The sequence below is a fragment of the Pantoea sp. Cr_R13 genome, from assembly GCF_029222565.1.
Taxonomy (GTDB): domain Bacteria; phylum Pseudomonadota; class Gammaproteobacteria; order Enterobacterales; family Enterobacteriaceae; genus Pantoea; species Pantoea eucalypti.
Map to the genome: position 1 here is coordinate 57672 of NZ_JARHXL010000018.1, position 461373 is coordinate 519044.

At 54.4% G+C, this 461373-nt stretch carries 409 protein-coding genes, 7 tRNA genes, 4 pseudogenes, 1 riboswitch and 1 other annotated feature (2 of these 422 running past the window's edge); of the genes and pseudogenes, 194 read left to right on the forward strand and 226 right to left on the reverse strand.

From position 1 onward, the window contains the following. The 8 genes from sfsA to panD all read left to right on the forward strand — a co-directional run. Window positions 1-374, forward strand: the 3' portion of a protein-coding gene (gene sfsA / locus P2R09_RS17235; RefSeq protein WP_008925616.1) for a DNA/RNA nuclease SfsA. Its footprint begins 331 nt before the window's first position; 374 of the gene's 705 nt are visible here — the last part of the coding sequence; its start codon lies beyond the left edge, outside the window; its stop codon occupies window positions 372-374. A 247-nt stretch (window positions 375-621) separates the two neighbouring features. Next, window positions 622-1077, forward strand: coding sequence for an RNA polymerase-binding protein DksA (gene dksA, locus P2R09_RS17240; protein ID WP_008925615.1), 456 nt, complete (start codon window positions 622-624; stop codon window positions 1075-1077). A gap of 73 nt (window positions 1078-1150) precedes the next feature. Beyond that, on the forward strand, window positions 1151-2029 hold the full coding sequence (gene gluQRS / locus P2R09_RS17245; protein WP_275771522.1) for a tRNA glutamyl-Q(34) synthetase GluQRS: 879 nt from the start codon (window positions 1151-1153) through the stop codon (window positions 2027-2029). A gap of 86 nt (window positions 2030-2115) precedes the next feature. Next, on the forward strand, window positions 2116-3534 hold the full coding sequence (gene pcnB / locus P2R09_RS17250) for a polynucleotide adenylyltransferase PcnB (protein ID WP_219848844.1): 1419 nt from the start codon (window positions 2116-2118) through the stop codon (window positions 3532-3534). After that, window positions 3531-4016: a 2-amino-4-hydroxy-6-hydroxymethyldihydropteridine diphosphokinase gene (gene folK, locus P2R09_RS17255; protein WP_275771523.1), complete on the forward strand. Its 486-nt coding sequence runs from the start codon at window positions 3531-3533 to the stop codon at window positions 4014-4016. The genes pcnB and folK overlap by 4 nt, the downstream gene beginning before the upstream one ends. Before the next feature lie 83 nt (window positions 4017-4099). Next, the gene (gene panB, locus P2R09_RS17260; RefSeq protein ID WP_275771525.1) at window positions 4100-4894 is read left to right on the forward strand and encodes a 3-methyl-2-oxobutanoate hydroxymethyltransferase; all 795 of its coding nucleotides are present in this window, start codon (window positions 4100-4102) and stop codon (window positions 4892-4894) included. Between the two features lie 15 nt (window positions 4895-4909). Continuing rightward, window positions 4910-5764 (forward strand): pantoate--beta-alanine ligase, encoded by an 855-nt coding sequence (panC, locus tag P2R09_RS17265; protein ID WP_140916395.1) that lies wholly within the window; start codon window positions 4910-4912, stop codon window positions 5762-5764. A gap of 47 nt (window positions 5765-5811) precedes the next feature. After that, a complete protein-coding gene (gene panD, locus P2R09_RS17270) occupies window positions 5812-6192 on the forward strand; it encodes an aspartate 1-decarboxylase (protein WP_275771528.1) in 381 nt (126 codons plus the stop codon). 141 nt (window positions 6193-6333) lie between these two features. On the opposite strand, the gene P2R09_RS17275 is transcribed toward panD, so the two are convergent. Further along, on the reverse strand, window positions 6334-7104 hold the full coding sequence (locus tag P2R09_RS17275) for an ABC transporter permease (RefSeq protein WP_275771529.1): 771 nt from the start codon (window positions 7102-7104) through the stop codon (window positions 6334-6336). Beyond that, complete coding sequence (locus tag P2R09_RS17280) at window positions 7101-8030, reverse strand: ABC transporter ATP-binding protein (protein ID WP_275771531.1); 930 nt, start codon at window positions 8028-8030, stop codon at window positions 7101-7103. Before P2R09_RS17280 ends, P2R09_RS17275 begins: the two co-directional genes overlap by 4 nt. 108 nt (window positions 8031-8138) lie before the next feature. On the opposite strand from P2R09_RS17280, the gene can reads away from it, so the two are divergent. Beyond that, complete coding sequence (gene can, locus P2R09_RS17285) at window positions 8139-8795, forward strand: carbonate dehydratase (protein WP_275771533.1); 657 nt, start codon at window positions 8139-8141, stop codon at window positions 8793-8795. Window positions 8796-8876: 81 nt separating this feature from the next. On the opposite strand, the gene hpt is transcribed toward can, so the two are convergent. After that, on the reverse strand, window positions 8877-9413 hold the full coding sequence (hpt, locus tag P2R09_RS17290) for a hypoxanthine phosphoribosyltransferase (protein WP_008925605.1): 537 nt from the start codon (window positions 9411-9413) through the stop codon (window positions 8877-8879). Between the two features lie 234 nt (window positions 9414-9647). Between hpt and P2R09_RS17295 the strand changes: the two genes are divergently transcribed. Beyond that, window positions 9648-10931, forward strand: coding sequence for a cystathionine gamma-synthase family protein (locus P2R09_RS17295; RefSeq protein ID WP_275771536.1), 1284 nt, complete (start codon window positions 9648-9650; stop codon window positions 10929-10931). Here P2R09_RS17295 and cueO read toward each other — a convergent pair whose 3' ends face one another. Continuing rightward, a complete protein-coding gene (cueO, locus tag P2R09_RS17300; protein ID WP_275771538.1) occupies window positions 10932-12554 on the reverse strand; it encodes a multicopper oxidase CueO in 1623 nt (540 codons plus the stop codon). Between the two features lie 181 nt (window positions 12555-12735). Between cueO and P2R09_RS17305 the strand changes: the two genes are divergently transcribed. The 3 genes from P2R09_RS17305 (at window position 12736) to speD (ending at window position 14886) form a co-directional block, all read left to right on the forward strand. Next, the gene (locus tag P2R09_RS17305) at window positions 12736-13083 is read left to right on the forward strand and encodes a YacC family pilotin-like protein (RefSeq protein ID WP_275771540.1); all 348 of its coding nucleotides are present in this window, start codon (window positions 12736-12738) and stop codon (window positions 13081-13083) included. Between the two features lie 102 nt (window positions 13084-13185). Next, complete coding sequence (gene speE, locus P2R09_RS17310; protein ID WP_275771542.1) at window positions 13186-14049, forward strand: polyamine aminopropyltransferase; 864 nt, start codon at window positions 13186-13188, stop codon at window positions 14047-14049. A gap of 27 nt (window positions 14050-14076) precedes the next feature. Next, a complete protein-coding gene (speD, locus tag P2R09_RS17315; protein WP_140916392.1) occupies window positions 14077-14886 on the forward strand; it encodes an adenosylmethionine decarboxylase in 810 nt (269 codons plus the stop codon). A 142-nt stretch (window positions 14887-15028) separates the two neighbouring features. Here the strand turns inward: speD and yacL are convergent, their stop codons facing one another. The 3 genes from yacL to P2R09_RS17330 all read right to left on the reverse strand — a co-directional run bounded on the left by yacL (window position 15029) and on the right by P2R09_RS17330 (window position 19297). Then, entirely contained in the window at window positions 15029-15409 is a 381-nt protein-coding gene (yacL, locus tag P2R09_RS17320) for a protein YacL (protein WP_275771544.1), read from the reverse strand. A 189-nt stretch (window positions 15410-15598) separates the two neighbouring features. Further along, entirely contained in the window at window positions 15599-18196 is a 2598-nt protein-coding gene (gene acnB, locus P2R09_RS17325) for a bifunctional aconitate hydratase 2/2-methylisocitrate dehydratase (protein WP_008925596.1), read from the reverse strand. Between the two features lie 591 nt (window positions 18197-18787). Beyond that, a complete protein-coding gene (locus P2R09_RS17330) occupies window positions 18788-19297 on the reverse strand; it encodes a phenolic acid decarboxylase (protein ID WP_003854706.1) in 510 nt (169 codons plus the stop codon). 105 nt (window positions 19298-19402) lie between these two features. On the opposite strand from P2R09_RS17330, the gene P2R09_RS17335 reads away from it, so the two are divergent. Next, window positions 19403-20302: a LysR family transcriptional regulator gene (locus tag P2R09_RS17335; protein WP_275771547.1), complete on the forward strand. Its 900-nt coding sequence runs from the start codon at window positions 19403-19405 to the stop codon at window positions 20300-20302. 206 nt (window positions 20303-20508) lie between these two features. Here the strand turns inward: P2R09_RS17335 and lpdA are convergent, their stop codons facing one another. The 4 genes from lpdA to pdhR all read right to left on the reverse strand — a co-directional run bounded on the left by lpdA (window position 20509) and on the right by pdhR (window position 27554). Beyond that, a complete protein-coding gene (gene lpdA / locus P2R09_RS17340; protein WP_275772094.1) occupies window positions 20509-21933 on the reverse strand; it encodes a dihydrolipoyl dehydrogenase in 1425 nt (474 codons plus the stop codon). A 160-nt stretch (window positions 21934-22093) separates the two neighbouring features. After that, window positions 22094-24007, reverse strand: a complete 1914-nt coding sequence (gene aceF, locus P2R09_RS17345) for a pyruvate dehydrogenase complex dihydrolipoyllysine-residue acetyltransferase (RefSeq protein WP_275771549.1) — start codon at window positions 24005-24007, stop codon at window positions 22094-22096. Between the two features lie 14 nt (window positions 24008-24021). Then, window positions 24022-26688: a pyruvate dehydrogenase (acetyl-transferring), homodimeric type gene (aceE, locus tag P2R09_RS17350; protein WP_003854711.1), complete on the reverse strand. Its 2667-nt coding sequence runs from the start codon at window positions 26686-26688 to the stop codon at window positions 24022-24024. Between the two features lie 101 nt (window positions 26689-26789). After that, a complete protein-coding gene (gene pdhR / locus P2R09_RS17355; protein ID WP_008925589.1) occupies window positions 26790-27554 on the reverse strand; it encodes a pyruvate dehydrogenase complex transcriptional repressor PdhR in 765 nt (254 codons plus the stop codon). 514 nt (window positions 27555-28068) lie between these two features. Between pdhR and aroP the strand changes: the two genes are divergently transcribed. The 3 genes from aroP to P2R09_RS17370 all read left to right on the forward strand — a co-directional run bounded on the left by aroP (window position 28069) and on the right by P2R09_RS17370 (window position 31972). Beyond that, a complete protein-coding gene (gene aroP / locus P2R09_RS17360; protein ID WP_090964303.1) occupies window positions 28069-29424 on the forward strand; it encodes an aromatic amino acid transporter AroP in 1356 nt (451 codons plus the stop codon). A 179-nt stretch (window positions 29425-29603) separates the two neighbouring features. Further along, window positions 29604-31016 (forward strand): MFS transporter, encoded by a 1413-nt coding sequence (locus P2R09_RS17365; RefSeq protein WP_275771553.1) that lies wholly within the window; start codon window positions 29604-29606, stop codon window positions 31014-31016. Further along, a complete protein-coding gene (locus tag P2R09_RS17370) occupies window positions 31013-31972 on the forward strand; it encodes a family 43 glycosylhydrolase (RefSeq protein WP_003854715.1) in 960 nt (319 codons plus the stop codon). The genes P2R09_RS17365 and P2R09_RS17370 overlap by 4 nt, the downstream gene beginning before the upstream one ends. On the opposite strand, the gene ampE is transcribed toward P2R09_RS17370, so the two are convergent. Further along, a complete protein-coding gene (gene ampE / locus P2R09_RS17375; RefSeq protein WP_003854716.1) occupies window positions 31954-32808 on the reverse strand; it encodes a beta-lactamase regulator AmpE in 855 nt (284 codons plus the stop codon). The genes P2R09_RS17370 and ampE overlap by 19 nt on opposite strands. A gap of 16 nt (window positions 32809-32824) precedes the next feature. Further along, entirely contained in the window at window positions 32825-33376 is a 552-nt protein-coding gene (gene ampD / locus P2R09_RS17380) for a 1,6-anhydro-N-acetylmuramyl-L-alanine amidase AmpD (protein ID WP_008925586.1), read from the reverse strand. 197 nt (window positions 33377-33573) lie between these two features. On the opposite strand from ampD, the gene nadC reads away from it, so the two are divergent. The 4 genes from nadC (at window position 33574) to hofC (ending at window position 37664) form a co-directional block, all read left to right on the forward strand. Further along, a complete protein-coding gene (gene nadC / locus P2R09_RS17385; RefSeq protein WP_275771556.1) occupies window positions 33574-34470 on the forward strand; it encodes a carboxylating nicotinate-nucleotide diphosphorylase in 897 nt (298 codons plus the stop codon). Between the two features lie 174 nt (window positions 34471-34644). Then, the gene (gene ppdD, locus P2R09_RS17390) at window positions 34645-35100 is read left to right on the forward strand and encodes a prepilin peptidase-dependent pilin (protein ID WP_003854719.1); all 456 of its coding nucleotides are present in this window, start codon (window positions 34645-34647) and stop codon (window positions 35098-35100) included. Further along, window positions 35087-36472, forward strand: coding sequence for a type II secretion system protein GspE (gene gspE, locus P2R09_RS17395; protein WP_110411651.1), 1386 nt, complete (start codon window positions 35087-35089; stop codon window positions 36470-36472). The genes ppdD and gspE overlap by 14 nt, the downstream gene beginning before the upstream one ends. Then, window positions 36465-37664: a protein transport protein HofC gene (gene hofC / locus P2R09_RS17400; RefSeq protein ID WP_110411652.1), complete on the forward strand. Its 1200-nt coding sequence runs from the start codon at window positions 36465-36467 to the stop codon at window positions 37662-37664. Before gspE ends, hofC begins: the two co-directional genes overlap by 8 nt. A 24-nt stretch (window positions 37665-37688) precedes the next feature. On the opposite strand, the gene P2R09_RS17405 is transcribed toward hofC, so the two are convergent. Then, complete coding sequence (locus P2R09_RS17405) at window positions 37689-38729, reverse strand: GMP reductase (protein ID WP_008925582.1); 1041 nt, start codon at window positions 38727-38729, stop codon at window positions 37689-37691. A gap of 233 nt (window positions 38730-38962) precedes the next feature. Between P2R09_RS17405 and coaE the strand changes: the two genes are divergently transcribed. Genes coaE through yacG form a run of 3 tightly spaced genes read left to right on the forward strand, consistent with a single transcriptional unit; the run spans window position 38963 to window position 40525 of the window. Beyond that, entirely contained in the window at window positions 38963-39571 is a 609-nt protein-coding gene (gene coaE, locus P2R09_RS17410; protein ID WP_275771559.1) for a dephospho-CoA kinase, read from the forward strand. Window positions 39572-39575: 4 nt separating this feature from the next. Beyond that, window positions 39576-40319 (forward strand): cell division protein ZapD, encoded by a 744-nt coding sequence (gene zapD, locus P2R09_RS17415; protein WP_275771561.1) that lies wholly within the window; start codon window positions 39576-39578, stop codon window positions 40317-40319. A gap of 8 nt (window positions 40320-40327) precedes the next feature. Then, window positions 40328-40525, forward strand: a complete 198-nt coding sequence (yacG, locus tag P2R09_RS17420; protein WP_003854728.1) for a DNA gyrase inhibitor YacG — start codon at window positions 40328-40330, stop codon at window positions 40523-40525. Between the two features lie 30 nt (window positions 40526-40555). Here yacG and mutT read toward each other — a convergent pair whose 3' ends face one another. From mutT to ilvI, 22 genes are all read right to left on the reverse strand, one after another. Continuing rightward, the gene (gene mutT / locus P2R09_RS17425) at window positions 40556-40951 is read right to left on the reverse strand and encodes an 8-oxo-dGTP diphosphatase MutT (RefSeq protein WP_003854730.1); all 396 of its coding nucleotides are present in this window, start codon (window positions 40949-40951) and stop codon (window positions 40556-40558) included. Window positions 40952-41104: 153 nt separating this feature from the next. After that, window positions 41105-43810, reverse strand: a complete 2706-nt coding sequence (gene secA / locus P2R09_RS17430; protein WP_275771566.1) for a preprotein translocase subunit SecA — start codon at window positions 43808-43810, stop codon at window positions 41105-41107. A gap of 74 nt (window positions 43811-43884) precedes the next feature. Further along, window positions 43885-44391 (reverse strand): secA translation cis-regulator SecM, encoded by a 507-nt coding sequence (secM, locus tag P2R09_RS17435; protein ID WP_231001620.1) that lies wholly within the window; start codon window positions 44389-44391, stop codon window positions 43885-43887. A gap of 301 nt (window positions 44392-44692) precedes the next feature. Next, window positions 44693-45610 carry a UDP-3-O-acyl-N-acetylglucosamine deacetylase gene (gene lpxC / locus P2R09_RS17440; RefSeq protein ID WP_275771572.1) on the reverse strand — a complete coding sequence of 306 codons (918 nt, stop codon included), beginning with the start codon at window positions 45608-45610 and terminating at the stop codon, window positions 44693-44695. A 101-nt stretch (window positions 45611-45711) separates the two neighbouring features. Further along, window positions 45712-46866 (reverse strand): cell division protein FtsZ, encoded by a 1155-nt coding sequence (gene ftsZ, locus P2R09_RS17445; RefSeq protein ID WP_003854738.1) that lies wholly within the window; start codon window positions 46864-46866, stop codon window positions 45712-45714. 71 nt (window positions 46867-46937) lie between these two features. Further along, window positions 46938-48194: a cell division protein FtsA gene (gene ftsA / locus P2R09_RS17450; RefSeq protein ID WP_003854739.1), complete on the reverse strand. Its 1257-nt coding sequence runs from the start codon at window positions 48192-48194 to the stop codon at window positions 46938-46940. After that, window positions 48191-49030, reverse strand: a complete 840-nt coding sequence (gene ftsQ, locus P2R09_RS17455) for a cell division protein FtsQ (protein WP_003854740.1) — start codon at window positions 49028-49030, stop codon at window positions 48191-48193. The genes ftsA and ftsQ overlap by 4 nt, the downstream gene beginning before the upstream one ends. 1 nt (window position 49031) lies before the next feature. Next, entirely contained in the window at window positions 49032-49952 is a 921-nt protein-coding gene (locus P2R09_RS17460) for a D-alanine--D-alanine ligase (protein WP_275771578.1), read from the reverse strand. Continuing rightward, window positions 49942-51420, reverse strand: coding sequence for a UDP-N-acetylmuramate--L-alanine ligase (murC, locus tag P2R09_RS17465; protein WP_003854744.1), 1479 nt, complete (start codon window positions 51418-51420; stop codon window positions 49942-49944). The genes P2R09_RS17460 and murC overlap by 11 nt, the downstream gene beginning before the upstream one ends. 70 nt (window positions 51421-51490) lie before the next feature. Beyond that, window positions 51491-52549 carry an undecaprenyldiphospho-muramoylpentapeptide beta-N-acetylglucosaminyltransferase gene (gene murG, locus P2R09_RS17470; protein ID WP_003854746.1) on the reverse strand — a complete coding sequence of 353 codons (1059 nt, stop codon included), beginning with the start codon at window positions 52547-52549 and terminating at the stop codon, window positions 51491-51493. Then, window positions 52546-53760, reverse strand: a complete 1215-nt coding sequence (ftsW, locus tag P2R09_RS17475; RefSeq protein ID WP_003854750.1) for a cell division protein FtsW — start codon at window positions 53758-53760, stop codon at window positions 52546-52548. Before ftsW ends, murG begins: the two co-directional genes overlap by 4 nt. Beyond that, on the reverse strand, window positions 53760-55076 hold the full coding sequence (gene murD, locus P2R09_RS17480; RefSeq protein ID WP_003854752.1) for a UDP-N-acetylmuramoyl-L-alanine--D-glutamate ligase: 1317 nt from the start codon (window positions 55074-55076) through the stop codon (window positions 53760-53762). Before murD ends, ftsW begins: the two co-directional genes overlap by 1 nt. Window positions 55077-55078: 2 nt before the next feature. Beyond that, the gene (mraY, locus tag P2R09_RS17485) at window positions 55079-56161 is read right to left on the reverse strand and encodes a phospho-N-acetylmuramoyl-pentapeptide-transferase (RefSeq protein ID WP_003854755.1); all 1083 of its coding nucleotides are present in this window, start codon (window positions 56159-56161) and stop codon (window positions 55079-55081) included. Beyond that, window positions 56155-57513 (reverse strand): UDP-N-acetylmuramoyl-tripeptide--D-alanyl-D-alanine ligase, encoded by a 1359-nt coding sequence (gene murF, locus P2R09_RS17490; protein WP_275771586.1) that lies wholly within the window; start codon window positions 57511-57513, stop codon window positions 56155-56157. The genes mraY and murF overlap by 7 nt, the downstream gene beginning before the upstream one ends. After that, window positions 57510-58997 carry a UDP-N-acetylmuramoyl-L-alanyl-D-glutamate--2,6-diaminopimelate ligase gene (gene murE / locus P2R09_RS17495; protein WP_275771588.1) on the reverse strand — a complete coding sequence of 496 codons (1488 nt, stop codon included), beginning with the start codon at window positions 58995-58997 and terminating at the stop codon, window positions 57510-57512. The genes murF and murE overlap by 4 nt, the downstream gene beginning before the upstream one ends. Beyond that, complete coding sequence (locus P2R09_RS17500; protein ID WP_003854762.1) at window positions 58984-60750, reverse strand: peptidoglycan glycosyltransferase FtsI; 1767 nt, start codon at window positions 60748-60750, stop codon at window positions 58984-58986. Before P2R09_RS17500 ends, murE begins: the two co-directional genes overlap by 14 nt. 16 nt (window positions 60751-60766) lie before the next feature. Next, a complete protein-coding gene (gene ftsL, locus P2R09_RS17505) occupies window positions 60767-61087 on the reverse strand; it encodes a cell division protein FtsL (RefSeq protein WP_003854764.1) in 321 nt (106 codons plus the stop codon). Continuing rightward, complete coding sequence (gene rsmH / locus P2R09_RS17510) at window positions 61084-62025, reverse strand: 16S rRNA (cytosine(1402)-N(4))-methyltransferase RsmH (RefSeq protein ID WP_003854766.1); 942 nt, start codon at window positions 62023-62025, stop codon at window positions 61084-61086. The genes ftsL and rsmH overlap by 4 nt, the downstream gene beginning before the upstream one ends. 2 nt (window positions 62026-62027) lie before the next feature. Further along, complete coding sequence (mraZ, locus tag P2R09_RS17515) at window positions 62028-62486, reverse strand: division/cell wall cluster transcriptional repressor MraZ (RefSeq protein ID WP_003854767.1); 459 nt, start codon at window positions 62484-62486, stop codon at window positions 62028-62030. Between the two features lie 489 nt (window positions 62487-62975). Beyond that, a complete protein-coding gene (gene cra / locus P2R09_RS17520; protein ID WP_003854769.1) occupies window positions 62976-63986 on the reverse strand; it encodes a catabolite repressor/activator in 1011 nt (336 codons plus the stop codon). Window positions 63987-64182: 196 nt separating this feature from the next. Beyond that, complete coding sequence (gene ilvN, locus P2R09_RS17525) at window positions 64183-64674, reverse strand: acetolactate synthase small subunit (RefSeq protein ID WP_003854770.1); 492 nt, start codon at window positions 64672-64674, stop codon at window positions 64183-64185. 2 nt (window positions 64675-64676) lie between these two features. Further along, the gene (gene ilvI, locus P2R09_RS17530; protein WP_110411654.1) at window positions 64677-66401 is read right to left on the reverse strand and encodes an acetolactate synthase 3 large subunit; all 1725 of its coding nucleotides are present in this window, start codon (window positions 66399-66401) and stop codon (window positions 64677-64679) included. A gap of 903 nt (window positions 66402-67304) precedes the next feature. On the opposite strand from ilvI, the gene leuA reads away from it, so the two are divergent. The 4 genes from leuA to leuD are packed head-to-tail and all read left to right on the forward strand — an operon-like array spanning window position 67305 to window position 71980. After that, window positions 67305-68867 carry a 2-isopropylmalate synthase gene (gene leuA, locus P2R09_RS17535; protein WP_275771597.1) on the forward strand — a complete coding sequence of 521 codons (1563 nt, stop codon included), beginning with the start codon at window positions 67305-67307 and terminating at the stop codon, window positions 68865-68867. 2 nt (window positions 68868-68869) lie between these two features. Beyond that, on the forward strand, window positions 68870-69961 hold the full coding sequence (gene leuB, locus P2R09_RS17540) for a 3-isopropylmalate dehydrogenase (RefSeq protein ID WP_275771599.1): 1092 nt from the start codon (window positions 68870-68872) through the stop codon (window positions 69959-69961). 3 nt (window positions 69962-69964) lie between these two features. Further along, complete coding sequence (gene leuC / locus P2R09_RS17545; protein WP_275771601.1) at window positions 69965-71371, forward strand: 3-isopropylmalate dehydratase large subunit; 1407 nt, start codon at window positions 69965-69967, stop codon at window positions 71369-71371. A gap of 3 nt (window positions 71372-71374) precedes the next feature. Then, the gene (gene leuD / locus P2R09_RS17550) at window positions 71375-71980 is read left to right on the forward strand and encodes a 3-isopropylmalate dehydratase small subunit (RefSeq protein WP_008925570.1); all 606 of its coding nucleotides are present in this window, start codon (window positions 71375-71377) and stop codon (window positions 71978-71980) included. Window positions 71981-72207: 227 nt separating this feature from the next. Here leuD and P2R09_RS17555 read toward each other — a convergent pair whose 3' ends face one another. After that, window positions 72208-73386: an MFS transporter gene (locus P2R09_RS17555; protein WP_275771604.1), complete on the reverse strand. Its 1179-nt coding sequence runs from the start codon at window positions 73384-73386 to the stop codon at window positions 72208-72210. 255 nt (window positions 73387-73641) lie between these two features. Here P2R09_RS17555 and sgrR point away from each other — a divergent pair, with 255 nt between their 5' ends. The 4 genes from sgrR to thiQ all read left to right on the forward strand — a co-directional run bounded on the left by sgrR (window position 73642) and on the right by thiQ (window position 78745). After that, complete coding sequence (sgrR, locus tag P2R09_RS17560) at window positions 73642-75303, forward strand: HTH-type transcriptional regulator SgrR (protein WP_275771606.1); 1662 nt, start codon at window positions 73642-73644, stop codon at window positions 75301-75303. Window positions 75304-75338: 35 nt separating this feature from the next. Then, window positions 75339-75441: riboswitch (TPP riboswitch) on the forward strand. A gap of 46 nt (window positions 75442-75487) precedes the next feature. Beyond that, entirely contained in the window at window positions 75488-76474 is a 987-nt protein-coding gene (gene thiB, locus P2R09_RS17565) for a thiamine ABC transporter substrate binding subunit (protein ID WP_275771609.1), read from the forward strand. Continuing rightward, window positions 76450-78057 (forward strand): thiamine/thiamine pyrophosphate ABC transporter permease ThiP, encoded by a 1608-nt coding sequence (gene thiP, locus P2R09_RS17570; RefSeq protein ID WP_275771611.1) that lies wholly within the window; start codon window positions 76450-76452, stop codon window positions 78055-78057. The genes thiB and thiP overlap by 25 nt, the downstream gene beginning before the upstream one ends. Then, complete coding sequence (gene thiQ, locus P2R09_RS17575; protein WP_275771613.1) at window positions 78044-78745, forward strand: thiamine ABC transporter ATP-binding protein ThiQ; 702 nt, start codon at window positions 78044-78046, stop codon at window positions 78743-78745. The genes thiP and thiQ overlap by 14 nt, the downstream gene beginning before the upstream one ends. A gap of 3 nt (window positions 78746-78748) precedes the next feature. Here the strand turns inward: thiQ and P2R09_RS17580 are convergent, their stop codons facing one another. Further along, a complete protein-coding gene (locus P2R09_RS17580) occupies window positions 78749-79513 on the reverse strand; it encodes a DedA family protein (protein WP_008925565.1) in 765 nt (254 codons plus the stop codon). Between the two features lie 168 nt (window positions 79514-79681). Between P2R09_RS17580 and polB the strand changes: the two genes are divergently transcribed. The 3 genes from polB to rluA all read left to right on the forward strand — a co-directional run bounded on the left by polB (window position 79682) and on the right by rluA (window position 85795). After that, complete coding sequence (polB, locus tag P2R09_RS17585) at window positions 79682-82042, forward strand: DNA polymerase II (RefSeq protein WP_275772096.1); 2361 nt, start codon at window positions 79682-79684, stop codon at window positions 82040-82042. Window positions 82043-82195: 153 nt separating this feature from the next. Then, window positions 82196-85102: an RNA polymerase-associated protein RapA gene (gene rapA, locus P2R09_RS17590; protein WP_275771616.1), complete on the forward strand. Its 2907-nt coding sequence runs from the start codon at window positions 82196-82198 to the stop codon at window positions 85100-85102. A 39-nt stretch (window positions 85103-85141) separates the two neighbouring features. Next, a complete protein-coding gene (gene rluA, locus P2R09_RS17595; RefSeq protein WP_275771618.1) occupies window positions 85142-85795 on the forward strand; it encodes a bifunctional tRNA pseudouridine(32) synthase/23S rRNA pseudouridine(746) synthase RluA in 654 nt (217 codons plus the stop codon). A gap of 63 nt (window positions 85796-85858) precedes the next feature. Here rluA and djlA read toward each other — a convergent pair whose 3' ends face one another. After that, window positions 85859-86668 carry a co-chaperone DjlA gene (gene djlA / locus P2R09_RS17600; RefSeq protein WP_003854797.1) on the reverse strand — a complete coding sequence of 270 codons (810 nt, stop codon included), beginning with the start codon at window positions 86666-86668 and terminating at the stop codon, window positions 85859-85861. 182 nt (window positions 86669-86850) lie between these two features. Between djlA and lptD the strand changes: the two genes are divergently transcribed. The 6 genes from lptD to apaH are packed head-to-tail and all read left to right on the forward strand — an operon-like array spanning window position 86851 to window position 93664. After that, the gene (gene lptD, locus P2R09_RS17605; RefSeq protein ID WP_275771620.1) at window positions 86851-89226 is read left to right on the forward strand and encodes an LPS assembly protein LptD; all 2376 of its coding nucleotides are present in this window, start codon (window positions 86851-86853) and stop codon (window positions 89224-89226) included. A 54-nt stretch (window positions 89227-89280) separates the two neighbouring features. Further along, window positions 89281-90576 carry a peptidylprolyl isomerase SurA gene (surA, locus tag P2R09_RS17610; RefSeq protein WP_275771623.1) on the forward strand — a complete coding sequence of 432 codons (1296 nt, stop codon included), beginning with the start codon at window positions 89281-89283 and terminating at the stop codon, window positions 90574-90576. Beyond that, the gene (gene pdxA, locus P2R09_RS17615; protein ID WP_275771625.1) at window positions 90566-91558 is read left to right on the forward strand and encodes a 4-hydroxythreonine-4-phosphate dehydrogenase PdxA; all 993 of its coding nucleotides are present in this window, start codon (window positions 90566-90568) and stop codon (window positions 91556-91558) included. The genes surA and pdxA overlap by 11 nt, the downstream gene beginning before the upstream one ends. Next, the gene (gene rsmA / locus P2R09_RS17620) at window positions 91551-92372 is read left to right on the forward strand and encodes a 16S rRNA (adenine(1518)-N(6)/adenine(1519)-N(6))-dimethyltransferase RsmA (protein WP_003854805.1); all 822 of its coding nucleotides are present in this window, start codon (window positions 91551-91553) and stop codon (window positions 92370-92372) included. The genes pdxA and rsmA overlap by 8 nt, the downstream gene beginning before the upstream one ends. Window positions 92373-92375: 3 nt before the next feature. Then, window positions 92376-92753, forward strand: coding sequence for a Co2+/Mg2+ efflux protein ApaG (apaG, locus tag P2R09_RS17625; RefSeq protein ID WP_275771628.1), 378 nt, complete (start codon window positions 92376-92378; stop codon window positions 92751-92753). Window positions 92754-92806: 53 nt separating this feature from the next. Then, the gene (gene apaH, locus P2R09_RS17630) at window positions 92807-93664 is read left to right on the forward strand and encodes a bis(5'-nucleosyl)-tetraphosphatase (symmetrical) ApaH (protein WP_003854809.1); all 858 of its coding nucleotides are present in this window, start codon (window positions 92807-92809) and stop codon (window positions 93662-93664) included. A 34-nt stretch (window positions 93665-93698) separates the two neighbouring features. On the opposite strand, the gene P2R09_RS17635 is transcribed toward apaH, so the two are convergent. The 11 genes from P2R09_RS17635 to ribF form a co-directional block, all read right to left on the reverse strand. Beyond that, on the reverse strand, window positions 93699-95582 hold the full coding sequence (locus tag P2R09_RS17635) for a PhoX family phosphatase (RefSeq protein ID WP_275771632.1): 1884 nt from the start codon (window positions 95580-95582) through the stop codon (window positions 93699-93701). A 90-nt stretch (window positions 95583-95672) separates the two neighbouring features. Further along, complete coding sequence (folA, locus tag P2R09_RS17640) at window positions 95673-96155, reverse strand: type 3 dihydrofolate reductase (RefSeq protein WP_033763249.1); 483 nt, start codon at window positions 96153-96155, stop codon at window positions 95673-95675. Window positions 96156-96652: 497 nt separating this feature from the next. Further along, window positions 96653-97792, reverse strand: a complete 1140-nt coding sequence (locus P2R09_RS17645) for a porin (protein ID WP_275771636.1) — start codon at window positions 97790-97792, stop codon at window positions 96653-96655. A gap of 243 nt (window positions 97793-98035) precedes the next feature. After that, on the reverse strand, window positions 98036-101263 hold the full coding sequence (gene carB, locus P2R09_RS17650; protein WP_003854816.1) for a carbamoyl-phosphate synthase large subunit: 3228 nt from the start codon (window positions 101261-101263) through the stop codon (window positions 98036-98038). 14 nt (window positions 101264-101277) lie between these two features. Next, window positions 101278-102426: a glutamine-hydrolyzing carbamoyl-phosphate synthase small subunit gene (carA, locus tag P2R09_RS17655; RefSeq protein WP_033763250.1), complete on the reverse strand. Its 1149-nt coding sequence runs from the start codon at window positions 102424-102426 to the stop codon at window positions 101278-101280. Window positions 102427-102895: 469 nt separating this feature from the next. After that, window positions 102896-103711: a 4-hydroxy-tetrahydrodipicolinate reductase gene (dapB, locus tag P2R09_RS17660; RefSeq protein WP_008925556.1), complete on the reverse strand. Its 816-nt coding sequence runs from the start codon at window positions 103709-103711 to the stop codon at window positions 102896-102898. A 222-nt stretch (window positions 103712-103933) separates the two neighbouring features. Continuing rightward, a complete protein-coding gene (ispH, locus tag P2R09_RS17665; RefSeq protein ID WP_275771641.1) occupies window positions 103934-104887 on the reverse strand; it encodes a 4-hydroxy-3-methylbut-2-enyl diphosphate reductase in 954 nt (317 codons plus the stop codon). Further along, complete coding sequence (gene fkpB, locus P2R09_RS17670; protein ID WP_003854824.1) at window positions 104868-105338, reverse strand: FKBP-type peptidyl-prolyl cis-trans isomerase; 471 nt, start codon at window positions 105336-105338, stop codon at window positions 104868-104870. Before fkpB ends, ispH begins: the two co-directional genes overlap by 20 nt. A gap of 3 nt (window positions 105339-105341) precedes the next feature. Then, window positions 105342-105848 carry a signal peptidase II gene (gene lspA / locus P2R09_RS17675; protein WP_003854827.1) on the reverse strand — a complete coding sequence of 169 codons (507 nt, stop codon included), beginning with the start codon at window positions 105846-105848 and terminating at the stop codon, window positions 105342-105344. After that, complete coding sequence (gene ileS, locus P2R09_RS17680; protein ID WP_275771645.1) at window positions 105848-108664, reverse strand: isoleucine--tRNA ligase; 2817 nt, start codon at window positions 108662-108664, stop codon at window positions 105848-105850. Before ileS ends, lspA begins: the two co-directional genes overlap by 1 nt. A gap of 29 nt (window positions 108665-108693) precedes the next feature. Continuing rightward, a complete protein-coding gene (gene ribF / locus P2R09_RS17685) occupies window positions 108694-109623 on the reverse strand; it encodes a bifunctional riboflavin kinase/FAD synthetase (RefSeq protein WP_033763252.1) in 930 nt (309 codons plus the stop codon). A gap of 306 nt (window positions 109624-109929) precedes the next feature. On the opposite strand from ribF, the gene rpsT reads away from it, so the two are divergent. Further along, window positions 109930-110193: a 30S ribosomal protein S20 gene (rpsT, locus tag P2R09_RS17690; RefSeq protein WP_008925553.1), complete on the forward strand. Its 264-nt coding sequence runs from the start codon at window positions 109930-109932 to the stop codon at window positions 110191-110193. A gap of 36 nt (window positions 110194-110229) precedes the next feature. On the opposite strand, the gene nhaR is transcribed toward rpsT, so the two are convergent. The 4 genes from nhaR to dnaK form a co-directional block, all read right to left on the reverse strand. Continuing rightward, window positions 110230-111147 carry a transcriptional activator NhaR gene (gene nhaR, locus P2R09_RS17695; RefSeq protein ID WP_275771651.1) on the reverse strand — a complete coding sequence of 306 codons (918 nt, stop codon included), beginning with the start codon at window positions 111145-111147 and terminating at the stop codon, window positions 110230-110232. Between the two features lie 30 nt (window positions 111148-111177). Continuing rightward, complete coding sequence (gene nhaA, locus P2R09_RS17700; RefSeq protein ID WP_275771653.1) at window positions 111178-112356, reverse strand: Na+/H+ antiporter NhaA; 1179 nt, start codon at window positions 112354-112356, stop codon at window positions 111178-111180. A 198-nt stretch (window positions 112357-112554) separates the two neighbouring features. Beyond that, window positions 112555-113700 (reverse strand): molecular chaperone DnaJ, encoded by a 1146-nt coding sequence (dnaJ, locus tag P2R09_RS17705; RefSeq protein ID WP_275771655.1) that lies wholly within the window; start codon window positions 113698-113700, stop codon window positions 112555-112557. Between the two features lie 104 nt (window positions 113701-113804). After that, window positions 113805-115715: a molecular chaperone DnaK gene (gene dnaK / locus P2R09_RS17710; protein ID WP_275771657.1), complete on the reverse strand. Its 1911-nt coding sequence runs from the start codon at window positions 115713-115715 to the stop codon at window positions 113805-113807. Between the two features lie 303 nt (window positions 115716-116018). Between dnaK and satP the strand changes: the two genes are divergently transcribed. Beyond that, window positions 116019-116588: an acetate uptake transporter gene (gene satP / locus P2R09_RS17715; RefSeq protein ID WP_275771660.1), complete on the forward strand. Its 570-nt coding sequence runs from the start codon at window positions 116019-116021 to the stop codon at window positions 116586-116588. A 50-nt stretch (window positions 116589-116638) separates the two neighbouring features. Here satP and P2R09_RS17720 read toward each other — a convergent pair whose 3' ends face one another. The 3 genes from P2R09_RS17720 to tal form a co-directional block, all read right to left on the reverse strand. After that, the gene (locus tag P2R09_RS17720) at window positions 116639-117946 is read right to left on the reverse strand and encodes an MFS transporter (RefSeq protein WP_275771662.1); all 1308 of its coding nucleotides are present in this window, start codon (window positions 117944-117946) and stop codon (window positions 116639-116641) included. A 105-nt stretch (window positions 117947-118051) separates the two neighbouring features. Then, window positions 118052-118639 (reverse strand): molybdopterin adenylyltransferase, encoded by a 588-nt coding sequence (gene mog / locus P2R09_RS17725; RefSeq protein ID WP_275771664.1) that lies wholly within the window; start codon window positions 118637-118639, stop codon window positions 118052-118054. Between the two features lie 125 nt (window positions 118640-118764). After that, entirely contained in the window at window positions 118765-119718 is a 954-nt protein-coding gene (gene tal, locus P2R09_RS17730) for a transaldolase (protein ID WP_003854842.1), read from the reverse strand. A gap of 208 nt (window positions 119719-119926) precedes the next feature. On the opposite strand from tal, the gene yaaA reads away from it, so the two are divergent. Then, window positions 119927-120700 (forward strand): peroxide stress protein YaaA, encoded by a 774-nt coding sequence (gene yaaA, locus P2R09_RS17735; RefSeq protein ID WP_275771666.1) that lies wholly within the window; start codon window positions 119927-119929, stop codon window positions 120698-120700. 60 nt (window positions 120701-120760) lie between these two features. Here the strand turns inward: yaaA and thrC are convergent, their stop codons facing one another. From thrC to P2R09_RS17760, 5 genes are all read right to left on the reverse strand, one after another. Beyond that, window positions 120761-122044, reverse strand: coding sequence for a threonine synthase (gene thrC, locus P2R09_RS17740; RefSeq protein WP_275771668.1), 1284 nt, complete (start codon window positions 122042-122044; stop codon window positions 120761-120763). 3 nt (window positions 122045-122047) lie between these two features. Beyond that, window positions 122048-122977, reverse strand: coding sequence for a homoserine kinase (gene thrB, locus P2R09_RS17745; protein ID WP_275771670.1), 930 nt, complete (start codon window positions 122975-122977; stop codon window positions 122048-122050). 2 nt (window positions 122978-122979) lie between these two features. After that, the gene (thrA, locus tag P2R09_RS17750) at window positions 122980-125442 is read right to left on the reverse strand and encodes a bifunctional aspartate kinase/homoserine dehydrogenase I (RefSeq protein ID WP_275771672.1); all 2463 of its coding nucleotides are present in this window, start codon (window positions 125440-125442) and stop codon (window positions 122980-122982) included. A gap of 26 nt (window positions 125443-125468) precedes the next feature. Continuing rightward, window positions 125469-125587: a sequence feature (Thr leader region), on the reverse strand. After that, window positions 125526-125594, reverse strand: a complete 69-nt coding sequence (thrL, locus tag P2R09_RS17755) for a thr operon leader peptide (protein ID WP_071591720.1) — start codon at window positions 125592-125594, stop codon at window positions 125526-125528. (Overlaps the previous feature by 62 nt.) Before the next feature lie 188 nt (window positions 125595-125782). Next, the gene (locus P2R09_RS17760) at window positions 125783-126487 is read right to left on the reverse strand and encodes a tRNA/rRNA methyltransferase (protein WP_275771674.1); all 705 of its coding nucleotides are present in this window, start codon (window positions 126485-126487) and stop codon (window positions 125783-125785) included. 609 nt (window positions 126488-127096) lie between these two features. On the opposite strand from P2R09_RS17760, the gene arcA reads away from it, so the two are divergent. After that, window positions 127097-127813 (forward strand): two-component system response regulator ArcA, encoded by a 717-nt coding sequence (arcA, locus tag P2R09_RS17765; protein ID WP_003854852.1) that lies wholly within the window; start codon window positions 127097-127099, stop codon window positions 127811-127813. Window positions 127814-127901: 88 nt separating this feature from the next. On the opposite strand, the gene creA is transcribed toward arcA, so the two are convergent. Next, window positions 127902-128375 carry a protein CreA gene (gene creA, locus P2R09_RS17770; RefSeq protein ID WP_033743110.1) on the reverse strand — a complete coding sequence of 158 codons (474 nt, stop codon included), beginning with the start codon at window positions 128373-128375 and terminating at the stop codon, window positions 127902-127904. A 194-nt stretch (window positions 128376-128569) separates the two neighbouring features. Between creA and robA the strand changes: the two genes are divergently transcribed. Next, a complete protein-coding gene (robA, locus tag P2R09_RS17775; protein WP_003854854.1) occupies window positions 128570-129454 on the forward strand; it encodes an MDR efflux pump AcrAB transcriptional activator RobA in 885 nt (294 codons plus the stop codon). A gap of 39 nt (window positions 129455-129493) precedes the next feature. Here robA and gpmB read toward each other — a convergent pair whose 3' ends face one another. Then, window positions 129494-130141, reverse strand: coding sequence for a 2,3-diphosphoglycerate-dependent phosphoglycerate mutase GpmB (gene gpmB, locus P2R09_RS17780; protein ID WP_090964157.1), 648 nt, complete (start codon window positions 130139-130141; stop codon window positions 129494-129496). A 205-nt stretch (window positions 130142-130346) separates the two neighbouring features. On the opposite strand from gpmB, the gene yjjX reads away from it, so the two are divergent. Beyond that, complete coding sequence (gene yjjX, locus P2R09_RS17785) at window positions 130347-130865, forward strand: inosine/xanthosine triphosphatase (RefSeq protein ID WP_008925545.1); 519 nt, start codon at window positions 130347-130349, stop codon at window positions 130863-130865. Here yjjX and trpR read toward each other — a convergent pair whose 3' ends face one another. Continuing rightward, window positions 130866-131186 carry a trp operon repressor gene (gene trpR, locus P2R09_RS17790; protein ID WP_003854864.1) on the reverse strand — a complete coding sequence of 107 codons (321 nt, stop codon included), beginning with the start codon at window positions 131184-131186 and terminating at the stop codon, window positions 130866-130868. Between the two features lie 45 nt (window positions 131187-131231). After that, a complete protein-coding gene (gene sltY, locus P2R09_RS17795; protein ID WP_275771680.1) occupies window positions 131232-133151 on the reverse strand; it encodes a murein transglycosylase in 1920 nt (639 codons plus the stop codon). A gap of 268 nt (window positions 133152-133419) precedes the next feature. Between sltY and atzF the strand changes: the two genes are divergently transcribed. From atzF to urtE, 8 genes are all read left to right on the forward strand, one after another. After that, window positions 133420-135216 carry an allophanate hydrolase gene (atzF, locus tag P2R09_RS17800; RefSeq protein WP_275771682.1) on the forward strand — a complete coding sequence of 599 codons (1797 nt, stop codon included), beginning with the start codon at window positions 133420-133422 and terminating at the stop codon, window positions 135214-135216. Between the two features lie 2 nt (window positions 135217-135218). Then, on the forward strand, window positions 135219-138836 hold the full coding sequence (uca, locus tag P2R09_RS17805) for an urea carboxylase (protein WP_275771684.1): 3618 nt from the start codon (window positions 135219-135221) through the stop codon (window positions 138834-138836). Window positions 138837-138845: 9 nt separating this feature from the next. Beyond that, on the forward strand, window positions 138846-139547 hold the full coding sequence (locus tag P2R09_RS17810) for a GntR family transcriptional regulator (RefSeq protein ID WP_275771686.1): 702 nt from the start codon (window positions 138846-138848) through the stop codon (window positions 139545-139547). A gap of 27 nt (window positions 139548-139574) precedes the next feature. After that, complete coding sequence (gene urtA, locus P2R09_RS17815) at window positions 139575-140843, forward strand: urea ABC transporter substrate-binding protein (protein ID WP_033763257.1); 1269 nt, start codon at window positions 139575-139577, stop codon at window positions 140841-140843. 98 nt (window positions 140844-140941) lie between these two features. Beyond that, a complete protein-coding gene (urtB, locus tag P2R09_RS17820; RefSeq protein WP_275771688.1) occupies window positions 140942-142507 on the forward strand; it encodes an urea ABC transporter permease subunit UrtB in 1566 nt (521 codons plus the stop codon). Next, window positions 142507-143580, forward strand: a complete 1074-nt coding sequence (urtC, locus tag P2R09_RS17825) for an urea ABC transporter permease subunit UrtC (RefSeq protein WP_003854879.1) — start codon at window positions 142507-142509, stop codon at window positions 143578-143580. Before urtB ends, urtC begins: the two co-directional genes overlap by 1 nt. Next, entirely contained in the window at window positions 143577-144368 is a 792-nt protein-coding gene (gene urtD / locus P2R09_RS17830; RefSeq protein ID WP_275771690.1) for an urea ABC transporter ATP-binding protein UrtD, read from the forward strand. Before urtC ends, urtD begins: the two co-directional genes overlap by 4 nt. 1 nt (window position 144369) lies before the next feature. Next, a complete protein-coding gene (gene urtE, locus P2R09_RS17835) occupies window positions 144370-145068 on the forward strand; it encodes an urea ABC transporter ATP-binding subunit UrtE (RefSeq protein WP_003854882.1) in 699 nt (232 codons plus the stop codon). Window positions 145069-145075: 7 nt separating this feature from the next. Here the strand turns inward: urtE and P2R09_RS17840 are convergent, their stop codons facing one another. Genes P2R09_RS17840 through rbsK form a run of 3 tightly spaced genes read right to left on the reverse strand, consistent with a single transcriptional unit; the run spans window position 145076 to window position 148338 of the window. Beyond that, window positions 145076-146089 (reverse strand): aldose 1-epimerase family protein, encoded by a 1014-nt coding sequence (locus P2R09_RS17840; protein WP_275771693.1) that lies wholly within the window; start codon window positions 146087-146089, stop codon window positions 145076-145078. Continuing rightward, window positions 146086-147411 carry an L-fucose:H+ symporter permease gene (gene fucP, locus P2R09_RS17845; RefSeq protein ID WP_275771695.1) on the reverse strand — a complete coding sequence of 442 codons (1326 nt, stop codon included), beginning with the start codon at window positions 147409-147411 and terminating at the stop codon, window positions 146086-146088. The genes P2R09_RS17840 and fucP overlap by 4 nt, the downstream gene beginning before the upstream one ends. A gap of 9 nt (window positions 147412-147420) precedes the next feature. After that, window positions 147421-148338, reverse strand: a complete 918-nt coding sequence (gene rbsK, locus P2R09_RS17850) for a ribokinase (RefSeq protein WP_275771697.1) — start codon at window positions 148336-148338, stop codon at window positions 147421-147423. A 379-nt stretch (window positions 148339-148717) separates the two neighbouring features. Here rbsK and deoR point away from each other — a divergent pair, with 379 nt between their 5' ends. The 4 genes from deoR to P2R09_RS17870 all read left to right on the forward strand — a co-directional run bounded on the left by deoR (window position 148718) and on the right by P2R09_RS17870 (window position 152173). Next, the gene (gene deoR, locus P2R09_RS17855) at window positions 148718-149482 is read left to right on the forward strand and encodes a DNA-binding transcriptional repressor DeoR (protein WP_033743124.1); all 765 of its coding nucleotides are present in this window, start codon (window positions 148718-148720) and stop codon (window positions 149480-149482) included. Between the two features lie 180 nt (window positions 149483-149662). Continuing rightward, complete coding sequence (gene ettA / locus P2R09_RS17860; RefSeq protein WP_008925533.1) at window positions 149663-151330, forward strand: energy-dependent translational throttle protein EttA; 1668 nt, start codon at window positions 149663-149665, stop codon at window positions 151328-151330. Between the two features lie 63 nt (window positions 151331-151393). Beyond that, entirely contained in the window at window positions 151394-151558 is a 165-nt protein-coding gene (locus P2R09_RS17865) for a YhfG family protein (RefSeq protein ID WP_139364718.1), read from the forward strand. A 12-nt stretch (window positions 151559-151570) separates the two neighbouring features. Beyond that, on the forward strand, window positions 151571-152173 hold the full coding sequence (locus P2R09_RS17870) for a putative adenosine monophosphate-protein transferase Fic (protein WP_275771700.1): 603 nt from the start codon (window positions 151571-151573) through the stop codon (window positions 152171-152173). On the opposite strand, the gene P2R09_RS17875 is transcribed toward P2R09_RS17870, so the two are convergent. Next, entirely contained in the window at window positions 152154-153050 is an 897-nt protein-coding gene (locus P2R09_RS17875) for a LysR family transcriptional regulator (RefSeq protein ID WP_275771702.1), read from the reverse strand. The genes P2R09_RS17870 and P2R09_RS17875 overlap by 20 nt on opposite strands. Before the next feature lie 186 nt (window positions 153051-153236). On the opposite strand from P2R09_RS17875, the gene P2R09_RS17880 reads away from it, so the two are divergent. Beyond that, window positions 153237-154238, forward strand: coding sequence for a zinc-binding alcohol dehydrogenase family protein (locus tag P2R09_RS17880; protein ID WP_003854895.1), 1002 nt, complete (start codon window positions 153237-153239; stop codon window positions 154236-154238). 45 nt (window positions 154239-154283) lie between these two features. On the opposite strand, the gene nadR is transcribed toward P2R09_RS17880, so the two are convergent. The 3 genes from nadR to serB all read right to left on the reverse strand — a co-directional run bounded on the left by nadR (window position 154284) and on the right by serB (window position 157974). Beyond that, a complete protein-coding gene (gene nadR / locus P2R09_RS17885) occupies window positions 154284-155525 on the reverse strand; it encodes a multifunctional transcriptional regulator/nicotinamide-nucleotide adenylyltransferase/ribosylnicotinamide kinase NadR (RefSeq protein ID WP_275771705.1) in 1242 nt (413 codons plus the stop codon). A 75-nt stretch (window positions 155526-155600) separates the two neighbouring features. Continuing rightward, window positions 155601-156983 (reverse strand): DNA repair protein RadA, encoded by a 1383-nt coding sequence (gene radA / locus P2R09_RS17890; protein ID WP_003854897.1) that lies wholly within the window; start codon window positions 156981-156983, stop codon window positions 155601-155603. Between the two features lie 13 nt (window positions 156984-156996). Next, window positions 156997-157974 (reverse strand): phosphoserine phosphatase, encoded by a 978-nt coding sequence (gene serB / locus P2R09_RS17895; protein ID WP_275771707.1) that lies wholly within the window; start codon window positions 157972-157974, stop codon window positions 156997-156999. 107 nt (window positions 157975-158081) lie between these two features. On the opposite strand from serB, the gene P2R09_RS17900 reads away from it, so the two are divergent. Further along, window positions 158082-158732 (forward strand): YtjB family periplasmic protein, encoded by a 651-nt coding sequence (locus P2R09_RS17900; protein ID WP_008925530.1) that lies wholly within the window; start codon window positions 158082-158084, stop codon window positions 158730-158732. Between the two features lie 399 nt (window positions 158733-159131). Here the strand turns inward: P2R09_RS17900 and yjjG are convergent, their stop codons facing one another. The 3 genes from yjjG to P2R09_RS17915 are packed head-to-tail and all read right to left on the reverse strand — an operon-like array spanning window position 159132 to window position 160653. Next, window positions 159132-159812, reverse strand: coding sequence for a pyrimidine 5'-nucleotidase (gene yjjG / locus P2R09_RS17905; RefSeq protein ID WP_275771710.1), 681 nt, complete (start codon window positions 159810-159812; stop codon window positions 159132-159134). An 18-nt stretch (window positions 159813-159830) separates the two neighbouring features. Beyond that, window positions 159831-160271 (reverse strand): ribosomal protein S18-alanine N-acetyltransferase, encoded by a 441-nt coding sequence (gene rimI, locus P2R09_RS17910; RefSeq protein ID WP_003850861.1) that lies wholly within the window; start codon window positions 160269-160271, stop codon window positions 159831-159833. After that, window positions 160243-160653, reverse strand: a complete 411-nt coding sequence (locus P2R09_RS17915; protein WP_003850863.1) for a DNA polymerase III subunit psi — start codon at window positions 160651-160653, stop codon at window positions 160243-160245. Before P2R09_RS17915 ends, rimI begins: the two co-directional genes overlap by 29 nt. Window positions 160654-160759: 106 nt before the next feature. On the opposite strand from P2R09_RS17915, the gene rsmC reads away from it, so the two are divergent. From rsmC to P2R09_RS17935, 4 genes are all read left to right on the forward strand, one after another. Beyond that, window positions 160760-161791, forward strand: coding sequence for a 16S rRNA (guanine(1207)-N(2))-methyltransferase RsmC (gene rsmC / locus P2R09_RS17920; protein ID WP_008925528.1), 1032 nt, complete (start codon window positions 160760-160762; stop codon window positions 161789-161791). Between the two features lie 151 nt (window positions 161792-161942). Then, a tRNA-Leu gene (locus P2R09_RS17925) sits at window positions 161943-162029 on the forward strand. Between the two features lie 30 nt (window positions 162030-162059). Next, window positions 162060-162146, forward strand: a tRNA-Leu gene (locus P2R09_RS17930). Window positions 162147-162174: 28 nt separating this feature from the next. Then, window positions 162175-162261, forward strand: a tRNA-Leu gene (locus P2R09_RS17935). Between the two features lie 145 nt (window positions 162262-162406). On the opposite strand, the gene P2R09_RS17940 is transcribed toward P2R09_RS17935, so the two are convergent. Next, window positions 162407-162691 (reverse strand): DUF1435 domain-containing protein, encoded by a 285-nt coding sequence (locus P2R09_RS17940; protein ID WP_003850867.1) that lies wholly within the window; start codon window positions 162689-162691, stop codon window positions 162407-162409. 231 nt (window positions 162692-162922) lie between these two features. Between P2R09_RS17940 and P2R09_RS17945 the strand changes: the two genes are divergently transcribed. The 3 genes from P2R09_RS17945 (at window position 162923) to P2R09_RS17955 (ending at window position 165568) form a co-directional block, all read left to right on the forward strand. Next, window positions 162923-164020 carry a diguanylate cyclase gene (locus P2R09_RS17945; protein WP_275771714.1) on the forward strand — a complete coding sequence of 366 codons (1098 nt, stop codon included), beginning with the start codon at window positions 162923-162925 and terminating at the stop codon, window positions 164018-164020. 194 nt (window positions 164021-164214) lie between these two features. Beyond that, window positions 164215-165009, forward strand: coding sequence for a siderophore-iron reductase FhuF (fhuF, locus tag P2R09_RS17950; protein ID WP_003850871.1), 795 nt, complete (start codon window positions 164215-164217; stop codon window positions 165007-165009). A 94-nt stretch (window positions 165010-165103) separates the two neighbouring features. After that, entirely contained in the window at window positions 165104-165568 is a 465-nt protein-coding gene (locus P2R09_RS17955; RefSeq protein WP_008925525.1) for a YbaK/EbsC family protein, read from the forward strand. Between the two features lie 117 nt (window positions 165569-165685). On the opposite strand, the gene P2R09_RS17960 is transcribed toward P2R09_RS17955, so the two are convergent. The 3 genes from P2R09_RS17960 to P2R09_RS17970 all read right to left on the reverse strand — a co-directional run bounded on the left by P2R09_RS17960 (window position 165686) and on the right by P2R09_RS17970 (window position 169189). Then, entirely contained in the window at window positions 165686-166681 is a 996-nt protein-coding gene (locus P2R09_RS17960; RefSeq protein WP_275771718.1) for a nucleoside hydrolase, read from the reverse strand. Between the two features lie 12 nt (window positions 166682-166693). Next, window positions 166694-167716, reverse strand: a complete 1023-nt coding sequence (locus P2R09_RS17965) for a LacI family DNA-binding transcriptional regulator (RefSeq protein WP_003850877.1) — start codon at window positions 167714-167716, stop codon at window positions 166694-166696. A gap of 84 nt (window positions 167717-167800) precedes the next feature. Beyond that, complete coding sequence (locus P2R09_RS17970; RefSeq protein ID WP_275771720.1) at window positions 167801-169189, reverse strand: MFS transporter; 1389 nt, start codon at window positions 169187-169189, stop codon at window positions 167801-167803. Between the two features lie 582 nt (window positions 169190-169771). On the opposite strand from P2R09_RS17970, the gene P2R09_RS17975 reads away from it, so the two are divergent. Further along, on the forward strand, window positions 169772-170326 hold the full coding sequence (locus P2R09_RS17975; protein ID WP_008925521.1) for a histidine phosphatase family protein: 555 nt from the start codon (window positions 169772-169774) through the stop codon (window positions 170324-170326). Here the strand turns inward: P2R09_RS17975 and P2R09_RS17980 are convergent. Then, complete coding sequence (locus P2R09_RS17980) at window positions 170308-171273, reverse strand: hypothetical protein (protein WP_003850884.1); 966 nt, start codon at window positions 171271-171273, stop codon at window positions 170308-170310. The genes P2R09_RS17975 and P2R09_RS17980 overlap by 19 nt on opposite strands. A gap of 503 nt (window positions 171274-171776) precedes the next feature. Between P2R09_RS17980 and P2R09_RS17985 the strand changes: the two genes are divergently transcribed. After that, window positions 171777-172790: a capsular polysaccharide synthesis protein gene (locus tag P2R09_RS17985; RefSeq protein ID WP_275771723.1), complete on the forward strand. Its 1014-nt coding sequence runs from the start codon at window positions 171777-171779 to the stop codon at window positions 172788-172790. Here the strand turns inward: P2R09_RS17985 and P2R09_RS17990 are convergent. Beyond that, a complete protein-coding gene (locus P2R09_RS17990; protein WP_275771725.1) occupies window positions 172767-173684 on the reverse strand; it encodes a LysR family transcriptional regulator in 918 nt (305 codons plus the stop codon). The genes P2R09_RS17985 and P2R09_RS17990 overlap by 24 nt on opposite strands. Before the next feature lie 102 nt (window positions 173685-173786). Between P2R09_RS17990 and P2R09_RS17995 the strand changes: the two genes are divergently transcribed. Both P2R09_RS17995 and opgB read left to right on the forward strand, forming a co-directional pair. Next, window positions 173787-174176, forward strand: a complete 390-nt coding sequence (locus P2R09_RS17995; protein WP_105099532.1) for a tautomerase family protein — start codon at window positions 173787-173789, stop codon at window positions 174174-174176. A 221-nt stretch (window positions 174177-174397) separates the two neighbouring features. Beyond that, window positions 174398-176689 (forward strand): phosphatidylglycerol--membrane-oligosaccharide glycerophosphotransferase, encoded by a 2292-nt coding sequence (gene opgB / locus P2R09_RS18000; RefSeq protein WP_008925517.1) that lies wholly within the window; start codon window positions 174398-174400, stop codon window positions 176687-176689. Between the two features lie 88 nt (window positions 176690-176777). Here opgB and P2R09_RS18005 read toward each other — a convergent pair whose 3' ends face one another. Continuing rightward, a complete protein-coding gene (locus P2R09_RS18005; protein ID WP_008925516.1) occupies window positions 176778-177491 on the reverse strand; it encodes a GNAT family protein in 714 nt (237 codons plus the stop codon). Between the two features lie 100 nt (window positions 177492-177591). Here P2R09_RS18005 and P2R09_RS18010 point away from each other — a divergent pair, with 100 nt between their 5' ends. Beyond that, window positions 177592-179052 carry a PLP-dependent aminotransferase family protein gene (locus P2R09_RS18010; RefSeq protein ID WP_275771730.1) on the forward strand — a complete coding sequence of 487 codons (1461 nt, stop codon included), beginning with the start codon at window positions 177592-177594 and terminating at the stop codon, window positions 179050-179052. Between the two features lie 181 nt (window positions 179053-179233). Here P2R09_RS18010 and P2R09_RS18015 read toward each other — a convergent pair whose 3' ends face one another. Both P2R09_RS18015 and P2R09_RS18020 read right to left on the reverse strand, forming a co-directional pair. After that, complete coding sequence (locus P2R09_RS18015; protein ID WP_008925514.1) at window positions 179234-179749, reverse strand: RcnB family protein; 516 nt, start codon at window positions 179747-179749, stop codon at window positions 179234-179236. Window positions 179750-179875: 126 nt separating this feature from the next. Beyond that, the gene (locus P2R09_RS18020; protein ID WP_033743105.1) at window positions 179876-181129 is read right to left on the reverse strand and encodes a serine hydrolase domain-containing protein; all 1254 of its coding nucleotides are present in this window, start codon (window positions 181127-181129) and stop codon (window positions 179876-179878) included. A gap of 241 nt (window positions 181130-181370) precedes the next feature. Here P2R09_RS18020 and P2R09_RS18025 point away from each other — a divergent pair, with 241 nt between their 5' ends. From P2R09_RS18025 to P2R09_RS18070, 10 genes are all read left to right on the forward strand, one after another. Further along, complete coding sequence (locus P2R09_RS18025) at window positions 181371-182039, forward strand: YecA family protein (protein ID WP_275771733.1); 669 nt, start codon at window positions 181371-181373, stop codon at window positions 182037-182039. 219 nt (window positions 182040-182258) lie between these two features. Continuing rightward, the gene (locus tag P2R09_RS18030; RefSeq protein ID WP_275771735.1) at window positions 182259-183224 is read left to right on the forward strand and encodes a hypothetical protein; all 966 of its coding nucleotides are present in this window, start codon (window positions 182259-182261) and stop codon (window positions 183222-183224) included. A 243-nt stretch (window positions 183225-183467) separates the two neighbouring features. Further along, window positions 183468-184061, forward strand: a complete 594-nt coding sequence (uhpA, locus tag P2R09_RS18035) for a transcriptional regulator UhpA (RefSeq protein WP_110411675.1) — start codon at window positions 183468-183470, stop codon at window positions 184059-184061. Further along, window positions 184058-185557 carry a signal transduction histidine-protein kinase/phosphatase UhpB gene (gene uhpB, locus P2R09_RS18040; protein ID WP_110411676.1) on the forward strand — a complete coding sequence of 500 codons (1500 nt, stop codon included), beginning with the start codon at window positions 184058-184060 and terminating at the stop codon, window positions 185555-185557. The genes uhpA and uhpB overlap by 4 nt, the downstream gene beginning before the upstream one ends. A gap of 9 nt (window positions 185558-185566) precedes the next feature. After that, window positions 185567-186895 carry an MFS transporter gene (locus P2R09_RS18045; RefSeq protein WP_275771739.1) on the forward strand — a complete coding sequence of 443 codons (1329 nt, stop codon included), beginning with the start codon at window positions 185567-185569 and terminating at the stop codon, window positions 186893-186895. A gap of 152 nt (window positions 186896-187047) precedes the next feature. Beyond that, the gene (uhpT, locus tag P2R09_RS18050; protein ID WP_275771741.1) at window positions 187048-188439 is read left to right on the forward strand and encodes a hexose-6-phosphate:phosphate antiporter; all 1392 of its coding nucleotides are present in this window, start codon (window positions 187048-187050) and stop codon (window positions 188437-188439) included. A 314-nt stretch (window positions 188440-188753) separates the two neighbouring features. After that, window positions 188754-190232, forward strand: a complete 1479-nt coding sequence (locus P2R09_RS18055) for a transcription antiterminator (protein WP_275772125.1) — start codon at window positions 188754-188756, stop codon at window positions 190230-190232. Between the two features lie 15 nt (window positions 190233-190247). Then, window positions 190248-190721, forward strand: coding sequence for a PTS sugar transporter subunit IIA (locus tag P2R09_RS18060; RefSeq protein ID WP_008925510.1), 474 nt, complete (start codon window positions 190248-190250; stop codon window positions 190719-190721). A gap of 108 nt (window positions 190722-190829) precedes the next feature. Continuing rightward, window positions 190830-192254, forward strand: coding sequence for a fructose-specific PTS transporter subunit EIIC (locus P2R09_RS18065; protein WP_275771743.1), 1425 nt, complete (start codon window positions 190830-190832; stop codon window positions 192252-192254). A gap of 5 nt (window positions 192255-192259) precedes the next feature. After that, window positions 192260-193120, forward strand: coding sequence for a ketose-bisphosphate aldolase (locus P2R09_RS18070; protein WP_275771745.1), 861 nt, complete (start codon window positions 192260-192262; stop codon window positions 193118-193120). 422 nt (window positions 193121-193542) lie between these two features. Here P2R09_RS18070 and P2R09_RS18075 read toward each other — a convergent pair whose 3' ends face one another. The 7 genes and pseudogenes from P2R09_RS18075 to P2R09_RS18105 all read right to left on the reverse strand — a co-directional run. Then, a complete protein-coding gene (locus P2R09_RS18075) occupies window positions 193543-194322 on the reverse strand; it encodes a CDP-diacylglycerol diphosphatase (RefSeq protein ID WP_275772127.1) in 780 nt (259 codons plus the stop codon). 113 nt (window positions 194323-194435) lie between these two features. Next, a complete protein-coding gene (locus P2R09_RS18080) occupies window positions 194436-194738 on the reverse strand; it encodes a contact-dependent growth inhibition system immunity protein (RefSeq protein ID WP_275771748.1) in 303 nt (100 codons plus the stop codon). A gap of 18 nt (window positions 194739-194756) precedes the next feature. Then, window positions 194757-195182: a hypothetical protein gene (locus P2R09_RS18085; protein ID WP_078804791.1), complete on the reverse strand. Its 426-nt coding sequence runs from the start codon at window positions 195180-195182 to the stop codon at window positions 194757-194759. Next, window positions 195179-195880: a hypothetical protein gene (locus P2R09_RS18090; protein WP_039658871.1), complete on the reverse strand. Its 702-nt coding sequence runs from the start codon at window positions 195878-195880 to the stop codon at window positions 195179-195181. Before P2R09_RS18090 ends, P2R09_RS18085 begins: the two co-directional genes overlap by 4 nt. Window positions 195881-196034: 154 nt before the next feature. Then, window positions 196035-196391 (reverse strand): putative T6SS immunity periplasmic lipoprotein, encoded by a 357-nt coding sequence (locus tag P2R09_RS18095; protein WP_039658872.1) that lies wholly within the window; start codon window positions 196389-196391, stop codon window positions 196035-196037. Between the two features lie 566 nt (window positions 196392-196957). After that, window positions 196958-197287 carry an endoribonuclease SymE gene (gene symE / locus P2R09_RS18100; protein ID WP_275771752.1) on the reverse strand — a complete coding sequence of 110 codons (330 nt, stop codon included), beginning with the start codon at window positions 197285-197287 and terminating at the stop codon, window positions 196958-196960. A gap of 257 nt (window positions 197288-197544) precedes the next feature. Next, window positions 197545-197681 (reverse strand): annotated as a pseudogene (locus P2R09_RS18105) (restriction endonuclease subunit S); the annotation flags it as partial. 393 nt (window positions 197682-198074) lie between these two features. Here P2R09_RS18105 and P2R09_RS18110 point away from each other — a divergent pair. After that, window positions 198075-198848 (forward strand): type IV toxin-antitoxin system AbiEi family antitoxin, encoded by a 774-nt coding sequence (locus tag P2R09_RS18110; protein WP_275771754.1) that lies wholly within the window; start codon window positions 198075-198077, stop codon window positions 198846-198848. Continuing rightward, a pseudogene (locus P2R09_RS18115) lies at window positions 198841-199766 on the forward strand (nucleotidyl transferase AbiEii/AbiGii toxin family protein). The gene P2R09_RS18110 and the pseudogene P2R09_RS18115 overlap by 8 nt, the downstream one beginning before the upstream one ends. A gap of 403 nt (window positions 199767-200169) precedes the next feature. Here P2R09_RS18115 and P2R09_RS18120 read toward each other — a convergent pair. After that, on the reverse strand, window positions 200170-200919 hold the full coding sequence (locus P2R09_RS18120; RefSeq protein WP_186806316.1) for an ETEC_3214 domain-containing protein: 750 nt from the start codon (window positions 200917-200919) through the stop codon (window positions 200170-200172). 102 nt (window positions 200920-201021) lie between these two features. Continuing rightward, window positions 201022-201456 (reverse strand): annotated as a pseudogene (locus tag P2R09_RS18125) (integrase core domain-containing protein); the annotation flags it as partial. 445 nt (window positions 201457-201901) lie between these two features. Here P2R09_RS18125 and P2R09_RS18130 point away from each other — a divergent pair. Together P2R09_RS18130 and P2R09_RS18135 are read left to right on the forward strand one after the other, a co-directional pair. Next, a complete protein-coding gene (locus tag P2R09_RS18130; RefSeq protein WP_275771756.1) occupies window positions 201902-202753 on the forward strand; it encodes a DUF4393 domain-containing protein in 852 nt (283 codons plus the stop codon). Between the two features lie 29 nt (window positions 202754-202782). After that, a complete protein-coding gene (locus tag P2R09_RS18135; RefSeq protein ID WP_275771759.1) occupies window positions 202783-203586 on the forward strand; it encodes a hypothetical protein in 804 nt (267 codons plus the stop codon). An 85-nt stretch (window positions 203587-203671) separates the two neighbouring features. Here P2R09_RS18135 and P2R09_RS18140 read toward each other — a convergent pair whose 3' ends face one another. The 7 genes from P2R09_RS18140 to P2R09_RS18170 all read right to left on the reverse strand — a co-directional run bounded on the left by P2R09_RS18140 (window position 203672) and on the right by P2R09_RS18170 (window position 210552). After that, a complete protein-coding gene (locus tag P2R09_RS18140; protein WP_275771761.1) occupies window positions 203672-204016 on the reverse strand; it encodes a hypothetical protein in 345 nt (114 codons plus the stop codon). Between the two features lie 975 nt (window positions 204017-204991). Next, window positions 204992-206380, reverse strand: a complete 1389-nt coding sequence (locus P2R09_RS18145; RefSeq protein WP_275771763.1) for an HAD-IA family hydrolase — start codon at window positions 206378-206380, stop codon at window positions 204992-204994. Window positions 206381-206831: 451 nt separating this feature from the next. Next, window positions 206832-209162, reverse strand: coding sequence for a phage/plasmid primase, P4 family (locus tag P2R09_RS18150; protein ID WP_275771766.1), 2331 nt, complete (start codon window positions 209160-209162; stop codon window positions 206832-206834). Window positions 209163-209176: 14 nt separating this feature from the next. Beyond that, a complete protein-coding gene (locus P2R09_RS18155) occupies window positions 209177-209500 on the reverse strand; it encodes a DUF5375 domain-containing protein (RefSeq protein WP_275771768.1) in 324 nt (107 codons plus the stop codon). Further along, the gene (locus P2R09_RS18160; protein WP_275771770.1) at window positions 209497-209721 is read right to left on the reverse strand and encodes a hypothetical protein; all 225 of its coding nucleotides are present in this window, start codon (window positions 209719-209721) and stop codon (window positions 209497-209499) included. The genes P2R09_RS18155 and P2R09_RS18160 overlap by 4 nt, the downstream gene beginning before the upstream one ends. After that, a complete protein-coding gene (locus P2R09_RS18165; protein WP_275772129.1) occupies window positions 209718-210257 on the reverse strand; it encodes a host cell division inhibitor Icd-like protein in 540 nt (179 codons plus the stop codon). The genes P2R09_RS18160 and P2R09_RS18165 overlap by 4 nt, the downstream gene beginning before the upstream one ends. A gap of 28 nt (window positions 210258-210285) precedes the next feature. Next, window positions 210286-210552 (reverse strand): AlpA family transcriptional regulator, encoded by a 267-nt coding sequence (locus P2R09_RS18170; protein ID WP_111208339.1) that lies wholly within the window; start codon window positions 210550-210552, stop codon window positions 210286-210288. Between the two features lie 533 nt (window positions 210553-211085). Between P2R09_RS18170 and P2R09_RS18175 the strand changes: the two genes are divergently transcribed. The 5 genes from P2R09_RS18175 to P2R09_RS18190 all read left to right on the forward strand — a co-directional run bounded on the left by P2R09_RS18175 (window position 211086) and on the right by P2R09_RS18190 (window position 215684). Then, complete coding sequence (locus tag P2R09_RS18175) at window positions 211086-211361, forward strand: ogr/Delta-like zinc finger family protein (protein ID WP_275771774.1); 276 nt, start codon at window positions 211086-211088, stop codon at window positions 211359-211361. A gap of 17 nt (window positions 211362-211378) precedes the next feature. After that, entirely contained in the window at window positions 211379-212191 is an 813-nt protein-coding gene (locus P2R09_RS18180; RefSeq protein ID WP_275771776.1) for a hypothetical protein, read from the forward strand. Window positions 212192-212789: 598 nt separating this feature from the next. Further along, complete coding sequence (locus tag P2R09_RS18185) at window positions 212790-213749, forward strand: SMEK domain-containing protein (RefSeq protein ID WP_275771778.1); 960 nt, start codon at window positions 212790-212792, stop codon at window positions 213747-213749. Beyond that, entirely contained in the window at window positions 213743-213976 is a 234-nt protein-coding gene (locus tag P2R09_RS21600; RefSeq protein WP_345799222.1) for an ABC-three component system middle component 6, read from the forward strand. The genes P2R09_RS18185 and P2R09_RS21600 overlap by 7 nt, the downstream gene beginning before the upstream one ends. Beyond that, complete coding sequence (locus tag P2R09_RS18190) at window positions 213969-215684, forward strand: DUF2326 domain-containing protein (RefSeq protein ID WP_275771780.1); 1716 nt, start codon at window positions 213969-213971, stop codon at window positions 215682-215684. Before P2R09_RS21600 ends, P2R09_RS18190 begins: the two co-directional genes overlap by 8 nt. Before the next feature lie 28 nt (window positions 215685-215712). Here the strand turns inward: P2R09_RS18190 and P2R09_RS18195 are convergent, their stop codons facing one another. Next, window positions 215713-216972, reverse strand: a complete 1260-nt coding sequence (locus tag P2R09_RS18195; protein WP_275771782.1) for an integrase arm-type DNA-binding domain-containing protein — start codon at window positions 216970-216972, stop codon at window positions 215713-215715. Between the two features lie 327 nt (window positions 216973-217299). Between P2R09_RS18195 and P2R09_RS18200 the strand changes: the two genes are divergently transcribed. Then, complete coding sequence (locus P2R09_RS18200; protein WP_275771784.1) at window positions 217300-218529, forward strand: site-specific integrase; 1230 nt, start codon at window positions 217300-217302, stop codon at window positions 218527-218529. 52 nt (window positions 218530-218581) lie between these two features. Here the strand turns inward: P2R09_RS18200 and P2R09_RS18205 are convergent, their stop codons facing one another. From P2R09_RS18205 to P2R09_RS18260, 12 genes are all read right to left on the reverse strand, one after another. Continuing rightward, a complete protein-coding gene (locus P2R09_RS18205; protein WP_275771785.1) occupies window positions 218582-218743 on the reverse strand; it encodes a hypothetical protein in 162 nt (53 codons plus the stop codon). Between the two features lie 3 nt (window positions 218744-218746). Then, window positions 218747-220645, reverse strand: coding sequence for a hypothetical protein (locus P2R09_RS18210; RefSeq protein ID WP_275771787.1), 1899 nt, complete (start codon window positions 220643-220645; stop codon window positions 218747-218749). A 331-nt stretch (window positions 220646-220976) separates the two neighbouring features. Further along, complete coding sequence (locus P2R09_RS18215; RefSeq protein ID WP_275771789.1) at window positions 220977-222032, reverse strand: hypothetical protein; 1056 nt, start codon at window positions 222030-222032, stop codon at window positions 220977-220979. A gap of 18 nt (window positions 222033-222050) precedes the next feature. Beyond that, on the reverse strand, window positions 222051-222425 hold the full coding sequence (locus tag P2R09_RS18220) for a hypothetical protein (RefSeq protein ID WP_267412509.1): 375 nt from the start codon (window positions 222423-222425) through the stop codon (window positions 222051-222053). 27 nt (window positions 222426-222452) lie between these two features. Beyond that, window positions 222453-222767, reverse strand: coding sequence for a hypothetical protein (locus P2R09_RS18225; RefSeq protein ID WP_267412508.1), 315 nt, complete (start codon window positions 222765-222767; stop codon window positions 222453-222455). A gap of 541 nt (window positions 222768-223308) precedes the next feature. Then, window positions 223309-223728 (reverse strand): hypothetical protein, encoded by a 420-nt coding sequence (locus P2R09_RS18230; protein ID WP_267412507.1) that lies wholly within the window; start codon window positions 223726-223728, stop codon window positions 223309-223311. Next, complete coding sequence (locus P2R09_RS18235) at window positions 223712-224086, reverse strand: hypothetical protein (RefSeq protein WP_267412506.1); 375 nt, start codon at window positions 224084-224086, stop codon at window positions 223712-223714. Before P2R09_RS18235 ends, P2R09_RS18230 begins: the two co-directional genes overlap by 17 nt. Further along, window positions 224079-224582, reverse strand: coding sequence for a hypothetical protein (locus P2R09_RS18240; protein WP_267412505.1), 504 nt, complete (start codon window positions 224580-224582; stop codon window positions 224079-224081). The genes P2R09_RS18235 and P2R09_RS18240 overlap by 8 nt, the downstream gene beginning before the upstream one ends. Then, entirely contained in the window at window positions 224572-224838 is a 267-nt protein-coding gene (locus tag P2R09_RS18245; protein WP_267412504.1) for a hypothetical protein, read from the reverse strand. The genes P2R09_RS18240 and P2R09_RS18245 overlap by 11 nt, the downstream gene beginning before the upstream one ends. A 358-nt stretch (window positions 224839-225196) precedes the next feature. Further along, window positions 225197-225502, reverse strand: a complete 306-nt coding sequence (locus P2R09_RS18250; protein ID WP_275771795.1) for a hypothetical protein — start codon at window positions 225500-225502, stop codon at window positions 225197-225199. A gap of 16 nt (window positions 225503-225518) precedes the next feature. After that, window positions 225519-226100: a helix-turn-helix domain-containing protein gene (locus P2R09_RS18255; protein ID WP_275771797.1), complete on the reverse strand. Its 582-nt coding sequence runs from the start codon at window positions 226098-226100 to the stop codon at window positions 225519-225521. Between the two features lie 61 nt (window positions 226101-226161). Beyond that, on the reverse strand, window positions 226162-226383 hold the full coding sequence (locus tag P2R09_RS18260; RefSeq protein WP_275771799.1) for a hypothetical protein: 222 nt from the start codon (window positions 226381-226383) through the stop codon (window positions 226162-226164). Window positions 226384-227960: 1577 nt separating this feature from the next. Between P2R09_RS18260 and P2R09_RS18265 the strand changes: the two genes are divergently transcribed. The 4 genes from P2R09_RS18265 to P2R09_RS18280 all read left to right on the forward strand — a co-directional run bounded on the left by P2R09_RS18265 (window position 227961) and on the right by P2R09_RS18280 (window position 229784). Continuing rightward, window positions 227961-228518: a tyrosine-type recombinase/integrase gene (locus P2R09_RS18265; RefSeq protein WP_275771801.1), complete on the forward strand. Its 558-nt coding sequence runs from the start codon at window positions 227961-227963 to the stop codon at window positions 228516-228518. Between the two features lie 145 nt (window positions 228519-228663). After that, a complete protein-coding gene (locus P2R09_RS18270) occupies window positions 228664-229038 on the forward strand; it encodes a hypothetical protein (RefSeq protein WP_275771803.1) in 375 nt (124 codons plus the stop codon). A 67-nt stretch (window positions 229039-229105) separates the two neighbouring features. After that, window positions 229106-229366 (forward strand): hypothetical protein, encoded by a 261-nt coding sequence (locus P2R09_RS18275; protein ID WP_267412497.1) that lies wholly within the window; start codon window positions 229106-229108, stop codon window positions 229364-229366. 211 nt (window positions 229367-229577) lie between these two features. Beyond that, entirely contained in the window at window positions 229578-229784 is a 207-nt protein-coding gene (locus tag P2R09_RS18280; RefSeq protein ID WP_008925479.1) for a hypothetical protein, read from the forward strand. Window positions 229785-229847: 63 nt separating this feature from the next. Here P2R09_RS18280 and P2R09_RS18285 read toward each other — a convergent pair whose 3' ends face one another. From P2R09_RS18285 to P2R09_RS18300, 4 genes are all read right to left on the reverse strand, one after another. After that, the gene (locus P2R09_RS18285; RefSeq protein ID WP_267412496.1) at window positions 229848-230381 is read right to left on the reverse strand and encodes a hypothetical protein; all 534 of its coding nucleotides are present in this window, start codon (window positions 230379-230381) and stop codon (window positions 229848-229850) included. A 487-nt stretch (window positions 230382-230868) separates the two neighbouring features. Continuing rightward, window positions 230869-230953, reverse strand: a tRNA-Leu gene (locus P2R09_RS18290). 122 nt (window positions 230954-231075) lie between these two features. After that, complete coding sequence (locus tag P2R09_RS18295) at window positions 231076-232107, reverse strand: DUF1176 domain-containing protein (RefSeq protein WP_078804902.1); 1032 nt, start codon at window positions 232105-232107, stop codon at window positions 231076-231078. 150 nt (window positions 232108-232257) lie between these two features. Beyond that, complete coding sequence (locus tag P2R09_RS18300) at window positions 232258-232644, reverse strand: hypothetical protein (protein ID WP_003850945.1); 387 nt, start codon at window positions 232642-232644, stop codon at window positions 232258-232260. 868 nt (window positions 232645-233512) lie between these two features. On the opposite strand from P2R09_RS18300, the gene P2R09_RS18305 reads away from it, so the two are divergent. The 7 genes from P2R09_RS18305 to P2R09_RS18335 all read left to right on the forward strand — a co-directional run bounded on the left by P2R09_RS18305 (window position 233513) and on the right by P2R09_RS18335 (window position 238555). After that, on the forward strand, window positions 233513-234526 hold the full coding sequence (locus P2R09_RS18305) for an HNH endonuclease domain-containing protein (RefSeq protein ID WP_003850950.1): 1014 nt from the start codon (window positions 233513-233515) through the stop codon (window positions 234524-234526). After that, a complete protein-coding gene (locus P2R09_RS18310) occupies window positions 234523-235197 on the forward strand; it encodes a class I SAM-dependent methyltransferase (RefSeq protein ID WP_003850952.1) in 675 nt (224 codons plus the stop codon). The genes P2R09_RS18305 and P2R09_RS18310 overlap by 4 nt, the downstream gene beginning before the upstream one ends. Window positions 235198-235578: 381 nt before the next feature. After that, complete coding sequence (locus P2R09_RS18315) at window positions 235579-235857, forward strand: hypothetical protein (RefSeq protein WP_275771808.1); 279 nt, start codon at window positions 235579-235581, stop codon at window positions 235855-235857. Beyond that, a complete protein-coding gene (locus P2R09_RS18320) occupies window positions 235838-236047 on the forward strand; it encodes a hypothetical protein (RefSeq protein ID WP_008925474.1) in 210 nt (69 codons plus the stop codon). Before P2R09_RS18315 ends, P2R09_RS18320 begins: the two co-directional genes overlap by 20 nt. 548 nt (window positions 236048-236595) lie before the next feature. After that, on the forward strand, window positions 236596-237105 hold the full coding sequence (locus tag P2R09_RS18325) for a DUF2501 domain-containing protein (protein ID WP_105099515.1): 510 nt from the start codon (window positions 236596-236598) through the stop codon (window positions 237103-237105). Between the two features lie 130 nt (window positions 237106-237235). Next, the gene (locus P2R09_RS18330) at window positions 237236-237871 is read left to right on the forward strand and encodes a hypothetical protein (protein ID WP_003850964.1); all 636 of its coding nucleotides are present in this window, start codon (window positions 237236-237238) and stop codon (window positions 237869-237871) included. A 15-nt stretch (window positions 237872-237886) separates the two neighbouring features. Next, window positions 237887-238555, forward strand: a complete 669-nt coding sequence (locus P2R09_RS18335; RefSeq protein WP_003850965.1) for a MarC family NAAT transporter — start codon at window positions 237887-237889, stop codon at window positions 238553-238555. Between the two features lie 43 nt (window positions 238556-238598). On the opposite strand, the gene P2R09_RS18340 is transcribed toward P2R09_RS18335, so the two are convergent. The 3 genes from P2R09_RS18340 to P2R09_RS18350 are packed head-to-tail and all read right to left on the reverse strand — an operon-like array spanning window position 238599 to window position 242400. After that, on the reverse strand, window positions 238599-239861 hold the full coding sequence (locus P2R09_RS18340; RefSeq protein ID WP_275771813.1) for a cytochrome c: 1263 nt from the start codon (window positions 239859-239861) through the stop codon (window positions 238599-238601). A gap of 4 nt (window positions 239862-239865) precedes the next feature. Next, on the reverse strand, window positions 239866-241635 hold the full coding sequence (locus tag P2R09_RS18345; protein WP_008925471.1) for a GMC family oxidoreductase: 1770 nt from the start codon (window positions 241633-241635) through the stop codon (window positions 239866-239868). A gap of 36 nt (window positions 241636-241671) precedes the next feature. Beyond that, entirely contained in the window at window positions 241672-242400 is a 729-nt protein-coding gene (locus tag P2R09_RS18350) for a gluconate 2-dehydrogenase subunit 3 family protein (RefSeq protein WP_275771816.1), read from the reverse strand. A 689-nt stretch (window positions 242401-243089) separates the two neighbouring features. Between P2R09_RS18350 and P2R09_RS18355 the strand changes: the two genes are divergently transcribed. From P2R09_RS18355 to P2R09_RS18365, 3 genes are all read left to right on the forward strand, one after another. Next, entirely contained in the window at window positions 243090-244661 is a 1572-nt protein-coding gene (locus P2R09_RS18355; RefSeq protein ID WP_275771818.1) for an ABC transporter substrate-binding protein, read from the forward strand. 120 nt (window positions 244662-244781) lie between these two features. After that, entirely contained in the window at window positions 244782-246284 is a 1503-nt protein-coding gene (locus tag P2R09_RS18360; RefSeq protein ID WP_275771820.1) for a helicase HerA-like C-terminal domain-containing protein, read from the forward strand. A 26-nt stretch (window positions 246285-246310) separates the two neighbouring features. After that, complete coding sequence (locus P2R09_RS18365; protein ID WP_008925467.1) at window positions 246311-247591, forward strand: DUF445 domain-containing protein; 1281 nt, start codon at window positions 246311-246313, stop codon at window positions 247589-247591. Window positions 247592-247600: 9 nt separating this feature from the next. Here P2R09_RS18365 and P2R09_RS18370 read toward each other — a convergent pair whose 3' ends face one another. Beyond that, window positions 247601-248509, reverse strand: a complete 909-nt coding sequence (locus P2R09_RS18370; RefSeq protein WP_008925466.1) for a LysR family transcriptional regulator — start codon at window positions 248507-248509, stop codon at window positions 247601-247603. A gap of 101 nt (window positions 248510-248610) precedes the next feature. Here P2R09_RS18370 and P2R09_RS18375 point away from each other — a divergent pair, with 101 nt between their 5' ends. Then, complete coding sequence (locus tag P2R09_RS18375) at window positions 248611-249240, forward strand: NAD(P)-binding domain-containing protein (protein ID WP_275771824.1); 630 nt, start codon at window positions 248611-248613, stop codon at window positions 249238-249240. A 315-nt stretch (window positions 249241-249555) separates the two neighbouring features. Here the strand turns inward: P2R09_RS18375 and P2R09_RS18380 are convergent, their stop codons facing one another. Then, complete coding sequence (locus P2R09_RS18380; protein WP_275771826.1) at window positions 249556-250401, reverse strand: BtpA/SgcQ family protein; 846 nt, start codon at window positions 250399-250401, stop codon at window positions 249556-249558. A gap of 29 nt (window positions 250402-250430) precedes the next feature. Between P2R09_RS18380 and P2R09_RS18385 the strand changes: the two genes are divergently transcribed. Then, entirely contained in the window at window positions 250431-251312 is an 882-nt protein-coding gene (locus P2R09_RS18385; protein ID WP_275771828.1) for a PfkB family carbohydrate kinase, read from the forward strand. On the opposite strand, the gene P2R09_RS18390 is transcribed toward P2R09_RS18385, so the two are convergent. Further along, window positions 251305-252255 (reverse strand): substrate-binding domain-containing protein, encoded by a 951-nt coding sequence (locus tag P2R09_RS18390; RefSeq protein ID WP_275771830.1) that lies wholly within the window; start codon window positions 252253-252255, stop codon window positions 251305-251307. The two genes, P2R09_RS18385 and P2R09_RS18390, sit on opposite strands and share 8 nt — an antisense overlap. A gap of 325 nt (window positions 252256-252580) precedes the next feature. Between P2R09_RS18390 and P2R09_RS18395 the strand changes: the two genes are divergently transcribed. The 6 genes from P2R09_RS18395 to P2R09_RS18420 all read left to right on the forward strand — a co-directional run bounded on the left by P2R09_RS18395 (window position 252581) and on the right by P2R09_RS18420 (window position 258709). Next, window positions 252581-253603, forward strand: coding sequence for a LacI family DNA-binding transcriptional regulator (locus P2R09_RS18395; protein WP_275771832.1), 1023 nt, complete (start codon window positions 252581-252583; stop codon window positions 253601-253603). 375 nt (window positions 253604-253978) lie between these two features. Next, window positions 253979-254725, forward strand: coding sequence for an ATP-binding cassette domain-containing protein (locus P2R09_RS18400; protein ID WP_275772131.1), 747 nt, complete (start codon window positions 253979-253981; stop codon window positions 254723-254725). A gap of 22 nt (window positions 254726-254747) precedes the next feature. Beyond that, on the forward strand, window positions 254748-255749 hold the full coding sequence (locus P2R09_RS18405; RefSeq protein ID WP_275771834.1) for an ABC transporter permease: 1002 nt from the start codon (window positions 254748-254750) through the stop codon (window positions 255747-255749). Between the two features lie 3 nt (window positions 255750-255752). Next, on the forward strand, window positions 255753-256832 hold the full coding sequence (locus P2R09_RS18410) for a phosphotriesterase-related protein (protein WP_275771836.1): 1080 nt from the start codon (window positions 255753-255755) through the stop codon (window positions 256830-256832). 12 nt (window positions 256833-256844) lie between these two features. Further along, window positions 256845-257603, forward strand: coding sequence for a glutamine amidotransferase (locus P2R09_RS18415; RefSeq protein ID WP_275771838.1), 759 nt, complete (start codon window positions 256845-256847; stop codon window positions 257601-257603). Further along, a complete protein-coding gene (locus tag P2R09_RS18420; RefSeq protein ID WP_275771840.1) occupies window positions 257600-258709 on the forward strand; it encodes a M20 family metallopeptidase in 1110 nt (369 codons plus the stop codon). The genes P2R09_RS18415 and P2R09_RS18420 overlap by 4 nt, the downstream gene beginning before the upstream one ends. Before the next feature lie 104 nt (window positions 258710-258813). Here the strand turns inward: P2R09_RS18420 and lptG are convergent, their stop codons facing one another. Beyond that, complete coding sequence (gene lptG / locus P2R09_RS18425) at window positions 258814-259890, reverse strand: LPS export ABC transporter permease LptG (protein ID WP_033762287.1); 1077 nt, start codon at window positions 259888-259890, stop codon at window positions 258814-258816. After that, the gene (lptF, locus tag P2R09_RS18430) at window positions 259890-260990 is read right to left on the reverse strand and encodes an LPS export ABC transporter permease LptF (protein ID WP_110411698.1); all 1101 of its coding nucleotides are present in this window, start codon (window positions 260988-260990) and stop codon (window positions 259890-259892) included. The genes lptG and lptF overlap by 1 nt, the downstream gene beginning before the upstream one ends. A 268-nt stretch (window positions 260991-261258) precedes the next feature. Between lptF and pepA the strand changes: the two genes are divergently transcribed. From pepA to P2R09_RS18450, 4 genes are all read left to right on the forward strand, one after another. Continuing rightward, entirely contained in the window at window positions 261259-262770 is a 1512-nt protein-coding gene (gene pepA / locus P2R09_RS18435) for a leucyl aminopeptidase (RefSeq protein WP_010251654.1), read from the forward strand. Between the two features lie 65 nt (window positions 262771-262835). Beyond that, entirely contained in the window at window positions 262836-263294 is a 459-nt protein-coding gene (locus tag P2R09_RS18440; protein WP_008925453.1) for a DNA polymerase III subunit chi, read from the forward strand. Window positions 263295-263299: 5 nt separating this feature from the next. Further along, on the forward strand, window positions 263300-266155 hold the full coding sequence (locus P2R09_RS18445; RefSeq protein ID WP_039658909.1) for a valine--tRNA ligase: 2856 nt from the start codon (window positions 263300-263302) through the stop codon (window positions 266153-266155). 79 nt (window positions 266156-266234) lie between these two features. After that, window positions 266235-266744 (forward strand): GNAT family N-acetyltransferase, encoded by a 510-nt coding sequence (locus P2R09_RS18450; RefSeq protein WP_275772133.1) that lies wholly within the window; start codon window positions 266235-266237, stop codon window positions 266742-266744. Between the two features lie 35 nt (window positions 266745-266779). On the opposite strand, the gene miaE is transcribed toward P2R09_RS18450, so the two are convergent. Together miaE and rraB are read right to left on the reverse strand one after the other, a co-directional pair. Beyond that, on the reverse strand, window positions 266780-267541 hold the full coding sequence (miaE, locus tag P2R09_RS18455) for a tRNA isopentenyl-2-thiomethyl-A-37 hydroxylase MiaE (RefSeq protein ID WP_275771859.1): 762 nt from the start codon (window positions 267539-267541) through the stop codon (window positions 266780-266782). 56 nt (window positions 267542-267597) lie between these two features. After that, window positions 267598-268020 (reverse strand): ribonuclease E inhibitor RraB, encoded by a 423-nt coding sequence (rraB, locus tag P2R09_RS18460; protein WP_003851004.1) that lies wholly within the window; start codon window positions 268018-268020, stop codon window positions 267598-267600. 170 nt (window positions 268021-268190) lie between these two features. On the opposite strand from rraB, the gene argF reads away from it, so the two are divergent. The 4 genes from argF (at window position 268191) to ridA (ending at window position 271385) form a co-directional block, all read left to right on the forward strand. Beyond that, window positions 268191-269198 carry an ornithine carbamoyltransferase gene (argF, locus tag P2R09_RS18465; protein ID WP_275771861.1) on the forward strand — a complete coding sequence of 336 codons (1008 nt, stop codon included), beginning with the start codon at window positions 268191-268193 and terminating at the stop codon, window positions 269196-269198. Between the two features lie 316 nt (window positions 269199-269514). Then, window positions 269515-270450: an aspartate carbamoyltransferase gene (pyrB, locus tag P2R09_RS18470; protein WP_008925443.1), complete on the forward strand. Its 936-nt coding sequence runs from the start codon at window positions 269515-269517 to the stop codon at window positions 270448-270450. Between the two features lie 11 nt (window positions 270451-270461). Further along, window positions 270462-270926: an aspartate carbamoyltransferase regulatory subunit gene (gene pyrI, locus P2R09_RS18475; RefSeq protein WP_008925442.1), complete on the forward strand. Its 465-nt coding sequence runs from the start codon at window positions 270462-270464 to the stop codon at window positions 270924-270926. Window positions 270927-270998: 72 nt separating this feature from the next. Continuing rightward, complete coding sequence (gene ridA / locus P2R09_RS18480) at window positions 270999-271385, forward strand: 2-iminobutanoate/2-iminopropanoate deaminase (protein WP_003851016.1); 387 nt, start codon at window positions 270999-271001, stop codon at window positions 271383-271385. A 49-nt stretch (window positions 271386-271434) separates the two neighbouring features. On the opposite strand, the gene lplT is transcribed toward ridA, so the two are convergent. The 8 genes from lplT to P2R09_RS18520 form a co-directional block, all read right to left on the reverse strand. Continuing rightward, entirely contained in the window at window positions 271435-272625 is a 1191-nt protein-coding gene (gene lplT / locus P2R09_RS18485; RefSeq protein ID WP_275771864.1) for a lysophospholipid transporter LplT, read from the reverse strand. Then, entirely contained in the window at window positions 272622-274772 is a 2151-nt protein-coding gene (gene aas / locus P2R09_RS18490) for a bifunctional acyl-ACP--phospholipid O-acyltransferase/long-chain-fatty-acid--ACP ligase (protein WP_003851019.1), read from the reverse strand. Before aas ends, lplT begins: the two co-directional genes overlap by 4 nt. A gap of 89 nt (window positions 274773-274861) precedes the next feature. Further along, the gene (locus P2R09_RS18495; RefSeq protein WP_275771867.1) at window positions 274862-276247 is read right to left on the reverse strand and encodes an efflux transporter outer membrane subunit; all 1386 of its coding nucleotides are present in this window, start codon (window positions 276245-276247) and stop codon (window positions 274862-274864) included. Between the two features lie 3 nt (window positions 276248-276250). Next, a complete protein-coding gene (locus tag P2R09_RS18500; RefSeq protein ID WP_275771869.1) occupies window positions 276251-279352 on the reverse strand; it encodes an efflux RND transporter permease subunit in 3102 nt (1033 codons plus the stop codon). Then, the gene (locus P2R09_RS18505; protein ID WP_275771871.1) at window positions 279349-282570 is read right to left on the reverse strand and encodes an efflux RND transporter permease subunit; all 3222 of its coding nucleotides are present in this window, start codon (window positions 282568-282570) and stop codon (window positions 279349-279351) included. Before P2R09_RS18505 ends, P2R09_RS18500 begins: the two co-directional genes overlap by 4 nt. Then, window positions 282567-283775, reverse strand: a complete 1209-nt coding sequence (locus P2R09_RS18510) for an efflux RND transporter periplasmic adaptor subunit (RefSeq protein WP_275771873.1) — start codon at window positions 283773-283775, stop codon at window positions 282567-282569. Before P2R09_RS18510 ends, P2R09_RS18505 begins: the two co-directional genes overlap by 4 nt. A 426-nt stretch (window positions 283776-284201) precedes the next feature. Then, on the reverse strand, window positions 284202-285941 hold the full coding sequence (locus P2R09_RS18515; protein ID WP_039658924.1) for a penicillin-binding transpeptidase domain-containing protein: 1740 nt from the start codon (window positions 285939-285941) through the stop codon (window positions 284202-284204). A 278-nt stretch (window positions 285942-286219) separates the two neighbouring features. Then, on the reverse strand, window positions 286220-288493 hold the full coding sequence (locus P2R09_RS18520; protein WP_275771877.1) for a molybdopterin guanine dinucleotide-containing S/N-oxide reductase: 2274 nt from the start codon (window positions 288491-288493) through the stop codon (window positions 286220-286222). Window positions 288494-288683: 190 nt separating this feature from the next. On the opposite strand from P2R09_RS18520, the gene galR reads away from it, so the two are divergent. After that, window positions 288684-289685 carry an HTH-type transcriptional regulator GalR gene (gene galR / locus P2R09_RS18525; RefSeq protein WP_003851033.1) on the forward strand — a complete coding sequence of 334 codons (1002 nt, stop codon included), beginning with the start codon at window positions 288684-288686 and terminating at the stop codon, window positions 289683-289685. A gap of 35 nt (window positions 289686-289720) precedes the next feature. Here galR and P2R09_RS18530 read toward each other — a convergent pair whose 3' ends face one another. After that, on the reverse strand, window positions 289721-292093 hold the full coding sequence (locus tag P2R09_RS18530; protein ID WP_275771880.1) for a family 20 glycosylhydrolase: 2373 nt from the start codon (window positions 292091-292093) through the stop codon (window positions 289721-289723). A gap of 248 nt (window positions 292094-292341) precedes the next feature. Here P2R09_RS18530 and nrdD point away from each other — a divergent pair, with 248 nt between their 5' ends. After that, a complete protein-coding gene (gene nrdD / locus P2R09_RS18535; protein ID WP_275771882.1) occupies window positions 292342-294480 on the forward strand; it encodes an anaerobic ribonucleoside-triphosphate reductase in 2139 nt (712 codons plus the stop codon). Beyond that, a complete protein-coding gene (gene nrdG / locus P2R09_RS18540; RefSeq protein ID WP_181162224.1) occupies window positions 294480-294944 on the forward strand; it encodes an anaerobic ribonucleoside-triphosphate reductase-activating protein in 465 nt (154 codons plus the stop codon). The genes nrdD and nrdG overlap by 1 nt, the downstream gene beginning before the upstream one ends. Here nrdG and P2R09_RS18545 read toward each other — a convergent pair. Then, window positions 294936-295571: an NAD-dependent epimerase/dehydratase family protein gene (locus tag P2R09_RS18545; RefSeq protein ID WP_275771883.1), complete on the reverse strand. Its 636-nt coding sequence runs from the start codon at window positions 295569-295571 to the stop codon at window positions 294936-294938. The genes nrdG and P2R09_RS18545 overlap by 9 nt on opposite strands. 145 nt (window positions 295572-295716) lie before the next feature. Between P2R09_RS18545 and P2R09_RS18550 the strand changes: the two genes are divergently transcribed. Beyond that, window positions 295717-296238, forward strand: a complete 522-nt coding sequence (locus P2R09_RS18550) for a type 1 glutamine amidotransferase domain-containing protein (protein WP_275771884.1) — start codon at window positions 295717-295719, stop codon at window positions 296236-296238. A gap of 35 nt (window positions 296239-296273) precedes the next feature. Here P2R09_RS18550 and P2R09_RS18555 read toward each other — a convergent pair whose 3' ends face one another. Then, window positions 296274-296702: a YhbP family protein gene (locus tag P2R09_RS18555; RefSeq protein WP_039658932.1), complete on the reverse strand. Its 429-nt coding sequence runs from the start codon at window positions 296700-296702 to the stop codon at window positions 296274-296276. A 75-nt stretch (window positions 296703-296777) separates the two neighbouring features. On the opposite strand from P2R09_RS18555, the gene P2R09_RS18560 reads away from it, so the two are divergent. Beyond that, a complete protein-coding gene (locus P2R09_RS18560) occupies window positions 296778-297071 on the forward strand; it encodes a GIY-YIG nuclease family protein (RefSeq protein ID WP_033743118.1) in 294 nt (97 codons plus the stop codon). Here the strand turns inward: P2R09_RS18560 and P2R09_RS18565 are convergent. Both P2R09_RS18565 and P2R09_RS18570 read right to left on the reverse strand, forming a co-directional pair. Next, the gene (locus P2R09_RS18565) at window positions 297055-297561 is read right to left on the reverse strand and encodes an N-acetyltransferase (protein WP_275771887.1); all 507 of its coding nucleotides are present in this window, start codon (window positions 297559-297561) and stop codon (window positions 297055-297057) included. The two genes, P2R09_RS18560 and P2R09_RS18565, sit on opposite strands and share 17 nt — an antisense overlap. Further along, the gene (locus P2R09_RS18570; RefSeq protein WP_003851052.1) at window positions 297555-298079 is read right to left on the reverse strand and encodes an SCP2 domain-containing protein; all 525 of its coding nucleotides are present in this window, start codon (window positions 298077-298079) and stop codon (window positions 297555-297557) included. Before P2R09_RS18570 ends, P2R09_RS18565 begins: the two co-directional genes overlap by 7 nt. Window positions 298080-298283: 204 nt before the next feature. On the opposite strand from P2R09_RS18570, the gene P2R09_RS18575 reads away from it, so the two are divergent. From P2R09_RS18575 to P2R09_RS18585, 3 genes are all read left to right on the forward strand, one after another. Then, complete coding sequence (locus P2R09_RS18575; RefSeq protein WP_275771888.1) at window positions 298284-299279, forward strand: peptidase U32 family protein; 996 nt, start codon at window positions 298284-298286, stop codon at window positions 299277-299279. A 9-nt stretch (window positions 299280-299288) separates the two neighbouring features. Beyond that, window positions 299289-300167, forward strand: coding sequence for a U32 family peptidase (locus P2R09_RS18580; RefSeq protein ID WP_275772137.1), 879 nt, complete (start codon window positions 299289-299291; stop codon window positions 300165-300167). A gap of 120 nt (window positions 300168-300287) precedes the next feature. Beyond that, window positions 300288-301298 (forward strand): luciferase-like monooxygenase, encoded by a 1011-nt coding sequence (locus tag P2R09_RS18585; RefSeq protein WP_008925426.1) that lies wholly within the window; start codon window positions 300288-300290, stop codon window positions 301296-301298. Here P2R09_RS18585 and P2R09_RS18590 read toward each other — a convergent pair whose 3' ends face one another. Beyond that, the gene (locus P2R09_RS18590; protein ID WP_275771889.1) at window positions 301299-302219 is read right to left on the reverse strand and encodes an AraC family transcriptional regulator; all 921 of its coding nucleotides are present in this window, start codon (window positions 302217-302219) and stop codon (window positions 301299-301301) included. A 176-nt stretch (window positions 302220-302395) separates the two neighbouring features. Here P2R09_RS18590 and P2R09_RS18595 point away from each other — a divergent pair, with 176 nt between their 5' ends. After that, the gene (locus P2R09_RS18595) at window positions 302396-303142 is read left to right on the forward strand and encodes a glucose 1-dehydrogenase (protein WP_008925425.1); all 747 of its coding nucleotides are present in this window, start codon (window positions 302396-302398) and stop codon (window positions 303140-303142) included. A 55-nt stretch (window positions 303143-303197) separates the two neighbouring features. Here the strand turns inward: P2R09_RS18595 and P2R09_RS18600 are convergent, their stop codons facing one another. From P2R09_RS18600 to rlmE, 16 genes are all read right to left on the reverse strand, one after another. Beyond that, a complete protein-coding gene (locus P2R09_RS18600) occupies window positions 303198-305126 on the reverse strand; it encodes a DEAD/DEAH family ATP-dependent RNA helicase (RefSeq protein ID WP_003851058.1) in 1929 nt (642 codons plus the stop codon). Window positions 305127-305304: 178 nt separating this feature from the next. Then, entirely contained in the window at window positions 305305-306189 is an 885-nt protein-coding gene (gene nlpI, locus P2R09_RS18605; protein WP_003851059.1) for a lipoprotein NlpI, read from the reverse strand. 129 nt (window positions 306190-306318) lie between these two features. Further along, window positions 306319-308454, reverse strand: a complete 2136-nt coding sequence (gene pnp, locus P2R09_RS18610) for a polyribonucleotide nucleotidyltransferase (RefSeq protein WP_275771892.1) — start codon at window positions 308452-308454, stop codon at window positions 306319-306321. 310 nt (window positions 308455-308764) lie between these two features. Then, a complete protein-coding gene (gene rpsO, locus P2R09_RS18615; protein ID WP_003851063.1) occupies window positions 308765-309034 on the reverse strand; it encodes a 30S ribosomal protein S15 in 270 nt (89 codons plus the stop codon). Between the two features lie 131 nt (window positions 309035-309165). Then, the gene (gene truB, locus P2R09_RS18620) at window positions 309166-310110 is read right to left on the reverse strand and encodes a tRNA pseudouridine(55) synthase TruB (RefSeq protein WP_275771898.1); all 945 of its coding nucleotides are present in this window, start codon (window positions 310108-310110) and stop codon (window positions 309166-309168) included. After that, the gene (gene rbfA / locus P2R09_RS18625; RefSeq protein ID WP_033731320.1) at window positions 310110-310517 is read right to left on the reverse strand and encodes a 30S ribosome-binding factor RbfA; all 408 of its coding nucleotides are present in this window, start codon (window positions 310515-310517) and stop codon (window positions 310110-310112) included. The genes truB and rbfA overlap by 1 nt, the downstream gene beginning before the upstream one ends. Window positions 310518-310582: 65 nt before the next feature. Further along, window positions 310583-313276 (reverse strand): translation initiation factor IF-2, encoded by a 2694-nt coding sequence (infB, locus tag P2R09_RS18630; RefSeq protein ID WP_003851068.1) that lies wholly within the window; start codon window positions 313274-313276, stop codon window positions 310583-310585. Window positions 313277-313293: 17 nt separating this feature from the next. Next, window positions 313294-314781 (reverse strand): transcription termination factor NusA, encoded by a 1488-nt coding sequence (gene nusA, locus P2R09_RS18635; protein ID WP_003851070.1) that lies wholly within the window; start codon window positions 314779-314781, stop codon window positions 313294-313296. A 24-nt stretch (window positions 314782-314805) separates the two neighbouring features. Further along, the gene (gene rimP / locus P2R09_RS18640) at window positions 314806-315258 is read right to left on the reverse strand and encodes a ribosome maturation factor RimP (RefSeq protein ID WP_010251795.1); all 453 of its coding nucleotides are present in this window, start codon (window positions 315256-315258) and stop codon (window positions 314806-314808) included. 211 nt (window positions 315259-315469) lie between these two features. Then, a tRNA-Met gene (locus tag P2R09_RS18645) sits at window positions 315470-315546 on the reverse strand. A 59-nt stretch (window positions 315547-315605) separates the two neighbouring features. Next, window positions 315606-315692: transfer RNA gene (locus P2R09_RS18650), tRNA-Leu, on the reverse strand. Between the two features lie 37 nt (window positions 315693-315729). Then, a complete protein-coding gene (secG, locus tag P2R09_RS18655; RefSeq protein ID WP_003851074.1) occupies window positions 315730-316068 on the reverse strand; it encodes a preprotein translocase subunit SecG in 339 nt (112 codons plus the stop codon). Between the two features lie 216 nt (window positions 316069-316284). Then, window positions 316285-317619 (reverse strand): phosphoglucosamine mutase, encoded by a 1335-nt coding sequence (gene glmM, locus P2R09_RS18660; protein WP_275771900.1) that lies wholly within the window; start codon window positions 317617-317619, stop codon window positions 316285-316287. After that, entirely contained in the window at window positions 317616-318455 is an 840-nt protein-coding gene (gene folP, locus P2R09_RS18665; RefSeq protein WP_275771902.1) for a dihydropteroate synthase, read from the reverse strand. Before folP ends, glmM begins: the two co-directional genes overlap by 4 nt. Before the next feature lie 79 nt (window positions 318456-318534). Beyond that, a complete protein-coding gene (ftsH, locus tag P2R09_RS18670) occupies window positions 318535-320460 on the reverse strand; it encodes an ATP-dependent zinc metalloprotease FtsH (protein WP_033743100.1) in 1926 nt (641 codons plus the stop codon). A 113-nt stretch (window positions 320461-320573) separates the two neighbouring features. Next, window positions 320574-321203 carry a 23S rRNA (uridine(2552)-2'-O)-methyltransferase RlmE gene (rlmE, locus tag P2R09_RS18675; RefSeq protein WP_008925419.1) on the reverse strand — a complete coding sequence of 210 codons (630 nt, stop codon included), beginning with the start codon at window positions 321201-321203 and terminating at the stop codon, window positions 320574-320576. 127 nt (window positions 321204-321330) lie between these two features. Between rlmE and yhbY the strand changes: the two genes are divergently transcribed. After that, on the forward strand, window positions 321331-321624 hold the full coding sequence (gene yhbY / locus P2R09_RS18680; protein ID WP_008925418.1) for a ribosome assembly RNA-binding protein YhbY: 294 nt from the start codon (window positions 321331-321333) through the stop codon (window positions 321622-321624). A gap of 106 nt (window positions 321625-321730) precedes the next feature. On the opposite strand, the gene greA is transcribed toward yhbY, so the two are convergent. Further along, a complete protein-coding gene (greA, locus tag P2R09_RS18685) occupies window positions 321731-322207 on the reverse strand; it encodes a transcription elongation factor GreA (protein WP_003851087.1) in 477 nt (158 codons plus the stop codon). A gap of 248 nt (window positions 322208-322455) precedes the next feature. Between greA and dacB the strand changes: the two genes are divergently transcribed. Then, window positions 322456-323889 carry a serine-type D-Ala-D-Ala carboxypeptidase gene (gene dacB / locus P2R09_RS18690; protein WP_033743117.1) on the forward strand — a complete coding sequence of 478 codons (1434 nt, stop codon included), beginning with the start codon at window positions 322456-322458 and terminating at the stop codon, window positions 323887-323889. Window positions 323890-324060: 171 nt separating this feature from the next. On the opposite strand, the gene cgtA is transcribed toward dacB, so the two are convergent. The 3 genes from cgtA to rplU all read right to left on the reverse strand — a co-directional run bounded on the left by cgtA (window position 324061) and on the right by rplU (window position 326060). Then, on the reverse strand, window positions 324061-325233 hold the full coding sequence (gene cgtA / locus P2R09_RS18695; RefSeq protein ID WP_003851092.1) for an Obg family GTPase CgtA: 1173 nt from the start codon (window positions 325231-325233) through the stop codon (window positions 324061-324063). Between the two features lie 242 nt (window positions 325234-325475). Then, a complete protein-coding gene (gene rpmA / locus P2R09_RS18700; RefSeq protein ID WP_003851093.1) occupies window positions 325476-325733 on the reverse strand; it encodes a 50S ribosomal protein L27 in 258 nt (85 codons plus the stop codon). A 15-nt stretch (window positions 325734-325748) separates the two neighbouring features. Continuing rightward, a complete protein-coding gene (gene rplU, locus P2R09_RS18705) occupies window positions 325749-326060 on the reverse strand; it encodes a 50S ribosomal protein L21 (protein WP_008925416.1) in 312 nt (103 codons plus the stop codon). Between the two features lie 256 nt (window positions 326061-326316). Here rplU and ispB point away from each other — a divergent pair, with 256 nt between their 5' ends. Both ispB and P2R09_RS18715 read left to right on the forward strand, forming a co-directional pair. Next, window positions 326317-327288 (forward strand): octaprenyl diphosphate synthase, encoded by a 972-nt coding sequence (ispB, locus tag P2R09_RS18710; protein ID WP_008925415.1) that lies wholly within the window; start codon window positions 326317-326319, stop codon window positions 327286-327288. 238 nt (window positions 327289-327526) lie between these two features. Then, window positions 327527-327811, forward strand: coding sequence for a helix-turn-helix transcriptional regulator (locus P2R09_RS18715; RefSeq protein WP_003851095.1), 285 nt, complete (start codon window positions 327527-327529; stop codon window positions 327809-327811). 72 nt (window positions 327812-327883) lie between these two features. On the opposite strand, the gene murA is transcribed toward P2R09_RS18715, so the two are convergent. From murA to P2R09_RS18755, 8 genes are all read right to left on the reverse strand, one after another. Continuing rightward, window positions 327884-329143, reverse strand: a complete 1260-nt coding sequence (murA, locus tag P2R09_RS18720) for a UDP-N-acetylglucosamine 1-carboxyvinyltransferase (protein WP_008925414.1) — start codon at window positions 329141-329143, stop codon at window positions 327884-327886. Window positions 329144-329210: 67 nt separating this feature from the next. Next, complete coding sequence (gene ibaG / locus P2R09_RS18725; RefSeq protein WP_003851098.1) at window positions 329211-329468, reverse strand: BolA family iron metabolism protein IbaG; 258 nt, start codon at window positions 329466-329468, stop codon at window positions 329211-329213. Between the two features lie 113 nt (window positions 329469-329581). Beyond that, window positions 329582-329887, reverse strand: coding sequence for a lipid asymmetry maintenance protein MlaB (mlaB, locus tag P2R09_RS18730; RefSeq protein ID WP_008925413.1), 306 nt, complete (start codon window positions 329885-329887; stop codon window positions 329582-329584). After that, window positions 329887-330522 carry a phospholipid-binding protein MlaC gene (gene mlaC / locus P2R09_RS18735; RefSeq protein ID WP_008925412.1) on the reverse strand — a complete coding sequence of 212 codons (636 nt, stop codon included), beginning with the start codon at window positions 330520-330522 and terminating at the stop codon, window positions 329887-329889. The genes mlaB and mlaC overlap by 1 nt, the downstream gene beginning before the upstream one ends. 15 nt (window positions 330523-330537) lie before the next feature. Further along, on the reverse strand, window positions 330538-331083 hold the full coding sequence (gene mlaD, locus P2R09_RS18740) for an outer membrane lipid asymmetry maintenance protein MlaD (protein WP_008925411.1): 546 nt from the start codon (window positions 331081-331083) through the stop codon (window positions 330538-330540). Between the two features lie 4 nt (window positions 331084-331087). Then, a complete protein-coding gene (gene mlaE, locus P2R09_RS18745; protein WP_008925410.1) occupies window positions 331088-331870 on the reverse strand; it encodes a lipid asymmetry maintenance ABC transporter permease subunit MlaE in 783 nt (260 codons plus the stop codon). A 4-nt stretch (window positions 331871-331874) separates the two neighbouring features. Further along, window positions 331875-332690, reverse strand: a complete 816-nt coding sequence (gene mlaF / locus P2R09_RS18750; RefSeq protein WP_008925409.1) for a phospholipid ABC transporter ATP-binding protein MlaF — start codon at window positions 332688-332690, stop codon at window positions 331875-331877. Further along, window positions 332662-332919: a hypothetical protein gene (locus P2R09_RS18755; protein WP_275771917.1), complete on the reverse strand. Its 258-nt coding sequence runs from the start codon at window positions 332917-332919 to the stop codon at window positions 332662-332664. The genes mlaF and P2R09_RS18755 overlap by 29 nt, the downstream gene beginning before the upstream one ends. Here P2R09_RS18755 and P2R09_RS18760 point away from each other — a divergent pair. From P2R09_RS18760 to npr, 11 genes are all read left to right on the forward strand, one after another. Beyond that, window positions 332918-333898: a calcium/sodium antiporter gene (locus tag P2R09_RS18760; RefSeq protein WP_003851100.1), complete on the forward strand. Its 981-nt coding sequence runs from the start codon at window positions 332918-332920 to the stop codon at window positions 333896-333898. The two genes, P2R09_RS18755 and P2R09_RS18760, sit on opposite strands and share 2 nt — an antisense overlap. 16 nt (window positions 333899-333914) lie before the next feature. Beyond that, the gene (gene kdsD, locus P2R09_RS18765; protein ID WP_003851102.1) at window positions 333915-334898 is read left to right on the forward strand and encodes an arabinose-5-phosphate isomerase KdsD; all 984 of its coding nucleotides are present in this window, start codon (window positions 333915-333917) and stop codon (window positions 334896-334898) included. Window positions 334899-334911: 13 nt separating this feature from the next. Beyond that, window positions 334912-335478: a 3-deoxy-manno-octulosonate-8-phosphatase KdsC gene (kdsC, locus tag P2R09_RS18770; RefSeq protein WP_275771920.1), complete on the forward strand. Its 567-nt coding sequence runs from the start codon at window positions 334912-334914 to the stop codon at window positions 335476-335478. Beyond that, entirely contained in the window at window positions 335475-336047 is a 573-nt protein-coding gene (lptC, locus tag P2R09_RS18775) for an LPS export ABC transporter periplasmic protein LptC (protein ID WP_008925408.1), read from the forward strand. Before kdsC ends, lptC begins: the two co-directional genes overlap by 4 nt. Then, window positions 336022-336573, forward strand: coding sequence for a lipopolysaccharide ABC transporter substrate-binding protein LptA (lptA, locus tag P2R09_RS18780; protein ID WP_033762313.1), 552 nt, complete (start codon window positions 336022-336024; stop codon window positions 336571-336573). Before lptC ends, lptA begins: the two co-directional genes overlap by 26 nt. Before the next feature lie 5 nt (window positions 336574-336578). Beyond that, window positions 336579-337304 carry an LPS export ABC transporter ATP-binding protein gene (lptB, locus tag P2R09_RS18785; protein WP_003851107.1) on the forward strand — a complete coding sequence of 242 codons (726 nt, stop codon included), beginning with the start codon at window positions 336579-336581 and terminating at the stop codon, window positions 337302-337304. A 48-nt stretch (window positions 337305-337352) separates the two neighbouring features. Then, window positions 337353-338786, forward strand: a complete 1434-nt coding sequence (gene rpoN / locus P2R09_RS18790; RefSeq protein ID WP_008925406.1) for an RNA polymerase factor sigma-54 — start codon at window positions 337353-337355, stop codon at window positions 338784-338786. A gap of 21 nt (window positions 338787-338807) precedes the next feature. Beyond that, the gene (gene hpf / locus P2R09_RS18795) at window positions 338808-339095 is read left to right on the forward strand and encodes a ribosome hibernation promoting factor (RefSeq protein ID WP_003851111.1); all 288 of its coding nucleotides are present in this window, start codon (window positions 338808-338810) and stop codon (window positions 339093-339095) included. 152 nt (window positions 339096-339247) lie between these two features. Beyond that, on the forward strand, window positions 339248-339727 hold the full coding sequence (gene ptsN / locus P2R09_RS18800; RefSeq protein WP_008925405.1) for a PTS IIA-like nitrogen regulatory protein PtsN: 480 nt from the start codon (window positions 339248-339250) through the stop codon (window positions 339725-339727). A gap of 47 nt (window positions 339728-339774) precedes the next feature. After that, complete coding sequence (gene rapZ, locus P2R09_RS18805) at window positions 339775-340629, forward strand: RNase adapter RapZ (protein WP_003851114.1); 855 nt, start codon at window positions 339775-339777, stop codon at window positions 340627-340629. Continuing rightward, window positions 340626-340898, forward strand: coding sequence for a PTS phosphocarrier protein NPr (npr, locus tag P2R09_RS18810; protein WP_003851116.1), 273 nt, complete (start codon window positions 340626-340628; stop codon window positions 340896-340898). Before rapZ ends, npr begins: the two co-directional genes overlap by 4 nt. A 3-nt stretch (window positions 340899-340901) precedes the next feature. Here the strand turns inward: npr and mtgA are convergent, their stop codons facing one another. Then, window positions 340902-341621 (reverse strand): monofunctional biosynthetic peptidoglycan transglycosylase, encoded by a 720-nt coding sequence (mtgA, locus tag P2R09_RS18815; RefSeq protein WP_275771928.1) that lies wholly within the window; start codon window positions 341619-341621, stop codon window positions 340902-340904. An 887-nt stretch (window positions 341622-342508) separates the two neighbouring features. After that, on the reverse strand, window positions 342509-344842 hold the full coding sequence (gene arcB, locus P2R09_RS18820; protein ID WP_275771930.1) for an aerobic respiration two-component sensor histidine kinase ArcB: 2334 nt from the start codon (window positions 344840-344842) through the stop codon (window positions 342509-342511). Window positions 344843-345731: 889 nt separating this feature from the next. Between arcB and P2R09_RS18825 the strand changes: the two genes are divergently transcribed. Both P2R09_RS18825 and P2R09_RS18830 read left to right on the forward strand, forming a co-directional pair. After that, complete coding sequence (locus tag P2R09_RS18825; RefSeq protein WP_140916121.1) at window positions 345732-351263, forward strand: glutamate synthase-related protein; 5532 nt, start codon at window positions 345732-345734, stop codon at window positions 351261-351263. Window positions 351264-351448: 185 nt separating this feature from the next. Next, window positions 351449-353206, forward strand: coding sequence for a sulfite reductase subunit alpha (locus P2R09_RS18830; RefSeq protein WP_008925402.1), 1758 nt, complete (start codon window positions 351449-351451; stop codon window positions 353204-353206). Window positions 353207-353318: 112 nt separating this feature from the next. Here the strand turns inward: P2R09_RS18830 and sspB are convergent, their stop codons facing one another. The 5 genes from sspB to zapE all read right to left on the reverse strand — a co-directional run bounded on the left by sspB (window position 353319) and on the right by zapE (window position 356972). Beyond that, on the reverse strand, window positions 353319-353804 hold the full coding sequence (gene sspB, locus P2R09_RS18835) for a ClpXP protease specificity-enhancing factor (protein ID WP_003851133.1): 486 nt from the start codon (window positions 353802-353804) through the stop codon (window positions 353319-353321). A gap of 3 nt (window positions 353805-353807) precedes the next feature. Continuing rightward, a complete protein-coding gene (gene sspA / locus P2R09_RS18840; protein ID WP_003851135.1) occupies window positions 353808-354449 on the reverse strand; it encodes a stringent starvation protein SspA in 642 nt (213 codons plus the stop codon). Window positions 354450-354780: 331 nt separating this feature from the next. Beyond that, entirely contained in the window at window positions 354781-355173 is a 393-nt protein-coding gene (gene rpsI / locus P2R09_RS18845) for a 30S ribosomal protein S9 (RefSeq protein WP_008925401.1), read from the reverse strand. Between the two features lie 15 nt (window positions 355174-355188). Then, complete coding sequence (gene rplM / locus P2R09_RS18850) at window positions 355189-355617, reverse strand: 50S ribosomal protein L13 (RefSeq protein WP_008925400.1); 429 nt, start codon at window positions 355615-355617, stop codon at window positions 355189-355191. A gap of 227 nt (window positions 355618-355844) precedes the next feature. Next, window positions 355845-356972 (reverse strand): cell division protein ZapE, encoded by a 1128-nt coding sequence (zapE, locus tag P2R09_RS18855; protein WP_033743099.1) that lies wholly within the window; start codon window positions 356970-356972, stop codon window positions 355845-355847. Between the two features lie 178 nt (window positions 356973-357150). Between zapE and zapG the strand changes: the two genes are divergently transcribed. The 3 genes from zapG (at window position 357151) to degS (ending at window position 360187) form a co-directional block, all read left to right on the forward strand. Next, window positions 357151-357552 (forward strand): Z-ring associated protein ZapG, encoded by a 402-nt coding sequence (gene zapG, locus P2R09_RS18860; RefSeq protein ID WP_003848291.1) that lies wholly within the window; start codon window positions 357151-357153, stop codon window positions 357550-357552. 110 nt (window positions 357553-357662) lie between these two features. After that, a complete protein-coding gene (degQ, locus tag P2R09_RS18865) occupies window positions 357663-359036 on the forward strand; it encodes a serine endoprotease DegQ (protein ID WP_008925399.1) in 1374 nt (457 codons plus the stop codon). Between the two features lie 89 nt (window positions 359037-359125). Beyond that, window positions 359126-360187 (forward strand): outer membrane-stress sensor serine endopeptidase DegS, encoded by a 1062-nt coding sequence (gene degS / locus P2R09_RS18870; protein WP_003848295.1) that lies wholly within the window; start codon window positions 359126-359128, stop codon window positions 360185-360187. Window positions 360188-360338: 151 nt separating this feature from the next. On the opposite strand, the gene epmA is transcribed toward degS, so the two are convergent. Then, complete coding sequence (gene epmA, locus P2R09_RS18875; protein WP_008925398.1) at window positions 360339-361316, reverse strand: elongation factor P--(R)-beta-lysine ligase; 978 nt, start codon at window positions 361314-361316, stop codon at window positions 360339-360341. A 135-nt stretch (window positions 361317-361451) separates the two neighbouring features. Here epmA and P2R09_RS18880 point away from each other — a divergent pair, with 135 nt between their 5' ends. Next, entirely contained in the window at window positions 361452-361976 is a 525-nt protein-coding gene (locus P2R09_RS18880) for a lipocalin family protein (protein ID WP_275771935.1), read from the forward strand. Window positions 361977-362031: 55 nt separating this feature from the next. Here the strand turns inward: P2R09_RS18880 and P2R09_RS18885 are convergent, their stop codons facing one another. From P2R09_RS18885 to efp, 3 genes are all read right to left on the reverse strand, one after another. Further along, window positions 362032-362166, reverse strand: coding sequence for an entericidin A/B family lipoprotein (locus tag P2R09_RS18885; RefSeq protein WP_003848302.1), 135 nt, complete (start codon window positions 362164-362166; stop codon window positions 362032-362034). Between the two features lie 101 nt (window positions 362167-362267). Beyond that, complete coding sequence (locus tag P2R09_RS18890) at window positions 362268-362399, reverse strand: entericidin A/B family lipoprotein (protein WP_003848306.1); 132 nt, start codon at window positions 362397-362399, stop codon at window positions 362268-362270. 51 nt (window positions 362400-362450) lie between these two features. After that, window positions 362451-363017, reverse strand: a complete 567-nt coding sequence (gene efp / locus P2R09_RS18895) for an elongation factor P (RefSeq protein WP_008925396.1) — start codon at window positions 363015-363017, stop codon at window positions 362451-362453. 43 nt (window positions 363018-363060) lie between these two features. Between efp and epmB the strand changes: the two genes are divergently transcribed. After that, window positions 363061-364089 carry an EF-P beta-lysylation protein EpmB gene (gene epmB / locus P2R09_RS18900; protein ID WP_275771938.1) on the forward strand — a complete coding sequence of 343 codons (1029 nt, stop codon included), beginning with the start codon at window positions 363061-363063 and terminating at the stop codon, window positions 364087-364089. A gap of 53 nt (window positions 364090-364142) precedes the next feature. On the opposite strand, the gene P2R09_RS18905 is transcribed toward epmB, so the two are convergent. From P2R09_RS18905 to P2R09_RS18920, 4 genes are all read right to left on the reverse strand, one after another. Continuing rightward, window positions 364143-364490 (reverse strand): DUF4156 domain-containing protein, encoded by a 348-nt coding sequence (locus tag P2R09_RS18905; RefSeq protein ID WP_008925394.1) that lies wholly within the window; start codon window positions 364488-364490, stop codon window positions 364143-364145. A gap of 323 nt (window positions 364491-364813) precedes the next feature. Beyond that, entirely contained in the window at window positions 364814-366463 is a 1650-nt protein-coding gene (gene groL, locus P2R09_RS18910; protein WP_003848314.1) for a chaperonin GroEL, read from the reverse strand. 49 nt (window positions 366464-366512) lie between these two features. Further along, a complete protein-coding gene (locus tag P2R09_RS18915) occupies window positions 366513-366806 on the reverse strand; it encodes a co-chaperone GroES (protein WP_003848316.1) in 294 nt (97 codons plus the stop codon). 229 nt (window positions 366807-367035) lie between these two features. Next, window positions 367036-367497 carry an FxsA family protein gene (locus P2R09_RS18920; RefSeq protein ID WP_181405311.1) on the reverse strand — a complete coding sequence of 154 codons (462 nt, stop codon included), beginning with the start codon at window positions 367495-367497 and terminating at the stop codon, window positions 367036-367038. 328 nt (window positions 367498-367825) lie between these two features. Here P2R09_RS18920 and aspA point away from each other — a divergent pair, with 328 nt between their 5' ends. From aspA to P2R09_RS18950, 6 genes are all read left to right on the forward strand, one after another. After that, window positions 367826-369262 (forward strand): aspartate ammonia-lyase, encoded by a 1437-nt coding sequence (gene aspA / locus P2R09_RS18925; protein WP_003848319.1) that lies wholly within the window; start codon window positions 367826-367828, stop codon window positions 369260-369262. Window positions 369263-369373: 111 nt separating this feature from the next. Next, entirely contained in the window at window positions 369374-370675 is a 1302-nt protein-coding gene (locus P2R09_RS18930) for an anaerobic C4-dicarboxylate transporter (RefSeq protein WP_003848321.1), read from the forward strand. 64 nt (window positions 370676-370739) lie between these two features. Further along, the gene (gene cutA, locus P2R09_RS18935; RefSeq protein WP_275771944.1) at window positions 370740-371054 is read left to right on the forward strand and encodes a divalent cation tolerance protein CutA; all 315 of its coding nucleotides are present in this window, start codon (window positions 370740-370742) and stop codon (window positions 371052-371054) included. Further along, the gene (locus P2R09_RS18940) at window positions 371030-372730 is read left to right on the forward strand and encodes a protein-disulfide reductase DsbD (protein ID WP_275771945.1); all 1701 of its coding nucleotides are present in this window, start codon (window positions 371030-371032) and stop codon (window positions 372728-372730) included. Before cutA ends, P2R09_RS18940 begins: the two co-directional genes overlap by 25 nt. A 62-nt stretch (window positions 372731-372792) precedes the next feature. Continuing rightward, a complete protein-coding gene (locus tag P2R09_RS18945) occupies window positions 372793-373371 on the forward strand; it encodes a transcriptional regulator (protein ID WP_275771947.1) in 579 nt (192 codons plus the stop codon). A gap of 107 nt (window positions 373372-373478) precedes the next feature. Next, window positions 373479-373554 (forward strand) — tRNA-Phe (locus P2R09_RS18950). Between the two features lie 108 nt (window positions 373555-373662). Here P2R09_RS18950 and P2R09_RS18955 read toward each other — a convergent pair. Beyond that, entirely contained in the window at window positions 373663-374601 is a 939-nt protein-coding gene (locus P2R09_RS18955) for a LysR family transcriptional regulator (protein WP_275771949.1), read from the reverse strand. Window positions 374602-374872: 271 nt separating this feature from the next. On the opposite strand from P2R09_RS18955, the gene P2R09_RS18960 reads away from it, so the two are divergent. The 5 genes from P2R09_RS18960 to P2R09_RS18980 are packed head-to-tail and all read left to right on the forward strand — an operon-like array spanning window position 374873 to window position 380124. Then, complete coding sequence (locus P2R09_RS18960) at window positions 374873-375361, forward strand: nucleoside 2-deoxyribosyltransferase (RefSeq protein WP_275771951.1); 489 nt, start codon at window positions 374873-374875, stop codon at window positions 375359-375361. Then, on the forward strand, window positions 375351-376433 hold the full coding sequence (locus P2R09_RS18965) for a thymidylate synthase (protein ID WP_275771953.1): 1083 nt from the start codon (window positions 375351-375353) through the stop codon (window positions 376431-376433). The genes P2R09_RS18960 and P2R09_RS18965 overlap by 11 nt, the downstream gene beginning before the upstream one ends. 16 nt (window positions 376434-376449) lie before the next feature. Then, window positions 376450-377682: an MFS transporter gene (locus tag P2R09_RS18970; protein WP_275771955.1), complete on the forward strand. Its 1233-nt coding sequence runs from the start codon at window positions 376450-376452 to the stop codon at window positions 377680-377682. Further along, window positions 377666-378931 (forward strand): ATP-grasp domain-containing protein, encoded by a 1266-nt coding sequence (locus P2R09_RS18975; RefSeq protein WP_275771957.1) that lies wholly within the window; start codon window positions 377666-377668, stop codon window positions 378929-378931. Before P2R09_RS18970 ends, P2R09_RS18975 begins: the two co-directional genes overlap by 17 nt. Further along, on the forward strand, window positions 378928-380124 hold the full coding sequence (locus tag P2R09_RS18980; protein ID WP_275771959.1) for an ATP-grasp domain-containing protein: 1197 nt from the start codon (window positions 378928-378930) through the stop codon (window positions 380122-380124). The genes P2R09_RS18975 and P2R09_RS18980 overlap by 4 nt, the downstream gene beginning before the upstream one ends. Window positions 380125-380379: 255 nt before the next feature. Here the strand turns inward: P2R09_RS18980 and P2R09_RS18985 are convergent, their stop codons facing one another. The 3 genes from P2R09_RS18985 to P2R09_RS18995 form a co-directional block, all read right to left on the reverse strand. Next, window positions 380380-381549 carry a Gfo/Idh/MocA family oxidoreductase gene (locus P2R09_RS18985; RefSeq protein WP_275771961.1) on the reverse strand — a complete coding sequence of 390 codons (1170 nt, stop codon included), beginning with the start codon at window positions 381547-381549 and terminating at the stop codon, window positions 380380-380382. 10 nt (window positions 381550-381559) lie between these two features. Continuing rightward, a complete protein-coding gene (locus tag P2R09_RS18990) occupies window positions 381560-382477 on the reverse strand; it encodes a TIM barrel protein (RefSeq protein WP_275771963.1) in 918 nt (305 codons plus the stop codon). Window positions 382478-382627: 150 nt separating this feature from the next. Beyond that, window positions 382628-383653: a LacI family DNA-binding transcriptional regulator gene (locus tag P2R09_RS18995; protein WP_275771965.1), complete on the reverse strand. Its 1026-nt coding sequence runs from the start codon at window positions 383651-383653 to the stop codon at window positions 382628-382630. Window positions 383654-383979: 326 nt separating this feature from the next. On the opposite strand from P2R09_RS18995, the gene P2R09_RS19000 reads away from it, so the two are divergent. The 4 genes from P2R09_RS19000 to P2R09_RS19015 all read left to right on the forward strand — a co-directional run bounded on the left by P2R09_RS19000 (window position 383980) and on the right by P2R09_RS19015 (window position 387306). Then, window positions 383980-385023, forward strand: a complete 1044-nt coding sequence (locus P2R09_RS19000; protein WP_275771966.1) for a Gfo/Idh/MocA family oxidoreductase — start codon at window positions 383980-383982, stop codon at window positions 385021-385023. Between the two features lie 18 nt (window positions 385024-385041). Continuing rightward, the gene (locus P2R09_RS19005) at window positions 385042-385920 is read left to right on the forward strand and encodes a sugar phosphate isomerase/epimerase (protein WP_003855643.1); all 879 of its coding nucleotides are present in this window, start codon (window positions 385042-385044) and stop codon (window positions 385918-385920) included. A gap of 218 nt (window positions 385921-386138) precedes the next feature. Next, entirely contained in the window at window positions 386139-387002 is an 864-nt protein-coding gene (yghU, locus tag P2R09_RS19010) for a glutathione-dependent disulfide-bond oxidoreductase (protein ID WP_039660633.1), read from the forward strand. Window positions 387003-387012: 10 nt separating this feature from the next. After that, window positions 387013-387306 carry a DUF1330 domain-containing protein gene (locus P2R09_RS19015; RefSeq protein WP_003855645.1) on the forward strand — a complete coding sequence of 98 codons (294 nt, stop codon included), beginning with the start codon at window positions 387013-387015 and terminating at the stop codon, window positions 387304-387306. A 29-nt stretch (window positions 387307-387335) separates the two neighbouring features. Here the strand turns inward: P2R09_RS19015 and P2R09_RS19020 are convergent, their stop codons facing one another. Together P2R09_RS19020 and P2R09_RS19025 are read right to left on the reverse strand one after the other, a co-directional pair. Next, window positions 387336-388430 carry a YncE family protein gene (locus tag P2R09_RS19020; RefSeq protein WP_275771968.1) on the reverse strand — a complete coding sequence of 365 codons (1095 nt, stop codon included), beginning with the start codon at window positions 388428-388430 and terminating at the stop codon, window positions 387336-387338. Between the two features lie 201 nt (window positions 388431-388631). Beyond that, window positions 388632-389570: a LysR family transcriptional regulator gene (locus P2R09_RS19025; protein ID WP_275771969.1), complete on the reverse strand. Its 939-nt coding sequence runs from the start codon at window positions 389568-389570 to the stop codon at window positions 388632-388634. Between the two features lie 64 nt (window positions 389571-389634). Between P2R09_RS19025 and P2R09_RS19030 the strand changes: the two genes are divergently transcribed. Further along, on the forward strand, window positions 389635-390705 hold the full coding sequence (locus P2R09_RS19030; RefSeq protein ID WP_275771970.1) for a tartrate dehydrogenase: 1071 nt from the start codon (window positions 389635-389637) through the stop codon (window positions 390703-390705). Between the two features lies 1 nt (window position 390706). On the opposite strand, the gene P2R09_RS19035 is transcribed toward P2R09_RS19030, so the two are convergent. The 4 genes from P2R09_RS19035 to P2R09_RS19050 form a co-directional block, all read right to left on the reverse strand. Further along, the gene (locus tag P2R09_RS19035; RefSeq protein ID WP_275772144.1) at window positions 390707-392038 is read right to left on the reverse strand and encodes a glycoside hydrolase family 28 protein; all 1332 of its coding nucleotides are present in this window, start codon (window positions 392036-392038) and stop codon (window positions 390707-390709) included. A 103-nt stretch (window positions 392039-392141) separates the two neighbouring features. Next, window positions 392142-392957: a carbohydrate ABC transporter permease gene (locus P2R09_RS19040; RefSeq protein ID WP_003855657.1), complete on the reverse strand. Its 816-nt coding sequence runs from the start codon at window positions 392955-392957 to the stop codon at window positions 392142-392144. Next, on the reverse strand, window positions 392957-393829 hold the full coding sequence (locus P2R09_RS19045) for a sugar ABC transporter permease (RefSeq protein ID WP_003855659.1): 873 nt from the start codon (window positions 393827-393829) through the stop codon (window positions 392957-392959). Before P2R09_RS19045 ends, P2R09_RS19040 begins: the two co-directional genes overlap by 1 nt. Before the next feature lie 57 nt (window positions 393830-393886). After that, window positions 393887-395218 carry an extracellular solute-binding protein gene (locus P2R09_RS19050; RefSeq protein ID WP_003855662.1) on the reverse strand — a complete coding sequence of 444 codons (1332 nt, stop codon included), beginning with the start codon at window positions 395216-395218 and terminating at the stop codon, window positions 393887-393889. A gap of 550 nt (window positions 395219-395768) precedes the next feature. Between P2R09_RS19050 and P2R09_RS19055 the strand changes: the two genes are divergently transcribed. Further along, a complete protein-coding gene (locus P2R09_RS19055; RefSeq protein ID WP_275771971.1) occupies window positions 395769-396368 on the forward strand; it encodes a GNAT family N-acetyltransferase in 600 nt (199 codons plus the stop codon). Between the two features lie 12 nt (window positions 396369-396380). Beyond that, a complete protein-coding gene (locus P2R09_RS19060; RefSeq protein WP_003855669.1) occupies window positions 396381-397472 on the forward strand; it encodes an ABC transporter ATP-binding protein in 1092 nt (363 codons plus the stop codon). A gap of 58 nt (window positions 397473-397530) precedes the next feature. Here P2R09_RS19060 and P2R09_RS19065 read toward each other — a convergent pair whose 3' ends face one another. Both P2R09_RS19065 and P2R09_RS19070 read right to left on the reverse strand, forming a co-directional pair. Beyond that, window positions 397531-398649, reverse strand: a complete 1119-nt coding sequence (locus P2R09_RS19065) for an ROK family transcriptional regulator (protein ID WP_003855670.1) — start codon at window positions 398647-398649, stop codon at window positions 397531-397533. Window positions 398650-398689: 40 nt separating this feature from the next. Next, complete coding sequence (locus P2R09_RS19070) at window positions 398690-399574, reverse strand: BadF/BadG/BcrA/BcrD ATPase family protein (protein ID WP_275771972.1); 885 nt, start codon at window positions 399572-399574, stop codon at window positions 398690-398692. A gap of 271 nt (window positions 399575-399845) precedes the next feature. On the opposite strand from P2R09_RS19070, the gene P2R09_RS19075 reads away from it, so the two are divergent. Further along, complete coding sequence (locus P2R09_RS19075) at window positions 399846-401003, forward strand: Gfo/Idh/MocA family oxidoreductase (protein ID WP_275771974.1); 1158 nt, start codon at window positions 399846-399848, stop codon at window positions 401001-401003. Between the two features lie 580 nt (window positions 401004-401583). Here the strand turns inward: P2R09_RS19075 and P2R09_RS19080 are convergent. After that, complete coding sequence (locus P2R09_RS19080; RefSeq protein ID WP_275771976.1) at window positions 401584-401862, reverse strand: hypothetical protein; 279 nt, start codon at window positions 401860-401862, stop codon at window positions 401584-401586. Between the two features lie 571 nt (window positions 401863-402433). Further along, the gene (locus tag P2R09_RS19085) at window positions 402434-403681 is read right to left on the reverse strand and encodes an MFS transporter (protein WP_003855675.1); all 1248 of its coding nucleotides are present in this window, start codon (window positions 403679-403681) and stop codon (window positions 402434-402436) included. 401 nt (window positions 403682-404082) lie between these two features. Between P2R09_RS19085 and P2R09_RS19090 the strand changes: the two genes are divergently transcribed. Continuing rightward, window positions 404083-404682 (forward strand): hypothetical protein, encoded by a 600-nt coding sequence (locus tag P2R09_RS19090; protein WP_033763389.1) that lies wholly within the window; start codon window positions 404083-404085, stop codon window positions 404680-404682. A gap of 276 nt (window positions 404683-404958) precedes the next feature. Continuing rightward, a complete protein-coding gene (locus tag P2R09_RS19095; RefSeq protein ID WP_275771978.1) occupies window positions 404959-407349 on the forward strand; it encodes a glucose/quinate/shikimate family membrane-bound PQQ-dependent dehydrogenase in 2391 nt (796 codons plus the stop codon). 55 nt (window positions 407350-407404) lie between these two features. Here the strand turns inward: P2R09_RS19095 and P2R09_RS19100 are convergent, their stop codons facing one another. The 3 genes from P2R09_RS19100 to P2R09_RS19110 form a co-directional block, all read right to left on the reverse strand. Beyond that, on the reverse strand, window positions 407405-408610 hold the full coding sequence (locus P2R09_RS19100) for an MFS transporter (protein WP_275771980.1): 1206 nt from the start codon (window positions 408608-408610) through the stop codon (window positions 407405-407407). Between the two features lie 110 nt (window positions 408611-408720). After that, the gene (locus P2R09_RS19105) at window positions 408721-409629 is read right to left on the reverse strand and encodes a LysR family transcriptional regulator (RefSeq protein WP_275771982.1); all 909 of its coding nucleotides are present in this window, start codon (window positions 409627-409629) and stop codon (window positions 408721-408723) included. Between the two features lie 167 nt (window positions 409630-409796). Continuing rightward, on the reverse strand, window positions 409797-410165 hold the full coding sequence (locus tag P2R09_RS19110) for a helix-turn-helix domain-containing protein (RefSeq protein ID WP_003855685.1): 369 nt from the start codon (window positions 410163-410165) through the stop codon (window positions 409797-409799). 716 nt (window positions 410166-410881) lie between these two features. Here P2R09_RS19110 and P2R09_RS19115 point away from each other — a divergent pair. The 3 genes from P2R09_RS19115 to P2R09_RS19125 all read left to right on the forward strand — a co-directional run bounded on the left by P2R09_RS19115 (window position 410882) and on the right by P2R09_RS19125 (window position 414039). Continuing rightward, entirely contained in the window at window positions 410882-411541 is a 660-nt protein-coding gene (locus P2R09_RS19115; RefSeq protein WP_003855687.1) for a response regulator, read from the forward strand. Then, window positions 411538-412893, forward strand: coding sequence for an ATP-binding protein (locus P2R09_RS19120; protein ID WP_275771986.1), 1356 nt, complete (start codon window positions 411538-411540; stop codon window positions 412891-412893). The genes P2R09_RS19115 and P2R09_RS19120 overlap by 4 nt, the downstream gene beginning before the upstream one ends. Before the next feature lie 279 nt (window positions 412894-413172). Further along, the gene (locus P2R09_RS19125) at window positions 413173-414039 is read left to right on the forward strand and encodes a nucleoside-specific channel-forming protein Tsx (RefSeq protein ID WP_061061391.1); all 867 of its coding nucleotides are present in this window, start codon (window positions 413173-413175) and stop codon (window positions 414037-414039) included. 119 nt (window positions 414040-414158) lie between these two features. Here the strand turns inward: P2R09_RS19125 and yjdN are convergent, their stop codons facing one another. Both yjdN and P2R09_RS19135 read right to left on the reverse strand, forming a co-directional pair. Further along, window positions 414159-414596, reverse strand: coding sequence for a VOC family metalloprotein YjdN (gene yjdN, locus P2R09_RS19130; RefSeq protein WP_003855690.1), 438 nt, complete (start codon window positions 414594-414596; stop codon window positions 414159-414161). A gap of 72 nt (window positions 414597-414668) precedes the next feature. Further along, window positions 414669-415565 carry a LysR family transcriptional regulator gene (locus P2R09_RS19135; RefSeq protein WP_275771989.1) on the reverse strand — a complete coding sequence of 299 codons (897 nt, stop codon included), beginning with the start codon at window positions 415563-415565 and terminating at the stop codon, window positions 414669-414671. 114 nt (window positions 415566-415679) lie between these two features. On the opposite strand from P2R09_RS19135, the gene P2R09_RS19140 reads away from it, so the two are divergent. The 3 genes from P2R09_RS19140 (at window position 415680) to abgT (ending at window position 420109) form a co-directional block, all read left to right on the forward strand. Continuing rightward, the gene (locus P2R09_RS19140; protein WP_275771992.1) at window positions 415680-416993 is read left to right on the forward strand and encodes an amidohydrolase; all 1314 of its coding nucleotides are present in this window, start codon (window positions 415680-415682) and stop codon (window positions 416991-416993) included. Next, window positions 416990-418432 carry a M20 family metallopeptidase gene (locus tag P2R09_RS19145; RefSeq protein WP_275771994.1) on the forward strand — a complete coding sequence of 481 codons (1443 nt, stop codon included), beginning with the start codon at window positions 416990-416992 and terminating at the stop codon, window positions 418430-418432. Before P2R09_RS19140 ends, P2R09_RS19145 begins: the two co-directional genes overlap by 4 nt. Before the next feature lie 159 nt (window positions 418433-418591). Further along, window positions 418592-420109: a p-aminobenzoyl-glutamate transporter gene (gene abgT / locus P2R09_RS19150; protein ID WP_275771996.1), complete on the forward strand. Its 1518-nt coding sequence runs from the start codon at window positions 418592-418594 to the stop codon at window positions 420107-420109. Between the two features lie 80 nt (window positions 420110-420189). Here abgT and nadS read toward each other — a convergent pair. Beyond that, window positions 420190-420309 (reverse strand): annotated as a pseudogene (gene nadS / locus P2R09_RS19155) (NadS family protein); the annotation flags it as partial. A gap of 381 nt (window positions 420310-420690) precedes the next feature. Here nadS and P2R09_RS19160 point away from each other — a divergent pair. Beyond that, a complete protein-coding gene (locus P2R09_RS19160; RefSeq protein ID WP_275771998.1) occupies window positions 420691-422100 on the forward strand; it encodes an MFS transporter in 1410 nt (469 codons plus the stop codon). Between the two features lie 44 nt (window positions 422101-422144). Here the strand turns inward: P2R09_RS19160 and P2R09_RS19165 are convergent, their stop codons facing one another. From P2R09_RS19165 to P2R09_RS19175, 3 genes are read right to left on the reverse strand one after another with little or no spacing between them, the layout of a single operon-like run. Continuing rightward, window positions 422145-423455: a cytochrome c gene (locus tag P2R09_RS19165; protein WP_140916103.1), complete on the reverse strand. Its 1311-nt coding sequence runs from the start codon at window positions 423453-423455 to the stop codon at window positions 422145-422147. A 10-nt stretch (window positions 423456-423465) separates the two neighbouring features. After that, the gene (locus P2R09_RS19170; RefSeq protein WP_275772001.1) at window positions 423466-425250 is read right to left on the reverse strand and encodes a GMC family oxidoreductase; all 1785 of its coding nucleotides are present in this window, start codon (window positions 425248-425250) and stop codon (window positions 423466-423468) included. A gap of 2 nt (window positions 425251-425252) precedes the next feature. After that, window positions 425253-425987: a gluconate 2-dehydrogenase subunit 3 family protein gene (locus P2R09_RS19175; RefSeq protein WP_008926626.1), complete on the reverse strand. Its 735-nt coding sequence runs from the start codon at window positions 425985-425987 to the stop codon at window positions 425253-425255. 274 nt (window positions 425988-426261) lie between these two features. Between P2R09_RS19175 and sbmA the strand changes: the two genes are divergently transcribed. Further along, on the forward strand, window positions 426262-427503 hold the full coding sequence (sbmA, locus tag P2R09_RS19180; protein WP_275772003.1) for a peptide antibiotic transporter SbmA: 1242 nt from the start codon (window positions 426262-426264) through the stop codon (window positions 427501-427503). Window positions 427504-427657: 154 nt separating this feature from the next. Here the strand turns inward: sbmA and P2R09_RS19185 are convergent, their stop codons facing one another. Further along, window positions 427658-427867, reverse strand: coding sequence for a DUF1471 domain-containing protein (locus P2R09_RS19185; RefSeq protein WP_275772005.1), 210 nt, complete (start codon window positions 427865-427867; stop codon window positions 427658-427660). Between the two features lie 212 nt (window positions 427868-428079). Next, window positions 428080-429267, reverse strand: a complete 1188-nt coding sequence (locus tag P2R09_RS19190; protein ID WP_275772007.1) for an MFS transporter — start codon at window positions 429265-429267, stop codon at window positions 428080-428082. Between the two features lie 105 nt (window positions 429268-429372). Here P2R09_RS19190 and P2R09_RS19195 point away from each other — a divergent pair, with 105 nt between their 5' ends. Next, a complete protein-coding gene (locus P2R09_RS19195; protein WP_275772009.1) occupies window positions 429373-430338 on the forward strand; it encodes an AraC family transcriptional regulator in 966 nt (321 codons plus the stop codon). On the opposite strand, the gene P2R09_RS19200 is transcribed toward P2R09_RS19195, so the two are convergent. From P2R09_RS19200 to gltP, 4 genes are all read right to left on the reverse strand, one after another. Beyond that, window positions 430335-431879: a PAS domain-containing methyl-accepting chemotaxis protein gene (locus tag P2R09_RS19200; protein ID WP_275772011.1), complete on the reverse strand. Its 1545-nt coding sequence runs from the start codon at window positions 431877-431879 to the stop codon at window positions 430335-430337. The two genes, P2R09_RS19195 and P2R09_RS19200, sit on opposite strands and share 4 nt — an antisense overlap. A 227-nt stretch (window positions 431880-432106) precedes the next feature. Next, a complete protein-coding gene (murP, locus tag P2R09_RS19205) occupies window positions 432107-433561 on the reverse strand; it encodes a PTS N-acetylmuramic acid transporter subunit IIBC (RefSeq protein WP_275772013.1) in 1455 nt (484 codons plus the stop codon). Further along, window positions 433561-434472 carry an N-acetylmuramic acid 6-phosphate etherase gene (murQ, locus tag P2R09_RS19210; protein ID WP_275772015.1) on the reverse strand — a complete coding sequence of 304 codons (912 nt, stop codon included), beginning with the start codon at window positions 434470-434472 and terminating at the stop codon, window positions 433561-433563. Before murQ ends, murP begins: the two co-directional genes overlap by 1 nt. A 653-nt stretch (window positions 434473-435125) precedes the next feature. Then, a complete protein-coding gene (gene gltP / locus P2R09_RS19215; RefSeq protein WP_039660663.1) occupies window positions 435126-436427 on the reverse strand; it encodes a glutamate/aspartate:proton symporter GltP in 1302 nt (433 codons plus the stop codon). A 585-nt stretch (window positions 436428-437012) separates the two neighbouring features. Between gltP and acs the strand changes: the two genes are divergently transcribed. The 3 genes from acs to P2R09_RS19230 all read left to right on the forward strand — a co-directional run bounded on the left by acs (window position 437013) and on the right by P2R09_RS19230 (window position 441090). Continuing rightward, window positions 437013-438968 (forward strand): acetate--CoA ligase, encoded by a 1956-nt coding sequence (acs, locus tag P2R09_RS19220; RefSeq protein WP_275772018.1) that lies wholly within the window; start codon window positions 437013-437015, stop codon window positions 438966-438968. Window positions 438969-439108: 140 nt separating this feature from the next. Next, window positions 439109-439438 (forward strand): DUF485 domain-containing protein, encoded by a 330-nt coding sequence (locus P2R09_RS19225; protein ID WP_003855715.1) that lies wholly within the window; start codon window positions 439109-439111, stop codon window positions 439436-439438. After that, a complete protein-coding gene (locus P2R09_RS19230) occupies window positions 439435-441090 on the forward strand; it encodes a cation acetate symporter (protein WP_275772020.1) in 1656 nt (551 codons plus the stop codon). Before P2R09_RS19225 ends, P2R09_RS19230 begins: the two co-directional genes overlap by 4 nt. Window positions 441091-441172: 82 nt before the next feature. On the opposite strand, the gene P2R09_RS19235 is transcribed toward P2R09_RS19230, so the two are convergent. The 3 genes from P2R09_RS19235 to P2R09_RS19245 all read right to left on the reverse strand — a co-directional run bounded on the left by P2R09_RS19235 (window position 441173) and on the right by P2R09_RS19245 (window position 442972). Beyond that, entirely contained in the window at window positions 441173-441718 is a 546-nt protein-coding gene (locus P2R09_RS19235; protein ID WP_003855717.1) for a YfaZ family outer membrane protein, read from the reverse strand. Between the two features lie 140 nt (window positions 441719-441858). Further along, window positions 441859-442554: an LrgB family protein gene (locus P2R09_RS19240; protein WP_039660666.1), complete on the reverse strand. Its 696-nt coding sequence runs from the start codon at window positions 442552-442554 to the stop codon at window positions 441859-441861. Then, the gene (locus P2R09_RS19245) at window positions 442547-442972 is read right to left on the reverse strand and encodes a CidA/LrgA family protein (RefSeq protein WP_033763398.1); all 426 of its coding nucleotides are present in this window, start codon (window positions 442970-442972) and stop codon (window positions 442547-442549) included. The genes P2R09_RS19240 and P2R09_RS19245 overlap by 8 nt, the downstream gene beginning before the upstream one ends. Window positions 442973-443075: 103 nt before the next feature. Between P2R09_RS19245 and P2R09_RS19250 the strand changes: the two genes are divergently transcribed. Continuing rightward, a complete protein-coding gene (locus tag P2R09_RS19250) occupies window positions 443076-443978 on the forward strand; it encodes a LysR family transcriptional regulator (protein WP_008926616.1) in 903 nt (300 codons plus the stop codon). 44 nt (window positions 443979-444022) lie between these two features. On the opposite strand, the gene P2R09_RS19255 is transcribed toward P2R09_RS19250, so the two are convergent. The 4 genes from P2R09_RS19255 to soxR all read right to left on the reverse strand — a co-directional run bounded on the left by P2R09_RS19255 (window position 444023) and on the right by soxR (window position 448716). Next, complete coding sequence (locus tag P2R09_RS19255; RefSeq protein ID WP_275772025.1) at window positions 444023-445672, reverse strand: Na+/H+ antiporter; 1650 nt, start codon at window positions 445670-445672, stop codon at window positions 444023-444025. A gap of 145 nt (window positions 445673-445817) precedes the next feature. Further along, a complete protein-coding gene (locus P2R09_RS19260; protein WP_275772028.1) occupies window positions 445818-447167 on the reverse strand; it encodes an NCS2 family permease in 1350 nt (449 codons plus the stop codon). Window positions 447168-447525: 358 nt separating this feature from the next. Further along, on the reverse strand, window positions 447526-448191 hold the full coding sequence (locus tag P2R09_RS19265; RefSeq protein WP_275772146.1) for a glutathione S-transferase: 666 nt from the start codon (window positions 448189-448191) through the stop codon (window positions 447526-447528). A 39-nt stretch (window positions 448192-448230) separates the two neighbouring features. Continuing rightward, window positions 448231-448716: a redox-sensitive transcriptional activator SoxR gene (soxR, locus tag P2R09_RS19270; RefSeq protein ID WP_003855725.1), complete on the reverse strand. Its 486-nt coding sequence runs from the start codon at window positions 448714-448716 to the stop codon at window positions 448231-448233. 100 nt (window positions 448717-448816) lie between these two features. Here soxR and soxS point away from each other — a divergent pair, with 100 nt between their 5' ends. Both soxS and P2R09_RS19280 read left to right on the forward strand, forming a co-directional pair. Continuing rightward, on the forward strand, window positions 448817-449242 hold the full coding sequence (gene soxS, locus P2R09_RS19275) for a superoxide response transcriptional regulator SoxS (RefSeq protein WP_275772031.1): 426 nt from the start codon (window positions 448817-448819) through the stop codon (window positions 449240-449242). A 254-nt stretch (window positions 449243-449496) separates the two neighbouring features. Next, window positions 449497-449778 carry a YjcB family protein gene (locus tag P2R09_RS19280; RefSeq protein WP_078804888.1) on the forward strand — a complete coding sequence of 94 codons (282 nt, stop codon included), beginning with the start codon at window positions 449497-449499 and terminating at the stop codon, window positions 449776-449778. 66 nt (window positions 449779-449844) lie between these two features. Here P2R09_RS19280 and P2R09_RS19285 read toward each other — a convergent pair whose 3' ends face one another. Then, window positions 449845-450795: an ATP-grasp fold amidoligase family protein gene (locus tag P2R09_RS19285; RefSeq protein WP_008926611.1), complete on the reverse strand. Its 951-nt coding sequence runs from the start codon at window positions 450793-450795 to the stop codon at window positions 449845-449847. A gap of 8 nt (window positions 450796-450803) precedes the next feature. Then, window positions 450804-452060 (reverse strand): oligosaccharide flippase family protein, encoded by a 1257-nt coding sequence (locus P2R09_RS19290; RefSeq protein WP_039660669.1) that lies wholly within the window; start codon window positions 452058-452060, stop codon window positions 450804-450806. Between the two features lie 525 nt (window positions 452061-452585). On the opposite strand from P2R09_RS19290, the gene P2R09_RS19295 reads away from it, so the two are divergent. Then, window positions 452586-452981, forward strand: a complete 396-nt coding sequence (locus P2R09_RS19295; RefSeq protein ID WP_003855733.1) for a transposase — start codon at window positions 452586-452588, stop codon at window positions 452979-452981. 924 nt (window positions 452982-453905) lie between these two features. On the opposite strand, the gene P2R09_RS19300 is transcribed toward P2R09_RS19295, so the two are convergent. Beyond that, complete coding sequence (locus tag P2R09_RS19300) at window positions 453906-454865, reverse strand: DMT family transporter (RefSeq protein ID WP_275772035.1); 960 nt, start codon at window positions 454863-454865, stop codon at window positions 453906-453908. Window positions 454866-454942: 77 nt separating this feature from the next. Further along, entirely contained in the window at window positions 454943-455770 is an 828-nt protein-coding gene (locus P2R09_RS19305; RefSeq protein WP_275772037.1) for an AraC family transcriptional regulator, read from the reverse strand. A gap of 119 nt (window positions 455771-455889) precedes the next feature. On the opposite strand from P2R09_RS19305, the gene P2R09_RS19310 reads away from it, so the two are divergent. After that, complete coding sequence (locus P2R09_RS19310) at window positions 455890-456411, forward strand: isochorismatase family protein (RefSeq protein ID WP_275772039.1); 522 nt, start codon at window positions 455890-455892, stop codon at window positions 456409-456411. A gap of 84 nt (window positions 456412-456495) precedes the next feature. On the opposite strand, the gene ssb1 is transcribed toward P2R09_RS19310, so the two are convergent. Continuing rightward, window positions 456496-457047 carry a single-stranded DNA-binding protein SSB1 gene (ssb1, locus tag P2R09_RS19315; protein ID WP_275772041.1) on the reverse strand — a complete coding sequence of 184 codons (552 nt, stop codon included), beginning with the start codon at window positions 457045-457047 and terminating at the stop codon, window positions 456496-456498. A gap of 224 nt (window positions 457048-457271) precedes the next feature. Here ssb1 and uvrA point away from each other — a divergent pair, with 224 nt between their 5' ends. Beyond that, entirely contained in the window at window positions 457272-460100 is a 2829-nt protein-coding gene (uvrA, locus tag P2R09_RS19320) for an excinuclease ABC subunit UvrA (RefSeq protein ID WP_003855745.1), read from the forward strand. A 233-nt stretch (window positions 460101-460333) separates the two neighbouring features. Further along, window positions 460334-461373 carry the 5' portion of an NAD(P)-dependent alcohol dehydrogenase gene (locus tag P2R09_RS19325; protein WP_275772043.1) on the forward strand. It continues 25 nt past the right edge of the window, so only the first 1040 of its 1065 coding nucleotides appear in the window; the start codon lies at window positions 460334-460336; its stop codon lies off the right edge, out of view.

The following is a 461373-nucleotide window of genomic DNA, read 5'->3' on the forward strand; positions in this document are numbered from 1 at the left end:
TAAAATATGGCAGTGAAAAAAGCAGAATTGATTTCCTGCTCAAGGCAGATGCCCGGCGCAACTGCTATATTGAGGTGAAATCCGTAACCCTTCTCCATGAAGGAAAAGGTTATTTTCCGGATGCGGTGACGATTCGAGGACAGAAGCACCTGCGTGAACTGGCGACAGTTGCAGCAGAGGGTCATCGGGCCGTTTTGTTGTTTGCCGTTTTGCACTCGGGGATTGAGGACGTTTCCCCGGCACGCCACATTGATGCGGTGTATGCAGAACAACTGGCTCAGGCGCAACAGGAAGGCGTAGAGATTTTAGCGTATCAGGCAGACTTATCGGCGGAGGGAATGTTTCTTAAATCGCCGATCAACGTAACCTTGTAATATCTTTTGCAATTTTATGTGTTAAGAATGTTCTGAGCTAAAGGCTGAATACGCTGTTCCTCACAGGCTTGTCAAGGTGTGTTCATGAAGAATTGCCAACCCTGACTGCTTCTGTTATTTATAGCGGCCTGTTTTTTTCCCCAATGGGGGATCGATGTACCCCGCAGACGTTAAATGCAGGCTGGCAGCAACGCCACTGCGAGACGGAAGTCAGAGGGTATAGTGCGTGTTATCCAGGAGAAGCAACATGCAAGAAGGTCAAAACCGTAAAACATCGTCCCTGAGTATTCTCGCTATCGCTGGTGTTGAACCTTATCAGGTGAAGCCAGGCGAAGAGTATATGAACGACGCGCAGCTGACCCATTTTCGCAAGATTCTGGAAGCCTGGCGTAATCAATTGCGGGACGAAGTCGATCGTACTGTATCGCATATGCAGGATGAAGCCGCTAACTTCCCGGACCCGGTTGACCGTGCCGCGCAGGAAGAGGAATTCAGTCTGGAGCTGCGTAACCGCGATCGCGAACGTAAACTGATCAAAAAGATCGAGAAGACGCTGAAGAAAGTCGAAGATGACGACTTCGGTTATTGCGATTCCTGTGGCGTTGAGATTGGTATTCGCCGTCTCGAAGCGCGTCCTACTGCCGATCTCTGCATCGACTGTAAGACGTTAGCAGAAATTCGTGAGAAACAAATGGCCGGCTAATGCCGCGTCCAGCCTGTTACCACGCAGCGGAACAAATGTTTGTTTGTCCGCTGCGTGGTCACTTCTGAATCCTATGCCATCCTCCTGTATCGGTCGCTTCGCCCCTTCTCCCTCTGGTGAACTCCATTTTGGCTCGCTTATTGCTGCCCTGGGCAGTTACCTGAGCGCACGCGCGCAAAACGGCATCTGGCGGGTAAGAATTGAAGATATCGATCCGCCACGGGAAGTATCCGGTGCCGCCAGCCGTATCCTGCATCAGCTGGAACACTACGGCTTAACCTGGGATGGCGATGTGTTGTGGCAGTCACAGCGTCATGAAGCCTACCGGGAGGCGCTGGCCTGGCTGCAGCAGCATCGCCAGAGCTATTTCTGCACCTGCCCGAGGCGTCGCATTCAGGAGATTGGCGGTTTCTATGATGGTTACTGCCGGGAACGACAACGCGGACCCGCAAATGCCGCGTTACGTTTGCGACAGCATGCGCCGGTCTTTGCGTTTGACGATCGACTGCGCGGCCATGTGGAGGCGGACCGACGCCTGGCACAGGAAGACTTTATCATTCACCGTCGTGATGGCCTGTTTGCCTATAACCTGGCGGTGGTTGTCGATGATCATTTTCAGGGTATTACCGAAGTGGTTCGCGGTGCAGATCTTATTGAGCCGACGGTACGACAGATTGCGCTCTATCAGCAATTTGGCTGGCCGGTGCCTGCCTGGTTACATCTGCCGCTGGCGCTTAACCATGATGACAATAAGTTATCAAAGCAGAATCATGCACCTTCGCTGCCGGATGGCGATGCCAGACCGCTGCTGGTGGCAGCATTGCGTTTCCTTGGACAGCCTGTTTCAGACGGCTGGCAGGACTTAACGCAGGACAAACTGCTGTCTGATGCGGTGTCGCAGTGGAATATCGCTTTGATGCCGCAACAGAACGCCCTGAAACCGGATGCATAGACAACAGCATTCTCAAACGGTTCTCAACAGGCTATGATTAGCCGCTGATTTTACCTACACCCTAATTGCCACTGTCGAGGTGTCCCATTTTTACCCGAGTAGCTAATTTTTGCCGGAAAGTCCTAAAGCGTGATGAAGAGGAAGCCCCAGCAGAGGTTGAACCAGAGCGTCTGATGACCATCATCCCTCGTGAAAGCCATACCATCTCACGTAAAGACATCAGCGAAAATGCCCTCAAAGTGCTCTATCGCCTGAACAAAGCCGGTTATGAAGCCTATCTGGTAGGCGGTGGCGTGCGCGATTTGCTACTGGGGCAAAAACCCAAAGATTTCGACGTGACCACCAACGCCACGCCAGAGCAAATGCGTAAGCTGTTCCGCAACTGTCGCCTGGTCGGTCGTCGTTTCCGTCTGGCACACGTCATGTTTGGCCCGGAAGTGATCGAAGTCGCAACGTTCCGTGGCCATCATCAGGTGGAAGAGATTGCAGAAGATCGTAACAGTTCGCAGCGCGCCCAGAGTGGCATGTTGCTGCGTGACAACATCTTTGGTTCTATCGAAGATGATGCCCAGCGTCGCGATCTCACCATCAACAGCCTCTACTACAGCGTGGCTGATTTCAGCGTGCGCGACTATGTCGGCGGCATCAGCGATCTCGAACAGGGCATTATCCGCCTGATTGGCGATCCGGAAACCCGCTACCGTGAAGATCCGGTGCGCATGCTGCGCGTTGCGCGTTTTGCCGCCAAGCTCAATATGCGTATTGCGCCGGAGACCGCCGAGCCGATTCCGCGTCTCGCCTCACTGCTGCGTGATATCCCGCCTGCACGCCTGTTTGAAGAGTCACTGAAACTGCTACAGGCCGGATACGGCTACAGCACCTATCTTAAATTGTGTGAATATCAGCTGTTCCAGCCGCTGTTCCCGACGCTGGCACGCAACTTCACGGAAAACAGCGACAGTCACATGGAGCGGATGCTGGCTCAGGTGCTGAAAAATACCGATAACCGCATTCACAACGATATGCGCGTTAATCCGGCATTTCTGTTTGCCGCGATGTTCTGGTATCCGCAGCTTGAAGCGGCCGAACGCATCGCGCAGGAAAGTGGCCTGACCTACTTCGAAGCTTTTGCGATGGCGATGAACGATACGCTGGATGAAGCCTGCCGTGCGCTGGCGATTCCGAAGCGTATTACTTCGCTTATCCGCGATATCTGGCTGTTGCAGTTACGCATGTCACGCCGTCACGGTAAACGCGCCTGGAAACTGATGGAGCATCCGAAATTCCGCGCCGCTTACGATCTGCTGGCGCTGCGGGCAGAAGTGGAAAATAACCCGGAACTGCTGCGCCTGAGCCAGTGGTGGGGTGAATTCCAGGTGGCTGCGCCGCCGCATCAGAAAAACATGCTGAATAACCTGGGTGATGATCCGGTGCCACGCAATAAATCGCGTCGTCCGCGCCGCCGTCCTTCCGCGCCGCGTCGTGACAATCAAAACGCCTCATGACACGGGTTTATCTCGCGTTAGGCAGTAACCTGGCCGATCCGCTGCATCAGGTTGATGCAGCGCTGACCGCACTGGATGCGTTGCCGCAGACGCAACGCATCGCGACCTCTCCGTTCTACCGCACGCCGCCGTATGGCCCACCCGATCAGCCCGATTTTCTCAATGCCGCAGTGGCACTTGAAACCGATCTCAGCGCAGACGCGCTGCTTGACCATACCCAGCGGATTGAGCTGGAGCATGGCCGGGTGCGCAAGGCAGAACGCTGGGGCCCCCGCACGCTGGACATCGATCTGATGCTGTTTGGCAAAGCGGTGATCAACACGGAGCGGTTGATCGTGCCGCATTATGATCTGCTGAATCGCGCATTTATGCTGGTGCCGCTGCTGGCGATTGCCCCGGATGCCCGCCTGCCCGACGGCCGCGCACTCAGCACTCTTCTTGCCGCCCTCGACAGTAGCAGCATCGTGCTGTGGCACGGCTGATCAGACAAACGCAACTCTCTGATTCCGCTCTTTCACGCTATCCAGTAAACTGCGCCCATCAGAATTCCTGAGTTGAGAGCGCCATGAAACCCACCACGATTTCACATCTGCGTCAGGCGAAAGCCAGCGGTAAAAAGTTCGCGACGCTGACCGCCTACGATTTCAGTTTTGCCCGTCTGTTTGCCGATGAAGGCATTCAGGTGCTGCTTGTTGGTGATTCACTGGGAATGACGGTGCAGGGGCACGACTCCACGCTGCCGGTCACGGTCAGCGATATCGCTTATCACACCACCGCCGTACGCCGGGGTGCGCCGCAGGCACTGCTGCTCGCCGATCTGCCATTTATGAGTTATGCCACGCCACAGCAGACCTTTGAGAGTGCCGCACAGCTGATGCGTGCCGGCGCCAATATGGTGAAAATGGAAGGCGGCAGCTGGCTGGCTGAGACCGTGCAGATGCTGACCGAACGGGCCGTGCCGGTGTGTGGTCATCTTGGCCTGACGCCACAGTCGGTGAATATCTTTGGCGGCTATAAAGTACAGGGGCGTGATGAAGCAGGCGCAGAGCAGCTACTGGCGGATGCGCTGGCACTGGAAGCCGCTGGCGCGCAGTTGATGGTGCTGGAGTGCGTACCGGTGTCGGTGGCGCAGCAGATTACCGACGCACTCACGATACCGGTGATTGGCATTGGTGCCGGTAACGTCACCGATGGTCAGATTCTGGTCATGCATGACGCGCTGGGCGTGACTGGCGGCCACATTCCCAAATTTGCCAAAAATTTCCTGGCGGAGACCGGCGATGTTCGCGCGGCAATTCGCCACTATATCGCCGAAGTCGAGGCCGGTACTTATCCGGCGGCAGAGCACAGTTTCCAGTAATCCAGGAGAGTCACCGTGTTGATCATTGAAACGCTGTTGATGCTGCGCCAGGAAGTCCGTCGCTGGCGTCAGCAGGGTAAACGCATTGCGCTGGTGCCGACCATGGGCAACCTGCATGAAGGCCATCTGACACTGGTGGATGAAGCGCGCGCCCGCGGCGACATCGTCATTGTCTCGATCTTTGTCAATCCGATGCAGTTCGATCGCGAAGATGACCTCGCGCGCTATCCGCGCACGCTGCAGGAAGATTGTGAAAAGCTGAACCGTCACCAGGTGGATGTGGTTTTTGCGCCTTCACCGGCTGAAGTCTATCCGCAGGGTACCCAGAATCAGACCTTTGTTGAGGTGCCGGTGCTCTCTTCCCTGCTGGAAGGCGCGATGCGACCAGGCCATTTTCGCGGCGTGGCGACCATCGTCAGCAAACTGTTTAATCTGGTGCAGCCCGATATTGCCTGTTTCGGTGAAAAGGATTTTCAGCAACTGGCTATCATTCGTAAGATGGTGGCCGATATGGGCTTTGACATTGAGATTGTGGGTGTGCCCACCGTGCGGGCTAAAGATGGCCTGGCGCTGAGTTCACGCAACGGCTACCTGACAGCCGATGAGCGTAAGCTGGCACCGTTGCTGAGCCAGGTAATGCGTCAGATGGCGACACGGCTGGAGAATGGCGAGCGTCAGATTGACGAGATCATTGAGGCCGCCAGCGAGGCATTGCTGGCGCAGGGATTGCGTCCTGATGGCCTGGCGATTTGTGATGCGGATACACTGCAGCCGCTGACGGTGGACAGCCAGCGCGCGGTGGTGCTGATGGCCGCCTGGCTGGGTAAAGCCCGCCTGATTGATAATCAAACTGTTGACCTGACGCTGTAACTCTTTCTGCAGCAGGTTGTTTTATTTCTCTGACAAGGTTTCTGGCTATGATTCGCACTGTTCTGCAAGGCAAATTGCACCGCGTCAAGGTGACGCAGGCGGACCTCAACTATGAAGGTTCCTGCGCTATCGATCAGGATTTCCTGGATGCTTCCGGCATTCTGCAATATGAAGCTATTGATATTTATAACGTCACCAATGGCCAGCGCTTTTCCACCTACGCTATCGCGGCTGAGCGCGGCTCGAAAATCATTTCAGTCAACGGTGCAGCAGCCCGCTGCGCCTGCGAGGGCGATATATTAATTATCTGCTCCTATGTGCAGGTTGAGGATGCCGAAGCGCGTCTGTGGCAGCCTAAAGTCGCCTATTTTGAAGGTGACAACCAGATGAAACGTCTGGCGAAAGCACTGCCAGTACAGATCGCCTGATTAATCGTTTATCTAAAAAAAGGGCCGCCGATAAAACGGCGGCCCTTTTCAATTCTGCTCCAGCAATTAAACCGGTTTGGTTGTCATCGGCTTTGATGACTTTTTCCGGTCATAAAAACCCTTCCCTTAATATTTTGCTGATCAGGTGCGCAATCCGCGTCCGCGCTGGATCAGCGCATAGACCAGCCAGTAGAACACCAGAATAAAGGCCACCAGTACCGAGAGCGTAAACACCAGCGGCACATCGTTAATGCCCAGGAAGCCATAACGGAATCCGCTAATCATATAAACGATTGGATTCAGTTTAGAGACCGCCTGCCAGATTGGCGGGAGCAGACTCAGCGAATAGAATACGCCGCCCAGATAAGTCAGTGGCGTCAGCACAAAGGTCGGGATCAGGCTGATATCGTCAAAGGTGCGGGCAAACACGGCGTTCAGCAGACCGGCCAGTGAAAACAGAATCGCGGTCAGCAGCAGCGTGATCGCGACCATCGACCAGGAGTGCACCTGGAACGGCACAAAGAACAGCGAGATGGCCGTTACCAGAATGCCCACGCAGACACCACGCGCTACGCCACCGCCAACATAACCGGCAATAATAATGTGGGTCGGCACCGGTGCAACCAGCAACTCTTCAATGTTGCGCTGGAACTTGGCGCTGAAGAACGACGACGCCACGTTGGCATAGGCGTTGGTGATCACCGCCATCATGATCAATCCCGGCACGATGAACTGCATATAGCTGAAGCCATGCATCTCACCGATACGCGAACCAATCAGGTTGCCGAAGATGATGAAATAGAGCGTCATGGTGATGACCGGCGGCACCAGCGTCTGGATCCAGATGCGGGCGAAACGGTTAACCTCTTTGGCCCAGATACTCTTTAGCGCCACCCAGTACAAATGTGTCATGCTTTTGCTCCTGTTTTTCCCTGCGTCGTCAGGCCAACGAACAGCTCTTCCAGACGGTTGGCTTTATTGCGCATACTCAGCACATGCACTCCCTGCGCGCTCAGCTGGCTAAAGACGCTGTTGAGGCCCTGCTCACGCAGCACTTCCACTTCAAGCGTTGAGGTATCAGTCAGCCGGTACTGAAACCCTTCCAGCGTGGGCAGCGGACTCCGTGGTGCCAGATCCAGGATAAAGGTTTCTGATTTTAGCTTGGACAGCAGCCCTTTCATCGAGGTGTTCTCCACCAGCTCACCGCTCTGGATAATGCCGATGTTGCGACACAGCATTTCCGCTTCTTCCAGATAATGGGTGGTGAGAATGATGGTGGTGCCTTTGGCATTAAGATCTTTCAGGAACACCCACATTGAGCGGCGCAGTTCGATATCCACGCCAGCGGTCGGCTCATCCAGAATCAGCAGTTTAGGCTCATGCATCAGCGCACGGGCGATCATCAGACGACGTTTCATGCCGCCGGAGAGCATGCGCGCACGTTCGGTGCGTTTGCCCCACAGATCAAGCTGCTTCAGATATTTCTCCGCACGCTCATTGGCTTCACGACGCTCAACGCCGTAGTAACCCGCCTGGCTCACGACAATCTGCATCACCGTCTCAAACGGGTTGAAGTTAAACTCCTGCGGCACCAGGCCGAGCTGGCGTTTGGCATTCACCACATCTTTTTCCAGATCGTAGCCAAATACCCGCACGCTGCCCTCGGATTTATTGACCAGCGAACTGATAATACCGATGGTGGTAGATTTACCGGCACCGTTTGGCCCCAGCAGTGCATAAAAGTCACCCGCTTCAACGTTAAGATCGATGCCCTTCAGCGCCTGCACGCCGCCGGGATAGGTCTTGGTCAGCCGGGAAAGTTCCAGTGCATAAGTCATTCTGCATCCATACCCTGTTTTGGTGGCATTGCAATGCCGTTTAAATTTATCAGACCCTGGCATATAGTACGCGCGCGCACTTTGCGCAGTAACCGGTCGCTCAACGCCATGACAGACATTAATACCCTGATCAGAAACAACCGCGAATGGTCAAAATTACTGGTTGAAGAAGATCCCAGCTTTTTTGAGCGTCTCGCCCAGGCACAAAAACCGCGCTTTCTGTGGATTGGCTGCTCTGATAGCCGTGTCCCTGCCGAACGCCTGACCGGACTGGAACCTGGCGAACTTTTTGTTCACCGCAACGTTGCCAATCTGGTGATCCACACTGACCTGAACTGTCTGTCCGTGGTGCAGTACGCTATTGAAGTGCTGGAAGTGGAACACGTTATCGTGTGCGGCCACTACGGCTGCGGCGGTGTGCAGGCGGCAATGGATAACCCGGAGCTGGGATTAATCGACAACTGGCTGCTGCACATCCGCGACCTCTGGTACAAGCATAGCGTGTTGCTGGGGGAACTCCCGCCGGATAAGCGCCTGGACAAACTGTGCGAAATCAACGTTATTGAACAAGTCTATAACCTGGGTCACTCGACCGTGCTGCAATCTGCCTGGAAACGCGGCAAAGATGTCTCCCTGCACGGCTGGGTCTATGGCATTCAGGACGGCTGCCTGCGTAACCTTAATGTCACGGCAAACAGCCGGGAGACCCTCGAACAGCGCTACCGTAATGGCATTGCTAATCTGCGGATGAACGGCGAGTCCTGAGCCGATCGCGGCGTAAAGCGCGACATAGCCTACACCAGCTAACCGGTGCAGGCCTTGGAAGAATGTGCGGTCAGAGCGGGATCAGGATTCCAGCGGCACCACTTTGCCGATATAAGGCAGATGACGATAGTGCTGAGCATAGTCGATACCAAAGCCCACCACGAACTCGTCCGGAATCGCAAAGCCGACATACTCAACGTTTACGTCTACTTCACGGCGCTCTGGCTTATCCAGCAGGGTACAGATCGCCAGTGATTTTGGCTGACGCAGCTGCAGAATCTCACGCACTTTGCTCAGGGTGTTACCCGAGTCGATGATATCTTCGACGATCAGCACATCCTTGCCACGAATGTCTTCATCCAGATCTTTCAGGATTTTCACATCACGTGTGCTGGACATGCCGCTGCCGTAACTGGAAGCCGTCATAAAGTCGACTTCATGCGGCACATCAATAGCGCGGCAGAGATCAGCCATGAACATGAATGAGCCGCGCAGCAGCCCTACCAGCACCATATCGCTGCCGCTGTCGCGGTAGTGCTCGTTAATCTCTTTGCCCAGTTCAGCGATGCGCGTGGCGATTGCCTGTTCAGGGATCATCACTTCAACAGTGTGTTTCATTGCGTTCAGCCCGGTTACGTCAGAAAGCCCCGAAGTCTATCACAGACGCAGCCGCGACGGCTGTGCGGCACCCGAGGCAAACGATTACGTCGCGAAATTTATCATACAGGGTCTGCAGCTCACAGAAATGCGCATTACCTTAGAACATTCTGGCATTTACCAGCATGATTCGCTGCATGGTAGCCTTTATCCAACAGATCGTTACTCTACTCGCGCCGCTGGCCGGAGATCACAATGACTTCATATTCAGGCAAAAAAACGCATATTGGCGACAGGCCACTTCACCCTGAAACTCAGATGCTGAACTATGGCTATGATCCCCGCCTCTCTGAAGGTGCGGTGAAGCCGCCCGTGTTTCTGACGTCGACATTTGTCTTTGACAGCGCCGAAGAGGGGCGGGACTTCTTTGACTACGTCTCTGGCCGACGTGAGCCACCGGAAGGCAAATCAGGTGGTCTGGTCTATTCCCGCTTTAATCACCCTAACAGCGAAATTGTTGAAGATCGGCTGGCGGTTTATGAGCAGGCAGAAAGCTGTTCGCTTTTCTCTTCCGGCATGGCTGCCATCTCCACTGCCCTGCTGACGTTTGCCCGTCCAGGCGAGGTGATCCTGCACTCCCAGCCGCTCTATGGCGGCACCGAAACGCTGCTCAGCAAAACGCTTCACAATCTGGATATTCAGGCCGTGGGTTTCAGCGACGGTAACGATGAAGTCAAAGTACGGGATGCCGCTCAGCAGGCGATGGCGCAGGGCCGGGTGGCGGTAATCCTGATTGAAACACCGGCGAATCCCACCAACAGCCTGGTCAATATCCGCCTGATGGCGCGTATTGCCGATGAGATTGACCAGCAGCAGGGTTCACGACCCATTATCGCCTGTGACAACACCCTGCTCGGCCCGCTGTTCCAGCAGCCGCTGACGCTGGGCGCTGACCTGTCGCTTTATTCGTTAACCAAATATGTAGGCGGTCACTCTGACCTTATTGCGGGTGCCGCAATGGGCAGTAAGGCGCTGATGGCGAAAGTGCGCGCCCTGCGCAGCGCCATCGGCACGCAGCTGGATCCGCACTCAAGCTGGATGCTTAGCCGCTCGCTGGAAACTCTGTCGCTGCGGATGGAGAAAGCTTTTCAAAATGCGGAAGCGGTCGCGGCGTTTCTGCGCGATCACCCGAAAGTGGCGAAGCTGCACTGGCTACCTTATCTGGATGCGGAGAGCGTCGAAGGGAAGACTTATCGTGAACAGTGCAGCGGCGCGGGTTCAACCTTCTCATTTGATATCACCGGCGGCCAGGCTGCGGCGTTCCGTTTTCTCAATGCGCTGTCACTGTTTAAGCAGGCGGTGAGCCTGGGCGGTACCGAGTCGCTGGCCAGCCATCCTGGCAGCACCACCCACTCCGGCGTGCCGCAGGCGGTGCGTCAGCGTATTGGTATCACTGACGCCACGGTGCGGCTGTCGATTGGCATCGAGAACGCCGGCGACCTGATTGAAGACATCAAACTGGCGCTCGATCAGGCGTAATCAGCTCACGGTAAAGCCCAGCATCATGCCGGTATCTTCATGCTCCAGCAGATGGCAATGGGCCATGTAAGCGTGTTCGGCGGCGGCGACATAGTTGAAGCGTACCAGCACTTCACTGCGCCAGCCGTCGACATTCACCATATCTTTCCAGCCCTGCCGATGCGGGGCGGGCGGTTTGCCATTTTCAGAGAGAATACGGAACTGAGTGCCATGAATGTGGAACGGATGCAGCATGGCATCGCCCTCCCCTGAAATCGTCCATTTTTCATAATCACCCTGTTTCACCGCAAACGACGGTTTTTTCATGTCAAAGGCCTGGCCGTTGATCTTGTTGCCGTTGTGGAAATCGTAACCGGCGGGCGGCGTATTGTCGTGCATGCTGTGATCCATACCTTCCATGTTTTCCATACCTTCCATACCGTCCATCGGCGGCATCGGTTCTGCCGCCTTTTTCTGCGGCGTCTGCGGCATCGAATGATGACCGCCCTTGCCCATCGCTTTCTCGCCGTAGCGCTGCATCAATGCCTGCATGCCCTGCTGGTCCAGTTGCGGATCCATCATCAGTTGCAGCCAGCGTGTTGTCAGTCCGTCGGTGGCAGGCAGCGCGGGCAGCGTCGCCAGCCGATCCGGCAGCGTGGCGCTGGCCATCACCCGCAGCGGCAGGATCTGCACCAGTGGCAGCGGCTGGTCAAACGGCGGTAGCGTCATGCCCATCTGCTCTGTCGGCAGCGTGAGCAGATCAAAGGCCTTGCCATCAGAGGTATCAATCATCACCTCAAAACGTTCGCCCGGCAGGAGCGGTAACGCGTCGAGCTTCACGGGCTCAGCCAGCAGACCGCCATCGCTGGCGATGATATAGAGAGGACGTTTATCACTGGCGGCAATGTTCAGCGAACGGGCGTTACAGCCGTTGAGTAGCCTCAGACGCATCCAGCCCCGCGGCACCGCATGCTGCGGATACTGCACGCCGTTGGTCAGCATCATGTCGCCAAACCAGCCCACCGCGGCGCGCATCACGTCGAGCTGATAATCAATATGGCTGCCATCTTTGGTCAGCTGCTTATCCTGGAAAATCAACGGCACATCATCCACGCCCCACTGCGAAGGCAAGCGCAGCGTTCCGCTCTCTTTGTCTTCCAGCAGGATCAGGCCCGCCAGCCCCTGTGCCACCTGATGCCCGGTCTTACCGTGCAAATGCGGGTGATACCAGCAGGTGGCGGCGGGTTGAGCGGGCGTAAAAGAGACCTGACGCGAACCACCAGGCGCAATCACCGCTTGCGGGCCGCCATCGACTGCACCGGGGATTTCCAGACCGTGCCAGTGCAGGGTGGTCGCCTCATTGAGACGGTTATAGATGTTGACCGTAACCGGTTTACCACTCTGCATCTTCAGCACCGGTCCCAGCAGGCTGCCGTTATAGCCCCAGGTCGGCACCGCTTTGCCGTTCCACTGGGTGGTGCCCTGCATCGCGGTGAGGCTGTAGCTTCCCCTGGCATCAGGTTCCAGCAGCGACGGGATCGGCAACAGTGGACGGGTGGCCGCCATCAGCGAACGGCTCCAGAGCGGCAAAGCTCCGGCTGCACTCAGTGCGGCGGTGAGTTTCAGGAAATGGCGACGTTGCATGGTGATCATCCTTGTGGCATCAGTGCAGACAGCCTAAACCCTGACCTTATGGGAAGGTCAAGTCTTACCCGTGAGAATCTGACGAAAAAAGGCGGTACAGCGCCCTGCAGCGCCAAATTAATCGAAAATCTGAGAATAACTGTGCTAACGTCATGAGCAATATCCATTGAAGAGAAAGACTATGAAGCAAAGTATCAGGATCCTGCTGTTGACGGGACTCCTTGGCTTCTCCTCCACCAGTTTTGCCCTGAGTGAATCCGAAGCGGAAGATCTGGCTGATCTCACGGCGGTTTTCGTCTATCTGAAAAATGATTGTGGCTATCGAGATTTACCGGACGCGCAGATTCGCAAAGCGCTGGTCTTTTTTGCTCAGCAGAACCGCTGGGATTTAAGTAATTACAGCAACTACAACATGAAAGCGCTGGGCGAAGATAGCTATCGCGATCTCAGCGGCATCGCCATCACCAACGATAAAAAATGTAAGTCACTGGCCCGCGATTCCCTGAGCCTGCTGGCCTACGTCAGGTAACCGCTCTGCCCTCTGCAGCCGGACATTGACCGTGCAACGGCGGTCAGTGTTAGCTATCATGTGCCGCCCATCTTCATGGCGATGTCATCAGAGGAGAGCACCATGGCCCAAAATGAAACGTGGTATGAAACCCTTCATGCTGGTTTTGGCCAGTATTTCACGGTAGACAAAGAGCTTTACCGTGAAAAGACTGCGCATCAGGATTTAATCATTTTCGAAAATGCCGCAATGGGCCGTGTTATGGCGCTGGACGGCGTTGTGCAGACCACCGAACGCGACGAATTTATCTATCATGAAATGATGACTCACGTTCCACTGCTGGCGCATGGCGCGGCGAAGAGCGTCCTGATCATCGGCGGCGGCGATGGCGCAATGCTGCGTGAAGTGTCACGTCATCCGGAAGTCGAAAAGATTACTATGGTGGAGATCGATGCGGGCGTCGTGACCTTCTGTCGCCAGTATCTGCCAAACCACAGTGCAGGCGCCTATGACGACCCACGCTTTACGCTGGTGATTGATGACGGGGTTAACTTCGTCAATCAGACCCATGAAAAATTCGATGTCATCATCTCTGACTGTACGGACCCGATTGGTCCGGGCGAGAGTCTGTTTACCTCCGAATTTTATGCGGGTTGCAAAGCGTCCCTTAATGAAAATGGCATCTTCGTGGCGCAGAATGGCGTCTGCTTCCTGCAGCAGGATGAAGCTGTCAACAGCCATCGCAAGCTGAGCCACTATTTTGGCGATGTCAGTTTCTATCAGGCGGCGATTCCGACTTACTACGGCGGCATTATGACCTTTGCCTGGGCGAGTGATAATCCGGCGCTGCGCCAGCTTGATACCGCCACTCTGCAGACACGCTTCGAGGCTGCTGGCCTGACCTGCCGTTATTACACACCAGCGATTCATACCGGCAGCTTTGCTCTGCCTCAATATCTGTTAAATGCGTTATCTGCCGCGTGCTGATCGAGCATTTTTAAGGGGTTAACAAAATTGCAAAAGCTAAAACTACATGGCTTCAATAACCTGACGAAAAGCCTGAGTTTTTGTATTTACGATATCTGTTACGCGAATACTGAAGCTGAACGCGATGGTTACATCGCCTACATTGATGAACAATATAACGCTAACCGGTTGACTGAAATCCTGACGGAGACCTGCTCAATTATCGGGGCTAACGTGCTCAACATTGCACGCCAGGATTATGAACCGCAGGGAGCCAGCGTCACGATTCTGGTCAGTGAAGAGCCGATCGATCCGAAAGATATCGATAACTCCGAGCATCCAGGCCCGCTGCCAAACTCGGTGGTGGCGCATCTCGATAAAAGCCATATCTGCGTGCATACCTATCCGGAGAGCCACCCGGAAGGCGGACTTTGCACTTTCCGCGCCGATATCGAAGTCTCAACCTGTGGCGTGATTTCACCGCTTAAGGCGCTGAACTATCTGATCCACCAGCTGGAGTCAGATATTGTCACCGTCGATTACCGGGTGCGCGGTTTTACCCGTGACGTGAAGGGCATGAAGCACTTTATCGATCATGAGATCAATTCGATCCAGAACTTCATGTCAGAAGATATGAAAGCGATGTACGACATGGTGGATGTGAATGTCTATCAGGAAAATATCTTCCATACGAAGATGTTACTGAAAGAGTTCGACCTTAAGCACTACCTGTTTAACACCCGTCCGGAAGATCTCAGCCCGCAGGAGCACAAGCGCATTACTGACCTGCTCTGGAAAGAGATGCGGGAGATCTACTACGGCAGAAACATTCCCTCAGTGGGCCTGAAGAGCCTGTAATGGATTAGCACGCAGCGTTAGCGCAAGCCTGCCTTAGCGCAGCGTGCGTCAAAGACCCTTATCTGACCGGCAGTCGGTAACGACATCGGTCAGATTCTCCTCTGGTTAGCTGACAAACCAGGAGCCGCACCTCATCGGGTTTTTATTTCCGTAACGGCTTACCGTACTGATTAACAAACTGGCGGTAGGCGGCGATCACCAGCAGAAAATCTTCAATGCCACAGAATGAGAGGCTCTCTTCGTCGTAGTAGTTCATGCCCTCCTCCATGCCGTCATCTTCCAGAGCCAGCAGGTTGGCGCGAATCATTACCTCTTCCTCATCCAGCAGGATGGTGTACTCGCTACCGACGCGCTGCCACTGACGCACGCTGCCTTTGACGTCTTCGATTGCGGCTTCAACTTCATCCAGCAATCCTGGATCGTTTTTCACCTCTTCGTTGAACCAGTGGCCGACCGCTTCATGATCCATCGACATACGAACTTTAATCTGTCCGGTCACATCGCGTAAAAATTCATATTCCATCGCCCGTTCCTCTTAACGTCATCGCGTCACTAAATGAGTGTCAGCGCTGCCTGCGCGGCAAAGTGTGACACGTCGCGCATTATTACAGGCTGTCTGGCGAAATCCAGCTTTTGATCGTCTCTCTGGCCAATGCCGGGACGAAAAAAAGGGGCGAATCATCGCCCCTTTCTGTTACTGCCAGGTGAAGAATCAGACCGCAGTCTGGAAAATCACGCCGTCAGCTTTGTCAGTGTACTGCGCCAGCTGGTCAAAGTTGAGATAGCGATAAGTGTCGCTGGCTGTTTTATCAACCTGCTCCATGAATTGCTGATACTCATCCGGCGTTGGCAGTTTGCCAAGCAGTGACGCGACCGCAGCCAGCTCCGCAGATGCCAGGTAGACGTTAGCGCCATTCCCCAGGCGGTTCGGGAAGTTACGGGTCGAGGTGGAAACCACCGTCGCACCGTCTGCAACACGTGCCTGGTTACCCATGCAGAGTGAACAGCCCGGGATCTCGATACGCGCACCGCTTTTGCCGAATACGCTGTAGTAGCCCTCTTCGGTTAGCTGTGCTGCATCCATCTTGGTTGGCGGCGCCACCCACAGACGCGTTGGCAGCTGACCTTTGTGGCTATCCAGCAGTTTACCGGCGGCACGGAAGTGGCCAATGTTGGTCATGCATGAGCCGATGAACACTTCGTCGATCTTCTCGCCCTGAACGTCAGAGAGCAGACGTGCATCGTCCGGATCGTTTGGTGCGCAGAGGATCGGCTCTTTGATGTCAGCCAGATCGATTTCGATCACCGCAGCATATTCAGCATCAGCGTCCGCTTCCAGCAACTGAGGATCGGCCAGCCATTTCTGCATGCTTTCAACACGACGCTCCAGTGTACGACGATCGCCGTAGCCTTCTGCGATCATCCACTTCAGCAATACAATGTTGGAGTTCAGGTACTCAATAATCGGTGCTTTATCCAGCTTGATGGTACAGCCCGCAGCGGAACGCTCTGCTGACGCATCAGACAGCTCAAACGCCTGCTCGACCTTCAGATCCGGCAGACCTTCAATCTCCAGGATACGGCCAGAGAAGATGTTTTTCTTACCTTTCTTCTCAACGGTCAGCAGACCCTGTTTGATCGCATACAGCGGGATGGCGTGAACCAGATCGCGCAGCGTAATGCCTGGCTCCATTTTACCTTTGAAGCGCACCAGTACCGATTCCGGCATGTCGAGCGGCATAACGCCGGTCGCGGCGGCAAACGCCACCAGGCCTGAACCCGCCGGGAAAGAGATGCCGATAGGGAAACGGGTATGGGAGTCACCACCGGTGCCCACGGTATCCGGCAGCAGCATACGGTTCAGCCAGCTGTGGATAATGCCGTCACCCGGACGCAGTGATACACCACCGCGGTTCATGATGAAGTCTGGCAGCGTGTGGTGCGTACTCACGTCCACTGGCTTAGGATACGCGGCAGTGTGACAGAAGGACTGCATCACCAGATCGGTCGAGAAGCCCAGGCAAGCCAGATCTTTCAGCTCGTCACGGGTCATCGGGCCGGTAGTATCCTGCGAGCCAACCGAGGTCATTTTAGGTTCGCAATAGGCGCCTGGACGAACACCGGCTACACCACAGGCGCGGCCTACCATTTTCTGCGCCAGCGAGAAGCCACGGGTGCTCTCCGCAACATCTTTCGCCTGACGGAATACGGTGCTGTGCGGCAGACCAAGCGATTCACGCGCTTTGGTGGTCAGTCCGCGACCGATGATCAGCGGAATACGGCCACCGGCACGCACTTCGTCAATCACCACTTCGGTTTTGAGTTCGAAGCTGGCCAGCAGTTCGTTGGTTTCGTGATTGCGGACTTCGCCTTTAAACGGATAGATGTCGATGACATCACCCATGTTCAGGTTGTTGACGTCAACTTCAATCGGCAGTGCGCCTGCATCTTCCATGGTGTTGAAGAAGATTGGCGCAATTTTGCTGCCCAGCACCACGCCGCCGCCTTTTTTATTTGGCACGTTCGGGATGTCGTCGCCCATAAACCACAGCACCGAGTTGGTGGCAGATTTACGCGAAGAACCGGTTCCGACCACATCGCCGACATAGGCCAGCGGGAAGCCTTTGGTCTTCAGTGCTTCGATCTGTTTGATCGGACCGATGTTGCCTGCCTCATCCGGCTCAATGCCTTCACGGGCATTTTTCAGCATCGCCAGGGCGTGCAGTGGAATGTCCGGACGTGACCAGGCATCCTGGGCTGGAGAGAGATCGTCGGTGTTGGTTTCGCCAGTGACTTTGAACACCGTAACGGTGATTTTCTCAGCCAGTTCAGGACGTGACAGATACCATTCCGCATCGGCCCACGATTGCATCACCTGCTTCGCGTATTCATTACCCGCTTTCGCTTTCTCTTCGACATCATAGAAGTTGTCGAACATCAGCAGGGTGTGTGAAAGGGCTTTCGCCGCAATTGGGGCAAGCTTGCTATCGTCCAGCGCTTCAATCAGCGGGTGAATATTGTAACCACCCTGCATGGTGCCGAGCAGTTCAACCGCTTTTTCAGGAGATATCAGAGGAGAGGTTGCTTCGCCTTTGGCGACAGCCGCCAGGAAACCGGCTTTGACATACGCCGCTTCATCGACGCCAGGTGGGACTCGGTTGACCAATAAATCGGTCAAAAATTCTTCTTCACCCGCAGGTGGATTTTTCAGCAGTTCAACCAGCGCGGCCATCTGGGAAGCCTCTAAAGGCTTAGGTACAATTCCCTGGGCAGCACGCTCGGCAACGTGCTTACGGTATTCTTCTAGCACGACGTTATCCTCGCTCTCATTATGTAGGGCTTTCCGACCACCTTGCTCACTTATGGAGAACACACTTCCCTTTCTCGTCCAGGTTGAGGTGCCCGGTTTCGCGGAGGGCAGAATAGCAGGATTCCGTCTGTTTGTTAATCTGTTTACAAAAATACAACATAATCCACTACGCCCATTCTGCCCGCTTATCTCCCCGCATCAGGCTCCTGAGTGAGCCGATTTGGTCTCTCAGCAGCTTACCGTATTCCAGTGAAATGGCGACACGATAAGGTCAGCTTTGCAGCGGTTTAAGCGAAATGATTCAGTGAAATAGATAACCGACAGGAATAGAACGCGGTGTGAATCGGGTTTAAAACAGCGGTGAGTTTGAAAAGATCTTAACACCAGAGCGAAGTGTGAGGTTCTTTTGACGTCAGAGGATTACAGCGTCATTTTGATTTCTCGCAGTGATAGTGGCTAGTCCCGCCGCCAGAACGCGCCCTCTTTCCTTTCCGTCACGGCAAGAGGGCTCAATTCTCTTTTAATACCTGCACTGCCTGCCTGGGCAATCCATTTTTAACAAATGGACGCCATGACCGCTTTTGTTCTGCGTTAATTTTGCAGGTTAGCTGGCCAATTGGCAGGCAGCTGGTCAGGCGGGCAATCAATCACGCTTTCATTATTTTCGCCCACTTCGCGGATAACGGTCAGCGTCGCGAATTCATCGATAATCTCGGTTGGATAAGCCGGACCCGTTTCGCGGAATTTTGCCATCTCTTCCAGATGATCGTTCTGGAAGCAGACGGTTTTTTCCGGGTTGTTCATTACCCAGCGAGGGAAAAAGATGGTGCCATGGAAGATTTTATCGGCCAGATTAACGGCCAGGCTGACATCGGTGCCGGTAGGTTCGGTCCAGGAGACTTTATAGACATCCTGCGCCAGACGAACGACATAGACATGCTGATTTTTAACCCAGCGATTCCCCACCATGCCGCTGTGAATACGGTAGTCGATGGTGCTGGCATTTTTGATGTAGAGCTCGTAGTTCCAGCCATTGTCATAGGTATAAACCAGATGTTTACCGACGATGCCAGACAGGTCATGTTTATCAAAAGTACTCATAATTAACGCCTCATTTGTTTCCGTTGAGAGGATTATTGCGCGTTACAAAAGCGATGAATAACGCTATTTTTAGCGCTAAATAATTCATTTTTTAGATGAGTCAACATGTACAAGACAACGCTGGAACAGTGGTATCTGCTCGATGCAGTAGTCAATGAAGGGAGTTTTGCGCTGGCAGCGGAGAAGAACCATCGCAGCCAGTCTTCATTGAGCTACCAGCTGGGCCTGCTTCAGCAGCGGCTGGGGCTGACGCTGTTACAGCAGGAGGGCCGCCGTGCGGTGCTGAGTACGGAGGGACATCAGTTGCTCGCGCAGGTGCGTCCTTTGCTGGCGGGATTCAGTGCGCTTGAGGCGCAGGCTAATGCACTGCAACGCGGCGAGCGGTCACGCATCGATCTGATGGTCGATGCGACGCTGCCCAAACCTTTGCTGTTTGATGTGCTCCAGACCTTTCAGCAGCGCTATCCGCATGTGCGCATCTGGTTCAGCGAAATCGTCCGAAGTGAAACGCCCGACAGACTGGCGGAAAATCAGGCCGATCTCTGGCTGGTGGCGCAGCAGGGCGATACGCAGTTTGCAGGCGAAAGCCTGATGAGTGTCGATTTCGTCGCCGTTGCCCATCGCGACCATCCATTACACCGCGAACCCGCCCCGCTTAATGCGGCCACGCTGGCTCGCTGGCCCTGTATTACTATTCTTGATCGTCAGCAACAGCAGCAGTCAGAGGTGAATGGCGAACAGGCGGAAAACTGGTCATTTACAACACTGTCGGCTGCGATTGAGGCGGTCCACCACCAGTTAGGTTATGGCTGGCTGCCGGAACAGAATATCGCCGCGCTTTTAGAGAGCGGTGAGCTTCGTCCCCTGCCGCTGCTGCAGGGCCGCCGACGCAGTAGTTCACTGGTGATGCATATAAACGAAGAGAGACTGCCCGGCAACAGCGCGATTGCAGCACTGGCGCAGATGTTTGTTGAACGGGTGGCGTCCTGGGAGGCGCACGGATAAGCAACAAAACAGCGTGGTTTATGCCTGCTCACGCGGGCAACAACCAAAGCTTATCTGTCTGATTATTAAATACTTGTTGGCATCCAGGAATCCTGTCGAATTTGATGCTCTGATTTTACCCCACATAACCCCTAATCCCAGCACCAGAATCCAGGCCAAAAAAAAGCCCCCATTATGGGAGCTTTCTCAATAGCTGCGACAGAAATTTATTTCTTCTTCGCTTTCGCGTTAGGCAGATCGGTGATGCTACCTTCGAAGATCTCTGCAGCCAGACCGACTGACTCATGCAGGGTCGGGTGAGCATGGATGGTCAGCGCGATATCTTCCGCATCACAACCCATCTCAATCGCCAGACCGATTTCGCCTAACAGCTCACCGCCGTTAGTGCCGACAATCGCGCCACCAATAATACGGTGCGTCTCTTTGTCGAAAATCAGTTTGGTCATACCGTCTGCACAATCAGAAGCGATAGCACGGCCTGAAGCAGCCCACGGGAAGGTGGAGGTCTCGTAGCTGATGCCTTTCTCTTTCGCTTCTTTCTCGGTCAGACCAACCCAGGCAACTTCTGGCTCAGTATAGGCAATTGAAGGGATCACTTTCGGATCGAAGTAGTGCTTCAGGCCAGAGATCACTTCTGCGGCAATGTGGCCTTCATGCACACCTTTATGCGCCAGCATTGGCTGACCGACGATGTCGCCGATAGCATAGATGTGTGGCACGTTAGTACGCATCTGCTTGTCGACGCGGATGAAGCCGCGATCGTCCACTTCCACGCCCGCTTTACCAGCATCCAGACCTTTACCGTTCGGCACACGACCAATCGCTACCAGCACCGCGTCATAACGCTGCGCTTCACCTGGTGCCTTTTTGCCTTCCATGGAAACGTAAATGCCATCGTCTTTCGCTTCAACGGCGGTCACTTTGGTTTCCAGCATCAGGTTAAATTTCTTGCTGATTTTCTTGGTAAAGACTTTCACCACGTCTTTATCCGCAGCCGGGATAACCTGGTCGAACATCTCAACCACATCGATCTCTGAACCCAGCGCATGATAAACCGTCGCCATTTCCAGACCGATGATGCCGCCGCCCATAACCAGCAGACGCTTCGGCACTTCTTTCAGTTCCAGCGCATCGGTAGAGTCCCAGACGCGTGGATCTTCATGTGGAATGAATGGCAGTTCGATTGGGCGTGAACCCGCAGCGATGATGGCATTATCGAAGTTGATGGTGGTCGCGCCGCCTTCTCCTTCGACCACCAGGGTGTTAGCACCGGTGAATTTGCCCAGGCCATTAACCACGGTGACTTTACGACCTTTTGCCATACCTGACAGGCCGCCAGTCAACTGGTTGATAACCTTCTCTTTCCAGCTGCGAATCTTGTTGATATCAGTAGATGGCTGGCCAAACACAATGCCGTGCTCTTCAAGGGCTTTCGCCTCTTCAATCACTTTAGCAACGTGCAGCAGCGCTTTAGATGGGATACAACCGACGTTCAGACAAACACCACCGAGGGTGCTGTAACGCTCTACCAGTACGGTTTCCAGACCTAAATCCGCACAACGGAAGGCTGCAGAGTAACCTGCAGGACCTGCCCCAAGTACCACGACCTGGGTTTTCATCTCTGTACTCATCATGACCTCTTAATTGATATCCGGCGGGTCAGACGTTCTTATAATGCCCTTGTTCCACCGGGACTTTCACCGCAAGAGTTTACAGAATTGTTAACAAACTGCCAACAGCGGCGCGACGAATCGTTAAAGGAAGGCCGGCATTCGCCGGCCCTCTTAACATTTACATAACTAAACGACGAATATCAGACAGCATATTGCCGATAATGGTGATGAATCGCGCACCATCAGCACCGTCGATCACGCGGTGGTCGAAGGAGAGAGAAATCGGCATCATCAGACGCGGAGTAAACTCTTTACCGTTCCACACCGGTTCCATCGCCGATTTAGAGACACCCAGGATAGCCACTTCCGGCGCGTTCACGATCGGCGCGAAGTGGGTAGTGCCCAGGCCGCCCAGGCTGGAGATGGTGAAGCATCCGCCCTGCATGTCGCCCGCTGTCAGCTTACCGTCACGCGCTTTCTTCGAAATGGCCATCAGTTCGCGGGACAGCTCGGTGATGCCTTTCTTATTCACGTCTTTAAAGACCGGAACAACCAGGCCATTTGGCGTATCAACCGCCACACCGATGTTGATATATTTCTTCAGAGTCAGTTTCTGCGCATCTTCAGACAGCGAACTGTTGAAGCGTGGCATCTGCTCAAGCGCCGCAGCGACCGCTTTCATGATGAACACCACTGGGGTGTACTTCACATCCAGCTTACGCTTCTCTGCTTCAGCATTCTGCTGCTTACGGAAAGCTTCCAGATCGGTGATATCAGTTTTGTCGAAATGCGTAACGTGCGGAATCATCACCCAGTTACGGCTCAGGTTCGCGCCAGAAATTTTCTGGATACGGCCCAGTTCGACTTCTTCGATTTCGCCAAACTTACTGAAATCAACTTTCGGCCATGGCAGCATGCCAGGCAGACCGCCGCCGCTGGCCGCAGCAGGTGCTGCCTCAGCGCGTTTCACGGCCTCTTTCACGTAAGTCTGCACGTCTTCTTTCAGAATGCGACCTTTACGGCCGGTGCCTTTGACTTTCGCCAGGTTAACACCGAACTCGCGCGCCAGGCGACGGATCACCGGGGTAGCGTGAACGTAAGCGTCGTTCTCTGCGAACTCACCTTTGCTTTCTGCTTTAGCGGCGGCAGGTGCTGCTGCGGCTTTCGCTTCAGATTTGGCAGCAGGCGCCGGTGCGGCTTCCTGTTTCGCAGCCGCAGGGGCAGCCGGAGCAGCACCTTCGACTTCGAAGACCATAATCAGTGAGCCGGTGCTGACTTTATCGCCCGTCGCGACTTTCAGCTCTTTGACGATGCCCGCAAACGGTGCCGGCACTTCCATAGAGGCTTTGTCGCCTTCAACCACGATCAGTGACTGCTCGGCTTCCACCTTGTCGCCAACCTTAACGAGGATCTCGGTGACTTCAACTTCGTCTCCCCCGATATCCGGAACGTTAACGTCTTTTGCGCCCGCAGCTGCGGCAGGTGCGGCAGGTGCCGATGCCGCTTCCTCTTTCACTTCTGGCTTCGCATCAGAGGCCGTTGCTGCACCTTCTGCTTCAAAGACCATGATGGCTGAACCGGTGCTGACTTTGTCGCCGGTCGCAATGGTGATCGCTTTGACCACACCCGCGAACGGAGCCGGAACTTCCATTGACGCTTTATCACCTTCGACGACAATCAGTGACTGCTCGGCTTCGACTTTGTCGCCGACCTTAACCAGAATCTCAGTGACTTCGACTTCGTCACCGCCGATATCCGGCACAGCCACTTCTTTGCTGGCAGTGGCCGCAGCAGCGGCTGGCGCAGGCGCCGCGTCCGCTTTCTTCTCTTCGGCGGCGGCAGGAGCTGCTTCCGCAGCGCCTTCAGCATCAAACACCATAATCAGCGAACCGGTCTCAACTTTGTCACCGGTAGAGATTTTAATCTCTTTGACTACGCCAGCCTGTGGCGACGGCACTTCCATTGAGGCTTTGTCGCCTTCCACGGTGATCAGCGACTGCTCGGCTTCCACCTTGTCGCCAACTTTCACCAGAATCTCGGTGACTTCAACTTCGTCAGACCCGATATCCGGTACCTTAATTTCGATAGCCATTACTCTATTACCTCTTAAGCCAGACGCGGGTTAACTTTATCGGCATCGATATTGAATTTGGTGATAGCGTCAGCCACCACTTTCTTCTCGATCTCGCCGCGTTTAGCCAGCTCACCCAGCGCGGCAACCACCACATAAGATGCATCAACTTCAAAGTGATGACGCAGATTCTCACGGCTGTCAGAGCGACCAAAGCCATCGGTACCCAGTACGCGATAATCGCTGGCTGGGACATAGCTACGAACCTGCTCAGCGAACAGTTTCATGTAGTCGGTTGAAGCAACAGCAGGTGCGTCATTCATCACCTGAGCGATGTAAGGTACGCGCGCTTCTTCAGTCGGATGCAGCATGTTCCAGCGCTCACAATCCTGGCCATCACGAGCCAGTTCGGTGAACGAGGTGACGCTGTAGACATCAGAGCCGATACCGTAATCTTTCGCCAGAATCTGGGCGGCTTCACGAACGTGACGCAGGATAGAACCTGAGCCCAGCAGCTGTACTTTACCTTTGCTGCCCTCTACCGTTTCCAGCTTGTAGATACCCTTACGGATACCCTCTTCCGCGCCCTTCGGCATGGCTGGCATATGGTAGTTTTCGTTCAGCGTGGTGATGTAGTAGTACACGTTCTCCTGCGCTTCGCCATACATACGCACCAGACCGTCATGCATGATGACAGCCACTTCATAAGCGTATGAAGGATCGTAAGAGATACAGTTCGGGATAGTCAGAGACTGAATGTGGCTGTGACCATCTTCATGCTGCAGACCTTCGCCGTTCAGGGTAGTACGACCCGAGGTGCCGCCGACCAGGAAGCCGCGCGCCTGTTGGTCGCCCGCCAGCCACATCAGATCGCCGATACGCTGGAAGCCGAACATCGAGTAGTAGATGTAGAACGGGATCATCGGCAGGTTGTTGGTGCTGTAAGAGGTCGCCGCAGCCAGCCAGGAAGAACCTGCGCCCAGCTCGTTGATCCCTTCCTGCAGAATCTGGCCTTTCTCGTCTTCTTTATAGTATGCAACCTGCTCACGGTCCTGCGGGGTGTACTGCTGACCATTCGGGCTGTAGATACCGATCTGACGGAACAGACCTTCCATACCAAAGGTACGCGCTTCATCGGCAAGGATTGGAACCAGACGATCTTTGATCGACTTGTTCTTCAGCATCACATTCAGGGCACGCACAAAGGCGATGGTGGTCGAGATCTCTTTGTTCTGCTCTTCCAGCAGCGCACTGAACTCTTCGAGTGCTGGCATTTCCAGCTTTTCAGTGAACTTCGGCTGACGCGTTGGCAGGTAGCCGCCTAACTTCTCGCGCTGACCATGCAGATAAGCATGCTCTTCTGAGCCTTTTTCGAAGGTCACGTACGGCAGTGATTCGATTTTGTCATCAGCAACTGGCACGTTGAAGCGATCACGGATATAGCGCACGCCATCCATGTTCATCTTCTTCACCTGGTGAGCAATGTTTTTGCCTTCCGCGGTGTCGCCCATACCATAACCTTTGATGGTATGCGCCAGGATCAATACTGGCTTGCCTTTGGTATCCTGCGCTTTTTTCAGCGCCGCGTAGATTTTCTTCGGATCGTGGCCGCCACGGTTCAATGCCCAGATTTCATCATCGGACATATCTTTAACCAGCGCGGCGGTTTCCGGATATTTGCCAAAGAAGTGCTCACGCACATAGGCACCATCGCGGGATTTGAAGGTCTGGTAGTCACCGTCGACCGTTTCGTTCATCAGCTGAATCAGCTTGCCGCTGGTATCTTTGCGCAGCAGCTCATCCCAGCGACCGCCCCAGATGACCTTGATCACTTCCCAGCCAGCACCGGCAAAGATGCCTTCCAGCTCGTTGATGATTTTGCCATTACCAGTTACCGGGCCATCCAGACGCTGCAGGTTGCAGTTGATGATGAAGACCAGGTTATCCAGTTTTTCACGGGTGGCGATGGTGATCGCACCTTTAGATTCTGGCTCATCCATCTCGCCGTCACCCAGGAAGGCGTAAACGGTCTGCGCAGAGGTATCTTTCAGGCCACGGTGTTCCAGATATTTCAGGAACTTCGCCTGATAGATCGCTGACAATGGACCCAGGCCCATTGATACGGTCGGGAACTGCCAGAATTCCGGCATCAATTTCGGATGCGGATAAGAAGAGAGGCCTTTACCGTCAACTTCCTGACGGAAGTTGTTCATCTGCTCTTCGGTCAGGCGGCCTTCAAGGAACGCACGCGCATAGATACCCGGAGAGATGTGGCCCTGGAAATAGACCAGATCGCCGCCATCCTTCTCACTGCGCGCGCGGAAGAAGTGGTTAAAGCACACTTCATAAATTGTCGCAGAAGACTGGAAGGAGGACATGTGGCCACCCAGTTCCAGATCTTTCTTCGATGCGCGCAGCACCGACATGATGGCGTTCCAGCGAATTGCGGAACGGATACGACGTTCAAGAGAGGTGTTGCCCGGATAATCGGGTTCATCTTCAACGGCAATAGAGTTGATGTAGTTGCTGATTGCAGAAGATCCTGCAGCCACGTTTACGCCGCCTTTGCGGGCTGCACCCAGTACCTGATCAATCAGATACTGTGCACGTTCAACACCTTCTTCACGGATGACCGATTCGATCGCCTGTAGCCAGTCACGAGTTTCAATCGGATCCACGTCATTGTGTAAACGTTCTGACATGGGTGTGTTCCTTATCTGTGTCTAATACGTTGAATAATCGGGAGCCTGTTAAAGCAGATGCAGGCAGGCTCGTCTGATATCAGTACGATCTTTGTCGCACGTCATTCCTTACGTTGCTGTAAACGACGCAGGGAGCGTTCTCGACGGCTCTGCTCCCGACTTCTGTCCAGCAAGATTTCCTCTATGAACGCCAGGTGACGGTGTGAAGCCTCGCGCGCTTTTTCTGGCTCACGGGCCACAATCGCCTCAAAGATTCTGGCGCGGTGACCGCTCACTTTTGCCAGCATTTCCCGGCGCGAGTAGAGCAATTCGAAATTCTGACGAACGTTTTGTTCCAGCATAGGGCCCATTGAGCGTAGCAAATGTAAAAGCACGACATTATGGGCTGCTTCTGTGACAGCGATCTGATACTGCATCACTGCGTCCGCTTCGGCGTCTAAATCGCCGCTGTCCTGCGCCTGCTGGATATTCAGATGGCAGTCGCGAATGCGCCGCAGGTCTTCCTCTGTGCCGCGCAGTGCCGCGTAATAGGCGGCGATGCCTTCTAAGGCATGGCGCGTTTCCAGCAGATCAAACTGGGATTCCGGATGGCCGGCGAGCAGCTCAACGAGTGGATCGCTTAAGCTTTGCCAGAGATTCTCCTGCACGAACGTTCCGCCACCCTGTCGGCGCAGCAATAATCCTTTCGCTTCTAAGCGCTGGATCGCTTCGCGGAGAGACGGACGTGAGACATCGAATTGTTTGGCGAGTTCGCGCTCAGGCAACAGCTTCTCTCCCGGACGCAACGTTCCTTCCATAATCAGGGATTCGAGCTGTTGCTCGATAGCATCGGAGAGCTTAGGTTGGCGAATCTTACTGTAAGCCATCATCCCTTCTTATTAAGCCAGGCGTCCGGAGTAAATTGGTAATACCAATTGCAATGAGGTGCCGGTAAAGTAACAAAGTATTCACCTTGTGTCTATATGGTGTCGGCGACATTCACCTCGCCTTAAAGCCTGCCCTGGCGCTAACTCGCGGTTAAAAAAATGAAAAAATCCGCCACGGCAAATGTTAAATAATTGCACTTTTACCAAACCTTACACCCGCTTAGCGCCTGATGAGCATGGCAACCATAAGTGAAAACTATTCGTCATTACCCGAATTTCATGGCAGAAGTTTCGACAGGCAGACGTGACCAGGACGGCGTTTTTTCAGTCAAGTCTCAGCACGAAAGGCGAAAGCAGGTGCAAAGCGAATCGCTTATCACTATTCTTGTCGCCAGGGTAGCAAATGGCCGCATTCAGCACGCCAGATACCGTAAAATAATCAATACGTTATTGTAACTCCTTCATTACAGCGGATTGCGCTGCGAACGAAGAATAAAAACATCACGAGGTTTGTATGGAACAGCAGCAAGGCGAAGCGCTGAAACGTGGTCTTAAGAACCGCCATATTCAGCTCATCGCGCTGGGTGGTGCAGTGGGAACCGGCCTGTTTCTGGGCAGTGCATCGGTCATTGAATCCGCCGGACCGGCCGTTATTCTGGGCTATGCGATTGCCGGTTTTATTGCCTTTTTAATCATGCGCCAGTTAGGTGAGATGGTCGTGGAAGAGCCGGTTGCTGGCAGCTTCAGCCACTTTGCCTATAAATACTGGGGCAACTTTGCGGGTTTTGCTTCGGGCTGGAACTACTGGGTGCTCTATGTGCTGGTTGCCATGGCAGAACTCACAGCCGTCGGCAAATATGTCCAGTTCTGGTGGCCTGACTTTCCGACCTGGGCGTCGGCTGCCATCTTCTTCGTGATGATCAATGCCATCAACCTGACCAACGTGAAAGTGTTTGGTGAGATGGAGTTCTGGTTCGCCATCATTAAAGTGGTTGCGGTCATTGGCATGATCCTGTTCGGCGGCTGGCTGCTGTTCAGCGGTCATGCCGGTCCGCAGGCAACGGTACGTAACCTGTGGGAACAGGGCGGCTTCTTCCCGCATGGCATCGGCGGTCTGGTCACCGTCATGGCGATTATCATGTTTTCATTCGGGGGTCTGGAGCTGGTGGGTATCACCGCAGCTGAAGCGGATAACCCGGAAGTGAGCATTCCAAAAGCGACCAACCAGGTGCTGTGGCGTATCCTGATTTTCTACATTGGTTCGCTGGCGGTCCTGCTGTCACTGATGCCGTGGACCCGCGTCACCTCAGAAGTCAGCCCGTTCGTCTTTATCTTCCACGAACTGGGCGATGCCATGGTGGCGAATGCGCTTAACGTGGTGATCCTGACGGCTGCCCTGTCGGTCTATAACAGCTGCGTTTACTGTAACAGCCGCATGCTGTTTGGTCTGGCACAGCAGGGCAATGCGCCGAAAGCACTGCTGAAAGTCGATCGTCGTGGTGTACCGGTGTTAACGATTCTGGTCTCTGCTGTAGCTACTGCGCTGTGTGTGCTGATCAACTACCTGATGCCGGGCGAAGCGTTTGGCCTGCTGATGTCGCTGGTGGTCTCTGCACTGGTCATCAACTGGGCGATGATCAGCCTGGCGCACCTCAAGTTCCGTCGTAAGAAAGATCAGCAGGGCGTCACAACCCGCTTTAAAGCGCTGCTCTATCCGGCAGGTAACTGGATTTGCCTGATCTTCCTGGCAGGGATTCTGGTATTGATGGCGACCACGCCGGGTATGGCGATCTCCGTCTGGCTGATCCCGGTCTGGCTGGTCATTCTGGGTATTGGTTACTTTATTAAGAACCAGACGCAGAAAGCCTGATGCTCGACTACGTGCTGCGACCTCTCAGGGAGGTTGCAGCACGTACCTCTGATGCCCGATCCAGCTCACACTTCTCTTCCCGCACCTGTTTTGTCCATCTTCATGACGAATTACTCCCGTTCATCTCACTGATTTCCTGACAATACTTCCTGTTCACACTGGATGCGCAGGAATAAACCATGAAAGGTACAGCCCTCCCGTTTCGGGAAAAACTGGGATATGGCATGGGTGATGCCGGATGCAACATGATTGGCGGTGCCATCATGCTGTTCCTGAACTACTTCTATACCGATGTTTTCGGCCTTGCTCCGGCGCTGGTAGGAACCCTGCTGCTCTCGGTCAGGGTGCTGGATGCGGTAACCGATCCGATTATGGGCGCCATCGCCGATCGCACCCAGAGTCGCTGGGGCCGTTTTCGTCCCTGGCTGCTGTGGGTTTCCGTTCCCTATGTGGTCTTCAGCGTTCTGATGTTCACCACACCAGACTGGACCTATCACAACAAGGTCATCTGGGCGTTCGTCACCTACTTCCTGATGTCACTGACGTATACCGCGATTAATATTCCTTACTGCTCGCTGGGTGGCGTGATTACCAACGACCCCGGTGAACGCGTCTCCTGCCAGTCCTACCGTTTTGTCATGGTCGGTATCGCCACGCTGATACTTTCTCTGTCGCTGCTGCCGATGGCGGAGTGGTTTGGGGGTGAAGATAAAGCGCGCGGCTACCAGATGGCGATGGCGGTGCTGGCCACGATTGGTCTGGCGATGTTTCTGTTCTGCTTTGCCACAGTTCGTGAACGTATCCGCCCTGCTGTACCGAGCAATGATGACCTGAAAAAAGATCTGCGTGACGTCTGGAAGAATGACCAGTGGGTGCGCATTCTGCTGCTGACTTTCTGTAACGTCTGTCCTGGCTTCATCCGCATGGCAGCCACCATGTATTACGTCACCTGGGTCATGGGTCAGTCCACGCACTTCGCCACGCTGTTTATCAGCCTGGGCGTGATTGGCATGATGTTCGGCAGCACGCTGGCGAAACTGCTCACCGATCGCTGGTGCAAACTCAAAGTCTTCTTCTGGACCAATATCGCGCTGGCGCTCTTCTCCTGCGGCTTTTACTGGATCGATCCTCACGCCACGGTGATGGTCGTAGTGGCTTACTTTGTGCTGAATATCCTGCATCAGATTCCCTCTCCGCTGCACTGGTCGCTGATGGCGGATGTGGATGACTACGGCGAGTGGAAAACCGGCAAGCGCATCACCGGCATCAGCTTCTCCGGCAACCTGTTCTTCCTCAAGGTGGGACTGGCAGTGGCCGGTGCAATGGTCGGCTTTCTGCTGTCGATCTATGGCTACAATGCGGGTGCTAAACAGCAGTCCCCTGAAGCGATTAACGGCATCATGCTGCTCTTCACCATCATTCCGGGCGTCGGCTATCTGATTACCGCCGGCGTGGTGCGGCTGATGAAGGTCGACCGCAAAATGATGATTACTATTCAGCAGGATCTCGCGCTGCGCCGCGAAAACTTCCACGAGTTACACACTGTTCGCCTGCGCGACGGTGCTGCTACGCCAACCGGAGATGTTAAATGACTGCAATCCTGCCGAATCCTTTTATTGAGCAGCGCGCCGACCCCTTTATCCTTCGCCATGAGCAGCACTACTACTTTGTGGCATCAGTACCGGAGTATGATCGGCTGGAGATCCGACGCGCCACAACGCTGGCTGGTCTGCGCAGCGCCGAGCCGGTCGTGGTCTGGCGCAAGCCTGATAGCGGCCCCTGTAGCGAGTTAATCTGGGCACCCGAATTGCACTACATTGACGGCCAGTGGGTTATCTATTTCGCAGCAGCGCCGACGCGGGAGATCAAAGAGGGACTGTTTCAGCACCGGATGTATGCGCTGGTGTGTGAGGCGGCAGATCCATTGCAGGGCGAATGGCAGCCCTGCCGCCGGGTTTTCAGCCAGCTCGACAGCTTCTCTCTGGATGCCACGCACTTCGTACATCAGGGCAAAAACTGGTATCTCTGGGCGCAAAAAGATCCCGTGATTCCCGGCAACTCTAATCTCTACCTGGCTGAGCTGCTGAATCCCTGGACGCTGAAAGGTACACCGGTGATGCTGAGTCGGCCAGAATATGAGTGGGAGTGCGCAGGGTTTAGCGTGAACGAAGGTCCGGCGGTGATTCGTCACAGCGATCGGCTGTTCGTGACCTACTCCGCCAGCGCTACCGATGAAAATTACTGTCTGGGGATACTGTCGATTGCCGCTGATGCCGATCCGCTTGATGTCACCGCCTGGCAAAAATCGGCACGCCCGGTCTTTGTATCCAGCTGGGACAACCATCAGTATGGGCCAGGCCACAACAGTTTTACCCAGGATGAGGCGGGACGCGACGTGCTGGTTTATCACGCGCGTAACTACACTGAAATTGAGGGCGATCCGTTGTGGGATCCGAACCGCCACACCCGACTGAAATATTTCAGCTGGCGGGAAGATGGCACGCCCGATTTTGGCGTGCCACCTGCCGATTACACCAGCGTGCCGTAAATCGTCAGCAACGCAACGGCAACCACCAGCACCAGTGAAGTGCGTTTCGCTAACGCCACGGCAACCCGTGGCGTTTCTACTTTATCGGTGTGCGGATCGCGTGACAGGGAGAACTGCGCCAGCGTCGTCAGCACCTGATACTGAGAACGGTGACGATCAGTCAGCGAAGCAAACCACGCAGGCAGCGCTTTTTCGCCGTGGCCCAGCAGCGCGTAAGCCACCCCCGCCAGCCGCACCGGGATCCAGTCGAGAAGATGCAGTATCGCATCCACGCCAGACTGCGAACGCGCCATCGGTGTACCATGTTTTGCCAGCCAGCCTTGCCAGGCTCGCAGAAACGCATAACCCACCAGCAGCACCGGACCCCACGGCCCTCCCACCACCAGCCAGAACATCGGCGCAAGGTAGAAGCGGAAGTTTATCCAGATCAGTGCATTCTGCAGTTCACGCAGGAACTCGCGTTCGCTGCATTCTACCGGCACGCCATGAATCAGCGTCAACTCAGCCGCCATCGCCTGATGCGCCGCGTCGTCGTCATGACTGGCTGCTTTCAGATAGCTATGGTAGTGCTGACGCACCGAACCGGCACCGATGCAGAGCAAGCCGGCGACGATCCAGAACAGTAATTGCAGTATACCAAACAGCAGCCCTTTCAGCGCCCAGATGACCAGCGCAGTCAGCGCCATCGCCAGCACAGTCATTAGCAGAGTACGCATCATGGAGAAATGTCGGCGATGCCGAAAAATCGGCTCCAGCCGGTGTTCGAGCTGCCAGTGCTCGCCCAGTTTAAACAGGCGCTCCCAGCCTAAAACCAACAACAAGGTAAACAACGTCATACTGACTCCGCAAAAATCAGGATTTTTGCTGCGTTAACAGCTGTTTGTAGTAGTCCCAGTCAAAAGCAGGTCCGGGATCGGTCTTTCGTACCGGCGCGATGTCACTGTGCCCCGTGATACGTGAAGGCGTTAACGGGTAATGCTGCAGCAGCAACAGGGTAACCTGCTGCAGGGCCCGATATTGCGCTTCGCTATAGGGCTCACTGTCTGTTCCTTCCAGCTCAATCCCTATAGAGAAGTCGTTGCAGTTTTCACGTCCTTCAAACTGCGAAATGCCTGCATGCCAGGCACGTTTATGAAAAGGGACATACTGCACGATCTCCCCGTCACGACGAATCAGGCAGTGTGCCGCGACTTTCAGCGCGGCGATATCCGCAAAATAGGGATGAGCATCCGGCGGAAGTGTGCCGGTGAACAGCTTGTCGATCCACGGCCCGCCAAATTCACCGGGTGGCAGGCTGATATTGTGAATCACCAGCAGTGAAGGCGCTTCATTGTCTGGCCGTTCATTGCAATGCGTTGACGGCACGTGACGCGCTCCGGTCAGCCAGCCCTGTTCGATTTTCATACCCATTTTCCTTGTTTCAGCTGGCTGAGAATAGCATGAATAATAAAGGATTCTTGCCTCTTAGTGTGCCGGTTGGGTCATATGACAACGCTGCGTGTTAAGGATACTAAACAAAATACGATTCGTTGCTGGAACCTGATGGCGGTTCAGGCTATTGTGTCACCCTCTGTCATTTCTCGTTCTGGAGTAAAACACCTATGTCATCTCGTGGTTATGATCCTGACAGCCGCCGTCAGGCACTCATCAAACGCATTGAAAGTGACATCCCGGATGCGGTTGCACTGGCGTTAAAAGAGGATCTTGGTGGAGAGATCGACGCTGACCGGGATATTACTGCCCAGTTGTTACCTGCCGATATCCAGGCTCATGCGCAGGTCATTACCCGTGAAGCGGGTGTTTTCTGTGGTAAACGCTGGGTGGAAGAAATCTTCATTCAACTCGGCTCGCACGCGACACTGAGCTGGTATGTCGAAGATGGTGATCAGATCGAGGCAGACCAGCTGCTGTTTGAAATCGAGGGTCCTGCCCGACTGCTGCTGACTGCGGAGCGTACCGCGCTTAATTTTGTGCAAACACTCTCGGGCGTTGCCACCGAAGTCAGCCGCTATGTCGCACTGCTGGCGGGAAGCCAGACACAGCTGCTGGACACGCGTAAAACCCTGCCCGGATTGCGGACCGCGCTTAAATATGCCGTGCTCTGTGGCGGTGGCAGCAATCATCGCCTGGGCCTCTCAGATGCCTACCTGATTAAAGAGAACCATATTATTGCCAGCGGCTCAATTGCGCAGGCAGTGGAAAGAGCGCAATGGCTGCAACCCGATGTGCCGGTTGAAGTTGAAGTGGAATCACTGGAAGAGTTGCGTCAGGCGCTGGAAGCCGAAGCCGATATTGTGATGCTGGATAACTTCAGCCTGGAAGAAATGCGTACCGCCGTCGACATCAACCAGGGTCGGACGCTGCTGGAAGTCTCCGGTAACGTTACCGAAACAACCCTGCCACAGATCGCTCTGACCGGCGTGGACTATGTCTCTGTTGGCGCACTGACCAAGCATGTGCGGGCGCTGGATCTCTCGATGCGTTTCAAACAAAAGTAGCCTGCGCTACCGTAACCCGGCCCGGCGATTTTGCGACCCCGCTTCCGGCGCAGTTTCGACTGCGCTGCAATCCTGAAATCTGTTCACACCACACTTTCCAGTTTTCCCCTCTCTGACTGTCTTTTACTGCTACTGATTTTTAACCTGTCGCCTTCTTAATCAGGAGACGATGTGATGAATCATCAACGTGGATTTACGCTGGTTGAATTGATGATTGTGGTCGGTATTGTGGCGATCTTAAGTGCCATCGGCCTGCCCGCTTATCAAAATTATCTGCAGCGCGCTGCCCTCACCGACATGTTGCAAACAATGGTGCCGTTTAAAACTGCGGTAGAGCTCTGCGCCATGGAGCGTGGTGGCCCAACCCAGTGTCATGCAGGAGAAGCGGGCATTCCGGCAGCCAGAGGATCGCGCTATGTCTCGGCACTGAGCGTGACCAACGGTGTGATTGCATTGACTGGCCAGGAAAGTCTCAATGGCCTGAGCGTTGAAATGCTGCCGGTCTGGGACAGCACGGATGGCGGCATCAGATGGCAACGCAGTTGCACCAGTAGCAACAATAGCCTGCGCGACAATTGTCAGGATCAGTTCCGCTTTGCGGATAAAGGGGCCAGCGATGAACAAGCCTGATGAAGCGATCGCGGCTTTATGTCAGCGCTATCGCGCCCTGGTGTTACACCATGATGCCAGTCAGCTGCGTGTGGCCGTCGCAGAAAGCGTGCCGCCCGGACTGTCTGAAGCGCTTCATTTTGCCAGCCAGTGTAAGATTGAGATCGAATGCTGGCCGCAGGCCCGGCTCGACCAGCTTCGGCATGCCGACACACCGCTGGTGGCGCGTGAAGAGGCGCCCGCAGAGTCAGCGATTGAGGCAACACAGCTGATCCTGCGTCAGGCACTCGAACGCCGCGCCTCCGATGTGCATATCGAACCCTGCCGCGAGGGTTTACGCGTGCGACTGCGCATTGATGGCGTACTGCATCCGCTCTCTTCATTACCTGCCACTCAACCTGCGGCGCTGCTGGCACGACTGAAGATTCTCGGCGGGCTGGATATCGCCGAACGACGGTTACCGCAGGATGGGCAGTTCAGCATGGAGATCGCCGGTAAACCCGCCTCGTTTCGTCTGGCCACGTTGCCCATCTACGGCGGGGAGAAAGCCGTAGTCAGGCTATTGCAGAGTGAAAGCGCGGCGCTGTCACTGGATAAGCTCGGTTTACCCACTGCGCAGCTACGTCTGTTCTGCGCTGCGCTGGCCCAGCCGCAGGGATTGATTCTGGTGACGGGCCCCACCGGCAGCGGCAAGACATTCACGCTCTACAGCGGGCTTAGTGCGCTGAATAAGCCTGAAAAAAATCTCTGCAGCGTTGAGGATCCGATTGAGATCCCACTGCCGGGCATCAATCAGACACAGATCCATGCTAAAAACGGGCTCGATTTTAACCGCGTGCTGCGGGCGCTGCTGAGACAGGATCCCGACGTCATCATGGTGGGCGAAATTCGCGATGCCGAAACGGCAGAGATTGCGGTTAAAGCAGCACAAACCGGACATCTGGTCCTTTCCACGCTGCACACTAACTCCACCGCCGAGACGCTGACCCGGCTTCGACAGATGGGAATTCCCGGTTATCTGCTTGGGTCAGCACTGAAATTGATCGTTGCTCAGCGTCTGGTCAGACGCCTCTGCCCTCACTGCCGTCAGCCTGCTCAGGCAGTGGCACACTATCCTCCGGAACTCTGGCCTGGCACCCTGCAAACCTGGCGTGCCCCAGGCTGCGACCACTGCTTTTCCGGCTATTTTGGCCGGCTGGCGCTGTTTGAACTGCTGCCCATTAATGCCAGACTGCAAAATGCGATCGCCGCCGAGATGCCGCTGGAGAATCTGCTGAATCTGGCGAAACAGCAGGGATTGCGCACCCTGCTGGTTTCCGGTTTAGAAGCGGTAAGTCGGGGCGATACCTCCCTGGAGGAGATGCAACGGGTGATTGGGCTGGACGATGGCTAATGCCTCTTTATTCAGCTGGCAGGCGGTCGACAGTCAGGGTCAGTTACTCAGCGGTCAGCTACTGGCTATCGACAGTGACAATCTGCTGCTGATGCTGGCGCAGCGTGATCTTTTGCCGGTGAGCTGGAAGCGTGAAAAAGTCTGGCGTCCGACGGACTGGAAGTGGCAGCACAAAACCGATCTCATTCGCCAGCTGGCCACCTTGCTCAAAGCGGGCCTGCCGCTGGCAGAGAGTCTGGTTTTGCTGGCGGAGGGGCAGCCGCATGCTGGCTGGCGGGCCCTGATGCTAGCTCTGCATCATCGGGTACTCAGCGGTGCGCCTTTTTCACAGGCTTTGCGTGAATGGCCGCAGATCTTTCCGGCACTCTATCCGTCCCTGATGGAGGTAGGTGAGCTCACCGGTCAGCTGGATGTCTGTTGCAGCGAACTGGCTCAGCAGCAGATCCGCCAGCAGCAGTTATGGCATCAGGTGGGTAAAGCGCTGCGCTATCCTCTTTTTATTCTGCTGGTGGCGATGGCTGTCACCTGCGGCATGCTGCTCTTCGTGCTGCCGGAGTTCGTTGCGGTTTATGACGCCTTTGATGCGCCCCTGCCCGCCTTTACCGCAGCGGTAATGCAGTTATCTGCCGCGCTTCAGGAATGGGGAGGTGTGCTGGCCCTGGGTGTCTCGCTGATGCTGACTGGATGGCATCAGCTGCGACGACGATCTGAGGGCTGGCAACGCCGTGAGCAGGCATTTTTCCTGCGCATCCCGCTGCTTTCCGGATTGTGGCGCGGCACACAACTGACGCAGATCTATACCATTCTGCATCTCACACAGAGCGCCGGGTTAACGCTGTTACAGGGGCTATCCGCCGTTAAGGTAACATTCTCCTCATTGCTCTGGCGGGACGCGATAGCCGGACTGCAGCAACATATTGCTGAGGGAAGTCCTCTGCATCAGGCGCTGATGCAGCATCCGTTGTTCACGCCATTATGTGGTCAGCTGATTCGCGTCGGTGAGGAGGCGGGCGCCCTGGATTTGATGCTGGCACGTCTGGCTGAATGGCATGAGGCCGAAACGCGAGAGCGCGCTGACACACTGGCGGCTTCGCTGGAACCGATGATGATGATGGTGATTGGCGGCATTGTTGGCACACTGGTGATTGCCATGTATCTGCCGGTCTTCGGGCTGGGTGATGCGATGCATTAGGGGCGCACGCTGCGCCCCGGATGGCTATCGGTTGAAAACCCGGTTCTCCTGCTCGTTAACCCGAATAAAGGTCGTGCGTTTGGTCAGCTCTTTCAGGCGCTCGGCCCCTACGTAAGTGCAGGCGGAACGCAGCCCACCCAGGATATCGCGTGCTGTCTCCGCCACCGGACCTCTTAAGGGCAGCTTGACCGTTTTGCCTTCTGCCGCACGGTACTGCGCAACACCACCAACGTGACGCTTCATCGCCGATTCGGAACTCATGCCATAAAAGAGCATGGATTTTTCGCCATTCTCTTCAACAACCTGCCCTTCGCACTCATCATGTGCCGCCAGCATGCCACCCAGCATCACGAAGTCAGCACCGCCGCCAAAGGCTTTCGCGATATCCCCCGGCACTGAACAACCGCCATCACTGACAATCTGTCCGCTTAAACCATGCGCCGCATCAGCACACTCGATAACGGCAGAAAGCTGCGGATAACCTACACCGGTTTTTACCCGGGTTGTGCAGACCGAACCCGGGCCAATGCCCACTTTGACAATATCCGCGCCGGAGAGAATCAACTCTTCCACCATTTCGCCCGTGACGACGTTACCGGCACAGATTGTTTTAGAGGGGAAAGTTTCACGCGCGCGTTGCAGAAAATCGACAAAATGCTGTGAGTAACCGTTGGCCACGTCGATGCAGATAAACTGCAGATCGTCTGACAGCGCCATAATGGCGACCAGTTTACTGAGATCGGACTCTGAAGTGCCGGTGGAAACCATAACATGTTTAAGGCATGTCGCAGGCACGCGCTGAATGAACGCGCGCCAGTCATCAACGCTGTAATGTTTGTGGACTGCAGTAAGGATATTGAAGCTGGCGAGCGCCTCGGCCATCGAAAATGTGCCGACGGTATCCATATTGGCGGCGATGATGGGTACGCCGCTCCAGCTCAGGCCCGAATGTCTGAAGGTAAAGCTGCGTTCCAGCTCAACCTGTGAGCGACTTTGCAGCGTGGAGCGTTTGGGACGGATTAAGACATCTTTAAAGCCCAGTTTCAGATCTTCTTCAATACGCATAAATAGTGTCCTGGTAAGTGGCAACGAATCGTCGTTCGCGAAGTAAGCACAGCTCCAGTGGCGTTATGATACGCGCCTCTCGCTGTGCGACAAGACTGCGAATTTCACTTTATTTACGCTACAATCCGTTAAATTTAGTTGTGATTTATCGGTGTGATCTGACACCCATTTTTGCCTTTTTTAGTCAGATCATTACCCTGAACCCATGTCGAAAAAGAAGTCAGGTGAGAAACATGCCCTATATCGTCGCGCTTACAGGGGGAATCGGCAGTGGAAAGAGTACGATTGCCCAGGCATTCGCCGCGTCTGGCGTGGACATTATTGATGCTGACCTGATTGCCCGTGAAGTTGTTGAACCCGGCACGCCCGCTTTGCAGGCTATAGAGAGGCGCTATGGCGCGTCGATAGTGACGGAGCAGGGCATGCTTGATCGTAAACAGCTTCGCGACATTATTTTCCAGAAGCCGGAAGAGAAAAGCTGGTTAAACGCACTGCTTCATCCGCTGATAAACGCCCGGACGCGACAGCTGATCGCCCAGGCCACCTCACCTTATGTGCTCTGGGTGGTGCCATTACTGGTGGAAAATCAATTACAGCACCAGGCTGATCGGGTACTGGTGGTGGATGTTGATAAGGCAACGCAGTTAGCGCGGACTCAGCAGCGTGACCATCTTTCCGTCGAACAGGCGAAACGTATTCTTGCCGCACAGGCCACGCGCCAGCAGCGCCTCGCCTGTGCCGATGACATTATTGATAACAGCGGCGAGCCCGACGACGCCCTGCCACAGGTTGCCGAACTCCATCAGCGCTATCTCAGGCTGGCGGCAACGAAACAGGATTAATACCATGAGTACACCAGTTCTGTTTGAACACCCACTGAATGAAAAAATGCGAACCTGGCTGCGGGTTGAATTTTTGATTAATCAGTTAGATGAAACCACGCCACTGGATAAAACCGTTAATGCGCTGACCTTTTTTCGCCTGATTGGCGAGTTGCTCGACATTTTCGAGCGCGGCGATATGCGGACTGAACTGTTGAAAGAGCTGGAGCGTCAGCAGCAAAAATTACGTGCCTGGGCTGATGTGCCGGGTGTCGACATGACGCTGGTAAATGCTCTGCACGATAAACTTAAAATTCAGTCAACGCAGTTGATGAATGCCCCGCGTATGGGACAGCAACTCCGCGAAGATCGTCTGATTGCCCTGGTGCGCCAGCGACTCAGCATTCCCGGCGGATGCTGCAGCTTTGATTTGCCAGGCCTGCACATCTGGCTCCATCTGCCGCAGGAAACACGCGATGCGCAGGTCGAAGCCTGGATGCAGACGCTCGCGCCCCTGCACCATGCGCTGGCGATGGTACTGGATCTGATCCGCCAGTCCGGCGCATTCCATATGCAGACCAGTCTGAACGGTTTTTATCAGGATAATGCCGAGGGTGCCGATCTGCTGCGATTGCAGTTATCGCTGGACGATGCCCTCTATCCACAGGTGTCCGGACATAAAAGCCGCTACGCCATTCGTTTTATGCCATTTGATAGTGAGCGCGGTGAAGTTCCGGCCCGCCTTAACTTCCAATTGGCCTGTTGTTAGAGGTAAACATGCAGCAAGAAGTCATGACCGTTTCCTGTCCGCAGTGCGGCAAAGATGTCATCTGGGATGAGCTCAGCCCGTGGCGCCCCTTTTGCAGTAAGCGTTGCCAGCTCATCGATTTAGGTGAGTGGGCCGCAGAAGAGAAACGCATTCCCAGCAGCGACGATATGAACGACAGTGACAACTGGAGTGAAGAAGAGCGCTGATAACAGGATGGGGCGCGCTGCCCCATCCACTCAGAGTTCGCCGGCGACCAGACGCGCAATCAGCTGATGATTCGCCGGCGGAAACTCCTCCGCGACCAGCGCATGCTGATCAACCCAGCGCTGCGGTTGTCCCTCTTTACCCCACGGCTCCCCTTTCCACCCTTCAACCAGAAAGAAGTGCAGCGTTACGCGCAGATCGTCATAGCTGTGATCTGCATGACCAATTGGGCGAGCCTCGGTGACATCGATCCCGGTTTCTTCCTGGAGCTCCCTTATGAGTCCCTGTTCAGCGCTTTCGCCCGCTTCAATCTTACCGCCAGGAAACTCCCACTTATTTGCCATGTAAGAGGTCGATGCGCGCTGGGCAAGGAAAATCTGTTTATTGGCATTGCGAATGATGCCAACTGCAACCTGCAGGTGCTTCATGAAGACTATCCGGTAGTAATGGTGAATGAAGGCTGATTTTAGAGCATGCCGTAACGGAAGTTAACCGCTTTAGCTCAGCATGGGCATAGTCATCGTGGTGGCAAAGGCCATAAAAAAAGGAGCCAGCGGCTCCTTTTTTATCAGCATTTAGCCTCAGGCGATACGGCCATGACACTGCTTATACTTTTTACCGGAACCACATGGGCAGGGATCGTTTCGGCCCACTTTGCGTTCTCCACTTTGCTCAGCCACAGGCTCAGCTGCCAGCAGATCTTCTTCCACATGGCTCAGCTGCTGTTGCTGTGCCAGACGTTCAGCTTCTTCGCGACGCTGTTGCTCCATCGCTTCAACTTCTTCTGGCATGCGCACCTGAACTTTGCTCAGCGTACTGATCACTTCATACTTCAGTGATTCAAGCATTGCGGCGAACATGGCAAAGGATTCACGCTTGTACTCCTGCTTTGGATCTTTCTGCGCATAGCCGCGCAGATGGATACCCTGGCGCAGATAGTCCATCGCTGCCAGATGCTCTTTCCACAGAGAGTCCAGCGTCTGCAGCATCACGCCTTTTTCGAAGTTGCGCATCATTTCCGCGCCGACGATCTCTTCTTTCTCTGCGTAGCTTTCCATAGCATGGGCCATGATGCGTTCACGCAGCACTTCTTCATGCAGATCGGGCTCTTTGTCCAGCCACTCTGCAATCGGCAGGTTAAGATCGAAGTCAGTGCGCAGACGCTCTTCCAGACCAGGCACGTCCCACATTTCTTCCAGCGACTGTGGCGGAATGTAGGTATCGATAGTGGCTTTGTAGACATCGTGGCGAATGCTGTTAATGGTTTCGCTCACATCAGACACATCCAGCAGCTCATTACGCTGACTGTAGATCGCACGACGCTGGTCGTTAGCCACATCATCATATTCCAGCAGCTGCTTACGGATATCGAAGTTGCGGCTTTCCACTTTACGCTGCGCGTTGGCAATCGCTTTAGTCACCCAAGGGTGCTCAATCGCTTCGCCAGGCTTCATGCCCAGTTTACGCATCATATTTGACACGCGGTCTGAGGCGAAAATACGCATCAGCGCATCTTCCATCGACAGATAGAAGCGTGAAGAACCGGCGTCACCCTGACGACCTGCACGACCACGCAGCTGGTTATCGATACGACGGGATTCGTGACGCTCGGTACCGACGATGTGCAAACCACCTGACGCCAGCACCGCGTCATGACGAATCTGCCATGCCGCTTTAATCTCTTCGATTTGCGCTTCGGTTGGCTCTTCCAGTTCGGCCACTTCAGCGTGCCAGCTACCGCCCAGCATAATGTCCGTACCACGTCCGGCCATGTTGGTCGCGATAGTGACCGCACCTGGTTGACCAGCCTGCGCCACGATGTCCGCTTCACGGGCGTGGAATTTGGCGTTCAGGACGTTATGTTTGATACCGGCGCGGGTCAGTTCATTAGAGACCACTTCTGATTTTTCAATCGAGATGGTGCCCACCAGTACCGGCTGTCCATTGGCTGTACGCTCACGGATATCTTCGATAATCGCATCGATCTTCTCTTTCTCGGTCATGTAGACCAGGTCAGCCAGATCTTTACGCACCATCGGACGGTTAGTCGGCACGACAATGGTGTCGAGCTTGTAAATAGAGCTGAATTCGAACGCTTCGGTATCAGCAGTACCGGTCATACCGGCCAGCTTTTCGTAAATACGGAAGTAGTTCTGGAAGGTAATAGAAGCCAGCGTCTGGTTCTCGTTCTGGATCTCTACGCCTTCTTTCGCTTCAATCGCCTGATGCAGACCATCTGACCAGCGACGACCCTGCATGGTACGGCCGGTGTGTTCATCAACAATCACCACTTCGCCATCTTTCACGATGTAATCAACATCGCGGGTAAAGAGTGCATGCGCGCGCAGTGCCGCAGTGACGTGGTGCATCAGCATGATGTTGGTCGGCGAGTAGAGTGACTCGCCCGCTTCCATGATGCCCTGGCTGACCAGCAGCTCTTCCACTTTCACCAGACCGCGTTCAGACATATGAGCCTGACGCGCTTTCTCATCGACCCAGAAGTCGCCTTCACCCTGATGGGTTTCGGTATCTTCTTTATCCTGGCGAACCAGATGAGGGATGATCTTGTTCACTTTGGTGTAGAGATCAGAACTGTCTTCTGCCGGACCGGAGATGATCAGCGGTGTACGCGCTTCATCGATCAGGATGGAGTCGACCTCATCCACCAGCGCATAGTGCAGTTTACGCTGTACGCGCTCTTCCGGACTGAACGCCATGTTGTCGCGCAGGTAGTCGAAGCCATACTCGTTGTTGGTGCCGTAGGTAATGTCTGCTGCATAAGCTTCACGCTTCGCCACAGCCGGCAGGCCCGACATGTTGATACCAATCGTCAGACCCAGGAACTCAAACAGTGGTCGGTTGTTTTCCGCATCACGCTGTGCCAGATAGTCGTTGACGGTCACCACGTGAACGCCTTTGCCAGACAGCGCATTCAGGTAGGCTGGCAGCGTTGCAGTAAGGGTTTTACCTTCACCGGTACGCATCTCAGCGATGCAACGGTCGTTCAGCACCATGCCGCCGATCAGCTGCACATCAAAGTGACGCATACCGAACACACGTTTACTCGCTTCACGCACGGTCGCGAACGCTTCCGGGATCAGACTTTCCAGCGATTCGCCTTTTTTCAGACGCTCGCGGAACAGGTCGGTTTTAGCTTTCAGTTCATCATCAGAGAGCTTCTCAAAATCAGGCTCCATCTTATTGATGACATCTACCACCTTGCGCATACGACGCAGCGTACGATCGTTACTGCTACCAAAAACCTTGGTTAATATTTTGCTAAACATAATAAATATATTCTCAATTCAGCCGGAATATTCCGGACTGCGAAATCTAAACAGAGTGAGTAAAACCAATACTATTAGCAGAACAATCGGGCGGGTCCGGCGCGGATGCCATGCACACTGGCATGCCATTCTACCCATGAACGGGTAACGGCCATGAAGAGAGGCGGTGTTGCCATCTGCTGCGGTACGGTATGCAGCGCAGAGTGCGATGTCAGTAAATTATGCAGTGAGTCAATAAGCGCCAGCTTTTGGGCCGCCAGCGGTAACTGCTGTTGTTCCGCCTGCGCCTGGGGGGCAAGCGTGAAAGAAAGGTGACGAATAACGGTGCGGATGGCGTGCTGATGCCAGTAATCCACGCTGAAGCTCGGACGCCGTGACGCTTCCTGGAGCCGGATTAAATGATCAAAGCGTGTGGCATTGCCAAGAAAGAGGCTGCTGGCTGGCGATTCAGAGGACGCGTTGGGTTCGGCGCTTTGCGCACAGGCTGGCAGGCCAAAGCTGGCCGCTACCATCCCTAACAGGAGATGAGGCCAGAAATAGCGTCTACCTAATTGTCGCCAGCGCTGAAGAATCCCGATCACAACCTTTCCATCGCGCACGCTCTGTTGCGCTCTTGTTTTCGTGTACCCGCCGCGAGCCGCAACGGATTTCGGCCTGTAAAAGCGCCACAGATAGTAACATTAATGTGGGGCATCCACACCTGGGATTAAAGTGGCGGTGTGAGAAAACGCGTGTGATTGTTCAGCAATTCAGCAGAACAGACAATGTGTTGCGAGCGACGTCGCAGTCGTCAGGAGTTTGACAGAAGGCCATAAAAAAACGGCTGGCGCCGCTGACCGGAGAGGGTGTCAGCATAACCAGCCGTTTCACGTTCTGGGGTAGTTAAGCCAGAACCAGATTCGGTGCTTTGAATGCCACTGGCAGTTCAGCTTCGTCTTCGAAGGTTGCCCATTCCCAGGCTTCCTGCTTAGCCAGAACCGCTTGCAGCAACTTGTTGTTCAGCGCGTGACCCGATTTAAACGCAGAGAATGCGCCAATGATGTTGTGGCCACACATAAACAAGTCGCCAATCGCGTCCAGCATTTTGTGACGAACAAACTCGTCCTCAAAACGCAGACCTTCTTCATTCAGTACGCGGAAATCATCCAGACCTATCGCACAATCTAAGCTACCGCCCAGGCACAGGCCTTTAGACTGCAGATATTCGATTTCACGCATAAAGCCAAATGTACGCGCCCGGCTGATTTGACGAACAAAGGCGTCAGCAGAGAAGTTCATCGCATAGCGCTGTGAGCTGGAGTCGATAGCCGGGTGTTTGAAGTCGATGGTGAAATCAAGCGAGAAACCGTTGTACGGTTTGATCTCGGCCCATTTATCACCCTCTTCCACACGCACGGTCTGCTTAACACGCACAAATTTCTTCGCGCTGTTGAGCTGCTCGATACCCGCATCCATCAGCAGATAGATAAACGGTGCTGCGCTGCCATCCATGATCGGGATTTCCGGCGCATCGACTTCAACAATAATGTTGTCGATACCCAGACCCGCCAGGGCGGCATTGAGGTGTTCAACCGTTGAAATACGCACGCCTTCATCATTCACCAGGCAGGTACTCAGCATGGTGTCGCGCACGTATTTTGCATCAGCCGGAAAATCTACCGGTGGATTCAAGTCGGTGCGACGATAGATGACCCCGGTATTAGCCGACGCAGGGCGTAATGTCAGTGTGACTTTTCTGCCGGTATGTAAACCGACACCCGTCGCCTGAACAATACGTTTTAATGTCCTTTGTTTGATCATCGCATTATCTCGCAGTATCACCTTTCCGACCGCCAGTATACTTTACCAGCGGACAGACACTTTAGCACAAAGAGCGGATAATCCCAATTATAGGGTTAATCCTAATCGGCCTGCTTACGTAAAAAGGCCGGAATATCAAGATAGTCAGGCTCTTTGTTCGACTGCGCAGCCTGGTCATTAACGACTTTGGCAGCAGGTTTTTGCTCCTGCGGCAGCGGTGACATACCGTGCTGCTGATAGCGATGGTCCATCACTGGCTGACTGGCTGGCTTGTTGGTGACCAGCGTGATTTCCGGACGCTTGTCCATGCCGATGCCGGTTGCCACGACAGTGACGCGCAGTTCGTCATTCATTTCCGGATCCAGAGAGGTACCGATTACAACGGTTGCGTTGTCAGAGGCGAAGGCGCGGATAGTGTTACCCACGGTCTCAAACTCATCCAGACGCAGGTCGAAGCCCGCAGTAATGTTGACCAGCACGCCACGGGCGCCTGACAGATCAATATCTTCCAGCAGTGGGCTGGAGATCGCCATTTCAGCCGCTTCTTCCGCACGATCTTCACCGCACGCAACGCCTGAACCCATCATGGCATAGCCCATTTCGGACATCACTGTACGCACGTCAGCAAAGTCGACGTTCATCAGGCCCGGACGGGTGATCAGCTCGGCAATACCCTGGACTGCGCCTTTCAGCACGTCGTTAGCAGCGCCAAATGCATCCAGCAGGGAAATACCACGGCCCAGCACTTTCAGCAGCTTGTCGTTGGGAATGGTGATCAGTGAATCGACGTGCTTAGAAAGTTCAGCGATCCCCTGCTCAGCAAACGCCATGCGCTTTTTGCCTTCGAAGTTGAACGGCTTGGTAACAACGGCCACCGTCAGGATACCGAGATCCTTAGCCACTTCAGCAACTACAGGGGCTGCACCGGTACCGGTACCGCCGCCCATGCCTGCTGCGATGAAGACCATGTCTGCCCCTTCCAGCGCAGCCCGCAGTGCTTCGCGATCTTCTTCTGCTGAGTTACGGCCTACTTCCGGATTCGCACCCGCACCCAGACCTTTGGTAATGTTATTACCGATCTGAATGGTCTGGCCGACAGCTGTTTTACGCAGCGCTTGCGCGTCGGTATTCACAGCAAAGAATTCCACACCTTCGATACGTTCGCGTACCATGTGCTCTACGGCGTTACCGCCGCCGCCACCGACGCCGATGACTTTAATCACCGCGTCGTTGGTTAATTCCATAGGTTCAAACATGATTTCTCTCCGTTATGTGCCTGTCGCCTGGAGATCACTAAAGAAAACAGCATGATCCCCTTTCACAAAAATTAAAACTCTTTTTTTAACCAACTGTTAATACGCTTGAACCAGTTACCTACTGAGACCCGTTTTTCGGTCTCTGCATCACCGTTCATGTGCGACTCTTTGCCGTAATGCAACAGTCCCACGGCAGTGGAGTAGTACGATTCCTGCGCATAGTCAGTCAGGCCGGTAATATTCAGCGGCTGTCCGATACGCACCTGCGTATGGAATACGCGTTGCGCACAGGCCGCCAGTCCTTCAATTTGCGCTGCACCACCGGTCAGGACAATGCCTGCGGCTAAGTGATGCTTTACGCCCTGCTGACGCAGTTGTTCCTGTAACTGCAGAATCTCGTCATTGACCAGATTCAAAAGTTCGGTATAACGCGGCTCAATTACTTCCGCCAGCGTCTGACGTTGCAGGCTACGTGGTGGACGTCCGCCCACGCTCGGAACCTCAACGTTCTCATCTTTGCCGACAATCGAGCCCAGCGCGCAACCATGACGCACTTTGATCGCTTCAGCATCCGTTGGCGGTGTGCCAAACGCATAGGCGATATCGCTGGTGACGACGTTGCCTGCATACGGAATAACCTTAGTGTGCCGTAAAGCGCCGCCGGTATATACGGCTATGTCCATTGTACCGCCACCAATATCGACAACACACACGCCCAGCTCACGTTCGTCTTCAGTCAAAACGGCAAAACTGGAGGCGAGACCGGCAAAAATCAGCTGATCCACTTTCAGTCCGCAACGCTCAACGGCTTTAACGATGTTCTTCGCCATGTCGTTGTGGCAGGTGATCAGGTGCACTTTCGCCTGCATACGCACGCCAGAAAGCCCAACCGGATTCTTGATCCCTTCCTGATAGTCGATGGCGTATTCCTGAGGAATAACGTGCAGGATGCGATGCTCGTCGCGCACTCTCACCGATTTAGCGGTATGTACGACATTCTCTACATCATCCTGAGTCACTTCCTCTTCTGAAATCGGAACCATCCCGATTTCGTTCTGACAACTGATATGTTTGCCCGATAAAGCAAGGTAGACGGAGGAGATCTGGCAATCCGCCATCAGCTCAGCCTGATCGATGGCGCGCTGAACGCATTTCACCACCGACTCAAGATCGTTTACGCCACCTTTATCCATACCACGGGAAGGACAGCTGCCCACCCCAATAATGTTGACCATACCATCGGGCAGAATTTCCCCAACCAGGGCGGCAACTTTCGCAGTGCCGATTTCGAGTCCAACTACCAGTTTTCTGTCCGTTGCCTTGATCATTGTTGTTTAGCCTGTGCCTGGTTCTGTTGCTGATTACTGTCCTGTGGCTCCATCACGACCGGTGTCCAGCCAACAGAAGCGCCCGAGTCATATCGCAAATCCACGTAGCTGATACGTTTGCTCTCGTTCTGACCTTGCTGTTGCAGTACCGGGTAGAGCTCAATAAAGCGATTCAGTCGTTTCATGGTGTCGCTGCGTCCCAGTTCGATACGTACATCATCACTGGTGACCAGCTGCCATGAACGACGGGCCGTCATTGACGCCACCTTCAGGGTAAACTTCCGGGCTTTTAGCACATCATCCATGCTGTGATAGCCTGCCAGGACCTCTTTCTCACTCCCTTCTGGCCCATACAGCATCGGCAGTGTCTCTTTGCCGACATGACTGGCGGGTACGCTGAAGGCGTTACCTTCTGCATCCACCATATGCAAATCGTTCCAGCGCGCCACCGGCGTATACTCCACCAGGTGGATCTTCAGTTCGTCCGGCCACTGCTTACGCACACTGACCTGCTTAATCCACGGCAGCCGCTCAATCTGCTGCTGCAGAATGTCCACATTCTGTGACATAAACGTACCGGGCGGACCCAGCGACAAAATCGCCTGTCGAATATCGTCGTGCGTGGTGTAATGCGTCTGTCCAGTCACCACCAGTTTTGACAACGGCAGCCGGGACGCATCGTTCATCCACTTCAGCACCACCAGCCCGCCGGCAACCATAATCCCGATAACGATCAGCAGGAAAAAAATGCCGAACAGTCGGGCACCGTTACTGCGTCCGGTGCGAATACGCTCCTGCGGTTCACGGTTTCGAACTCTCATCGCCGCCTGTGACATATCAGTCGGCCAACTCCAGAATATGGGCTACCAGCTGCGGGAAGCTCATACCCGCCTGTTTTGCTGCCATAGGGACCAGGCTGTGGCTGGTCATGCCTGGGGAAGTATTGGCTTCCAGTAACTGAAAGCGCCCTTCCCCGTCGGTCATCACATCAACCCGTCCCCAGCCACGACAGCCCAGCGCACGCCAGGCCGCCAGCACCAACTGCTGCAATTCAGCTTCACGTTCAGCACTTAAGTCGGCCGGACAGACGTACTGAGTATCGTCAGAAATGTATTTAGCTTCATAGTCATAGAACTCGCTGGCGCTCTTTATTTCTATTGAGGGCAGGATACGATCGCCCACAATCGCGACGGTATACTCCGCGCCGCTGAGAAACGCCTCGACCAGTACGTCATTGTCGTACTTAAACGCCATCTCCAGTGCCGCTGGCAGCGCGTGCAGATCGTTAACCCGGCTGATGCCCACGCTGGAGCCTTCACAGGCTGGCTTCACAAACAGTGGCAGGCCAAGCGCTGCAATCGCCGCGTTGCTCTCCTCATCCAGCCCGGCCTCAAACTGCTGACGCGTCAGCCAGACAAATTTTCCTGATGGTAAACCACGCCCCTGCCACAGCAGTTTGGTGCGCAACTTATCCATCGTCACCGCCGATGCCATCACGCCGCTGCCGGTGTAAGGCAGTTGCAGGAATTCCAGCACCGCCTGCATCGTGCCATCTTCACCGCCGCGACCATGTAGCGCGATAAAGGCTTTGGTAAAGCCCTGCTCTTTCAGCGTTAATACGGAGACATCGCGGGTATCGATGCCATGTGCATCGATGCCCATTTCCCGCAATCCGGCAATCACTGCCTGACCCGAGTTGAGCGAAACCTCGCGCTCTGCCGAAGTGCCACCCATTAATACTGCAACTTTATCCGCCATGACGATCCTCCGCTTTGCGTTCCGGCTGGAGCTTCGTGTCCGCCAGCTTGCGGGCAACCTTGCCGACGTTCCCGGCACCCTGTACCAGAATCAGGTCATTGCCTGACAGCAGCGGCGCCAGCATTTCCGGCAGTGCGTCATGTTCCGGCACCAGAATCGGATCGACCTTGCCCCTGTTACGAATGGCACGGCAGAGCGAACGACTGTCAGCGCCTGGAATCGCGGTCTCACCAGCGGAGTACACATCCAGCATCAGCAACACATCGACATGCGACAGTACGTTGGCGAAATCATCAAACAGATCGCGGGTACGGCTGTAACGGTGCGGCTGAAACACCATCACCAGCTTTTTATCTGGCCAGCCTGCGCGCGCGGCTTTAATCGTCGCGTCAACTTCGGTTGGGTGATGACCGTAATCATCCACCAGCATCGCGGTGCCTGGTTGTCCATTAACTGGCTCGGTCGGGAATTCACCCAGCAGATCAAAGCGACGGCCTGTGCCCTGGAAGCTCTCCAGCGCGGCCAGAATCGCATTGTCTTCGATGCCTTCTTCACTGGCGACGGCGACAGCGGCTGCCGCGTTCAGGGCATTGTGGCGGCCCGGCGCGTTCAGCGTAATCTGCAGCGGCGCTTTATCCTGACGAATCAGAGTGAAATGCCCCTGCGCGCCACTCTGCTCGTAGTTTTCAATGCGCAGATCCGCATCGTCACTGAAACCGTACGTGGTGATATGACGACCCACGCGAGGAATCAGGTCACGAATAACCGCATCATCCACGCACATCACCGCACGACCGTAAAACGGCAGGTTGTGCAGGAAGTTAATAAAGGTCTGCTTCAGGTTCTCAAAATCGCCCTGATAGGTGTCCATATGGTCAGCTTCAATGTTGGTCACAATCGCCACCATCGGCTGCAGATGCAGAAACGACGCATCGCTCTCATCCGCTTCAGCAATCAGATACCGGCTGTTACCCAGACGGGCATGGGTGCCAGCTGCTTTAACCAGTCCACCGTTAACGAAGGTCGGATCGAGACCCGCTTCCGCATAAATGCTCGACACCATCGCCGTCGTCGTCGTTTTGCCATGGGTCCCAGCAACGGCAATGCCGTGACGGAAACGCATCAGTTCAGCCAGCATCTCCGCCCGACGGATCACCGGAATGCGCTGTTCACGTGCCGCTACCAGTTCAGGGTTATCCTGCGAAACGGCGCTGGAGACCACGACCACGCTGGCATCGGTCACGTTTTCAGGGCGATGGTTAAAATAAATAGTGGCACCCAGCGCAATCAGATTCTGCGTCACCGGGTTAGGGGCCAGATCTGAACCGCTGATATGGTAGCCTTCATTTGCTAACACTTCGGCAATACCGCCCATGCCAGCACCGCCGATGCCGACAAAGTGGATGTGCCGGACGCGACGCATCTCGGGCACGATAGAACGCAGTTTTGCCAATTGTTGTGTATTCATCGCTCTCTGTTACCTGCTATTTCAGTTTGTACCCAGTCCGGGTACAGGTCAGACGCGCTGACCGGAATGATTACTTTGCGGCGCGAGCCACTTCCTGAGCGACTCGTTCAGTCGCATCGGGGATAGCCACCTGACGGGCCTGTTCAGCCATCGTCAGCAGTGTTGCACGATCCCAGTGGCGTAGCAGATCCGCTACAGCCTCCGCAGTAAATTGCGGCTGCTCAAAAATTCTGGCGGCGCCCGCTTTTTCCAGCGGCAGCGCGTTCCAGTACTGCTGGCGATCTTTGTGCTGAAACGGCACAAAAATGGCCGGTAAACCAGCGGCAGCAACTTCGCTCACGGTTAACGCGCCGGAGCGGCATACCACCACATCAGCCCAGGCATAGGCAGCAGCCATATCATCAATAAATTCGGTCACTTTATGCTGCGTCTGACCGACCTGCTGATACGCTTTCTCTGTTTCAGGCAACGCCCCTTTACCGGTCTGATGCCACAGGGTGATCTCATCACCCACCAGCGCCGCAATCTGCGGTAGCGTCTGGTTCAGTATCCGTGCGCCCTGACTTCCACCAATCACCAGCACCCGAATCGGGCCATGGCGATCTGCCAGACGTTGCGCAGGTAAAGGCAGTGCCAGAACATCAGTGCGAACCGGATTTCCTACCACGTCGGCGGCAGGAAACGCGCCCGGAAACGCCTGCAAAACTTTGGTGGCGATCTTCGCCAGCCATTTATTGGTCAGACCGGCAATACCGTTCTGCTCATGCAGCACAACCGGAATACCGCAGCTCCAGGCCGCTAAGCCGCCCGGACCGGAAACGTAGCCGCCCATGCCCAGCACGACATCCGGCTTCCACGCTTTCATGATGCGACGCGCCTGACGCCATGCATTGAAGATGCGCAGCGGTGCCAGCAGCAACGCTTTCATGCCTTTCCCGCGTAGTCCGCTGATGCGGATAAAGTCGATTTCGATGCCGTGCTTCGGCACCAGATCGGCTTCCATACGGTCAGCGGTGCCTAACCAGCGAACCTGCCAGCCCTGTTCCATCAGGTGATGGGCGACAGCCAGACCGGGAAAGACATGTCCGCCTGTTCCGCCTGCCATCACCATCAATCGCTTACCGCTCATCGACCACCCCGGGTAAACGCCTGCGCTTTCGCCAGGCGCGTTTCATAATCTATGCGTAATAAAAAAACGATGGCGGTCGACATAATGATCAGACTCGACCCACCGTAACTGATCAGCGGTAAGGTCAGACCTTTGGTCGGTAACATACCTGCGGCAGCCCCGACGTTAACCAGCGCCTGGAAGCTGAACCAGACACCGATCGAACAGGCTAAAAAGCCGGAAAAACGCTGATCCAGTTCCAGCGCACGACGGCCAATCGACATCGCACGAAAAGCGACGAAGAATACCATTAAAAGTGCCAATACCACACCGACGTAGCCGAGTTCTTCCCCGATGATGGCGAAAATAAAGTCGGTATGAGCTTCCGGCAGATATTCCAGCTTTTGCACAGAGTTACCGAGCCCCTGCCCCCAGAATTCACCGCGACCAAATGCCATCAGCGACTGAGTCAGCTGGTAGCCGCTACCAAAGGGATCTTCCCACGGATTCCAGAACGACGTCACACGGCGCATACGATAGGGTTCTGCAATGATCAGCAGAATTACCGCAAAGATGCCGGAGCCGATAATTGCCATGAACTGCCACAGCTTGGCACCGGCCAGGAACAGCATTGCCAGCGTAGTCACAAACAACACAACCACCGTACCGAGGTCCGGCTGTGCCAGCAGTAACACGGCCAGCACGACCATCACGCCCATCGGCTTACAGAAGCCCCAGAAGTTGTTACGCACCTCTTCCACTTTGCGCACCAGATAACTGGCGAGATAACAGAACAAAGAGAGCTTCGACAACTCAGCCGGCTGGATACGCAGTGGACCCAGTGCGATCCAGCGCGATGCACCGTTAACCGAACTACCAACCACCAGAACAATCAGCAGCATTGCCACCGTGACCATCAGCATCACATTGCTGTAGCGCTGCCAGAAATCCATCGGCACCCGCAACGTGACCAGTGCCATACCTAATGCCAGCACGATGTAGAAGGCATCACGCTTGGCGAAGTAAAAGAGATCGTCATTCAGACGCTGACCCACCGGCATTGACGCCGACGTCACCATCACAAAACCAATCACCGCCAGGCCCAGCGTGAGCCATAGCAGTGTGCGGTCATAAAGCACCAGCGAAGAGTCATCACTTTCACGTGCGCCCATGACCCAATCTTTCAGGCGTCCTGAGAAATATCCCGCCAGTCCGGCACCAGGAATACGCATCAGCTCAGCTCCTTCGCCAGTTGCGCGAACTGCTCACCGCGCTGCTCAAAGTTACGGAACTGGTCAAGGCTGGCGCAGGCCGGCGACAGCAGAACCATATCGCCTGCGTTAACCTGCGGCGCGATCTGCTCCATCGCCTGCCGCATGGTTTCTGTGCGCACGGCGATATCAGGACGCAGCGCGGCCAGCGCATCACCGTCGCGGCCAAAGCAGTAAAGACGCACGTTGTCGCCCTGCAACCAAGGGATCAGCGGCGTAAAATCGGCAGACTTACCATCACCGCCCATCAGCAGCCACAGCGTTCCCTGAACCTGCAGGCCATTGAGCGCCGCTTCGGTGCTGCCGACGTTGGTCGCTTTGGAGTCATTGATCCAGCGCACGCCCTGATGTTCATGGACCAGCTGGAAACGATGCGCCAGACCGTTAAAGTGCGTTAAGGCCGCCAGGCTTGAAGCGCGTGGCAGACCGACCGCATCGGCCAGCGCCAGTGCCGCCAGCGCGTTGGTGTAGTTGTGCTGTCCCACCATCTTCATTTCAGCGGTGTTCAGGACTTTCTCGCCCTTCACCCGCAGCCAGATGCTGCCTTGCTGCTTATTCAGGTGATAGTCACCAAAATCGACACCAAAGCTGACACAGCGGGTATCTGCGCCGCGGACCGGCATTGTCAGTGCGTCATCGGCGTTAACGATGCAGATCTGTGCATTCTCATAAACCCGCAGCTTGGCGGCGCGATACTGCTGCATACCCAGCGGATAGCGATCCATATGATCTTCACTGACGTTGAGCACGGTTGCCGCAGCCGCTTTCAGACTGTAAGTGGTCTCAAGCTGGAAGCTGGAAAGTTCCAGTACATAAAGTTGCGCGGGTGATTGCAGCAGACTCAGTGCGGGCAGACCGATATTGCCGCCAACGCCCACCTGCCAGCCCGCGGCTTTCGCCATTTCACCCACCAGCGTTGTAACAGTGCTTTTACCGTTGGAACCGGTGATCGCCACGATAGGTGCCTGTGCCTCGCGGCAGAACAGCTCAATATCACCGACGATTTCGATTCCGGCTTCGACGGCTTCGCTAAGAATCGGATGCGCCAGCGCGACGCCAGGGCTGGCAACAATCAGATCGGCCGCCAGCAGCCAGTCACCGTTGATGCCTCCCAGGTGACGTTCAACCTGCCCGGGCAATTTATCCAGCCCCGGCGGCGAGACACGGGTGTCCATCACGCGAGGCGTTACGCCCTGCGCTAAAAAGAAATCAACACAGGAGAGCCCGGTAAGGCCCAGCCCGATAATGACAACTTTTCTACCCCGATAGTCAGCCATGATTAACGCACCTTCAGCGTGGCCAGGCCAATCAGCACCAGCATTAGCGAAATAATCCAGAAGCGCACAATGACGCGCGGTTCCGGCCAACCCTTAAGTTCATAGTGGTGATGGATCGGCGCCATGCGGAAAATACGTTGGCCGCGCAGCTTAAACGATCCCACCTGCAGGATTACCGACAGCGTTTCAACCACAAACACGCCACCCATAATCACCAGTAAAAATTCCTGACGCAGCAACACGGCGATGGTTCCCAGCGCGCCGCCCAGCGCCAGTGAGCCGACATCCCCCATAAAGACCTGAGCCGGATAGGTGTTGAACCACAGGAAGCCCAGCCCTGCCCCGACGATGGCGGTACAGACAATCACCAGCTCACCGGCGTGACGCAGATAAGGAATATGAAGATATTCAGCAAACTTCACGTTACCGGTGGCCCAGGCAACCAGCGCAAAGCCTGCGGCGACAAAGACGGTGGGCATAATCGCCAGACCATCCAGGCCATCGGTCAGATTGACCGCGTTACCCGTTCCGACAATCACAAAGTAGGCCAGCAGCACATAAAACAGGCCTAACTGCGGCATGATGTCTTTGAAAAAGGGCACCACAAGTTGGGTCGCCGGAGTGTCTTTACCTGCTGCATAAAGCCCGAACGCGACGCCCAGAGAAATCACCGACATCCAGAAATATTTCCAGCGGGCAATCAGACCCTTAGTATCTTTGCGCACCACTTTGCGGTAGTCATCGACAAAGCCGATGATGCCAAAGCCGATTAGCACGAACAGCACGCACCAGACATAGGGATTCGACGGATATGCCCACATCAGCACCGAAATGGTGATGGAGGTCAGAATCATAATCCCGCCCATTGTGGGCGTTCCGCGCTTACTGAAATGCGATTCCGGGCCATCGTTACGGACAACCTGACCAATCTGTAATTTCTGCAGCCACGCAATCAGGCGCGGCCCCATCCAGAGAGAGATAAAGAGTGCTGTCAGCAGGCTGACAATGGCGCGAAACGTCAGATAGGAAAAGACGTTGAAGCCCGAATAAAAAGCGACCAGATGCTCGGCCAGCCAAACTAACATGTTCCTTTCTCCTTTAAGCTCTGTACTACCTGCTCCATGGCGGCACTACGCGAGCCTTTTATCAGGACGGTAATTTCTGAGTGTTCGGACAACAATTGACGCAAACGTTCAGTCAGCGCTGTCTTATCGCTGAAATGTTCGCCAGCTTTGCTGTTTTCACTAATAAAATGGCTGAATTTTCCGCAGCTCAGTACGCGATCAATACCTGCATCACGTGCCGCATCCCCGATTTCGCGGTGGCATTTTTCGGTCTCATCACCCAGTTCCGCCATATCGCCGGCGACCAGCACCCGGTAGCCCGGCATCTCTGACAGGACCTGGACGGCGGCGGTCATCGATCCGACGTTCGCGTTATAACTGTCATCCAGCAGCAGCTGATGCGCAGAGAGGCGCACCGGGAACAGGCGACCTGGCACCGACTGCAGGTTTTTCAGCCCCTGCTGAACGGCGCTAAGCGGGGCATCCACTGACAGGGCCAGAGCCGCCGCAGCCAGTGCGTTGGCAATGTTATGCCGACCCGGCAACGGCAGCACAATCTCAGCCTCGCCACGCGGTGTCTTCATCACAAAATGGGTGCCGTCCTGCGCAATGCGGATATCACGGGCAGAGAAATCACACGCTGCCGCCTGCGGCGAGAAGCGCCACACGGTTTTGTCCTGCAGCGTGGTCTGCCAGTTAGGCCAGTCGTTGCTCTCCTCGTTGAGAATCGCAATGCCATTCGCCGGTAAGCCCTGAAATATCTCGCCCTTGGCTTTAGCGACACCCGCCAGCGAACCAAAGCCTTCCAGATGGGCCGCTGCCAGGTTATTCACCAGCGCGCTTTCCGGTTTAACCAGGTCGGTAGTGTAGGCAATTTCGCCCTGATGATTAGCGCCAAGCTCAATAACCGCATACTGATGTTCTGCGGTCAGACGCAGCAGCGTCATCGGCACGCCATAATCGTTGTTGAGATTGCCTGCGGTGTAGAGCGTCTCACCGCACTCACGCAGAATCGCTGCCGTCATCTCTTTAACTGACGTTTTGCCGGACGAGCCGGTCAGCGCTACGACGCGGGCAGTGGACTGCTGACGAACCCAGGCACCCAGTCGGCCAAAAGCAAGTCGGGTATCTTCCACGACGACCTGAGGCACAGAGACATGTAAATGCTTACTTACCAGTAACGCCTGTGCACCACGAGCAATGGCCTCTTCAGCGAAGTCATGGGCATCAAAACGTTCGCCCACCAGCGCGACAAACAGGCTGCCTGCTGTCACTTTGCGGGTATCCGTCGTTACGTCATTCAGGGTTAAATCACTGCCGTGCAGCGTTCCGCCGGTGATCTCCGCAAGCGTTTTTAATGAAACCGGAATCATGCTGCGCCTCCCAGCAGTGCCGCGACCGTGGCACGATCGGAGTAGTCGAGACGGCGATTGCCGATGATCTGATAATCTTCGTGGCCTTTACCGGCCACCAGCACGATATCGTCAGGCTGTGCCTGCATGATGGTGTTAGTGACGGCCTGCGCACGGCCAGACACCACGCGGGCGCGGCCCGGATCCAGCAAACCGGTCAGAATATCGTTAACAATCGCCTGCGGATCTTCGCTGCGCGGATTGTCGTCGGTAATTACCACCACATCGGCATATTGTTCAGCAATCGCGCCCATTAATGGTCGTTTGCCTTTATCACGATCGCCACCGCAGCCAAACAGACACCACAGTTTGCCTTTGCAGTGCAGGCGGGCTGCTTCCAGCGCTTTTTCCAGCGCATCCGGCGTATGGGCATAATCCACCACGACCGTCGGTTTTCTTGCAGCGCTGAACACTTCCATACGCCCGTTGACCGGCTGCAACTGCGGTGCAACGTTGATCAGCGTCGCCAGCGGATAATCCAGTGACAGCAGCGTCGCCAGCGCCAGCATCAGATTGCTGACGTTGAACGCGCCCATTAATGGACTGTTGATTTCTCCGTTGCCCCAGCTGGAGCTGAAACGGATGTGTGCGCCGTTATCGTGGTACTCCACCGCATCGGCTTTCAGCCAGCGTCCATGGCAGCCCGGCTGGAGGTTACCCTCCATCGTGACGGCAACGGCGTCCGGTAAGCGCGCCAGCCAGCGACGACCGACTTCATCATCGGCGTTAAGAATTGCCTGCCCGACCTGATGCTCAGAAAACAGCAGCCATTTGGCTGACTCGTAGCTCTGCATATCACCGTGATAATCGAGGTGATCGCGGCTGAGATTGGTAAAGACCGCTGCGGCAAACGGCAGCGCCGCGACGCGATGCTGAACCAGTCCGTGTGACGAGACTTCCATTGCGGTCAGGGTCGCCCCTTTTTCCGCCAGATCGTTCAGCAGATGCTGAACATCAACTGCTGAGCCGGTGGTATTTTCTGCCGCGGACAAGTGACCCACCAGCCCATTCCCGACGGTGCCCATAACCGCGCTGGTTTCACCCAGCAGCGTTGCCCACTGCGCCAGCAACTGGGTCGTGGTGGTTTTACCATTTGTACCCGTAACGCCAATCAGCGTCTGCTTCTCACCCGGCTGCTGATAAAAACGGCCTGCTAAGGCTGAAAGACGCTGAGGCAATTGGGCCAGATAGATAACCGGTACGCCGTGCATTTCACGGATTTCGCCGTCGGCGGCTTCGCCTTCAGCTTCGGCCACCACGGCGGCGACGCCCTGAGCAATCGCCTGCGGGATAAAGCGGCGTCCATCGACCTGATGGCCTGCAACAGCGACAAACAGATCGCCAGAAGCCGCAATGCGGCTATCCAGGGTCATGTCGCGCAGTGGGCGCGCCGGCGCGCCTGGCACCCAGGGGCCGAGTAAGTCGCGCAGGTTACGATCTGTCACTTGTTTCCTCACTTCTGTTAGTCACCAACTCATTCTTGTCATTGGTCGGTAACGCGTCCGGCTCAATGTTCATGGTGCGCAGTACGCCGCCCATGATGGCACCGAACACCGGGGCAGAAACCGCACCACCGTAATACTTGCCGGCCTGGGGATCGTTGATCACCACCACCAGCGCGAATCGGGGATGACTGGCAGGCGCAACGCCTGCGGTATAGGCAATGTATTTATTGACGTAGCGTCCGTCCGGCCCGACTTTTTTCGCCGTACCGGTTTTTATCGCGATGCGATAACCCTTGATTGCCGCTTTAACGCCACCGCCACCGGGCAGCGCCACGCTTTCCATCATGTGCATCACAGTTTTCACCAGTGACTCATCGAAAACGCGTTGTCCCGCGACGGGCGGATCCACTTTGGTAATCGACAGCGGACGGTTAATGCCATAGCTGCCAATCGTTGCGTAGACTCGCGCTAACTGTAACGGCGTTACCATTAGCCCGTAGCCGAAAGAGAAGGTGGCCCTCTCTATGTCAGACCACCGTTGTTTTTTAGGGTATAAGCCACTGCTTTCCCCGACCAGCCCCAAATTGGTCGGTTTGCCCAGTCCAAAGCGCGCGTAAGTTTCTACCAGCGCTGAGGAAGGCATCGCTAACGCCAGACGTGAAACACCGACGTTACTCGACTTCTGTAAAACCCCTGTCAGGGTCAATTCGTTGTAGCGCGCCACATCCTTGATCTCATGACCATTGACGCGATATGGCACGGTATTCAGGACGCTGTTCTCTCTGACCACGCCGCGTTGCAGCGCCGCCATGACCACCATCGGCTTCACGGTCGAGCCAGGTTCGAAAATGTCGGTGATGGCGCGGTTACGCATCAGATCTTTCGGCGTGTTGCCAAGATTATTCGGGTTGTAAGCCGGACTGTTGGCCATCGCCAGTACTTCGCCGGTATTCACATCCACCAGAACTGCCGTGCCCGATTCCGCTTTGTTAAAGGCCACGGCGTTATTCAGTTCACGGTAGACCAGCGCCTGTAAGCGCTCATCGATGCTGAGAGTCAGGTTATGCGCGGCCCGGCTGTCCACAGAGGAGATATCTTCGATGACGCGACCGTAGCGATCTTTACGCACCGTCCGCTCGCCCGGCGCACCGGTCAGCCATTTATCAAAACTCTTCTCAATGCCTTCGATGCCCTGCCCGTCGATGTTGGTAAAGCCAATCAGATGAGAGGTAACCTGCCCGGCAGGATAGTAACGGCGCGACTCTTCGCGCAGATGAATACCGGGAAGTTTGAGTTTTTTGACGTAGTCGCCGATGGCCGGATTGACCTGACGCGCCAGATAGACAAAGCGGCCTTTAGGATTGGCATTCACGCGCGCTGCGAGCTGATCAAGGGGGATAGAGAGCGCATCAGAGAGTGCCTTCCAGCGGCTGTCCAGCGTGACGCCGCCACCGGCGTGCAGCTCTTTGGGATCCGCCCAGATGGCATTAACCGGGACACTCACTGCCAGCGGTCGTCCGGCACGATCGCTGATCATCCCGCGCGAGGTTGGCACCGCCTGAACGCGCAGCGAGCGCAGATCGCCCTCTTTGACCAGCTTGCCAGGATTGATCACCTGCAGCCAGGCAACACGTGACAGCAATCCACCCAGCGCCAGTAAAATACAGCCGCACAGCAACGCAAAACGCCAGCTTACAAAGCTGGCTTTATCTTCCGGTTTCTTCAATTTCAGCGTTCTGCCTGTGCCGCTCATTCGCTAACTTAAGTCCTTATTTCTGCACCACGATATTTTCTTGTGAAGGATCAACGTGCTGCAGCTGCAGCTTCTCGGTGGCAATGCGTTCAACACGGCTGTGATCGCCCAGCGCATTCTCTTCCAGAATCAGGTTGCGCCACTCGATATCCAGCGCGTCACGCTCCAGCACCAGCTGTTCACGCTGTGCAGTTAACAGTCGTGTTTTATGCGTGGTGGTGACCACCAGCACGGCAGAGACCACGACAGCGATCAGCAACAGCACCGGAATCTTGCCCTTTCGCAGCAGATCCCCGCCGATAACGGCAGGCAGACTGTGACGCTCGTTACCGATCATGCGTCGGTTTTCTCCGCAATACGTAAAACCGAGCTGCGCGCACGTGGGTTCTCAGAGACTTCAGCGTCACCCGGCGACATTTTGCCGAGCAACTTCAGTTCACGGCCACCCAGGGCTCGCAGCTGATGTTCAGTCATCGGTATTCCGGCCGGCACCTGTGGCCCGCGGCTCTGATCGCGCATAAAGCGCTTAACCAGCCGATCTTCCAGTGAATGGAAGCTGATCACAGAGAGACGGCCCTGCGGTGCGAGTACCTGAACCGCGCCTTTCAGTGCGATATCAATCTCTTCCAGTTCACTGTTAATCCAGATGCGAATCGCCTGGAAGCTGCGTGTAGCCGGATGTTTAAACTTATCTTTCACTGGCATGGCGATGGAGATGACTTCAGCCAGTTCACGGGTGCGGGTCATCGGCTGCTCGCGATTGCGCTCGACAATGGCCCGGGCAATACGTTTAGCGAATCGCTCTTCACCGTAAGTCTTCAGGACGAAAGCGATATCTGCCTCTTCCGCGTGCAGCAACCATTCTGCGGCTGAGTGACCCCGCGACGGGTCCATTCGCATGTCCAGCGGTCCGTCACGCATAAAGGAGAAGCCGCGTTCAGCGTCATCCAGTTGCGGTGATGAAACCCCCAGATCCAGCAAAATTCCGTCAATTTTCCCGACCAGATCCCGTTCAGAAACATACTCTGCCAGCGCAGAAAAAGGGCCATGAATAATTGAAAAACGCGGGTCGGTAATCTCAGCAGCAGCGGCGATAGCTTGCGGATCACGATCGATGGCGATCAGTTTCCCCTTCTCTCCCAGTTGCGAAAGAATCAGGCGTGAGTGGCCACCACGACCAAATGTGCCGTCGATGTAAATACCGTCTTCCCTGATATTGAGGCCGTTAACCGCCTCATCCAACAGCACGGTGGTATGTTTAAAATTTTCCTGCATAGCTATAGCGACAAGTCCTGCAACCGCTCAGATAAAGGTTCCTGAGCCGACTGTTCTGCGTCAATATCGTCCCTGACTTGTTGATACCAGGTCTGTTCATCCCACAGCTCAAACTTATTGAACTGTCCAACCAGCATCACTTCTTTGGTTAATTTTGCGTGCTGCCGAAGCGTATTCGCCAGCAGCAGGCGGCCTGCATTGTCCATCTGACATTCACTGGCATGTCCCAACAGCAAACGCTGCACGCGGCGCTCAAGTGGATTCATACTGGAAAGGCGTGCCAGCTTTTTTTCAATGATTTCCCATTCGGGCAGGGTGTAAAGCAACAGGCATGGCTGGTGGAGGTCGATGGTACAGACCATCTGCCCCTGAGACTCCCCAATCAGCAATTCGCGATATCGCGTGGGTACGGCGAGCCGCCCTTTGCTGTCGAGATTGACTAACGTTGCTCCGCGGAACATGCCAGTCTCTTCTCCTCATCACCCATTTACGCCACTTTATCCCACTTTTTACCACGAAACGAGTTTAAGGATCCCATGAAATCCTTGTCAAGCCGGAGCGGCAGGTGAATATCACTCTTTACAAGGCGCAAAATTAAAGTCTGGCGACGATATAATCGAATAAAAGGAGAAACTTAAAATTAAGCCAATGAATAACTGAATAAAAAAAATGGCTCGGGGAAAAAAGACTAAAAATGAAACAATGTAAAGGGTTAAATATTTATCCTGATTTCTGAGACAGCGGCGGCATTTTAGGGGATTTCTGAATGGAAGCCCAGCGGCTTCAGGGCAGACGGGAAAGAAGGTTTGTTGAAGTTGTAAGCAAATAATAAGTATCGGGCTTTCTGCTTTGTTAGATTTGATGAGCAGAATTTACCCTTTTTTACGTCGACCTGTTTATTTAATCAGTAAATCGCGAAATAAAAGGGGCAGTATAATACTGCCCGTTACTCATTTAACTCTTCGGCTTAATTGTCCGCGACGGTATAAATTACGCCGGATACGGGTTAAGCCTGGTTTTGGTTTTCGGGGTTCGTCCAGTGAGGCTAAAACTAATTCCAGCACGCGCTCTGCCACGTCACGATGACGCTGACCAACGGCCAGGACCGGACACTCAAGAAAGTCCAGTAATTCGTGGTCGCCAAAGGTGGCAATCGCCAGCTCCGTCGGCAGGCGGCCGTTTCGTTTCAGCGTCACATCCATCACACCCTGCAGCAGCCCAAAAGAGGTGGTGAAAAGCGCCTCTGGCATCGGATGATCTTCAAGGTATTTCTCAAACAGTGCAGCAGCAGCGGTGCGTTCAAAGCTGTTGCAGTAGATATAATCAATCGGACGGGGATCGTCTTTCCAGGCATCGCGGAAACCCATTTCGCGCAGGAAGCTCACTGACAGTTCGGGTAACGCACCGAGGAACAGCACATTTTTAACGTCGAGCTGACGCAGTTCAGCAGCCAGTGTCTGTGCATCGTCCTGATCGGCCCCGACGACACTGGTAAAATGTTCACGATCCAGCGCACGGTCCAGCGCAATTATTGGCAGAGAATCGTTGATCCAGCGCTGATAAAAGGGATGCTCTGGCGGTAATGAGGTGGAAACAATTATTGCATCGACCTGGCGCTGCAACAGATGTTCAATACAGCGCATCTCGTTTTCGGGCTGATCTTCAGAACAGGCGATCAGAAGCTGATAGCCACGCTGGCGTGCCTGTCGCTCAAGATAGTTTGCAATACGCGTATAACTGGTATTTTCCAGATCAGGGATCACTAACCCAATGGATCGCGTACGCCCGGCGCGCAGCCCCGCAGCCACCGCATTAGGGTGATAATTATGTTCACGTACCACTGCCATGACTTTTTCAACAGTCTTGTCGCTGACACGATACTGCCGCGCTTTGCCGTTGATCACATAACTGGCCGTGGTGCGCGACACGCCTGCCAAACGCGCAATTTCATCCAGTTTCACGATAACCCCACCATCAAATCCGCTTTTACGGCAGAAATAGCCGCAGTTAAGCTATGGATAACTCATGTCTATCATCTAACAGCAGAAAAGTGCGCGGAGCAACCGCTTTTCTGAATGTAATCCGCCTGGCGCATAAAAAATAAAAAAACCCGGCATTTCGCCGGGTTAGGTGAGGATTGATGATGACGCAGCGTGATTAACGCATGATGCGATCGCCGCGTGAAACGCCAACGATACCGGAGCGCGCCACTTCAACAATTTCAGCGACATCGCGGACGGTACTCAGAAACGCGTCCAGTTTGTCGCTGGTGCCTGCCAGCTGAACCGTGTACAGCGTCGGCGTCACGTCGATGATCTGACCACGGAAGATCTCAGCGTTACGCTTCACCTCTTCGCGACCATAACCACTGGCCTGAATCTTCACCAGCATGATTTCGCGCTCAACATAGGCGCCCTGCCCCAGCTCGGTGACGCGCAGGACATCCACCAGCTTGTGCAGTTGCTTTTCAATCTGCTCCAGTACCTTCTGATCGCCCACCGTCTGAATGGTCATCCGCGACAGTGTCGGATCGTCGGTTGGCGCCACGGTCAGGCTTTCAATGTTATAGCCGCGCTGTGAGAACAGGCCGACGACACGGGATAATGCGCCGGATTCGTTCTCCAGCAGAACTGATAAAATACGACGCATAATTATGTCCTCTCCGTTTTGCTCAACCACATCTCATCCATGCTGCCACCGCGAATCTGCATTGGGTAGACATGTTCGCTACCGTCAACGGTGACATCCACAAAGACCAGACGCCCCTTCGCCAGGGTTTCCAGCGCCAGCGTCAGCTTCTCTTCCAGCTCAGCCGGATGCTCAATCGCGATCCCGACGTGACCGTAGGCTTCCGCCAGACGCACGAAGTCAGGTAGCGACTCCATATAAGACTGGGAGTGGCGACCCGAGTAGATCATATCCTGCCACTGTTTCACCATCCCCAGCACCCGGTTATTCAGGTTCAGTACCAGCACCGGCAGATCGTACTGCAAGGCTGTTGAAAGCTCCTGAATGTTCATCTGGATACTGCCATCGCCCGTTACGCAGATGACGGTCTCTTCCGGCAGCGCCATTTTCACACCCAGCGCCGCGGGCAGGCCAAAGCCCATGGTGCCCAGACCGCCAGAGTTGATCCAGCGGCGTGGTTTATCGAAAGGATAATAGAGTGCAGCAAACATCTGGTGCTGACCTACATCTGACGTGACATAGGCATCGCCTTTAGTCAGACGGCTGATGGTTTCAATCACGGCCTGCGGCTTAATTTTGTCGCTGGTGCGATCAAATTCCAGACAGTGACGACTGCGCCAGCCTTCAATCTCCTGCCACCAGTCGTGCAGGCTTTCAGCACGTGATGGCGTGTCGCTTTGCGTCAGTAACTCCAGCATCTGCTGCAGCACCTGTTTTGCATCGCCGACAATCGGGATATCCGCCGACACCGTTTTGGAAATAGAGGTCGGGTCGATATCGATGTGCATCACCGTGGCATTGGGACAATACTTCGCCAGATTGTTGGTGGTGCGATCATCAAAGCGAACACCGATCCCAAAAATCAGGTCGGTGTTGTGCATCGTCATATTAGCTTCATAGGTGCCGTGCATACCCAGCATGCCGACACACTGACGATGGGTGCCTGGGAATGCGCCCAGGCCCATCAGCGAGGTCGTCACCGGAATATTCAGGCTTTCTGCCAGCTGTAACAGCTCCGCTTCGCAGCCTGCGGTAATGGCACCGCCACCCGCATAGATCACAGGCTTCTTCGCCGCCAGCAATGTTGTCAGCGCGCGCTTAATCTGCCCTTTATGACCCTGAATAGTGGGATTGTAAGAACGCATGCTCACTGACTCCGGCCAGTGATAAGGCAATTTGTTCGCCGGGTTCAGGATATCTTTTGGCAGGTCAATCACCACAGGTCCCGGACGGCCGCTGGAAGCCAGCCAGAATGCCTTTTTCAGCACGGTTGGGATCTCTTCGGTGTTTTTCACCAGGAAGCTGTGCTTCACCACCGGACGAGAGATGCCGACCATGTCGCATTCCTGAAAGGCGTCATAGCCAATCAGCGACGACGGAACCTGACCTGACAGAATCACCAGCGGAATCGAGTCCATATAGGCGGTGGCGATACCGGTAATCGCATTGGTTGCACCAGGTCCGGAGGTGACCAGCACCACGCCGACTTCACCCGTCGCGCGCGCCAGGCCATCAGCCATATGCACCGCACCCTGCTCATGGCGCACCAGAATGTGATCGATACCTCCGACGGTTTGCAGCGCATCATAGATATCTAAGACTGCGCCACCCGGATAACCGAATACCTGCTTAACGCCCTGATCGATTAACGAACGGACGACCATTTCGGCTCCTGACAACATCTCCATCTTCTGCCTCCAGGCTTGCGGACCCGGCTCTGTGAATGCGCCCGTTTATGCGTATCACGTTGCCCCGGTGCCTGCTTTGCCAATCAAAATCTTATGTTTATGCACGACAGCGGAAACGTCAGCCGCTGTCCGGTTACAGAGAAATCTGTTGCGTTTATTTTTCTGAGAGTAGGTCGATTACCATAACCGCAGTTAACCGGGCAGGCAAACCGCAAACCCGCGTAAATTAAAAGGCAGGGACGTAAAGCCTCTGGCCGATAAGAATTGGCTACGCGGATTAAACTAATTACGCGGCAGAACCGCAGAGGAAAATGCTGGGTATGAAATTATTTTCAGCGTGATCTAAGAAATAACGAAAACTTATTACCGGCTGCAATAGCCCACTATCGCCTGACATTTTTCTTTTCTGGCGTAATTAACCAGAAAATCACTAAAGCACATTGGATTATGCTAACCAGCAGGTGATAAATGCTATGACCCCGCATAACACCATGCAAACAAAATACTTATAATTCAATTGAATAGAATTTAAATCGCGCCCCAGCGCCCCGCATTCCAGCGCTGATTGCGTCCACAGTGAGGGTCGCGCTGTTCATTACGCTGCCTGACCGATAAATAACAGAATATCTTTCTCTGACGCCCAGGAGAATACCCCTGCATTGAAGGTTGACATCCCTGAATGATTCCAGTACCAATATGTACAGCACAACATTTTATAAGGTTTGAATCCATGTTTCGTTCTGTTCGCCTTCTCGGTCTACTACTAAACGCACTCAGCTTGCGCGGTGGACTTGTGGGCGGAATCAAACACTGATTCAAACCTGCTGAAAGTTAAAAACCCGCGCCTGTCGCGGGTTTTTTTATGCTCGTTGCCAGGCCAGAAAAAGCATAAGGATGAATACGATGAGCCAGCAAGTCATTATTTTCGATACCACTCTGCGCGACGGTGAGCAGGCATTACAGGCCAGCCTGAGTGTGAAAGAAAAATTGCAGATTGCGTTAGCGCTGGAGCGCATGGGCGTGGATGTGATGGAAGTCGGTTTCCCGGTCTCCTCACCGGGCGACTTTGAGTCTGTTCAGACCATTGCGCGCACCATCAAAAACAGCCGCGTCTGTGGACTGGCGCGCTGTGTAGAAAAAGATATCGACGCAGCTTATGAGTCACTGCGTGTTGCCGAAGCCTTCCGTATTCATACCTTCATCGCCACTTCCCCAATGCACATCGCAACCAAACTGCGCAGCACGCTGCCAGAAGTGATTGAGCGTGCGGTACATATGGTGAAGCGTGCGCGTAACTACACCAGTGACGTTGAGTTCTCCTGTGAAGATGGCGGCCGTACCCCGATTGATGACCTGTGCCGTATGGTGGAAGCCACGATTAACGCCGGTGCGACCACCATCAATATCCCGGATACCGTTGGTTACACCCTGCCAGGCGAATATGCGCACATCATCAGTGAACTGATGAACCGCGTTCCCAACATTGATAAAGCGATTATCTCTGTGCATACCCACGATGACCTGGGAATGGCAACCGGTAACGCCCTGGCTGCCGTTCAGGCAGGCGCGCGTCAGGTTGAAGGCACGATGAATGGTCTGGGTGAACGTGCCGGTAACTGTGCGCTGGAAGAGGTGATCATGGCGATTAAAACCCGTCAGCAGATCATGAACGTGCACACCACTATCAATCATCAGGAAATCTACCGCACCAGCCAGATGGTCAGCCAGATCTGCAACATGCCGATTCCGGCTAACAAGGCAGTAGTCGGTTCCAACGCCTTCGCCCACTCCTCCGGTATTCATCAGGATGGTGTGCTGAAGAATCGCGAGAACTACGAAATCCTGACGCCGGAGTCGATCGGCTTACACAAAATCCAGCTGAACCTGACCTCACGTTCAGGCCGTGCGGCGGTAAAACATCGCATGGAAGAGATGGGCTATGCCGAGCAGGATTACAATCTGGATACGCTGTATGACGCTTTCCTGAAGCTGGCCGACAAAAAAGGTCAGGTTTTCGATTACGACCTGGAAGCGCTGGCCTTCATCAACAAACAGAATGAAGAGCCGGAGCATTTCCAGCTGCATGAATTTAACGTCCAGACCGGTTCCAGCATGACTGCCACCGCCTCGGTTAATCTGGGTTGCGGCGATGTCGCTAAATCTGATGCGGCTACCGGTAACGGCCCGGTTGACGCGGTTTACCAGGCGATTAACCGCATTACCCAGTTTGACGCTGAGTTGATTAACTACAAACTGACCGCTAAAGGCCACGGCGAGAATGCGCTGGGCCAGGTCGATATCGTCGTAAGCTACAACGGCCGCAAGTTCCACGGCATCGGTCTGGCGACCGATATTGTAGAGTCCTCCGCTAAAGCGATGGTCAACGCCCTGAACAATATCTGGCGTGCCCGTCAGGTTGAACAAGAATTGCAGCGCAAATTTAAAGATCAGAAGGAAACCGTATAACCATGTCCAGCTCATCTCATATCGCAGTTTTACCCGGTGACGGTATCGGCCCGGAAGTCATGGCACAGGCTATGAAGGTGCTGGATGCCATTCGTCAGCGCTTTGATATGCAGATCACCACCCAGGAATATGCGGTCGGCGGCATCGCTATCGATCAGCATGGCGAACCTCTGCCGCCCGCTACGGTTGCAGGCTGCGAGCAGGCCGACGCGATCCTGTTTGGTTCCGTTGGTGGCCCGAAGTGGGAGCACTTACCGCCCGCATCACAGCCAGAACGCGGTGCCCTGTTGCCACTGCGTAAACATTTTAAGCTGTTCAGTAACCTGCGTCCGGCGGCACTCTACAGCGGTCTGGAAGCATTCTGCCCGCTGCGCGCCGACATCGCAGCCAAAGGCTTCGATATTCTGTGCGTGCGTGAACTGACCGGCGGCATCTATTTTGGTCAGCCAAAAGGACGTGAAGGCAGCGGCCCGGAAGAGCGTGCTTTTGATACCGAGGTCTATCACCGTTTCGAAATCGAGCGCATTGCCCGTATCGCGTTTGAATCGGCGCGCAAACGTCGCAACAAAGTCACCTCGGTTGATAAAGCTAACGTGCTGCAGACCTCGGTGATGTGGCGTGAAATCGTTAATGAAGTGGCTAAAGAGTACCCGGACGTACAGCTGAGCCACATCTATATCGACAACGCCACCATGCAGCTGATTAAAGACCCGTCGCAGTTTGACGTGCTGCTCTGCTCCAACCTGTTTGGTGACATTCTCTCTGATGAGTGCGCCATGATTACCGGCTCGATGGGTATGCTGCCCTCTGCCAGCCTGAATGAAGCGGGCTTTGGCCTGTTCGAACCGGCGGGGGGTTCAGCGCCGGATATCGCCGGACAGAATATTGCCAACCCGGTCGCCCAGATTCTGTCACTGTCATTGCTGTTGCGTTACAGCCTGAATGCGGATGACGCTGCCGACAGTATCGAACGCGCCATCAGTCGTGCGCTGGAACAGGGCTACCGCACCAAAGATTTAGCCGGTGATGGCCCCGCGGTCAGCACAGATGAGATGGGCAGCATCATTGCCCGCTTTATCGCCGAGGAAAAATAAAAAATGAAAACTTTATACCAGAAGTTATTTGATGCACATGTCGTCCACGAAACGCCAGAAGAAACCCCGTTACTCTACATTGATCGCCATCTGATCCATGAAGTGACCTCACCCCAGGCTTTTGATGGCCTGCGGGCGCACGGACGTAAAGTCCGTCAGCCAGGTAAAACCTTTGCCACCATGGATCACAACGTTTCCACGCAGACCAAAGACATTAATGCGTCAGGCGAGATGGCGCGTATTCAGATGCAGGAGCTGATGAAGAACTGCGCAGAGTTTGGCGTACAGCTCTATGACCTGAATCACCCGTTCCAGGGCATCGTCCACGTTATCGGCCCTGAGCAGGGTATGACGTTGCCGGGCATGACCATTGTCTGCGGCGACTCGCACACCGCGACGCACGGCGCCTTTGGCTCACTGGCCTTTGGTATCGGCACCTCTGAAGTCGAACATGTGTTTGCAACGCAGACCCTGAAACAGGGTCGGGCGAAAACCATGAAGATTGAAGTACTGGGCCAGGCGTCCACCGGCATCACTGCTAAAGATATCGTGCTGGCAATCATCGGTAAAACCGGCAGCGCGGGCGGCACCGGCTATGTCGTTGAGTTCTGCGGCCCGGCCATTGAGGCGCTGAGCATGGAAGGTCGTATGACCCTGTGCAACATGGCGATTGAGATGGGGGCGAAAGCGGGCCTGGTGGCACCGGACGAAACCACCTTTAACTATCTGAAAGGTCGTCAGTTCTCGCCTCAGGGTGAGAAATGGGAGCAGGCAGTGGATTACTGGCGCACCCTCAAGTCTGACGAAGGCGCGAAGTATGATGCGGTGGTCACGCTGCATGCCGAAGAGATCGCACCGCAGGTCACCTGGGGCACCAACCCGGGTCAGGTGATTGCCGTTGATCAGGTGATCCCGAATCCGGCCTCGTTCGCCGATCCGGTTGAGCGTGCCTCAGCAGAAAAAGCGCTGGCCTACATGAACCTGCAGCCGGGCATCAGACTGACCGATGTCGCGATTGATAAAGTGTTTATCGGCTCCTGCACCAACTCACGCATTGAAGATCTGCGTGCCGCCGCCGCCATTGCTAAAGGCCGCAAAGTCGCGCCGGGTGTGGTTGCCATGGTGGTGCCAGGCTCCGGCCCGGTCAAAGCGCAGGCTGAAGCGGAAGGTCTGGATAAAATCTTCCTGGAAGCGGGCTTTGAATGGCGTCTGCCAGGCTGCTCAATGTGTCTGGCGATGAACAATGACCGTCTGAATCCGGGCGAGCGTTGCGCATCGACCAGTAACCGTAACTTTGAAGGTCGCCAGGGCCGCGGTGGACGTACCCATCTGGTCAGCCCGGCGATGGCCGCGGCGGCTGCCGTGACTGGCCACTTTGCCGACATCCGTGAACTGACGACAGGAGCTTAAGTCATGGCGAATAAATTTACTCAGCATACCGGTATTGTTGCGCCGCTGGATGCCGCAAACGTCGATACGGACGCAATCATTCCTAAGCAGTTTTTGCAGAAGGTAACCCGCACCGGTTTCGGTCAGCACCTGTTCCACGACTGGCGCTTTGAAGATGATGCCGGTACGGTGCCGACGCCCGGCTTTGTGCTGAATAAGCCGGAGTTTAAAGGCACCAGCATCCTGCTGGCGCGCGAGAACTTTGGCTGCGGCTCCTCACGTGAGCATGCCCCGTGGGCGCTGACCGATTTCGGTTTCCACGTGGTGATTGCGCCGAGCTTCGCGGATATCTTTTACGGCAACAGTTTCAACAACCAGCTGTTGCCGGTGAAATTAAGCGAAGAGGAAGTGGATGAGCTGTTCAGACTGGTAGCGGCCCAGCCAGGCATCAGCTTCACGGTAGACCTGGAAGCGCAGACGGTCACCGCAGGCGACAAAGTCTATTCGTTTGAGCTCGACAGCTTCCGCCGCCACTGCATGATTAACGGCCTGGACAGCATCGGCCTGACGCTGCAGCATGAAGCGTCGATTTCGCAGTATGAGCAGAATCAGCCCGCCTTCCTGCGCTGACTGCGTTAAAGCAGGGCTAGTCTGGCAGCAATGATTAAGTCTGACACGCAAGGAACACGGGCAGAGGAGGAAAGCGTCCCGCGCCACGGACGGCGCGGGCCGAGCGGCCAGGGATTGGTTTAAGCGACTTTCCTATCTGACCGTGTTCCTTTCGCCGGCTCGGCCTTAAAGCCACCAGGCCGCACTTTATCAGCACTCTGAGGGCGACATCCGGTCGCCCTTCTTCTTTATACGTCGCGCACCCGCGCCGACATCACCAGCGCCACAATTGCCAGCCCGAATGCCAGCCAGTAAACCGCCTCATGTCCCAGCCGCTCACTCAGCGTCCCCTGAATAACACCTGCCAGAATCATGCCGGTCGAAATCGAATTGGTGAACATCGTGGTCGCCGCACCCGGCCGTCCTGGCATCAGATCCTGGAACCACAACATCCCTATGCCAGCAATAATCCCGACAAACACCGCGTTAAACAGCTGCAACACCATCAGCGAAGTGCGGGAATTGAACAGCACCAGCCCCAGATAAAACAGGACGCCCGCCGCCACCGCGATCAACATTAACCGCCGCTTGCCGATGCGGCGCGCATAATGACCCGCCAGCAGCATCACCGGGATTTCCACCCCGGCCGCCGTTCCCATCAGAAGACCAGCCAGCTTCTCCGGCAGACCCAGCGTGGTACTGATATAGAGCGGCATATCGATGATATACATCGTGTTGCAGGTCCACATCGCCACCGAGGCGAGGAACAGCAAACGCACATCGCGATCGCGCCAGCCGCTCAACGGCAGCCCGCCGCTTTGCATCAGTGGCTGCGAACGTGGCACCGACGGCAGGGTAAACCAGACCAGAAGAATACACAGCAGAAACAGCACGGCGGCCACCATAAACAGCGTCACAAAGCCGTAGTTCAGCGCCAGCGCGAACGATAACGGTGGCCCGATCACCCACGCCAGCGACAGCTGCGCACGCATCACCGAACTGAACATCACCGCTTCACGCGCCGACTGATCGGCATACTCCCGCGCCAGCGCAAACAGCTGCGGCATTGAGACGCTGGCGAGCGCCGACAGCAGCACACCGAGCGTCAGCAGGGTCAGATAGTCGCGGGTAAAGGCAAACAGTAGCGCATTCGCCAGCGCCATCAGGCAGCAGAAGAGAATGATATGGCGACGATCGCCAACGCTGTCTGAGCGCTTTGCCACCAGCATACTCACCACGATACCGGCCACCGCATTGATGGTGAAAAACAGCCCGACCCAGAAAGGTCTCGCCTGCACCTCGCGCGTCAGAAACAGGCTGAGCGTGGGCGCCTGAAGTGCGCCCGCGATGCCCAGCATGAACGAGGCAACCATAAAAGCGAGGTAAACCGGATTGATGCGGCGCTGCCGCGTTAACAGCGATTTCATAACGAAATCCCTTAAAGAACAAACAGAGGGGAAAAAAGAAGGGTAGACGATACCGTGCAACATGAAAAAAGCCAGCAGAGATCCTCTGCTGGCGGTGTAAATGCACCCTACTCAGAAAAATACGCCGGCTTAACAGCGAAGTCAGGGTTGAACGCCATTCACAACTGAATGCCTCCCGCTCTTCCCATATCGCAAATTTTGCTCTTAAAATGAGGCAGGAAAAACAGAGCGCTTTTCACAGGGAGTTCCCCTTTTATGTCTTCATCACGTCTGAAGCAGCAGTTCATCCGCCTGTGGCAAAGCTGTCAGGGACAAACGCAGGAGATTACCCTCAGCGAGCTGGCTGATCTGCTGCACTGCTCACGCCGGCATATGCGTAATCTGCTTAACCGGATGCAGGCCGCAGGCTGGCTGACCTGGCAGGCGGAGGCCGGACGTGGCAAGCGTTCACAGCTCACCTTTTGCTATACGGGTTTGGCCCTGCAGCAGCAGCGTGCCGAGGATTTGCTGGCGCAGGATCGCATCGATCAACTGGTCCAGCTGGTAGGGGATAAAGATCAGGTGCGTCAGATGATTGGCGCACATCTGGGGCGCAGTTTCCGGCAGGGCAAACATATCCTGCGGGTGCTTTACTATCGTCCGCTGCTCAACCTGCTGCCTGGCTCACCGCTGCGGCGCTCGGAAACTCATCTTGCGCGACAGATTTTCAATGGGCTGACGCGGATAAACGAGGAAAACGGGGAAATCGAACCCGATATTGCTCACCACTGGCAGCAGACCTCCCCGCTTCACTGGCGCTTCTTTCTGCGTCCGGCGATTCGCTTCCATCATGGCAGAGAACTGGAGATGGAAGATGTACTTGCCACACTGGCGCGTCAGCGCCCCCATCCGCTCTTCTCCCATATTGCGCAGATTGACTCGCCCGCGCCCTGGACGCTGGATATCCATCTAAGCCAGCCCGACGAGGGATTACCCTGGCTGCTGGGCAGCGTCAGTGCGATGATCCTGCCGCGAGAATGGCCGACGCTGCATGATTTTGCCCGCCAGCCGGTTGGCACCGGTCCTTACCGGGTAATCCGCAATCAGGAGAGTCAGCTGAAGATAGAAGCGTTCGATGACTACTTCGGTTTTCGCGCATTGATTGATGATGTCTCTATCTGGGTACTGCCCGATATCAGCGATGAACTGGTCTATGCCGGTGTCCGTCTGCAGGGTGACAAAGCTGATGATATTCAGGAGGAGAGTCGCCTTGAAGAAGGTTGTTACTATCTGCTGTTCGACCAGCGTTCAGAACTGGGTCGCAACGAAGCGGTCCGGCGCTGGGTCAGCTACCTGTTTAACCCTATCGCCCTGCTCAATCACGCTGGTGTCGGCTATCAGCGTTACTGGTTCCCGGCGTATGGTCTGCTGCCACGCTGGCATCATCGTCGTGACCTCACACCCGTAGAAAAGCCGCCCGGCTTAACCCATCTGACGCTGACCTGGTACAGCCAGCACGTGGAGCATGAAGGCATCGCGAATGCGCTGCGTCCGCTGCTGGCAGAGCATGGCGTGACGCTGGAAACCCGGGAGATCAGCTACGAAAGCTGGTATCAGGGCGACGCGGAGAGTGATATCTGGCTGGGCAGCGTGAACTTTACCCTGCCGCTGAACTATTCGCTGTTCGCGCAGCTTTATGAGATCCCGCTGCTGCATCATTGTCTGGCGATCGACTGGCACGGCGATGCGGCCCGCTGGCGTGAGAAAACACTGCCGCTGGCAGAATGGAGCAAACAGCTGGTTGAAGAATCCGGTCTGCATCCGCTGTTTCACCACTGGCTGCTGCTTGAAGGACAGCGCAGCATGCGCGGTGTGCGGATGAATACGCTGGGCTGGTTTGATTTTAAATCGGCCTGGTTCGCCCCACCGGCGCTGTGACGCTTTCGCCCCGGCACTGAAATGACTAGAATGTGACGTTCTCAACGGGGTGCGGCCTGCCACAAGCAAGCCGCTGAGAGAGACCCGTCGAACCTGATTCGGTTAATACCGACGTAGGGATTTGAGAGGCCATTGTGCTCAGATCCTTTGCGACTCATCCCCTATTCTCCTGAAGGAGCGCAAAGTGTTAAACAAAGTTCTGCCGGTGCTGCTGTTACTCTCCGCCCCCGTTCTGGCGGCTAAGCCGGTTCTCACGGTCTACACCTACGACTCCTTCTCCGCGGACTGGGGCCCTGGACCTGCGGTAAAAAAAGCCTTTGAAGCACAGTGCAACTGCGAGCTGAAATTCGTCACGCTGGAAGATGGCGTGTCGCTGCTGAACCGTGTGCGGATGGAAGGCAAAAACAGTAAAGCCGATGTGGTACTGGGACTGGATAACAACCTGGTGCAGGCCGCGCAGAAAACCGGTCTGTTTGCCGAAAGTCAGGTCGACACGTCGAAATTAACGCTGCCCGATGGCTGGCACAACACCACCTTTGTGCCGTTCGATTATGGCTACTTCGCTTTTGTTTATGACAAAACCCGGCTGAAAAATCCGCCAAAAAGTCTGAAAGAGATGGTCGACAGTCCGGAGAAGTGGCGGGTGATCTACGAAGATCCCCGCACCAGCACGCCCGGCTTAGGGCTGCTGCTCTGGATGCAGAAGGTCTATGGCGATCAGGCGCCGCAGGCGTGGCAAAAACTGGCGCAGAAAACCGTGACGGTCACCAAAGGCTGGAGTGAAGCCTATGGCCTGTTCCTCAAGGGCGAAGGGGATCTGGTGCTGAGTTACACCACCTCACCGGCTTACCACATCATTGAAGAGAAAAAAGAGAACTACGCCGCGGCGCCCTTTGCAGAGGGTCACTATCTGCAGGTTGAAGTTGCCGCACAGTTAGCCAGCAGCAAACAGCCGGCGCTGGCACAGCAGTTCATGAAGTTTATGGTCTCACCTGACTTCCAGCGCACCATCCCCACCGGCAACTGGATGTATCCGGTGATTGATACGCCGCTGCCTGCCGGTTTCGGCGCACTCAACGTGCCTTCCACTGCTCTGCAGTTCTCGCCGGAAGAGGTTGCCAGCCAGCGTTCGGGCTGGATTAGCCAGTGGCAACGCGCCGTCAGTCGCTGATGCCGCGCTGGCTGATTCCCGGTTCGCTCGCCACGATATTGCTGAACATCGTGGCATTTATGGCGTTCGGTGCCCTCTGGAGCGCCGCACCGGACACGGACTTACGTAGCGTGCTGCAGGATGACTACCTGCAGCACGTTATCGCGTTCTCTTTCGGTCAGGCGCTGCTCTCAGCCCTGCTGTCGCTGCTGCCTGCGGTGCCGCTGGCGCGGGCGCTCTATCGACGCCGTTTTCCGGGTCGTCTGCTGCTGCTGCGCCTGTGCGCCATGACGCTGGTACTGCCGGTTCTGGTCGCGGTGTTTGGCCTGCTGACCGTCTATGGCAGCAATGGCTGGCTGGCGCAGCTGTGCCAGCTGTTCGGCATCGGTTATCACTTCTCGCCCTATGGTCTGCCGGGCATTTTGCTGGCGCACGTCTTCTTTAACCTGCCGCTGGCGACCCGCCTGATGCTGCAGGCGCTGGAGAGTATTCCGGCGGAACAGCGTCAGCTGGCGGCACAGCTCGACCTGCGCGGCTGGCACCATTTTCGTCTGCTGGAGTGGCCATGGCTGCGGCGTCAGCTGCTGCCGACCGGCGCGCTGATCTTCATGCTCTGTTTCGCCAGCTTTGCCACCGTACTGTCACTCGGCGGCGGTCCGCAGGCCACCACCATTGAGCTGGCGATCTTCCAGGCGCTGAGTTATGACTACGATCCCGGACGCGCAGCGCTACTGGCGCTCATCCAGCTCGGCTGCTGTCTGACGCTGGTGCTGCTCAGCCAGCGCTTCAGCAAGGCGATTCCCGCCGGAACCAGCCAGCTGAACGGCTGGCGTAATCCGCAGGATTCGCGCGCAGCACAGCTGATCGATGCACTGCTGATCCTTCTGGCACTCCTCCTGCTGTTGCCGCCGCTGGCGGCGGTCATCGTCGATGGTCTGCATGGCGGACTACGCGGCGCGCTGGTGCAGCCTGCACTGTGGCAGGCCACCCTGACGTCATTACGTATCGCCATCGGTGCCGGTCTGATCTGTGTGGTGCTGAGCATGATGCTGCTGTGGAGCAGTCGGGAACTGCGTCTGCGCCAGCGTCCGACGGCGGCACAGTTGATCGACACCAGCGGCATGCTGATTCTGGCGATGCCAGGCATTGTGCTCGCCACCGGCTTTTTCCTGCTATTCAACGCCACCATCGGTCTGCCCGATTCGGCTGAAGGGCTGGTGATCTTTACCAATGCGCTGATCGCCATTCCCTATGCGCTGAAAGTACTGGAAAACCCGATGCGGGATGTCGCAGAGCGCTACGGCAGGCTCTGCGATTCGCTGGATATCCACGGCTTGAACCGGCTGCGGCTGATCGAGCTGCGGGCGCTGAAACGTCCGCTTGCCCAGGCGCTGGCTTTTGCCTGCGTACTGTCGATTGGTGATTTCGGCGTGGTGGCACTGTTTGGCAACGCTGACTTCCGCACACTGCCGTTCTACCTTTATCAGCAGATTGGTGCCTACCGCGGCGCAGATGGCGCGGTCACCGCTCTGCTATTACTGCTGCTCTGTTTATTGCTGTTCACGCTAATGGAAAAATTACCAGGCCGCCATGCTGACTCTTGATAACCTCACTTACCTTTATCAGCATCTGCCGATGCGCTTCAGCCTCAAGGCCACACGTGGCGAGCGCATCGCCATTCTCGGCCCCAGCGGAGCCGGGAAGAGCACCCTGCTTAGCCTGATTGCCGGTTTCCTGCCGGTGAAACAGGGCACCCTGATGATTGACGGGCAGGATCACACCCACAGCGTGCCAGCCAGACGACCGGTTTCGATGCTGTTTCAGGAGAACAATCTGTTTCCGCACCTCAGCGTACAGGAGAACATGGCGCTGGGGCTGCATCCGGGATTAAAACTCAGCGCTGAGCAGCGTCAGCAACTGGCTGCACTGGCCGATCAGGTGGGATTAGGCGATCTGCTAAACCGTCTGCCGGGCGAGCTGTCGGGCGGACAGCGACAGCGTGTGGCGCTGGCGCGCTGTCTGCTGCGTGATCGTCCGGTGCTGCTGCTGGATGAGCCTTTTTCTGCACTGGATCCCGCGTTGCGCGGCGAGATGCTGCAACTGGTGCGTTCTGTGTGCGAAGCGCGTGGCATTACACTGCTGATGGTGTCGCACAGTCTGGAAGATGCCCAGCAGATTGCGCCGCGCAGCATAGTGATTGTGGATGGACGGGTTTACTGGGATGGCGAGACCCGACAGCTGCTGTCGGGTGACACGAGGGAGGCCGAAGTCCTCGGCATCCCGCGCCGTTAAGCGTTACGCGAAGAAAACCTGCCACAGCAGATGACGGAAAATCGGCATCATCGGATGGAACTGAATGCCGACAAACGCTGCGACGGCGATCACCAGCCCCAGTGGACCTGCCCAGCGCAAACGCTCCGGCGGCAGCCAGGCTGTCGCCCAGTCACGACTCTTGCCACTGCGCCACCAGCGCCAGCATAACCAGCCCCCGAGCCAGATCAGCAGTGCTGCGCCAAGTAACAGCCATTTAAAGCTGCCGCCCTGCGCGGCTTTCGGCACATCAATCGCCACGCCTGCCAGAATACCAGGCAGCAGATAGAGCGGTGGCCAGAGGATGCAGCCGATAATGTTCGGCGGCAGAAATTTACGCACCGGCAGCTCCAGCATACCGGCCGCCAGCGGGATCAGCGGACGCGTAGGTCCCACAAAGCGCCCGACCAGAATCGTAAACATGCTGTGCTGATGCAGGGCGTGCTCGGTTTTATCCAGCAGGCCTTTATACTTTTGCAGATACTTCCAGCGGTGCAGCGGTCCCTGGAATTTCCAGCCGATACCGTAAGAAACCCAGTCACCAATCAGGCAGCCCGCAAAACCCGCGGCCCAGGCCGGGTAAAGGCCCAGCTCGCCACTGCCGATCAGCGCGCCCAGGCTGGCCATCATCACTGTACCTGGCAGCAACAGCCCGACCAGCGCCAGCGACTCCAGAAACGTCACCAGCGCAACGGCAAACAGTGCCCATTCCAGGGACTGCGTAATCAGTTGTTGAATCCAGGCTTCCATAATCATCCTAAGTAAAAGCAGAAGGCTGGATTGTCCAGAGCCAGCCACACAGCGTCAAGGCAAGAATTGTAGGACAATGTTGACAAAACCGGTGGCGGGAACTGTATAAATATCCATGGTATACTTAAGCAGTTTTCTCACCCCTGAAATACTGAGTCCGGAGAACATCTGAATATGCCCCGCGCAGGTTTTCTGCTCACCCGCCACTGGCGCGACAGCCCTCATGGCACCGAAATTATCCTCTGGCTCGCCACTGATGCCGGCGCGCAGCGCGTGGTGCTGCCCGTGCAGGAGTCTGTCGCATTTATTCCCGAAGAATTTCAGGTGCAGGTGAGCGAACTCCTCAAAGATGAACGTCAGTTTCGGATTCAGTCGCTGGCGCTGAAAGATTTCCGCCGCCGCCCGGTTTTTGGCCTCTACTGCCCGCAGCATCGTCAGCTGCAGCGCATTGAAAAACGGCTGCGTGAACAGGGCATTCCGGTGTATGAAGCGGATATTCGCCCGCCGGAGCGCTACCTGATGGAACGTTTTATTACCGCGCCGGTCTGGTTTGACGGCGAGCAGCGCGGGGATAGCGTGGTCAATGCGCGTCTCAAACCCCATCCCGACTATCGCCCGCCACTGAAGTGGGTCTCGCTGGATATTGAAACCACACAGCATGGCGAGCTCTACTGCATCGGGCTGGAGGGCTGCGGTCAGCGTCAGGTTTATATGCTCGGCCCGGCCAACGGTGATGCCAGCACGCTGGATTTCGATCTGATCTATCTCGACAGCCGGCCACAGCTGCTTGAAGCGCTGAACCAGTGGTTTGCAGATCACGATCCGGATGTGTTGATTGGCTGGAATGTGGTGCAGTTTGACCTGCGGGTGTTGCAAAAGCATGCCGATCGTTACGGCATTCCACTTCGTCTTGGTCGCCAGCAGGCCGCGCTGGAGTGGCGTGAACATGGCTTTAAGCCCGGCGTTTATTTCGCGCAGGCCAGCGGGCGGTTGATTATTGATGGCATTGACGCGCTGAAATCAGCGTTCTGGGATTTTCCCTCCTTCAGCCTGGAGTCGGTGTCGCAACAACTGCTGGGTGAAGGTAAAGCAATCGATAATCCCTGGCAGCGCATGGAGGAGATCAACTGGCGTTTTGCCAACGATAAACCGGCGCTGGCACGCTACAACCTCAAAGACTGCGAGCTGGTGACGCGCATTTTTCATAAAACGGCGATAATGCCTTTTCTGCTGGAACGTGCAGCGGTGAATGGCCTGGCAGTCGATCGCCACGGCGGTTCGGTGGCGGCCTTTGGTCATCTTTATATTCCGCGGATGCATCGCGCGGGATTTGTTGCCCCGAACCTGGGTGATGTGGCTCCGGAAGCCAGTCCGGGTGGCTATGTGATGGATTCGCGCCCTGGTCTGTATGACTCGGTGCTGGTGCTGGATTATAAAAGTCTCTATCCGTCGATTATCCGCACCTTCCTGATCGACCCGGTGGGTCTGGTAGAAGGACTGGCTCATCCTGATGATGCCGATTCGGTCGAAGGTTTTCGCGAAGCGCGTTTCTCCCGGCACACTCACTGCCTGCCTGCGATCGTCGAGCAGATCTGGCTGGGGCGTGAAGCAGCAAAAAAGCAGAAAAACCAGCCGCTGTCTCAGGCGCTAAAGATTATCATGAATGCCTTTTACGGTGTGCTGGGCACCAGCGCCTGCCGTTTCTTTGATCCGCGCCTCGCCTCCTCAATTACCCTGCGCGGTCACGCCATCATGCAGCAGACACGCGCGCTGATCGAGGCGGAAGGCTATGACGTCATCTATGGCGACACCGACTCCACTTTTGTCTGGCTGAAGTCCGCCCACAGTGAAGAGCAGGCCGCCGCGATTGGTCAGCAACTGGTGCAGAAAGTGAATGCCTGGTGGCGCGACCACCTGCAGCAGACCCACGGGCTGACCAGCGCACTGGAGCTGGAGTATGAAAACCATTTTTGTCGTTTTCTGATGCCGACCATTCGCGGCGCGGAACAGGGCAGCAAGAAACGCTATGCCGGACTGATTCGTGACGCCGCCGGTGAACGCATGGTTTTCAAGGGGCTGGAGTCGGTGCGAACGGACTGGACGCCACTGGCAAAAGCGTTTCAGCAGCAGCTCTACCACCGTATCTTCCACCGTGAGCCGTGGCAGGATTACATTCGCACCACCGTAGCGCAGCTGCTGGCGGGTGAACTCGACGATCAGCTGATCTATAAAAAGCGTCTGCGACGTCCGTTAAAGGAATATGAACGAAACGTGCCCCCGCACGTGCGTGCCGCCAGGCTGGCGGATGAGCAGAATCGTAAATTAAACCGGCCATTGCAGTATCAGAATGGAGGCCGGATTCGTTACGTCATTGCCACGGCAGGCCCCGAGCCACTGGAGGCACGCAGCACGCCGCTGGATTACGACCACTACGTTACGAAGCAACTTCAACCTGTCGCGGAGGGGATTCTGCCCTTTGTCGAAGGGGACTTTGCTACACTTATTACCGGGCAGCTGGGGCTTTTTTGACAGGTGACGAATGCCCTGCCATCCAGTACCATAGCGCCCTTCCTGAAACTCACCGCTCTTAAAGCCCGCTCCAGACCTTGTTGTCTGGTGGTAGCGCTATTGCCTGAGCTTTGGGAACACCTTTAAAAACGTTAAAATTCGAGCAAACAATATATGGTTTTTACATTAGGTCAGCGCTGGATTAGTGATACGGAAAGTGAACTGGGACTGGGCACCGTGGTGGCGATCGATACACGTATGATCACCCTGCTGTTTCCCGCTACGGGAGAAAACCGCCTTTACGCCCGCAACGATTCGCCGGTTACCCGCGTCATCTTTAATCCGGGTGATACCATCACCAGCCACGAAGGCTGGCAGATGCGCGTTGATGAAGTACGCAACGAAAATGACCTGATGACCTATATCGGTACCCGTCTGGATACCGAAGAAAGCGACGTGATGCTGCGCGAAGTGATGCTCGACAGCAAGCTGGTATTCAGTAAGCCGCAGGATCGTCTGTTTGCCGGCCAGCTCGACCGGATGGACCGTTTTGCCCTGCGCTTCCGCGCCCGTAAATACCAGAGTGAGCAATACCGCCTGCCGATTAGCGGCTTACGAGGTATGCGTACTAACCTGATCCCTCACCAGCTGCACATCGCCCATGATGTGGGCCGTCGCCATGCGCCGCGCGTGCTGCTGGCCGATGAAGTTGGCCTGGGTAAAACCATCGAAGCCGGGATGATCATCCAGCAGCAACTGCTGGCTGGCCGTGCCGAGCGCGTACTGATCGTGGTGCCTGAAACCCTGCAGCATCAATGGCTTGTTGAGATGCTGCGCCGCTTCAACCTGCGCTTTGCGCTGTTTGACGACGACCGCTACACCGAAGCGCAACACGACAGCGACAATCCGTTTGAAACAGAGCAGCTGATTATCTGCTCACTCGACTTCGTGCGTCGCAACAAACAGCGTCTTGAGATGCTGGCCGATGCCGAATGGGATCTGCTGGTCGTCGATGAAGCGCACCATCTGGCCTGGTCAGAAGGCGAGCCAAGCCGTGAATATCAGGTTATTGAACAGCTGGCTGAAAAAACTGCCGGGGTTCTGCTGCTGACCGCGACGCCGGAGCAGCTGGGCATGGAGAGTCACTTCGCCCGTCTACGCCTGCTCGACCCGGACCGTTTCCATGACTTTGCCGCCTTTGTTGAAGAGCAGCAGCATTTCCGCCCCATCGCCGATGCCGTTACCGCGCTGCTGGCGGATAAAGCGATCTCCCAGGAGGAGATGAACCGGATCAACGATCTGGTCGGCGAGCAAGACATCGAGCCGCTGCTGCAGGTTGCCAACAGCGACCGCGAAGGCAAGCTGGAAGCGCGTCAGGAACTGATCTCCATGCTGATGGATCGCCACGGCACCAGCCGCGTGCTGTTCCGTAACACCCGTAATGGGGTTAAAGGTTTCCCGAAACGCGAACTGCATCAGATCCGCCTGCCGCTGCCTGCGCAGTATCAGACGGCAATTAAAGTCTCCGGCATTATGGGCGCGCGCAAAAGCGCAGAAGAGCGGGCGCGCGACCTGCTCTATCCGGAGCAGATTTATCAGGAATTCGAAGGCGACAGCGGCACCTGGTGGAACTTCGATCCGCGCGTGGAATGGCTGATGGGCTATCTCACCACTAACCGTAAAGAGAAAGTGCTGGTGATCTGCGCCAAAGCGGCCACCGCGCTGCAGCTGGAGCAGGTACTGCGCGAGCGCGAAGGTATTCGTGCAGCGGTGTTCCACGAAGGTCTGTCGATCATTGAACGTGACCGTGCTGCCGCCTGGTTCGCCTCAGAAGAGAATGGCGCGCAGGTGCTGTTGTGCTCAGAGATTGGTTCAGAAGGCCGTAACTTCCAGTTTGCCAGCCGTCTGGTGATGTTCGATCTGCCGTTTAACCCGGACCTGCTGGAGCAGCGTATCGGCCGTCTGGATCGTATCGGTCAGGCGCACGATATTCAGATTCTGGTGCCATGGCTGGAGCAGACCGCACAGGCCGTGCTGCTGCGCTGGTATCACGAAGGGCTGGATGCGTTTGAACACACCTGTCCGACCGGCCGGACAATCTATGACAGCGTCCATTCGCAGCTGATCGGCTATCTGGCCGCACCGGAAAACAGCGAAGGCTTTGATGCGTTTATCACCGACTGCCGCAAACAGCATGACGCGCTGAAACTGCAGCTGGAACAGGGTCGCGATCGCCTGCTGGAGCTGAATTCAAACGGCGGTGAATCGGCTCAGTTGCTGGCTAACGCTATCGGCGAGCAGGATAACGACACCGGCCTGGTGAACTTCGCGCTTAACCTGTTTGATATTGTCGGTATCAATCAGGAAGATCGCAGCGATAACCTGATTGTGCTGACCCCTTCCGATCACATGCTGGTGCCCGATTTCCCTGGCCTGCCGGAAGATGGCTGCACCATCACCTTTAACCGCGATCAGGCGCTGTCACGTGAAGATACTCAGTTCATTACCTGGGAACATCCGCTGATTCGCAACGGACTGGATCTGATTCTGTCGGGCGACACCGGCAGCAGCGCCCTGTCACTGCTGAAGAACAAGGCGCTGCCGGTGGGGACGCTGCTGGTCGAGCTGATCTATGTAGTTGAAGCTCAGGCACCGAAGCATCTGCAACTGACCCGCTTCCTGCCGCCAACGCCCATCCGTCTGCTGATGGATACGAAAGGCACTAACCTGGCAGGCAAAGTGGAGTTCGAAAGCTTTAACCGTCAGTTGAATGCCGTTAACCGTCACACTGCCAGTAAACTGGTGAATGCGGTGCAGCAGGATGTCCATGCGATTCTGACTCAGGCCGAAGAGAGCGTCGTCAGCGAAGCGCGTGCCGTGATTGAGGCGGCACGGACCGAGGCGAATGAGAAGCTGGGTGCCGAGCTTTCGCGTCTTAACGCGCTGAAAGCCGTCAACCCGAACATCCGCGACGACGAAGTTGAGGCGCTGGAAAGCAATCGTGAAAAGGTGCTGCAAAGTCTGGATGAGGCCAACTGGCGTCTCGACGCGCTGCGCCTGATTGTGGTGACACACCAGTAAGCTCAGGGGCCGCATGGCCCCTTATTTTTGGAAAGCCCCATGGAACCTTACAACCCACCGCGTGAACCCTGGCTGCACATCCTTTATCAGGATGCGCATATCATGGTGGTGAACAAACCCAGCGGTCTGCTCTCGGTACCCGGTCGTCTGGATGAGCACAAAGATAGCGTGATGACGCGGATACAGCGGGATTTCCCGCAGGCGGAATCTGTCCACCGACTGGACATGGCGACCAGCGGCGTGATGGTCGTGGCGCTGACCAAGGCGTCGGAGCGTGAGCTGAAACGACAATTCCGTGAGCGGGAGCCTTCCAAAACCTATGTGGCCTGCATCTGGGGTCATCCGGAGAAGGAGGAGGGGCTGGTTGATCTGCCGCTGATTTGCGACTGGCCAAATCGTCCAAAGCAGATGGTCTGCTTCGAGAACGGTAAAGCCGCACAGACAGAATATCAGGTGCTGGAGTATCGGGCGGACAACAGTACGCGGATTTCGCTTAAGCCGATTACTGGCCGCTCACACCAGCTAAGGGTGCATATGCTGGCGCTGGGCCACCCGATTCTGGGGGACAACTTCTATGCAAATCCGGAGGCCAAAGCGATGGCGCCCCGTTTACTGCTGCATGCGGAGTCACTCACCATTACCCATCCGGCATTTGGTAATGCCATGACGTTTCGTCAGCCCGCCGACTTTTAAGGTTTACGGCAGGACTGTCGCCGTGGCCTCCTCTGTTGCAGAAGAGGCCACAGGAGCGACGCATTACTTGAAGCCTTTCTCTTTGCGAATCAGATCGTAAGCCGCCTGGATTTCCTGCGCTTTCTGCTTCGCCATCTCCATCATCTCTGGCGGTAACCCTTTCGCCACCAGCTTATCAGGATGATGCTCACTCATGAGCTTGCGGTAAGCACGTTTAATCGTGGTGGCGTCATCACTGCTCTTCACGCCCAAAACGCTACAGGCATCTTCCAGCGTTGGACCACGTTGCGCCTGCTGAAAGCCGCCTGAACTGCGCTGCCCGCCGCCAAACTGCTGGCCGCCCTCCATCATGCGCAGGAACTGATCGAACTGACCACGCGAAATGCCCAGCTCTTCAGCAATCACATAGAGCACCTGTCGCTCATTAGGGTGCAGTGAGCCGTCGGCAAAGGCGGCCTGGATCTGAATCTCCAGGAACATCCGAATCAGGTCGAACCGGCCAAAACAGGCGCTGCGCAGTTCTCGCAGCTTGCTGCGCAACGGGTAATCCGCCTGCTTACCTTCGCGGAACGCCCGCTGAGCAGCCGTGCGTGAGTCACCGTGCAGCTGCATCCGCTCCATGAGCAGCGAAGCAATCTGGATATCCGCTTCCGTAACCCGCCCTTTTGACTTGGTCAGATGGCCCATCACCTGAAAGGTGGTGCTGAAAAACAGCGTCTGCCGGGTCTGATTATTTGAGAAGTAAGCCTTGCCTTGTGCGCCACGTACTTTGTCAATCATATGGCCAATGATCAAACCGATCACAATACCCCAAAAGCCTGCGCCGGAAAGTAATCCCACCGCCAGACCCATAACTTTTCCCCAGTAGCGCATAAACTCCTCAATTCGCCATGCTTGCGGCTGAAAATTGCATTATCATACCTGTCATTTATCTCAGCGCCTAACGGCAACGCTGACAGACCAGGATTAACACTGGCGCAACGCCGGGCAGTAAGTTAGTCTCTGACCCGATTGTCGGCATGATGCCAGTTTTCATGGAATTCTCGATACCGCGTATGAAAAAACATATACCTACCCTGCTGGCCACACTGATCGGCGCAGCCATTAGCCAGCAAGCCTTTGCCGACGATTTGATGTCGCAGTGTATGTTAGGCGTGCCGAGTTATAACCGCCCGCTGGTCAACGGTGATACCAACCAGCTGCCTGTCACTATTCACTCCGACGCCGCCAAAGGGAACTATCCCAATGATGCGGTCTTTACCGGCAATGTGAATATTGAGCAGGGCAACAGCCGTATGCAGGCGGATGAAGTTCAGCTTCATCAGCGTCAGCAGGAAGGCCAGACGGCGCCAGTGCGTACCGTCGATGCCCTGGGTAATGTGCACTACGATGACAACCAGGTCATCCTGAAAGGTCCGAAAGCCTGGTCAAACCTCAACAGCAAAGATACCAACGTCTGGAACGGTGATTATCAGATGGTGGATCGTCAGGGACGCGGCACCGCCGACCAGATGAAGCTGCGCGGCGATAACCGCTACACCATTCTGGAGAACGGCACCTTTACGTCCTGTCTGCCCGGTTCCAACAGCTGGAGCGTGGTCGGTTCACAAGTCATCCAGGATCGCGAAGAGGAAGTGGCGGAGATCTGGAACGCCCGCTTTAAGCTGGGTCCGGTTCCGGTGTTCTACAGTCCCTATCTGCAGTTACCGATTGGCGATCGTCGTCGATCCGGTTTCCTGATCCCGAATGCAAAATTTGGCAGCAACAACGGCTTTGAGTTCGTGCTGCCTTATTACTGGAACATTGCGCCGCAAGCCGATGCGACCATCACGCCGCACTACATCAGTAAGCGCGGCATGAAATTTGAAAACGAATTCCGTTATTTGACGACGCTGGGTGCCGGTCTGGTCGAATTCGACTACCTTGGCTCCGATAAGCAGTACGATAACGACAAAGCACTTCGTGGCATCGCCGAGGATGCCAGCTCCGACCGCTGGTTGTTCTACTGGCAGCATGCCGGTGTCTATGAGCAGCACTGGCGTTTCAACGCCAACTACACCAAAGTCAGCGATCAGTATTACTTCAACGATCTCGACTCGAAGTACTACAGCTCGACAGACAACTACGCAACGCAGAAATTCAGCGTTGGTTATGCGGACACCAACTGGGACGCCACACTCTCGGCCAAAGATTTCCAGGTGTTTGGCACTACTACCAGCAATAACGTCTACCGCGCGATGCCGCAGCTGGATGTTAACCTCTATCAGAATGACATCGGCCCGTTTGATGGCCGGGTTTATGCTCAGGCGGTGAAATTCACCAACGTCAACAGCCGCCTTCCTGAAGCGACCCGTTTACACGTTGAGCCAACCCTGAACCTGCCGCTCTCCAACGGCTGGGCCAGCCTGGATACTGAAGCGAAGTTCCTGGCGACCCACTATCAGCAGACTGACGTTGATTATTATAACAATACAGCCAATGGCTTCAGAGGAAGCAATAGCGGCGAACTGGATGAATCGGTAAACCGCACCCTGCCGCAGTTTAAAGTGGATGGCCGGCTGGTGTTTGACCGCGATATGGACTCCGCAGTGGGTTATACCCAGACGCTGGAACCACGCGTGCAGTACCTTTATATCCCGTACCGCGACCAGAGCAATATCTATCCGTACGACTCTACGCTGCTGCAAACCGACTACACCGGTCTGTTCCGCGATCGTACTTATAGCGGCCTGGATCGCATCGCTTCAGCCAATGAAGTGGCAACCGGTGTTACCTCGCGTATTTATGATGCCGATCTGGTTGAACGTTTTAACGTTTCTGTGGGTCAAATCTACTCGTTTACCCCTTCTCGTACTGGTGTGAATCAAACCAATAAAGAAGATGATACCGGCAGTCTGGTCTGGGCTGGCGATACATACTGGAAAATCAGCGATCGCTGGGGTGTCCGGGGCGGGCTGCAATATGACACCAAACTCGACAACGTCTCCCAGGGCAATACTGTTCTGGAGTACCGTCGAGATGCCGACCGTATGGTGCAGTTGAGCTACCGCTACAGCAGCCCGGAATATATCGCTGCAGCGTTAAATGACAGCAACCTGGTGACGAATCCTATCTTTAAAAATGGGATTTCACAGGTGGGCACTACGGCCAGCTGGCCGATTGCCGATGCATGGTCTGTGGTAGGTGCTTACTACTACGATACCCGCAACAAGCGTCCGGCGTCGCAGCTGGTTGGCCTGCAATACAGCTCATGCTGTTACGCTATCCGGGTCGGTTACGAGCGCAAAATTAACGGTTGGGAAAACGACGACAGTAAGTACGACAACCAAATCTCATTCAACATTGAGCTGCGTGGTCTGAGTCCTAACTATGGCTTAGGCACCAACGATATGCTGCGTCAGGGCATTATCCCTTACCAGCCTGCTTTCTGATGTTGTGATGTTTGACAGGCAATCCCGCAGTGCGGAACCAACAATGGATAAAGTATGAAGAACTGGAGAATGCTGATTCTTGGTGTGGCAATCAGTGCCAACACCGCGTTCGCAGCACCACAAGTCGTTGATAAAGTTGCAGCCGTGGTCAATAACGGCGTGGTTCTTGAGAGTGACGTGGACGGCATGATGAGCACCGTTAAATCTCAGGCCCAGCAGGCTGGTCAGCAGTTGCCGGATGATAAAACGTTGCGCCATCAGATTCTGGAACGTCAGATCATGGATAACATCATTCTGCAGATGGGTGATAAAGCCGGGGTTCAGATCAGCGATGAGCAGCTGGACCAGGCGATTCAGAACATCGCGGCGCAGAATAAGATGAGCCTTGATCAGCTGCGTAGCCGTCTGGCTTATGACGGCATGAATTACAGCGTTTATCGTTCTCAGATTCGTAAAGAGATGACCATTGCTGAAGTGCGCAACAACGAAGTACGTCGTCGCGTTACGATTCTGCCGCAGGAAGTCGATACGCTGGCGAAACAGATTGGCTCTCAGAACAGTCAGGGCACCGAACTGAACGTCAGCCATATTCTGCTGCCACTGCCGGAAAACCCGACACAACAGCAGGTTGATGAGCAGGAAACGCTGGCGAAACAGCTGGTTGGCGAACTGAAAAATGGCGCTGACTTCGGCAAAATGGCCGTGACCTACTCTGCCGATTCGCAGGCGCTGAAAGGCGGCAACATGGGCTGGGGTAAAATCGAAGAGTTACCGACCCTGTTTGCTCAGGCCCTGTCGAGCGCCAAAAAAGGCGATATCGTCGGTCCGATTCGCTCGGGTGTGGGCTTCCACATCCTGAAAGTGAACGATCTGCGTGGCGAGAACAAAAATGTCTCAGTCACTGAAGTTCATTCGCGTCACATTCTGCTGAAGCCATCGCCAATCCTGACAGATGAGCAGGCACGCGCACAGCTGGAGCAGATTGCTAACGATATCCGCAGTGGTAAAACCACCTTCGCGGCGGCGGCTAAGCAGTACTCTGATGACCCGGGTTCAGCGAACCAGGGCGGCGATCTTGGCTGGACCTCTCCGGAAGTCTTTGATCCGGCCTTCCGTGACGCGCTGCTGCGCCTGAAAAAAGGCCAGACCAGCCAGCCGGTTCACTCCTCTTTCGGCTGGCATCTGATTCAGTTGCTGGATACCCGTCAGGTGGACAAAACCGATGCGGCCCAGAAAGAGCGTGCTTACCGTATGCTGTTTAACCGTAAATTTGCGGAAGAAGCGCAGACCTGGATGCAGGAACAACGTGCCAGCGCCTACGTGAAGATTCTGGATGGCAATGCGCAGTAATCCCCGTGTGGTGATCACGCCCGGCGAACCTGCCGGGATTGGTCCCGATCTCACCGTTCAGCTGGCCCAGCAGTCCTGGCCGGTTGAACTGGTCGTCTGCGCCTCGCCTGCCCTGTTGCAGCAGCGCGCGGCGCAACTCGGTTTACCGCTGACCCTGCGTCCCTATCAGCCTGGCGTGGCCGCTGAGCCACAGCAGGCGGGTACGCTGACCATCCTGCCAGTCGAAACGGCCGCGACGGTCACGCCCGGCGAGCTTTGCGTCGCCAACAGTGACTACGTGCTGGCCACGCTGGCGCGCGCCTGTGACGGTTGTCTCGACGGTGAATTCGCGGCCCTGATTACCGGCCCGGTGCATAAAGGCGTCATTAATGATGCCGGCATCGCCTTTACTGGCCATACTGAATTCTTCGCCGATCGCGCAGGTGGGCATCGCGTTGTTATGATGCTGGCAACGGAAGCGCTACGCGTCGCGCTGGCTACTACCCATCTGCCGCTGAAAGATGTCCCCGCGGCGGTGACCCGCGACTGTCTGCATGAAGTGATCACGATTCTTCATCGTGATCTGCAGCAGAAGTTTGCCATTGCCGAGCCGCATATCTACGTCTGTGGTCTTAACCCTCATGCAGGCGAAAGCGGCCACATGGGTCGGGAAGAGATTGAGACCATCACGCCAGCACTTAATGAACTGCGTCAGCAGGGCATTAAACTGACCGGCCCGCTGCCTGCGGATACCCTTTTCCAGCCTAAATATCTGCAACATGCCGATGCGGTGCTGGCGATGTATCACGACCAGGGTCTGCCGGTACTCAAATTTCAGGGGTTTGGCCGGGCGGTAAATATCACCCTGGGCCTGCCCTTTATCCGGACTTCAGTTGACCACGGCACCGCGCTTGAACTCGCCGGTCTGGGTCAGGCTGAACCGGGCAGCTTCATCACGGCGCTTAACCTCGCCATCACTATGATCAAGAGCAGTAATGAATAATCGCGTCCATCAGGGGCACTACGCCCGTAAACGTTTCGGGCAGAACTTCCTGAACGATCAGTACATTATCGATAGCATTGTCTCCGCCATCCATCCGCAGCGCGATGAAGCGCTGGTAGAGATTGGCCCAGGCCTGGGTGCCTTGACCGAGCCGGTAGGCGAACGCCTCGATAAATTAACGGTGATAGAACTGGACCGCGATCTCGCTGCGCGTCTGGAAACGCACCCGTTCCTTGGCCCGAAACTGACTATCTTCCAGCAGGATGCCATGACGTTCGACTTCGCCGCGCTGGCGCAGGAGAGAGGCCAGCCGCTGCGGGTATTTGGTAACCTGCCATACAATATTTCGACCCCGCTGATGTTCCACCTTTTCAGCTATACTGGTTCGATCAAAGATATGCACTTCATGCTGCAGAAAGAGGTGGTTAATCGTCTGGTCGCCGGTCCGGGTAATAAAACCTACGGTCGTCTGACGGTGATGGCGCAGTACTACTGCCAGATCATTCCGGTGCTGGAAGTGCCTCCGCACTCCTTTACGCCGCCACCGAAAGTGGACTCTGCCGTGGTGCGTCTGGTGCCGTATGCCGAGCCGCCGTATCCGGTCAGCGATGTGCGTATCCTGAGCCGTATTACCACTGAAGCGTTCGGCCAGCGTCGTAAAACGCTGCGCAACAGTCTGAGCCACATGGTGGCTGCCGGCGCGCTGGAGGAGTTATCCATAGATCCAACCCTGCGTGCCGAGAACGTCTCCGTCGCGCAATATTGTCAGCTGGCGAACTGGCTGGCGAATCATCAGGGAAAATCGCAGGAGTAAGTCATGATTGAAACGGCCCGCGTCTCCGTCCATGTGCAAAGCCAGTACGTTGCCTCACAATCCTCACCGGATGATGATCGTTACGTCTTCGCCTATACCATTACGATTCGCAATCTGGGCCGTTCCTCAGTGCAACTGCTGGGACGTTACTGGCTGATTACCAACGGTAACGGCCGCGAAACGGAAGTTCAGGGCGAAGGCGTGGTGGGTGAACAACCACTTATCGCGCCTGGCAATGAGTTTCAGTACACCAGCGGAGCCGTGATCGAAACACCGATGGGCACCATGCAGGGACACTATGTGATGGTCGACGAACAGGGTGACACCTTCCATGTCGAGATCCCGGTGTTCCGCCTCGCCATTCAGACCCACATTCATTAATTCATACGCTTTTTGCCCGTTTAGTCGGGCAGCTTCCTGATGGATAAAACCTTATGAGCACATACCTGATTGGCGACGTTCACGGTTGCTACGACGAATTACGTGCCTTGCTGCAACAGGTTGATTTCAATCCTGAGCAGGATACCCTGTGGCTGACCGGCGACTTAGTGGCGCGAGGTCCGGGCTCACTTGAGGTTCTGCGTTACGTAAAATCGCTGGGCGACGCAGTGCGTCTGGTGCTGGGCAATCACGATTTACATCTGCTGGCGGTCTACGCTGGAATCAGCCGTAATAAGCCCAAAGATCGCCTGACACCGTTGCTGGAAGCGGACGATGCGGATGAGCTGATCAACTGGCTGCGTCGTCAGCCGCTGTTACAGGTTGATGAAGAGAAAAAGCTGGTGATGGGACACGCCGGTATCACACCGCAATGGGATATCGAGACCGCGAAAAAGTGCGCGCGTGAAGTTGAAGCGGTACTTGCCAGCGACAGTTATCCGCTGTTTCTGGATGCGATGTATGGCGACATGCCGAATAACTGGAGTGAAGATCTGACTGGTCTGGCACGTCTGCGCTTCAGCACCAACGCCCTGACCCGCATGCGTTACTGCTTTCCCAATGGTCAGCTGGATATGATCTGCAAAGATGCCCCTGAATCTGCCCTTCCCCCGCTAAAACCCTGGTTTAACATTGCAGGTCCGGTCGCACGTGACTACACCATTGTGTTCGGTCACTGGGCCTCGCTGGAAGGCAAAGGGACGCCTGAAGGAATCATCGGTCTGGATACCGGTTGCTGCTGGGGCGGAACGCTGACGCTGCTGCACTGGGAAACGCAGCGCTATGTGGTGCAGCCCTCCAATCGCGAAAAAGCGCTGGCCTCCAGCGAAAGTCTGGCACCGCCCGCGCTATAACGGCGATGCTGGCCGGCAAGGCTAGCATCCTCTCTTATGCGCCGATAATGCCGCCATCTTCGCGGGTGATCATGATCACTGACGACCGGGGACGCGGACTGTTATCGGGAAAGTGCGAGTCACCCTCTTCGCCGGGATGCTGCACATTGACGAACAGCGTTTTGTAATCTGGCGTGAAGGTGATACCCGTCAGCTCGCACGATTTGGGGCCAACCATGAACCGGCGGATCTCCCCACTATCCGGATCCCCCACCAGCATCTGATTGTTCCCCTGCCCCTGATAATCCTCTTTGTTACTGTACTTGCCATCGGTCAGGATCCATAACCGCCCGTGCGCATCAAACCCCAGACCATCGGGACTGTTAAAAGTGTTTTCAGCGGTGATATTAGGTGTACCGCGATAGATCCCTTCAGGATGCGCGATCGGATTGCCGCACAACGCATAGATATCCCACTCAAACGTCTGCGCCGTGGCATCGCCCTTTTCATCCCAGCGGATAATCTGGCCGTAGATATTTTTAGGACGCGGATTCGCCGCATTAACCGGCATGCCTTCATTGCCACGTTTGTTATTGTTGGTCAGCGTGCAGTAAGCACGACCATCATGCGGGTTAACAGCAATCCACTCTGGCCGGTCCATCCGCGTGGCGTTAACCACATCAGCCGCCGCACGCGCATTAATCAGAATATCGGCCTGACTGTTAAACCCCTTTTCAGCGGTGAGTCCATTTTCACCCCACTTCAGCGCCAGCCAGCGGCCGGTGCCTTTCAGCGGCGTGCCCTGCGCATCGCCATTGAACTGCGCCACATAGAGCGTGCCCTTATCCAGCAGTCCGTGATTGGCTTTGGCATCATCCGGGATGACTTTGTCGTCTGAGACATATTTATAAATATACTCGCCGCGCTCATCGTCGCCCATGTAAACCACCAGCTGACCGGTTTTAGCGACCGTAACGGCGGCATTTTCGTGCTTGAAGCGCCCCAGTGCAGTGCGTTTTACCGGCACGGAGTGAGGATCAAAGGGATCGATTTCGACAATCCAGCCGTGGCGGTTAAATTCATTGGGGTTTTTGGCGATGTCGAAACGGGGATCAAAGTCGGCCCAGTTACGCTCTGGCTCGGCGGCATTCAGGGTATAGCGCTTTTGCTGCGGCGTCGGCGTAAAGTCCGCCTGATGGGTACCAAAGTAGGTGTCGTAGTTCTCTTCACAGGTGAGATAAGTTCCCCACGGCGTTTTACCGTTGGCGCAGTTGCCAAAAGTGCCCAGGACATGCATTCCCTGTGGATCGGCGGCGGTCTGCAGCGCTTTATCGCCCGCTGCCGGGCCAGAAAAGCGCATCGGAGTATTGGCGGTAATACGGCGGTTGAACTCAGAAGGACGCACCACCTGCCAGCGATTGTCCTCACCCCGTTTGACTTCAACAATGGAGATGCCGTGCGCCGCCTGCGACTTTTTCACATCTTCCAGGCTGGTCGCTTTGCTGCCGCCGTGGGCGAACAGCGTCGGCTCATTCACATATTCATTGTTGATCGCCATGACACCACGCTGGTCATTAATGGCGAAGAAGCTCATACCGTCGTTGTTGTCCCCGAACTGCTTTTCCTGATCTTCAGCGCTATTGTTGCCGTGCGGATCAAATGCGACGGCGCCATTCACCAGCGGATCTCCCCAGGAGATCAGCACATCTGCGCGATAGCCGGGGGCCACCACAACCTCATCGGCGGTGGATGCGGCAATCCCCTGAAAGCCCAGCAATGGGCTTCCCGCTGGCTTCTCCTGCGCCAGTGCGCTTCCTGAGAGTGTGAGACCGCCGCTGAGAAAGCCGGTCAGCCCGAGTGCGCCGGAACCGGCAATGAATTTACGACGAAGAGGATCACGCAGACGGTCAGTGCTTAATGCGGAGAGTTCGGTTTTCATTATTAATTGCTTCCTTCATGAAGATCCCAGAAAAGAAGCAATGCTAATGAACAGAGATGACAGCCAGGTTACAGTCTGGCAAAGGGAGGATCAGCGACGACGGTCAAGGATCTCAAAGCAGTAGCTGTGGGAGTTCTGCTCGTCAGCATCGTGAAACTCGCTGAACGTAGACTGCCACTCATCCGGCTCGTAATCCGGGAACTGTGTATCACCTTCAACTTCTGCATCAATGTGCGTCAGATAGAGACGATCGGCGCGCTTCAGCATCTGCTCATAGACGCGTCCACCGCCAATCACCATGATCTCTTCAGCATCACCGGCTGCCTGTATCGCCTCATCCAGGGAGGTGACCCAGGTGACGCCTTCCGTGGTGCCCGGCTGACTGCTGACCACGATGTTCAGTCGGCCAGGTAATGGACGACCAATAGATTCAAAGGTCAGTCGACCCATAATGACCGGTTTCTTCAGCGTATTGCGTTTGAACCACGCCAGATCTGCAGGCAGGTCCCACGGCATGGCGTTCTCCATTCCAATAATGCGATCTGCTGCTAATGCCGCGATAAGACTAATCATGTTAACCACTCACTGAAAAAATTGGCGCCATGATACGTAAAGGTGAAACTTTCGTCGATAGGGGAAAAGGTCTATTTGCGTAAAGCTTTTCATGATGCCACTTTTCATGCCCTGTGCAGCGTTTTTCACCGCGTAATCGCGTCAGTTTGCCGCAGCTCGCCAGCGACAGGCCTCAGGCTGGCACAAAAAGCGTGTGCAAAAGGAAACGGCTCCCGGAGGAGCCGTAAAGCCTGGTCTGGCTAGCGGTAAGATCGGTGCAGCACAGGGAACACAGTCAGATCGGAAAGACGCAAAAGCTGTCATCCATGACCGCTCGGCCCGCGCGATTACGCACCTCATCCCTGAGGTGCGCCCGTATACGGGCCAACGCTTTGCGTTGTTCAAAAACGCTCCCGGCGTTTTTTTCCATGGCGCGGGACGCTTTCCTCCTCTGCCTGTGTTCCCTGCCCGTTAAGATCGTTTATCGCTGCAAGCCTGATTAAGCCTCGTCAGGATGATCAGAAGTCGTAGCGCAGACGCACCAGATTCATATCACCCAGGTTATCGGTGCTGGAGGTGAAGACATGTTCGTAATCAACGCGGAAACCGTAGTCGAGGAACAGCACCACACCCAGACCGTTGTCGATGCGCTGGTAATCACGACCGGTCATGACCTCAATGCGATCACCCATAACATAAGGCTGAACCGCTTTCAGACCATACTGCCCCACCGGGATTTTGTAACCGGCGAAATATTCAACGCCCCACGCATCGCCAGCAAAGTAGTTACGCGCGTCTTTGCGTTTGGTCGTCATGAAGTTCTGATACCAGCCACCACCAGCTGACAGCGTCCAGTTGCCTGGTGTCCAGCTCAGTGCAGTGCCGTAAATGTTCTGATCGTAATCGCGGCTGTCGCCATTGTTCGGGTTACGCATCGCCGCGCGGGTGTAGCTCCACGCCGTGCCCCAGCTCAGTTCATCAGAGATATGGTAATCCACGCCCAGCGAACCGCCGCCTTTGCGCTTATAGCGCAGGCCATTGCCTGGAAGATATTCGTTATCTTCGAACAGATAAGAGGCGTAAATATCCGCATCGCCGAAGGTGTTTTTATATTTCAGCTGCTTGCGTGAACGGTAAGATCCGTCGTAGTCACCGTTGATTCCGTTGCCCGGTGCCTGGCCGATCATGTCGTAATCCCAGATATCGGTCTTGGCGCCCACAGTGTCATAATACACGCTGTTCTGCTGACCAAAGGTAAGCTGACCCCAGGTTTTGCTTTTCAGACCGGTGTAGAGCTGGCGACGCGTGGTGTTATTGGCACCGTCAGCATAGTGGCGATCCCAGCCGAAAACTGCCGGGACGTTAACGCCCAGCTCGTAATAGCTGATCCAGCTCACGTCATCAAACAGGTAATAGTCAGCACCGAAACGGAAACGGGTGCCGCCATCAAAACCGTCACGCTTGTAAGATTTGTCATCCACACTGGTCTGATGATTGAACTGAGCACGAATGCTGCCGCCAACCTTAAAATTAAGACGGCTAAGCGGATCGCCCGCCTGCGGATCCTGCTTTAACAACGTCACTTCCGCCTGGCTGGCGAAAGGAAGAATAGCCATCAGTGCAGCCACTGCACTCAGAGAAAAAGTACGCATTTTCATTTTTTAATTATGTCCTGATACGCTCCAGTGATGAGCGGCAGGCATAGTACTGGCGAAAAATCCGTACAGGAAGTGTTTATATTATAAATTTGTGCGAACCAGCCCCATTCGCACCTAAAGCTAAAAAATTAAGCCAAATCAGTCACTTTAACACAAACTCCAACCCCTTCCCGGACCTGACTTTCAGATTATCGCCAGTAAGAGGGCCAAAAAAAACGGCTCCCGGAGGAGCCGTTTTTCACATTACATCGCCTTTATCTGGGCATGCATTTCCTGAACGGAGATAACCTGTTCCGTCGGATCTGCATTCAGCGCCATCGCAGTCGCGAAACCGCCGTTCAGCGTAGTGTCGTAGTGCACTTTATACTGCAGTGCGCTACGGCGAATCAGCTTCGAATCTTCAATCGCCTGACGACCCGCTGTGGTATTCACGATGTAGCTATACTCGCCATTCTTCAGACGGTCCTGAATATGCGGACGACCTTCATGCACCTTGTTAACCAGGCGCGGATTAATGCCCGCCTCGCCCAGTACCACCGCCGTGCCGTGAGTCGCATCCAGTTCAAAACCGAACTTCTGCAGCTTAGCCGCCAGGTCAACGATACGTTTCTTGTCGCCTTCACGCACCGACAACAGCGCACGGCCCGACTTCTTCATGTTGCTTTGTGCGCCCAGCATCGCTTTCGAGAACGCCTCAGCGAACGTGCGGCCCACACCCATGACTTCACCGGTAGAGCGCATTTCTGGTCCCAGAATCGGGTCAACGCCCTGGAACTTGTTGAACGGCAGCACCACTTCTTTAACAGAGTAGTAAGGCGGAATCACCTCTTCAGTGACGCCCTGCTCTGCCAGCGTTTTACCTGCCATCACGCGCGCGGCCACTTTTGCCAGCGGTACACCCGTCGCTTTAGAGACGAACGGAACGGTACGCGCCGCACGTGGGTTGACTTCAATCAGGTAGACTTCGTTGTCTTTCACCGCGAACTGGACGTTCATCAGGCCGCGAACATTCAGCTCGAATGCCAGCTTCTCAACCTGCTGGCGCATCACATTCTGAATCTCCTGACTCAGCGTATAGGCCGGCAGTGAACAGGCGGAGTCACCGGAGTGAACACCAGCCTGCTCGATGTGTTCCATGATGCCACCAATCAGCACCCGCTCGCCGTCGCAGATCGCATCCACATCCACTTCGACCGCATCATCCAGGAAGCGATCCAGCAGCACCGGTGCATCGTTGGAAACCGAAACCGCCGTCTGGAAGTAGCGCTTCAGGTCGATTTCATCGTAGACGATCTCCATGGCACGGCCGCCCAGCACATAAGAAGGACGGACCACCAGCGGATAACCCAGGCCAGCAGCTTTCTCCACCGCCTGCTCCAGCGTCGCGACGGTGGCGTTAGCCGGTTGCTTCAGATTCAGGCGATCAACCGCCTGCTGGAAACGTTCACGGTCTTCAGCACGGTCAATGGAATCCGGGCTGGTGCCGATAACCGGTACGCCTGCGGCTTCCAGCGCACGCGCCAGTTTCAGCGGAGTCTGACCGCCATACTGCACGATCACGCCTTTTGGCTGCTCAATGCGCACAATCTCCAGCACATCTTCCAGCGTAACCGGCTCGAAGTAGAGGCGATCGGAGGTGTCGTAGTCGGTCGAAACGGTTTCCGGGTTACAGTTAACCATAATGGTCTGGTAGCCATCTTCACGCAGCGCCAGTGCGGCGTGAACGCAGCAGTAGTCGAATTCAATACCCTGGCCGATACGGTTGGGTCCACCACCCAGAATCATGATTTTTTCACGATCCGGACTCGGATTGGCTTCGCACTCTTCCTCATAGGTGGAGTACATGTAGGCCGTGTCCGTCGCGAACTCTGCGGCACAGGTATCTACGCGCTTGTAAACCGGGTGCAGATTAAACTGCTGACGCAGCTTGCGGATTTCGCTCTCCGCCACACCCGCCAGCGTCGCCAGCCGTGCATCGGCAAAGCCTTTACGCTTCAGCGTGCGCAGGAAATTCGCATCCAGGCTATTAACGCCTTCGCGGGCGACCTGATCTTCCAGTTTAACCAGCTCTTCAATCTGCACCAGGAACCAGCGGTCAATGTTGGTCAGATTGAACACGCCATCGACGGACATGCCTGCACGGAAAGCATCTGCGATATACCAGATACGGTCTGAACCGGCATCTTTCAGCTCACGACGGATGCGGGTTAACGCTTCCGGGTCATCGAGGTGCACTTTCGGGTCGAAGCCGTTAGCGCCTACTTCCAGGCCGCGCAGCGCTTTCTGCATGGACTCCTGGAAGGTACGGCCAATCGCCATCACTTCGCCGACCGACTTCATCTGCGTGGTCAGGCGATCGTTGGCACCGGCAAATTTTTCGAAGTTGAAACGTGGGATCTTGGTAACAACGTAGTCGATTGAAGGCTCGAACGAGGCAGGCGTTAAACCGCCGGTGATATCGTTCATCAGCTCGTCGAGGGTATAGCCAACCGCCAGTTTGGCCGCCACTTTAGCAATCGGGAAGCCGGTCGCTTTTGACGCCAGCGCTGAGGAGCGTGACACGCGCGGGTTCATCTCGATGACAATCAGACGGCCATCTTTCGGGTTAACGGAGAACTGCACGTTGGAGCCGCCAGTTTCAACACCGATCTCACGCAGTACCGCCAGCGAGGCGTTACGCATGATCTGATACTCTTTGTCAGTCAGCGTCTGGGCAGGCGCTACCGTGATGGAGTCACCGGTGTGAATACCCATTGCGTCGAAGTTTTCGATTGAGCAGACGATGATGCAGTTATCGTTTTTATCGCGCACCACTTCCATCTCATACTCTTTCCAGCCAATCAGCGACTCATCAATCAGCAGCTCATTGGTGGGAGAGAGATCGAGACCGCGTTCACAAATCTCTTCAAACTCTTCGCGGTTGTAAGCGATGCCGCCACCGGTGCCGCCCATGGTAAAGGAAGGACGGATAATGCACGGGAAGCCAACATCTTCTGCCACGGCCAGCGCTTCTTCCATAGTGTGTGCGATGCCGGAGCGCGCCGTATCCAGACCAATGCTTTTCATCGCCACGTCGAAACGACGACGATCTTCTGCTTTGTCGATCGCATCAGCAGTCGCACCAATCATGGTGACGCCAAACTCTTCCAGCACGCCATGACGTTCCAGCTCCAGCGCACAGTTCAGCGCCGTCTGTCCACCCATGGTGGGCAGTACTGCATCCGGGCGCTCTTTTTCGATGATTTTGCGCACCACTTCCCAGTGAATCGGCTCAATGTAGGTCGCATCAGCCATTTCCGGGTCAGTCATGATGGTCGCCGGGTTGGAGTTCACCAGAATGACGCGGTAACCCTCTTCACGCAGCGCTTTACACGCCTGCGCACCGGAATAGTCAAATTCGCAGGCCTGGCCGATCACAATCGGACCGGCACCAAGAATCAGGATGGATTTTAGGTCTGTACGTTTTGGCATGAATTAGCTCCTGATTACTTCGCTTGCAGACGGAATGCGTCAATCAATTCAATAAAGTGGTCAAACAGCGGCGCAGCATCACCCGGACCCGGGCTGGCTTCCGGGTGACCCTGGAAGCTGAATGCTGGCTTGTCAGTGCGATGGATGCCCTGCACGGTTTTATCGAACAACGAAATGTGGGTCACACGCAGGTTTGCTGGCAGATTGTTCTCGTCGACCGCAAAACCGTGGTTCTGCGCGGTGATCATCACGCGGTTATTTTCGAGATCTTTCACCGGATGGTTACCACCATGGTGGCCGAGTTTCATCTTCACGGTTTTAGCACCGCTGGCCAGCGCCAGCAGCTGATGACCCAGGCAGATACCGAACACCGGAATCTCTGTCTTCAGGAAGTCCTGAATCGCGCTGATCGCGTAGTCGCACGGCTCCGGGTCACCAGGACCGTTGGAGAGGAAAATGCCATCCGGATTCAGCTTCAGCACCTCTTCAGCTGGCGTCTGTGCCGGAACCACAGTCAGACGGCAGCCGCGATCGACCAGCATACGCAGAATGTTGCGCTTGGCGCCGTAGTCATAAGCCACCACGTGATATGGCAGCGACTCCGCAGCAGCCTGCTCTGGCAGACCTGCGTCCAGTGTCCAGCTGCCCTGCTGCCAGCTGTAAGTCTCAGTGGTGCAGACCTCTTTCGCCAGATCCATTCCTTTCAGTCCCGGGAATGCCTGGGCCTTTTGCAGCGCCAGTGCGGCATCCGGATTGTCGCCGGCAATAATGCAGCCGTTCTGCGCCCCTTTCTCACGCAGCAAGCGCGTCAGCTTGCGGGTATCGATATCGGCAATCGCCACAATGTTGTTGCGCTGCAGGTAGGCCGACAGGCCTTCTTCGCTACGGAAGTTGCTGGCAATCAGCGGCAGGTCACGAATAACCAGGCCCTGCGCATGAATCTGGCTGGATTCTTCGTCGGCGGCATTGGCACCGACATTACCGATATGGGGATAAGTGAGAGTAACGATTTGGCGGGAATAGGAAGGATCAGTGAGGATTTCTTGATAGCCGGTCATTGAAGTGTTGAAAACGACTTCTCCCACTGCCGATCCTGTTGCCCCGATGGCCCGACCGTGGAATTGGGTTCCGTCTTCCAGAACCAGGATTGCTGACTTTATCAAAACATCCTCCAGGGAATAAACAGTCAATATATCTGCATATTAATTCAAAATAGCCGCCTGAATCAATGCAAAAACCGCCTGAATTGTCGATTTTTGGCAAATTGCGCGCATTCTAATGACAGCCCTGGTCATTGTCTACCCTGCAGCGGGATTTTTTCACACTTATCTGCCTTATGAGGTAAAAAACAGGTATGAGCGGCAAAAAGAGAGGAAAACCCGGCAGAATAATCGTTTGCCAGGCGATATAAAAACGAAACCGGCTTAAGCGGTCCCTTATTTTTGACCAAATGGTCAAAAACGGCGTCCATCAGGGAAAATAAATGAAGAAAAGGTGGAAAAAAAACAACCAGAAAGTAATTTTGAATCAGAATGGCTATTTTAAGATAAAATTAAGGGCAATGAAAACATTGCCCCTTTTCAATCAAGTTATTAACGATTGAAATAACCACATCACGATGGTTCACAACACTCACAACATCGACAAATCCAGCACGTCACGCATATCAAACAAACCAGATTTCTTATCTTTTAGCCATAAAGCTGACTTAACGGCGCCATTTGCAAAGGTCATGCGACTTGAGGCCTTGTGGGTAATCTCTACACGCTCACCGATATCTGCAAACATCGCCGTATGCTCACCCACGATGTCACCCGCGCGAACCGTAGCAAAACCAATGGTCTGTGGCTGGCGTTCACCGGTGTAGCCTTCACGCGTATAAACCGCATGCTCGTCCAGTTTCCACTGCATGGCATCGGCTATCGCCTCACCCATCGCCAGTGCGGTGCCAGACGGCGCATCCACTTTATGACGATGATGTGCTTCGACAATCTCAATATCCGCATATTCACCCATGACTTTGGCAGCCTTCTCCAGCAGCTTCAGCACCAGGTTAACTCCCACGCTAAAGTTAGCGGCAAAGACAATGGCGATATCTTCCGCCGCCGCGCGAATGGCCGCTTTGCCCGCCTCATCAAAACCGGTGGTGCCAATCACCATCGCTTTACCGTGCTCACGGCAGATCGCCATATACTCCAGCGTGCCTTCCGGACGGGTGAAGTCGATCAGCACATCAAAGTCGTTAGTCACCGCGCGTAAATCGTCAGCGATGAGGATGCCATTCTTTCCGATGCCCGCTAATTCACCAGCGTCGCTGCCGATCAGCGATGAGCCTGGACGGGCCAGTGCCGCACCCAGCTCAACGCCTTCTGCCTGCTGCGTCGCCAGAATCAGATTACGGCCCATACGGCCCGGCGCGCCCACAATAGCAATGCGGATAGTGTTCATATTTATTCATTCCTAAAACAAAACTATGCATCCAAAGCGTCATCAGGTTAACGGTGAGTTAACAGTCACGCCACTAATAATCCGTGATAATAAGAATTTTATGCCAGCCGCCTGTGATTATCAGTAAAAGCAATCATCGCAGTGAACAACGGCATTTCAGCCGGGCTATAAAAACAAAAAAGACCGAACAGAGTCGGCCTTTTTATCAGTCATATCGAAGCATTACTGCACGTTACGTACGTCGACGCGCAGCTCTTTAGGCACTTCAAAAACAATATTCTCTTCACGGCCAATCAGCTCAATTGCCGCTTCGCCACCCAGCTCACGTAACCGCTGGATCACCTGCTGCACCAGAATATCAGGGGCTGAAGCACCTGCGGTAACACCGATGCAGACCACGCCTTTTACCCACTCTTCCTGTATATCATCGGCAGAGTCGATCAGCTTCGCCAGTTTACCGGCACGCTGTGCCAGCTCGGCCAGACGGTTTGAGTTCGAGGAGTTTTTCGAACCGACCACCAGCACCACTTCCGCATCTTTCGCCAGCGTACGAACGGCTTCCTGACGGTTGGTGGTGGCGTAGCAGATATCATCTTTACGCGGCCCGATGATCGCCGGGAAACGCTGACGCAGGGCATCAATGATGTCTGAAGTGTCATCCACAGAAAGCGTGGTCTGCGTCATGAAGCTCAGATTGTTTTCGTCTTTGACGGTCAGTCTGAAGACATCTTCCGGTGACTCCACCAGATACATGCCACCATTGGGGTTGTTGTACTGCCCCATGGTGCCTTCAACTTCCGGATGACCCGCGTGACCAATCAGAATCGCTTCCACGCCTTTACGGCTGGCGCGTGCGACTTCCATATGGACTTTGGTGACCAGCGGACAGGTAGCATCGAACAGCATGGTCAGATTGCGCGCTTTAGCTTCGGCACGCACCGCCTGTGAAACCCCGTGCGCGGAGAAGATCAGAATGGCGTTATCCGGCACTTCGCTGATCTCTTCAATGAAGATGGCACCGCGTTCACGCAGGCTGTTCACCACGTAACGGTTATGCACCACTTCGTGACGGACGTAGATGGGCGCGCCATACATCTCCAGCGCGCGCTCAACAATACTGATGGCGCGATCAACGCCAGCGCAGAAGCCGCGCGGATTAGCTAACAGGATTTGCATCGTTCGTCTCCAGTGCCGGATCGATTTCCAGTACTTCTACATCAAACTGAATACGGCGACCCGCCAGCGGATGGTTGAAATCGACGGTGATAGAATCACCGGAGACTTCGCGGATCACGCCTGGCATTTCACTGCCGCCCATGCCGCTGAACAGCATGATGGCACCCACTTCCGGTTCGCCTGCATCAATAAAGTCCCGACGCGAGAAATACTGGATCAGGTCAGGGCTGACGCCACCAAAGGCATCTTCCGGTTCCAGAGTAAACTGTTTAGTCTGACCCGCTTTCAGCCCCAGCAGTGCCTGCTCAAGAGCTGCAGAGAGGCTGCCATCACCGAGACGGAACAGCGCGGGCTTGCCGTTTGCACGGGTCGATTCCGCCGTCGAGCCATCTTCCAGCTTCAGCGTAAAATGCACCAACACCGCGCTTTCGCGCTGTACGAACTCAGTCATCACTTACCCTTTCTGTTTAGCCTGTTTGCCGTTCGGGCTGAAAAAGCCCTCCAGCACCACCAGTGCAGCCCCAATACAGATGCCGCAGTCAGCGATATTAAATGTAGCGAAGTGCCAGTTACCGACATAAAAATCGATAAAATCGACCACAAAGCCATGGTATGAGCGATCAAACAAATTGCCGATCGCGCCGCCAATGATCAGAGCATAGGCGATATTAGCCATCTTCTGACTGGCATGATTGCGATACATCATCACCACCAGTGAGATCACGATAGCCAGCGCGATACCCGCAAAGAACCAGCGCTGCCAGCCGCCTTTGTCCGCCAGGAAACTGAACGCCGCGCCATAGTTGTGCGCATAGAACAGGTTCAGGTAGGGCATCAGCGGCTGGGTTTCATGCAGCATCATGTTGTTCATCACCCACTGCTTACTGGCGAAATCGACAACAATCACCACCAGCACCAGCCACAGCCAGCGCAATCCGGTTGATAAAATAGGTTTACGCATCAGGCAAATTCACGCTGTTCGCCGTCACCGGCTACGTTAGTGTAACAACGACCACAGACCTCAGCATGCTCAGGATTCTGTCCGACGTCGGTAGTGTAATGCCAGCAGCGCTGACATTTCTCGCCTTCCGCTTTGTGCAGCGCGATTTTCAGACCTTTCAGCAGTTCACTCTGCTGCGCTTCATCGTTCGCCAGCGCGTAATCCGCCACCTGTGCGCCAGAAGTCAGCAGCACAAAACGCAGCTCATTACCCAGCGCATGCAGTTTAGCGGCCAGGTCCGGATCGGCATACAGCGTGACCGTTGCTTCCAGTGCACCACCGATACGTTTATCCGCACGTGCCTGCTCGATCACCTTGTTCACTTCGCCACGCACTTTCAGCAGCTCGGCCCAGTAGGCATCATTCAGCGCTTCATCTTCCGCCAGGCCAAACAGACCCTGATACCACTCTTCGGTGAAGACATACTGCGCACGTTCGCCTGGCAGATAGCCCCAGATCTCATCCGCTGTAAAGGACATGATCGGTGCCATCCAGCGCACCAGCGCTTCGACGATGTGCCACAGCGCGGTCTGGCAGCTGCGACGCGCCAGGCCATCACCTTTCGCGGTGTACTGACGATCCTTGATAATATCGAGATAGAAGCTGCCCATCTCAATCGAACAGAACTGCATCAGACGCTGGATCACTTCATGGAAATCGTAGTTCTCGTATGAGGCAACGATATCAGCCTGTGCCGCCTGTGCGCGACCCACTGCCCAGCGATCGACCACGACCATCTCTTCCGGTTTCACCAGATCGGTGACCGGGTTGAAGCCGCTAAGGTTAGCCAGCAGGAAACGCGCGGTATTACGGATACGACGATAGGCATCGGCAGAGCGCTTGAGGATCTCATCGGAGACCGCCATTTCACCCGAGTAGTCGGTTGAGGCCACCCACAGACGCAGGATATCGGCGCCCAGTTTGTTCATCACATCCTGCGGCGCGACCGTGTTGCCGATTGATTTCGACATTTTGCGGCCCTGACCATCCACGGTGAAACCGTGCGTCAGTACCTGACGATAAGGCGCTTTGCCCTTCATTGCCGTGGAGATCATCAGCGAGGACATAAACCAGCCGCGATGCTGATCGGATCCTTCCAGATAGAGGTCTGGCGCATGTCCGCCAAATTCCGGACGCGCATCCACTACAGAATAGCTGGTTGAGCCGGAGTCAAACCAGACATCCAGCGTATCCGGCACTTTAACGTAATGATCGGCGTCGTCGCCCATCAGTTCACGCGGGTCAAGATCCCACCAGGCCTGGATACCCTCCTGCTCAACACGCTGCGCCACTTTCTCCATCAGCGCCAGCGTGTCAGGGTGCAGCTCTTCGCTCTCTTTGTGAACGAACAGCGCCATCGGTACGCCCCAGGTACGCTGACGAGAGATACACCAGTCAGGACGGTTCGCCACCATCGATTCGATACGCGCCTGGCCCCAGTCCGGGATCCATTGTACGCCTTTGATCTCTTTCAGCGACTGTGCACGCAATCCTTTCTGATCCATGCTGATGAACCACTGCGGCGTGGCGCGGAAGATGATCGGCGTTTTATGGCGCCAGCAGTGCGGGTAGCTGTGCAGCAGTTTCTCAACGTGCAGCAGCGCGCCTTTCTCTTTCAGCAGCTCAACGATCATGTCGTTGGCTTTAAAGACATTGACCCCATCCAGCGTCGGATACGTGCCTGGCAGATAGGTGCCATCCGGTCCTACCGGATTTGCGGTTTCGATGCCATATTTCTGGCCAATAACATAGTCATCCGGGCCGTGGCCTGGCGCGGTGTGAACGGCACCTGTACCCGCGTCCAGGGTCACGTGATCGCCCAGCACGACCAGCGACTCAAGCGCCAGGAACGGATGCTGGAACTTCTGCAGCTCCAGCGCAGCGCCCTGACATTCGCCCAGCACCTGCCATTCGCTGACACCGGCGCGCTTCATGACGCTTTCCACCAGCTCTTTCGCCAGGATCAGAGCGCGCCCTTCAATCTGGATCAGCTGGTATTCAAATTCAGGATGCAGGGAGATTGCGCGGTTAGCAGGTAATGTCCATGGCGTCGTGGTCCAGATCACCAGTGAGATCGGGCCATTAACCTGGGATACGCCAAACGCCCCACGCACCGCGTCGGTATCGACGGCATTAAACATCACATCAATCGACGGAGAGGTTTTGTCGTAATATTCCACTTCCGCTTCTGCCAGGGCAGAACGGCAATCCAGACACCAGTGCACCGGCTTCGCGCCTTTGTGCAGATGGCCATTACCGATGATTTTACCCAGCGCACGAATGATGTTGGCTTCGGTACCGAAATCCATGGTCAGGTAAGGACGATCCCAGTCGCCCAGCACGCCCAGACGGATAAAGTCCGCTTTCTGGCCTTCAACCTGTTCAGCAGCATATTTGCGGCATGCGGCACGAAATTCCGCAGCGGTGACTTTCTCGCCTGGCTTGCCGATCATCTGCTCAACTTTGTGTTCGATTGGCAGACCGTGGCAGTCCCAGCCGGGCACATACGGCGAGTCATAACCCGCCATGCCTTTCGACTTAACGATAATGTCTTTCAGAATCTTGTTAACGGAGTGACCAATATGAATGCTGCCGTTCGCATAAGGAGGGCCATCATGCAGGATAAAGGTTTTTTTCCCTTTTTTGGCTTCGCGGATGATGCCGTACAGGTTGTCGGCATACCAGCGTTGCAACATTCCCGGTTCGCGTTTGGCCAGATCGCCACGCATCGGGAATCCCGTTTCCGGCAAATTCAGGGTAGATTTATAGTCACTCATCAGATTCTCGATTCCGTTTTTCGCTCAGGTTAAAGCAGCCCAAAGAACTGCCGGGCCGTTACCACATCGTTCGCAATTTGTTCTTTCAACGCCTCCAGTGAGGCAAAGCGCTGCTCGTTTCGTATTTTCTGTTTCAGCACCACATCAATGTGACGACCATAGAGATCGATATTGATGTCGAGCAGGTGAACTTCAAGCTGCTGGCGTAAACCTTTTACGGTCGGACGGGTGCCGATATTAGCAACACCCGGCAGTGGCTCGGGCGTCAGACCCTGTACCTCCACGGCATACACTCCTTTCACCGGCGTGACGCTGCGGCGTAAAGGGAGGTTCGCAGTCGGGAAACCCAGCGTGCGTCCCAGTGCATCACCGTGCACGACGCGGCCGGAAATAGTGAAGGGATGACCTAGCAGCGACTGCGCCAGCGCTAAATCATCCGCAGCCAGCGCCTGACGCACGGCAGTGCTGCTGATTCGCTTACCACCGTCACAGAAGGTTTCGGTGCTGACGACCTCAAAGCCATACTCCACACCGGCTTTCTGTAATAACAGGAAATCCCCCTGGCGACCAGCGCCGAAGCGGAAATCATCACCTACCGCAAGGTACTTTACATCCAGCTTGTCGACTAACAGGTCACTGATAAAGCGCTGTGCAGACAAGGCCGCAAAGCGACGATCAAACCGCACGCACAACACTTTATCCACACCCGCTTCCGCCATATAGCGCAGTTTTTCACGCAGGCGTGTCAGGCGTGCCGGAGCTTTATCACCGGCAAACAGCTCCAGCGGCTGTGGCTCAAATACCATCACCACGACGGGCAGATGACGCTTACGTCCCTCTTCACACAGTCGCGACAGCAGCGCCTGATGCCCGCGATGTACACCATCGAAATTACCAATGGTCAGAACGCAGCCGCGATGCTGCTCGTTAAGATTATGAATACCGCGGATAAACTTCATGGCTGGCCCAAACCGGTGGAAATCGGCGGATTATACCCTTGAAAGCGACTCAGGTTAACCCGTCTGCACGCCTTTCATGCTTTAGCGGCTGCATTTCCTGTTGCAGATGTGCATGTTAAGAATTTTGTCGCTAAATACTGTATTCAGTGAGGGGAAGCTGGTAGAATCTTGCGCCATCAAATACGTAATCGAGTGCCGTTCTTAGAGCGACGCTTATTTGCACAAATCCATTGACAAAATCAGGTTAGAAGGGCATAGTCCTCGGCCTTTGATTTGTCTCTATAGAACACATTTGGGAGTTGGACCTTGGCTAATATCAAATCAGCTAAGAAACGCGCCGTAACATCTGAGAAACGCCGTAAGCATAACGCTAGCCGCCGCTCAATGATGCGTACCTTCGTTAAGAAAGTATACGCGGCGATCGCTTCAGGCGACAAAGCTGCTGCGCAGAACGCATTCAATGAAATGCAACCCCTTGTGGATCGTCAGGCCGCTAAAGGTCTGATCCACAAAAACAAAGCTGCACGTTATAAATCTAACCTGACTGCACAGATCAACAAACTGGCTTAATCGCCTCTTGTTAATCGCTTTGTTGAAAAAGCCGGCTTACGCCGGTTTTTTTTCGTCTGTACTCTGGCGGGGAAAGAGTCCGCTGAAGTCGGCGTGACAGAGACGCTGTACTGCCGGATGCTGAATCATCCGTTCGGCAAAGATGATATGGTACTCCTCTGACACGGTATCAAGCCGACCGACCTCTGTAACCGCAGCACGCTGCCCGTTATCCTGCTCATCCAGCACGGGCGCGACAAATATGGCATTCTTACGCGCACCAAACGCCTTCATCAGTGCCGCATCATCAAACTCCCCCAGAATCTCCACCTGCAGCCCCTGAGTCGTAATCCAGTTGAGGATTTTCCGGCCGAGCATTGAGCGACGTCCTGGAATCAGCAGCGGACGCGCTTCCAGGCAGGCTGGAAAAGTGAGACCGGTGAGCGGCTGAGCAGACCAGAAACTGACCGGACACTCCCCCAGCTTCACCGAAAACAGCCCTTCCTGTTGAGTGGGGTCGATGGAGCAGTCAGAGATGATCATATCCAGCTTATGCTGGCTGAGCTGCTCCAGCAGCATTTCGTGGGTCGACTCAAAACAGCGCAGATGCGTCTTCTCTTCTGCAACCACCGCGGTTTCCAGCACCTTACTGACCAGCTGCTTAGAGAGCGCATCGGCTACCCCGACATCCAGCACCAGGTGGGACTCCTTGCGGTAGTTCACGATATCCAGCATCTCCTGACCCAGCATAAACATGCGGTCAGCATAGCGGAACACCAGTTGCCCCAGTTCAGTCGGCACCAGACCCCGCCCCTGACGACGGAACAGCTTGCCCTGCAGGCGCTCCTCAAGCGTCTTAATCTGCCCGGTAATGGTCTGGGGAGTCAGAGAGAGTACCTCTGCTGCCGCTGTCACAGAGCCGCTTTTGCAGATCTGCCAGAAGTAATAGAGATGGTTAAAATTAAGCTGATTCATCGAAAAAAGGAGGCTTTCGCCTCCTCTCCATTAACGCAGTTTAATCCGCAGCAGGGTATAGCCAATAACCGCTGACAGCACAGAACCCGTCAGGATCCCCAGTTTAGAGAAGGTCACAAGCTGCTCATGTGCCGAATCGAAGGCCAGCGAACTGATGAAAATAGACATCGTAAAACCGATGCCGCACAGCACGCCAATCGCCATGATATCGCGGATGGTGGTACCGTGAGGTAATACCGCCAGCCGCAGTTTGACAGCCAGCCAGCAGAACAGAGTAATGCCCAAAGGTTTACCGATTAACAGGCCGAGGATGATGCCAGACGGCTCCGGTGAAAAGACATCACTCAGCGTAATACCGGCCAGTGAAATACCGGCGTTCGCGAAGGCAAACAACGGCAGAATAAGCCAGTTCACCCACGGCATCAGACCGTGCGCCAGATGTTCTGCGGGTGAATGCCCTTCTCTCTTTTCCAGCGGTATGAAGAAGCCCACAATGACGCCCGCCAGCGTGGCATGGACGCCGGACTTCAGCACGGCGGTCCAGAGCACGATCCCGACCAGCATATAGACCGAGATTTTACGAACATTAAAGTAATTCAGCAGTGCCAGTACAACAATCGCCCCTGCCGCAACGCCCAGGGAGAGCATTGAGAGGCCACTGGTGTAGAACAGGGCGATAATAACGATAGCCCCGAGATCATCAATAATCGCCAGTGCCATCAGGAAAACTTTCAGTGCTGCAGGAACACGGCTTCCAAGCAGGGCGAGGACACCCAGCGCAAACGCGATATCGGTCGCCGTAGGGATAGCCCAGCCGTTGCGTGCTATCTCATCACCATGGTTGAAGCCGAGGAAAACAAGCGCGGGCAGCGCCATACCGCCTAATGCCGCAATGACGGGAAAGATCGCCTTGTCACGACTGGCAAGTTCACCGACTATCAGCTCACGCTTCACTTCCAGACCAATCAGCAGGAAAAACAGCGCCATCAGCGCATCGTTGATCCATAACAGCAGATTTTTACTGATATCCAGTGCACCGAAGCGGATTTGAACGGGTTCATTGAGAAACGCCTGATAGCCCTGAGCGGTTTCGGCAGAGTTGGCGAGAATCATGGCCGCCACAGCTGCCATGATTAACACCATGCCATTACTGGCGTCACTTTCAATGAAGCTTTTAAGCAGGTTTTTGAGACTACGAGGCTTATTCAACGTTTATCTTCCTGATCAGCGATAGAAAGATAAAGAGTGTAGCGGCTCATATAGTTCGTTAAAAGCAGCTTATACCTCGCCTTTCCTTCGGTTTAACCGAGTTAAAGACGAAAAGCCGGTTGATGCTAACAACAGATGGCTCATAGCATCCAGCAAAAAAAACGGAGCCCGAGGCTCCGTTTTTTAGTCAGACACGGTTTAGCGTGTCAGGTCGTCAAAGAATTTCTTCACACCGTCGAAGAAGCTCTTTGAGCGCGGGCTGTTATGCTCGCCGCTTGGGCCGCCAAAACTCTCTTCCAGTTCACGCAACAGCGTTTTCTGTTTTTCGTTCAGACTGACCGGTGTCTCCACCACAACACGGCACAGCAGATCGCCGACCGCGCCGCCACGGACAGATTTGACGCCACGTCCGCGCATGCGGAACAGCTTGCCGGTCTGGGTTTCAGACGGCACTTTCAGCTTCACGCGACCATCCAGTGTCGGTACTTCAATCTCACCGCCCAGCGCCGCCATTGCAAAGTTGATCGGCACTTCACAGTAAAGGTTGTTCTCTTCACGCTCGAAGATCGGGTGCTTCTTCACCGAGACCTGAACGTAGAGATCGCCCGCTGGTGCGCCCTGCTCGCCCGCTTCACCTTCGCCACTCAGACGAATGCGATCGCCGGTGTCGACCCCTGCCGGGATTTTCACTGACAGCGTTTTCGACTTCTCAACGCGACCATGGCCATGACAGACGTTGCACGGATCTTTAATCACCGAGCCACGACCATGACAGGTCGGACAGGCCTGCTGAACAGTGAAGAAGCCCTGGCGCATCTGCACCTGACCTGCACCGTGACAGGTTGAACAGGTTTGTGGCTGGGTGCCCGCTTTCGCGCCGCTGCCGTGGCAGACATCACACTCTTCCAGCGTTGGAATGCGGATCTCTTTGGTCACGCCGCGTACCGCTTCTTCCAGCGACAGCTCCATGTTGTAGCGTAAATCGGCGCCACGGGATGCGCGCTGACGGCGTCCACCACCAAAGATGTCACCGAACACGTCGCCAAAGATATCGCTGAAGTCTGCACCGCCGCCGCCAAAGCCGCCGCCGCCGAATCCACCGCCACCCATGCCGCCCTGTTCAAAGGCTGCATGACCATACTGATCGTAAGCCGCACGCTTCTGCGCATCGGTCAGGATTTCGTACGCTTCCTTGACCTCTTTGAATTTAGCTTCGGCTTCTTTATCACCTGGATTGCGGTCCGGGTGAAATTTCATTGCCAGGCGTTTGTAAGCCTTTTTGATTTCACGCTCGTCCGCGGATTTGGCGACGCCTAAAATCTCGTAGTAATCACTCTTCGCCATGTTTATTTAGCCCTTAACATGATCGCACGGGCGTGGAGAGATCTCCTACGCCCGTGCTGGTTTCAACGGCTGTCAGGCCAACCGTCGCGCCCGGTCAGGGGCAATTATTTCTTGTTGTCTTTCACTTCTTCGAATTCAGCATCGACAACGTCGTCATCTTTCTTCGCTGACGCGTCACCGGCATCTGCTGCACCCGCCTGAGACTGCTGTGCTGCTTCCATCAGTTTGCCAGACACTTCCATCAGCGCCTGCATTTTGGCGTCGATTTCCGCTTTGTCTTCGCCTTTCAGCGCAGTTTCCAGCGCGGCCAGTGCGGCTTCGATTGGCGCTTTATCATCAGCTGACAGTTTGTCGCCTGCTTCTTCCAGCTGCTTACGCGTGCTGTGGGCAATCTGGTCACCCTGGTTACGCGTCTGAACCAGCTCTTCGAACTTACGGTCAGATTCAGCATTCGCTTCCGCATCACGCACCATTTTCTGGATCTCTTCATCGCTCAGACCTGAAGAGGCTTTGATGGTGATTTTCTGCTCTTTACCGCTGTTCTTGTCTTTCGCTGATACGTGCAGGATACCGTCGGCATCAATGTCGAAAGTCACTTCGATCTGCGGCATACCGCGTGGCGCATTCTGGATACCGTCGAGGTTGAACTGGCCCAGTGACTTGTTGTCATTGGCACGCTTACGCTCACCCTGCAGCACGTGAATGGTCACGGCTGACTGGTTATCTTCAGCCGTCGAGAAGACCTGGCTGTGCTTGGTTGGGATGGTGGTGTTCTTGCTGATCAGCGAGGTCATCACGCCACCCATGGTTTCGATACCCAGTGACAGCGGGGTAACGTCCAGCAGCAGCACGTCTTTCACGTCGCCACCCAGTACACCACCCTGAACTGCAGCACCGACAGCAACCGCTTCATCCGGGTTCACGTCTTTACGTGGCTCTTTACCGAAGAACTCAGTCACTTTGGCCTGAACCAGTGGCATACGCGTCTGACCACCGACCAGGATAACGTCGTTGATGTCTGAAACAGACAGTCCGGCATCCTGCAGCGCAACTTTCAGAGGCGCGATTGAGCGTGCAACCAGATCTTCAACCAGTGATTCCAGTTTAGAACGGGTCACTTTGATGTTCAGGTGCTTAGGACCGGTCGCATCTGCCGTGATGTATGGCAGGTTAACGTCGGTCTGCTGTGCAGAAGAAAGCTCGATTTTTGCTTTCTCTGCGGCTTCTTTCAGACGCTGCATTGCCAGTGGATCGTTGTGCAGATCGATACCCTGGTCTTTTTTGAATTCAGCAACCAGATAGTTAATCAGGCGGCTATCGAAGTCTTCACCACCCAGGTGGGTATCACCGTTGGTCGCCAGAACTTCAAAGGTTTTTTCGCCGTCAACTTCGTCGATCTCAATGATTGAGATATCGAAGGTACCGCCACCCAGGTCATAAACCGCGATGGTGCGGTTGCCCTGGCCTTTATCCAGACCGTATGCCAGTGCTGCAGCAGTCGGTTCGTTAATGATACGTTTGACTTCCAGACCTGCGATACGGCCGGCATCTTTGGTCGCCTGACGCTGCGCATCGTTGAAGTAGGCCGGTACGGTAATAACCGCTTCAGTCACTGGCTCACCGAGGTAATCTTCGGCGGTCTTTTTCATTTTCTTCAGCACTTCAGCAGAGATCTGCGGAGGTGCCATTCTCTGACCTTTTACTTCCAGCCATGCGTCGCCGTTGTCAGCGCCGGTGATTTTGTACGGCATGATTTTAATATCACGCTGTACTTCTTCGTCCTGGAAGCGACGACCGATCAGACGCTTAATTGCGAACAGGGTATTCTGCGGGTTGGTCACTGCCTGACGTTTAGCCGGTTGACCGACCAGAATTTCGCCATCCTGTGTATACGCAATAATTGAAGGCGTGGTGCGATCGCCCTCGGCATTTTCCAGCACGCGTGCTTTGGTGCCATCCATGATCGCAACACAAGAGTTGGTTGTACCCAGGTCAATACCAATAATCTTACCCATCTAAACATCTCCCACTTAAATTCGTTGCCAATTTGGGTTGTGAACCTTTTATGTGGGCGAGTTGTTTGCATTCAACCTGCCAGCACATGCTTTTTTTTCCAACGTTCACAACGCTCGATGACAAGTAAATGGGGCCGCTTCGATGCGCATCAAGGGTTAAACCAAAAAAAATTTTTTATCGCTGGCCCTGCCGGGATCAAAGAACGCTGACACAACGCTGAATATGATGCGTCCCCTTGCTCCTCACGGGGAGCAGGATGGAATCCGTTTATGTAATCAACACTCTTTCACTGCCGAGGAATTATGGCGAATTCAACGCTGGCTAACCCTGCCCCGCTGGGATTGATGGGTTTTGGCATGACAACCATTTTGCTGAACCTGCACAACACGGGCTTGTTTGCCCTGGATGTCGCAATTTTAGCGATGGGGATTTTTTATGGCGGGATCGCGCAGGTGCTGGCTGGTCTGCTGGAGTTTAAGAAGAACAATACCTTTGGGCTGACTGCCTTTACCTCATACGGCATGTTCTGGTTAAGCTTCGTGGCGATCCTGCTGTTACCGCAAATGGGTCTGGCAAACGCGCCTGACGAACGCTTCCTGGGTGTCTGGCTGGCACTGTGGGGCATCTTCACGCTGTTCATGTTTATCGGCACACTAAAAGGTGCGCGGATGCTGCAGTTTATTTTCGGCTCGCTTACGCTGCTGTTTCTGCTGCTGGCAGTGGCTCATCTCATGCACCTGCCTGCGCTGGTGGTGTCTGCGGGCTGGGTCGGGATCGTCTGTGGTGCCAGCGCCTGCTATCTGGCGATGGGCGAGGTGCTGAATGAAACCTTTGGCCGCACCCTTTTGCCGATTGGCGCAAAAATGCGTTAAGCATATTTTCAGCCATAAAAAAACGCGGAGCCTGGCTCCGCGTTCCTCCTTTACAACGACTTAATCCCCTGATTCAGTCCCGGCTCGTGGCTGACATCCCGCCTCAGCCAGATCCCTGTCAGCAATCCCACCAGCGCCAGCGCCATCACATACCAGCACGGTGCCATCACGGAGACATTCATCAGCAGCGACACCAGGATCGGTGTCAGGCCGCCAAAGATCGCGTAGGAAAGATTGTAGGAGAATGAGAGTCCGGTAAAACGCACCTCTGCCGGAAAGGCGCGCACCATCACAAACGGCACCACGCCGACGATACCGACGCTGAGCCCCGCCACGCCATAAAGCAGGAAGAGTTGCTGCGGATAGAGGGCGCTCAGGTGATAAAACTGCCAGCTACAGATCGCCAGCAGCAGGCTGCCGACACACAGGGTACGACTGGCACCAAAGCGATCCGCAGCGAGTCCGGCAATAATGCAGCCAATGCAGAGCATCACGGTGGCAATGCTGTTGGCTTGCAGAGTCAGTGCGGGCGCGATGCCCTGCTGCTTCTGCAGCCAGACCGGCGACATCAGGATCACCACGACGATGCAGGCGGAGAGCAGCCAGGTCAGCAGCATGGAGATCACAATCGACTTTTTATGCTCCGCCAGCACGGTTTTCAGCGGCAGGGTTTCAGCCAGCGCTTTACGCTGCTGCATCTCAATGAAGACCGGTGTTTCATGCAGCCAGCGGCGCAGGAACATCGCGAGCAACCCAAATACGCCGCCCAGGAAGAACGGAATACGCCAGCCGCCGTCATGAATCGCCTGCTGCGACATCGAGGTATTGATCAGCGTCGCCACCAGCGACCCCAGTAAAATGCCGATGGTCAGCCCGGCCGTCAGCGTGCCACAGGCGATGCCGATACGTTTATAAGGCACGTGTTCAGCGACAAACACCCACGCGCCGGGTACCTCTCCGCCAATCGCCGCGCCCTGCAACATCCGCATCAGCAACATCAGCAGTGGCGCTGCAATCCCAATCGTCTGCCAGGTGGGTAAAGCGCCCATCATTAAGGTTGGCAGCGCCATCAGCAGAATGCTCAGGCTGAACATCTTCTTGCGCCCGAGCTTGTCGCCAAAATGCGCCATCACGATGCCGCCCAGCGGGCGTGCCAGATAGCCTGCAGCAAAAATGGCAAACGTCTGAAGCTGGCGCAGCCACTCCGGAATATCTGCAGGGAAGAAGAGTTCGCCAATCACCGTGGCGAAGAAGACAAAAATGATGAAGTCGTAGAATTCCAGCGCGCCGCCGAGCGCGGCCAGCGCCAGGGTTTTGAAATCCTTACCGGTCAGACGCTGTGTGTGAGTCGGATTCATAATAGTCCAGAGGCAAAGAGAGAACGTTGTAAAGATAGCCTTACTATACCGTCAATCTTTTGCCACACCAGCCAGGCTATAGCTTATGCCTGAAATGGGGAATATTTAGTTATTTATCTCACGTATCGCGCTTTTAGGCCGAAATGCTGCTACAACCTCGCGATGCGTTTCGACATAAGGCCCTTCCAGCAGCTGTAAACAATAGGGTACGGAAGCAAAAATGCCGTGCACTTTTACGTCGCCCTGCTCATCCTTCAGCCCTTCCAGCGTCTCTTTGATCGACTTCGGCTGCCCCGGAAGGTTGAGGATCAGCGACTGTTTGCGGATTACCCCAACCTGACGCGACAGAATCGCGGTCGGCACGAACTGCAGGCTAATCTGGCGCATCTGCTCACCAAAACCCGGCATTTCCCGATCGGCAACGGCTAAGGTGGCATCCGGCGTCACATCGCGCCGGGCCGGTCCCGTGCCGCCAGTGGTTAATACCAGGTGGCAAAAGCGCTCATCGACCAGCTCGCAGATCGCGTGCTCAATCATCGGCTGCTCGTCAGGCACCAGACGGGACTCAATCTCAAACGGGCTGCTGAGTGCGCGACTCAGCCAGCTCTCCAGCGCGGGGATCCCCTCATCCTGATAGATGCCGTTCGCGGCGCGATCGGAGACCGAGATCAGGCCAATGCGTAATGTATTCATGATTAGCTTCGCTGTGATTTACCGCGGTGCGGTGGAGTAAAAGGGGAATAGCAGAGAGGATAATATAAAGTGAAAGGGTCGGAAAAGGGAAAACCGTGGCAGCCTGCGCCGCCACGGTCAGCCGGTTACAGCAGTTCTGCCAGCATCTTCTCAAGTTTGCCCTGATCAACGGCAAAGTTGCGGATACCTTCTGCCAGCTTCGCAACCGCCATAGGATCCTGGTTGTGCTGCCACAGGAACTCAGACTCGGTCATGCGGGCCGGACGCGCTTTTACTTCGCCGCTGTAGCTCAGTTTACGCTCCAGGGTGCCTTCGCTCTCTGCCAGCTCTTTCAGCAGCGCAGGAGAAATGGTCAGACGGTCACAGCCAGCCAGCTCGATGATTTCGCCGACGTTACGGAAGCTCGCGCCCATCACCACGGTTTCATAGCCGTGCTGCTTGTAGTAGTTGTAGATTTCAGAAACTGAAACCACGCCTGGATCTTCGTGCGCGGCATACTCTTTCTTATCGGTGTTCGCTTTATACCAGTCGAGGATACGGCCAACAAACGGAGAGATCAGGAACACGCCCGCTTCGGCACAGGCACGCGCCTGAGCAAAGGAGAACAGCAGAGTCAGGTTACAGTTGATACCCTCTTTTTCCAGCTGCTCTGCAGCACGGATGCCCTGCCAGGTAGACGCCAGTTTGATCAGGATGCGATCATTGCTGATACCGGCATCATTGTAGAGTTTGATCAGGCTGCGGGCCTTCGCGATGCTGCCTTCTGTGTCGTAAGAGAGACGCGCATCGACTTCAGTCGAGATGCGGCCTGGGATCAGTTTCAGAATTTCCAGACCAATGTTAACGGCCAGCTTGTCAGAAACCAGCTGCAGCTGCTCTTCTTTGTTGCTGCTCTGCTCACGCGCCCAGCTAATCGCTTCATCGATCAGTTTACGGTATTCAGGAATTTGTGCGGCGTTGAGAATCAGAGAAGGGTTGGTGGTGGCGTCTTGTGGCTGATACAGCTTCATGGCTGCAATATCACCGGTGTCGGCGACTACGGTAGTGAGCTGACGCAGGGAGGTAAGTTTGTCCGTCATGTTCTTTTCTCTTAGTTAACTGTCAGTGTGAAAAAAGCTGTTGCGATAATATCACGCGTCAACGGTGGCGCAAGGTCAGGGAATGCCGTTTACGATAGCGCGAACAAATAGGAGTGATTCGTCATTCTTTGCGGCTTTTTTGGTACACTGCGAAGCCTGATAAGCCGCCAATGCCCTGTTAAACCAGGCATTAACCGAGGAAGCAACTATGTTGATGGTGATCTCTCCCGCCAAGACGCTGGATTATGAAAGCCCGCTGGCGACAACGCGTTTCACCCAGCCTGCACTGTTAGAAAAGTCACAACAGCTGATTGAGATTGCGCGCGATCTGTCACCCGCCAGCATCGCCTCGTTAATGGGCATCAGTGACAAACTGGCGCACCTCAATGCCGATCGCTTTAACAGCTGGCACCCCGACTTCTCACCTCAGAATGCCCGTCAGTCTATCCTGGCGTTTAAAGGTGATGTCTATACCGGTTTGCAGGCCGAGACCTTCAGCGAACAGGATTTCGATTTTGCTCAGCAGCATCTGCGCATGTTGTCGGGCCTGTATGGCGTGCTGCGTCCGCTCGATCTCATGCAGCCTTACCGGCTGGAGATGGGCATTCGTCTGGCGAATCCGGCGGGTAAAGATCTCTACACCTTCTGGGGCGAGCTCATCACTGAAACATTGAATGCCGCACTGGCGGAACAGGGTGATGAGGTGCTAATCAACCTCGCGTCAGACGAATATTTCAGGGCGGTTAAGCCGAAGAAACTGCAGGCACAGCTGATTAAGCCGGTGTTCCTCGACGAGAAGAACGGCAGCTACAAAGTCATTAGTTTCTATGCCAAAAAGGCGCGTGGATTAATGAGTCGCTATGTGATTCAGCAGCGTCTGACAACGCCAGAGCAGCTTAAGGCGTTTGATGTGGATGGCTATCGTTTTGATGCGATCAGCAGCAGCGAGAGCGAGCTGGTCTTTAAGCGCGCGGAGCAGTAAAGCCCACGCACTCTACCTGCCATAAACAGGCTTCCCGCAACCGGGAAGCCTTTCACCGCATTACTTCAGCAGGAACGCCCGCAGCGAGGCGAAGTCACCTTTCATCTGATGCGACAGCAGCGGCAGATCGGCGCGCTCCGCTAACTCCGGCGGCAGCGTCAGGGTCTGCTCAAGAATCGCTTCCACGCTTTCGCGGAATTTCGCCGGATGCGCAGTGCCGAGGAACAGACCGTATTCGCCTTCCTGCAGCTGATCGCGCAGCAGACGCCAGGCGATGGCAGCATGTGGCTCGGAAACGTAGCCAATCTCCGCCAGTTCACGCATGGCAGCACGCGTGGTCTCATCAGAAACCGCACCACAGGCGAGATCGGTTAAGCGCCAGGTTTTACGGCGGAACAGCTCTTCCACACGCGGCCAGTTGTTAGGCTGGCTGACATCCATCGCATTCGACAGCGTAGAGACCGTCAGGTTTGGCTGCCACTCGCCGTTGCCCAGGAAGCGCGGCACCGTGTCGTTGGCGTTGGTGGCGGCGATAAAGCGTTTGATCGGCAGGCCCAGTGATTTCGCCAGCAGACCCGCCGTTAAATCACCAAAGTTGCCGCTCGGCACAGAGACCACCAGCTGGTTACGCTTTTCCTGTGGCAGCTGCGCGACCGCTTCAAAGTAGTAGCAGATCTGTGCCAGCAGGCGGCTGATGTTGATGGAGTTAGCTGAGTTCAGGCCAATCGTCCGTTTCAGTTCTTCATCATCAAATGCCTGTTTGACCAGCGACTGACAGGCATCAAAGTCGCCGTCGATCGCGATGGTTTCGATGTTTCCACCCAGGGTACAGAAGAGTTTCTCCTGCAACGGGCTGATTTTGCCCTGCGGATAGAGGATCACCACGCGCACGTTCTTCATGCCGTAGAACGCGTGCGCCACAGCCGCACCGGTATCACCAGAGGTGGCGGTCAGAATGGTGATCTGCTCATCGGAGCCTGAAACATACGACAGCATCTGCGCCATAAAACGGCCGCCGAAATCTTTAAATGCCAGCGTCGGGCCGTGAAACAGCTCCAGACAGGCGATATCGTCGCTGACGGCTTTCACCGGGGCCGGGAAGGCAAAAGCGGCTTTAACACGCTCCTGCAGCTGCTGGGCCGGAATCTCGTCACCAATGAAAGCCGAGAGAATTTTGCTGCTGCGGCTGACAAAATCCATCTCCAGCATCGCGTCGATGTCGGTCAGTTCAAACTCTGGCAGTTCCAGCGGAAAGAACAGACCCTGCTGCGACCCCAGACCCTGTTTCACCGCCTGGGCGAAGCTGACCTGCTCGTTGTGATCCTTAAGATTGTAGAGTTTCATGCGTTATCCCAATTGTCGTGCGCCAGCCGTGTCGAGACGGCAGATATGGACGAAGCCTTCATCATTCTGCAGATAGTGCTGGCTCAGCCAGTCAGCCATCCGCTGTGCCGTTTCCATCTGATTGCAAACGGCGAAAAGTGTCGGACCAGAGCCTGAGATACCGCACGCCAGTGCGCCAATATCTTTCGCGGCCTGTCGCGCCTCGGCGAAGCCAGGCAGCAGTCGGGTCCGGTAAGGTTCTGCAATCACATCCTGCATCAGTTTAGCTGCCAGCTGCGGCTGACGCGTATGACAGGCGTGAATGAAGCCAGCCAGCAAACGGCCATGTTTGATACAGTCCTCTTTGCGGTACTGCGCCGGTAAAATAGCGCGCGCTTCTGCGGTTGAAACTTTGATGCCTGGATAGGCCATCACCCACAGCCAGTCGTCAAAGCCCGGCACCGACTGGCTGATGATCTCATTTTCCTGCAGCATCAGCTGAATGCCACCGAGGAAGCAGGGAGCGACATTATCATAATGCACGCTGCCGGAGATCCGCCCTTCCAGCTCGCCCATCAGCGTCAGCAATGTGCTGTCGCTGAGTGGCTTGCCGCAGAATTCGTTCATCGCCATTAATCCGGCCACCACCGAGCAGGCGCTGGAACCCAGACCGGAGCCGATGGGCATATTCTTCTCCAGGGTCATCGCCACCGGGATTGCTTTGCCCACCGTCTCGCAGAAAAGCTGCCAGCACTGATAAACAATATTCTCTTTGGGATCGGCGGGCAGCTTGCTGACAAAACGTCCGGCGTTGGTCAGAGAAAACTGCTCAGCTGCTTCCACAGAGACACAGTCACCCAGCAGGGAGCCATCGACCGGTGACACCGCCGCGCCCAGCACATCGAAGCCGACGCTGACGTTACCAATTGAGGCCGGTGCGTAAATTTTTACCATGATTAAACTCCCAACTTCCATGACAGCGTACGCAGCAGATCGGCAAAGACGCCGGCCGCTGTGACATCATTTCCTGCACCGTATCCACGCAGCACCAGCGGAATCGGTTGATAGTAACGGCTGTAAAACGCCAGGGCGTTCTCGCCGTTTTTCACTTTATAGAGCGGATCGTTGCCGTCAACGGCGTCGATCTTCACTTTACAGACGCCACCCTCTTCGATCACGCCCACGTAGCGCAGGACTTTGCCCTCATTCTGCGCTTGTGCAACGCGATCGGCAAAGGCGTTATCCAGCTCGGGCAGACGCTGCATAAACTGCTCAACATCCTGGATTTCGGTCAGACTGGCGGGCAGCAGCGGCTCGATCTCAATATCACTCATCTCAAGCTGATGACCCGCTTCACGCGCCAGGATCAGCAGCTTACGCGCCACATCGGTGCCAGCCAGATCGTCACGCGGATCGGGCTCGGTGAAGCCCATCTCACGCGCCATGCTTGTCGCCTGCGACAGCGAAACCCCTTCATCCAGCTTGCCGAAGATAAACGACAGTGAGCCAGAGAGGATGCCGGAGAAACGCAGCAGTTCATCACCCGCGTTCATCAGGTTCTGCAGGTTTTCGATCACCGGCAGTCCGGCACCGACGTTGGTATCGTAAAGGAATTTACGACGCGATTTGGCGGCGGCGGCACGCATCTGCTGATAGTAATTCCAGGATGACGTATTGGCCTTTTTGTTCGGCGTCACCACATGGAAGCCTTCGCTGAGGAAGTCAGCATACTGATCGGCAACGGCCTGGCTGGAGGTGCAATCCACAATCACCGGATTGAGCAGATGGTACTCTTTTACCAGGCGGGTCAGGCGGCCCAGATTAAACGGCTCTTTGGCTTCGGCTAATGCCGACTGCCAGTTGCTTAAATCAATGCCGTGAACGTGGGTTAACAGCGCCTGCGAGTTAGCGATACCGCACACACGCAGGTCGATATGCTTTTTCTTCAGCCACGCCTGCTGGCGATGCAACTGATCCAGCAACGCACCACCGACCCCGCCGACACCCACCACAAACACTTCGATTACCTGATCGGTGGCGAACAGCATCTGATGCACCACGCGCACGCCGGTGATCACTTCGTCATTATTCACCACGACCGAGATAGAACGCTCAGAGGAGCCCTGCGCAATCGCCACGATATTGATGTTGGCGCGTGCCAGTGCCGAGAAGAATTTTGCTGAGATGCCGCGCAGAGTGCGCATGCCATCACCCACTACCGAGATCACCGCCAGATTTTCAATGATATCCAGCGGATCAAGCAGGCCATCTTTCAACTCCAGATAGAACTCTTCTTCCAGCACATGACGCGCCCGCGCCAGCTCGCTCTGCGGCACGCAGAAACTGATGCTGTATTCGGAAGAGGATTGGGTGATCAGCACGACTGAGATGCCGGTACGCGACATTGCCGCAAAGACTCTGGCCGCCATTCCGACCATCCCTTTCATGCCGGGACCGGAGACGTTCACCATCGCCATATTATTCAGGTTAGTGATGCCTTTTACCGGGCTTTCATCCGGCTCGCCTTCAGCACCAATCAGGGTGCCGGGTGCCTGAGGATTGGCGGTATTTTTGATCAGGCAAGGGATCTGGAACTGGGCAATCGGCGCGATGGTGCGGGGATGCAGCACTTTGGCACCGAAGTAGGAGAGCTCCATCGCCTCCTGATAGGACATCGACTTCAGCAGACGCGCATCCGGCACCTGACGCGGATCGCAGGTATAGACGCCATCCACATCGGTCCAGATTTCACAGCAGTCGGCGCGCAGACAGGCGGCCAGCACAGCGGCTGAATAGTCTGACCCGTTGCGGCCCAGCACCACCAGCTCACCACGCTCATTACCGGCCGTAAAACCCGCCATCAGAATCATGTTTTGTGGTGGAATTTGACTGGCTTCGATGCGGCGGGTCGATTCGGCAATATCAACTGTGGATTCCAGGTAGTGGCCCATTGCCAGCAATTTCTCCACCGGGTCGATCACGCTGACCTCATGGCCGCGTGCCTGCAGCAGCGCTTCCATGATCGCAATCGAGAGTTTTTCTCCTCGACAGATAATCGCCGCGTTCACGCTGTCCGGACACTGTCCCAGCAGGCTGATACCGTGCAGAACCTGTTTTAACTGCGCAAACTCAAGGTCAACGCGGGTCTTGAGTCGATCAAACTCAAAGCCCGGCTGTGCATCAGCCAGTCCCTGCAGCAGCTCGCTGAAAATGCGTTCAGCGTCGCTGATATTCGGCAGAGCGTCCTGACCACTGATGGTTTTTTCAATCATCGCCACCAGATGGTTAGTGATCTTTGCTGGCGCAGAGAGCACGGTTGCAACCTGTCCTTGTTGCGCATTACTTTCCAGAATGTCAGCGACGCGAAGAAAACGTTCCGCATTCGCTACCGAGGTCCCGCCGAATTTCAGCACTCGCATGATATAAACTCTCCTGAATTTAAGCCGAAAAAAAAGCCCGCACTGGTTAGGTGCGGGCTTTTTTTCTGTTTTTCCTGTATGCGTCAGCCCGCACCGTTACCTGTGGTAATGGTGGTGGTAATAATTGTGGTGTTCAGGCTGATTTTACGCATTTAGATTTATTGTCTGTCTGTTTTTGTCTGTCCGTCTTGCGTCCAGAAGTAAAGCAAAGCGCACGTTAAGTCAACCCGATTTGTCCGGTGGACAGATTTCAACCACTGCGCACAGCCACCGCTGAAACCGTAAAACGCTATGCGATCGTTTGCCATGCTGAAATCCTCTGCGATCTGTTGCTATAAAATCAGCTTTTTGCCGAGGATTTATCTGTGAGTTTTTTTTCGATATCGTGCAGCAGACGGTGCAGCATCGCACTGTCGCGCTGTTCCAGCAGACCTACCCGCTGATCGATCCAGTCTGACAGCTTCTCATCATCACTGACCTCCAGTTGCGCCAGCAGCTGATGGAATCGCTGGCGCAGCGCCTGTAACTGCTGACCATCGGCGGCAGCCGCCACAGGCGCCTCAACCTGATTCAGCGTCGAGAGTTGATAGCAATAGACCATCACCGCCTGACCGAGATTCAGTGAAGGATAGTCATTCGCCATCGGAATACCCGTCAGAAGGTCGACCTGTTCCAGCTCCTCGTTAGTCAGCCCACTGTCTTCGCGGCCAAATACCAGCGCCATACTGTTGACCCACTGACGCTTCTCCAGCAGTTGCGTTTTAACCTGCTCTGGTGTGGCGTAGTAACGAAACTTTGCCCGGCTACGGGCAGTCGTTGCGACAGAAAAATCGATGTCCGCTAACGCGTCTGCCAGGGTGGCAAAGGTCTGAACATTATCAAGAATGTCGCCAGCTCCATGTGCCACACGCCGTGCAGCAGGATCCTGCCAGGCGTCGCTGGCAACGATGCGCAGCTGGCTGAACCCCATGGTTTTCATAGCACGCGCCGCAGCGCCGATGTTTTCTGGCCGCGCAGGCGAGACGAGAATCAGTGGGAAAAGCATATTTATTCCATTGGTCCATTAATATAACGTCATATTAACATGGCTCTTGAAGATTCAGGTGCCAGAAGGTAATAAGAAAATTGTGGATTAATGATGTTAAAACTGGTTAAAAACGATGGCCTGAACCTTTTTATGGACAGAATGCGTTTTATTAAAAAAAACGTTATTTATCCATTTAAATTCAATAAGATAAAATTAAATTTCTCGCTAATTCAATTCTGGCCTGTGTGAGTTAAAAATGTAACTAAAATGATGCTTTTTGTGAGCTAAACAGGCATTCTGCGAGAAGTTTTTCACAAAAGTGTTAACGTGCTACAATTGCATTTGATATAAGTCAACGAAGCGTTGTTTTTATGCTTATCGGTTGTAGTTGGTGCTGTTAGGTTGCTGTTAATACAGTTAGGATATGCGCCATTATCATTAACGCCCGGGGCATGCAATTTTCATCCTGACTGGCTGAGCTAATACTGTTGTTGACGTTGATAGATGGCTTATCAAAATATGATTTCGTACAACGGTTCTGCGCGGCCCGCCGCTCTCGATGATGGAGAACGCCATACCGCTGTACGCCCTGTTTTCAATTTGTTGGCAAATTTTAGGTAGCTAAACATGCAGACCCCGCACATTCTTATCGTTGAAGACGAACTGGTCACGCGTAATACCCTCAAGAGTATTTTTGAGGCGGAAGGTTATGTGGTGTATGAGGCGACGGATGGTGCTGAAATGCATCAGGTGCTGACCGACAATGACGTTAACCTGGTCATCATGGACATCAACCTGCCTGGCAAAAACGGTCTGTTGCTGGCCCGTGAACTGCGTGAGCAGGCTAATGTCGCCCTGATGTTTCTGACCGGCCGTGACAACGAAGTCGATAAAATTCTCGGTCTGGAAATTGGCGCTGATGACTACATCACCAAACCGTTTAACCCACGCGAGCTGACTATTCGTGCCCGTAACCTGCTGTCGCGCACCATGAATCTGGCTATGCCAGGAGAAGAACGCCGTCAGGTAGAAAGCTATAAATTCAATGGCTGGGAGCTGGATATTAACAGCCGCTCTCTGATCAACCCAAACGGCGAGCAGTATAAACTGCCACGCAGTGAGTTTCGTGCCATGCTGCACTTCTGCGAAAATCCGGGCAAAATTCAGACCCGTGCCGATCTGCTGAAGAAAATGACCGGCCGCGACCTCAAGCCGCACGATCGCACCGTCGATGTCACCATTCGTCGCATTCGTAAGCATTTCGAATCCACGCCGGATACGCCAGAGATCATCGCCACCATTCATGGTGAAGGTTATCGCTTCTGCGGCGACCTGCACGAATAAGTGGTTGTCTGATGAAGCAAATAAAAAAACGCCTCTTTGGGCGTTTTTTTATGTTCAGTACCACGGCATTGTGAGTGCCACAACATTATCAGTGCCACGGCATAATCGGCACGGCGCTGAGCGCATTTTTCGGCGAGCCATCAACCACTTTATCGGAATAGGTCAGATAAACCAGCGCATTGCGCTTTTTGTCGTAGAAGCGGACAACCTGCAGCTTTTTGAAGATTAAAGAGGTGCGCTGGCGAAATACCACTTCCCCCTCCGCTTTGCCCTGTGCAATTTTATCACTCACTTCAACCGGACCGACCTGCTGACAGGAAATGGCGGCATCAGAGGTATCCTCTGCCAGCCCCAATCCGCCTTTGATTCCCCCGGTTTTTGCCCGGCTGATATAGCAGGTTACATTTTTAACGTCCGGGTCATCGAACGCTTCAACAATAATCTTGTGGTCGGGCCCGAATATCTTGAAGACCGTATCAACAGAGCCAATCTGTTCGGCAAAAAGCGGGCTGGAAAAGGTCAGCGTAGTCAGCGCAGCGATCATAAGTCGGGATATTGTCATGGAGTTACCATTGCAAATGGAATAGATGAGAATGTAATGTACTGTTAATCGATACAATGACCAAACCAAAACGGGTTTTAGCCCGTACTGATTTAGCACAACCTTCCCCGAGAAACGGCCCACGTCTTTTGAGCAATGAGTGCTAATATTCTTCGAATGCGTTTAGCTGCACCACCAGAGTATGAGGATGTTTTATGGACCAAGCCGGTATCATTCGCGATTTGCTTGTCTGGCTGGAGAGCCATCTGGATCAACCCCTTTCACTGGATAATGTTGCCCAGAAAGCGGGTTACTCTAAGTGGCATCTGCAAAGGATGTTCAAAGACGTGACCGGGCACGCAATCGGCGCCTACATCCGTGCCCGTCGTTTGTCTAAAGCCGCCGTGGCGCTGCGCCTGACCAGTCGCCCGATCCTGGACATCGCACTGCAGTATCGTTTTGATTCACAACAGACTTTTACGCGTGCATTCAAAAAACAGTTTGCGCAGACACCGGCCTGGTATCGTCGCTCTTCTGAATGGAATTCATTCGGTATTCGTCCCCCGATTCGCCTGGATGATGAGACGCAGCCGGAACCGGCTTTCGTCAGCCTGCCGGAAACGGTGCTGGTGGGGCAAACCCAGAACTACACCTGTATTCTGGAGCAGATTTCCAGCTACCGCGATGAAATGCGAATGCACTTCTGGAAGCAGTTCCTGCTGGAAACAGACACGATTCCGCCGGTACTGTATGGCCTGCATCAGGTGCGTGCCAGCCAGGACAAAGATGACGAGCAGGAGATTCTTTATACCACTGCGGTGCCTGCTGACAGCGCGGTGAACCTGCATTCTGGTCAGAAGGTTATTCTGGAAGGTGGCGACTATGTGCAGTTCACCTTTAACGGTCCGCGTGTCAATTTGCAGGAATTTATCCTGCTGCTCTACGGTACCTGCATGCCAACACTGGGGCTGACCCGCCGTGAAGGACAGGATATCGAACGCTTTTATACCCATGGCGGTAAAAAACGCTCGGAGCCACCGACTGAGATCCGTTGCGAATATCTGATTCCGATTCGCCGCCAGCAGGCTGAAGCCAGCTAAGTTTAAGGCTGTCGTCATCGTGACGGCAGCCTTAAGCCATCAGCGTTGCAGCTCGTCGAGCGCAGGCGCATCCAGATGGGAAATATCCCCCGCCGTCTCTACAATCCAGCCTTCTGCCAGCCAGGCGCTCTGCTGATAATCCACACGTGAAATAGAGCAGTTACGCAGGCGCAGGCGACGTTCCGCATAGGCGGGAAGACCCAGAATTGTACTGACCAGCGACCCGAGCGCCATACCATGACTGACCAGCAGCGGACGGCTTCCGGCAGGCAGATCGAGACAGGCATTCAGCGCGGCGTGCATGCGCGTCGCCATCTCCGTCATCGACTCCCCTTCAGGGATACGGCCACCTTCGGTCCCGTTGACCAGTGCAGCGCGCCACTGCTCTTCTTCCGCCGTTAAGCCGTCCAGCGGACGCTTCTCCAGCACACCCATATTCAGTTCACGCAAGCGCGCATCAAGCGTCACTGAGCAACCGCAGGCATCTGCGATAATCTCGGCGGTGCGACGCGTGCGCCCCAGATCGCTGGCAATAATGTGCGTGATGCCCAAATGCTTCACGCGCTCACCCACCTGCCAGGCTTGTTGCTCACCTTTTTCCGTCAGCGGACTGTCGGACTGACCCTGAATACGGCGTTCCGCATTCCATACCGTTTCACCGTGACGAACAAGATAGACCTGTAGCATGTTAGTTTCCGTTATACTGCGACAAAAATCGCTTTAGACCCTGTCCCATCAGACATCATTGTTGCAGGCATTCCAGACACAGACAGCGCGGAACAATCCGGCGTACACGCAGTACGTGAGGGTTGTCAGCACAGCCCGTGTTCAGAATGACCACTGAAACAGCCGGATGGGTCAGGCTCTTAATCATCTGAGGGTTTAATCAATTATGTACCATGTTGTCGCAGCCACAACCAACCCAGCGAAGATTCACGCGATTGCTCAGGCTTTCAGCGACGTTTTCGGCGAAGGATCCTGCCATATTGAAGGGGTCGAGGTCGATAGCGGCGTTGCTGCACAACCGTTAACCCATCTCGAAACGCGAACTGGCGCACGTCAGCGCGTGATGAATGCCCGGCAGGTCCGACCTGAAGCGGCGTTCTGGGTCGCTATTGAGGCGGGCATAGAAGATGACAGCGCATTTGCCTGGATGGTGGTGGAAAATCAGAAGCAGCGTGGCGAGTCGCGCTCGGCCAGTTTCACCCTGCCACCGGTGGTGCTGGCGGGTCTGCGTGAAGGCCGTGAACTCGGCGAAGAGATGGCGCGGTTAACCGGCATCGACAATATCAAACACAAGGGTGGCGCAATCGGGGCGTTTACGAACGGCCTGCTCAGCCGATCCAGTGTCTATCATCAGGCACTGATTCTGGCGCTCTGCCCGTTCGTTCATCCGCTCTATCAGCAGTAATCAGGCGCGTCCCAGACGCGCTTCCAGCCAGCGTTTCAGCTCGGGCGGCGCCTCTTTCAGGCTATTAGACCCACGGGTAATCGTCGCAATGCCAACGCCGAGCTCATTTTTCAGCTCACGCTGGCTCATCTCGCCATTCATTAACTCTTCGATAATCCGCAGACGGGTGCCGAACGCTTCCCGCTCATCGGGCGTCATCATCAGTTGCATCAGGGGCAGTGCATGGCCATCAGCAAAGGCCTGCTGCATCAGCACGACAAAGCGCTGCCAGCTATCTTCTGCCGGATGCGCATCGGTAGAGAGGGAATCAGAATGGGTCATGAAGAGGCTTCCGTACTCACTAAAGAGTACGGAAGCTTAGCACAGCTAGTAACGGCGATTCCACTCAGCATCTGACAGGATCTTGTCAGGCTTGCCCATGAAGTAACGATAGTAGGCGTCATACGCCAGCACACTCTTCACGTAGCCGCGCGTTTCAGAGAACGGAATGGTCTCAATGAATGCCACGGCGTCGAGATTGCCCGCACTGGTTTTCAGCCAGCTTCGCACCCGGCCCGGCCCGGCGTTATAGGCCGCTGAGGCGAAAATCCGATTCTGGTCGAACTGCTGATAGACATACTCCAGATACTGCGTACCAATCTGGATATTGGTTTCCGGATCGAGCAGCTGACTGGTGTTGCTGTAGCCAGGAATGTTGTACATCTTCACGGTGTGCGCCGCCGTCGCAGGCATAATCTGCATCAGACCACTGGCACCAACCGGCGAACGCGCTTTCGGGTTCCAGGCACTCTCCTGACGCGAAATCGCCATCGCATAGCTCGGTGGGATCTGCTTCACCTCGGTATTTCGCTCATAGACACTCCGCCACGCCAGCGGGAAACGCTCTTTCAGGCTGTCCCACATTTTGGCGGTGATGGTCGCCTGCACGCTGAGATCCCACCAGTCCTGCTCGTTGGCGTAGCGCGCCAGCATCTGCTGCTGCGTATGCGTCCGGCTGCCGATCAGATTGCTCCATTCGCTGCGGGCCAGATTATCCAGCCCCCAGTACATCAGCTCGCGAACGCGGGCCAGTTCCGGTCCCTGGAGGGTGGCGCTGTCAGGCTTCGGTGCTTCATCAATCTGCAACGGATAGTCTACGCCCAGCCGCTGGGCTGCCACCATCGGATAGAAGCCGCGCGCCTTCATCAGCTTGCGCAGGATCTCTTCCGCTTCCTCTTTACGATCTTTCTCAAACAGCAGATCGGCCTGCCAGTACTGCCACTCATCTTTCTCTTTGGCTTCCAGCGGCAGACGAGCAATCCAGGTGTTCAGGCCACGTCGGTCATGCTGAGAGAGCGCCAGTCGCACCCGGCGTTCCACCAGCGCGGTAGACTCGCTGTTCATCACCACCGCATCGCGCCAGCGTGCCTGCTCAGACGTCAGATCGCTGCCCATCATGCGCCAGACCACAATCTCCTTCAGCGCCTGCTCATCTTCCGGCCCCATTTTCTGTGCCCGCACCAGAATCGGAATCAGGCTGCGGGCATTTTCCATGTCCTGCCGCGCCACACGCGTAAAGGCGTAAATCGTGGCCTGGCGGGTAAAGTCGGTTGGCCCCACGGCACTGGCGAAGGTGCTGACGGTTAACGGGTCCTGCTGCAGGGCCTGTATCGCGTCAGACATGGTCTGATAATCGGCTGGCAGCGTCTTCGCCAGATAGTTCACCAGGCTGTCATTACCGGCTTTCATCGCCAGACGGATACGTTCCAGGATAGTAATCGGCGAAATCTGACCGGACGCCTGCCAGACTGAGAAGAGCTTATCGCAATCCGCAGGCAGCGCCGTGCCACGTAGCCAGATCTGCTTTGCGCCATCAAACGCGGCCTGCTGCTGCCCGGTGGCCCATTTGGCGTAATACCAGTTGCAGCGTGCCTGCACCGGCTTGGGTTCGGTCGGGCTGAAGTTCAGCACGCCCTGCCAGTCCTGTCGGTAAGCCAGCACGTTGATAAAACGGGTGCTGAGCGAACGCGCGGGAGGCAATGTCGGGTACTGGCGAATAAAGTTCTGCACGGCCAGGGCGGTCTCCTGATCGAGATCCTGAGCCAGCAGGCGATATTGCAGATAAGGATAGAGCGGATAGTCCTGTAGCGTAGGCAACAGCTGATCCACGGTGGCCATCTGGTTACTGTCCCAGGCCTGTTTAATTTGTTGATAACGTTGCCGTTGTTGATCAAGCGAATCGGCCCATGCGCTGCTGGCCGAACCGACCAAACAGATCCCTATCATCCAGTTACGCCACTTCACCACGTAAATCTCCTCTGTTGCTGGGGCCGGCAAGTTGCCAGACAGTCTTCATGCTAACCGGGCCACCGCACTCTTGCCATGTTCTTCACAAAATTTACGCATACAGACAGTTAACGCACCGTCATCGCTCAGCGTACGCGCCGTGATTGTGCAAATTATCATCAGTAAATCTTATTACCCAGCGATTTAAACTGTTGAATCATTGCTTTAAAAACTGGCACACGCTTTGCTGTGTGGAATTCCATCTTGTATACCAGCTGGAATTCTTCGTATGACTTCTACCTTCGGCCTGACACTTCCCGCCTGGCAGCAGCGCACTCAGCAGGCACCACACCAGATTAGTTCGCTGCTGAGTGCGCACCTGGCCGCGCTCGACACACGCGATAATGCCTGGATCTATCTGGCAACACCTGACCAGTTAGCGGCACAGATTGAACCGCTGCTGGCAGACTATGAACGCGATCCCGCGTCGCTGCCGCTATTTGGTGTGCCCTTTGCGGTAAAAGATAACATTGATGTCGCAGGCTGGCCGACCAGCGCCGCCTGCCCCGCTTTTACCTATACCGCCAGCGAAGATGCGGTCGCCGTCGCCCGGCTGAAAGCCGCTGGCGCAGTCGTCATCGGTAAAACCAACCTCGATCAGTTCGCAACCGGCCTGGTCGGCACCCGCTCGCCCTATGGCGCGGTCAGTAATACCTTTGACGCTGATTACGTCAGCGGTGGCTCCAGCTCTGGCTCGGCATCGGTGCTGGCGCGCGGACTGGTCGCTTTTTCACTGGGCACCGATACCGCAGGATCGGGCCGCGTGCCGGCGGGCTTTAATAATATCGTCGGACTAAAGCCGACCAAGGGCTGGTTCTCTGCACGCGGTGTGGTGCCCGCCTGTCGCCTTAACGACACCATTTCGGTATTTGCGCTGACGGCAGAAGATGCGTTTAGCGTCGCCAGTATCATGGGTGGCTACGATGCCGGTGATGCCTATTCGCGTATTAATCCGCGCACCGCCCCAGCCAGCCTGCCGCGTCATCCCCGTTTCGCTATTCCGGCGCACCCGGCGTTTTTTGATGATGCTGCCGCCGAAGCGGCCTGGGATCAGGCACTGGACGCGTTGCAGGCGGGCGGCGCGACGCTGCACCCCATCGACTTCACGCCGTTCCGGACGCTCGCTGAACAGCTCTACTACGGTCCCTGGGTCGCCGAACGCACAGCGGCGGTGGGAGAGATGCTAGACCGTCCGGCGGAGATGGACCCGGTAGTGCATGAGATCGTCACCAGCGGCCTGAAATATAGCGCGGTGGACGCCTATAAGGCGGAGTATCTGCGGGCCGAACTGACGCGCCAGATTCAGGAGACGCTGGCACAGTTTGACGCGCTGGTGGTGCCGACCTCACCCACCATTCATACCCTGGAGGAGATGAAACAGGAGCCGATTTACTTCAACTCGCAGTTCGGCACCTACACCAACTTCACGAATCTCGCCGACCTCTCTGCCCTGGCGCTGCCTGCACCGTTCCGCAACGACGATCTCCCGGCAGGCATCACGCTGATTGCACCCGCCTGGCACGATCGTGCGCTGGCGGAATTTGGCCTTCGCTGGCAGCAGCAGCTCGCCCTGCCGCTGGGCGCGACCGGTCAGCCCTGGCCGACCCGAACCACAACCTTACCTGTCTCACCTGACCACGTCCGGCTGGCGGTAGTGGGCGCACATCTCACCGGCATGCCGCTCAATTTCCAGCTCACCGAACGCAATGCCGTCTGGGTGGAAGAGACGAAGACCGCGCCACACTACCGCCTCTTTGCCCTGCTGGAAGGTGCAATCAAAAAACCGGGCCTGATGCGTGACGAACAGGGAGCGGCGATCACCGTGGAACTGTGGGATATCCCGCTGGCCCGTTTCGGCGAGTTTGTGGCGGAGATTCCGGCCCCACTGGGTATCGGCAGCCTGACGCTGGCCGATGGCCGCGTTGTTAAAGGCTTTATCTGCGAAGGCTCAGCGCTGAAGAGTGCGCTGGAGATTACTGAGACGGGCGGCTGGCGCAACTGGCTGGCATCACAGGGGAGTCACTGATCATGTTCACTACCGTACTGATTGCCAACCGCGGCGAAATTGCCTGTCGCGCCATCCGCACCCTGAAGCGCCTCGGCGTGAAAAGCGTCGCGGTCTATTCAGATGCTGATCGTAATGCGCAGCACGTTAAGCAGGCGGATATCGCCATCGCCCTGGGCGGCGAGAAAGCCAGCGACAGCTATCTGCGCATCGACAAAATTCTGGCGGCAGCCCAGCAGAGCGGCGCGCAGGCGATCTGGCCCGGCTACGGATTTCTTTCTGAAAGCCAGGCGTTTGCCGACGCCTGCGATGCGGCAGGTATCGCCTTTGTCGGCCCCACCGCGCAGCAGATTGGTGAGTTCGGCCTGAAGCACCGCGCCCGTGAGCTGGCCGCCAGTGCGGGTGTACCGATGACGCCTGGCACACCCCTGCTCGCTTCACTGGAAGAGGCAATGCAGGCAGCTGATAAGATTGGCTATCCGGTGATGCTGAAAAGCACGGCGGGCGGCGGCGGCATTGGTCTGACGCGCTGCGCCGACGCCGATGCGCTTGCCAGCGCGTGGGAGAGCGTGCGCCGTCTTGGTGAGCAGTTTTTCAGTGATGCAGGCGTATTTCTGGAACGCTGTATCGATCGCGCCCGCCACGTTGAAGTGCAGATTTTTGGAGACGGCAAAGGCAACGTGGTGGCGCTGGGCGAACGCGACTGCTCACTGCAGCGCCGCAATCAGAAGGTGGTGGAAGAGACACCGGCGCCCGGCCTGTCGCAGGCCACGCGTGACGCCCTGCTCGCCTCGGCGGTGCGGCTTGGCGAGCAGGTCAACTACCGCAGCGCAGGCACCGTGGAGTATATCTACGACGTCAGCCAGCAGGCCTTTTACTTTCTTGAAGTGAACACCCGCCTGCAGGTGGAGCATCCGGTCACCGAATGCGTCACCGGCCTCGATCTGGTGGAGTGCATGTTGCAGGTGGCGGCGGGTGATGCAGTGGACTGGTCACGTCTGCAGCAGGCGCCGCAGGGTGCAGCGATTGAAGTGCGGCTCTACGCGGAAGATCCGCTGAAGAACTTTCAGCCCAGCCCCGGCCTGTTAACCGGCGTCACCTTTCCTGACGGCGTGCGGGTCGACAGCGGCATCGAAACCGGCAGCGAGGTCTCCAGCTTCTACGACCCGATGATCGCCAAGCTGATTGTGCATGCCGACACGCGCGAGGCGGCACTGGAAAAACTTCATCATGCGCTGGATGCGACTCAGCTGCATGGCATCGCCACCAACCTCGACTATCTGCGCCAGATCACCCGCAGCGACGCGTTTCGCAGCGGCAACGTCTGGACGCGCTATCTCGACAGCGTTGTCCCTGCCGCCTCCGTGGTGGAAGTGCTGCAACCCGGCACCTTCAGTTCGGTGCAGGACTATCCCGGCCGCCTCGGCTACTGGGATATCGGCGTGCCGCCTTCCGGCCCGATGGATGATTTCGCGTTCCGTCTGGCAAACCGCATCGTGGGTAACCATAAGGCGGCAGCAGGCCTGGAATTTACCCTGCAGGGGCCGACGCTGCGTTTCCATTGCGATGCCATTCTGGCGCTGACCGGCGCGGACTGCGACGCCCGGCTTGATGGCGAACCGGTCAGCGCCTGGCAGCCGCTGGCGGTGAAAGCGGGACAGACCCTGGCACTGGGACGCGCCCGACAGGGCTGCCGCAGCTATCTGGCGGTGCGCAACGGCTTCGACGTGCCGGAATATCTGGGCAGCCGCAGCACCTTTTCACTGGGCCAGTTTGGCGGTCACGCCGGACGCACCCTGCGGGTAGCCGATATGCTGGCAATCTCCCGGCCTGAACGGGCAGCCTGCACTACGCCGGCCCCGGTCAGCGACCCGCAGCCGCTTGATGCGACGCTGATTCCCCACTACGGCAGCGAATGGCGCATCGGCGTGCTTTATGGCCCGCACGGCGCACCGGACTTCTTCACCCAGGCCGCCATCGACGAATTCTTTGCCAGCGACTGGCAGGTGCACTACAACTCTAACCGCCTCGGCGTGCGGCTGGTGGGTCCGAAACCGACCTGGACCCGCGCCAACGGTGGCGAAGCAGGACTGCATCCCTCCAACGTTCACGACTGTGAATATGCCATCGGCGCGGTCAATTTCACCGGCGACTTCCCGGTGATCCTGACACACGACGGCCCGAGCCTGGGCGGCTTCGTCTGTCCGGTGACCATCGCCAAAGCCGAGCTGTGGAAAGTGGGCCAGGTCAAACCGGGCGACACCATCCGCTTCCACCCGATTACCGCAGACGATGCACTGGCGCGGGAAAAAGCGCAGATGCACCTGATCGATACCCTGCGGCCGGATCATCCCCCGACCTTTGCCGTGCCGTCGCTGGCTGAAACCGCCCACGGCTCCGCCACGATTCTGTCCGCCATCGAGGCCACCGGCAGCACGCCGAAAGTGGTCTATCGTCAGGCCGGCGACAAATATGTGTTGATTGAGTATGGCGACAACGTGCTGGATCTGGCGCTGCGTCTGCGCGTGCACCTGCTGATGAATGCGCTGACGGCGCAGGCGGAGCCAGGCGTTGAGGAGCTATCGCCAGGCGTGCGCTCACTGCAGGTACGCTACGACAGCCGCATTATTTCACAGTCCGCCCTGATGTCGCTGCTGCTGGCGCTGGAAGCGACGCTGGGCGATGTCAGCACGCTGAAAGTCCCGTCGCGCGTGGTGTGGATGCCGATGGCGTTTGAAGACAGCGCCACGCTGGGTGCGGTCAGCCGCTATCAGGAGACGGTGCGTGCCAGTGCGCCCTGGCTGCCCAACAACGTGGACTTTATCCAGCGCATTAATGGCTTAAGCAGCCGCGATGAGGTGCGCGACACCCTGTTCAACGCCAGCTATCTGGTGCTGGGGCTGGGCGATGTTTACCTCGGCGCGCCCTGCGCCGTGCCGATCGATCCGCGCCATCGCCTGCTGAGTTCCAAATACAGTCCGGCGCGTACCTTTACCGCCGAAGGCACGGTCGGCATTGGCGGCATGTACATGTGCATCTACGGCATGGATTCGCCCGGCGGCTATCAGCTGGTAGGCCGCACGCTGCCCATCTGGAACACTTTCCTGAAGAATCCGCAGTTCACAGCCGATGCGCCATGGCTGCTGCGCTTCTTCGATCAGGTGCGCTTCTATCCGGTAAGTGAAACCGAGCTCAACCAGCTGCGTGAAGATTTCCGTGAAGGCCGCGCCAGCCTGCGCATCGAAGAGACGCAGTTTGATTTTGCTGCGCACCAGCAATTCCTCGCCGACCATGCCGCTGAGATTGCGGACTTCCGTCAGCGCCAGGCGACCGCCTTTGAACAGGAAGTGCAGTTATGGGCGCAGGAAGAACAGAACGCATCGGCGGCGGATGAGGTGCCTGACAGCGTGAGTGAAGCGGACGAAGGCGGACTGGCGGTGCAGGCGGACCTCAATGGCAACATCTGGAAAGTGCTGGTGCAGCCGGGCGACGAGGTCAGCGCCGGACAGACGCTGATTATCGTCGAGGCGATGAAGATGGAGCTGGCGATTGTCGCGCCGCAGGCCGGTCGGGTGACGCGGATCGCCTGCCAGGCGGGCCGCCCGGTCAGCCCTGGCGACACCCTGCTGTGGCTGGAATAAGGAGCGCCGATGACAACCCAACCTCAATCCCCTAAAGCGCGCCCGGAAGCGCTGGCCGAACGGGTCTATCAGGCGCTGAAGGCCGATATTTTCGCCTTTCGCCTGATGCCGGGCGATCGCTTCAGCGAAAGCGAAATCGCCGGCCGGATGGCGGTCAGCCGCACGCCGGTACGCCAGGCGCTATTCCGGCTGGAGCGCGAAGGCTTTGTCGAAGTCTGGTTCCGCAGCGGCTGGCAGATCAAAAACTTCGATTTCGCCTGGTTCGAATCGCTGTATGACCTGCGCACCGTGCTGGAGTGCGAGGCGGTAAAACGCCTCTGCGCCCTGCCCGCGCCACAGTCTGCCGCGCTGTTACACGAACTCAACCAGTTCTGGTGTGAAGCGGAGGCGCTCACCGAGGGTCTGGTGGTGTCGCAGCATGACGAAGCGTTTCACATGGCGCTGGTCGCAGCCGCGGGTAACCCGGAGATGGCGCGCATCCACGCCGAACTCACCGAGAAGATCCGCATCATCCGTCGGCTCGACTTCACCCGCGATGACCGCATCTGTGCGACTTATCAGGAACATGCTCAGATTTTACAGGCGATTTTTGAGCAGCAGACAGATGAGGCGCAACGCATCCTGACCGATCACATCGCTGTCAGTAAGGCGGAGGTCAGGAAGATCACACTGCACCGCCTCCAGCAGGCCCGGCTCCAGCTCACCGAATAACATAACAACCACTCAGGGGTTTAAATGATGAAAAGACGTTCGTTGATCAAGGCTTTCGCCCTCTCCGCTACCGTTGTCAGTATGGGTTTCGCCTGGAGTGCGCAGGCGGCTGACACCATCAAAGTGGGGATCATGCATTCGCTCTCCGGCACCATGGCGATCTCTGAAACACCGCTGAAAGATGTGGCGCTGATGACCATTGATGAGATCAACGCCAAAGGGGGCGTGCTGGGGAAAAAGCTGGAGCCGGTAGTGGTCGATCCCGCCTCTAACTGGCCGCTGTTTGCCGAGAAAGCGCGGCAGTTGCTGACCCAGGATAAAGCGGCGGTGGTGTTTGGCTGCTGGACCTCGGTATCACGCAAATCGGTGCTGCCGGTGTTTGAAGAGCTGAACGGCCTGCTCTTCTATCCGGTGCAGTATGAAGGGGAAGAGATGTCACCTAACGTCTTCTACACCGGCGCTGCGCCTAACCAGCAGGCGATTCCGGCAGTGGAATACCTGATGAGCGAAGATGGCGGCAGTGCAAAACGCTTCTTCCTGCTGGGCACCGACTACGTCTATCCGCGCACCACCAACAAGATCCTGCGCGCCTTCCTGCACAGCAAAGGCGTGGCGGATAAAGATATCGAAGAGGTCTACACGCCGTTTGGTTACAGCGACTATCAGACCATTGTCTCCAACATTAAAAAATTCGCGGCAGGCGGTAAAACGGCGGTGGTCTCCACCATCAACGGCGACTCCAATGTGCCGTTCTACAAAGAACTGGCTAACCAGGGCATCAAAGCCACTGACATTCCGGTGGTCGCCTTCTCAGTGGGCGAAGAGGAGCTTCGAGGCATCGACACCAAACCGCTGGTGGGTCAGTTAGCGGCCTGGAACTATTTCGAGTCGATCGATAATCCGACCAACGCGAAATTTGTTGCCGATTACCGCGCTTACGCCAAAGCACATAACTTGCCGAACGCCGCCACCGTGGTGACCAACGACCCGATGGAAGCGACCTATGTCGGCATCCATATGTGGGCGCAGGCGGTGGAAAAAGCGGGCACGACGGACCCGGACAAAGTGCGGGCGGCAATGGCCGGTCAGACCTTTAAAGCGCCGGATGGCTTTACCCTGACCATGGACCAGACCAACCACCATCTGCATAAGCCCGTCATGATTGGTGAAGTGGAAGAGAACGGCCAGTTCAGCGTGGTATGGCAGACCGATAAACCCGTGCGTGCCCAGCCCTGGAGCCCGTACATTGCCGGTAACGACAAGAAGCCCGATTACCCGGTGAAGACTGCGCAGTAATTTTCGTTGCTGATAAGAAAGCGTCACCCGCTGTGAAGCGGCAGCACGGCAGTGGTCATTCGACTGCCGTGCTGACCTCCCTAAACGAGGCTCCTTTTATGAATCTATGTCGCTGTTTTTTCAGCCTGCTTCTGTTGCTGCCGCTGTTTGCCAGCGCCGGACCGGCGGCAGACTTTACCGCCGCCAGCCGCAGCCAGCAGGCCACGCTGCTGCAACAATGGGCTGCCGCGCCGGACAGTCAGCGTCTGCCGCTGCTGGAAGCGTTAAAAGCAGAAACTGTGGTCATCGACCAGAACAAACAGCCATTCAGCCAGCAGGGATCGACGCTGCAGCCGCTGGATGCGGTGACACAGCCCACGGGTAACCTGAAAAAGCTATTTATGAACAATCGCCTGCGCGTGCTGGTAAACAACGCGCTGGCTGCGCACCAGCTGGTGAGCAGTGATGCGGCCCTGCGTCTGCACGCGGCGCAGCAGCTGCAAAATGAGGGTGCCGCCGACCAGTTGCCGCTGCTGGAACAGCGGCTGGCCGCTGAACAGGACAGCCGGGTACATGCTGCATTAGCGCTGGCGCTGGCGAATCTGCAACTGGCAGATAGCGAACCGATGGTGCGCCTGCGGGCAGTGAAACTGCTGGGTGAGTCCAGCGATCCCAATACGCAGGCCAGCCTGCAACGCCTGACCCAGCCCGCGAATGAGCCAGATGTCATGGTACGGGCGGCAGCGGCCGAGAGCCTGCAACAGATTCAGAAACGGTTAATGTGGGGCGATCTGCTCGGGCAGGCTTTTAGCGGCCTGTCGCTGGGCTCCATCCTGCTGCTGGCCGCGCTGGGCCTGGCGATCACCTACGGGCTACTGGGGGTGATCAACATGGCGCACGGTGAAATGCTGATGCTCGGTGCGTACGCCACCTGGTGGGTTCAGAGCCTGTTTCAGCAGTTTGCACCGGACTATTTAGCCTGGTATCCACTGCTGGCGTTGCCGGTCGCCTTTATGGTCACCGCCGCCATCGGCATGGCGCTGGAACGCACCATCATCCGCCATCTCTATGGCCGCCCGCTGGAGACGTTGCTCGCCACCTGGGGAATCAGCCTGATGCTGATCCAGCTGGTACGCGTGCTGTTCGGGGCGCAAAACCTGGAAGTGGCGAATCCGTCGTGGCTCTCAGGTGGCTTGCAACTGCTGCCCAACCTGGTGCTGCCGTGGAACCGCATCGCGGTGATCCTGTTTGTGGTATTTGTGCTGGCGCTCACCTGGCTGCTGCTGAACCGAACCCGCCTTGGCATGAACGTGCGCGCCGTGACCCAGAACCGCGCCATGGCGGAGTGCTGCGGCGTGCCAACGGGTCGCGTCGATATGCTGGCGTTTGGCCTCGGTTCGGGCATTGCCGGGTTGGGAGGCGTGGCGCTGTCGCAGCTTGGTAACGTCGGACCGGAGCTGGGTCAGGGCTATATCATTGACTCGTTCCTGGTGGTGGTGCTGGGTGGCGTCGGCCAGTTGGCAGGCACCGTGGTTGCCGCGTTCAGCCTGGGCATTCTGAACAAAGTGCTGGAGCCGCAGATTGGCGCGGTGCTGGGTAAGATCCTGATTCTGGTGATTATCGTGCTGTTTATTCAGAAACGTCCGCAGGGACTGTTTGCGGTTAAAGGAAGGGTGACTGACTGATGACGCAACCCATCACACTTCGCGTGGCGCGCACCGCGCCGCGCCTGACGATCAGCATCGGCGTGGCGATCACTCTGGCGTTACTGGTGATGCCGTTTCTGGCGCTGCTGCCCGCCGCCCATCCGCTGGCGATCTCCACTTATACCCTGACGCTGGTCGGCAAAATCCTCTGCTATGCGGTGGTCGCCGTGGCGCTGGATCTGGTGTGGGGTTACGCCGGACTGCTGTCGCTGGGCCACGGCCTGTTCTTTGCCCTCGGCGGTTATGCCATGGGCATGTACCTGATGCGCCAGGCCGCAGGCGAAGGCTTGCCCGCCTTTATGTCCTTTCTCTCCTGGCGAGAGCTGCCCTGGTTCTGGACCGGCACCGAATACTTCGCCTGGGCGCTCTGCCTGAGCATGCTGGTGCCGGGCCTGCTGGCGCTGCTGTTTGGCTTCTTCGCCTTTCGCTCAAAGATCAAAGGCGTCTACTTCTCCATCATGACCCAGGCGCTGACCTACGCCGGTATGCTGCTGTTTTTCCGTAATGAAACCGGATTTGGCGGCAACAACGGCTTCACCGGCTTTACTACCCTGCTCGGCTTTTCGGTAACGGCGACCGGAACCCGCATAGGGCTGTTTATCGCCACGGTACTGCTGCTGTTGCTGAGCCTGGTGATTGGCTTCGCCCTGGCGCGCAGCAAGTTTGGCCGGGTACTGACTGCGGTGCGGGATGCCGAAAACCGTCTGATGTTTTGTGGTTACGATCCGCGCGGCTTCAAGCTGTTAGTCTGGACGCTCTCCGCCGTGCTGTGCGGTCTTGCCGGGGCGCTCTATGTGCCGCAGGTCGGCATTATCAATCCGGGAGAGATGTCACCAGCCAACTCAATAGAAGCCGCGATCTGGGTCGCGCTGGGTGGACGCGGCACGCTGATTGGCCCGCTGCTGGGCGCAGCAATTGTTAACGGCGCACGCAGCTTCTTCACCGTCGCCTTCCCTGAATACTGGCTGTTTTTTCTGGGACTGATGTTCATCCTGGTGACACTGTTTCTGCCGCACGGCGTGATTGGCCTGCTGCGCCGGAGGAAAAAATGAGTGATGCCCTGTTTACCCAGCCTCAGCTCGCGGATCGCTATCGGGCGCAGCGCGATCCCGTCCTGCAACTGGAGAAGATCAGCGTCTCGTTTGACGGCTTCCGGGCGCTGACCGATCTTTCGCTGCAGATCGGCGTCGGAGAATTGCGCTGCGTGATCGGCCCCAACGGCGCAGGTAAAACTACGCTGATGGATGTGATCACCGGCAAAACCCGCCCCGACGCCGGCCGGGTGATCTACGACCAGGACAGCGATCTGACTCGTCTTTCACCGGTAGAGATCGCCCGCGCAGGCATTGGCCGTAAGTTCCAGAAGCCTACGGTGTTTGAGGCATTAACCGTGTTTGAGAATCTTGAGATCGCGCTTAAAGCCAATAAATCGGTCTGGGCCAGCCTGCGCGCTCGTCTCAGCAGCGAACAGCGCGACAGAATTGATGAGGTGCTGAAACTGCTGCGGCTGGGTGGAGAACGCCAGCGCCGTGCGGGCCTGCTATCGCACGGCCAGAAGCAATTTCTGGAAATTGGCATGCTGCTGGTTCAGGAGCCGCATCTGCTGCTGCTGGATGAACCGGCGGCAGGCATGACTGACGCAGAGACGGCCTACACCGCCGAGTTGTTCCGCAGCCTGGCGGGCAAACACTCCCTGATGGTGGTGGAGCATGACATGGGCTTTGTCGAGACCATCGCCGACCATGTCACGGTGCTGCATCAGGGGCAGGTGCTGGCCGAGGGTTCGCTGCGCGAGGTTCAGGCCAGTGAGCAGGTTATCGACGTTTATCTGGGGCGCTAAAATGTTACAGGTTACTGAACTGAATCAATATTATGGCGGCAGTCATATTCTGCGCGGCCTGTCGTTTGAGGTGAAAATTGGCGAAATCACCTGTCTGCTCGGGCGCAATGGCGTGGGAAAAACCACGCTGCTGAAGTGCCTGATGGGGCTGATCCCGGCGAAGTCAGGCGAGATTCAGTGGCAGCAGCAGCGGATGAATGGCCGCAAGCCGCACCAGCGGGTGCAGGCGGGCATCGCCTATGTGCCGCAGGGACGGGAAATCTTTCCGCGTCTGACGGTCGAAGAGAACCTGCTGATGGGCCTGTCGCGCTTTCCGGCGGCGCAGGCGCGTGAAGTGCCGGAGGAGATCTATCAGCTCTTTCCGGTGCTGCTGGCGATGAAGTCACGCCGGGGTGGCGATCTCTCGGGCGGCCAGCAGCAGCAGCTGGCGATCGGTCGGGCGCTGGCCTGTCGGCCACAGCTGCTGATCCTTGATGAGCCGACCGAAGGGATCCAGCCTTCGGTGATCAAAGAGATCGGTGCGGTAATCCGCCAGCTGGCGCAACGGGGAGATATGGCTATCCTGCTGGTGGAGCAGTTTTATGACTTCGCAGCGGAGCTGGCAGACAGCTATCTGGTGATGTCGCGCGGTGAAATTGTGCAGCGTGGCCGCGGCGACACCATGGAAGCAGAGGGTGTGCGCGGCCTGGTGGCGATTTAAACCCGGCTCAGAGCAGCCCGGTCTCCACAGAGAAGTGGCGCTGCTCGCCGCTCGCCAGGGTGATCAGCGTGCCGGCCTGCTGCGCGGCAAGAAAACCCTCTGGCCGAGAGGTGGCGGGCAGAATATAAGCCGCCACCTGCTGGTCATGGTTGTGCAGCAGCCAGCGGGTCGCGTGCGGGAACTGCGCGGTAGAGAAGCGCGTCATCAGCGCGTAGCCCTGCGGCGAATGCAACTCAAACTGCACCTCATCGCCATACTGCGGCAGATCGTCCGCAAAGAAGACGATCTCCGGATCGCAGAGCTGCGGCTGATCGAGCTGCTGTAACGCCTGCGGATCGCGCGCCAGTTGATCCGTGTAATCCCGCCAGCCGGGCGTTGGTCGCAGGTGCGCCGGGATCGAGCGACGCAGCTGGAATGCCCCTTCGGGGATCGACTGCCGGAAGCGCCCCTGATCGATCCACGCGCTGTTGAGGTGACACATGTACTGCAACGGCATCGGTGCACCCGCCAGATTGGTCACCGTCATCTCTATCGTCAGACGGGGCCTGTCGGCCTGAATGCGAACGGCAGGAGCCGCAAGATAATGATGGCCGAAGCCTTTAACATATTCACACTCCCCTTCCAGCGACAGTGTCTGATCGTCCATTACCAGCCAGGCGCTATCCATGCGGGCGCAGGCCATTTCCCCGTGCAGCGGATGATCGTCCTCTGGCGCGGGACAGCCGTTAGCCAGCAGCCCCGAATGAAAGGCAAAACAGCCATAGGTATCTATGATCGAATTCGCGGGCAGCGGCTGCTTAAAGCTGTGGCCCATGGTCAGGTTATGATCGTCAAACTGCACGTCCCAGATCATCTGCCCGAGAAACGGCAGCACGGTCACGCTGCCGCGCCGGTTATGAATGCGCACCGCCTCGATTCCTGCCGGATAGCGAAACAACTCAACCCGGAAGTCATCGCTTTCCAGCAGCAGCGAGGGCGTGGTGTGAAACTGGTCACGCGCTAAGGGTAAACGGGTTCTCATGGTAACTCCTCCACCAGACGACCGGCCGCAACCGGCTGTTTTTTATGGCGCAGTTCGCCGTAGAAGTAGAATCCGACCCAGGCGAAGCAGAGCAGCGAGACACCAAACGCCAGCTGCATTGAACCCAGCGTGTCAGACACCAGGCCCTGCAGCGCCGGGACAAAAGCTGCGCCAACAATCGCCATCACGATAAACGCGCCCGCCACTTCAGTGTATTTATTATCGACCGTCGCCAGCGTGCCGGCGTAGATCGTTGCCCAGCATGGCCCAAACAGCACGCTGACAAAAACGGCGGCGTAGACGGCGGTAAAGTTCGGCACCAGCATCACATAAGCCAGCGTCAGCACGCCCAGTACCGAATAGGCGATCAGCACTTTCTCGGCACGGAAGCGGGTCATCAGGAAGTTCGCCACGAACTTGCCGATAAAGAAGCAGACGAAGCTGTAGATCATAAAGTTAGAGGCGTGACGTTCATTGGCTGCCCCCAGCGTCAGCGCCAGACGAATGGTAAATGACCAGACCGCCACCTGCATGCCGACATACAGGAACTGGGTCACAATGCCGCGTTTAAAGTGACGGTTAGCCGCCAGATAGCGGAAGGTCTCGCCCAGTGACGGCCGGGATTTCTCATTACTCTCTGGTTTGCAGCGCGGATAGCGGGTGAACATAAACAGCAGCATCACGACCACCAGCACCATCACCAGATATTTGTAAGGCTCCAGCGTGTGCTCCAGCATCGTCAGGCGGAAAGCATGCGCCTGCTCTGCCGTCATGTTTGCCATCTGACTTTCCAGACTGTCGCCATCCTGGAACACCAGATATTTACCCAGCACAATCCCCATCAGCGCACCGATCGGATAGAAGGTCTGGCTGACGTTGAGGCGCAGCGTCGCATGATCACGATGACCAATCATCGAGCTGTAGGTGTTGGCCGCGGTTTCCAGGAAACTCAGACCAATGGCAATCGCAAAGATCGCCGCGAGGAACATGGTGTAGGTCGCCATGTGCGAAGCGGGATAAAAGGCGATACAGCCGGCAATGTAGAGCGCCAGACCGATCATAATCGCCATCTTGTAACTGGTTTTGCGGATCACCAGCGAGGCGGGGATCGCAATCAGAAAGTAGCCGCCATAAAAGGCGCTCTGCACCAGCGCACTGGCGAAGTCGCTCAGGGCAAACACACTTTTAAACTGGGTAATCAGGATATCGTTGAGACTCGCTGCACAGCCCCAGAGCGGGAAGAGGCACGACAGCAGAATGAACTGGAACAGCGGCGTTTTATTCAGATAGCCATCAGATTGCTGAACAATTTTCTGTTGCATAGCAGAACCTCAGTTACGGTTGAGAAAACGCTGGAAAGTCTCTGCGTCGGGATAAGCGCGCTGCGTGCCGCGCCCGGTGACGCTGCAGGCGGCATAGGCCGACGCCTGTGTCATGGCGGCGGCCACATCGCCGGTTTTCACCAGCAGATAGGCAAAGCAGCCGATAAAGGCATCACCTGCGCCGCTGGTATCGACCGCCTGAACCGGCGTCGCGGCCACGCGATGCACCTTGTCGCCGCTCATCCAGACCGATCCCCGGCTGCCCAGAGTAATAATCAGATTTTTAAGGCCGCGCTTCAGCAGCGACTGCCCCGCCAGGATCACCTCGTCATCGGTGCTGACGGGCAGCCCGGTGAGGATCTCCAGTTCGGTTTCGTTCGGCATAAAGAAGTCGCATTTGCAGGCGTAGTGAATATCGAGCGTGGCGACGGCCGGTGCCGGATTCAGGATCACGTTGATCTGATGCTGGCGGGCAAAATCGATGGCGTAATAGACCGTCTCCAGCGGGATCTCCAGCTGCAGGATGATCAGCTCACAGGCTTTCAGCGCCTCTGCCGCGTCGTCGATATCAGCCGGTTTCAGCTGCTGGTTGGCGCCTTTGATAATCAGAATGCGGTTCTGCGACTGGTCATCGACAAAAATCGGTGCCACACCGCTGGAGGTGCCCGGTGCAGTGGTGACAAAGCGCGTGTCCACGCCCTGCTGCTGCAGGTTCGCGACGGTGTTGGGCGCAAAGAGATCGTCGCCAACTTTGCTGACCATCATCACGCTGCCGCCCATTTTCGCCGCCGCAACCGCCTGGTTAGCGCCTTTACCGCCGCAGCCAATGGCAAAGTCAGGCGCTTCAAGGGTTTCGCCCGCTTTCGGCAGGCTGTTGGTATAGGTAATCAAATCGACCATGTTTGAGCCGATGACCGCAATTGTCATGATCATTTCTCCTGGATATCTTGCAAACTTCAAATGTTATTAAAGTCACAATAACCTTTCTTAAAAGTTAAATATGTGACAAAAACCACAACATGAATGCGCAAAATCGACAATATGCGACAGGGGACAGGATTTTAAGTGTTATTATTATAACAAGATAACATCATAGAGCCCGCCGGCTGAGCGATGTGAACGCCTGCGGCAATGAGCAGTAGTCACCGCGCAGCGGAGGTTTGCGGCACTTTCAGAATGCGGGTAAGATTGGTTGCCAGCCTGGCGGATGAGACGCAACTCATTAAAATCTGTGAGGTTTGTCGCGTATTGACGTCGGTTCCGGCGTCCTTCCTCCGCATTGCAGGATAGGTAAACAGAGATGACCATGGAAACCCGGCGCGACGAACGCATTCACAAGCTGACCCAGGCGCTTAAACGCACCGACAAACTGCATCTCAAAGACGCGGCCCAGCTGCTGGGTGTCTCAGAGATGACGGTTCGCCGCGATTTAACCGAGCCGGGCTCCAGCGTGGTGTTACTGGGTGGCTACATCGTCAGCGACCCAAAAAGTCATACCGGCCACTATTTTGTCAGCGATCAGCATGGGCAGAATGCGGCCAGAAAGCAGCGACTGGCGCAGGCGGCGGCCAGCCTGATTAACGAAAACGATACGGTCTTTTTCGATTGCGGCACTACCCTGCCCTATATCGTTGATGCGATTCCCGACACGCTGTCGTTCACTGCCATCTGCTGTGCTATGAACACCTTTCTGACGCTGAAAGAGAAACCAGGCTGTAACGTTATTCTCAGCGGCGGTGAATTTCATGCTGACAACGCCCTGTTTACACCGATTGGTGTGCACACCATCCTGGACGATCTTTGTCCGACACTGGCTTTGATCTCTGCGGCGGGCATCGATAAAGATCAGGGGGCGACCTGCTACAACACTAATGAACTGATGATGAAACATCACGCCATGCTGCGTGCCCGAACGTCGGTACTGGTGGCTGACAGCAGTAAATATGGCAAGGTGCTGCCTGCCCGCATTGCCGGGCTGCAGCGTTTTGACCTGCTGGTGAGTGACAGCGCACCCGATCAGGCGTTACAGAACTGGCTGGCGCAGCAGGCGATACCGCTTCGCCTGCCCTGAGGCCGGCCTCTGCCGTCATTTCAGCGATTACGCGCGGAAATCAGACAGTTATTTCATACGTTGTCCGGCATCACCGCCCTCAGGGCATTATTCGCCGCCCCCCGGCTGGGATTAAACGGTGAAAAAGGCTAAACTTCGACATCATTCCAACGACCAACAGACCCAGAGGCTCAATCCAACGTGGCTCAATTCGTCTATAGCATGCATCGCGTCGGCAAAGTGGTTCCGCCGAAGCGACATATCCTGAAAAACATCTCGCTCAGCTTCTTCCCCGGCGCAAAAATCGGCGTACTCGGCCTGAACGGCGCGGGTAAATCTACCCTGCTGCGCATCATGGCCGGCATCGATAAAGATATCGAAGGGGAAGCGCGTCCGCAGCCAGGCATCAAGATTGGCTACCTGCCGCAGGAGCCGCAGCTTAACCTTGAACACACCGTGCGCGAGTCGGTTGAAGAAGCGCTGTCAGAAGTGGTTGGCGCACTGAAACGTCTCGACGAAGTTTATGCGCTCTATGCCGAAGAGGATGCAGACTTCGACAAGCTGGCCGCTGAGCAGGGCCGTCTTGAAGAGATCATCCAGGCGCACGATGGTCACAACCTGAATACCCAACTGGAACGTGCTGCCGATGCGCTGCGCCTGCCAGACTGGGACGCGAAAATCGCCACCCTTTCCGGTGGTGAACGTCGCCGCGTCGCCCTCTGCCGCCTGCTGCTGGAAAAACCAGACATGCTGCTGCTGGACGAACCGACGAACCACCTGGACGCCGAATCTGTCGCCTGGCTGGAGCGCTTCCTGCATGACTTCGAAGGCACTGTCGTCGCGATTACGCATGACCGTTACTTCCTGGATAACGTGGCAGGCTGGATTCTGGAACTTGACCGCGGTGAAGGTATTCCTTGGGAAGGCAACTACTCCTCCTGGCTGGAGCAGAAAGATGCGCGTCTGGCGCAGGAAGCTTCTTCTGAAGCCGCGCGTCGTAAGTCGATTGAGAAAGAGCTGGAGTGGGTGCGCAAAGGGCCAAAAGGCCAGCAGTCTAAAGGCAAAGCCCGTCTGGCACGCTTTGAAGAGCTGAACAACACGGATTACCAGAAGCGTAACGAAACCAACGAACTGTTTATTCCGCCAGGTGCCCGTCTGGGTGACAAAGTGCTGGAAGTCAGCAATCTGCGTAAGTCCTATGGCGACCGTGTGCTGATTGACGATCTTTCGTTCTCCGTGCCAAAAGGGGCGATTGTCGGGATTATCGGTCCTAACGGCGCGGGTAAATCGACGCTGTTCCGCATGATGTCCGGTCAGGAACAGCCTGATTCCGGCAGCATTGTGCTGGGCGAGACGGTGAAACTGGCGTCCGTCGATCAGTTCCGCGACAGCATGGATAACTCCAAAACCGTGTGGGAAGAAGTTTCCGGCGGTCAGGACATCATGCGTATCGGTAACACCGAGATGCCAAGCCGCGCCTATGTTGGCCGCTTTAACTTTAAAGGCGTCGATCAGGGCAAACGCGTTGGCGAACTGTCGGGTGGTGAGCGTGGTCGTCTGCACCTCGCGAAACTGCTGCAGGTTGGCGGCAACATGTTGCTGCTCGATGAACCAACCAACGACCTGGATATCGAAACCCTGCGCGCGCTGGAAAACGCCCTGCTGGAGTTCCCGGGCTGTGCCATGGTCATCTCGCATGACCGCTGGTTCCTGGACCGTATCGCGACGCACATTCTGGATTACCAGGATGAGGGCAACATCGAATTCTTCGAAGGTAACTTTACCGAATATGAAGAGTACAAGAAGCGTACCCTCGGCGCCGACGCACTGGAGCCGAAACGCATCAAGTACAAGCGTATGACGAAGTAAAGGTGACAGAGGAGGCTCAGGCCTCCTCTCACTTCACCTATTACGTTTTGAGGTCTCAACGCAATGAAGAAAAAAACCGATCGGGCAGTGGCTAAAAAAGCGGAAGCAATTTATGAAGCGACGAAAGTTGCTAATTTTGCTGCAAGCTCACTGCTGGAGGGAATCCGTATTTCATCAGCTTCTGAATGCTCGACCCTGGAACAGGTTCGACGCCGCTATAAGCCGTAACCGGAGCCGATCGTGAATCGTTATCTTGTCTGGCGAGATCACTACTGCTATCCCGACTCAGATGTATTGATTAATCGTTATGACATCCGCGATCAAACGCTGCTCGATCAGGCTGAGCGTGATGTTACTGCGCTGACCATTCACACCATTAATCTCTCTCATCCCCCTTTTACCCTTCAGTCACTCTGTCACATTCATTACTGTCTGTATGGCGAGCTTTATAGCTGGGCAGGACAGATTCGCGATATCTCAATTAGCAAAGGAGAGACCCGTTTTTGCCAGCCCGCTTTTATTGAGCGTGAAGCGGAGAGATTATTTGAGAAACTGGCGAAAGAGAAATGGCTGGAACAACCTGACCATGAGGAATTTTGTCATCAGGTTGCCTGGTATTATTGCGAGTTTAATATTCTGCATCCCTTCCGGGAAGGAAACGGTCGGTCACTACGCATTCTGTTCGAACATATTATTCTTCATGCGGGTTATCAGGTGAACTGGGAAGGTTTGAGCCCCAGCGACTGGTTAGCAGCAAATATCGCGGGTTACCAGACTGGTCCGGAAAAAATGGCGTCCCTGTTTCTGCGCCACATTGTTCCGTTTAGCGATAAAACTCCCTGAATACCGGAGACTGCAGCGCAAACTCTATAAAGCGTGCCAGCGCAGGCGAATTCAGTTTACGGCCCGGATAGACCAGCCACAGCTCATTTCCCTCGACTCCCCATTCCGGCAGCACCGGCACCAGCCGGGGATCCGCCATCGCCCCATCGGTCAGAAAATGCGGCAGCAGCGTAATGCCTGCATCACCCAGCGCCGATTCGCGCGCATAGAGTAAATTGTCGGTGAGATGGCCAGGCGGCAGCAGCCAGCGGTAGAACGCGCCATCGCGCTGCAATACCCATTCATTCCATGCGCGATGCGCGATACAGCGGTGAGCCGACAGCTGCTGCGGGTGAAGCAGCGGCGGGTGCTGATTAAGATAGTGCTGTGAAGCCACCAGCAGTCGTGGGCAGTTGCCTATCCGACGGCCAATCAGCGAGGACTCCTGCGGCTGACCGGTGCGCAGCGCCACATCAAAGCCCTCCTGTACCAGATCACGCATCTCATCGGAAATCGAGACATCCAGCGTCACATCAGGATAGAGACGCAAGAATGCCGCGTTACAGCGCGCCAGCAGTGTGGCACCAATGCCCGCCGGACTGGTGATGCGCAGACGCCCGCTGGGGTTTTCACGCAGGCTGGCGATAGCCTGATCGGCACGTTCACTGGCCTGCATCATCTCCTGACAATGCAGCAGATAGCGCTCACCGGCAAAAGTCAGATTGAGCTGGCGGGTGGTACGATTCAGCAAACGAATCCCCAGCCGCTGCTCCAGCTGGCTGATGCGCTGACTGACACTGGATTTAGGCAGCCCTGCACGTTCTGCTGCGCCGGTAAAGCTGCCGCACTCCGCCACCAGCGCAAACAGCGCCATATCCTGCCACTGACGAAATGCCATTGTTCACCTCAGACGAACACTCTATGAAAGATTGTCCATCTTATCACCGTTAAAATCAGGTTCTACACTTAAGGCCTGTCTTCATCATTACAGCCGGTCTTGCCATAGAGAATATGTACACCGACTCCCGGCCAGGCTGTCAGAGAAAAGAGCCAGACTCTTTGCTTAACTACACAGGAAAACGTTATGTCTATTCGCGCTATCGCAATTAACCCGGAAAATCCGGAACACTTTACTGAAATTTTCCCTGAAACCCCCACACCAGGCGAGTATGACCTGCGTGTCGAGGTCAAAGCCGCGTCGGTCAACCCGGTTGATACCAAGGTGCATAAAGGGGCGAAGAAAAACGGCTTACAGCAGCCACGTATCCTGGGCTGGGATGCCAGCGGCGTTGTGCTGGAAGTGGGCAGCTCAGTCAGCAACTTTAAGCCTGGCGATGAAGTCTTCTACGCCGGCGACCTGACCCGCCCGGGCAGCAACAGCACTGAGCAGCTGGTGGACTCACGCATCACAGGTCATAAGCCAGAGAGTCTGGACTGGGCACAGTCTGCCGCGATCCCGCTGACGGCCCTGACCGCATGGGAAGGTTTGTTTGAACGACTGAACCTGGAGACGGCATCGGAAGATCAGACTCTGCTGATCGTTGGCGGCGCAGGTGGTGTTGGATCACTGGCGATCCCCCTGGCGAAGCTGCGCAGCAAAGTGAAGATCATTGCAACCGCTTCACGTGAAGATTCCGCCCAGTGGTGCCGCGATCGCGGAGCCGATGTGGTGATCAATTACAAAGATATGATCGGTGAGCTGGAGAAACAGGGCATTAAGCAGGTTGATTATATTTTCTGCCTGAACGATACCGACGGTCACTGGGAGACAATGGCGAAGCTGATCGCACCACAGGGTCATATCTGCACCATCGTGGAAAACGAACATCCGCTGTCGATGGATCAACTGAAGCTGAAGAGTGCGGCACTGCACTTCGAGCTGATGTACACCCGCAGCATGTTTAATACCCCGGATATGGCGCGTCAGGGCGAGATTCTGGATGCGGTATCGGCATTGCTGGATGAAGGTAAACTGCAAACCACGCTGAGCGAAACGCTGCACGGCTTAAGCGTTGAGACGTTAACTGCCGCCCATCAGCGCGTGCTGGAAGGCCACATGCGCGGCAAAGTGGTCATGGTCTATTAATGCGCTGACCCGGCTGCCGTGCGGCAGACCGGGTCACAGCTGGCGTTACGGCTGGGCGTTTTTCTCGCCCAGCATCGCTTTGACCAGCTCAATGCAGCGCAGGAACCGCGCGTCATAATCATCTTCCTGCACGTGCAGGAATTCGATGTTGTTTTCACGCAGCATCGTCACCAGCATCGACTGAAACTCCCGCCGATCCACGGAACTGCCCAGGCTGCGCAATCCGTCTGCGACCCAGGGCACGTTGTTCTCTAACAGAATCACCAGATCAAAACGGTATTCATCGATCAGTGCCTGCACAAAGGGATGTTCGCGCCCTTCATACTTCAGACAGAATGCCTGCGTGGTCACAAAATCGGTGTCGATAAACGCCACTTTATTGGCGTATTTAACGGCGAAATCGATGTACTGCGCCTGACCCAGCGCGATCTTGTCGTAATCGGAATACTGCAGCGCTATTTCGTCACCGCCCAGATGGGAGAAGACATAGTCGCGGCCATATTCCCAGGCGCTGGTGGTGTTAAAGATGTTGGCGAGCTTATTCACCAGCGTCGATTTACCGCTCGACTCGCCGCCGAGAATCGCCACGGTGCGCACAAAGAACGGTTTCACTTCAGTAGGAATGTAATCCCAGAAGCGGAATGGATCCTGACGAATCTGCGCGCCACTGATGCTCATAAAGGATCGGTTGGGGTCGACCAGCACGGTCTGAATGCCCAGGTGCTGCTGATACATCTCCGCATCAGGCGCTTCACTGGTATAGATGCAATCCGGTGCAATGCCGTGCTCGCTCAGAAACGCGCTGACGCCCTTGCTCCAGACATCCCAGCCATGCGGATAGGGTTCAATCCCCTCCTCATCAAAGGCGTGAATGCGGATATTTTTCTGATACTTAAAGGTCTGCAGCAGCCAGCGCAGGCGATCGCTGACCGTAGGCTGCTGTGACATCGCGCTGTTCTCAAACAGTTCACGGTCACGCGGCTCGTCATAACCCATAATGATATGCAGCTCATCCACCTGACTGCAGGCGCGCTGAATCAGATAGATATGGCCGGTGTGCAGCGGATAAAACTTACCAAATACCACGCCCACCGTTTTATCGCGGCGCGGAAACTCCAGGCCCAGGAAGCGGTGCAGCGCCTCCAGTTTTTGCGCGCTGGGGCTTTTGATTTTGGCATTGAGCAACTGGCTCAGATAGCCTTTGGTCATGCCGCTGGCATCAGCGACCTGTTGCAGCGTATGGCCCTGCTGGCGAATAGCCGTTTTCAGATAATCAAACGACGACATGTCGTGCCTCCTGCATCAATGCGGTTAAGGTGGGAGCGGCCTGCCCGCGACGCAGGCTGGCAGGCCGCAGGCGCATTACAGATCGTCCAGAATCGCCAGCGCATCGGCCAGCTTCTTCGCGCTGAAAACCTGCATCCCGGCAATCGGTTTTTTCGGTGCATTCCCTGCCGGTACAATGGCGCGTTTGAAGCCATGCTTCGCCGCTTCAGAGATGCGCTCCTGACCGCTGGGCACCGGACGGATCTCACCGGCCAGTCCCACTTCGCCGAAGATCACCAGATCCTGCGGCAACGGACGATCGCGCAGGCTCGATACCATCGACAGCATCAGCGCCAGGTCCGCACTGGTTTCGGTGACTTTAACACCACCAACCACGTTGACGAACACATCCTGATCCGCCATCTGCAATCCGCCATGACGATGTAAAACGGCCAGCAGTATCGCCAGGCGGTTCTGCTCCAGACCCACCGCCACGCGGCGTGGGTTGCCCATCATGGAGTGATCGACCAGCGCCTGAATCTCCACCAGCAGTGGACGCGTGCCTTCCCACAGCACCATCACCGAGCTGCCAGAGGTAACCTCTTCGCCCCGAGACAGGAAGATAGCGGACGGGTTGCTGACTTCCCGCATGCCCTGCTCTGTCATGGCAAACACCCCCAGCTCATTGACCGCGCCGAAGCGGTTTTTATGGCTGCGAAGGGTGCGGAAACGGGAGTCGGCATCGCCATCCAGCAGCACTGAACAGTCGATACAGTGCTCCAGCACTTTCGGCCCGGCCAGCGAGCCATCTTTAGTCACGTGACCGACCATGATGATCGCGACGCCGCGCGTTTTAGCGAAACGCGTCAGATAGGCGGCGGTTTCGCGCACCTGCGCGACGCTGCCGGGTGATGACTGGATCTCCGCCATGTGCATCACCTGGATCGAGTCGATCACCATCAGTTGCGGCTGCTCCTGTTCGGCGATCAGGCAGATCTGCTCAATGCTGGTTTCCGACAGCATATTGACATTTTCGGTGGGTAATCCCAGACGATGGGCGCGCATCGCAACCTGTTGCAGTGACTCTTCACCGGTGACGTACAGGGTTTTCATCCCCTCAGACAACCGGCACATCACCTGCAGCAGCAGCGTGGATTTCCCCGCACCAGGACTGCCGCCAATCAGAATGGCGCTGCCCGGCACCACCCCGCCGCCCAGCACCCGGTCAAACTCTTTGAAGCTGGTCGAGAAGCGCGGTAACGCCTCCAGGCTGATTTCAGAGAGCTTCTGCACCCGGCTGGTCCCGGCGCTGCCGGCATAGCCACTCAGGCGCTCGTTACGCGCAGCGGCAGGTGAGGCAGCGATGCGCACCTCGGTGATGGTGTTCCAGGCGTGACAGGCGCTGCATTGCCCCTGCCAGCGTGGGTAATCTGCGCCACATTCGTTACAGACAAATGCGCGTTTTGCCGCTTTGGCCAAATCAATACCTCAGTTAACGCTCTTCGTGAATCAGGCTGCCGGTAAGGATGCAGAACACCCCCATTAAATCGGCATGGCGAATGGTGACCGCGGTCTGCTCATTCACCTTAGGTTTAGCATGGAACGCAATGCCCAGCGCTGAGGCTTTGATCATCAGCAGGTCATTGGCACCATCACCGATCGCCACCGTCTGTTCCGGCGCGATATTAAAACGCTCCGCCAGCTTCTTCAGGGTATCGGCTTTGTATTGTGCGTCGACAATCGGACCCAGCACGTTGCCGGTCAGTTTGCCGTCGCGAATTTCGAGTTCATTGGCCACCACCGCCGACAGATGCAGCTTGTCGCGCAGGTATTCGGCGTAATAGGTAAAGCCGCCAGAAGCGATAGCAATCTGCCAGCCCAGCGCCTCCAGCTTCTGCGTCAGCGTCGTTAAGCCTGGCATTAATGGCAGAGCATCACGTACCTGTTTCAGAATATTGGCATCCGCGCCCTGCAGCGTGGCGACGCGCTGACGCAGGCTGGCGGTGAAGTCGAGTTCGCCGCGCATCGCACGCTCCGTGACTTCCGCCACCTGCTCGCCGCAGCCCGCCAGTTTTGCAATCTCATCGATGCACTCGATCTGAATCGCGGTGGAGTCCATATCCATCACCAGCAGGCCTGGCGTCTTGAGATGCGGGATTTTGCCCAGCGGCGCAACATCGAGCCCGGCATCGTGCGCCAGCTTGCTGGCAAACGGCGTCAGCGATCCTGCCAGGCGAATCACCTGATACTCATCGACGTTCCAGGCGCTGACGATCACCATCGCGGCCCCCAGCTGGTGCTGGTAATCGGTGAGCCGTTGCTTGTCCAGCCCGCGGCCATACAGCAGCCAGCCGGTGCGGCCAGCGCGATAATCCAGCGGCATCACTTCATCACCGCTAAGAGAAAGGGGCAAACCCGGCCAGAGGGAAACATCGGCGGGAAGATCGCACCAGGTTAAACGATTTGGCATCAGAGCTCCTGTAGGGACAACAAAACCACGCAAGAGGCTACCTTGTCTGCGCCGCTTCTGGCAACATAATCTCCAGGCTTTATGTTGTGATACGACCCGGATGAGTAATGGCTAAAACCGCACTGAAATTTCGCTTACATCGGACCGTGATCGTTCTGATCTCCATGGCGCTGCTGGTTGTGCTGATGCAGGGCGCATCCTGGTTCAGTCTTGGTCATCAGGCGGCGCGTTCTGAACAGGTCGAGGAGCTGGCACATACACTGACCAGTCAGGTGGCGTTTAGTCTTAAGCCATTGATGGACAACAGTGAAAATAACCGCACTCAGATAGAAGCCATTCTTAATCAGATGACGGCTAACAGCCGTATTCTGGATGCGTCGGTGTATGACGGCGACGGCAGTCTGGTGGCGCACAGCGGTGAAAATATTAATGTGCGTGATCGGCTGGCGCTCGATGGTCAGCGCGCAGGCAGCTATTTCAATCATCAGATTGTGCAGCCGCTGGCCGGGAGCGATGGCCCGCTGGGCTTCCTGCGCGTGACGCTGGATACCCACGTGCTGGTCACCGACTCGCATCAGGTCGATAACACCACCAATATTCTGCGTCTGATGATGCTGCTGGCACTGGCGATCGGCATTATTCTCTCCCGCACCCTGCTGCGCCATCGCCGCACCCGCTGGCAGCAGTCGCCGTTCCTGCTCACCGCCAGCACCCCGGTTAAAGAGGATCGGGATGAGGACGACGAGAAGAAAGAGTAGTGTTCTGCGCTGCGGTAAAGATAAAACGAGAAAGGCCCGCTGTGCGGGCCTAAGACTGCTGACAAACCCTGGCCTGATCGCTGTGAGACCGAGCCAGCGCAGGAAACCGGGTCAGATCGGAAAGTCGCTTACGCCAATCCCTGGCCCGCTCGGCCCGCGCGATTACGCACCTCATCCATGAGGTGCGCCCGTCGCCGGGCCAACGCGTTGCGTTGTTCAAAAACGCTCCCGGCGTTTTTGTCCATGGCGCGGGACGCTTTCCTCCTCTGACCCGGTTCCCTGCGTATTGAGCTAATCCATCGTTGCCAGATGTGCCTTGATTTGAATTTTTCAGCAGTCTGAAAGCACGCAATGCGGGCCTTTTTAGTGGAAAAATGTGGATTTGCGAGGCGTGTTCCGTTAGCCAATCAGCAACGCTTCCAGCTCACCCAGCGATTTGACCTGCCAGGTGGGTTTGATATGTTCTGGCAGCGGTCGGGTGCCATGATCAAGCCAGCAGGTTTTCACTCCCGCGTTCATGCCGCCCAGAATGTCTGACTCTGGCGTATCACCCACCATCAGCACTCGCTCACGATCCGGATTGCCCATCAGCTCCAGTGCGTAGTCAAAAATCGCGGCCGCCGGTTTTGGCACGCCAACCTGCTCAGAGATTACCAGCGCCGAGAAGTAATCACGGAAGCCGGTGCGCTCCAGACGCGTCTGCTGCAGCGCGGTAAAGCCGTTGGTGATGATCCCCATCTTTACCTTGCCATGCAGCTGGTTCATCAGGCTGACCGCGCCCGGCAGCGGCGTGCAGATCTCGCCCATCGCACTGAGGAAGCCGCTGTTGAGGATCTCTGGTGCCACGCTGAGCTTTTCGCTCCAGTGGTTGAAACGCTGAGTCTGCAACTGTAACGCTGAGATGGTGCCGTTCTGATAATCGACCCACAGCGGCTTGTTGATCGCCTGATAATCGCTGTAATCCTGGTCGGTGAACTGCACGTCATAGCCGGCGAACAGGCGCTGCAAACCGGCATAGGCGTCGAAATGGAAAAGGGTATCGTCCGCATCAAACAGGATGCAGTCCCAGTTATCAATCATTAAAGCTCCTTAACACCACTACGGCGTCAGGGCCATGAGAATGGCATCTTCACGGCCGCTGGCGGTGGGATAATAGTTGGGGCGACGACTGACCTGATTGAATCCAAGCTGCTCATAGAGCGCAATGGCGGGCAGGTTCGAGGCCCGCACTTCCAGCCACAGCGTCAGCACGTTGCGTTTGATCAGCTCATCGATCAGATGCTGCAACAGCTGGCGGCCATATCCCCGGCGCTGAAAGTCAGGATCGACCGCGATGTTAAACAGCGAGGCTTCGTCCAGCACCACCTGAGTAATGGCAAAGGCGACCATTTTGCCGTCGGCGTCGAGACGTAAATTAATAAAGCGCTCGCCCTGATTGCTGGCAAACGTCTTTTCACTCCAGGGAAACGCGTGGCTACGACGCTCAATGGCAAAGGCCTGCGCCAGGTCGTCAGGGGTGAGTAAAGAGATGGCTGTCATGGTTACACATCTGTTGCCAGAGCGCGCGTTTGGCGACGCCGCTGCTGATCAGTTCATTGAAAGAGGCGCTGGTTAATGCCACGCCATTAAAAGTCTGTTCGCTCTCTACGCCGAGCAGCCAGCCCGCGCAGTTCAGCGTTTCCGGCAGCATCTGCAGCTGATCCGGCGTCACGGTCATTACCTGAGCGGGTTGCAGATTGAGGGTATGCAGCACATCGCGCATCAGCGGTTCATGCAGACCGGGTGGCGCGTCAGCGACAATAATTAACTGCGTGTCCGGTGCCAGCGTGACGGCAATTTCGCCCTGAAGCACGCGCGGGCGGCGCAGCTGATACTGCGTAATTCCCATTTGCTGTAAAAGCCAGTCGCGCCTGGACGTCATGGTGTTACCTGTTCTGCTAGCTGAATGCGACGCTATGCTAGCAAACCCATCGAACATGCGCCAACAAACCACTATAATCCCCGCTCAGATCTTACAGGAGCCCTACATGTCTGCTTTTACCCCGGCCAGCGAAGTCATTCTGCGCCACAGTGATGAATTTACCGCCCGCCATGTTTTATTTGCTGGCGATCTGCAGGATGACCTGCCCGCTCAGCTGGAAACCGCTTCATCGCGCGTTCACACCCAGCAATATCATCACTGGCAAAACCTGAGCCGCCGTATGGGCGAGCAGGCGCGTTACGGAATGGTTGCGCAGCCGGAAGATGTGCAGGGATGCGATACCCTGGTCTACTTCTGGACCAAAAATAAGCCGGAAGTACAGTTCCAGCTGGAGAACCTGCTCTCGATGCTGCCAGTGGGCTGCGACGTGTTCGTGGTGGGTGAAAATCGCAGCGGCGTCCGCAGTGCCGAAGGCATGCTGGAGTCGTGGGTGAAGCTGGAGAAGATCGACAGCGCGCGTCGCTGTGGTCTCTATCATGGTCGCCTCGACAAACAGCCTGCGTTTGATGCCAGCACCTTTGGTCATCAGTATCAGCTGGATGGTCTGACCATTCACACTCTGCCTGGCGTCTTCAGCCGTGACGGTCTGGATAGCGGCAGCGCCCTGCTGCTGTCGACCTTTACCCCGCACACTAAAGGTAAAGTGCTGGATATGGGCTGTGGCGCAGGCGTGATTGCCGCCTCACTGCCTGCCCGTTCGCCTAAAGTACGCCTGTGGCTGTGCGACGTGCATGCCGCAGCCATTGAAGCGAGTAAATTGACGCTGGCCGCCAATGGCATCGAGGGCGAAGTTTTCGCCAGCAACGTCTTCTCTGACGTGACCGGCCGTTTCGACATGATTATCTCTAACCCGCCGTTCCATGAAGGCACCCAGACCAGCCTCGACGCCGCACAGGCGCTGATCCGGGGAGCAGTAAAGCACCTGAACACCGGTGGCGAACTGCGTATTGTTGCGAACACGTTCCTGCCTTATCCGCAGGTGCTGGATGAAGCTTTCGGCAGCCACGAAGTCATCGCACAGACCGGCCGCTTTAAAGTTTATCGCGCCGTCTATGGTCGTGGTGCCAAAACACGATAAGGGCTTTTAACGTCATTAATCGCGTTGCCGGGCTGAAAACGTTGCTTTTTACAGCGATCGTTTCAGCCCGACGAAATAGTTGTTGACGCAAAGAGTAAAATCTCTAGAATGCGCCTCCGTGGTTGTAACATTCTCAGGATGTTACGGGTATGCGAAGGTGGCGGAATTGGTAGACGCGCTAGCTTCAGGTGTTAGTGTCCTAACGGACGTGAGGGTTCAAGTCCCTCTCTTCGCACCAAAATCACATGTTTCATATCGCGAGCACTGCGCGAAGGTGGCGGAATTGGTAGACGCGCTAGCTTCAGGTGTTAGTGTCTTAACGGACGTGAGGGTTCAAGTCCCTCTCTTCGCACCATTGCGGTGATATGAACAGACAACTCGATGCGAAGGTGGCGGAATTGGTAGACGCGCTAGCTTCAGGTGTTAGTGTCTTAACGGACGTGAGGGTTCAAGTCCCTCTCTTCGCACCAACGTTGTCATCCTCTGGCTTTCTGCTCGTTTCAGCTGCCTAGTTGCAGTGTCGCTTTATCCCTTTCCTGTTTTGTTTTTTTCGCGTGGCATTCACTTTCCCGGTCGCGACACCCTGAACACCCGCTTTACGCCTTTACGCCTGTATTAACTCAGATGAAAATTCACAGAGACTGCCGCCAGTCCACCTGCTAACGCCAGGCACGAAGGCAATAACAGATAGTGACGCAGACGCTGGTTAAATAGCATGACGACAGTCAGCAGCAGCGCAACTGTCATCACCAGTCGCCACTGGCTGAAGCTGGGTTCCCATAATGCGAACAGCGGCAGCGCGATGCAGGGCAGCAATACGCCCCACGCACTATCCAGTTTTTTACCCAGCGCCCAACTGACGCCCCACAAACCGCAGGCCGCAATAATCGCTATTCCCATGACGCAAACCTCAAATGATAAGCATTCCCATTATCATATGTCAGTTTTGCTTTGCTTGCAGCCTGTTTTTGTCACGCCTGGCAACGAAGATGACAGACCAGTTGGAAAATGCTAGATTGCGACCGATAACACCTTTAATAACAGCACCAGCAATAATTTGCTCACTGTCTGGCACAACCTGTTTATGCCGGCTTGCGCTTTGGTATTTCAGGGTCGTCACGAGTATTTATAATGAAATTACAATCATATGAAGAACTGAAACAGAGTAAATACCGGCTTTCAGTGATGCTTTTTCTGTTTTTAAATATCGCCGTTTCGCTATTTTATCTGCTGCCAATAATGAGCAATGAGAAAATCGATACCACGTTGCCGGTAATTTGTGTCGCGTCTTTTAGCGGCATAATGTTAATTGCACATTTAATATGGTCTAAAGTAAAACTCTCCCTTTTAAATCCTGTCGCGCTGGTGCTGGGCGCGCTCTGGGCCTGGCACATTAATTATCGTTTTCATCAGGTATTCTATTTTGATGGCGGCTTTCTTATTATCAGTTTGATCAGTGTGTTATTTATTAGTGCCATCGCCCTGAGCGATTATCTGGGGGCTTTTTGTCTTCATGTCGCGCCACCGGTGCTCACCGTATTACTGCTTGATAATGGGCAGCATCTGCCGCTGATTCTGCTGACCATTATGCTGCCGCTGATTGGTTTCTCACTCCAGCATCTTATGCGTCGCCGTGCCGACAACTTTACCCTGCGGCTGATGCACCAACTCTATGAAGAGAAAGAGACCTTCAGTGACCTCAGCATGCTCGACCCACTGACCGGACTGTATAACCGTCGTGGCCTGAAGAACCGACTGGACAATATTCTGGAAAACCATGCTGGCAGCCACTATGTGCTGCTGCTGGATATCGATCATTTCAAAGCCTACAACGATAATTATGGGCATGCGATGGGTGATCAGGCACTGGCGCGGGTCTCTGTGGCTATTCGGGATGCAGTCCGTTCACGCGATGTCGTCACCCGCTATGGCGGCGAAGAGTTTCTGGTGTTAATGACCAATGTGAACAGCTCCATCGCCATGAAACTGGCAGGGCGCATCCGTCAGTATGTGCTGGATTTAGAAATACCCCATCTTTTTAATGAGACTGTTTCAACCCACGTCACCATCAGCGCCGGCATTGCGCCTATCTACGATAATGATTTTGATCAGGCGGTAGCCAATGCTGACAGCGCATTATATGTGGCTAAGAATCAGGGCCGGAATACCATTCTTGCCTGGGAAGATCTTCCGCGAAAACAGCATGAGACCTTAACTGAACCAGCCTGATTAAGCACAACACGGCTGGTAATAACCCTGACATTGCCGCGCTATGGCCGGTTCTGCACTGCGCAGACGGGTTTGTTTGCTGATCGCATTCCCCACCCAATCCCTGACGGCAGCGACGTTTTTTTACGCGACTTGTAGAGTTAATCAATAACGATTATCATTTGCTTTCTTATCTACACTTTTCGCGAGTCGTCATGGCAACCGTTTCAGCTCAGGAACAGCGTTTCAACGCTCAGTCGATGATCTTTCGGCAGAATGACCGTCCACTGGCGGAAAGTCTGCACGAGCGGCTGCAGCAACAGCGTAGTTATCTGCTTGATTCTGTTAAATTCAGCCAGCCCGCTCCGCACGATACGCAGACACTCGTTGCCTGGTCACAATCAGAGGCTTTTGCCCAGCTTATCCAGCGCTACAGCGATTATCTCTATCGCGATCATCCTGATGCGGTTCGTGAAGCAAAGCCGGTGCTCTCTCTGTGGGCGCAATGGTATTTTGGCCTGCTGCTGCCCCCGATGATCATGGCGTTGTTACAGGAGTCGCGCGCGCTGGACTGCTCACCAGAGCATATTCGTGTCGGTTTTCATGAGAATGGTCATCCGGCCACGTTCTGGATTGATGTGCAGGAGGATGAAGAAGCCCGCTATCTTAACCCTCAGCAGCGCATCGATCGGCTGATTCAGCAGCATCTGATCCCGGTGGTTAATGGTATTACTCAGCATGGTGATATCAACGCCCGACTCATCTGGAACAACATGGGCTACTCATTGCAGTGGTTTCTGGGTGAGCTGAAAAGTCAGATCGATGAGACGCTGGTGCTGCAACTGGAGCAGGCGCTATTCTTTAACCAGAAACTGCTGGATGGCAGCGAAAATCCGCTCTACCGCACCATGATCATGCGCAATGGCGAACTGGTCCGTCGCAGCTGTTGCCAGCGTTATCGCATTCCTGATGTCGAACAATGCGGCAATTGCACCCTGAGCGGCAGCTAAACAGACGTAATTACCACGAATTCTCCGTTTATCTCGTTTACAGGCACTGAGGCTTGTGGCAATTTTTACGCCTTCGATCAGCCTGGAGAGAAAGATGAGTCTGGAGTCCGTGCGCCAGTTCTTTGCCGAACACGCCCCTGAAATTGAAATTATCGAACTGGCAGAAAGCACTGCAACGGTCGGAATGGCTGCGCGCGCCCATGGCGTGACGCCAGGAGAGATTGCGAAAACCCTGTCACTGAAAGTGAAAAATGACGTCGTGCTGATTGTGACACGCGGCGATGCCCGGCTGGACAATCGCAAGCTGAAAGCCGCGCTAGGCGCAAAAGCGCGGATGCTGAGCGTTGATGAGGTCATTAACTGGACCGGCCATCCGGTTGGCGGCGTCTGTCCGTTCGGTCTGGAGAATCCGCTGACCGTTTACTGTGATGTCTCACTGCGCAGTTTCGACGAAGTGTTACCCGCCGCTGGCGCTATCCACAGTGCCGTCCGCATCTCGCCTCAGCAGATGGCTGAGCTGACCAACGCCCGCTGGATCGACGTGTGCGAAGCGATGTAATGCTTTGCATCTCTTGATCCAGCCCAGATGCTGCACACCTCCTGACAGCGTTTATCAGCCTTAGAGGGGCATTGCCGCATCATGCAAACATATCAGGCGCGCCAGTAAGCGGGCGGGTTAATCGCCCATAGCAGTCAGCCGCTTAAAGGCCTCTTCGATGATCGACAACAGCATCGTGTTATCGACGCGGTGCAGCACATGAACCCATGCGCCGCAGTGCTCAGGTACGCCGACAGCAAGCCGTAGCGGCTGACGATAACGCCAGCTTTTACCGCGTGTTGCACCGGGACGTAGCTCGATATCGACACGGTAATCAATGCCTGACGCGACCCGCTGATTCAGCAGCCAGGCCACAACCAGTGCATCGTGGATCCAGCATCCCGCCAGTTGACGCGTTTCCATCGAATAGTTGATCCATGGACGCAGCGTGTCTCGCACAAAATCGGCCAGCGGATGATCGACAGCGGTAAGACGGGTGAGATCCTGCTGGGTCAGCAGCGTCTGCGTGGTGACATCCATTGGCACCAGCGTCACGGCGGCACCGCTGTGCAACACCTGATGCGCGGCCTCCGGGTCCAGGCCAAAATTGGTGTCTTTGATATAATCATCCAGCGTAAACACGCCACCCATGATGACAATTTCTGCCACAGAGTCTGCCATCGCAGGATAGCGCTGCATTGCCAGCGCCACATTCGTCAGCGGACCAATCGCCACCAGGGTAATTTCGCCCGGATTGTCGCAAATCAGTTTGCCCATCGCGTCAGCGGCATCATACGCATCCGCTGCAATATCTGCTGGTTGACGCACGCCCTTCCACAGCTCACTCAGCGCAAGCTGATTGACCCGATTATCCAGCGTTTCACGCCACGGCGCAGGATCTTCCTGTAACGCCTGCGTCGCACCCTGGATGACCGGAATAGACGATCCCAGCCGGACAATCAGATCTTTGGCGACGCGCGCGCCCACGTCGCTGGGTGTATTACCCGCCACGGTAGTGATTAATTCCAGCGACAGTGCAGGTGAAGCTAATGCCAGCGCAATCGCCAGCCCATCATCGGTGTTGGCACCCGCGATACCGTTGCCGGGATCGCAATCAATAATGATTCTTTTCATATTTTTTATACGTTAACTCTGACTTTGCGGCTGGCAACCGCAGGATTCACCGATTTCAAGATAGTGTGGAAACTCCTTCAATTGTGCTTCGCTCTCTCCCTCTTTCAGCATCTGAATCGCAGAGCGGGCCATGTCACGCAGTGGCTGGCGCACAGTCGTTAATGTCGGGACATGAAATGACGAGTGATTGGTTCCGTTAAAGCAGACCAGCGCCACATCCTGCGGCACCCGAATCTGATGTTCGGAAAAGGCGCGAAGCGCACCAATCGCCTGACCTTCGTTACTGGTAAACAGTGCGCGCGGCACACAACCCCGCGCGATCATTGCCTGTGCCGCCTCGTAGCCACCCTGAGGGGTGTAGCTGGCGGGAAACATCAGCGACTCATCAATGGGCAGGCCACGATCCTGCATTGCATCGCGCCAGCCCTGGATGCGATCCTGTGCATTGAGCATATCGACCGGGCCGCTGATAATGCCGACCTGCTGATAGCCGTGACTTAACAGATGCGCCGTTACCTGCCAGGCGGCCTGACGTTCATTCACCCGCAACATGTTAACGCCCGGCTGTGGCTCAACCCGCTCCAGCATCACCAGCGGCGTACCGCTGGCTTTAATCAAATCAATGTAAGGATGGCGATCGACGCTGTTGTAAAACAGTCCATCCACCTGACGGTTAAGCAGTCCCTGAATTAACTCCAGTTCTCGCCTGCGGTCATCACCGGCATCTCCCAGCAGCATAACGTGACCGTGGTTCATCGACTCCTGCAGCAACATGTGCGCCATGGAGGCGACAAAAGGATTGCCGATATTAGGCACCACCAATCCAAAGGTCTTGGTATTACCGGATGCCAGTGCGCGTGCTGCGGCATTTGGCCGGTAACCCGTCGCTTTAATCGCTTCAAGTACCCGCTGACGGGTGGCCTCAGCGACCGGACGCGGCCCGTTGTTAATGACATAACTGACAACTGCCACTGAGGTGCCTGCCGCTTTCGCAACTTCTCTGCGGGTCACTTTTCCCGTTAATGACTTAGGCACATCATGTCCCTCCATAAAAACAGGCCGCTTTACACGGCCTGCTGGTTGTCGCTCTCTTCTGGCAGATGAGATCTTCAGGTACTGCTAGATGGCATCTTCAGGCAGATTCAGATTTCGCCCTTGCGTCTCAGGCGCGACAAAGGTAGTAAAGAATCCAATGGCGGCCATTGCCGAGAAATAGACTGCAATCGGCCACCAGTGACCGGTATAAGAAAGCATAGCAGCGGCAACAAGCGGTGCGGTGCCGCCGGACAAAATCGAGCCCAGTTCTTTAGCCACCGCCATTTTGGTATAGCGATGATGAACACCGAACATCTCGACACCCCAGGCCGCCTGCACGCCAAAAATACCCAGTGACGCCAGCGCCATACCGACCACGATTACCGGAATCACCAGCATCGGTTCACGGGTATCCAGCAGCGTAAAGGCGGGCCAGGCGTAAAACATCAGCAACAGACAGAAAACGCGATACACGATCCGGCGACCAAAGCGGTCAGAGAGCCAGCCCGCTAAAGGAATGATCAGAAAGCCCAGCAGCGACGCGAGAAACACGGCGGTGGTCGGTACAGACTTATCCACCATCAGCACTTTTGCGACGTAACCCACGATGAAGCCCTGCGCCAGATAGGAAGGACCGTTTTCGCCGATGCGCAGCCCAACCATGGTCCAGAAAGCGCGGGTACGCTGGAAGAAAGGCCGCTGATCGACCACCGACGCTGCCTTCATGCCAGCACGTTCCGCTTCCATCTCCGCTTTTCTGCGCTCAAACACCGGCGTTTCTCGCAAATGACGGCGAATCCACAGCGCAACCAGTGCAATCAGCGCACTGCTGAGGAAAGGAATACGCCAGCCCCACTCCAGCAGGCTCTGCTGATCCATCTGCACCACCAGCAGCCAGACCAGCGAAGCCAGCAGCGTGCCACTGTTGGAACCCAGCGCGATCACAGAAGAGACCAGTCCGCGGCGCTCTGTCGGCGCATATTCGCCCAGCATCACCGTGCCGCCCGATAACTCCGCACCCGCGCCGAACCCCTGCGTAAAGCGCAGCAGAACCAGGCAGGCAGGCGCCCATACGCCAATAGAGGCGTAGCCTGGGATTAAGCCGATAAAGGTTGTGGAAGCACCCATCAGAATAATGGTGGAGATCATGACGACCTTTCGGCCTTTTCGATCGCCGAGCCAGCCAAAAAACAACGCGCCGATGGGCCGGGCAACAAAGCCGACTGACCAGGTCGCGAAGCTGGAGAGCAGCGCCATGGCTGGGGTTGATTCGGGAAAGAAGACGTCGCCAAAGATGATACCGGCAGCCAGGCCATAGAGCGCGAAATCCGCGTACTCCATTGCCGTTCCGAGCCAGCATGAGAAAGTGGCACGCCAGAATTCTTTGCGACCTGAAGGGGTGTCAAACCGCTCATCGGCGGCTGAAGTGGATGACAGTGATGCCTGCTGCTTAACGGAATTGTGTGCCGTCATAACCCTATCCCTGAATGAGTATGCAGATCGATAAACGCCCGTCCATGGGTCGATTCCCTGATGAAAGCGGAATCCCCCGGTGACGAGGTTCAGTGGGCGAACCATGATGAAAGGTTAAAGGATTCCCTGGTGTTGGAATCGTATTCATCGCCCCATTTCGCCGGTGTATTTTTCACCGGTCGCTTAAACTGAGCGAATATAACTTAACAATCGATGGAGCCTACTGTGCATCGGGCACCGTGAGCAATCACTGGGGACTTAGTGTATCTACGCGCGTAGATAAATCAATAGATCCTGACGATATTTGTTAGAAAAACTTCATTATAACATTCCGTCACCACCCATTTTTTGCGCAAATTCAGCGAGTTAACCGCCTTCTTATTGCACAAAAAAAGTCATCAGCGCCTGTAAGTTATCTGATTCACTAATCATTAAGCACGATAAAAGGGGCAACGTTCCCTTCATCATTTTCAGTTATCGCACGCGCAGATTACCTGCAAATGACACTGGCTGTTTATTCTGAAAAATCACCGTAAACACAGGCAATGCGTTACCCTGACCAAAAGGCCGGACAGAGATACGATGAAAATTATTCTGATGCGACACGGTAAACCTGACCACCAGGCGGCGGGTCGCCAGAGTGTGCAGGCACTGGCTGACTGGTGCGAAGCGTACGATCTGTCACAGGTCAGTGACGGACCGCCGCCGCGCAGCATCGAAATTGCCCGTCAGGCTACGTTTATCGTCTGCAGCCCCCTGCCCCGCGCGCAATCCTCACTGAGCCAGCTCGGTCTGGAACCCCATGAGGTTGATGCGCTGTTCAGCGAAGTCGCCGTGCCGCTGGTGAAAACCGGTGAGGTACAATTACCGACCGTGTGCTGGCTGGCCCTGCTGCGGCTTTTGTGGTTTTGCGGTTATGCAGGCGACGCGGAGTCGCTGCAACATGCACGCAGCCGCGCTTCGGCGGCGGCAGAAAAACTGATCGATCATTCACAGCAAGGCACGGTACTGCTGCTGGGCCACGGCATCATGAACAAAATGATTGCGCGTGAGTTACGAAAACGCGGCTGGCAGGCAGAGAAGCATGCCAGCAGCCGTCACTGGAGCACTGCGATCTATCATCGTCCGTTTATCTGACCGAGCGGAAAATAGCCCAGTACCTCACAGCCCGTGCCAACACGCGGCGTGGCAATGACTTTACGCTGTGCCAGATCGATCACACTCAGCGTGCCATCATCCTGATTGGCAATCAGCAGCTGTTGCCTGTCGGGCGTGAAGCAGCCATCCATCGGCATGTTACCCACGCTGATATCCCCCAGCGGATTCAGCAGATCGTCAAACAGTGTCACCCGCGGTTCCTGATCCCCTATTGCCACCAGCTGTTCGCCATCGGCGCTGAAGCGAACCACCTGACAAGGCTGCTGATGACCCGGCAACGTAATGCGCTGACGAATACGGTGGCTCTGCCGATCGATCAGATAGAGCAGCGGCGCGTCAGCGGCACTGGCGACCAGATAAGGGTGTTTCGGTGATGCGGCAATGCCCGCAATCGGGCCAGGAAGCAGGATGGTATCGATCACCCGTCCTTCCGCTTCACAGAGATCCACGACGGTGATGGTCGCATCCTCTTCATTATCGGTGAACAGCTTGCGGCCGCTGGGTGACAGCGTCAGGCGATGCGCATTGTGAGAAGGAATCGGAATAATTTTTTCTACTTTGTCAGTCTGCGGATCGATCACCGCCACGGCGGCACTCTGCTCACAGCAGAGATAGACTTTGCCATCGCGCCCCAGTTGTCCGCTGTGGGGTGCCCGCAGCGGCGACAGATCGATAAAGCCACTGATCTCGCGACGCTGTAAATCAATGACCGCCACTTTATGACCCGGATGCGGGTTATTACCATGAACGCCGTCGCCATAAATAGGGACATAGGCCTTACCCCACGGGGCCAGCATCAGGAGTTCATGCGGCCGCGGTGGAAAAGCGTTCAGTTCCCGCTCGACCGCGAAGGTTTCCGGATTAAGGAACAGGACGCGATTGCCCTGCTTATCGACCGCCAGTAAACCGTAAGCTTCACTCTGCATGCGCACTCCTTTCTCAGTAAGTTCTTCTTAAGCGTAGACAATCCTCTTCAGCCTGTCTGATGCTGCGGATTGATGAGCCGGGCTTACCCCACTCATTAAGTGCAATATTCACGACTGCGATGGCCAGGCCTTATGTCAGCACGATAATAAGGCATGATATTAAGATATTCCTTAATTAAGGGTTTCGTTATATTTAAATAAATGATTAACAGCGACCATATTATTATTTCGATAAGGCGACCGGATTATTTCCGTATTATCCTAAAATCAAAAAAAGACATAGCTAATGTGTAAATAATGTTTTATTAAAAAGGTGCAGTGCAATTAAACAGCCGTGAGGAAACTTCCGCGCGCTAACCCACTGCGTCGCCACCAGGGAAAACCATTCATTCATTCCCGCACTCATCGGAATTGCAGCCAGTATGCAATGCCAGCCGTTCCCGCCCCACGCGGAACGGGCAGAGCCTGTACTATGACGGGAAAATAAAAATAACAGGTGCACCATGACTTCACATCGCCAACGTCCAGCGCATAAAATCTGGCGTAACTGGAAAAGAATATCGTTCAGTAGCCAGATGTTATGGAATAAGAAACAGCAGAGACTCTGTCAGGCACCGGAATATGATCCGGGACAGGAAGATAATGTCGTTTTGGTCTCGCAGCAGAAAGATCTGCCGGAGATTCCAAAAATTGTCTGGATGGTCTGGCATAACGATTACCTGCCCACCTCAATGGCGCTGAACATCAGTAAAATCCGGCGGGATAATCCCGATCACCAGGTGCATCTGATTACACAGCGCACGCTGTCGCAGTGGCTGCCCGAACTCAGCTTTATCTCTTCGGATCTGACGCTGGCCCATAAAAGTGAAATTATCCGGCTTGAGCTGATTCACCGTTATGGCGGCATCGGCATCGACTGCAGCACCCTGCTGTTTGAGAACCTCGCCTGGGTGCATCGCGCGCACGAGGCACGGCCAATGGATCTCATCGGTTACTACCGCGAGCAGTCAACGATGAACCTGCTGGCGCCGGTTACTGAGAGCTGGTTTCTGGCCGCGCCACCGCAAAACCCGTTTATTCGCGAATGGCTGAAACAGCTGGCACCGGTTAAAAACGTTGGTATCCGCAACTATTTCCATGAACTGAAGAAGCGCGATGATTTTCCGCTGATTGTGCAGAATATTGATAATCCATCGCGCCAGCTCCTGTCGCTGGCACAGCAGGTTGCGATGCGTGAATACCGGCGGGCCAATCTCTATCTGCGTAAAGGCGAAGCCAGCGCCTGGTTCTATCAGCGTTTACATGCCGACAGCAGCAGCGCCTTTGCGCAGTCCGTGATGTTTCATCAGCGGCCACAGACGCCACCGCCGATTATCAAATTAACCGGCAACGAGCGACTGCATCTCGACTTCAATCTGCGGCTTGGTTTGTATAACCGCAGCAGCCTGATTGGCGAGATGATGCAGACCACACCGCCTGCGCTGGCATTGCCCTCAGCGGTCAAAGCGCGCGCGTAGCCACTGCGTGAACGTGGTGACCGCGCGGGGTACCTGCGCCGCCCAGGGCCGGACGATCCACAGGCGGGCGGCAAAGGCCTCAACAGGCTGCCACTCCGGCAGCACCTGCCGCAATGTACCGGCTGCCAGCGCCTCACGGGCGCTGAAATCGGGCAGCATCGCAATCCCCAGTCCCTGTAGCGCGGCATCGCGTATCGACTCGCTGTTGTTGGTGGCAAAGCTGCCCTGAATCCGCACCTGCACCTGTTCGCTATCCGTTGCCGTCTCAAACCGCCAGCGCGGTGATTCGATGCCACGTGGGTAGTAAAGACAGTTGTGCTGCTCCAGATCCTGTGGCGACTGCGGTACACCCTGCAGGCTGAGATAGGCGGGTGAGGCCACCAGCAACGTCCGGGTATCGCATAGCGGCAACGCGACATGGGTTTCCGGTAGCGTGTCACTGTGTCGAATCGCCAGATCAAAGCCCTCGCTGCTCAGTGACACGATGCGGTCGGTCACATCCAGCTGCAGACGCACCTGCGGATAGTCACGCAGAAACTCGCCAATGATTGGCACCAGTTGCTGACGGGCAAACGCCACTGGCGCGGTCATCCGCACCAGACCCCGCACAGGTCCGGCGGTATCCCGCACGCTGAAAAAACTCTGCTCGATGCGGGAAAACGGTTCGCGGAGCTCCTCCACCAGCTTCTCGCCTGCTGACGTCAGTCGCACACTGCGCGTAGTGCGCTGTACCAGCAACACACCAGCCATCTCTTCCAGCTCTTTGATTTTCTGACTCATCGCCGCTTTGCTGACGTCGAGCCGCTCTGCCGCGCGGGTAAAACTGCCCTGCTCTGCCAGTACGGTTAGCCAGTGCAGATGATCCCACAGCGCATCCGTTTTCATCTCTTTCATTGTGATTGTTCACTATAGTGAATAATCATTTCAGGCTACGCGCTTTTTCCCGCCGGATAAAGCGGTCACCATAGCGTTATTAATCATGATGAGGAATTCGCTATGCCACTGCTGCAATTTGATGTTATTCAGGGTCGTTCAGAATCCGAACTGCGTACACTGCTGGATGCAGCGCACCGCGCTGTGCTTACGGCCTTTAACGTGCCTGAACGCGATCGCTACCAGATTGTTCAGGAAAACAAGCGCTATCAGATGGTGTTTCAGGATACCGGACTGGGATTTACACGCAGCGATAATCTGGTAATGGTGCGGGTCTATACCAGCCCACGCAGCAGCGAACAGAAACAGCATTTTATGGCGGAGCTGGCACGTGAGCTGCGCGAACATTGTGGTGTGCAGGGCAACGATTTAATGATCAGCTTTATCACCAACGACAAAGGTGACTGGAGTTTTGCCGACGGCGAAGCACAATATCTCACCGGCAAACTCTGAAAAACGTCCTGACCTCTGCTCTGCTGACGGTGCGCGCCAGCCACCGTCACGCCTGATAACCTCCCTTCTGGAATGACAATTAACCAATCTGCTCTCCACCGCACAATTCGGGCCGGATATGTTGCAGCCGGATGACAGCCAATATAGATTGTCGAAAAACCATCCCCCGAAGATGGCTGGTTGCGTGAAGCCTCGCGTAACCCTGAAAAGAGGATTTCCCATTGTCCGAATTGGTGTCCGTCGCCTTGTTTCTGGCCGCTATTGCCATTTATTCCTGTAAAGCCGGGCGTAACAAATTCTGGTTTATTGTTGTTCTGATTCTGCTGGTGCTTTTCGTTGTGCTGAACGCCACCCTTTATGCCAGCAACTATTTTACGGGTGACGGCATCAACGATGCGGTGCTGTATACCCTGACCAATAGCCTGACCGGCGCGGGCGTCAGTAAATATGTGGTGCCAGCGATTGGGCTGATCATCGTACTGTTTCTGCTGTTCTGCCTGCTGTCGTGGATTCTGCGTCGGCGTAAGCGTCCCCATCACATGGGCTGGTCGCTGCTGGCGGCTGTCTGCGCGCTCGGCTCAGTGCAGACCACCCCGGCTTTTCGCCAGGTCGCGACGCTGATTGTGTCGCATACCCAACTGGCGGATTCTGACTTCGACAACTTCTACAGGGTGCCGCGTAATCGCATTGAGCAGCCGCACCTCAACGTGGTTTATATTTATGGTGAAAGCTTAGAGCGCACCTATTTTAACCCCATCGCTTTTCCTGGTTTAGCGCCGGAGCTAAGCCGGCAGAAAGAGCAGAGCATCGACTTCAGCGAAACCGAACAGCTGCCTGGCACCGATTACACTATCGCGGGCATGGTTGCCTCACAGTGTGGCATTCCGCTGTTTGCCCCGTTTGACGGCAATGCGTCGGCGTCACTCTCCAGTTTCTATCCCCAGAACGTCTGTCTGGGCGACATCCTGAAAAACTCCGGCTACCAGAACTGGTTTATTCAGGGCGCCGATCTGCGCTTTGCCGGTAAAGACGTCTTCCTGAAATCGCACGGTTTCGATCCCGAAAACCTGTATGGTTCGCAGGAACTGAAAAGCCGCGTTGCCGATCCCACCTACCGCAATAACTGGGGTTATTACGACGACACCGTGCTGGATGAAGTCTTTGAGAAATATCAGGAACTCTCACAGGCCGGTAAACCCTTTGCGCTGTTTACCCTGACCGTCGACACCCATCATCCTGACGGGTTTATCTCGCGCAGCTGCGATCGCCGGAGTTACAGCATTGAGGGCAAACCAAACCAGTCATTCAGTGCAGTCGCCTGTTCGCAGGAGCATGTTGCGCGTCTGATTTCGCGCATACAGGCATCACCGTGGTTCAAAAATACCGTGATTGTGGTGAGTTCCGATCATCTGGCGATGAACAACACGGCGCATGCGTGGCTGGTTAAACAGCCTCGTCGCAATCTGTTCATGGTGATTCGCGGCGATAAACCGCAGGCGGAGCTGATGGAAGCGAAGCGCAGCACGCTGGATAATGGCGCCACGCTGCTGGATATTCTCGGTGGTGACAATGCGATTGGTCTGGGCCGCAGCAGCCTCTCCTCGATTTCGCTCTCCACCCAGTTCGACGATATGAAAAGTAAGGTGACGAGCTGGAAACCTGACATCATCCAGTTGTGGAACTTCCCGAAGAAGATAGACAACTTCACGGTGGATCAGGCGAAGAATACCTTCAGCTTCTCAGGCACCACCTTTAAATTGCCGATTCTGTTCCGTATCAGTGACAAGCATGTAGAGCCAATGCCGGAAGGAGAATATTCGGCTCCGCTGCGCTATCAGCTGGCCGATTTCACCTCCGCTGATAAATTCCTCTGGGTGGATCGCTGTTTTAAAATGGCGCGGCTCTGGCAGCCTTCGCTGGCCCTCTCCGGCGATCTCTGTGTGGCGATGGGGCAGCTCGGTGGCACGCCGTCGGTGACGCACGTCGATAAAGCGCAGTGGAAAGGCAACGTGAAGTTCCCGGACGGCGCCGTCAGCGATGCGCGTTACCAGCAGAACCTGGCGCAGCTTCGTATTGAAGATAACAATATTCGCTACAGCGCCGACAGCTTCCGGCTCGACGTGCCTGGCGCACCGGAAAGTGTTAAAAGCTTTAGCGGCATCTCACGGCCAGAGATCTGGGGACGCTGGTCTAACGCCAATCTCGCACCAGAAGTGCATATCGACTATGTCGATGCGCTGCCCGCAAAGTTCGATCTGGTGATCACCGCGCGCGCGTATGGCCCCAATGCACACCGCGCCATTCCGGTTCGGGTCGGCGACCAGCAGCAGTTGCTGTCGTTGGGTGAAGAGGTTTCGACGCATACCCTGCATTTTGACAACCCAACGGCCAGCCATCGTCTGGTGATTGCACCACCGGAGCCGCAACTGAGTAACACCGGCAATATCACCGGTCAGGATCCGCGCAAATTAGGCATTGGTATGGTTGAAATTAAAATCGTGCCACAGTCATAACGCCCGTTTTTCTGGTCACGCCTCTGCGGATTACCGCAGAGGCCCATCACCTCAAATCCTGTCTGACTTCACCGGGTCAGCTCCCCGCTCAGGGCCTGTCGCGCAGCGTTTCCAGCTTCTCGCGCTGCTGACCGTCGGCGGTAAAGTTATCCCCGGACAGCCAGCGCTGCATCCCCTTTTTCACCCGTGGCCATTCGCTGTCGATAATCGAGAACCAGCGGGTGTCACGCGAACGCCCTTTATAGACGATGGCCTGACGGAACTCGCCTTCGAAGCGGAAACCAAGCCGTGCCGCCGCTTTTCGTGAAGGGGCATTACAGCTGTCGCACTTCCATTCATAACGGCGATAACCCAGCGTTTCAAACGCGTAGCGCATCAGCAAAAAGTGCGCCTCCGTTGCCATGCGGGTTTGCTTCAGCCGGGGCGAAAAGGCGACATGTCCGACCTCTATCACGCCATGTTCAGGCTGAATGCGCATTAACGACAGGGTGCCCACCGCCTGATCTGTTGCGAGATCGATCACAGCGAAATGCAGCGGGTCGCGGCTGGCCTCCAGTTGCATTGCATAATCCTGAAATGCCTGCCGGTCACTAAACGGCCCCATAAACAGATAAGTCCAGTCACGCTCATCCTCCGCCAGCGACCACGCCTCAAACAGGGCATCGCTATGCCGTGCCACGCTGTAAGGCTCCAGCCGGCACGCCTGGCCAGTGAAAATCTGATGCTGCGGTAATGGACGGGTTTGCCAGTCTGGTAAAGGCTGACCGACCGGCTGACCGTATTGATTCAGATGTTGTGACATATCGCCTCCCGGCTGCAGATGATAGCCGCAGATTGCCACTATCCTGGTGGGTTAAAAAGGTCCACTATCGTGAAGAATGATAGATCCACGAGAAGAGACAATGAAATCGGTGATCCCGCCATTACTGCTGGCTCCCTTACGATCCGCAGCCGGAATGACGCTGCAGCAGCAACTCTATCAGCGGATAAAACAAGGCATTCTGCAAGGCCAGCTGGCTGCCGGCACGGTGTTACCGGCGACACGGCAGCTGGCACATGAGCTGCAGGTTTCGCGGAATACCGTGCTGAACGTCTGGACACAGCTGCAGGCAGAGGGCTATCTGATGAGCGATAGGCAAGGCAGCCGCATCAGCTCACTGGCTTTGCCGGCCCGGCAGGCGGATGACGACACGTTAGCCAGCTGGCCGCTGGCAAAACGGATTGATGCCCTTAACCAAGGCCAGTGGATCGACACCGGCTCATTGCCCCTGCGTCCCGGCATACCTGCCCTGAACCATTTCCCGATGGCGGCATGGCGCCGGGCGCTGAGTCAGGTCATGAGCCACACGCCACCGCATCTGCTCGGCTATGGCGATCCGTTTGGCGAAGCAGAATTGCGTTCCGTGCTGGCGCAACAGTTACGTATCACGCGCGGTGTACGTTGTGATGCCGGACAGATCGTGATTACTGAAGGTGTGCAGCAGGCGCTTGCGCTGTGTGTCGCCCTGCTAAGTAATCCGGGCGATCAGGGCTGGATTGAAGAGCCGGGCTACCGCAATGCCAAAGCGGCTCTGCAGGCCGGGCAGCTTAACCTTGTCCCGATCCCCACCGATGAACAAGGAATGGCGCCCGAGCCGGAGCACTGGAATGCGGCGCCACCTCGCCTGATTTATACGACGCCAACCCATCAGTATCCTACCGGCGTGGTGATGAGCGCGGCCCGGCGTCTGGCGCTGATTGCCGCCGCCCGACAGCACCAAGCCTGGATTATTGAAGATGATTACGATGGCGACTTCCATTACCACGGCGAGCCTGTCATGGCGATGCAGGGCATGACCGAAAATGCGCCGGTTATCTATCTCGGCTCATTCAGCAAGACACTGTTTCCTGCGCTACGTATCGGATTTATGGTGCTGCCCGCGCCGCTGGTCAGCCGCCTGCGACCGGCGCTTCATCAGATCCTGCGTGGTGGTCATCGTCTGGCGCAGCAGGCGCTGACCCGTTTTATTCTCAATGGTGAGTATCGCCGCCATCTGGGCAAAATGCGTCGTCTCTATCGTCAGCGACAGGGATTACTGCGAACCGAACTGCAGCGCGCGGCGGGTCAGGCAATGCCGTTGCTGGGCGGTAACAGCGGGATGCATCTGGTGCTGCCGCTCGATGCGCATCAGGATGACGTCGCCATTGCCCGCAAACTGCTTCAGGCTGGCTACGCACCCACAGCCCTCTCGACCTTCTATCTGACCGAACCGGCGCAGCAGGGTCTGGTTATTGGATACGGTAACTGTAGCGACACACAAATTACGTCAGCGATGCGTCAGCTAAGTCGGTTACTGGGCTGGCCTCATGAACCTGCCCGGTGAGGCGTCAGGCGTCAGGTCATGACAGAAAGTGTGCGGTGGTCGCGGGATTCTGGTGCAGCCCGGAGGTTGATGCAGAGCATTGCTCCTGGCAGAGAGCCCGCGAGGGTGGCAGGCATTGCGGACAGACGTTTCAGCAAAAAAAGCCGGTCTGACTGACCGGCTGATTTTTTAACCGCATAGGTTAACCGCGGAAGAAGATATCGCCTGATTTACCCATGACGATTTTGCCGGTGTCATTGGTAATAAGAATGTAGTTGGCGTTGATATAGGCCCAGTGGGTATTTGCCTGCGGGGCGGGCAGATTACGCTTTTGCCACTCGGTGATGGTGTACGTTTTATCGGTGTACTTCTCTGGCACGATGTCACCGATTTTGTACTCTTTGTAGTCGATGATGATGGTGCTGAGTTCGTAATTAGGGCGTGCGCCGTTGGACGGTGCCGGAGAAGTCGGCGTCGTCGGCGTAATGCCATCATTAGATTGTGAGCTGGTCTGCGGCTGGTTTTGCGCGGCACCGGTGTCTGGCTGAGCGCTGCCCGTATCAGGCGTAGCGGGCTGGGCACCCGGGTTTGCAGGCTGAATCTGCGGTGGTGGCGGAACGCTATCCGTTGCTTCGCCAGCAGCCTGTACAGCGGGGATCAGGCTCAGTGAGCCAACCAGTAATCCCATTGATAAAAGTACACGTTGAGTCCTGCGCATAATGATTTCCACGTTGAATTTTGACAGTCAGGCTAAAATTTATCGCACTTCAGTTCCGGTACGCTAATGCTATGTGTAAGGCAACACAGCGCGATTCACTTTACTGTGCACAGCTCAGGTAACGGATCACTGTTCGACCACTTTATCCTGAGTTGCCAAATCGACCAACAACGCAATGCCTAAATAGTTGCTCCAGTTAAAGCCGTTCTGCAACACCACGATCGCATTGCCGTTACGTTTATCATAGCCGATAAAACTGGCGTAACCGCCGATATACCCCACCTGATAGGTGATCTGCTGACCTTCAATCGTGTCGGTAACCCAGGCGATGTTCTGCGCCTGCGTACCCTGCTGATACCATGCGCGGTTCACCGCCCTAAACGCCCGATCCTGCGCCGTATCATCGGTGGCATCAAGATGTGCGCGCAAATAAGCACTCAGGTCACGCGCATTACTGTAGAGACTGGCCGCCGCCACCATGTTGCCGCGAAAATGCCAGTCGGGCGTCAGCGAGCCGCGGCGGATAAATTTTGGCTGATCGCCTGCATGGCCCAGCGCACGCAGCGGATAGCCTGGCAGCGTTTCCGGGACAAAACTGCTTTGAGTCATCTTTAACGGGGTAAAGATAAGCTGTGATGCCAGCGTCTGAATCTCCTGATGAAAACGGGTGCGTATGATAAAACCGAGCAGCGCATAGCCGAGATTGGAGTAGTGTGGCATGCGTACCGCAGGTGCAGAGAAGTCCGCCAGATAAGTCAGCAGCCTGTCACTGTCGAGATTGCCATAGAAATTCTCGCCAGTGCCAAGATAACGAACGAATTGCAACAGCATCGGCAGGTCCATATCCTGACGCGGCAGGCCTGAGGTGTGGGTTACCAGTTGCAGTAGGGTGATGCGCTGCGCATCAGGACTAAGATGAACCTCTTTCGGTAGCAGGTCGGCCAGCGTATCACTCCAGCGCAGCTTACCCTGTTCAACCAGCTGGATAATCACTTCAGCCGTCACGCCTTTACTCAGCGATCCCAGCGCAAACAGGGTATCGGGCGTGACAGGATAGCGATGCACCTTGTCAGTGACGCCAAACGGGTAATAGCGCGTCGGGCCGCCGTGATGAATAACGGCGATGCTGATGCCGGGAACCTGCTTCTGCTGCATGTAGTGATGCACGATGTCATCGACATTTTCTTTAAAGGTGGCGTGGGTCAAATAAACACGGTCGCCCACCGGCGCGGAGGTTTGCGACAGGGTTCCGCAGCCCGCCAGCAGGAAGATCATGACGGGCATAAATCGCATTATGACTCTGCCGATCCCGTGGCTGCTCTCGGCCAGTGGTGCGAGATATACAGCTAAAGCCTGGCTGCCGGAAAATCCATTTTTCATTTAATAATCATCAGGTTAATTTTATTTACTACGCAGCAGCCTCTCTGTAGCGCAAAAATGTACCACAAAGTGCAGCAGGCTATCGCCTGCATAATGGGGTCAAAATGGTGTTAAACGCGGTTTAACCCCATGCCAGCGCCGGACAGGGTTAGCTGTGTTGAACGCCCACAAGGGTGTACACTGCTGCGGTTTTAAGGCTCAACGCCGCGCTGAAATTTTCACATGCCCGGGAGGCAACCGCATGAAAGAAGGCCCACTGTCCGAGAAAGAGCTGCAATGGCTGGAAGATATGCTGGAAAAATATGGCAGCGAAGCGTCGATTATTGATGTCTCCGAGCTGGATGGTCTGCTGACTGCCGTTCTCTCCGGCCCCACTACCGTTGAACCCAGCCAGTGGCTGGTGGCTCTTTGGGGTGGCGAGAAGCAGATTCCAAAATGGAGCAACGAGCGTGAAATGACGCGCTTTATGTCGCTGTGCTTCCAGCATATGAATGATGTGGCTGACCGCTTATCTGAGTTCCCGGAGCAGTTTGAACCGCTGTTTGGCATCCGCGAGATGGAAGGTCTGGAATTTACCGTGGTGGAAGAGTGGTGCTTCGGCTACATGCGCGGTGTCGCGCTGACCGACTGGTCTGCCCTGCCTGCGGATCTGCAGCCTGCGCTGGACGCTATCGCTCTGCACGGTGTGGAAGAGAACCTCGACAAGATCGACGCCCTGACGCCAGACGAAATGGAAGCCAGCATTGAGGCGATCCGCCCTGCCGCCCTGGCGCTGCACGATCACTGGATCTCTCAGCCGGAAGCGATTCCCGTGCCTCAGAAACCGGTCGCGGCAGAGAAGCTGCCTGGCCGCAACGATCCCTGCCCGTGCGGCAGCGGCAAAAAATATAAACAGTGCTGTCTGCATTGATCATTAAAAGGGCTACGTTAAGTAGCCCTTTATTCAAAAATGCTACTTAGTTTTAGTATATGACGCTCAAAAAACCTTAGCATTCTCCAATCTGAATTTAAGAAAAATTGAATGTTATCTTTTTGCTATTCACGTCAGGTCATTACTATTACAAGCGCTTAGCTTATTTTCCATTCGCTTTATTTTTATATTCAACCAACAACGTATCAAGGATGTAGTATGACAATTTTGAAAAAAATAAAAAATATCAGTAAGGAAAACAGATTAGATCTAATTTTGTTACTTACTTTTATTTTTTCAGCTGTCATAGGCTCATTGGATATCAGTAAGGCGCTCAGAGAAATCACGGGAGCAATCAGCGTGACAGTTATAATCTCATCTGTCATCTTTCTGCCTCATCGGGCGCTTTCCATACTTCGTTTCTTTATATTTCAATATGAAGGCCGCACACTAAAAAAAGTAGCGGGTACATTCTCCATGCTCTCCTGGCTGGCCTTGTTGTTTTCCTATATGGTGCTTTCTCTCGGCTTTCTGGTATTGGGCCGTTATCTATTACTAGCATTTATCTTATTAACTATCGTCGCTAGCATCCTGACTTTTTATGACTTAGAAAAAAGTGGCAACCTTCACGTTCGTAAGATTCGACTAGGGCTGTGGTTTTTGCTACCAATATTTTTCATATTTACAAATGCCCTCGCATCAAGCTATTTTACTCAAATGAGTGCATTGACCATTTCTTCTGTTCCCTATACAGAATTTTGCTGGAAGTTTGTTTTTTCAGTTATGGCTCTGTTGTTGTTACTTCAGCCCATAAGCTATATGATATTTATTACTCAAACCGATAAGACTAAAGGATATCAAACAGCTACTTTACTCGGTTTATTGCTTGCCGCCTCGCTAATAATGGTTGCGATGCCTCAGTGGGGGGGTAATATACTTGCATCTATTCTGGATCATGCAACCAAATTCGAGTGGCGTAATGAAGTTATGTGCGGGAATTTAAAAATAAAAAGTGCTAATCAACGCTATTTCGGATTTAACAGTGATAAGTATACAGTCTATTTCTCTAATGCCGATCATTGGGGATTTTACGAATTAAAATGTATGAAAGACCATGAGAACAACGACTCCTTCAAACTGTTCCCGATAGATATCCAAAGACGCGGTCCTTGGTTTAAGCATTAAGATATTGAGATGGTAGAAATAATTTTTTTCACATCTGCTAAAAAGTTACAACTGACACATCAAAACCCGACATTTACTTAATCCGAAGTCATTTGGTAGCTGCTACAGGGGTGCCGGAGCGGTTGAACGTGTTAGTGAGCCCTTTAATCGCGGGTCCCCTCTTCTCCCATTAAACTGCTCACGACTTGAACAGCTTCACGCTTATCGCTAAGGTAAGCGCGATTTTACCCGTCAGGAATAACCATGATCACCATCGCGCTGATTGACGATCACCTCATCGTCCGCTCCGGCTTTGCCCAGCTGCTGAGCCTGGAATCTGATTTCCAGGTGGTGGCGGAATTTGGTTCCGGCCGTGAGGCGCTGGCGGGTCTGCCCGGCAGGAGCGTGCAGGTCTGCATCTGCGATATCTCAATGCCGGACCTTTCCGGACTGGAGCTGCTGAGCCTGTTGCCCACGGGAATAGCCACTATCATGCTCTCTGTCCATGACAGCCCGGCACTGGTGGAGCAGGCGCTGAATGCCGGTGCGCGTGGCTTTCTTTCCAAACGCTGTCGTCCCGATGAGCTGATCGCGGCGGTGCGCACGGTCTCCACAGGCGGCTGTTATCTGACGCCAGAGATTGCGATCAAGCTGGCCACCGGTCGGCAGGACCCGCTTACCCGACGTGAACGTCAGGTGGCGGAAAAACTCTCACAGGGCATGGCGGTTAAGGAAATTGCCGTTGAGCTGGCGCTGTCACCGAAAACCGTACATGTCCATCGCGCGAATCTGATGGAGAAGCTCGGCGTCAGCAATGATGTGGAGCTGGCGCGCCGCATGTTTGATGGCTGGCAATGAGTCCTTTTGTTTCGCGGCTGATCTCCGTTGTCGCCAGCTTTTTTATCTTTTCGGCGGCCTGGTTCTGCCTGTGGAGTATCAGCCTGCATCTGGTGGAACGCCCGGAACTGGCGGTGCTGCTATTCCCGTTTGGCCTGCGTCTGGGGCTGATGCTGCAATGTCCACGCGCTTACTGGCCGGTGCTGCTGGCAGCTGAGTGGATCATGCTGGTCTGGCTGGCGAAGGTGGTCGCGCTGGCGCATCTGCCGCTGTTAATGGCGGGCAGTGTACTGACGCTGCTGCCAGTGGCGCTGATCTCCCATTACCGCCATCAGCGTGACTGGCGCACGCTGCTGAGCCAGGGTGCGGCACTGATCGCCGCGGCGCTGCTGCAATCTCTGGCGTGGGCGGGACAGCAGGAGATGCTGAACGCCCTGCTACTGACGCTCACCGGTGGTCTGACGCTGGCCCCGACCTGCCTGGTCATCTGGCACTATCTCACCAGCACCCGCTGGCAGCCGCTGGGGCCGTCGCTGGTCTCACACCCGGTCAACTGGCGCGCCCGGCATCTTATCTGGTATCTGCTGCTGTTTGTCATCAGTCTCTGGTTGCAGCTTGGCCTGCCCGCTGAACTGTCGCGCTTTACGCCATTCTGTCTGGCACTGCCGATTATTGCTCTGGCCTGGCACTACGGCTGGCAGGGTGCGCTGATCGCGACGCTGATGAATGCAATCGCGCTGATCGCCAGCCAGACCTGGCACGATCATCCGGTCGATCTTCTCCTCTCACTACTGGCCCAAAGTCTGACCGGACTGCTGCTGGGTGCGGGTATCCAGCGGCTGCGCGAGTTGAATCAGTCGCTGCAGAGCGAGCTGGCGCGCAACCGGCTGCTGGCGGAACGGCTGGTCGAAACAGAAGAGAACGTACGCCAGGAGGTGGCGCGCGAACTGCACGATGATATCGGTCAGACGATTACGGCAATCCGCACCCAGGCGGGCATTGTGCAGCGCCTTGCGCCGGATAATGGCCGGGTGATCCAGAGCGGCGTCCATATTGAGCAGCTCTCACTCGGTGTCTACGATTCAGTGCGGCGACTGCTGGGACGTCTGCGACCCCGCCAGTTAGATGACCTGTCACTTGAACAGGCAGTCCGCTCCCTGATGCGTGAGATGGAGCTGGAGGATTGCGGCATCGTCAGTCACCTTGAGTGGCGTATTGATGAGACGCTGCTGAGCGAAGCGCAGCGCGTCACGCTGTTTCGCGTCTGTCAGGAGGGGCTGAACAACATTGTAAAACACGCCAGCGCCAGCGCCGTGATGCTGAAAGGCTGGCAACAGGATGGTCGCGTTTTGCTGGTGATTGAAGATGATGGCTGCGGTCTGCCGCCAGGTTCCGGTCAGCAAAGCTTTGGTCTGGTCGGGATGCGCGAACGCGTGAGTGCGCTGGGCGGCTCCCTGACGATCTCCTGCACCCATGGAACCCGCGTCAGCGTGCATCTGCCGCTGCGTTCGGCCTGAGGAATCACCGTGTTTAACTTCCTGAAAACGCCCCCTAACGCCGCCCCGCTGCAGGACAAAGGTGAGATTGATAGCCGCTATCGCTACTGGCGACGGCACATCATGTCAACCATCTGGATCGGCTATGCCCTGTTCTACTTTACCCGCAAAAGCTTCAACGCGGCAGCACCTGAAGTGATCGCCAGCGGTGTGATGATGCGAACCGATATCGGCCTGCTGGCGACGCTGTTTTACATCACTTATGGCCTGTCGAAGTTCTTCTCCGGTATCGTCAGTGACCGCTCCAATGCCCGCTATTTTATGGGACTGGGGCTGATCGCTACCGGCGTGGTCAATATCCTGTTTGGCTTCTCCACCTCGCTATGGGCTTTTGCGCTGCTGTGGACCATCAACGCCTTTTTCCAGGGCTGGGGCGCGCCGGTCTGCGCGCGCCTGCTGACCAACTGGTATTCGCGTAACGAGCGCGGCGGCTGGTGGGCATTATGGAACACCGCGCACAACGTTGGCGGTGCGGTTATCCCGATCGTTATCGGCGCGGTGGCATTGCACTATGGCTGGCGAACCGGGATGATGATTGCGGGCAGTTTAGCGATACTCGCCGGACTGTTTCTCTTCTGGCGTCTGCGCGACCGGCCTCAGACTGTCGGCCTGCCCACTGTAGGCGACTGGCGACAGGATGAGATGGAGATGGCGCAGCAGCAGGAAGGCGCAGGTCTGAGTCGCAAAGCGATCCTGACCCGCTACGTGCTTTTCAATCCCTATATCTGGCTGCTGTCATTGTGTTACGTGCTGGTCTATGTGGTTCGCGCCGCGCTCAATGACTGGGGGAATCTTTACATCTCCGACACGCTGGGGGTGGATCTGGTGACGGCCAACTCGGTAGTCACCCTGTTTGAGCTGGGCGGTGTGATAGGCGCGCTGGTCGCGGGATGGGGCTCGGACAAGCTGTTTAATGGCAACCGTGGCCCCATGAACCTGATTTTTGCAGCCGGGATTTTGCTTTCCGTCGGCTCACTGTGGCTGATGCCCTTTACCAGTTACGTGATGCAGGCCGCCTGCTTTTTTACTACCGGTTTCTTTGTCTTCGGCCCGCAGATGCTGATCGGCATGGCGGCTGCCGAGTGTTCGCATAAAGAGGCGGCGGGCGCGGCAACCGGCTTCGTCGGTCTTTTCGCCTATCTCGGCGCGTCACTCTCCGGCTGGCCGCTGGCGTGGGTAATCGACGTCTGGCACTGGAGCGGCTTCTTTGCGGTGATTGCCACGGCGGCGGGGATATCCGCCCTGCTGCTGTTGCCGTTTTTAAATGCTCAGGCGCCGAGATCCCTGCCTGAAGCGTGATACGCCTCTCCTTTTTGCCCAAGGTGGGGCAAAACTAAGAAATTTTCCTGGTTTCGCCTGGATGCTGTCTCAGGCCTGTCTGGCGGCAAGTTTTTACAATGCCAGCCATTAGCTGCCCATTGCAGCTATTCCAACCAGGAGAATCCCCTTACATGCTGGCATTCCTCAAACAGGTGCGCAGACCAACGCTGGATCTGCCAATCGAACTGCGGCGCAAGATGTGGTTCAAGCCGTTTATGCAGTCCTATCTGGTGGTCTTTATCGGCTACCTGACCATGTATCTAATCCGCAAAAACTTCAATATCGCGCAGAACGATATGATCACCACCTACGGACTGAGCATGACGCAGCTGGGGATGATCGGTCTGGGTTTCTCCATCACCTATGGCGTCGGGAAAACCCTGGTCTCTTATTATGCTGACGGCAAAAACACCAAGCAGTTCCTGCCGTTTATGCTGATTCTTTCGGCCATCTGTATGCTGGGTTTCAGCGCCAGCATGGGCACAGGTTCCGTCAGCCTGTTCCTGATGATCACCTTTTATGCTTTAAGCGGATTCTTCCAGAGTACCGGCGGCTCCTGTAGCTACTCCACCATCACGAAGTGGACGCCGCGCCGCAAGCGTGGCACCTATCTGGGGATGTGGAATATCTCCCACAACCTCGGCGGTGCCGGTGCGGCAGGCGTGGCGCTGTTTGGTGCCAATGTGCTGTTCAACGGCCATGTGATTGGGATGTTTATCTTCCCGTCTATTATCGCGCTGATTGTTGGTTTTATCGGCCTGTGCTACGGCAGCGATTCCCCGGAGTCTTATGGCCTGGGCAAGGCCGAAGAGCTGTTTGACGAAGAGCTAAGCGATGAGGATAAAGAAGCTGAAGATGAGTCGATGACCAAATGGCAGATCTTTGTCGAGTACGTACTGAAGAACAAGGTGATCTGGCTGCTCTGCTTCGCAAACATCTTCCTCTATGTGGTGCGCATCGGGATCGATCAGTGGTCAACGGTTTACGCCTTCCAGGAGCTGAAGCTCTCTAAAGAGGTGGCGATTCAGGGCTTTACCCTGTTTGAAGTGGGTGCACTGGTGGGTACGCTGATGTGGGGCTGGCTATCCGATCTGGCCAATGGCCGTCGTGCGCTGGTGGCCTGCGTCGCACTGGCGTTGATTATCGCCACGCTCGGGATCTATCAGCATGCCAGCAACCAGTATGTCTATCTGGCCTCGCTGTTCGCACTGGGCTTTCTGGTCTTTGGCCCACAGTTGTTAATCGGCGTTGCCGCGGTCGGCTTTGTGCCGAAAAAAGCGATTGGCGCAGCGGATGGGATCAAAGGCACTTTCGCTTACCTGATTGGTGACAGTTTTGCCAAACTGGGCCTGGGCATGATTGCCGACGGCACACCAATATTTGGCCTGACCGGCTGGGCGGGTACCTTTGCCGCACTGGATGCTGCCGCTATCGCCTGTATCTGCCTGATGGCGTTGGTTGCAGTGATGGAAGAACGCAAGATTCGCCGCGAGAAACGACTACAGCGTCTGAAGATGGTGTAAAGAAAAAACTTGGCCCGGCGTAAGCCGGGCTTTCCCGCCAGGTTCTGCCCTCAGCAATTGATGTAGCCCCACCAATCTGATCACTGCCAGTCAGCCCGGAAACCCTCCCATCCCCTTTCACATATTCTTTCACCTCGTCCCCGATTATTTCGAAAATTCCCTGTCAGGTGGTCAGTCTGACCACCAGGTTGTGGCCATGTTTTAATATTTACATGGCTGAGGGCCTTTGTTTAGATGATAACTGACACCTCGAATAAAAAATTAAGCGGAACCTGATGATGATGAAGGCGCTGACTGAGCGGCAACTGACGATTATGCGACAGCTTATTTCTCATAACAGTTACGTGAGCCTGCAATTTATTTCTGAAAAAACAGCCATCACCAGCCGAACCTTACGCCGCGACATCGCTGACATTAATGAAAAACTGGCTGACTTGGGGATCAATATCAGCGGAAAAAGTGGGAGAGGGATCACAATTAAATTCTCTGATGCCCAGGCAGAAATAGCTGCGCGCCGGATTTTTTCAACCGAGATAGATGATTTCAGCAGCAACTTCAGAATGCTAAAAATAGCATCGGATTTATTAATGCTTTCACCAAAAAGTTCATCCATTAGCGAGCTCGCGGATAAATATTTTATCAGCCGTGCGTCGATAGTGAATGATTTAAAAACACTGGAAGTCTGGTTGCATCAGTTTAATTTAACGTTATTGAAAAGCCGCGTCGGCACCAGTATTAAAGGCAGTGACCAGAATATTCGCATGGCGATGAAAGCGCTGGTATTAAAATCGATTTATAACCGTCAGGACATGATGGAAAGCCGCCTGGATGAAAGCACACTGCAGGAGCTTTCAGAAAAATTTGGTCAGCAGGCTGTCCATTTTACCCTGCAACTCATCAATTTTATTGAACAGCAACTGCACTATACGATTAGCGATCCTTACTACATTAATTTGTTTACCCACATTCTGGTGCTGATTCACCGCAGTCACTCGCCGACGCACAGGACCGACGCGCGCGCTGTGACCATGAGCCGGGTCAGCGATCATCACGCCTGGCAGGTTTCGCTGGCGGTGGTAGAGCGCATCGAGACCGCCTGTAATACGGTGCTGGTGGCTGAAGAGTCTCACTCTATCTATCAATATCTTGTCTCCTCCGGTAAAGCGGGCGGTGAGGTGCCATTGCAGGATGAGTCGCTAATTTCAGAACGTGAAACCCGCTTTGCGCAGGAGTTGATTAGCCGGGTGGCGCAGCGCATCAACATTGAAATCACGACCGACCAGAACCTGCAGGCGTCCTTGTCCTCGCATATCAAGCCGATGCTGAACCGTCTGAGATATCACATCCGGATTAAAAATCCGCTGCTGCATGATATCCAGACCGAGCTGGGAACGGTTTTTGCCGCCGTCAAAGCGGTGATCAACCAGCTGACGCAGGAGTACAGCCTGGATGCGATCAGTGACGATGAGGTGGCGTACCTGACGGTGCATATCCAGGCGGCCATTGAAAACAGCATCAAAGTAAAACGGGTACTGCTGGTCTGCTCCAGCGGTCTGGGCACGTCGCAGCTGCTTTACGGGCGGATTATCCGCGCCTTTCCCGACTGGAAGATCATCGACATCGTGCCTGGGAAAAATATCGCGGACTCCCTGAAACGCCATGAGTGTGATGTGGTGATATCCACCATCCGGCTGGAGCCGCTGGAAAAACCGGTGGTTTATGTTTCAGCGCTGTTTTCGGCGAAAGATATCACAAGAGTCACAGAATGTCTGGTATCGAATTCAATTAATTAATAATGGAGAAGTAATATGACAACAGCCGTGGCGATTAATGAAGTTCTGAAAGAAGAGTGCATTATTCTCGATGTCGATTGCCAGACAAAAGAGCAGATTATTTCTCAGTTGACTGACCTGCTCTGCCAGACCGGCGCGGTCACCGATAAAGCAGCATTTCTGAAGGATGTTTATCTGCGTGAAGAATTAGGCTCTACCGGATTTGAAAACCATATTGCGATTCCGCACGGTAAATCCGCTGCCGTCGCAAAAACCCGGATTGCCGTGGGCCGTTTACGCCGCGATATTCCATGGGAAACCATTGACGGCACCAGTGTTCGTTTAGTGATTCTTTTCGCGGTAAAAGAGTCTGATAAAGATGTCGGTCATATCAAAATGCTCGCCAGAATATCCATTGCGCTGGGCGATGAAGATGTCGTCGAACAGTTACTGACTGTCCCGCATCGAGAAGAGATGTTTCATTTACTGTTGTCCCGCTCGGGATCCTGAATAAATCAGAGAATGTAATGAGATAAAAAGCTTAAGGAGGTATTCCAGGTTGTAGCCATTCCTTCAGACCGAAAAACATAAATATAAAATTTTCACTGGAGAACGTTTATGAACATTATTGCCATTACCGCCTGTCCTACAGGTGTAGCCCACACCTACCTGGCCGAAAGTAATTTGAAAAAAGCGGCTAAAAAACTGGGCCTGAATGTATTAGTTGAAACCCAGGGGGCGATTGAAAGCGAATATATTTTCAGCGAAGACGATATTCATCGGGCCGACGTGGTGTTAATTGCCGCGGATAAGAAAGTAGAGATGACGCGCTTCCAGCACAAAAACGTGATTGAGGTGCCCGTTACCCGAGCCGCAAAAGATGCCGAAGGCCTGTTAAACGCCATCGTGAATGGTGAGCTGGCTCCCCGACTGGTGGATTCTGCATCGCAGACGAATGCGTCTGAACCGGCTAACAGTGCCCGTGAAACATCAGGTTCCCGCTCCTGGATGTCTGAGATTTATGTGCACCTCATCACCGGTGTGAACCTGATGATCCCATTTGTGGTGGCGGGCGGCATTCTGATCGCCCTGAGCTTTTCGTTCGGGATTACTGCGGCCACACCAGGGGACGCGAATTTCAGCCCGATAGCGAAGATGCTCTCTGATATTGGCGGCGGTTCGGCCTTTGCCCTGATGCTGCCGATTCTGGCACTGGGCATCAGCCAGTCTATCAGCGGCAAAGCAGGCATCGTGGCGGGTGCAGTGGGCGGGATGATGGCGATCCACACCGGCTCCGGCTTCCTCGGGGCACTGACTGCGGGGTTCCTGGCAGGATACATCACGCTGTTGATCAATAACCATATTCATCTGCCTAAAGCGGTCGCCGGCCTGAAACCCATTTTGATTGTGCCGCTGCTGAGTGTGCTGCTGACCGGTGCACTGATGGCGCTGTTGATTGGTGAACCGATTAAAATGCTGCTCGGCTGGCTGACCGCCTTCCTGAGTTCTCTGGGTAACGCTAACGCCGCCCTCCTCGGCCTGCTGTTCGGCATGATGGTGGCCTTCGATATGGGCGGCCCACTGAATAAAACCGTCTGTATGTTTGCGATTGGCCTGATGTCGAGCGGCATCTATGGACCGATTGCCGCCTGTATGGCGGCGGGCATGGTGCCGCCGCTGGGCATCGCGCTGGCAACTACCCTCTTCCGCCGCAAATTCACAGAGCAGGAGCGTGAGACCGGCAAAGTCACTTATATCCTCGGCCTGTCGTTTATTACCGAAGGCGCGATTCCCTATGCGGTCGCCGATCCACTGCGCGTCATCCCGGCCATTGTGGCGGGTTCCGGCTTAGCGGGCGCCCTGTCGATGATGCTGGGCTGTGCTTCCCGCGCCCCGCACGGCGGCATTTTCGTCATCTTCATTCCTAACGTGATCAGCAATGTCATGGGTTATCTGTTTGCGATTGCCGCAGGCAGTTTACTGACCGCACTGATCCTGATGTTCCTGAAAAAAGATCTCTCCGTTCCTGCAAAACAAGGATAAAACCTATGCTTTACAACATGAAAGACCTGCTCAGCGTTGCCCAGCGTCATCAGTTTGGTGTGGGCGCGTTCAACATCGCCAGCGCCGAGTTTGGACGCGTGGCGGTTGAGACTGCGGAGCGACTGGATTCACCGCTGATTCTGGAGATCCATCCTGAAGAGATGGCGTTTACCGGCCCGGAATTTATCGGCTATCTGCGGACGCTGGCGATTCAGGCGCGTGTGCCAGTGGTAATCCATCTGGACCATGGCCGTTCGCTGGAAGAGGTGATGAAAGCGATCTACGCCGGTTTTACCTCGGTGATGATTGACGCCTCGTCTCATCCTTTCGAGCAGAATATTGCGCTGACGAAGAAGATTGTCGAGATAGCGCACACGATTAATGTCTCCGTGGAAGCGGAGCTGGGCACCATCGGTGTGGCGGAAGGCAGCGGCGAAGGCGGCAGCAACGAGATTCTCTATACCGATCCGCAGCAGGCCGAGACCTTTGTACGCGAAACCGGCACCGATACGCTGGCGGTCGCCATCGGCACCTCGCATGGCCTCTATCCCAAAGGGAAGCAGCCGAAGCTGGATATCGAGCGTTTGCAGCAGATTCGTAAGGTGGTGGATATTCCGCTGGTGCTGCATGGCGGTTCGGGTAACAAAGACTGTGAGGTCGCGGAGTCGATTCGTTATGGCGTCGGCAAGATTAATATCTCCAGCGACATGAAGAAGGCTTTTTTTGTGGCGCTGGATCAGGAGCTGAAACAGGGCGGACACGAGCCTAATTCACTCTTCGTTAAACCGATGCAGGCGGCAAGTGAAGTGGTCGCAGCGAAGATGGCGCTGTTTAGTTCGGTGGGGAAAGCGGGGCTGTATCGGTAAGGGAAGTGCCAATCGTTACTGTAACCCGGCTGCGATTCAAAGAGACACTGAGGATTCGGTGTCTCTTTACAGGCATTAATACAATCAGCGATCTGTTCAGCCCCGAACGGTAATAGATATGGTCAGTCTGGATATTGATGGCGCCTTATATTACCAGTGAAACGCTGAGCAAGCGTCAATGCAAAATCTATGGCGTTACTTAACTCTCACTACTGAGCAGATTGCCCTCCTCCGTCACATCCTCGTCATCTTTTAATTTAAATCCCTGCTCGCCTTAGAAGACATAACGACATTTTTTATAGCGGCATGATCCCTACGTTTCTGTGCGGGCGATAGTCCTCGTCAGCCGGATCTGTGCTATCAGAGCGTCTGATTGCATCAGAGTGGCTTGGTCGGTCAAGGTTCAGGGTGATTTGCTTTGGTTATTCTGCAGCTGAAACGTCAGCCGGCGGCGTTGAAAGAATCTCGCAACGTTTATCCAGTAGCGACTCAACAGACGCCCGATTGCCCTTATCCCAGCCGCGCCGGGTGGTTAGTAAGATAAACCCTTTTTCTCCCGAGAATGTCGTGGGAATAAGCGCCACGCCAGACTCCGCCAGCTGTGGCGGCGACAGATGGAAATGGCGTGCCACGGAGGAGACAGGATAGATCCCCATCGCCGTGGGCTGTATAACGCGACGGGCATAGTAGGTGTGGTTCAGCAAACGGTCGGGCAAGGGTCGCCAGTCATTACCAATATAGGGGCGCTCGGCCTGAAGCTGGCGATAGACATCCTCCCGCAGGCAGGTCAGATGAATATGCAGTTGATTCTGGCTGCGGCCATAAGCAGAGTTTAGCGCCATGCCGAGCCAATCCTCCGGCACTTCAGCCCCATAGGCCGCCATCAGACGATAACGCATTAACCAGGCGTAACCGAAATAATCGGGACGTCCGGGCCGCGTCAGCGCAATGCTCTCAATGCCGGACATCGCCATTGTCGGCACCAGAATAAAGTGCAGCTTATGGCGAGGATTCTGGATGATGCTGTAGCCCTGTGTGCTGTCCTGCGGCTGATAGACTTGCTGGCACGGAGCCGGATCGCGACGGTAATGATAGTTATTCATGCAGAGATCATGCGTGACCGTCCACAGTGCGTCAGAGCGGGCGCATCCTGTCAGCAGCAGCGCGATAACCAGCGGCAGAGACCGACATCGCCATAGCATTTTCCCGTTTAGTGGATTCAGTCCGGTCAGGCGACTCAATGCAGGTATAACCTCATTAGCAAGGGTTTATAGTGGGGGCGCTTTTTATCCGAATGGCAAATCAGCATTCAGCCTTAAGCAAGAGATGCACTAACCTTTTGCTTCAAAAGCTTCAGGAATTCTGCAGGCGTCGTTTCCCATAAATCTGTAGAAAATTCCGCGCCATAGCAGCTTTCGAAATCCTGCTCCAGATTGTCAGTCTCCCTCATAAATTGTTCAATATCACCTATCAAGCCATGCCGGGAGGCGGGAGTAGAATCTGCAATCCATGCGTTGATTTGAGCATCTACACTTTCACCACGACCGAACAGGTCATAATCCTGTCCAAAATAGATGGCGATAAGGCTATCCAGTCCGGCTATGTTAATGTTTTTCAAAGTCGTAACCTCGGCGACTCAATTATTCAGAACCTTGGTCAGCTCAACCTCACGGGTTATGGGATTAAAGTATAGATAGAACTGATCCCCATCCAACTGTTCAGGCCTTGCCCATATTTCCTTCTCACCCAGACTGCGCTTTTGCTTCGCGTATCCCAGCTTTTCGAGATAAGCGCGCAGCGATGCAGTATCTGCAGCTCCTTTAAATACGATGCTATTTGTAGGAGAATAACCGTCACCAGGGTGCGACTCGAAATAGAACTCGTCCGTTATACGTGGTGCTTTTTCGATATCTGAGTCTGTCAGTGTATGATATTTAAAAAAATCGTGTTGTGTGTAAACAGTCGCCTCATTTGAGCACGCTGCAACAAACCAGACAAACAGACCGCCACAAATAAGCACGGTAGCAACCATAAGCGCGGACCACTTAAACAGGTTTTTCATTGCTTCGTCCCCATGAATGAGAGTGATGTCCCATCATTGGTAACGACCTTAACAATTCCAGATGTGAAATCGTTCCACGGCCTGAGCCAGGTCATAAAATGCGGAAGATATACTTTATACGGCTGATGTCGCAGGCATTTATCATCCGGGTCGGGAAAAAGAATCGGTCGGAATCCATGATTTTTATGGGAACCGATAGCCCCATAGTAGTCCCAGCGCCGAACAGCTGAATCATAGCTGACTGGCTTGAGACGATAGCCATATCGACCCGGTATGATAGCCCGATAAAAACCAAACAGATCGGAAACCAAATCCTCACCACTGAAACCGCTGTCTGTATACCATGAGAATGAACGTAGACTTTGCAGGCTTTCGAATCTGGATGCGGTGTTCATCATCATCGCCAGCATGATTCTGTTAATCTCATCGGTGTCCCGGCCTCGCTTGATTTCCCAGTGAGAAAACTTCCCGACGCCAAACCGCGATTTGAACTTAAAAACGCCCATATCCTGCCGGTACATGACTGGATAAGATGGCTTGCTGCTACGCTCACCTTCAGCGAACTGACGCCTCAACGCAGCCACGTCATTGCCACGGGCATGGCCCATATCAATCCAGCCCAACACCTCGGTGTAAACTATGCCTCTGTCGAGTACGTCAAAGGATGCCCCATCCTTAATTTCTCTTCGGGTGCTCATACTTACATCTCCTTATGTAGTTTGCTCGTGAATGGTATAGATGATTTTTCAGACAGTCCAGCCGGGAAGCTGTTTCATTAGCCTGCTTACCATTGATTAATATTCCAGGTGTGCTGCATGCCGGTTTGGGCAACAAAGCGGGCGCTCCGCCTTCTTATTCTTTGTGATAAGAGAAATCAGCTGTGACTAGATGCGAAACTGACTTAGCAGATTGAACCTCATAGGCGAAATAGTATCGTTCTCCCGTTGTGAATTTAAATCCGAACACAGGAAGGCACTCACCTTTTGGAACATAAACAGGCTTGTCATCAAAAACCCTGTGAAAGGAGTCACTTTTATCGCTGTTGATTTGAATGGCAGTGATACTTTCTTGTGGCTCCAGTGGCGACACTACACAAACTCGATTGTCTTTGAGAAACGCCGTTGTAGATACGCGCCCCACCATTCGATCGCCAGGCCCAGGACATCCCGTTAAGAGAAATACGACACCCAGCAATATTTTGTTTTTCATGTTCAACGCTCCTTCCCTGTTACGACTTTATGGCAATGCGAGGGGCAAAAAACTACTTCACTTATTATAAAATTCGTTTTTTTTATTCATCTTCTTCTCAATCACTCTGACTATGATCTGATAACCGTTGAGGGTTACCACTGTTCTGGTGACTATTAGCGTAACCCCCACAAACCTTCAATATCGCGTTGATTGTATAGCTTTGCTAACGCTGTCCAAAAATTCTGCTCTCCCTCTGTAGATTGATCTGATGGCTTTACCAGAAGGAAAGTTATTACGAGCAAGGTGACGGCGATAAGGATTCCATCCCTTGCCGGGACACGTTTCGCTTCCATTTAACACCAACTCAATTGTGCAAAAGACATTAGCCCGTTACGTAATTTTACCTGTGAGGTATAGAGTAATGTCTGCCGAATAGCCATGAAATCAGTTCGGTGTTGTAAAGTGATGTAGCCTAAAGACACGCCGAGCGGCGCCGCGAAAATGCAGCCTGAAATTCCCTCGCTCTACATTATTCACCTTGATATTTAACCGCTCCCGATGCGATCTCGGGAGCGGCTTTCCATTCAAACGACTTTCTGTTTACCGGATATAACCTGAATAAACTCCTGAACCTGCTTTTGTTTCCGCGCCGACAGCTTGCATACCTGGCGCAGCGACTGCACTAGTTCGCTCTCCTGCCGGGCAGTGAGCACAATACAGCCTTCCATTACCTTTACCTCTACGACTGTGCCAGTGACAAAGCCGGCTGCTTCCAGCCATTGTCCTTTCATAGTGATGGCGGGAATCCGGCTGTAATCCGGATAGCGGCTCGCGTAGCCAACCGTCAGCTGGCGGTTATTTGAAGGCGAGACTTCTGGTTCCGACAGTTGTGCACTAGAATGGGCGTCAGTCATGATTACTATTCCCTATAAATAGTGATTGTGATTAGCGGCGCGGGTGTGTTGGCGCACATTCGCACCGCGCTAAATACCTGTATATATCATCAGTAAAGCGACAAAAAGTCCAGCTGAAAGCAGCGTGAAATAATTTTTTATAAAATAATTTGAATATAAATATTAATATTTATCTGGCGGTAAATAATAAGGCGCGCACCGGCAAGGCCCGCACTAAAATAATAACCAGGATTTTCTACGCGGGCCTTTTTACCTGTTCAGACTGTACGTTCGGATTTAATTTTCTCCAGCAACGCGGCAGCGCTGTTTTCTCCGCTGATTAATTCAGGGTCTACAGCCGCCACTGCACGGTGAGTTCACCCTGGAATACTTTCGCCAGGATTAGTTGTCGGATTTATTGACGGACTGATAGTCGCGGCTTAGGGCGATTCAGCGAAAACCATGGGTCCAGGTACCACGCCAGGCTTATCATTCGATCCCGCTCGATCCCGCTTGATAGTGAAGGGACTGATGTGGCTGGCAGAGCCGATTTTTCTTGTACCAGAGTATGTGTTTATAGCTGCGGCGGCAGGGATTGGGCTGACAGTATCGATTACGGGCGGATCTATCAAAAAATACACGTGATGCAATCATTTCCAGCCTGACTGAAACAAACTGTTCAGGATTTACCAGCAGGCTATCAATAACTTTCGCTGGCAACATTTATGCTGTGAGAGACACTGTACATTGACTTTTCACTCCCCAGATAGTTTACTTTTTTTATTATAGTTACACCCTGAGTGAATCTATGCCATCAAAAATAAACTGGCTGTTGCAAAACACCTCTCCAGGAAGCCTGGTTTTGCAATCCTGGCTAACCCGGAACAACATATCGCCTTCTCTGGCCTATAAATACGCGCAAAGTGGCTGGCTGAAAAAACTGCGGGCTGGCGTTTATGCGCGCTCAGGACGAGAACCGGACTGGAGTGATGCGCTATGGAGTCTTCAAAGCCAGCTTGACGCGCCAGTGCATCTGGCCGGACTGAGCAGCCTCTCCTGGCAGGGCCGTTCCCATTACCTGCAACTTAAGCAGAGTCAATGCTGGCTTAGCGTTGAAAACAAAACAATATTGCCTAAATGGTTTAAAGAATTTCCCGGCGTTGAGTGGCTGATAGTATCAGCTCTGAAGCTTCCTCAACTGGATGAGAAGTTCCGAACCGAGCTCGACGTTAAAGGAAAAAAATTAACTGCCAGCGTACCAGAGCTGGCAGCCTATGAGCTGTTAAGCGCAGTCCCTCAGGTAATCTCATTCGAGCACGCTGCCGAGCTTTTTCAGGGACTGGTCAATCTCAATCCACGTAAAGTCGAGAAGCTACTTACGCTCAGTCAGTCCGTACAAACAAAGCGATTGTATCTGTTTTTCGCCAGTTTTTATGATCATGCCTGGTTCAGGCGCGTAGATACCAGCAAAATCGACCTGGGATCGGGTAACCGACAAGTAGTTGTTAATGGCAAGCTGGATACGCAGTACATGATTACTGTGCCCGAAAATTTTACCAGGAAGGGAATAAGCCATGGATAAAACCTCCCCCTACTACCGCCAGGTCTCCCTGCTGGTTAGAGCATTACCCTATGTCGCTAACGAGACCTGTTTTGCGCTGAAAGGGGGAACCGCGATCAACTTATTCATTCGCGATTTTCCCCGATTGTCCGTTGATATCGATCTGGCTTATATCCCACTGGAAAGCAGAGAGGTCGCCTTACCGCCTTACCCAACGTGCGGGAGGCGCTAAGCCGCATCGCCGCTGAATTGGAAGTAAAAGCCAGGATCAGTGCAGTGCTGCAAACCCATAATCCCGATGAGATGCGTATCATAGCCACTACGGACGACGCGCAAATTAAAATCGAGGTTTCACCCGTTGCCCGGGGAACCTTGTATCCACCGCAAGAACGCGACGTCGTGGAAGCTGTGGAAGAAGAGTTTGGTTTTGCCGCGATCCCGGTAGTCTCACTGCCTGACCTGTATGGCGGCAAGCTATGTGCTGCGTTAGATCGACAACATCCCAGAGATTTCTACGACGTTAAAATGCTCCTTCATACACAGGGAATCGACCGCGCAATATTCAATGGCTTTATCGCTTATTTGCTTAGCCATAATCGCCCCTTATCCGAAGTGCTTAGCCCACGCTGGAAAGATATTACCGAACCCTTTCAAAATGAATTCAGCGGCATGACCCTTGAGGAGGTCTCACTGGAAGCGCTGGGAGAGGTCCCGGAAAGAATGCTTAGTGCGCTGAAAGCGCATTTCACTCAACAGGATTTCGACTTCCTGATGTCATTTAAACGCGGAGAACCTGACTGGAATTTAGCACCAGAATCCCACATTCAGAATTTACCAGCCGTTCAATGGAAGCTGCGAAATATAGGGCGGATGAATGAGGAAAAGCGCGTGCAGTCGCTGGATAAACTGGAAAAGGTCATGACAGAATGGCTAAGGTAGTTTACTTTTTTTGTTATAGTTACACCAATAGTGTAACTATATGATTTTAGATAAACCAGAAAATCCCTTTGAGGATAACTTTCCCTCCTACATTTAAAAATAAGACTGCTGTTGGCCTCGCAGGCGATGTGGTTTTCGGGATCTGCCGGTTTTTGATGCAGGCCATAAGTCCGGGTTTGTTTATCATCATGTCAGACAGTAACGGGATTAGCAGTACGTTTTTCGCCCAAAATTACATAGAAATACCAGGAACGATAACGAGTTGAAATGGCTATATCTATCGTAACAGGGCGTTCTCAAACCAGAAAGGAAATCCTTTTTTGAACATAAGAGTTCTATTTTCAATATGTAAGAACGTTCTAAACGTCCTGAAGAAACTGACAGGCACAAGCATAGTGCAAAACTAGTCTTTATCAGGTATATCCCGCGCCACAAAGTAATCAATTCCAATTCCATAATATAGCTCAGGCCCTTTGGGAGAACCCATGATGTCACCTATAGCAAATGTATTTGGTGTGTTGTTCTGCCTGAAATGATCTAAATCAGCTTTTTTGGGCGGGAAGTTGTTGTCATTGTGCAGATCTGGGAGCGCATTTAAGTCCGCGTATTCTATCCCGGCAGGATTATAAGCAAGATAGAAATGCCTGTAATTACCCGGATTTCCTAAATAGTGTACTTCTTCATACTGATAAAACTTTGATGAATACCCAGATTCAAAATCCTGGATATCTTTTCCATAACTATCAAAATTATTGCCTAGAGTGGAGCCTAGATAAGGGATTTTTGGATGGAAGTTTTTATCTTTACTTGTTACTGAGTATAATATTACTTTATTTTTATCATCATAAACAACTTGAAGATAGAATTTCTTAAATGAATATATGTATTCGTTTACTTTACCATCATCGGAATGGCTTTCTTGTATAGGCACGCCAAATACTGATTCTATATATCTTATAGATGAGCCAGTATAAATTGCGTTTAAATTATCTTCTGCCTGGCGCTGAGAAAACTTATCAGCAATATTATTATATAACTCAAAAAAACCATTTAATGCTCCTAACCACGCAACCACTATACCAACTGTAATGGTTATTGCGCCAATGATCATAGTCAGTAATGATTTCTTAGTCGATTCTTTATTATGTGGCATTCTACAACCTTTAAAAATTACAAAAGTCCACATATAAGCACTTTTAAAATAAATATTCAATTACATCCTTTCATTGACCTGCCTCAGTATTAGATACAAAACTCAGTTAGTACTGTTGGATCCTTCACTCTCAGAATTACCCTTTCTCCAGTCCGCTGCAAATTCAGACGGAGTCCGATAATTCAGCGTGGAGTGTGGGCGACATTCGTTATAATCCTGACGCCATTCACTGATGGTTTTCCTGGCATGGCTGATGTCGCTAAACCAATGCTCATTCAGGCATTCATCGCGAAAGCGTCCGTGAAAACTCTCAATAAATCCGTTCTGTATTGGCTTCCACGGCTTTCCGCTTCTGGGCTGTCGTCAGAACTTTCGACCCAAAGCCACCTGAAGCGCTTCCTCATCCAGCATGGCTCCGGCGAGCAGCTTTCTGAGTCTGGCGTTATCTTCCTCAAGTGACTTAAGCTTTACCTTAGGGACTTCCATGCCGCCAAACTTCCTGCGCCATGTGTAAAAAGTAGCGTCTGAAGTAGCATGCCTTATCGCTACGGCTGCTAAGACGCTAACAGTACAGGTTGGGGACATGCCGTGCGTCTATCCAGTACAGAGCCCGAACAGGACAGTGCAGGTGTGTTTAGGAAGCGGTGCTTCCGTGGTCAGACGACTGTCGCAGGGTGCACGGGGGAAAAGAGTTGTGTGATTCAGGGGGAGGCACTCGGGTGAGTCTAATAAAAATAGGTCGTTAGTTTTAGCAGCATAGGTGAGAGGATACAGGCCAAGCGCGGTAATACCGTGTAGAAAAATCTGAGAAGCTCTACAACGAGCTTTTATATTTACAGGTGATCTGTAGATCAATATAGCTCAAAAGCTCTTAAAAACCTTCTGAGCGCGTTTAACACCGATTACTAAATTTGTTAGTTTCGTAGAGCATGCATAGTGGGTATAAATAGACGTCAACTCGTTTCAATAAATAGGAGAGCACATGTCTGAGAATAAGGCCGAAACCAGTAACACTGGGGTATCACTCCCCGTTACCGCCACAGCTCAAGTTGCAAAGGATCTGATGGAGCTTGCCAAAAATGATACAAACACCGTTGAGGCTGCTAAAAATTTTGGTGAATCTGCGGTAATAGTTAGCAAAGCAGTTAAGAATTGTTTACTCCCCCTTGCCGCTGTGAATTTTGGAATAGATAAAGCAAAGATTTATTTTCAAAAAAGATTTACTAAAGATTTAGAGGAGAAGACCCAACACATACCACCCGAAAATATTATAGAGCCAAAAGCATCTATAGCAGGCCCAGCCTTGCAAGGCTTAGCTTTTTGTCATGAAGAAGCACCTCTAAAAGAGATGTATCTTGAATTGATAGCTTCATCTATGAATATAGATTCCTATGACAATACACATCCGGCATTTGTTGAAGTAATAAAACAATTAACCAGCATTGAGGCTGAAATTCTCCCGATTTATCTTGAAAGCAATACTTTAAAACCAGTCGGAAGAGTAATATATAAAAATATTGAAGATAATTCAATTATAGTTAGCTGTAGGCACATACTAGAATTATATACAGGCGACGCACCCTATTATGACAAAAGAATCCCTTCCTTTGTTGATAACTGGATACGCCTAGGTCTCATTGAAGTTGGCTATGATAAATATATGGGCGCTCAAGAGGAGAGATATATCGCGATAAAAGATCGCGAAGAGTATATAAACGATAAAACTTATACCCACGAAAAACTGACAAAAGAGTTTGAGAGAGGGTATATTAGGCGGACATCTTTTGGAGCTTTATTTTCACAAGCCACTGGAATTATAAATAAAAAAATTTAACTTCACATTACAAATCACAAAGGGGTTTTATGACTAGAAAGATGCGCATTACCCTGAGTCGTGAGCTTTCATCTGATATATTATTCAAATCGGACAGGACTTGTTGCGTGTGTCAGATAAGGGGTAAGCGCGTCCAGATACATCATATTGATGAAGATCCGAGTAATAATACTCCGGACAATTTGAGTGTGCTCTGTTTCGATTGTCATGATGAAACCCAAATTAGAGGCGGATTTGGTAAACATCTAACGAGTTCAGTGGTTAGACAATACAGAGATGACTGGCTGTTAAGAGTGAGCACTCGCCGTGTTCAAGCAGATACATTTGCTGTAAGCCAAATGGTTGGTACAACGTTAAGTTCCAATGAGAATACTCTTTCTAAACCAGAAATTAATACTCCGCCTCTCGTAGTAGATAATCTTTATGATTATATCGATTCGTTACCTAGTGTGAAAATGGCTCTCATTAAAAAGTGTCAGCCGGGTTGGGACACGGGCAATACTGGAGAAATGATTGAAGCGAATAATGATTATATTTATGGCCTACAAGGAATAATAATAGGATTAATGGGGTATTATGATGATAAATGTTTTGATGGGCAGGACCCACATGAAATGTTATCAGAAATAATCTCTTCTCGCTTTAGTTGGCATCACCTTCAACTCGAACCACTCGGGCCGGGAACAGGCGGTACTATCGTGCGTATAACTTGCGGTGGATGTGTTTCTGCTGATTTAGACAGGATGATAATTGATATGGTGTGTTCTTTATCTGGCTATGAGGATAGTCATGGCTTTAATCGGTGGAAACAAAAATGGGAAGGCATGCGTTAACTAAAGGGGCTGATGATGCATTATACTATTAAATGTGGTGATGTTATTCACCACATAGTTTAAAAGAAATAAACACCAGAGTGCGCTACTCTTCTAAATAAATACCATAATTAATAGCACAGCCAGCAAAGTTTGTCTTTCCCGAGGAATGCCTTACGCACCATTCACGCACATACCCTTTCATGAAATCATCACCGGCTTTATCATTACCTACGTTTGATCGAATGCTGTTGGCAACGTCATTGAGTTGATCCCTACTAAGTTGAATACTGCTTATGGCAATATCATGACCAAGGAAGCGCATACTTTGACGTTGGACGTCATCAATTTCACTTAAAGTACATTTTATTAACGCAGTGGCTGTGATTATGACACTCAAAACAACTACCAAAGAAAGCATTACGATTAAACGTAATTTAGACATTTTCATACATCGCCCTTAATTTTTGAGTCAAAGAGGCCATTAGCGCCGTGTTGGGTACATCAACAGACAGCGCCGTAGGCAATTCATCATTATCATCATTCATCCACTCGCTTATCGAGTACCGATCATTTATGGCTCGGTGAACACCACGGCAGAGCCAGTCCCTTTCCCGGACTGGTTAGGATTCCCAACATTAGCTCGTTTATCCAATGCAACGCCATCACGATGAGCAGGAACAGGACACCGCGCTAAGTGTGGAACAGATGAATGTTTAGGGATTTTTTTGAGACGGTGGCAACGTCATAGCTATTCAAGTTTAGAAACTGTACGTGTTTGAAGCTTGGAACTACACGCCGCTATGAGTTAACATCCCATTTACCACTATCAACTACAGCGGCTTTTAAACGGGAAGATAGAGAAGCAATCTGTACAGTCATAAAAGGCAGAACTAGCTAGCCATCTTATTGATATGTATAGACTTTGAGTGATTGGTGCGAAGGCCGGACTCGAAAAAAACCATAACATCATGTATTTAATGGAAAATAAATCTAAAAAGACTTTTGATGCCCCTTTTTATGCCCCTTAAGTATTTTTTATCTTCCATTCAAGGCATGTGCTCAATCATCATACTGCAATGTTTACTCAGTTAGGTTTTGTCTCTTTACCCCCCAACTGGACAAACGCAACAATTGTGCAAATCGTAGTTCAACATTTGCCAATGCCAATTTTTCAGAAAATAGCAAATAATTTATAAAGATCTATGATGGTTTGAATTACAAATCACATTTCAGATAAGAAGTAAAGAGCCAGCTTTAGCCGGCTCTCCTTTTATATCATTATCGTAGTATGATCGCTCTCGTTCAGCCAAAGTAAGAATATAATATTTTCAGTTTAATTTCGACTTCAGAACTGGCTTACAAAAATTTTTATATATCTTTATTACCACCATCTTTATTTATATATTAAAATTTATATTTTTTACTAGCCAGCGAAAAAAAGGCAAAGAGTTAGAATAGATAAAATCAAGGTCCCACCATTATAAAAGTACTTTGATTTCCTATTGCTATTAAATGGCTTATTAAAAAGAGTATCTTTGTGGCTATATTCGCCAATGGTTTTAGTAAGATTTAAAGTTGGCAAGTCAAACCGCAGTCTATCTTCAATATTCAGTGCTGACATCACAGATCCTTTTAACATTGGATGATACCAAACGTAATCCATAAAAAATATTAAATTCCAAACAACAATAGCAAAAACACCTAATATACCAGTGAGATTTATAGCATGGCCATCAATAACCATTGCCATTTTCCCCTGATTTTTATATATAAATCCAACTGCACCTATAAAAGCAGTAAGCATCAAAATTGCGTAATGCTTAACCCTCATTGACATATCATTGAAATGTTTTTGAACATCTATGGTCGTTTTCCATATTTCAACCTCTAACTTAAGTTTTTCAAGCGGCGCGCCCTTCTCAGCTGGTGGTTTATTACTTTTAAAAGACCTAAAGTCAAACAAATCAAGTAATTCTGAAAATTTCTGAACTGTATAAGTTGGCTCAGTTTTATTATAATTTGATTTTATTTCTTTCTCTTTATCAACATCTGCTTGTGTCCAGTGAGTTACCGCTCTTAAAAGGTCATATTTATCTTCATTATCACCAAAATGATTTGTACCATATGCAGCAAAAACGTCACTAACTTTCGCAAGTTTTGCCATATCAATATCTTTCATCTCGCTATCGCCAATATAAACGCATTCTTCGGGGGTAGCGCCGATGTCTGAAATGATTTGCAGAAGTATGTCTGGATTTGGCTTGGTTTCCCCTTTGGGGGTATGCAAATGTATAGTCTCTTTTAGAATAAAACTTTGGTCTTGACTTTTGTCCATTGGTACACAGTGGTCTTCTGGAGAATAAAGAAAATCTAATACTCCATCAAGGCCAAGCTTGGTCAGTCGGTAACTTGAATAATAAGCTTTAGATTCTGTATAACCAACAATCAGAACGCCTTTTTCGCGAAGTTTAATTAATGTCTGATAAACTGTCTCATAAAGCTTTAAGTTTTTTGCTCGTTCTTTTCTGTAAACGCTAATAGCTGGAGACATTACTTTTCTAATCTCCTGCGCCCCATTGTAACGAGAAACGAAATCGGGTATTTCTTCCAATAAATATGAATACTCAGCGGTACCATGCCGCTGATGGATTTTTTTTATCTGAGGAATTAATTCTGCTTTAGATACGCCGCTAATTTGCGATGCGCATTCAAGCATTCCATTAAAACTCTCATACCATACATTAAACCAATCAAACAATGTATTATCTAAATCTGTTATAAGAACCTTTTTAATTGGATTGTTTTTTTTCATATTCACTCCCTTCCACTTTTCTAACAATAATTTTCTTCTAAAGAAAATTGCACATGATTTATTTTATTTCATTAAAGATAGTCAAATCAAATCTAAATTTAGCAGTAAAATTAGATAATGGCCATTTTCAAGAGTTTAACATTGCCTCTTCCTGCACAAATGCTTTGGTTTAACTATAAACATCTTTTCTAACAACACTGTTAATCATTGCTTTGGTACTTTAACCCTTACCACTGGAGATCTTTAGTAATGATAACCATCTCCCAAATTGAGCTGCTTGCTAATCAAAGTAAAAACTATTTTTCCGAACAACTCTTCACTCTGTTCACTGCTTTAACTTATCAATATAAATCAATAGCATAAGATGATTTTAACGTATGTATGATAACTCTTACCCTTCACTGTAGGTGAACAATGAGTAACAAAACCGGCTTTCGCCGGTTCTGGTTAGTCATGCCGCAGAAGGGTCATCGCACTTCGGCAGCCAGTCGGCGCTGCTTTCTTCCGTCAGGTCAAGGTTGGTCTGCATCCCCAGCTTTGTACGCCGCTTCATGTAGTGCTGTCCGTATTCCCGCATGATGCTCTCCAGCGACAGGCCGAACATCTTCATGCTGAGCGGATTTCTGTAGCCGTTGGCCTCCATATAGGCCAGATAGGCGTGGTAGAGGTAACGCCTGGGCTGAAGCGGCCTGATGCTGGCGTTCCCCATGTAAAGCGCGTTTGGCTCCGGTGTCGTGAACAGATAGCCGCAGAAGTCCACCATCGGGTCAGCATCGCGCTTGATGCGCATCGCCTCGTCGGAGTTCTGTTGCGACTGAAGCAGCGACCGGGCCTGCTGCGGCTGGCTGAACTGCTGCATCAGCTGGCGCACGATAACGGCCAGCTCACCGCTGATTTTTTCCTTCAGCTGCGGGTCGCGCTCGTCTGCCGGGATGATTTCCGGGAAGTGCAGGATCACCCGGCGGCGTGATACGCCCCCGCTGCGGTCGGTGAAGCGCATCGGGTTGTTGTTCACCGCCAGAATTACCGCCGGAATGTGGGTTGAGTAGGCATCGCGGTACTTCGGGTCCACTGAGACCGCATCGCCGCCGGTGATGGCCTTGATGCCCGCGCCGTCGCCGCTCCACTTTTCCTGGTCGGGCAGGATAATCAGCGAATACCCAATCACAGCCGCACGTTCGCGGGACGACTCCAGCGTTTCAATGGTGGCTGAGGTGGTGTTGTCCGTTCCGGCCAGCATGGTGGCGATTTCAGCCATGATGCTTTTACCACTGCCGCCGGGTCCGGTGACCTCCAGAAACAGCTGCCAGTCATAGCGGTTCGCCAGCACCATAAACAGCGCGGCCAGAATAATGTCGCGTTTGGCCGGGTCCCGTCCGGCAGCGCGGTCGAGCCACTGCCAGAAGTGCGGCGCATGGTCTGCCAGCGTTTCACCCTGAACGGGCTTTGTGTAGTCCACCTCGCTGACCGTGCGCAGCCAGAAGTCTTTACTGTGCGGGCTGAAGCCGCCGGTGCGGGTGTCCAGCACGCCATTACGGAATCCAATCAGGCGTCGCGCCGGGTCGGCCTGCTGCGGCAGCATCAGCTTCAGCGTGTCCACCACGCCCGAAATCTTGCCCGCCGAAAACGGCGCGCGCAGGCGCTGAAACAGCTTTGCCACGTCGCGCTCAAACTGCTTCCCGGAAATCACCTTCCACGCGCCGGAACGGTAGCGGGACAGAATTTCCCCGCTGGCGTCCACGGCCAGCGCGCTGCGGTAGTGCTCCGCAATTCGCTCCGCCTTTTCACTGGCGCTCATGGCCGAAAACTCCGCCTCGCTCATCACGTCGAACGGACTGGCGGCGGGCGGCGTGGCGGCTTCGGCCAGCGCCCGCCGGGTATTCTCCTCACCGTGCTGCATAAAGGCGTCATTCCAGTCACCAAACACCGGCGGCAGGGCCACGGCTGCGCGGCTGGCTTCGGCTGCCTGCTTTGCTTTAGCCTGGCCATCGCCGTTAAGGTCACGGTCGGCAGCAATCAGTAGCGGCAGCGCGGCGTGCTTTTCACGGGCAAGGCCAGCCAGAGAAAGGAGATTGACGGACGACAGGGCAATCCACACCTCATCCCCGGTCAGGTTGTGCACCGTCAGGCCGGTGGCGTAGCCCTCCGTCAGCCAGATGCGCGCTGCCGGTTTGCCGGTGCTGAGAATGTGGCATGCGCCTTTTACCTGTCCGCCCTTCAGCGTGCGCTTTTCACCCGCGGCGTTAATCAGCTGCACGTTCACCAGCTGGCCGCCCGTATCGTGCAGGGGAATGAGCAAATCACCGGCACGATAGGCCGTGAGTGCGACTTTCTGCGGCTTCGCCAGCGTCAGGCAGGACTGCTCCGGCCAGCCTTTGCGGGACAGGTAGGCATTGCCGGTTGCCTGCGGCGCGGTGCCGACCAGCTGCCGGGCCTGCTTCACGGCGGCGGCACGGGCAGATTCGTTATCTTCGCCCGCGCTGGCAGCAGGCGAGTTGTCCACCGCTGGCAGGCAGCCGGTCAGCCCGTTTACCCGCGCAGCAGCTTCGGTCAGGCTCAGTGAGAAGGCCTTTTTCACCAGGTCCATGCCGTCACCGGCACCGCACTGATTACAAATCCACGTGCCGCGTCCCTCCTGGTCGTCAAAGCGGAAGCGGTCGGTTCCGCCGCACACCGGGCAGGAGGTATGGCGGTTTTTTACCACCTTCACGCCCAGCGCGGGCAGGATGCGGGGCCACTGGCCCCGCGCGGCTTTTGCCGCGTCTGATACGGTCATTTTCATTATTCTTTTCTCCCTCAGTGCAGCACCGGCGCGTCTTTGAGGCGCCCGCATAGTTCATCCATCACCACCTGTCCCAGAAAGCTCAGGCACGGAACCGACTTCAGCGGCCCGGCGGCCAGCAGGTCGTCGAGCAGCGCGCAGGCAATTTCCTGACCGCGCTGGCATCCGTGCTGGCGCAGATAGAAGCCTTCCAGCTCGGTTTCAATGGCGTGTTCAAGGCGCGCCAGCGTCAGGCCGGGATAGCGCTTCTGTTCGCGGCAGACGGTCAGCCAGGCGCAGGCCACCGCGCGGCGTGAAAGCGCGGAGTGCAGTTCGGGGGAAAGGGTACGTGTACTCATGGCTCAACCTCCCCGTTCATCCAGCCGTCCTGACAGCGGTTTACCACTCCGTCCAGCTGCTCGGTGATGAGGAAAATCAGCGAATTCAGCTGCGCCTGCTGTATGGCCGGTGGCTGTTCGTGGCACTCCTGAAGCAGGGTCATGTCGCTGATAAAGCGCCCGGCGTTACGCAGGTGCTCAAGGCGTAACAGGTCGGCGTGGGAAATAGTGGCGTGAGTCATGCGCGCACCTCCCGGACCGGCAGGCGGGCAGCAAGGGACAGTACGTAATGGCGGGCCAGCGTCAGGCGGGCGGCGCGTTCGTCTGCGGCAACGGTGCGGAGCATGTGAATACGCTGCTGGCGCTCGGTACGGCGCACGGCGGCAAAGACGAAAACAAACTGAGGGTATGGGGAATTAAGGACTGTAGCCATGATGGCAGTCTCCATTGAGTAGCGGTTATCGCCACCACCGGAAACGCCAATTTCACTGGTGGTAGCCCGGACGGGGTTGGCGTAACCGGCCTCAATGGATACCGGCGCTTCGTGAGAAGCCCCCGCCCGGGCCACCATTACGCAGACGGCACTACGGCAATAACGCCGCAGTCCGAAAAATGGTTGCACTAAGGCATGGACACAAAAAAAGACGCATTGGGCGTCTGGTGTCGCCATTGAGATATTCAGGACGCCAATCCCGGCTGCCGATTTTGCGACAGCAGAAAGACTGTACCAGGGAATGGCCCCAGCGTGCAAGCCGGGGAACAAAGGAAAATGCAGCATGGCGGAAAATCTCAAGAGTTGGTGAAGATCATGCTGCACGTTCCTGACCGCGTGCGGCGATACGTGCATTCATCCAGGCGCTGACTTCGCTGGCTAGCCACGCGACGTTCTTGCCGCCAAGCGATACCTGCGCCGGAAAAGCGCTGCGGCTGATTAGGTCGTAAATGGTTGAGCGGGACAGGCCGCAGACATGAATCACCTCCGGCAGGCGCATAAAGCGTTCCTGAACCGGGAATGATACAGGCATGGCAGGGGCCGCCGGGGCAGATGAATGAGCGTTTGAAGTTGTGTGCATGAGCTACCTCTTTTTATGTCCGTTAAGCGCCGCACAGGTGTGTACGGCATCGGGTAGCTCTTTATTTTGCGAATATTTTTGCCGGTGACAACAATAGAAATCTGTCTGACCGGCCACATAAAAACCACACAAAAAACGCGTGTACGTGAATAGTACCAGACTGCACCAAAAAGTAATGATAAGGTTTTATCCAATAATTTTAGGTCCACTATAAGGAAGCCTTTAAAACCAATCGTTCTAAAGAATTAATAAGGCCAAAATCCTGCTGATGAACAATGGTGAACAGAGGGTGAAGGGTTTTTTTTCAACTGTTCACCATCTAATTTACTGTATTTACTATTTTTTTCTCTCTGGTGAAGAATAGTGAAGGATTGTTATAAAACTGAAAGCTGATAACAGGCTTCAGTGAGACCTTTTCCTGGCTCGCCAGAAGTAAAGCTTTTGTCTGGTTCGTCATACAACGCCCTGCGGTAGAAGCCACTGTGCCAGACCCGGCACAATTGACTTACTGAAACCAGCCGACAGGAAACGAGATGGCCCTGAAATGTCCCGAATGTGGTCAGGTAGCCCACACCCGCACCAGTGCTTATGAAGCGCCCTCCGTAAAGCGTACCTGGTACCAGTGCCAGAACCTCGACTGCTCCTGCACGTTCACCGCGCTGGAGAGCGTCGAGAAAATCATCATGAAGCCGCAGAAGCACGCAGCGACAGAGCCGGAACCGCAGGATGACGCGCCGGTTCGCCAGCCGCAGACGCTGGGCCGTTATGGTTCAGCCAGCGCCCGCAAAGACCGCCACGCACAGCCCTGACAGAGAGGAAAAACAGCATGACACAGCAGCAAATGACCGACGAACAGATTCAGGCCGCCGGTAACCGTATCGGTACGGCGAAGGCCAGAGCACAGCGGCCACTTAAGGAAGCAGGTTGGCTCCTGCGGTTACCTGAGGCCGACGTTATCAGTCACACCACCGAGCTGGTGAAAGGGCTGTCCTCTGAATGGCGGCTGCGTATCGAAGACCTCAATACAAAGATGCTGGCCTGGCTGGAAGCAAGAAAGACCGAAAACGCCGCCAGTGAAAATCTTAGCGAGCTGCGCCAGCGTAAGGCTGAAATGGAGCAGGCAAGCCGGGACAACCGGGCACGCTTCCGGGAGCTGCTGGGGCAGAATGGCGGCAACGTTACGCCGGAGATGAAGGCACTGCGGGCGGAGTATCTGGAGCAGCAGGAAACGGCATCAGACCTTGCCGGGCTGATTGCCGAAAAGGAAAATCAGCTGCCGGTGCTGGCAGACGTAACCGGGCGCAAGGCCAACGCTTACGTGTTCTGTCATGAGGGCATCACGGATGAGCGTATTGATATGCTGATTGATGACTTCTTTATCATTCACGGCGCAGAGCTGAGCAGCCTGCTCAGGATGAAGTACAGCCAGTTTGAACGGAATGGCTCAACGCATGCACCGGGAGTCATCGAAGGCGCGAATGATGCCGACACGCTGTACCGCAGGTATGTTATGAGCCTTATCAAGCAGTGGACGGGGGTAAACCAGCCGCTGATGTTCCGGGATGACGTGCTGAGCGTAAGCGGTGCGCATCCTTTCCGGGGAGCCAGAACCGATCGCAGCAAGCGTAAACTTTTCTGAGTCGCAGACTCAGGAACTCACCGAAGCCCGGCCCGTGCCGGGCTTTTTTACGTCCGCTGCGTGAGTGCATGTCTATGCTGCATGAAAACGCATGAGTCTCCGGCACCCCGGAACGGTGGGAAAGGCCAGCAGCGGCGCGGCGCAAAGCTAATCATGCAGGTGCATGAAAACTGCTGCATAAAGCGGGCAGGCGTGGCGGGGCTACGAGTGCGCGCATTGGGGTAACCATGCTTAGTTCTTGCCAAAAGCAGCCTCTCTTCGATAAGCGCGTATTGCATGGTTCTGGCCATTTAATTACAAATAATTTGGTTAATATTGAGATGCTAACTAAGTCTCGCCAATCAAAAGATAGTATTTTTCTAAGTTGGCAACATAATCGGAAATCAAGTTTCATAAATGCATGGCCTGTGTCATGTTCATGCCCTCCTCTTAAAAACTTGAGCTCTTAGGCTCAAAACAAAAACCGTATGCGGACCAAATGCTGGGTGGTGCAGTATTGATTTTTTAGTGAGATTATTCTGGCATGCTATAAGTCTTCTAATTATTATAGATTCTTAACATTTCGCCTGAAAAAGCAGGTCAAAGGGGAGTATGGATCATGCTGAAGCGGCAAGAGTACATTCAAGATATAACTACCAAGCTTGCGACTCTGGCTCATAAAGTTGAGTTGAATTCGTCTTTAAATCTGACAGATATCAATATTCATGCTGAATACTTCTTTTGTGGCCTCCTGAATATTATATACGACTTATCGTTGACGAATTTAAATAGTTTGAAAATTAATGCCAAATCAATAGATCTAATCGATTTTGAAAACAAAATAGCAATTCAAGTCACATCAACATCCGAACTGTTAAAAATAAAAAAAACCATTGATGGATTCATAGAAACCGATAACGTTAAAAAGATTAATAGGCTAATCGTTTTAATACTTACAAAAAAGAAAAAGTATAAATCTGAGAGTTATGGTAAGGAATTTATAATTTCTTTGAAGGATGATGTTATAGACCATACAGATTTAGTAAAAAAAATCGCAGCCTTACCTCCGGCAAAATTACAAGAAGTTCATGGATATCTATCATCTGAGATGCAAGGAGAAAAATCTCAGCGAGTACCTAAGGAAGTCAATACGCTTTTAGGAATGATTAAAATACTTAGCTCTGAAGATCATCCTATGTGTGGCAATGGTTTTTTAGAAGAGCCGGATCCTAATGGAAAAATAAACATGAGATTCTCAGCATATAGAGATTACCTGATGGAAATTTATGTTTCACTGATGAGTATATATGCAGGGATATTAACAGAAATCAGTAATTCAAATGATGCAGGGACATTAAATATAAATAAACTTTCCGCCTATCTTAAGCGCTATAGTAATGCTGTATTAGACGAATCTAATGGTGATCCTGTTAGCGCCTTAAATAAAATGACCGAATATTATTCATCTAGGTTGTTAGCAGAAGGAATTGAATACGATGATGCAGCAATACAATATTATCTTATCGAAAATATGATTCGATGCAATGTGTTCCCAAACAAGGTTGCAGTATCATGTTAAAGCTATTTTCCAAAGATGAGCCAATTGAGAAATCCGCTCCGTTGGTTGGATCATATATACTAAAGGCCCTAGAAAATAAAAATAGCATCAGTATTTTTGAGTTGGCTAAGTCTTTACGCAAGAATAGACTAATCGGAGTTAGATCTATATACTACGGCATGATATTTTTGTATGCCCTTGATTTAATTGAATTTAATGAACCGTATGTGGTTTTGAAAAATGATTAAGATAAACAAAATTTACAGCGAGCCTTACACTTTTGAGCCAGTAGAGTTTAAAAGTGGCATTAACCTTATTTTAGGTGAAAAGGATAACTCTTCAAATAAAACCAATGGCGTTGGCAAGTCACTTCTTATTGAATTTATAAACTTTGGATTGATGAAAGAATATAAGAGAAGTAGATTATCTAAAATACCAAAGGATGATTTCTCAGAGAACACATATGTATGTTTGGATTTTTCTATCGATAAAAATCACATTTTATCCAAAAGAAGAATCTCTTCGGAAAGCACACCAACATTATACATTAATGGAATTCGGAAGGATTTTACTTCTCTTGAAGATGTAAATAAGTTTCTCACTGTCTTGATGTTTAAAAATACCAAAAGCAAAGTGCATCCTAGTTTTAGAAATATGCTTGGCCCCTTAATAAGGGATGAACGGTCAGAATTCAAATCTATTATAGACTGTCATGATACTAAAGCACGTATTCCTCCAGATTACACATCCCACCTTTACTTTTTTGGCATCAGCATTGAGTTATATAAAAAAATAAAAGAAATAAATAAAAATATTTCAACCCTAAGTACAGCTAAAAATAAAATAAAAAGTGATATCGAATCTATCACTGGAAAAAAACTATCTAGCGCTAGATCAGAAGTAAATGATTTAAACTTTCAAATAAAAATCATCAAGCAAGAAATGGATTTACTCGAAGGTGATAAGACCTTCGACATGGTTAGAGACGAAATAGCTAGCTATGAAGACAGTCTGGATAACTTACGTAATAAAAAAGCAATATTAAAGTCAGAATTAAATAAGATACAACTTTTGGTTGGTGATAATTATATTGATGAAGACGAAGTAGTAGAATTATATAACAAACTTAAATCTGGTTTAGGTGATAGCATTGGAAAAGAACTGGCCGATGTTTTGGGATTTAAAAAGAAAATAGATGATTTTCAGAGAGTATTGATTGAGTCACGAAAAGAAACCATACTTAAAGACCTTCATAATATTGAGTTTTCAATAAATAAGTTCTCTACACAGTTACATTCCAAGACATCAATATTAAAGCAAAATGGTCATCTGCGTAATATTAAAACGTTATTTATTGCATACGAAAAAAAACTTGAGGAACTATCTCAACTTTCAATTTTTATAAAGAAATATGACGATTATGAGTCTGAAACCAAATCACAAAAAGCTCAAAAGGCCATCAAATTACTGGAATTAGACATCGATATACTTAATCAAGAAAAAACGATATCGGAATTTAGAGAAACTATTTTCTCTATTCATGAATATGTTATGGAAAACAGGAAATGTTCTTTCGACATTTCAGCAAACGACAAGTCCGAAATAATTAATTTTGATTTGCGTATTTTTGATGATGGTAGCCATAGTAATGAGCGAGAAAAGGTATTTATCTATGATATGTCTCTATTACTAACTGATGAAACATTCACAAACCACCCTAAGCTACTGATTCATGACAATATTTTTGACGTAGATAGAGATACCTTAATCAAAAGTTTGAATTATTTATCAACCAAGTCAAGTTGTCTTAAAGATTCACAATACATACTTACGCTAAACATAGATAAACTTGAAGAAATTAAAAAAGATGAATTAAAACTAGATATACATGAATATAAAAGAGTAACGCTTACTAAATCAAATAGATTTTTAGGCCGTCAATATCAAGAAAAATAATAATATGAGAGGTTTTACCTCTCATATTTTAATCTTTTTGCTTAGCAAAGTCGTAAGGGGTTATAGATTTTACTTTATTGACATCTAAGTAATCAGCCCACCACTGCACCATTAATCTTCTTTCATCAAGATATTCAGAGGTGTGAATGTACGCCGCGCGGACACTATTACGTTCTGAGTGACTCAACTGCCGCTCAATAGCATCATCGCTCCACAACCCTGATTCACCCAACGCACCACGAGCCATCGTTCTGAAACCATGACCGCACACCTCGGTTTTAGTGTCGTAACCCATAGCACGCAACGCGTTATTGATCGTGTTTTCACTCATCACTTTTTTAGGATCGTGGTCACCGGGAAACAAACGTGGGTTATCACCGCTAAGTTTCTTTAGCTCGTCAAGTAAAGCCAGCGCCTGCCGACTCAGTGGAACAATGTGTTCCTGTTTCATCTTCATCCCTCGATGTGAGTAACGTACACCTTCAATTTCTTCACGCTTCGCCGGAATGCGCCAGCAGGCTCTGTCAAACTCAAATTCATCCCACCGGGCAAAGCGCATCTCACTGGAACGGACAAACGTCATTAATGAAAGCTCTACGGCAATACGCGTCATAATTCGTCCACGATATGCGGCAAGGCGCGTAAGAAACTCCGGAAAACGGCTAAACGGTAATGCCGGGTAGTGTCGAGCCTTTACTGTTGAAAGTGCCCCGGCCATATCAACAGCGGGATTAGATTCAATGTAATCGTTCTGCACGGCATAGCGCATTATTGCCATAACGCGCTGCTGAAGTCGCTGAGCGACGTCATGCCTGCCACTGGCATCAACGGCCTTAATGGGGGATAACAGCTGGCTGGTTTTCAGCTTACGAATATCTGCCAATCCAATATGAGGAAAGATATACAGCTCAAGGTAGCGCAGGATCCGTGAGCGATGATCATCACTCCATCGCTTGTTATTGGCATGCCATTCGCGGGCGATCTTTTCAAAAGTGTAGGCCCCCGCATTTTCAGCTTGGGCTTCTTTGTGTTCTGCTTTGGGGTCAATCCCCTGCCCTAACATCCTTTTGGCTTCATCCCGCTTAGCACGTGCCTCAGCAAGCGTTACTGTCGGCCAGACGCCAAATGCAAGCCGGTCTTCTTTTCTGTCGGCTGGCCGCCTGTACTTCATACGCCAGTACTTTGATCCTTTGGTCGTGACCTCAAGATACAAACCACCACCATCAGCAATTTTGTAGGTTTTTTCTTTAGGCTTTGCAGTGTCGACCTGGCGGGCATTCAGTTTCATTTTGGGGGCACATTTCTTATCGAAGTGGGAATGCCCCCAATTATGCCCCCAGCATGGTCTGGATTGCAACGGATGTGCCCGGACTATACAGGATGATAAAATCAGAATGAATGTTGATTTTAAAGGTTTTTTTGGACTTCCCCGGACGGGGATGGACAGGATACTGGTGCCGAAGGCCGGAATCGAACCGGCACGCCTCGCGGCGGTGGTCGCTTATCCAGCAAGCTGATCTAAGCTATTGAATCAACAGCTACAATTTCGCCACTTCGACAATCTACACAAGCAATTCTACCGTGTAAAAGCACCTGCAAAATAACTGGGGTTTATATGCAGGTCAAGAAAGATCGTTATCTCGTCTTAGATTTATGCGGAAACTACTATGTAAGGATCACCATCCCTGCATATATGCGTCATCTGTTTGAACAGAAGCGCTATTTCGTAAAGAGCACAGGAACAAGTGACATAAGGCAAGCAAGGCTATTCAGAGACGCTATAGCCGTTGAATGGGCACGTTTACGGGAACAGGTTAAACCTAAAGAAGCCAGCAAGATTGAAAAGGCTATTGAAGAGCTAAAATCAGCCAGTACAAGTGCATTTGAAATGCCGATGCAGCAATTCAGTAGTGTGCAATCTGGCGGTGTCCCTACCCTACTTATGATGCGTGACATCTACATTTTGAAATTCAGTGAGAAGAGAAAGCTCACTACCCTATCCAAAACCAATAAAGCGGTTGAAGTACTGTTATTACACCTCAAAAAACGTGATGTGAAGTTGAAGGATGTGAACAGAACAACAGTAACAGCCTGGATAGATAGCCTTAAGGAAGATAAGGCCGCACAGACAATACAAAACTACATTAGCTCCCTTGCTCAGATTTGGGATCTGGCTAGGAACCGGTATCACGATGCACCACAGGATAACCCTTGGCGTGGTCACGCTTTGGAAGCAAAAAGCAGTAAGGTGAGTTACCAACCGTTCACAGTGTCAGAGTTAGCAAAAGTATTTGCTGCATTAAACGGTGACGAAGAGATGCAAGCAGTTACATTAATTGGGATGTATAGCGGGATGCGACTCAATGAGATCTGTTCACTGAAATCAGAAAGTATCAAGACAATCGAGGGTGTATTGTGTTTTGAAATCAAGGAGGGGAAAACGAAATCAGCAGCAAGAATTGTCCCTGTGCATAGTCAATTAAAGGGGTTGGTTATTAGGCTGCAACAAAAGCCTTATGACGGCTTCCTTTTCTACCGTGCATCAATCACAGACCGTGCAGACGGCAAGCGCTCTACGTGGCACACACAACGATTTACTAGGGCTAAGCGTAAGGCTTTGGGAGAAAATGGAAATGAATATAAAGTTTTCCATTCGTTAAGGGGAATGTTTATAAGCCAGTTGGATAGAGAAAAAATACCTGAAGACCGTATCGCTTTGCTTGCAGGACACGAGCGCGGCAATACGGAAAGTTTTAAAACATATTCGAAAAACTCCGCTTCGCCTGCTGAGTTATCAGAATATATTGAGAAAGTCGCTTTCGAAATAAAATCAGGCGATAACTGATAGATTTATCGGCGCGAGAGCATAAGAAGAACGTTCTGCGCCTTAGCCTTATTCATAGAAATAATGCTGCTAACACCTTGAAGATATCCCCGATTGAAAGCTGTTGGCTCACTGGCAATGTTGATTCATACCAGACAAACAGCACAGCGATGATGCACCAAGCAAAAGCCAGCTTACTCTCTGGCTCTTCTTCTTTCTTGTTACGTTGAAACATCGATCACCATCCAGAGACTGAGGATTGTAGCGCCTGGGTAGTGCGTTTCATTCCCTGATCAAAGATTGCAGTAACGTTAGTGTTAATTGCCCTGCTAAACTCACTATCATTAACGCCTGTATTAGCATTCACGATAATGTCAGGAATGTTAACGATAACAGGTTGCGGCTTCTGATAGCCTACAGGCTGAGACATAGCCCCTTTAGGACTGAAAGCATTGATCATCTGTTGAGCGCTGCTATCAAGCTGGTTAGGCTTTTCACCCAGGATAGGGGCGAACATATTGGAAGTGTTCTGTGCTGCTTCCTGAGACCTGCTACTAAACCCTTTGATCCAGTTCCAGAGTGCATCCCCAGACGCGCTAGCATTCGCTACAGCAGCAGGATCAGCGCCAGCTATACCCGTGTTAGGGTTGACAGGTGCAGGCTTGAAGCTAAGAGCGTTAGACACATCCTTGCGCTGTTCTGGCGTCACTTCGTTGCGATGGAAGAGATTAGACAGGCTTTCTTTTGTCTCCCGAATACTCTTAACCAGGCTTCCCAATTGAGTGATGAAATCACCCACTTGTTGCCCCATCCATTTTGCAGCGGGAAGCAAATCGTGCAAAGCTTCTTTCAACTGGTCACTACTGCCTACAGCGTCTAATACACCGTTGCTAAACTCGTTGCTAAGCCCTTGTGAAGCCTGATCGAGTACAGCGCTAAACTGTGTAGCCTTAGCCGTATTGTTAGCAGTTTCATCAGTGAGGTTGGCCCCTGCATACGTCATCTGTTTAATAACGTCTACAAGCCCCTGACCGTTATTCTTAAGCGCTGGCAACAGGTATGTAAGCTGATCACCTAACGATTCAATCAGGTTTGCAGTCTGTGCATCTGATAGCCCTTTCTGCTGTCCTGCATTCACTGTAGCCTGAATGAAATCTAAAGGATTCTTGCTAAAGCTGGCGATTGTATCTTTATCCCAGCCGAATTGGTTGGCAATATCGCCCACGGCCCCGCCGCCGCTCCATTCCCCTTGTTTATTCAGTGTGGCATTGTTTACGAAGTCACCGATCTTTTCCCTGGTATCTTTAATCTGATCACCTGATTTCTCATTGTTCGCATCAATGAAGCCAGCGGCTTTCTGTGCCTGAGTGAGAGCTAGCAGACTGTTGGCATTGATCCCAAGAGATTTAGCAGTGTTAATTACTTCACGGTTTGCTTCTGTCGTGTCGCGCACTGTATCGATTGCTTTGCTTAAGCCCAGCCCCACAGCACCCACACCCAAAGCACCTACGCCAGCAGCGCCCAAACCGCCTAACAAGCCCTCTGAAAGGCTTCCTTTCTTCACAAAGTCCCTAGCGGCTCCACCTGCGACACCTCCGGCAAATCCGTGACCGCCTCCAGCACCGCCAGCACCAGCGCCGCCGCCTTCCGCTTTACGTCTCTGTGCAGCAGCACGGCGCAACAGTGTGATCTGTTCCCTGATCTCTAAGTTGGTACGTGCAACGCTCTGGCGTCCGTGTTCCAGTTCCCGCGCCTGTCGGTGAATCTCACGACTCACTTTGTTCTCTTCGTCTGCTGTGCGTCCTACAATGCCGTTAAGCTGTAGAAGCGCTGAGCGGCGTTTTAAGTCGGCTTGCTCTGTACGTCTTGCCCCTGCAAGGGCTTCCCTGTCTGCGGCCTTCTGTGCGCGTTCTACGGCTTTCTGGTCAGTGAGTTGCTTACGTGCATTCTGTGCCTTCACTCGGGCAAGTTCACGCTCTGCCTTTTTCTGACTGTCATTAAACTTTTTAGCAGGTGCCTGGCGCACTTTGACAGATTCAGAATATTTCTTTAGTTGCTCAATAGATTTCTTTGCATCATTGAAAGATTTTCTATCAACTTTAAAATCTACAACGTTCGTTAGCTTCTGAACATTCATCCTAACGATTCCCCTTTAATATTTAAATGTAGTTTACATAATCGCTTTGATTATTTGCTTTGGTTGTCTACAGCTTTCTTTAGCGCTGCATCCAGTGATAATCCGTCTCTGTGAATGTAAGATTTAACTGTGCTGTATTTCACATCAAGTAGCTTACACATCCAGCTAACATTAATAGCGCTTTCGTGTTTGTTTAAATCAACTTCAATATGTGTTCCGGCACTCTTTAGGATCATTTGCATTATTAATTCACTCTCTCTTTATAAATAAAAAAAGGGACGAAGCCTTTAAGCCCCGCCCCTTATGGCTTAGACCCTAAGATCTAAAGATGTTAGATATTGCCTGTAACGCCACCATAGATGATTGCTTGCGGCTGCTGGACAACAGGCAGGATGCTAACCTCTGTATGTACACCAGGGAAGCCCCAGCGCTGATCATAGGTGAGATAGCTACCGATTCCGTTATCATCTAATACGTGGCTTTCCATATGGCGTACAGCCTTCCCTACGTGCAGATCAAACAGCGATGCACCAATCAGGCGAGGAACAGCAACAAAGCCGTCTTTGTCTGCCAGGTATTTTTCATACTGAGGCAAGCCGCCGATATCCAAGAACACAACACCATTCAATTCCCATTTACGGGCCTTATTCAGGTTAGGTGCGATCTGTGTCAGTGGGTTGGCATCGTTGTTAAACGCCATAGTAAACTGTACGAAGTCTTTAATAGACTTGTGACGCTTGAAGGCTTTAGCAGACTTACCAGCACACAGCACGATCATAGATTCGCGGTAGCTTTCCAGACCTAACAGCTTAGTACCCATAATGCGGCTAATGTCGTCCAGTTGTTCGAAGATATCAACACCGGAAGTATTATCAACATTCAGAGTGAAGCGCGTGCGCTCTTGCTCGAACTCTGCGAAGAAGTCTAGATCCTTCTGTCCCGCATATGTAGAACGGGCTACACCAGTCATTACAGCCTGTGCTAAACGATCTTCAACAAAGTTGGTTGCCATTACAAGCTGGCGATCAGAATATGCCTGTAGCTGAGCCACGGCCTGATCAGTGCGGTCAAAGATACCGAAACGGAGTTGTGTCTCCAGGTCTTTGCTGCTCACGTCATTGGTGATTGCTGAGTGAATCAGTTGATAGTTGTACGCCTGCCATTTTTTAGACGGGGCTGAGTTCCAATCGCTTTGGGCGTATGGCATTGTCTCAGTACTAATAAAGTTTACGCCGTCTGCTTCCTGACGCTCGATCAGAATTTCGTTGCTTGCGTGGCGCTGAGTTTGGAATAGATTGCTGTCTAGCAGAATCTTATTCTGTACGTTTGGCACTTCAAAGGTGTTAGCGATAGAAACATTACTACCGAAAATTTCACGTAGATCCATTATTATATTCCTTATTGATTAGGTAGTAGGTAGAGCAAATTCAGCCCACGATGCGAAACGGTATTTATCAGCGGCCATAGCTGCGATAATTACACTACGATCAGCACCTTCACCAAATACCAGAGCCTGGTCTTTAAGAATGGTATGCTCTTTAGCTGCAATAACGACAAATCGATCACCAGCGAAAGCAGGTTCAACAATAACGCCAGCAATAGATGTTTCTGCATCTGCAATCAGTGAGCCATTAGCGGCGATAACACTACCAACAACCAGATCAGCGCTAAGCGCTTCCGGTAGTTCCAGCTTGCGATCCTGTAGTACGCCGTCACCTGAATAGGCCACGACTGCGTGACGAAAGTCTACGCTTTTAAAAATACGACCAAAACGAGCCATAATTATTTTTCCTTAAGTTTAAATAGTTCAGACACGATATTTAATACCATTCACCAAATCTTGTAATGTTGGTTTAGGTGTTGCTGTATCTGATTTAGTGATTGTTGCTTCGAGCTTAGATTTTCGTGCCTGAATAACAATATTGTTTGCTTCTTCCAGGTCATCCACAAACAAAGTTACTGGAACTTTTTCACCTGTAAGAAACTCGGAAGCTTTTTTAACTTCCAGTGCAGTAGAGTTTGAGTGTTTAGCAATAAACTCTAAGTCACACTTATTAAATCCTGTGACGTTACAAGATTTTAATATACGTTGTTTCGCGTCTGGCGCGTTGAGTAATACCATTTGATTTTATACCTTGTGGGATGCGTATTATTTTACGCAGATAGATATAAAAAAAGTCCCCTCGGGTTAATCAGACCGTCAACAGGGATACTTTTGTATATAATTTAAAAGGATATCTAATAAGCTACATTTAGAGTTTCTCACGTTCTAACGTGTCTTAATTTTAAGTGCTTCTCAGCACTATTAACGGACGCTAATCAGCTAATGCTTTTAGAATGTAATATTCTTTAAAAAATCTACTCTCTAGGAAGAGTAGATAAACGTTTAAGGAGAAACGTAGATATGTCAGGACAAAACCCAATGATAGATTTTTGAAAGAATACTAAGACTAGAAAAGAAAAAGGGGGGAGAACCACGCCCCCACAATTTCTAACCACTGTCCAATAAGGAAAAGACAAACCACAGGGCAGGATCGGTGAACCGTGGTCTATCTAACTTCGTAGCCGTAAGTGCTTGAAGTAGAGGAAAGAACACTAATCTCCCCCCATACCTTTATAATACAACATCTTTAGATCTTTGTCAATAGTTTTTGCGTATTATTTTACGCAAATTCATCAACTTCTTTGATCCCTTCTTCCTCTGCTACCAGACGGGCTAAATCAAACTGGTGGTACACCTGATCATCAATAATGCTGGCTTCTGAGTTGAGCCATTCGAGCTGGTCATTTAGCAAGGCTTTAAGCGTTTCCGCTTCACCGTCACGCAATGCAAAGTCTTTGCTGTCTGCGGTGGCCGCGATAAACCGCACAATCGCTGTAAGCTTGTCTGAGGCGGTTTTTAGCAGTGCTGCCACTTCTGCTAGGCTTTTCTGTGAAAGCGTGTCAGAGAAGCGTAGAGACGCTTCAATGATTGGCATATAGTGGGCGTCTTCAAATTCCCACACAAGGGAACGGAAGTAAGTGAAAGCGCCTGAATGCTCTGTAGTTGGATCGATACGTTCGTTATTAGTGGATTTTGTCATCTAACATTTCCTCGTCTGTTACTTGTCTGTAGTTAAAATAATTCCATTCTTCGTAATCATCAGCCGATAGGAAGCCTAAAGCTTCCCATTTATGCGGCTCAATTCCGTTAGGTTTAGTTGTCTTGGTCTTGCGGGGTTTGTAGTAAACCCCTTTCACAGAGGTGATATCTGAAACAGCTTTATATTCTTCCTGTGAAAGAGGCTTGCTATCTTCTTCTATTACTACCATCGCATAACCAGATGGTAAACTTCTAATTTCCTTTGCTAGTCTTCTTTTCTGCTTATATTTCATAACAGAAAGATCTAATCTAGTTTCGTCCTTAGTTGGTAATTGATTATTGTTATAGGGTTTAGCCACGTCTTAAATCCCAATGTCTATTTTTATTATAAAGTCCCTGCAATCCATCAACGCTATTACAGTTATCTTTCACTCGGTGAATTTCACTGCGATCCACACCGCCGATCAGGACGTTATCGGATGCCTTAGCTTGCATAGGACAGCCAATCACCTGCATCTGTCCGTAGAAATACGCATCGTGTAATCTCTGCCAGGGGTTATCAGCATAAATATCGCTGTCGTTGAATTTCGTGCTTACTTCTACCTGTCCGACTCGCTCCGTTCGCTCAATAGCGCCACCTGTAGCGGCGGCTATGTCGATGTTCCAGCGTGCTGCCAGGTATTGAAGGGCGGATAGAATAGAGTTGTATAGGATAAGGCAACGTTTGTTATTCTGTTGCCCGATACTCTCAAAGTACTGGTTGATGATTTCTAATAGTTGCTCGTCTGTAATCTGTGTGGCATCTGCATAGATTGAGCGTCTAACAAATCCTAGTAACTGTGTATCAACTAACATAATAAGTATTCACCTCTCCGCTTTCGTTAAATAGGTTTCCAAAGTAATCCGGTAGAATGTTGCTTAGCTCTTTAAGAAGCATAAGGCGATCATAATCAAACTTGCTACCGCTGCTAACGTTCTTGAATAAGTCGGAGTATTTAAGGGCAAATCCGAATAACGCGCTTTCGTATGTTCCAAGGTTTCCAGATTCCTTAATCCGTTTCATTTCCAGTGCTGCTAGTAAGCAGTCGTAATGCTGTTCTTTATTGGTCATCGGTGTATCTCGTTTGGTAGTAGTAAGCTATTTCTTTGTTTCTGTGAATGTAAGACGTGTATAAAATCCCGTCTTCTGCATAGTTGTAGGGATCGAAATCCCCGACAATGTATTTTGTATTGGCTATGTCCTGAGTTAATGCAACTCGGTGACGCCAGCGCATTTCCTTAAAGGTCATCGGATCGGCGTCTTCATCAGAAAGTTTCCGTGATTAGGAGTTTTCAGAATGGTTCGCACTGTGTCCGGTGTATGATCAAAGAATAATTCACATTGTTCTTAGTCTTCGCCTAACTTCTCGGCATACTCTATAAAATCCTGTTCGTGTTTATCTTCGGTATACTTAATAAAAAACTTCTTGTCAGTCGTTAACATTTCCCACCTCTACAATCTTTATTCCCTGATTAACTTTTACATAAGACGGACAGTTACCGCGTCGAATGTATTGGATAGCACCAAAATCGATCAGCTTATTAATAGCTGTACTTAGATAAGTTTGTGTGCCTTTGTGGTTTTCCTGGTATGCCTTAACTGTAAACTCAAAATAACCTAAAGCGTTGTCTAGGCTTCTGGCTCGTTCGGTTTGGTCTTGCATAAACTGGAATAATTGGGCTTGCAGGGGGGATAGGCTAATATTCTGGTTTGTTCTTTCGTTACTTAAAATCAAGTCATTGCTCCTTTAGTTAAAATGGTTCCTCGCACTCTTGTTTTGTGTATGTGCGTAATGGTGTTTTGTTATTTGCTACGCGGCGTTTGGCTTCTTCTAACGCATCATCCTGATCCGAAGAAGTGCGGATAGGTAAAACGTTATAACGTTTAAGATCTCTAACAGGCGGCGTGTATCCGTGTATCAGTTCGGGGATAATGTCATTATCATCGCTATAAGCCTCGGTGACGGCTTCCACTGCTGGCGCTGGCGTTTGTACGTCCTGCACCTGTTCAGGCTCTTGTTTGGCTTCCTGTTGCCTCTCAGACGGTAGCGGTAATACTTCGTATAAGTGACTGTTACCAGGGCGCTCTACAATAGACAGGAGACCCATAGCTACTAGGTTCTTAACTTCCCTGCGGATCACCTGCTCTGATCCAAGATTGAGCGTCTTAGACATTCCACCCATAGAAGGAAAAGCCTGTCTATTGTTGTTCCTGAATCCTGCAATGTAAGAATAAATTATCTTAGCGTTAGTGCTGATACTGTGCGACTTTCCGTTATGTTCGATCTCGCTCAGTAGTAAGATCTCGTAGCTTAATTGGATGTGTGGTTTCATTGTGTTTTATTCCGTTAGTGGGCATTGTATAATCTCCTCATTGCACATTACCCTTCCCTTATTATTCGTTAGCTTCTACGAGCTTTTTAGCACGATAAAGGTTTACGCCGTGGCGTAACATTTTACCGTAATCTAGATCGCCGCGATGCTCTGCTACTCTGGCTGTATTCATCACTTTTAACGCTTCTTTGTCGCCGTCTACAGAGTTAGTTAGTAAAATGAATACGTGGTTACAATCGATGTATTTACGAGGCTTCCCGCCTTGAGTTAAACGTGTTGGCATTGGTTGCTCCTTATTTTAGAAATAGAAAAACACCGTCCAGCTATTTAGCTGACAGTGCATTGTAAAGCGCTTTTGTTAGTTGATAATTTCATTGTAACGCATAATCATTACAATGTCAATTGATTTATTTAATATTTTTTCACTCGTTTAATGTACCACAACACCACCTCTGAGTACAAGCACTTTATACACTCATCTATAACGCTCTGTAACGCATCCTAAGCGCTTCCACATCACCTGAACACATTAACCTCTAAGACCCTATCAGCGCTTCCTGTGCAGCATACGCAATAAGATCTTGTGCCGTGGAGTACTCCACCTTACAGGCGGCACATATTCCCCTGTAAAAAGCCTGCACTCACCAGACAGAGACAGACAAACTTTAGTTTGTTGGTTGATTGGATGGGGATAGATGCAGGTTTGAACGTGGTAGCGTAGCGTGACAGGTTATTACCTCACGGTGCATAGCTTCGCTATTGCCGTAGGCATTGCACGTAGTAGATGATCAGGAAGTGTTTCAGCGGGTAGCTGAACAGATAGAACAATCAGCCAACCCTAACAAGGGCAGGCCCATTAGTTGACCTGGTACGCGCCAGCGTAAGATTATTTGGCTACGCCAAAGATTTGTTTGGCGGGTAACGCCTAAAGATCATAATAAAAGATTTATTCTTATAGTTATTCTTATGTTTATTCTTATTATCTATCACCGGTAATAGAGGTGGGTCTGTTACGGGCAATAGAGGTAGGGCTATTATGGGTAATAGAGGTCTGCAATAGGGTTATTGCCCGTAATAGGGGTAGCTCTGCATAACAGGTACTTTGTTATTAAGCTGAAATTAAGCTTATATTAGCCCGTTATTATCTGGTATGTCCGGCATAACTACACCTGCACTATCACCACAAAATTGTGCGAACAAATACCCGTTAAAATGGAATGACAAGCTAAAGCCGCACACAGCAAGGCTTAAGGGTAATGTGTGAAAGTAGAATGAAAGTACTTTGCCCCACAATACCCACTTATGCTGAACGAGTTTTCTCGTTTTAATTTTTACCTGAAAAACACCTGATTTTCTGTGCAAGATGTATCTAAATAGTTATAGTTTCATAAGTACACCATTAATCACCTTACGTTACTACTCTACCCCCTCCAGATAGGTGCAATTCTCTACTTAACACAATGTAGATTCTGTAAACTAGAAACCACAAACCCAGTGATAGCAAGGCTTCCCGCTTGTTACGTGCAACAGCGGAGCGCTCACCGATGCTTTATGCAGCGTTTATGCACTGATTATTCACTTTTGTGCAATAATGATTTCAAAAGAAATAGTTTCGGATAGATATTTGATCGGCTTGAAACGTCAGATCAGGGGGGCGGGAAAATTCGCCCCTAAGCAGTGAATGAGTGCGCTTGATAAATTACACATCCTTGTGCGGCTATCTTCCCTTCTCCCTGGTGTGGGGGTGAATGAGTGTAGACGACATTGCTGTCATTATACGCATACCCAAAAAAGATCTTTACATCTATTTAAGGCCAATGTAGCCTCCCACTTATCAAATCAACACAGGAGTAAATAAGAATGAAAGCAGCAGCAATTTTAGAAGTGAGCGAGACAAAGGCAATCATTGAAGAACTGGAGCAGCAAGGAAACGATTTAGTAGCCGATGTGTGTCGTGTTATGGCTGTGTGCCTGCTCCGCGTGTCAGATGCAATCAATCTGCGTTACAGCGACTTTGAACGCAGTACGTTGAAGATCGTAGAGCAGAAGACAGGGAAGAAAAAGGAGATTGAAAATCTGCCAGCCTCAATCCTGGATATGGTGGCTAATCGTCGTGCGGCCTACCCCAAAGACACGTTTATCTTTGCTGGCAAGGGCAACCGCTGCAAAAAGGACACGCCAGTAAGCCGCGTATACGTCTCAACGTCGATCAAGAAGGTGGCAACAAAGTTAGATATTGAAGGAACAATCAGCGCTCACAGCTTCCGCAAGTATGGCGCTACACAGGTGCTAGATAAAACAAGAGACTTAGCACAGGTTAGCGATCTTCTGAATCACACTAACTTCCAGAGTACCAAAGCTTATCTAAAGCTAAGTGCTAAAAGTGCAGGCATTGCAGTGTCACACATTGAAATCTAAGGGGTTTACATAAGAGAAGTTGCAATAACGCTAGAAATATCTGGAGATACCCTCCAAACAACAATGAGGATGATAACTGCATTACTTGTTGTTTTGATTGTAAAAGTAAACCAAACTATAAACTTAGAAATGAAAAGGGTATTAGATGAAAGTTAAGATTATTGCGTCTTTGGCTGTTTTTGGTTCTCTGTTGCTTTCTGGCTGTGTAACTCGTTATGTGCAAGTGCCAGCGCCTGTAGCGGCTCCGGCGGCTCCAGCTCCAGCTTCTACAGTGAGCATCGTTAACGTGTCTGTGTGCAAGTTTATGGCTACGTATGACGGCGATACATACTCAACATTGCCAGCCGTAATGCTAGTGACTTTCTCAGACGGCGATCAGTGGGTGAAGTTGCCTAATGGTAGTAACTTCCGTGTGTGGGATAAAGGGCCGCTGAAAGGTGATCACACAATGGCTTATTACATCCGTTCAAAGTTGAAGAACGGCGGCACGGCAGTGGGCAGCGCGAACCACTGCAAGTAACAAGAACGGGGTTATCTTACGATTTCCCTTTTCAGATAAGATCTTAAGATCTATTGAGGCTTGAGTTATGAAGAATTGCGCGCTTCATACGTTTTATGGCGGGTTAATGGGGCTGAGTGTAACGGGCTGTGCGGTGTTGGTGTTCCTTCTCGGGGCGCTGTTCGCCATCGATGCCAACGCCTACCAACAGAAGACATTACAGCTTGTAGATGAGTTTGAAACAGACAACAAAAGGATATGTTTTTATGAAGATGCTCAACGCTCGGAAACAGTCGAAAAGAAACTATCGCAACAGTGTGCTGCGGTCTTGGTTGTCGCAGTTGATTAGGAATATGTGGGCTAAGCGGATAACCGCTGTGCTCCTGGTGGTACAGTTCATCGCGCTTATTGTTCTTATAAGAGCTTAAGAAGCCCACACTCAATGAATTAATGCTTTTATTGAAAGCTGTGAGACTATGTTTTCAATAGATTTTGGAGGGCTGGCATAGTGCTGGCCTTTTTTGTATCCTTCTCTCTAAACATCTTTGGAGGGTAAGCCAATGACACAGAAGAAAGAGTACTATCACCCGCTCACGGCAGACGAATTAGCAAAGGCTAAGCTGTTCAAGATCAGCGCTGAGATTGATTTAGAGCTATACAGGACGTTTAAAGCGGAGTGTGGCGCTAGGGGCTTAAAGATGAAGGAAGAAATAGCCAAGGCTATCGCCAATCACCTTAAGCTTTTAAAAAAGGCTAACAAGGAATAGTTAAATAAAAGCTATTTTTAGACAATGGAAGCCATTAAACCCTAATGCTATCCACTCGCCTAATCATACTAACAGCCTGCTCATAGCAGCCTTGGCAGTATCGGCCCCATACTTTGTCAAGTCTGATGGGCCTACATAGTTAACATATGAAGGTAAACTTTCTCTGAAATATTTATGGGCTATAGAAGCAGATGCAATAGCAGTGTCAAATTCAGGGGTATATCCATTAGCAAAATGTTCTGAGTTGAAATGAGCAATAACATTGCTCCTGAATTTAAGCATCTCTTTCCAATATAAATTGAATTCCTTCGCAGTAATACCTAGTTCTGAAAACAATACTTCCCGCAAATGAGCGTGATCCTCAACAATATTTTTCCAGTGAGTACCCTCAGCATCAGAGCCAAAAACCTTACACCAATTTATACAGGCATCACCGAGCAAAGCATTACAGATAGTTCTGTACGGATGGAGATCACCAGTGTAGGAATCTAAGTCATCTAGATGTTTATATATGGCAAAAAAGACGTGGATTGACCGGGAAAATATTGCTAGACACATCATACTGTTTTCTAAGGCTTTAACTTTAACTTCGTCCATATTATGAGACCAATTACATATCCATTGATTGAATTTTAGGCATAGTACAACAAAAGCCCCGTTGGTGGTAATAGCAACAAGCGGAGCGAAGCGACTTCATCAATTGTCCAGAATGATCACACCTTATCAGGATAACCGTGTACCGTTAGGAGCGTGGCTGAGACGCTGGCAGAGCCGGATCTGTAGCTACCGGGGCATATACCACCATAGACCTGTTTACGCAGCCATAAGGCCGCACATCGGGCTTAAATGCGTGTGATCAATCGTGTCTTGGTATAAGGTTTAGAGATGCTGGCACATCTTCCGGCTTCAAAGGAAACAGCAGTACAAGGTTGAGCCTGGAAACTACTTGCCACAGCGTGATAACATACCAAAGCCATTAACAAACGCAGTGGCTTTTATACGGGAAAGAGTTTAGACAATTTCTAGGAGCAAGAAAGATAGAGTAAACATCCTATCTGCTTGATTTTCCTAAGAAAAGTGTAAATGGTGCCGAAGGCCGGAATCGAACCGGCACGCCTCGCGGCGGTTGATTTTGAATCAACTGCGTCTACCGATTTCGCCACTTCGGCACTGAAGGGTATGCGGAAAACGTTGAGGATTATACCGTTACCCCCTGTTTCCGCAACCCTTATCCGCAGACGAAGGTGCAACTGCTGAAAAAAACGTCTTTTTGGATCTCAGGTTCACCGGCTTAACCCGAAACAGGCTTCACATCCGTCACCAGCGTCGGCAGATCCCAGGTGCCGCCCGCATGGATATAACGACACATGCCGGTCCCACCATCATAACTTTTGCGGAAAGCCTTGCCATCCCATACCCAGTTTTCCTGGCTCATGCAGTCGCCGATGCCACGGCCTTTCTGCACGCTGGTAATCTCGCCCTTGTCGTAATCCGACCCGGAAATGGTCACCAGCTCAGGCTTGCCTTTTAGCTGGTTATCAATGACCCAGTAGCCATAGCCTTCGTTATACGCGGCCCGCCAGCAGAGCGATGAAAGCAAAGCATGTGTATCATCCAGTGGCGTAAGCGTAAGTCCGTCAGTTTCAGGATCGCTGTTTTCTGCCGGTGAATAGAGGCTGTCGCACGTGTCATCGTCATTGTGATTGACCGTTGCAAGCAGCCGGGTTTTCAGTGCGTCGCTTTCCGAAGCGGTCAGCAAACGGGGTTCGCCGCCGAGGGTTTTAGCCGCCTGAATAACCGGTGTAGGCACAGCCTTAGCCACGCTGCTTTCCGGTTTATTGCCCTTTTTAGTAAGCGCACCTGGCGTGCCGATACGGCCCTGCACGTCGTCCGCTTTCAGCAGCACAGCGTAAGCGCCCTCACCGGAAAGCAGAAATGGTTTGGTGCCGCCTTTAAACTCGACTTTACCGCTGCCTTTGACGGCGCTGATGACCGCTGAGGTCTGACTTGCCGACATTCGCCAGTTGTCGTCAGCCGCCACCAGATCACCTGCTGATTTCCCGTTAATCCAGAGCGTCAGCTTTTCCGCCGGTTCGCTGTCATCTTCGGTGTCGCCCAGCGTCACTTCTCCCACTGTCTCAGTTCCAGGTCCAGCGGCACGGGTGAGCAGGATGGAGCCGGAGGGATCCTCTTCTTTGCCATAACCCGCAATGCGGCAGGTCAGGGTGTTATCACAGACAACTTCCCAGTCTTTGTGCTCAAGCGTTTTTCCGCTCTGGGCGGCCTGAGCCGACAGGGAGAGCATCGCCAGCACAAAAAGCATCGGTTTACAGTTCACTTTATTTCCTTATGTTTTATTTCTGACATCAGCACTGGTATCACTCTTACATCACGAGTGCGAGAAAACCAACAGCCATTGTTAATTGCCGCCAGGCTTTAACGAAAGGCTGAGCCACGTTCCTGGGCGATGCAGCTATAGGGTAACTCTCTCTTTTTTGTTACGCGCTTCAACCAGCACACGGTGCAACTGGCCGACTGAAAGGTCGCGGATAACGGGCGCAGGAATGCCGCGCAGACGTCTGCAAAGATAAACAATGCCCAAGAAGTCGATGCCTTCACTATGGAAAAGATATTCGTTTTCTTTCAGAGAGAACGTCTTACGGAAATCCTCTTCTTCTGTAGAAAAACTCACGTCGAAAATTTTTTCCGCTTCCTCCAGCAACTCAACACCATCATCGCCGGTAATCCCCAGATCCTTTTCCAACCAGGTATTTTCATTGATGGTTTCACGTTTACATCCTGCAAACTCGCGAACAAAAGCGATAACGTCCGCCATTGAGGGTTCCATATCATTGCTCATGCTAAAGCGCTCCGCGCTATCCTGCCAATTTACAGTCGTCCTAAGGTCATTTCCTGCACCTCAGCCGCTGGATTGGCCTCTTTCACGGCGGCAAGAAAACCGACAAAATCCCGATTAAAAAGGGTGTAGTTGTTCAGGACTCTGAACTCCCTTTCGGTGCTATAAGACCCGGTGACGTAACGAACAAGCCATACCCGGCGATTGCTGACTTCAGTTCCGGTAACTTTTATCCTGATAATATTCTTCAGCGGAACTTTGCAAATCGTTTCGCCTTCGCGCTGCTGATACAGGAAGTCGCAGTCATACTAATAATCTTCCGTGTTCATGCCCAATTTTTTCAATATCGGCGTATTAGCCGATATCTTCTTCATCTCGCCTGGAGAAGGAGGGAGCCCTTTTTTGAGGGGCAAAGGCTTGAAGCAATACCAGATGAGCAAAATGAAGAAAACTAACGACAGCAGTGAGAAAATAAAATAAACAAACTGATGCATTTAAATGACCCGATCTGTTCGGATAGCTCCTGATTATATCGAAGAAGATATGACGCCGTTATCCGTTTTTATTGCCCTGCCAGCTCATCTTTCAGTGCACTACGATCTGTCTGGCGAGTGCCAGAGACAGGCAGTGCCGAGCGCCAGCCCCACAACTGAGTTGCCTGAATAAATCCGGCTATGGCCCAACGTTTTAACCTGAGCATCCTCCCTCAACTTATCTCTTACGCTGATGTTGTCTTGATTGTCTTACAGCGCCTGCTCGCCTTTAAAAACTCCCAAATCCCTCCCCACCTTTACGGTTTACATTTACCTGCATTTGTTATGTGATCCTGTTACATGAATTTCTCGAGCTGTCTCGCAAAACAGGATCCTGCATGCGCTTTTACCAGGCCGATCCCCGCCTCGAAAACTACTGGCGCGGCGTTATTCTTTTTGGCAAAAACGTCGCGTCCTATAAATTTGCTCTTGCCCATGCGCTATACGACCTGAAGCAGCCGGACAACGATTTGATTACGCTGGAAGCGCTGGCCGTGCCTTTTGTCAGGCATTTGTGCGCTCACCTGCGTCATGCGCCAAAGCAGATTACCAGCAAAAGCAGCGAGTTTCTGGAGGCGTGCAGGCAATTCAACGCAGGCGAAATCAACGAAGAACAGTTAATCGCTATTACCGTTAAGCGCGGTTTTGCTAACGTCATCGATGCTTTTCATAATGTGAATCATGCCGAGATCGACAAACGCTTTTTCCTGGATGAACGGCGAAGTCATAAAGGCATACGACTTACGGATAATTTTTATCAGCTGACGGAAAACGAACAGTTCGCCAGTCTGGAAGCGGAAACGGATGCAAGATGGCGGCTGGTTGAAGAAGCCTGGGCGATGAATGTTTCACGCAACCTGATTGCGGTTGATTATGACGATAATGACAAAATGCTTTTCAGCCGCCAGAGTGGTCGCCGCGTCGATATTACCAGCTGTCGCAGCAGCCTGAACGGCTACCAGAAAGGACTGTGTTTTTACTGCTTCCGCGCCATTGGCGTGACGGGCGGCGAAGAGAACCTGGCGGATGTCGATCACTTTCTGCCGCTGATACTCAGCGAGCAAATCGGCAACCTCAACGGCGTCTGGAATCTGGTGCTGGCCTGCCAGACCTGTAATCGTGGCGCTCAGGGTAAGTTTGCGCGCATCCCGTCAATAGCGCTGCTGCAGCGACTGCATGATCGAAACGAATACTTTATTAACAGCCATCTGCCATTGCGGGAGACGTTACTCCGCCAGACCGGCGCAACGCCGATACTACGGCACAGCTTCCTGCAAAACAGTTGGGATACGGCAAAATTTTCCCTGCTCCACGAGTGGCAGCCAGCGGCACAGGGAGGCAGCCAGTTTTGAGCAACGAAGATTATTACCGTCAGAACGCTCAACAGTTTTTTACCGACACGGCAAGTGTGGATATGTCTGCGCTTTACCTGACATTTACCGGTTACCTGCCGCCAGGCGCTCGCATTCTTGATGCAGGCTGCGGTTCAGGTCGTGACGTCAAAGCCTTTAGTGAAATGGGTTTTGACGTCGAAGCCTTCGATGCATCAGCAGAGTTGGTTGCGCTGGCTCGTCAGTGGTCCGGAAAGCCTGTAGCGCAGATGCGCTTTCAGGATGTTGATGCGGTTGAAAAATATGACGGTATCTGGTGCTGCGCATCGGTGCTGCATGTTTCCCACACTGAACTCCCTGACGTCATGGCAAAGCTGGCCACAGCGCTAAAGCCTGGTGGCGTCTGGTATCTCTCCTTTAAGCATGGTCACGGCGAACGGGAAAAGGACGGGCGCAGATTTACTGATATGGATGTAACTGGGTTTCAGAAACTGGTTGAAGGAATGAATACTCCCGGCAGGGCCCCCCTGGCTAAAAATAAGCTGGGGATCATAAAAGAGGCTGGATCTAAGGACGCAACGGGGAACAGGTTCGCTTTTGAAACGGCAAAAATCTGGCAGACCGGTGATGTACGTGCGGGACGCAGCAATGAGATCTGGCTGAATGCGATTATCAGGAAAAGTTTAATTTGATAGCTGGCCTGGGAAATCCCTGACTCCTGCTACAACCTTAATCACTCACCCAGCCCCCAAACGCAAAAGAGCCAACCTCGCGGTTGGCCCTTTCTTGCATCTTGCATGCTCAGCATCGAGTATCAGCGGTGCCCGTTTACAGTTCACTTTATTCTCTCGGGTTGTATTTCTTTCCGGCTAGCACGGATATTTTGTGACTATATCGAAGAAAACAGGTCACGGTTATCCGTAGAAACTTTACAGAAAGTTTTTACATAAAATCATTAGCAGCTGTCCTTTCAGTTCAGCCTGCACTGCCAAAAATTTGCCATGACCATTACAATATTTTAAAGTTAATTCATCAATGGACGCGATTTCCGGGGAAAAGCAACGGACGCAACAATGTTCCCCAGCTCAGTCTTATCGGGCATGGTTTCAGTACCGATGGATTTATCTGGGGCTGGAGCGAACCCTCAGGGCGTCATTTCCCGCGCCTGTGAAGCCTCCAGGCGACTTCAGATGCAAAACCCTGAACTGTGGCGGAAACTGCGGGTCAACGACTACGACATGCTCTATTTCATGTTTGAAGAACCCCTGCAGAACTTCATCAGAATGGGTGAAATGTTACGTAAAAACCCCTTGGCCTCCAGAGAATTTATTAATGCTATCGAAAATTATTAGACTTCTTCGTAAGCTCATCGCCGAATTATCTGGCGGTCTGGTATTAATGGCTATGGTCGTGGGCATATTTTTGGCAGCCACGCTGAACGAAGGTGCCATGCGCATCATTGCTCCGCTGCTGGTTCTTGTCGCGGGACTGGTTGTTTATGGCCTGACTCATCTGATTGCTGAAAAGCCAGACCGCCATTAACCTGCACTGACTTAGTGCCCGGAAAACCAGCTTAAGTCGTCGTGAGTTCAGACCAGATACTTTACGGCCCTTGCCCTGCCTCTTGCGGAACAGGGTCGATAAAACGTGAATAGGGTGATGTTCGTCAGACAGGATAAAGAAATTCTTAGCCGCATTTTACTCGCGGAATTTAAGCTCACTAATACGCCTGTTATTTACACCGTGATAAAAACACAATACAACCCGGTATAAAAATATAATTTCACCTATAAATACTAACAAACCTTAAGCATCGACTATTGGAACTCTCAAATAAGAGATATGATGAATTCATTCAACCAACACGACTTCTGAAAAACTCCAAAAGAATATCAATTAATTTCTCAGCAGAAGCGCGATTATTACCCAACAATAAAAAATCATCACGAAACAATATTATCCTCACTCATCCAAATGCCTCCCGCTCATTTACAGAACATTCTCAAAGCGCTATTTAAACCAGAATTTCAGGAACTTTCTGCTCGTCAGCCTCTCTTAGCAAAACTGAATAAGAAGATACTGAGGTTAAGATGAAGCAGGCACAACGCAGTGCATGGGTTTTGGGCGTGGCGGCACTTCTGGTGGCAGGCAGTGCATCAGCGGCAAGCTGGCAGGATCAGCTGAGCAGTGCAGCGTCGCAGCTCAGCCAGCAGAACAACGGTAGCACCACCAGCACCACGCAGCAGAATGGCGGTCTGTCGCTCTCTTCTATTACCAGTATGCTGGGCGGCGGCGACAAAGCGGTCAGCGCCAACAGCATGACCAACGCGGCTGGTGTGATGCAGTATTGCGTCGAACACAACGTGGTGAAAAACAATGTGCAGTCGGTGAAAGATCAGGTGCTGAGCAAGCTCGGTCTTAACACCACCACCGCGCAGGAACAGAAAACCGATTACACCCAGGGCGTGGCAGGCCTGCTGAATACCGGAAATGGCCAGCAGCTGAATCTGCAAAGCCTGAGCAACTCACCCATGGGTGAGAAGCTCAAAACCAAAGCCTGCGACGTGGTACTGAAACAGGGTAAAAACTTTATCTCCTGATCCCCCTATTCATCTCTCCCCTCGCAGCACTGAGGGGAGCATTAAACCCCGCCATGCTGTGATGCCTGACATTCCCATAACCTGGGGTTGAGCGCTATAGTGTTGTTTTGGTTTCTACAGGACAGCACGCATGAAAGGCATCAACATCGCACTTTACTTCGACCCCGATCAGATTCAGGCCTGCGTTCACGAACAGGATGACAGCTATCTCAGCAAAAAATTCGAGTATGACGATGGCGTGATAGAAGAGATCTACCAGTGGCTGGAGCAGTATGAACCCAAACGCACGCACATCTGCCTGATTGAGAACGAAACGGCCGAACTGCTGGCCGATGAGCTGGTCGACAGTGGATTCCGCGTCCATCAGGTCACCATGCATCAGCTGTTGAGCTGGTTCGCCACCGAGCCGCCGTCCACGCCAGACGGCACGCCTATGCGCGCCATGCTGCGCTTCCTGGAAGATGAACATCCGCGTGAATATGAGTCGCGCACGCCGCAGACTGAAGCACTGATGGAGATGTTCGACGAGCTCGATGCACTGGAGATGGTCGATGACGCCGACGACGAAGACACGCTGCCAGGCGATCTGCTGCGCGCCATGAAGAAGCACAAAATCACCGCCAGTGCTGCAGCTCAGCGACTGTTGCCGGACGTCAACGAGCGTATCCGCGAACATCTGATGCAGTATCCCGAACTGATGACGCCGGAAATCCTGCAGGACTTCTTCCCGGAGCTGCTTGAGGCGCTGGAGCGCCCGAAACACTAATCAGGGAGTGCAGACATGCTGGAGCTGATTAAAGCCGTTAGTCTGGGGCTTGTCGTGATCCTGCCGCTCGCCAATCCACTCACCACCGTGGCGCTGTTTTTAGGGCTGGCGGGTGATATGAATTACCAGCAGCGGAACCGGCAGGCGCGCCAGGCGTCAATCTATGTTTTTGCCATCATGGTGGTGGCGTGGTACGCAGGCAGCGCGGTGTTGCATACCTTTGGCATCTCGATACCGGGCCTGCGTATGGCCGGTGGGCTGATCGTTGCCTTTATCGGTTTTCGGATGCTGTTTCCGGCCAAGCCTGCGGGTCATTCGGTTGAAGCAAAGCAGAAACTGGATGAGCTGGATGAAGCCAAAGAGCCGGTGAATATCGCCTTTGTGCCACTGGCGATGCCGAGCACGGCGGGACCCGGGACCATTGCGATGATCATCTCGTCAGCCTCGACGGTAAGAAGTGGCGTTGATTTTCCTGCCTGGGTGATTAGCGTGGCGCCGGTGCTGACCTTCCTGCTGGTGAGCCTGATCCTCTGGATCTCTCTGCGCAGTTCGGGAGCCATCATGAAGCTGGTGGGCAAAAGCGGCATTGAGGCGATCTCGCGCCTGATGGGATTTTTGCTGGTCTGCATGGGCGTGCAGTTTATCATTAACGGCGTGCTGGAAGTGGTGCGCACCTTTCACTGATCCGGAATGTCCCCTCTCCTGACCGGCAGAGGGGACTGCCTGATTACTTCAGCGTTTTACGCACCTCAGTAACCTGATCTTTACTCACCGCTGGCGCGGTGTTGCTCCAGCCCTGGCGAATAAAAGTCGCGAGCTGCGCGACTTCATCATCGCTCAGACGCTGGGCAAAGCCCGGCATCGCCAGCGTAGACGGTGCTTTCGCCGTAGAAGGCTGCTGCGCACCGGCCAGAATGGTATGGATCAGACCGGTTGGATCCTTCGCATTCACGATGGTTGCCCCATCCAGCTCCGGGAAGATCGCGGGTGCGCCTTTGCCGGTCACGAAGTGACAGGCACCGCAGTTATCCAGATAGAGACGCTCCCCTTCGCTGAGGTTCTTCGCCGCCGTGAGCTTCGCTTCCGTTGCCTGCTGCGCCTGCACGCTGAACGCCTGCAATGGCGGATTGCCGCCCAGGAACTTCAGGTAGGCCGCGATGGCTTTCAGATCGGCATCGGTCATGTGTGAGCTGCTGTGCTCAACCACCGAGGTCATCTCACCGCCCACTGCCGCTTTATCGTTACGGCCGGTCTGGAGGTAATCCACGATCTCCTGCTCGCTCCAGTGCGGCACACCGCGCAGTGACGGCACATCCCAGTTGTTCAGGCTGCCGCCTGCCAGAAATTTATCATCACCGCTGTCCAGCGCTTTCTCGTTCATGCCCAGACCGCGCGGCGTATGGCAACTGCCGCAGTGGCCCAGACTCTCCACGATATAGGCACCGCGATTAACCTCGGCTGATGCGCCACCAATCGGCTGGAACGGCTTATCTGACGCGAACGCCCAGTTCCAGAAGCGCATGCCCCAGCGCTGGCTGAACGGGAAGCTCAGATCGGTTTCCGGCGGCTGTTCTGCGCTCGGCTGCACGCCTTTCATGAAGTAGACGTAAAGCGCGTGGATATCGGCATCACTGATTTTGGCGTAATCAGGGTATGGCATCGCCGGATAGAGATGCGATCCATCCGGTAACACTCCCTTGCGCACCGCGTCAGAGAACTGCTGCTCGCTGTAGTTGCCGATACCGTGCTGCTTATCGGGCGTGATGTTGGTGGAGAAGATGGTGCCAAGGTTCGACTCAATCGCCAGTCCACCCGAATAGGCAGGCTTGCCGGGCAGTGAGTGGCACGCCATGCAGTCGCCCAGCCGGGAGAGATATTCGCCCTGCTTAATCAGTTGCGCTTCATCTTCGGCGTGAGCAGGCAGCGCAAATCCGCTGGCCAGCAGCACCGCGTTGGCAAAAATAAAAGACTTCAGTTTCAGCTTATTCATGCGCTTATGCCTGTACCAGTGGGCCGGGGTTTTTCAGGTAGTGGTCTTTGATCGCCTGCGCCGCCATCAGGGTAATTGCACCGATGGTATCGGTCGGGTTCGCCTGGAAGTTCTGCGGGAAGGCATTACCGCCCGGCACAAAGACGTTATGCACATCCCAGCTCTGCAGATACTTGTTGAGTGCAGAAGTTTTCGGGTTATCGCCCATCACTGCGCCGCCCACATTGTGGGTAGAGACATATTTAGTGAGATCGAAGTCCGCGCCCATCGGCAGGAAGCTCATGCTCATGCTGTCCGGGTTCAGCTCTTTGGCGATGTTGCCGACGATGCCTTTCAGATGCTGCTGCAGCTTCAGCTCGTTCTCTTTCCAGTTAAACGTCATGCGCAGCAGTGGCAGCCCACGGTGATCGTTGTAGTTGGGATCGAGATCCAGATAGATATCGCGGTAAGACTGACAGGTGGTGGTGATGCTGATCTTCATCGAATGACCGTACCACTCTTCCAGGCCTTCCTTGTAACCCATGCCCCAGGATGGCGTGCCTTTTGGCAGCGCGGTGCTGATTGGCGTACCGGTCGCCTGGGAACTGTGGATCTTCGCACCGCCCAGGAAGCCGAGCGAAGGACCGTCGAAGTTGCCTGGCGAGATATCGTTAAACATCTGGCCGGTGGCACCCGCGGTGGCGTACGGATTGAAGTTTTTATCTTTGAAGAACAGCGTCGCGCCGCCGTTCGACAGGAACGCGTAGTTACGCCCTACCACGCCCTCTTCGGTAATCGGGTTGTAAGGCTTGCCGATGCCGGAGAGCAGCATCAGACGCACGTTGTAGAGCTGGAAGCTGCTCAGCACCACAATTTTCGCGGGCTGGAAGCACTCGTTGCCCTGCGCATCGATGTAGATCACGCCTTTCGCGGTTTTCTTATCATCGTTCAGCACCACCTTGATCACTTCTGCGTTGACTTCATACGAGAAGTTCGGCATGCGCTTCAGCGAATCCATGACTGCGGTCTGCGGCGATGCTTTGGAATAGTTCAGGCAGGGATATTTACTGCAGTAGCCGCAGTAGTTGCATGGGGCGATCTGGTTGCCGTACGGGTTTTTCCATGCACGCGACACACAGGCTGACGGGTTCGGGAACGGATGGTAACCGAGTTTGGTCGCCACCTCTTTGAACATTACGTTGTTTAACGTGTCATCCAGTGCAGGCAGCGGATAAGGCTCAGAGCGCGGGCCTTCAAACGGATCGCCGCCTTCCATGATTTTGCCGCGCAGGTTGCCGGTGTTGCCCGACTGGCCGCAAATCAGTTCGAATTTGTAGTAATAAGGTTCGATCTCTTCCCAGCTGAACGGGAAGTCCATTACCCGCATATCATCCTGCAGAATGCCCGGCTTATACGCCTCGTCGACATAGGTCTTCAGTTTGATATCGGTTGGCGTCGGACGGATCAGTACCGCTGTCCAGTGCAGGCCAGAACCACCTACGCCGGTGCCCGGTGCAAACGCGCCCCATTTACGGGTGGGTAATGCGGTCTGGCTGCTGTTGTAGCGTACGGTGACCGCCACTTCGGCGGGCGTTGCAAACACTTTGTTGCGCACTGCATAGGCGTATTCATCCGCCGGTTTTGGATAGGCGAACTCGTCGTAATCACGATCGCCGCCACGCTCCAGCGCGCGCACGTCCAGACCGGCCAGCGCCAGCTCGATGCTCATCAGCGAGCCTGCCCAGCCGAGGCCGCAGACCACGACGTCGACTTCTTTTTTAGTAACCTGTGCCATGATAATCCTGTTTCAAATACCTGATGTGGAAGCGCGTTATGCGCGTTCACCTTTGATGCTGACCGGGCCCAGCGGATAAGGCACGTTGTGCTGTTTCACCCATTCGGTGAAGCTGGCACGCGCGCCCGGGAATCCGATGGCGATCCAGGCTTTCATGCCTTTATTACCGCCGTACATCGGGTCGGCCAGGTAGCCATGCTTGGTATCTGAAAGCAGCTGGCTGAAGAAATGGGAAGGTTTAAGATCGGCTTCGCCCAGCGCGGCATAATCGATCTCGTTTTTGTTGACCTGGGTCAGCACCGCATCTTTCTCTTCCAGCGTCAGTGCATGAAACGCTTTCTGATGTGTGTTCTGCGACCACTGATTAATCAGCCGGATACCGGTCTGATACATCTGCTGTGGGCGGAACGGAATCTGATAACCCATGGTGGCCGGCGCCTGGGTATTAAAAGGCCCCTGCAGGTAGATTTCGCTGCCAAACGCCTCGCTGTGCAGCTGCTGATCGATAAAGATTGGCACGTTGGTTTCCAGCGCGCCCGGCGCTTTGCCTTTGCCGCCCGCCGGAATCAGGCGGTCGGTAGCAGCCAGAATGAATTGCCACTCATCGGCGCTGAAAAAGATCGGTTTGTAATCGGTTAACTCGGGTGCAGCCATCTCTGCAGCCTGTGCCGCAGTCATGCCTTTCAGGACCAGCTCACTTAATGGCAACGCCAGCAGTGAACCGAGCAAAAATTTACGCCTGGTGGTGGGTTTTTCTAAAAGCATATCCGCACGACTCTCATCTGCTAAATACCCGTTTAATTTGTTATGTCGCTGAAAGGCTGAATAGAGTCAGGAAACTCTCCACAGAGATAAATGCATACAGCACTGACGACGGCAAAACAGACAAGGGCGGGTAAAATTATGGTTCGGTGACTAACGGAACTTATCGGTTAATAACCTGGCAATATTAGGGATATAAATATTTCTGAATGTAAAAATTGAATTAAAAAGATGTCGAAGTGAAAGTTTATCATGGTGTTGCAGAAGGGTTATCAAGAGGTAAAAGATTTACATTGCAGGAATCGGGGATAAAACCGCATAAACATCGGGCATTTGGCTGTTACGAGGCAGAATGGAGGGTGTTATTTTCGCTCTGTCATCATCACGTCTGCTAACCGATAAAAAAAAATCATACTTCCATACAAGAAAAGCGTTTCTTATCGCTAACACTATAGTGGCTTTATCAGCCGCACAATCAGACAGTGCGCAATTTGTGATCGCATGAGTAAAAGCGTGTTAATTTTGTGCATTTTAAAATAAAGACGAAATAATTACTGACAGACACTATCTTATTTTGTCTCTTTGCCCAAATCGCTACGCAAATATTTGTGCAAAGCTCATAACAAACCGGCATTTTGAGATTATCAGGCGCCCGATAGAGTAGAGAAAACAACGGCTCAGGATAACGCTCAATGCGCAAAACACTCTTGTCACTGGTTTCTGCTCTGGCACTGGTTCACCCGGCACATGCCGCCACGCCTGCTGACACTTTAGTGGTCGCTGTGCCACTTGATGGCATTATCAGTTTCGATCCGGCGGAAAGTTTTGAAACCGTCAGTAATAGCAGCCTGCGCAATATCTACCAGACGCTGCTTGAGCCGGATCATCAGAACCCGCAGAAGCTCTCGCCACTGGCCGCCACACGCTGGCAGGCCGGGAAAACGCCCCACAGCCTGGTGTTTGACCTCAACCTGCAGGCTCGTTTCGCCAGCGGTAATCCGGTCACCGCGCAGGATGTGGTCTTCTCATTAACCCGTGCGGTAAAACTCAACAAAGCGCCCTCTTTTATCCTGGGCGAGTTTGGCTGGACGCCGGAAAATATCGATCAGCAATTCACGGTGATCAATGACCACCAGTTTGAGCTGCGCTGGCCCGCAGAGATCGGCAGCGATCTGGCGCTGCGCCTGCTGACCGCGCCGGTCGCCTCCATCGTCGACAGTAAGCTGGCGCAGGAACACGCCAGCAGCAACGATTACGGCAATGCCTGGCTGAAGAACCACTCAGCTGGCAGTGCGGCTTATGCCATAAAACAGTTCATGCCGCTGCAGGCGCTGGTGCTGGAGGCCAACCCCCACAGCACGCAGAAGCCGCATCTGAAGCGTGTATTACTGAAAGGTGTGGCCGATCCCGGCTCCCGGCGTCTGCTGATCCAGCAGGGTGATGTGGATGTCGCCTGTCAGCTCGGTCCGGATCAAATTGCCGCACTGAAAAATACCGCCAATGTGCGGGTCGATGCTTTTCCGTCCAGCCTGATCTATTACCTTGGCTTTAACACCCAAAGTCCGCAGCAACCGGCGCTGGGGAATCCGGCGCTATGGCAGGCGGCACGCTGGCTGGTTGACTATGACAGCCTGGCAAACCAGCTGTTGAAAGGTCAGTACCGCATCCATCAAAGCTTCCTGCCGGACGGCTTTGACGGTGCGCTGAACAGCACGCCGTTCCATTACGATCTGAAAAAGGCGCAGGCAATATTGCAAAAAGGCGGCATTAAACCCGGCACGCATATCGCGCTCACGGTAGTGAACCAGCCGCCCTATATTGATGTAGCGCAGGCACTGCAGGCGAGTTTTGCCAAAGCGGATGTGAATCTCGATATCCAGCCGGTGGCGGAATCAGAGCTGTGGAGCAAAATGCGCAGCCGCGACTTTCAGGCAATCTTCACCTACTGGGGCGCGGACTATATCGACCCTAACACGAATGCCAGCACCTTTGCCTCTAACGTGCCAAGCGGCGGCAAAACCCTGGCGTGGCGCGTCGGCTGGTCCATTCCGGAACTCAGCGCCCAGACCCGCGCTGCCGCCGGAGAGAGCGAAATCGTGAAACGTCGCAACCTCTACACCAGGCTGCAAACCCGCATTCAGCAGGATTCGCCGTTTGTTGTGCTGCTACAGGGTGCCGTCCAGGTGGCGGTGCGCAGCAACCTTAATCACCTGCAGCAGGGCATCGGTGTCAGTCTGCTGAATTTTGAAGAGGTGCAGAAGTAAGTCCTGGTTTGAGGCCGTTGCTTCACGCAGCCGCGGCCTTTTTTGGTGAATAGTTCTCCTCCTGTGCCGCTCTGGCTTGCTATCCTTCAGGCATAACCTTCAGCCTGAGAGTGGAAAATCATGACTTCCCCGCTACTGATTGCCCGTACGCCAGATGTCGAACTTCATCTGTTACCGCAAATGGCCAACCGCCATGGCCTGATCACCGGCGCGACCGGTACCGGTAAAACCGTCACGCTGCAGAAGCTGGCCGAATCGTTCTCTGCCAGTGGCGTACCGGTCTTTATGGCCGACGTCAAAGGCGACCTGACCGGCGTGGCAATGGCGGGACAGTCCAGCGAAAAGCTGCAGGAAAGGCTGGCGAAAATCGGCGTCACCGACTGGCAGCCGCAAAGCAGTCCGGTGGTGTTATGGGATATCTTCGGCGAGAAAGGTCATCCGGTGCGTGCCACTGTCTCCGACCTTGGGCCGCTGCTGCTGGCGCGTCTGCTGAACCTCAATGAAGTACAAAGCGGCGTGCTGCAGATTATTTTCCGCATCGCCGATGACCAGGGTTTGCTGCTGCTGGACTTCAAAGATCTGCGCGCCATGACTCAGTACATTGGTGACAACGCCAAAAGTTTCCAGACGCATTACGGCAACATCAACAGCGCCTCGGTCGGCGCGATCCAGCGTGGATTACTGACGCTGGAGCAACAGGACGCGGAACACTTCTTTGGTGAACCGATGCTGGATATCGCCGACTGGATGCGCGTCGACAGCAATGGCAAAGGGGTGATCAACATCCTTTCCGCCGAGAAGCTTTATCAAATGCCGAAACTCTATGCCACCAGCCTGCTGTGGCTGCTGTCGGAGCTTTATGAGCATCTGCCGGAAGCGGGCGATCTCGATCAGCCAAAGCTGGTGTTCTTCTTTGATGAGGCGCATCTGCTGTTTACCGACGCACCCGCGGTGCTGCTGGAGAAAATCGAACAGGTGATGCGGCTCATCCGCTCCAAAGGCGTCGGCGTCTGGTTTGTCACCCAGAACCCAGGAGATATTCCCGATCGGGTGCTGGGGCAGCTCGGCAACCGCGTGCAGCATGCCCTGCGTGCTTTCACCCCTAAAGATCAGAAAGCAGTAAAAACCGCCGCCGATACACTGCGTGCAAACCCGTCATTTAACAGTGTTGAGGCGATTCAGGCACTGGGCACCGGCGAAGCGCTGATCTCCTTCCTGGATGCAAAAGGCAGCCCGTCGGTCGTGGAACGCGCCATGGTGATTGCGCCCGGCTCGCGCATGGGTCCGGTTACCGGCGATGAACGCAACGGCTTAATCAACCATTCGCCGCTGTATGGCAAATATGACACTGAAATCGATCGCGAATCGGCGTTTGAAAAGCTGCAAAAAGGCGTCCAGGCCGCCAGCGATGAAGCCGGTGCGCCACCCGCCAAAGGCGACGAGGTTGCGGCAGACGATGGCATTATCGGTGGTCTGAAAGAGATCCTGTTTGGCCGAACCGGGCCGCGCGGCGGTAAGCACGACGGTGTGGTGCAAACCATGGCGAAAAGCGCCACCCGCCAGATCACCAGTCAGATCATTCGTGGGGTACTCGGCAGCCTGCTGGGTGGCCGTCGCCGATGAACCCGGCTCTCTGCTAAGATCAGGTTATGGATAAACAATACGAACTGAAACGGACGAAACGTCTGGCACTGTTGCTGTTACTGCTCGCCGCAGCCACTTTTATCGTCACCCTTTTTCTGCCCCCTGGCTTTTGGGTCAGCGGCGTCAAAGCGATTGCGGAGGCCGCAATGGTCGGCGCACTGGCGGACTGGTTTGCGGTGGTGGCGCTGTTCCGGCGCGTGCCAGTGCCCTTTATCTCACGCCATACCGCCATCATCCCGCGCAACAAAGATCGTATCGGCGAAAACCTCGGGCGCTTTGTGCAGGAGAAGTTTCTTGATACTGATTCACTGCTGAATCTCATTCGCCGTCACGATCCTTCAAACCTGCTGGCGCAGTGGCTGAATGCGCCGGGCAACGCGGACCGCATTGGCCGCCATCTGCTGCAGGTGATGCGTGGCTTCCTCGATCTGACCGATGACGCGCGGATCCAGACCTTTATGCGCCGCGCCGTGCATCGTGCGATTGACAAGGTCGACCTCAGCCAGACCAGCGCCATGGTGCTGGAGAGCCTGACCAAAAATAACCGTCATCAGGCGCTGCTGGACGCGGCCATCGAACAGCTGCTGAAATTGCTGCATAAACCCGCGACCCGCGAGTTTATTGCCATGCAGCTGGTGCGCTGGCTGAAACGCGAGCATCCGATCAAAGCCAAAATGTTGCCGACCGAATGGCTGGGCGAACACAGCGCCGAGCTGGTGGCAAACGCGGTCGACTCGCTGCTGGATGATGTGGCACTGGATCAGGGCCATGATCTGCGTCTCGGCTTCAATCGGGCGGTAGACAAGCTGATCGTTAAATTGCAGAACGATCCGGAAATGGCCCAGCGCGCCGAAGAGATCAAAGGCTGGCTGAAAGAGGATGCCTCATTCAACCGCTACATCGGCGAGCTGTGGAATGACATGCGCAACTGGCTCAAAGCCGATCTCAGCAGTGAGGATTCGCGGGTGCAGGAGAAAGTACGCGGTGCCGCGCTGTGGCTGGGTGAAACCCTGGCAGCCGACCCGGCGCTGCGCGACTCCATGAATCAGCATCTGGAGCAGGCGGCGCGCAGCGTGGCGCCGGAGTTTGCCAGCTTCCTGACGCGTCACATCAGCGACACGGTGAAAAGCTGGGATGCGCGCGACATGTCGCAGCAGATCGAACTCAATATCGGCAAAGACCTGCAGTTTATCCGCATCAACGGCACGCTGGTTGGCGGCACCATCGGGCTGATTCTCTATCTGCTGTCGCAGCTACCCCAGTTAATCCCGCTGCTGAGCCGCTAACCGCCTGGTTTAGCCGGATGCAGGTGGATAGAGGCCAAACCCGGTGATGATGGCCTTAACAAAGCTGCGGATTTTCACCGTCTGGCGACGGCCCGCTGGGATTAGCACATGCATGGGACGTGCTGGCCCGGCATAATCGGGTAGCACCTGGACCAGTCGTCCCTGCCTGATCTCCTCAGACAGAATGCTGGCGGGTCCCAGGGTAATGCCGTAGCCCTCCAGCGCTGCGTGCAGGAGCGCTTTCCAGTCATTCGATCGCATTCTTCCCTGCGGATGCACTTCTTCGACTTTCCCGGCCTGAGTAAACACCCAGCGGCAGGGTTTTGAAGGCGACCAGATGCCATAAACGAGACAGGCGTGGTTCTCCAGATCTGCTGGCGTGGCAGGAAAACCGTGCCGTGCCAGATAGGCGGGTGACGCACAGGCTATCAGCTCATAGGGCTTTAACGGATGGGCGATAATCGAACTATCGGGCAGTGCACCAATCCGGATCACCACCTCATATCCCTCTTCAAACGGATCAACCAGCCGATCGCTGAGTTCAAGATCAACCTGCGTATCAGGAAACCGATCAAGATAGCGGGTCACAAACGGTGCCAGGCTAAAAGAACCAAAGGTGACCGGCGCGCTGACCTTTAGCGTACCAGACGGGCGCTGCTGCATATCCAGCGCAATTGCATCCGCTTCCTGCACTTCAGCCAGCACGATTTTGCAGCGTTCATAATAGTTGCGGCCCACATCCGTCAGACTTTGTCGTCGGGTGGTTCGATGCAGAAGAAGTGTGCCAAGGTGCTTCTCCAGCGTGGCGATATGCTTCGCCACCATTTGCGGTGAGATGAGCAATTTCCCGGCAGCGGCGGCAAACGAACCTGATTCTGCGACGGTAACAAACACGTTCATGCTGGTGAGCCGATCCATGATTCCCTCCTGTTGGTTGTTTATATTGCGTCCGTTTGTCGATTTATTCACCTCCTGTTTTTAATTAAGGTCAGGATGTGAAACTCATCGAGGAACAACCCATGAAAATAGGCATTATTGGCGCAGGCTTTGTTGGCCGGGCGATTGCAAAACTGGCGATTAAAACGGGACATGAGGTGATGCTCAGCAACTCACGCGACCCACGAACGCTGTTCAGTCTGAAACCGATGATTGGTTGCGAAACCGGTACTGCCACCGAGGCTGCAAACTTCGGCGAAGTGGTCGTGATCGCTTTGCCGCTCACGGCAACTGAGCACCTCCCGGCAGCGGAGTTACGGGGAAAAATCGTGCTTGATGCGGTCAATTACTATCCCGACCGCGATGGCGACATCGAAGAGCTACTTAGTGGTGGCATCAGCACCAGTGAACGGCTTGCCCGCCAGTTTCCCGGCAGCCGGATCACCAAGGCATTTAATGCCATCCGCATGACCGATCTGGAAACCCAGGGCCTGCCCCCGGGCGATGCGAACCGTCAGGCGCTACCGCTGGCGGGAGATGACAGCGAAGGAAAGGCTATCGTCACGGCGCTTTATGATGCCTTTGGGTTTGATGCGGTGGATGCGGGCGCGTTAGCGGAAGGCTGGCGTTTCGAGCGTGCGACACCCGCCTATTGTGTCGCACTCAGCAGAGAACAACTTATCAGGACACTTTTGGAGACCACCCGGCGCTAAGCATAAACAGCCTGTGGGTATAGAGAAAAGCGGCTGAAACTGTCATTCGCAGACGGCTAATAAACGTATGCTCCCTGAGCTGGCACGGTTAGCCAACTAAAAAGGCCGCTTTCGCGTAATGCCGATCAGTTAAGACAGAAATGATCGGTTGAACGATCCAGTGGCTGAGTGAAAATCCTTAAAGAAGCATTATCCGCGGGCGGTAAAAAAGAAACCGCAGCGTTACCCGCTGCGGCGTTCTTAAAAGCTTAACTGACAAGCATTACGCCTCATCAGCAGGTTTTTTTGTGGTCTGCGCCAGGTGATAAAAGGTGGTTAAGCCGGATCCAGCGCAGCCTGTGCGATCGCCATAAAGTGTTTTACCCTCTCGCGATCCACATCGTTCCACCAGACACCATCCACCTTAAGTGCACTGGCCACAATTACGGCCTGCGTGCGGCCCAGAATCTGGCAGACGTTAGCGGGTGTGACGCCCGACCCCACCAGCAGTGGTAAGGTGGTGGCGGCGCGGATCTCGTCGATTTCCTCCAGTGTGGCGCTGTCACCGGTGCGCTGTCCGGTGGCGATAACTGCATCTGCTTCAAAGAAATCAACATCGCGTGTCAGTTCCTGAATGGAGCGATCGGCCACTATCGCATGGCTGCCGTGTTTAACGTGACTGTCGGCAAACACTTTGATATGTTCGGCGCGCAACTGGCTGCGGTAGCGCAGCGCTTTCGCGGCAGCCCCTTCAATAAAACCTTCGTTGGCGATATAAGCATTAGCCCACTGATTGACGCGGATAAAATCCGCCCCGCCCGCCAGCGCGGTGGCAAAAGCAGGTAATGCAGCGTTCGCCAGCACGTTAATACCCAGCGGCACGCCGAAACGTTCGCGTACTTTTTCCGTAATCACCGCCATCAGCGCCGGCGTTTCCGGGCCGATATCCTCAGGTTTGGAAAAAGGAATATCGCCATGATTTTCCACAATCAGGCCGTGAACGCCGCCAAGAATATAGTTTTCTGCATCACGTAATGCTCGATCAATTATCGCGCTGACGGGTTTACCGCGATATTTAGGCGAACCCGGAAAAGGATCACAGTGAATAACACCAATAACAGCTTTAGGACGGGAAAATATCGCTTGTATTGCATCAATTTTTTCTGCTGATATAGCAACCATCGCTTCTTAATCCTGTTCAGGAAAACACTATGCGTGTTTATGTGGCTGGTAATATTACTGTCGATGAAACCTGGTCTGTTACCGATATTCCAGCTAAGGGCGCCTCTGTTCACGGTTATCAACGTTCGCAGGATATCGGCGGCAAAGGCGCGAACCAGGCGATCGTATTATCCCGCTGCGGCATCGAGACCTGTTTACTTGCCGCGACCGGTCATGACAGCAATGGAAAATGGATCCGTCAGCAGCTCATGAACGAGCCCGTGACGTTATTGCCCACGCAGTCCATTACCGCGTTGAGCGACACCTCACTTATTCTGCACAGCGCTGATGGCGATAACGCCATTATTACCAGCACAACGGCGGCCGAGGCGCTGGATATTGATACGCTTCGCCACCATCTTGCCAGCGCGCGTCCGGGCGATCTGCTGGTGCAGCAGGGCAATTTCTCCCCTGAGAAAACCCATGCGCTGTTCAGTCTGGCTAAATCCCAGGGACTGATTACCGTCTTTAACCCCTCGCCAGTGCACGCCGGTTTTGCCGCATGCTGGTCGCTGGTGGATATCGCCGTGGTCAATCAGCACGAAGCGCAACAGTTACAGCCCGACGCAGTAAACACAGTGGTGACTACGCTCGGCAGTGCGGGTGTCTGGCTCACTCAGGGCGACCAGCGAATATTCTGCCCGGCGCACCCCGCCGATGCCGTAGATACCACCGGCGCAGGCGATACTTTTCTGGCCGTGATGCTGGCTTCCGCGATCCTGCGCGAGGGTGACATTGATGCATTAGCACTCGCGCATGCCAGTCAGGCTGCTGCGCTGACCGTCAGCCGTTATGGCACACGTCAGGCCTTCCCCACTGCAGAAGAGCTCGCCGCACTGCTCCAGTCAGGCGGCGAGTCAGCGATCACTTAAACATCGCGCGGTAGCTGTCCACGTTAGCTTTGGTTACCACAGTGGCCGGCACCAGAATGGTTTTTGCCACCGTTTTGCCCGACGAAAGCGCGTTCAGCGCTTTTACTGCCTCTTCACCCATCTTTTTCGGATCCTGCTGCAGCACGGCCGTGACATAACCGCCATCAATGCCGCTAATGGCTTTTGAGGTCAGATCCCAGCCAAAGACTTTGATCTCCTTCTGGCGCCCCTGATTTTCAACGGCAGCAATCGCACCCAGCAGGGCTGGTTCACCGGTCGCGTAGATTGCAGTTAAATCCGGGTTACCGGTAATCAGGTTTTCTGCCGCTGTCATCGCAGTATCCTGCACGTTCTGACCATCAACCACATCCGCCACGGTGATACCCGGATTGCTCTTGATGGTTTCTTCAAACCCTTTCTGACGCTGGTTCTGTACGGCCGAATTCAGTGCGCCCACAATGCCCAACCGCGCTTTGCCGCCCATATCTTTCGCCACGTAGTCGACAAAATATTTACCAATAATTTTGCCGCCTTCCAGGTTATCCACGCCCACCTGTGCTGCCTGCGGCCCCGCTGGTAATACCGCATCAATGGCAATCACCGGTATTTTAGCTGCCGCTGCTTCTTTTATGGCTGGCATAATGCCGTTGACGTCAATTGCATCCACCATAATGCCCTTCACGCCCTGCTGAATATAATTTTCTATCGCATCGTTCTGCGACACGGGATTATCGTTGGCATTGAAGATCACTAAATTTTTACCACTTGCTTTCGCTGCTTCCTGGGCACCCTTGTTCATCTGATTAAAAAACAGGGCCTGCTGATTAATCTGAACCAGCGCATATGTGGAAGCGGCTTGCGCCAATGAAAATAACGAACCCGCAGACAGTAAGCCGGTTGCCAGTGCAACAGCGCGCAGTTTTCTGGTGTTAAATGCCATCATCTTAAAATTCCTCGTCGGGAATGAGAGATAACCAGTCGATCTCCGCATCGAAATGCAGAGGGATTATTGTTGGCGGGCAAATATCGTCTGAATGGCTGCTTCAGCCAGGACCTGAATAATCGACTTTCTGCACACCGTCCATTATGGTGCACGTATGAAAGAGAGTAATCGGGCTTGGGAGTGACTCCCGGGTAATGCGGTAAACTGCCTCTAACATTCGCTTCTGCTTAAATTTTGTCAAGCGATTATTTTATCGTCAGCGGTCAGGGAAAAAAACTGTATTCGCTGCGCGCAACTGTGTTACTGATAGCCGATTCCGGGCAAGATGGCAGATGATATGAGTAAAAAACGGGTGCTGTTATCCGATGTTGCAGCGCTGGCCGGACTGTCAAAAGCGACCGTTTCCCGCTATATGAATCAAAGCATTATCCTGCCGCAGGAGACGATCGACCGCATTGAAGCGGCGATTCGCCAGCTGGATTATCGCGGTAATAGCCTGGCTCGTCGCCTGAGCAAGGGCGGCAGTGAAACCCTGGGGCTGGTGCTGCCCGATATTACCAACCCCTTCTTTGCCGAACTGGCGGATGCCGCCGAAGAAGCCGCCTCTGCCCATGGCTACAGCCTGGTACTGTGCATTACCCGCAACCACCCTGGCAAAGAGAGTCAGTTTATTCGCTGGCTGGATACCTGCCAGGTGGACGGCCTGCTGTTTACCACCAACCATCCTGATAACGGCCTGTTACGCAAAGAAATTAACCGACACCAGCGCATTGTACTGCTGGATGAGGACATTCCGGGTAGCAAGGTGCCCAAGGTCTTTGCTGACAACGTGCAGGGAGGCCGGATTGCAACCGAAAACCTGATCGCCGCAGGTCACCGGCACATTGCCTTTGTCGGCGGTCCGGATGAACTGATGAGTGTGCGTGAACGCTACCAGGGCTTTTGCACCGCCATGGAGCAGGCTGGCCTGCGTGTCCCACCTGAATGGGTAATGTATGGCGAATACCAGCGCGAGTTCGGTAAACAGGCGCTGGAACGGCTGTTTAGCTGCGCTGAGCGCCCTACCGCCGTCTTTGCTGCCAGTGATTTTCTCGTGCTGGGATTGATGGATGGCCTGCGCGCGCGCGGACTCAAAGCACCCGAAGCGCTGTCGCTGGTGGGCTTTGATGACGCGACCTATGCCGACTTCACTCAACCCCGTATTTCAACAATCCGCCAGCCCGCACGGGAGCTGGGCCGCACGGCGGTAGAGATCATGTTGCGTATTCTGAATGATGACCTGTCGATCCCCGCCGAAACCCGCCTGCCGGTAGAGTGGGTGGCACGAGACTCGATCCAAATTTGTTAACAACGTCCCAGAATGGCGCAAAAGCGCACAGCTTTGGCGCAAATAATGAGCTTTTTAATTTCTCAGGTTTATAGTAAGTAAACCGGTTTACCTAAAGTAAAATGTTAAATGTATTTTATTACAGTTAGTTAGACCGCGAGTGTAGCGCCTGTTCACAGGCTGGCACGGAATCTGCAATGTCGTACCCGGCAAACAAATATCGTTGTAGCGTGTTGTTCTGTGTGTTGAGACAAAGGTTTTATCCTGCAGGTAAACCGGTTTACAAGGGTGTAAACCGTGCCGGATAACCCCTTTTACATGCAGATTGACAGTCCTGTTAGCGGTGATGGGAGTAATCACATGCAGCAAGCACAAACTGCCCAGACACGGGTAGAGATGGTGAATATTACCAAGACCTACGGCGCGATACGGTCGCTTCGCGGCGTAAACCTGCAACTGGCTCCAGGTGAAGTGCTGGGGCTGGTGGGCGACAACGGCGCGGGCAAATCGACCCTGACCAAGGTGCTGTCAGGGGCTGTCGTGCCAACCAGCGGTACGATTCGTATTGATGGTGAGGACCAGCATTTCACTAACCCGGCGGATTCTCGCCGCTGCCATATCGAGATGGTTTATCAGGACCTGTCGCTGTGCGATACCGTCGATGTGGCAGGCAACCTGTTTATGGGACGTGAGCCGATGAAGTCCATTCTCGGCATTCCGTTTCTGGATGAAGAGAAAATGCACGCTGATGCACGGGAGATGCTGAAAGGGCTGGGGATTTCTATCCCGGACACCCGACTGCTGGTGCGCAATTTATCCGGCGGGCAGCGCCAGGCGATTGCCATTGCGCGCGCGGCCGCTTTCGATCCCAAAGTGCTGATCATGGATGAACCTACCGCCGCGCTGGCCGTCGCCGAGGTGGAGGCGGTACTGGAGTTGATACGCCGGGTGTCAGCACGTGGCGTGAGCGTCATCCTGATCACGCATCGCCTTCAGGATCTGTTCCTGGTCTGCGACCGCATCATGGTGATGTACGAGGGCACCAACGTGGCGGAACGCCGGGTGGCCGATACGGACCTGACTGAGATCGTCAATTTGATCGTGGGTGAAAAATTTGTCGCCCGCTCGGCCGCAGCGCACTGAGCGAGGTAACAGGATGACTATTATGAATCTGAGCAGTTCCCGTATGGCACAGCACTCGCTGCCGCGTCGCCTTCTGCATAACCACTCTGGCGTAGTCAGCATCGCGCTGTTTTTCGTATTCTGCTGCGTGGTGTTTTCTCTGATCACCGGCAACTTTCTCAGTAGCGCTAACTGGCTGAATATCATCCGTCAGAGTGCGCCATTGCTGATCGTCGCCACGGCGATGACGCTGGTGATTACCACGGGTGGGATCGATCTTTCCGTGGGGTCAACACTGGCCCTTGTCGGCGCCTTGTCCGCCATCGCCCTGAATAACTGGGGCCTGCCCTGGCCGGTGGTCTTGCTGGGCGGCCTGCTGCTGGGTGCGCTGGTCGGTGCTATCAACGGCTTTTTTATCGCCTATGAAGGCATTCCTGCCTTTATCGTCACGCTAGCGACGCTGGCGGTGGTGCGCGGCGTGGCGCTGCTGATCACTCAGGGTTACTCCATTCCCATCCCCGCTGACAGCCTGTTCGCCTTTATGGGACGCGCATGGGTGCTGGGTGTGCCGATGCCTGCGCTGATTGGCATCGTGGTGCTGGTGGTCGGCCATATCGTGCTGAACCATATGCGTTTTGGTCGCTATGTCACGGCCATTGGCGCAAATGCAGAAGGTGCGCGCCGTAGCGGGATTAACACCAAAGCCGTCACCATGAAAGTCTACATCATCAGCGGTATGGCGGCGGCGCTGGCGGGCATGATCATCACTGCTCGCCTGGGCAGCGGCTCTTCTAACCAGGGCGAAGGTTTTGAGCTGCAGGTCATCGCTGCGGTGGTGCTGGGCAGTACCAGCCTGTTCGGCGGCTTCGGCACCGTTATTGGCACGCTGTTAGGCGCGCTGTCGATTGCCATCATCCAGAACGGCCTGATTTTGTCGCATATCTCCCCGTTTTATACGCAGATTGCCACCGGTACGATTATTCTGCTGGCCATCTGGCTGAACACCCGCATTCTCAACCCGACGCGGTCGGCGGCGAAAGGATAGCGCATGAAACATTCTATTTTTCGCCATCCCGATCCGCTGCCACTGGGTATCAATAGCGGCTATGTGATGACCGTGCTCGGTCCGTTGCCGGTGAGTGAAATGGGCGTAACGCTGATGCACGAACATATCCTGCTGGATGCCTCCGGCAAATGGGTGCCGCCCTGCTGCTGCGGCGATCGTCATCTGGCGGAAATGCCGGTCAGCATTGAAAACCTGGGCGAACTGTCACTCAACCCGCTTATCAGCCGCGACAACTGTCAGCTGTTTGATGTGGATTTGGCGATTGAAGAGCTGATGAAGTTCCGGGCGCTGGGCGGCGATACGGTGGTGGATCCCACGAATATCGGCATTGGCCGCGATCCCAAAGCCCTGCAGCGGATCGCGCGCCTGACCGGGCTCAATATCATCATGAGCACCGGGCTGTATCTGGAACCGTCACATCCTGACTGGATGAAAACGATCAGCATTGAAGCACTGACCGACAAGCTGATTTACGACCTGGGCGGCAGAGAAGATAAACCCGACGTGCTGGCAGGTCTTATTGGTGAGATCGGCGTCTCCAGCCGCTTTACCCCCAATGAAGAGAAATCCCTGCGGGCTGCAGGCCGCGCCAGCTCTGCGACAAATGTGCCGATTGAGGTGCATCTGCCCGGCTGGGAACGTCTGGGTCATCGTGTACTGGATATTCTTGAAGAAGAAGGGGCTGACCTGCGCCATGTCGTTCTGTGCCATATGAACCCCAGCTTTGCGGATAAGCGTTACCAGCGCGAGCTTGCACAGCGCGGAGCCTTCCTGGAGTACGACATGATCGGCATGAGTTATTACTACGCCGACGAATCTGCGCAGTCGCCGTCCGATGAGGAGAATGCCCGCGCCATTCGCGAGCTGATTGATGACGGCTTTATTGAACAGGTGTTGTTGTCGCAGGACGTGTTCCTGAAAACCATGCTGACCCGCTACGGCGGTCATGGCTATGGCTACATCCTTAAACATTTTGTTCCGCGCCTGAAACGCCACGGCGTCAGCGGCGAACAACTTGAAACCTTACTGATTGCTAACCCACAGCGCGTTTTTGGTGGGTAAGGGAGAACCGTAATGCAGAAGAAAATTTTACTGGTCGGTGAGTCCTGGACCAGCACGTCCGTTCACGTCAAAGGCTTCGATCAGTTTGCCACTGCCACCTGGCATAATGGCGCAACCGACTTTATGGCAGCGCTGGCCGACAGTGATTATGCCATCACCTATATGCCTGCTCATGCTGCCGCCACCGAGTTTCCACTCACGCCTGATGGGCTTTCGCAGTGGGACGCGATCATTCTGTCCGACATCGGTGCGAATACGTTGCTGCTGCACCCGGATACCTGGCTGAAGAGCCAGCGCACAGCGAACCGCCTGACGCTGATCCACGACTATGTGGCCGCAGGCGGCGCACTGATGATGATTGGCGGCTACTTTAGTTTTCAGGGTATCAATGGCGGTGCGCGCTATCGCAACACGGCCGTGGAGAAAGTGTTGCCGGTGCGCTGCCTGGCATGGGATGACCGCATTGAAACGCCTGAAGGGGCTTATCCCAGCGTCACGGAATCTCACACGCTGTTTAGTGATATCCCCAACGAATGGCCATGGTTACTGGGTTATAACGAGGTGGAAATGCACCCTGAAGGCAAACTGCTGGCGACCATTGCCGGCACGGAACATCCGCTGCTGGCGGTGCGCGAATATCAGCAGGGCCGTTCACTGGTCTGGACCAGTGATATGTCGGCGCACTGGCTGCCGCAGGAATTTGCACAGTGGCCGGGTTATCGCCAGCTGTGGATCAACTGTCTGGACTGGTTAACGGTGCGTGGCGAATGAGCCAGAGCCTGATACTGGCGCAGCAACTGCTGCGTTTTGACACCATCAATCCCCCGGGCAATGAAGCAGCCTGCATGCAGTTCCTGGCCGACTGGTTGACGCAGCGTGGCTTCGACGTCACCCTGTCGACCTTCGGTGAAAACCGCCTGAACCTGATTGCCAGCCTGCCTGGCAGCCAGCCTGGACCGAAGTTAGCGTTTACCGGCCATCTGGATACGGTTCCTCTCGGCAACGCCGACTGGCAGTACGATCCGTTTGGGGAAGTTGTGGGCGACAGGCTATATGGGCGGGGATCGAGTGACATGAAGGCCGCCGTCGCGGCCTTTGCCGTCGCCTGCGTGACGCACCAGCAGGCAATTCAGCAAGGGTCGGGTGTTGTCCTGTTGATCACAGGCGGGGAAGAGACGGGGTGCGACGGCGCGCGAGCACTGATTGATACCACTGACCTGCCCGAGGTTGGCGCATTGATTGTCGGCGAGCCTACCAGCAACTATCCGGTTGTCGGCCACAAAGGCGCACTCTGGCTACGCTGTGAAACCCGGGGCAAAACAGCGCACGGCGCGATGCCTGAGCTGGGTATTAATGCCATTTATCTGGCGGCGGAGGCACTGGGCAAGATTCAGCACTTCTCACCCGGCGCACCTCATCCGCTGATGAAGCAGCCAACCATTAACGTCGGACGCATTGCCGGCGGTCTGAACATTAATTCCGTGCCCGATCGTACGCAGTTTGACGTGGATATCCGTAGCGCGCCCAATCTGCATCACGCAGCAATTCGTCAGCAATTGACAACATTACTGGGAGAGAGCGTCACGGTGACGACGCTGGTGGATCTGCCAGCGGTGTTGAGCGAAGAGAATCAGGCCTGGATTCAGTCGGTTTATCAGCACTGTCAGGCATTACATGACGCCCCGCTGACACCGCGAATTGTGCCCTACTTTACCGATGCATCATTACTGCTGCCCGCGCTGGGCACGCCGCCCTGTATTATCCTGGGTCCCGGCGAGCCCTCAATGGCACATCAGACCGATGAGTATTGCCTGCTGAGCCGGTTAGCAGAAGCGGAAACGCTGTATGGTGCAGTGATAAACGACTGGATGCGTTGATGTATTAATGAAGGGATTTATGACACTGCGGGATGACTGAAATGGCACAGGGTGCGTGCCATGAAAAAGGCCGCCCTGAGAGGCGGCCTTTTTGCGGCTGACTGTTAGCGCCGCTTAATCAACATAAACATACTGATCGCGAAGAACGCAAAGCTCGGCAGAATCGCGCCCAGAATCGGCGGCAAGCCATAAACCAGGCTTAGCGGGCCGAAAATCTGGTCCAGCACGTAGAATAGGAAGCCAAAGCTGATACCGGTGACGACACGCACACCCATCGACACGCTGCGCAGCGGACCAAAGATAAATGACAGCGCCATCAGCATCATCACCGCGACGGACAGCGGCTGGAAGATTTTGCTCCACATATTCAGCTCATATCTTCCCGCTTCCTGACCACTCTGCTTCAGATATTTACTGTAGCTATGGAGACCGCGAATCGATAATGCGTCTGGATCCAGCGCCACTACACCCAGCTTGTCAGGCGTCAGATTGGTTTTCCATTCGCCAGTCAGGCTCTGTGAACCGGTAATCTGCTTTGGATCGGTGAGGTTCGACTCATCGACCTGGGACAGCAACCAGCGTTTTTTGTCTTTGTCCCATGTGGCCGTCGCCGCGTAACGTACACTCTGCAGACGACGCTGGTCATTGAAGTTGTAGATGCTGACACCATCAATTTCGTTGTCGCCTTTAATGCGCTCAATATAGATGAAGCTATTGCCATCTTTCGCCCACAGACCATTCTGCGTCGAGACCAGTGCGCCACCGTAAAGCTGCTGCGCCCGGTAGTTACGTGCCATCTGCTCGCCCGACGGCGCGACAAACTCGCCAATCGCCATGGTCAGCAGCACCAGCGGAATCGCCGTTTTCATGACTGACAGCGCCACCTGCATACGGGTAAAGCCCGCCGCCTGCATCACCACCAGCTCACTGCGCTGCGCCAGCGCGCCCAGTCCCAGCAGTGCACCCAGCAGCGCCGCCATCGGGAAGAAAATCTCAATATCTTTAGGCACGCTGAGAAGAGTGTAATAACCGGCGCTCAGCGCGCTGTAGCTGCCCTGGCCGGTTTTACGCAGCTGATCGACGAACTTGATGATGCCGGAAAGCGACACCAGCATGAACAGTGTCAGCATGATGGTATTGAAGATGGTTTTACCAATATAGCGGTCAAGTACGCGAAACATCAGACCGACCCTCCGCGGGTAAAGCGGGCGCGAATCCGACGCATCGGCACCGTATCCCACAGGTTAAGGAGCACCGCCAGCACCAGATAGCTGATATTCACTACCCACATCCAGAGCGCCGGATCGAGCCGCCCTTTCGCCCCGCTCGATTTCAGCGAGCTCTGCAGCAGGAAGAAAATCAGATAGAGCAGCATCGCAGGCAGCATCGACAGCACGCGTCCCTGACGTGGATTCACCACACTGAGCGGCACGACCATCAGCGCCATCACCAGCACCGCAAACACCAGCGTCAGACGCCAGTGCAGCTCAGCCTGGAAATCAGGTGTTTTATTCGCGACCAGGTCGCTCAGGCTCGCCTGCTCTGAATCGTTAGGGTCAAGCGTTGCCGCTTTATAGCCCACAATCGCCTGATAATTGTTGAAGTCGGTAATACGGAAATCACGCAGCAGTGCGGTGCCCTCAAAGCGGGTGCCTTTATCCAGCGTCACCACCTGCGAGCCATCTTTACGCTGTTCCAGGTGGCCGCTGTCAGCCAGCACCACCGAAGGGCGCGCGTTGCCTTTTGGCCGTAACTGCGCCAGGAACACGTTACCAAAGTTGTTGCCCTTCACATTCTCGACAAACAGCACGGCGCTGCCGTCGCCGGAGGTCTGGAACTGTCCGGCGGCCATGGCTGCCGCGCCTGGATTGGCTTTGGCGTTCTGTGTCACTTCATCCTGATAACGGGATGACCAGGGTCCCAGCCAGATGACATTAACTGCTGCCACCACGGAGGTAAACAGCATCAATATCATTGCGGCTTTAACCAGGACGGCCTTACTCAGGCCGCAGGCGTGCATCACGGTAATTTCACTTTCCGTGTAGAGACGCCCCAGCGTCATCAAAATTGCCAGAAACAGACTTAAGGGCAGTATAAGTTGTGCCATTTGAGGCACACCGAGTCCTAACAATGTCAGAACGAGGTTTGTCGGCACTTCGCCATCCACCGCGGCACCCAGGATCCTGACTAACTTCTGACAAAAGAAGATGAGTAACAGGATAAACAGGATAGCCAGCTGGCTTTTGAGCGTTTCCCGAACCAGATATCTAATGATGATCACGCTTAGTACGCCTGTGAAAACTTGTCTTTTTGCAGGAAAATCGCTAGTTTCAACGCTTATCAGCCATTTTTCTTCATCAATGGCCGTCGCCGTAGCTAAATTTGTATGAAAAACGCGTCCGGGTGGTGAAAAAACAACATCTTGTCACCCTGATTCATTATGACCTCCAGCGGCAGAATGTCATGCTGCGACAATGAATAAATGGGTCATGAGCGCGCTACATTCTAGCGGCAGCAGCGGCCGTTGTCTTTAAGATTCAGGAGAGTGCATGGAGTTCAGTGTAAAAAGCGGAAGCCCGGAAAAACAACGCAGTGCCTGCATTGTCGTTGGCGTTTTCGAACCGCGTCGTCTGTCACCGATTGCCGAGCAGCTGGATAAAATCAGCGACGGCTATATCAGCGCCCTGCTGCGCCGCGGCGAGCTGGAAGGAAAAGTGGGCCAGACACTGCTGCTGCATCATGTGCCAAATATCCTGTCAGAGCGTATTCTGCTGATTGGCTGCGGTAAAGAGCGTGAGCTGGATGAACGCCAGTACAAGCAAGTCATTCAAAAAACCATTAATACGCTGAACGATACCGGCTCAATGGAAGCGGTCTGCTTCCTGACCGAGTTGCATGTCAAAGGCCGCAATACTTACTGGAAAGTGCGTCAGGCGGTGGAGACCTCTAAAGAGGCACTCTACAACTTTGACCAGCTGAAAAGTAACAAAGCAGAGCCGCGTCGTCCGCTGCGCAAACTGGTGTTTAACGTGCCGACCCGCCGTGAACTGACCAGCGGCGAACGCGCAATCCAGCATGGCTTAGCGGTGGCAGCCGGTATGAAAGCAGCGAAAGATCTCGGCAACATGCCACCAAATATCTGTAACGCCGCTTATCTGGCGTCACAGGCACGTCAGCTGGCGGATGCTTTCAGTAAAAATGTCACGACCCGCGTGATCGGCGAACAGCAGATGAAAGAGCTGGGCATGAACGCTTATCTTGCGGTCGGTGCCGGTTCACAAAACGAATCGCTGATGTCGGTGATTGAATACAAAGGCAATCCGGATGCGGAAGCGCGGCCGATTGTGCTGGTAGGCAAAGGGCTGACCTTTGACTCCGGCGGCATCTCCATCAAGCCTGCCGACAGCATGGATGAAATGAAGTATGACATGTGCGGCGCAGCCGCCGTCTATGGTGTGATGCGTATGGTGGCCGAGCTGAATCTCCCACTGAACGTGGTCGGCGTGCTTGCGGGCTGTGAAAACATGCCGGACGGACGTTCAATGCGTCCGGGCGATGTGCTGACCACCATGTCTGGCCAGACCGTTGAAGTGCTGAATACCGATGCCGAAGGCCGACTGGTCCTGTGCGATGCGCTGACCTATGTCGAACGTTTCGACCCGGAAGTGGTGATTGACGTGGCGACGCTGACCGGCGCCTGCGTGATTGCGCTGGGCCATCACATCAGCGGCCTGCTGTCGAACCACAATCCGCTGGCGCATGAGCTGATCAGCGCCTCAGAGCAGTCGGGCGATCGCGCCTGGCGTCTGCCGATGGCGGATGAGTTCCAGGAGCAGCTGGAGTCCAACTTTGCCGATATGGCGAACATTGGTGGCCGTCCTGGTGGTGCGATTACCGCCGCCTGCTTCCTGGCACGTTTCGCCCGCAAATATAACTGGGCGCACCTGGATATCGCCGGCACTGCCTGGCGCTCCGGTAAAGCCAAAGGCGCCACCGGACGTCCGGTGCCGATGCTGTCGCAGTTTCTGTTGAATCGGGCAGGATTGAACGGCGACGACTAAGCGCCCTCTTTTCTGACAGCAAGGGCGGACCTGATTCCGCCCTTGATCTTCTGATGAGCAAACCGATGAAAAACGCAACCTTCTACGTGCTGGAAACCGATGCAACGAGCGATGGCCTTAGCGCCGTTGAAGCGCTGGTGTGCAATCTGGCGGAAACACGCTGGCGGGCCGGAAAGCGGGTGTTGATCGCCTGCGAAGATGAGCAGCAAGCCATTCGTCTTGATGAAGCGCTGTGGCAACGGCCAGCAAATGCCTTTGTGCCGCACAACCTGGCGGGCGAAGGCCCGCGCTACGGTGCGCCGGTCGAACTGGCCTGGCCACAGCGTCGCGGCAGTTCACAGCGCGACCTGCTGATTAGCCTTCTGCCCCACTTCGCAGATTTTGCTACTGCTTTCCATGAAGTGATAGACTTCGTTCCTTACGAAGACGCTCTCAAACAACTGGCGCGCGACCGCTATAAAGCGTATCGCAGCGTTGGATTCCAATTGAATACGGCAGCGCCACCACAGCCGCAAACGACATAGCAGAAATGGAAAAGACATATAACCCGCAAGATATCGAGCAGCCGCTTTACGAGCATTGGGAAAAGCAGGGCTACTTCAAACCGAATGGCGATACCAGCCAGGAAAGCTTTTGCATCATGATCCCGCCGCCGAACGTTACCGGTAGCTTGCACATGGGTCACGCCTTCCAGCAAACCATCATGGACACCATGATCCGTTACCAGCGCATGCAGGGCAAAAATACCCTGTGGCAGGCAGGTACTGACCACGCGGGCATCGCCACGCAGATGGTGGTTGAGCGCAAAATTGCGGCTGAAGAAGGCAAAACGCGCCAGGACTATGGCCGCGATGCATTCATCGACAAAATCTGGCAGTGGAAAGCAGAATCTGGCGGCACCATTACCCGTCAGATGCGCCGTCTGGGTAACTCCGTCGACTGGGAGCGCGAGCGCTTCACCATGGACGATGGCCTCTCCAATGCCGTTAAAGAAGTGTTTGTTCGCCTCTATAAAGAGAACCTGATCTACCGTGGCAAGCGCCTGGTAAACTGGGATCCTAAGCTGCGCACGGCGATCTCCGATCTGGAAGTGGAAAACCGCGAGAGCAAAGGCTCAATGTGGCATATCCGCTATCCGCTGGCTGACGGCGCAAAAACCGCTGACGGCAAAGATTACCTGGTGGTCGCCACTACCCGTCCGGAAACCCTGCTGGGTGATACCGGCGTGGCGGTTAACCCGGAAGATCCACGTTATAAAGATCTGATCGGCAAATTTGTGATGCTGCCGCTGGTGGGTCGTCTGATTCCGATCGTGGGCGATGAACATGCCGACATGGAAAAAGGCACCGGCTGCGTCAAGATCACCCCGGCGCATGACTTCAACGACTATGAAGTCGGTCGTCGCCACAAACTGCCAATGATCAACATTCTGACCTTCGACGGTGATATCCGCGACCGCGCTCAGGTGTATGACACCAACGGCGAAGCCAGCGATGCCTGTTCCGATGAGATCCCGGCCGCTTTCCAGCACATGGAGCGCTTTGCCGCGCGTAAAGCCATTGTCGCCGCCGTCGATGAACTGGGCCTGCTTGAAGAGATCAAACCGCACGACCTGACCGTGCCTTACGGCGACCGTGGCGGTGTGGTTATTGAGCCGATGCTGACCGACCAGTGGTATGTGCGTACCGCGCCGCTGGCGAAAGTGGCGGTTGAAGCCGTTGAGAATGGCGACATCCAGTTCGTGCCGAAGCAGTATGAAAACATGTACTTCTCCTGGATGCGTGATATTCAGGACTGGTGTATTTCCCGTCAGCTCTGGTGGGGTCACCGCATCCCGGCCTGGTATGACGACAACGGTAACGTCTACGTTGGCCGTACCGAAGAGGAAGTCCGCGCTGAGAACAACCTGGCCGCCGATGTGGCGCTGCGTCAGGATGACGACGTGCTGGATACCTGGTTCTCCTCCGGTCTGTGGACCTTCTCCACCCTGGGCTGGCCAGAAAACACCGAAGCGCTGCGTACCTTCCATCCGACCAGCGTGCTGGTCAGCGGCTTCGACATCATCTTCTTCTGGATTGCCCGCATGATCATGCTGACCATGCACTTCATCAAAGATGAAAACGGCAAACCGCAGGTGCCGTTTAAAACCGTCTACATGACCGGTCTGATTCGTGATGAAGAAGGTCAGAAGATGTCGAAATCCAAGGGCAATGTGATTGACCCACTGGATATGGTCGACGGCATTTCGCTGGAAGCGCTGCTGGAAAAACGCACCGGCAACATGATGCAGCCACAGCTGGCAGAGAAGATCCGCAAACGTACCGAGAAGCAGTTCCCGGACGGCATTGAGCCATCAGGCACCGATGCGCTGCGTTTCACGCTGGCAGCACTGGCCTCAACCGGTCGCGACATCAACTGGGACATGAAGCGCCTGGAAGGGTATCGCAACTTCTGTAACAAGTTGTGGAACGCCAGCCGCTTTGTGCTGATGAACACCGAGGACCAGGATTGCGGACAGAACGGCGGCGATATGACGCTGTCGCTGGCGGATCGCTGGATTCTGACCGAGTTCAACAACACAGTGAAAGCCTACCGTGAAGCGCTGGATAGCTACCGTTTCGATATCGCGGCTAACCTGCTGTATGACTTCACCTGGAACCAGTTCTGTGACTGGTATCTGGAGCTGACCAAGCCGGTGATGAACAGCGGCAATGAATCTGAGCTGCGTGGCACCCGCCATACGCTGGTTCACGTGCTGGAAGCGCTGCTGCGCCTGGCGCATCCGATCATTCCGTTTATCACTGAAACCATCTGGCAGCGCGTGAAGGGTCTGAAAAATATCAGCGACGACACCATTATGCTGCAGCCTTTCCCGCATTACGATGCGTCGAAAGAAGATGCCGAAGCGAAAGCGGACATTGAGTGGATGAAGCAGGCGATCGTCGCGGTGCGTAATATCCGTGCCGAGATGAACATCGCGCTGAGCAAGCCACTGGATGTGCTGTTGCGTGACTGCTCGCCAGCAGCGCTGCGTCGCGTTGAAGCTAACCGCAACTTCCTGTCGCGCCTGGCGCGTCTGGAAAGCCTGACCATTCTGCCTGCGGGCGAGAAAGGCCCGGTGTCGGTAACCAAACTGGTTGAAGGCGCAGAGCTGCTGATCCCGATGGCGGATCTGGTGGATAAAACCGCCGAGCTGGAGCGTCTGGCGAAAGAGCTGGTTAAGCTGGATGTGGAGATCGAGAAGATCGAGACCAAGCTGGCGAACGAAGGCTTTGTTTCACGCGCGCCGGAAGCGGTCGTTGCGAAAGAGCGCGAACGCGTGGCAGACCTGCAACAATCAAAAGCAAAACTGATTGAACAGCAGGCGGTCATTGCGGCATTGTAAGCGTCTTAGCTGACAGCTTATTCATAAAGCCGGGCTTGCCCGGCTTTTTTATTGACCTCGTACAAATCCGGAAGAGATGATGACGACCAGCGCCACCCCGCGTGTTGACCTCCACGTGCGGCCGATTACTGCCGCCGATAATCCGCATATTGCCCAGGTGATTCGCGACGTTTCTGCGGAGTTCGGCCTGACGGCTGACAAGGGCTACACCGTCTCCGATCCCCAGTTGGATCACCTGTTTGAGCTTTACAGTGCCGACCAGAGCGCCTACTGGATTATTGAATATCAGGGCAAGGTGGTCGGTGGCGGCGGTGTTGCACCTCTCGCCTGCAGCGCGCCCGATATCTGCGAGTTGCAAAAGATGTACTTTCTGCCGGAGGTACGCGGGCAGGGTCTGGCGCGCGAACTGGCGCTGAGGGCGATGGAGCATGCACGCGGCCACGGCTTCCGTCGTTGCTATCTGGAAACCACCGTCAGCCTGACGCGGGCCATTAAACTCTATGAGTCGCTGGGTTTTGAGCATATCGATAGCGCGATGGGCTGTACCGGCCATGTCGACTGCGAAGTACGGATGCTGAAACAGCTATGACAATCGGGGCTGCCAGCCCCGCGACTATGATTGGTTCAGAACGTCGGAACGCCGCTGTGAAAGCGTAATTCGGTGTCAGGTTCGCTGATTAAACGCCCTTCTGTTATCCCAATCGCCTGCACGCGTGGCGTAATGTCTTTAGTGGCAATCTGCGCCGCCAGCGTTAAATAATCCTGATAGTGCCGCGCCTCTGAGCGCAGCAGCGACAGATAGAACTTTGCCAGTTCGTCATCAAGATAGGGTGCCAGACTGGCGAAGCGCTCGCAGGATCGCGCCTCAATGTAAGCGCCACAAATCAGCTTATCCACCAGGGTTTCCGGCTCATGCGTCGTCACTTCACGCAGCAGCGATTTGGCGTAGCGGCTGGAGGTGATCTTCTGATAGACCAGCCCGCGCGACTGCATAATTTCCCACACCTGATAGAAGTGATGCAGCTCCTCTTTAATCAGCAACACCATCTTCTCCACCAGCTCATCCGCCCAGGGCAGCGCATTGCGCACGATGATGCGTTTCGTCAGGTTTTTATGGGCATTGATAAAGTCGCTGTCGCCATCTTCGCGGAAGATAAAATCTTCATAGGGCTTCAGCCACGCCAGAATAGCGTCGCCGCTGGGTTTGTCGGCGACATATTTGCGGATCAACCACACCGCAGTCTGCGCGGCTTTCAGTTCGCACACCAGATGGTCGGTTAACAGCAGAGTCAGATTTTCTGGTTTGCGCGCCTCATCAATCCAGGCCTGGGGCGTGCGGCAGTGCAGAAACTGATAGATCGGTTCAAGTAACGGTGCGTAGTTCATGATGTCAAAACAGGTGTGGCAGAGGTGACAGGCGGAGAACTCTCCGCCCCGGCTACTTAGTGGCGAATACCATTATCATCTTCATCTTCGATGGCGTCGTCATCTTCGTCTTCATCTTCGGCATCGGGATCTTCGAAATAGGTGCCCCAGCCGTCATAATCGACGTTGTACTTGCCAATCAGGTTCACCAGCTGTTCAACCTGCGCATCAATCAGCTCCGGCTTCAGTGCAGATTCGCTGATAATATCGACACACATCACCGTGGTGCCATCTTCCAGCTCCAGCTCTTCCGGCTCGGTCACTTCATAACCCAGCTTGAAGGCGTCAACTGCGGCTTTTTCCAGTGAATCAAAATTATTGCATGAGAGATGATGCTCGATGGTATAGAGCGCATCAGGATCGCTGCCATCCTCCAGCAGCTCTTCAATAACCTGCCGCGTCTCTTCCTGCTGCTCTTCCAGTAATGCTTCATATGCCATGACAATGTCCTCTCTGAGTTCGGCAATAATCAATTATTTTCCCACACTGCCTGTCGCGCCACTACACAAAACGAAAAGTTTATTCAGCTCACACTTGAAAATGCATATTCATACGGTTAGATTGAATTTTAATTCATTTTAATTCATTTTAATGCTTACCGGAGTGTTGTATGAGTCAGCTGTATCAGCGCCATTTCCTCAGACTTCTGGATTTTACTCCCGCCGAAATTGATCATCTGCTGTCCCTTTCCGCTGAATTAAAACAGGCGAAAAAAAGCGCCAGTGAAGTGCAGTATCTGAAAGGTAAAAACATCGCGCTCATCTTCGAAAAAGACTCGACCCGTACACGATGCTCTTTCGAAGTTGCCGCTTACGATCAGGGTGCAAACGTCACTTATCTGGGCCCGAGTGGCAGTCAGATCGGCCATAAAGAGTCGATGCGCGACACTGCAAGGGTGCTGGGACGCATGTACGATGGTATTCAGTATCGCGGCTACGGTCAGGCGCTGGTGGAGACGCTGGCGGAACATGCGGGCGTGCCGGTGTGGAACGGTCTGACTACCGAGTTTCACCCGACCCAGTTGCTGGCTGACCTGCTGACCATGCAGGAGCATCTGCCGGGCAAAAAGCTCAGTGAGATGACGCTGGTTTATGTGGGTGATGCGCGCAACAACATGGGTAACACCATGCTGGAAGCGGCGGCACAGGTAGGTCTGGATCTGCGTCTGGTGGCACCGAAAAGCTGCTGGCCAGAGGACGAACTGGTGGCGCAGTGCCGTGACGCCGCGCAGCAGACCGGGGGTAAAATCACCCTTACCGAAAATATTGCCGACGGTGTGAAAGGCGCTGACTTTATCTACACCGACGTCTGGGTGTCGATGGGCGAAGCCAAAGAAGTCTGGGCCGAGCGTATCGCCCTGCTGCGTGACTACCAGGTTAACCGTGCGATGCTCGATCTGACCGGCAATCCGCAGGTTAAATTCCTGCACTGCCTGCCCGCTTTCCACGACGATCAGACCACGCTGGGCCAGCAGATGGCAGAGCAGTACGATCTGCCTAACGGCATGGAAGTGAGCAACGAGGTGTTTGAGTCGCCGCACAGCATTGTGTTCGACCAGGCTGAGAATCGGATGCACACCATTAAAGCCGTGATGGTCGCCACGCTGGGCCAGCGCTGACCGATGGCGCTCTGCAACCTGCGGACGCTGAACAGCGTCCCAGGCTGCAGAGCGTCCCGCTCGCCTTACCGTTAAGTAGCGTTAGTCAGATAAAGAAGCGCAAACGTTTTCCTCTTGCTGCTCTACCGCGAACGGGTATAATGCGGCCCAATTTGCCGGAGGAAATATGCTACAGCACAGCGGACAATTTGACGCGCCATCACGCCTGACCGCAGGCGGTGCTGCTGTTTCTTTCGGTCATCGACCCGATCATAAAAAAGCCCCTTAATCAGGGGCTTTTTTTTGTCCGCAATCCGGCCGCGCAGAGGAGAGAGCTATGCCTAACCCGCTATATCGCAAGCACATCATTTCAATCAACGACCTCAGTCGTGAAGAGCTGGAACTGGCACTGGACACCGCAGCCAGGCTGAAAGCCCATCCGCAGCCGGAACTGCTGAAGCACAAGGTTATTGCCAGTTGCTTCTTTGAAGCCTCGACCCGTACCCGCCTGTCGTTTGAGACCGCGATTCATCGCCTTGGCGCATCAGCGGTAGGCTTTGCTGACGGCAGTAATACCTCGCTGGGCAAGAAAGGCGAAACCCTGGCCGATACCATTTCCGTGATCAGCACCTACGTCGATGCGATTGTGATGCGTCATCCGCAGGAAGGCGCGGCGCGACTGGCAACGGAGTTCTCTGGCGGCATTCCGATTCTCAACGCCGGTGACGGCGCAAACCAGCATCCGACCCAGACCCTGCTCGATCTCTTCACCATTCAGGAGACGCAGGGCCGTCTTGGTCAGCTGAATGTGGCGATGGTCGGTGATCTGAAGTATGGCCGCACGGTGCACTCTCTGACGCAGGCGCTGGCGAAATTTGATGGCAACCGCTTCTTCTTTATCGCGCCCGATGCGCTGGCGATGCCGGCTTATATCACTGACATGCTGGATGAAAAGAATATCGCCTGGTCACGTCACGACAGCTTTGAAGAAGTGATGCCGCAGCTTGATATTCTTTACATGACGCGGGTGCAGAAAGAGCGGCTCGATCCGTCAGAATATGCCAACGTAAAAGCGCAGTTTATTCTGCGCGCCACCGATCTCACGACGGCACGTGACAACATGAAAGTGCTGCACCCGCTGCCGCGCATCGATGAGATCACCACCGATGTCGACAAAACCCCTTACGCCTGGTATTTCCAGCAGGCGGGTAACGGCATCTATGCGCGCCAGGCTCTGCTGGCTCTGGTTTTAAACAGCGAACTCGCCCTGTAAGGAGATTTCCCATGACGCAAGACAACAAATTGCAGGTCGAAGCGATCAAACGCGGCACGGTCATCGACCACATTCCGGCGCAGATTGGCTTTAAACTGCTCTCCCTGTTCCGGCTTACCGAAACCGATCAGCGCATTACCATCGGTCTGAATCTGCCATCGGGTGAGATGGGCCGCAAAGACCTGATTAAGATTGAAAATACGTTTCTCACTGACGATCAGGTCAATCAGCTGGCGGTCTATGCACCCCATGCCACGGTTAACCGCATCGACGATTATGAAGTGGTGGCGAAGATCGCCCCGACGCTGCCGGATCATGTTGAACGGGTGCTGACCTGCCCTAACAGCAACTGTATCAGCCGCAGCGAGCCGGTCTTCTCCAGCTTTACCGTGAAGCAGCGCGCCGACGATGTGCATCTGAAGTGCAAATATTGCGAGAAAGAGTTCGCCCGCCATGTGGTGCTGGGTCACTGGTAATCGCCCTGCCCGACCTTATAATGGGCAACAGTGGCGGCATCGCCGCCTGACGACGTAATCAAAGGAGCCAGGATGTCTCGTGAAATCAGTACTGAAAAAGCCCCTGCCGCTATCGGTCCCTATGTTCAGGGTGTCGATCTGGGCAGCATGATCATGACCTCCGGTCAGATTCCGGTTGATCCGGCGACCGGCCAGGTGGCGGATGACATTGCCGCACAGGCGCGTCAGTCACTGGAAAATGTGAAGGCGATTGTTGAAGCTGCGGGTCTGAAGGTTGGCGACATCGTGAAGACCACGGTGTTCGTAAAGGACCTGAATGATTTCGCCACGGTCAACGCGACCTATGAAGCGTTTTTCACCGAGCATGAAGCTCACTTCCCGGCGCGTTCCTGTGTCGAAGTGGCGCGTCTGCCAAAAGATGTGAAAATCGAAATCGAAGCGATTGCGATTCGTCGCTAAAGCGTAAGCCGCCGCTCTCCGCGGATGCCGGAGAGCGGCGGTGAATCACTTAACGCTTAGCAGGTCGCCACAGCCACAACACGGCTATTGCCAGCGCAAACAGCACGCCAAAGCCGACGCCCGTCGCTACCGCAGGCGCGCCCGCCTTAATCGCCAGCGTATAGAGCCCCAGCATAATCAGCATGGCGCTGTTCTCACCCAGGTTCTGTACCGCAATGGCATTGCCTGAACCGACACTCTCTTTGCCCCGCGCCTGTAACAGCGCATTCAGCGGCACCACAAAGAAACCGCCCAGAGCACCAATCAGCATCAGCACTAAATAAGCATTCAGCAGAGAGTGCTGCAGCGCAAAGACCACCACCATGACACCAATCAGCACACCAGCCGGCATACAGCGACGCACGGTCTGCAGCGTCACCAGCTTCGCCGCCGCCGCTGCGCCAATCACAATGCCGATTGCCACCATGGCATTCAGCGTGGTTGGCGTGGTGTTGTCATTGATGCCCAGCGCCACCGGCACCCAGAGCACCAGCAGGAAACGCAGCGTTACGCCTGCGCCCCAGAATAGACTGGTGCCGAGCAGCGAGAAGCGGGTTTCTGCGTCACGCCATAGCAGCGCGGCGGCACTGAAAAAGCTGCGTACCATCACGCCGAACTGCCAGCTCTGACCAGGCCGTGCCGCCTGCAGTTTCGGGATGAACAGGTTCGCGACCACAGCGATGCCATAGGTCAGCGCACAGATGCCCAGCGCCGCCAGAATATGCCAGTCAGCCAGCATCCCGCCCGCCACCGAACCCAGCAGAATGGCGGCGATGGTCGAAGCCTCCATCAGCCCGTTGGCTTTCACCAGCTTCTCGCCGTGGGTGATCTCACCGAGGATGCCATATTTGGCCGGCGAGTAAGCCGCTGCGCCCGCGCCCACCAGGGTATAACCGATGAAAGGATTGAAGCCGAAGCAGATCACCAGCGCGCCCAGCAGCTTCAGGCTATTAGCGAGCATCATCACCCGCCCTTTCGCCATGCTGTCCGCTACCTGACCGACAAACGGCGCCAGCAGAATATAGGCCGCGACAAACAGCATCTGTAAGACCGGCTGGCTCCAGTCGGGATAGAACTGACTTTTCAGTACCGCCAGCGTGGCAAACAGCAGCGCGTTATCGCCAAACGCCGAAAAGAACTGGGCGATAATCACGGCAATCATGCCGCGCGACATCAGCGGCGCATTACGATCAAGGCTCATGCCTGCTCCTCTTCCGCCATTTTTTTCAGCGTGACGTAATCGGGTTTACCACTGCCCAGCTGCGGCAACTGCTTCATAACGCGGATATCACGCGGCAGTGCAAGCTCTGGCGCACCCAGCTCGCGGGCTGCTTTCTGCAGCCTGTCGCGCACCAGTTCAGCGTCCGTGGTGAACAGCACCAGTGCCTCACCGCGCTGTCCATCCGGACGCAGCGACGCCGCATGTTGTTTCTCCGGCGACGCCTTCAGCGCGATCTGCTCGACGATCTCCAGCGACACCATCTCACCCGCGATCTTCGCAAAGCGTTTGGCACGTCCCTGAATCTGGCAGAAACCGCCTTCATCGAAGCTGACGATATCACCGGTGTCATACCAGCCCGCTTCCAGATTGCCTTCGCCGTCGTCGGCGGCCGGGGCTTCCAGCACGCCAGGATTTTCGACCCGCAGATAGCCCTTCATCACGTTTGGTCCGCGCAGTTGCAGGCGTCCGCCCTGCTCAATGCCCGGTACTGACATCAGTCGTGAATCCATGCCCGGCAGAATGCGTCCCACAGTGTGTGTCTTCGCTGCCATCGGCACATTAATCGCCACAACCGGCGCGCACTCGGTTACGCCGTAGCCTTCGAGAATGCGAATGCCATACTTCTCGATATAGAGCTGACGGGTGTTCTCCTGCAGCTTCTCCGCACCCGCAACGACATAGCGCAGACGGGCAAAATCATAGGGCGCGGCAAAGCGCGCGTAGTTACCCAGGAAGGTTGAGGTGCCGAACAGCACGGTGCAGTTACGGTCATAAACCAGCTCCGGCACGATGCGATAGTGCAGCGGGCTGGGGTAGAGGAAGACCTGAGCACCGGTCATCAGCGGCGTAAACAGCCCGACGGTCAGACCAAATGCATGGAACAGCGGCAGCGCCGACATAAAGCGGTCGCGCGGCGTGAAGTCGGCGATGGTGCGGATCTGTTCTACGTTCGCCAGCAGACTTTTATGGGAATGCACTACGCCTTTAGGGTTGCCTTCAGAGCCGGAGGTAAACAGCACCATCGCGGCGTCTTCCGGCTGTTGAGGTAACTGGGCGCGATGCGGCATCAGCAGATGGGCAAGGATCCACAGCTTGTCCTTGCCCGTGACGGTATCTTTCAGATCTTCCAGGTAGATCCACTGTACATCGTCCAGCCCCTGCGGCAGATGCCACAGATTGCCTTTGTCCAGGAACTGCCGCGACGTGAAGACGGTTTTAATCTGCGCCGCGGTCAGTGCTGCACGCATGCCGTTAACGCCCGCGCTATAGTTGAGCATGGCCGGAACGCGCCCGCGCAGTGTGGCACCGAAAATCGCCGCTGCCGTCACGGTGGTATTAGGCAGCAGGAGCCCCACCACTTCACGCGGCTGGCTGTAACGCTCCAGAATACGGCCTACGCCCAGCGACTTCTTCAGCAGGCCGTTATAGCTGTCGGGTTTGAAATTCACATCTTCGATGCAGCGCTTAAACGCGCCGTAACGCGTCCGCGCCGCCAGAAACGCCTCAAACAGGGTTTCACGCGGACGCACTGCCATGCGCGCTTCCATCATCACATGATGCAGATGCTCACCGGCCAGCACGCGGCGATCGCGCGCCCGTTTCGCCTCTGGCATCGGAATGCGGGTGGCGGGCAGAACGGTCAGAGTGATGCGCGGGAACAGGCGACGTTTAAACACGCCCGCCAGACGACCAAACGGCGTGTATTCAGCGCCTTCAATGCGCATTGGCACGACGTTAGCGCCGGAACGCGCCGCAACAAAGCCTGCCCCGCTGTAGATTTTCATCAGCGAGCCGGTAACAGTAATTCGTCCTTCCGGGAAGATGACCACCGGACGGCCCGTATCAATCAGCCGAACCAGCTGCTTCAGCGCCATGGGCCGGGTGGGATCCAGCGGCACAAAGTCGATAAAGGGTTTAACCAGACGCATAAACCAGCTTTCGCTGATGGTCGAGTAGACGGCAAACACCGGTTTAACAGGCAAAAATAGCGCCAGCAACATGCCGTCCAGAAACGACATATGGTTCGGGGTGATCAATACCTTCTGCTTATGCAGTTCGGCGACGTCGCCCCGCAGTTCGACCCGCCATAACAGGCGAAATATCAGGCGTAAAAGTGTGAAAGCCATGCCAGCTCCTTAGCATCGTGAAAAATAGCCCTCACGATGCAGGATTTGACGCGGTTCGACAACCGAATTATCGGCAATCTGATGCTGCTTCAGGGGGCCTGCCAGCCACCGCCCAGCGCGGCAATCAGCGCGACGCTGCTCACCCACTGCGTGGTCGCAAGCGTCAGCAAACTCTGCTGTGCGCTCAGGCTGCTGTTCTCAGTGGTCGCCACATCCAGGTAGTCAATCATGCCCGCCTCATACTGCAGGCGCGTCACCCGCGCCGAAGTCTGGGCCGCGTCGGTGGCGCGCTGCTGCGCGGCGATTTCGCCCTGCAGCGTGTTCAGCTCCACCAGCTTATCTTCCACCTCCTGCATCGCGGTCAGCACCGTCTGACGATAGGTGGCTACGCTGGCATCCCAGCTTGCCCGCGCCTGATCGACCTTCGCCGAGGTCGCACCCGCGTCGAGCAATGTACCGCTTAGCGCCGGTCCGAGTGACCAGACGCGGTCCGGCAGCGAGAAGAGGGAATGCAGCACGGAGGCGCTGACACCACCACTGGCGCTCAGAGTCAGGTCAGGATAGTAACCGGCTACCGCCACACCGATGGCGGCATTGGCGGCGGCCATATTACGTTCGGCGTACGCGATATCGGGACGGCGCTGTAACAGCTCGCCCGGCAGGGCTGCCGGAATCGCGGGTAATGTGGCCGTCAGTGGCGCAGCGGGCAGACTGAAGTCGGCCGGAGCTTTGCCGATCAGCAGTGCAATGGCGTGCTCCATCTGCGCACGCTGCCACTGATAATTCTGCGCCGAGGCGCTGGCGCTCTCCAGTTGCAACTGCGCCTGGGCCAGCGTGGCACGCGACGCGGTGCCCGCCTGATACTGGCTGGTAATCACGTTCAGATAGTGCTGATAAGCATCAACGCTCTGCTGATAGAGCGCGATTTTCTGATCCATGATGCGCAGCTGAAAATAGTCCTGCGCCAGCTCAGACTGGGCGCTCAGGGTGATGTTGGCCAGTTCTGCCGCGCTGGCCGAAGCACTGGCGCGGTTCTCCTCCAGCGTGCGCCGCAGTTTACCCCACAGATCCAGCTCCCAGCTGGCACTCAATTCCGCCTGATGGCTGCTGCTGGTGGTGCGAACGCTGCTGTTGGTGGCATGGCTGCCGCTGCGCGTCACACTGCCATCGTAGTCCAGCGAGGGAAACAGCGCTGCACGTGACTCAGCCGCCAGAGCCTGCGCCTGCCGGTACTGCGCGGCATAGGTTGCTACGTTCTGATTCGACACGCTGACCTGGTTCAACAGCCTGCTCAGCGTGGCGTCATGGTAAACCGTCCACCACTCGCCTTTGCTTTGCGCATCCAGCGGTGTCGCCGGCTGCCAGCCTCGGGCCTCTTTATAGTGAACCGGCATCGCCACAGACGGGCGCTGATAGTCAGGACCCACACTACAGCCGCACAGCAGCATCACAACAAACGGGATGAGAGGTTTCATGGATCAGGATTCCGCAGGGCGCAAACGACGCCATTGACGTTGAGTGGCACGGCCCAGACGATCAAGCCAAAGATAAACAACCGGCGTGGTGAACAGCGTCAGTAGCTGGCTAAGCGCCAGTCCGCCTGCAATCGCAATCCCCAGCGGACTGCGCAGGTCGGCATCACCGCCGCTGCCCAGCGCCAGCGGCAAGGCGCCAAAAAAGGCGGCCAGCGTGGTCATCATGATTGGCCGGAAGCGCATCAGGCATGCCTGGGTGATCGCCTGCTGCGGCGACATGCCCAGCCGCCGCTCCGCATCAATGGCGAAATCAATCATCATGATGGCGTTCTTTTTCACGATGCCGATCAGCAGGATGATGCCAATCAGCGCGATCACCGTAAGCTGCGTATTGGTCAGCAGCAGCAGTAGCATCGCTCCGACGCCCGCTGACGGCAGCGTCGAGAGAATGGTCAGCGGATGGATATAACTCTCATAGAGCACGCCGAGCACGATGTAGACCGCCGCCAGCGCCGCCAGAATCAGCCACGGCATGGTGGCGGTCAGCTGTGAAAAGGCCGCGGCGGTACCGGCAAAACCGGCATGAATGGTCGAGGGCAGGCCCAGCTTCGCCATCGCCTGTTTAATCAGTAACTGCGCCTGCTCCAGCGAAACGCCATCATTGAGGTTAAATGCCACCGTGCTGGTGGCAGACTGGCCCTGATGCGCCACCGACAGTGGCGCGTTGCCACCGCTGAAGCGGACAAAGGCGGAGAGCGGCACGCGATCACCGCTGTCGTTAATCACATAGAGTTGTTGCAGCGTCGCCGGATTCGCGGTGTCGCTGTCCTGCAGCGACATCACCACGTGATACTGATTCAGGGTGTGATAGAGCGTGGCGATCTGCCGCTGGCTGAAGGCATTATTCAGCAGCGTATCCAGCATTTTCACGTTGACGCCCAGCCGGGTGGCGCGGTCGCGATCAATCGTCAGCTCCACCTCCTGACCGCCGGTCTGCGAGTCGGAATCTACGCTGTTAAGCTGGGGAATGGCTGCCAGCGCCGCCTGCACTTTCGGCGTCCAGACCCGCAGCAGCGCAAGATCGTCCGCCTGCAGGCTGTACTGATACGTCGCGTTAGCGCTACGTCCGCCAATGTGCAGATCCTGCGCCGCCATCAGGAACATCTGCGCCCCGGCGATATGGCTGGTTTTTCGCGTCAGCCGGTTAGCCACCTCAGTAGCCGTGGCATTGCGCTGGCTAAAATCCCTGAGCCGCACAAAGAAGTTAGCGCTGTTGCGGGAACCAAACATTCCGCTGCCCATAGACGACATCACGCTTTCGACCGCCGGGTCTTCCTGGATGATCTTTGTAAACATCAGCATTTTCGGCTTCATCGCCTGGAATGAGATGTTCTGATCGGCACGCAGCGCGCCCATCAGCAGCCCGGTGTCCTGATTGGGGAAAAAGCCCTTTTGCACCACCGTAAAGAGAAAAACGTTCAGCAGCACGGTCAGCAGCAGGCTGAGCAGCGTCAGTTTCTGATGGCGCATCACCCAGGCCAGCCCGCGTCCGTAGGCAGCCAGCAGGCGGTTCAGCTGGTTTTCAATAAACTGATAAAGCGGATGTGGTCGCTGGCTGACGGGCGGTTTAGGCTTTAGCAGGCGTGCGCAGAGCATCGGTGTCAGGCTGAGTGAGACGAACAGCGAGATCAGCAGCGACACAGTAAGCGTTACGGCAAATTCGCGGAACAGCCGCCCGACAATGCTGCCCATCAGCAGGATCGGGATAAACACTGCAATCAGCGACACGGTCATCGACAGCACGGTGAAGCTCACCTCCTGCGCCCCGCGCAGCGCCGCCCGCAGCGGACTCAGCCCACGCTCAATATGGCGAGTGATATTCTCCAGCACCACAATCGCATCATCCACCACGAAGCCAGTGGAGATGATCAGCGCCATCAGCGACAGGTTATCCAGGCTGTAACCCAGCAGGTACATCACCGCGCAGGTGCCGATCAGCGACACCGGCAGCGCCAGTGCCGGAATGATCACTGCCTGCAAATTGCGCAGGAAAATAAACACCACCGCTATCACCAGCAGCACCGCGATCAGCAGCGTCTCTTCGGTGTCATACAGTGAGGCGCGCACGCCGGGCGAACGGTCAACCACCACTTTCAGCTGGCTGTCAGCGGGCAGACTTTTTTCCAGCAGCGGCAACTGCGCTTTGATCGCGTCGATGGTTTCGAGCATGTTCGCGCCCGCCTGACGTTTAATGCCGATCATCACCGCAGGCGTGGCATTGAGGAATCCCGCCTGATAACGATCTTCCACCGAGTCATAGACTGTGGCGACGTCGCGCAGCCGCACCGCCTTGCCCTGCTGCCAGGTGATGATCAGATCGCGGTAGCTGGCGGCCTTCTCCAGCTGTCCGTTGCTGTCCACCAGCCACGACTGGTCACTGCTCTGCAAAATTCCTTTGGGCAGATTGGTGGTGCTGTTGGCGACAGCGGCGCGTACCGTCTCCAGCGAGATGCCGTAATGCGTCAGCTTCAGCGGCTGCAGATCGATGCGCACCGCGGGTAAGGCGCTGCCCATCAGCGAGACTTCGCCGACGCCCTGCACCTGCCCCATCACCTGTTCGATTTTGCTCTCTGCCAGGTCATAAAGCTCGCCGGGCGAGCGGGTGGCGGAGGTCAGCGCCAGCATGACAATTGGCGCATCTGACGGGTTGGCTTTGCGATAAGAGGGCAGCGAGGCCATCGCGCTCGGCAGCAGGCTGCGCGCCGCGTTGATCGCCGCCTGTACGTCGCGTGCCGCGCCATTGATATCGCGGTCCAGATCAAACTGCAGGATGACCGTGCTGGAGCCCTGCGAACTGCTGGAGGTCATCTCACTGATACCGGCAATCTGCCCCAGCGAACGTTCCAGCGGCGTCGCGACGGTGGCGGCCATCGTTTCCGGGCTGGCCCCCGCCAGGCTGGCGCTGACCATGATGGTCGGGAAATCGACCTGCGGCAGCGGTGCCACCGGCAGCAGCCGGTAGCCCAGCGCGCCGAGCAACAGTATCGCCAGCGTCAGCAGCAGCGTCGCCACCGGACGAAAGACAAACAGCCGGGTCAGATTCATTGCCCACTCCGCGCCTGCTGCTGACGGCGTTTCACCCAGGCGTTGCCGCGCTGCGCCAGCCCATCAAACAGCAGGTAGATCACCGGCGTGGAGAAGAGCGTCAGCACCTGACTGACAATCAGCCCGCCGACAATCACCAGCCCCAGCGGCTGCCGCAGCTCTGCGCCCGAGCCGGAAGCCAGCATTAGCGGTAACGCGCCGAGCAACGCCGCCATGGTCGTCATCAGGATCGGGCGGAAGCGCAGCAGGCAGGCCTGATGAATCGCGTCACGCGGGCTGAGATGCTGCTTGTGTTCTGCCTCCAGCGCGAAGTCGATCATCATGATGGCGTTCTTTTTCACGATACCGATGAGCAGGATGACACCAATCAGCGCAATCAGGCTGAACTCCGTGCCTGCCAGCAATAGCGTCAGCAGCGCGCCCACCGCCGCCGACGGCAGCGTTGAGAGAATGGTGACCGGATGGATAAAGCTCTCGTAGAGGATGCCGAGTACCACATACATAGTGATCAGCGCCGCCAGAATCAGCCACAGCGTGTTGCCGGTGGCACTCTGGAACGCCGAGGTTTCGCCCTGGTAACGCAGCGTGGTGCTCTCTGGCAGCTGCAACTGCTGCCGCACGTCGGCGATCGCCCGCTGCCCATCCTCCAGCGAGTAGCCCGGATTAAGGTTGAAGGAGATCATCACCGCCGGAAACTGATTCAGCCGCATGTGCATCAGCGAGCCGGTGCGCTGATGAATAGTGGCGATAGCGGTAAGTTTCACCATGCCGCTGCTGGCCGTGTCGCTATCAGAAGCTGAGCTGGACGTGGACGTTGATGAAGACGTTGATGTTGATGACGAAGCCGTAGATGAAGCCGTGCTGGTAGATGATGACGAACTGCTGCCGGAAGAGGGCTGCAGATAGACATCATCAAACGACGCCGGACCCTGCTGGTAAGCCGGAGCGACTTCCAGCACCACCCGATACTGATTCGACTGGGTGAAAATAGTCGAGACCAGACGCTGACCAAAAGCGTTATAGAGCGCGGTGTCCACGTCCGACGCAGTAATGCCAAAGCGCGCCGCTTTATCGCGGTTCAGCTCAACGTATGAGACGCGCCCCTGATCCTGCAGGTTACTTACCACGCCATTAAATTCGGGCCGCTGCTGCAACGCCGCCACCATTTTTGACGACCCGCTGACCAGATTCTCACTGTCGGCGTCGTCCAGGGTGAACTGATACTGACTCGGCGAGACCTGGTCGTTGACGGTGAGATCCTGCGCCGGTTGCAGATAGAGCCGGATACCCGGCACATCGGCGGTCGCCTGTTGCAGTTGTTTAATCACCTCATCCGCCTTCACATCACGCGAGCCAAATGGCTTAAGGTTGATCTGCAACCGTCCGCTGTTGAGACTGGTGTTGGTGCCGTCGATGCCAATCGTCGATGAGACGCTCTCCACCGCCGGGTTTTTCAGGATCAGTGCCGACAATGCCTGCTGCCGCGTGGCCATCGCTTTAAATGACACATCCTGTGAGGCGACAGTAATGCCCTGAATCAGCCCGGTATCCTGGGTCGGAAAGAAGCCCTTCGGCACCATCATATAGAGCAGCGCGGTCAGCCCGAAGGTCGCCAGCGCCACCAGCAGCGTCAGTTTCTGATGGTTAAGTACCACGGTCAGCAGCCGGTCATAGCCGCGCACCAGCGCATCGAAAAGTTCGCCGCCCTTGCGGGAAAAAGTTGACTGCTGTTCGGGCGGAATGTGGCGCAGCAGATACGCACACAGCATTGGCGTCAGAGTCAGCGACACCAGCATCGACACCAGAATCGCCACCGCCAGCGTGATCGCGAACTCCCGAAACAGTCGCCCGACCACATCACCCATAAACAGCAGCGGGATCAGTACGGCAATCAGTGAAAAGGTCAGCGAGATGATGGTGAAGCCAATCTGCTGTGAGCCCTTCAGCGCCGCCTCCATCGGCGACTCGCCCTGCTCCAGCCGCCGGGAAATGTTCTCGACCACCACAATGGCGTCATCAATAACAAAACCGGTGGCGATAGTCAGCGCCATCAGCGACAGGTTATTCAGGCTGAAGCCCGCCAGATACATCACACCAAAGGTGCCGACCAGCGACAGCGGCACCGCCACGCTGGGGATCAGCGTAGCGGCCACGTTGCGCAGGAACAGGAAGGTCACCATCACCACCAGCGCAATCGACAGCATCAGCTCAAACTGCACATCACTGATCGAGGCGCGGATGGTCTGGGTGCGGTCGGAGAGAATCGTCATCTTCACCCCGTCCGGCAGCGCCGCCTGCAGCGCGGGGAGCTGCGCCTTGATGTTGTCCACCACCTGAATCACGTTTGCGCCGGGCTGGCGCTGCACGCTAATCACAATCGCCGGCTGGTTGTTGGCCCACGCCGACTGGAAGCTGTTCTCCGGGCCCTGTTCAATATGGGCGATATCTTTCAGGCGCAGTGCCGCGCCATTTTCATAGGTGAGGATCAGGTTGCCGTACGCGTCGGCGGTGCGCAGCTGGTCGTTGGCATCAATGGTGACCGAATGATATTTCCCGTCAAAGCCGCCTTTGGAGCCATTAACGTTGCTGTTGCCAATCAGCGTATTCACCGCCTCCAGCGTCAGATGATGCGCCGCCAGCGCCTGAGGATTCATCTGCACCCGAATCGCGGGCTGATGTCCGCCTGCCAGCGTTACCATCCCGACACCGGAGATCTGCGACAGCTTCAGTGCTACCCGGGTATTGACCAGATCCTGCACCTCGGTCAGCGGCAGCGTGCTGGAGCTCGCCGCCAGCGTCACCACCGCACTGTCCGCCGGGTTAACCTTTTTGTAGGTCGGCGGATTGGGCAGATTGTCGGGCAGCAGGTTATTCGCCGCATTGATCGCCGCCTGCACCTCCTGCTCGGCGACATCCAGCGACAGATCGAGGCTGAACTTCAGGGTAATGATCGACGCACCGCTGGCGCTGGTGGAGCTCATCTGGCTCAGCCCGGCCATCTGCCCTAACTGACGCTCCAGCGGCGACGTAACTGACGACGCCATGACATCCGGACTGGCGCCCGGATAGAGCGTGGTGACCTGAATGGTCGGATAGTCGACCTGCGGCAGCGCCGAGGTCGACAGAAATTTATAGGCAAAAATACCGGAGATCAGCACGCCGATCATCAGCAGAATGGTGGCGACCGGACGCAGGATAAACAGGCGAGACGGGTTCATTTCGACACAGCACCGGCAGCAGGTGTCTCATCGGCCAGCGTGACTTTGCTGCCGCTGGTGAGGCGATCAATCCCTTCCGTCACCAGCCGATCGCCTGGCGAAACGCCGCTGAGGATCGCCTGCTGATCGTCGCCGAACGCGGGGCCGGTGGTGACCGCTTTGCGCGTGACGGTGTGATCCTGATTGATCACAAAGACAAAGCTGCCGTCGCTGCTCAACTGCAGGGCCTGCGCCGGGATCACCGTCGCGCCTTTCAGCACCCGGATCTGCAGTCGCAGATTGACAAACTGGTTAGCAAACAGCGACTCATCCTGGTTGGCGAATACCGCTTTCAGCGCCACGGTGCCGGTGGCGGTGTCGATCTGGTTGCTGATGAACTTTACTTCGCCGCTGGCGAGCTGATGCTGGTTGTCCTGATCAAACAGCGTGGCGGGCAGGCTCTGGCCCTGATGCAGCACGCTGACCAGCGCCGGGATATCGCTTTGCGGCACGCTAAAGGTCACGGCGGCGGGCTGCATCTGGGTGATCGTCACCAGGCCCGTGCTGCTGGCGCTCTGAACCATGTTGCCGGGGTCGATCTGACGCAAACCGACGCGCCCGCTGATCGGGGCGGTGATGCGGGCATATTCAATGCTCAGCCTGGCACTGGCGATCTGCGCCTGATCGGCGGCGACCGCACCGCGATACTGCCCGACGGTGGCAATCTGGCTGTCCAGATCCTGACGCGCCAGCGCATCCTGCGCCGCCAGTTTGCGGTAGCGCGCCAGCGTCAGTTCGGCGCTGTTCAGCAGCGCCTGATTTTCGCTGAGTTCGCCCTGATACTGGTTCAGCGTCGCCTGATAGCTGCGCGGATCGATCTGCGCCAGCAACTGCCCGGCACTGACCTTCTGCCCTTCGGTAAAGAAAACCTGCTCCAGCTGGCCGTCAACGCGGCTGGTCACCGTCACGCTGGCGTTGGGGATCACCGTGCCGAGCGCATTGAGCCACACCGGCACATCCGCCGTGCTGGCCATACCGCTGTGAACCAGCGTCGCCCCGCCGCCCATCATGCCATGCGCGCCATGCCTGCCCGGCGGCATCCCCTCACCCGGCCCATGACCCGCCGTCAGCAGACGCCAGATAACACCCGCGACAATCGCAACCACCAGCAACAGGAGCAGCCATTTGAGCCCAAAAGTACGCCCGGGGCGAGAAAGGTGAGTCATCGTCAAACTCTTCAGGTAAGCAGAAAAAGAAATCCCGGAACATGCGGAATACGGCAGTGTGAACCGGCTGAGGCGAGCAAAAAAATGCCAGGCTTCACGGCGGCCATTATCGGTGAAAGCCGACGCGCCTTTCTATTGGCAAACTGTCAGGGTTTCGTTAAGAACGATGATGATTTAACGGCGGTTATACAGCGGGAATGGCAGGGTCCGGCGAGCAGGCAAAAAAAACCCACGCATCTGCGTGGGTTGGTGTAATAACAGGAATCTCACTGCCGAAGCGGTGTTGTTTTCACACCCATCAATACCTCTGGGACTGCTATCCTCGCACTGATTGACCGCGCGGGGACAGCGAGAAAACGCAACCGAATTCGGGGAAGTGCAACGAGGTGTGAATATCTTTCACGTCTCGCTTACACTCTGATTCCACTAAGATTTATCCGAAGTATTGGTCGCCGGTTTCGTGTAAATGGCATCTGGCGCAATGTTCATGTGTTTCAGCACCGGCCCCATAATATTACCGAACACTGGTGCGGCAACCGAGCCACCGAAGTGATCGCCTGCCGTTGGATGGTTGATCATCACCACCAGCGCCACTTCAGGATGGCTGGCTGGCGCAATACCGGCGGTGTAGTTGACGTAGCCGCCATCATACTTGCCGCTGGTGCCCATTTTTTCCGCCGTACCGGTTTTGGTCGCCAGACGATAACCCGGCACCGCGGCTTTCAGCCCGGTTCCGCCCGGCAGGACGTCACTCTCCAGCATATGCACCACCTCTTTTACCGTTTCCGGGTTGGCAACCTGCCGCCCCATGACCGGTGGCGTAACGCGGGTGATCGACAGCGGACGGTAAACGCCATAAGAGCCGAGCGTGGCGTATTCACGGGCAATCTGCAGCGGCGTGACACGCAGGCCGTAGCCAAAGGAGAAAGTGGCTCGCTCGATATCGGCCCAGCGGGCGCGGTGCAGCGGGAAGTAGCCGACGCTTTCGCCGGTCAGCCCTAATCCGGTGGGTTTACCCAGGCCAAACGCCTGATAGGTATTCACCAGCGCTTCCGCAGGCATCGCCAGCGCGAGGTGTGATACGCCAATGTCACTCGATTTTTGCAGAATGCCCGTCATGGTCAGGCGCGGCCAGTGACCGACGTCGCGGATCAGGTGGCCGTTCACGCTATAAGGCGTGGTATCGATGACGGAATCCGGGCGCACCAGGTGGCGCTCCAGCGCCTCCATGACCACTAACGGCTTAACAGTCGATCCCGGCTCATAGCTGTCATTGATGGCCGAGTTACGCATCTGCGCCGGGGTAGCCCCTTCGTAGTTATTAGGGTTGAACGACGGATAGGAGGCCATCGCCAGAATCTCGCCGGTGTCAATTTTCACCAGCACGGCGGCGCCTGAATCCGCCTTGTTGATCAGCACGCCGTCACGCAGTTTGCTGTAGAGCGTGTACTGGTCATATTTGTCGATGCTGAGCTGCACCGTTGGTGGCTGAGTCGGCGGCTGATAGTTGATCATTGCGATGATATTGCCCGCCGCATCCTGACGATAGACCTCTTTGCCCGGCTCGCCCTGCAACACCTTATCAAAGCCTTTTTCCAGGCCATTAAGACCCACGTTATCCGCACCCACGATGCCGAGCAGCGGCGCAGAGGCCTCGCTCATCGGATAGAAACGGCTGTCGTCGTAGACTTCGCTGATGCCTTTCAGCTTCAGTTCTTTAATATCTTTCGCGATGCCCAGTTCAACTTTACGGCCCAGATAGAGGAAGCGACGTTTCGGGTTGGCGGTGATCTGCGCGGCCAGTTCTTCTGGACGGGTGTTAAGCGCCGCCGCAAGATAGGCCCATTTAGCGCTGGTGAAATCGGGGTTACTCTCAAGCACACGCTGCGGATCGGCAATGACATCGCGCGATGGCACGCTAAGCGCCAGCGCTTCACCGTTACGATCCAGCAGGGTACCGCGGCTGGTCGGCAGCGTGACGGTACGCAGCGATCGCTGATCGGCTTCGTGCTCCAGCATCGGCTGATTCAGGAACTGCAGGTCAGCGACGCGCGCCAGCAGCACCACCAGACAGGTCGTGACACCCAGGCAGATCAGCCGAAAACGAAAAGGGTTAAATGGCGCTTTTATCTGGTCTTTTCCCAGTAGTTTTTTAATCCGGGGCATGGCATTCCGCTGCGCAAAATAAAGAGAAAGAGGCTGGTGCCAGAAGTTATAAAGAAAGCGCTGGCTGTATAACAGGAAAACTGTGTATCAGTTCGTTATCGACCGCTGATTTTGGGCAAAAAAAACCTGCGCATCTGCGCAGGTTGGTGTAATCAAGAAAATCTATTGATGTTCACCCATCAATACCTCTGGGACCCTGAATGTAGCAAGAGGGATTAATCGGCTGCTATCTCTCAAACGCAACAGTTACCCGCAAAATGTAACCAGCCATGAGATCCTTACGCTATTGTGCAATCCTGATGTTTTTTGATTTCCACCAGGCAACTCATGGCGTTTGGTCCCTGCGTCAGCGACGAGGTTCCGATATCGAGCGTCAGCACATTGGGGTTACCCGCGCGATCGTGCGGCTGCCACGCCTTGCCAAAACCAGGATCAAACCAGGCACCGGTGGAGATAATGACCACGCCCTGAGTCACACCCTCGGTGATCCGCACGCCCGCCAGCATCATGCCGCGTGCGTTGCTCACCTCAATCTCGTCGCCCTCCACCAGACCGCGCGCTGCTGCATCCTGCGGATGCATGTAGAGCGTTTCGTGTCCGGCGGTTTTATTGCCCTGCACCGTTTCGGTGGCATCCAGCTGGCTGTGTAACCGGTCCGAAGGCTGAATTGAGATCATGTGCAGCGGATAGTCGTGGCTGACCGGCGAGCCGAGCCACTCCTGCGGTTCACGCCACTCCGGATGACCGGCAAAATCGTCAAGTTGGTAGTCCGCAATGGTCTGGCTGAAAAGCTCGATTTTGCCACTGGCGGTTTTAATCGGGTTCGCCTGCGGATCGGCGCGGAACGCCTCCATAAACTGATAGGGCTTGCCGCCTTCCGGAATTTCCACAAAGCCGCGCTGCCAGAACGCATCAAATTCGGGGAAATCGATGCCTTTGCGCTGATGCGCGGTCGCACACTGCTGATAAAGATGGGCGATCCACTGCATCTCGTTGCGCCCTTCGGTGAAGGTGTCGCGATAGCCGAGTCGCTCGGCCAGGTCCGCAAAAATATCGAAGTCGTTGCGCGCCTGGTGCTGCGGTTTAATCGCCTGATGCATCGCCAGCACAAAGCGATCGCGTGAGGAACCGCCGATGTCGTTGCGCTCCAGCGTGGTGGTGGCAGGCAGCACGATATCCGCCATCTGCGCAGCAGGCGTCCAGACGATATCCTGCACCACCACCGTATCGGGCCGTTGCCAGCCCTCCACCAGCCGGTTCAGCTGCTGGTGATGATGGAACGGATTGCCGCCCGCCCAGTGCACCATGTGAATGTCGGGATAGTGCAGCGTTTCGCCCTGGAAGCGGTACGGCTGGCCGGGATTGAGCAGCATATCGCTGATGCGCGCCACCGGAATCGACAGCCCGGACGGATTGGGGCCGGTGCTCATCATCGGGGCTGGCCCCTCCTGACGTGGGTTGCCAACGCTGTTCATTGAACCGTGACCAAATGAGAAACCTGCGCCCGGCAGGCCGGGCTGGCCGAGCATCGACGACAGCGCAATCATCATCCAGTAAGGCTGTTCGCCGCGATGGGCGCGCTGAACGGAATAGGAGCAGGTAATAAAGCTGCGCTTGCCGGTCAGCTGCTGCGCCAGCTGCACAATTCTATCCGCTGGAATGCCGGTGATACGACTGGCCCAGCCAGCGGTTTTCGCCACGCCGTCAGTTTCACCCAGCAGATAAGCACGCAGCTGCGGCCAGCCGGTGCAGTGGCTGGCGAGAAACGCTTCATCAACCGCACCGCGCTGGGTGATTTCATGGCCCAGCGCCAGCATCAGCGCCACGTCGGTATTAGGGCGAATCGGGATCCACTCGGCGTTAACGAATTCCGGACAGTCATCGCGCATCGGGCTGATGTTGATTACCGGCGTCCCTTTGGCCGCCAGCTGCATCAGCGCCGGTTTCAGGCTGTGCTGCCCTGCGCCACCCGAGGCAACCTGGGCGTTTTTCAGCGCCAGCCCACCAAAAGCGACAAAAATTTCGGCGTGTTCCACCACCTGCGGCCATTCGGTGACGCGCCCGGTCAGCGGCATATACGTGCCGATTACATAGGGCAGGAAGAACTGCGCGGCACCCCAGCTGTAGTTGCCCTGCTGATCGACGCCACCGCCACCCTGAAAGTAGAAACGACGAACCAGGGTGCGGGCGTGATTAACGCGACCAGCCGATGACCAGCCGTAGGAGCCGTTGAAAATGCCCGACGCACCGTAACGCTCGCGCACGCGGCGATTCTCCTCCGCCACCAGGTCCAGCGCGGTTTCCCAGTCGACGGCGACAAAATCTTCCCGGCCACGCAGCGTGCGATCGCTCTTTTCGCGTGACTTTAGCCACGAGCGACGCACCATCGGCTGGCGAATGCGTTTGTCTGAGTAGACCAGTTCAGGAATGGTGTGGATCATCGGTGACGGATCGGCATCGGCGAAGAAGGGTTCGCAGCCAATCAGGCGATCATTTTCAGTGACGGCGGTAAAGGCGCCCCAGTGAGCCAGATGTGGCACTTTGGTTTTCATCGTTGTTTTTCACGGTAGCCAGGTGGGAGATTGAGCATAACATGGGGCGGCGGCTGAGCAGAAGATGTGCCTGAGTGCCCGATTTCGCCCCTTTTTGCGACGACGCTGACATTCTGTCGGGTTGATGTGTCCGCCCTTTTCCGTAACACTGATGTGATGTGTAAACGTTTTCCCCAAAGCAGGTCAACGCATGGCTACCATAAAGGATGTTGCGCGACTGGCGGGCGTTTCTGTCGCCACAGTCTCACGTGTAATCAATAATTCTCCCAAAGCCAGCGACAGCTCCCGACAGGCCGTAGGCCAGGCGATGGAGCAGCTTCAGTATCACCCGAATGCCAACGCACGCGCGCTGGCGCAACAATCGACCGAAACGCTCGGCCTGATTGTCGGTGACGTCTCCGATCCCTTTTTTGGCGCGATGGTTAAAGCCGTGGATGAGGTGGCAGGCGATACCGGTAACTTTTTGCTGATTGGTAACGGTTACCATAATGAGCAAAAAGAGCGGCAGGCGATTGAACAGCTGATGCGTCATCGCTGCGCGGCGCTGGTGGTTCACGCCAAGAAAATTCCTGACGCAGAGCTGGAAGTGCTGATGAAGCAGGTGCCCGGTATGGTGCTGCTGAACCGGCTGATAAAAGGCTTTGAAAAGCGCTGTATTGCGCTTGATGATCGCTACGGTGCCTGGCTTGCCACCCGTCATCTGATCCAGCTCGGCCATCAGAATATCGCCTTTATCTGCTCGACCCACACCATCTCCGATGCCGAAGATCGCCTGCAGGGTTACTACGATGCGCTGAAAGAGCACGGCCTGCCGTGCAGCGACCGGCTGGTCACCTGGGGCGAACCGGATGAAGTCGGCGGTGAGCAGGCGATGACGGAACTGCTGGGACGCGGCAGGAATTTCACCGCTGTCGCCTGTTACAACGACTCCATGGCGGCAGGTGCACTGGCAGTGCTGAGCGATAACGGTGTTCGCGTGCCGGAAGAGATGTCACTGATCGGCTTTGATGATGTGCTGGTGTCGCGCTATGTGCGACCGCGCCTCACCACCGTCCGCTATCCGATTGTCACCATGGCGCAGCAGGCAGCCCAGCTTGCGCTGGCACTGGCTAACGATCTGCCGCTGCCGGAAGTCACCCACATGTTCAGCCCGACGCTGGTGCGTCGCCATTCGGTCAGCGGCCCGGCCTGATGCTACGGTGGCCGGTTCCGCACCGGCCACCGCATTTACTGAAAAGCGCGCAACAGCGTCTCCAGAGGCCTGACCAGCGCGATCACCGTTTCATCCTGCACCTGTGCAGCGGCATCGAGTTTCGCATGCATCTCCGCCACTTCGCTGGCACCAAACGCCTGGTTGCGGACGTAAGCATTCACCAGCGCGACGCCCATGGTGCTCAGCACCTCAATCTGCTGCACGCTGTGTGCCAGCGGCTTCAGCGTCGCGCTACCGTTGATGATCGGCATTACCGCAGTCGTGTTGGCCTGCCAGCGCTGCAGCGGGGCACGAACTGCGGAGGCAGCGTCCGGGTTATTACGGTTGGCGATTAACACGGCGACATGCTGCTCCAGCTGGCGCACCGCCTCACTCTCGGCAGGCAGCACATCCGCCAGCCGGTTTAACGGCTCGTGATAGTCGTAATGGCCCGCCTGAAACTTCAGATGCTGGCGGGTGTAATATTGCGCCGGTTCCAGCACCTCAGCCAGTATTTGCAGCGGGGCAATATCGTGCCCGTTGGCCAGCCGCATCATCTGCTGCTCCGTCTGGGCATGCTGCAGCGTTCCCACCGATACAGTGCTCCAGCGATCCATCGCTGACAGCCGCGAATACATTGAATCCATGTTCGTGACATCCTCTGCAGACCATAACCGCTCAGCCACCACAAAGGCGCGCGGCCACAATTTGGTATCAATAATCTGGCTGTTGATGTTTTCCGCCCACAGCGCCACCTCACCACCCAGCAGGTTATGCTGCACCTGTTCTGGCGTGGGCAGCACGGGCGCGATGCCCGCCGGCGGCTGCATCAGACACTGACCGCTGGTGGGATAACGGACGTTGCCCACCAGCACATAGCCTTTGAGGGACGGTTGCTGCAGCGTGAATACCGGCTGGAACGGCCCCATCCAGCTATCCACACTGAACTGCACCTGCTGCGTCGAGAGCCAGTTGATCTCACGGATCATCCGCCGGGACTTGCCGTCGAAGTCGATAAAACCGCGCCAGCCCGACTCGCCCTGAATGAGCGTAAAGCTGCCCTTCACCGGGCTGCCTTTGAGGCGCGGCATCGTGAATGACCAGCTCTGCGCCTGATCGCCGGGCCGCAGACGATCCAGGCCGTTGAGCCCGCGCGGCGTGACCTCATTGCGGTAGTGGTAGCTGGCAGGCTGGGGCTGATCGAGGTAGAACCCGGTGGAGAGAATACCGCGCGTGTTCTCTTTTGCCAGCGCACTCAGCGTATCCTGGCCCTGCCACGACTGGATCAGAATGCTGCGCGGCAGATCGGGATGGGCGATCTCATCCCAGCCCACCATCTGACGGTGATGGGCTTCCAGGATCTTTTCCACCCGCTGATTGAAGTACGCCTGAAGCGCATGCGCATCTTTCAGATTGTGATCGCGCATGAACTGCTGAATCGCGGGTGAGTCGTTCCACTGGGTGGGATCGACTTCATCGCCGCCGATGTGCAGCCAGGGATCGGGGAAGATCGCCGCCATCTCACCCACCAGCGTGTCGATCACCTGATAAACCTGTTCGTTACTGGGATCGAGCAGCGGTTTAAAGACGCCCCAGCCGCGCTCCATCTGATAATTTCCCGGTCTGCTTATCAGCTCCGGCATTGCCACCGCCAGCGCTGAGGCGTGTCCCGGCATATCCAGCTCAGGCACCACACGCACCCCACGCTCGGTGGCATATTTCACAATCTCCCGCATCTGCTGCTGACTGTAGTCGTTGCCATCGCTGGCTTTCTGCTGCAGCTGGGGATAGTGGCTGGAGGCGAATCGCCAGCCCTGATCGTCAGTGAGATGCCAGTGAAAGACGTTCATTCGCGCGGCGGCCAGGCCGTCGATCTGACGTTTAAGTGTCTCTACCGGCATAAAGTGGCGCGCTGTGTCGATCAGCACACCTCGCCACGGAAAGCGGGGATGATCGTGGATGGTCACGTAAGGAATCGTCGTGCCCTGTGCACCGTTTTGGATCAGTTGCAGCAGGGTTTCCATACCGCGCATCGCGCCAAAACGGCTGGGTGCAGTTAACAGGACGCCGTCGCCATCAACCTGCAACTGATAGCTCTCATCGCTGTCGGGCAGCGGCAGCGGGTCCACCGCCTTTGCAATGACGATACGTATAGTCGGCGCGGCCACCGGCTGGGATGCAGGCAACAGCGGCCAGCCCGTCTGGTTACTGATTCGCGCCAGCCAGCGTGCTTCAGCACCTGCCAGATGATCACCTGAGATTTGCAGCGTCAGTTGCGGCGTCAGGGTAAGTGCACCGCCACTGGCGGGCTGCTCCACCTGCTGCGGCCAGGGCATCAGTGGCAGCGGACTGGCCAGGACGAGTGGACAAAAGGCTGAAAGCAGGAGCAGAGAACGGGGTAACCACATTGGCGGGCATCCTTGTGACGTCAACGTTTTAACAGGGCATAACGTTGATTAAAGTTGCTGCACGCCAATACGCCAGTTAATCACCCGGAAACCTGATCTCAAAACCTGATTCTTACCTCAGTCGGCATTCCCTGCCGTGTTGAATCTTCCTTGTTTCAGGTCAAAACAGAACGCAATAATTCGCAGCAATCACTACATGTAGGGGATAGAATCCATCAAACACCTATATGTAGTTTACGGAGAGAGAAATGGCGACGGTGGTCATCAAGCGTGATGGATGTCGGACGGGTTTTGATGCGCAGCGTATTGAGCAGGCCGTCGCGGCGGCGGCACAGGCAGCAGAGGTCGATGACCTGGCCTGGTGCACGCAGGTCGCTGAGCAGGTTGCCCTGCGGCTGGCCGATCGTCCGGAAGTGGATATCCGGGAGATTCAGTGTGCAGTGGAAGAGACGCTGATGGCGGGCCCATACCCGCAGCTGGCGCGCGCTTACATTGAATACCGGCACGATCGCGATGTCGCTCGCGATCGTCAGAGCCAGTTACATCACGCCATTCGCGGCCTGGTCGATCAGACCAACGCGGCGCTGCTGAATGAAAACGCCAACAAAGACAGCAAAGTGATCCCGACGCAGCGCGATCTGCTGGCCGGGATCGTGGCAAAGCACTACGCGCAGCAGCAGATCCTGCCGCGCGATGTGGTGCTGGCGCACGAGCGCGGCGAGATCCACTATCACGATCTCGACTATTCGCCCTTCTTCCCGATGTTCAACTGCATGCTGATCGATCTTAAAGGTATGCTGACCAACGGCTTCAAAATGGGCAATGCTGAGATCGAGCCGCCTAAATCGATCGCCACCGCCACCGCCGTCACGGCGCAGATCATCGCCCAGGTCGCCAGCCACATTTACGGTGGTACCACCATAAACCGCATTGATGAAGTGCTCGCTCCGTTTGTTGAGCAGAGCTATACCCGGCATCTGGCAATTGCTGAGCAGTGGCAGATTCCGCAGGCAGAAGAGTATGCACGCCAGCGTACGGAGAAAGAGTGCTACGACGCCTTTCAGTCGCTGGAGTATGAGGTGAACACCCTGCACACCGCCAATGGCCAGACGCCGTTTGTCACCTTTGGTTTTGGTCTGGGGACTGACTGGGCAGCGCGGCTGATTCAGCAGTCAATTCTGCGCAACCGCCTGGCGGGGCTGGGTAAGAATCGTAAAACAGCGGTGTTTCCAAAACTGGTGTTCAGCATTCGTGAGGGCGTTAACCGCCGGGCGGGCGACGTTAACTACGACATCAAGCAACTGGCGCTGGAGTGTGCCAGCAAGCGGATGTATCCCGACATCCTCAATTACGATCAGGTCGTGAAAGTGACCGGCTCATTTAAAACGCCAATGGGCTGCCGCAGCTTCCTGGGCGTTTATGAAGAGAATGGCGAGCAGATTCATGAGGGGCGCAATAATATCGGCGTGATCAGCCTGAACCTGCCGCGCATTGCGCTGGAAGCGGGCGGCGATGAGGCGCGTTTCTGGACGCTGCTCGATGCGCGCCTGCTGCTGGCTAAGCGGGCGTTGATGACGCGGTTGGCGCGGCTGGAGAAAACCAAAGCGCGCGTCGCGCCCATCCTCTACATGGAAGGCGCCTGTGGCGTCCGGCTGAATGCGGATGATGAAGTTGGTCCTATTTTCCGCAATGGCCGTGCGTCGCTGTCGCTGGGCTATATCGGCCTGCACGAAACGCTGAACGCACTCAGCGGCGGTCATAAACACCCTTACGATGACGCGGCGCTGCGTGCTAAAGGTGTGGAGATTATCGCCTGTATGCGTGATGCCACCGAGCGCTGGAAAGAGGAAACCAGCTACGGTTTTAGCCTTTACAGCACGCCGAGCGAGAATCTGTGCGACCGCTTTTGCCGTCTTGATGCCGCGCAGTTTGGCCTGGTGCCGGGCGTCACCGACAAGGGCTACTACACCAACAGCTTCCATCTCGACGTTGAGAAGAAGGTCAATCCTTACGACAAAATCGACTTTGAAGCACCCTATCCGCCGCTGTCGAATGGCGGATTCATCTGTTACGGCGAATACCCGAATGTGCAGCACAATCTCAAAGCGCTGGAGGATGTCTGGGATTACAGCTATGACCGCGTGCCCTATTACGGCACTAACACACCGATTGATGAATGCTACGAGTGCGGCTTCAACGGCGAGTTCACCTGTACCAGCCGTGGCTTTACCTGCCCGAACTGCGGCAACCACGATCCGGCGCGCGTCTCTGTCACCCGACGGGTCTGTGGCTATCTGGGCAGTCCGGATGCGCGGCCGTTTAACGCCGGTAAGCAGCAGGAAGTGCAGCGTCGGGTAAAACATCTTGAAGAGGGACCGCTGGGATGATGCATATCCATCGCTACTATGATGTCGATATTATTAATGGGCCCGGCACCCGCTGCACACTGTTTGTCGCCGGTTGCGAACATCAGTGCCGCGGCTGCTACAACCAGAGCACCTGGCGGCTCGACTCCGGCGTGCCCTTTACACTTGAGATGGAGGAGCAACTGCTGGCGGATTTGCAGGATACGCGCATTCCGCGCCAGGGATTGTCGCTGAGCGGCGGCGATCCGTTGCATCCGCAAAACGTGCCGCACATCCGCCGTCTGGTGAAACGGGTGCGGCAGGCGTGTCCCGATAAAGATATCTGGCTCTGGACCGGTTACCGGATGCAGGAGCTGAACAGCGCGCAGCGCGCTGTGCTGGACTATCTCGACGTACTGATCGATGGTCGCTTTGTCGAAGAAGAGAAAGATGCCACGCTGCAATGGCGCGGCAGTCGTAATCAGATTATCTGGCCGTTACGCTGAGTGACGCGGGATATCGCCTGACTCAATGACAGTGACGCTCTCACCTCCCTGGGTGAAAGCCTGCTGGTGCAGACAGCGCGCGACGTCACGCGCATGCACGGCGCGCCAGTTACCCGGCAGCAGCGAGAACAGCGGCCCCGCCAGGCTTTCACCGCCGCGCTTCTGCTTGCGCTCTCCAAGCAGCAGTGAAGGCCGCACCAGCGTCAGGCGCGGCCAGCCCTGATGGCGCAGCGCATTCTCCATTTCACCTTTAACACGATTATATAAAAACGGTGAGTGACGACTGGCGCCGTGCGCGCTGACCACCAGCATCTGCTTCGCCCCTAAGCGTAATCCGCACAATCCACTGTCCACGACCAGGGTGTAATCGACGTGGATGAATGCCTGTTTGCTGCCCGCCTGCTTACGCGTGGTGCCAAGACAGCAGAACACCGTATCCAGTGAGCAGTCCAGCGGCCCCAGCACATCGGTGAGATCGGCTTCAACCGGGTTCACGACTTTCTGCATCACAGGCAGTGGCCGTCGGGTTGGCGCGATGATTTCATCGACGCGCGGATCCTCAATCAGTAAGCGCAGCAGATGCGACCCGACTAAGCCGGTTGCACCGGTCAGTAATACGCGATTCATCTCAGATTCGTCCTTATTTCACTGCGTATAGGTTAAAAGATAGCTGATCTTCACGGGCTGGCTTGCGTTCTGACTCTCAGCGACCAGGCTTACAGCGTTATCCGGAAAGCGCGCCTCGCGCTCCACAAATTTCAGGAGGAAAAAGATGAGCAAGAAAGTTGCGGTTTTAATTACCGATGAATTTGAAGACTCAGAATTTACTTCACCTGCGGAAGTGTATAAACGCGCTGGTTTTGAGGTGGTTACCATTGAGAAACAAGCCGGTAATGTTGTTAAAGGCAAGCAAGGCGAAGCGGAAGTGACCATCGATCGCAGCATTGATGACGTTAGCCCGGCTGAATTTGACGCCCTGCTTCTGCCAGGCGGCCACTCGCCTGACGCACTGCGCGGCGACGATCGTTTCGTGGCCTTTACCAAAGAGTTTGTTGCCAGCGGCAAGCCCATTTTTGCCATTTGCCACGGGCCACAGTTGCTGATCAGCGCGAATGGCGTTCGCGGTCGCAAGATGACCACGGTTAAAGCCGTTGCCATTGACCTGATCAATGCCGGTGCTGACTTCCATGATAAAGAAGTGGTGGTAGACGGCGATAAGCTGGTCACCAGCCGCACGCCGGACGATTTACCGGCCTTTAATCGTGAATCCCTGCGGATCCTCGAAGCGCTGTAAACCCGATACGCCCTTTTCAGCTGAAAGGGGCGTTTCTATTTTTCCCGCACCCAGGCAATTTTCTTGCCGAATCCCAGCGCATTATCCGTCATTTTCACCTCATCCAGCTCAATCTCCCACAGCGGTGCCGACACTTTGCGTGAGACCGGAAAACGTTTCTGGTAAGCGGCTCTGGCGATCTGCTCTGTGGCCTCCTCCAGCCTTTTAATCCGGCCACGATACTGCACCCCTTTTATCAGCAACACACTTCTGGGCTGACCATTGACGGTGCCCGCCACCTGCGGATTCTGCACCATCAACTCGCCGTGCCGGGTATCGGGTTCGGTCATGATCCAGAAGACCATGCGCGTCTCATCAAAGACGTAATAGCAGTTAGCGCACCACAGCTGATCGTCGGCGGTACAGCAGAGTGAAAGCACATGCTGCTTTCTGAGATAGCGAACCAGATGGGCGTGATCGGACAAGATATACTCCTGGCGGTGCACCAGAGCGTGAAGCGCGCTACACTGCCCGGCACCTTTTTTTGGGAAATGATTGCGATGAGTCAGCAGTGGCAACTCTACATCGTCCGCACGGCGAAAGGGATTCTGTACACCGGCATCACCACGGATGTGGTGCGCCGGGTCGCTCAGCACCAGAGCGGGCGTGGCGCACGTGCGCTACGCGGCAAAGGTCCGCTGGACCTGGTGTTTCACTGTGCAGCGGGCGATCGTGCCAGCGCCTCCAGACTGGAATATCAGGTTAAGCAACTGCCCCGCCAACAGAAATTACTGCTGGTGGCGGCTCAGCCGATCAGTCTGGAGAGCTGGCTGAGTATTACGGCTGGCGATTAAAGGGTTCGGCGTAGTCGATCTGCCCTTCCGCGCCGTCATAAGCATTCTCCGCCAGACGGTAGACCTGGAATGTGGCCTCTGTTCCCGGCCAGCGACTGCGCAGACCGTAGCGTGCCGCCGGTTCAAACCCAAAACGGTTGAACAGCGCCGGATCGCCCAGCACGACGACCGCGCTGTAGCCAAATTCATTGAGCGTATCCAGCCCCTCATAAATCAGCTTGCTGGCCAGACCCTGGCCGCGTAGCGTCTCATCAACGGCCAGCGGTGCCAGAGCCACCCAGCCGCGATCTTCACCCTGCACGCTGACCGGACTGAATGCGGCATAACCCAGCACCTGTCCTTCCTCATCAGTGGCGACCACGCCGAGCGTCAGCAGACCATCTTCACGCAGCGCCTGAGTCAGTTCCGCTTCTGCCGGGGTGCTGAAGCAGCGTTTGAGCAACGCGTCGATGCCTGCGGCATCCACACCAATTTCGCTACGGATCAACATGCGGCACCCGCGCGCGCCCGTGCGGCCTTCGCGTCCTGTTTCATACCGGCATCGATAAATTTCGCCATCTGTTCAATTGCCGTGCGTAACGCGGTGGGCATAGCCTCAGGTTCAATAGCATCCATTACGTTCTTCACCTCAAGTCCCAGTTCAGTGTCACCTTCAATCACCAGCCGGCGTTGAAAGAACAGCATATCGGGATCTGCTTTACGTGCTGCCACCAGTAACAGATCATTGGCATTGCCCCGAAACCAGACATCCGCTTCGGACTGTTGCAATACCGCCAGTCGGCCGTCCTGCAGCGTGGTGATCCAGTGCAGATTGAGATCGGCAATCTCGATACCCAGCAGGCGACCGTTCAGAAAGTCTAACTCACCTTCAGCCAAAGCATGGCGAAATTGCCAGTTTAAGAGTTGTTGCAGAATCAACTGTTTGACCGGAAATGGGGTGAGTGCTGCGGGTAACCCTAAGATTTTAGGGCCGTTTTTTACAAAATGGGCATGTATCCGCTCTAACACTTTCGTCACTCCCTTTAGAAAATTTTACGTATATTGCCATATCCTTTTCTGCGCGCCTCCTCTGAGATCAATAAAAACGGCTGCGGTGGAAAGGAAAAAAGTGCCGCAAGGGCCGATGAACTGGAATTTCACTGCCCCAAATCAACACACTGCCCGGATCAGATGCCTAGACTCGACGCCCATCGCATGTTGAGAGGAACATCTATGGAACTGCTCTGTCCGGCAGGAAATTTACCCGCCGTCCGCACCGCCACAGAGAATGGGGCTGATGCAGTCTATGTGGGACTGAAAGATGACACCAATGCCCGTCACTTTGCGGGCCTGAATTTCACCGATAAAAAGCTGGCTGAAGCGGCGCGCTATCTGCATCAGCATCGGCGCAAACTACATGTGGCAATTAACACGTTTGCCCATCCGGATGGTATGGGGCGCTGGCAGCGGGCAATCGATGTGGCGGCGCAAAACGGCGCCGACGCGCTGATCCTGGCCGATATTGCCACGCTGGAATATGCCGCGAAGCACTATCCGCAGGTTGAACGTCATCTCTCTGTCCAGGCTTCCGCGACCAATCTGGAGGCGATTCGCTTTTACCATCGCCACTTTAATCTGCAACGTGTCGTGCTGCCGCGCGTGCTGTCGATTCATCAGGTTAAACAGCTGGCGCGCAGCACGCCGGTGCCGCTGGAGGTGTTCGCCTTTGGCAGCCTGTGCATTATGGCCGAAGGCCGCTGCTACCTCTCCTCCTGGCTGACCGGCGAGTCACCTAACAGCGCGGGCGCCTGCTCACCGGCGAAATTTGTGCGCTGGCAGCAGACGCCAAAGGGCATGGAATCACGTCTCAATGAAGTGCTGATTGATCGCTACGCGCCGGATGAAAGTGCAGGTTACCCGACGCTATGTAAAGGGCGTTATGAGGTTAACGACAAGCGTTATCACGTGCTGGAAGAACCCACCAGCCTCAACACTCTGGAGCTGCTGCCGGAACTGCTGCGGGCAGGCATCGCCTCAGTGAAAATCGAAGGCCGTCAGCGCAGTCCCGCCTATGTTGCTGACGTGGCGCGCGTCTGGCGTCAGGCCATCGATCGCTGCAAAGCGCAGCCGGAACAGTTTGACGTCGCGCCGCAGTGGATGCAGACGCTGGGCGATCTCTCCGAAGGCACGCAAACCACGCTGGGTGCTTATCACCGCGAATGGCAATAAGGAGTCATGATGCAATATGCCCTTGGGCCGGTGCTCTGGTACTGGCCAACCGATACGCTGGAAGATTTCTATCAACAGGCTTCCCGCAGTAGCGCAGATATTATCTATCTCGGCGAAGCGGTGTGCAGTAAACGCCGCGCCACGCCCTATGCGCGCTGGATGGATCTGGCCCGCGAAGTCGCGGCCAGCGGCAAACAGGTAGTGCTGAGCACGCTGGCATTGCTGCAGTCACCCTCTGAGCTGAAAGAGCTGCAGCGTTACGTTGAGAACGGCGAGTTTCTGATTGAAGCCAATGATATCGGCGCGGTCAATATGGCCGCTGAACGTCACCTGCCTTTTGTCGCGGGCCCGACGCTGAATGTCTATAACGCTGACACGCTACAACTGCTGGTCAAAGAGGGCATGACGCGCTGGTGTATGCCAGTGGAGATGTCCCGTGACTGGCTGCTACAGCTGCTGGAGCAGTGCGAGAGACGAGGTATCCGGCAGCAATTTGAGGTGGAGGTACTGGGCTACGGTCATCTGCCGCTGGCGCTCTCGGCGCGCTGCTTCACCGCCCGCTCGGAAAACCGCGCGAAAGATGACTGCGAAACCTGCTGCATCAACTATCCAGCAGGCCGTCGCGTTAACTCTCAGGAGGGACAGCAGGTGTTCGTCCTCAATGGCATTCAGACCATGAGCGGCTACTGCTATAACCTGGGTAACGATCTGGCGGGTATGCGCGATCGGGTTGATTGTGTCCGGCTCTCGCCGCAGGGTGTCACGACGCTGGCGGAGATCGACCGTTTCCGCGCCAATGAAAACGGCCAGGCACCGTTAATGGTCGCGAAAGGCAGCGATTGTAACGGTTACTGGCGCAAACTGGCGGGTATGACGCTGGTCTCCTGAGTAAAAGCACATACCGGCTATATTCCTGCACAGGTTAGCAGTTTTAATAGAAGGAATGATGCGTAATACTTAATGGTGCAGGCCTTCACTTAATGCCTGCGCCATTCAACGGGAGTAGTCATGTCTGATAAAAAACCTCTTCGCCTGTCCGTACTGGATCTTGCGCCGATTCCACAGGGCGCGACCGCACGGGATGCGTTCCATAATTCACTGGCGCTGGCGCGTCAGGCTGAAAAACTGGGTTTCGAACGCTACTGGCTGGCTGAACATCACAACATGACAGGGATTGCCAGCGCCGCGACGTCAGTGCTGATTGGCTATCTGGCGGCGAATACCGAGACCCTGAGGCTGGGATCGGGCGGGATCATGCTGCCTAACCATGCGCCGCTGGTCATCGGCGAGCAGTTTGGCACGCTGGCTTCCCTCTATCCTGGGCGTATCGATCTCGGCTTAGGTCGTGCGCCAGGTTCTGACCAGCGCACCATGATGGCGCTGCGCCGTCATCAGGCCAACATGCATATCGACACCTTTCCCGAAGATGTCGCTGAACTGATTAACTGGTTCGATGCTGACGCGGATGCGCAGCTGCCAGTGCAACCGGTGCCCGGTCTGGGTCTGAAAATTCCGGTCTGGCTGCTCGGCTCCAGTCTTTACAGCGCACAGCTGTCAGCAAAAATGGGCCTGCCGTTTGCGTTTGCCTCCCACTTTGCGCCTGACCAGCTGTTCCAGGCCTTGCACGTCTATCGCGAGAACTTCAAGCCATCAGCGCGTCTCGATAAGCCTTACGCCATGGTCTGCATTAATGTGGTCGCCGCTGATAATGAGCGTGATGCGCGTTTCCTGTTTACCTCAATGCAGCAGCAGTTTATTAACCTGCGCCGCGGCAAACCGGGCCCGCTACCGGCACCGGTTGAAAACATGGATAACCTCTGGTCACCTTCAGAACAATATGGTGTTCAGCAGGCACTCAGCATGTCACTGGTCGGCGATATTGATAAAGTGCGTCATGGGCTGGCCTCACTGATGCGTGAAACCCAGGCGGATGAGATTATGGTCAACGGCCAGATTTTTAACCGCGATGCGCGCCTCAAATCCTTTGCCATTGCGATGGAAGCGGCAAACAGCCTCTAATCAGTTTTGCGGTGGGCGGCGGGTCTCTGTGCTCACCGCCAGTTCACGGCTGTCCCTCGCCGGTGATTGCCCATACAGGCGGCGATACTCCCGGCTGAACTGTGACGCGCTCTGATACCCCACCCGATAACCTGCCGTACCGGCATCCAGCTTTTCTACCAACATTAAACGCCGTGCCTCATTCAGCCGAAGCTGTTTCTGGTATTGCATCGGCGTCATGGCAGTGACGGCTTTGAAGTGATGATGCAGTGAAGAGATACTCATGCCGACATTACTGGCAAGCTGATCGATTTTCAGCGGCTGATGAAAATTCTCCCGCAGCCAGCGTGCAGCCTGTGCCACCCGACTGCCCGGCCGCTCAGCCAGCGCCATGTTTAAAATCCGCGAGCCTTCTGGCCCGGTCAGCAACCGGTAGAAAATCTCCTGCTCAATGAGCGGAGCCAGAGCATCAATATCTTCGGGATGGTCAAGCAGGCTTACCAGTCGAATGACCGCATCCACCAGCAAAGGTGAGACTTTATGTACGGTGACGCCGCGTTCATCAGGTGCGATCGCCAGCGGCAGCGCGGGAGGAAACTTTTCAAGATAGCGCCTCAGCCGGGATTCATTGATGGCAATACCAATCCCCAGATTCGGCTTTTCCGGCGTGGCGACAGTCACGCAGGCGCGTACCGGCATATCGAGTGTCACCAGCAGCAGATCACCCGGCCCATAGTGCAGCACCTCATCACCCATATGCAGCGCTTTACTGCCCTGCGCCACCAGCGCAAAACTGGCCCATTGAGCAAAGTGCATGGGCTCAGTGGGCGCTGAAACCCGGCCAAAAAACAAGCAATCGATGGCACTGGAATGCCGGCCATCCTCCGGCGCATGACGGGCAATTAACTGTGCCAGCGCCTGCCACTTATCACTCTCTGTCACTCTGTTCTTCCCCCTCCTGCTCGCTGTGCTGATATTACCTGACCTCCGGCCAAATACCTGTTGCGATAAGGCACTTTTGCAGGATTGTGCAAAAAGCTTGCAGGATTGCGCTACCCGCTTCTCAGCACCAGCGCGCATAGTCTTTCGACGCAATCATTACGGCGGAGAATGACATAATGAAAGCACTGCAGAACAAAATCGCACTGGTGACCGGCGCCTCGAAAGGCATAGGTGCGGCGATTGCTATCGCCTTTGCCGCAGCGGGCGCACGCGTCGTGGTCAATTATCGTCAGGATGAAGTCGGGGCCGCTGACGTAGTCAGCGATATCATCACCCTGGGCAGTGAAGCCGTGGCAGTTCAGGCAGATATCTCTCGCCTGCGGGATGTGGAACGGCTGTTCGCCACCACCGCAGACTGTTTCGGCGCACCTGACATTGTGGTGAACAATGCAGGCAGCTTTCATCACGGCGAGTTTGAGGCGCTGACACAGGAGGAGATGCAGCAGCAAATTAACGTTAACCTGCTCGGCACGCTGATGGTCTGTCAGCAGGCGATTCGCCACTTCCCCGCGCACGGCGGCAGCATTATTAACCTCAGCGCCCTTAACAGTAAAAACAGCACGCCGGGCTCCGTACTCTGGGCAGCCACCAAAGGTGCGGTGGATACCCTGACTCAGGGACTGGCGCGCGAGCTGGGTGCCAGGAACATACGGGTTAACGCCCTGGCGCCTGGCATGATCCTGACTGAGGGATTACTGGCAGCGAAGAGGATGAGTCCGCAGCTCAAAGCGCAGCTGCTGGCGGCTACGCCGTTGGGGCGTTTTGGTCTGCCAGAGGATGTCGCGCAGGTGGCGCTTTTTCTGGCCTCTGAGGAGTCCGCCTATGTCAGCGGAGAGCGCGTCATGATTAGCGGCGGTGCCTGACGGGCATAAAAAAAGGGAAGCCAGTGGCTTCCCTTTTTACTACGACGCTAAGTCGTTATGCATCACGACGACGTGGAGCGGCAGCTGCGCCTTCTTCACGACGTGGACCACGGCTACCTTCACGGTTAAATGTACGTCCACCGCCTTCACGACCACCTTCACGGCGTTCAGAAGAGAAGCGACGACCACCTTCACGGTTAGCTGCGCCCGGACCGCCAGCACCTGGACCACGACGCTCACCGCCAGCTGGACGACGATCACCACGGCCTTCGTTTGGCTGTGCATCACCCAGCAGCTGCATATTCATCGGTTTGTTCAGAATACGCGTACGGGTGAAGTGCTGCAGCACATCGCCTGGCATGCCTTTCGGCAGCTCGATAGTTGAGTGGGTGCCAAACAGCTTGATGTTACCGATATAGCGGCTGCTGATGTCGCCTTCGTTAGCGATAGCGCCAACAATGTGACGAACTTCAACACCATCATCGCGGCCTACTTCAATGCGGTACAGCTGCATTTCACCAACGTCACGACGTTCGCGACGTGGACGGTCGCCATCACGGCTTTCGCGGTTTTCACGCGGAGCACGATCGCCACGCGCTTCACGGCTGTCACGACGGCCATCACGCTCGTCACGATCGCGGTATTCGCGACGTGCAGGACGTGGTGCTTCTGGTGGCAGAATCAGAGGACGTTCGCCCTGTGCCATCTTCAGCAGTGCAGCTGCCAGTGTTTCCAGATCCATTTCATCTTCAGGCTGCATTTTAGCCAGCAGAGCACGGTACTGATCCAGATCGCTGCTTTCCAGCTGCTGCTGTACTTTCGCGGCAAATTTAGCCAGACGACGCTCACCCAGCAGTTCTGCGTTAGGCAGTTCAACTTCAGGAATGGTCAGCTTCATTGTACGTTCGATGTTACGCAGCAGACGACGCTCGCGGTTCTCAACAAACAGCAGCGCACGGCCAGCACGACCGGCACGACCGGTACGGCCGATACGGTGAACGTAAGACTCTGAATCCATCGGGATGTCGTAGTTCACAACCAGGCTGATGCGCTCTACGTCCAGGCCACGGGCCGCAACGTCGGTTGCAATCAGGATGTCGAGACGACCATCTTTCAGGCGTTCCAGCGTCTGCTCACGCAGTGCCTGGTTCATGTCACCGTTCAGCGCGGCGCTGTTATAGCCACTACGCTCCAGCGCTTCTGCCACTTCAAGCGTCGCGTTTTTAGTACGCACGAAGATAATAGCAGCATCAAAGTCTTCAGCTTCCAGGAAGCGAACCAGTGCATCGGTCTTACGACCATAAGCAGTCCAGTAGCTCTGGCTGATATCAGGACGCGTGGTCAGGCTTGACTGAATACGCACTTCCTGTGGATCTTTCATGAAGCGTTTAGTGATACGACGAATCGCTTCCGGCATAGTTGCAGAGAACAGCGCAGTCTGATGATCCGCTGGAATCTGTGCCATGATGGTTTCAACGTCTTCGATGAAGCCCATACGCAGCATTTCATCGGCTTCATCCAGCACCAGACCACGCAGGTTAGACAGGTCTAACGTACCGCGTTTCAGGTGGTCAAGCAGACGACCAGGCGTACCTACAACAACCTGTGGACCCTGACGCAGTGCGCGCAGCTGCACGTCATAACGCTGGCCGCCGTAAAGGGCGACGACGTTCAGGCCACGCATGTGTTTAGAGAATTCGGTAACTGCTTCAGCAACCTGTACCGCCAGTTCGCGGGTAGGTGCCAGCACCAGGATCTGTGGCGCTTTAACAGTAGGATCAATGTTGTGTAACAGCGGCAGAGAGAAAGCCGCAGTTTTACCACTCCCGGTCTGCGCCATGCCTAACACGTCACGGCCCGCCAGCAGGTGAGGAATACACTCAGCCTGGATTGGGGATGGCTTTACGTAGCCCATGCCATTCAGTGATTCAAGGATGTCGGCGTTCAGGCCAAGGTCAGCAAAAGTGGTTTGAATATCAGTCATGTAGTACACGTGCCTCTTAGATTGCGGCGGCCAGTCTACATAACTCGTCGTGAAAACTTTCAGTCATTTTCATCAAAAAGTGTGAACCGGCTCAAATTAAAAGTTTTGACGAACAGAAAAGCCTTCATCCTTTAAGATGATGACTTAACAGGTTTTACAGGCAAATTAAGTTCGTCAGCTATTGCTGGTCAGATTCTGATAAATCGTCTTGTGCCTGGCCGAGTTGCGCCAGTTCCAACAATGCGTATCGGTGTTCAACAAAGTTATTGACGTTGTTGGCCACCGCCAGTTTGAACAACGCTTTCGCGTCGTCCTTCTCCCCCAGACTTAGGTAGTACTTACCTAAATAGAAGTTGGTTTCACTGAGATGTTCAGCGAGCGAGGTGTTATCCGTTGCGTCCGCCTTGAGACTTTCCATCAACGTTTTCTCGTTGATATCTCCAAGGTAGAACTCGACAATATTCCATCCCCATTGATCTTTCGCCGCTTTGTCGTAACGCTGTTGAAGCGCCACTTTTGCCTTGTCAGCATCCATCTCACGTTCAACGAGATAGAGCCACAGACTGCGGAAAGGATCGTTAGGATCGTCTTGATAAAACGCCAGCAGATCATCTTGCGCTAACTTGTATCGACCGCCGTAATAGAGGGCGATACCACGGTTTAAATGCGCATAGTTGTAAGTTGGATCAAGCTCAAGTACAGAATCAAACGCGTCATAGGCGGCATCAAAGTTGCCCGCCTGCGTTAAATATATGCCTAAGTAGTTAAACACTTCGGGCATATCTGGTCTTATAGACAGCGCTTGCGAAAAATCGTTCCGCGCTAATGCCCGCAGACCTAAACTATCATACAACACTCCGCGCTCATATAACAGCTGTGCGCGTTCATCATCGGTGAGAGCGCGACTGGCAAGAATTTGTTCCATGCGCGCCAGTATCACTTCCTGCTGCAGTGTGGGCTGTAAAGGCACTGCAAGAACTTCGTTCTTACGCCAATTGGAGTTGCTGCATCCTGCCAGCGTCAAAGCTGTCGCAACAAAACACCAGCGCAGAAAAGGCTTCATTTCCCACTCCCGAATACAAACATTGGGATAACCATCCTGTCATCCGCCTGCTGTGCACAAGGATTCCCGCCCTCGCGATGATACAAACGCCCCTCTCTGCCAGGCAAAGAGGGGCAAACCAGCAACGTCTTATTCCGCGTCAGGTGTAATCACCGCTGCAGCTTCTTCAGTCTGCGGCTTAGATTCTGTCGCTTCTTTGATGCTCAGACGTACGCGGCCCTGGCGATCAACTTCCATCACCTTAACCGGCACTTCCTGACCCATCTGCAGATAATCAGTCACTTTCTCAACGCGCTTATCAGCGATTTGTGAAATGTGAACCAGACCTTCTTTACCACCACCGATAGCGACGAAGGCACCGAAGTCAACGATGCGGGTCACTTTACCACTGTAAACGCGGCCCACTTCGATTTCTGCAGTGATCTCTTCGATACGACGAATCGCTTCTTTCGCTTTCAGACCATCGGTCGCAGCAATTTTAACGGTGCCGTCATCTTCAATTTCAATCGTTGTGCCGGTCTCTTCGGTCAGTGCACGAATCACTGAGCCGCCTTTACCAATCACATCTTTGATCTTGTCAGAGTTGATTTTGATGGTGTAGATGCGTGGAGCAAATTCAGAAATCTCGGTACGCGGTGTGCTGATAGCCTGTTCCATAACGCCGAGGATGTGCAGACGCGCACCCTTAGCCTGGTTCAGCGCTTCCTGCATGATTTCACGCGTGATGCCTTCGATTTTGATGTCCATCTGCAGCGCGGTGATACCTTCACGGCTACCGGCTACTTTGAAGTCCATGTCGCCCAGGTGATCTTCATCGCCCAGGATGTCAGACAGAACCACAAACTTCTCATCTTCTTTCACCAGACCCATTGCGATACCCGCAACGGCGGCTTTGATTGGCACACCTGCATCCATCAGCGCCAGTGAAGCACCACAGACAGAGGCCATTGAAGAAGAACCGTTAGATTCGGTGATTTCAGACACTACACGCACGGTGTAAGGGAAATCTTCCGCTTTTGGCATAACGGCTAACACGCCACGTTTCGCCAGACGACCGTGACCAATTTCACGACGCTTAGGCGAACCTACCATGCCGGTTTCGCCGACAGAGTACGGAGGGAAGTTGTAATGGAACAGGAAGCTGTCGGTACGTTCGCCCATCAGCTCATCCAGGTTCTGCGCATCGCGGGTTGTACCCAGCGTGGCCGTAACCAGCGCCTGCGTCTCACCACGGGTGAACAGTGATGAACCATGGGTACGTGGCAATACGCCAGTACGCACGTCCAGACCGCGGATCATATCTTTTTCACGGCCATCAATACGTGGCTCGCCATTCAGGATACGGGTACGAACGACGGTTTTTTCGAGGCTATGCACGATATCGCCGATTTCTGAACCATCCAGCGTTTCATCTTCAGCCAGCAGAGCAGCAATGGTTTCGTCTTTAATGACGCCAACCTGCGTGTAACGCTCCTGCTTGTCAGTGATGCGGTAAGCATCGCTGATGCGCGCTTCTGCCAGGGCAGCAACACGAGAAATCAGTGCGGTGTTAGCCGCTTCTGGCTGCCAGTCCCAGCGTGGTTTGCCAGCTTCTGCAACCAGGGCATTGATGTTTTCGATAACAATCTGCTGCTGATCGTGGCCAAAGACCACAGCGCCCAGCATCTGCTCTTCTGACAGAATCTCAGCTTCAGATTCAACCATCAGAACGGCATTCTGCGTACCCGCAACAACCAGATCCAGACGAGACTGTTTCAGCTCATCTGCAGTTGGGTTCAGAACATATTGATCGTTAATATACCCTACGCGCGCTGCACCGATTGGGCCATTGAACGGCAGACCTGACAGCGCCAGAGCGGCAGAAGCACCCATCATCGCAACGATGTCCGGGTGAACCTGTGGGTTAACAGAAACCACGGTTGCAATAACCTGGACTTCATTAACAAAGCCTTCCGGGAACAGTGGACGAATCGGGCGGTCAATCAGACGCGAAATCAGCGTTTCGCCTTCGCTTGGACGGCCTTCACGACGGAAGAAGCTGCCTGGGATACGACCAGCAGCGTAAGTACGCTCCTGATAGTTTACGGTCAGTGGAAAGAAGTCCTGACCTGGTTTAGATTTTTTCTGACCTACAACAGTGACGAACACTGCAGTATCGTCCATGCTCACCATTACAGCGGCAGTCGCCTGGCGAGCCATCATGCCGGTTTCCAGCGTGACGGTATGTTGACCATATTGGAATTTGCGTACGATCGGATTCAGCAAAGTCAAAGTCCTTAACTTCGGGGCATGGCTATCTGTAGCCCGCCATTGATTACCAATCTTCAGCTGCATCCTCGCGACTAATGACAACCCTCGACCGCCTCTGCGGTAAAGCCTCTCATTAGCCGCGCGAAATTCTGCAAACTAAAGATCACACTAAGCAACAATACATCAGTTTGGACCGGATTGCTGCCGATTGCTCGAAAAAAGGGGCCATAAAGGCCCCCTCTTCACGAAACTCGCACAAATCTGATCGTAAGCTGCACACAGTGCAAAAAACCACATAATGCCCCGACGATCAGATTTTTCAGACTTAGCGACGCAGACCGAGACTTTCGATCAGGCTGCTGTAGCGTGCAACGTCTTTACGCTTCAGGTAGTCCAGCAGCTTACGACGCTGAGATACCATGCGCAGCAGACCGCGGCGGCTGTGGTGGTCTTTTTTGTGCTCAGAGAAGTGACCCTGCAGATGGGTAATCTGCGCGGTCAACAGGGCAACCTGAACTTCGGTTGAACCGCTGTCGTTAGCACCACGGCCATATTTAGCAACGATCTCTGCTTTAGCTTCTACGCTTAGAGACATAATAAACTCCGGTAATAAATGAATGTATGGGTGCCGATCTCTAATTCAGCATCCCGCTTTAAAGCCGCACTATTCTACTCTGCGCCTGATAGCAACGCAAATGCCCCATCAGCGAAAAGTGGCCGCACGACTTAATCCTGATACTCAACCACTAAACGACGCGGCGCAAGACGCCCATCAGCGGCAATTTCTGCCATGCCGATAAACTTACGCGCTTCGCCTTCTGATACCCTGACCAGTCCCTGTGCAGGCGCATTACTCGCCTGTACTGGCTGTCCCAGGCGGAACAAATCTGCCACGGCAGTCGGGATATTCACTTCAGGGAAATCAGAGGCCGGGCTGTCCATTGGCAACAGCAGCGGATCAAGCTGCGATTCCAGTGAGATGCCAGCGTCAGTGGCTTCCGCCAGCAGGGTATTGAGTTGCTCCAGCGTCACCATCCTTTCATAGGGATAACGGGCAACCTGCACACGACGCAGCATGGTGACATGCGCACCGCATCCCAGCTTTTCACCCAGATCATCAATGATGGTGCGGATATAGGTGCCTTTGGAGCAGTGAATTTCCAGCTCCAGCTCATTATCCTGCCAGCGAATAAACTGCAGCTCATAGACCGTAATCGGACGCGGTTCTCGCTCAATCACAATGCCCTGACGCGCATACTCATACAGCGGACGTCCCTGATGCTTCAGTGCCGAAAACATTGAGGGCACCTGCAGCGTTTCGCCGCGGAAGCTCTCCAGGGCGCTATCGAGTTCGGCATGACTGAAGCTGACCGGACGCGTCTGCACGATGTTGCCATCGGCGTCTGACGTGTCAGTCCGCTCGCCCAGCCGGGCTATCACACGGTAGCGTTTGTCGGAATCCAGCAGATATTGGGAAAACTTGGTTGCTTCACCCAGGCAAATTGGCAACATGCCAGTGGCCAGGGGATCAAGCGCGCCGGTATGTCCTGCGCGATTAGCGTTGAAGATACGCTTTACTTTCTGCAGGACATCATTCGACGAGACGCCTTGTGGCTTATCCAGCAACAACACGCCATGGACGTCGCGACCGCGACGACGCGGACGACTCATTACGCCTCCTCGTCATCGCCAGTGGCGTCAGGACCACGACGTTCAGCATCATTCTTCACAACGCTGGTGACGAGATTGGACATACGCATCCCTTCAACTAACGAGTTATCGTAGAAGAAGGTCAGCTCAGGCACGATGCGCAGACGCATCGCTTTACCTAGCAGAATGCGAATATAACCTGACGCTTCTTTCAGCGCTTTCAGGCCATGTTTAATGGCATCTTCATCTTTGTCGTTGAGGAAAGTGACGAACACTTTTGCGTAGGCAAGATCGCGTGACACTTCAACGCCAGATACCGTGACCATCATGCCGAGACGTGGATCTTTAATCTCACGCTGCAGGATCATCGCAATCTCTTTTTGCAGCTCTTGTGAAACGCGCTGCGGGCGACCAAATTCTTTCGCCATCATTATTTCTCCCAAATAATTCGGGAGGCCAGAGGCCTCCCAAATTGCAACACATCAGCAGTCTATTACTCGATGGTGCGTTTAATTTCGATGATTTCAAACACTTCGATCATATCGCCAACGCGAACGTCGTTGTAGTTCTTCACGCCGATACCGCACTCCATGCCGTTACGCACTTCGTTGACGTCATCTTTAAAGCGACGCAGAGATTCCAGCTCGCCTTCGTAAATCACCACGTTGTCACGCAGGACACGGATTGGATTGTGACGTTTGATGTTACCTTCCGTCACCATACAACCGGCAATGGCGCCAAACTTCGGTGATTTGAATACGTCGCGGACCGCAGCCAGACCAATGATCTGCTGTTTGTACTCTGGTGCCAGCATACCGCTCATCGCCGCTTTAACTTCGTCAATCAGGTTATAGATGACAGAGTAGTAGCGCAGATCCAGGCTTTCTGCGTCAATGACGCGACGCGCAGAGGCATCGGCACGAACGTTGAAGCCAAGCAGAATGGCGTTAGAAGCAGCCGCCAGGGTCGCATCGGTTTCGGTAATCCCGCCTACGCCTGAACCTACAATCTTCACCTTAACTTCATCGGTGGAGAGTTTCTGCAGAGAATCAGAGATGGCTTCGACAGAACCCTGAACGTCAGCTTTCAGAACGATGTTCAGTTCAGATACTTCGCCTTCGGTCATGTTAGCAAACATGTTCTCGAGCTTAGATTTCTGCTGACGAGCCAGTTTAACTTCGCGGAATTTGCCCTGACGATAGAGTGCAACTTCGCGTGCTTTCTTCTCGTCACGTACCACGGTCGCTTCATCACCCGCAGCCGGCACACCGGACAGGCCCAGAATCTCAACCGGGATAGACGGACCCGCTTCCATGACTTCGCGACCCAGTTCGTCACGCATTGCACGAACACGGCCATATTCGAAACCACAAAGAACGATGTCGCCTTTGTTCAGCGTACCTTCACGTACCAGCACGGTGGCAACCGGACCACGACCTTTGTCGAGGAACGATTCAATCACCACGCCGCTCGCCATACCTTCACGGATAGCGGTCAGTTCCAGAACTTCCGCCTGCAGCAGGATAGCGTTTAACAGATCATCAATGCCGGTACCCGCTTTCGCAGAGACATTCACGAACATGTTTTCGCCGCCCCACTCTTCCGGAATGATACCGTACTGAGTCAGTTCGTTTTTAACACGATCCGGATCCGCTTCTGGCTTATCGCACTTGTTCACGGCAACCACAACCGGCACTTTCGCGGCTTTGGCGTGCTGAATAGCTTCAACAGTCTGTGGCATTACGCCATCGTCTGCTGCAACGACCAGGATAACGATGTCGGTAGCCTGCGCACCACGTGCACGCATCGCGGTAAACGCGGCGTGGCCCGGGGTATCCAGGAAGGTGACCATACCGTTGTCAGTTTCAACGTGGTAAGCACCGATGTGCTGTGTAATGCCGCCCGCTTCGCCAGAGGCGATTTTAGTGGAGCGGATATAGTCCAGCAGAGACGTTTTACCGTGGTCGACGTGGCCCATGATGGTAACAACCGGCGCACGAGACTCCTGCGCAGCATCGGTATCACGATCGTCCATTACCGCTTCTTCCAGCTCGTTTTCACGACGCAGGGTCACTTTGTGGCCCATCTCTTCGGCAACGAGTTGTGCAGTTTCCTGATCGATCACCTGGTTGATGGTCGCCATTGCGCCCATCTTCATCATCGCTTTGATGACCAGAGAACCTTTCACTGCCATTTTGTTAGCCAGTTCGGCTACGGTAATGGTTTCGCCAATCACAACATCACGGTTAACGGCCTGCGCTGGCTTGTTGAAGCCCTGCTGCAGTGCGCTAGGTTTGCGATGCTTGCCGCCTTTACCACCACGAACCTGCGCACGCGCTTCTTCACGGTCGGTTTTGGCTTCAGAGTGTTTGTTGCCTTTTTTCGCTGGACGCGCAGCTTTAGCAGTCGTCCGCGCACGCGCACGACCTGCTTCAACCTGACGGTCGTTTTCATCTTCCGCCTGACGGGCATGGGTAGAAGTGGTGACGTGATAGTCGCCTTTATCCTCTTCTTCCGGTTTTTCCCATTCAGCTGATTTCTCTTCAGCCAGACGGCGGGCTTCTTCGGCTACGAGGCGGGCAGCCTCTTCCAGCTTACGGCGCGCTTCTTCTTCAGCTTTACGCTTCAGTTCAGCAGCTTCTGCTTCGCGACGGGCTTTGTCTGACTGCGCAGCCTTTGTCACTTCGTCGGTAGGTTGATTTGTCACTTTGTCATTTTCCGCTGCTGCACGTTTGGCCTTATCAGCGGCTTCGCGCCTTGCTTTGTCTTCGGCTTCACGTTGCGCTTTCTGTTCAGCTTCGCGACGGGCTTTTTCTTCAGCCTCGCGTTGCGCCTGCTCTTCCGCTTCACGCTGCGCCTCGGCTTCAGCTTCTGCCTGAGCTTGCTCAGACTCTGCATCACCTTTCACATAGGTACGCTTTTTGCGGACTTCAATTTGCACCGACTTACTTTTACCCCCGGTGCCTGGAATATTCAAGGTGCTGCGCGTTTTACGCTGCAACGTCAGCTTAGCTGAACCGACCTGACCGTGTTCACGGTTCAGATGAGATAGTAAGGTTTCTTTCTCTTGCTGGCTCACCGCGTCATTTTCAGACTTAGGGATACCCGCATCAGCAAATTGCTGTACCAGGCGATCGACCGGAGTCTGAATTTCTGCGGCCAGCGATTTTACGGTTACATCTGTCATGCTGTTCCTTCCTGTTATTACGCGTCATCGCCGAACCAGCAGATATTACGTGCGGCCATAATCAGCGCGCCGGCTTGTTCATCAGACAGGCCTTCAATATCCGTCAGATCGTCAACACCTTGCTCAGCGAGATCTTCCAGCGTGCAAACGCCTTTCGACGCCAGGCGGAACGCCAGCGCACGATCGAGGCCTTCAAGATTCAGAAGATCCTCAGCGGGCTCCTGATTTCCAAGACTCTCTTCTTTCGCCAGTGCCAGGGTGGTTAACGCATTTTTTGCTCGTTCACGCAGGGCTTCAATGGTCTCTTCGTCGAGGCCGTCGACTTCCAGCAGCTCGTTGATTGGCACGTATGCCAGCTCTTCCAGCGAGGAGAAGCCCTCTTCCACCAGTACGGTGGCGAACTCTTCGTCGATGTCGAGATGTTTAGTGAACATATCGATCGCTGCATGTGCTTCAGCCTGATGCTTAGCCTGCAGATCATCGACGGTCATCACGTTCAGCTCCCAGCCACTCAGCTGCGAAGCGAGACGCACGTTTTGGCCGTTACGGCCGATCGCCTGAGCCAGATTGCCAGCTTCTACGGCGATATCCATGGTGTGATTATCTTCATCAACCACGATTGACGCCACATCGGCCGGAGCCATGGCGTTGATAACAAACTGTGCCGGGTTATCGTCCCACAGCACGATATCAATACGCTCGCCACCCAGTTCACTGGACACTGCCTGAACACGCGCGCCGCGCATGCCCACACAGGCACCGACCGGATCGATACGTTTGTCGTTGGTTTTGACTGCAATTTTAGCGCGCGAACCCGGATCACGGGCAGCTGCTTTAATTTCAATCAGTTCTTCGCCAATTTCTGGCACCTCGATCCGGAACAGTTCAATCAGCATTTCGGGTTTCGAACGCGTCACGAACAGCTGCGCGCCACGCGCTTCCGGACGTACAGAGTAGAGTACGCCACGAATACGATCGCCTGGGCGGAAGTTTTCACGCGGCAGCATATCTTCGCGCAGAATGACCGCTTCGGCATTGCTGCCTAAATCGAGGGAAATGTTGTCGCGGTTAACTTTCTTCACCACACCGGTGATGATTTCGCCTTCCTGCTCACGGAACTGATCAACCACCATTGCGCGCTCAGCTTCGCGCACTTTTTGCACGATAACCTGCTTAGCAGTCTGGGTGGTGATACGGTCAAAGGTGACCGATTCAATCTGATCTTCGACATATTCGCCCAGATTGAATGCTTCATCTTCGAAGCGGGCCGCATCCAGCGTGATCTCGCGCGTCGGCTGTGTCACCTCTTCAACGATTTCCCAGCGGCGGAAAGTATCGAAATCGCCACTGCGGCGATCAATGCTGACGCGTACCTCAATTTCCTGCTCGTACTTTTTCTTGGTCGCAGTCGCCAGCGCGCTCTCCAGCGCTTCGAAGATTTTCTCACGCGGCAGGGCTTTTTCGTTAGAAACGGCTTCTACAACAGCTAAGATCTCTTTGTTCATCCTGGTTAGCCTCAATCCGGACTTTTAAAAGTGGGGGACCAGGTTCGCTTTCTGAATATTACTCAGCGCGAACACTTCATCGCTACCCTCAACGTGCACCGTGATCATCTCGCCATCAACTGACTTGATGGTTCCCTGCCATTTACGGCGGTTCTGAACGGCCATACGCAACACCAGGCTCACTTCTTCACCCATAAAGCGGGTGTAGTGTTCAGCGGTGAACAGAGGACGATCGAGTCCCGGTGAAGAGACTTCAAGGTTGTAAGGAACAGTAATAGGATCTTCAACATCCATTACCGCACTTACCTGGTGGCTGACATCGGCGCAATCATCGACATTGATGCCATCTTCACTATCAATATAGATGCGCAGGATAGATGTGCGACTACGAACGAATTCAATTCCAACCAGTTCGTAACCCAGCGCTTCTACGGGAGCCGATACCAACTCTGTCAATTTTTGCTCTAATGTGGACAAGCCCACCCCCAAGACATAAAAAAAGGGCCTATAGCCCAGTATTACGATTCGCTAATAACAAAAAACCCCGAATATTCGGGGCTTTTAATCACTGGACCCTGTATGCCGCAATGCGGCCCGGACTCCATCCAAAGAATTTTCTTTCAAAAAATAGCCGTGAATGCGTCCGTCGATGCATACAGTATATTTGAAAAAGAACTCAAAGGGAAAGTGGTTGCGGGGGCCGGATTTGAACCGACGACCTTCGGGTTATGAGCCCGACGAGCTACCAGGCTGCTCCACCCCGCGTCCGAAAACGTGGCGAATAATACGCCAGACCTGCATAAAATGCAAGTGATACTACGATTTGGTACCGAGGACGGGACTTGAACCCGTAAGCCCAATCGGGCACTACCACCTCAAGGTAGCGTGTCTACCAATTCCACCACCACGGCACTGCACTGACCACAACGATTCGTTGTGCTGACGACCTTACTTAGGAATATCGCTGCCCGGTGTAACCGGTTGAGCTGGCTTTTCAGTCTGTTGAGAAGACTGCGCCGGCGCAGAAAGATTTTCCCACTCGCTTCCTTTTGACGCTTTATTGCTGTTCAGATTACCCAGAACCAGGCTGATGATGAAGAACAATGCCGCTAAAATGCCAGTAGTACGGGTCATGAAATTACCTGAACCCGAAGAACCAAACACTGTACCGGATGCGCCTGCACCGAATGAGGCTCCCATATCAGCGCCTTTGCCTTGCTGCAGCATGATCATACCCACGAGGGCGATAGCTACAATAAGGAAAACAACTAAAAGAGCTTCGTACATATTCAACCTGTTCCTTGCACGATAATCGTACAGTTAAAGCTTCACCAGTATTGATGGGGAGTATCGTCATCACCCATCAGAAGCGGGTGTGAATACTAACCAAAGGCGCATATCTCTGCAAGTGCAATTTTTACTACCCGAACTGATTGCAGAAAAAAGCGCCATCCCGGTGATTTTACAGGCAGTTCCACACTCTGCAGACTGCCTGTTGCTGTTTTAAACGGCCTTGACCTGATCGGCGATGCGATTCGCCAGTTCGGTGACCTGCGCCTCATTTTCGCCTTCGACCATCACACGAATCAATGGCTCGGTGCCGGACTTACGCAGCAGAACACGTCCGCGACCTGCCAGCGCTTTTTCCACTTCCGCGGTCACGGTTTTGACGGCATCGCTTTGCAGCGGATCGTGTTCACCTGCAAAGCGCACGTTGACCAGAACCTGCGGCAGCATTTTCATTCCACTGCAGAGATCGTGCAGGCTCATGTGGTTGCGCACCATTGCAGTAAGTACTTGCAAACTTGCAACGATACCGTCGCCGGTCGTGGTTTTATCGAGCAGGATCACATGACCGGAGTTCTCAGCACCGAGACGCCAGCCCTTCTCCTGCATCTTTTCCAGGACATAGCGGTCACCCACTTTGGCGCGGGTAAACGGAATGCCAAGCTGCTTCAGCGCTAACTCCAGCCCCATGTTACTCATCAGCGTACCCACTACGCCGCCGCGTAACTGGCCCTGGCGCAATGCTTCACGTGCAATGATATAGAGGATCTGGTCGCCATCCACTTTGTCGCCCAGATGGTCAATCATCATGATACGGTCGCCGTCGCCGTCGTAGGCCAGACCAATATCGGCTTTATCGGCCAGCACACGCTGCTGCAGCAGTTTGAGATCGGTGGCACCGCACTCTTTATTAATGTTCATACCATCTGGCTGGACACCAATAGCAATGACGGTCGCACCCAGTTCACGCAATACATTCGGCGCGATGTGGTAGGTGGCGCCATTGGCACAGTCGACCACAATTTTCAGGCCATTGAGATTCAGTTCGCTGGGGAATGTCCCTTTGCAGAACTCAATGTAACGCCCTGCTGCATCCACGATGCGGCTGGCACGGCCTAACTGCGCTGATTCAACACAGGTAATCGGCTTTTCCATCTCCAGCTCAATCGCTTCTTCAACGTCATCAGGCAATTTGGTGCCTTCGGAGGAAAAGAACTTAATCCCGTTGTCGTCAAACGGGTTGTGCGACGCCGAAATCACAATGCCCGCCTCTGCGCGGAAAGTGCGGGTAAGATAGGCGATGGCGGGCGTCGGCATCGGGCCGGTAAACGCCGCTGTCAGGCCTGCCGCAGCGAGGCCTGCTTCCAGCGCGGACTCCAGCATGTAGCCAGAGATACGGGTATCTTTACCAATAATGATCTTCTTAGAACCATGGCGCGCCAGCACTTTACCTGCGGCCCAGCCGAGCTTCAGGACAAAATCGGGGGTAATGGGGGTTTCACCGACTTTGCCGCGAATGCCGTCTGTACCGAAATATTTACGATTACTCATGATACTCCTTTTGCTCTTCGGGTCGCTTCGACCACGCGCATCGCTTCGGCCGTCTCTTTTACGTCATGCGCGCGAATAATCTGCGCGCCCTGCATGGCAGCAATCACCGCACAGCTCAGGCTGCCGGTTAAACGCTGTGACGGGCCGACATTTAACAGCTGACCAATCATTGATTTACGCGACATCCCTACCAGCAGCGGCAGACCGAAGTGGTGAAAATCGCCCAGATGAGCCAGCAGTTCATAATTGTGGCTGAGATTTTTACCGAAACCGAAGCCCGGGTCGAGTATCAGCCGCTCTTTTTTAATTCCTGCCGCTTCACAGCGTGCAATCTGCTGAGCGAAGTAAGTGTCCACTTCGCTTAAAATGTTTTCGTAAACCGGTGCCTGCTGCATGGTGCGCGGCTCGCCCTGCATATGCATTAAACAGACGGGAAGTCCGGTAGCGGCTGCAGCGTCGAGCGCGCCTGGTTCAGAGAGTGAGCGAACGTCATTAATGATGTGAGCACCCACTCGCGCAGCTTCCCGGATGACCTGGGCTTTAGAGGTGTCTACCGAAATCCAGACTTCAAAACGCTGGGCGATGGCTTCGACCACCGGAATCACCCGCTCCAGCTCTTCCTCCACACTCACTTCATCAGCGCCAGGACGGGTTGATTCACCGCCCACATCGATAATGGTGGCGCCTGTATTAACCATCTCATTGGTATGCGTCAGCGCATCAACCAGCGCGTTATGTTTACCACCATCTGAAAAGGAGTCCGGCGTGACATTCAGAATGCCCATCACATGCGGGAAAGATAAATCGAGATGGGAATCACGGGCAAACAACTTCATGGTGAAAACTCCTGGCTGATCAATATCTGGATGTAAAAAACCCCGGACCAGCCGGGGTTTTGTCTGACGATGTGGCGTCTTATTTGTTGTACTGCTCTGACATGGTATTGCCTGGGTTTGGCGTACGCGGTTCATCAACCGGACGTGGCGCCTTTGGCGTACCGTTGCTGTCTGAGTTGCTGCCTGGATCTTCCCAGCCTGCAGGCGGACGCACTTCGCGGCGTGCCATCAGGTCGTCGATCTGCGGTGCATCAATGGTTTCATACTTCATCAGCGCGTCTTTCATCGCGTGAAGGATATCCATGTTCTCACCCAGAATGCGGCGAGCACGCTGGTAGTTGCTGTCGATCAGGTGTTTGACTTCCTGGTCGATGATGCGGGCAGTTTCATCAGACATGTGTTTCGCTTTCGCGACAGAACGTCCAAGGAACACTTCACCCTCTTCTTCTGCATATAGCAACGGACCCAGTTTTTCAGAGAAGCCCCACTGCGTCACCATGTTACGTGCCAGGTTAGTCGCGACTTTGATGTCGTTAGACGCACCGGTAGAAACACGTTCTGCACCGTAGATGATCTCTTCTGCCAGACGACCGCCGTAAAGCGTTGAAATCTGGCTTTCCAGTTTCTGACGGCTGGCGCTGATCGCGTCGCCTTCAGGCAGGAAGAAGGTCACACCCAGCGCACGGCCGCGCGGGATAATCGTAACTTTATGCACCGGATCATGCTCTGGCACCAGGCGACCAATAATCGCGTGGCCGGCTTCGTGGTAAGCCGTTGACTCTTTCTGCGATTCCGTCATCACCATGGAGCGACGTTCCGCACCCATCATGATTTTATCTTTCGCTTTCTCGAACTCAACCATCGACACCACACGCTTATTTGAACGGGCGGCGAACAGCGCTGCTTCGTTCACAAGGTTGGCCAGATCGGCACCGGAGAAGCCTGGAGTACCACGTGCAATGATCGCTGCATCGATATCAGTAGCCAGTGGCACACGACGCATATGCACTTTCAGGATCTGTTCACGACCGCGTACATCGGGCAGGCCTACAACAACCTGACGGTCAAAGCGGCCCGGACGCAGCAGCGCAGGGTCCAGTACGTCAGGACGGTTAGTCGCGGCGATAACGATAATACCTTCGTTACCTTCGAAACCATCCATCTCAACCAGCATCTGGTTCAGCGTCTGCTCACGTTCATCATGACCACCGCCTAAACCGGCGCCACGCTGACGACCGACGGCATCGATTTCATCGATGAAGATGATGCACGGTGCCGCTTTCTTAGCCTGTTCGAACATGTCGCGCACACGGGATGCACCGACACCAACAAACATTTCCACAAAGTCAGAACCGGAGATAGTGAAGAAAGGCACCTTCGCTTCGCCAGCAATCGCTTTTGCGAGCAAGGTTTTACCGGTACCCGGTGGCCCCACCATCAGAACGCCTTTTGGAATTTTACCGCCCAGCTTCTGGAAACGGCTCGGCTCACGCAGATATTCCACCAGCTCAGCCACTTCATCTTTCGCTTCGTCACAACCTGCGACGTCAGCAAAAGTGGTTTTAATCTGGTCTTCCGTCAACATGCGGGCTTTGCTTTTGCCGAAGGACATCGCGCCCTTTCCGCCGCCGCCCTGCATCTGACGCATAAAGAAGATCCACACACCGATCAGCAGCAGCATCGGGAACCACGAAATGAAGATTGAAGCCAGCAGGCTTGGTTCTTCCGGCGGTTCGCCAACCACTTTGACGTTTTTGGTCAAGAGGTTATCGAGCAACTTAGGATCATTGACAGGAATGTAGGTGGTATATTTATTGCTGTCTTTTTTGACAACGTTAATTTCACGCCCGTTAATGCGTGCCTCGCGGACCTGATCCTGGTTCACTTCCGACAGGAAGGTTGAATAATCAACCCGACGGCCATTCGACTCGCTGGGCCCAAAGCTCTGGAATACTGACATCAGCACGACCGCGATGACTAACCAGAGAATCAGGTTTTTCGCCATGTCACTCAAGGGATTAACCTCATATTACATCGGTGTTAACAGATAGCGTAGGGTACTATAGTTCCTGCATACATGGAATCGCAGCAACGCTGCGGACTTCTCCAGCAATTTGGTTATAGTTTGCGCCCAGTCGCCACAATGTACACTTCACGTGAACGAGAACGTGAAGCGTCCGGCTTACGAATTTTTACTTTCGTAAACAGGGAGCGAATTTCCCGCAGGTATTCATCGAAGCCATCTCCCTGAAACACTTTCACTACAAAACTGCCGCCAGGTGCCAGGATATCCCGACACATCTCCAGCGCCAGCTCCACTAAATACATCGACCGGGGAATATCTACGGCAGGTGTACCACTCATATTCGGCGCCATGTCGGACATGACAACCTGAACTTTCTGATCGCCAACGCGCTCAAGCAGCGCATTGATCACCGATTCTTCACGAAAATCGCCCTGAAGGAAATCGACACCGACTATTGGATCCATTGGCAGGATATCACAGGCAATGACGCGCCCTTTGTTCCCGATTTGCTGTACCACATATTGCGACCAGCCACCGGGTGCGGCACCCAGATCTACCACGGTCATACCGGGTTTGAACAGCTTGTCACCCTGTTGTATTTCATCAAGTTTAAACCAGGCGCGCGAGCGCAACCCTTTTTTATGCGCCTGGAGCACATATTTATCGCTAAAGTGTTCCTGAAGCCAGCGGCCGGAGCTGGCTGAACGCTTTTTACCCGTCATATTATTTCCAACTAAATCGTCATCGTAGCGATAAACCTGCACGCAATGGGTTGCGTCGATTTGGTGATATACCCGAGATGGCGGTAGAATGAACCGTTTTCAATCCCTGAGTAAGTAAAAAACTACGATGAATCTAAGTACCAAACAAAAACAGCACCTCAAGGGCCTCGCCCATCCACTTAAGCCAGTGGTTATGCTGGGTGGCAACGGCCTGACTGAAGGCGTGCTGGCCGAAATCGAGCAGGCTCTGGCGCATCACGAACTGATCAAGGTAAAAATCGCCTCGGAAGATCGTGAAACGAAACAGCTGATCGTTGAGGCTATCGTGCGTGAGACCGGTGCCAGCAACGTACAGGTGATCGGCAAAACGCTGGTGCTGTATCGCCCCTCTAAAGAGAGCAAAATTTCTCTGCCACGTTAAGTGGGCAAAGAAAGTGACATGCTCTTACCTCAGATAAAAGGCCGCGATGCGGCCTTTTTCTTTTCTTTACATTGTGCTTTAACGCTTTTCAAAGCGTAGCAACATCTTAAAGGTATTCCACCTTCAGGATTTCGTACTCAACGTCGCCGCCTGGGGTTTTAACAATAGCCACATCATCGGCCTCTTTTCCCACCAGGCCACGCGCCATTGGCGAATTGACCGAAATCAGATTTTGCTTAAAGTCCGCTTCGTCATCGCCCACGATACGATAAGTCGACTCTTCGTCGGTCTCGACATTCAGTACGGTCACCGTTGCGCCGAAAATTACGCGGCCAGTTTTAGGCATCTGGGTGACGTCGATCACCTGCGCATTGGAGAGTTTGGCTTCAATCTCCTGAATACGCCCTTCACAAAAACCCTGCTCTTCACGCGCAGCATGGTATTCCGCGTTCTCTTTTAAATCGCCGTGTTCGCGTGCGTCAGCGATAGAGGCGATAATGCGCGGGCGCTTCACGGTTTTCAGCTCGTTCAGCTCTTCGCGCAATCTTTCAGCGCCTCTTAACGTCATCGGAATCTGATTCATTTAAGCTCCTCGCCCTCTTTCCTGTTAACGATGTCATCCTGACCGGTGACTGCAGAAAAAAGCGTTCTGCGGCACATTAGCCCGTTTTTGCAAATAAAAGAATCCTGACCCGGAGATGCTTCCAGGCCAGAAAAGAGTTTTGCAATTTGATACGTATTTTACCCCAGAGTTCACTGCGGGTCATCGTTTACTTTGCACCGTCCGGCAACGTAGTATTGACGCCCTCACCTGCCAGTTACCGCGAGATTATGCGATTTTCACGACTTGTTACCGGATTAAGCTGTGCATTTATGCTGCAGGCACACGCAGCGCCAGTTGATGAATACATGCAGTACCTGCCAGACGGTGCCAATCTGGCGCTGATGGTCCAGAAAGTGGGTGCTTCTACACCGATCATTGATTATCACGGAAAACAGATGGCCCTGCCCGCCAGTACCATGAAAGTGGTGACGGCGCTGGCGGCATTACTGGAACTGGGTGGCGATTTCCGTTTTCAGACCACTTTTGAGACTCGCGGCGCCATTATAGATGGCACCCTGAACGGCGATTTAGTCGCACGTTTCGGCGGTGATCCCACTTTAACCCGTCAGGATCTGCGCAACATGGTCGCGGCGATTAAGAAGCAGGGTATTAACCATATCAAAGGCAATCTGGTTATCGACACGTCCGTGTTTGCCAGTCACGACATGGCGCCAGGCTGGCCGTGGAACGATATGACTCAGTGCTTCAGCGCCCCGCCGGGTGCTGCGATTGTTGATAAGAACTGTTTCTCGGTGTCGCTCTACAGCGCGAATACGCCAGGTGAAAATGCCTTTGTTCGCATCGCCTCCTATTATCCGGCGCATATGTACAGCCAGGTCCGCACCATCGGCCGCAACAGCGGCGAAGGGCAATATTGTGAACTGGATGTGGTGCCGGGCGAGCTGAACCGCTACACGCTGACTGGCTGTATGCGTCAGCGTGCCGAACCGCTGCCGCTGGCCTTTGCCGTGCAGGATGGTGCGGCCTGGGCTGGCGAGATTCTCAAGGCGGAACTGCGGTCGTCAGAGATTGATTACAGCGGGCATCTGGTGCGTCAGACGCAGGTCACGGAGCCAGGCACTGTACTGGCATCGACCCAGTCCGCGCCGCTGCATACGCTGCTGCACACCATGCTGAAGAAGTCAGACAACATGATTGCCGACACGGTGTTCCGCACTATTGGTCATCACTACTTCAACGTGCCAGGAACCTTCCGTGCCGGGCAGGATGCCGTTCGTCGTATCCTGAAAGCGAAAGCCAACGTTGATATGGGCAACAGCATCCAGGTCGATGGTTCAGGCCTGTCGCGCCACGACCTGATTTCGCCGCAAACCATGATGCAGGTGTTGCAGTTCATTGCGAAGAATGACAACACGCTGGATTATATTTCGATGCTGCCGCTGGCTGGCTATGATGGCACGCTGCAATATCGGGGCGGACTGCATGAAGCAGGACTGGATGGCAAAGTCTCGGCGAAAACCGGTTCACTGCAGGGCGTCTATAACCTGGCGGGCTTTATCACCACCTCAAGTGGCGCGCGGGTGGCGTTCGTTCAGTTCCTTTCCGGGTATGCGGTACCGCCGGAAGATCAACGAACCCGTCGTATTCCTCTGGTGCGTTTCGAGAGCCGACTTTACCGCGATATCAATCAGAACAACTGATTACGAAGTAATAAAAAACGCAGCAGGTGATCAACCTGCTGCGTTTTTTTATGGCTAAGCGCTTCAGAAGCGGATATCAGTGTCGCCCTGTAGTGCAGGCTCCAGAAAGAACAATGCCCCCTTTCATTCCTGAAAGGGGGCATCCTATATCACGCTGTAGCAGACGCGCGGTTAACGCTGATAGATGATTTCAACGCCTTCGTCGTCTTCATCATCCCAGTCGTCATCCCACTCTTCATCTTCCACTTCGACCGTGTTTTCAATGGTTTCTTTGTGGTAATCGTCCCACATGAACTCCACTTTTTCCGGCTGTTTCTCTTCAAGCTCGGCTTCTTTCGGGTTGGCATTGATGAAGCTCATCACGTCCCAGCAGAGTTCGTTGACACCAGTACGGCTTGCGGCAGAGATCAGGTAATACTTATCTTCCCAGCCCAGCGCTTCAGCAACGGCTTTTGCCCGTGACTGCGCTTCTTCTTCGCTAATCAGATCAATCTTGTTGAAGACCAGCCAGCGTGGCTTGTTGAACAGTTTCTCGCTGTACTTTTCGAGCTCGCCGAGAATAATGCGGGCATTTTCAACCGGATCGCTTTCATCGATCGGATCGATGTCGATCAGGTGCAGCAATACGCGACAACGCTCAAGGTGTTTCAGGAAGCGGATACCGAGGCCAGCACCGTCTGCTGCGCCTTCAATCAGGCCAGGAATATCAGCCACAACGAAGCTCTGCTCGCTGTCCATACGGACTACGCCCAGGCTCGGCACAAGCGTGGTAAATGGATAGTCCGCCACTTTTGGTTTGGCAGCTGAAACAGCACGGATAAAGGTTGATTTACCGGCATTCGGTAAGCCCAGCATCCCAACGTCTGCCAGCAGCATCAGCTCCAGTTGCAGGTCACGTTTTTCACCTGGAGTACCCATGGTTTTCTGACGAGGACTGCGGTTCACTGAGGATTTGAAGCGCGTGTTGCCCAGACCATGCCAGCCGCCCTTGCCGACCATCAGTTTCTGGCCGTGACGCGTCATGTCGCCGAGTGTCTCACCGGTACCCTGATCGATAACCCGGGTGCCGACCGGCACTTTAACTTCGATATCTTTACCGCGTTTGCCGGTACAGTCGCGGCTCTGGCCGTTCTGTCCGCGCTCTGCCCGGAAAGATTTTTCGAAACGATAATCGATAAGGGTATTGAGGTTTTCATCAGCGATCAGATAAACATCACCGCCGTCACCGCCATCACCCCCGTCAGGGCCGCCTCTCGGGATATATTTTTCGCGGCGGAAGCTCACGCAACCATTACCGCCATCACCGGCGACGACCAAAATTGTCGCTTCATCTACAAACTTCATTTTCTATCTCCGTCACACAATCGTCTGCAGCACTCTGCAGACGGGTCCGCCAGGGTCTTCTGCGCTGACCAGCGGCGGATAAATCAGGATTGGCTTTCGCCAGTGCGTACACAAAGTGTACAGCAAACTTTTGTGATGCGTCGCTTTTACCGCAACAGACCGCAGAATGTAAAAAGCCCCGCAGGAGCTGCGGGGCCTTCAATTCGTGCGTTCAGACGTTAAACGTCTGCGTCACGACAACCTTACTCAGCAACGATGCTGATGTATTTACGGTTGTTCGGACCTTTAACTTCGAACTGTACTTTACCGTCTGCGGTAGCAAACAGGGTGTGGTCACGACCACAACCTACATTGGTACCGGCGTGGAATTTGGTGCCACGCTGACGAACGATGATGCTACCTGCCAGAACAGATTCGCCACCGAAACGCTTTACACCCAGACGTTTTGCATTGGAGTCACGACCATTTCGAGTCGAACCACCAGCCTTTTTATGTGCCATTTGTCAGATCTCCTCTTACGCCGTGATACCAGTGATTTTCACATCAGTGAACCACTGGCGATGGCCTGCTTGCTTACGGTAGTGCTTACGACGACGAAACTTAACAATCTTAATTTTCTCGCCACGACCGTGAGCAACAACTTCTGCCTTGATCATTCCGCCTGAAACCAGTGGCGCGCCGATTTTCACGTCTTCGCCATTAGCAATCATCAGAACCTGGTCAAACTCAATCGTTTCACCGGTTGCGATGTCCAGCTTTTCCAGGCGAACGGTCTGACCTTCGCTTACTCGGTGTTGTTTACCACCACTTTGGAAAACCGCGTACATATAAAACTCCGCTTCTGCGCTTGCCTTTTAGTTCATCAGGCGGCGCGCTAAATATTCACAATAGGGCGCGAATTCTACGCAAAACTCCAGAAGAAGACAAGAGCACTTTGCACACTCTTGCAGAAAAAAAACACAGGCTGAATGCAACCGTTTCTCAGGCACAAAATTCAAGTACAATCAGTAACAGATTACCTGAACGCTGGCTGAGTAAACCACTTACCATGGCAGAGATAACGAGTCATAGCTGAAAAGACGAATGAACTTAGAACAGATTAATGAATTAACCGCACAGGATATGGCTGCCGTTAACCAGACCATCCTCGACCAGCTGAATTCAGATGTCTCGCTCATCAACCAGTTGGGCTATTACATCATCAGTGGTGGGGGCAAGCGTATCCGTCCCATGATTGCCGTGCTCTCCGCACGTGCCATGGGCTACAAGGGCGACCTGCACGTGACCAATGCGGCGCTGATCGAATTTATCCACACCGCCACGCTGCTGCATGACGATGTCGTGGATGAATCCGATATGCGTCGTGGCAAAGCGACCGCGAACGCGGCGTTTGGCAATGCGGCAAGCGTGCTGGTCGGTGACTTTATTTATACCCGCGCCTTCCAGATGATGACCAGCATGGGTTCGCTGCGTATCCTGGCGCTGATGTCAGAGGCAGTAAACGTCATTGCTGAAGGTGAAGTCCTGCAGCTGATGAACGTCAATGATCCCGACATCACTGAAGAGAGCTACATGCGCGTCATTTACAGCAAGACAGCGCGTCTGTTTGAAGCCGCCTCGCAGGCTTCTGCAATCCTGGCTGAAGCCACACCTGAAGAGGAAAAAGCCCTGCAGGATTATGGGCGCTATCTGGGTACAGCTTTCCAGTTAATTGACGATTTACTGGATTACAGTGCTGATGGTGAAACGCTGGGTAAAAATACTGGCGACGACCTGAGTGAAGGCAAACCAACCCTGCCACTGCTGCATGCGATGCAGCACGGCTCGCCTGAACAGGCGAAGATGATCCGTGAAGCCATTGAACAGGGAAATGGCCGCCATCTGCTGGAACCCGTACTGGAAGCGATGAATCAGTGTGGTTCACTGGAGTGGACGCGCAGTCGTGCCGAACAGGAAGCGGATAAAGCCATTGAAGCCCTGAGAATTCTGCCGGAATCGCCATGGCGCAGTGCCCTGGAGTCGCTGGCGCACATGTCAGTTCAGCGCGATTTTTGATCCCTCACGGAGCCTTCCGGGCTCCGTTTTCATCTCATCCGTTCCCCTTATTCTTATTTCCTGCAAGCATTTGCACACCTTTTGCGAGTCATCCCACAGACCCGGCGCTGGATCTAAAAATAACTGGAAATTAATGGAAGCTATTTGCTATAAAACCCCTATTCTTTCCAGATAGCACTAAAAAGGAAAGCCAACGTCCTGCTGGACGACGCAATGACAAGGAAAAGGAGAACAGGTTATGGAAAAAATAAAGGAAGACTGGCATCCGGCTGACATTATCGCGGCGCTGCACAAGCGCGGTATGACGCTGGCAGCACTATCACGCGCATCGGGTCTGAGTTCGTCAACACTGGCTAATGCGCTGACGCGCCCGTGGCCCAAAGGAGAATGGCTGATCGCCGATGCGCTAACGATTCACCCGAGTGAGATCTGGCCCAGTCGATATTATGATCCCCACACCCACCGCCTGCTGGATCGCAGAAAACGTATCCGGACGCCTGCAGCGCATTCCGACAGCAACTGAGACCGCAGGCTATTTTCAGGCGAAAAAAAACCAGCCCTGAAGGGGGCTGGCTTTTTGAGAGCCTCAGAAGACTTACTCTTCGCTGACACGCTCGATGTTCGCGCCCATTGCTTTCAGTTTATCTTCGATGTGCTCATAGCCACGATCAATGTGATAAATGCGATCAACGAACGTCGTGCCTTCCGCAATACAACCCGCCAGAACCAGGCTGGCAGAAGCACGCAGATCGGTCGCCATCACCTGCGCACCTGACAGGGTTTCAACCCCATGGCAGATTGCCGTGTTGCTCTCAATCTCAGCATGTCCGCCCATACGAATCAGTTCAGGGATATGCATAAAACGGTTTTCGAAAATGGTTTCGGTAATCAGACCCGTGCCTTCCGCAACCATGTTTAACAGGGTGAACTGTGCCTGCATATCTGTCGGGAACCCCGGATGCGGAGCGGTGCGCACGTTAACCGCTTTTGGTCGCTTGCCGTGCATGTCCAGACTGATCCAGTCTTCACCGGTTTCAATATCGGCACCCGCATCACGCAGCTTAGCCAATACAGCATCCATGGTATCTGGCTGGGTTTTGTGGCACATCACTTTGCCGCCTGAAATGGCAGCAGCCACCAGGAAAGTACCGGTTTCGATACGATCGGGCAGAACGCGATAAACACCGCCACCCAGACGCTCAACGCCTTCAATGGTGATTTTGTCGCTACCTGCGCCACTGATTTTGGCACCCAGGGTGTTAAGGAAGTTGGCGGTATCGACAATTTCCGGCTCACGCGCCGCATTCTCGATCACAGTGGTGCCCGTCGCCAGCGTCGCTGCACTCATGATAGTGACCGTTGCGCCAACGCTGATTTTGTCCATGACAATCAGCGCGCCTTTCAGGCGTCCATTGACTGAGGCTTTAACGTAGCCCTCTTCCAGTTTGATCTCAGCACCCAGCTGTTCCAGACCGGTGATGTGCAGATCAACCGGACGCGCGCCGATAGCGCAGCCACCCGGCAGAGAAACCTGACCCTGACCAAAACGCGCCACCAGTGGACCCAGCGCCCAGATTGAGGCACGCATGGTTTTGACCAGGTCATAGGGCGCACAAAACACATCTACCGCACTGGCATCGACATGCACAGAACCGTTGCGTTCGACTTTTGCACCCAGCTGGCTCAGCAGTTTCATGGTGGTATCAATGTCGCGCAGCTTTGGCACGTTCTTAATCTCTACCGGCTCTTCAGCCAGCAGGGCAGCAAACAGAATAGGAAGTGCGGCGTTCTTTGCCCCGGAAATGGTGACTTCACCACTTAAACGGGTGGGGCCTTGCACACGAAATTTTTCCATCAACACGGCTCTCGATTAACTAGCTAAAAATTGGACTCGCTCACGGCGAGTTCACCACGCAGAAGGATCAGAAACCGTTGAGTTTACGGTCACGTGCCCATTCAGCGGGAGTATAAGTTTTGATAGAGACAGCATGCATGCGGTTATCCGCGATGAATTCCATCAGCGGCGCATAGACAGCCTGCTGCTTTTTCACGCGGCTCAGTTCGCCAAACAGTTCGCCTACGGCGATCACCTGAAAATGGCTGCCATCGTTGCTCATCACATGAACTTCGTCTAAAGGCAATGCGGCCATCAGCACGGCCTGAATTTCACTGTTTTCCATTGGGCTTAACTTCACTTAATAATAATAAGGCTGACATAGTAGAGGAAAGCGGCTGACTCTTAAATACGCAAAAGCCCCTGCTGAAAACAGGGGCTTAGCATAACAACCGGAAATCAGGCGCTTTTATCCGCAGAAACAATAATCTGTTGCAGATTGTAAAGGGTAATCAGCGAACGCAGTTTGTCACTGATGCCTGTAAAGCATGGAGTTATACCCTGTGCACGCGCGATTTCCCGCAAGTGCACCAGCAGGGCGAGACCAGAAGAGTCAACCCGCTCCAGCCCCGCGACGTCGATAGTATCGACATCTTTGATCAGCGTCTCGCGTTGCTGCCACAGGCTCATCAGCGTGTCGCGATCCAGTTCGCCTTTAAGTAATAGCGTGCTGGCTTCCCGCTCCCAGCGTAACGATTCGTGCATTATTGTTGTTTATCCAGCGTGATCGGCTGTGCCGCAGAAGACTTCAGTTGTGCCGTCAGACCATCAATACCTTTGGTACGCAACAAGTCGCTCCACTCATTTTGTTTCGTGGTGATCATGCTGACGCCTTCGGCGATCATGTCATAAGCCTGCCATTTCCCGCTCTGGCTATTTTTACGCCACTGGAAATCGAGGCGTACCGGCGGACGTCCATTTGGGTCAATAATGGTGACACGAATAGCGACAATCTGGGCGTCGCCTAACGGCTGTTCGGGCTGAATCTGATAGCTCTGGCCGTTATAGAGTGCCAGTGCCTGACCATACGCCTGCGCCAGATAATCACCAAAAGCACTGAAATAGGCTTCACGCTGAGCAGGTGTTGAATCACGATAGTAGCGGCCCAGCACTAACGCACCTGCATATTTAATCTGCACATATGGCAGGAGCTCCTGACGCACAATCTCACGCAGGTAGTTGGGATCCTGCTTGATTTTCGGCTGCTCATTTTTCAGACGGGTGAATGTCTTCTGCGCCGCTTCGTTCATCAGCTTGTAAGGATTGCTCTGATCGGCTGCGGTCGCCGTCAGCGGTACCGCTACCACCAGCATGGCAATCATCAATAAACGTTTAAACATGTTAAACCCTCTTCTTTAAGGTTGAGCCGGTGCCGCAGGCGCAGCACTGTCGCCTTCCTGCGCGTCTTTGGAGTCAGTTTTTTGTTTGTTATCGCCGCTCTTATAAAGGAACTGGCCGATCAGGTCTTCGAGCACCATGGCTGACTTCGTATCACGCAGCGTATCGCCATCTTTCAGCATCGCCGAGCCGAGCTCAGGATCGTCAAAGCCTAAGTTCAGCGCCAGGAACTGCTCACCCAGCAGGCCCTGAGTACGGACAGCCAGCGAGCTGGTATCTGAAATTTTATTCGCATACTGATCGCTGATCTCCATGGTGACACGCGGCAGCAGCGTTTTCGGCTCAAGCGCTATTTCTGTCACCCGGCCAATGACCACACCACCAATTTTGACCGGCGAACTGGCTTTCAGGCCGCCGATATTGTCAAAGGTCGCGTAGAGTTTCCACGTCGGCTCTGTGCCCATCGACTTTAAATCGGCGACGCGCAGACAGAGAAACAATGCGGCGATCAACGCCATAATCATAAAAATGCCAACCCAGATTTCGCTTTTTTTGCTTTGCATTGCATCAATTCCCAAACATCAGTGCTGTCAGCACAAAATCCAACCCGAGCACCGCCAGTGAAGCATGTACTACGGTACGCGTTGTCGCGCGACTGATCCCTTCAGAAGTGGGAATCGCGTCATAGCCATTAAAAAGAGCAATCCAGGTGACCGTTACGGCAAAGACGGCGCTTTTGATGATGCAGTTAACGACATCGGTTCGGAAATCGACCGCGTTCTGCATAGCTGACCAGAAGAAACCGGGATCGATCCCTTTCCAGCTCACGCCAACCAGTGCACCGCCTGCAATACCCACCGCAGTGAAGATCATGGTCAGTAGCGGCATGCTGATAAAACCAGCCCAGAAGCGCGGCGAGACCACCCGGCGCAACGGATCCACCGCCATCATCTCCATACTGGAGAGCTGTTCAGTGGCTTTCATCAGGCCGATTTCAGCCGTCAGTGCCGATCCTGCCCGTCCGGCAAACAGCAGCGCGGTAACAACCGGCCCCAGTTCACGCAGCAAGGAGAGCGCCACCAGCATGCCCAGACTGGTTTCTGCACCATAGGTGTTCAGCACCAGATAGCCCTGCAGTCCGAGTACCATGCCGATAAACAGACCTGAAACCACAATAATCAGTAACGACAGTACGCCAACACTATAGAGTTGTTTGATCAGTAGCGGCGTATGTCTGCGGAACGCGGGTTTTCCCACCAGCGCGTGAAACAGCATTAATCCTGCGCGTCCAAAACTGGCGCACGTTTCAATTCCCTGACGACCGAATGACGCCAGCGCCTTCAAGACCATCTGTTTAGTTACTCCCTGAGCCGGTTAAATCAGCGAGATAGTCGCCGGCAGGAAAACGGAAGGGAACCGGACCATCCGCATGGCCATCAATAAACTGGCGCACGCGCGGGTCATTATTCTCTCGCAGTTCCGGCGTGGTGCCGTGTGCGATAATTTTTTGTCCGGCCACGATATAGGCATAGTCCGCAATACTCAGTACTTCCGGTACGTCGTGCGAGACCACAATACAGGTCAGGCCCAGAGCATGGTTAAGTTCGTCGATTAATTTTACCAGCACGCCCATGGTAATGGGATCCTGTCCGACAAAAGGTTCGTCGAACATGATCAGCTCCGGCTCAAGCGCAATTGCACGCGCCAGTGCCACACGGCGTGCCATCCCGCCCGACAGCTCAGCTGGTTTCAGCTGGGCAGCACCGCGCAGACCCACCGCTTCCAGCTTCATTAATACGGTGCTGTGCAGAATCGGTGCAGGCAAGCGGGTATGTTCACGCAGCGGCCAGGCCACATTTTCATAGACCGTTAAGTCAGTAAACAGGGCACCAGACTGGAACAGCATGCTCATTTTCTTGCGCGCTTCGTACAATTTAGCGCGTGACAATGACGGAATGTTTTCGCCACGGAAAAAGATTTCACCGCTGGTTGGCTGAAGCTGCCCCCCAATCAGGCGTAGCAGAGTGGTTTTTCCTATCCCCGATGGCCCCATTATCGCCGTGACTTTCCCTTTCGGCACGGTCAGCGAAATGTCGTCGAAGATAGTGCGATCTCCGCGCGAAAAACTCACGCCACGAACCTCAACCAGATTCGTTTGCTGCTGGATCATTATTACCTCTTATAAGGATCGGGCGTAAACATGGGGTACGATGGTAGCCTGTTCGGTCCTGATTCACGATAGCTTTACAGAAACTTACCGCTAAGATTTGGCGAAAATGGTCATTAAATTTACTTTTGCCGCTCAGGCGGTCAAAATCAGCGCCTGTCTCGCCAAACAGAACCTTAAACCGGTCGGGAAAAGCATTGCCGGCCCGGGTTTTTACGCAAGGATTTTTCATGTTCTTAGCTTCTGCACTGCTGATTATCGGTTTGCTTTTACTGGCATATGGTGCCGATCGTCTGGTGTTTAGCGCCTCAATATTGTGTCGATCTTTTGGCATCCCGCCACTGATTATAGGCATGACCGTTGTCAGCATCGGCACCTCGCTGCCCGAGATGATCCTCTCCTTTTCAGCGGCGCAGCATGGCCAGATGGATCTTGCTGTGGGTACCGCGCTCGGCTCGAATATTACCAACATTTTACTGATCCTTGGTGCCGCTGCGCTAATGCACCCGCTTTACGTCCATTCTAATCTGATACGCCGCGAACTTCCGTTAATGTTGCTGGTTACCCTGCTCAGCGGATTCATGCTGTTTGACAATCAGCTTAGTCGACTGGATGGAATTGGCCTGATCGCCATAGCCGCTATTTATCTGATGGTGGTGATTCGCATTGCACGGAAAGCGGAACAGGACAATAACGACACCCTGACCCGCGAACAGCTGGCCGAACTGCCTCGCGAAGAGAGCGGAAATACAGTGGCCTTTCTCTGGCTGGCCGTCGCGCTGATTATACTGCCGATGTCGACGCGGATGGTGATCGATAATGCGACCGCCTTTGCCGACTACTTTGGCGTCAGTGAACTGGTCATGGGCCTGACGCTTATCGCCGTGGGAACCAGCCTGCCTGAGCTGGCAACGGTCATTGCGGGCGCGCTGAAAGGTGAAGATGATATCGCGATCGGCAATCTGATCGGCGCCAACATTTATAATATTGCCATCGTGCTGGGCCTGCCGGCGCTGATTCATCCTGGCAGCATCGACTATCACGCTTTTGCCCGTGATTATTGGGTGATGCTGGGCGTCAGCGTGCTGTTCGCTCTGCTTTGCCTGCTTCGTCGTCGTCGGGTTGGTCGCACGGCAGGCTTAATTTTACTCTGTGGTTTCTTCGTCTGGGTGACGCTGCTCTGGATGCAGCCGGCATTTATGGACGGTTAACAAGGACAGACTCACTATGTCATATCAGCAACCAACAGCATTTGATTTTCAGCAGGCCGGAAAAACGGTCCTGCGCATCGAGCGGGAAGGACTGGAACAACTCGATCAATATATCAATGACGATTTCGCCCGCGCCTGCGCCCTCATTTATGCCTGTCAGGGAAAAGTGGTGGTCATGGGCATGGGCAAGTCTGGCCATATCGGCAAAAAAATGGCGGCGACCTTTGCCAGTACCGGCACGCCCGCCTTTTTTGTGCATCCGGCTGAAGCCAGCCATGGCGATCTGGGGATGGTGAGCAAAAATGATGTGGTCATCGCCATCTCTAACAGCGGTGAGTCCAGCGAAATTCTTGCGCTGATTCCGGTTTTAAAACGTCAGCATATTTCGCTGATCTGCATCACCGGACGGCCTGACAGCGCGATGGGACGGGTTGCCGATGTGCATCTTTGTGTTCATGTTCCGCAGGAAGCGTGTCCGCTGGGTCTGGCGCCCACCTCCAGCACGACGGCCACGCTGGTGATGGGTGACGCGCTGGCGGTTTCGCTGCTGGAAGCGCGTGGATTCACGGCGGAAGACTTTGCCCTCTCCCATCCTGGCGGTGCGCTGGGCCGCAAGTTGTTGCTGCATGTGGCTGATATCATGCACAGCGGCGATGAGCTGCCGCACGTTACGCGGGATGCTTCACTGCGCGATGCGCTGCTGGAAATTACGCGCAAAAACCTGGGACTGACGGTGATCGTCGACGGTCTGATGAAAATTGAAGGCATCTTTACCGATGGCGACCTGCGCCGCATTTTTGATATGGGCATCGATTTTCAGCGCGCCACCATTGGCGAAGTGATGACGCCGGGTGGCATCCGCGTCCGGCCAAATATGCTGGCGGTTGAAGCCCTGAACCTGATGCAGACCAAAAACATTACCTCGATTCTGGTGGCCGATGACGACCGTCTGCTCGGTGTGGTACATATGCATGACATGCTGCGCGCTGGCGTAGTCTGAACAGGAAGAGAAAATGCAACAGGCAACTCCCCCGATTGAAACCTGCTATGGCCCGGTGAGCGCTGATGTTATGGCACGCGCCAGTAACATTAGTCTGCTGATCTGCGACGTGGATGGCGTGATGTCCGACGGGGTGATCTACATGGGAAATAATGGCGAAGAGCTGAAGGCATTCAACGTACGGGACGGTTATGGTGTGCGGTGTTTGCTGACCTCTGATGTAGAAGTGGCTATTATTACCGGCCGTAATGCCCGTCTGATGGAAGATCGCTGCAAAACGCTCGGCATCCGTCATCTTTATCAGGGACAATCGGATAAGCTTTTGGCCTATCGTGAACTTCTGGATAAACTGTCTCTTTCCGACGACCAGGTCGCCTATATTGGTGACGATCTGATCGACTGGCCGGTTATGGCGAAGGTGGGATTAAGTGTGGCAGTGGCGGATGCACACCCGATCCTGTTGCCACGCGCCCACTACGTCACGCGGATCGCTGGTGGACGCGGCGCGGTACGCGAAGTATGTGACCTGATATTAATGGCGCAGAACAAATTTGAGGATGCCAAAGGGCAATCAGTATGAGTAAAAGCAGGCGTTGGATAACGCTGATTCTGACCTTGATTGCACTGGTTTTGATCGGCTGGAATCTTACTAACCAGGATGACAATGGCACGCCCGTCGGACCCGACAGTCAGTCGCCGACCTACACCAGTGCTGATTCACACACTGTGGTTTATAACCCGCAGGGCGCGCTGTCATATAAACTGGTCTCTGACAAAGTGACCTATTTCTCGGATGACGAGCTGAGCTGGTTCGAAAATCCGGTGATGACCACTTATGATGAGAATAAAATCCCTACCTGGACGTTACGCGCCGATAAAGCAAAGCTCACCAAAGATCGTATGCTTTATCTGTATGGCCATGTTGAGCTGAATACGCTGACGCAGGATTCTCAGCTTGAGCGCATTAAAACTGATAACGCACAGATCAACCTTGTCACTCAGGATGTTACCTCTGATGATCAGGTAACATTGTATGGACGCAGTTTTAACTCCACCGGCATGAAAATGCGCGGCAATTTACGGACAAAAAACGCCGAGTTAATCGAGAAGGTCAAAACCTCATATGAAATTCAAAATGAACAAAAATAGCCTGAAGCTTTTACTGGCCAGCATGTTGCTGGCAACCAGCGTTCCGGCGCTTGCCCTGACCGGTGACTCGGATAAGCCCGTCAATATTGACTCGCAGAATCAGGCACTCGATTTGCAGGGCAATGTCGCGACCTTTACCGGCAATGTCATCGTGACGCAGGGTTCAATCAAAATCACGGCGGATAAAGTCGTGGTGACCCGTCCCGGCGGCGACAGCAAGAAAACCATCGTTGATGCCTACGGCAACCCCGCTACGTTCTATCAGATGCAGGACAGCGGCAAGCCGGTTCAGGGCCATGCCTCAAAGCTGCACTACGAACTGGCTAACGACTTCGTTGAACTGACCGGCAATGCGTTCATTGAGCAGCAGGACAGCAACATCAAAGGCGATCGTATTACCTATCTGGTAAAAGAGCAGAAAATGCAGGCTTACAGCCAGGGCCAGAACAAGCGCGTCACTACCGTCCTGGTGCCGTCGCAACTTCAGGATAAAGGTTCGTCCAACAGCGGAAAGAAGAGTAACTGATAGCTATGGCCACATTAATCGCAGAAAACCTGGCGAAGGCATATAAAGGCCGTCGCGTGGTAGAAGATGTCAGTCTGCAGGTAAAGTCCGGCGAGATTGTCGGCCTGCTGGGTCCGAACGGCGCCGGTAAGACCACTACCTTTTACATGGTGGTCGGTATTGTCCCGCGTGACGCTGGCCGTATCATTATTGATGATGAAGATATCAGCATCCTGCCGCTGCATGCCCGTGCGCGTCGTGGCATCGGCTATCTGCCGCAGGAGGCCTCCATTTTCCGTCGCCTTAGCGTCTACGATAACCTGATGGCGGTACTGCAGATTCGTGATGATCTGACAGAAGAACAACGCCAGGATCGCGCCCGTGAGCTGATGGAAGAGTTTCACATCGAGCACCTGCGCGACAGCATGGGTCAGGCGCTTTCGGGTGGTGAGCGACGTCGTGTTGAAATCGCACGCGCACTGGCCGCTAATCCTAAATTTATCCTGCTGGATGAGCCTTTTGCCGGTGTTGACCCGATCTCCGTCATCGACATCAAGAAAATTATTGAGCATCTGCGTGACAGCGGCCTCGGCGTGCTGATTACCGACCATAACGTGCGTGAAACCTTAGCGGTCTGTGAGCGGGCTTATATTGTCAGCCAGGGACACCTGATTGCGCATGGCACACCCAATGAAATTCTTGCGGATGAGCAGGTTAAGCGGGTTTATTTGGGTGAAGAGTTCAGACTCTGATAAGGTGTCGTTAATACCGATGTTTACCTGGGAACTACCATCCTGTCTATGAAGCAAGGTCTACAACTCAGGTTCAGCCAACAGCTGGCAATGACTCCACAGTTGCAACAGGCGATTCGTCTGCTGCAACTCTCTACGCTTGAACTCCAGCAGGAGTTACAGCTTGCACTCGAAAGCAATCCGCTGCTTGAGCAGACTGATCTGCATGAAGAGATCGACTCCAGGGAATCGCCGGAGTCTGAGGCGCTGGATACACGCGAAGCGCTTGAGCAGAAAGAGATGCCCGATGAACTGCCGCTGGATGCCACCTGGGATGAGATCTACACGGCGGGCACGCCTTCCGGCACCGGCACCGATTATCAGGATGACGAGTTACCGGTTTATCAGGGTGAAACGACACAGTCACTGCAGGACTACCTGATGTGGCAGGTTGGATTGACGCCTTTCAGTGATACCGATCGCGCTATTGCCACCTCTATCGTCGATGCTATCGATGACACCGGATATCTCACCGTTTCGCTTGAGGAGATCCTGGACAGTATCGGCAACGATGATCTCGAAGTGGATGAAGTGGAGGCGGTGCTGAAACGCATCCAGCGTTTTGACCCGATGGGTGTTGGTGCGCGCGACCTGCGTGACTGTCTGCTGGTGCAGCTGTCGCAATATGCGCCCGACACACCGATGCTGGCAGAAGCACGCCTGATCGTCAGCGAGCATCTCGACCTGCTGGCCAATCACGATTTCCGTAGCCTGATGCGAGTGACGCGCCTCAAAGAGGATGTACTGAAAGAAGCGATGGTGCTGATTCAGTCGCTGGACCCGCGTCCGGGTCAGTCGATCAATACCAGCGAGCCGGAATATGTCATTCCCGATGTCCTGGTGCGTAAAGTCGGCAGTCGCTGGACGGTTGAACTCAATGCCGACAGCTTGCCACGCCTCAAGATCAATCAGCACTATGCGGCAATGGGCAGTTCAGCGCGCAACGACAGCGACAGTCAGTTTATCCGCAGTAATCTGCAGGAAGCCCGCTGGCTGATTAAGAGTCTGGAAAGCCGCAATGATACGCTGCTGAAAGTGACGCGCTGCATTGTTGAGCAACAGCAGGCGTTTTTCGAGCAGGGTGAAGAATTTATGCGTCCGATGGTGCTGGCAGATATCGCCCAGGCCGTTGAGATGCATGAATCGACCATTTCTCGCGTGACCACGCAGAAGTATCTGCACAGTCCCCGTGGCATTTTTGAACTAAAGTACTTTTTCTCCAGTCATGTGAATACGGAAGGTGGTGGCGAAGCCTCCTCAACCGCGATTCGTGCGCTGGTGAAAAAATTAATTTCGGCGGAAAATCCAGCCAAACCCTTGAGCGACAGTAAACTGACCTCCATGTTATCTGATCAGGGGATTATGGTGGCACGGCGTACCGTCGCCAAATATCGTGAGTCTTTATCCATCCCGCCATCGAACCAGCGTAAACAACTGGTTTGAAAGAAATGAGAAGGAAGACCTATGCAGCTGAACCTGACCGGGCAACATGTTGAAATCACGCCGCCTCTGCGTGAATTCGTCAACGGGAAATTTGCCAAACTGGAACACTATTTTGAACATATCAATCAGGTCTATATTGTCCTGAAAGTTGAGAAAGTCACTCAGGTGGCTGATGCAACACTCCACGTGAATGGTGGCGAGCTGCACGCTACATCGGAAGCGGAAGATATGTATGCGGCAATTGATGGGCTGATCGACAAGCTGGCCCGTCAGCTGACCAAACACAAAGATAAACTGAAAAAACACTAATCTTCACGCTAGCAACGCGCGCCTGGCGCGCAGAGCCGACAGGATGGGGCGGATAATCCGCCCCGTTTTGTCATCTGAGCAAGCACAGCTTGTCTCAGAGGTAATGACGCGCTGGCGGCGAATGGCCTGGTGAACACGCAAGTGAAATGATAATGAACAACGATCTTACACTGGAATTGAGCACAGTGCTTTCGCCAGACTGCACCCGCAGCGGCGTACACTGCCAGAGCAAAAAACGTGCGCTGGAAATCATCAGCGAACTGGCCGCTAAGCAGCTCAACCTGCCGCACCAGACGCTTTTCGAAGCGATCCTGACCCGCGAACGCATGGGCAGTACCGGTATTGGCAATGGGATCGCGATCCCTCACGGCAAGCTGGAAGAGGATACGCTGCGCGCGGTTGGGGTCTTTATCAGCCTCGAACAACCGATTGCATTTGATGCCGTCGACAACCAGCCGGTCGATCTATTGTTTGCTTTACTGGTCCCGGCCGACCAGTGCAAAACACACCTGCACACCCTGTCACTGGTGGCGAAACGTCTGGCAGATAAAACGGTCTGCCGTCGTCTGCGCGCTGCCCAAAGTGATGAAGAGCTCTACGCCATTATTACGGAAATCCAGACAGAGCAGTAACACGTCTTTACCGGCCAGGTGCCGGTTTTAAAACGGGAGAAAAGGTCATGGTGCTGATGATCGTTAGCGGTCGTTCAGGCTCGGGGAAGTCAGTGGCGCTCCGTGCGCTGGAAGATATGGGGTTCTACTGTGTTGATAACCTGCCGGTCGTGCTACTGCCTGAGTTAGCTAACTCGCTGGCGGAGCGTAATATTTCGGCAGCAGTCAGCATTGATGTTCGTAACATGCCAGAATCTCCGGAAATTTTTGAAACCGCGCTGAATAATCTGCCTGACTCATTTTCACCTCAGCTGCTGTTCCTGGACGCCGATCGTAATACACTGATTCGTCGGTACAGCGATACGCGCCGTCTGCATCCCCTTTCCAGCAAGAATCTGTCGCTGGAGAGCGCGATTGACGAAGAGAGCGATCTGCTGGAGCCATTGCGTTCGCGGGCCGATCTCATCATCGACACCTCAGAGATGTCAGTGCACGAGCTGGCCGAGATGCTGCGTACCCGCCTGCTGGGTAAACGTGAACGTGAGCTGACCATGGTGTTTGAATCCTTTGGCTTCAAACATGGCATCCCTATTGACGCTGACTATGTGTTTGACGTGCGCTTTCTGCCCAATCCCCATTGGGATCCCAAGCTGCGGCCGATGACTGGCCTCGATCGCCCTGTGGCGGCCTTTCTTGATCGGCATACAGAAGTGCATAACTTTATCTACCAGACGCGCAGCTACCTTGAACTCTGGTTGCCGATGCTGGAAACCAACAACCGTAGCTATCTTACCGTAGCGATTGGCTGCACCGGCGGCAAACACCGCTCAGTCTATATCGCTGAACAGCTGGCGGATTACTTCCGTTCGCGTGGTAAGAATGTACAGTCACGCCATCGTACGCTGGAAAAGCGCAAATCATGACCGTCAGACAAACTGTAGAAATTAAAAATAAGCTGGGCATGCACGCCCGTCCGGCAATGAAGTTATTTGAGCTGGTGCAGAGCTTTGATGCCGAAGTGTTGCTGCGCAATGAAGCGGGCACGGAAGCTGAAGCCAGCAGCGTGATTGCGCTGCTGATGCTCGACTCAGCCAAAGGCGGACACATCGAAATTGAAGCCAGCGGGCCGGAGGAAGTTCCGGCACTGGCTGCGGTCATTGAGCTATTTGAAGCGGGTTTCGACGAAGACTAAGGCCTAGTCGAGTTTGTTACGCTGTAAAAAACCTTCTCCGCCAAGCTGGCGCATCTGACGCAGTATCCACTGTTGCCGTTCTCTGACATAACCTGAGGGGGCAGCAGCACGATAACGAATCGGATTGGGCAAAACCGCCGCCAGCAAAGCAGCATCTGCTGCCGTAAGCCGGCTGGCAGGTTTATGGAAATAGTGCTGTGAAGCCGCTTCAACGCCAAAGATACCCGGCCCGAACTCCGCGATATTGAGATAGACGGTCAGAATGCGTCGCTTAGTCCAGACCGTCTCAATCCCGACTGTCAAACCCGCCTCCAGACCTTTGCGGATCCAGCTGCGGCCATCCCAGAGAAACAGATTTTTCGCCGTCTGTTGTGACAGCGTGGACGCTCCGCGCATCCGGCTGTCGCTGTTATCCAGTACAGATTCAATTGCCGCAACATCGAAGCCCCAATGCTCAGGAAACTTTTGATCTTCTGAGGCGATAACCGCCAGTCCCATCCAGGGCGACATCTCGTCATGGCCGACCCAGTCTGAATGGGCGACATAACTAAAATCACCGTGTAACCAGGCACCCATCTGTCGTTCAGCCATCACGGCTGAAAACGGCACCGGCAGGAATGAAAAGAGTAAAATACCTGCCAGCCATGCGCCCAGCCATACCAATACGATTCGACCAACAATACGTCTGATACGCTGTCCGACGCTTCCTTTATGCTTGTTCATGCAATCTTCCCACACTTGTTCCAGACGTTAATCAATCACTCATGTAATCACTGCCACTAACACAGGCTTTTTACGATTATCGCTGAAAACGGGACGACAGTTTCCAGACTTTATTCAAACATTTTGCATCAAAATGCTGCAACAGTTCGAAATAGTTCAAGGACTTCCGTAAAAAAGGAATCGGTTCCATTTCTTACCTTTGCTTAGGCGCTTTCCAGATAAACAGTTAATAAAGAGTAATAAGCGCCGGATTGAATCATTCGCTAAATTTAACTATTATTTTTTTCTTAATCAGATGCAGTTTAAACCTTAATCAGAATCTTCGTTATAACGCTCAAATAAACAGCGCTTAACTGACTCCCTCCTGGCCATTATGGCACTGTTAGCTTCCTTTAAAGCCTCAGGTATCCGGACGGGAAAAGGAGAAAGTTTTAGATTCTTTTTAATCATTCCAAATCGTTTTGGATAATTCGTATCACTTCAGGCTGTGTGCTTGCAATATCAGCGCGTTAGCCACACTGAAGAGGTAAATGTTAACGCTGGCTTACTTTACTGCAGCGCAGACTCTGCATCCCTGTCCGACAGCCTTAAAACTACACGAAAAAGAGCAAATATGGTCAAAATATCATCAATACAGCGTGTAAAATGATTCCTTACTTGACTGTGTTGGCAAATTAATGTTTTCTGTATTTAAACGCTGCTCAATATCACAAATTTTAATGAATCTTGTCGCACGAGAAGATGAATTTGCTAAGGTGATGACAGTGTTAACCAATACCCTGCGGCTGCATTAATTATTCATATCATAGCGGTCGCAATGATTTCCCTGGTGTTGGCGCAGTATTCGCGCACCCCGGCCTCGGCTGGGGTCATTTTTTTCCGGGATATCACTTCTCCTGCTCTGACACCCAGTCACGCAGTACCTGCACATCATGTCGCCACTCCTGTTTCAGCTCATCGATCCATTCAACAACATTGTCCCACCATGCCGGTAACTCCGGACTCTGAATCTGTTTCGCCAGCATCTGTAGACGCTGCAGCCCTACTGAACCCGCCGCACCTTTAATTTTGTGCCCTTCTTCAGCAATCCCTTTCTGATCACGGGCCATCAGATTGGATTCCAGAACCGCAAGATAGTCTGGCATCATTTTTTCAAACATCGTCAGACTTTGGGTTATCAGACCGGGGCCGACCAGTTCGATATACTGTTCGAGCATGGCAACATCCAGCAGCATCCGATTTTTGTCATCGCTGACATCAAGCGTTTCTTCTTCAGCTTCTGCCTGATAATCCCAGTACTTTTTAATCATCGTAGTCAGTGCTGGCACCGCAAGAGGCTTGCTAAGCACGTCATCCATGCCTGCGTCGAAGTACTCTTTTTTGTCTTTGAGAACATTGGCGGTAAGTGCAACCAGCGGTGGCAGATGTGTTCCCTGATACTGCTGGCGAATCGCACGCGAGACATCCAGCCCGGTCATATCAGGCAATTGAATATCCAGCAGCACCAGATCAAACTCCAGCGGGTCAAACATCGCCAGCGCCTCACTGCCGGTCATAGCGACCTCAACGCTACAGCCCAGCTTTTCCAGTACTGAGCGCGCCACAATTACGTTGAGCTCAATATCTTCGACTAACAGTACGTGCAGTGCAGGCAGTGGCAGGCTGTCATCCACACCTTCGTCCTCCACCTCTTCAGCAATACGCGGGGCTTTGATTTCAACGGTGAAGCATGAACCTTGTCCTGGTGCACTGTGGACCCGGATATCCCCGCCCATCGCCTGCGCCAGTCGGCGTGATACCGCCAGCCCGATACCGGTACCGGTTGCGGGTTTGCCGCCATGCTGGTCTTTAACCTGATAGTACATGGCAAAAATCTTGTCCTGCTCGTCCTGGCGAATCCCCATGCCGGAGTCCTGCACCTCGAAGCGCAGCGTCTCGTCCTGCTCATAGGTGACCCGCACGACAATTTCACCCTGTTGGGTAAATTTCACGGCGTTACCAATCAGGTTCCACAGAATCTGGCGCAAGCGGGTCCCGTCGGTGGAAATCATATGCGGCAGTGGCAGTTGCGGCGCGAGCACAAATTTCAGCCCTTTTGGCTGAGCCAGCAGGCCGGAAAGATTTTCTAAATCGGCCAGGAAGCCGGTGAAATCAAGCGGCTGATTATCCAGCTGCACTTTACGGCGTTCGATTTTGTCCACCTCAATGACATCATTAAAGATGTTGCCCAGCGTGATGGCAGAGACGTGGATGGTTTTCAGGTATTTCAGCTGTTCCTGATTAAGGTCGGTATCCAGCAGAATACGGCTCAGGCCAACAATGCCATTAAGCGGCGTACGAAGCTCGTGGCTGATCGTAGAGATAAAGGTGGTCTTCTCCCGGCTGGCGTTCTCTAACGCGTCCTGATAGCGCTTACGCTCGGTTATATCGCGGCCAAAACCCATTAGCCCGCTGCGCTTACCCACCCGGTCGTAATAAGGCACTTTACGGATCTCGAAACAGGCTTTGCGCCCGTCGGGATATTGCAGCCACTGTTCATAGGTCAGCGAGACGTTGTGGCGGAATACTTTTTCATCTGTTTCAAGCACCTTCGTTGCCGCTTCATCATCGTAGATATCACGCGGAGTCAGGCCGATCAGCTGCTTTTCGCTTTTGCCGGTCAGTAATTCCATTGCACGGTTACAGCCGGAGAACTGTTTATCGATGTTGCGATAGAAAACCAGGTCTGGCGAAGCATCCAGGAATGAGCGCAGGAAGGAAGATTGCTGCTCCAGCTCAATCTGAGCCTGCTCACGACGCGTCACCTCTTCACGCAACTTGTCCATCACCTGCTCACGAGCCAGCTCCGCCTTTTTACGGTCGCTGATCTCCTGATTCAGCTGCGTAATGGTCTCTTTCATCTGCTGATTGAGTTCCAGATCACGTGTGCGCATCTCTTCCAGCTTGTCCACCAGCCTGGCCAGTCGTTGTCGTGACTCTTCAAGCTGATCGACCACGACGGACAGGAAATAGACTGCCCAGGGCGTAATCAGCAGCCCGAAGAAGACCGAACGCACCACGTCAATACTCTCAACATGGCCCCGCAGCACCATCGTGACCGCCATCTGGACAATCATCGCCAGCACCACCAGCGCAGACGCCAGCAGCAGCGAAAACCTCACCAAACCCAGCTTGACCATTAAATCAACGTAGTACTGCGCCAACAGACGAATTTGTTTCATAACAACTCCCTGGATGAGAAACAGCCTCATAATAGCGCAGTTACCCTGCTGACGTCGCAGCACGTCGCAGGGAGAAGCGGGATAAAACGCCCTGTTATGGTGCATCCGCGCGGCCGATCGGCGACGTTAAGGACAAAGCGGTTAAAACCCTTGACTGACTGTGCCAAATGAATAATCTGTAAGGCCGCCAGCGAATCACCGATTTCTCTGTCCGGCCTTTTTTCAATATCCTGGCAGCCTCCTGCTGCGCAGGCACACCTTTCATATATGCATACTCATTCATCTTTAATGATGTTTTACGCACGCTCATCCTGATTAATTTTTCTTATAACCAATGGCTGTTTCATTCAAATAGTCGGACATAAGAAAAACAGATACATGCTATGCATCAACGGTGTTGAACAGCATTTAATGCTGTATAACACCCCGTCACCAGCATGGTGCAGAGATCTGATGCCTGCACTACAGTGAGTCAGTTCACATTTATCGGCCGATCGACGGGTGCCAAAGTGATACATTTTAAACCATAAAAATCATTTAATTCATAAAGTTATATACATTAAACACCTGATTACCCCGTCTGACCACGCCATTTGACCTGATTACGCTTTCCCGATAAGTTGGAAATCCGCTGAAAGCTTTCCAGACGGGCCATTGTCTCGGCATATCTATGCAACAAGAAGACTCCCGCGTGGTTTAAGTCATCTCCTTTAAGAGACCGTAAATCAGAGAGCAGCTCAATTAAGGACGTTTTACCGATGTCTGGAGAGAAATGCTCAGGGCTATGACGCGCGCTCGACAGAGCATGGCGATGAAAATGATAGCGCCCCAGTGCGCCCAGACCCTGAATCAGTGCAGGTAATGTCAAAGCAGTTTAAGGAGACCCTCAATGTCCACTAAAAAACCTCAATCCTATGGCTTGTATGATCCGACAGCAGGCAGTGACAGCTGTGGTGTAGGTTTCATTACGCGTAAGGACGGCGAGCAGACCCACGAGATTCTGCAGATGGCACACAGCGCTCTGTGTACCGTGCCTCACCGCGGCGGTATGTCCGCGGAAGGCGTCGGCGATGGTGCGGGGGTCAACGTTGATCTGTCGCTGCACTTCTTCCGCAAAATTACCGGCCAGCCGCTGGAAGCGGGTCGCTTTGGTGTCGGCAACTTCTTCGTGCCAAAAGATGCCGGGCTGCGCGCGAATGCCGAACGTCTGGTGGATGAGGCACTCAGCAGCTTTGGCCTGCCGGTGATCATGAAACGCGACATGCCGCTCGACAGTAGCGTGACGCGCCCGGCCGCCGTGCAGTTTCAGCTACCGATTTTGCAGTGGATTTTCACTGCGCCAGAGGACGTGGTCGACCAGAACGACTTCGAAAAACGTATCTACCGCGCCCTGCTGACCATTGAAGCCCGTGCGTTTACCGAAAGCGAATTTGGCGGTCTTTATCCGCTGTCGCTGTCATCACGCACCCAGGTGTTTAAAGCCCGTCTGAATTCCAATGAAGTGATCCCTTACTTCAAAGATCTGACCGATCCGGACCATCAGGTACGCGGGCTGTTCTTCCATACCCGCTTCTCCACTAACACCGATCCGCATACCACCATGGCACAACCGTTCCGCCTGATGGCGCATAACGGTGAACTGAACACTGACCGCAAAAACCGCATCGCCGAGTCGGCGCTGGCGCTGGCGCGTGGCAAGAAAATCGTCCGGCCAAAAGGCCAGTCTGACAGTTCGCGTCTGGATCAGAGCATCCACAGCCGTCTGATGGAAGATAACCTCGATCTGATCACCGCCGTGGTCTCGATGATGCCGCCCGCCTGGGAAAATGACAGTTCTCTGCCGACAGAAGTGCGCGACATGCTGGAGTATTTCTCGCTGTATGAAGAGAAGAACGACGGCCCTGCAGCATTAATCTTTGGCAATGGCGAAGTCATTGGTGCTCGTCTGGACCGTCTTGGCCTGCGTCCACTGCGTTCAGTCGAAACGGCTGAGTATATCGGTGCAATGTCAGAAGCCGGGCAGATCGCGTTTCCACCTGAAAGCGTGTTGCGTCGTGGCCGAATCGAAGCGGGCGGCATGCTCTATTTCGATCATCGTGAAAAACGCAGCTACACCACGCTGCAGGCGCTGGAAAAACTGGCTGCAGAGAAAGATTATTCTGCGTTGCTTCGCGAAGCGCGCGTCGGTCTTGACGATCTGCCTGAGATCCCGGCAGAGCAGCAGGGTTCACCGTTACGTTATCGCGGCGACCTGAAAACCTATCAGCGCTTTGTTGCCTACTACTACAACCAGGAAAGCTTCAAGTTCATGATGGACCCGATGCTGAACACTGGCGCAGAGAAGATCTCTGCGATGGGTTACGGCAACGCAATTAATGGCTTATCCGATCATGAAGGCGGCATGGCGCACTACTTCTCTCAGCGCTTTGCTCAGGTAACCAACCCACCGCTGGACTCTATCCGCGAAGTGGACGGTATGACGCTGCGCGTCGCGCTGGGCGCAAAACCGCATCTGGGCCGCAGTAAAGGCCGTCAGATTGTGGTGCCGAGCCCCATCCTCAGCCACCTTGATATGCTGCGTTTACGTGAGCAGAAAATCGCGCCTTATGCCCGCTTTGAGATGCTCTATGAGCCCGTGATCGGTAAAGATTTGCTGAGCACCACGGCTAACGCGAATGCGCTGGAAAAAGCGATTGATGATCTGGCGCAACAGGTTGTGGATTTTGCCCGCTCTCAGGGTGGCATTGCCGTACTGACCGATCGCCACATCTCGTCGAAACACGCGGCGATCCCGATGTTGCTGGTGGTATCCGCCATTAACCAGCGTCTGGTGCAGGAAGGCCTGCGCCTGGATGTCTCTCTGGTGGTAGAGAGCGGCCAGAGCATCTCCTCGCACCACATTGCCGCCACACTTGGTTTCGGTGCTTCCGCTATCTATCCACTGGGCGTACAGATGCGCGCAGAGGAGAAATTTGGTGAAGGTGAAGAAGGCAACAAAGCCTTTAAACGCTATGCCAAAGCGGCTGAAAAAGCGCTGATGAAAACCATGGGCAAAGTGGGCCTCTGTACCGTTGAGAGCTACAGCAGCGGCGAGTTCTTTGAGCCAAACTTCCTCAACACCGATGATCCGGTGTTGAAAAAGTATTTCCCGAATATCAGAACACCGGTGGGCGGCGCAGGCTTCGCAGCAATCGCGGCGATGGCAGTAGACTGGCACCAGAGCGCACTGAAGATTCAGGGTGAATCTGAAGTGCCATTGCTGGGCCTGTTTAAAGAGCGTGCAGAAGGCGCGGGGCACTCTTACGGCACCATCGCCGTACGTACTTTCATCGACATGACTGAAGAGCCGATTCGCTTTGCCGACAAAGCGCGCGAAGAGGACAACTTTATCCGCCTGATGACGCTGGCAAAACTGGATAACGCGTTTGGCATCAAGCCCGAAACGTTCAAAGACAGCAGCTTCGAGCGCATCCCGGATGACGTCATCAACAATTTTGCCATTACTGCCGATTATCGTCAGTTCTCAAGCCTGATGTACGAAGAGCGTAAACGTCGTCCGGCGGCCCTGCGCGACATCCTGACCTTCCCGGCTGATTTGACACACATCGACAGCGAAGCGGAGTTCCGTCGCAAACTGGGACGCTACTCGCTGACCAACAACGGCTTTGCGATTCGCGGCATGGTGTGTGAAGCGGTGGATGGCAGCCTGAATCACTTCATGCTGCGTCTGACCGATGCCATTGAAGGTCTGAAGCCTGAGAGTGAGCGCCTGGAAAACCTGTCTCGTGCTCTGAAGTTCCGCTTCGGCGACGATATTGAGAGCAGCGAAGTGGTTGAAGGCGGTCTGAAAGTGACCGCATACGGTAAAGCGGCAGATTATCTGTCACGTATCTTCACCACCCTGCCCTCACTGCCGCTGAGCGACGTACAGCCAGCCTGTGAAATTACCCGTACCTTTGCCTCCGGCGCGATGAGCCACGGTGCGCTGGTTGCGCCTGCTCATGAGGCGGTTGCACACGGTACGAATATGGTCGGCGGCATGAGTAACTGCGGTGAAGGCGGTGAGCATTACTCCCGTCATGGCACTATCCGTGCCTCACGTATCAAACAGCTGGCTTCCGGTCGTTTCGGCGTCTGGGCTGCCTATCTGGCAGATCCGATGCTGGAAGAGCTGGAGATCAAAATTGGTCAGGGTGCGAAGCCTGGCGAAGGCGGACAGTTACCCGCAGCCAAAGTCACTGTCGAGATTGCGGCTGCGCGTGGCGGCACGCCTGGCGTTGAGCTGGTTTCTCCACCGCCACATCATGACACCTACTCCATCGAAGATCTGGCGCAGTTAATCCACGACTGTAAAGCCGCGCGGGTACGGGTTATCGTCAAACTGGTCTCGTCTGAAGGCATCGGCACCATCGCGGTTGGCGTGGCCAAAGCGGGTGCAGATGTGATTAACGTGGCGGGTAACACCGGCGGTACAGGCGCAGCGTCTGTCACCAGTCTGAAATACACCGGACGCGTAGCCGAAATCGGCATCGCTGAAGTCCACCAGGCGCTGTGCGCCAATGGTCTGCGCGATAAAGTCCTGCTGCGCTGCTCTGGCGCGCAACAGACCGGCAGCGATGTCGTGAAATCTGCCCTGCTGGGCGGCGACAGTTTCGAGTTCGGCACTACCGCGCTGATGATGCTGAAATGCGTGATGGCGAAGAACTGTAATGTGAAGTGCCCGGCTGGCTTAACCACCAATGCCGAAGCCTTTGATGGCGATCCACGTCAGCTGGCGCAGTACTTCCTCAACGTGGCGCATGAAGTGCGTGAGATCCTGGCACGTATGGGTCTGCGTTCTTTGCGTGAAGCGCGCGGTCGCTCTGACCTGCTGCACCTGATGGATCACCCGCTGGAAGTGGGCAAACTCGACTTACGCGCCATGCTCACCGTGGTGCCTGAACTGAAAATCGACAAGCCGGTTTATCTGGAAAAAGATTTTGAACTGGATGATGGCTGGATTGAGCAGCTGAAACTGTCGCTGGTGGAGCAGGGAAATCCTGACGTCGCACTGGGCGATGGCATCGTGCTGAATAACCGCAACAAAAGTGTCGGTGGTCAGCTGGCTATCGATATCGAACGCATGCTGAACCATCAGTTGAGCGCGGAGCAGTTAAACCTGATGCCTGCTGTCATGACTGACGATCGCGGTCGCCGCTATCTGGCGCCTGAGAGCGTAAAAATTTCCACAACCGGCTCTGCCGGCCAGTCATTTGGCGCATTCTGCAACGATGGCATGCAGCTGGCCCACTATGGCACCTGTAATGACGGTGTCGGCAAAGGACAGTGTGGAGGCGAACTGATTGTGATGTCGCCGGGTGGCGGCGCGCAGGATGCTGATGGCAACGTGCTGATTGGTAACTTTGCGCTGTTCGGTGCAACCGGCGGACGTCTGTTCGTACAGGGCCAGGCCGGTGACCGCTTCGCGGTGCGTAACTCAGGTGCAACCGCCGTCGTTGAAGGCGTGGGTGACTTCTGCTGTGAATATATGACCAACGGCGCCATTCTTAACCTGGGCACCTTTGGTAAAGGATTTGGCAACGGCATGAGTGGCGGCTTTGCCTACCAGTACGATCCCTATGGATCGCTGGCAAGCCACGCTGCCGGGGACTCTGTGCGGTTTGGCTCCATTGCCGACCAGGATGAGATGGCGCAGGTGCATAAGCAGGCGGTACTGACCATGCTGAACTGGCATCTTGAGGCAACGAAATCACCACGTGCTGCCTGGCTGCTGGAAAACTGGGAAACAGAGTGTCATCACTTCGTTTATGTGATGCCACGTTCGCTGCTGCTCTATCAGGATGGCGGTGAGATCCTGAAAGCCAAGAGCCGTAAAGATCTGCTCGAAGAGCTATCAACGGCGCTGGCAGGTCATCAGGTTGCCAAGTTTAAAGCCGCGTGGCGTCAGGGTAAAACCATCGCCAACGGTGCCGTACCGGCCTATGGCGCGACCGATACGCAGGAGATGTTTGTCCTGCTGAACAATTACACCGTGCTGAGCTTTGCCCAGCAACTGGCACTGGCAAAATTGCCGAAAGGCACGTCAGTTGAAGATCCGGCGGTAGAAAAAGCGGTGCGTAATCTGCTGATGACGGAAGACTTTTCGCTGGTCAGTAAGCTGCAGCGTCATGCCCGTTCCGCCATCGAGAGTTACAGCGATGACGAACTGGCGAGTCTGATTGGGACCAAACGCATGTCAGATTACAAAGCGGCGCTGACGCAACGTAATATCCGCTCCATGGACAGCCTGGCAACCTACGGCTGGATCATGTATCAGGATGCCTGTAACCGGGAAGTGCTGGGTCATCTGCCTGACTTTGAAGAGCTGTTTGCACGTGCGGCATTGCCGGAAATCGCCGCTGCGGTGGGTAAACTCTCCTGACAGTGATACTGATCAGGCTGAACTGAATATTATTAATTGATCATTGCCCGGATTAATCGTTGTACCGGACAGATGCAAAACCGCTCTCCCCTGCTGCAAAATCTGCGGCACGGGAAAGCGGAACGGCTGTCACACCGGACAACGCCACTGATATCGGGCGAGAACGGGATTGAGTAAACGTACCCATGAAAATTCCTTATATTCCAGAAGATGCACCTTTTAATGGCGATCAGAAGTACTGGCTGGCTGGCTTTCTTGCGGGGCTTCACTCCCGTTTGCTGGTGTTAGAAGACAAACAGCAACCTGCCGCAGGTACGGGTGCAGCCGCGACCACGCAACTGCACATTCTGTATGGCTCGCAGACCGGCAATGCCGAAGCGCTGGCGCAGACCGCAGCAAAATCTGCCCGCGCGAAAGGGCTGGTTCCGGTGGTTCAGGCGCTGGGCGATGTCGATCTTGATGTGTTCGCCACCATGCGCCATGTGCTGATTGTTACCTCGACCTATGGCGAAGGGGAAATGCCGGACAACGCACAGCTATTCTGGGATGCGATTTCTGCCAGTACCGCACCGCGTCTGGAGCAGATGCATTTTGCCGTGCTGGCGATTGGCGATACCGGTTACGACGGCTTCTGTCAGGCGGGCAAGTTCATTGATATGCGCCTTGAGCAGCTGGGCGCGAAACGCGTGGTTGATCGTATCGATTGTGATATTGATTATGAAGAGCCTTCCAGCGAATGGCTAAACAGCTCAATGCCACAGTTTGCCGCCAGCGCGGGCAGCAGCGGCACCGTGCTGGAGAGTGCACCTGAAGCGCCTGTGATTCCTGGCAGCAATAAATCGAATCCGTATGCCGCCGCACTGATCACCAACAAGCGTTTGTCAGGCGAGCAGTCAGCAAAAGATATCCGTCATTTCGAATTCGACCTGTCGGACAGCGGTCTGAAGTATGAAGCGGGCGATGCGCTGGGCGTGATTCCGGTCAATGAACCGTCGCTGGTCAGCCTGCTCCTGACTCAGCTTAATGCTGATTACCAGACACCGGTGCCCGGCTTCGACCGCAGCCTCGGCGACCTGCTGACCTACCAGTTTGAGATTTCAGAGCCGTCGCGCAAGTTGATCGAATGGGTCGGACAGAACACCACCAACCAGGAACTGCGTCATGTGTTACAGCATGATGATAAAGATGCGCTGGGCGTGTGGCTGTGGGGCAAAGATACGCTCGACCTGCTGCAACTTGAACTGACGCGCTCGCTGGCGGTACCTGAATTCGTCGCTCTGCTGCGTCCGTTGCAGCATCGTGCTTACTCCATTTCGTCCAGTTCTAAAGCCCATCCTAACCAGGTGCATCTGACTGTTGCCTCAGTGCGTTATCACAGCGGCGGCCGTAATCGCGGTGGCGTCTGCTCCACCTATCTGGCCGAGCGTGTGCGTCGTGGCGAGAAACCCGCCATCTTTATTTCACCCAATAAATCGTTCCGCGTGCCGGCTAACAACAGCGCACCGCTGATCATGGTGGGACCCGGTACCGGCATCGCCCCATTCCGGGCCTTCCTGCAGGAGCGTCAGGCAACCGGCGCGCAGGGAAAAAACTGGCTGTTCTTCGGCGATCAGCATCAGGAACATGACTTCATCTATCAGGATGAATTACTTGCCTGGCGGGATAATGGCTTGCTGACCCGCCTGGATCTGGCGTTTTCACGCGATCAGGAGAAGAAGATCTACGTGCAGAGCCGGATGCTTGAGCAGGGTGCAGAACTCTATGCCTGGCTGCAGGAAGGGGCTTACTTCTACGTCTGCGGCGATGCATCGCGCATGGCGAAGGATGTGGATAACGCGCTGTATGAAGTGGTTCGCCAGTTTGGTGGGCTCTCCACCGAGCGCGCTGCAGACTACGTGGATCAGCTGAAGAAAGAGAAACGCTACCTGCGCGACGTCTACTGATAGCAAAGGTGTGCTGAAAGAAATCCGGCTTGCGCAGGCAGCCGGATTTTTTTATCTCTTTTTTATGAATAACAGGCAAAAAAATACCCGTCGGATGGACGGGTATTCACGGCTATTTCACTACACGGAGTGAAGGGCGTCCGCCACGAGGCGGTGGATCGTCGTCAGGCGGTGTCTCGTCATCGCGGGCATCGTCAGGACGATCGCCATCAATCACGGACATCATGGTCTCTTCCTGACCCTCTGACGTCTCCTGCGTACCCAGCTCGTAAGCAGGTTCAGGCTCAAACATCGTCCCGGCACCGTTTTCACGCGCGTAGATTGCCAGAATCGCCGCCATCGGCACATTAACCTGGCGAGGAACACCACCAAAGCGCGCATTGAACGACACCTGATCATTCGCCAAATCAAGGTTACCCACCGCGCGTGGCGCGATGTTCAGGACAATCTGACCATCACGCGCATACTCCAGCGGCACCTGCACACCGGGCAGATTAATATCGACCACGAGGTGCGGCGTCAGCTGATTGTCGAGCAACCAGTCATAGAAGGCGCGAAGCAGGTAGGGACGACGTGCAGTAAGTTGCGACATTTCCATACGTTAAGCCCGGGCTTGCAGGCGCATTTCACGTTCAGCTTCAGTTAATGAAGCAAGGAAAGAGTCACGCTCAAATACGCGGTTCATGTAGCCTTTCAGCTCTTTTGAACCTGAGCCAATCAAATCGATGCCCATTGACGGCAAACGCCATAACAGCGGTGCCAGGTAGCAATCGACCAGACTGAACTCTTCGCTCATGAAGTAAGGGGTACGACCAAACAGGGGTGCGATAGCCAGCAGCTCTTCACGCAGTTGCTTGCGTGCTGCTTCAGCTTCCTGACCCGTGCTGTTCTCAACTTTCCGCATCAGGCTATACCAGTCCTGCTCGATGCGATGCATCATCAGGCGGCTATCACCACGGGCAACCGGATAAACCGGCATCAGTGGCGGATGCGGGAAGCGCTCATCTAAGTATTCCATGATGATGCGTGATTCATACAGCGTCAGCTCACGATCTACCAGCGTCGGTACCGTGCGATACGGATTGAGGTCAATCAGATCCTGCGGCAGGTTATCCATTTCGACCTGCTCGATCTCTACGCTGACACCCTTCTCCGCCAGGACGATACGTACCTGATGGCTGAAAATGTCAGTAGGACCAGAAAACAGCGTCATTACCGAACGTTTGTTGGCAGCGACAGCCATGAAAACCTCCAAGTTTGTTCACAAAAAGATACTGCAAATAGCCAACCACACGGCGACTCACTTGCTTATCGAACTCGCACGCAACCTGGTTAGCCGCGCCGTAGATACTGACGCCCCGACAGTGGGAAGGCGCATAACGCACCGGCCTGCGGGCGCAAAGTGACACAGAGTTTACCAGATTTTAGGCTACTTGTGGGCGTGGAATGAATGTTTGCAGGTAAATTGAGCGCGACGTTACGGTTTTCGCCGGGAGTTGAGGGGACGGCAGCAAATAAAAAACCCGCCGAAGCGGGTTTTTTGAGCCAATTGTCGCAGCCGGAGCTGCAAACAATTAACGCTTGGAGAACTGAGGACGACGACGTGCTTTACGCAGGCCGACTTTCTTACGTTCAACCTGACGCGCATCACGAGTAACGAAGCCTGCTTTACGCAGTTCGCCACGCAGTGATTCGTCGTATTCCATCAGAGCGCGGGTGATACCGTGACGGATCGCACCAGCCTGACCAGAAATACCGCCACCTTTAACAGTGACATACAGATCGAATTTACCAACCAGGTCCAGCAGCTCAAGCGGCTGACGAACTACCATGCGGGCAGTTTCGCGACCGAAGTACTGTTCCAGAGAACGTTGGTTAATTACGATGTTACCGCTACCCGGCTTAATGAATACGCGAGCGGTAGAGCTTTTGCGGCGACCAGTGCCGTAGTTTTGAGTTTCAGCCATTGCCTTTAATCCCGATTAAATGTCAAGAACTTGCGGTTGCTGTGCCGCATGGGTGTGCTCGTTGCCTGCGTAAACTTTCAGTTTACGATACATAGCACGACCCAGCGGGCCCTTCGGCAGCATGCCTTTAACCGCGATCTCAATCACACGCTCAGGACGGCGAGCAATCATCTCTTCAAAGGTCGCCTGTTTGATACCACCGATGTGACCAGTGTGGTGATAGTAGATCTTGTCAGTACGCTTGTTGCCGGTTACAGCAACTTTTTCTGCGTTCAGAACGATGATGTAATCACCAGTATCAACGTGCGGAGTGTATTCCGCTTTATGCTTACCACGCAGACGGCGCGCCAGTTCAGTCGCCAGGCGACCCAAAGTTTTGCCCGTTGCGTCAACTACAAACCAGTCACGTTGGACGGTTTCTGGTTTAGCTGTAAAAGTTTTCATCGAAAAGCTTACCCAAATTAAGTTACACGTTGGTGAAATCCCAAACGCTTAAGTAAACGAATGAGGCTCACACGACCATTTTGACCAGCAAGCCACCCCTTCGGATAGAGTTACTGGAACACAGAGGATTCGGGAAAAAAATCCTTTGCTGTAACGTGGGGTCGCAAGATTATAGAGAAGTCGGTTACAAAAATCGAACCCTATTTCGGTATTTATCCTGTTTATTCTCACGGCAGGTGCGGCAAACGCAGATACTCTTCGCTCTGCATCTCCTGAAGCCGGGATAAACAGCGCTGATATTCGAATTTCAGCCGCGTGCCCTGATAAATCTCGGTCAGTGACGTCTCCGCCGCGACTACCAGCTTCACATGACGTTCATAGAACTCATCGACCAGCGCCAGGAAACGGCGCGCCTGATCTTCGGTTTTATAGATCATTACCGGCACGTCATACAGCAGCACGCTGTGAAAACGGCGCGACAGCGCAATATAGTCATGCTGACTGCGCCCTTCACCGCACAGGGTCTTGAAGTTAATCGCCAGCACGCCTTCGCTGACACCCAGTGTCGGCATCTGGCGGTGATTAATCTCCAGCACCGGCGCCGCTTCTGGCTGGCTGCCCGACAGCGCTTTAAACATCCGCGTCATTTCAGCGTGCGTTTCCGGGTTCAGCGGATAGTTCCACAAGTGTGCGGAGGTCAGCGTGCGCAACCGATAGTCGATACCGGCATCCACGTTCATCACATCACAGTGGCGTTTTATCTGCTCAATGGCTGGCAGGAAGCGTGCACGCTGCAGACCATTGCGATAGAGATCGTCGGGCGGAATGTTCGAGGTGGCCACCAGTGCGATACCGCGTTCAAACAGCGCTTCCATCAGCGTGCCCAGTAGCATCGCATCCGTGATATCAGAGACAAAAAACTCATCAAAACAGAGGATGTCCGTTTCGGCTTTAAATTTGTCCGCGATAATCAGCAAGGGATCGCTCTGACCCTGGAGCTGCGTCAGCTCTTCATGCACCCGCAACATAAAGCGGTGAAAGTGCAGGCGCAGTTTTCGGTCGCCAGGAATAGACTGAAAAAAGAGATCCATGACCCAGGTCTTACCGCGCCCGACACCGCCCCACATATAGAGTCCACGTACCGGTTGCGGCGTCTCGTTTTTCTCTTTGCCGATCAATTTTGACAGGCGACCCAGCAGGCCAGATGCGGCTGGCGCGGCAGATTGTTGCCGGGCAACCAGCGCCTGCTGCAGCGCGTCTAAACGGGTAATTGCTTCGCGTTGTACGTCATCGGGCCTGAATTCGCCCTGCGACAGCGCCTGCTCATAGCGTGCAAGCGGAGTTGAGGTTTGCATTGTTGTTTCAAAGTCCCTGAATGGTGTCTGATTCATACCACGGTTGCTGAAAAAAAGGCCGTTCTACACTAAGCCATGCTGCTCCAGAGTTCCACATCCATAAGATTAACGGGTATAGTGACTATTATTGAAATGGTGCAATGCCCTACGGAACAATGGAAATAACACGGGAGTCATTATGACCTGGGAATACGGGCTAATTGGTTTAGTGGTAGGTATTATTGTCGGCGCAGTCGCCATGCGTTTTGGCAACAAAAAGCTGCGTGAGCAGCGCAGCATGCAGTATGAGCTGGAAAAATCGAAAGCGGAGCTGGCTGATTATCGCGAAGAACTGACCAACCACTTCGCGCAGAGCGCGGAGCTGCTGGACAACATGGCGCGTGATTATCGTCAGCTCTATCAGCACATGGCAAAAGGCTCCAATGACCTGCTGCCAAATCTGCCTGGGCAGAAAAATCCGTTTGCGTATCAGCTGACTGAAGCTGAAGCGGATAACGATCAGGTCCCGGTGCAGATGCCGCGCGACTACTCTGAAGGCGCATCGGGTTTACTGCGTGGCGAGCGCCCTGCCCGCGACTAATCTTTTTGGGGCGCAGCCTGTCTGCGCCCACTGAATTTGCGAACCCTGACCGCAAACGACTGTCACATTGATTAATTCCTCCCACCTTTTGCAGCGAGAGCGTTGTAGCAATGAAAAAACAAGCACGCCTGTTTAGCGCATTAGCCCTGAGTATTGGGATGAGTCTTGCCGCCGCGCCAGACGCGATGGCAACGCTGCCAGCACAAATTGCGGGCCAGCCGCTGCCGAGTCTGGCGCCGATGCTGGAGAAAGTGTTACCCGCCGTGGTCAGTGTTCACGTGGAAGGCACCGATTCAGGTGCACAGGCTCAGGATATTCCTGAACCGCTTAAGCGCTTTTTCGGCCAGATGCCTGGCGGGAATAGCCAGCCTCAACCGTTTGAAGGTCTGGGGTCTGGCGTCATTATTGATGCCGCCAAAGGTTACGTACTGACCAACAATCATGTGGTCAACGGTGCTGATAAGATCAGCGTACAGCTTGGCGACGGCAGCGAATATGACGCCAAACTGATCGGCCATGATGAGCAGACCGATATCGCGCTGATTCAGATTCAGGGCGCGAAAAACCTTACGCAGGTGAAAGTTGCGGATTCTGATCAGCTGAAAGTGGGCGACTTCGCGGTGGCGATCGGTAACCCGTTTGGTCTGGGACAGACCGCCACGTCCGGGATTATCTCTGCGCTGGGCCGTAGCGGCCTGAACCTGGAAGGGCTGGAAAACTTTATTCAGACCGATGCTGCGATTAACCGCGGTAACTCAGGCGGTGCGCTGGTCAATCTTAACGGCGAGCTGATTGGTATCAATACCGCTATTCTCGCCTCCAGCGGCGGAAACATCGGTATCGGCTTCGCCATTCCCAGTGATATGGCGATGAACCTCGCGCAGCAGCTGATCAAGTTCGGTGAAGTGAAGCGTGGTCAGCTGGGTATTAAAGGCACTGAAATGACGGCCGATATGGCTAAGGCCTTTAATGTCGATGCGCAGCGCGGTGCCTTTGTTTCTGAAGTCTTACCGCAGTCTGCCGCACAGAAAGCGGGCGTGAAGTCAGGCGATATTATTACGTCCATCAACGATAAGCCGATTACCAGCTTCGCTGAGTTGCGCGTAAAAGTCGGCACCACACCGCCAGGCGAACAGGTCAAACTCGGCCTGCTGCGTGAAGGGAAACCGTTAACGGTTACCGTCACGCTGGAGCAGAGCGCCCAGACTACCGCGAGCGCACAGCTGATGTCCCCTGCGCTTCAGGGCGCAACCCTGAGTGATGGACAGACGAAAACCGGGGATAAAGGCGTGAAGGTCGATACCATCGAGAAAGGCACACCCGCTGAGCAGGTGGGTCTGCAGAAAGATGATGTGATTATCGGTGTTAACCGCAACCGGGTTCAGACCATTGCTGAAATGCGTAAAATACTGGAGGGTAAACCGCCGGTGCTGGCTCTGAATGTAGTGCGTGGCGATGAAAGTATCTATCTGTTGTTGAGATAAACCTCGCATTACGGCGGACACAAGCACGTGTGTGTCCGCCGCTCTCATGCTATTCTCCCCTGCGATCTCCCCTGGCGTGATTTAACACCATGTTTCTTAAACTCTTGCGTGCCGTGGTGCTGGGCCTGATTGTGGCGGGTATTTTGCTCGCAGCACTGCCTGCACTGCGTATGGGCAGCGACGCCCTTTATAACCACGAAAATATTACCGACGAAACGCCCTTTAGCTTCAATCAAGGGGTGCGACGCGCCGTGCCTGCTGTCGTGAACGTTTACAATCGCAGCGCCCACACCAACAACAATCGTGGGATCACTACCCTGGGTTCAGGGGTGATCATGAATGTTAAAGGCTACATCCTTACCAACAAGCATGTTATCAACAATGCTGATCAGATCATCGTGGCGCTGCAGGATGGCCGCTTCTTTGAAGCGACGCTGGTGGGTTCCGATGGAATGACCGACCTGGCGGTTCTCAAGATTACGGCCTCCGGCCTGCCGGTTATCCCGATTAATCCAAACCGTCAGCCGCACATTGGTGATGTGGTGATGGCGATCGGCAATCCTTACAACCTCGGTCAGACGGTGACGCAGGGCATTATCAGCGCCACGGGCCGCGTAGGTCTGAGTTCGTCAGGCCGACAGAACTTCCTGCAGACCGATGCCTCAATCAACCAGGGTAACTCCGGCGGTGCGCTTATTAACTCGCTCGGCGAGCTGATGGGTATTAATACCCTGACCTTTGATAAGAGCAATGATGGTGAAACACCGGAAGGAATTGGTTTCGCCATTCCAACGGTCTTAGCCTCAAAAATCATGGATAAGCTGATTCGTGATGGTCGGGTCATCCGCGGCTATATCGGCATTACCGGGCGTGAGTTACCGCCGCTGCATGGACAGGGCAGCAATCTGGATCGGGTTCAGGGCATTATTGTCAGTGTAGTCACACCAGACGGGCCCGCAGATAAAGCCGGGATTCAGGCCAACGATGTGCTGCTCAGTGTAAACGGCAAGCCGGCCATCTCCGCGCAGGAGACGATGGATCAGGTGGCAGAAATTCGCCCGGGTTCAGTGATTGAGGTTCAGGTGCTGCGCAACGATCAGAAACTGACGCTGCCGGTGACCATTCAGGAATTCCCGGACAATAGTAACTAGCTAAAACCGGAGCCAGGTCAGGGATGGCCCAGCTGATCGCAAAGAAGGCCGCCATCCATGGCGGTCGGCCTCGCCATCCTGGCTCGGACGCTTTGCTCTTCATCCGGGCCAACCCTTCCCCACTATTCCGTCATCGTTTGTGAATAACCGATTAGCAGCGATCCACCGGAAACGCGATCACGTCACTCAATGACTCCGCTTTCAACGCCAGCATGATCAGACGATCAACACCCAGCGCGACCCCCGAACAGGCTGGCATACCATGCGCCAGTGCATCCAGCAGATAAGTATCAATGGGATGTACAGGCAGGCCACGCGCCGCTCGACGCCGGTTATCCTGCTCGAAGCGCTGACGCTGCTCACGGCTATCGGTCAGTTCACGAAAACCGTTCGCCAGCTCAATGCCCTTGTAATAGACCTCGAAGCGCTCAGCCACACGGTGATCTTCAGTACTGATCTCCGCCAGTGCTGCCTGGCTGGCCGGGAAATGATAAACGAAGCAGGGTTTATCCTGACCAATCTTCGGTTCCACGCCCAGCATAAACAGCAGCATCAGTAAGGTATCGCGATCTTCTTCTGCGCGCGCCAGCTCGCCTTCACCCAGCTTCTCAGCCGCTTCACGTAACTGCGCTTTATCCGCAGACAGCGGGTCCAGCTCCAGATGACGGATAAACGCCTGCTGATAAGAAAGCGACTCTGCGCTGTCACACTCCAGCACCTGCTGCATCAGATCGTCGACTTCATTCATCAGGCGGTACATATCGTAATGCGGACGATACCACTCCAGCATGGTGAATTCGGGGTTGTGGTGACGTCCCGCCTCTTCATTGCGGAAGCTGCGCGCCATCTGGTAAATCGGGCCACTGCCTGCCGCCAGCAGGCGCTTCATATGGTATTCCGGGCTGGTCATCAGCCAGAGATCGCGCCCCTGCGCCGCGCCAGGCCCGACAAAACGCGTCTGGAATGGCACCAGATGGATATCGGTAATCGTTGCCTGACTCATCGCCGGCGTATCCACTTCCAGCACGCCGCGATCGGCAAAGAAACGACGCACTTCAGCTAAAATAGCGGCGCGTTTTAACAAATTGGCGATGGATGCGCTTGGTTGCCAGCTTGCCGTTTCGCTCATGGTGATGACTCCTGATACAAATTAGGGTGGGAAGTCTACCTGCAATGCATGTGGCAAACAATCTCGCGCCTATGCTGCCAATAACAGCGTTTCAGCTTCTATACTTAAGCGGTTAAATCACAAAGGAATCCCACTATGTCTCCATGGAAAACAGTTGTTGCCAGCCTGAGTGCTTTTCTCTCAGTCGCCTGCAGTACCACGCCGCCAAAAAACGTCACGGTCATAGATAACTTCGACAGCCAGCGCTACCTTGGTCAGTGGTATGAGATTGCCCGCCTTAATCACCCTTTTGAGCGCGGCCTTGAACAGGTAACGGCAAACTACAGCCCACGTGAAGATGGCGGTCTGAAAGTGATCAATCGTGGCTACAACGTTAAAAAGCAGCGCTGGCAGGAGAGCGTGGGCAAAGCCTATTTCACTGGTGAGCCACAGCGTGCCTCCCTGAAGGTCTCTTTCTTTGGCCCCTTCTACGGCGGCTACAACGTTATTGCACTGGATCCCGATTATCGCTATGCGATGGTGTGCGGCCCGAATCGCCACTATCTCTGGATACTGTCACGCACACCGCAGCTGGAGCAGGGCGTCAAAGAGAAACTGGTTGAACAGGCACGTCAGAACGGTTTCCCGGTGGAAGAGTTAATCTGGGTAAAACAGAAATAGTGCAAAAGCTGACAAGCCGGTACGAAAAGCATTTCGTACCGGTTGGAATAACAGGTTACTTCGTGCTGTTCTGAATCGCCTGGCCACCCGCTTCGACATCTTCACCGACGCCACGTGTTGTATTACACGCCGTCAGCAGAGAAGAGAGCACCAGTACAGAGAAGATTGCGGCAATACTTTTCTTTAACATAACAATGTCCTTTTTGATGGATGTAAAGTACAGCGCTTTAAGCATAGCCGGATTTACGGCAGTTGCTGCTGGCGGGACTCTAAAAAAGACAATCCGTTAGGTCATTTTGCCGCACGGGAAATGGCACCACCTAAGTGGGAGACGTCTTCGCCAAAACCGTGGAATGTGTTGCAGGCGCTTAACGCAGAAGAGACCAGCAACGCGAACGCGATTAATTTTGCCAGCTTGATCATTTTTTTCTCTCAGACAAGAAAAAGGCGCATCCGGAGATGCGCCTGCGAATCTTATTTCACGCGTGACACGTATTCGCCAGAGCGGGTGTCAACTTTGACCACTTCGCCCTCTTGCACGAACAATGGCACTTTCACCACGGCGCCGGTAGACAGCTTGGCTGGCTTGCCGCCAGTACCCGCAGTATCACCTTTCAGGCCGGGATCGGTTTCGATAACTTCAGCTTCGATAAAGTTCGGCGGCTGAACGGCGATCGGGCGACCGTTCCACAGCGTAACGATACACTCAGCGTTATCCTGCAGCCATTTCGCTGCATCGTTTACCGTTTTCTCTTCAACCTGGAACTGCTCAAAGCTTTCCGGGTGCATGAAGTGATAGAACTCACCGTCGTTGTACAGGTAGTTCAGGTTGGTATCTACAACGTCTGCGCCTTCGGCGGAGTCGGTAGATTTAAAAGTTTTCTCAACGCGAGAACCCGTCAGCAGGCGACGCATTTTAACGCGTGCGAATGCCTGACCTTTACCCGGTTTAACGAACTCACTGGATTCGATGGCATACGGCTCGCCTTCGAACATGATTTTAAGACCGGGACGGAAATCGTTGCTAGAATAAGTCGCCATGAAGGCCCTCTACGAAAATTGACACTGGTACTAAGCCAAAAAAATGGCACACATTGTAACCCTAAAAACACCTTCCAGAGAAGATTGGTTGCAGCAACTTGCGGATGTTGTCACCGAACCTGATGAATTACTGCGGATTTTAGCCCTGGATCAGCACACCGAGCTGGCTGAAGGTGCGGATGCGCGGCGTCTTTTCGCCTTACGGGTACCGCATGCGTTCATCCGCCGGATGAAAAAAGGCGATGCGCACGACCCACTGCTGCTTCAGGTACTGACCCGTCGCCAGGAATTCATCGATGCGCCAGGTTATAGCACCGATCCCCTCGATGAACAAAGCAACGTTGTGCCTGGATTGCTGCATAAATACCGAAACCGGGCATTATTGCTGGTAAAAGGCGGTTGTGCCGTTAACTGCCGCTACTGCTTCCGCCGTCATTTTCCCTATCAGGATAATCCCGGCAATAAGCGTAGCTGGCAGGCTGCACTGGACTATGTCGCCGAACATCCCGAGCTGGATGAGATCATTTTTTCCGGCGGCGATCCTCTGATGGCCAAAGATCATGAGCTCGCCTGGCTGATCGCCGCGCTGGAACAGATCCCGCATCTCAAACGTCTGCGCATTCACAGCCGCTTACCGGTCGTTATACCGGCGCGTATTACCGAACAGCTCTGTCAGATGCTAAGCGATACCCGACTGCAGGTGATTATGGTGACGCATATTAACCATGCGCAGGAGATTGATGAGGCGCTGCGTGAGTCGATGATCAGGCTGAAGCGTGCCGGTGTGACCCTGCTGAATCAGAGCGTGCTGCTGCGTGGCATCAACGATAATGCCCAGACGCTGGCTACCCTGAGCAATGCGCTGTTTGATGCCGGTATTCTGCCCTACTATCTGCACGTGCTGGACAAAGTCCAGGGCGCCGCGCATTTCTTTGTCTCAGACGACGAGGCACGCCAGCTGGTTCGGTCCCTGTTGTCACAGGTCTCCGGCTATCTGGTGCCAAAGCTGGCGCGTGAAATCGGCGGTGAGCCGAGTAAAACACCGTTAGATTTGCAGTTACGTCAGGAATAAAAACGGCCAGCGCAAGGCTGGCCGGTTGAATACGGTAGGATGCCCGACTCACACTATGGGCACTTATAAACCTGGCCAGTCATTTTGCTGTCGAGTGGCGCGAACGCGGACAACAGATTCTGCGTCGGGCTGGTGGCACCATAAATCACGTTGCCGCCCATCTCGGCTGCACGATTGCGCAGATCATTGGCCGCACCACGCAGTGCGCTGGTTTCACCGCCTGCACCGCTCAGCCAGTTGCTCTGTGAGCCGGTGATATTGCCCAGAAGCTGACAGTTATTGCCAGGCTGCTGATCGGTAAACGTCACACGCTGCCCCGCTGAAGAGAGTTGCGTAGAGCTGCTGCAGCCCGCCAGCAATAACGCGCCAGCCGTCAGTCCGAGCAAGAGGTTAATCCGCATTGTAATCCCCATTTATTATCATCAGAGTCGGGTGGCAGCGTAGCAGAAAAAGATCTCTTTTTTCTGAACATTCATTGCCTTAATCCCGTTATATCATCTTCATATTTCATACTGTATTCAGGCCAGCAGAGTGGCGCGTCCCGGTAACTTACGATAATAAGTCCATCCGGCGAGGCGGCAGCAGTCAGCATGCAGACAGCGGAAGATATCAAGAGGAAAGACGAACGATTGCGACACTACTTATACTATTTTCCCGCCCAAAAGAAAAACCCCCGACCGTTTCCGATCGGGGGTTCTGTGATGACTTAAGCAGTCAACGGCAATTACATCATACCGCCCATACCGCCCATGCCACCCATACCGCCAGCGCCGCCGCCTAAATCAGGTGCGTCGCCTTTAGGCAGGTCAGTGACCATACATTCGGTGGTGATCATCAGACCTGCAACTGAGGCCGCGTACTGCAGAGCAGAACGGGTCACTTTGGTTGGGTCCAGGATACCGAAGTCGATCATGTTGCCATACTCTTCAGTCTGCGCGTTGTAACCGTAGTTACCGTCGCCCGCTTTCACGTTGTTAGCAACAACAGATGGCTCTTCACCGGCGTTAGACACGATCTGACGCAGTGGAGATTCCATCGCGCGCAGCGCAACTTTGATACCGACGTTCTGATCTTCGTTCTGACCACGCAGATCCGCCAGCTGTGCTGCAACGCGAACCAGCGCCACACCACCACCTGCAACCACGCCTTCTTCTACAGCAGCACGGGTTGCGTGCAGCGCATCTTCAACGCGGGCTTTCTTCTCTTTCATTTCAACTTCAGTTGCTGCGCCTACTTTCAGAACGGCTACGCCGCCTGCCAGTTTCGCTACGCGCTCCTGCAGTTTTTCTTTGTCGTAGTCAGAGGTTGCTTCTTCGATCTGCTGACGAATCTGGGTGACACGGCCCTGGATTGTCGCTTCTTCACCCACACCGTCGATGATGGTGGTGGTGTCTTTGTTGATCACAACGCGTTTAGCCTGGCCCAGATCTTCCAGAGCCGCTTTTTCCAGCTCCATACCGATTTCTTCAGAGATCACGGTACCACCGGTCAGGATAGCGATATCCTGCAGCATCGCTTTACGACGGTCGCCGAAGCCTGGTGCTTTCACAGCAGCCACTTTCACGATGCCACGCATGGTGTTAACCACCAGCGTTGCCAGCGCTTCGCCTTCAACATCTTCCGCGATGATCAGCAGTGGTTTGCCTGCTTTCGCAACGGCTTCCAGCACTGGCAGCATTTCACGGATGTTAGAAATTTTCTTGTCAGCCAGCAGGATGAACGGAGATTCCAGTTCAATCGCACCGGTTTCTGGCTTGTTGATGAAGTAAGGAGAGAGGTAGCCGCGATCAAACTGCATACCTTCAACCACATCCAGCTCATCCTGCAGGCCGGTGCCTTCTTCAACGGTGATCACGCCTTCTTTACCGACTTTTTCCATCGCCTGAGCAATCAGCTGGCCTACGGTTTCATCGGAGTTAGCAGAGATCGTACCCACCTGCGCAATGGCTTTAGAGTCTGAGCAAGGCACAGACAGCGCTTTCAGTTTCTCAACTGCAGCGATAACCGCCTGGTCGATACCGCGCTTCAGATCCATCGGGTTCATACCCGCTGCGACCGCTTTCAGGCCTTCGGTGATGATAGACTGAGCCAGTACGGTTGCAGTGGTGGTGCCGTCGCCTGCAGCGTCGTTCGCTTTAGAGGCCACTTCTTTCACCATCTGCGCGCCCATGTTCTCGAACTTGTCTTCCAGCTCGATTTCACGTGCCACAGAAACACCATCTTTAGTGATGGTCGGTGCACCAAAAGATTTATCCAGAACCACGTTACGGCCTTTCGGGCCCAGGGTAACTTTTACTGCATCTGCCAGTACGTTCACGCCACGCAGCATTTTTACGCGTGCGTCATTACCGAATTTTACGTCTTTAGCTGCCATCTTTAAATATCCCTTAAATTCGTTTCGTTCAGTGAATTACGCGTAAAAATTACGCTTCAACAACGGCCAGAATGTCGCTCTCAGAGATGATAAGCACCTCTTCGTTGTCGATTTTCTCGGTTTTAGCACCGTAACCTTCATTGAAGATCACGACGTCACCAACCTTCACGTCCAGCGGCTTAACGTCGCCACTCTCAAGGATGCGACCATTGCCGACAGCCAGAACTTCACCACGGGTGGATTTACCGGCTGCAGAACCGGTCAGCACGATGCCGCCAGCTGATTTAGCTTCAACTTCTTTACGCTTGACGATGACGCGATCGTGCAATGGACGAATTTTCATTTGATAGCTCTCCTTTGAGAAGTCCAATCATTCAGTTTTGGGGTTGAACACCGGGCTGCATGGCTTCCGGCCTCGTGACCAGAGAGATAGGGCCGCCACCACCCACTTTCAAGGGGGCGGACAACAAATTTTTTTATCCGGATGTGATAAGTGATGACTTTTTGAACAGATGATGGGGTAAATAAAAAACGCAACCCGGAGGTTGCGCTTTCAGAGACTTAAACTGCGGTTAACGATCCTTGTGATCGTCATGGTGCTCAAGGCGATCGCTATTTTTACGCTCGAACTCGCCATCCATGGTATAGCCGCTGTCAGGGCCGGCACCCGGTCCACGCCAGACGCGCAGATGGGGCATCAGTTTCAGCGTCAGATGCTTCTGCACCGGTGGCAGCAACAGCAACAGACCCAGCAGATCAGTGAAGAAGCCAGGCAACAGCAGCAGGAAGCCCGCGATGATCAGTGACACGCTTTTGATCATCTCACTGGCCGGGCTTTCGTTACGTGCCAGCTTCTCCTGCATCAGCATAAAGTTCTTCATGCCCTGATTTTTGACCAGCGACACCCCGATGCACGAGGTGAACACCACCAGCAGCATGGTAAGCAGCACGCCCATGACGTGTGCCACCTGAATGAAGAGTGAAATCTCAATCCAGGCCAGAATAAAAAAGACTAATAACGGTATCCAGCGCACCGTACTCTCCTGTAAGTAGGGGCTGAACGGCAGCGTGCCGGTCAGCAGAAAGCGTTCATCCTGAGGATGATAAGAAAAGAGATGGGCACCCGCGCCGCCATTTTCAACCGATCGTATCAAATTTATCCTGCGGGGTTAATTTTGTAACCAACTTCACATATCGTTAACCAGACTGCAGCATTAAGTGATCTGCATGCGTGCTTTTCTTAAGCATCAGAATATGATCGCACACGCCCCTTTGAAGACGGATAATATGCCGGCACGGGCACACCACGACAAAATAAACACATCCTTTGTGATGGTTAGCGGCAACAATAAGAAGGTTATCATGGCGAACAACATTCGTATCGAAGAAGACCTGTTAGGCATGCGCGAAGTTCCGGCGGATGCCTACTATGGCGTTCATACTCTGCGTGCGATTGAGAACTTTTATATCAGCAACAGCAAAATCAGTGACATTCCTGAATTTGTCCGTGGCATGGTGATGGTCAAAAAAGCAGCGGCAATGGCCAATAAAGAGCTGCAGACTATTCCGCGCAACATTGCCGATACCATCATTAAGGCCTGCGACGAAGTGCTGAACAACGGCCGCTGTATGGACCAGTTCCCTGTTGATGTCTATCAGGGCGGTGCCGGAACCTCGGTCAACATGAACACCAATGAGGTGCTGGCGAACATCGGCCTGGAGCTGATGGGCCACCAGAAAGGGGAATATCAGTACCTCAACCCCAACGATCATGTGAACAAATGCCAGTCTACCAACGACGCCTATCCAACCGGTTTCCGCATCGCGGTCTACAGCTCGCTGCTGAAACTGCTTGATGGCATCAGCCAGCTGGCCGAAGGCTTCCAGCACAAAGCTGATGAATTCCAGACCATCCTGAAAATGGGCCGCACCCAGCTACAGGACGCCGTGCCGATGACTCTCGGCCAGGAGTTTCACGCGTTCAGCGTACTGCTGAACGAAGAAACCAAAAGTATTCTGCGCACCGCTGAACTGCTGCTGGAAGTGAACCTGGGCGCAACCGCCATCGGTACCCGTCTCAATACGCCGGATGGCTATCAGCATCTGGCTGTACAGCGTCTGGCGGAAGTCAGCAACCTGCCTGTAGTACCGGCGGAAGATCTGATTGAAGCCACCTCTGACTGCGGCGCTTATGTGATGGTCCATTCGTCACTCAAACGTCTGGCCGTGAAGCTCTCCAAGATCTGTAACGACCTGCGCCTGCTCTCCTCTGGTCCGCGCGCGGGTCTGAACGAAATCAACCTGCCAGAGCTGCAGGCGGGTTCCTCCATCATGCCAGCCAAGGTCAATCCGGTGGTGCCGGAAGTAGTAAACCAGGTTTGCTTTAAAGTGATTGGCAATGACATCACCGTCACCATGGCCTCTGAAGCGGGTCAGCTGCAGCTCAACGTGATGGAGCCAGTTATTGGCCAGGCGCTGTTTGAGTCAATCAGCATCCTGACTAACGCCTGCTACAACCTGCTGGAGAAGTGCGTCAACGGCATTACCGCCAACCGCGCAGTGTGCGAAGCCTATGTCTTTAACTCGATTGGTATCGTCACTTACCTTAACCCTTACATCGGCCACCACAACGGCGACATCGTCGGCAAAATCTGTGCGGAAACCGGTAAAAGCGTGCGCGAGGTCGTGCTGGAGCGTGGTCTGCTGACGGAAAGTGAGCTGGACGATATCTTCTCGGTACAGAACCTGATGTACCCGGTTTATAAAGCCAAACGTTATACCGATGAAAACGAACAGTAAGGCTTAACCGACGCTGGTTAACCAAAGGCACACCGCGATCAAAACGGTGTGCCTTTTTTTTTGGTACACAGCACACCCCGGTTTTACCGATTTAATGTGCAGGAGTGATTCATGTTTGTGGTTGAGCTGATTATCGTCTTGATGGCGATCTGGTTGGGCGCACGTCTTGGCGGCATTGGCATTGGCTTTGCTGGCGGGATGGGCGTGTTGATCCTGACGCTGGGATTTGGCATGGCACCCGGCGCTATCCCGTTCGATGTGATTGAAATCATCATGGCGGTGATCGCGGCTATCGCTGCGATGCAGGTGGCCGGCGGCATGGATTATCTCGTCAGCCTGGCTGAACGCCTGCTGCGGCGTCATCCGCGCCATGTCACGCTGCTGGCCCCGCTGGTCACCTACCTGATGACGCTGCTGGCCGGTACGGGTCATACTGCGTTCTCGACGCTGCCAGTGATTGCGGAAGTGGCGAAGGAGCAAGGCGTACGCCCTTCCCGGCCGCTGTCGATTGCGGTAGTGGCTTCACAAATAGCGATTACCGCGTCACCGATTTCAGCCGCGGTGGTCTTCTTCGCCACACTGCTTGAACCGCGCGGTGTCGGCTATATCACGCTGCTGGCGATTGCCATCCCCTCAACCATGGTGGGTCTCTTCCTGGCCGCGCTGGTGACTAACTTCTTAGGCCGTGAGCTGAAAGATGATGAGGTTTATCAGGCCCGCCTCGCCAAAGGCGAAGTCACGCTGCGCGGCGCCAGCCGTTACCAGGCAAAACCGGGCGCGAAAAAATCGGTGCTGCTGTTTCTGACGGGCATTGTGGCTGTGGTGCTCTATGCCACCGCAACCAGCGCCAGCGTCGGATTAATCGTCAATCCACCGCTGCCGCGCAATGAAGCGATTGTGGTGTTTATGCTGACCATCGCCACACTCATCAGCCTGACCTGCAAACTCGATACCAGTGAGATCCTCAGCGCCAGCACCTTTAAATCCGGCATGAGCGCCTGCATCTGCGTAATGGGCGTCGCCTGGCTGGGTGACACCTTTGTAAAAGCGCATCTGGCCGAGATTCAGATGCTGGCAGGAGATACGCTAAAAACCTATCCATGGATGCTGGCACTGGTGCTCTTCTTCGCTTCGATGCTGCTCTATTCGCAGGCCGCCACCACCAAAGCCCTGATGCCCGCCGCGCTGCTGTTGGGCGTGACGCCGCTAACGGCCATCGCCTCCTTCGCCGCGGTTTCGGCGCTGTTTGTGCTGCCGACCTACCCGACCCTGCTGGCCGCCGTTGAGATGGATGACACGGGCTCAACCCGGATTGGCAAGTTTGTCTTTAACCATGCCTTTATCATTCCAGGGGTAATTGCCATTGCGCTGTCGGTGCTCTCTGGCTTCGTCTTCGGTGGGTTGCTGTTATAGCCCGCTCATCGTGTTACGGATGGAGCGTGCTATCATCGCCGCTCTTTTAAACAGGAGTCTCAGGATGAATGCTGTCGTTATCCTCTGCACTGCGCCTGATCAGGCCACGGCAGACCATCTTGCCGCTTTAGCGCTGGAGGCCAGACTGGCAGCCTGCGTGACACTGCTGCCGGGTGCCACCTCCTGGTATATCTGGCAGGGCAAAATGGAGAAGAGCAGCGAAATCCAGATGCTGCTGAAGTGCGACAGCGATCATCAGCAGGCGCTGTGTGATTTGCTTAAAGAAGCACACCCTTACGATGTCCCAGAATTGCTGGCGCTGCCGGTTCAACATGGAGATAGTGAATACTTGTCATGGCTGCACCCATCTCTCGCTTAATTACGCTTCTGCTGACGCTGTTTATCTGTCTGCAGGCGCACGCATCCCTCTTTTCTAATCCGGCGACCAGCCGCTTTGTGCCCGTTGATCAGGCGTTTACGTTTGACTTCGACCAGCAGGGCGCTCTGCTTAATCTGCACTGGAAAGTGAAATCGGGCTATTACCTCTATCGCCAGCAGATCCACATCACGCCGCAGAACGCGACCCTCGCGCCGCTGACGCTACCGGCTGGTCAGCCGCATGAGGATGAATTCTTTGGCAAAAGTGAGATCTATCCGCAGGATCTGACGCTGCCTGTGATACTGCAACAGGCGGGCACCGGTGCCACGCTCAGCGTGACATATCAGGGTTGTGCCGCCGCCGGGTTCTGTTATCCCCCCGAGACACGCAGCGTACCGGTGAGTGCGGTTGCAGCCAGCAGCGCACCTGCGCCGGTTAATGCGCAGCCCAAGCCCGCTAATCCGCTGCCCTTTTCCCCGCTCTGGGCGCTGCTGATCGGCATAGGCGTGGCATTTACGCCCTGTGTGCTGCCGATGTATCCGCTGATCTCCGGCATTATCCTGGGCGGAAATCGCCACTATTCGCTGGGCCGGCTATTTGCGCTGGCGATGGTTTATGTTCAGGGAATGGCGCTGACCTATACGCTGCTGGGCCTGGTAGTGGCGGCTGCGGGCCTGCGTTTTCAGGCCGCGTTGCAGCACCCATACGTGCTGTTGACGCTCTCTGTGCTGTTTATCGTGCTGGCCCTGTCAATGTTCGGCCTGTTTACGCTGCAACTGCCCTCAAGCCTGCAAACCCGTCTGACGCTGTGGAGCAATCGTCAGCAGGGGGGATCGCTGCCCGGCGTCTTCCTGATGGGCGCGCTGGCCGGCTTAATCTGCTCGCCCTGCACCACTGCCCCGCTTAGCGCTATTTTGCTTTACATCGCGCAGAGCGGAAATCTGTGGGCCGGTGCCGGGACGCTGTGGCTCTACGCGGTCGGCATGGGATTACCGCTGATCGCTGTAACCCTGTCTGGAAATCGACTGCTGCCGAAAAGCGGTCCGTGGATGCAAACCGTCAAAGAGGGCTTTGGTTTTGTCATCCTGGCGTTGCCAGTCTTCCTGCTGGAACGAGTACTGGGCGACGTGTGGGGATTGCGACTCTGGAGTCTGCTTGGCGTGGCGTTCTTTGGCTGGGCGTTCAGCGTCAGCCTGCGTGCCAGCAGCGGTAAATGGCGCGTGGTGCAGATTGTCATGCTGGCTGCGGCGTTAATCAGCGCACGTCCGTTACAGGACTGGGCATTTGGCGGTCAGGCGGTACAGCATGCTGTGGCACCGCTGCCGTTCCAGTCCCTCCAGACGCCGCAACAACTTGATAGCGCGCTGCAGCAGGCACATGGTCGCATCACTATGGTCGATCTCTACGCAGACTGGTGCGTCGCCTGCAAGGAGTTTGAAAAATATACCTTTAGTGATAGCGCCGTGCGCGATAGCCTGAGCAAGGTACAGCTACTACAGGCTAACGTCACGGCCAACAGTGCCAGCGACAACGCGCTGTTGCAGCACCTTCAGGTGCTGGGCTTACCGACCATTTTGTTCTTTGATGCGCAGGGCCGTGAAATCCCCGACTCGCGCATCACCGGGTTTCTCAATGCCGCCGATTTCCAGGCGCATTTGCAGAAACTTACCCCATAAACAACACTGGACAGGTCATTGCCCGGCGAAATTGCCGGGCCTGCATACCAGAGGAGAGTCACTTGCAGCGTGAACAGATACTCGAGCATGCATTGAATGTGCTTGAACAGAACGGCCTCGCCGCCACCCTCTCATTGGAAACTCTGGCGGGAGAAACTGAATTAACGCTTGATCGGCTTCAGCAGTTCTGGCCCGATCGCGACGCGCTGCTTTATGATGCGCTGCGCTATCACGGTCAGCAGATTGAAACCTGGCGCCGTCAGATCCTGCTGGATGAATCTCTGTCGTCGGATCAGAAACTGATGGCACGCTATGAAGTGCTGAGTGAGCAGGTCAGCAAAGGCCGTTTCCCAGGCTGCCTGTTTATCGCCGCCTGTAGCTTCTACCCACAGCCCGATCAGCCCATCCATAAACTGGCCGAGCAGCAAAAACGCGGTTCATGGCAGTTCACCCATGACATTCTGGTGCAACAGGAGCTGGATAACCCAGGTATGGTGGCCGATCAGATGGAACTGATTCTTGAAGGTTGTCTGAGCAGGCTACTGGTGAAGCGTAATGTGCAGGATGTCGCCACTGCTCAACGGCTGGCGGAGGATGTCTACAGCATCGCGCTGTGCCGCAAAAATGGCGCGCTGGCCTGAGGTTTTACCCGCTTTGACTGAAATTCAGGCAATCAGTCACGTTTCCTGGGGTTTTTTAGTGAAAGCCGTTGACGACCCGCGGCCTTTACGGTTTAATGCGCCCCGTTGCCCGAATAGCTCAGTCGGTAGAGCAGGGGATTGAAAATCCCCGTGTCCCTGGTTCGATTCCGGGTTCGGGCACCAAAATTTAAAGAAACCCGCCTCTGGCGGGTTTTTTGCGTTCTGAGGCGAACCCGTTATCGAAGGTTCGATAGACTCGCCACATCCTGTGGCTCGCCCATCCCCTTCAATTCACTCCTCGTCAGGCCCACTCAGCGTCTGACTGCCGATATTCGTAAAATAGTCCCCCTGAACCAGTTCGCTGCTGACAAAATCCACAAATGCTCTGACCTTCGAGGATAAATGGCGGTTAGAAGGCCAGATTAGCGACATCGATCCTAATGGCAGCATGTATTCAGTCAGCAAAGGGACGAGTAACTCTTTTTCAAATGCTTCTTCAGCAACATAGACCGGCAGATGAGCTACGCCTGACCCATCAATGGCTGCCCGCAACCCAGCGTGAGTATTGTTGAATATAAGATCCCTGGGAAGGTCCAGGTTTTCAAAATCGGCAGAGAAAGCCCAGCTGGCGATACGGCCACTTGAGGGGTATTTGAAATGTATGCAGCGATGGTGGACCAGATCAGCAGGGTTCAAAGGGACGCCATGCGTTTTTAGATACTCTCTGCTGGCACAGACGACAAAATACTGCTCTCCCAGCTTTCTGCTCACAAGGCGGTTATCTGCCAGCTCACCACTTCTCACAGCGACATCTATTCCTTCCGCAATCAGATCCACCACGCGATCTTCAAAATCGATATCAAGCTGTATATCAGGGTACTTTTCAATAAAACGTGGAAGTATGGGCATTAAAAGGGAGTGCCCGAAAATTTGCGGCACGCTGATATGTAATCTGCCGCAGGGCGTGATACGCGTTTCGGCAATCAGGGCTCTGGCATCGCGAATCTCATTCAGGATGAACTTACACCGTTCATAGAAGACATTCCCTTCTTCAGTCAGACCGATGCTGCGCGTTGTCCGATGAAAAAGCCTTACCCCGAGTTCGTCTTCAAGTTTCGCCACACTCTTAGCAATTGCTGAAGAAGAGATGCCTGACACCCTTGCCGCTGCAACATAGCTGCCCAGTTCAGCCGTATAAACAAACGCCCTGAGGCCTCGCAGACTCTCCATACCCCCTCCAATTGTGGAATTTTTTTCCTTAGTGTAAGTACCTTTACTTATATTTACAATAATGTCACTGCATTTTAGTCTTGATGAACATGAATTGTTAAATCACCTGAAAGGCATTATCGCTTTTCAAATTTTCAAAACAGAAAGAGTACCTCCCCGGCTTTATTAATTTCGTTAATAAACTGGATAAAACTCTTTTTAGAAGCTTCAAAAAACTGAAAGCATGACTATTATTTTTCGGTCAAAGGAAACCCTTATATGGAGAAGCATCGTGAGTGAATTAGCACATACCCTTTCGCCTGAAACTGTTATTGATAATGGATTAGTTATCTATTTTGCTGGTTCAATCAGAGCCGGGCGGGATGATGTTCCTGTTTACGCGAAACTGATTAATAAGCTCAAGGGCTACGGTAAAGTTATTACCGAACACGTGGGCGATTACAGTTTATCTGATGGTGGTCAGTCTTTCCTGAGTGACAAATTTATTCATGACCGTGATTTGCACTGGCTACGCCATTCTCAGGTGGTTGTCGCTGAAGTCACAACTCCAAGTCTGGGAGTCGGTTATGAAATTGCGACGGCAATCAGCTGGCGTATTCCTGTTATCACGCTCTACAGAAAAAATGAAAAAAGCGTTTCAGCCATGATATCTGGCAGTGATGGATGTCGCCATTATGATTATCAGCAGGTTGAAGATGCCTTTCAGATTATCGAAAGTGAAATGGCGAAGTTAGGTTATGAGGTCGCCCATGAATCGTAATATTACGCATGCGCTGGTTAATACCGTAAATAACATCATGATGAATGGTAACGATGTTGGCTCACGCGATCAGGAGCAACGGGAAGTTCTCTCCACATTAACCAAAATCCGCCATCCTACAGAGCGATTCCTGGTATTACCCCACAGAAATAATAACGTCTTTGCGCAGGTTGCAGAAACGATGTGGGTACTCGCTGGACGGGATGATCTGCACTTCCTTAAACATTATCTTCCTCGCGCAGAGGACTATTCCGATGACTCACTGACCTGGCGAGCAGCCTACGGACCCCGGTTGCGCAAATGGAAAGGGAAAGTAGACCAATTGCAGGGCGTGGTGAATCGCCTTAGAGAAGACCCGCTGACAAAACGTGCAGTAATGAATATCTTTGATCCTGAAACGGATTATCAGGAAACAAAAGATGTTCCCTGTAATAACTGGCTGCACTTCATCCAGCGAGGCGGTTATCTTGATTTACATGTTACCGTCCGCGCGAATGATGCCATCTGGGGATTCAGCGGCATCAATTTTTTTGAGTGGAGCGTTTTACACGAAATTATTGCTAATACGCTTGGGTGGAAAGTCGGAAAGTTATCCTGGTATGTAGGCACATTCCATATCTATAACCGCCATTACTCGACTGCAGAGAAAATCAGCAGCATGAAGAACCCGGTAAGCATGTACGAATGCCAGATTAACCCGACCAAAATAACCACGTGCGCAGAAAATATTGATGAAGTGTTAGCACTGGTTTTTCAGGCTGAAGAGGCTTCACGAAACGGCAACTTTAAAAAATCGTCTGAGTTCGAGAAGAATATAGCCGATCCTTTTTTCAGAAAGGCCGCGACCTTGTTGAAAATTTATAATGCGCTGCAGCTAAATGTCGATCGGGACATTATCAATATTTACCTCAAAGAGCTGGGCAATAGTGATTTCCACATTGCCGCACTTGAATATCTGAGCAGGAAATGGAAATCCCAGGAAACACTTGCAGCAATCAGCACGATTTCGGATGAATTTTATCAGGCATTTACCTCGATGAAGAACCCGGTAAATAGCAGCTTAATCACTTAGTTTTAAAGGTCTCTGCGTGAAAACCACATTCAAGATTTCAGTGCCAAACATAAATCGTTCCAAACTATTTGTTGCATCGACAATATTAAATGCAACGGGTGGTGGATTGATCATGGCGTTTATGATGATCTACTTCGACAGAACGACAACGCTTACGCTCTCAATAATAGGCGTAGCTATTGCCACAGGGCGCGCCCTTTCCTCTTTAGTACCTGTCCTGATTGGAAGGTTACTGGACAGACTCGGTCCTAAGAAACTGTCGATATGGGGCGATTTTATCAGCGGCGCGGGGTTTGTCATGTGTCTTTTCGCCAGAGACCCTTTTACCATAATGCTGACGCAGTTTTTTACCCAGGCAGGATCTCATATTTTCTGGACGAGCAACCGGGGGCTGGTTTCACTGGCTTCAGGTGGGAAAGGGACTCAAACCTGGTTCGGACTCATTGCGTCGATCAGGAATATTGGTATGGGACTGGGCACCATATTTACTTCACTGGCTTTTTCTGTTGATTCTGACAGCAGTCTGCATTTTATTATTATTGCGTCGGCATCACTTTATTTTCTATCCTGCCTGGCACTTTTGATGTGGCATCCTGTCGCCGTGCAGACGGTAAAGAATAGCCACAAAAAAGCAGAAAGTCATAATATAAGAAAAGTGTTGAGCGATACCAGCTATCGCCAGCTTCTGATTGTTAACTTTGGCTTAGTCATTGCTGCAATGGTTATTCCGCTCGTAATTGTTATTTATGCAACCAAACAACTTGGCCTTCCTGCTTTTTTCTCAGGCGGACTGGTCATTTTAAATACGGCCATTGTGGCGCTAATCAGCACCCATATTGCATCATGGACAAAAGAGAACGATCCCGTCCAGAACATAAAACACGCTTATTATCTGAATATTCTTTCATTCATTATTTTCTGGTGTGCCAGCATAACTGTAAACAATCAGATAGTTACTGGTGGACTGTTAATTGTTGCGATGCTTATTTACAGCCTTGCAGAAATGTTATCTACGCCGTCGGTCAACATGCTAAGTATAAAACTAGCCCCGGAAGTAAATAATGGAAATTACATGGCTGCCTTCCAGATGACCTGGTCGGCAGGAATGACGTTGTCTCCGGCAATTTTTGGCTGGCTGCTGGATATGAATACTCATTCCACCTGGATAGTACTGCTCTTACTGACCGCAGTCACTTTTAGTCTGGGATTCAAAAATTTAAAAGGAGGAGTTAATGAATACAACTACTAATGGAAACGAAAGCATACTGGTTATTGAGCCGATCGGTATGGGAGGAGAGCTGCTTCTTAAGGCAATACGCGCACTGGGTTATCATTCAGTCGTCGCCACAACAGAAGAAGTCTATGACTCCATGCTGCAAGAAGTCTCAGGAATGATTGATGACCTCATTTTTCTGGACTTTTCAGTGCGCCAGCAGGCCATTGAGACGCTGGTCAGCGAAGCGAATAAGAAAGGCGTTTCCGGGGTGGTTGTCGCCTGGGAGTTTCTGACAGATATCGCAGCAGAAGTCGCACAAAGGCTCAATCTTTGCGGTCCGGATGCCTCGCTTTCCAGAGCCAGAAGAAACAAATATGACATGTACCGCACGCTGTCGAAGGCAGAGTGTCCGTTACCGGCACTGCTGGCGGTATTAACCGACAAGGATGATGTGCATCAACTTCCTCTGGAAGAGCTGGCGTTTCCTCTGGTGGTCAAACCGGCTGAAAATGCAGCCTCCTTTGGCGTTTCAGTGCTGATGGAGAGCAACGAGTTTCCTCAGGCATGTAAAGACGCATCACAATGGACACATGAATATCCACACGGTATTCCTTTCAGCAAAGAAATTCTGGTCCAGGAATATATTCCCGGACAGGAGTTTAGTGTTGAAGGCCTTTCCGTCTCAGGTCGATATGCGCCCTGGGGGGTGACAATGAAGTTCACCACGCCCGGCAAAGCGCGTGCAGAAACCGGACACATTTTCCCGGCGCCTGTTCCTGACGCCTTACGCGATGAGATTCTGAACGTTGCCGCTCAGGCAGTTATTGCCCTGGGCATCACGAATGGCATAAGCCATACTGAAATCAAATTAGACAAAGAAGGAAAGCCACGCGTTATTGAGAGCTGTTCACGGCCAGCAGGTGACTATATTCCTCGCCTTGTCGCCCTTTCCACCGATCAGGACCCGCTTGAAATCTATGCCCGCCAGGCCGTCGGCATGCTGGATAGTGACTTCAAACCTGCCGTGCCTAAACGCTATTGTGCCATTCAGTTTGTCCGGCCTGACGCCGAAGGTGTTTTAAAGCAGCTTGAAATTCCTTCCAGGCTGGAAAATGCATCCGTCATTGAAACCCGCTCTACCGTTAGTGAAAATTCGCCGGTAAAACCGGGGTCTACAAATATTGAACGTCTGGGATGGGCCATTTTTACCGCTGATTCTGAGCAGTCGATACTTTTGGCTATGGATGAATTTTCACAAAGCACCAGGGTCTCTATCGTATGAGTGATTTTCCCATACTCTGCATCCGCTCGCTGGATATAAGCCAGGCATCACCTTTTCTCGAAATGGCCTGGGAAACGATCAAAAGCAAGCACAGTGATTCAAGACTGCTGCTCAAAGATCAGCCTCACTCTTCGTCTCCGATGAGGCCTGATGCCACAATTGACGATACCCAAAGTGAGCGTCAGCCGGCTTCCGTCAGCCATGTTATTTCCTGGTCTATTCCCAATGAAAGGACCATTGAAGACATCACTTTGTCAGAAGGCGTCAGCGCGGTGCCTGGCCCGATTAATGCTGTATATAAGCTCTCCGATAAAAGAGCAACCAAAATGCTTTTTGAGCAATTCAACCTTCCCACGCCGCGCTGGGAACTTCTGGACCGCGAATTTACGCATGGCGAGCTTTTAAAACCGGGCTGCAGAGACAAACTTGAGCAGGAACTGGTCAGCCATATCGCTTTTCCCGTCATTCTGAAACCCCTGTGGGATTGTATGGGGCATGGTATTGAGATAATCAGTAACAAAGACCAGCTGATCAAGACGCTGAGTCAGAATCAGCGCAAGAATATTTTAATTGAGTCCTTTATTGATGGTGCGCTTGGTTGCATAGAAATTGCTGGTACGCCGGGGAATTACTTTTTCCAGCCTCCCTGTTATACCGGCCAGAGTTCAATGGGAGTTCGCTCTGATTTTGATACGATACGCGTCTGTCATCCTGGTCTTTTCAGCAAACAGTTAACCGGCGAGGTCCAGACAAAACTGATCCTCTTATTAAATCACCTGGGTTTCAATGGTGTCTGCTGTGTCGATTTTATTGTTACGGAAAACAGCCTTTATCTGCTGGAAATTAACCCACGTATTAGTGGAATCAGTTGCCTGAGCTCAGCAGCAAGCGGCGTCAATTCATTTGAGTCAACGTACCTTATTTCTTCGGGTCAATGGCAGGCGCCGCTTCCTTATCAAAGTCGTCAGGGAGCCGCTCTGCAACTGGGCGGGAAATATGCAGATGAAATCAGTTCTGTTATTCGCGACGAAGGCAATAACGTCACGGTTTACCGTGACAACATCATTACGGTAGACGGAAAAGACTCACGAAATATGATTGCCGGCGGAACGATCAGCAGCATTGAGAATGTGTTGCAATCTGTTCAGCATAGCTCGCTTAGCTTTATTGCTTTAACACTACACATGGCTTAGTCCCGCACAGTATTGCTTGCCGTAATCAGGAGCAGGTCTGCCTGGCGTCCCGCTTTACAGGCTGATATATCCGAGATAAAAAGTTAATAATGTCGTGTGGATGCAATTATCCGGTCAGGATGTTTTTTGTCCTGCCTGTTACGGCCCTTTTCAACGGGTGATAATTAAAATGTCAGCGGCAGTGCGCTGTACACACAGGTGACGCCGCTTTCCTCAACCCGTCTCTGGCGGGTTGAGGTTTTGTTTATCACGCCCTTACCCTTCCACCCACACCGCTCCGGCGTCCGCTGATTTCACGCACTGCGCCACCCAGCGCACGCCCGCTAATCCGGCATGCACATCGGGATACCAGAAATCCTTCAGAAAGGCAGAGTCGTGGCGATCGGTCGCATCCATTGCCAGTGCGAAGCGACGATAAAGATTCGACCAGGCTTCAAATAATCCCTCGGTGTGCCCTCCGCCAATGCGGTCCTCTTCCAGCGCGCGCGGGCTGAGATAGCCCATGCCGCGCTCCAGAATCCGCACGGGTTCGCCCTGCACTTCGTATCGCAGCTGGTTTGGCTGCTCATCCCACCACTCCAGACTGGCCTTCGATCCGACCACGCGGATCTTCTGCCCATGCATCGATCCGGCATTTACCGCCGACGCCCAGAGCGTGCCGACCGCGCCGTTGTCATACTCCATCATCACAAAGGCGTTATCCTCCAGTGGTGCACGCGACGTGACAAAGCTCTGGCGGGAACAGAGCAGACGCGTCACTTTTAACTGCGGCAACATCGTTTCAGCGATAAATAGCGGATGCGTCGCCAGATCGCCTAACACGTAACTCGGGCCAACAAAACGCGGATCGACCCGCCAGCGGGTGCTTTCACTCTGTAGCTCCACCGCTTCATTATGGAAGCCATGAGCAAACTGCATATTCACGATGCGGATCTCTCCCAGGGCCCCTTCGGCAATCATCTCTCTGGCCTGATGAACCAACTGATGCCCGGCATAACCATAAGTGACGCCAATAATTTTCTGCTTCTCACGACTTAGCTGCTCCAGCTCATCGGCCTCTTCGACCGTAAAACAGAGCGGCTTCTCGCATACAACATGTAGCCCGGCATTGAGTGCCGCCCGACAGATGGCGAAATGGGTATTGTTAGGTGTGGCGATCGACACCGCTTCTATGCCATCTTCGCGCCCTGCTTCCCCGGCGAACAGGCTGGCATAATCGGGATAACAGCGTTCAGGTGCCACACCCAGCGCCTGACCGAACTCGCGCCCACGTACCGCATCAAGATCAAACGCGCCCGCCAGCAGCACAAAGTTACCGTCACGCTGTGCCGCCGAACGATGGATATATCCAATCTGACTGGTGCCGCCGCCACCGATCATGCCCCAGCGCAGTGAGCGATTAGCCGCTTTTTTACCGTTAATCATGCTGTTGTCCTCAGAATCCGGTTGATCGGAGATAGTCCAGGCTGGCTTTAACATCCCGCAGGCTGGTGTCGGCATGGCGCGGATCACGCTCCTGTTCGATGGTGATCCAGCCCTGATAATTACGCTCAGTCAGCAGCCTACGCACCGCCGGATAGTCGATTGCGCCCTGCCCGAGCGGACACATCACGCCCTGTGCGCAGGCGGTGAAAAAGTCGAGTCCGCGAGAGAGCGCGTCACGCCAGATCTGCTGATTGACGTCTTTAAAATGAAGGTAATCGATGCGCGACCAGTACTGTTCCAGCGACGCAACGGGATCCATTCCGGCGTAATAGAGATGGCCGGTATCCAGGCATAAACCGGCGACGTCATGCGGAATGTCAGAGACCAGCTGCGCCAGCTCATCGGCAAACTCTATGCAGCCACCCGCATGCGGATGGATCACTGGCCGCACGCCATACTCCTGCCAGGCAATCTCGCTCAGAATAGTGATGTGCTGCATCATGCACTGCCAGTCATCCGCGGAAAGGCGTGGCGCTTTTTCTGACTGACCCGCATATTTCGCCCGCTCCGGATTGCCGAAGTCGATGATCACCAGATAAGGCGCGCTGGCTCCAGGTGTTCTGGCGGCTGTCGGCACGCTGGCGAGCGTGCGACACAAATTGTGAGTCAGCGTCACCAGCGCCGGAAAATGCGCCTCACTGACTAAATCATCAAAAATCGTCCCCGCCACCAGCGAAAGCGAGTGGGCATTAAGCTGCCGGGTCAGCTCATCGGCATTCACTGGCAGATAACCCCAGGGGCCGAGTTCGATGCTGGGGTAGCCAGCCTGCGCGGCCTCGGTCAGGACTTTGTGAAACGGCGGTAGCCAGGGATTAGCGGGATCATCCACGCCCCAGCTACAGGGCGCATTAGCAATATGAAAGGTCATGATATCTGCCTGTGCAGTGAGAACTGCGGGCAGTATCAAATAAAAATTTCATCCTGGACAACAATGAAAGTTTCATTTTTTGATAGAGATCGCGTTTAAAAATTGCGATAAATGATAGATTACTATCAAATATAGGCTAACCTGCTCTTTTTACAGGTTTTCACGCGTCACGATCTCAAACGGCACGGTGACCTGCGCAAAATGGTCGTGCTGCTCCGATCGGCTGTGGAGACAAGTATGTATGACCGCCTCTGCCATGGCATCAAGGCGATGACGCAGCATCAGCGTGATGGTGCCGTCAATCAGCGCCAGTTCATCACCCGGTAGCGGACCATGGCACAGCAGATCAATCTCCCGGCGCCCGCTCTCACGCAGCGCCCGCACCACACCCTCTATGCCGCCGCAGGGCGCATAAATCATCACCAGGTCATCATGGGTCTCCAGCAGTTGGCGGGTTGCCTGATAGCCACCCTCTGACGACTCATAAGTCTTTAACGGTTCCAGTACCCGCTGACTGATGGCCGACTCGCGCAGATAGGAGCGAAAACTGATCTCGCTGCTCTCCTGGCAGGTAAAGCGGTGATCGCCCAGCAGTACTCCGACGCATCCCGGCTTACGCAGCAGATGCTGCGCCATCCATGCGGCAGTGCGCCCCGCTTTCTGATTATCAATGCCGATAAACCCCGCATGCTCACAGGGCGAGAAATCGGAGAACAGCGCGTAGACCCGTACACCCAGTCGTGACACATCCTGAATGGCGTGACGAATCAGCGGATGATCCAGCGCCACCAGCGCAATCACATCGCTGCGCTGAGCCAGCTGACGCAGCGACTGCGCCACCGCGTCCACTTCGTGAATGTCATGCCAGCAGATTTCAGGTTCGCGGCCCTGTGGCTGCTGCATCTTAAGCTGCTGATTCAGCGCTTCGCCCAGTTGCTGATAAAATGAATAGCGGGCAGGCAGCAGGATAAAGCTCACGCGCAGTGGAGCCTCAGCCAGGGTCGGGATGGCCTGACTGTGTGCCTGCGTCAGGCGATAACCCAGCTCGCGCGCCGCCGCCAGCACCTTCTGCTCAGTCACGCTGCGAACCGGCGCACGGCGGTTCAGCACCCGGTCTACCGTCGCCACACCCACGCCCGCCGCCTGCGCGATCGCGGTCATCGTCACTTTTGACATTATCCTTCTCCCTGCTGCTATCGGTAGCGTTAGCTGACGGCTACGCTTTTAGATTCTGTTAAATAAGCCATCAACACTTTATCGTGACACGGCCATTTCCTCTCATTTTTTGATAGAAAGTCAGCGTTAATTTTGATCACCCTTGCAAAATGAAACATTCATTTCTTTCTGCATTCTCTTCAAAACATCTATTTGCTAAAACGGGTAAAAATCCCGCGCCGTTCGGATTGATGGGATCACATCATTAAAAGGTTAGAGCGACGACGGCGGGCTTTCTATAGTGGAGTCCTGAGCACCACCTGCCCGTACGTACAAAAGGAAAAGCTATGTTCCCTTCAACGCTTCCGGCTCCACGCATAACGGATGCCAGCCAGGTTCCACGACTGCGCTGGGGCATTATCGGGCCAGGCTGGATAGCCGATCATTTTGCCCATGCGCTGCGTCGGCATACCCGGCAGCAGATCACCGCTGTTGCCGCCCGCGATCAGGCAAAAGCGCGGGCCTTTGCCGACAAATGGGCAATCGGCCATGCCACAGGCAGCCTGGATGCGCTACTGGCGCGGGAGGATGTTGATGCGGTCTATATCGCTACGCCTCACAACCACCATTTTCCCGACGGTCTGCGTGCGATTGCCGCCGGAAAGCCTCTGCTGATTGAAAAGCCGCTGGCGCTGAATGCGCCGCAGGCAACGCAACTTAAACAGGCCGCCGCTGCCGCGAACCTGCTCTGTATGGAGGCGATGTGGTGTAACTTTGCGCCGAAGTATGACGTCATCCGTCAGTTGCTGGAGGATGGCGTGCCCGGTGAGGTCCACACCCTGATTGCCGATCATGGTGAGTTTTTCACGCCGGATCATCGCATTTTCAATGCCGATCTGGCGGGCGGCCCAATACTTGACCTCGGCAGTTATCTGGTGGCGCTGAGTGTGTTTGTGGGCGACGGTGCGCCTGACACGATCGTCGCCCGTGGTCAGCCCGTCCCGAATGGCCGCGTTAACGGTCAGACGTCGATGCTGTTTACCCATCGGCACGGCATGCAATCAGTACTGAATACCACGCTGTTCAGCAACACGCCAGGCGGTGCGGTGATCGCCGGTCGCGACGCCACGCTGGAGCTGGCGGGCCAGTTCTATGCGCCTGGTAATTTCACCCTGACCTCCAGCGACCGGAGGCACCGCCTGCAATGGCAGGAACCCACTAACCGCTATGAACAGCTCAGCCATGAAATTAACCACTTCGCCTGGTGTATCGGCCAGAATCGGATCGATTCGCCTGTCCATCCACTTGACCAGGCGATTATCACCCTGGCTGCGATGGACAACGTCAGGCAGCAGATTGGCGTCACCTTCAATGAAGAACAGCAACCTTAATGTGCCCGGAGCAGAAAGATGAAAATCGCTTTTGATGTGGATGTAATCAAAGATTTAGGCATCACCCGTATGGTTCATCAGGTGGCCGACTGGGGATACAAATATATCGAACAGTCGCCGCATCCGCAGATCAACCCGTTTTATAAACATCCTAAGGCCAGCCGTGAAATAATCACCGAGTATAAAAATGCGTTAAGCGCCACCGGGCTGGAGATCTCCTCGTTTATCGTTGTTTACCGCTGGTCAGGTCCGGATGAACTGCGCCGTCAGGCAGCGGTGAAGAACTGGAAGCGGATGATCGAGATTGCGGTTGAGATGGGTGTGCAGGTGATTAACACCGAACTCTCCGGCACCCCTAACGAACCGGAAATCTGTGAAGAGATGTTCTATCGCTCGATGGAAGAGTTGTTGCCGATCATCGAACGTGAAGGCATCCGCGTCGAAATTCAGGCGCATCCGTGGGATTTCTGCGAAGAGAACAACGAAACCGTGGATATCGTGAAGTCGTTCCGCAGCGATAACGTAAAGTATATCTACAGCGCACCACACACTTTCTTCTATGACAAAGGCAAAGGGGATGTGAAACCGATGCTGGAGTACGCGGGTGACGATCTGTCGCACATGCTGATCGCCGATACCATGAACCATACAAAACACTGTCGCTATATCGTTAACCCGCCAGGCGTGGATGCCACCATCCACCAGCATGTTGGCGTGGGCGAAGGCGAAGTGGACTTCGATACCCTTTTCAAAACGCTGCGCGACACCGGCTTTGCTACCCGCACCCATAAAGTCGGCGGTGAACCGATCATCGCAGCGTCTCTGTTTGGCTATCCGGAAAAAATGAAAGTTCAGGCGATTGAAACACGCGAACTGATTGAGCGCGAACTGCTGTAAACCGACCTGCCGTGCAGTCATGGCTGGCTGCACGGTAATGTCTGTTCAGGACAACAAACGCCCCGCCTGACACACTTTTATTCACTTTTCTCTGATGCCGCGACCCGCCTGAGCTCGCCCCGTTTTAGCACACCTTCGCACAGCCAGCAGAGTTAAACCCCCTTTGCAGCACCTGCTACACTCCAGACCAATACCACACCATAAGGCGAACTTTCATTATGTCGGAAAATGCATATCAGCCCGCAAAAGTCTGGACCTGGGACCCTGAAGCCAAAGGTAACGGCGCGAAAACTAATCGTCCGTTCGCAGGTCCCACCCATGAAAAAGCGTTGCCGGTCGGTAAACATCCTTTACAGCTCTATTCGCTCGGCACGCCTAACGGCCAGAAAGTCACCATCCTGCTGGAAGAGCTGCTGGCACTTAACGTCAACGATGCTGAATATGATGCCTGGCTGATCCGTATCGGCGAAGGTGATCAGTTCTCCAGCGGTTTTGTCGATGTGAACCCGAACTCGAAAATCCCTGCGCTGAGCGACCACTCCGCAACGCCGCCGATTCGGGTATTTGAATCCGGCAATATCCTGCTCTATCTGGCGGAAAAGTTTGGCTACTTCCTGCCGAAAGATATCGCTGGCCGTACTGAAACCCTGAACTGGCTGTTCTGGTTGCAGGGTTCAGCGCCTTATCTCGGCGGCGGTTTCGGTCATTTCTATCACTACGCGCCAGAAAAAATTGAGTACGCCATCAACCGCTTCACACTGGAAGCGAAGCGTCAGTTTGATGTGCTGGATCGTCGGCTGGCTGATAACCGCTATCTGGCGGGTGATGACTACACCATCGCTGACATCGCCACCTGGCCGTGGTACGGCAACATGGTGCTGAATGACCAGTATGGCGCAGCCGAATTCCTGGATGTGCAGTCCTATAAAAATGTGGTGCGCTGGGCGAAAGAGATCGCACAGCGTCCTGCCGTTATTCGTGGCCGCAAGGTCAACCGCGTCATGGGCGACCCGGCCGATCAGCTGCATGAGCGTCATGATGCTGCTGACTTCGATACCGAAACCCAGGATAAAAAAGCGTAAGGAGAGACCTGTGAGTGCATACGTTGTATTTATTCGTGATAACACCCTGAACCAGGACGAAATGGCGATCTACGCCGAGAAAGCGGGCCAGGCGCGCGGCGATCATCAGATCAACCCTCTCGCCTTTTATGGCGAGCTGGAAACGCTGGAAGGTCAGGAAGCAGAAGGTGTGGTAATTCTGGAATTCGCGAGCCGTGAAGAAGCACATGCATGGTATGACAGCCCGGAATATCAGGCTGCCAAAGCGCACCGTCTGAAAGGCGCGAACTATCGCGTGGTGCTGGTCGAGGGCGTGGCTAAGTAAGATTTCAGGCGGCAGCGATGCCGCCTTTTTTATTGCAGCGTGATACTCGCCACGCCATCCAGAAGCTGATGGCTGTGGTCGTCATTGAAGCCCTGCTTCAGAGTCACATACAGTGTCTGGCCGTCCGGTGAGACCAGCAGGCTTTCTGGATGACCCTCAAACGACCAGCTGTTTTTCACTTCATACGTGGTGCCATCCAGCTGCAGCACCTTCTTCGATTCGCGCTGGCTGATATAAATCTCATTGCGCTTACCGTTAAACTTAATCCCCACTGAATCGCCTGGATCAAGACGCTGAATCACCTTGCCGCTGCGCTCATCAAACACCAGGGTATTTTTCTCTTTGGCGTTATCCGTGACAAACAGGCGACCGGTTGCCGGATCTTCTGCCATATTCAGGAACTGAGTGTCCTGCCCATCACCTGCCGTCAGGCGCTGCTCGATTTTGTGATTGCGCGGATTGATCACCAGGATTTCACCGCTGCCGTTCGCCGCATAAATGCGATCGCTGACTGGCGAGAAGATAATGCCTGTGACACCTTTGCCAGCATTTTTAATCCGGGCTTTCAGCGTCAGGGTTTTCGCATCAACGACCCAGATCACGCCACGTTCGTCTGCGCCGCCGACATAGAGCAGCCCGTCATGCAGAAAGATCTCGCGGGTTTTCACCGGCGATCCTTTCTCATTCTTCTCGTCAAACATCAGGCGCTTCAGCACGTTGCCGGTATCGGGATCGATCTTAGCGATGCCACCATCCACTGATTGGGTGGTGTAAAGCGCGCTGCCATCCTGTCCACTGCTCAGACCCGCATTTTTCAGATCGTAATGCCCCGCCCCGGTGCTTTGCAGCGTGGTGCCATCAAGACGGTAGATCATGCCGCCACTGATATCCTTGCCCTCGGGCGCACTGGCCACATAGAGCGTATTTTTGGCGGGCAGATACGCCATCTCATATAATCCGTCGCCCAGCTCGCGCTGAATCAGATTATCGGGGCTGGAGGGCTGCATCACCATCAGCGCATTGCCATCCACTTTTTTCGCTCTCATCTGGCACGCCGTCAGGCTGAAGGTGGTGACTATCGCCAGTGCGAGTGCCGCTTTACGCGAGCTGAACAACGCTTTCATAGTTAACTCCCCTATCCATCTGCTGCTCCCGGCAGGCCGCAACACAGCGGGCAGGCAGGGAAGAAAAAGAATGAGAATCATACGCATCACTAAAAAGGGTGTAAACGCAGCGGCACCCTGAAGCAACCGAATCAGCTTAATGCGGTATATTTATTGTCCGCAGACAATTTTCCGTGCCCGTCACTCAATATAAAACCTCAACTAATCAACAACCTGAAGATTACTCTGCAAAAACGCCACAAACGCGGTAATACGAGCAGGAAGCTGGCGTTGCGCCTGCCAGACCGCAAAGATATCACCATCAGGTGCCTGCCAGTCCGGTAGCACCGGCAACAATTCGCCCGCAGCCAGGCTGTGTTGCGCATCCCACCAGGAACGCAGCAGAATGCCATGTCCATCCATCGCCAGCCGCATCGCTACTTCACCATCGTTGGTGATCAGGCTGCCGCGCACTTTCTGGCTGATGCTCTGTTCACCGCAGGTCAGCCGCCACAGGGTAAAATCGCTGTCGTGTTGACGCAGTAAAATGCAGTTGTGCTGCGCCAGATCGCGCACCGTGGCAGGCAGGCCGTGCCGGGCAGCATAGGCGGGCGAACAGCAGAGGATACGCGGATTGGTTCGCAGTTTACGCGCCACCAGCCGCGAGTCAGGCGGCTCCCCAACGCGGATATCGATATCCATGTGCGCATCAAGAAAATTAAGCGGCTGGCTGCTGAGTTGTAACGACAGTGAGAGCTGCGGATGCAGCGCGGCAAAAGCCGAGACGCAGGGCGCGATATGGCGACGGCCAAAACCAAAGGAGGCGTTGATGTTGAGGGTGCCGCGCAGCTGGGCTGTTTCACCGCTGACCGCCTCTTCCAGCGCCGCAAGCTGATCCAGCAGCGGACGCGCGCCCGCCAGATAACGGCGGCCTTCCGGCGTCAGTTCCAGCCGGCGTGTGGTGCGGCGCAGCAGTTGCACCCCAAGGCGCTGCTCCAGCTGGCTCAGACGTTTGCTTACCGCTGCCAGTGACAGGCCCAGTTCGCGCGCCGCCGCAGTCAGACTATCCAGCGCGGCCAGGCGAACAAAGAAGGCTAAGTCATCAGTGGAGGTGCGGGATTCTCTACTTTGATTCAACAATGGATTGCCTTTCAGGCTCATTATTTCCCCGGAATCGACAGTTATACTGCGTACACAATTCGAACATCAACCGGAAAGGTGCCCTGTGACTGATAAAATCTACTCTATTGCTGTGATCCCTGGCGATGGCATCGGCAAAGAAGTGATGCCGGAAGGCGTCCGTGTAATGAATGCGGCTGCTGAGAAATTTAACATTCCGCTGCGCTGGGAGTGGTTCGATTACGCCAGCGCTGACTACTGGCAGCAGCATGGCAAAATGCTGCCTGACGACTGGTTTCCGCAGTTGAAAGCCTTTGACGCGATCTATTTTGGCGCGGTCGGCTGGCCCGATGTGGTGCCCGACCATGTTTCACTGTGGGGCTCGCTGCTACAGTTCCGCCGTGAGTTCGACCAATACGTCAATCTGCGTCCGGTGCGACTGATGCCAGGGGTGAAAGCACCGCTGGCAAACCGTCAGCCCGGCGACATCGACTTCTATGTAGTGCGTGAAAACACCGAAGGTGAATACTCCAGCGTGGGTGGCACCATGTTCCCTGGCACCGATCGTGAAGTGGTGATTCAGGAGACGGTGATGACGCGTACCGGTGTTGACCGCATCCTGAAGTTTGCTTATCAGCTGGCGCAGAGCCGGCCGAAGAAGCACCTGACCTCCGCCACCAAATCCAACGGCATCGCTATCACCATGCCTTACTGGGACAGCCGCGTCGAAGCGATGTCCGGCCAGTTCCCCGAGGTTCGCGTCGACAAGTATCATATTGATATTCTTACCGCCAACTTCGTGCTGCACCCGGACTGGTTTGATGTAGTGGTGGCCAGCAACCTGTTTGGGGATATCCTCTCCGATCTCGGCCCGGCCTGTACCGGCACCATTGGCATTGCGCCCTCCGCCAATATCAACCCGGAAGGCCTGTTCCCCAGCCTGTTTGAGCCGGTTCACGGTTCTGCGCCGGATATCGCAGGCAAAGGCGTCGCCAATCCCATCGGGCAGATCTGGTGTGGGGCGATGATGCTGGAGCATCTCGGCTACAAAGCGGCGGGTGATGCGGTGTTAAATGCAATTGAACGTACGCTGGCGGCGGGAGAGCATCTGACGCGCGATCTCGGCGGCAACGCCAGCACCGAAGAGCTCGGCGCGGCCATCGCCGCCGCGCTGTAAATCAGTCCGGCAACTGCACCACGCATTCAGCATGCCAGCCTGGCGGTAACGGCGCGGGCCTGTTGATCACCAGGTTGTGCAGTTGCAGGTTCTCTACCCCGCGCGCAAACAGGCCCGGCAAACCGCCGGGATAGCGCTCTACGCCAAAGGCTTCACCGGTTTTCGGGTCAAGTTTGTAGGCGTTATCCAGCCCCATGCCGGTCGGTGAGTCGGGGTTACAGGGCGGCCGCACATCATAGTGTCCCTGTGTCATCGGCGACACGGTCTGCCGCATCTGAAGCTGGCTGATAACCACATCGCGTATCCAGCCCGGTTCTGCCGCATGCAGGTTAATCGCCCCTTCCGCCACGCCCGTCATGTTACTGAACTGCACCTGCTCCACGACGCCAGGCGTGATGGCGGGATCGCGATGGCGCACAGAAATATGCAGCGGGTCGGCTTTGCCCCAGTGACAGGGCGGCGCATGGTGACAGGCAAAGGTCAGGTTACTGAACAGCAGACGCCGCATCGCACCACCGTCACGCGACAGAATGCCGATGCCCCGGTTGGAATCAAAAATGGTGCAGCCGGTCACCGTGACATCTTCCACATCATCCCAGGTTTCGGTGCCGATTTTAAAGGCACAGCTGTAACTGCGAAGCAGGCAGTTGGTGATCATAATCTGCCGCGCCGGACGCCGCAGCGCAGCCGGTTTGTGGGTGGTTTTAATGCAGATAGCATCATCGGCGGCACTGAGGTAGCTGTTGCTGACAAACACCGCCTCGCAGCCGTCGATATCCAGCGCATCGGTATTCGGCATGGTCATCGCATTGTCGATAGTGAGATGGTCGATATGCACATGGCGACAGCTCACCAGATGCACCGTCCACATTGGCGCCTGCACGATGGTAAAGGCGGTCAGTGTCACCTGTTCACAATCTTCAAACACAATAATGCGCGGCCGGTCAGGACGCGGCAGGCGATAACCCTGCTCATCCCGCTCAGTGGCAAACCAGGCTTCCCCCTCGCCATCAATGCGGCCAGTGCCGCTGATAGTGATATTGCGCTGGCCCAGCGCATAGAGCAGCACGTTATGGGACTTCTCAGCACAGCTGAGTGCCTGCACCGCCTGGTAGTCAGCCAGCCGCGGGCTGGCGATCAGCACCGCACCCGCTTCCAGGTGCAGTTCAAAATCAGACGGCAGATTCAGGCAGCCGCTGCGATAACGCCCGGCAGGCAGAGTCAGACGACCCCCGCCGGCCGCCGCAATCTGATCCATGGCGCGCTGCAGCACGGCCGTGTCCGGGGTTTCGCCATCGGCGACAGGATGAAAATCAGCAAGGGAAAGGTGCATCATGCGTCTCCCGCAGGATTGAGGAGGAGAAATTCCAGCACGACACGGCGCGGGAAACCTTTGTCTGGTCGCCAGTACGCCGTTTCGTGCGGGATATCACAAATTACTTCACGGCCCCTTCAGTGACGCCGCTGATAAACTTGCGCTGGAAAATCAGGAACACCACGATCAGCGGCATAATCACAATCATTGCGCCCGCCATCAGTACCGGAATGTCGATGGTGTTTTTGTTCTGGAAAAACATCATGCCAATCGGCAGCGTGCGCAGCTCATCTTTGTTGACCAGAATCAGTGGGATCAGGAACTCGTTCCAGGTCCAGATAAACAGCAGCAGCCCCAGCGTCGACAGGGTTGGCCAGATCGCCGGCACCAGAATGCCCCACAGAATTTTGACCCGCGACGCCCCATCCATCACCGCCGCTTCTACCAGCTCTTTCGGCACCTGCTGAAACGCGCTGGCGATCATCAGCGTGGTAAAGGGTAGCGACAGGGCAATCTGCGGCAGGATCAGCGCCAGATAGGTGTTGGTCAGCCCCATCCAGCGCAGCTCGTGATAGAGCGGAATGATAAAGGCTTCACTCGGCAGCACCATCCCCAGCGCCAGCATCGCCCCAATCACTTTTTTACCGGGGATCTTCAGCCAGGCGAAACCAAAACCAGCCAGAATACCCAGCAGCACGCTGAACAGTACGACCGGAATCACCACCAGCACCGAGTTGAGGAAGTAGACGTTAAAGTGTCCCTGCTGCCACGCGGTCACGTAGTTTTTGAAATTCAGCGAGGCTGGCAGCGTGAAGATGCCCTGAAACAGCTCCATCTGGGTTTTAAACGAGGTCATCAGCGCCATCAGAAACGGCAGAATCGTCATCAGCGCCACGATCCAGATCAGCGCGCGTGAAATCACCGGCGTGCTTCGCATCAGTAACGCTCCTTTAAGGCCAGATGAATCAGATAGTTGATCCCTAAAACAATAATCATGCTGAACACCGCCACCGACGAGGCGTAGCCAAAGTAGTGCAGGTCAAAGCCCTGCTTATACATAAAGATGTTGGTGACCATGGTGGAGGTACCTGGCCCGCCCTGCGTCATCACATAGACCAGGTCAAAGGCTTTCAGGCTGGCGATCACCGTCAGCAGCAGCGCAATCCGCAGCTCGGGCCGCAGGCCGGGCAACGTAATACGCATAAATTTCTGACGGCGCGATGAGCCATCCAGATCGGCGGCTTCCAGCAGTGAGGGATCCATACGCTGCAGGCCTGCCATAAACAGCACCAGACAGAAGCCGAAGAAGTACCAGGTCGCGACCAGACCGACAGCGGGCAGCGCCCAGGTGAAATCACCCAGCCAGGAGAGCGCCAGCTGGGGCAATCCGATCGCGCGTAATATCTGGTCGATGGGGCCAAACGCCGGGTTATAGAGCCAGCGCCATACTACACCCAGCACTGCCATTGGCATGATGTAGGGCAGGAAGAAGAGAATGCGCAGCACGCTACGTTCGTTATTGTTGCGCGTGTCATACAGAAAGCTGCAGAGCAGCAGGCCGACGCCAATCGGCAACAGGGTATAGAACAGCATCAGGATGGCGTTATTGCCCAGCGCAATCCAGAACACCGGATCGCTGAACATCCGCATGTAGTTGCTGATGCCACTAAACACCGGCAGTGAGGTGCCGTCCCATTCGGTAAAACTGATGCCCAGCGAGGCCAGCAGCGGGAACAGCAGAAACACCGCATAGACCAGCACCGCAGGCAGAACATAGAGGAAATTACGCCAGCTGCTTAAATTCAACATAACCCTACTCGTGGTTCAGAACGATGCTCAGGCCCGGCTGTTCGCCGGGCCTCCGGCTTAATGCTTCAGGGTTTTCAGGTAACGCTGATAGTTGTTATCAAAATTCACCACCATCTGATCGGGCGTCTGACGACCCGCCAGCAGCAGCTGGACGTTCTGATTCAGCTCGGCGTTCATGGTCGGTGTTGCCCAGTCCACGTAGTGGCCTAAACCGTCATAGTCGTTGAGCGTCAGCCAGACCTGATATGCCTCCGCCAGCAGCGGATTATCCGCTGGCATTTTGGCCGCTTTATTCGTGCTGGCCGGCAGGAAGCCCACTTTCAGCCAGCGGTTCGCCATGGCATCAGAGACCATATAGTTGATGAACTTCGCTGCACCCTCCTGCTGATCTTTGCCTTTGGCGGTGCTGGTAATTGAGAACGCCAGATCGGTCCCGCCCACCATCAGCGGCTGTTTCACGCCTTCACCGGCAGGCATCGCGGCGAAGTGAATATCTTTGTTGTCTTTAAACTGGCCGAGATACCAGGTGCCGCTGACCAGGAACGCAGCCTGACCGTTCTGGAACAGCGTCGCCGCATCGTCGTGACCAATGCCCTGGAAGCCAGGGAAGAAGTAGCCTTTGTCGGTCCAGCTCTTCATCATCGTGGCGGCATTGACCAGCTTGCTGTCTTTGAAGGTGCCGCCCACATCGTAAATCAGATTATCCAGCGTCTTGCGGTCATGGCTTTCAATCTGCGCCTGCCACAGCGTGCTAAGCAGCTGCTGGCCCATATTGCCATCCAGCAGACCGAGCATCATCGGCGCGGTGCCCTGCTGTTTAAGCTTCGCCATGGCACTCTCCAGCTCAGCCAGCGTTTTCGGCACCGCAATGCCCGCTTTGTCCAGCACCGCTTTGTTGTAATAGAGCCCGACCATTTCGCCCAGGCTGGCGATGCCATACAGCTTGCCGCTACCAAACTCGCCGCTGTCTGACCAGCGGTTACGTTTCAGAATCGAGTCCGGGAAGCGGGTAGTCCAGCCGTCGCTGGCGGCATAGCTATCGAGCGGCAGCAACAGCTTATCTTTAACCAGCGAACCCATATCGCCGCCGCCCTGGTTGACCTGGGCGATCTGCGGGCCATCACCGGCAGTCAGTGCCAGCTTCAGCGGAATACGGGTATCTTCAAAGGAGTGAACCGAGCGGTTAATCACGATGCCGGGATTCTGCTGTGAGAACTCTTTAATCCCTTCATCCACCGCAGCGGTCTGCTCAGGGTAGTTGTAGATATCCCACTCATTCAGAGTGACAGCAGCGTGGGCGGCATGAGAGACGCTGCCCGCCAGCAGGCCCGCTACCAGCAGCCGACCCACATTGCGAATTCGGAACGAACGAACGGAAGAAACAGACATTATGCTCACCTTCTTCAGACCAGGGTCGGCATCCTTTCATCTCACCGCCTGACATCCTGCAGGCTGCAGCCGCACACAAACGCACTCACTCATACTTACTTTAATAAAAAAATAAAGTCAAACAGCCTGCCGACCGAATTGTCAGGCTGTGAGCACGCGCAAATAAACAGTGACATGGCGTGAAAATCAGCACGCCGCGCTGGCATTTACACCATTAACCGTGGCGGCACGTCGCCAGCCACTTTTTCTGCAGCAGGAGATGCCAGAGGAATAATCGCAAAATAACGTCCTGATAAAACATATGAAAATCCTATCACGCTCACACTTTTCTCTTTTGACCGGCCGTGAATCTGCCGCCAGCCGCCCTGTTCCGGGCGTGTTGGCGATCACAGTTGTGCATCCCGATGCCGGTAAACATTGCCGAACCGCCTGCGTTAGTGCGATAAGGTAATTATTCTATCTTGAAAACTAAGTCCACTTTCATTAACGTAACTTTTACCTGCGGAGCTGTTCAATCCCTGACCGGTTCCCTCACTCACGAGAACTCACCATGGCGAATCAAGGTGTCATTCGTCCGGCCACACCGGCGGACTACCCGGCGCTCTACCGCATCTGCCTGGAAACAGCCGATGCGGGCGGCGATGCCCGCGCGCTCTACTCCGATCCTGACTATCCCGGCCAGCGTTTTGCCGTGCCCTATGCGCATTTTGCGCCGGACTTTGCTTTTGTACTGGAGCAGGACGGTGAGGTGCAGGGTTACGTGGTCGCCGCGCCGGATACCCGCGCGTTTGAAGCGCAGCTTCAGGCCGAATGGTGGCCGCAGTTGCAGGAGAAATATCGCGATCGCAGCGCCAGTGCCCCGCTCGACAGCAAAGTGCTCGATTCAATACGCCATCCCGACCAGGCCGCTGAGATCCTGGTGACGCAGTGGCCTGCTCATCTGCATATCAACCTGCTGCCGGCGGCACAGAAAGGCGGCTGGGGTCGCCGGATGATTGAGCATGAACTGGCGGCGCTCCGCGCTGCTGGCGTCAGTGGTGTTCATCTTGGCGTCAGCCTGCAGAACGAGCAGGTTTGTGCCTTCTATGCGCGCATGGGGTTTACCCCAATCATGTGCAGCAATGCCATCTACATGGGCCAGTTACTCTGAGTGAGGTAGCCGATGACCAGCCTGCGCTTGCAGAATGTGAAGAAGTCGTATGAACACGTCAATGTCATTCATGGCATCGATCTGACGATAAACAGTGGCGAATTTGTCGTGTTTGTTGGGCCATCTGGCTGCGGCAAGTCGACGCTGCTGCGGATGATCGCCGGGCTGGAGGAGATCAGCAGCGGGCAGTTGCTGATTGAGGAGCAGGACATGACACAGCAGCCCGCCACTGAGCGCGGCATTGCTATGGTGTTTCAGTCTTATGCGCTCTACCCCAACATGACGGTGCGCGGCAACCTGGCGTATCCGCTGGAGGTAATGAAAAAGTCCAAAGCGGAGATTAACGAGGCGATAGCCCAGACGGCCGCCCGCCTGCATCTCACCGAACTGCTCGACCGCCTGCCGCGTGCGCTCTCTGGCGGACAGCGGCAGCGCGTGGCAATTGGCCGGGCGATTATCCGTCATCCGCGCATCTTCCTGTTTGATGAGCCACTCTCTAACCTTGATGCAGAGCTGCGCCTGCAGATGCGCATTGAGATTGCCCGGCTGCACGCCTCGCTTGGCAACACCATGATTTATGTCACCCACGATCAGCTGGAGGCAATGACGCTGGCTGACCGCATCGTGGTGCTGCGTCAGGGCCGTATTGAGCAGGTCGGTGCACCGCTGACGCTTTATCACGACCCGGATAATCTGTTTGTCGCCGGTTTTATCGGCTCACCAAAAATGAACTTTCTGCGGGCGGAAATCAGCGCCACGGGCGCGGGGGAAGTGCAACTGCGGGTGCCGGAACTGAAGATTGAGGGGCTGGTGCTGAAAATCGCCGCCGACTGCCGCGAGGGACAAACCGTCACGCTGGGCATTCGTCCTGAACATTTCCAGCCTGCCGCGCAGACGCCGGACGCATTGCGCTTTCACGGCGAGCTGGCTTATGGCGAGATGCTGGGTCACACCAACTATCTCTACCTGGATATCGGGCGTGAACAGATGCTGGTCGTGGAAGAGCGCGAGGCGACGACGCGCGAGCTCGGAACCCAGGTTGAACTGGGCTTTTCTGCCGCGCACTGCCTGCTGTTTGATGAGCAGGGACTGCGTCTGCGCTAAGGACGCGTGGAAACAAAAACGGGCGCCGCAGCGCCCGTTTTTTTATTTGAGAGATCACTCAGGTGACCGGCTCTTCATCGGCCTGCGCCGCCAGCAGATCAAGCAGCCGGTTGACGGCAAAACCCGCCGCACCCAGCGCCCACATCCGGTTCGATTCCGTCAGGAACTGCAGCGGCGTCATCTGTGGCGTCAGTTTAAGCCGGTAGGCCTGGAAGCTCTGAGTGATGTGATCGAGCAGAATGCGCGACGCCATGTGCGGCTCCATCGCCAGATAAACCACATCCGGATCGTAGGCCACTGACAGGTTCGCCAGCGAAATGCCCAGCTCACGTCCTGCTTCTTCCAGCACCGCCAGTACCTCAGGCGCAGGACGCTGATCCAGCGCCTGCAACGTGAGGCCTTCCACCGGTTCCTGCGCTGCAAGCCGCTGCAGAATGGCACGCGATGAGGCGACATCCTCCAGCAGACGCAGCGAGCCGTCCCCCACCAGCCCATTGCCAATCTCGCCCGCTTTGCCGTGACGACCACGGTAGAGTTGACGATTCAGGATGATGCCCGCACCAATCCCTTTGCCATAGGTGGCGATCACCGCCGACTGTGCATTGCCAAGCTGACCAAACACCAGCGCCGCCATTGCCATCGCGTTGGCGTCGTTCTCGATAAATACCGGCAGTGAGAAACGTTCTTCCAACAGACGCGCAATCGGGACGTTGTCCCAGTCGAGCACTTTAGAGCGAATGCAGTAGCCATTTTCAGCATCCACCAGACCCGACAGTGCCAGACCAATCGCACCCACCCGCTTCTCCTCCACGCCGCGCAGGAATTTCGCCAGCGCATCGCCAAGCTGGCGGGGTGTCAGCGTGCCTGTGGGCATCTGCTGTTCGCCCAGCAGATTGCCGCTGAGATCGGTCATGACGATAAGATTACGTTCTGCATTGAGCTGAATGCCAATCACGCTGGCGCGATCGGGATTGAGGCCCAGCAGGGTTTTTGGCCGCCCCATTGATACGCGACGCAGCCCCAGCTCCTGCACAATCTCCTGCGCCAGCAGGCGATTAGTGGCCTGCGACACGGTCGACATGCTGAGTCCGCTTCGGACTTTCAGGTCTGACTGGCTGATCGGCGCATTTTCAACAATCAACCGCAGAATGCGCGCGGTTACGTTGGGAGCGGTCATAAGTTCCTCAGGTTATCTGGCGGAAGAAGCTCCGCCAGCGTCAGATCGGTAATCGAACAGGCGCCAGCTGCTGCGCCAGTATCAGCGCGCCGCTCAGGGCATCGCCCTGCGGCGTCACCAGCCGGGCCTGAATATCGTCGTCCAGCCAGCGCTGAATCGGCGTGGCCAGGCCACCCATCAGCGCCACCCGCCCGCTGCTCAGCGCAATCAGACGGCGCACCATCAGGCCGATATCGGCGGCAGTCTGATGCAGCAGATCCTGAGCGTGACGGTCGCCCGCGTCGGCGGCTGCAAAAATCCGCGGCACCACGCGGGCCCAGTCTGCCGGGGTCGCTGAGCGCGCCCAGAGCAGCATGGTTTCCGGGCTGTCGTCAAACTGCGTCATCAGCTGCTGTGTAAAGGCGCTCTGTGGAATGATCGCCTCATGTGCCAGCAACGCCAGACGCAGTGCACGACGACCCAGCTCAGCACCCGATCCCTGATCAGAGAGGGCAAAGCCCCAGCCACCCAGCAATGTAAACTGCTCGCCATCCCACGCGGCTCCCTGACTGCCGGTGCCGATAATAAAGACAGCGCCCGGTGCGCCGGAATGTGCACCCGCACAGGCGATTTCCACATCGCTGACCACCTGTAACGCCGCACAGGCAGGCTGCCAGCTGGCAAGCCTTGCCTGCACCGAGGCGACATTGGCACCCGCTAATCCGGCAACCAGCGCGGTCTGCGCCAGAGCCTCCGGGGCTAATCCCGACTGTGACAATATCCGGTCAATCAGTTGCCCGACGCAGGTCAGCGCCGCGTCGTAATCTGACCAGACGTTAGCTGGACCGCCAGTGGCTTCCGCCAGCACACGGCCCTGCAGGTCGGTTAACCGCGCACGACACTGTGTACCGCCGCCATCAATGCCAAGGAGATAGTGTGGTTGCACGCGCTTCCTTCCCTGATTAAGGGTTATAGCCATAATGAGCGAACGATAGGATAAAAAAACTTAAATCGCAATAACAAATAAATATGGCAAAAACATATCGACACTTTTCCCTTAATTTACATCATCATAACAAAAATCACCCTCGCAAAATGCGCAGCACGTTATTGACATTAGTTTTTCTGTCGTAATAAGTTGGTGGTCAGATTATCAACAGGCGCGTCCGGACACAGGCGGGCTATGCATCATCCGAATTCAGGAGCAGGGGTTTAACATGAAAGTAGGCATTATCGGTCTCGGCTTTCGTCTGTCCCACGTGATCAAAGAGTTCAGCAAAGCCGACGACGCCTTCTCGGTAGTGGGTTATTACGATCCGGCGCCCGCCGGACTGCCTAATCTGCACAGCTTTGGTATCGCGCCCGGCCAGGCCTTTGCGTCCATCGACGCGCTGCTGGAACACGGCGGAATGGATGTGGTGCTGGTTGGCTCCCCCAACTTCCTGCATCTGGAACATGTGGGTCAGGCGCTGGCGGCGGGCTACACCGTGTTTACCGAAAAGCCTGTGGTGATTAATGAAGAGCAGACCATGGAGATGGCAAAGCTGGTACGCCAGTATGGCGAGGCACGCATTCTGGTCGGCCTGGTGCTGCGTTACTCCCCGCTCTATCACGATCTGCTGGCGGCACGCGATGCCGGTCAGTTGGGTGAGATCACCTCGATCGAGGCAACAGAACATATCAAGCCTTACCACGGCGCATTCTTCCAGCGCGACTGGCGACGTCTGGAGAAGTACGCCGGTCCCTATATTCTGGAAAAGTGTTGCCACGACATCGACCTCTACCAGGGCCTGTTACAGGAGCGCCCGATCCGCGTCGCCAGCTTTGGTGGCCGAAAATCCTTTACCCCCGCGCATGCGCCGCAGGGTGCGATCACCGCTGAGTCAGAGCTCTATCACGTGAAACCCAGCGGCTGGTCGAGCACCGATGCCGTCTTCGACAGCGACGCTGATATCGTCGACTACCAGACAGCCCTGATTGAGTACGAAGGCGGCGCAACACTCGCCTTCCACGCCAACCTGAACGTGCCTGATGAGTTCCGCCGTTTCTGTGTCATGGGCACTGACGGCATGGCGGAAGGCGACTTCGTACGAAACTACTTCCGTGTACATAACGCGCGCAGCGGTGAGAAAGAGGTCGACACCGCCTACAGCGGCAACGCTTATGATGGCCACTACGGCGCAGATGCGCTGATGGCCGAAGAGATCGTTAAACATATTAAACAGGGAACACCACTGAAAGTTTCAGTCGTGGACGCGCTGGAAGCGGGCCTCACCGCCATAAAAATCGATGAGGCGCGCAAAACCCGCAGCGTAGTGGATATGCGTGAAAGCTGGCAAACATTTGACGCCAACCTGGGAAAAACCGGGGCCTGATAGCCCCAGCCTCTGGGTCGGCCTCCCCCGCCGACCCCGGAATTTAAATGGCAGTATGACTGGTAACTTCCTGTACTGGCCTTCGGGCCAGTTACAATCTCTGTACTGAGCCAGCTAATAAAACCTGCGCCAGCGACCACGCACTCACCGCACAAATCCCCACAACCAGCCAAACAAACCGCTCCTCAGCCCGAGGAAACTTACGTACTTATAGCGATGGGAGCATACGCCTGTAGCAAAGCATCGCGCCGCCCGGATAAAAACGCCGGGAGCGTTTTTGAACAACGCAACGCGTTGGCCCGGCAACGGGCGCGCTGAGCCTGCACCGGGTAACCTTGTGTTGATACGCGATAGTCTTTCATCCCTGACGGTAATGCGTTTTTTAGTAACCTGGTTTCAATCGTCTTTGGATGAAATCATCCAGGCTAACCAGTAAAAAATCAGGCCAGCGATAAAGACGAGTAAGGGGGCGATAACGCGCATAATTCCTTCATTCGCAAATATTGCGATAAAAATCCCTATCACTACGGCGCTGATAATAATCGCACCTGATAGCTCAGAAATGACTTTTCTTATGAGTCTAAAGATTTTCGATTGCACCCAGAAATTGCTCCGTTTTCGAAGGATTTTTACGAAGAGTCTCACCAAGCTCAATGTAGTTAGGTAAAGGTTCTTCAAAGAGGAAGTAAAGCATTTCAAAATCAAGTATATAAAGCTTTGACCATAATTCAGGATTTTGATGCCTCAAACGCCGTGAAGCTGCAGAAGCACGCGAAAGCACTCCCTGCAGAACTATCCCGCCCGCAAGGGTGCCTGTCCATAATCGCAGTGATAACTTCGTTATCACGCTGGCCATCATTCCTCCAACAACTTAGTTGGCCCTGATTTGTCATTCACTCCTATCCCAGGATCAAGAACTGGGATTTGGAAAGGCCATTTTTTAATCACCGTTGCTGCGCGGCCTCACTAAAGGCGGAACAGGTAAAAATGCCGGAAATGAGCGGTTCGTATCAGCAAAGCATTAAGGAACTTTCAAAGGGTGCAGACCGGTTCAGGTCGCAAAAGAAATCCAGGCGATGAGGATATACGCCTCAGTCAATTCACCAACCGCACAAATTTCCTCAACTAACCCAATCATCCTCACCCACCTGCTCCACAGCCTGAGGCAACGATCAGACTCAAAGCGATGGGAGCATACGCCTGTAGAAAAAGCATCGCGCCGCCCGGATAAAAACGCAGGGAGCGTTTTTGAACAACGCAACGCGTTGGCCCGGCAACGGGCGCACCTCAGGGATGAGGTGCGTAATCGCCCGCGCTGAGCCTGCCAGGAATGGCGCTTTTGCGTCTTTGCGAAAGGCGTATGTTCCCCGAGCGTGCACCGCAGACCATAACCGCACACATCTCCTCAGCCAACCCAACCCGCTACAACGCTAGTCCTGAACCGGATCCACCTCATTCTCAAGCTTCTGACGCCGCCGCAGATGCGGAAACAACTTCATCCACAACGCCACCACAATCAGCGTACCGATGCCGCCAATTGCTGCCGCAGGTGCTGCGCCCACCCAGGCGGCCAGCAACCCCGACTCAAACTCACCCAGCTGATTCGAGGTATTAATAAATATCGCGTTAACCGCATTCACCCGCCCGCGCATGGTATCCGGCGTATCCAGCTGCACCAGCGCACCGCGAATCACCATACTCACCATATCAAAGCCGCCGAGGGCGCAAAGCGCCAGCAGTGACAGCCAGAGTTGCGTGGAAAGCGCGAATAGCAGGGTCGCAACGCCAAAGCCTGCTACTGAGCCAAACATAATCATCCCGACATGTTTTTCCAGTTTATGACGGCTCAGCCAGATACCCACCAGCAACGCCCCCACCGATGGCGCACCGCGCAACATCCCCAGCCCCCAGGGCCCGGTGTGCAGAATATCTTTGGCAAAAATCGGCAGCAGCGCCGTCGCGCCGCCCAGTAACACCGCGAACAGATCGAGTGAAATCACCCCAAGCACATCTTTACGGTCACGGATAAAGTGAATACCGGCAAACAGATTCTTTAAATTCATTGGCAAACGGGCCTGCACCGGGCGCTCATAGCGCAGCAGACTCACCAGCGTCAGCGAAATCAGATAAAAGAGTCCGGAAACGCCATACACCACATGCGGGCCAGCAACATAAAGCAGCCCGCCAAGCGTTGGCCCGACAATCACAGCCGCCTGCCCGCCAACTGAATTCATCGCCATAGCACGTGCCAGAATCGAAGGAGGCACCAGTGAGGGCAACATCGAAGACATCGCCGGCCACTCCAGCGCTTTTGCCACGGCAATCATAAACACCAGCCCCCAAAGCGCGGTCTTATCGGCAGTATGAAATAAGGTAAGCACCACTAATGCCAGCAGTGCGACAAATTCCACCAGTTGGCCGAACAGGACGATGCGCCGCCGGTCATACTGATCCGCCAGATGACCCGCTGGCAGCGCCAGCAACACCGACGGCAGAAACTGCATCAGGCCAATCATCCCTAACGCCATTGCGCTGTTGGTCAGCGCATAGATTTGCCAGCTGATCGCCACCGAGAACATCTGAAAACCAAATGATGAGCAGGTGCGCGCCAGCCAGAAGGCGACAAAAGTCCGATGTCGCCACAGCGACTCTTCCGCTGCGGATGCCATAAATCCCATGTCTTATCCCAAATCAGGTGAGAAAACCCGCGTCGTTGCGCGGTGTTATTGGTGTAAATGTTGACGATACAAGGTTAACAGACCCGGATGAGAGCGCAGGGCCTGCGGCTCCAGCCCTGTCTTACTGCGCAATACGCTGCATTACTTTGCAGTAACGGTGTGTCAGCCCCATCCTGATTATTAACAACCTATTGATACCGACCATTGAATATATTCCAGCACATCATCAGATACCAAAGGAATTATCATCTCACTGTTAATAGGTATATTTACTTTCTAATCCAACAAAAGGGTGATTTGGATTATGCAGTTGATCTATATTTATTCACGCGTTTAAAAAAATGCGATTTTTTATATGCTTAATTATCAATAAATCCTTTTTATTGCATTTCGTAGAGATAATGAAAAACAGTTTATATAACCCTTATGTTACTGAACCTATTCATCACGTTAAGCGTAATGTCACAGGCATTTGCTATAGCGTGCCTTATCTTGAGCAAAACCAGGACCGCGGAAATATACTTAATACAAACAACATTGTTTCATTGCACAACAAAATTGCAAGTGAAGAAGCATTAATGATTGTTCCGGTTGGCGATATTCGTTTGCAGGAAATGATCGCGATTCCGGACGCCTATGCACATTTACAAAATGAGCGCGTCCGGATTGGAATAAATTATTCCAGCTTAGCTGCGAACAGTGCGTCACTGCTTGAATTAACAACGAAATTTGATTTCTGGCTTTATGATTTTGCACCGCCGGGAGCAGACTGGCGACTACTTGAATCCTTTCCTTTTTCAGGTATTGTTTTAACTGAATCGTTCTTCAGTGATAATTACGAAAAATTTACCTTTCCCTTTTTTATGGCGACATTCCGTGAAAAAGGTGCAGAGGTCATCGTGCGATGTCATACGCCGCCTTTAACCGCTGAACAGTTTACTGAGATAAACATCAGCGGCTGGCAACAGCAACGCTCGGATGGCGATCTTATTAGCGGCTGATTCATAAATCCTGCCTTCCGGCGTTAAGGGCACATGGCGGTGCGCTTAACGTCCTTTAATCCCTCATAAAATGTCGTATTACTCCAATTGTTAAGCGCTTTAAGCTAAAAAAATCAAACCTCGATCTAATTTTGCTATAACATTTAACACAAAGGGACCGTCTGTCTTATCGGAAGAGATACTCAAGAACACCTTTAATCATTTGTACTTGATAACTGGAAACAGCCTATCTGGTTGTTTTCGTGTGTTTTATGGCAACGAAACGAGGTCGATATTATGGGGAAAAACTCCTCATCTTTTGGCGTAATTCGTTTCCTGACAGTACTGTTCGCAGTGCTGACGGGCGCGTTTATGCTGATTGGCGGTGGCTGGTTAGCCGCCATTGGTGGTTCCTGGTATTACGTTTTCGGCGGTGTGATCATGCTTATCACCGCTTATCTGCTTTCCCGTCGCAAAAGCACCGCGCTGGTTCTTTATGCGCTGCTGCTGATCAGCACCCTGATTTGGGGCGTGTGGGAAGTGGGTACCGACTTCTGGGCACTGGCACCACGCACTGATGTGCTGGTGATCTTCGGTGTCTGGCTGATCCTGCCGTTTGTTTATCGCAGCTTCAATGCCGGCAGCAAAGCGGCACTGGGTTCGATGGCTGTCGCGCTGATTGCCAGTGCCATCGTGCTGGCTTATGCGGTATTCAACGATCCGCAGGTTATCAACGGGTCTGTACCAGAAACCGCTGACAACGCTCCGCAGGCTACGCCGCTGAGCAACATCCCGGATGCTGACTGGCCCGCGTATGCGCGCGATCAGCAGGGAACCCGTTTCTCGCCGCTGAAGCAGATTAATCACCAGAACGTGAAAGAGTTGCAGGTTGCCTGGCAGTTCCAGACAGGCGACATGAAAACCCCTAACGATCCCGGTGAAATCACCGACGAAGTGACCCCGATTAAAATCCGCGACACGCTTTATCTCTGTTCGCCACACCAGATTCTGTTTGCGCTGGATGCGGCAACCGGTAAGCAGAAGTGGAAGTTCGATCCGGGCATGAAGGTGAACCCGACCTTCCAGCACGTGACCTGTCGCGGTGTCTCGTACCACGAAGTGCCCGCAGCAGCCGATGCAGCGAACACTCAGCCTGCTATCTGCTCACGTCGTATTTATCTGCCTGTGAACGATGGCCGTCTGTTTGCGCTGGACGCAGAGACTGGCGAACGCTGCCCGTCCTTTGGTGTCAACGGCGAGCTGGATCTCCAGCATAAACAGCCTGTCACCACAGCGGGTATGTACGAGCCAACTTCTCCGCCGGTGATTACCAATACCACCATCGTGATGGCGGGTGCGGTTACCGATAACTTCTCGACTCGCGAGCCATCAGGCGTGATTCGTGGCTTTGATGTGAATACCGGCAAACTGCTGTGGGTATTTGATCCAGGCGCGAAAGACCCGAATGCTATTCCGGCTGATGAACACACCTTCACCATGAACTCTCCGAACTCATGGGCCCCGGCAGTTTACGATCCGAAACTGGATACTGTTTACCTGCCAATGGGTGTAACCACGCCGGATATCTGGGGCGGTAACCGCACGCCAGAGCAGGAACGTTATGCGAGCAGCGTACTGGCCCTGAATGCCACGACCGGTAAGCTGGTCTGGTCTTATCAGACCGTGCATCACGACCTGTGGGATATGGATCTGCCGTCTCAGCCGACACTGGCTGATATCACCGATAAAGATGGCAACACCGTACCGGTTGTTTACGCGCCAGCCAAAACCGGCAATATCTTTGTGCTGGATCGTCGCACCGGCAAGCCAGTAGTACCCGCGCCAGAAACGCCAGTGCCACAGGGTGCCGCTAAAGGCGACCACGTTGCTGCCACTCAGCCCTACTCTGAGCTGACCTTCCGTCCGAAACAGAACCTGACGGATAAGGACATGTGGGGCGCGACGATGTTCGACCAGCTGGTGTGCCGCGTGATCTTCAAGCGTCTGCGCTATGAAGGTCCGTTCACGCCGCCATCTGAGCAGGGCACGCTGGTCTTCCCGGGTAACCTCGGTATGTTCGAATGGGGCGGTATCGCAGTTGATCCTAATCGTCAGATCGCGATTGCTAACCCAATGGCGCTGCCGTTTGTCTCTAAGCTGGTTCCACGTGGCCCGGGCAACCCGATTGAGCCGCCGAAAGGTGCTGAGGGTGGTTCAGGTACGGAAACCGGTATTCAGCCACAGTATGGCGTGCCGTATGGCGTCGAGCTGAACCCGTTCCTGTCACCGTTTGGTCTGCCTTGTAAACAGCCTGCCTGGGGTTATGTCTCCGCGGTGGATCTGAAGACCAACAATGTGGTCTGGAAACAGCGTATCGGTACCGTTCGCGACAGCGCACCGGTTCCGCTGCCGTTCAAAATGGGTATGCCAATGCTGGGTGGTCCTGTCACCACCGCGGGCAAGGTATTCTTCATTGGAGCGACCGCAGATAACTACCTGCGTGCTTTCAGCACCGATACCGGCGAACTGCTCTGGGAAGCACGTCTGCCAGCAGGCGGTCAGGCGACGCCGATGACCTATGAAGTGAATGGCAAGCAGTATGTTGTCATCGCGGCAGGTGGTCATGGCTCGTTTGGTACCAGGCTGGGTGACTATGTGATTGCCTACGCATTACCTGATCAGAAGTAATTCACTGGAAAGTGAATAACAAAAGGCGGACTCCGGTCCGCCTTTTTTGATCGCGCTATTTCTGCATTCCGCGCCAGTTAAGCCACGCGCAAAATAACATTACTCCGCAGGTTGCCAGAAACACGGGTCGCATCCCAAACGCGCCGCCGATGAGTCCACCAAACAGCGGGCCGCTCACCTGGCCGATATATTGCGCCGAGGTCGAATACCCCAGCATTCGCCCCACCTGTGAGGCTGGCACATTATGGCGAATAATTGCCGTGATGCACGGCATCAATCCGCCCAGGGCCATCCCCATCAGAAAACGTAATAACACCAGTTGCCAGGCTGCCGTGATAAATGCCTGTGGAATCAGCAGCAGTCCGCTTATTACCAGACCGCCGGTCAGTACCCGCCAGTGTCCCACCCGATCGGCCAGACGACCCAGTCGGGGTGCCGCCAGGATCGTGCCCAGCGCCGCAGCAGACATCACCAGTCCGGCTACTACTGTGACCTGATGGTCACCCCGCACAAACTCGCCCACGTAGAGCGTGATAATCGGCTCAATCGACATGCTGGCGAAAATCAGCAACATGCCGGAGAGCCACATCAGCCGCACCAGATTGTGATTAACCGGCTGCTCTGCAGGCAGCTGTTGCGGATTGCCGCGCGACGTCGCCGCAGCACGCGGCAACTCTCTGAGTAAAAAGGTGGTGGCGAGGAAAGCGAGAAAAATCACCGCGCCCGTCAGCCAGAAAGTCTGACGGATGCCGATCAGCGGCGGCAAGACGCCCCCCAGCAGCGGCCCGACCACATTGCCCGCCATAATGCCCGAGGAGAGGATGCCCAGCGCCCAGCCGGTCTGCGCTTTTGGCGTTTGCGCTGCCACCAGAATGGTCGATCCCGACGCGTAGCCGCCCAGCAGCCCCGCCAGCAGGCGCAGCGCCACCAGTTGCCACGGCGCCGTCGCCATGCCAATCAGCGACATCGCAATCGCCATTCCGAGACTGGCCCGAATCAGCATCAGTTTACGACCATAACGATCAGCCAGCCGGCCCCACAGCGGTGCCGTCAGCGCGGCGCTGAAAAAGGTTGCGCCATAGGCCAGGCCGGACCAGCGGGCAATAGCCGCAGGCTGCTCAACACCCAGTTGCTGAATATAGAGCGGCAGAAACGGCAGCAGCAGCGTCATCGCCACGATAGTGGTAAAAGAGCCAGCGACGCAGACTGCTAAATTCCGTTTCCAGTGTTGAAACTCTGCCGTTTCGGGTAACTGTTGCATGGTGATATCCGTTGAATGATCAGGGATACAGGCTAACCGGAGTCGCGCAGCAACAACAGTCGTGGCGGAATAGTTACTCTGTGGCGCTGATTGTTGTCAGCAGGCAACAATCAGCCTGGATTTAGCGCCTCGACCAGTGCATCACACAGTAGCGTCACCGGTGACACCGGGTCGGGATGGTCGTGAAGCAGGAGATAGCTTTGCAGGCGATCCATCTGCCACTCCGGCAGCAGCTGCTGGATATCCCCACGCGCCATCGCCTCCTGCGCCATGTAGGAAGGCAAATACGCGATGCCACTGCCCGCCAGCGCGGCATTAAGCAGCGCCATGCTGTTGTTGGCGCGAAAACGACTGCGCACGTCCAGCGCCAGTCGCTGTTTATCCCGGCGGAACGGCAGCGCGGCGGTGTGTGCCGGACCATGGAACATCAGCAGGTCGTGGCGCGGCAGCATTTCGGGGTGGGTGATGGCGGGCCGCTGCGCCAGGTAAGCGGGCGCGGCATAGAGTCCCCAGTCGATATCGCTCAATACCCGGAAATTGCCCTGCTGCGGCGATCGGGATCGGGATCGGGATCGGATCACAATCGCCAGATCCGTCTGATCGTCCAGCCGATCATGATTGCGATCGGTCAGATCGAGATCAACGTTGATATGCAGATGACGACGCAGAAAACGGTTCAGAACAGGAACGACACACTGGCAGCCGAAGGTGACGGGTGCCTGAAGTCGGATATGGCCGGCGGGCTGCTGATGCAACTGCTGCACAAAGGCTTCGGCACGCTGGACTTCTGCCAGCATACGCACACAGTAGGGATAGTATGCCTGGCCCATCTCGGTGAGTGCCAGCCGCCGGGTAGTGCGCTGCAATAACCGGATACCGAGCCGCAACTCCAGCCGGGCGATCTCCCGACTGACATGGGATTTGGACCAGCCCAGTGCGCGTGCCGCTTCACTGAAACTCTGTAATTCTACTACCCGAGCAAATACCAGCATGGCGGTTAAATTCGCGCCGTTTTCCATGTTTCCCGACTCCGAAAATAAAGGGATGCTGGCAACAAACTAACACGTTCAGGCTGGGACGCTGTGGCGGGCGGGGAAAAAAGCGAGGCAGAGGCAGGAGGAGAATAGCGCAGAGCGCGGGCCGACCTTCCCGTCTGCTGGCTGTGACGGGAAGATCTTATCAGGCATCAGCTGGCCATCGCCAGGGGGAACAGCAGCCGATCCGGCTCAACGCGACGCTGACGGCGCAACTGGCCCGGCGTCATCATGAAATAGTTTTTAAAGGTGCGGGTGTAGGCCTGCTGGGTATCGAAGCCGTAGTTCATCGCCACCTGCAGTATCGCTTCGTTGCTGCTCAGCAACGTGAGCGCAGACTCGGTCAGGCGGCGCTGACGGATATATTCTGCCAGTGAAAAACCAGTATGCTGTCGAAACAGGCGTTGCAGATGCCAGCGCGAATAGCCTGAGCGGCGCGCCACTTCATCCAGGTGCAGATCGTGTCCTAAGTTATTCTCAATCCAGTCCAGCAAACTCCGAATAAACTCGCGCTGATTCATGGTTCCTCCTGTCGATTCTGATGTGCAGTGGAACCACTTTACTTGTTTAAATTTATCCCTTAATTAGCAGAAAATTAGCGCAGAATTAGCAAGGACGGAAACGGGTGCCGCATTGCGCGGCCAGACGCGACTCCAGCAAAACGTTAAGGCCGGCAGACTGCCAAAATAATTTGTGCTGAGGCAAGCGCGAGTCCCTGAGAGCTGACATCAGTCAGTGACTGGGGTGAACAAAAGCAGCCAGTGCCGCTTCAGTGCGAAGTATGACAACAACGGTCCGCCAAAATAATTCGTGCTGTGGCAAGGCGGCAAATGCGCGAATCCCCGGGAGCTGACATCAGTCAGTGACTGGGGTGAGCAAAAGCAGCCAGTGCCGCCACAGTGCGAAGTAAGACAACAGCGGTCCGCCAAAATAATTCGTGCTGTGGCAAGGCGGCAAATGCGCGAATCCCCGGGAGCTGACATCAGTCAGTGACTGGGGTGAGCAAAAGCAGCCAGTGCCGCTACAGTGCGAAGTAAGAGAACAGCGGTCCGCCAAAATAATTCGTGCTGTGGCAAGGCGGCAAATGCGCGAATCCCCGGGAGCTGACATCAGTCAGTGACTGGGGTGAGCAAAAGCAGCCAACGCCGCCACAGTGCGAAGTATGACGGCGGAAGGATAATTCTGGCCTAACAATTAGTGAGTAAACTCTCTCTTATCTTTATGAAGGAGATCAGCCATGCGCGTGTTACTGGTTGAAGATGATGAAATGATCGGCGCTAACCTGCAGCAGGCACTGCAGGGCGCGGGCTGGTCGGTGGATTGGGTGCGCGATGGCGTCTATGCCCAGAACGCCTGGAGCGAAGGCGGCTACAGCTGCGTGCTGCTCGATCTCGGCTTACCACGGGATGATGGCCTGCAGGTCCTGCGCCGGGCGCGTGGGCGCGGCGACGCGACGCCAGTACTCATTCTTACTGCACGCGACACGGTGGCGCAGCGGATTCAGGGACTCGACAGCGGCGCTGACGACTATCTGCTTAAACCGTTCGATTTACAGGAAGTCATGGCCCGGATGCGCGCCATTACCCGACGCAGCCACGGCGCAGCCGACTCGGTGCTGGGTAGCGGCGATGTACAGCTGGATATGATGACCCGCGAAGTACTCTACAAAGGCCAGCGTGAGCAGCTTACGGCGCGCGAATATGCCCTGCTCTACGCCCTGCTGGAGCGGCCGGGCGCTATTCTGTCACGCGAACAGCTGGAAAACCGTATCTATGGCTGGGGCGATGAAGTCAGCAGCAACGCGGTGGATGTGTTGATCCACGGGATGCGCCGCAAGCTGGATAACGACGTGATCCGCAACGTGCGCGGTCTGGGCTGGCGGGTGCCGGCAATATGAAACCTTTTCGCTTTATGCGCTCACTGCGCAACAAATTACTCTCTACGCTGCTGATTATTCATCTGCTGATGATCGGTGGCGTCACCTGGTATTTCTTCAGCTGCTACGGCGATATGGTCGGCACCATGAAGGACGATCAGCTGGCCAAAATCGCGGATGCCTGGTCCACCAATAAACAGATGCCCGCCCTGATGCCGATGCTTATTGCGCCTGACAAGGCGAAAAGCGCCTTTGTGGTGCAGCTATGGGACGATCAGGGTCAGTTGCGCGCCAGCTCATGGCCAGAGCTGCAGGCCCCGCTGCAAAACCAGCGTGGCTATCGCGACGTCCATATCGGTCAGTGCGACGACTGTGAATGGCGCATCTATACCCGGCCCGGCTTGCCTGGCAGTGAGATTAAAACCATTCAGGTGATGCACAACCTCAGCTACATGAAGGCATTGATGGTCAAGCGGGCGCTGTCGGCGATCATTCCGATGATCCTGATGATGCCGCTGTCGCTGCTGGTGATCTGGCTGGTCGTACGCAAGATCACCCGTGATCTGCAGGTCGCTTCGCGTCAGATTGCGGCGCAGGAGACCCATCATCCGCACAACGTCTCACCCGAAGGCTTGCCGGATGAGATCCTGCCGCTGGTGGCCGCCTATAACTCGCTGCTGAGTAAACTGCGTGAGGCCTGGTCGTCACAGCGTCAGTTCCTGGAAGATGCCGCTCATGAACTGCGCACGCCGGTAACGGCCGTGACGTTACAGCTGGAAAACCTGCGTCAGCATATTCAGCCAGGCGAAGCGAGCCGGCAGTTCAGCCAGCTGGAAGCGGGCGTGACACGTACCCGTCACCTGGTCACGCAATTACTCAATGTCTCACGCCAGGATGACCAGAGCGTGGTCGCCAGCGTTGAGCATATCGAACTGGAAGATCTGCTGAAAGAGAGCATTGAGCAGCTGATGGTCGTGGCGGATAAGCGCGGCATCGATATCGGCTTTAATGGCTCCACGCAGTACCGTCTGCAGGCCAGCCGTTCCGAGCTGCGCAGCCTGTTCGATAATCTGATTGGTAACGCCATGCTACACACGCCGGAAGGCAGTCTGGTCGATGTGCTGCTGCATCGGGTTGCCGGAAAGACAGTGGTCGATATTGTGGATAACGGGCCGGGCATGCCGGAATCCTTTATCGAGCGCGCATTTGATCGCTTCACCCGTTCGCCTGACGTTAAAGCCCAGGGTAGCGGGCTGGGATTGTCCATTGTACGCAACGTCGCTCAAAAGCATCAGATTCACGTCGCCCTTTCCAATTGCCTCTCGCCAAAGGGTGCAATTTGTGGTTTGCAGGTTCGCGTTACACTTCCCTGATTCCCGCTGTTTGATCACGAACCAGACAACGTAAACGGTTGCCTGGTTCCGTTCGATCCACGCCGTTATTGTGAAGTTCATCACATTTTAGCTGAATTGTAATGCAACACTTTTTGACAAACGTGAGCAAAATCTATTTTCTATCGATCTGTTACAGGCACGCTACGCGGGCTGAAGAACTGGCTGTTATTTGCTGTGAAACCCTCATTCCCATCAAGGGACCGATTTTTCTCTGACTGCGTCTGCTGTGCGGCGGTCAAAAGCATGTGGCTGATAATAATGAAATATAAAACGTTGATAGCAGGTGCCGTGCTGGCATGTTCATTGAGTGGTGCTGCGCAGGCAGCGGAAAGCGATCCGCAGTATGTCTCCGACTGGTGGCATCAGAGCGTAAACGTGGTAGGCAGCTACCACACGCGTTTCGGACCGCAGTTTAACAACGACGTTTATCTGGAATATGAAGCGTTTGCGAAGAAAGACTGGTTTGATTTCTACGGCTATCTCGACGTGCCTAACTTCTTCGGCGTGGGTAACAGCAATGCCAACGGCGTGTTCGACCACGGTTCACCGATGTTTATGGAGATTGAACCACGCTTCTCTATCGACAAACTGACCGGCACCAGCCTGGCCTTTGGCCCGTTCAAAGAGTGGTATTTCGCCAACAACTACATTTACGACATGGGCCGCAACAGCGATAACCGCCAGAACACCTGGTATATGGGTCTGGGCACCGATATCGATACCCATAGCGATGTTGGCCTGTCGCTGAACGTCTATGCCAAATATCAGTGGGAAAACTACGGCGCGGCGAACGAAAACAGCTGGGACGGCTATCGCTTTAAGGTGAAATACTTCGTGCCAATCACCACGCTGTGGGGCGGTAATCTGGGCTATGTGGGCTTCACTAACTTCGACTGGGGTTCCGATCTCAATGAGAAAGGCGGCTCATCACGCACCAGCAACTCTATTGCCTCCAGCCACATTCTGTCCCTAGGTTACGATCACTGGCACTTCTCTGCGGTGGCGCGTTACTTCCACAACGGCGGACAGTGGGCGGATGGCCAGGAGCTGAACTTCGGCAAGGGTCCGTTTGAAGTGAAATCGACCGGCTGGGGTTACTACCTGGTGGCGGGTTATAACTTCTGATAACAGCGGGCGGTTGCAACAACCGCCCGTTTAGTCGGTGAGCTGGCCCAGGACATAATGGACCAGCGTCAGCTTTTCAGATGCAGGCCAGTCAGATAAGCGCTGCATCTGCCCCGCATTTAATTCTGCGGCTTCTCAACATTGATGCGCCATGGAATGTTGAATTTATCAATGAACATCGCGAATCCGTTCGACCAGAACGTCTCCTGCCACGGCGTCGTCACTTTGCCGCCTGCCGATAATTTCTCAAACCAGGCTTTGCCCTTTTCAACATCATGGGTAGAAAGGCTGACCGCGTAACCCGCATGTTCTGACGCTGGCGGCTGTTCGGTATTGCCATCGCTGAGCATCAGCTCACCGTCACCAATGCGTAATTGCGCATGCATGATCTTTTCTGGCGGCTGTGGCGCTGCGGACTCATCGCCAACCTGCTCACCCTGATCCGGCATGTCACCGAATTTCATTTTAGAGAGTAACTCTCCACCGGTTGCCTGCAGGTAAAAGTCGATAGCCTCTTCACAACGGCCATAGAGAAACAGATAAGGACTAACTTGCATCGTAACCTCTATTTGTCGGTTGGATTTTTTCAGTACCTTAACAGTGTAGACGATCGACTTTACGTACTGATTTTACTGACAATAACGGCGAAAGAGTTGTGCCATATAACTGCTCATTGGGGTCAGCGTCGTGTCTTTGCGCTGAATCAGATAGAAGATCGCTTTCGGCAAAGGGTCGTCGAGCGACAGTGCCACCAGCGAACGGCCCAGAATGGGATCGTCAATCACGTCGACTGACAGAATACTGATGAAATCACTTTGTGCCACCGGGCTGGTGCAGGCCATAAAGGTTTCACAGGTCACCACGATTTTAGGTGCCATGCCGCGCTCGCCAAACAGATCGTGCAGCAAGCGATAGTAACTGCCTTTCGGGGTTGGCATCGTCCAGTCTGCCTGCTGTAATTCTGCCAGAGAACGTGCTTTCTCCAGCGGATGGCCTTTGCGCACCACCACTTTGTACTCGCGTTCCATTACCCGCTCATACATCAGCTCCTGATCGAGATGGCTCTGGTCATACGTATTGATAGTGAAATCAAGCGCCCCCTGACGCAGCTCATGCACCATTGAGACCAGCTGGCCTTCAACAATGCGCACCTTCACGAGCGGGTATTCGCGATGAAACTGGTTTATCACCTGCGGCATAATGGTGCGCGCCACGCTGCCACCCACGCCAATATTCACCTGACCGCCGCCCAGCCCCAATCGCTGCTGGATATCCTCTTCGGCGACCCGCAGCTCTGCCAGTACCAGGCTGGCATGACGAAAAAAGTTATCACCGATATCGGTCAGCACGACACCCTGCTGACGGCGGATAAACAGCTTTGCCCCCAACTCGCGCTCCAGCTCCTGAATCGCTTTGGTTAACGCCGGTTGCGACAGCCCGGAAAGTCGGCTTGCGGCCCGGATACTGCCCTGTCGAGCCACGTCAGTGAAAGCGCGCAGCTGATGAAGTTTGAGATTAGCAGACATAGTTTTGCGATAACCGTTGTTTATCAGTCACAAGATATTCGCATCTTATGCCGCCCAACTCCATTGTGTAGATTCGATGCAGTGCATAAAAAATCAACAACGAGGAGAGAGCCGATGAGACCCCTTTCAGAGCACGTCTGCGCCCTGCTGCCAAAGCTGCAACAGTGGCGTCGCGACTTCCATCACTACGCCGAATCGGGCTGGCTGGAGTTCCGCACCGCGACGTTAGTCGCAGAAGAACTGCATAAGCTCGGTTATCAACTGAAGCTGGGTCGTGAAGTGATCGACGCCGATGCGCGGATGGGCTTACCTGACGAAGCCGTACTGAAGCAGCAGGAGGCGCGCGCGTTACAGCAGGGCGCGCTACCGCAGTGGATCAGCCACTTCTCCGGCGGATTCTGCGGCATTGTGGCGACACTTGAGACCGGTCGCCCCGGTCCGGTGATGGGCTTTCGCGTCGATATGGATGCACTGGATCTCAATGAAAGCCAGGCCGACGATCATCTGCCACAGCGTGAAGGTTTCGCCTCCTGCAACGCCGGCATGATGCACGCCTGCGCCCATGACGGTCATACCACCATTGGTCTGGGCCTCGCTTCCGTGCTGATGGCAATGAAAGATGAACTCAGCGGCACAATTAAACTGATCTTCCAGCCCGCCGAAGAGGGTGTGCGCGGTGCCAAAGCGATGGTCGCGGCAGGCGCAGTCGATGACGTTGATCGTTTTACTGCGATTCACATCGGTACCGGCGTGCCGGCAGGCGAAGTGGTATGCGGCAGCGACAGCTTCCTCGCTACTACCAAGCTGGATGTTCACTTCACCGGCGTCGGTGCCCATGCGGGCGGTCGCCCGGAAGAGGGCCGCAACGCCCTGCTGGCTGCCGCACAGGCGACGCTGGCGCTGCATGGCTTAACCCAGCACAGCGGCGGCGTGGCGCGGGTTAACGTTGGCGTACTGCAGGCAGGAACCGGCCGCAATGTGGTGGCCGACTGCGCCCTGCTGAAAGTCGAAACCCGTGGCGTCACTAATCAGGTTAATGACGATATTTATCAGCAGGCGCTGCGGGTGATTGCCGGTGCAGCCGCGATGTATGGCGTTGAGCAGCAGGTTTCATTAATGGGTGCTGCACGCAGCTGTACCCCGACGCAGCCGTGGGTCGATTTTATCCATCAGCAGGCAGATGCACTCGGCATATTCGACTCTGTGGTCGATCGTAAAGCGCAGGCGGCAGGTTCGGAAGATGCCACTTACATGATGGAGCGCGTAAAGCAGCGTGGCGGCCAGGCCTCTTACGTCATTTTTGGCTGTGAACTGGCGGCGGGTCACCACAATGCGAAATTCGACTTTGATGAGCGGGTCATGCCAGACGCCATCACGTTGCTGGCAACGCTGGCGCTGAATCAGGCACAGTTCGGAGGATCACGATGATTGAAGCATTTATTGCCGGGTATATCGATCGCCATCAGCTCCGCTTCAGCACGCTCAGTGACGCTATCTGGGACACGCCGGAAACCCGTTTTGCCGAGACCCGATCCTCTGCTCTGCTGGCTGACGCGCTGGAAAAAGAAGGATTCACTGTGAAACGCGGTGTGGGTGGCATTGACACCGCCTTTATCGCCAGCGTGGGCAGCGGCAAGCCGGTGCTCGCTATCCTCGGCGAGTTCGATGCGCTGGCTGGTCTGAGCCAGCAGTCGGGCTGTGCACGGCCGCAGCCGCTGGAGGCTAACGGCAACGGACACGGCTGCGGCCACAACCTGCTCGGTACAGCAGGTGTAGCCGCGGTGTGCGCCGTAAAAGCCTGGATGGAACAGCATCACACGGGCGGCACGATTCGCTTTTACGGTTGCCCTGGCGAAGAAGGCGGATCGGGCAAAACTTTTATGGTGCGCGAAGGGCTGTTTGACGACGTTGATGCCGCGGTGACCTGGCATCCTGAAGGCTTCAGCGGCATGTTCAATTTGCGCACGCTCGCCAATATCCAGGCGGCGTTCAGCTTTAAAGGCATCGCGGCGCACGCGGCCAACTCTCCCCACCTGGGCCGCAGCGCGCTGGATGCCGTCACGCTGATGAATACCGGTGCCAACTTTCTGCGCGAGCATATCGTGCAGGAAGCGCGTCTGCACTACGCCATCACCAATAGCGGTGGCGTTTCACCGAATGTGGTGCAGGCCGATGCAGAGGTGCTTTACCTGATTCGCGCCCCGGAACTGCCGCAGGCGCAGGCGATCTACGAACGGGTGATTAACATCGCCAGGGGCGCTGCACTGATGACCGACACCACGCTGACCGTGCGTTTTGACAAAGCCTGTTCAGACTACGTGCCTAATCGTGCACTTGAAGCGGTCATGGAGCGCTATTTGCATCAGTTTGGTTTGCCCGACTACAGCGACGAAGAGCGCGCGTTTGCGGCGGAACTGCGTGCCACTCTGACCGATGACGATCTGCGCAACGCCCGGCTCAATGCCGCCCGTACGGGTGGCGAAGCCGGTCATGCCTGGGCTGCGCAACTGGGCAATAAGCTGTTCATGGATGAGGTCGCGCCCTATGCGGTTACGCGTGAGCTGCTGTATGGCTCCACCGATGTCGGCGATGTCAGCTGGGTGACGCCGACCGCACAGTGCTTTGCGCCCTGTTTTACCTTCGGCACGCCGCTGCACACCTGGCAACTGGTGGCGCAGGGCCGCACCACTATCGGGCATAAGGGAATGTTTCTGGCAGGCAAAGTGATGGCGGCCACGGTGTTAACACTGCTAACGGATCCGCAGGCGCTGGCTGGCTGCCGGGCCGAGTTTGAACGGGTGCGCGCCGCGCAGCCTTATATCTGTCCGATCCCGGCGGGGATCACACCAACAAAACTGGCCGAATGAGCCACCGGCCGTGTCTCTGACACGGACCACTATAAAAATAGTGCAAACACATCCCTGCTTCAGCGGAGCCGACTCTGAACTCACCGTCGGTCATATACCATGACCGACGCCAGACCGGGCCTGCGCCGATAGGGGAAACACAAGACGAGAACCCATACCATGGAAGCAACATCCGAGAACCGAAGCCCCGGCAGGCTCTTCAGCTGGATCGAGCGTGTGGGCAATAAAGTGCCCAACCCGTTCTTACTGTTTGTTTATTTGATCGTGGTGCTGATGGTGGCAACCGCCATTATCAGCGCACTGGATCTGGCGGTAAAGAACCCCAGTAACGGTGAAATGGTGCGGGTGAACAACCTGCTGAGCGTCGCAGGCATTCAGTGGATCCTGCCCAATATCATCAAAAACTTCAGCAGCTTCACCCCGCTGGGATCGATTCTGGCGCTGGTGATTGGTGCCGGTCTGGCGGAAAAAGTCGGCCTGCTACAGTCACTGATGGTGAAGATGGCGTCGCGCGTCAGCCGTCGTTACGCCAGCTATATGGTGCTGTTTATCGCCTTCTTCAGCCATATTTCCTCGGATGCTGCGCTGGTGGTGATGCCGCCACTCGGTGCGCTGATCTTCCTGGCAGTGGGCCGTCATCCGGTTGCAGGCCTGCTGGCGGCCATTGCCGGCGTCGCCTCTGGCTTTACCGCCAATCTGCTGATTGTCACCACCGATGTGCTGCTCTCGGGCATCAGCACCGAAGCGGCTAAAGCCGTCAGCGACACGGTGCATGTCAGCGTCATCGACAACTGGTTCTTTATGGCGACCTCGGTGATTGTGCTGACGATAGTGGGCGCGCTGCTCACTGATAAATTCGTCGAGCCGCGCCTGCCGAAGTGGCAGGGCAACGGTGAGAAGCTGGCGGCACTGACCCCTCTGGAGAACCGCGGTTTGCGGGCCGCCGGGATCGCCGCGCTGCTGTTTATCGCCCTGATGGCGTTGCTGGTGGTGCCCGAAAATGCACCGCTACGCAATCCCACCACCGGCGCCATCATTCCTTCGCCTTTTATTCAGGGCATTGTGCCCATCATCATTCTGTTCTTCTTTGTGGTGGCGATTGCTTACGGCGTGGTGACACGGCAGATCCGCCGTCCGGATGATATCCCGCAGCTGCTGGTCGATCCGATGAAGGGCATGGCGGGCTTTATTGTGATGGTGTTTCCGCTGTCGCAGTTCGTGGCGTTCTTCAACTGGAGCAACATGGGAAAATTCATGGCAATCGGGCTGACCGATGTGCTGGAAAGCGCAGGCGTCAGCGGCGCGCCCGCCTTTCTGGGCCTGATGTTCCTGTCGGCGTTTCTCTGTATGTTTATCGCCAGCGGCTCAGCAATCTGGTCAATTCTGGCGCCGGTCTTTGTGCCGATGTTTATGCTGCTCGGCTTTCATCCCGCCTTCGCTCAGATGATTTTCCGCATCGCTGACTCCGCCGTACTGCCGCTGGCACCCATGTCGCCCTTCCTGCCGCTGTTCCTGGCCTTTTTGCAGCGTTATCAGAAAGATGCGCAGCTCGGCACCTATTACGTGCTGATTTTCCCCTATCCGCTGGTGTTCTTTATCAGCTGGATAGCGCTGCTGATGGTGTGGTATCTGCTGGGTCTGCCAATTGGGCCGGGTGTCTGGCCGAAACTGCCTTAAGTCTCAGTGCCACCGATGCAGGCATTATCGGTGGCGCTTTCTCTCTTTTCCGGCTGGGGGATATCGGGGCATGGGTTGAGTGCCCGAATAGCCTTCACATCGGCCACCGTATAGCGCGTAACACGACCAGGCACCCGGACGCCGTTTTTGATCTCAACAGCTTCTTCCAGCGATGCTTTCAGCTCGTCAAAAAAACTCACGTTAACCTCATCTTTCCGTAATTGGGTCTGCTTCTTCAGCTCAGCTTTTTCCGCGTCCGTGAAGAAAGTGTCACAAAGCGGGACTATGCTAGCGCAAGGACGCCATTTGCATCCATGCGGACCTGCCCTCACGTGACCGGGCTGAGAGACAGACCGGTATTTGCGGCATGCAGATGCTGCTCCAGTCGTCGCTGCCGGAGTACGTGCGCCACAGATGGCAAAACCTGCAACGTACATTGCTAAATCGTCAGCAATACCCCGCTCGGCAACGGCGGATGAATTGATTATTCTGCTATTTCTTCGCTTGCTAACGGTTAACTCTGTTAGTCCTTATCTGACCGGCTGCGAGTCGTCTCCACACTGCCTGAGGTTCATGCTGAAATGACCACTACCTCCACCAGCCTGCCGCCACTGCACGCTTCATCGGCGGCCCGCAACAGCTTAGCCGCACGAGTTGATGCGCTGCCCTCCTCCACCGGTTTGTGGCGCTTTATTACGCTGCTGGCGCTGGGCGGTTTTTTTGAGCTTTATGACCTGTTTGAAACCGGCTATATCAGCACCGGCCTGCTATCCGCAGGCGTATTTCACACCGGCGCGGCAGGCGTGCTGGGCTTCTCCGATCAGGCGGCATTCGCCTCGGCCACTTTTCTCGGCCTGTTTTTCGGTGCCAGCCTGCTGGCGCCCTACGCTGACCGCTTTGGTCGCCGTCTGACCTTTATGTGTGCGCTGCTGTGGTATGGGCTGTTTTCACTGCTGATGGCGTTCCAGCAGAGTGCGGAGATGATTATTCTGTTCCGATTCCTGGTGGGGATCGGGCTGGGCGTCGAGCTGGTGACCATTGACACCTATCTGTCGGAGTGGGTGCCGACCCATCTTCGCAGCCGCGCCTTTGCCTTCTCTTTTTTCGTGCAGTTTTTGTCGGTACCCGCCGTGGCGCTGATGTCCTGGTGGCTGATTCCGCAAACGCTGCTCAGTCTTGAAGGCTGGCGCTGGGTAGTGATCGCAGGCGCGGTCTGTTCACTGGTGATCTGGCTGGTGCGCAGAAATCTGCCGGAGTCGGCACGCTGGCTGGCGCAGCAGGGCCGTCATCAGGAGGCGCATCAGGTATTGTCCACGATGGAGCAGCGCTGTGGTATTCCGGCTGGCCCCGCTGTTCAGCCCGATGACGCTGCAGGGCAGCTGCCAAAACGAGGGCGTTTCAGCGAGATATGGTCACCCGCTTACCGCAAGCGCACCCTGATGCTGGTGGTGATGAACTTTTTCCAGGCGATCGGCTTTTTCGGCTTTGGTAACTGGCTGCCTTCGCTGCTGTCAGGCAACGGTGCCACGGTGACGCACAGTTTGCTTTATGCCTTCTTCATCACGCTGGCCTATCCGCTCGGTTCGCTGATCTGCAGCCGCTACGCTGACAAGCTGGAGAATAAGTGGCAGATCGTCCTGTCGTCGCTGATGACGGTGGTGTTCGGCACGCTGTTCGCCTTCCAGACACAGCCGGTGCTGCTGATTCTCTGCGGCTTCCTGATCACCTGGTCCAACGCCTGGCTGACCTTCAGCTTCCACGCCTATCAGACCGAGATCTTCCCGACCCATATCCGCGCGCGGGCAGTCGGCTTCTGCTACTCCTTCAGCCGCCTTTCTACGGTCTTCAGCAGTATTCTGATTGGGGTGATATTGCAGTATGCCGGCACGCCAGGCGTGATTACCTTTATCGTGCTGAGCATGGTGATGGTGATGCTGTCGGTCGGGATTTACGGGCCGAAAACGCGCGGAATCGATCTGGAGAATATTTAAAAAAAGGCCGTCATCCTGTTGATGACGGCCTCTGTTACTGCCGGTTATTTACCTTCCAGTACGCTGATATCCGCACTGCCCAGCCGATCTTTCTCATCTTTACGCAGCTCAGCGACCTGTTTCGCGCTGACCTGTTTTGACGCCGTGTTGCCCCAGCTGTTGCGCACGAAGTTAACCACGTCCGCCACCTGCTGATCGTTCAGACGCCAGCCAAATGCTGGCATGGTAATGGTCGACGGCGCGCCATTGACGCCAGGCAACTGCCCGCCCACCAGCACGATATGGATCAGGGAGGTGGGATCATCCGCCAGAACGACCGGATTACCGCGCAGCGCTGGATAGAAGCGTTTATAGCCACTGCCATCGGTTTTATGACATGCCGCGCAGCTGTCAACGTAGGTTGCAGCACCCGTCTGGCTGTCATCGCCACGCCACAGCGCTTTTGCCGTGGCATCATCCACGCTGAACGCTGCCTGATGGGGATCTTTCGCACCCAGTGACTTCAGATAGCGCGCAATTGCCGTGATATCAGACTCGCTCAGGTGCTGCAGACTGTGTTCCACCACATCGGTCATGCCACCGAACGCGGCAGTCTGATCGTTGCGGCCATAACGCAGGAACTGACGCAGATCGTCTTCGCTCCAGCGCCCCAGCCCATCGCGGTTATCGCCGCGCAGGTTGCTGGCGGTCCAGCCATCAATAGGAGCACTGCTGCCCGCCAGATAGTCGCTGCCCTCTTCGTTAGTCAGCGCCTTCTCCTGCATGGTGATGCTACGCGGTGTATGACAGGCCCCGCAGTGGCCCAGTCCTTCAACCAGATAGCGACCGCGTGCCAGCACCGGATCTTCCTCTGCTGCAGGCTGGAATGCTTTCACGTCGGGCGCAAAAATCCCGCGCCAGACCGCCAGCGGCCAGCGCATCGATAGCGGCCAGGGGATGTCGCTCTCCCGATTTGGCTGCTTAACCGCCGCAACGCCATGCATGAAGTAAGCGTAAAGCGCCTTCATGTCTTCATCGCTGACCACGGCGTAGGAGGGATATGGCATCGCCGGATAGAGCGTATCGCCGTTTTTCGCTACGCCGTGACGCACCGCTTTCTGGAAGTCGTCATAGCTGTATTCACCAATGCCGGTGTCGCGATCGGGCGTAATGTTGGTGGAGTAGATGGTGCCAATGGGTGTCGCCATCGGCAGACCACCGGCAAACGCCGCGCCGCCTTTGCTGGTGTGGCAGGCAACACAGTCACCGGCACGCGCCAGATACTCACCCCGTTTAACCAGATCGTCCTGGTTGCTCTCCGCCAGTGCGGCAAACGTCAGGGAGCCAAGAATCAGAGCCAGAATGCTATTTTTCATCGCCATATCCTTATGCCTGCACCAGTGGGCCGGGGTTTTTCAGGTAGTGTTCGCGAATCGCTTTGGCTGACCAGTAAGTCAGCGCCGCCACCATGCCGGTCGGGTTGTAACCCAGTCCCTGCGGGAAGGCGGATGCGCCTGGAACAAATACATTCGGCACATCCCAGCTTTGCAGATAACGGTTAACCGCACTGGTTTTGGGATCGTCGCCCATGATCGCCCCGCCGCTGATATGGGTGGTCTGATAAACCGTGGAGTCAAAATGGGTACCCGGCTTTTTCGCGCCGCCGATGATCATCTTCGGATTCATCGCTTCAGCAATCTTGCGCATCTTACCGACCATAAACTGCGCCATTTTGATGTCGTTATCCTGCCAGTCAAAGGTCATGCGCAGCAGCGGCTGCCCATAGGCATCCTTGTAGTTAGGATCGAGATCGAGGTAATTGGCGCGATAGGACTGGTGAGCGCCATGCGCATCCATCGACAGGTGATGCGTGTAGGTATCCGCTACCGCCGCTTTCCATTTGCTGCCCCAGTTAGGCGTACCCGCTGGCACTGGCAGGCCGGAGATCGGTTTGGTGCCCGCCTGGTTGACCCAGAATGGCGAACCGCCGACAAAGCCCAGTGGCCCATGGTCGAAGTTATCCGCGTTGAAATCATCCACCGCGACGCCTGCACCACCCGCACCGATAAACGGATTGGTGGTGGTGTTTTTATCAAACAGCGCCTTGAGCGTAGAGAGGTTCTGATAGGCGAAGTTACGGCCCACAGTGCCTTCGTTGGTAATCGGATTGTACGGTTTGCCAATGCCCGACAGCAGCATCAGATGCACATTGTGGAACTGGAAGGCGGAAAGGATGACCAGATCTGCGGGCTGAACCTGCTCACGGCCCTGTCCATCCACATAGGTCACGCCGGTGGCACGCGTTTTGTCATCGCTGAGATTGACCCGCAGTACATAGGAGTTGTTGCGCAGCTCAAACTTCGGCTCCTGACGCAGCGCGGGCAGGATATTAACGTTCGGCGACGCTTTGGAATACATGTAGCAGGCGTAGCCGCTGCAGTAACCGCAGAAGTTGCACGGCCCCATCTGCGCGCCATAGGTATTAGTGTACGGACCTGACGTATTGGCGGAGGGCAGATCATAAGGATGATAACCCACAGACTCTGCCGCCTGAGCAAACAACTGCGCCGAGTAAGTACGCTTCTGCGCGGGCAGCGGGAAGTTGTCTGAGCGATCGGGCGCAAACGGGTTACCGCCTTTATCTTTGCCGACCACTTTACCTTTGATACTCCAGGCGCTGCCTGAGGTGCCAAAGACTTTTTCCGCCTTGTCGAAGAACGGCTCCAGTTCATCGTAGCTGACGCCAAAATCCTGAATCGTCATGCCTTCCGGGATGAAGTTCTTACCGTAGCGCTCTTCGTAATGGCTGCGCATCCGCAGTTCAACGGGATCAACACGGAAATGGACGCCTGACCAGTGCAGGCCTGCGCCACCGGTACCGGTGCCGGGCAAAAATGCCGCCAGCTGGCGATAAGGTACCGCCGTCTGAGAAGCGTCATGACGAATCGTCACGGTGCTTTTGGAGAGGTCCTGGAAGAGCTTTTTGCGGACGTTATAGGTCAGCTCATCAATGGACTGCGGATAGGATCCATCGGGATAGGTATCACGATGCGGCCCGCGCTCCAGCGCCAGTACGTTAAGGCCCGCTTCAGTCAGCTCTTTCGCCATAATCGCGCCTGCCCAGCCAAAGCCGACAATGACCGCATCCACTTTTTTCATTTCATTTGCCATGCTTAGCTTCTCTCTCCGCGAATCGACACTGACGGGAACGGATACCGTTCGCCGCGTTCTACCCAATCCATAAAGTCGGCGCGAGCGCCAGGGAAGTTGATCAGCTTCCAGCCGACCATGCCCTGATTCCCACCGTGGATAGGATCGCTAAAGAAGCCTTCACGGGTGTTCTGCAGCAGGAAGCTGAAGAAGACTTTTGCCGGCAGCTGGCTGAATTCCGCGCTGCCACTCTCCATCGCCTGCAATAAGGCATCCTGCTGCTCACCGCTGAGCTGAGCAAAGACCTTGCCGTGCTGCTTTTTGCTGTAATTATCCGCATCGGCCAGACCAAGGCGGTAAATCTGCTGTGGCACCAGCGGCAGCTGATAGCCCAGCTCTTTCGGCAGGTCAGGATTAAACGGCCCCTGCATGTACCAGTTCGATCCCGTGGCATACGGCGTATTCATTTGACGATCGATAAATTCCGGCACGCCCGCTTCCAGCGCACCCGGTCCGCGTTCATCGCTGGGAATCAGGCGTGCCACGGCGGCGGTAATAAAGGCAAACTCTTCGGCGGTAAACCAGTTCGGCTGGTAATCACGTGCCTGCTGCGGTGCGGCCGGGGTTTCAGCCGCCTGCGCGGCCAGCGGAAGGGAGAGCGCGCCCATTGCGGTGGAGCCTACCGCCATCGCAGGCGCCAGGGTAATTGTCTTCAGCAAAAAATCCCTGCGTGAATGACCCTTTTTTTGTTCTGACATGACATTGCCTCATTCCCGCACTCACTGGCGGTATGAAAAAGTGGTGGTTGCGTTGTAATGGTTTTTATCAGCAGATACAGGCGTGGCGCCTGCTTGTTACCGGTAACAAACCTGCATATTGTATCACTGCCATTCACAAAGATTTAGTTCAAAGAAACAAAATCGCACAATTTCATTAACATCTATCTTCTTCCTGTCATGAGCAGAAACAACAGACTACAGACAGCGACACGTCAAAACGTTATAAAAGACAATACACAATAGCGGAGTACCTATGTTTAAGTCTTTTTTTCCGCGGCCAGCGCTGTTTTTCAGCTCTGCGGCTGTCTGGAGCTTATTAGCGATTTTTGCCTGGTTCGGCTTTGCCGCCCATCTTCCAGGCATCTGGCCCACTTTTGAAACAGCAATGAAGCAGCCCCTCCCAACGACGGCGGCGCGTTTTATTGCCGTCAGTCAGCTCTGGTTTTATCTCTATTACTGGATAATGGTAGCTATTTTTGCCGGGGCCTGGCGGCTTATTGACCCGCATCCCTGGCGGCGCTGGTCTGTGTGGGGTTCTGCGCTGATCATCTTTGTCACCTGGTTTGGCGTGCAGGTAGGTGTCGCCATTAATGCCTGGTATGGCCCGTTCTACGATCTGATTCAGAAAGCGCTGACCAAAGCGGGATCGGTGCAGATTGCAGAGTTTTACCATGAGGTTATCTCTTTTCTCGGCATCGCATTAATCGCGGTGGTGATTGGCGTACTCAACTCCTTCTTTATCAGCCACTGGGTTTTCCGCTGGCGTACGGCCATGAATAATTACTACATGCACAACTGGCAGCGCCTGCGTCATGTCGAAGGTGCTGCACAGCGTGTGCAGGAAGACACCATGCGGTTTGCGACCACGCTGGAAAACTGGGGTGTGAGTTTTATTCAGGCGATTATGACGCTGGTCGCGTTTTTGCCGGTGCTGGTCGCGCTGTCACATCATGTGAAAGATATTCCGATCCTCGGCAATATTCCTTACGCGCTGGTGATTGCCGCTGTGCTCTGGTCCGTATTCGGCACCGGGTTGCTGGCGCTGGTCGGGATTAAGCTGCCGGGGCTGGAGTTCCGCAATCAGCGGGTTGAAGCCGCCTACCGTAAAGAGCTGGTTTACGGCGAAGACAATGCCGATCGCGCCGGGCCACAAACGGTGCAGGAGCTGTTCAGTCGGGTACGGGTTAACTACTTCCGACTCTACTTCCATTATCTCTATTTCAATATCACCCGCATTCTCTATCTGCAGGTCGATAATGTGTTTGGTCTGTTCCTGCTGTTCCCGTCGATTGTCGCGGGCACGATTACGCTGGGCTTACTTAACCAGATCACCAACGTGTTTGATCAGGTACGCGGCTCGTTCCAGTATCTGATCGCCTCCTGGTCAACGCTGATCGAACTGATGTCGATCTACAAGCGTCTGCGCAGCTTTGAGCAGATTCTGGATGATGTGCCGCACGATGAGATGATGCGCGAGGCATCGGAAGACGTGTAACGGGTGAGGATTGCCGTTTTTTGACATAAAAAAGCCACTCGTCAGAGTGGCTTTTTCGTTTACAGGTTTTGGCTGCATTAAACACGTTCATCACCACACAACGCCGCCAGGACGCCCGAAGGCGTCCTGTCAGCATCAGAGGGTAAAGTGCAGCTTATTTCAGAAGCTCAGCAGTCATGTGAACACCATTGTTGGTGTAGGCTTCAGTGATTTTATATGAAGCACCAGCTTCCTGAGCCTTTGCAGCGATTTTCGCTTCAGCACCGTCCAGCGTAGAGTCGACAGCGGTCACAGATTGAGCGAAGCTGGCGAATGGCAGAACAGAAAGGGCGATAACAGCTGCAAAAGTTTTGATAGATTTCATGGTCAATTCCTCGGTTAATTTTTATCAGGTAAGGCGTGCTGCCTTGTTGATAGATATATTAGCCCTGAAGTTGATCAGTAAAAAGCGGAGGGTTTTGCTTAACTCATTCAATAAAACTGATGATAAAAAGCACATTTCGCACAGTTATCACTCAAAAGGTTAATAATCCAGATTCAATAAAAAAGGCAGCATAACACGCTGCCTTCAGAGAATTATCCGTGATGCCTTACCCGGCTGAAGATAGTTAGCGCAGCCAGCAGCATCAGTACGCCGCTGGCAACAAACACACCGCCTGCACCGCGCAGGTCAAACATCCAGCCGCCTGTCGCCGCACCAACGGTAATCGCCAGCTGAATAGTGGCGACCAGTAAACCGCCGCCCGATTCCGCATCATCCGGCACCGCGCGTGAAATCCAGGTAGACCAGCCGGTTGGCATCGAACCAAACGCCATCCCCCAAATTGCCACGCCCGCGCCGACCAGCCAGCTGACATCACCAAAGCTCACCAGCAGCAGCGCAGTGATACTCATTAACAGCGCCATGCCACTCAGCGTCAGCGACACACTGCGGGTGACCAGATAACCGGCCAGCGAGGTACCGAAGAAGTTCGCCACGCCAAAGGCCAGCAGCGCCAGCGACAGCTGATTAAGGTTGAGCAGTGCTACGCCTTCCAGGAACGGACGCAGATAAGTAAAGAAGGCGAAGTGGCCGGTAAACATCATGATCACGGCCAGCATGCCCCACCGCATCACATCGATACGCAGCAGTGCCAGCACCCCGCCGTTGCGGGCTTTGTTCTCTGCCGGCATGGCGGGCAGCGTAAAGAATTGCCACAACAGCGCCACCGCCCCCAGCCCGGCGGTCAGCATAAAGATGTTGCGCCAGCCGACCAGTCCACCGAGATAGCTGCCAAGCGGCGTAGCGATAATTGTCGCCAGCGAGATACCACTAAACACAATAGAGAGTGCACGTGGCACCTGATCGCTAGGCACCAGCCGCATAGTGATCGCGGTTGAAAGTGTCCAGAAGCCACCAATGGCCATACCCAGCAGCACCCGCGCCAGCAGGATTACCGTCAGGTCAGCCGCAAAAGCCACCATCAGCGCAGAGGCGATCAGCAACAGTGAAAAAACCAGCATCACAATACGGCGGTCAATTCGCCGCGTGACACTGCCGGTCACCAGGCTGGTAAACAGCGCGACCAGTGCAGTAATGGTGACGGTCTGTCCCGCCTGCCCTTCGGATACACCGAGACTGTGCGCCATAGGCGTTAACAGACTCACAGGTAAAAATTCGGCGGTGATGAGGCTGAACACCCCAAATGCCATGGCAAATACCGCACCCCACGCGGGACGGGTCGGCGAGGAAACCTCATCAGCCACTTCGGTTGTCAGACTCATGCTGCTTCTCCGGAAGATAAAAAAAGTGAGTGTGAGCATAGAGCGTCGCATCAGGACGATCTATGATGCTTACACCTTCATTTTTGATAATTCGTCTGGAATCACATGAGCCACTATGGAGATCTGACCAGTGAACTACTGATGGGGATGCGCCTGTATGGCGTGAACTACCAGCGCATCGCGGTAAGCGCACCATTCGGGTTGCGCTACGAGCACGCACCGGGCCGGGCGCAGTTCCACTTTGTCGGGCGTGGCTCACTGCTGGTGCGCAGCGCCTCCGGCGAGGTGTTCCAGCTCAACAGCGGCGATGCGCTGCTGGTGCCGCACGGTAAACCACACAGCCTGATCTCCAGTGAGGAGGCGGACTGCCAGTGCATTAAAAACATGGTGAGCAAGCCGCTCTGCGACAGCGTCTGCGCCATCGCCGCCCCGGAAGATGCTGGTGAGGACGAGCACAGCGTACTGCTGTTCAGCGCCTGCATGGCGTTTGAGCTTGGCGGCATGCAGCCACTGATCAATACCATGCCGGATGTGATGCTGGTGAGCACTCTGCTGTCGCAGTATCCGGAGATTCAGCCGATCCTGGCCGCAATGGAGCGGGAGTCACGCACGCGTCAGGCGGGGTTTGCCGGCATTCTGTCGCGTCTGGCGGATGTCGTTGCCGCGCTGATTGTGCGCGGCTGGGTAGAAAACGGCTGCGGCCAGAGTAGCGGGCTGGTGCAGGCAATGCGCGACCCGCGTCTGAGTCAGGCGATTGCCGCGATGCATCGGGAGCCGGGCGAAAACTGGACGGTAGCGCGACTGGCCAGCGTGGCAGGCTGTTCGCGCTCGGTGTTTGCCGGACGTTTTCTCAATGCCACCGGTATGGCGCCGCTGCGTTATCTTACGGAGTTGCGGATGCGGCTGGCGGTGCAGCGGATTGTGAACAATGGGGAAGCGGTGGAAGCCGTGGCCTATCATCTCGGCTACGGCTCGATTGCGGCGTTCAGTCGCGCGTTTAAGCGGATCGTTGGTCAGTCGCCTGGCGCGCTGCGTGCCGGACGCGACGGCACGCAGGCTCTGGCTTCTTAGCGAAAGACGCTGATCGCTTCCACCAGACGGTTAGCCTGATGGGTCATGCGACCAGACGCCTCGGCGCTTTCTGTCACGCGGGCAGCGTTCTGATGGGTGATATCATCGAGATCTTCTACTGCTGAGCTGACCTCGCTGAGCGCCGTCGCCTGTTCCGCCGTAGCGGCACTGATCTGGGCGATCAGAGCAGTAACATTCTGCACCTGCGACACGATATCCTGCATCGTCCGGCCCGCCGCGCTGGCATGCTCATTGCCCGATTTAACCCGGCTGCTGCTGGTTTCAACCAGCATTTTAATCTCGCTGGCGGCTTTAGCGCTGCGTTGCGCCAGGCTGCGAACTTCACCCGCGACCACTGCAAAACCTTTACCCTGCTCACCTGCCCGCGCCGCTTCCACCGCGGCATTCAACGCCAGAATGTTCGTCTGGAAGGCAATGCCGTCGATCACGCTGGTTATATTGGCGATACGCGTTGAGCTGTCGGCAATTTCGCCCATCATGCCCATCATATCCGTCATCACATCGCCGCCTTTACTGGCGGCGTGACTGGTGCTGGCTGAGAGGCTATTCGCCTCATGTGCAGTTTCGGTGTTGCTCTTCACCGTCGCGGTCATTTCGTTCATGGTCGCCGCGGTTTGCTGCACGTTAGCTGCAGCCTGTTCAGTACGGCGACTCAGTTCGTTGTTACTGCGGGCGATGGCATCGCTGGCACTCAGCACATTGATCGCCTGGCCGCTGACATCATCCACCAGCCAGCGGAACATCAATCCGAGCTGGCCAATGGCACGTAGCGTGACGCCGACCTCATCCACCCGATCCATCTGTTCAACCTGATGGCTGGCACCGGTCGCTACGCGGAGCGCCTGTTTGCACATCCGCTCAATAGGGCGTGAAATCTGCTGCTCCAGCCACACACTGCAGAGCAGAAGCAGCGCAGCCATTCCCGCAGCAAAGCCTGCCAGTGCAGTGTGGGTCATGCCCAGTGCCCAGACGCCCGCCACCGAGAGAGGCAGTAAGGCCATCAGCGTGCTGCGAATCCGCCAGCGCAGGGGCAGCGTCTTCAGGATTGAGGCGGGACGACGCCAGCCGCTAAGCACCAGCAGGCCTTTGTGAAAACGTCGCCCTCTGGCGCGGCCTTCACGAAAATCCTGATAGAGCACTTCTGTCTGACGCACCTCTTCTGCCGTAGGTTTGGTGCGCACGGACATATAACCCTGCACTTTACCGTCGCGTACGACCGGAATGGCATTGGCACGCACCCAGTAGTGGTCGCCGTTTTTCCGGCGGTTTTTGACCAGCGCAGTCCAGGGTTCGCCTTGCTTCAGCGTCGCCCACATATCGGCAAAGGCTTCTGGCGGCATATCGGGGTGACGCACCATGTTATGCGGCTGGCCGTTGATCTCGTCAGCAGTGAATCCGCTTGCTTCGATAAACGCGTCGTTGGCGTAGGTAATATGGCTGTTGAGATCGGTGGTCGACATCAGTGTCGCATGATCATCGAACAGATATTCACGCTGAGAGACAGGCTGGTTGTTACGCATCAAAAGTCCTTGGAGACCCGACGTCCTGCACGCAACAGTCTGAGGCGCGGCGTGAAAACGGCGGGCTGAGAAATAACGATTACCCTTTTTTATGTTTTCGGCATGCCCGCGCCTACTCTTTAGTAATACGTTTTAATTTCTGCCGCGAAAAAAGCCACTTTGCAGCGGCTTTCACACTTTTGATCTGTTTTTATCCGTTAGCCAGACTGGAGGATTCCGGCAATGGCTTAACTGAGGTCAACATTACGGGTGCCAAACCACCAGGTGAGCAGAAAACCACCGGTCCATGCGACGATCAGCCCGGCCAGGTAAACTGCCATCCCGGCGAAGATGCCCTGGCTGGAGGTCATCAGTGGCAGAGTGACAAGCCCGGACGGCCCGAATACCGTGTTCATCCCCACTGGCAAACCCAGCCACGCTACCAATCCAATAAAAAAGCCGCCCAGTGCTCCGCCGCCACAGGCGGTGATAAAGGGCTTGAGGCGGGGCAGCGTGACACCATAGATCAGCGGCTCGCCCACCCCAAGCAGGCCCGGGACAATTGCACCTTTGATCTGCGCCCGCAGCAGCGCGCCTTTTTCTGCTTTGCACCAGAGTGCCAGTGATGCGCCGACCTGCCCTGCGCCCGCCATGGCCAGAATCGGAAACAGCGAGTTAAACCCCTGGGTTTCCATCAGCGCAAAATAGACAGGAATAAAGCCCTGATGAATACCGAACATCACCGCAATCAGGAACAGTCCAGCCAGCAGCGCGCAGCCAAAGGGATTGTTATTGAGGTGGATAAACAGCCACGACATTCCCTTAAACAGTTCGCCGCCCAGCGGCATAATCAGCAGATAGGTAATGGCGCCAGTAATCACCAGCGTAAACAGCGAGGTGAGAATCATATCCAGGTTGTCAGGAATGATTTTGCGCAGCTGTTTCTCTATCCACGCCCCGATAATCGCCGCCATCAGCACACCGATAATGTTGCCGCGCGGATCTATCGTCAGACCAAAGAAGCTCTCCATACCGCTGTAGTAGCCGGTGGTGGCCGTGGGCACATAGCCGAGCACAAACAGCGAGGCGATGATGGCGCCGTTTACGCCGCTGCCGCCAAAGGCTTTCTGTGCGTTATAGCCGATCAGGATACTGAGAAAGGTGAACAGCCCTTTGCCGAACACCTTCATGTACGCCACAGTGTGCAGCAGCCAGGGCGCGTGATCGCCGGGCGCATTAAGATGGAGACTCTGTTCAATCAGCGTGGCAAATCCCAGCAGCAGTCCCGCGCCGATAAAGCCTGGGATTAGCGGCGTGAAGATAGTGGCGAAGCGCGACAGGAACTGATGCACCCCGCTGGTCTGTTTCGCCTTTAGCTGCTGCTTCTGCTGCGCTGCCAGCTGGCTAAGCTCGGGCGTTTCGCCCTGCGAAGCCATTGCAGTATCACCCTGCGACAGCAGGCTTTGCATTCCCTCGGCGGCGCTTTGCGCTTTTCCTGGCCCCACGACAATCTGTAACTGCGCATCGCTGTCGATGACCCCCAGCACGCCCGGCAGGCTTTTTAACCTGGCCAGATCAGCCTGTTCTGGCTGATTCAGCGTCAGGCGGAGCCGTGTCATGCAGTGACCACAGGCCGCGATATTCTGCGCACCACCGACCGCCTGCAGGATGTCGCGTAACAGTGCCTCGGTGATTTTCGCCATCAGCGTGCCCCCGCTGCCTGTAGCGCCTGACGGATAAAGCCCTGATGCTGACTGAGCAGCGCTTTGGCCTCATCGGCGTCCAGGTCAGCCAGTACCATCAGGATGGCGGTTTTGCAGTGTCCGCCACAGCCGGTCAGCGCCGCACGAGCAGTCGCGTCATCACAATCCGTAGCCTGCATGACGATGTTGACCTGGCGCTGCACCAGTTTCTGGTTAGTGGCTTCAACATCGACCATTAGATTGCCATAGACTTTTCCGCTGCGGATCATCGATCCGGTGGTGAGCATGTTGAGCACCAGTTTCTGCGCCGTGCCCGCTTTCATGCGGGAGGAGCCGGTGACCACTTCCGGACCGACCACGGGTGTGAGCGCAATGGCGGCAACCTGTGACATCGCGCTGCCCGGATTACAGCTAAGCGCCACAGTGGTCGCGCCCAGTTCATTCGCGTAAACCAGCGCACCCAGCACATAAGGTGTGCGACCACTGGCGGCGATACCGACCAGCACATCATGGCGGCTAAAGTGGATATCTTTCAGGTCCTGCGCGCCCTGTTCCCGGTTGTCTTCGGCGTTTTCAACCGCCTGTAGTATTGCGGTGTGGCCGCCGGCAATCAGGCCAATCACCTGCTCACGCGGCGTGCCAAAGGTAGGCGGGCATTCGCTGGCATCCAGGATGCCCAGCCGCCCGGAGGTGCCCGCACCGCAATAGATCAGTCGTCCACCTGCACGAAACGCGGCACAGATGGCGTCAACGGCGGTGGCGATTTGCGGCACGATGGCCTCAACTGCCAGCGCCACCTTTTTATCTTCGTCATTAATGACGCGCAGCATCGCTTCGGTGGAGAGTTCATCAATGTTCTGGCTGGCCGGGTTGCGGCCTTCGGTGAGCATCTGGCTGAGGTCGAGTTTCATGGCGGGCTCCGCTAAGGAATAAATTATTCAATTTACTACCTATCATAACGAATGATTAATTCATTGAGTGAGATCTTTTTTCAATGGATGTGGGGTGAATCATGTTGCGGGGGATTGGGCTGGTTAGCGTTGAGCTTAAGCAGGGTGCCTGGCATTCGGGGCTTAATGGCTTTGTGATCAGAGCCAGTCAGAAAAGGTTCACCTGATCGTAAAGACGCATTCGTCATCCATGACGCTCGGCCCACGCCATCCCTGGCGGTGGGACGCTTTACTCTTCAGGTGAACCTTTTCTTCCCTTAGGCTGTTTTATTGCTGTTTGTAAAGGGCTTGAGCTTGCCGATAAGATTTAAAAATCCGTGCTATATCTCAAATAAATCCTTCGATACGATCTTTTGATTTTCTTAAAATACAGCGCATAGCTGGCATAAAGGCGGATACAAAGGGGGAGCGGAGTAAAGCGTCCGCCGCATGGATGCGGCGGCCGAGGCCCCAGGGATGGGTTCACGCCGACTTTACGCAGCCCTCCTTTGTGACCGACTGAACGGCACAAATGTGGGTCTTTGATTTCTCCATTATCGCCCATGTATGAACTCAGCCATACAAACAAAAAGGGCCCAACTTTCGTTGAGCCCCTCTTTACGTTAACGCTGTTCTCAGCTTGCGGTCTGTGTCCGCAACTGCAGCTCATACTCTTTTGCCTGTTCGGCATCGAACTGGTTTTCCCAGCGGGCAATAACCAGCACCGCCAGCGCGTTACCGACCACGTTCAGCGCAGTACGTGCCATATCCATGATGCGGTCAACACCGGCGATAAACGCCAGGCCTTCAAGAGGAATACCGACGCTGCCCAGCGTGGCCAGCAGCACCACGAACGACACGCCTGGCACACCCGCGATCCCTTTCGAGGTCACCATCAGCGTCAGGACCAGCACAATCTCATCGGTCAGCGACAGGTCAATGCCGTACAGCTGCGCAATAAAGATCGCCGCGATACTCTGATACAGCGTCGAACCATCCAGATTGAATGAATAACCGGTCGGCACCACGAAGCTGGTTATCGCTTTTGGTGCGCCGTAGGCTTCCATCTTCTCCATGATGCGTGGCAACACGGTTTCTGAGCTGGAGGTGGAGTAAGAGAGAATCAGCTCATCTTTCAGGATACGCATCAGCGTGGTAATCCGCAGCTTACAGAAGCGCGCGACTCCGCCCAGCACCACAAAAGCGAAGAACAGAATTGCCGCGTAAACCAGCAGCACCAGCTTAGCCAGCGGCCACAGCGAGGCAAATCCGAAGTTAGCGATGGTCACCGCAATCAGCGCAAACACACCGACCGGCGCATAACGCATGATCATGTGCGTCACTTTAAACATCGTTTCAGAAATGCCACGGAACAGGTTTACCAGCGGATCGCGCTGTTCCGACGGCAGTGACGACAGACCTAAGCCAAACAGCACCGAGAAAAAGATAATCGGCAGCATGTCGCCCTTCGCCATGGAAGCGAAGATATTCTGCGGGATCAGCGACAGAATGGTGGTGACCAGGCTGTGCGGACCGCCCTGTACCTCTGCCGTTGTCGCTTCATATTTAGAGATGTCCACCGTTGCCAGCGTTGACATATCAATGCCGGTGCCGGGTTGAAATACGTTGGCCAGCGTAATACCGACCACAATGGCAAGGGTGGTAATCACTTCAAAGTAGAGAATCGTTTTGACGCCGATGCGTCCCAGCTTCTTTGCATCACCCACGCCAGCGATGCCGACAACCAGGGATGAAATCACAATCGGTACCACAATCATCTTGATAAGATGAATAAAGATATCGCCTGCAGGACTGAGAATGTTAGCGACTAACCATTCACGATTGTCTGGCTGATTATGCAATACAGCACCCACAACGATGCCAAGCACCAGGGCTGTCAGAATCTGCCAGGCCAGGCTGATTTTAAAACCTTTCATAACGCGTAATTTCCTCAGTCAAAACCCGTTTCTCTCTACTGCGAAGGTGCAGAAGACAATACACACAGGGAGTGAGCAAAAAGCCCGGTAAATTAGAGGGTGTTTAGAAACAGCGCCTCGTATGAAAATCTGATGATTCCCATACCCATTTTCAGACGCGGTCTGAGTTGATACCTGCAGAACAGGGGCGAGATAAGTACCATTTTCACTGTGGTAAATGCAACCCCTGGCAGATCCGATTAAAAGTTAGCCACCTAAGCAGCATAAAGTGCTGCCGGAAGTAAAAATACCTAACCTGCTGTTATGAAAAGTAATACTTCGATGAATTTACGCATAGCTATTCACTACTGGTTAAAAAGGCTGCCGGCGCGTTTGCTTGCTTTTTATCCAGCCCATTCCCTTTTAATACCCCTTCTTAATTCCCCATCGCCGTCAGAGCGTTAAACGAAAGTAGCAATCCGGCTTCACGTTTTGCGGCGGAAGCGCTATCACGTGATCTGTGGCGCAAAAAAGAAACAAAGACTCAGGGCAGGCTTTAATTAACCATTGATTGACATATCATTAACATCTTCAAGGAGATCCGCCATGAGCCAAAATCACATTCATCCTGTTCCAGAGAATATTGCAGCAAACACCCTGATTACAGCAGAGCAGTATCAGGCGATGTATCAGCAATCTGTCGACGATCCAGACAGCTTCTGGGGCGAACAGGGCAAAATCCTTGACTGGATTAAGCCTTACAGCAAAGTGAAAAACTGCTCGTTTGCGCCAGGTAACATTAACATTCGCTGGTACGAAGATGGCACGCTCAACCTGGCGGCAAACTGCCTTGACCGTCATCTCGCCACGCGCGGCGATCACCCGGCGATTATCTGGGAAGGCGACGACGCCAGCGAAAGCAAAACCCTGACCTTCCGCCAGCTGCATGCTGAAGTCTGTCGCTTCGCCAACGTGCTGGAGCTGCTGGACGTGAAAAAAGGCGACGTGGTGGCGATCTATATGCCGATGGTGCCGGAAGCCGCGGTGGCAATGCTGGCCTGTGCGCGTATTGGTGCCGTCCACTCGGTGATTTTTGGCGGCTTCTCACCGGAAGCGGTCGCTGGCCGTATCGTCGATTCCAGCGCTTCGCTGGTGATTACGGCCGATGAAGGGATCCGCGCCGGTCGCAGCATTCCGCTGAAGAAAAATGTCGATGACGCGTTAAAAAATCCCAACGTCACCAGCGTGAAAAACGTGGTGGTGTTCCAGCGCACCGGTAAAGATGTGGGCTGGGTTGACGGCCGCGATCAGTGGTGGCATGACCTGATGCTCAACGCCAGCACCAACCATTCTGCAGCCGAAGTCGGCGCGGAAGATCCCCTGTTTATCCTTTATACGTCGGGCTCAACCGGCAAACCCAAAGGTGTGCTGCATACCACTGGCGGGTATCTGGTCTATGCCGCCACCACCTTTAAGTTCGTCTTTGATTATCATCAGGATGATATCTACTGGTGCACCGCAGACGTCGGCTGGGTAACCGGTCACAGCTATCTGGTGTATGGTCCGTTGGCCTGTGGTGCCACCACCCTGATGTTTGAAGGGGTGCCGAACTGGCCAACACCGAGCCGTATGGCGGAAGTAGTTGATAAACACAAAGTCACCCTGCTTTACACCGCGCCGACCGCCATCCGTGCGCTGATGGCAGAAGGGGATAAAGCGATTGCCGGCACCGACCGCAGCAGCCTGCGCATTATGGGTTCGGTCGGCGAGCCGATTAACCCGGAAGCCTGGGAGTGGTACTACAAGAAAATTGGTAACAGCCGCTGTCCGATTGTGGATACCTGGTGGCAGACCGAAACCGGCGGCTTCATGATCACGCCGCTGCCGGGTGCGACCGAACTGAAAGCCGGCTCCGCCACCCGACCGTTCTTTGGCGTGCAACCGGCGCTGGTGGACAACGAAGGTCAGCCACAGGAAGGTGCCTGTGAAGGCAATCTGGTGATCACCGAGTCGTGGCCGGGACAGGCGCGTACACTCTTTGGCGATCACGACCGTTTTGAGCAGACTTACTTCTCTACCTTTAAAAATGTCTACTTCAGTGGAGACGGTGCCCGTCGCGATGAAGATGGCTACTACTGGATCACGGGACGCGTTGATGACGTGCTTAACGTCTCCGGTCACCGCCTGGGAACCGCTGAGATTGAATCGGCGCTGGTGTCGCACCCTAAAATTGCCGAAGCTGCCGTGGTGGGGATACCTCACAGCATCAAAGGCCAGGCGATTTATGCCTATATCACGCTGAATCACGGTGAAGAGCCGTCGCCGGAGCTGTACACCGAGGTGCGCCAGTGGGTCCGCAAAGAGATTGGCCCCATTGCCACGCCTGATGTGCTGCACTGGACCGACTCACTGCCGAAAACCCGCTCCGGCAAAATCATGCGCCGTATTCTGCGCAAAATTGCCACCGGTGATACCAGCAACCTGGGTGATACCTCTACCCTCGCCGATCCTGGCGTAGTTGAAAAACTGCTTGAGGAGAAACAATCGATCAAAATGCCTTAAGCGCACGCTGTCCGGCGGGAAGATCGCTTCCCGCCACCCCCGCCCTACGCAGTCTGTTCCGGTAGTCACAAATATTATAACCAGCTGAATCCACGCCCTGTCGTGAGGTTCTTGCCTGCAAGCCCTCTGGAGAAAATGTGATGAATGACGCCCTTTCGAATCAGGATGCAATCAATCAGCAGATTGAACGTAATCCGCTTTTTCATGAGTTAGTCCATAAGCGCCAGGCGTTCGCGACGCTGCTGTCGCTGATCATGCTGGTGCTCTATGTCGGCTTTATCCTGCTGATTGCGTTTGCGCCCGGCTGGCTCGGTACGCCGCTGCATGCCGGAACCAATGTGACGCGCGGCATCCCGATTGGCGTCGGGCTGATTGTGATGTCATTTGTGCTGACCGGTGTCTATGTCTGGCGCGCCAACGGGGAATTTGACCGTTTAACCAAAGCGATCCTCCGCGAGGTGAAATCATGACCCGTCTCACCTTATGGCTACTGGCCCTGATGTTGCCGTTTTCAGCGCTGGCCGCCGATGCGATTACCGGTGCGGTGCAGCGCCAGGCGACCAACTATCAGGCGATTATCATGTTTACGATTTTCGTCGGCGCCACGCTGGGGATTACTTACTGGGCGTCAAAGCGCACCCGTTCGCGCAACGACTACTACACTGCGGGCGGCAATATCACCGGCTTTCAGAATGGCCTGGCGATGGCGGGTGACTTCATGTCAGCAGCCTCGTTCCTGGGCATTTCGGCACTGGTTTACACCTCTGGCTATGACGGACTGATCTACTCGCTCGGCTTCCTGGTCGGCTGGCCGATGATTCTGTTTTTAATTGCCGAGCGGCTGCGCAACCTGGGTCGTTATACCTTTGCTGACGTCGCCTCCTATCGTCTGAAGCAGATGCCGATTCGCACCCTGTCAGCCTGCGGTTCGCTGGTGGTGGTGGCGCTCTACCTGATCGCGCAGATGGTGGGTGCCGGTAAGCTTATCCAGCTGCTGTTTGGCCTGAACTATCATGTGGCGGTGGTGCTGGTGGGCATTCTGATGGTGATGTACGTGCTGTTTGGCGGCATGCTGGCAACCACCTGGGTGCAGATCATCAAGGCGGTGCTGCTGCTGTTTGGTGCCTCTTTTATGGCCATCATGGTAATGAAAGCAGCCAATTTCAGCTTTAATACGCTGTTCACCGAAGCGATGGCAGTCCATCCAAAAGGCATCGCGATTATGCAGCCTGGCGGACTGGTGAAAGATCCTATCTCGGCGCTGTCGCTGGGGCTGGGCCTGATGTTTGGTACAGCCGGATTGCCGCACATTCTGATGCGCTTCTTCACCGTCGCGGATGCCAAAGAGGCCCGTAAAAGTGTCTTCTGGGCCACCGGCTTTATGGGTTACTTCTATTTCCTTACCTTTATTATCGGCTTTGGTGCCATCCTGCTGGTAGGCGCTAATCCGGCCTTCAAAGATGCCAGTGGCGCCTTGATTGGTGGCACCAATATGGCGGCGGTGCATCTGGCTAACGCCGTGGGCGGCAGCACCTTCCTGGGCTTTATCTCAGCGGTTGCCTTTGCCACCATTCTGGCCGTGGTCGCGGGCCTGACCCTGGCGGGTGCGTCGGCGGTTTCTCACGACCTCTATGCCAGCGTGTATCGCAAAGGTCAGGCGAGCGAGAAAGATGAGCTGCGGGTTTCCAAAATCACCGTGCTGGCGCTGGGCGTAGTCGCTATTGCGCTGGGTATTCTGTTTGAGAAGCAGAACATCGCCTTTATGGTCGGGCTGGCCTTCTCAATTGCGGCCAGCTGTAACTTCCCGATCATTCTGCTGTCGATGTACTGGTCAAAACTCACCACGCGCGGCGCGATGGTGGGCGGCTGGCTGGGTCTGCTGACTGCCGTCATCCTGATGATCCTTGGCCCAACCGTGTGGGTGCAGGTGCTGGGAAATGCGACACCGATTTTCCCGTATGAGTATCCAGCGCTGTTCTCCATGGTAGTGGCATTTGTGGGCATCTGGCTCTTCTCTGTCACCGACCATTCGCAGCAGGGCGCAGAGGAACGTTCACGCTTCCGCGCACAGTTTATTCGCTCGCAGACGGGCACCGGCATTGAACAGGGTAAGGCGCGCTGATCGCCGTTTAACATTGATAACGAGCAGCCAATAAAAAAGGGCGACTACAGAAGTAGTCGCCCTTCTCTTTCACGCAACAGAATCAGAAGCGCAGAGATGCACCCACGTACGGGCCATCGACCAGCACGTTATCTTTGCGTCCATCTTTGTTGTTCAGTTCGATGTACTGATAACCCACACGCAGGTTAAGCAGTGAAACCGGCGTGAAGCTCAGGCCGCCAGCGGCTTCCTGATAGCTGTCGAGATGATCGGTGAACGACTCTGGCGCGTAATAATACTCACCATACAGGCCCCACATGCTGTTGAAGCTGTAATGTGCTGCACCACCCAGCGCCACCGCAAATCCATCTTTTCCATCTTCAGGATGGGTGAAAATCGCTTTTGCGGTCGGCGCCAGACGCAGCGGCCCGAAATCAACGTTGTAACCCAGACCGGCACCGTAGGTGCTGCCGTCATGGTCGCTACGCAGCCAGTTACCTTTCAGAAACAGACCGGGTGTTGTGGTGCCCAGACCCAGGTTCAGGTTGGTGTTGTGTTCGCTGACATCAACACTGCCTTCAATTGCCTGAGCGGCGCCGCTCAGTAAAACCAGCCCAAGGGCGCTCCCGGTAACAAGTTGCTTAAACATGATTCCACTCCGTGAAGGACAATTAATTCGGCCGCAAGGTTAACAGCCTGAAACGGAGAGACAACAAAATCCGGGAAACTTTACGTAAAAATACGTGTCGCGTTCAGAATTACCGCTGCCTCTGCGCTACGCAGTGTAGACTATATTGTCCACATCAGGTGTCCAATCAGCGGGGCCAGCACTACGGTCACTACGCCCGAGAGCATCATGACCAGGCTGGCGACCACGCCCTCCTGCTGCCCAAGCTGATAAGCACGCGCCGTTCCGGCACCGTGCGACGCAGCCCCAAACCCGGCCCCTTTCGCCACACCCTGCTTGATTGCGAGGCGCAGAAACAGCACGTCACCTACCGCCATGCCAAATACGCCAGTGATGACCACAAACAGCGCAACCAGATCGGGCTGACCGCCAATTGGTCCGGCTGCGGCCAGCGCAAACGGGGTAGTAATGGAGCGCACCGCCAGACTGCGCTGGATTGACTCTGGCAGGGTCAACAGCCGCGCCAGCCAGACCGAGCTGCAGACAGCGACCACCGTGGCGGTCAATACGCCCGCGCTCAGGGATAGCCAGTGCCGCTTAATAATCTCCACGTTCTCATAGACTGGCACTGCAAACGCCAGCGTAGCGGGTCCCAGCAACCAGAGCAGCCAGTGGTTTTCAGCAATGTAATCCTGCCAGCTGATGTGCGTCAGCAGCAGCAGTCCGACCAGCACCAGCGGCGTCATTACCAGTGGCATTAACAGCAGTGTCCGCCAGCGGCTATAAAGCCGTTTATTCAGTGCATAGACCAGCAGCGTAACCGCGACACACAAGAGACTGATGATAAAATCACGCATCTGGATTCTGCTTACGCGCGGCGCGCGCGACTTCATACTGATAAAGCCGGTCCACGACCCAGGCGGTCGACGCCAGCACCAGCGTCGTACTGACACCAATCACCACACAGATGCGCCAGCCATCCACACGCAGCAGCGCGCCATAGTTCACGACCGCCACCACCGCCGGAATAAAAAACAGCAACATCTCGGCCAGCAGCCAGCGCGACCCGGCTTTTACCCAGTTCAGCGGCACAATCCGCGTTACGATCAACGCCAGCAGCACCAGCATCCCGACGATATTGGCAGGCAGTGGCAGGTGCAGCCAGCTCACCAGCTGTTGACTGGCGACAAACAGGCCAATATATAACCCTACCTGCAGTGGCAGGCTAAGCCATTGCACTGCGCGGTTGCTGAGTGGAGTGAGTGCTAACGCCATCACCGTGTCTCCCCGATTAAATTGATGTCGCCAGTATAAAACGCCAACAGAGTGTGAAAAAAATGAATTAAAATTATCGTAATCATGCCTGAAAGGAATAGTTATGGATGTTCGCGCCCTGCGTTACTTTACTGAAGTGGTTCGCCAGCAGAGCTTTACCCGTGCGGCACAAAAGCTGTTTGTGACGCAGCCAACCATCAGCAAAATGCTGCGCCAGCTGGAGGAGGAGCTGGGCTGTACGCTGATCCTGCGCGATGGCCGTCGTCTTCATCTTACCGACAGCGGTCAGGCGGTCTATCAGCGTGGCCTGGCGATCCTGCAGGAGTTTCATCAGCTGGAAGCGGAGATTGGTGACATCAACCAGCTTAAAACCGGCGAGCTGCGACTCGGCATTCCGCCGATGGTCGGTATGCAGATAGCCGGATCGATTTCCGCCTTTCGCCGCCGCTATCCCGGCGTTCAGCTGAAAATCTCTGAGTTCGGCGGTCTGACCGTTCAGCAGGCGGTGCTGGCGGGCAGTCTGGATATCGCCCTGACCGCATTGCCGGTCGATGCTGAGCTTCCGCTGAACACCCTGCCCCTGATGCATCATCCGCTTTGCGTGCTGCTGCCGCGTCGCCCGGAATGGCTCAGCCGCCAGCAGATTGGGCTGGCAGAACTGGCCGCGCATCCGCTGCTGATTTTCAATGAGGAGTTTTCGCTGAATCGTCAGCTGATGCAGGCGTTTCAGCGGCTTAACCTGACGCCCACGGTGGCAGTGCGGAGCGGTCAGTGGGATTTTCTGGCGGCGATGGTGCAGGCGGAAATGGGGCTGGCGATTCTGCCAGAGCCTATCTGTCAGCGGCTGGATAAGCAGTCGCTGTTGTGGCTGCCGCTGGAATCGGAACTGAAGTGGAGTCTGGGTTTAATCTGGCGGGAAGGGAGTTATCTGTCGCGCAGTGCGCAGGCGTGGATCAACTGTTGCCGGGAGCACTGGCCGGATGAGCCGCCGCGCCTGTCGGTGTGAAAGGCTGGCACGCCCGCATGAATGCGCAGGCGTGCCGGTCAGACTTACTCTTCTTTTTCGATCAGCAGCGCTTCCAGTAGATCCAAATCGTGCAGTAACTTCTGCATCGTCTCATTGGAAATTTGCTGGGTCGCGCGGAGATGATAGAGCTCCGCGCGCTCGGCACGCAATCCGGTCAGGCGGAAGCGACGCTCAAGGTTCTCAGCATACAGCGCGTGTTCGAGGTCATTCTTTCCTTCGGCACGACGACGCAGGTTGCCAATCACTCGCAGACTCACCTCTTTCAGCAGTTCCGGATCGATGTTCTCTTCCGATCCATTCTCCAGTCGCTCTTCCATCTTGTGAAGGCTTTCAATCGCGGCGCCTGCCATTACCGCACGGGCATTCTGCAGCTCACGGCGGTGCGCGCCTTTATCAATGGTATCCACGCCACGCAGGAGAATCGGCAGCAGCACTACGCCCACCAGCAATGAGAACAGAATCACACCGGTGGCGATAAACACCAGCTCATAACGCGCCGGGAAAGGCTCGCCATTGGTCAGGAACAGCGGAATCGACAGCACACCGGCCAGCGTAATGGCACCGCGCACACCAGCAAAAGAGGCGATCAACAGCTCACGTAGCGAGTAGTTAGAGAACTCCATCGGTTTCTTCTTCAGCAGACGTTTGCTGAAACGCTGCATAATCCACAGCCAGCCAAAACGCACGATCATCAGCGCGGCGTAGACCAGCCCGATATCGGCAAACAGCATCCAGAGTTCGACGTTCGGATCGGCCTGTGCCTGGTCGATTGAGGTCTGCAGAATATCCGGCAACTGCAGGCCCAGCATCAGGAAGACCATGCCGTTGAACACGAACTCCAGCATCTGCCAGACGCTGTTTGCACGCAGACGCATCGCCAGCGGGGCCTGACGAATAATACCGGAACGGGTGATGGTCATACCGGCCGCCACTGCCGCCAGGATGCCTGAAACACCCAGATGTTCAGCAATCAGATAAGAGGCGAAAGGCAATAGCAACAGCAGTACGGTCTGAGTGGCCGGATCGTCACCGCTCCAGCGGCTGAGCAGGCGCAACGACCTACCGTAGAGCCAGCAGATTGCCACACCCGCGACCAGGCCACCCACGGCGACCTTCAGAAACTCAATGCTGGCACCGCCCCAGGTAAACACCATCGTGCCCATGGCAACGGCCACGGCAAATTTCAGTGAAACCAGACCCGATGCATCATTCATCAGGGCTTCGCCCTGCACAATCGACATAATCTTTTTGGGAATGCGGCCTTCACCCACAATGCCGGAAAGCGCCACGGCATCGGTAGGCGACAACACGGCCGCCAGCGCCAGCGCCGGAATCAACGGGATACCCGGCACCAGCCAGTAGATCAGATAGCCAATGCCGAACACCGTAATCAGCACCAGCGCCAGCGCTAAGCCAATTATCTCGCGGCCATGATGCAGGAACTCACTGATGGGCGTCTTCCAGCCATCCGCAAACAGCAACGGCGGAATGAACAGCACCAGAAACAGCTCTGGATCAAAGTCGACATGCAGACCAAACGTTGGCCAGGCCAGCATCGCACCCACGGCGATCTGAACCAGTGGCAAGGGGATCTGAAAAGGGAGAATACGAGCCGCGACGCCAGAGAGCGACACGACCAGCGTCATGATGAGAATTGTAAAAAAGATTTCCATGCTTTCCTTAGGCGTCGTTTCTTTCAATCATTGGTTAAGCATTAAAGTGTAAAACAAACTGCGGTGAAGGTTGTCAGCTACGCGTGCGCCGGGCGGGAAAAAAGTGACAAATACCGGGCGCACAAGCGCACGCCCGGTTGTGCAGTCAGATAGCCCAGCCACCGGCGTAAAATGCCACCAGCGCGACAGCAATAATGACCGTACCGACGTTGAGCTTACGCCATTCACCGGCAAAGAGGCGGCCCACCACCAGGCTCGCAAAACCGATCATGATGCCGGTTACGATGTTGCAGGTGAGCACAATGACCACGGCCGTTAACAGGCCCGACATCGCATCGACAAAATCATTGAAGTCGACTTTTGCCACGTTGCTGAGCATCAGCAGCCCCACATACATTAAGGCGGGTGCGGTCGCGTAAGCCGGCACCAGATAAGCCAGCGGTGACATAAACAGAATAGCGAGAAACAGCAGGCCAACCACAATCGCAGTAAGACCCGTTTTGCCGCCTGCTGCGGTGCCTGCCGCCGATTCGATATAGACCGCAGCCGGTGATGCGCCCACCAGTCCCGCGAACAGGCTGCTGACAGAATCACTGGTCAGCGCACGACCGCCATTAATAATCTGCCCCTGTTTATCCAGCAGATTGGCCTGACCCGCGACCGCGCGAATGGTGCCGGTAGCGTCAAAGACCGCGGTCATCACGAGTGCCAGCACGCTGGGCAACACCACCGGCTGCATCGCGCCCATAATGTCCAGGCTAAACAGCAGCGACTGACCGCTGGCATCACGCAGGCTTGGCAGTGCAAACAGTCCCTGCCAGGTCACCGCAGGGTCAAAGATCAGGCCCAGCAGTGAAATAGCGATAATCGTCAGCAGAATGCCGCCGGGCACCCGACGCTTCTCCAGTCCAATAATCGCGGCCAGTCCCAGCAGCGTCATCATCACCGGGAAACTGGTGAAGTGGCCCAGTGCCACCGGCAGGCCCGGTGCCGGATTTTTTACGACCAGCCCGACGCCGTCAGCCGCAATCAGCAGCAGAAAAAGGCCAATCCCGACGCCGGTTCCGTGTGCTACACCCATCGGCAGATTACGCAGGATCCAGGCGCGGATGCCGGTCACCGAGATCAGGGTAAACAGCAGGCCCATCAGAAACACGGCACCCAGCGCCACCGGCACGCTGATGTGCTGACCCAGCACCAGGCTGAAAGCGGTAAAGGCGGTTAAAGAGATCGCACAGCCAATGGCCATCGGCAGATTGGCCCATAGCCCCATAAGGAGGGAGCCAAAGCTGGCGACCAGGCAGGTGGCAACAAACACGGCGGAGGGGGAGAAACCGGCTTTGCCCAGCATTCCCGGCACCACGATGACGGAGTAGACCATCGCCAGGAAGGTGGTGAGTCCGGCCAGAATTTCCTGGCGCACGCTGCTGCCGCGCGCCGAGATCGAGAACCAGGCGTCCAGTTTTCCACTGGCCGGGCGTGATTCAGTTGACATAGTTGAGCCTCAAATTTCTTGTTGTGTGGATCGCTCTGCGACCATCGCTGTCCCTGGAATAAGCGGGTAGACGGCGTCACTGCCCGGTTTAACCTGGCAGGCAAACGTTTACCTTGCCGCAGATAGTTAGCCGCTAAAATCGGCCAGATAAAAAGGCAGGGGATTATCGGGCGTTTAGCGGCACATTTTCAACAGCAACAGGGAGATTCATCAGCATAAAAATCAGAGGTAAAGAAGGGAGAGGCGTCCGGTACAAGCCGTGATCACTTGCTGACATCCTGAAGTTAAAGCGATTTTCCCGAGAAAAAGCGCACCGGCGCAGGCATGAGGAGACCCAACGCGCCGGTGGAAAAGAGGACTAACCTGGCAGTGAAAGCTCGCCGCCCTGATCAATCGCACGTTGCCAGGCAGCACGCTGCTGCACGACCTGAAGCCATTTCTGCGTGGCAGGCATCTGATCGAGTCCGGCACGTTGCGCCAGCGCCAGCAGCGGAAAGCTCATCTGGATATCCGCAATCGAGAAACGCTGGCCGGCAAACCAGGGGTGAGTAGCCAGATGCTGTTCGATCATCTGCATGTGCGGCTTCAGCTGTTTATCCAGGAAAGCTTTCTGCACGCCTTTGCCGAATGCTGCCCCAACCGGACGCAGCAGCCAGGGCACCGGTGCTTTGCCCATCTGACCAAAGATTAGCTTCATGACCAGCAGTGGCATCAGCGAGCCTTCGGCATAATGCAGCCAGTAACGGCACTGTAGCAGTGATTCCTCATCACTGACTTTCAGCCGGAACGCGTGGTCATGTTTCTCTTCGAGATATTCGAGAATGGCACCGGATTCTGCCACCACCCGATTGCCATCGGTAATGACGGGCGATTTCCCCAGCGGATGCACTTTTCTTAGCGCCTCCGGAGCCAGCATGGTCGGTTCGCGTTGATAGCGTTTAATCTGGTACGGCACTTCGAGCTCTTCCAGCAGCCACAGCACCCGATGCGAGCGCGATTTCTCGAGATGGTGAACGGTGATCATCATGATTCCCTGTGTTTTGACCTTCACCAAGTATAGACGTCACTCTGTATCGGTATGTTTATCATCCTGTTCCGGGTCGAGTAGCACGGCACCTGAGCCCTGCTGACCCAACCTATCGCCGGGGTTGCGCAGCGGGCAGTCGCGCATCGACAGGCAGCCGCAGCCAATACAGCCATCGAGGTCATTGCGCAGGCGGGTCAGGGTTTCAATACGCTTATCCAGCTCTTCGCGCCAGTGCTGCGTCAGCGCATCCCACTCTGGTGTGGACATACGCTTGTTTGCGGGAATATGGTCCAGACTGTCACTCACGGTCGCCAGCGGAATACCGATGCGCTGAGCAATCTTGATAATCGCAACACGTCGCAGCACGTCACGGCTGTATCGCCGCTGATTGCCGCTATTTCGCGTGCTGGAGATCAATCCTTTTGTCTCATAGAAGTGCAGCGCCGAGACCGCCACACCGCTACGGCGCGCCACTTCACCCGGTGTTAAAACCGGTTTTGGATAGTTGCGTTCTTTTTTCATCAGGCTCTTTACCTCAAGTTAACTTGAGGAATTATACTCGCTCTCCATCGAAACCCCTAAACTCCCATTAGCGTTTATTAAACACCAGAAGGATGAGGCCATGATGCAAGAAGAGATCATTCATTCCCTGACGCACTGGATTGACCAGAACCTGGATAAGAGCTTGTCGATCGATGAAGTTGCGGCCAAATCGGGCTATTCGAAATGGCATCTGCAGCGTATGTTCCGTTCCGTAACGAAACAAACGCTGGGTGGCTATATTCGTGAGCGCCGCCTGACGCTGGCAGCTGAAGCTTTGTCACAGACACAGCGACCGGTGTTTGATATTGCGATGCAGTATGGCTATGACTCGCAGCAGACCTTTTCCCGCGTGTTTCGTCGTCAGTTTGCACAGACGCCAACCGCTTATCGCCACACCATGCGACGTCAGGCGATTCAGCGCCCTCGCCAGCCAGGTTTTGGCTATAACGATCCAATCAATAGCTTTACCCAGCGCACCACCGGCGAGTGTTGCCCGGTTCGCTGATTCTCCGTTGCGCCCGCCCTGGGCGCATCTGACTGATTTTCCCGCCCTTGTTCTTTTACTGCGCACTTTTTCCTGCCGTCAGTACCATACCAGAGTCAAATTTTGTTCAAAATTTAAAATCGGGTGATATAATGTGACCCAAGTCACACTTTGAACCTGGGTTGACGGCGAAAAAGCACCCCCTGACACGCTTTCCCGCCGCCGGTGATATCCGCAAATTGTCAGGGAAACTCACTGATATTGAGGTCCGGCCGATGGCTACGTTAACCACCAGTTTTCTTGTTATGCGTTGGGAATTGCTGAGCGCAATCATGATGTTTTTTGCCAGCACCCTGAAAACCAAACTTCGTCAGGATAGCCGTCACGTAATGGCATTTATGTGTGGCGGGATTGGTTTAGGCATGACCTGCTGGTTTGTCACCGGCCTGATGGGCATTACCCTGAGTATGGATAACGTGCATAACTTCGTGGAAATCTCAAAGCATGCCTTTATTGAAGCTATGAGCCAGGCGCCTGCTGACTGGCCGATGCCCTGATTGATTGCCTGAATTTTGCGCATAAAAAACCCCGCTAAGCGGGGTTTTTTATATTGCTGTGTGTGCTTAAATTTTCTTCAACATGGCAGGAATATTAACATCCTGCACGGTAGCGCCCGGGCTCTGCGTTCCGCGGCGGTCCTGAATCCACATATCTCCCATCATCTGATTTAAACCACGATCTAAGCCGGTGACTAGTCCTGCACCTGGGGTGAAGGTCAGTTCGCCAAAGTAGATCCGTTCGTCATGGATATACCAGTCCACACGTACGTAGTCGAAATCACTGGCCAGTTTTTTACTCAGTTCAAGCGCATGTTCCAGTGACGGCATAATCGGTGACACATCCAGACCGGTATCGCGAATTTTGTGATAGGCCTCGTTGAGGTTGTTCACGTAGAAATTCATCGACAGCAGCGGCTGACAGCGGTTGTAGATCACCTGCAGCACATATTCGAACTTGCCATCTCGCTTGTTGAACATATGGAACTTGTAATCAATCGGCGCGCTCTTGCCATCACCAATGTACTTCTCAACCAGGATACGTGGCTTGATGTAGCGATAGTGAATCTCACGCGCTTCGTTGGCAAAGTCAGTCTTCAGCCAGCGATAGCAGTCATGAATGATCTGCTGCTTGCGAAGGGCATCCGGCTCTTCCAGCAAAATCTCAACCATGTTGGAGGCGTGGTTCGGCTTGATCACCGTCCCCTTCCAGCAGGGTAAGCTGTTCAGCGTTGTCGGGTCAGTGGTTTCGTGTACCAACGGAATCAGGTATTCATTACCGATTTTTTCAGCAATGAATTCGCGCACCGAGTACTTATCTGACAGACGACCGTAATTCTGGTAATCGCCGAAGATAAACTTACGGTACAGCACCTTCTCATTGAACACTTTTGGCTGACGCAGATTGGGCAGCTTTCTGAACTTGTGGAAGTAGTAAATGCGGTCCTGATAAGCCCAGGGCATCTTCTTAATAAAGTACTGCACACTTCTTCTGAGTTCTTCTTTCAACTTGAGCATATCTGACCTCATTTGTATGTTTTGTAGTTGAGTGAGGAAACCTGAATCTTTTGAATGACGCCGTTTTTAAAGAAGTAATTCATTACGGTCAGGGACAAAAGTTCTGAAAGGAAAACGCTCCACGCGGCCCCCATGATGCCGTGACCCTGGATCAACCACCAGGAGAGCGGCAGACTGATGACCATCAGGCAGATGATTTTCCTCAGTAAGTAGTTAAATCCTCCCTCTTTGACCATGTAGCGATACGCTACGGTCCCCATTGCCGAAAAGCTGGTCGCTATCGACAGCAACGTAATGAGACTTCCTGACTGTGTGTATGCCGGTCCGTACAACGCAATGATGATCCGCTCGCCGTACAGCGAAATAACAAGCAGCATCAACAATGAAACACCCATAACGTAACCATTGAGCCGCGCAGCCAGCTTAATGGCGACCTCGCCGCGCTCCCTGAAGATCTCAGTGAAGCAGGAGGTGATGAGCGCTACCGGGATAAAAATCCAGGAAGCGGAAATGGTATTCGCCGCCGCAAACAGACCCAGATCGCGGGCGGGAGCCGTGCCTGCCAGAAACATCTGTGCGGCTTTGACCTGCACCGAAATAAAGATGCTGGAGATGGCCAGCGGCAGTCCGGCATACATCAGATAGCGCAGATAGGCGGTACGCTTCTCGCGGGGCGGCATCTGATCCTGATGGTCCTGATAGAAGTTGCGACGCTTGATCAGGTAAGGCACCAGCGTGACGGCGACAATCGACAGCGTCAGCCAGAGTGGATTGAGACGCAGCCAGGCGACGGTAAAACTGATGCTGAAACTCAGCAGCATGCCCACGGCGTTAGCAATGGTGTTAAGACGCGAAGCAAGACGCGCGTTGTTATAAACGCTGAAGGTGTCCTGGGTGACAAAAACGGAGGCAACAAATGAGGCCAGTGCAAACGCCAGGAAATTTTCCTGCATGTTGTACCAGACCCAGATTAAGACTGGCACCGAAGTGACCAGCAATAACACCATTCGCAGCGTACGGGCAATGGTCATCAGGCGCAGGCCTTTTGACGCATTTTTGCTGACGCGCTTAAACAGAATGGTTTCGGTGCCAAAAATCGCAACGGTTTGCACCATCGCAAATAGTGAGGTAGAAAACGCCATCTGACCAAACACCGTTGGGCCAAAAGACTTCGCCACGTAAGACGTCACAAAAATGACGCCAAAAACGGAGATGATCTTCTCAGACATCATCCAGGCGGCATTAGACATTACGCTCAATTTCATCGACTCTTCCTTAGTATTACTCAACTACAACCGCTTCGGTACAACATCCCTGTAACGAATTAATAAGCGCTCAGTGGGCCTGGCGAAAATGTAAGACTTCAGACCAAACTGGTCCGAAAATTGAGATGCAAGTCATAATCCGGAGAGTGAATTCAGGATAATTCTTATTATAAATGGTGCGAATCACTTCAAATGGAAACGATTTCAGGCTGAAAATAAAACAACCCTAAAGCGCCTGACCGCCATATTAATCACATCGCTCAGGCTAAATATCCCGCATACGTTGTATTTATTTCGTATTTTGGATGCGATGAATTTATAACAAAAATGCCCCTCCAGGAAGGTACGCCCCCCCGATAAGAATAAAATAAGATTTATCCCATGATGATATTTCTTCTAAATATCTTAATTTAGGCTTCGCAATTCAATTCGCGTACTTTAATACTGCCTTAATAAAATCTTACAGTGCCAGAAATTATTAAAGTCATTCTCATCCATTAATCGATAAGAAAGGTAAGAGCATTTATGAGAAAGTCACGATACAGCGAAGATCAAATCACAAATGCCATTAAAGCTTCTGAATCGGGCGTGAAAGTCAGAGAGATCTGTGAAGAGTTAGGTATCTCTGAAGCCACGTTCTATAGCTGGAAAAAGAAGTTTTCTGGGTTGTCTTCGGAAGAAGGCAGAAAAATCAAGGAGCTGGAAGAAAAACTGCAAAACATCACGCGTGAGTTGCAGACGCTCAACTCCGATAAAGAGATGCTGCAGAGCGTTCTTAAGCACTTCTTTACGACAAACGAAAAGCGTCAGGCTGTGGATTTCCTGCAGGCCACCTTCGACATCGGTACACGCCGTAGCTGCAGACTATTAGATATCAGTCGCAGTGTGTACCATTATCCGTCAGGCACGGAGAACCGCTAAACCCAATGCTACCGCGCTTTTTAGACTTAACGCTGAGATTTGTTCTTACCAGAAGAGATGAAGATCATTTAACAGGACAATTGCGGCACCCTTTTCCGCTCCATTTATAACTAATGAATGGCTTCACGGCTAAGCTTCTTTTTTTGCGGTAAAATTGATTCACAACAGCAAAAGTCTCGCATTCTACGCCTATTCTTCCCTTCCCAATCTCGTTGACACGGGATTGGGCCCTCTGTTTTTTTACGTAAGCCCAGCTAATCGTCGGAACTAATTCTGCTCAATACCATTAAGCTGCTTTAAACATCGTGCGAAAAACAGCCGTCGCCGTTTTAAGTTAACAGTGGCCCTGACTCAAATTCTGCGGCTGCGCTTTAATTTCCGATGATGGGTTTATTGCATAAACTTTCTCCAGGATTAATCCGGGATAAATAGTTTATTGCTCCTTATCACTAACGTTACACGCTTCTCTTTTCACTCTCATCATTGCGCATCATTGATGCCAGAGATTAATCTTTAATTAATAACGCAACGGCGGAATTCTCTTACTCATTTATCACTGAATGAAGTTAATGGTGGTTTTTCGCCTCTTGTTCTCAGTGCCACCACGCAATAAAAAGCCGTGAGAGAAAGCATAACGTCCATAATGCTGCGCTATTTATCCTGATTAATGACCGATATCTGAGCAATAAAACACGGTCAGACCCGAAAAGGGGTGTTCTCCGCAGACCGTAAGTACCGTTTTTTCACTGAAGAATGGGGAATGAGAGAGGCAATTGCGGGAGACGGTACTATCACCTGGCGGAATGAAATCGATTTCGCGGCATAAATCTGTCGGAGAGCGTGCAAATCGGCATAGGGTTTAATCTTAAAAAGCCGCGCGACATGCTGTTCGCGCGGCAGAGCGATTTGGATAGATGTTGCGGTTTACTCGTTCAATGAGACCACAAGAGGTTGAGGTTTAATACGCATTGCCCACAGCACCCCAGCCATCAGACAAACAATGCCGGTCACAGTGAGCTGCGGTGGCCAGCTTTGATACCAGAGAAAAGTCCACAACAGGCCAAAAAGAATCTCGAAAACGATCAGTGGCCCCATCAATACGGTCGGCAGACGCTGGCTGGCAGCGTTCCAGCATAATGTGCCAAACCAGGAGCAGAGCAGGCCAATGGTCAGCATCAGGGAGATAAACACGCCGGGACGGGGCCCAAACGGCAACGAAAAGTCGGGCTGTTGCCAGGTGAGTTGCACACTGACCAGCGCATACATGATCAACGCCATGGGCAATGTGACCAGACCCTGCGCGGTGGCCCAGGTCGACGGCCGCAGCTCGGGATGTGTGCGCAACCAGCGGGCATTACGCAGCGGATACCAGGTCCAGCAGACTACGGCCAGTAGCGCCAGCACGATACCAGTGAGATAACGGCTCAGATCAAGCAACTGGCCCTGACTTTTTAGCTCCGCCGCGTTTACGCAGAGTAAGCCGGCCGCCATCATGACAAGCGCCGGAAACAGCCGCCGCCACGGCAATCTTCCTTCAAGATGGCCGTAACAGAGATTGGCCGTCACGGCGATCACCACCGGCAGTGTGCCAATAATCATGGTCGAGACCGGGCCGCCAGTGCGCTGAATGGCGTTCGCCAGAAACGCATAGTAGAAGAGGTTCCCCACCAGCGAGAGTTTTACGGCCTCAAGCCAGTCGGCGCGAGCCAGCTGACGCAGGCGATGACGACCATGCCAGGCCAGCGGCAGCGCAATCAATCCAAACGCCACATAGCGTCCCGCCGACTGCAGCGCGCCGGGGTAGTCAGGCACCAGCAGTGGCCCGACAAAGATCAGCCCCCACATCAGCCCGGCGGTGACGGCAAACATGACACCAGCAAACATGATTCCTTCCTTATATAGCTTTTTGACAGAGTGTGGCGGGTTCGGGCGGGGAATGCTTGTAGCAGATTGCGGTGATATCAGGATTGGCGCACCTGTTTCTGATAGCGGCCCGGCGTGATGCCGTACCGATTGGCAAAAGCGCGGGTAAGATGGGCCTGATCGGTTAATCCCACCGCCGCCGCGACGCTGGCGGCCGCTTCTCCCTGAGCCAGCCTTTGCTTGGCATCATAGAGCCGGAAAGCCATCAGCATCTGATGGGGCGTCACGTGATAGTGCTGGCGAAAAGCGCGTAAAAAGTGCCACGGCGATAACGATGCCAGTGCTGCCAGCTCATCCAGCCGCACGGGTTCAGCAAGGTTGTCGCGCAGGAAATCGCGCACCTGATCAAAACGATGCCGGGTGTCGGGTCTGCCCTGTGAAGACATGCATGCCAGCGGACGGATCTGCAGCAGCAGTTCAGCGATCAGGCTCTGACGTGCCAGTTCAGACTCCGCCTGCCAGAGTGCGGCAAGTGTTCGGGAGAGCGGTTGCGCCACACGCGAATCGGTCAGCAGCGCCTCATTAAACCACCAGCCGCGATCGCCGGTCAGTTCGTCCATCAGCTGCGGCTGAATGTAGATCATTTGATAGCGCCAGCCCTCTTCGCAAGCGGACTCACCGGTGTGCAGCTCATCCGGATTCATCATGACCAGCGAGTTCTCCGGCGCCGTATATTCAGTGCCACGATAGCGAAAGCGCTGTGCACCCGCTTCGATGGTGCCAATTCCGAAAGCTTCATGGGTATGCGGTTCAAAGGCGTAGCGGGAGATGTGAGCCTGATAAAGCTCCACACCAGGCAGCTCTGCGAGTTGCTGAAAGCGGGCGCGATCTTTCTCATAGGGGAAACTCGCCGGAACACCTTCCACTTCTCTCTCCTTATTTAACCAGTGGGTTAAGCATGCCTGTGACCAGGGTGGAAATGCAAAAGATTGCTATCCATCACGCCGCAGGTAACACTGTTTTTTTAAACCAGATGGAGTAAAGCATGGCACAGCGCGTGGTATTGGTTGTCGATATGCAGAATGGCGTATTCAGCTCGCCACGCTTCGATAAAGCGGGACGGGTGGCGCAGATTAACCGGCTGACCGCACGCGCCGACATCACCCTCTTTATACAACATCGTGAAGGCACGATGTGTGAGGGGAATGAAGCGTTTGAACTGCTGCCGGAAATCGCTCAGCCTGCTGGCGCGCACTACATCACAAAAACCGCCTGCGACAGCTTCTGGCAAACTGAGCTGGGCGCGCTGTTAGAAAGGCTGGCGATTAAGGAATTTGTGGTGTGCGGCTGTGCCACAGACTACTGCCTGGATACCACAATAAAAGTCGGAGCCAGTGCGGGCTATGCCATCACCGTCGCTGCGGATGCACACACCACGGCAGATCGCCGCTGGGTCAGCGCCGATGCGCTGATTAACCAGCACAATGAGGTGTGGGCTTCACTGCTGATCCCTGGCAACGTGCCGCGTGTGCTGAGCACGGAGGCCATTCTGGCAGAATGGTCGTAACAGGCCGCAAAAGCTGTGCATAAAAAAAGCCCGCATAAGCGGGCTTTTTGCACTCTTTGGCCAGAGAAATTCCAGCCAGCGAAATCAGAATGGAATATCGTCGTCGAAATCCATTGGTGGTTCGTTGTTGTTGCTGGCCGGCGCGCTCGGTGGCTGCTGCGGACGAGACTGCGCGCCGCCACTGAACTGGTTGTTATTGCCCTGCGGCTGCTGCGGCTGACCCCAGCCATTGTTGTTGCCACCCTGCGCGCCGCCACCTGCTGGTGCACCCGCGTTTCCACCCTGCTGACGTCCGCCCAGCATCTGCATGGTGCCGCCAACGTTAACCACAACTTCGGTGGTGTAACGTTCCTGGCCGCCCTGATCCTGCCATTTACGGGTACGCAGCTGGCCTTCGATGTAAACCTGCGAACCTTTTTTCAGGTATTCGCCTGCGACTTCAGCCAGTTTGCCAAACAGCACCACACGGTGCCACTCAGTGATCTCTTTGTTTTCACCGGTCTGCTTGTCGCGCCAGCTCTCTGACGTAGCCAGCGTAATGTTGGCAACAGCGCCACCATTTGGCATGTAACGTACTTCCGGATCCTGACCCAGATTCCCGACAAGAATCACTTTGTTAACGCCACGACTGGCCATGTTGCTGTCTCCCGATGAGTTAATGCATACAGTCTAATCTATCAATTCTAACACGTCCTGCGGACTGTTTCCCACTTTCGAGCGGGGTTCCAGTTTTAACCCTCTCTGTTCTGGCGCGCAAGAGTACTGGATATTTATTCAGTCTATTTTTTGTGCCATAATGACACGTTTATTCTGGCCGTGTCGGCAAGGCGCGGTGAGTGCTGCTAATCCGGGAAAGGTGAATGGATAAGATCGAAGTTCGTGGTGCCCGCACCCATAATTTGAAAAACATCAACCTGACCATCCCACGCGACAAACTCATTGTGGTGACCGGCCTGTCAGGTTCAGGTAAATCCTCACTGGCGTTTGATACGCTGTATGCGGAAGGTCAGCGCCGCTATGTAGAGTCGCTCTCTGCGTATGCGCGCCAGTTTCTTTCGTTAATGGAGAAGCCGGACGTCGATCATATCGAAGGTTTGTCGCCCGCCATTTCCATCGAACAGAAATCTACCTCGCATAACCCACGTTCGACCGTGGGAACCATCACTGAGATTCACGATTATCTGCGTCTGCTGTTTGCCCGCGTAGGCGAACCGCGCTGCCCGGATCATGATGTGCCGCTGGCGGCGCAGACCGTGAGCCAGATGGTGGATCAGGTGCTTTCCCAGCCGGAAGGCCGTCGCCTGATGCTGCTGGCACCGGTGGTGAAAGATCGCAAGGGTGAGCACACCAAGACGCTGGAGAATCTGGCGACGCAGGGCTATATCCGTGCACGTATCGATGGCGAAGTGTGTGACCTGTCCGATCCGCCGAAACTTGAGTTGCAGAAGAAACATACCATTGAAGTGGTGATTGACCGCTTTAAAGTGCGTGACGATCTGGCGACCCGTCTGGCGGAGTCGTTTGAAACCACGCTGGAGCTCTCCGGCGGCACCGCTATCGTGGCGGACATGGATGACAGCGCCGCAGAAGAGCTGCTCTTCTCGGCTAACTTCGCCTGCCCCATCTGTGGCTACAGCATGAGCGAGCTGGAGCCGCGCCTGTTCTCGTTTAACAACCCGGCAGGCGCCTGTCCAACCTGCGACGGCCTGGGCGTACAGCAATACTTCGATCCTGACCGCGTGGTGCAGAATCCTGAACTCTCGCTGGCGGGCGGCGCAATCCGTGGCTGGGATCGCCGCAATTTCTACTACTTCCAGATGCTGCGTTCGCTGGCGGAACACCTCGATTTTGATATCGAAGCGTCGTTTGGCAGCCTGCCCGAGAACGTGCAGAAAGTGATTCTGTATGGATCAGGCAAAGAGAGCATCGAATTTAAGTACATCAACGACCGCGGCGATACGTCTGTTCGCCGTCATCCGTTTGAAGGCGTGCTCAATAACATGGAGCGCCGCTACAAAGAGACCGAGTCTTCAGCGGTACGCGAAGAGCTGGCGAAATTTATCAGCAACCGCGCCTGTGCCAGCTGTGAAGGCACCCGTCTGCGTCGTGAAGCGCGCCACGTCTTCGTCGAGAACACTACGCTGCCGACCATCTCTGAGATGAGCATCGGCCATGCGATGTCCTTCTTTGAAAACATGAAACTCAGCGGCCAGCGCGCGCAGATCGCCGAGAAGATTCTGAAAGAGATTGGCGATCGCCTGAGCTTCCTGGTTAACGTCGGCCTGAACTATCTCTCGATGTCCCGTTCCGCCGAGACCCTGTCCGGTGGAGAAGCGCAGCGTATCCGTCTGGCCAGCCAGATCGGTGCCGGCCTGGTCGGTGTCATGTATGTGCTGGATGAGCCTTCAATCGGCCTGCATCAGCGCGACAACGAACGTCTGCTTGGCACCCTGATTCATCTGCGAGACCTCGGTAACACCGTGATCGTGGTTGAGCATGATGAAGATGCGATTCGTGCCGCTGATCATGTCATCGACATCGGTCCGGGTGCAGGCGTACATGGTGGCCAGGTGGTGGCTGAAGGTACCGTCGATCAAATTATGGCGGAAGACGCGTCACTGACCGGCCAGTTCCTGAGCGGCAAGCGGGGTATTACGGTGCCGGAGGAACGCGTCAAAGGCGATCCGGCTAAAGTGCTGAAGATTACCGGCGCACGCGGCAACAACCTCAAAGATGTCACGCTGACGCTGCCGGTCGGGCTTTTCACCTGCATTACCGGTGTGTCCGGCTCGGGTAAATCGACCCTGATCAACGATACGCTGTTCCCGATTGCCCAGCGAGCGCTGAATGGCGCGACTATCGCCGAACCGGCACCTTACCGCGAAGTGGCGGGACTGGAGCACTTCGACAAAGTGATCGACATCGATCAGAGTCCGATTGGTCGTACACCGCGCTCTAACCCAGCCACCTACACCGGCATCTTCACGCCGGTGCGTGAACTGTTCGCGGGCGTGCCGGAAGCGCGTTCGCGTGGCTACAATCCGGGTCGCTTCAGCTTTAACGTACGAGGCGGACGTTGTGAAGCCTGTCAGGGTGATGGTGTGCTGAAAGTCGAAATGCACTTCCTGCCGGACATTTATGTGCCGTGCGACCAGTGCAAAGGCAAACGCTATAACCGTGAAACGCTGGAAGTGAAGTACAAAGGCAAGAGCATTCACGAAGTGCTGGAGATGACTATCGAAGAAGCACGTGAGTTCTTCGATGCCGTGCCGGCGCTGGCGCGTAAATTGCAGACGCTGATCGATGTGGGTCTTACCTATATCCGCCTCGGTCAGTCCGCCACTACCCTGTCCGGCGGTGAAGCCCAGCGTGTGAAACTGGCGCGTGAACTGTCGAAGCGCGGCACAGGTCAGACGCTCTATATACTTGATGAGCCGACCACCGGTCTGCACTTTGCCGATATTCAGCAGCTGCTGGAAGTGCTGCATCAGCTGCGCAACCAGGGCAACACCATCGTGGTCATTGAGCACAATCTTGACGTGGTCAAAACCGCAGACTGGATTGTGGATCTCGGTCCGGAAGGCGGCAGCGGCGGCGGTGAAATCCTGGTTGCCGGCACGCCAGAAACCGTGGCGGAATGTGAGAAATCACATACTGCACGTTTCCTGAAGCCTCTGTTACAGAAGTAATTCCTGCAGGCCCGCCGCGTGCGGGCCTTTTCATGTCATCTGCTGATTCAGCCAGAAAAATGCAGAATCAGGCAAGATTCAGACATGTATAGGCATATACGCTTTTCCCCAGGCTAACTATCCTTAAGCAGTTCCTCTTTGGCACGTCCCTGGCGTCGCCCTGTTTTCGCAGCACATTAACGCTGCTGCACTTCATCGAATAACACTCACGACACATCGAAACTGGAGACACCATGAATATTACGCATGCGTATGCTGCTCAGGATGCAAAATCCAAACTGGCACCGTTCGATTTTAAGCCGCGTGAGCTGCGCGCCCATGACGTTCAGCTTGAGGTGCTGTTCTGTGGCGTTTGCCACTCAGACCTGCACCAGGCCCGTAATGAGTGGAAAAACACCATTTTCCCTGTGGTTCCGGGTCATGAAATTGTCGGTCGCGTGACCGCTGTTGGCCCGCAGACGCAGAAATATAAAGTCGGCGATCTGGTCGGCGTCGGCTGTATGGTCGATTCATGCCGCAGCTGTCCGAGCTGTCAGCAGGGTCTGGAGCAGTATTGTGAAAACGGCTTTGTCGGCACCTATAACGGCGAAGATCGCGAAACCGGCGCCATTACCTACGGCGGTTACTCAACGTCGATGGTGCTTGATGAGAGCTTTGTGCTGCGCATTCCGGAAAACCTGGAGCTGGCGGGCGTTGCACCGCTGCTGTGTGCCGGTATCACCACCTACTCACCGCTGCGTCACTGGAATGTCGGTCCTGGCAAGAAAGTGGGTATCGTCGGTTTAGGCGGCCTGGGTCATATGGGCGTGAAAATTGCCCATGCAATGGGCGCGCATGTGGTGCTGTTCACCACCTCGCCGTCCAAAATTGAAGATGGCAAACGTCTGGGTGCCGATGAAGTGGTGATTTCTAAAGATCCAGAGCAGATGGCGCAGCACACGAACAGCTTTGACTTCATTCTGAACACCGTGGCCGCTCAGCACGATCTCAACCCGTTCATCACCCTGCTGAAACTGGACGGCAACATGACGCTGGTCGGTGCACCGGAGCACGATCACCCGGCACCACAGGTGTTTAACCTGATCTTCAAGCGTCGCAGCATCGCCGGTTCACTGATTGGCGGCATCGCAGAAACCCAGGAGATGCTCGATTTCTGTGGTGAGCATGGCATTACGTCAGACATTGAACTGATCGTGATGGATCAGATTAACGAAGCCTATGAGCGCATGCTGAAAAGCGATGTGAAATACCGCTTTGTTATCGACATCAATAC

Bases quoted from the DNA above. Each gene is read 5' to 3' on its own strand.
- cueO (WP_275771538.1), bottom strand. From the start codon at position 12,554: ATGCAACGTCGCCATTTCCTGAAACTCACCGCCGCACTGAGTGCAGCC.
- kdsC (WP_275771920.1), top strand. From the start codon at position 334,912: ATGCAACAGGCAACTCCCCCGATTGAAACCTGCTATGGCCCGGTGAGC.
- P2R09_RS19085 (WP_003855675.1), bottom strand. From the start codon at position 403,681: ATGGGATTTATGGCATCCGCAGCGGAAGAGTCGCTGTGGCGACATCGG.
- P2R09_RS18330 (WP_003850964.1), top strand. From the start codon at position 237,236: ATGAAAGGCATCAACATCGCACTTTACTTCGACCCCGATCAGATTCAG.
- mlaD (WP_008925411.1), bottom strand. From the start codon at position 331,083: ATGCAAAGCAAAAAAAGCGAAATCTGGGTTGGCATTTTTATGATTATG.
- P2R09_RS18545 (WP_275771883.1), bottom strand. From the start codon at position 295,571: ATGAATCGCGTATTACTGACCGGTGCAACCGGCTTAGTCGGGTCGCAT.
- aceF (WP_275771549.1), bottom strand. From the start codon at position 24,007: ATGGCTATCGAAATTAAGGTACCGGATATCGGGTCTGACGAAGTTGAA.
- P2R09_RS18255 (WP_275771797.1), bottom strand. From the start codon at position 226,100: ATGAAACCACACATCCAATTAAGCTACGAGATCTTACTACTGAGCGAG.
- urtA (WP_033763257.1), top strand. From the start codon at position 139,575: ATGAAAAGACGTTCGTTGATCAAGGCTTTCGCCCTCTCCGCTACCGTT.
- mraY (WP_003854755.1), bottom strand. From the start codon at position 56,161: ATGTTAGTTTGGCTGGCCGAGCATCTGGTCGCTTTTTATTCGGGCTTC.
- speE (WP_275771542.1), top strand. From the start codon at position 13,186: ATGGCCCAAAATGAAACGTGGTATGAAACCCTTCATGCTGGTTTTGGC.
- P2R09_RS18520 (WP_275771877.1), bottom strand. From the start codon at position 288,493: ATGAAAACCAAAGTGCCACATCTGGCTCACTGGGGCGCCTTTACCGCC.
- P2R09_RS18985 (WP_275771961.1), bottom strand. From the start codon at position 381,549: ATGATTAACGGTAAAAAAGCGGCTAATCGCTCACTGCGCTGGGGCATG.
- yacG (WP_003854728.1), top strand. From the start codon at position 40,328: ATGCAGCAAGAAGTCATGACCGTTTCCTGTCCGCAGTGCGGCAAAGAT.
- P2R09_RS17305 (WP_275771540.1), top strand. From the start codon at position 12,736: ATGAAGCAAAGTATCAGGATCCTGCTGTTGACGGGACTCCTTGGCTTC.
- ssb1 (WP_275772041.1), bottom strand. From the start codon at position 457,047: ATGGCCAGTCGTGGCGTTAACAAAGTGATTCTTGTCGGGAATCTGGGT.
- lpdA (WP_275772094.1), bottom strand. From the start codon at position 21,933: ATGAGTACAGAGATGAAAACCCAGGTCGTGGTACTTGGGGCAGGTCCT.
- degQ (WP_008925399.1), top strand. From the start codon at position 357,663: ATGAAAAAACAAGCACGCCTGTTTAGCGCATTAGCCCTGAGTATTGGG.
- urtE (WP_003854882.1), top strand. From the start codon at position 144,370: ATGTTACAGGTTACTGAACTGAATCAATATTATGGCGGCAGTCATATT.
- lpxC (WP_275771572.1), bottom strand. From the start codon at position 45,610: ATGATCAAACAAAGGACATTAAAACGTATTGTTCAGGCGACGGGTGTC.
- murF (WP_275771586.1), bottom strand. From the start codon at position 57,513: ATGATTCCGGTTTCATTAAAAACGCTTGCGGAGATCACCGGCGGAACG.
- P2R09_RS18550 (WP_275771884.1), top strand. From the start codon at position 295,717: ATGAGCAAGAAAGTTGCGGTTTTAATTACCGATGAATTTGAAGACTCA.
- ibaG (WP_003851098.1), bottom strand. From the start codon at position 329,468: ATGGAAAACAGTGAAATTCAGGCCGTGCTGATGGCCGCATTGCCTTTA.
- arcB (WP_275771930.1), bottom strand. From the start codon at position 344,842: ATGAAACAAATTCGTCTGTTGGCGCAGTACTACGTTGATTTAATGGTC.
- folK (WP_275771523.1), top strand. From the start codon at position 3,531: ATGACACGGGTTTATCTCGCGTTAGGCAGTAACCTGGCCGATCCGCTG.
- secA (WP_275771566.1), bottom strand. From the start codon at position 43,810: ATGTTTAGCAAAATATTAACCAAGGTTTTTGGTAGCAGTAACGATCGT.
- pdhR (WP_008925589.1), bottom strand. From the start codon at position 27,554: ATGGCTTACAGTAAGATTCGCCAACCTAAGCTCTCCGATGCTATCGAG.
- P2R09_RS19185 (WP_275772005.1), bottom strand. From the start codon at position 427,867: ATGAAATCTATCAAAACTTTTGCAGCTGTTATCGCCCTTTCTGTTCTG.
- P2R09_RS17955 (WP_008925525.1), top strand. From the start codon at position 165,104: ATGAGTCTGGAGTCCGTGCGCCAGTTCTTTGCCGAACACGCCCCTGAA.
- P2R09_RS18095 (WP_039658872.1), bottom strand. From the start codon at position 196,391: ATGAAAAACAAAATATTGCTGGGTGTCGTATTTCTCTTAACGGGATGT.
- P2R09_RS17945 (WP_275771714.1), top strand. From the start codon at position 162,923: ATGAAATTACAATCATATGAAGAACTGAAACAGAGTAAATACCGGCTT.
- P2R09_RS19020 (WP_275771968.1), bottom strand. From the start codon at position 388,430: ATGAAAGCGTTGTTCAGCTCGCGTAAAGCGGCACTCGCACTGGCGATA.
- rraB (WP_003851004.1), bottom strand. From the start codon at position 268,020: ATGGCATATGAAGCATTACTGGAAGAGCAGCAGGAAGAGACGCGGCAG.
- dapB (WP_008925556.1), bottom strand. From the start codon at position 103,711: ATGAACACTATCCGCATTGCTATTGTGGGCGCGCCGGGCCGTATGGGC.
- P2R09_RS17915 (WP_003850863.1), bottom strand. From the start codon at position 160,653: ATGACGTCCAGGCGCGACTGGCTTTTACAGCAAATGGGAATTACGCAG.
- P2R09_RS18380 (WP_275771826.1), bottom strand. From the start codon at position 250,401: ATGGTTGCTATATCAGCAGAAAAAATTGATGCAATACAAGCGATATTT.
- uca (WP_275771684.1), top strand. From the start codon at position 135,219: ATGTTCACTACCGTACTGATTGCCAACCGCGGCGAAATTGCCTGTCGC.
- P2R09_RS19260 (WP_275772028.1), bottom strand. From the start codon at position 447,167: ATGTCAACTGAATCACGCCCGGCCAGTGGAAAACTGGACGCCTGGTTC.
- P2R09_RS19290 (WP_039660669.1), bottom strand. From the start codon at position 452,060: ATGAAATTGAGCGTAATGTCTAATGCCGCCTGGATGATGTCTGAGAAG.
- ampD (WP_008925586.1), bottom strand. From the start codon at position 33,376: ATGAAAATCGAACAGGGCTGGCTGACCGGAGCGCGTCACGTGCCGTCA.
- epmB (WP_275771938.1), top strand. From the start codon at position 363,061: ATGGCACACATTGTAACCCTAAAAACACCTTCCAGAGAAGATTGGTTG.
- fucP (WP_275771695.1), bottom strand. From the start codon at position 147,411: ATGCAACAGAAAATTGTTCAGCAATCTGATGGCTATCTGAATAAAACG.
- rluA (WP_275771618.1), top strand. From the start codon at position 85,142: ATGGAACCTTACAACCCACCGCGTGAACCCTGGCTGCACATCCTTTAT.
- murP (WP_275772013.1), bottom strand. From the start codon at position 433,561: ATGGCGAAAATCACCGAGGCACTGTTACGCGACATCCTGCAGGCGGTC.
- nrdG (WP_181162224.1), top strand. From the start codon at position 294,480: ATGCATATCCATCGCTACTATGATGTCGATATTATTAATGGGCCCGGC.
- mog (WP_275771664.1), bottom strand. From the start codon at position 118,639: ATGAATACATTACGCATTGGCCTGATCTCGGTCTCCGATCGCGCCGCG.
- rbfA (WP_033731320.1), bottom strand. From the start codon at position 310,517: ATGGCGAAAGAATTTGGTCGCCCGCAGCGCGTTTCACAAGAGCTGCAA.
- P2R09_RS18070 (WP_275771745.1), top strand. From the start codon at position 192,260: ATGCTTTACAACATGAAAGACCTGCTCAGCGTTGCCCAGCGTCATCAG.
- P2R09_RS17335 (WP_275771547.1), top strand. From the start codon at position 19,403: ATGTACAAGACAACGCTGGAACAGTGGTATCTGCTCGATGCAGTAGTC.
- acs (WP_275772018.1), top strand. From the start codon at position 437,013: ATGAGCCAAAATCACATTCATCCTGTTCCAGAGAATATTGCAGCAAAC.
- P2R09_RS18085 (WP_078804791.1), bottom strand. From the start codon at position 195,182: ATGAAAAACCTGTTTAAGTGGTCCGCGCTTATGGTTGCTACCGTGCTT.
- mraZ (WP_003854767.1), bottom strand. From the start codon at position 62,486: ATGTTCCGCGGAGCAACGTTAGTCAATCTCGACAGCAAAGGGCGGCTC.
- P2R09_RS19160 (WP_275771998.1), top strand. From the start codon at position 420,691: ATGACCACTACCTCCACCAGCCTGCCGCCACTGCACGCTTCATCGGCG.
- P2R09_RS18965 (WP_275771953.1), top strand. From the start codon at position 375,351: ATGAATCGTAATATTACGCATGCGCTGGTTAATACCGTAAATAACATC.
- surA (WP_275771623.1), top strand. From the start codon at position 89,281: ATGAAGAACTGGAGAATGCTGATTCTTGGTGTGGCAATCAGTGCCAAC.
- thiQ (WP_275771613.1), top strand. From the start codon at position 78,044: ATGCTGACTCTTGATAACCTCACTTACCTTTATCAGCATCTGCCGATG.
- tal (WP_003854842.1), bottom strand. From the start codon at position 119,718: ATGACGGACAAACTTACCTCCCTGCGTCAGCTCACTACCGTAGTCGCC.
- P2R09_RS18075 (WP_275772127.1), bottom strand. From the start codon at position 194,322: ATGCTATGGCGATGTCGGTCTCTGCCGCTGGTTATCGCGCTGCTGCTG.
- P2R09_RS18025 (WP_275771733.1), top strand. From the start codon at position 181,371: ATGAAAGAAGGCCCACTGTCCGAGAAAGAGCTGCAATGGCTGGAAGAT.
- ilvI (WP_110411654.1), bottom strand. From the start codon at position 66,401: ATGGAGATGTTGTCAGGAGCCGAAATGGTCGTCCGTTCGTTAATCGAT.
- P2R09_RS18210 (WP_275771787.1), bottom strand. From the start codon at position 220,645: ATGAATGTTCAGAAGCTAACGAACGTTGTAGATTTTAAAGTTGATAGA.
- P2R09_RS17635 (WP_275771632.1), bottom strand. From the start codon at position 95,582: ATGAAAACCGAACTCTCCGCATTAAGCACTGACCGTCTGCGTGATCCT.
- rbsK (WP_275771697.1), bottom strand. From the start codon at position 148,338: ATGACAATTGCGGTCATCGGCTCAAACATGGTCGATTTGATTACCTAT.
- aceE (WP_003854711.1), bottom strand. From the start codon at position 26,688: ATGTCAGAACGTTTACACAATGACGTGGATCCGATTGAAACTCGTGAC.
- yjdN (WP_003855690.1), bottom strand. From the start codon at position 414,596: ATGCAAGTTAGTCCTTATCTGTTTCTCTATGGCCGTTGTGAAGAGGCT.
- efp (WP_008925396.1), bottom strand. From the start codon at position 363,017: ATGGCGACTTATTCTAGCAACGATTTCCGTCCCGGTCTTAAAATCATG.
- P2R09_RS18495 (WP_275771867.1), bottom strand. From the start codon at position 276,247: ATGAAACCTCTCATCCCGTTTGTTGTGATGCTGCTGTGCGGCTGTAGT.
- P2R09_RS18905 (WP_008925394.1), bottom strand. From the start codon at position 364,490: ATGCGGATTAACCTCTTGCTCGGACTGACGGCTGGCGCGTTATTGCTG.
- P2R09_RS19120 (WP_275771986.1), top strand. From the start codon at position 411,538: ATGAAACCTTTTCGCTTTATGCGCTCACTGCGCAACAAATTACTCTCT.
- leuD (WP_008925570.1), top strand. From the start codon at position 71,375: ATGGCGAATAAATTTACTCAGCATACCGGTATTGTTGCGCCGCTGGAT.
- ribF (WP_033763252.1), bottom strand. From the start codon at position 109,623: ATGAAGTTTATCCGCGGTATTCATAATCTTAACGAGCAGCATCGCGGC.
- aspA (WP_003848319.1), top strand. From the start codon at position 367,826: ATGGCGAACAACATTCGTATCGAAGAAGACCTGTTAGGCATGCGCGAA.
- P2R09_RS19060 (WP_003855669.1), top strand. From the start codon at position 396,381: ATGACCAGCCTGCGCTTGCAGAATGTGAAGAAGTCGTATGAACACGTC.
- P2R09_RS18355 (WP_275771818.1), top strand. From the start codon at position 243,090: ATGCGCAAAACACTCTTGTCACTGGTTTCTGCTCTGGCACTGGTTCAC.
- P2R09_RS19240 (WP_039660666.1), bottom strand. From the start codon at position 442,554: ATGCGTGATTTTATCATCAGTCTCTTGTGTGTCGCGGTTACGCTGCTG.
- deoR (WP_033743124.1), top strand. From the start codon at position 148,718: ATGGAAACCCGGCGCGACGAACGCATTCACAAGCTGACCCAGGCGCTT.
- hofC (WP_110411652.1), top strand. From the start codon at position 36,465: ATGGCTAATGCCTCTTTATTCAGCTGGCAGGCGGTCGACAGTCAGGGT.
- P2R09_RS19310 (WP_275772039.1), top strand. From the start codon at position 455,890: ATGGCACAGCGCGTGGTATTGGTTGTCGATATGCAGAATGGCGTATTC.
- aas (WP_003851019.1), bottom strand. From the start codon at position 274,772: ATGGCTTTCACACTTTTACGCCTGATATTTCGCCTGTTATGGCGGGTC.
- P2R09_RS18245 (WP_267412504.1), bottom strand. From the start codon at position 224,838: ATGACCAATAAAGAACAGCATTACGACTGCTTACTAGCAGCACTGGAA.
- mlaE (WP_008925410.1), bottom strand. From the start codon at position 331,870: ATGGTCTTGAAGGCGCTGGCGTCATTCGGTCGTCAGGGAATTGAAACG.
- yghU (WP_039660633.1), top strand. From the start codon at position 386,139: ATGTCGGAAAATGCATATCAGCCCGCAAAAGTCTGGACCTGGGACCCT.
- P2R09_RS18010 (WP_275771730.1), top strand. From the start codon at position 177,592: ATGAAATCGGTGATCCCGCCATTACTGCTGGCTCCCTTACGATCCGCA.
- murA (WP_008925414.1), bottom strand. From the start codon at position 329,143: ATGGAAAAATTTCGTGTGCAAGGCCCCACCCGTTTAAGTGGTGAAGTC.
- uhpA (WP_110411675.1), top strand. From the start codon at position 183,468: ATGATCACCATCGCGCTGATTGACGATCACCTCATCGTCCGCTCCGGC.
- P2R09_RS18270 (WP_275771803.1), top strand. From the start codon at position 228,664: ATGAAAGTTAAGATTATTGCGTCTTTGGCTGTTTTTGGTTCTCTGTTG.
- P2R09_RS18200 (WP_275771784.1), top strand. From the start codon at position 217,300: ATGCAGGTCAAGAAAGATCGTTATCTCGTCTTAGATTTATGCGGAAAC.
- P2R09_RS19075 (WP_275771974.1), top strand. From the start codon at position 399,846: ATGAAAGTAGGCATTATCGGTCTCGGCTTTCGTCTGTCCCACGTGATC.
- nrdD (WP_275771882.1), top strand. From the start codon at position 292,342: ATGGCGACGGTGGTCATCAAGCGTGATGGATGTCGGACGGGTTTTGAT.
- P2R09_RS19200 (WP_275772011.1), bottom strand. From the start codon at position 431,879: ATGCGTAACAACCAGCCTGTCTCTCAGCGTGAATATCTGTTCGATGAT.
- P2R09_RS17985 (WP_275771723.1), top strand. From the start codon at position 171,777: ATGACTTCACATCGCCAACGTCCAGCGCATAAAATCTGGCGTAACTGG.
- P2R09_RS18180 (WP_275771776.1), top strand. From the start codon at position 211,379: ATGACACAGCAGCAAATGACCGACGAACAGATTCAGGCCGCCGGTAAC.
- dacB (WP_033743117.1), top strand. From the start codon at position 322,456: ATGCGATTTTCACGACTTGTTACCGGATTAAGCTGTGCATTTATGCTG.
- P2R09_RS18230 (WP_267412507.1), bottom strand. From the start codon at position 223,728: ATGACAAAATCCACTAATAACGAACGTATCGATCCAACTACAGAGCAT.
- leuC (WP_275771601.1), top strand. From the start codon at position 69,965: ATGAAAACTTTATACCAGAAGTTATTTGATGCACATGTCGTCCACGAA.
- glmM (WP_275771900.1), bottom strand. From the start codon at position 317,619: ATGAGTAATCGTAAATATTTCGGTACAGACGGCATTCGCGGCAAAGTC.
- mtgA (WP_275771928.1), bottom strand. From the start codon at position 341,621: ATGAACAAGCATAAAGGAAGCGTCGGACAGCGTATCAGACGTATTGTT.
- P2R09_RS17980 (WP_003850884.1), bottom strand. From the start codon at position 171,273: ATGCAGAGTGAAGCTTACGGTTTACTGGCGGTCGATAAGCAGGGCAAT.
- epmA (WP_008925398.1), bottom strand. From the start codon at position 361,316: ATGAGCGAAACGGCAAGCTGGCAACCAAGCGCATCCATCGCCAATTTG.
- fkpB (WP_003854824.1), bottom strand. From the start codon at position 105,338: ATGACTGAGTTCGTACAGCGCGAAAGCGCGGTGTTGGTGCATTTTACG.
- carB (WP_003854816.1), bottom strand. From the start codon at position 101,263: ATGCCAAAACGTACAGACCTAAAATCCATCCTGATTCTTGGTGCCGGT.
- degS (WP_003848295.1), top strand. From the start codon at position 359,126: ATGTTTCTTAAACTCTTGCGTGCCGTGGTGCTGGGCCTGATTGTGGCG.
- lptD (WP_275771620.1), top strand. From the start codon at position 86,851: ATGAAAAAACATATACCTACCCTGCTGGCCACACTGATCGGCGCAGCC.
- P2R09_RS18565 (WP_275771887.1), bottom strand. From the start codon at position 297,561: ATGTTGATCCGTAGCGAAATTGGTGTGGATGCCGCAGGCATCGACGCG.
- sspB (WP_003851133.1), bottom strand. From the start codon at position 353,804: ATGGAAATGTCGCAACTTACTGCACGTCGTCCCTACCTGCTTCGCGCC.
- lspA (WP_003854827.1), bottom strand. From the start codon at position 105,848: ATGCGTAAACCTATTTTATCAACCGGATTGCGCTGGCTGTGGCTGGTG.
- P2R09_RS18940 (WP_275771945.1), top strand. From the start codon at position 371,030: ATGGCTGCACCCATCTCTCGCTTAATTACGCTTCTGCTGACGCTGTTT.
- yjjG (WP_275771710.1), bottom strand. From the start codon at position 159,812: ATGATTGATAACTGGGACTGCATCCTGTTTGATGCGGACGATACCCTT.
- P2R09_RS19035 (WP_275772144.1), bottom strand. From the start codon at position 392,038: ATGCACCTTTCCCTTGCTGATTTTCATCCTGTCGCCGATGGCGAAACC.
- P2R09_RS18160 (WP_275771770.1), bottom strand. From the start codon at position 209,721: ATGACTCACGCCACTATTTCCCACGCCGACCTGTTACGCCTTGAGCAC.
- P2R09_RS18510 (WP_275771873.1), bottom strand. From the start codon at position 283,775: ATGACTCACCTTTCTCGCCCCGGGCGTACTTTTGGGCTCAAATGGCTG.
- P2R09_RS19225 (WP_003855715.1), top strand. From the start codon at position 439,109: ATGAATGACGCCCTTTCGAATCAGGATGCAATCAATCAGCAGATTGAA.
- gltP (WP_039660663.1), bottom strand. From the start codon at position 436,427: ATGAAAGGTTTTAAAATCAGCCTGGCCTGGCAGATTCTGACAGCCCTG.
- ftsH (WP_033743100.1), bottom strand. From the start codon at position 320,460: ATGGCGAAAAACCTGATTCTCTGGTTAGTCATCGCGGTCGTGCTGATG.
- nadR (WP_275771705.1), bottom strand. From the start codon at position 155,525: ATGTCGTCGTTTGATTATCTGAAAACGGCTATTCGCCAGCAGGGCCAT.
- P2R09_RS18450 (WP_275772133.1), top strand. From the start codon at position 266,235: ATGACGACCAGCGCCACCCCGCGTGTTGACCTCCACGTGCGGCCGATT.
- P2R09_RS18760 (WP_003851100.1), top strand. From the start codon at position 332,918: ATGTTCTTAGCTTCTGCACTGCTGATTATCGGTTTGCTTTTACTGGCA.
- rpmA (WP_003851093.1), bottom strand. From the start codon at position 325,733: ATGGCACATAAAAAGGCTGGTGGTTCGACTCGAAATGGTCGTGACTCC.
- P2R09_RS17840 (WP_275771693.1), bottom strand. From the start codon at position 146,089: ATGAGAACCCGTTTACCCTTAGCGCGTGACCAGTTTCACACCACGCCC.
- P2R09_RS19190 (WP_275772007.1), bottom strand. From the start codon at position 429,267: ATGAGTCTGACAACCGAAGTGGCTGATGAGGTTTCCTCGCCGACCCGT.
- P2R09_RS18165 (WP_275772129.1), bottom strand. From the start codon at position 210,257: ATGCTGCATTTTCCTTTGTTCCCCGGCTTGCACGCTGGGGCCATTCCC.
- P2R09_RS18130 (WP_275771756.1), top strand. From the start codon at position 201,902: ATGTCTGAGAATAAGGCCGAAACCAGTAACACTGGGGTATCACTCCCC.
- P2R09_RS17760 (WP_275771674.1), bottom strand. From the start codon at position 126,487: ATGCTTTTCCCACTGATTCTCGTCTCGCCTGCGCGGCCAGAAAACATC.
- P2R09_RS19065 (WP_003855670.1), bottom strand. From the start codon at position 398,649: ATGACCGCTCCCAACGTAACCGCGCGCATTCTGCGGTTGATTGTTGAA.
- P2R09_RS18370 (WP_008925466.1), bottom strand. From the start codon at position 248,509: ATGGATCGGCTCACCAGCATGAACGTGTTTGTTACCGTCGCAGAATCA.
- panD (WP_275771528.1), top strand. From the start codon at position 5,812: ATGATTCGCACTGTTCTGCAAGGCAAATTGCACCGCGTCAAGGTGACG.
- ilvN (WP_003854770.1), bottom strand. From the start codon at position 64,674: ATGCGTCGTATTTTATCAGTTCTGCTGGAGAACGAATCCGGCGCATTA.
- P2R09_RS18190 (WP_275771780.1), top strand. From the start codon at position 213,969: ATGATTAAGATAAACAAAATTTACAGCGAGCCTTACACTTTTGAGCCA.
- P2R09_RS18280 (WP_008925479.1), top strand. From the start codon at position 229,578: ATGACACAGAAGAAAGAGTACTATCACCCGCTCACGGCAGACGAATTA.
- P2R09_RS17330 (WP_003854706.1), bottom strand. From the start codon at position 19,297: ATGAGTACTTTTGATAAACATGACCTGTCTGGCATCGTCGGTAAACAT.
- mlaB (WP_008925413.1), bottom strand. From the start codon at position 329,887: ATGCACGAATCGTTACGCTGGGAGCGGGAAGCCAGCACGCTATTACTT.
- P2R09_RS17275 (WP_275771529.1), bottom strand. From the start codon at position 7,104: ATGACACATTTGTACTGGGTGGCGCTAAAGAGTATCTGGGCCAAAGAG.
- yjjX (WP_008925545.1), top strand. From the start codon at position 130,347: ATGTACCATGTTGTCGCAGCCACAACCAACCCAGCGAAGATTCACGCG.
- P2R09_RS18120 (WP_186806316.1), bottom strand. From the start codon at position 200,919: ATGCCACATAATAAAGAATCGACTAAGAAATCATTACTGACTATGATC.
- P2R09_RS19195 (WP_275772009.1), top strand. From the start codon at position 429,373: ATGAGCCACTATGGAGATCTGACCAGTGAACTACTGATGGGGATGCGC.
- P2R09_RS18030 (WP_275771735.1), top strand. From the start codon at position 182,259: ATGACAATTTTGAAAAAAATAAAAAATATCAGTAAGGAAAACAGATTA.
- P2R09_RS18325 (WP_105099515.1), top strand. From the start codon at position 236,596: ATGAAGCAGGCACAACGCAGTGCATGGGTTTTGGGCGTGGCGGCACTT.
- P2R09_RS18350 (WP_275771816.1), bottom strand. From the start codon at position 242,400: ATGCTTTTAGAAAAACCCACCACCAGGCGTAAATTTTTGCTCGGTTCA.
- dksA (WP_008925615.1), top strand. From the start codon at position 622: ATGCAAGAAGGTCAAAACCGTAAAACATCGTCCCTGAGTATTCTCGCT.
- truB (WP_275771898.1), bottom strand. From the start codon at position 310,110: ATGAGTCGTCCGCGTCGTCGCGGTCGCGACGTCCATGGCGTGTTGTTG.
- ftsZ (WP_003854738.1), bottom strand. From the start codon at position 46,866: ATGTTTGAACCTATGGAATTAACCAACGACGCGGTGATTAAAGTCATC.
- P2R09_RS19280 (WP_078804888.1), top strand. From the start codon at position 449,497: ATGGCTACGTTAACCACCAGTTTTCTTGTTATGCGTTGGGAATTGCTG.
- lptG (WP_033762287.1), bottom strand. From the start codon at position 259,890: ATGTTTCGCGTACTTGACCGCTATATTGGTAAAACCATCTTCAATACC.
- P2R09_RS18595 (WP_008925425.1), top strand. From the start codon at position 302,396: ATGAAAGCACTGCAGAACAAAATCGCACTGGTGACCGGCGCCTCGAAA.
- serB (WP_275771707.1), bottom strand. From the start codon at position 157,974: ATGCCAAATCGTTTAACCTGGTGCGATCTTCCCGCCGATGTTTCCCTC.
- folP (WP_275771902.1), bottom strand. From the start codon at position 318,455: ATGAAGTTGTTTGCCCGTGATTCCCATCTCGATTTATCTTTCCCGCAT.
- coaE (WP_275771559.1), top strand. From the start codon at position 38,963: ATGCCCTATATCGTCGCGCTTACAGGGGGAATCGGCAGTGGAAAGAGT.
- thrA (WP_275771672.1), bottom strand. From the start codon at position 125,442: ATGCGAGTGCTGAAATTCGGCGGGACCTCGGTAGCGAATGCGGAACGT.
- P2R09_RS19100 (WP_275771980.1), bottom strand. From the start codon at position 408,610: ATGCAACAGTTACCCGAAACGGCAGAGTTTCAACACTGGAAACGGAAT.
- P2R09_RS19235 (WP_003855717.1), bottom strand. From the start codon at position 441,718: ATGTTTAAGCAACTTGTTACCGGGAGCGCCCTTGGGCTGGTTTTACTG.
- P2R09_RS18915 (WP_003848316.1), bottom strand. From the start codon at position 366,806: ATGAAAATTCGTCCATTGCACGATCGCGTCATCGTCAAGCGTAAAGAA.
- zapD (WP_275771561.1), top strand. From the start codon at position 39,576: ATGAGTACACCAGTTCTGTTTGAACACCCACTGAATGAAAAAATGCGA.
- P2R09_RS18285 (WP_267412496.1), bottom strand. From the start codon at position 230,381: ATGGACGAAGTTAAAGTTAAAGCCTTAGAAAACAGTATGATGTGTCTA.
- P2R09_RS18170 (WP_111208339.1), bottom strand. From the start codon at position 210,552: ATGCACACAACTTCAAACGCTCATTCATCTGCCCCGGCGGCCCCTGCC.
- mutT (WP_003854730.1), bottom strand. From the start codon at position 40,951: ATGAAGCACCTGCAGGTTGCAGTTGGCATCATTCGCAATGCCAATAAA.
- trpR (WP_003854864.1), bottom strand. From the start codon at position 131,186: ATGACCCATTCTGATTCCCTCTCTACCGATGCGCATCCGGCAGAAGAT.
- P2R09_RS18315 (WP_275771808.1), top strand. From the start codon at position 235,579: ATGTTCCCCAGCTCAGTCTTATCGGGCATGGTTTCAGTACCGATGGAT.
- P2R09_RS18020 (WP_033743105.1), bottom strand. From the start codon at position 181,129: ATGAAAAATGGATTTTCCGGCAGCCAGGCTTTAGCTGTATATCTCGCA.
- P2R09_RS19115 (WP_003855687.1), top strand. From the start codon at position 410,882: ATGCGCGTGTTACTGGTTGAAGATGATGAAATGATCGGCGCTAACCTG.
- rapA (WP_275771616.1), top strand. From the start codon at position 82,196: ATGGTTTTTACATTAGGTCAGCGCTGGATTAGTGATACGGAAAGTGAA.
- P2R09_RS18005 (WP_008925516.1), bottom strand. From the start codon at position 177,491: ATGTCACAACATCTGAATCAATACGGTCAGCCGGTCGGTCAGCCTTTA.
- pdxA (WP_275771625.1), top strand. From the start codon at position 90,566: ATGCGCAGTAATCCCCGTGTGGTGATCACGCCCGGCGAACCTGCCGGG.
- P2R09_RS19285 (WP_008926611.1), bottom strand. From the start codon at position 450,795: ATGCTCAAGTTGAAAGAAGAACTCAGAAGAAGTGTGCAGTACTTTATT.
- rapZ (WP_003851114.1), top strand. From the start codon at position 339,775: ATGGTGCTGATGATCGTTAGCGGTCGTTCAGGCTCGGGGAAGTCAGTG.
- P2R09_RS18500 (WP_275771869.1), bottom strand. From the start codon at position 279,352: ATGAATCTGACCCGGCTGTTTGTCTTTCGTCCGGTGGCGACGCTGCTG.
- P2R09_RS18360 (WP_275771820.1), top strand. From the start codon at position 244,782: ATGACTTCCCCGCTACTGATTGCCCGTACGCCAGATGTCGAACTTCAT.
- P2R09_RS18260 (WP_275771799.1), bottom strand. From the start codon at position 226,383: ATGCCAACACGTTTAACTCAAGGCGGGAAGCCTCGTAAATACATCGAT.
- pepA (WP_010251654.1), top strand. From the start codon at position 261,259: ATGGAGTTCAGTGTAAAAAGCGGAAGCCCGGAAAAACAACGCAGTGCC.
- P2R09_RS18065 (WP_275771743.1), top strand. From the start codon at position 190,830: ATGAACATTATTGCCATTACCGCCTGTCCTACAGGTGTAGCCCACACC.
- P2R09_RS18155 (WP_275771768.1), bottom strand. From the start codon at position 209,500: ATGAGTACACGTACCCTTTCCCCCGAACTGCACTCCGCGCTTTCACGC.
- P2R09_RS17995 (WP_105099532.1), top strand. From the start codon at position 173,787: ATGCCACTGCTGCAATTTGATGTTATTCAGGGTCGTTCAGAATCCGAA.
- P2R09_RS18825 (WP_140916121.1), top strand. From the start codon at position 345,732: ATGTCCACTAAAAAACCTCAATCCTATGGCTTGTATGATCCGACAGCA.
- P2R09_RS18415 (WP_275771838.1), top strand. From the start codon at position 256,845: ATGCAGAAGAAAATTTTACTGGTCGGTGAGTCCTGGACCAGCACGTCC.
- uvrA (WP_003855745.1), top strand. From the start codon at position 457,272: ATGGATAAGATCGAAGTTCGTGGTGCCCGCACCCATAATTTGAAAAAC.
- murC (WP_003854744.1), bottom strand. From the start codon at position 51,420: ATGAATACACAACAATTGGCAAAACTGCGTTCTATCGTGCCCGAGATG.
- P2R09_RS18135 (WP_275771759.1), top strand. From the start codon at position 202,783: ATGACTAGAAAGATGCGCATTACCCTGAGTCGTGAGCTTTCATCTGAT.
- zapE (WP_033743099.1), bottom strand. From the start codon at position 356,972: ATGCAAACCTCAACTCCGCTTGCACGCTATGAGCAGGCGCTGTCGCAG.
- cgtA (WP_003851092.1), bottom strand. From the start codon at position 325,233: ATGAAGTTTGTAGATGAAGCGACAATTTTGGTCGTCGCCGGTGATGGC.
- P2R09_RS19145 (WP_275771994.1), top strand. From the start codon at position 416,990: ATGATTGAAGCATTTATTGCCGGGTATATCGATCGCCATCAGCTCCGC.
- P2R09_RS17405 (WP_008925582.1), bottom strand. From the start codon at position 38,729: ATGCGTATTGAAGAAGATCTGAAACTGGGCTTTAAAGATGTCTTAATC.
- P2R09_RS18885 (WP_003848302.1), bottom strand. From the start codon at position 362,166: ATGTTAAAGAAAAGTATTGCCGCAATCTTCTCTGTACTGGTGCTCTCT.
- P2R09_RS18375 (WP_275771824.1), top strand. From the start codon at position 248,611: ATGAAAATAGGCATTATTGGCGCAGGCTTTGTTGGCCGGGCGATTGCA.
- P2R09_RS18560 (WP_033743118.1), top strand. From the start codon at position 296,778: ATGAGTCAGCAGTGGCAACTCTACATCGTCCGCACGGCGAAAGGGATT.
- rsmA (WP_003854805.1), top strand. From the start codon at position 91,551: ATGAATAATCGCGTCCATCAGGGGCACTACGCCCGTAAACGTTTCGGG.
- P2R09_RS19170 (WP_275772001.1), bottom strand. From the start codon at position 425,250: ATGGCAAATGAAATGAAAAAAGTGGATGCGGTCATTGTCGGCTTTGGC.
- yacL (WP_275771544.1), bottom strand. From the start codon at position 15,409: ATGGAATATGAATTTTTACGCGATGTGACCGGACAGATTAAAGTTCGT.
- P2R09_RS18955 (WP_275771949.1), bottom strand. From the start codon at position 374,601: ATGGAGAGTCTGCGAGGCCTCAGGGCGTTTGTTTATACGGCTGAACTG.
- ftsL (WP_003854764.1), bottom strand. From the start codon at position 61,087: ATGATCGGTAACGAGCGTCACAGTCTGCCTGCCGTTATCGGCGGGGAT.
- P2R09_RS18225 (WP_267412508.1), bottom strand. From the start codon at position 222,767: ATGGTATTACTCAACGCGCCAGACGCGAAACAACGTATATTAAAATCT.
- P2R09_RS18385 (WP_275771828.1), top strand. From the start codon at position 250,431: ATGCGTGTTTATGTGGCTGGTAATATTACTGTCGATGAAACCTGGTCT.
- satP (WP_275771660.1), top strand. From the start codon at position 116,019: ATGGCGAATTCAACGCTGGCTAACCCTGCCCCGCTGGGATTGATGGGT.
- sgrR (WP_275771606.1), top strand. From the start codon at position 73,642: ATGTCTTCATCACGTCTGAAGCAGCAGTTCATCCGCCTGTGGCAAAGC.
- thrB (WP_275771670.1), bottom strand. From the start codon at position 122,977: ATGGTAAAAATTTACGCACCGGCCTCAATTGGTAACGTCAGCGTCGGC.
- P2R09_RS17280 (WP_275771531.1), bottom strand. From the start codon at position 8,030: ATGACTTATGCACTGGAACTTTCCCGGCTGACCAAGACCTATCCCGGC.
- P2R09_RS18175 (WP_275771774.1), top strand. From the start codon at position 211,086: ATGGCCCTGAAATGTCCCGAATGTGGTCAGGTAGCCCACACCCGCACC.
- P2R09_RS19140 (WP_275771992.1), top strand. From the start codon at position 415,680: ATGAGACCCCTTTCAGAGCACGTCTGCGCCCTGCTGCCAAAGCTGCAA.
- P2R09_RS18015 (WP_008925514.1), bottom strand. From the start codon at position 179,749: ATGCGCAGGACTCAACGTGTACTTTTATCAATGGGATTACTGGTTGGC.
- P2R09_RS18185 (WP_275771778.1), top strand. From the start codon at position 212,790: ATGCTGAAGCGGCAAGAGTACATTCAAGATATAACTACCAAGCTTGCG.
- soxR (WP_003855725.1), bottom strand. From the start codon at position 448,716: ATGAAAAAAGAACGCAACTATCCAAAACCGGTTTTAACACCGGGTGAA.
- robA (WP_003854854.1), top strand. From the start codon at position 128,570: ATGGACCAAGCCGGTATCATTCGCGATTTGCTTGTCTGGCTGGAGAGC.
- atzF (WP_275771682.1), top strand. From the start codon at position 133,420: ATGACTTCTACCTTCGGCCTGACACTTCCCGCCTGGCAGCAGCGCACT.
- P2R09_RS18395 (WP_275771832.1), top strand. From the start codon at position 252,581: ATGGCAGATGATATGAGTAAAAAACGGGTGCTGTTATCCGATGTTGCA.
- folA (WP_033763249.1), bottom strand. From the start codon at position 96,155: ATGATTAGTCTTATCGCGGCATTAGCAGCAGATCGCATTATTGGAATG.
- dnaK (WP_275771657.1), bottom strand. From the start codon at position 115,715: ATGGGTAAGATTATTGGTATTGACCTGGGTACAACCAACTCTTGTGTT.
- creA (WP_033743110.1), bottom strand. From the start codon at position 128,375: ATGACAATATCCCGACTTATGATCGCTGCGCTGACTACGCTGACCTTT.
- P2R09_RS18410 (WP_275771836.1), top strand. From the start codon at position 255,753: ATGAAACATTCTATTTTTCGCCATCCCGATCCGCTGCCACTGGGTATC.
- P2R09_RS17975 (WP_008925521.1), top strand. From the start codon at position 169,772: ATGAAAATTATTCTGATGCGACACGGTAAACCTGACCACCAGGCGGCG.
- P2R09_RS18990 (WP_275771963.1), bottom strand. From the start codon at position 382,477: ATGACCTTTCATATTGCTAATGCGCCCTGTAGCTGGGGCGTGGATGAT.
- P2R09_RS19230 (WP_275772020.1), top strand. From the start codon at position 439,435: ATGACCCGTCTCACCTTATGGCTACTGGCCCTGATGTTGCCGTTTTCA.
- rsmH (WP_003854766.1), bottom strand. From the start codon at position 62,025: ATGCAGGAAAATTTTAAACATACCACCGTGCTGTTGGATGAGGCGGTT.
- groL (WP_003848314.1), bottom strand. From the start codon at position 366,463: ATGGCAGCTAAAGACGTAAAATTCGGTAATGACGCACGCGTAAAAATG.
- gluQRS (WP_275771522.1), top strand. From the start codon at position 1,151: ATGCCATCCTCCTGTATCGGTCGCTTCGCCCCTTCTCCCTCTGGTGAA.
- P2R09_RS18995 (WP_275771965.1), bottom strand. From the start codon at position 383,653: ATGTCAAAAGTGACGATGACCGCGATCGCGCAGGCGGCGGGCGTGGGT.
- P2R09_RS19125 (WP_061061391.1), top strand. From the start codon at position 413,173: ATGAAATATAAAACGTTGATAGCAGGTGCCGTGCTGGCATGTTCATTG.
- P2R09_RS17555 (WP_275771604.1), bottom strand. From the start codon at position 73,386: ATGAAATCGCTGTTAACGCGGCAGCGCCGCATCAATCCGGTTTACCTC.
- P2R09_RS17645 (WP_275771636.1), bottom strand. From the start codon at position 97,792: ATGAAAATGCGTACTTTTTCTCTGAGTGCAGTGGCTGCACTGATGGCT.
- dnaJ (WP_275771655.1), bottom strand. From the start codon at position 113,700: ATGGCGAAGAGTGATTACTACGAGATTTTAGGCGTCGCCAAATCCGCG.
- nadC (WP_275771556.1), top strand. From the start codon at position 33,574: ATGTCATCTCGTGGTTATGATCCTGACAGCCGCCGTCAGGCACTCATC.
- P2R09_RS17990 (WP_275771725.1), bottom strand. From the start codon at position 173,684: ATGAAAGAGATGAAAACGGATGCGCTGTGGGATCATCTGCACTGGCTA.
- hpt (WP_008925605.1), bottom strand. From the start codon at position 9,413: ATGAAACACACTGTTGAAGTGATGATCCCTGAACAGGCAATCGCCACG.
- P2R09_RS18090 (WP_039658871.1), bottom strand. From the start codon at position 195,880: ATGAGCACCCGAAGAGAAATTAAGGATGGGGCATCCTTTGACGTACTC.
- P2R09_RS17960 (WP_275771718.1), bottom strand. From the start codon at position 166,681: ATGAAAAGAATCATTATTGATTGCGATCCCGGCAACGGTATCGCGGGT.
- rimI (WP_003850861.1), bottom strand. From the start codon at position 160,271: ATGACAGCCATCTCTTTACTCACCCCTGACGACCTGGCGCAGGCCTTT.
- P2R09_RS18515 (WP_039658924.1), bottom strand. From the start codon at position 285,941: ATGCCCCGGATTAAAAAACTACTGGGAAAAGACCAGATAAAAGCGCCA.
- P2R09_RS19265 (WP_275772146.1), bottom strand. From the start codon at position 448,191: ATGATCACCGTTCACCATCTCGAGAAATCGCGCTCGCATCGGGTGCTG.
- P2R09_RS18220 (WP_267412509.1), bottom strand. From the start codon at position 222,425: ATGGCTCGTTTTGGTCGTATTTTTAAAAGCGTAGACTTTCGTCACGCA.
- P2R09_RS18575 (WP_275771888.1), top strand. From the start codon at position 298,284: ATGGAACTGCTCTGTCCGGCAGGAAATTTACCCGCCGTCCGCACCGCC.
- P2R09_RS18145 (WP_275771763.1), bottom strand. From the start codon at position 206,380: ATGAAAAAAAACAATCCAATTAAAAAGGTTCTTATAACAGATTTAGAT.
- murG (WP_003854746.1), bottom strand. From the start codon at position 52,549: ATGAGCGGTAAGCGATTGATGGTGATGGCAGGCGGAACAGGCGGACAT.
- ispH (WP_275771641.1), bottom strand. From the start codon at position 104,887: ATGCAAATCCTGTTAGCTAATCCGCGCGGCTTCTGCGCTGGCGTTGAT.
- ileS (WP_275771645.1), bottom strand. From the start codon at position 108,664: ATGAGTGACTATAAATCTACCCTGAATTTGCCGGAAACGGGATTCCCG.
- lptB (WP_003851107.1), top strand. From the start codon at position 336,579: ATGGCCACATTAATCGCAGAAAACCTGGCGAAGGCATATAAAGGCCGT.
- sbmA (WP_275772003.1), top strand. From the start codon at position 426,262: ATGTTTAAGTCTTTTTTTCCGCGGCCAGCGCTGTTTTTCAGCTCTGCG.
- nusA (WP_003851070.1), bottom strand. From the start codon at position 314,781: ATGAACAAAGAGATCTTAGCTGTTGTAGAAGCCGTTTCTAACGAAAAA.
- murD (WP_003854752.1), bottom strand. From the start codon at position 55,076: ATGGCTGACTATCGGGGTAGAAAAGTTGTCATTATCGGGCTGGGCCTT.
- rplU (WP_008925416.1), bottom strand. From the start codon at position 326,060: ATGTACGCGGTTTTCCAAAGTGGTGGTAAACAACACCGAGTAAGCGAA.
- urtB (WP_275771688.1), top strand. From the start codon at position 140,942: ATGAATCTATGTCGCTGTTTTTTCAGCCTGCTTCTGTTGCTGCCGCTG.
- apaH (WP_003854809.1), top strand. From the start codon at position 92,807: ATGAGCACATACCTGATTGGCGACGTTCACGGTTGCTACGACGAATTA.
- rpsO (WP_003851063.1), bottom strand. From the start codon at position 309,034: ATGTCTCTAAGCGTAGAAGCTAAAGCAGAGATCGTTGCTAAATATGGC.
- P2R09_RS17810 (WP_275771686.1), top strand. From the start codon at position 138,846: ATGACAACCCAACCTCAATCCCCTAAAGCGCGCCCGGAAGCGCTGGCC.
- P2R09_RS19040 (WP_003855657.1), bottom strand. From the start codon at position 392,957: ATGCGAAGCACGCCGGTGATTTCACGCGCGCTGATCTGGATCGTGGCG.
- sspA (WP_003851135.1), bottom strand. From the start codon at position 354,449: ATGGCTGTCGCTGCCAACAAACGTTCGGTAATGACGCTGTTTTCTGGT.
- P2R09_RS17970 (WP_275771720.1), bottom strand. From the start codon at position 169,189: ATGACGGCACACAATTCCGTTAAGCAGCAGGCATCACTGTCATCCACT.
- P2R09_RS18295 (WP_078804902.1), bottom strand. From the start codon at position 232,107: ATGCTTTTTGTGCTGGCGATGCTCTCCCTGTCGGCTCAGGCCGCCCAG.
- thrC (WP_275771668.1), bottom strand. From the start codon at position 122,044: ATGAAACTCTACAATCTTAAGGATCACAACGAGCAGGTCAGCTTCGCC.
- P2R09_RS19090 (WP_033763389.1), top strand. From the start codon at position 404,083: ATGAAAAACAGTTTATATAACCCTTATGTTACTGAACCTATTCATCAC.
- secG (WP_003851074.1), bottom strand. From the start codon at position 316,068: ATGTACGAAGCTCTTTTAGTTGTTTTCCTTATTGTAGCTATCGCCCTC.
- nhaR (WP_275771651.1), bottom strand. From the start codon at position 111,147: ATGAATCAGCTTAATTTTAACCATCTCTATTACTTCTGGCAGATCTGC.
- miaE (WP_275771859.1), bottom strand. From the start codon at position 267,541: ATGAACTACGCACCGTTACTTGAACCGATCTATCAGTTTCTGCACTGC.
- P2R09_RS18055 (WP_275772125.1), top strand. From the start codon at position 188,754: ATGCGACAGCTTATTTCTCATAACAGTTACGTGAGCCTGCAATTTATT.
- galR (WP_003851033.1), top strand. From the start codon at position 288,684: ATGGCTACCATAAAGGATGTTGCGCGACTGGCGGGCGTTTCTGTCGCC.
- P2R09_RS18585 (WP_008925426.1), top strand. From the start codon at position 300,288: ATGTCTGATAAAAAACCTCTTCGCCTGTCCGTACTGGATCTTGCGCCG.
- P2R09_RS18140 (WP_275771761.1), bottom strand. From the start codon at position 204,016: ATGAAAATGTCTAAATTACGTTTAATCGTAATGCTTTCTTTGGTAGTT.
- P2R09_RS18390 (WP_275771830.1), bottom strand. From the start codon at position 252,255: ATGATGGCATTTAACACCAGAAAACTGCGCGCTGTTGCACTGGCAACC.
- P2R09_RS17580 (WP_008925565.1), bottom strand. From the start codon at position 79,513: ATGGAAGCCTGGATTCAACAACTGATTACGCAGTCCCTGGAATGGGCA.
- P2R09_RS19055 (WP_275771971.1), top strand. From the start codon at position 395,769: ATGGCGAATCAAGGTGTCATTCGTCCGGCCACACCGGCGGACTACCCG.
- P2R09_RS18205 (WP_275771785.1), bottom strand. From the start codon at position 218,743: ATGTTTCAACGTAACAAGAAAGAAGAAGAGCCAGAGAGTAAGCTGGCT.
- P2R09_RS17720 (WP_275771662.1), bottom strand. From the start codon at position 117,946: ATGAATCCGACTCACACACAGCGTCTGACCGGTAAGGATTTCAAAACC.
- P2R09_RS18580 (WP_275772137.1), top strand. From the start codon at position 299,289: ATGCAATATGCCCTTGGGCCGGTGCTCTGGTACTGGCCAACCGATACG.
- apaG (WP_275771628.1), top strand. From the start codon at position 92,376: ATGATTGAAACGGCCCGCGTCTCCGTCCATGTGCAAAGCCAGTACGTT.
- urtD (WP_275771690.1), top strand. From the start codon at position 143,577: ATGAGTGATGCCCTGTTTACCCAGCCTCAGCTCGCGGATCGCTATCGG.
- P2R09_RS18365 (WP_008925467.1), top strand. From the start codon at position 246,311: ATGGATAAACAATACGAACTGAAACGGACGAAACGTCTGGCACTGTTG.
- P2R09_RS18405 (WP_275771834.1), top strand. From the start codon at position 254,748: ATGAATCTGAGCAGTTCCCGTATGGCACAGCACTCGCTGCCGCGTCGC.
- P2R09_RS19245 (WP_033763398.1), bottom strand. From the start codon at position 442,972: ATGGCGTTAGCACTCACTCCACTCAGCAACCGCGCAGTGCAATGGCTT.
- P2R09_RS19080 (WP_275771976.1), bottom strand. From the start codon at position 401,862: ATGATGGCCAGCGTGATAACGAAGTTATCACTGCGATTATGGACAGGC.
- can (WP_275771533.1), top strand. From the start codon at position 8,139: ATGACAGACATTAATACCCTGATCAGAAACAACCGCGAATGGTCAAAA.
- P2R09_RS19005 (WP_003855643.1), top strand. From the start codon at position 385,042: ATGAAAATCGCTTTTGATGTGGATGTAATCAAAGATTTAGGCATCACC.
- pyrB (WP_008925443.1), top strand. From the start codon at position 269,515: ATGCCTAACCCGCTATATCGCAAGCACATCATTTCAATCAACGACCTC.
- P2R09_RS17875 (WP_275771702.1), bottom strand. From the start codon at position 153,050: ATGGCATTTCGTCAGTGGCAGGATATGGCGCTGTTTGCGCTGGTGGCG.
- gpmB (WP_090964157.1), bottom strand. From the start codon at position 130,141: ATGCTACAGGTCTATCTTGTTCGTCACGGTGAAACGGTATGGAATGCG.
- ptsN (WP_008925405.1), top strand. From the start codon at position 339,248: ATGAACAACGATCTTACACTGGAATTGAGCACAGTGCTTTCGCCAGAC.
- P2R09_RS18420 (WP_275771840.1), top strand. From the start codon at position 257,600: ATGAGCCAGAGCCTGATACTGGCGCAGCAACTGCTGCGTTTTGACACC.
- rplM (WP_008925400.1), bottom strand. From the start codon at position 355,617: ATGAAAACTTTTACAGCTAAACCAGAAACCGTCCAACGTGACTGGTTT.
- arcA (WP_003854852.1), top strand. From the start codon at position 127,097: ATGCAGACCCCGCACATTCTTATCGTTGAAGACGAACTGGTCACGCGT.
- P2R09_RS18300 (WP_003850945.1), bottom strand. From the start codon at position 232,644: ATGAGCAATGATATGGAACCCTCAATGGCGGACGTTATCGCTTTTGTT.
- greA (WP_003851087.1), bottom strand. From the start codon at position 322,207: ATGAATCAGATTCCGATGACGTTAAGAGGCGCTGAAAGATTGCGCGAA.
- P2R09_RS18755 (WP_275771917.1), bottom strand. From the start codon at position 332,919: ATGAAAAATCCTTGCGTAAAAACCCGGGCCGGCAATGCTTTTCCCGAC.
- P2R09_RS18110 (WP_275771754.1), top strand. From the start codon at position 198,075: ATGCCATCAAAAATAAACTGGCTGTTGCAAAACACCTCTCCAGGAAGC.
- P2R09_RS18215 (WP_275771789.1), bottom strand. From the start codon at position 222,032: ATGGATCTACGTGAAATTTTCGGTAGTAATGTTTCTATCGCTAACACC.
- cutA (WP_275771944.1), top strand. From the start codon at position 370,740: ATGAATGCTGTCGTTATCCTCTGCACTGCGCCTGATCAGGCCACGGCA.
- symE (WP_275771752.1), bottom strand. From the start codon at position 197,287: ATGACTGACGCCCATTCTAGTGCACAACTGTCGGAACCAGAAGTCTCG.
- hpf (WP_003851111.1), top strand. From the start codon at position 338,808: ATGCAGCTGAACCTGACCGGGCAACATGTTGAAATCACGCCGCCTCTG.
- P2R09_RS17880 (WP_003854895.1), top strand. From the start codon at position 153,237: ATGTCTATTCGCGCTATCGCAATTAACCCGGAAAATCCGGAACACTTT.
- P2R09_RS17500 (WP_003854762.1), bottom strand. From the start codon at position 60,750: ATGAGCGGCACAGGCAGAACGCTGAAATTGAAGAAACCGGAAGATAAA.
- P2R09_RS19095 (WP_275771978.1), top strand. From the start codon at position 404,959: ATGGGGAAAAACTCCTCATCTTTTGGCGTAATTCGTTTCCTGACAGTA.
- P2R09_RS21600 (WP_345799222.1), top strand. From the start codon at position 213,743: ATGTTAAAGCTATTTTCCAAAGATGAGCCAATTGAGAAATCCGCTCCG.
- ridA (WP_003851016.1), top strand. From the start codon at position 270,999: ATGTCTCGTGAAATCAGTACTGAAAAAGCCCCTGCCGCTATCGGTCCC.
- soxS (WP_275772031.1), top strand. From the start codon at position 448,817: ATGATGCAAGAAGAGATCATTCATTCCCTGACGCACTGGATTGACCAG.
- panB (WP_275771525.1), top strand. From the start codon at position 4,100: ATGAAACCCACCACGATTTCACATCTGCGTCAGGCGAAAGCCAGCGGT.
- P2R09_RS18715 (WP_003851095.1), top strand. From the start codon at position 327,527: ATGGAAAAAATAAAGGAAGACTGGCATCCGGCTGACATTATCGCGGCG.
- P2R09_RS19025 (WP_275771969.1), bottom strand. From the start codon at position 389,570: ATGAGCCTGAAAGGCAATCCATTGTTGAATCAAAGTAGAGAATCCCGC.
- P2R09_RS18830 (WP_008925402.1), top strand. From the start codon at position 351,449: ATGAAAATTCCTTATATTCCAGAAGATGCACCTTTTAATGGCGATCAG.
- P2R09_RS18880 (WP_275771935.1), top strand. From the start codon at position 361,452: ATGTCTCCATGGAAAACAGTTGTTGCCAGCCTGAGTGCTTTTCTCTCA.
- argF (WP_275771861.1), top strand. From the start codon at position 268,191: ATGAGTCAGCTGTATCAGCGCCATTTCCTCAGACTTCTGGATTTTACT.
- P2R09_RS18305 (WP_003850950.1), top strand. From the start codon at position 233,513: ATGCGCTTTTACCAGGCCGATCCCCGCCTCGAAAACTACTGGCGCGGC.
- zapG (WP_003848291.1), top strand. From the start codon at position 357,151: ATGACCTGGGAATACGGGCTAATTGGTTTAGTGGTAGGTATTATTGTC.
- yaaA (WP_275771666.1), top strand. From the start codon at position 119,927: ATGTTGATGGTGATCTCTCCCGCCAAGACGCTGGATTATGAAAGCCCG.
- P2R09_RS19050 (WP_003855662.1), bottom strand. From the start codon at position 395,218: ATGTCTGTTTCTTCCGTTCGTTCGTTCCGAATTCGCAATGTGGGTCGG.
- P2R09_RS18980 (WP_275771959.1), top strand. From the start codon at position 378,928: ATGAGTGATTTTCCCATACTCTGCATCCGCTCGCTGGATATAAGCCAG.
- P2R09_RS18975 (WP_275771957.1), top strand. From the start codon at position 377,666: ATGAATACAACTACTAATGGAAACGAAAGCATACTGGTTATTGAGCCG.
- ampE (WP_003854716.1), bottom strand. From the start codon at position 32,808: ATGACGTTGTTTACCTTGTTGTTGGTTTTAGGCTGGGAGCGCCTGTTT.
- urtC (WP_003854879.1), top strand. From the start codon at position 142,507: ATGACGCAACCCATCACACTTCGCGTGGCGCGCACCGCGCCGCGCCTG.
- murQ (WP_275772015.1), bottom strand. From the start codon at position 434,472: ATGAAACTCGACCTCAGCCAGATGCTCACCGAAGGCCGCAACCCGGCC.
- P2R09_RS18335 (WP_003850965.1), top strand. From the start codon at position 237,887: ATGCTGGAGCTGATTAAAGCCGTTAGTCTGGGGCTTGTCGTGATCCTG.
- P2R09_RS18265 (WP_275771801.1), top strand. From the start codon at position 227,961: ATGAAAGCAGCAGCAATTTTAGAAGTGAGCGAGACAAAGGCAATCATT.
- P2R09_RS19105 (WP_275771982.1), bottom strand. From the start codon at position 409,629: ATGGAAAACGGCGCGAATTTAACCGCCATGCTGGTATTTGCTCGGGTA.
- P2R09_RS18600 (WP_003851058.1), bottom strand. From the start codon at position 305,126: ATGACTGATATTCAAACCACTTTTGCTGACCTTGGCCTGAACGCCGAC.
- P2R09_RS19175 (WP_008926626.1), bottom strand. From the start codon at position 425,987: ATGTCAGAACAAAAAAAGGGTCATTCACGCAGGGATTTTTTGCTGAAG.
- P2R09_RS18505 (WP_275771871.1), bottom strand. From the start codon at position 282,570: ATGAACCCGTCTCGCCTGTTTATCCTGCGTCCGGTCGCCACCATTCTG.
- uhpT (WP_275771741.1), top strand. From the start codon at position 187,048: ATGCTGGCATTCCTCAAACAGGTGCGCAGACCAACGCTGGATCTGCCA.
- ispB (WP_008925415.1), top strand. From the start codon at position 326,317: ATGAACTTAGAACAGATTAATGAATTAACCGCACAGGATATGGCTGCC.
- P2R09_RS19000 (WP_275771966.1), top strand. From the start codon at position 383,980: ATGTTCCCTTCAACGCTTCCGGCTCCACGCATAACGGATGCCAGCCAG.
- rpsI (WP_008925401.1), bottom strand. From the start codon at position 355,173: ATGGCTGAAACTCAAAACTACGGCACTGGTCGCCGCAAAAGCTCTACC.
- yhbY (WP_008925418.1), top strand. From the start codon at position 321,331: ATGAATCTAAGTACCAAACAAAAACAGCACCTCAAGGGCCTCGCCCAT.
- P2R09_RS18400 (WP_275772131.1), top strand. From the start codon at position 253,979: ATGGTGAATATTACCAAGACCTACGGCGCGATACGGTCGCTTCGCGGC.
- leuB (WP_275771599.1), top strand. From the start codon at position 68,870: ATGTCCAGCTCATCTCATATCGCAGTTTTACCCGGTGACGGTATCGGC.
- mlaC (WP_008925412.1), bottom strand. From the start codon at position 330,522: ATGTTTAAACGTTTATTGATGATTGCCATGCTGGTGGTAGCGGTACCG.
- lptC (WP_008925408.1), top strand. From the start codon at position 335,475: ATGAGTAAAAGCAGGCGTTGGATAACGCTGATTCTGACCTTGATTGCA.
- djlA (WP_003854797.1), bottom strand. From the start codon at position 86,668: ATGCGCTACTGGGGAAAAGTTATGGGTCTGGCGGTGGGATTACTTTCC.
- pyrI (WP_008925442.1), top strand. From the start codon at position 270,462: ATGACGCAAGACAACAAATTGCAGGTCGAAGCGATCAAACGCGGCACG.
- rlmE (WP_008925419.1), bottom strand. From the start codon at position 321,203: ATGACGGGTAAAAAGCGTTCAGCCAGCTCCGGCCGCTGGCTTCAGGAA.
- aroP (WP_090964303.1), top strand. From the start codon at position 28,069: ATGGAACAGCAGCAAGGCGAAGCGCTGAAACGTGGTCTTAAGAACCGC.
- P2R09_RS18320 (WP_008925474.1), top strand. From the start codon at position 235,838: ATGCTATCGAAAATTATTAGACTTCTTCGTAAGCTCATCGCCGAATTA.
- P2R09_RS18240 (WP_267412505.1), bottom strand. From the start codon at position 224,582: ATGTTAGTTGATACACAGTTACTAGGATTTGTTAGACGCTCAATCTAT.
- fhuF (WP_003850871.1), top strand. From the start codon at position 164,215: ATGGCAACCGTTTCAGCTCAGGAACAGCGTTTCAACGCTCAGTCGATG.
- ppdD (WP_003854719.1), top strand. From the start codon at position 34,645: ATGAATCATCAACGTGGATTTACGCTGGTTGAATTGATGATTGTGGTC.
- ftsW (WP_003854750.1), bottom strand. From the start codon at position 53,760: ATGCGTATTCCTGGTGCCGGACTGGCGGGATATTTCTCAGGACGCCTG.
- P2R09_RS19135 (WP_275771989.1), bottom strand. From the start codon at position 415,565: ATGTCTGCTAATCTCAAACTTCATCAGCTGCGCGCTTTCACTGACGTG.
- P2R09_RS17365 (WP_275771553.1), top strand. From the start codon at position 29,604: ATGAAAGGTACAGCCCTCCCGTTTCGGGAAAAACTGGGATATGGCATG.
- P2R09_RS18890 (WP_003848306.1), bottom strand. From the start codon at position 362,399: ATGATCAAGCTGGCAAAATTAATCGCGTTCGCGTTGCTGGTCTCTTCT.
- gspE (WP_110411651.1), top strand. From the start codon at position 35,087: ATGAACAAGCCTGATGAAGCGATCGCGGCTTTATGTCAGCGCTATCGC.
- P2R09_RS18445 (WP_039658909.1), top strand. From the start codon at position 263,300: ATGGAAAAGACATATAACCCGCAAGATATCGAGCAGCCGCTTTACGAG.
- mlaF (WP_008925409.1), bottom strand. From the start codon at position 332,690: ATGATCCAGCAGCAAACGAATCTGGTTGAGGTTCGTGGCGTGAGTTTT.
- P2R09_RS17370 (WP_003854715.1), top strand. From the start codon at position 31,013: ATGACTGCAATCCTGCCGAATCCTTTTATTGAGCAGCGCGCCGACCCC.
- abgT (WP_275771996.1), top strand. From the start codon at position 418,592: ATGGAAGCAACATCCGAGAACCGAAGCCCCGGCAGGCTCTTCAGCTGG.
- P2R09_RS19295 (WP_003855733.1), top strand. From the start codon at position 452,586: ATGAGAAAGTCACGATACAGCGAAGATCAAATCACAAATGCCATTAAA.
- npr (WP_003851116.1), top strand. From the start codon at position 340,626: ATGACCGTCAGACAAACTGTAGAAATTAAAAATAAGCTGGGCATGCAC.
- P2R09_RS17460 (WP_275771578.1), bottom strand. From the start codon at position 49,952: ATGGCGGATAAAGTTGCAGTATTAATGGGTGGCACTTCGGCAGAGCGC.
- P2R09_RS17865 (WP_139364718.1), top strand. From the start codon at position 151,394: ATGAAGAAAAAAACCGATCGGGCAGTGGCTAAAAAAGCGGAAGCAATT.
- P2R09_RS18150 (WP_275771766.1), bottom strand. From the start codon at position 209,162: ATGAAAATGACCGTATCAGACGCGGCAAAAGCCGCGCGGGGCCAGTGG.
- P2R09_RS17900 (WP_008925530.1), top strand. From the start codon at position 158,082: ATGGCTAAAACCGCACTGAAATTTCGCTTACATCGGACCGTGATCGTT.
- lplT (WP_275771864.1), bottom strand. From the start codon at position 272,625: ATGAGCCTTGATCGTAATGCGCCGCTGATGTCGCGCGGCATGATTGCC.
- leuA (WP_275771597.1), top strand. From the start codon at position 67,305: ATGAGCCAGCAAGTCATTATTTTCGATACCACTCTGCGCGACGGTGAG.
- lptA (WP_033762313.1), top strand. From the start codon at position 336,022: ATGAAATTCAAAATGAACAAAAATAGCCTGAAGCTTTTACTGGCCAGC.
- P2R09_RS17295 (WP_275771536.1), top strand. From the start codon at position 9,648: ATGACTTCATATTCAGGCAAAAAAACGCATATTGGCGACAGGCCACTT.
- P2R09_RS19250 (WP_008926616.1), top strand. From the start codon at position 443,076: ATGGATGTTCGCGCCCTGCGTTACTTTACTGAAGTGGTTCGCCAGCAG.
- infB (WP_003851068.1), bottom strand. From the start codon at position 313,276: ATGACAGATGTAACCGTAAAATCGCTGGCCGCAGAAATTCAGACTCCG.
- P2R09_RS19165 (WP_140916103.1), bottom strand. From the start codon at position 423,455: ATGAAAAATAGCATTCTGGCTCTGATTCTTGGCTCCCTGACGTTTGCC.
- P2R09_RS18440 (WP_008925453.1), top strand. From the start codon at position 262,836: ATGAAAAACGCAACCTTCTACGTGCTGGAAACCGATGCAACGAGCGAT.
- P2R09_RS18345 (WP_008925471.1), bottom strand. From the start codon at position 241,635: ATGGCACAGGTTACTAAAAAAGAAGTCGACGTCGTGGTCTGCGGCCTC.
- P2R09_RS18195 (WP_275771782.1), bottom strand. From the start codon at position 216,972: ATGAAACTGAATGCCCGCCAGGTCGACACTGCAAAGCCTAAAGAAAAA.
- P2R09_RS19110 (WP_003855685.1), bottom strand. From the start codon at position 410,165: ATGAATCAGCGCGAGTTTATTCGGAGTTTGCTGGACTGGATTGAGAAT.
- P2R09_RS17940 (WP_003850867.1), bottom strand. From the start codon at position 162,691: ATGGGAATAGCGATTATTGCGGCCTGCGGTTTGTGGGGCGTCAGTTGG.
- nlpI (WP_003851059.1), bottom strand. From the start codon at position 306,189: ATGAAGCCTTTTCTGCGCTGGTGTTTTGTTGCGACAGCTTTGACGCTG.
- ftsA (WP_003854739.1), bottom strand. From the start codon at position 48,194: ATGATCAAGGCAACGGACAGAAAACTGGTAGTTGGACTCGAAATCGGC.
- ftsQ (WP_003854740.1), bottom strand. From the start codon at position 49,030: ATGTCACAGGCGGCGATGAGAGTTCGAAACCGTGAACCGCAGGAGCGT.
- P2R09_RS18930 (WP_003848321.1), top strand. From the start codon at position 369,374: ATGTTTGTGGTTGAGCTGATTATCGTCTTGATGGCGATCTGGTTGGGC.
- P2R09_RS18530 (WP_275771880.1), bottom strand. From the start codon at position 292,093: ATGTGGTTACCCCGTTCTCTGCTCCTGCTTTCAGCCTTTTGTCCACTC.
- P2R09_RS19045 (WP_003855659.1), bottom strand. From the start codon at position 393,829: ATGTTGAATTTAAGCAGCTGGCGTAATTTCCTCTATGTTCTGCCTGCG.
- P2R09_RS18275 (WP_267412497.1), top strand. From the start codon at position 229,106: ATGAAGAATTGCGCGCTTCATACGTTTTATGGCGGGTTAATGGGGCTG.
- uhpB (WP_110411676.1), top strand. From the start codon at position 184,058: ATGAGTCCTTTTGTTTCGCGGCTGATCTCCGTTGTCGCCAGCTTTTTT.
- rpoN (WP_008925406.1), top strand. From the start codon at position 337,353: ATGAAGCAAGGTCTACAACTCAGGTTCAGCCAACAGCTGGCAATGACT.
- P2R09_RS19255 (WP_275772025.1), bottom strand. From the start codon at position 445,672: ATGGAAATCTTTTTTACAATTCTCATCATGACGCTGGTCGTGTCGCTC.
- P2R09_RS19300 (WP_275772035.1), bottom strand. From the start codon at position 454,865: ATGTTTGCTGGTGTCATGTTTGCCGTCACCGCCGGGCTGATGTGGGGG.
- rsmC (WP_008925528.1), top strand. From the start codon at position 160,760: ATGTCTGCTTTTACCCCGGCCAGCGAAGTCATTCTGCGCCACAGTGAT.
- P2R09_RS18340 (WP_275771813.1), bottom strand. From the start codon at position 239,861: ATGAATAAGCTGAAACTGAAGTCTTTTATTTTTGCCAACGCGGTGCTG.
- kdsD (WP_003851102.1), top strand. From the start codon at position 333,915: ATGTCATATCAGCAACCAACAGCATTTGATTTTCAGCAGGCCGGAAAA.
- P2R09_RS18060 (WP_008925510.1), top strand. From the start codon at position 190,248: ATGACAACAGCCGTGGCGATTAATGAAGTTCTGAAAGAAGAGTGCATT.